Annotated in this window: 455 protein-coding genes, 9 tRNA genes and 1 riboswitch (2 of these 465 only partly in view); of the genes, 292 read left to right on the top strand and 172 right to left on the bottom strand. The window is 61.1% G+C overall.

Annotated elements, in window-relative coordinates:
- Nucleotides 1–2,447: the 5' portion of an autotransporter outer membrane beta-barrel domain-containing protein gene (locus AC1Q67_RS03120; protein ID WP_492235245.1), read on the bottom strand. 253 nt of this gene lie to the left of the window's left edge; the window shows 2,447 of its 2,700 coding nt (coding positions 1–2,447); the start codon lies at nt 2,445–2,447; its stop codon lies beyond the left edge, outside the window.
- 218 nt (nt 2,448–2,665) lie between these two features.
- Here AC1Q67_RS03120 and AC1Q67_RS03115 point away from each other — a divergent pair, with 218 nt between their 5' ends.
- Nucleotides 2,666–3,811, top strand: a complete 1,146-nt coding sequence (locus AC1Q67_RS03115) for a PAS domain-containing protein (RefSeq protein ID WP_024574853.1) — start codon at nt 2,666–2,668, stop codon at nt 3,809–3,811.
- 69 nt (nt 3,812–3,880) lie between these two features.
- On the opposite strand, the gene rpsD is transcribed toward AC1Q67_RS03115, so the two are convergent.
- The 4 genes from rpsD to AC1Q67_RS03095 all read right to left on the bottom strand — a co-directional run bounded on the left by rpsD (nt 3,881) and on the right by AC1Q67_RS03095 (nt 6,640).
- Entirely contained in the window at nt 3,881–4,498 is a 618-nt protein-coding gene (gene rpsD, locus AC1Q67_RS03110; RefSeq protein WP_006021331.1) for a 30S ribosomal protein S4, read from the bottom strand.
- 196 nt (nt 4,499–4,694) lie between these two features.
- Nucleotides 4,695–5,096 carry a cupin domain-containing protein gene (locus AC1Q67_RS03105; RefSeq protein WP_492235246.1) on the bottom strand — a complete coding sequence of 134 codons (402 nt, stop codon included), beginning with the start codon at nt 5,094–5,096 and terminating at the stop codon, nt 4,695–4,697.
- An 83-nt stretch (nt 5,097–5,179) separates the two neighbouring features.
- A complete protein-coding gene (gene murI, locus AC1Q67_RS03100; protein WP_492235247.1) occupies nt 5,180–5,983 on the bottom strand; it encodes a glutamate racemase in 804 nt (267 codons plus the stop codon).
- A gap of 24 nt (nt 5,984–6,007) precedes the next feature.
- Nucleotides 6,008–6,640 (bottom strand): TetR/AcrR family transcriptional regulator, encoded by a 633-nt coding sequence (locus tag AC1Q67_RS03095; RefSeq protein ID WP_492235248.1) that lies wholly within the window; start codon nt 6,638–6,640, stop codon nt 6,008–6,010.
- 97 nt (nt 6,641–6,737) lie between these two features.
- Here AC1Q67_RS03095 and AC1Q67_RS03090 point away from each other — a divergent pair, with 97 nt between their 5' ends.
- Nucleotides 6,738–7,706: a quinone oxidoreductase family protein gene (locus AC1Q67_RS03090; RefSeq protein ID WP_492235249.1), complete on the top strand. Its 969-nt coding sequence runs from the start codon at nt 6,738–6,740 to the stop codon at nt 7,704–7,706.
- 79 nt (nt 7,707–7,785) lie between these two features.
- Here AC1Q67_RS03090 and AC1Q67_RS03085 read toward each other — a convergent pair whose 3' ends face one another.
- The 3 genes from AC1Q67_RS03085 to rpe all read right to left on the bottom strand — a co-directional run bounded on the left by AC1Q67_RS03085 (nt 7,786) and on the right by rpe (nt 10,495).
- Nucleotides 7,786–8,325 (bottom strand): MOSC domain-containing protein, encoded by a 540-nt coding sequence (locus AC1Q67_RS03085; RefSeq protein ID WP_492235713.1) that lies wholly within the window; start codon nt 8,323–8,325, stop codon nt 7,786–7,788.
- A 60-nt stretch (nt 8,326–8,385) separates the two neighbouring features.
- The gene (purB, locus tag AC1Q67_RS03080; RefSeq protein ID WP_492235250.1) at nt 8,386–9,690 is read right to left on the bottom strand and encodes an adenylosuccinate lyase; all 1,305 of its coding nucleotides are present in this window, start codon (nt 9,688–9,690) and stop codon (nt 8,386–8,388) included.
- Nucleotides 9,691–9,793: 103 nt separating this feature from the next.
- Nucleotides 9,794–10,495 carry a ribulose-phosphate 3-epimerase gene (gene rpe, locus AC1Q67_RS03075; protein WP_492235251.1) on the bottom strand — a complete coding sequence of 234 codons (702 nt, stop codon included), beginning with the start codon at nt 10,493–10,495 and terminating at the stop codon, nt 9,794–9,796.
- Nucleotides 10,496–10,765: 270 nt separating this feature from the next.
- Between rpe and AC1Q67_RS03070 the strand changes: the two genes are divergently transcribed.
- Nucleotides 10,766–11,506 carry an EF-hand domain-containing protein gene (locus AC1Q67_RS03070; protein WP_492235252.1) on the top strand — a complete coding sequence of 247 codons (741 nt, stop codon included), beginning with the start codon at nt 10,766–10,768 and terminating at the stop codon, nt 11,504–11,506.
- A 133-nt stretch (nt 11,507–11,639) separates the two neighbouring features.
- Nucleotides 11,640–12,797: an outer membrane beta-barrel protein gene (locus AC1Q67_RS03065; protein WP_492235253.1), complete on the top strand. Its 1,158-nt coding sequence runs from the start codon at nt 11,640–11,642 to the stop codon at nt 12,795–12,797.
- A gap of 106 nt (nt 12,798–12,903) precedes the next feature.
- On the opposite strand, the gene AC1Q67_RS03060 is transcribed toward AC1Q67_RS03065, so the two are convergent.
- Complete coding sequence (locus tag AC1Q67_RS03060) at nt 12,904–13,173, bottom strand: hypothetical protein (protein ID WP_024574861.1); 270 nt, start codon at nt 13,171–13,173, stop codon at nt 12,904–12,906.
- 181 nt (nt 13,174–13,354) lie between these two features.
- On the bottom strand, nt 13,355–14,359 hold the full coding sequence (locus tag AC1Q67_RS03055; RefSeq protein WP_492235254.1) for a P1 family peptidase: 1,005 nt from the start codon (nt 14,357–14,359) through the stop codon (nt 13,355–13,357).
- Between the two features lie 95 nt (nt 14,360–14,454).
- Between AC1Q67_RS03055 and AC1Q67_RS03050 the strand changes: the two genes are divergently transcribed.
- Complete coding sequence (locus AC1Q67_RS03050) at nt 14,455–15,189, top strand: cytochrome c biogenesis CcdA family protein (RefSeq protein WP_024574863.1); 735 nt, start codon at nt 14,455–14,457, stop codon at nt 15,187–15,189.
- A 64-nt stretch (nt 15,190–15,253) separates the two neighbouring features.
- On the opposite strand, the gene AC1Q67_RS03045 is transcribed toward AC1Q67_RS03050, so the two are convergent.
- The 6 genes from AC1Q67_RS03045 to AC1Q67_RS03020 form a co-directional block, all read right to left on the bottom strand.
- Nucleotides 15,254–16,369 (bottom strand): branched-chain amino acid ABC transporter substrate-binding protein, encoded by a 1,116-nt coding sequence (locus tag AC1Q67_RS03045; protein WP_492235255.1) that lies wholly within the window; start codon nt 16,367–16,369, stop codon nt 15,254–15,256.
- A gap of 116 nt (nt 16,370–16,485) precedes the next feature.
- Nucleotides 16,486–16,848 carry a DUF6867 family protein gene (locus tag AC1Q67_RS03040; protein ID WP_492235256.1) on the bottom strand — a complete coding sequence of 121 codons (363 nt, stop codon included), beginning with the start codon at nt 16,846–16,848 and terminating at the stop codon, nt 16,486–16,488.
- Nucleotides 16,848–17,582 (bottom strand): ABC transporter ATP-binding protein, encoded by a 735-nt coding sequence (locus AC1Q67_RS03035; protein ID WP_492235257.1) that lies wholly within the window; start codon nt 17,580–17,582, stop codon nt 16,848–16,850. The genes AC1Q67_RS03040 and AC1Q67_RS03035 overlap by 1 nt, the downstream gene beginning before the upstream one ends.
- Nucleotides 17,579–18,418 carry an ABC transporter ATP-binding protein gene (locus tag AC1Q67_RS03030; RefSeq protein WP_492235258.1) on the bottom strand — a complete coding sequence of 280 codons (840 nt, stop codon included), beginning with the start codon at nt 18,416–18,418 and terminating at the stop codon, nt 17,579–17,581. The genes AC1Q67_RS03035 and AC1Q67_RS03030 overlap by 4 nt, the downstream gene beginning before the upstream one ends.
- Nucleotides 18,418–19,758, bottom strand: coding sequence for a high-affinity branched-chain amino acid ABC transporter permease LivM (livM, locus tag AC1Q67_RS03025; protein WP_492235259.1), 1,341 nt, complete (start codon nt 19,756–19,758; stop codon nt 18,418–18,420). Before livM ends, AC1Q67_RS03030 begins: the two co-directional genes overlap by 1 nt.
- 8 nt (nt 19,759–19,766) lie before the next feature.
- Nucleotides 19,767–20,681: an ABC transporter permease subunit gene (locus AC1Q67_RS03020; RefSeq protein WP_492235260.1), complete on the bottom strand. Its 915-nt coding sequence runs from the start codon at nt 20,679–20,681 to the stop codon at nt 19,767–19,769.
- A 236-nt stretch (nt 20,682–20,917) separates the two neighbouring features.
- Between AC1Q67_RS03020 and AC1Q67_RS03015 the strand changes: the two genes are divergently transcribed.
- Together AC1Q67_RS03015 and AC1Q67_RS03010 are read left to right on the top strand one after the other, a co-directional pair.
- On the top strand, nt 20,918–21,079 hold the full coding sequence (locus tag AC1Q67_RS03015) for a hypothetical protein (RefSeq protein ID WP_492235261.1): 162 nt from the start codon (nt 20,918–20,920) through the stop codon (nt 21,077–21,079).
- Nucleotides 21,080–21,362: 283 nt separating this feature from the next.
- Complete coding sequence (locus tag AC1Q67_RS03010; RefSeq protein ID WP_492235262.1) at nt 21,363–21,893, top strand: hypothetical protein; 531 nt, start codon at nt 21,363–21,365, stop codon at nt 21,891–21,893.
- On the opposite strand, the gene AC1Q67_RS03005 is transcribed toward AC1Q67_RS03010, so the two are convergent.
- The 3 genes from AC1Q67_RS03005 to AC1Q67_RS02995 are packed head-to-tail and all read right to left on the bottom strand — an operon-like array spanning nt 21,866 to nt 24,430.
- Nucleotides 21,866–22,258 carry a carboxymuconolactone decarboxylase family protein gene (locus tag AC1Q67_RS03005; protein ID WP_024574872.1) on the bottom strand — a complete coding sequence of 131 codons (393 nt, stop codon included), beginning with the start codon at nt 22,256–22,258 and terminating at the stop codon, nt 21,866–21,868. The two genes, AC1Q67_RS03010 and AC1Q67_RS03005, sit on opposite strands and share 28 nt — an antisense overlap.
- Before the next feature lie 8 nt (nt 22,259–22,266).
- Nucleotides 22,267–23,049 carry a 3-oxoadipate enol-lactonase gene (gene pcaD / locus AC1Q67_RS03000; protein WP_492235263.1) on the bottom strand — a complete coding sequence of 261 codons (783 nt, stop codon included), beginning with the start codon at nt 23,047–23,049 and terminating at the stop codon, nt 22,267–22,269.
- 25 nt (nt 23,050–23,074) lie between these two features.
- Nucleotides 23,075–24,430 carry a 3-carboxy-cis,cis-muconate cycloisomerase gene (locus AC1Q67_RS02995; RefSeq protein ID WP_492235264.1) on the bottom strand — a complete coding sequence of 452 codons (1,356 nt, stop codon included), beginning with the start codon at nt 24,428–24,430 and terminating at the stop codon, nt 23,075–23,077.
- Nucleotides 24,431–24,644: 214 nt separating this feature from the next.
- Here AC1Q67_RS02995 and AC1Q67_RS02990 point away from each other — a divergent pair, with 214 nt between their 5' ends.
- The 14 genes from AC1Q67_RS02990 (at nt 24,645) to AC1Q67_RS02925 (ending at nt 36,953) form a co-directional block, all read left to right on the top strand.
- A complete protein-coding gene (locus AC1Q67_RS02990; RefSeq protein ID WP_492235265.1) occupies nt 24,645–25,094 on the top strand; it encodes an SRPBCC family protein in 450 nt (149 codons plus the stop codon).
- A gap of 207 nt (nt 25,095–25,301) precedes the next feature.
- Nucleotides 25,302–25,787 (top strand): (2Fe-2S)-binding protein, encoded by a 486-nt coding sequence (locus AC1Q67_RS02985; protein ID WP_006021304.1) that lies wholly within the window; start codon nt 25,302–25,304, stop codon nt 25,785–25,787.
- 26 nt (nt 25,788–25,813) lie between these two features.
- Nucleotides 25,814–26,617, top strand: coding sequence for an FAD binding domain-containing protein (locus tag AC1Q67_RS02980; protein WP_492235266.1), 804 nt, complete (start codon nt 25,814–25,816; stop codon nt 26,615–26,617).
- A 22-nt stretch (nt 26,618–26,639) separates the two neighbouring features.
- The gene (locus AC1Q67_RS02975; RefSeq protein ID WP_024574877.1) at nt 26,640–27,548 is read left to right on the top strand and encodes an AAA family ATPase; all 909 of its coding nucleotides are present in this window, start codon (nt 26,640–26,642) and stop codon (nt 27,546–27,548) included.
- Nucleotides 27,549–27,568: 20 nt separating this feature from the next.
- Nucleotides 27,569–28,765 (top strand): vWA domain-containing protein, encoded by a 1,197-nt coding sequence (locus AC1Q67_RS02970; protein ID WP_492235267.1) that lies wholly within the window; start codon nt 27,569–27,571, stop codon nt 28,763–28,765.
- Nucleotides 28,766–28,776: 11 nt separating this feature from the next.
- Nucleotides 28,777–29,106 (top strand): XdhC family protein, encoded by a 330-nt coding sequence (locus tag AC1Q67_RS02965; RefSeq protein WP_492235268.1) that lies wholly within the window; start codon nt 28,777–28,779, stop codon nt 29,104–29,106.
- A complete protein-coding gene (locus AC1Q67_RS02960) occupies nt 29,103–29,813 on the top strand; it encodes an XdhC family protein (RefSeq protein ID WP_006021299.1) in 711 nt (236 codons plus the stop codon). Before AC1Q67_RS02965 ends, AC1Q67_RS02960 begins: the two co-directional genes overlap by 4 nt.
- Nucleotides 29,810–31,414 (top strand): NTP transferase domain-containing protein, encoded by a 1,605-nt coding sequence (locus AC1Q67_RS02955; protein ID WP_492235269.1) that lies wholly within the window; start codon nt 29,810–29,812, stop codon nt 31,412–31,414. The genes AC1Q67_RS02960 and AC1Q67_RS02955 overlap by 4 nt, the downstream gene beginning before the upstream one ends.
- A gap of 68 nt (nt 31,415–31,482) precedes the next feature.
- Entirely contained in the window at nt 31,483–31,893 is a 411-nt protein-coding gene (locus AC1Q67_RS02950) for a DUF4189 domain-containing protein (RefSeq protein WP_492235270.1), read from the top strand.
- Between the two features lie 140 nt (nt 31,894–32,033).
- Nucleotides 32,034–32,744, top strand: coding sequence for a TetR/AcrR family transcriptional regulator (locus AC1Q67_RS02945; RefSeq protein WP_492235271.1), 711 nt, complete (start codon nt 32,034–32,036; stop codon nt 32,742–32,744).
- Nucleotides 32,741–33,514 carry an HlyD family secretion protein gene (locus AC1Q67_RS02940; protein ID WP_492235272.1) on the top strand — a complete coding sequence of 258 codons (774 nt, stop codon included), beginning with the start codon at nt 32,741–32,743 and terminating at the stop codon, nt 33,512–33,514. Before AC1Q67_RS02945 ends, AC1Q67_RS02940 begins: the two co-directional genes overlap by 4 nt.
- Nucleotides 33,511–34,452, top strand: coding sequence for an ABC transporter ATP-binding protein (locus AC1Q67_RS02935; protein WP_492235273.1), 942 nt, complete (start codon nt 33,511–33,513; stop codon nt 34,450–34,452). Before AC1Q67_RS02940 ends, AC1Q67_RS02935 begins: the two co-directional genes overlap by 4 nt.
- Entirely contained in the window at nt 34,449–35,597 is a 1,149-nt protein-coding gene (locus AC1Q67_RS02930; protein ID WP_492235274.1) for an ABC transporter permease, read from the top strand. The genes AC1Q67_RS02935 and AC1Q67_RS02930 overlap by 4 nt, the downstream gene beginning before the upstream one ends.
- 51 nt (nt 35,598–35,648) lie before the next feature.
- Nucleotides 35,649–36,953, top strand: a complete 1,305-nt coding sequence (locus tag AC1Q67_RS02925; RefSeq protein ID WP_492235275.1) for an adenylate/guanylate cyclase domain-containing protein — start codon at nt 35,649–35,651, stop codon at nt 36,951–36,953.
- Between the two features lie 4 nt (nt 36,954–36,957).
- On the opposite strand, the gene AC1Q67_RS02920 is transcribed toward AC1Q67_RS02925, so the two are convergent.
- The 4 genes from AC1Q67_RS02920 to AC1Q67_RS02905 form a co-directional block, all read right to left on the bottom strand.
- Nucleotides 36,958–38,238: an MFS transporter gene (locus AC1Q67_RS02920; protein ID WP_492235276.1), complete on the bottom strand. Its 1,281-nt coding sequence runs from the start codon at nt 38,236–38,238 to the stop codon at nt 36,958–36,960.
- Nucleotides 38,239–38,339: 101 nt separating this feature from the next.
- Nucleotides 38,340–39,101, bottom strand: coding sequence for a cellulose biosynthesis protein BcsS (gene bcsS, locus AC1Q67_RS02915; protein ID WP_492235277.1), 762 nt, complete (start codon nt 39,099–39,101; stop codon nt 38,340–38,342).
- Between the two features lie 141 nt (nt 39,102–39,242).
- Entirely contained in the window at nt 39,243–39,704 is a 462-nt protein-coding gene (locus tag AC1Q67_RS02910; protein ID WP_006021291.1) for a DUF488 domain-containing protein, read from the bottom strand.
- A 22-nt stretch (nt 39,705–39,726) separates the two neighbouring features.
- Nucleotides 39,727–40,530 (bottom strand): DUF72 domain-containing protein, encoded by an 804-nt coding sequence (locus tag AC1Q67_RS02905; RefSeq protein WP_492235278.1) that lies wholly within the window; start codon nt 40,528–40,530, stop codon nt 39,727–39,729.
- Nucleotides 40,531–40,827: 297 nt separating this feature from the next.
- Here AC1Q67_RS02905 and AC1Q67_RS02900 point away from each other — a divergent pair, with 297 nt between their 5' ends.
- From AC1Q67_RS02900 to AC1Q67_RS02880, 5 genes are all read left to right on the top strand, one after another.
- Nucleotides 40,828–41,940, top strand: coding sequence for a glycosyltransferase (locus AC1Q67_RS02900; RefSeq protein ID WP_492235279.1), 1,113 nt, complete (start codon nt 40,828–40,830; stop codon nt 41,938–41,940).
- Nucleotides 41,937–43,442, top strand: a complete 1,506-nt coding sequence (locus AC1Q67_RS02895; protein ID WP_492235280.1) for a glycosyltransferase family 39 protein — start codon at nt 41,937–41,939, stop codon at nt 43,440–43,442. The genes AC1Q67_RS02900 and AC1Q67_RS02895 overlap by 4 nt, the downstream gene beginning before the upstream one ends.
- Before the next feature lie 142 nt (nt 43,443–43,584).
- Nucleotides 43,585–43,878, top strand: coding sequence for a hypothetical protein (locus tag AC1Q67_RS02890; RefSeq protein ID WP_492235281.1), 294 nt, complete (start codon nt 43,585–43,587; stop codon nt 43,876–43,878).
- A 222-nt stretch (nt 43,879–44,100) separates the two neighbouring features.
- On the top strand, nt 44,101–45,219 hold the full coding sequence (locus AC1Q67_RS02885) for a DUF2778 domain-containing protein (protein WP_492235282.1): 1,119 nt from the start codon (nt 44,101–44,103) through the stop codon (nt 45,217–45,219).
- A 1,053-nt stretch (nt 45,220–46,272) separates the two neighbouring features.
- Nucleotides 46,273–48,204: an ATP-dependent nuclease gene (locus AC1Q67_RS02880; RefSeq protein ID WP_492235283.1), complete on the top strand. Its 1,932-nt coding sequence runs from the start codon at nt 46,273–46,275 to the stop codon at nt 48,202–48,204.
- 189 nt (nt 48,205–48,393) lie between these two features.
- Here the strand turns inward: AC1Q67_RS02880 and AC1Q67_RS02875 are convergent, their stop codons facing one another.
- Nucleotides 48,394–49,146 carry an SDR family NAD(P)-dependent oxidoreductase gene (locus AC1Q67_RS02875; protein ID WP_492235284.1) on the bottom strand — a complete coding sequence of 251 codons (753 nt, stop codon included), beginning with the start codon at nt 49,144–49,146 and terminating at the stop codon, nt 48,394–48,396.
- A gap of 113 nt (nt 49,147–49,259) precedes the next feature.
- Between AC1Q67_RS02875 and AC1Q67_RS02870 the strand changes: the two genes are divergently transcribed.
- Entirely contained in the window at nt 49,260–49,571 is a 312-nt protein-coding gene (locus tag AC1Q67_RS02870; protein ID WP_492235285.1) for an ArsR/SmtB family transcription factor, read from the top strand.
- A gap of 94 nt (nt 49,572–49,665) precedes the next feature.
- On the opposite strand, the gene groL is transcribed toward AC1Q67_RS02870, so the two are convergent.
- Entirely contained in the window at nt 49,666–51,306 is a 1,641-nt protein-coding gene (groL, locus tag AC1Q67_RS02865) for a chaperonin GroEL (RefSeq protein ID WP_492235286.1), read from the bottom strand.
- A gap of 55 nt (nt 51,307–51,361) precedes the next feature.
- The gene (locus AC1Q67_RS02860; protein WP_006021276.1) at nt 51,362–51,676 is read right to left on the bottom strand and encodes a co-chaperone GroES; all 315 of its coding nucleotides are present in this window, start codon (nt 51,674–51,676) and stop codon (nt 51,362–51,364) included.
- 314 nt (nt 51,677–51,990) lie between these two features.
- On the opposite strand from AC1Q67_RS02860, the gene AC1Q67_RS02855 reads away from it, so the two are divergent.
- From AC1Q67_RS02855 to AC1Q67_RS02845, 3 genes are all read left to right on the top strand, one after another.
- Complete coding sequence (locus AC1Q67_RS02855; protein ID WP_024574900.1) at nt 51,991–52,290, top strand: usg protein; 300 nt, start codon at nt 51,991–51,993, stop codon at nt 52,288–52,290.
- Between the two features lie 114 nt (nt 52,291–52,404).
- Nucleotides 52,405–53,016, top strand: coding sequence for a cupin domain-containing protein (locus tag AC1Q67_RS02850; RefSeq protein WP_492235287.1), 612 nt, complete (start codon nt 52,405–52,407; stop codon nt 53,014–53,016).
- A gap of 64 nt (nt 53,017–53,080) precedes the next feature.
- The gene (locus tag AC1Q67_RS02845) at nt 53,081–53,890 is read left to right on the top strand and encodes an aminoglycoside phosphotransferase family protein (RefSeq protein ID WP_492235288.1); all 810 of its coding nucleotides are present in this window, start codon (nt 53,081–53,083) and stop codon (nt 53,888–53,890) included.
- 16 nt (nt 53,891–53,906) lie between these two features.
- Here the strand turns inward: AC1Q67_RS02845 and AC1Q67_RS02840 are convergent, their stop codons facing one another.
- The 5 genes from AC1Q67_RS02840 to AC1Q67_RS02820 form a co-directional block, all read right to left on the bottom strand.
- Nucleotides 53,907–54,650, bottom strand: coding sequence for an SDR family oxidoreductase (locus tag AC1Q67_RS02840; RefSeq protein ID WP_492235289.1), 744 nt, complete (start codon nt 54,648–54,650; stop codon nt 53,907–53,909).
- A 59-nt stretch (nt 54,651–54,709) separates the two neighbouring features.
- The gene (locus AC1Q67_RS02835) at nt 54,710–55,456 is read right to left on the bottom strand and encodes a proteasome-type protease (protein WP_024574904.1); all 747 of its coding nucleotides are present in this window, start codon (nt 55,454–55,456) and stop codon (nt 54,710–54,712) included.
- 193 nt (nt 55,457–55,649) lie between these two features.
- A complete protein-coding gene (locus AC1Q67_RS02830; protein ID WP_024574905.1) occupies nt 55,650–56,474 on the bottom strand; it encodes a transglutaminase family protein in 825 nt (274 codons plus the stop codon).
- Between the two features lie 107 nt (nt 56,475–56,581).
- Nucleotides 56,582–57,526 carry an alpha-E domain-containing protein gene (locus AC1Q67_RS02825; RefSeq protein WP_024574906.1) on the bottom strand — a complete coding sequence of 315 codons (945 nt, stop codon included), beginning with the start codon at nt 57,524–57,526 and terminating at the stop codon, nt 56,582–56,584.
- Nucleotides 57,527–57,675: 149 nt separating this feature from the next.
- On the bottom strand, nt 57,676–59,091 hold the full coding sequence (locus AC1Q67_RS02820) for a circularly permuted type 2 ATP-grasp protein (protein WP_492235290.1): 1,416 nt from the start codon (nt 59,089–59,091) through the stop codon (nt 57,676–57,678).
- A gap of 257 nt (nt 59,092–59,348) precedes the next feature.
- Between AC1Q67_RS02820 and AC1Q67_RS02815 the strand changes: the two genes are divergently transcribed.
- The 4 genes from AC1Q67_RS02815 (at nt 59,349) to AC1Q67_RS02800 (ending at nt 62,137) form a co-directional block, all read left to right on the top strand.
- Nucleotides 59,349–60,086: a competence/damage-inducible protein A gene (locus AC1Q67_RS02815; RefSeq protein WP_492235291.1), complete on the top strand. Its 738-nt coding sequence runs from the start codon at nt 59,349–59,351 to the stop codon at nt 60,084–60,086.
- Nucleotides 60,083–60,505: a PaaI family thioesterase gene (locus tag AC1Q67_RS02810; RefSeq protein ID WP_024574909.1), complete on the top strand. Its 423-nt coding sequence runs from the start codon at nt 60,083–60,085 to the stop codon at nt 60,503–60,505. Before AC1Q67_RS02815 ends, AC1Q67_RS02810 begins: the two co-directional genes overlap by 4 nt.
- 157 nt (nt 60,506–60,662) lie before the next feature.
- A complete protein-coding gene (gene gpt, locus AC1Q67_RS02805; RefSeq protein ID WP_029659374.1) occupies nt 60,663–61,166 on the top strand; it encodes a xanthine phosphoribosyltransferase in 504 nt (167 codons plus the stop codon).
- Between the two features lie 269 nt (nt 61,167–61,435).
- Nucleotides 61,436–62,137, top strand: coding sequence for a DUF2270 domain-containing protein (locus AC1Q67_RS02800; RefSeq protein WP_024574911.1), 702 nt, complete (start codon nt 61,436–61,438; stop codon nt 62,135–62,137).
- On the opposite strand, the gene AC1Q67_RS02795 is transcribed toward AC1Q67_RS02800, so the two are convergent.
- Together AC1Q67_RS02795 and AC1Q67_RS02790 are read right to left on the bottom strand one after the other, a co-directional pair.
- Nucleotides 62,138–63,040 (bottom strand): GNAT family N-acetyltransferase, encoded by a 903-nt coding sequence (locus AC1Q67_RS02795; protein WP_492235292.1) that lies wholly within the window; start codon nt 63,038–63,040, stop codon nt 62,138–62,140.
- A 37-nt stretch (nt 63,041–63,077) separates the two neighbouring features.
- Nucleotides 63,078–64,100 (bottom strand): methionine synthase, encoded by a 1,023-nt coding sequence (locus AC1Q67_RS02790; protein ID WP_492235293.1) that lies wholly within the window; start codon nt 64,098–64,100, stop codon nt 63,078–63,080.
- Nucleotides 64,101–64,249: 149 nt separating this feature from the next.
- On the opposite strand from AC1Q67_RS02790, the gene AC1Q67_RS02785 reads away from it, so the two are divergent.
- From AC1Q67_RS02785 to AC1Q67_RS02775, 3 genes are all read left to right on the top strand, one after another.
- Complete coding sequence (locus tag AC1Q67_RS02785) at nt 64,250–64,945, top strand: glutathione binding-like protein (RefSeq protein WP_492235294.1); 696 nt, start codon at nt 64,250–64,252, stop codon at nt 64,943–64,945.
- 129 nt (nt 64,946–65,074) lie between these two features.
- A complete protein-coding gene (locus AC1Q67_RS02780) occupies nt 65,075–65,692 on the top strand; it encodes a 2-hydroxychromene-2-carboxylate isomerase (RefSeq protein ID WP_492235295.1) in 618 nt (205 codons plus the stop codon).
- A gap of 205 nt (nt 65,693–65,897) precedes the next feature.
- Entirely contained in the window at nt 65,898–66,872 is a 975-nt protein-coding gene (locus AC1Q67_RS02775; protein WP_492235296.1) for an NADPH:quinone oxidoreductase family protein, read from the top strand.
- Nucleotides 66,873–66,877: 5 nt separating this feature from the next.
- Here the strand turns inward: AC1Q67_RS02775 and AC1Q67_RS02770 are convergent, their stop codons facing one another.
- On the bottom strand, nt 66,878–67,774 hold the full coding sequence (locus tag AC1Q67_RS02770; RefSeq protein WP_492235297.1) for a crotonase/enoyl-CoA hydratase family protein: 897 nt from the start codon (nt 67,772–67,774) through the stop codon (nt 66,878–66,880).
- Nucleotides 67,775–67,937: 163 nt separating this feature from the next.
- Here AC1Q67_RS02770 and AC1Q67_RS02765 point away from each other — a divergent pair, with 163 nt between their 5' ends.
- A complete protein-coding gene (locus tag AC1Q67_RS02765) occupies nt 67,938–68,435 on the top strand; it encodes a cyclic nucleotide-binding domain-containing protein (protein ID WP_492235298.1) in 498 nt (165 codons plus the stop codon).
- Here AC1Q67_RS02765 and AC1Q67_RS02760 read toward each other — a convergent pair.
- Nucleotides 68,362–69,201, bottom strand: a complete 840-nt coding sequence (locus AC1Q67_RS02760; protein WP_492235299.1) for a metallophosphoesterase family protein — start codon at nt 69,199–69,201, stop codon at nt 68,362–68,364. The genes AC1Q67_RS02765 and AC1Q67_RS02760 overlap by 74 nt on opposite strands.
- Before the next feature lie 337 nt (nt 69,202–69,538).
- Between AC1Q67_RS02760 and AC1Q67_RS02755 the strand changes: the two genes are divergently transcribed.
- The 4 genes from AC1Q67_RS02755 (at nt 69,539) to AC1Q67_RS02740 (ending at nt 70,841) form a co-directional block, all read left to right on the top strand.
- Nucleotides 69,539–69,625, top strand: a tRNA-Leu gene (locus AC1Q67_RS02755).
- Between the two features lie 10 nt (nt 69,626–69,635).
- A complete protein-coding gene (locus AC1Q67_RS02750) occupies nt 69,636–70,085 on the top strand; it encodes a hypothetical protein (protein ID WP_492235300.1) in 450 nt (149 codons plus the stop codon).
- 43 nt (nt 70,086–70,128) lie between these two features.
- The gene (locus AC1Q67_RS02745) at nt 70,129–70,338 is read left to right on the top strand and encodes a hypothetical protein (protein ID WP_081710771.1); all 210 of its coding nucleotides are present in this window, start codon (nt 70,129–70,131) and stop codon (nt 70,336–70,338) included.
- A complete protein-coding gene (locus AC1Q67_RS02740; protein WP_492235301.1) occupies nt 70,335–70,841 on the top strand; it encodes a hypothetical protein in 507 nt (168 codons plus the stop codon). Before AC1Q67_RS02745 ends, AC1Q67_RS02740 begins: the two co-directional genes overlap by 4 nt.
- A 16-nt stretch (nt 70,842–70,857) precedes the next feature.
- Here the strand turns inward: AC1Q67_RS02740 and AC1Q67_RS02735 are convergent, their stop codons facing one another.
- Together AC1Q67_RS02735 and AC1Q67_RS02730 are read right to left on the bottom strand one after the other, a co-directional pair.
- On the bottom strand, nt 70,858–72,051 hold the full coding sequence (locus AC1Q67_RS02735; protein WP_492235302.1) for an FAD-dependent oxidoreductase: 1,194 nt from the start codon (nt 72,049–72,051) through the stop codon (nt 70,858–70,860).
- 6 nt (nt 72,052–72,057) lie between these two features.
- Complete coding sequence (locus tag AC1Q67_RS02730) at nt 72,058–72,303, bottom strand: zinc-finger domain-containing protein (protein WP_024574924.1); 246 nt, start codon at nt 72,301–72,303, stop codon at nt 72,058–72,060.
- A 310-nt stretch (nt 72,304–72,613) separates the two neighbouring features.
- Here AC1Q67_RS02730 and AC1Q67_RS02725 point away from each other — a divergent pair, with 310 nt between their 5' ends.
- The 4 genes from AC1Q67_RS02725 to AC1Q67_RS02710 all read left to right on the top strand — a co-directional run bounded on the left by AC1Q67_RS02725 (nt 72,614) and on the right by AC1Q67_RS02710 (nt 75,998).
- On the top strand, nt 72,614–73,738 hold the full coding sequence (locus tag AC1Q67_RS02725) for a hypothetical protein (protein ID WP_492235303.1): 1,125 nt from the start codon (nt 72,614–72,616) through the stop codon (nt 73,736–73,738).
- Nucleotides 73,739–73,918: 180 nt separating this feature from the next.
- Complete coding sequence (locus AC1Q67_RS02720; protein WP_492235304.1) at nt 73,919–74,674, top strand: alpha/beta fold hydrolase; 756 nt, start codon at nt 73,919–73,921, stop codon at nt 74,672–74,674.
- Nucleotides 74,675–74,822: 148 nt separating this feature from the next.
- A complete protein-coding gene (gene cysE / locus AC1Q67_RS02715) occupies nt 74,823–75,647 on the top strand; it encodes a serine O-acetyltransferase (protein WP_492235305.1) in 825 nt (274 codons plus the stop codon).
- Between the two features lie 132 nt (nt 75,648–75,779).
- Nucleotides 75,780–75,998 (top strand): DUF3126 family protein, encoded by a 219-nt coding sequence (locus AC1Q67_RS02710; protein ID WP_024574927.1) that lies wholly within the window; start codon nt 75,780–75,782, stop codon nt 75,996–75,998.
- A gap of 130 nt (nt 75,999–76,128) precedes the next feature.
- Here AC1Q67_RS02710 and AC1Q67_RS02705 read toward each other — a convergent pair whose 3' ends face one another.
- Nucleotides 76,129–76,842 carry a hypothetical protein gene (locus AC1Q67_RS02705; protein ID WP_492235306.1) on the bottom strand — a complete coding sequence of 238 codons (714 nt, stop codon included), beginning with the start codon at nt 76,840–76,842 and terminating at the stop codon, nt 76,129–76,131.
- A gap of 283 nt (nt 76,843–77,125) precedes the next feature.
- On the opposite strand from AC1Q67_RS02705, the gene AC1Q67_RS02700 reads away from it, so the two are divergent.
- Both AC1Q67_RS02700 and AC1Q67_RS02695 read left to right on the top strand, forming a co-directional pair.
- Nucleotides 77,126–77,455, top strand: a complete 330-nt coding sequence (locus tag AC1Q67_RS02700) for a DUF6949 family protein (RefSeq protein ID WP_006021245.1) — start codon at nt 77,126–77,128, stop codon at nt 77,453–77,455.
- A gap of 103 nt (nt 77,456–77,558) precedes the next feature.
- Nucleotides 77,559–78,089, top strand: a complete 531-nt coding sequence (locus AC1Q67_RS02695; RefSeq protein ID WP_492235307.1) for a gamma carbonic anhydrase family protein — start codon at nt 77,559–77,561, stop codon at nt 78,087–78,089.
- Here the strand turns inward: AC1Q67_RS02695 and AC1Q67_RS02690 are convergent.
- The 5 genes from AC1Q67_RS02690 to AC1Q67_RS02670 form a co-directional block, all read right to left on the bottom strand.
- Nucleotides 78,061–78,285: a hypothetical protein gene (locus AC1Q67_RS02690; protein WP_024578174.1), complete on the bottom strand. Its 225-nt coding sequence runs from the start codon at nt 78,283–78,285 to the stop codon at nt 78,061–78,063. The two genes, AC1Q67_RS02695 and AC1Q67_RS02690, sit on opposite strands and share 29 nt — an antisense overlap.
- Before the next feature lie 422 nt (nt 78,286–78,707).
- The gene (locus tag AC1Q67_RS02685) at nt 78,708–78,932 is read right to left on the bottom strand and encodes a hypothetical protein (protein ID WP_024574930.1); all 225 of its coding nucleotides are present in this window, start codon (nt 78,930–78,932) and stop codon (nt 78,708–78,710) included.
- Nucleotides 78,933–79,160: 228 nt separating this feature from the next.
- Complete coding sequence (locus AC1Q67_RS02680) at nt 79,161–79,781, bottom strand: transglutaminase-like cysteine peptidase (RefSeq protein ID WP_492235308.1); 621 nt, start codon at nt 79,779–79,781, stop codon at nt 79,161–79,163.
- A gap of 331 nt (nt 79,782–80,112) precedes the next feature.
- Complete coding sequence (locus AC1Q67_RS02675; protein ID WP_492235309.1) at nt 80,113–80,730, bottom strand: PilZ domain-containing protein; 618 nt, start codon at nt 80,728–80,730, stop codon at nt 80,113–80,115.
- Between the two features lie 86 nt (nt 80,731–80,816).
- Nucleotides 80,817–81,383: a PAS domain-containing protein gene (locus AC1Q67_RS02670; RefSeq protein ID WP_492235310.1), complete on the bottom strand. Its 567-nt coding sequence runs from the start codon at nt 81,381–81,383 to the stop codon at nt 80,817–80,819.
- Between the two features lie 469 nt (nt 81,384–81,852).
- Here AC1Q67_RS02670 and AC1Q67_RS02665 point away from each other — a divergent pair, with 469 nt between their 5' ends.
- Together AC1Q67_RS02665 and AC1Q67_RS02660 are read left to right on the top strand one after the other, a co-directional pair.
- Nucleotides 81,853–82,623 carry a rhomboid family intramembrane serine protease gene (locus AC1Q67_RS02665; RefSeq protein ID WP_492235311.1) on the top strand — a complete coding sequence of 257 codons (771 nt, stop codon included), beginning with the start codon at nt 81,853–81,855 and terminating at the stop codon, nt 82,621–82,623.
- Between the two features lie 204 nt (nt 82,624–82,827).
- Nucleotides 82,828–83,256, top strand: a complete 429-nt coding sequence (locus AC1Q67_RS02660) for a CBS domain-containing protein (RefSeq protein ID WP_024574935.1) — start codon at nt 82,828–82,830, stop codon at nt 83,254–83,256.
- 93 nt (nt 83,257–83,349) lie between these two features.
- Here the strand turns inward: AC1Q67_RS02660 and AC1Q67_RS02655 are convergent, their stop codons facing one another.
- Entirely contained in the window at nt 83,350–84,384 is a 1,035-nt protein-coding gene (locus AC1Q67_RS02655) for a patatin-like phospholipase family protein (RefSeq protein WP_024574936.1), read from the bottom strand.
- A gap of 293 nt (nt 84,385–84,677) precedes the next feature.
- Between AC1Q67_RS02655 and AC1Q67_RS02650 the strand changes: the two genes are divergently transcribed.
- Nucleotides 84,678–85,709, top strand: coding sequence for an RgsD C-terminal domain-containing protein (locus AC1Q67_RS02650; RefSeq protein ID WP_492235714.1), 1,032 nt, complete (start codon nt 84,678–84,680; stop codon nt 85,707–85,709).
- 180 nt (nt 85,710–85,889) lie between these two features.
- Nucleotides 85,890–88,361 (top strand): putative bifunctional diguanylate cyclase/phosphodiesterase, encoded by a 2,472-nt coding sequence (locus AC1Q67_RS02645; RefSeq protein WP_492235312.1) that lies wholly within the window; start codon nt 85,890–85,892, stop codon nt 88,359–88,361.
- Nucleotides 88,362–88,458: 97 nt separating this feature from the next.
- On the opposite strand, the gene AC1Q67_RS02640 is transcribed toward AC1Q67_RS02645, so the two are convergent.
- Nucleotides 88,459–89,022, bottom strand: a complete 564-nt coding sequence (locus tag AC1Q67_RS02640; RefSeq protein ID WP_492235313.1) for a nitroreductase family protein — start codon at nt 89,020–89,022, stop codon at nt 88,459–88,461.
- Nucleotides 89,023–89,146: 124 nt separating this feature from the next.
- Nucleotides 89,147–91,183, bottom strand: a complete 2,037-nt coding sequence (gene thrS, locus AC1Q67_RS02635; RefSeq protein WP_492235314.1) for a threonine--tRNA ligase — start codon at nt 91,181–91,183, stop codon at nt 89,147–89,149.
- A gap of 291 nt (nt 91,184–91,474) precedes the next feature.
- Here thrS and AC1Q67_RS02630 point away from each other — a divergent pair, with 291 nt between their 5' ends.
- Nucleotides 91,475–92,578 carry an MFS transporter gene (locus tag AC1Q67_RS02630; RefSeq protein WP_492235715.1) on the top strand — a complete coding sequence of 368 codons (1,104 nt, stop codon included), beginning with the start codon at nt 91,475–91,477 and terminating at the stop codon, nt 92,576–92,578.
- Nucleotides 92,579–92,588: 10 nt separating this feature from the next.
- On the opposite strand, the gene yidD is transcribed toward AC1Q67_RS02630, so the two are convergent.
- Nucleotides 92,589–92,933 carry a membrane protein insertion efficiency factor YidD gene (yidD, locus tag AC1Q67_RS02625; protein ID WP_492235315.1) on the bottom strand — a complete coding sequence of 115 codons (345 nt, stop codon included), beginning with the start codon at nt 92,931–92,933 and terminating at the stop codon, nt 92,589–92,591.
- A gap of 303 nt (nt 92,934–93,236) precedes the next feature.
- On the opposite strand from yidD, the gene AC1Q67_RS02620 reads away from it, so the two are divergent.
- Nucleotides 93,237–94,193: a COG3904 family protein gene (locus AC1Q67_RS02620; RefSeq protein ID WP_492235316.1), complete on the top strand. Its 957-nt coding sequence runs from the start codon at nt 93,237–93,239 to the stop codon at nt 94,191–94,193.
- Nucleotides 94,194–94,197: 4 nt separating this feature from the next.
- Here AC1Q67_RS02620 and AC1Q67_RS02615 read toward each other — a convergent pair whose 3' ends face one another.
- Nucleotides 94,198–94,656, bottom strand: coding sequence for an iron-sulfur cluster assembly scaffold protein (locus tag AC1Q67_RS02615; RefSeq protein ID WP_024574945.1), 459 nt, complete (start codon nt 94,654–94,656; stop codon nt 94,198–94,200).
- A 265-nt stretch (nt 94,657–94,921) separates the two neighbouring features.
- On the opposite strand from AC1Q67_RS02615, the gene folE reads away from it, so the two are divergent.
- The gene (gene folE, locus AC1Q67_RS02610) at nt 94,922–95,590 is read left to right on the top strand and encodes a GTP cyclohydrolase I FolE (protein ID WP_024574946.1); all 669 of its coding nucleotides are present in this window, start codon (nt 94,922–94,924) and stop codon (nt 95,588–95,590) included.
- A 46-nt stretch (nt 95,591–95,636) separates the two neighbouring features.
- On the top strand, nt 95,637–96,065 hold the full coding sequence (hisI, locus tag AC1Q67_RS02605) for a phosphoribosyl-AMP cyclohydrolase (protein WP_492235317.1): 429 nt from the start codon (nt 95,637–95,639) through the stop codon (nt 96,063–96,065).
- A gap of 3 nt (nt 96,066–96,068) precedes the next feature.
- On the opposite strand, the gene AC1Q67_RS02600 is transcribed toward hisI, so the two are convergent.
- Nucleotides 96,069–96,203, bottom strand: coding sequence for a hypothetical protein (locus tag AC1Q67_RS02600; RefSeq protein ID WP_275450896.1), 135 nt, complete (start codon nt 96,201–96,203; stop codon nt 96,069–96,071).
- A gap of 153 nt (nt 96,204–96,356) precedes the next feature.
- Here AC1Q67_RS02600 and AC1Q67_RS02595 point away from each other — a divergent pair, with 153 nt between their 5' ends.
- Both AC1Q67_RS02595 and AC1Q67_RS02590 read left to right on the top strand, forming a co-directional pair.
- On the top strand, nt 96,357–97,343 hold the full coding sequence (locus AC1Q67_RS02595) for a lytic transglycosylase domain-containing protein (RefSeq protein ID WP_492235318.1): 987 nt from the start codon (nt 96,357–96,359) through the stop codon (nt 97,341–97,343).
- 100 nt (nt 97,344–97,443) lie between these two features.
- Nucleotides 97,444–98,169, top strand: a complete 726-nt coding sequence (locus tag AC1Q67_RS02590; RefSeq protein ID WP_024574949.1) for a sulfite exporter TauE/SafE family protein — start codon at nt 97,444–97,446, stop codon at nt 98,167–98,169.
- A gap of 40 nt (nt 98,170–98,209) precedes the next feature.
- Here the strand turns inward: AC1Q67_RS02590 and AC1Q67_RS02585 are convergent, their stop codons facing one another.
- Nucleotides 98,210–98,635 (bottom strand): VOC family protein, encoded by a 426-nt coding sequence (locus AC1Q67_RS02585; RefSeq protein WP_492235319.1) that lies wholly within the window; start codon nt 98,633–98,635, stop codon nt 98,210–98,212.
- A 69-nt stretch (nt 98,636–98,704) separates the two neighbouring features.
- Between AC1Q67_RS02585 and AC1Q67_RS02580 the strand changes: the two genes are divergently transcribed.
- Together AC1Q67_RS02580 and AC1Q67_RS02575 are read left to right on the top strand one after the other, a co-directional pair.
- Nucleotides 98,705–99,298: a TetR/AcrR family transcriptional regulator gene (locus AC1Q67_RS02580; protein WP_492235320.1), complete on the top strand. Its 594-nt coding sequence runs from the start codon at nt 98,705–98,707 to the stop codon at nt 99,296–99,298.
- A 142-nt stretch (nt 99,299–99,440) separates the two neighbouring features.
- The gene (locus AC1Q67_RS02575; protein ID WP_492235321.1) at nt 99,441–100,991 is read left to right on the top strand and encodes a DUF2336 domain-containing protein; all 1,551 of its coding nucleotides are present in this window, start codon (nt 99,441–99,443) and stop codon (nt 100,989–100,991) included.
- A gap of 191 nt (nt 100,992–101,182) precedes the next feature.
- Here AC1Q67_RS02575 and AC1Q67_RS02570 read toward each other — a convergent pair whose 3' ends face one another.
- The 4 genes from AC1Q67_RS02570 to AC1Q67_RS02555 form a co-directional block, all read right to left on the bottom strand.
- Nucleotides 101,183–101,761: an Hpt domain-containing protein gene (locus AC1Q67_RS02570; protein ID WP_024574953.1), complete on the bottom strand. Its 579-nt coding sequence runs from the start codon at nt 101,759–101,761 to the stop codon at nt 101,183–101,185.
- Between the two features lie 8 nt (nt 101,762–101,769).
- Nucleotides 101,770–102,315, bottom strand: a complete 546-nt coding sequence (locus tag AC1Q67_RS02565) for a response regulator (protein WP_492235322.1) — start codon at nt 102,313–102,315, stop codon at nt 101,770–101,772.
- A 115-nt stretch (nt 102,316–102,430) separates the two neighbouring features.
- On the bottom strand, nt 102,431–103,210 hold the full coding sequence (locus tag AC1Q67_RS02560) for an NAD kinase (protein ID WP_492235323.1): 780 nt from the start codon (nt 103,208–103,210) through the stop codon (nt 102,431–102,433).
- A 170-nt stretch (nt 103,211–103,380) separates the two neighbouring features.
- Entirely contained in the window at nt 103,381–103,932 is a 552-nt protein-coding gene (locus AC1Q67_RS02555; protein WP_492235324.1) for a tetratricopeptide repeat protein, read from the bottom strand.
- 278 nt (nt 103,933–104,210) lie between these two features.
- Between AC1Q67_RS02555 and AC1Q67_RS02550 the strand changes: the two genes are divergently transcribed.
- The gene (locus AC1Q67_RS02550; protein WP_492235325.1) at nt 104,211–104,474 is read left to right on the top strand and encodes a His-rich protein BRANT; all 264 of its coding nucleotides are present in this window, start codon (nt 104,211–104,213) and stop codon (nt 104,472–104,474) included.
- A gap of 133 nt (nt 104,475–104,607) precedes the next feature.
- On the opposite strand, the gene AC1Q67_RS02545 is transcribed toward AC1Q67_RS02550, so the two are convergent.
- The gene (locus AC1Q67_RS02545; protein ID WP_492235716.1) at nt 104,608–106,761 is read right to left on the bottom strand and encodes a TonB-dependent receptor; all 2,154 of its coding nucleotides are present in this window, start codon (nt 106,759–106,761) and stop codon (nt 104,608–104,610) included.
- Nucleotides 106,762–106,930: 169 nt separating this feature from the next.
- Nucleotides 106,931–107,164: riboswitch (cobalamin riboswitch) on the bottom strand.
- Between the two features lie 80 nt (nt 107,165–107,244).
- On the opposite strand from AC1Q67_RS02545, the gene AC1Q67_RS02540 reads away from it, so the two are divergent.
- Complete coding sequence (locus tag AC1Q67_RS02540) at nt 107,245–107,676, top strand: hypothetical protein (RefSeq protein WP_244432743.1); 432 nt, start codon at nt 107,245–107,247, stop codon at nt 107,674–107,676.
- 19 nt (nt 107,677–107,695) lie between these two features.
- Nucleotides 107,696–108,172 carry a TspO/MBR family protein gene (locus AC1Q67_RS02535; RefSeq protein ID WP_492235326.1) on the top strand — a complete coding sequence of 159 codons (477 nt, stop codon included), beginning with the start codon at nt 107,696–107,698 and terminating at the stop codon, nt 108,170–108,172.
- Between the two features lie 8 nt (nt 108,173–108,180).
- On the opposite strand, the gene AC1Q67_RS02530 is transcribed toward AC1Q67_RS02535, so the two are convergent.
- The 5 genes from AC1Q67_RS02530 to AC1Q67_RS02510 all read right to left on the bottom strand — a co-directional run bounded on the left by AC1Q67_RS02530 (nt 108,181) and on the right by AC1Q67_RS02510 (nt 111,245).
- On the bottom strand, nt 108,181–109,392 hold the full coding sequence (locus AC1Q67_RS02530; RefSeq protein ID WP_492235327.1) for a serine hydrolase domain-containing protein: 1,212 nt from the start codon (nt 109,390–109,392) through the stop codon (nt 108,181–108,183).
- Nucleotides 109,393–109,839: 447 nt separating this feature from the next.
- Complete coding sequence (locus AC1Q67_RS02525; protein WP_492235328.1) at nt 109,840–110,382, bottom strand: PRC-barrel domain-containing protein; 543 nt, start codon at nt 110,380–110,382, stop codon at nt 109,840–109,842.
- An 85-nt stretch (nt 110,383–110,467) separates the two neighbouring features.
- Entirely contained in the window at nt 110,468–110,677 is a 210-nt protein-coding gene (locus AC1Q67_RS02520) for a hypothetical protein (protein WP_024574963.1), read from the bottom strand.
- Nucleotides 110,678–110,828: 151 nt separating this feature from the next.
- Complete coding sequence (locus AC1Q67_RS02515; protein WP_492235329.1) at nt 110,829–110,960, bottom strand: hypothetical protein; 132 nt, start codon at nt 110,958–110,960, stop codon at nt 110,829–110,831.
- Nucleotides 110,961–111,041: 81 nt separating this feature from the next.
- Nucleotides 111,042–111,245 (bottom strand): hypothetical protein, encoded by a 204-nt coding sequence (locus tag AC1Q67_RS02510; protein ID WP_492235330.1) that lies wholly within the window; start codon nt 111,243–111,245, stop codon nt 111,042–111,044.
- Nucleotides 111,246–111,391: 146 nt separating this feature from the next.
- Between AC1Q67_RS02510 and AC1Q67_RS02505 the strand changes: the two genes are divergently transcribed.
- Both AC1Q67_RS02505 and AC1Q67_RS02500 read left to right on the top strand, forming a co-directional pair.
- Nucleotides 111,392–111,679 carry a hypothetical protein gene (locus AC1Q67_RS02505; RefSeq protein ID WP_492235331.1) on the top strand — a complete coding sequence of 96 codons (288 nt, stop codon included), beginning with the start codon at nt 111,392–111,394 and terminating at the stop codon, nt 111,677–111,679.
- Nucleotides 111,680–111,817: 138 nt separating this feature from the next.
- Nucleotides 111,818–111,892: transfer RNA gene (locus AC1Q67_RS02500), tRNA-Thr, on the top strand.
- 95 nt (nt 111,893–111,987) lie between these two features.
- On the opposite strand, the gene AC1Q67_RS02495 is transcribed toward AC1Q67_RS02500, so the two are convergent.
- Nucleotides 111,988–112,137: a hypothetical protein gene (locus AC1Q67_RS02495; RefSeq protein WP_192817778.1), complete on the bottom strand. Its 150-nt coding sequence runs from the start codon at nt 112,135–112,137 to the stop codon at nt 111,988–111,990.
- A 299-nt stretch (nt 112,138–112,436) separates the two neighbouring features.
- Here AC1Q67_RS02495 and AC1Q67_RS02490 point away from each other — a divergent pair, with 299 nt between their 5' ends.
- Nucleotides 112,437–112,928 (top strand): hypothetical protein, encoded by a 492-nt coding sequence (locus AC1Q67_RS02490; RefSeq protein WP_492235332.1) that lies wholly within the window; start codon nt 112,437–112,439, stop codon nt 112,926–112,928.
- Nucleotides 112,929–112,965: 37 nt separating this feature from the next.
- A complete protein-coding gene (locus AC1Q67_RS02485; RefSeq protein ID WP_492235333.1) occupies nt 112,966–113,511 on the top strand; it encodes a hypothetical protein in 546 nt (181 codons plus the stop codon).
- Nucleotides 113,512–113,571: 60 nt separating this feature from the next.
- On the opposite strand, the gene AC1Q67_RS02480 is transcribed toward AC1Q67_RS02485, so the two are convergent.
- Entirely contained in the window at nt 113,572–114,441 is an 870-nt protein-coding gene (locus AC1Q67_RS02480) for a TrmH family RNA methyltransferase (protein ID WP_492235334.1), read from the bottom strand.
- Nucleotides 114,442–114,658: 217 nt separating this feature from the next.
- Between AC1Q67_RS02480 and AC1Q67_RS02475 the strand changes: the two genes are divergently transcribed.
- Nucleotides 114,659–114,744, top strand: a tRNA-Tyr gene (locus AC1Q67_RS02475).
- Nucleotides 114,745–114,835: 91 nt separating this feature from the next.
- Here AC1Q67_RS02475 and AC1Q67_RS02470 read toward each other — a convergent pair.
- Entirely contained in the window at nt 114,836–115,498 is a 663-nt protein-coding gene (locus tag AC1Q67_RS02470) for a Fic family protein (RefSeq protein WP_492235335.1), read from the bottom strand.
- 6 nt (nt 115,499–115,504) lie between these two features.
- Nucleotides 115,505–115,681: a hypothetical protein gene (locus AC1Q67_RS02465; RefSeq protein WP_492235336.1), complete on the bottom strand. Its 177-nt coding sequence runs from the start codon at nt 115,679–115,681 to the stop codon at nt 115,505–115,507.
- A gap of 275 nt (nt 115,682–115,956) precedes the next feature.
- On the opposite strand from AC1Q67_RS02465, the gene AC1Q67_RS02460 reads away from it, so the two are divergent.
- The gene (locus AC1Q67_RS02460) at nt 115,957–116,283 is read left to right on the top strand and encodes a potassium channel family protein (RefSeq protein ID WP_492235337.1); all 327 of its coding nucleotides are present in this window, start codon (nt 115,957–115,959) and stop codon (nt 116,281–116,283) included.
- A gap of 64 nt (nt 116,284–116,347) precedes the next feature.
- On the opposite strand, the gene AC1Q67_RS02455 is transcribed toward AC1Q67_RS02460, so the two are convergent.
- Nucleotides 116,348–116,641 carry a DUF3551 domain-containing protein gene (locus AC1Q67_RS02455; protein WP_024574970.1) on the bottom strand — a complete coding sequence of 98 codons (294 nt, stop codon included), beginning with the start codon at nt 116,639–116,641 and terminating at the stop codon, nt 116,348–116,350.
- A 127-nt stretch (nt 116,642–116,768) separates the two neighbouring features.
- Between AC1Q67_RS02455 and AC1Q67_RS02450 the strand changes: the two genes are divergently transcribed.
- Nucleotides 116,769–116,842, top strand: a tRNA-Gly gene (locus tag AC1Q67_RS02450).
- A 45-nt stretch (nt 116,843–116,887) separates the two neighbouring features.
- On the opposite strand, the gene AC1Q67_RS02445 is transcribed toward AC1Q67_RS02450, so the two are convergent.
- The 5 genes from AC1Q67_RS02445 to AC1Q67_RS02425 form a co-directional block, all read right to left on the bottom strand.
- The gene (locus AC1Q67_RS02445; RefSeq protein WP_492235338.1) at nt 116,888–117,016 is read right to left on the bottom strand and encodes an I78 family peptidase inhibitor; all 129 of its coding nucleotides are present in this window, start codon (nt 117,014–117,016) and stop codon (nt 116,888–116,890) included.
- A gap of 218 nt (nt 117,017–117,234) precedes the next feature.
- Nucleotides 117,235–118,047, bottom strand: coding sequence for an MBL fold metallo-hydrolase (locus tag AC1Q67_RS02440; protein WP_492235339.1), 813 nt, complete (start codon nt 118,045–118,047; stop codon nt 117,235–117,237).
- Complete coding sequence (locus AC1Q67_RS02435) at nt 118,044–118,415, bottom strand: Crp/Fnr family transcriptional regulator (protein WP_492235340.1); 372 nt, start codon at nt 118,413–118,415, stop codon at nt 118,044–118,046. The genes AC1Q67_RS02440 and AC1Q67_RS02435 overlap by 4 nt, the downstream gene beginning before the upstream one ends.
- Nucleotides 118,416–118,621: 206 nt before the next feature.
- A complete protein-coding gene (locus AC1Q67_RS02430; protein ID WP_492235341.1) occupies nt 118,622–120,970 on the bottom strand; it encodes a TonB-dependent receptor in 2,349 nt (782 codons plus the stop codon).
- Nucleotides 120,971–121,250: 280 nt separating this feature from the next.
- Nucleotides 121,251–123,062, bottom strand: coding sequence for a carbamoyltransferase family protein (locus AC1Q67_RS02425; protein ID WP_492235342.1), 1,812 nt, complete (start codon nt 123,060–123,062; stop codon nt 121,251–121,253).
- Between the two features lie 355 nt (nt 123,063–123,417).
- Here AC1Q67_RS02425 and AC1Q67_RS02420 point away from each other — a divergent pair, with 355 nt between their 5' ends.
- A complete protein-coding gene (locus tag AC1Q67_RS02420; RefSeq protein WP_024574975.1) occupies nt 123,418–123,732 on the top strand; it encodes a hypothetical protein in 315 nt (104 codons plus the stop codon).
- A 109-nt stretch (nt 123,733–123,841) separates the two neighbouring features.
- On the opposite strand, the gene AC1Q67_RS02415 is transcribed toward AC1Q67_RS02420, so the two are convergent.
- Entirely contained in the window at nt 123,842–124,516 is a 675-nt protein-coding gene (locus tag AC1Q67_RS02415; protein ID WP_492235343.1) for a TetR/AcrR family transcriptional regulator, read from the bottom strand.
- A gap of 262 nt (nt 124,517–124,778) precedes the next feature.
- Between AC1Q67_RS02415 and AC1Q67_RS02410 the strand changes: the two genes are divergently transcribed.
- The 5 genes from AC1Q67_RS02410 to AC1Q67_RS02390 all read left to right on the top strand — a co-directional run bounded on the left by AC1Q67_RS02410 (nt 124,779) and on the right by AC1Q67_RS02390 (nt 129,493).
- Nucleotides 124,779–126,005 (top strand): acyl-CoA dehydrogenase family protein, encoded by a 1,227-nt coding sequence (locus AC1Q67_RS02410; RefSeq protein WP_024574977.1) that lies wholly within the window; start codon nt 124,779–124,781, stop codon nt 126,003–126,005.
- 27 nt (nt 126,006–126,032) lie between these two features.
- Complete coding sequence (locus AC1Q67_RS02405; protein ID WP_024574978.1) at nt 126,033–127,094, top strand: phosphotransferase family protein; 1,062 nt, start codon at nt 126,033–126,035, stop codon at nt 127,092–127,094.
- Nucleotides 127,095–127,167: 73 nt separating this feature from the next.
- The gene (locus tag AC1Q67_RS02400) at nt 127,168–127,953 is read left to right on the top strand and encodes an SDR family NAD(P)-dependent oxidoreductase (protein ID WP_492235344.1); all 786 of its coding nucleotides are present in this window, start codon (nt 127,168–127,170) and stop codon (nt 127,951–127,953) included.
- 7 nt (nt 127,954–127,960) lie between these two features.
- The gene (locus AC1Q67_RS02395; RefSeq protein ID WP_024574980.1) at nt 127,961–128,698 is read left to right on the top strand and encodes a histidine phosphatase family protein; all 738 of its coding nucleotides are present in this window, start codon (nt 127,961–127,963) and stop codon (nt 128,696–128,698) included.
- A gap of 27 nt (nt 128,699–128,725) precedes the next feature.
- Nucleotides 128,726–129,493: an SDR family NAD(P)-dependent oxidoreductase gene (locus AC1Q67_RS02390; RefSeq protein WP_024574981.1), complete on the top strand. Its 768-nt coding sequence runs from the start codon at nt 128,726–128,728 to the stop codon at nt 129,491–129,493.
- 148 nt (nt 129,494–129,641) lie between these two features.
- Here AC1Q67_RS02390 and AC1Q67_RS02385 read toward each other — a convergent pair whose 3' ends face one another.
- The gene (locus AC1Q67_RS02385) at nt 129,642–130,859 is read right to left on the bottom strand and encodes a serine hydrolase domain-containing protein (RefSeq protein WP_492235345.1); all 1,218 of its coding nucleotides are present in this window, start codon (nt 130,857–130,859) and stop codon (nt 129,642–129,644) included.
- A 176-nt stretch (nt 130,860–131,035) separates the two neighbouring features.
- Between AC1Q67_RS02385 and AC1Q67_RS02380 the strand changes: the two genes are divergently transcribed.
- Both AC1Q67_RS02380 and AC1Q67_RS02375 read left to right on the top strand, forming a co-directional pair.
- Nucleotides 131,036–131,641, top strand: a complete 606-nt coding sequence (locus AC1Q67_RS02380; protein WP_492235346.1) for a DUF6778 family protein — start codon at nt 131,036–131,038, stop codon at nt 131,639–131,641.
- Between the two features lie 86 nt (nt 131,642–131,727).
- A complete protein-coding gene (locus AC1Q67_RS02375; protein ID WP_492235347.1) occupies nt 131,728–132,153 on the top strand; it encodes a PaaI family thioesterase in 426 nt (141 codons plus the stop codon).
- Between the two features lie 60 nt (nt 132,154–132,213).
- On the opposite strand, the gene AC1Q67_RS02370 is transcribed toward AC1Q67_RS02375, so the two are convergent.
- On the bottom strand, nt 132,214–134,175 hold the full coding sequence (locus tag AC1Q67_RS02370) for a methyl-accepting chemotaxis protein (RefSeq protein ID WP_492235348.1): 1,962 nt from the start codon (nt 134,173–134,175) through the stop codon (nt 132,214–132,216).
- A gap of 117 nt (nt 134,176–134,292) precedes the next feature.
- Nucleotides 134,293–135,990 carry a sensor histidine kinase gene (locus tag AC1Q67_RS02365; protein WP_492235717.1) on the bottom strand — a complete coding sequence of 566 codons (1,698 nt, stop codon included), beginning with the start codon at nt 135,988–135,990 and terminating at the stop codon, nt 134,293–134,295.
- 221 nt (nt 135,991–136,211) lie between these two features.
- Between AC1Q67_RS02365 and AC1Q67_RS02360 the strand changes: the two genes are divergently transcribed.
- From AC1Q67_RS02360 to AC1Q67_RS02295, 14 genes are all read left to right on the top strand, one after another.
- A tRNA-Trp gene (locus AC1Q67_RS02360) sits at nt 136,212–136,287 on the top strand.
- Between the two features lie 286 nt (nt 136,288–136,573).
- Nucleotides 136,574–136,768, top strand: coding sequence for a preprotein translocase subunit SecE (gene secE, locus AC1Q67_RS02355; RefSeq protein WP_024574987.1), 195 nt, complete (start codon nt 136,574–136,576; stop codon nt 136,766–136,768).
- Nucleotides 136,769–136,784: 16 nt separating this feature from the next.
- Complete coding sequence (gene nusG / locus AC1Q67_RS02350; protein ID WP_006021087.1) at nt 136,785–137,315, top strand: transcription termination/antitermination protein NusG; 531 nt, start codon at nt 136,785–136,787, stop codon at nt 137,313–137,315.
- Between the two features lie 134 nt (nt 137,316–137,449).
- Nucleotides 137,450–137,878, top strand: coding sequence for a 50S ribosomal protein L11 (gene rplK / locus AC1Q67_RS02345; protein WP_002712322.1), 429 nt, complete (start codon nt 137,450–137,452; stop codon nt 137,876–137,878).
- A 5-nt stretch (nt 137,879–137,883) separates the two neighbouring features.
- Nucleotides 137,884–138,576 carry a 50S ribosomal protein L1 gene (gene rplA, locus AC1Q67_RS02340; protein ID WP_492235349.1) on the top strand — a complete coding sequence of 231 codons (693 nt, stop codon included), beginning with the start codon at nt 137,884–137,886 and terminating at the stop codon, nt 138,574–138,576.
- Between the two features lie 85 nt (nt 138,577–138,661).
- On the top strand, nt 138,662–139,609 hold the full coding sequence (locus tag AC1Q67_RS02335) for a 2-hydroxyacid dehydrogenase (RefSeq protein ID WP_492235350.1): 948 nt from the start codon (nt 138,662–138,664) through the stop codon (nt 139,607–139,609).
- A 191-nt stretch (nt 139,610–139,800) separates the two neighbouring features.
- Nucleotides 139,801–140,265, top strand: coding sequence for a (2Fe-2S)-binding protein (locus tag AC1Q67_RS02330; RefSeq protein WP_492235351.1), 465 nt, complete (start codon nt 139,801–139,803; stop codon nt 140,263–140,265).
- Between the two features lie 3 nt (nt 140,266–140,268).
- The gene (locus tag AC1Q67_RS02325) at nt 140,269–142,458 is read left to right on the top strand and encodes a xanthine dehydrogenase family protein molybdopterin-binding subunit (RefSeq protein WP_492235352.1); all 2,190 of its coding nucleotides are present in this window, start codon (nt 140,269–140,271) and stop codon (nt 142,456–142,458) included.
- Complete coding sequence (locus tag AC1Q67_RS02320) at nt 142,455–143,126, top strand: Isoquinoline 1-oxidoreductase subunit (RefSeq protein ID WP_492235353.1); 672 nt, start codon at nt 142,455–142,457, stop codon at nt 143,124–143,126. The genes AC1Q67_RS02325 and AC1Q67_RS02320 overlap by 4 nt, the downstream gene beginning before the upstream one ends.
- Nucleotides 143,127–143,747: 621 nt before the next feature.
- Nucleotides 143,748–144,266, top strand: a complete 519-nt coding sequence (gene rplJ, locus AC1Q67_RS02315) for a 50S ribosomal protein L10 (protein WP_006021081.1) — start codon at nt 143,748–143,750, stop codon at nt 144,264–144,266.
- A gap of 52 nt (nt 144,267–144,318) precedes the next feature.
- Nucleotides 144,319–144,696, top strand: coding sequence for a 50S ribosomal protein L7/L12 (gene rplL / locus AC1Q67_RS02310; RefSeq protein WP_006021080.1), 378 nt, complete (start codon nt 144,319–144,321; stop codon nt 144,694–144,696).
- Between the two features lie 407 nt (nt 144,697–145,103).
- Nucleotides 145,104–149,222, top strand: coding sequence for a DNA-directed RNA polymerase subunit beta (gene rpoB / locus AC1Q67_RS02305; protein WP_024574993.1), 4,119 nt, complete (start codon nt 145,104–145,106; stop codon nt 149,220–149,222).
- A gap of 126 nt (nt 149,223–149,348) precedes the next feature.
- Complete coding sequence (gene rpoC / locus AC1Q67_RS02300; RefSeq protein WP_024574994.1) at nt 149,349–153,548, top strand: DNA-directed RNA polymerase subunit beta'; 4,200 nt, start codon at nt 149,349–149,351, stop codon at nt 153,546–153,548.
- A gap of 199 nt (nt 153,549–153,747) precedes the next feature.
- Nucleotides 153,748–154,872 carry a helix-turn-helix transcriptional regulator gene (locus AC1Q67_RS02295; RefSeq protein WP_024574995.1) on the top strand — a complete coding sequence of 375 codons (1,125 nt, stop codon included), beginning with the start codon at nt 153,748–153,750 and terminating at the stop codon, nt 154,870–154,872.
- A gap of 262 nt (nt 154,873–155,134) precedes the next feature.
- Here the strand turns inward: AC1Q67_RS02295 and AC1Q67_RS02290 are convergent, their stop codons facing one another.
- The gene (locus AC1Q67_RS02290; RefSeq protein WP_492235354.1) at nt 155,135–155,320 is read right to left on the bottom strand and encodes a hypothetical protein; all 186 of its coding nucleotides are present in this window, start codon (nt 155,318–155,320) and stop codon (nt 155,135–155,137) included.
- 89 nt (nt 155,321–155,409) lie between these two features.
- Here AC1Q67_RS02290 and AC1Q67_RS02285 point away from each other — a divergent pair, with 89 nt between their 5' ends.
- Both AC1Q67_RS02285 and AC1Q67_RS02280 read left to right on the top strand, forming a co-directional pair.
- Nucleotides 155,410–157,464, top strand: a complete 2,055-nt coding sequence (locus AC1Q67_RS02285; protein WP_492235355.1) for an FAD-dependent oxidoreductase — start codon at nt 155,410–155,412, stop codon at nt 157,462–157,464.
- Between the two features lie 76 nt (nt 157,465–157,540).
- Entirely contained in the window at nt 157,541–159,508 is a 1,968-nt protein-coding gene (locus tag AC1Q67_RS02280; RefSeq protein WP_492235356.1) for an ABC transporter ATP-binding protein, read from the top strand.
- Between the two features lie 122 nt (nt 159,509–159,630).
- Here AC1Q67_RS02280 and AC1Q67_RS02275 read toward each other — a convergent pair whose 3' ends face one another.
- Nucleotides 159,631–160,797, bottom strand: coding sequence for an FAD-dependent oxidoreductase (locus tag AC1Q67_RS02275; RefSeq protein ID WP_492235357.1), 1,167 nt, complete (start codon nt 160,795–160,797; stop codon nt 159,631–159,633).
- A 263-nt stretch (nt 160,798–161,060) separates the two neighbouring features.
- Here AC1Q67_RS02275 and AC1Q67_RS02270 point away from each other — a divergent pair, with 263 nt between their 5' ends.
- The 34 genes from AC1Q67_RS02270 (at nt 161,061) to AC1Q67_RS02105 (ending at nt 184,241) form a co-directional block, all read left to right on the top strand.
- On the top strand, nt 161,061–162,191 hold the full coding sequence (locus AC1Q67_RS02270) for a GNAT family N-acetyltransferase (RefSeq protein ID WP_492235358.1): 1,131 nt from the start codon (nt 161,061–161,063) through the stop codon (nt 162,189–162,191).
- 721 nt (nt 162,192–162,912) lie between these two features.
- A complete protein-coding gene (gene rpsL / locus AC1Q67_RS02265; protein ID WP_002712306.1) occupies nt 162,913–163,284 on the top strand; it encodes a 30S ribosomal protein S12 in 372 nt (123 codons plus the stop codon).
- Between the two features lie 15 nt (nt 163,285–163,299).
- The gene (gene rpsG / locus AC1Q67_RS02260; RefSeq protein ID WP_002712305.1) at nt 163,300–163,770 is read left to right on the top strand and encodes a 30S ribosomal protein S7; all 471 of its coding nucleotides are present in this window, start codon (nt 163,300–163,302) and stop codon (nt 163,768–163,770) included.
- Between the two features lie 33 nt (nt 163,771–163,803).
- Nucleotides 163,804–165,876: an elongation factor G gene (gene fusA, locus AC1Q67_RS02255; RefSeq protein ID WP_492235359.1), complete on the top strand. Its 2,073-nt coding sequence runs from the start codon at nt 163,804–163,806 to the stop codon at nt 165,874–165,876.
- Between the two features lie 37 nt (nt 165,877–165,913).
- Nucleotides 165,914–167,104, top strand: a complete 1,191-nt coding sequence (gene tuf, locus AC1Q67_RS02250; RefSeq protein WP_006021070.1) for an elongation factor Tu — start codon at nt 165,914–165,916, stop codon at nt 167,102–167,104.
- An 81-nt stretch (nt 167,105–167,185) separates the two neighbouring features.
- On the top strand, nt 167,186–167,494 hold the full coding sequence (gene rpsJ / locus AC1Q67_RS02245) for a 30S ribosomal protein S10 (RefSeq protein WP_002712302.1): 309 nt from the start codon (nt 167,186–167,188) through the stop codon (nt 167,492–167,494).
- A 51-nt stretch (nt 167,495–167,545) separates the two neighbouring features.
- Nucleotides 167,546–168,271, top strand: coding sequence for a 50S ribosomal protein L3 (rplC, locus tag AC1Q67_RS02240; RefSeq protein ID WP_024575001.1), 726 nt, complete (start codon nt 167,546–167,548; stop codon nt 168,269–168,271).
- Entirely contained in the window at nt 168,271–168,891 is a 621-nt protein-coding gene (gene rplD, locus AC1Q67_RS02235; protein ID WP_024575002.1) for a 50S ribosomal protein L4, read from the top strand. Before rplC ends, rplD begins: the two co-directional genes overlap by 1 nt.
- Nucleotides 168,888–169,187: a 50S ribosomal protein L23 gene (locus AC1Q67_RS02230; RefSeq protein WP_006021067.1), complete on the top strand. Its 300-nt coding sequence runs from the start codon at nt 168,888–168,890 to the stop codon at nt 169,185–169,187. Before rplD ends, AC1Q67_RS02230 begins: the two co-directional genes overlap by 4 nt.
- A gap of 11 nt (nt 169,188–169,198) precedes the next feature.
- The gene (rplB, locus tag AC1Q67_RS02225) at nt 169,199–170,035 is read left to right on the top strand and encodes a 50S ribosomal protein L2 (RefSeq protein WP_024575003.1); all 837 of its coding nucleotides are present in this window, start codon (nt 169,199–169,201) and stop codon (nt 170,033–170,035) included.
- A gap of 12 nt (nt 170,036–170,047) precedes the next feature.
- Entirely contained in the window at nt 170,048–170,323 is a 276-nt protein-coding gene (gene rpsS, locus AC1Q67_RS02220; RefSeq protein ID WP_002712297.1) for a 30S ribosomal protein S19, read from the top strand.
- 18 nt (nt 170,324–170,341) lie between these two features.
- Entirely contained in the window at nt 170,342–170,728 is a 387-nt protein-coding gene (gene rplV / locus AC1Q67_RS02215; RefSeq protein ID WP_006021065.1) for a 50S ribosomal protein L22, read from the top strand.
- Between the two features lie 15 nt (nt 170,729–170,743).
- Nucleotides 170,744–171,445, top strand: coding sequence for a 30S ribosomal protein S3 (gene rpsC, locus AC1Q67_RS02210; protein ID WP_006021064.1), 702 nt, complete (start codon nt 170,744–170,746; stop codon nt 171,443–171,445).
- Nucleotides 171,446–171,479: 34 nt separating this feature from the next.
- Entirely contained in the window at nt 171,480–171,893 is a 414-nt protein-coding gene (gene rplP, locus AC1Q67_RS02205; protein ID WP_024575004.1) for a 50S ribosomal protein L16, read from the top strand.
- A gap of 5 nt (nt 171,894–171,898) precedes the next feature.
- Nucleotides 171,899–172,105, top strand: coding sequence for a 50S ribosomal protein L29 (gene rpmC, locus AC1Q67_RS02200; protein ID WP_492235360.1), 207 nt, complete (start codon nt 171,899–171,901; stop codon nt 172,103–172,105).
- A gap of 10 nt (nt 172,106–172,115) precedes the next feature.
- Nucleotides 172,116–172,361 (top strand): 30S ribosomal protein S17, encoded by a 246-nt coding sequence (rpsQ, locus tag AC1Q67_RS02195; RefSeq protein WP_006021061.1) that lies wholly within the window; start codon nt 172,116–172,118, stop codon nt 172,359–172,361.
- A 39-nt stretch (nt 172,362–172,400) separates the two neighbouring features.
- Nucleotides 172,401–172,769: a 50S ribosomal protein L14 gene (gene rplN / locus AC1Q67_RS02190; RefSeq protein ID WP_002712291.1), complete on the top strand. Its 369-nt coding sequence runs from the start codon at nt 172,401–172,403 to the stop codon at nt 172,767–172,769.
- On the top strand, nt 172,769–173,083 hold the full coding sequence (gene rplX, locus AC1Q67_RS02185) for a 50S ribosomal protein L24 (RefSeq protein ID WP_024575005.1): 315 nt from the start codon (nt 172,769–172,771) through the stop codon (nt 173,081–173,083). The genes rplN and rplX overlap by 1 nt, the downstream gene beginning before the upstream one ends.
- Nucleotides 173,076–173,633, top strand: coding sequence for a 50S ribosomal protein L5 (gene rplE / locus AC1Q67_RS02180; RefSeq protein ID WP_024575006.1), 558 nt, complete (start codon nt 173,076–173,078; stop codon nt 173,631–173,633). The genes rplX and rplE overlap by 8 nt, the downstream gene beginning before the upstream one ends.
- A 52-nt stretch (nt 173,634–173,685) precedes the next feature.
- Entirely contained in the window at nt 173,686–173,991 is a 306-nt protein-coding gene (gene rpsN / locus AC1Q67_RS02175) for a 30S ribosomal protein S14 (RefSeq protein ID WP_006021058.1), read from the top strand.
- A 14-nt stretch (nt 173,992–174,005) separates the two neighbouring features.
- Nucleotides 174,006–174,404 (top strand): 30S ribosomal protein S8, encoded by a 399-nt coding sequence (gene rpsH / locus AC1Q67_RS02170; protein WP_006021057.1) that lies wholly within the window; start codon nt 174,006–174,008, stop codon nt 174,402–174,404.
- 13 nt (nt 174,405–174,417) lie between these two features.
- Nucleotides 174,418–174,951, top strand: a complete 534-nt coding sequence (gene rplF / locus AC1Q67_RS02165) for a 50S ribosomal protein L6 (protein WP_024575007.1) — start codon at nt 174,418–174,420, stop codon at nt 174,949–174,951.
- Nucleotides 174,952–174,962: 11 nt separating this feature from the next.
- Nucleotides 174,963–175,325, top strand: a complete 363-nt coding sequence (gene rplR / locus AC1Q67_RS02160) for a 50S ribosomal protein L18 (protein ID WP_006021055.1) — start codon at nt 174,963–174,965, stop codon at nt 175,323–175,325.
- Between the two features lie 72 nt (nt 175,326–175,397).
- Entirely contained in the window at nt 175,398–175,976 is a 579-nt protein-coding gene (gene rpsE / locus AC1Q67_RS02155; protein ID WP_006021054.1) for a 30S ribosomal protein S5, read from the top strand.
- Between the two features lie 82 nt (nt 175,977–176,058).
- A complete protein-coding gene (rpmD, locus tag AC1Q67_RS02150; RefSeq protein WP_024575008.1) occupies nt 176,059–176,256 on the top strand; it encodes a 50S ribosomal protein L30 in 198 nt (65 codons plus the stop codon).
- An 11-nt stretch (nt 176,257–176,267) separates the two neighbouring features.
- Nucleotides 176,268–176,786, top strand: coding sequence for a 50S ribosomal protein L15 (rplO, locus tag AC1Q67_RS02145; protein ID WP_024575009.1), 519 nt, complete (start codon nt 176,268–176,270; stop codon nt 176,784–176,786).
- A gap of 133 nt (nt 176,787–176,919) precedes the next feature.
- Nucleotides 176,920–178,251: a preprotein translocase subunit SecY gene (gene secY, locus AC1Q67_RS02140; RefSeq protein WP_024575010.1), complete on the top strand. Its 1,332-nt coding sequence runs from the start codon at nt 176,920–176,922 to the stop codon at nt 178,249–178,251.
- Complete coding sequence (locus AC1Q67_RS02135) at nt 178,248–179,156, top strand: adenylate kinase (protein WP_492235362.1); 909 nt, start codon at nt 178,248–178,250, stop codon at nt 179,154–179,156. Before secY ends, AC1Q67_RS02135 begins: the two co-directional genes overlap by 4 nt.
- Nucleotides 179,157–179,317: 161 nt before the next feature.
- Nucleotides 179,318–179,686, top strand: a complete 369-nt coding sequence (gene rpsM / locus AC1Q67_RS02130) for a 30S ribosomal protein S13 (protein WP_006021049.1) — start codon at nt 179,318–179,320, stop codon at nt 179,684–179,686.
- Between the two features lie 107 nt (nt 179,687–179,793).
- Nucleotides 179,794–180,183, top strand: a complete 390-nt coding sequence (gene rpsK, locus AC1Q67_RS02125) for a 30S ribosomal protein S11 (protein WP_002712278.1) — start codon at nt 179,794–179,796, stop codon at nt 180,181–180,183.
- Nucleotides 180,184–180,288: 105 nt separating this feature from the next.
- Nucleotides 180,289–181,320, top strand: a complete 1,032-nt coding sequence (locus tag AC1Q67_RS02120) for a DNA-directed RNA polymerase subunit alpha (protein WP_006021047.1) — start codon at nt 180,289–180,291, stop codon at nt 181,318–181,320.
- 126 nt (nt 181,321–181,446) lie between these two features.
- Nucleotides 181,447–181,863, top strand: coding sequence for a 50S ribosomal protein L17 (gene rplQ / locus AC1Q67_RS02115; RefSeq protein ID WP_492235363.1), 417 nt, complete (start codon nt 181,447–181,449; stop codon nt 181,861–181,863).
- Between the two features lie 159 nt (nt 181,864–182,022).
- Complete coding sequence (locus AC1Q67_RS02110) at nt 182,023–182,817, top strand: SDR family NAD(P)-dependent oxidoreductase (protein ID WP_492235364.1); 795 nt, start codon at nt 182,023–182,025, stop codon at nt 182,815–182,817.
- Between the two features lie 266 nt (nt 182,818–183,083).
- A complete protein-coding gene (locus tag AC1Q67_RS02105; RefSeq protein WP_492235365.1) occupies nt 183,084–184,241 on the top strand; it encodes an alpha/beta hydrolase family protein in 1,158 nt (385 codons plus the stop codon).
- A gap of 3 nt (nt 184,242–184,244) precedes the next feature.
- On the opposite strand, the gene AC1Q67_RS02100 is transcribed toward AC1Q67_RS02105, so the two are convergent.
- On the bottom strand, nt 184,245–184,787 hold the full coding sequence (locus AC1Q67_RS02100; protein WP_024575016.1) for a MarR family transcriptional regulator: 543 nt from the start codon (nt 184,785–184,787) through the stop codon (nt 184,245–184,247).
- Nucleotides 184,788–185,111: 324 nt separating this feature from the next.
- Between AC1Q67_RS02100 and AC1Q67_RS02095 the strand changes: the two genes are divergently transcribed.
- Nucleotides 185,112–186,578: a porin gene (locus AC1Q67_RS02095; RefSeq protein ID WP_492235366.1), complete on the top strand. Its 1,467-nt coding sequence runs from the start codon at nt 185,112–185,114 to the stop codon at nt 186,576–186,578.
- Between the two features lie 364 nt (nt 186,579–186,942).
- Here AC1Q67_RS02095 and AC1Q67_RS02090 read toward each other — a convergent pair whose 3' ends face one another.
- The gene (locus AC1Q67_RS02090; protein WP_492235367.1) at nt 186,943–187,956 is read right to left on the bottom strand and encodes a zinc-binding alcohol dehydrogenase family protein; all 1,014 of its coding nucleotides are present in this window, start codon (nt 187,954–187,956) and stop codon (nt 186,943–186,945) included.
- Nucleotides 187,957–188,078: 122 nt separating this feature from the next.
- On the opposite strand from AC1Q67_RS02090, the gene AC1Q67_RS02085 reads away from it, so the two are divergent.
- From AC1Q67_RS02085 to AC1Q67_RS02040, 10 genes are all read left to right on the top strand, one after another.
- A complete protein-coding gene (locus tag AC1Q67_RS02085; RefSeq protein WP_492235368.1) occupies nt 188,079–188,501 on the top strand; it encodes a winged helix-turn-helix transcriptional regulator in 423 nt (140 codons plus the stop codon).
- A 61-nt stretch (nt 188,502–188,562) separates the two neighbouring features.
- A complete protein-coding gene (locus AC1Q67_RS02080) occupies nt 188,563–189,957 on the top strand; it encodes a DegQ family serine endoprotease (protein ID WP_492235369.1) in 1,395 nt (464 codons plus the stop codon).
- Complete coding sequence (locus tag AC1Q67_RS02075) at nt 189,954–191,285, top strand: replication-associated recombination protein A (RefSeq protein ID WP_492235370.1); 1,332 nt, start codon at nt 189,954–189,956, stop codon at nt 191,283–191,285. The genes AC1Q67_RS02080 and AC1Q67_RS02075 overlap by 4 nt, the downstream gene beginning before the upstream one ends.
- The gene (locus AC1Q67_RS02070) at nt 191,282–192,532 is read left to right on the top strand and encodes an RluA family pseudouridine synthase (RefSeq protein WP_492235371.1); all 1,251 of its coding nucleotides are present in this window, start codon (nt 191,282–191,284) and stop codon (nt 192,530–192,532) included. The genes AC1Q67_RS02075 and AC1Q67_RS02070 overlap by 4 nt, the downstream gene beginning before the upstream one ends.
- A gap of 45 nt (nt 192,533–192,577) precedes the next feature.
- Nucleotides 192,578–192,958 (top strand): hypothetical protein, encoded by a 381-nt coding sequence (locus AC1Q67_RS02065; protein ID WP_492235372.1) that lies wholly within the window; start codon nt 192,578–192,580, stop codon nt 192,956–192,958.
- Between the two features lie 9 nt (nt 192,959–192,967).
- Nucleotides 192,968–193,741 carry an ATP12 family chaperone protein gene (locus AC1Q67_RS02060; RefSeq protein WP_492235373.1) on the top strand — a complete coding sequence of 258 codons (774 nt, stop codon included), beginning with the start codon at nt 192,968–192,970 and terminating at the stop codon, nt 193,739–193,741.
- 83 nt (nt 193,742–193,824) lie between these two features.
- Nucleotides 193,825–195,438 carry a flagellar hook-length control protein FliK gene (gene fliK, locus AC1Q67_RS02055; protein WP_492235374.1) on the top strand — a complete coding sequence of 538 codons (1,614 nt, stop codon included), beginning with the start codon at nt 193,825–193,827 and terminating at the stop codon, nt 195,436–195,438.
- Nucleotides 195,435–195,701 (top strand): EscU/YscU/HrcU family type III secretion system export apparatus switch protein, encoded by a 267-nt coding sequence (locus AC1Q67_RS02050; RefSeq protein WP_006021030.1) that lies wholly within the window; start codon nt 195,435–195,437, stop codon nt 195,699–195,701. Before fliK ends, AC1Q67_RS02050 begins: the two co-directional genes overlap by 4 nt.
- Before the next feature lie 385 nt (nt 195,702–196,086).
- Nucleotides 196,087–196,920, top strand: a complete 834-nt coding sequence (gene blaOXA / locus AC1Q67_RS02045; protein WP_492235375.1) for a class D beta-lactamase — start codon at nt 196,087–196,089, stop codon at nt 196,918–196,920.
- Nucleotides 196,921–197,002: 82 nt separating this feature from the next.
- Nucleotides 197,003–197,404: a nuclear transport factor 2 family protein gene (locus AC1Q67_RS02040; RefSeq protein WP_492235376.1), complete on the top strand. Its 402-nt coding sequence runs from the start codon at nt 197,003–197,005 to the stop codon at nt 197,402–197,404.
- A gap of 9 nt (nt 197,405–197,413) precedes the next feature.
- Here AC1Q67_RS02040 and AC1Q67_RS02035 read toward each other — a convergent pair whose 3' ends face one another.
- The 3 genes from AC1Q67_RS02035 to AC1Q67_RS02025 are packed head-to-tail and all read right to left on the bottom strand — an operon-like array spanning nt 197,414 to nt 198,650.
- Entirely contained in the window at nt 197,414–197,848 is a 435-nt protein-coding gene (locus AC1Q67_RS02035; RefSeq protein ID WP_492238140.1) for a hypothetical protein, read from the bottom strand.
- 60 nt (nt 197,849–197,908) lie between these two features.
- Nucleotides 197,909–198,214 (bottom strand): DUF3303 family protein, encoded by a 306-nt coding sequence (locus AC1Q67_RS02030; protein ID WP_492235378.1) that lies wholly within the window; start codon nt 198,212–198,214, stop codon nt 197,909–197,911.
- Nucleotides 198,215–198,239: 25 nt separating this feature from the next.
- Nucleotides 198,240–198,650: a DUF4260 domain-containing protein gene (locus tag AC1Q67_RS02025; RefSeq protein ID WP_492235379.1), complete on the bottom strand. Its 411-nt coding sequence runs from the start codon at nt 198,648–198,650 to the stop codon at nt 198,240–198,242.
- A 171-nt stretch (nt 198,651–198,821) separates the two neighbouring features.
- Between AC1Q67_RS02025 and AC1Q67_RS02020 the strand changes: the two genes are divergently transcribed.
- From AC1Q67_RS02020 to AC1Q67_RS02000, 5 genes are all read left to right on the top strand, one after another.
- Complete coding sequence (locus AC1Q67_RS02020; protein WP_006021023.1) at nt 198,822–200,354, top strand: acyl-CoA carboxylase subunit beta; 1,533 nt, start codon at nt 198,822–198,824, stop codon at nt 200,352–200,354.
- A gap of 19 nt (nt 200,355–200,373) precedes the next feature.
- Complete coding sequence (locus tag AC1Q67_RS02015; protein WP_492235380.1) at nt 200,374–200,886, top strand: hypothetical protein; 513 nt, start codon at nt 200,374–200,376, stop codon at nt 200,884–200,886.
- A 5-nt stretch (nt 200,887–200,891) separates the two neighbouring features.
- Nucleotides 200,892–201,203: a hypothetical protein gene (locus tag AC1Q67_RS02010; protein WP_492235381.1), complete on the top strand. Its 312-nt coding sequence runs from the start codon at nt 200,892–200,894 to the stop codon at nt 201,201–201,203.
- Between the two features lie 594 nt (nt 201,204–201,797).
- The gene (locus tag AC1Q67_RS02005; protein WP_024575034.1) at nt 201,798–202,433 is read left to right on the top strand and encodes a trimeric intracellular cation channel family protein; all 636 of its coding nucleotides are present in this window, start codon (nt 201,798–201,800) and stop codon (nt 202,431–202,433) included.
- Between the two features lie 103 nt (nt 202,434–202,536).
- Nucleotides 202,537–202,749 carry a hypothetical protein gene (locus AC1Q67_RS02000; RefSeq protein ID WP_492235382.1) on the top strand — a complete coding sequence of 71 codons (213 nt, stop codon included), beginning with the start codon at nt 202,537–202,539 and terminating at the stop codon, nt 202,747–202,749.
- Between the two features lie 45 nt (nt 202,750–202,794).
- Here AC1Q67_RS02000 and AC1Q67_RS01995 read toward each other — a convergent pair whose 3' ends face one another.
- Both AC1Q67_RS01995 and AC1Q67_RS01990 read right to left on the bottom strand, forming a co-directional pair.
- Nucleotides 202,795–203,274 (bottom strand): hypothetical protein, encoded by a 480-nt coding sequence (locus AC1Q67_RS01995; RefSeq protein ID WP_024575036.1) that lies wholly within the window; start codon nt 203,272–203,274, stop codon nt 202,795–202,797.
- 249 nt (nt 203,275–203,523) lie between these two features.
- Nucleotides 203,524–203,802, bottom strand: coding sequence for a GCG_CRPN prefix-to-repeats domain-containing protein (locus AC1Q67_RS01990; RefSeq protein ID WP_024575037.1), 279 nt, complete (start codon nt 203,800–203,802; stop codon nt 203,524–203,526).
- A 233-nt stretch (nt 203,803–204,035) separates the two neighbouring features.
- Between AC1Q67_RS01990 and AC1Q67_RS01985 the strand changes: the two genes are divergently transcribed.
- Nucleotides 204,036–204,389: a hypothetical protein gene (locus tag AC1Q67_RS01985; RefSeq protein ID WP_492235383.1), complete on the top strand. Its 354-nt coding sequence runs from the start codon at nt 204,036–204,038 to the stop codon at nt 204,387–204,389.
- 70 nt (nt 204,390–204,459) lie between these two features.
- On the opposite strand, the gene AC1Q67_RS01980 is transcribed toward AC1Q67_RS01985, so the two are convergent.
- The 3 genes from AC1Q67_RS01980 to AC1Q67_RS01970 all read right to left on the bottom strand — a co-directional run bounded on the left by AC1Q67_RS01980 (nt 204,460) and on the right by AC1Q67_RS01970 (nt 206,608).
- Nucleotides 204,460–204,933 carry a hypothetical protein gene (locus AC1Q67_RS01980; RefSeq protein ID WP_492238139.1) on the bottom strand — a complete coding sequence of 158 codons (474 nt, stop codon included), beginning with the start codon at nt 204,931–204,933 and terminating at the stop codon, nt 204,460–204,462.
- A gap of 22 nt (nt 204,934–204,955) precedes the next feature.
- Nucleotides 204,956–205,792, bottom strand: coding sequence for a hypothetical protein (locus AC1Q67_RS01975; protein WP_492235384.1), 837 nt, complete (start codon nt 205,790–205,792; stop codon nt 204,956–204,958).
- Between the two features lie 126 nt (nt 205,793–205,918).
- Nucleotides 205,919–206,608, bottom strand: a complete 690-nt coding sequence (locus tag AC1Q67_RS01970; RefSeq protein ID WP_492235385.1) for an ArsR/SmtB family transcription factor — start codon at nt 206,606–206,608, stop codon at nt 205,919–205,921.
- 70 nt (nt 206,609–206,678) lie between these two features.
- Between AC1Q67_RS01970 and AC1Q67_RS01965 the strand changes: the two genes are divergently transcribed.
- Nucleotides 206,679–206,987 (top strand): NIPSNAP family protein, encoded by a 309-nt coding sequence (locus AC1Q67_RS01965; protein WP_024575042.1) that lies wholly within the window; start codon nt 206,679–206,681, stop codon nt 206,985–206,987.
- A gap of 95 nt (nt 206,988–207,082) precedes the next feature.
- A complete protein-coding gene (locus AC1Q67_RS01960; RefSeq protein WP_492235386.1) occupies nt 207,083–207,910 on the top strand; it encodes an isocitrate lyase/PEP mutase family protein in 828 nt (275 codons plus the stop codon).
- Nucleotides 207,911–207,974: 64 nt separating this feature from the next.
- Here AC1Q67_RS01960 and AC1Q67_RS01955 read toward each other — a convergent pair whose 3' ends face one another.
- Both AC1Q67_RS01955 and AC1Q67_RS01950 read right to left on the bottom strand, forming a co-directional pair.
- The gene (locus AC1Q67_RS01955; protein ID WP_492235387.1) at nt 207,975–208,391 is read right to left on the bottom strand and encodes a hypothetical protein; all 417 of its coding nucleotides are present in this window, start codon (nt 208,389–208,391) and stop codon (nt 207,975–207,977) included.
- Between the two features lie 95 nt (nt 208,392–208,486).
- On the bottom strand, nt 208,487–208,723 hold the full coding sequence (locus tag AC1Q67_RS01950; RefSeq protein WP_492235388.1) for a hypothetical protein: 237 nt from the start codon (nt 208,721–208,723) through the stop codon (nt 208,487–208,489).
- 376 nt (nt 208,724–209,099) lie between these two features.
- Here AC1Q67_RS01950 and AC1Q67_RS01945 point away from each other — a divergent pair, with 376 nt between their 5' ends.
- From AC1Q67_RS01945 to AC1Q67_RS01905, 9 genes are all read left to right on the top strand, one after another.
- Nucleotides 209,100–212,591 (top strand): indolepyruvate ferredoxin oxidoreductase family protein, encoded by a 3,492-nt coding sequence (locus AC1Q67_RS01945; RefSeq protein ID WP_492235389.1) that lies wholly within the window; start codon nt 209,100–209,102, stop codon nt 212,589–212,591.
- Between the two features lie 91 nt (nt 212,592–212,682).
- Nucleotides 212,683–213,831 carry a thiolase family protein gene (locus AC1Q67_RS01940; RefSeq protein WP_024575047.1) on the top strand — a complete coding sequence of 383 codons (1,149 nt, stop codon included), beginning with the start codon at nt 212,683–212,685 and terminating at the stop codon, nt 213,829–213,831.
- On the top strand, nt 213,831–214,223 hold the full coding sequence (locus AC1Q67_RS01935) for a Zn-ribbon domain-containing OB-fold protein (RefSeq protein WP_492235390.1): 393 nt from the start codon (nt 213,831–213,833) through the stop codon (nt 214,221–214,223). Before AC1Q67_RS01940 ends, AC1Q67_RS01935 begins: the two co-directional genes overlap by 1 nt.
- Before the next feature lie 21 nt (nt 214,224–214,244).
- Complete coding sequence (locus AC1Q67_RS01930) at nt 214,245–215,105, top strand: MaoC family dehydratase (protein ID WP_024575049.1); 861 nt, start codon at nt 214,245–214,247, stop codon at nt 215,103–215,105.
- A 24-nt stretch (nt 215,106–215,129) separates the two neighbouring features.
- On the top strand, nt 215,130–216,002 hold the full coding sequence (locus AC1Q67_RS01925) for an SDR family oxidoreductase (protein ID WP_492235391.1): 873 nt from the start codon (nt 215,130–215,132) through the stop codon (nt 216,000–216,002).
- A 29-nt stretch (nt 216,003–216,031) separates the two neighbouring features.
- The gene (locus AC1Q67_RS01920) at nt 216,032–216,961 is read left to right on the top strand and encodes a dihydrodipicolinate synthase family protein (RefSeq protein ID WP_492235392.1); all 930 of its coding nucleotides are present in this window, start codon (nt 216,032–216,034) and stop codon (nt 216,959–216,961) included.
- A complete protein-coding gene (locus AC1Q67_RS01915; protein ID WP_492235393.1) occupies nt 216,961–217,776 on the top strand; it encodes an NUDIX hydrolase in 816 nt (271 codons plus the stop codon). Before AC1Q67_RS01920 ends, AC1Q67_RS01915 begins: the two co-directional genes overlap by 1 nt.
- Nucleotides 217,777–217,833: 57 nt before the next feature.
- Nucleotides 217,834–218,622 (top strand): cobalamin-binding protein, encoded by a 789-nt coding sequence (locus AC1Q67_RS01910; protein ID WP_492235394.1) that lies wholly within the window; start codon nt 217,834–217,836, stop codon nt 218,620–218,622.
- Nucleotides 218,623–218,695: 73 nt separating this feature from the next.
- On the top strand, nt 218,696–219,595 hold the full coding sequence (locus tag AC1Q67_RS01905) for a LysR substrate-binding domain-containing protein (RefSeq protein ID WP_492235395.1): 900 nt from the start codon (nt 218,696–218,698) through the stop codon (nt 219,593–219,595).
- A gap of 43 nt (nt 219,596–219,638) precedes the next feature.
- On the opposite strand, the gene AC1Q67_RS01900 is transcribed toward AC1Q67_RS01905, so the two are convergent.
- The 4 genes from AC1Q67_RS01900 to AC1Q67_RS01885 form a co-directional block, all read right to left on the bottom strand.
- A complete protein-coding gene (locus AC1Q67_RS01900; protein WP_024575055.1) occupies nt 219,639–221,039 on the bottom strand; it encodes a hypothetical protein in 1,401 nt (466 codons plus the stop codon).
- 302 nt (nt 221,040–221,341) lie between these two features.
- Nucleotides 221,342–221,418, bottom strand: a tRNA-Arg gene (locus AC1Q67_RS01895).
- Between the two features lie 95 nt (nt 221,419–221,513).
- The gene (locus AC1Q67_RS01890) at nt 221,514–223,238 is read right to left on the bottom strand and encodes a cache domain-containing protein (RefSeq protein WP_024575056.1); all 1,725 of its coding nucleotides are present in this window, start codon (nt 223,236–223,238) and stop codon (nt 221,514–221,516) included.
- Between the two features lie 33 nt (nt 223,239–223,271).
- Complete coding sequence (locus AC1Q67_RS01885) at nt 223,272–224,246, bottom strand: ABC transporter substrate-binding protein (protein ID WP_492235718.1); 975 nt, start codon at nt 224,244–224,246, stop codon at nt 223,272–223,274.
- A gap of 482 nt (nt 224,247–224,728) precedes the next feature.
- Here AC1Q67_RS01885 and AC1Q67_RS01880 point away from each other — a divergent pair, with 482 nt between their 5' ends.
- The 4 genes from AC1Q67_RS01880 to AC1Q67_RS01865 all read left to right on the top strand — a co-directional run bounded on the left by AC1Q67_RS01880 (nt 224,729) and on the right by AC1Q67_RS01865 (nt 230,395).
- On the top strand, nt 224,729–226,129 hold the full coding sequence (locus tag AC1Q67_RS01880) for an MBOAT family O-acyltransferase (protein WP_492235396.1): 1,401 nt from the start codon (nt 224,729–224,731) through the stop codon (nt 226,127–226,129).
- A gap of 3 nt (nt 226,130–226,132) precedes the next feature.
- Nucleotides 226,133–227,299: an alginate O-acetyltransferase AlgX-related protein gene (locus tag AC1Q67_RS01875; protein ID WP_492235397.1), complete on the top strand. Its 1,167-nt coding sequence runs from the start codon at nt 226,133–226,135 to the stop codon at nt 227,297–227,299.
- Between the two features lie 205 nt (nt 227,300–227,504).
- Complete coding sequence (locus AC1Q67_RS01870; protein ID WP_492235398.1) at nt 227,505–229,685, top strand: PQQ-dependent dehydrogenase, methanol/ethanol family; 2,181 nt, start codon at nt 227,505–227,507, stop codon at nt 229,683–229,685.
- Nucleotides 229,686–229,945: 260 nt separating this feature from the next.
- Nucleotides 229,946–230,395, top strand: coding sequence for a hypothetical protein (locus tag AC1Q67_RS01865; protein WP_492235399.1), 450 nt, complete (start codon nt 229,946–229,948; stop codon nt 230,393–230,395).
- Between the two features lie 801 nt (nt 230,396–231,196).
- On the opposite strand, the gene AC1Q67_RS01860 is transcribed toward AC1Q67_RS01865, so the two are convergent.
- Nucleotides 231,197–232,324 (bottom strand): S-(hydroxymethyl)glutathione dehydrogenase/class III alcohol dehydrogenase, encoded by a 1,128-nt coding sequence (locus AC1Q67_RS01860; RefSeq protein WP_492235400.1) that lies wholly within the window; start codon nt 232,322–232,324, stop codon nt 231,197–231,199.
- A gap of 113 nt (nt 232,325–232,437) precedes the next feature.
- Between AC1Q67_RS01860 and AC1Q67_RS01855 the strand changes: the two genes are divergently transcribed.
- Nucleotides 232,438–233,349, top strand: coding sequence for a DMT family transporter (locus AC1Q67_RS01855; protein WP_492235401.1), 912 nt, complete (start codon nt 232,438–232,440; stop codon nt 233,347–233,349).
- On the opposite strand, the gene AC1Q67_RS01850 is transcribed toward AC1Q67_RS01855, so the two are convergent.
- Nucleotides 233,346–234,800 (bottom strand): cryptochrome/photolyase family protein, encoded by a 1,455-nt coding sequence (locus tag AC1Q67_RS01850; RefSeq protein WP_492235402.1) that lies wholly within the window; start codon nt 234,798–234,800, stop codon nt 233,346–233,348. The two genes, AC1Q67_RS01855 and AC1Q67_RS01850, sit on opposite strands and share 4 nt — an antisense overlap.
- Before the next feature lie 125 nt (nt 234,801–234,925).
- Between AC1Q67_RS01850 and AC1Q67_RS01845 the strand changes: the two genes are divergently transcribed.
- A complete protein-coding gene (locus tag AC1Q67_RS01845) occupies nt 234,926–236,662 on the top strand; it encodes a methyl-accepting chemotaxis protein (protein ID WP_492235403.1) in 1,737 nt (578 codons plus the stop codon).
- A gap of 89 nt (nt 236,663–236,751) precedes the next feature.
- Entirely contained in the window at nt 236,752–237,153 is a 402-nt protein-coding gene (locus tag AC1Q67_RS01840; protein WP_492235404.1) for a DUF2177 family protein, read from the top strand.
- A 57-nt stretch (nt 237,154–237,210) separates the two neighbouring features.
- On the opposite strand, the gene AC1Q67_RS01835 is transcribed toward AC1Q67_RS01840, so the two are convergent.
- Nucleotides 237,211–237,870, bottom strand: a complete 660-nt coding sequence (locus AC1Q67_RS01835) for a peroxiredoxin (protein WP_492235405.1) — start codon at nt 237,868–237,870, stop codon at nt 237,211–237,213.
- 383 nt (nt 237,871–238,253) lie between these two features.
- On the opposite strand from AC1Q67_RS01835, the gene AC1Q67_RS01830 reads away from it, so the two are divergent.
- Nucleotides 238,254–238,850: a hypothetical protein gene (locus AC1Q67_RS01830; RefSeq protein WP_492235406.1), complete on the top strand. Its 597-nt coding sequence runs from the start codon at nt 238,254–238,256 to the stop codon at nt 238,848–238,850.
- Nucleotides 238,851–238,883: 33 nt separating this feature from the next.
- On the opposite strand, the gene AC1Q67_RS01825 is transcribed toward AC1Q67_RS01830, so the two are convergent.
- Nucleotides 238,884–240,746 (bottom strand): alkaline phosphatase family protein, encoded by a 1,863-nt coding sequence (locus AC1Q67_RS01825; protein WP_492235407.1) that lies wholly within the window; start codon nt 240,744–240,746, stop codon nt 238,884–238,886.
- Between the two features lie 162 nt (nt 240,747–240,908).
- Here AC1Q67_RS01825 and AC1Q67_RS01820 point away from each other — a divergent pair, with 162 nt between their 5' ends.
- From AC1Q67_RS01820 to AC1Q67_RS01810, 3 genes are read left to right on the top strand one after another with little or no spacing between them, the layout of a single operon-like run.
- On the top strand, nt 240,909–242,924 hold the full coding sequence (locus AC1Q67_RS01820) for an acetyl-CoA carboxylase biotin carboxylase subunit (RefSeq protein WP_492235408.1): 2,016 nt from the start codon (nt 240,909–240,911) through the stop codon (nt 242,922–242,924).
- A 7-nt stretch (nt 242,925–242,931) separates the two neighbouring features.
- Nucleotides 242,932–243,798, top strand: coding sequence for an isocitrate lyase/PEP mutase family protein (locus tag AC1Q67_RS01815; RefSeq protein WP_492235409.1), 867 nt, complete (start codon nt 242,932–242,934; stop codon nt 243,796–243,798).
- An 18-nt stretch (nt 243,799–243,816) separates the two neighbouring features.
- The gene (locus AC1Q67_RS01810) at nt 243,817–244,116 is read left to right on the top strand and encodes an acylphosphatase (RefSeq protein WP_024575074.1); all 300 of its coding nucleotides are present in this window, start codon (nt 243,817–243,819) and stop codon (nt 244,114–244,116) included.
- 13 nt (nt 244,117–244,129) lie between these two features.
- Here the strand turns inward: AC1Q67_RS01810 and AC1Q67_RS01805 are convergent, their stop codons facing one another.
- The gene (locus tag AC1Q67_RS01805; RefSeq protein ID WP_492235410.1) at nt 244,130–244,984 is read right to left on the bottom strand and encodes a LysR family transcriptional regulator; all 855 of its coding nucleotides are present in this window, start codon (nt 244,982–244,984) and stop codon (nt 244,130–244,132) included.
- A gap of 114 nt (nt 244,985–245,098) precedes the next feature.
- On the opposite strand from AC1Q67_RS01805, the gene AC1Q67_RS01800 reads away from it, so the two are divergent.
- A complete protein-coding gene (locus tag AC1Q67_RS01800; RefSeq protein WP_024575076.1) occupies nt 245,099–245,527 on the top strand; it encodes a tautomerase family protein in 429 nt (142 codons plus the stop codon).
- A 57-nt stretch (nt 245,528–245,584) separates the two neighbouring features.
- On the opposite strand, the gene AC1Q67_RS01795 is transcribed toward AC1Q67_RS01800, so the two are convergent.
- Together AC1Q67_RS01795 and lipB are read right to left on the bottom strand one after the other, a co-directional pair.
- Nucleotides 245,585–247,114, bottom strand: coding sequence for a GNAT family N-acetyltransferase (locus AC1Q67_RS01795; RefSeq protein WP_492235411.1), 1,530 nt, complete (start codon nt 247,112–247,114; stop codon nt 245,585–245,587).
- A gap of 248 nt (nt 247,115–247,362) precedes the next feature.
- A complete protein-coding gene (gene lipB, locus AC1Q67_RS01790; protein WP_492235719.1) occupies nt 247,363–248,070 on the bottom strand; it encodes a lipoyl(octanoyl) transferase LipB in 708 nt (235 codons plus the stop codon).
- A 38-nt stretch (nt 248,071–248,108) separates the two neighbouring features.
- On the opposite strand from lipB, the gene AC1Q67_RS01785 reads away from it, so the two are divergent.
- The gene (locus AC1Q67_RS01785) at nt 248,109–248,372 is read left to right on the top strand and encodes a FliM/FliN family flagellar motor switch protein (RefSeq protein ID WP_192817766.1); all 264 of its coding nucleotides are present in this window, start codon (nt 248,109–248,111) and stop codon (nt 248,370–248,372) included.
- 110 nt (nt 248,373–248,482) lie between these two features.
- Nucleotides 248,483–248,567: transfer RNA gene (locus AC1Q67_RS01780), tRNA-Leu, on the top strand.
- A gap of 319 nt (nt 248,568–248,886) precedes the next feature.
- On the opposite strand, the gene AC1Q67_RS01775 is transcribed toward AC1Q67_RS01780, so the two are convergent.
- From AC1Q67_RS01775 to AC1Q67_RS01760, 4 genes are all read right to left on the bottom strand, one after another.
- Nucleotides 248,887–249,090, bottom strand: a complete 204-nt coding sequence (locus AC1Q67_RS01775) for a hypothetical protein (protein ID WP_492235412.1) — start codon at nt 249,088–249,090, stop codon at nt 248,887–248,889.
- A gap of 131 nt (nt 249,091–249,221) precedes the next feature.
- Nucleotides 249,222–249,992 (bottom strand): exodeoxyribonuclease III, encoded by a 771-nt coding sequence (locus AC1Q67_RS01770; RefSeq protein WP_492235413.1) that lies wholly within the window; start codon nt 249,990–249,992, stop codon nt 249,222–249,224.
- Between the two features lie 102 nt (nt 249,993–250,094).
- Nucleotides 250,095–251,267, bottom strand: a complete 1,173-nt coding sequence (locus tag AC1Q67_RS01765) for a polysaccharide deacetylase family protein (protein ID WP_492235414.1) — start codon at nt 251,265–251,267, stop codon at nt 250,095–250,097.
- A 76-nt stretch (nt 251,268–251,343) separates the two neighbouring features.
- On the bottom strand, nt 251,344–252,123 hold the full coding sequence (locus AC1Q67_RS01760) for a polysaccharide deacetylase family protein (protein WP_492235415.1): 780 nt from the start codon (nt 252,121–252,123) through the stop codon (nt 251,344–251,346).
- Nucleotides 252,124–252,280: 157 nt separating this feature from the next.
- Between AC1Q67_RS01760 and mgtE the strand changes: the two genes are divergently transcribed.
- Nucleotides 252,281–253,711, top strand: coding sequence for a magnesium transporter (gene mgtE / locus AC1Q67_RS01755; RefSeq protein ID WP_492235416.1), 1,431 nt, complete (start codon nt 252,281–252,283; stop codon nt 253,709–253,711).
- 92 nt (nt 253,712–253,803) lie between these two features.
- Here mgtE and AC1Q67_RS01750 read toward each other — a convergent pair whose 3' ends face one another.
- Nucleotides 253,804–254,019 carry a hypothetical protein gene (locus AC1Q67_RS01750; protein WP_492238138.1) on the bottom strand — a complete coding sequence of 72 codons (216 nt, stop codon included), beginning with the start codon at nt 254,017–254,019 and terminating at the stop codon, nt 253,804–253,806.
- Between the two features lie 73 nt (nt 254,020–254,092).
- Between AC1Q67_RS01750 and AC1Q67_RS01745 the strand changes: the two genes are divergently transcribed.
- The 4 genes from AC1Q67_RS01745 (at nt 254,093) to AC1Q67_RS01730 (ending at nt 256,742) form a co-directional block, all read left to right on the top strand.
- Nucleotides 254,093–254,557 carry a hypothetical protein gene (locus AC1Q67_RS01745; RefSeq protein WP_492235417.1) on the top strand — a complete coding sequence of 155 codons (465 nt, stop codon included), beginning with the start codon at nt 254,093–254,095 and terminating at the stop codon, nt 254,555–254,557.
- A gap of 102 nt (nt 254,558–254,659) precedes the next feature.
- Nucleotides 254,660–254,971: a helix-turn-helix domain-containing protein gene (locus AC1Q67_RS01740; protein ID WP_024575084.1), complete on the top strand. Its 312-nt coding sequence runs from the start codon at nt 254,660–254,662 to the stop codon at nt 254,969–254,971.
- Nucleotides 254,972–255,072: 101 nt separating this feature from the next.
- A complete protein-coding gene (locus tag AC1Q67_RS01735) occupies nt 255,073–255,891 on the top strand; it encodes an aldo/keto reductase (protein WP_492235418.1) in 819 nt (272 codons plus the stop codon).
- Nucleotides 255,892–255,935: 44 nt separating this feature from the next.
- Nucleotides 255,936–256,742, top strand: coding sequence for a YdcF family protein (locus AC1Q67_RS01730; protein WP_492235419.1), 807 nt, complete (start codon nt 255,936–255,938; stop codon nt 256,740–256,742).
- Nucleotides 256,743–256,774: 32 nt separating this feature from the next.
- On the opposite strand, the gene AC1Q67_RS01725 is transcribed toward AC1Q67_RS01730, so the two are convergent.
- Together AC1Q67_RS01725 and AC1Q67_RS01720 are read right to left on the bottom strand one after the other, a co-directional pair.
- On the bottom strand, nt 256,775–257,056 hold the full coding sequence (locus AC1Q67_RS01725) for a DUF3253 domain-containing protein (RefSeq protein ID WP_024575087.1): 282 nt from the start codon (nt 257,054–257,056) through the stop codon (nt 256,775–256,777).
- A 46-nt stretch (nt 257,057–257,102) separates the two neighbouring features.
- Nucleotides 257,103–257,783 carry a DUF599 domain-containing protein gene (locus AC1Q67_RS01720; RefSeq protein ID WP_492235420.1) on the bottom strand — a complete coding sequence of 227 codons (681 nt, stop codon included), beginning with the start codon at nt 257,781–257,783 and terminating at the stop codon, nt 257,103–257,105.
- Between the two features lie 139 nt (nt 257,784–257,922).
- Between AC1Q67_RS01720 and AC1Q67_RS01715 the strand changes: the two genes are divergently transcribed.
- The 5 genes from AC1Q67_RS01715 to AC1Q67_RS01695 all read left to right on the top strand — a co-directional run bounded on the left by AC1Q67_RS01715 (nt 257,923) and on the right by AC1Q67_RS01695 (nt 260,974).
- Nucleotides 257,923–258,579: a glutathione S-transferase family protein gene (locus tag AC1Q67_RS01715; protein WP_492235421.1), complete on the top strand. Its 657-nt coding sequence runs from the start codon at nt 257,923–257,925 to the stop codon at nt 258,577–258,579.
- A gap of 15 nt (nt 258,580–258,594) precedes the next feature.
- Nucleotides 258,595–258,960 (top strand): YidB family protein, encoded by a 366-nt coding sequence (locus AC1Q67_RS01710; protein ID WP_492235422.1) that lies wholly within the window; start codon nt 258,595–258,597, stop codon nt 258,958–258,960.
- Nucleotides 258,961–259,243: 283 nt separating this feature from the next.
- On the top strand, nt 259,244–259,435 hold the full coding sequence (locus tag AC1Q67_RS01705) for a hypothetical protein (protein WP_006020957.1): 192 nt from the start codon (nt 259,244–259,246) through the stop codon (nt 259,433–259,435).
- Between the two features lie 70 nt (nt 259,436–259,505).
- On the top strand, nt 259,506–260,480 hold the full coding sequence (locus AC1Q67_RS01700) for a hypothetical protein (protein WP_492235423.1): 975 nt from the start codon (nt 259,506–259,508) through the stop codon (nt 260,478–260,480).
- Nucleotides 260,481–260,536: 56 nt separating this feature from the next.
- Nucleotides 260,537–260,974, top strand: coding sequence for a DUF1489 family protein (locus AC1Q67_RS01695; protein ID WP_492235424.1), 438 nt, complete (start codon nt 260,537–260,539; stop codon nt 260,972–260,974).
- Nucleotide 260,975: 1 nt separating this feature from the next.
- On the opposite strand, the gene panC is transcribed toward AC1Q67_RS01695, so the two are convergent.
- Nucleotides 260,976–261,827: a pantoate--beta-alanine ligase gene (panC, locus tag AC1Q67_RS01690; RefSeq protein WP_492235425.1), complete on the bottom strand. Its 852-nt coding sequence runs from the start codon at nt 261,825–261,827 to the stop codon at nt 260,976–260,978.
- Nucleotides 261,828–262,005: 178 nt separating this feature from the next.
- Here panC and AC1Q67_RS01685 point away from each other — a divergent pair, with 178 nt between their 5' ends.
- From AC1Q67_RS01685 to AC1Q67_RS01665, 5 genes are all read left to right on the top strand, one after another.
- Nucleotides 262,006–262,926: a division plane positioning ATPase MipZ gene (locus AC1Q67_RS01685; protein ID WP_024575094.1), complete on the top strand. Its 921-nt coding sequence runs from the start codon at nt 262,006–262,008 to the stop codon at nt 262,924–262,926.
- A 324-nt stretch (nt 262,927–263,250) separates the two neighbouring features.
- Nucleotides 263,251–264,102 carry an alpha/beta fold hydrolase gene (locus AC1Q67_RS01680; protein ID WP_492235426.1) on the top strand — a complete coding sequence of 284 codons (852 nt, stop codon included), beginning with the start codon at nt 263,251–263,253 and terminating at the stop codon, nt 264,100–264,102.
- A gap of 164 nt (nt 264,103–264,266) precedes the next feature.
- Nucleotides 264,267–264,449 (top strand): hypothetical protein, encoded by a 183-nt coding sequence (locus AC1Q67_RS01675; protein WP_029659806.1) that lies wholly within the window; start codon nt 264,267–264,269, stop codon nt 264,447–264,449.
- Nucleotides 264,450–264,535: 86 nt separating this feature from the next.
- Entirely contained in the window at nt 264,536–265,273 is a 738-nt protein-coding gene (locus AC1Q67_RS01670) for a vWA domain-containing protein (protein ID WP_492235427.1), read from the top strand.
- 127 nt (nt 265,274–265,400) lie between these two features.
- On the top strand, nt 265,401–266,135 hold the full coding sequence (locus AC1Q67_RS01665; RefSeq protein WP_492235428.1) for a DnaJ domain-containing protein: 735 nt from the start codon (nt 265,401–265,403) through the stop codon (nt 266,133–266,135).
- 220 nt (nt 266,136–266,355) lie between these two features.
- On the opposite strand, the gene AC1Q67_RS01660 is transcribed toward AC1Q67_RS01665, so the two are convergent.
- Nucleotides 266,356–268,335 (bottom strand): serine hydrolase, encoded by a 1,980-nt coding sequence (locus AC1Q67_RS01660; RefSeq protein WP_492235429.1) that lies wholly within the window; start codon nt 268,333–268,335, stop codon nt 266,356–266,358.
- A gap of 401 nt (nt 268,336–268,736) precedes the next feature.
- On the opposite strand from AC1Q67_RS01660, the gene AC1Q67_RS01655 reads away from it, so the two are divergent.
- Complete coding sequence (locus AC1Q67_RS01655; protein ID WP_006020947.1) at nt 268,737–269,075, top strand: phasin family protein; 339 nt, start codon at nt 268,737–268,739, stop codon at nt 269,073–269,075.
- Nucleotides 269,076–269,147: 72 nt separating this feature from the next.
- Here AC1Q67_RS01655 and AC1Q67_RS01650 read toward each other — a convergent pair whose 3' ends face one another.
- Nucleotides 269,148–270,497 (bottom strand): vWA domain-containing protein, encoded by a 1,350-nt coding sequence (locus AC1Q67_RS01650; protein ID WP_492235430.1) that lies wholly within the window; start codon nt 270,495–270,497, stop codon nt 269,148–269,150.
- Between the two features lie 669 nt (nt 270,498–271,166).
- On the opposite strand from AC1Q67_RS01650, the gene clpS reads away from it, so the two are divergent.
- The 5 genes from clpS (at nt 271,167) to AC1Q67_RS01625 (ending at nt 276,673) form a co-directional block, all read left to right on the top strand.
- Nucleotides 271,167–271,502 carry an ATP-dependent Clp protease adapter ClpS gene (gene clpS, locus AC1Q67_RS01645; protein WP_024575101.1) on the top strand — a complete coding sequence of 112 codons (336 nt, stop codon included), beginning with the start codon at nt 271,167–271,169 and terminating at the stop codon, nt 271,500–271,502.
- 130 nt (nt 271,503–271,632) lie between these two features.
- Nucleotides 271,633–274,026, top strand: coding sequence for an ATP-dependent Clp protease ATP-binding subunit ClpA (gene clpA, locus AC1Q67_RS01640; RefSeq protein WP_492235431.1), 2,394 nt, complete (start codon nt 271,633–271,635; stop codon nt 274,024–274,026).
- Nucleotides 274,027–274,187: 161 nt separating this feature from the next.
- Entirely contained in the window at nt 274,188–275,072 is an 885-nt protein-coding gene (locus AC1Q67_RS01635; protein WP_492235720.1) for a transglycosylase SLT domain-containing protein, read from the top strand.
- A gap of 522 nt (nt 275,073–275,594) precedes the next feature.
- On the top strand, nt 275,595–276,332 hold the full coding sequence (locus AC1Q67_RS01630) for an AzlC family ABC transporter permease (RefSeq protein WP_492235432.1): 738 nt from the start codon (nt 275,595–275,597) through the stop codon (nt 276,330–276,332).
- Complete coding sequence (locus tag AC1Q67_RS01625; protein WP_492235433.1) at nt 276,329–276,673, top strand: AzlD domain-containing protein; 345 nt, start codon at nt 276,329–276,331, stop codon at nt 276,671–276,673. The genes AC1Q67_RS01630 and AC1Q67_RS01625 overlap by 4 nt, the downstream gene beginning before the upstream one ends.
- A 62-nt stretch (nt 276,674–276,735) precedes the next feature.
- Here AC1Q67_RS01625 and AC1Q67_RS01620 read toward each other — a convergent pair whose 3' ends face one another.
- The 5 genes from AC1Q67_RS01620 to AC1Q67_RS01600 form a co-directional block, all read right to left on the bottom strand.
- Nucleotides 276,736–277,161 (bottom strand): HIT family protein, encoded by a 426-nt coding sequence (locus AC1Q67_RS01620; RefSeq protein WP_492235434.1) that lies wholly within the window; start codon nt 277,159–277,161, stop codon nt 276,736–276,738.
- Nucleotides 277,162–277,242: 81 nt separating this feature from the next.
- Nucleotides 277,243–278,310, bottom strand: coding sequence for an FUSC family protein (locus tag AC1Q67_RS01615; RefSeq protein WP_492235435.1), 1,068 nt, complete (start codon nt 278,308–278,310; stop codon nt 277,243–277,245).
- Between the two features lie 113 nt (nt 278,311–278,423).
- Nucleotides 278,424–279,596, bottom strand: coding sequence for a GNAT family N-acetyltransferase (locus AC1Q67_RS01610; RefSeq protein WP_492235436.1), 1,173 nt, complete (start codon nt 279,594–279,596; stop codon nt 278,424–278,426).
- A 99-nt stretch (nt 279,597–279,695) separates the two neighbouring features.
- Nucleotides 279,696–280,451, bottom strand: coding sequence for a glycerophosphodiester phosphodiesterase (locus tag AC1Q67_RS01605; protein ID WP_492235437.1), 756 nt, complete (start codon nt 280,449–280,451; stop codon nt 279,696–279,698).
- A gap of 61 nt (nt 280,452–280,512) precedes the next feature.
- Nucleotides 280,513–280,980 (bottom strand): RidA family protein, encoded by a 468-nt coding sequence (locus AC1Q67_RS01600; protein ID WP_024575110.1) that lies wholly within the window; start codon nt 280,978–280,980, stop codon nt 280,513–280,515.
- 222 nt (nt 280,981–281,202) lie between these two features.
- Here AC1Q67_RS01600 and AC1Q67_RS01595 point away from each other — a divergent pair, with 222 nt between their 5' ends.
- Nucleotides 281,203–282,060, top strand: a complete 858-nt coding sequence (locus tag AC1Q67_RS01595; protein ID WP_492235438.1) for a cell envelope integrity EipB family protein — start codon at nt 281,203–281,205, stop codon at nt 282,058–282,060.
- Nucleotides 282,061–282,067: 7 nt separating this feature from the next.
- On the opposite strand, the gene AC1Q67_RS01590 is transcribed toward AC1Q67_RS01595, so the two are convergent.
- A complete protein-coding gene (locus AC1Q67_RS01590; RefSeq protein WP_492235439.1) occupies nt 282,068–283,354 on the bottom strand; it encodes a DNA polymerase IV in 1,287 nt (428 codons plus the stop codon).
- Between the two features lie 4 nt (nt 283,355–283,358).
- Nucleotides 283,359–283,643: a DUF3572 domain-containing protein gene (locus AC1Q67_RS01585; protein ID WP_006020933.1), complete on the bottom strand. Its 285-nt coding sequence runs from the start codon at nt 283,641–283,643 to the stop codon at nt 283,359–283,361.
- Between the two features lie 126 nt (nt 283,644–283,769).
- Between AC1Q67_RS01585 and AC1Q67_RS01580 the strand changes: the two genes are divergently transcribed.
- Together AC1Q67_RS01580 and AC1Q67_RS01575 are read left to right on the top strand one after the other, a co-directional pair.
- Nucleotides 283,770–284,135 carry a response regulator gene (locus tag AC1Q67_RS01580; protein WP_002712171.1) on the top strand — a complete coding sequence of 122 codons (366 nt, stop codon included), beginning with the start codon at nt 283,770–283,772 and terminating at the stop codon, nt 284,133–284,135.
- 18 nt (nt 284,136–284,153) lie between these two features.
- Nucleotides 284,154–285,527 carry a PleD family two-component system response regulator gene (locus AC1Q67_RS01575; RefSeq protein WP_024575114.1) on the top strand — a complete coding sequence of 458 codons (1,374 nt, stop codon included), beginning with the start codon at nt 284,154–284,156 and terminating at the stop codon, nt 285,525–285,527.
- Here AC1Q67_RS01575 and AC1Q67_RS01570 read toward each other — a convergent pair.
- Nucleotides 285,524–286,252 (bottom strand): CBS domain-containing protein, encoded by a 729-nt coding sequence (locus tag AC1Q67_RS01570; protein WP_492235440.1) that lies wholly within the window; start codon nt 286,250–286,252, stop codon nt 285,524–285,526. The genes AC1Q67_RS01575 and AC1Q67_RS01570 overlap by 4 nt on opposite strands.
- A gap of 182 nt (nt 286,253–286,434) precedes the next feature.
- Here AC1Q67_RS01570 and AC1Q67_RS01565 point away from each other — a divergent pair, with 182 nt between their 5' ends.
- Entirely contained in the window at nt 286,435–287,313 is an 879-nt protein-coding gene (locus AC1Q67_RS01565) for a universal stress protein (RefSeq protein WP_024575116.1), read from the top strand.
- Nucleotides 287,314–287,399: 86 nt separating this feature from the next.
- On the opposite strand, the gene rpmG is transcribed toward AC1Q67_RS01565, so the two are convergent.
- The 7 genes from rpmG to topA form a co-directional block, all read right to left on the bottom strand.
- Nucleotides 287,400–287,567, bottom strand: a complete 168-nt coding sequence (gene rpmG / locus AC1Q67_RS01560; protein ID WP_002712167.1) for a 50S ribosomal protein L33 — start codon at nt 287,565–287,567, stop codon at nt 287,400–287,402.
- Nucleotides 287,568–287,740: 173 nt separating this feature from the next.
- Nucleotides 287,741–289,090, bottom strand: coding sequence for an LLM class flavin-dependent oxidoreductase (locus tag AC1Q67_RS01555; protein WP_492235441.1), 1,350 nt, complete (start codon nt 289,088–289,090; stop codon nt 287,741–287,743).
- Nucleotides 289,091–289,248: 158 nt separating this feature from the next.
- Nucleotides 289,249–290,085, bottom strand: a complete 837-nt coding sequence (locus AC1Q67_RS01550) for a cell envelope biogenesis protein TolA (protein WP_492235442.1) — start codon at nt 290,083–290,085, stop codon at nt 289,249–289,251.
- A 117-nt stretch (nt 290,086–290,202) separates the two neighbouring features.
- Complete coding sequence (locus AC1Q67_RS01545) at nt 290,203–290,937, bottom strand: NUDIX hydrolase (RefSeq protein WP_492235443.1); 735 nt, start codon at nt 290,935–290,937, stop codon at nt 290,203–290,205.
- Nucleotides 290,934–291,401, bottom strand: a complete 468-nt coding sequence (locus tag AC1Q67_RS01540) for a DUF983 domain-containing protein (protein ID WP_492235444.1) — start codon at nt 291,399–291,401, stop codon at nt 290,934–290,936. The genes AC1Q67_RS01545 and AC1Q67_RS01540 overlap by 4 nt, the downstream gene beginning before the upstream one ends.
- A gap of 50 nt (nt 291,402–291,451) precedes the next feature.
- Complete coding sequence (rnr, locus tag AC1Q67_RS01535) at nt 291,452–293,782, bottom strand: ribonuclease R (RefSeq protein WP_492235445.1); 2,331 nt, start codon at nt 293,780–293,782, stop codon at nt 291,452–291,454.
- On the bottom strand, nt 293,782–296,556 hold the full coding sequence (gene topA, locus AC1Q67_RS01530; protein WP_492235446.1) for a type I DNA topoisomerase: 2,775 nt from the start codon (nt 296,554–296,556) through the stop codon (nt 293,782–293,784). The genes rnr and topA overlap by 1 nt, the downstream gene beginning before the upstream one ends.
- A gap of 247 nt (nt 296,557–296,803) precedes the next feature.
- Between topA and AC1Q67_RS01525 the strand changes: the two genes are divergently transcribed.
- A complete protein-coding gene (locus tag AC1Q67_RS01525; RefSeq protein WP_024575123.1) occupies nt 296,804–297,022 on the top strand; it encodes a hypothetical protein in 219 nt (72 codons plus the stop codon).
- Here the strand turns inward: AC1Q67_RS01525 and AC1Q67_RS01520 are convergent.
- The gene (locus AC1Q67_RS01520) at nt 297,019–297,468 is read right to left on the bottom strand and encodes a winged helix-turn-helix transcriptional regulator (RefSeq protein WP_492235447.1); all 450 of its coding nucleotides are present in this window, start codon (nt 297,466–297,468) and stop codon (nt 297,019–297,021) included. The genes AC1Q67_RS01525 and AC1Q67_RS01520 overlap by 4 nt on opposite strands.
- 114 nt (nt 297,469–297,582) lie before the next feature.
- On the opposite strand from AC1Q67_RS01520, the gene AC1Q67_RS01515 reads away from it, so the two are divergent.
- Complete coding sequence (locus AC1Q67_RS01515) at nt 297,583–298,356, top strand: SDR family NAD(P)-dependent oxidoreductase (protein WP_492235448.1); 774 nt, start codon at nt 297,583–297,585, stop codon at nt 298,354–298,356.
- A gap of 2 nt (nt 298,357–298,358) precedes the next feature.
- Here the strand turns inward: AC1Q67_RS01515 and dprA are convergent, their stop codons facing one another.
- Nucleotides 298,359–299,483 (bottom strand): DNA-processing protein DprA, encoded by a 1,125-nt coding sequence (gene dprA, locus AC1Q67_RS01510; protein ID WP_492235449.1) that lies wholly within the window; start codon nt 299,481–299,483, stop codon nt 298,359–298,361.
- 210 nt (nt 299,484–299,693) lie between these two features.
- Here dprA and AC1Q67_RS01505 point away from each other — a divergent pair, with 210 nt between their 5' ends.
- Nucleotides 299,694–301,265 carry a DUF6798 domain-containing protein gene (locus AC1Q67_RS01505; protein ID WP_492235450.1) on the top strand — a complete coding sequence of 524 codons (1,572 nt, stop codon included), beginning with the start codon at nt 299,694–299,696 and terminating at the stop codon, nt 301,263–301,265.
- A gap of 24 nt (nt 301,266–301,289) precedes the next feature.
- Here the strand turns inward: AC1Q67_RS01505 and plsY are convergent, their stop codons facing one another.
- From plsY to AC1Q67_RS01490, 3 genes are all read right to left on the bottom strand, one after another.
- The gene (gene plsY, locus AC1Q67_RS01500) at nt 301,290–301,898 is read right to left on the bottom strand and encodes a glycerol-3-phosphate 1-O-acyltransferase PlsY (RefSeq protein ID WP_024575128.1); all 609 of its coding nucleotides are present in this window, start codon (nt 301,896–301,898) and stop codon (nt 301,290–301,292) included.
- Between the two features lie 108 nt (nt 301,899–302,006).
- The gene (locus AC1Q67_RS01495; RefSeq protein WP_492235451.1) at nt 302,007–303,308 is read right to left on the bottom strand and encodes a dihydroorotase; all 1,302 of its coding nucleotides are present in this window, start codon (nt 303,306–303,308) and stop codon (nt 302,007–302,009) included.
- Between the two features lie 164 nt (nt 303,309–303,472).
- Nucleotides 303,473–304,426, bottom strand: coding sequence for an aspartate carbamoyltransferase catalytic subunit (locus AC1Q67_RS01490; protein WP_006020914.1), 954 nt, complete (start codon nt 304,424–304,426; stop codon nt 303,473–303,475).
- Nucleotides 304,427–304,611: 185 nt separating this feature from the next.
- Here AC1Q67_RS01490 and AC1Q67_RS01485 point away from each other — a divergent pair, with 185 nt between their 5' ends.
- The 4 genes from AC1Q67_RS01485 to AC1Q67_RS01470 all read left to right on the top strand — a co-directional run bounded on the left by AC1Q67_RS01485 (nt 304,612) and on the right by AC1Q67_RS01470 (nt 308,328).
- Nucleotides 304,612–305,355 (top strand): M15 family metallopeptidase, encoded by a 744-nt coding sequence (locus AC1Q67_RS01485; RefSeq protein ID WP_492235452.1) that lies wholly within the window; start codon nt 304,612–304,614, stop codon nt 305,353–305,355.
- Between the two features lie 39 nt (nt 305,356–305,394).
- Nucleotides 305,395–305,706 (top strand): hypothetical protein, encoded by a 312-nt coding sequence (locus AC1Q67_RS01480; RefSeq protein ID WP_492235453.1) that lies wholly within the window; start codon nt 305,395–305,397, stop codon nt 305,704–305,706.
- Between the two features lie 64 nt (nt 305,707–305,770).
- Entirely contained in the window at nt 305,771–307,420 is a 1,650-nt protein-coding gene (locus tag AC1Q67_RS01475; RefSeq protein WP_492235454.1) for an acyl-CoA dehydrogenase family protein, read from the top strand.
- A gap of 125 nt (nt 307,421–307,545) precedes the next feature.
- Nucleotides 307,546–308,328 carry a CPBP family intramembrane glutamic endopeptidase gene (locus AC1Q67_RS01470; protein WP_492235455.1) on the top strand — a complete coding sequence of 261 codons (783 nt, stop codon included), beginning with the start codon at nt 307,546–307,548 and terminating at the stop codon, nt 308,326–308,328.
- 4 nt (nt 308,329–308,332) lie between these two features.
- Here AC1Q67_RS01470 and AC1Q67_RS01465 read toward each other — a convergent pair whose 3' ends face one another.
- Nucleotides 308,333–309,259 (bottom strand): AEC family transporter, encoded by a 927-nt coding sequence (locus AC1Q67_RS01465; protein ID WP_492235456.1) that lies wholly within the window; start codon nt 309,257–309,259, stop codon nt 308,333–308,335.
- Nucleotides 309,260–309,262: 3 nt separating this feature from the next.
- Nucleotides 309,263–309,754 carry a Holliday junction resolvase RuvX gene (gene ruvX / locus AC1Q67_RS01460; RefSeq protein ID WP_024575135.1) on the bottom strand — a complete coding sequence of 164 codons (492 nt, stop codon included), beginning with the start codon at nt 309,752–309,754 and terminating at the stop codon, nt 309,263–309,265.
- Between the two features lie 156 nt (nt 309,755–309,910).
- On the opposite strand from ruvX, the gene AC1Q67_RS01455 reads away from it, so the two are divergent.
- A complete protein-coding gene (locus AC1Q67_RS01455) occupies nt 309,911–310,954 on the top strand; it encodes an alpha/beta fold hydrolase (protein ID WP_492235457.1) in 1,044 nt (347 codons plus the stop codon).
- Here AC1Q67_RS01455 and AC1Q67_RS01450 read toward each other — a convergent pair.
- On the bottom strand, nt 310,951–311,841 hold the full coding sequence (locus AC1Q67_RS01450; protein ID WP_492235458.1) for a LysR family transcriptional regulator: 891 nt from the start codon (nt 311,839–311,841) through the stop codon (nt 310,951–310,953). The two genes, AC1Q67_RS01455 and AC1Q67_RS01450, sit on opposite strands and share 4 nt — an antisense overlap.
- A 164-nt stretch (nt 311,842–312,005) precedes the next feature.
- On the opposite strand from AC1Q67_RS01450, the gene AC1Q67_RS01445 reads away from it, so the two are divergent.
- The 11 genes from AC1Q67_RS01445 to AC1Q67_RS01395 all read left to right on the top strand — a co-directional run bounded on the left by AC1Q67_RS01445 (nt 312,006) and on the right by AC1Q67_RS01395 (nt 320,997).
- Nucleotides 312,006–313,184, top strand: coding sequence for a YbfB/YjiJ family MFS transporter (locus AC1Q67_RS01445; protein ID WP_492235459.1), 1,179 nt, complete (start codon nt 312,006–312,008; stop codon nt 313,182–313,184).
- An 18-nt stretch (nt 313,185–313,202) separates the two neighbouring features.
- Nucleotides 313,203–313,778 (top strand): carboxymuconolactone decarboxylase family protein, encoded by a 576-nt coding sequence (locus AC1Q67_RS01440; protein WP_492235460.1) that lies wholly within the window; start codon nt 313,203–313,205, stop codon nt 313,776–313,778.
- Nucleotides 313,779–313,905: 127 nt separating this feature from the next.
- A complete protein-coding gene (gatC, locus tag AC1Q67_RS01435) occupies nt 313,906–314,193 on the top strand; it encodes an Asp-tRNA(Asn)/Glu-tRNA(Gln) amidotransferase subunit GatC (protein WP_492235461.1) in 288 nt (95 codons plus the stop codon).
- Nucleotides 314,194–314,210: 17 nt separating this feature from the next.
- Nucleotides 314,211–314,399, top strand: coding sequence for a hypothetical protein (locus tag AC1Q67_RS01430; protein ID WP_002712143.1), 189 nt, complete (start codon nt 314,211–314,213; stop codon nt 314,397–314,399).
- The gene (gene gatA / locus AC1Q67_RS01425) at nt 314,400–315,878 is read left to right on the top strand and encodes an Asp-tRNA(Asn)/Glu-tRNA(Gln) amidotransferase subunit GatA (RefSeq protein WP_492235462.1); all 1,479 of its coding nucleotides are present in this window, start codon (nt 314,400–314,402) and stop codon (nt 315,876–315,878) included. It abuts the gene before it with no gap.
- On the top strand, nt 315,878–316,192 hold the full coding sequence (locus AC1Q67_RS01420; protein WP_492235463.1) for a chorismate mutase: 315 nt from the start codon (nt 315,878–315,880) through the stop codon (nt 316,190–316,192). The genes gatA and AC1Q67_RS01420 overlap by 1 nt, the downstream gene beginning before the upstream one ends.
- Nucleotides 316,193–316,322: 130 nt before the next feature.
- Nucleotides 316,323–317,708 carry a patatin-like phospholipase family protein gene (locus AC1Q67_RS01415; protein WP_492235464.1) on the top strand — a complete coding sequence of 462 codons (1,386 nt, stop codon included), beginning with the start codon at nt 316,323–316,325 and terminating at the stop codon, nt 317,706–317,708.
- Nucleotides 317,709–317,756: 48 nt separating this feature from the next.
- Complete coding sequence (gene gatB / locus AC1Q67_RS01410; protein WP_492235465.1) at nt 317,757–319,241, top strand: Asp-tRNA(Asn)/Glu-tRNA(Gln) amidotransferase subunit GatB; 1,485 nt, start codon at nt 317,757–317,759, stop codon at nt 319,239–319,241.
- Nucleotides 319,242–319,368: 127 nt separating this feature from the next.
- Nucleotides 319,369–319,608 (top strand): hypothetical protein, encoded by a 240-nt coding sequence (locus tag AC1Q67_RS01405; protein WP_492235466.1) that lies wholly within the window; start codon nt 319,369–319,371, stop codon nt 319,606–319,608.
- A gap of 757 nt (nt 319,609–320,365) precedes the next feature.
- Nucleotides 320,366–320,659: a hypothetical protein gene (locus AC1Q67_RS01400; protein WP_492235467.1), complete on the top strand. Its 294-nt coding sequence runs from the start codon at nt 320,366–320,368 to the stop codon at nt 320,657–320,659.
- A 71-nt stretch (nt 320,660–320,730) separates the two neighbouring features.
- Nucleotides 320,731–320,997 (top strand): SEL1-like repeat protein, encoded by a 267-nt coding sequence (locus AC1Q67_RS01395; RefSeq protein ID WP_492235468.1) that lies wholly within the window; start codon nt 320,731–320,733, stop codon nt 320,995–320,997.
- A 216-nt stretch (nt 320,998–321,213) separates the two neighbouring features.
- Here AC1Q67_RS01395 and AC1Q67_RS01390 read toward each other — a convergent pair.
- Nucleotides 321,214–321,305: transfer RNA gene (locus AC1Q67_RS01390), tRNA-Ser, on the bottom strand.
- Between the two features lie 688 nt (nt 321,306–321,993).
- Between AC1Q67_RS01390 and AC1Q67_RS01385 the strand changes: the two genes are divergently transcribed.
- Nucleotides 321,994–323,508 (top strand): porin, encoded by a 1,515-nt coding sequence (locus AC1Q67_RS01385; protein WP_492235469.1) that lies wholly within the window; start codon nt 321,994–321,996, stop codon nt 323,506–323,508.
- A gap of 320 nt (nt 323,509–323,828) precedes the next feature.
- On the opposite strand, the gene AC1Q67_RS01380 is transcribed toward AC1Q67_RS01385, so the two are convergent.
- Nucleotides 323,829–324,710 (bottom strand): alpha/beta fold hydrolase, encoded by an 882-nt coding sequence (locus AC1Q67_RS01380; RefSeq protein ID WP_492235470.1) that lies wholly within the window; start codon nt 324,708–324,710, stop codon nt 323,829–323,831.
- A gap of 137 nt (nt 324,711–324,847) precedes the next feature.
- On the bottom strand, nt 324,848–327,034 hold the full coding sequence (locus tag AC1Q67_RS01375; protein WP_492235471.1) for a lytic transglycosylase domain-containing protein: 2,187 nt from the start codon (nt 327,032–327,034) through the stop codon (nt 324,848–324,850).
- A gap of 249 nt (nt 327,035–327,283) precedes the next feature.
- Here AC1Q67_RS01375 and dapA point away from each other — a divergent pair, with 249 nt between their 5' ends.
- The 4 genes from dapA (at nt 327,284) to AC1Q67_RS01355 (ending at nt 329,840) form a co-directional block, all read left to right on the top strand.
- Nucleotides 327,284–328,174 carry a 4-hydroxy-tetrahydrodipicolinate synthase gene (dapA, locus tag AC1Q67_RS01370; RefSeq protein WP_024575148.1) on the top strand — a complete coding sequence of 297 codons (891 nt, stop codon included), beginning with the start codon at nt 327,284–327,286 and terminating at the stop codon, nt 328,172–328,174.
- 24 nt (nt 328,175–328,198) lie between these two features.
- A complete protein-coding gene (gene mscL, locus AC1Q67_RS01365) occupies nt 328,199–328,612 on the top strand; it encodes a large conductance mechanosensitive channel protein MscL (protein WP_024575149.1) in 414 nt (137 codons plus the stop codon).
- Nucleotides 328,613–328,733: 121 nt separating this feature from the next.
- Complete coding sequence (gene smpB / locus AC1Q67_RS01360) at nt 328,734–329,207, top strand: SsrA-binding protein SmpB (protein ID WP_024575150.1); 474 nt, start codon at nt 328,734–328,736, stop codon at nt 329,205–329,207.
- Nucleotides 329,208–329,264: 57 nt separating this feature from the next.
- On the top strand, nt 329,265–329,840 hold the full coding sequence (locus AC1Q67_RS01355) for a peroxiredoxin (protein ID WP_492235472.1): 576 nt from the start codon (nt 329,265–329,267) through the stop codon (nt 329,838–329,840).
- On the opposite strand, the gene AC1Q67_RS01350 is transcribed toward AC1Q67_RS01355, so the two are convergent.
- Nucleotides 329,837–330,544 (bottom strand): uracil-DNA glycosylase, encoded by a 708-nt coding sequence (locus AC1Q67_RS01350; RefSeq protein WP_024575152.1) that lies wholly within the window; start codon nt 330,542–330,544, stop codon nt 329,837–329,839. The genes AC1Q67_RS01355 and AC1Q67_RS01350 overlap by 4 nt on opposite strands.
- The gene (locus AC1Q67_RS01345) at nt 330,525–331,166 is read right to left on the bottom strand and encodes a LabA-like NYN domain-containing protein (RefSeq protein ID WP_006020887.1); all 642 of its coding nucleotides are present in this window, start codon (nt 331,164–331,166) and stop codon (nt 330,525–330,527) included. Before AC1Q67_RS01345 ends, AC1Q67_RS01350 begins: the two co-directional genes overlap by 20 nt.
- Nucleotides 331,167–331,513: 347 nt before the next feature.
- Here AC1Q67_RS01345 and rpoZ point away from each other — a divergent pair, with 347 nt between their 5' ends.
- From rpoZ to recO, 9 genes are all read left to right on the top strand, one after another.
- Nucleotides 331,514–331,906 carry a DNA-directed RNA polymerase subunit omega gene (gene rpoZ, locus AC1Q67_RS01340; protein ID WP_006020886.1) on the top strand — a complete coding sequence of 131 codons (393 nt, stop codon included), beginning with the start codon at nt 331,514–331,516 and terminating at the stop codon, nt 331,904–331,906.
- 208 nt (nt 331,907–332,114) lie between these two features.
- Entirely contained in the window at nt 332,115–334,364 is a 2,250-nt protein-coding gene (locus AC1Q67_RS01335; protein WP_492235721.1) for a RelA/SpoT family protein, read from the top strand.
- 20 nt (nt 334,365–334,384) lie between these two features.
- Complete coding sequence (locus AC1Q67_RS01330; RefSeq protein ID WP_024575155.1) at nt 334,385–335,158, top strand: pyridoxine 5'-phosphate synthase; 774 nt, start codon at nt 334,385–334,387, stop codon at nt 335,156–335,158.
- Nucleotides 335,155–335,574 carry a holo-ACP synthase gene (acpS, locus tag AC1Q67_RS01325; protein WP_492235473.1) on the top strand — a complete coding sequence of 140 codons (420 nt, stop codon included), beginning with the start codon at nt 335,155–335,157 and terminating at the stop codon, nt 335,572–335,574. Before AC1Q67_RS01330 ends, acpS begins: the two co-directional genes overlap by 4 nt.
- Nucleotides 335,575–335,781: 207 nt before the next feature.
- Complete coding sequence (gene lepB / locus AC1Q67_RS01320) at nt 335,782–336,540, top strand: signal peptidase I (RefSeq protein WP_492235474.1); 759 nt, start codon at nt 335,782–335,784, stop codon at nt 336,538–336,540.
- Nucleotides 336,537–337,343, top strand: coding sequence for a ribonuclease III (gene rnc, locus AC1Q67_RS01315; RefSeq protein ID WP_024575158.1), 807 nt, complete (start codon nt 336,537–336,539; stop codon nt 337,341–337,343). The genes lepB and rnc overlap by 4 nt, the downstream gene beginning before the upstream one ends.
- Nucleotides 337,336–338,262: a GTPase Era gene (era, locus tag AC1Q67_RS01310; RefSeq protein ID WP_492235475.1), complete on the top strand. Its 927-nt coding sequence runs from the start codon at nt 337,336–337,338 to the stop codon at nt 338,260–338,262. Before rnc ends, era begins: the two co-directional genes overlap by 8 nt.
- Nucleotides 338,259–338,660, top strand: coding sequence for a hypothetical protein (locus AC1Q67_RS01305; protein WP_024575160.1), 402 nt, complete (start codon nt 338,259–338,261; stop codon nt 338,658–338,660). The genes era and AC1Q67_RS01305 overlap by 4 nt, the downstream gene beginning before the upstream one ends.
- A gap of 60 nt (nt 338,661–338,720) precedes the next feature.
- Nucleotides 338,721–339,470, top strand: a complete 750-nt coding sequence (recO, locus tag AC1Q67_RS01300; RefSeq protein WP_492235476.1) for a DNA repair protein RecO — start codon at nt 338,721–338,723, stop codon at nt 339,468–339,470.
- A 54-nt stretch (nt 339,471–339,524) separates the two neighbouring features.
- Here the strand turns inward: recO and AC1Q67_RS01295 are convergent, their stop codons facing one another.
- Nucleotides 339,525–339,809, bottom strand: coding sequence for a hypothetical protein (locus AC1Q67_RS01295; protein ID WP_492235477.1), 285 nt, complete (start codon nt 339,807–339,809; stop codon nt 339,525–339,527).
- 193 nt (nt 339,810–340,002) lie between these two features.
- Between AC1Q67_RS01295 and parC the strand changes: the two genes are divergently transcribed.
- From parC to AC1Q67_RS01280, 3 genes are all read left to right on the top strand, one after another.
- Nucleotides 340,003–342,255: a DNA topoisomerase IV subunit A gene (gene parC / locus AC1Q67_RS01290; protein ID WP_492235478.1), complete on the top strand. Its 2,253-nt coding sequence runs from the start codon at nt 340,003–340,005 to the stop codon at nt 342,253–342,255.
- Between the two features lie 103 nt (nt 342,256–342,358).
- On the top strand, nt 342,359–342,853 hold the full coding sequence (gene tsaA, locus AC1Q67_RS01285) for a tRNA (N6-threonylcarbamoyladenosine(37)-N6)-methyltransferase TrmO (RefSeq protein ID WP_492235479.1): 495 nt from the start codon (nt 342,359–342,361) through the stop codon (nt 342,851–342,853).
- A gap of 237 nt (nt 342,854–343,090) precedes the next feature.
- Nucleotides 343,091–343,618: a hypothetical protein gene (locus AC1Q67_RS01280; RefSeq protein WP_024578219.1), complete on the top strand. Its 528-nt coding sequence runs from the start codon at nt 343,091–343,093 to the stop codon at nt 343,616–343,618.
- Between the two features lie 56 nt (nt 343,619–343,674).
- On the opposite strand, the gene AC1Q67_RS01275 is transcribed toward AC1Q67_RS01280, so the two are convergent.
- Complete coding sequence (locus AC1Q67_RS01275; protein ID WP_492235480.1) at nt 343,675–344,076, bottom strand: RidA family protein; 402 nt, start codon at nt 344,074–344,076, stop codon at nt 343,675–343,677.
- Between the two features lie 133 nt (nt 344,077–344,209).
- Between AC1Q67_RS01275 and AC1Q67_RS01270 the strand changes: the two genes are divergently transcribed.
- The gene (locus tag AC1Q67_RS01270; RefSeq protein ID WP_029659666.1) at nt 344,210–345,580 is read left to right on the top strand and encodes an Nramp family divalent metal transporter; all 1,371 of its coding nucleotides are present in this window, start codon (nt 344,210–344,212) and stop codon (nt 345,578–345,580) included.
- A 5-nt stretch (nt 345,581–345,585) separates the two neighbouring features.
- On the opposite strand, the gene AC1Q67_RS01265 is transcribed toward AC1Q67_RS01270, so the two are convergent.
- Nucleotides 345,586–345,984 carry a winged helix-turn-helix transcriptional regulator gene (locus tag AC1Q67_RS01265; RefSeq protein ID WP_492235481.1) on the bottom strand — a complete coding sequence of 133 codons (399 nt, stop codon included), beginning with the start codon at nt 345,982–345,984 and terminating at the stop codon, nt 345,586–345,588.
- 101 nt (nt 345,985–346,085) lie between these two features.
- Between AC1Q67_RS01265 and AC1Q67_RS01260 the strand changes: the two genes are divergently transcribed.
- On the top strand, nt 346,086–346,715 hold the full coding sequence (locus tag AC1Q67_RS01260) for an FMN-dependent NADH-azoreductase (RefSeq protein ID WP_492235482.1): 630 nt from the start codon (nt 346,086–346,088) through the stop codon (nt 346,713–346,715).
- A gap of 44 nt (nt 346,716–346,759) precedes the next feature.
- Here the strand turns inward: AC1Q67_RS01260 and AC1Q67_RS01255 are convergent, their stop codons facing one another.
- The 3 genes from AC1Q67_RS01255 to hemB form a co-directional block, all read right to left on the bottom strand.
- Complete coding sequence (locus AC1Q67_RS01255; RefSeq protein ID WP_492235483.1) at nt 346,760–347,536, bottom strand: arginyltransferase; 777 nt, start codon at nt 347,534–347,536, stop codon at nt 346,760–346,762.
- A gap of 173 nt (nt 347,537–347,709) precedes the next feature.
- The gene (locus AC1Q67_RS01250) at nt 347,710–348,270 is read right to left on the bottom strand and encodes an RDD family protein (RefSeq protein WP_024575171.1); all 561 of its coding nucleotides are present in this window, start codon (nt 348,268–348,270) and stop codon (nt 347,710–347,712) included.
- Nucleotides 348,271–348,392: 122 nt separating this feature from the next.
- Nucleotides 348,393–349,451, bottom strand: coding sequence for a porphobilinogen synthase (gene hemB, locus AC1Q67_RS01245; protein ID WP_492235484.1), 1,059 nt, complete (start codon nt 349,449–349,451; stop codon nt 348,393–348,395).
- Between the two features lie 121 nt (nt 349,452–349,572).
- Between hemB and AC1Q67_RS01240 the strand changes: the two genes are divergently transcribed.
- The 13 genes from AC1Q67_RS01240 to AC1Q67_RS01180 all read left to right on the top strand — a co-directional run bounded on the left by AC1Q67_RS01240 (nt 349,573) and on the right by AC1Q67_RS01180 (nt 362,768).
- The gene (locus tag AC1Q67_RS01240) at nt 349,573–350,070 is read left to right on the top strand and encodes a DUF6163 family protein (RefSeq protein ID WP_492235485.1); all 498 of its coding nucleotides are present in this window, start codon (nt 349,573–349,575) and stop codon (nt 350,068–350,070) included.
- Between the two features lie 300 nt (nt 350,071–350,370).
- Nucleotides 350,371–350,883, top strand: coding sequence for a transcriptional regulator LdtR (gene ldtR / locus AC1Q67_RS01235; RefSeq protein ID WP_024575174.1), 513 nt, complete (start codon nt 350,371–350,373; stop codon nt 350,881–350,883).
- Between the two features lie 812 nt (nt 350,884–351,695).
- On the top strand, nt 351,696–352,997 hold the full coding sequence (glyA, locus tag AC1Q67_RS01230; protein ID WP_024575175.1) for a serine hydroxymethyltransferase: 1,302 nt from the start codon (nt 351,696–351,698) through the stop codon (nt 352,995–352,997).
- 12 nt (nt 352,998–353,009) lie between these two features.
- Nucleotides 353,010–353,495 carry a transcriptional regulator NrdR gene (nrdR, locus tag AC1Q67_RS01225; RefSeq protein WP_492235486.1) on the top strand — a complete coding sequence of 162 codons (486 nt, stop codon included), beginning with the start codon at nt 353,010–353,012 and terminating at the stop codon, nt 353,493–353,495.
- Between the two features lie 65 nt (nt 353,496–353,560).
- Nucleotides 353,561–354,664: a bifunctional diaminohydroxyphosphoribosylaminopyrimidine deaminase/5-amino-6-(5-phosphoribosylamino)uracil reductase RibD gene (ribD, locus tag AC1Q67_RS01220; protein WP_492235487.1), complete on the top strand. Its 1,104-nt coding sequence runs from the start codon at nt 353,561–353,563 to the stop codon at nt 354,662–354,664.
- 59 nt (nt 354,665–354,723) lie between these two features.
- Nucleotides 354,724–355,332 carry a riboflavin synthase gene (locus tag AC1Q67_RS01215; RefSeq protein WP_024575178.1) on the top strand — a complete coding sequence of 203 codons (609 nt, stop codon included), beginning with the start codon at nt 354,724–354,726 and terminating at the stop codon, nt 355,330–355,332.
- Nucleotides 355,333–355,357: 25 nt separating this feature from the next.
- Nucleotides 355,358–356,029: a TetR/AcrR family transcriptional regulator gene (locus AC1Q67_RS01210; protein ID WP_492235488.1), complete on the top strand. Its 672-nt coding sequence runs from the start codon at nt 355,358–355,360 to the stop codon at nt 356,027–356,029.
- Between the two features lie 81 nt (nt 356,030–356,110).
- Nucleotides 356,111–357,973 (top strand): acyl-CoA synthetase, encoded by a 1,863-nt coding sequence (locus AC1Q67_RS01205; protein ID WP_492235489.1) that lies wholly within the window; start codon nt 356,111–356,113, stop codon nt 357,971–357,973.
- 111 nt (nt 357,974–358,084) lie between these two features.
- Nucleotides 358,085–358,579: a 6,7-dimethyl-8-ribityllumazine synthase gene (ribH, locus tag AC1Q67_RS01200; protein ID WP_024575181.1), complete on the top strand. Its 495-nt coding sequence runs from the start codon at nt 358,085–358,087 to the stop codon at nt 358,577–358,579.
- Complete coding sequence (nusB, locus tag AC1Q67_RS01195) at nt 358,576–359,082, top strand: transcription antitermination factor NusB (protein ID WP_492235490.1); 507 nt, start codon at nt 358,576–358,578, stop codon at nt 359,080–359,082. The genes ribH and nusB overlap by 4 nt, the downstream gene beginning before the upstream one ends.
- A 2-nt stretch (nt 359,083–359,084) precedes the next feature.
- Nucleotides 359,085–360,077, top strand: a complete 993-nt coding sequence (thiL, locus tag AC1Q67_RS01190; protein WP_492235491.1) for a thiamine-phosphate kinase — start codon at nt 359,085–359,087, stop codon at nt 360,075–360,077.
- Between the two features lie 232 nt (nt 360,078–360,309).
- Nucleotides 360,310–362,424 carry a sodium-translocating pyrophosphatase gene (locus AC1Q67_RS01185; protein ID WP_492235492.1) on the top strand — a complete coding sequence of 705 codons (2,115 nt, stop codon included), beginning with the start codon at nt 360,310–360,312 and terminating at the stop codon, nt 362,422–362,424.
- A gap of 191 nt (nt 362,425–362,615) precedes the next feature.
- Nucleotides 362,616–362,768, top strand: coding sequence for a hypothetical protein (locus AC1Q67_RS01180; RefSeq protein ID WP_492235493.1), 153 nt, complete (start codon nt 362,616–362,618; stop codon nt 362,766–362,768).
- A 68-nt stretch (nt 362,769–362,836) separates the two neighbouring features.
- Here the strand turns inward: AC1Q67_RS01180 and AC1Q67_RS01175 are convergent, their stop codons facing one another.
- On the bottom strand, nt 362,837–363,838 hold the full coding sequence (locus AC1Q67_RS01175) for a Bug family tripartite tricarboxylate transporter substrate binding protein (RefSeq protein WP_492235494.1): 1,002 nt from the start codon (nt 363,836–363,838) through the stop codon (nt 362,837–362,839).
- Between the two features lie 151 nt (nt 363,839–363,989).
- The gene (locus AC1Q67_RS01170; protein WP_492235495.1) at nt 363,990–364,466 is read right to left on the bottom strand and encodes an outer membrane protein assembly factor BamE; all 477 of its coding nucleotides are present in this window, start codon (nt 364,464–364,466) and stop codon (nt 363,990–363,992) included.
- 134 nt (nt 364,467–364,600) lie between these two features.
- Between AC1Q67_RS01170 and AC1Q67_RS01165 the strand changes: the two genes are divergently transcribed.
- The 8 genes from AC1Q67_RS01165 to AC1Q67_RS01130 all read left to right on the top strand — a co-directional run bounded on the left by AC1Q67_RS01165 (nt 364,601) and on the right by AC1Q67_RS01130 (nt 370,723).
- Nucleotides 364,601–365,155: a ubiquinol-cytochrome C chaperone family protein gene (locus tag AC1Q67_RS01165; protein ID WP_492235496.1), complete on the top strand. Its 555-nt coding sequence runs from the start codon at nt 364,601–364,603 to the stop codon at nt 365,153–365,155.
- Nucleotides 365,152–365,733, top strand: coding sequence for a YceD family protein (locus AC1Q67_RS01160; RefSeq protein ID WP_492235497.1), 582 nt, complete (start codon nt 365,152–365,154; stop codon nt 365,731–365,733). Before AC1Q67_RS01165 ends, AC1Q67_RS01160 begins: the two co-directional genes overlap by 4 nt.
- Nucleotides 365,734–365,931: 198 nt before the next feature.
- Nucleotides 365,932–366,993 (top strand): phosphate acyltransferase PlsX, encoded by a 1,062-nt coding sequence (gene plsX, locus AC1Q67_RS01155; RefSeq protein WP_492235722.1) that lies wholly within the window; start codon nt 365,932–365,934, stop codon nt 366,991–366,993.
- On the top strand, nt 366,990–367,967 hold the full coding sequence (locus tag AC1Q67_RS01150) for a beta-ketoacyl-ACP synthase III (protein ID WP_492235498.1): 978 nt from the start codon (nt 366,990–366,992) through the stop codon (nt 367,965–367,967). The genes plsX and AC1Q67_RS01150 overlap by 4 nt, the downstream gene beginning before the upstream one ends.
- 129 nt (nt 367,968–368,096) lie before the next feature.
- Complete coding sequence (locus AC1Q67_RS01145) at nt 368,097–368,432, top strand: integration host factor subunit alpha (RefSeq protein WP_024575191.1); 336 nt, start codon at nt 368,097–368,099, stop codon at nt 368,430–368,432.
- Between the two features lie 56 nt (nt 368,433–368,488).
- On the top strand, nt 368,489–369,151 hold the full coding sequence (locus AC1Q67_RS01140) for a MerR family transcriptional regulator (RefSeq protein ID WP_492235499.1): 663 nt from the start codon (nt 368,489–368,491) through the stop codon (nt 369,149–369,151).
- Between the two features lie 146 nt (nt 369,152–369,297).
- A tRNA-Pro gene (locus AC1Q67_RS01135) sits at nt 369,298–369,375 on the top strand.
- A 178-nt stretch (nt 369,376–369,553) separates the two neighbouring features.
- Entirely contained in the window at nt 369,554–370,723 is a 1,170-nt protein-coding gene (locus tag AC1Q67_RS01130; RefSeq protein WP_492235500.1) for an acyltransferase family protein, read from the top strand.
- Nucleotides 370,724–370,759: 36 nt separating this feature from the next.
- On the opposite strand, the gene AC1Q67_RS01125 is transcribed toward AC1Q67_RS01130, so the two are convergent.
- Together AC1Q67_RS01125 and AC1Q67_RS01120 are read right to left on the bottom strand one after the other, a co-directional pair.
- Nucleotides 370,760–371,923: a glycosyltransferase gene (locus AC1Q67_RS01125; protein WP_492235501.1), complete on the bottom strand. Its 1,164-nt coding sequence runs from the start codon at nt 371,921–371,923 to the stop codon at nt 370,760–370,762.
- Between the two features lie 44 nt (nt 371,924–371,967).
- Nucleotides 371,968–372,762: a hypothetical protein gene (locus tag AC1Q67_RS01120; protein ID WP_492235502.1), complete on the bottom strand. Its 795-nt coding sequence runs from the start codon at nt 372,760–372,762 to the stop codon at nt 371,968–371,970.
- A gap of 138 nt (nt 372,763–372,900) precedes the next feature.
- Here AC1Q67_RS01120 and AC1Q67_RS01115 point away from each other — a divergent pair, with 138 nt between their 5' ends.
- Both AC1Q67_RS01115 and AC1Q67_RS01110 read left to right on the top strand, forming a co-directional pair.
- The gene (locus AC1Q67_RS01115; protein WP_492235503.1) at nt 372,901–373,620 is read left to right on the top strand and encodes a Stf0 family sulfotransferase; all 720 of its coding nucleotides are present in this window, start codon (nt 372,901–372,903) and stop codon (nt 373,618–373,620) included.
- Between the two features lie 112 nt (nt 373,621–373,732).
- Nucleotides 373,733–374,017, top strand: a complete 285-nt coding sequence (locus tag AC1Q67_RS01110; RefSeq protein WP_492235504.1) for a hypothetical protein — start codon at nt 373,733–373,735, stop codon at nt 374,015–374,017.
- A 7-nt stretch (nt 374,018–374,024) separates the two neighbouring features.
- Here the strand turns inward: AC1Q67_RS01110 and AC1Q67_RS01105 are convergent, their stop codons facing one another.
- Entirely contained in the window at nt 374,025–374,954 is a 930-nt protein-coding gene (locus AC1Q67_RS01105; RefSeq protein ID WP_492238137.1) for a glycosyltransferase family 61 protein, read from the bottom strand.
- Nucleotides 374,955–375,184: 230 nt separating this feature from the next.
- The gene (locus AC1Q67_RS01100; RefSeq protein WP_492235506.1) at nt 375,185–377,137 is read right to left on the bottom strand and encodes a glycoside hydrolase family 99-like domain-containing protein; all 1,953 of its coding nucleotides are present in this window, start codon (nt 377,135–377,137) and stop codon (nt 375,185–375,187) included.
- A gap of 373 nt (nt 377,138–377,510) precedes the next feature.
- Here AC1Q67_RS01100 and AC1Q67_RS01095 point away from each other — a divergent pair, with 373 nt between their 5' ends.
- Genes AC1Q67_RS01095 through rfbC form a run of 5 tightly spaced genes read left to right on the top strand, consistent with a single transcriptional unit; the run spans nt 377,511 to nt 381,857 of the window.
- Complete coding sequence (locus tag AC1Q67_RS01095) at nt 377,511–378,437, top strand: glycosyltransferase family 2 protein (RefSeq protein ID WP_492235507.1); 927 nt, start codon at nt 377,511–377,513, stop codon at nt 378,435–378,437.
- Nucleotides 378,438–379,538: a dTDP-glucose 4,6-dehydratase gene (rfbB, locus tag AC1Q67_RS01090; protein WP_492235508.1), complete on the top strand. Its 1,101-nt coding sequence runs from the start codon at nt 378,438–378,440 to the stop codon at nt 379,536–379,538.
- On the top strand, nt 379,535–380,431 hold the full coding sequence (gene rfbD / locus AC1Q67_RS01085; RefSeq protein WP_492235509.1) for a dTDP-4-dehydrorhamnose reductase: 897 nt from the start codon (nt 379,535–379,537) through the stop codon (nt 380,429–380,431). The genes rfbB and rfbD overlap by 4 nt, the downstream gene beginning before the upstream one ends.
- Nucleotides 380,428–381,318 carry a glucose-1-phosphate thymidylyltransferase RfbA gene (rfbA, locus tag AC1Q67_RS01080; protein ID WP_492235510.1) on the top strand — a complete coding sequence of 297 codons (891 nt, stop codon included), beginning with the start codon at nt 380,428–380,430 and terminating at the stop codon, nt 381,316–381,318. The genes rfbD and rfbA overlap by 4 nt, the downstream gene beginning before the upstream one ends.
- Nucleotides 381,315–381,857 (top strand): dTDP-4-dehydrorhamnose 3,5-epimerase, encoded by a 543-nt coding sequence (gene rfbC / locus AC1Q67_RS01075; protein ID WP_492235511.1) that lies wholly within the window; start codon nt 381,315–381,317, stop codon nt 381,855–381,857. The genes rfbA and rfbC overlap by 4 nt, the downstream gene beginning before the upstream one ends.
- On the opposite strand, the gene AC1Q67_RS01070 is transcribed toward rfbC, so the two are convergent.
- From AC1Q67_RS01070 to AC1Q67_RS01060, 3 genes are all read right to left on the bottom strand, one after another.
- Nucleotides 381,854–382,771, bottom strand: coding sequence for a glycosyltransferase (locus AC1Q67_RS01070; protein ID WP_492235512.1), 918 nt, complete (start codon nt 382,769–382,771; stop codon nt 381,854–381,856). The genes rfbC and AC1Q67_RS01070 overlap by 4 nt on opposite strands.
- Before the next feature lie 283 nt (nt 382,772–383,054).
- Nucleotides 383,055–384,305, bottom strand: coding sequence for a nucleotide sugar dehydrogenase (locus AC1Q67_RS01065; protein WP_492235513.1), 1,251 nt, complete (start codon nt 384,303–384,305; stop codon nt 383,055–383,057).
- Between the two features lie 525 nt (nt 384,306–384,830).
- On the bottom strand, nt 384,831–385,910 hold the full coding sequence (locus AC1Q67_RS01060) for a D-TA family PLP-dependent enzyme (protein ID WP_492235514.1): 1,080 nt from the start codon (nt 385,908–385,910) through the stop codon (nt 384,831–384,833).
- Nucleotides 385,911–386,157: 247 nt separating this feature from the next.
- Here AC1Q67_RS01060 and AC1Q67_RS01055 point away from each other — a divergent pair, with 247 nt between their 5' ends.
- Nucleotides 386,158–386,655, top strand: a complete 498-nt coding sequence (locus AC1Q67_RS01055) for a hypothetical protein (RefSeq protein WP_024575208.1) — start codon at nt 386,158–386,160, stop codon at nt 386,653–386,655.
- Nucleotides 386,656–386,685: 30 nt separating this feature from the next.
- Here AC1Q67_RS01055 and AC1Q67_RS01050 read toward each other — a convergent pair whose 3' ends face one another.
- Together AC1Q67_RS01050 and AC1Q67_RS01045 are read right to left on the bottom strand one after the other, a co-directional pair.
- On the bottom strand, nt 386,686–387,291 hold the full coding sequence (locus tag AC1Q67_RS01050; protein ID WP_492235515.1) for a class I SAM-dependent methyltransferase: 606 nt from the start codon (nt 387,289–387,291) through the stop codon (nt 386,686–386,688).
- A gap of 61 nt (nt 387,292–387,352) precedes the next feature.
- Nucleotides 387,353–388,639, bottom strand: coding sequence for an O-antigen ligase family protein (locus tag AC1Q67_RS01045; RefSeq protein WP_492235516.1), 1,287 nt, complete (start codon nt 388,637–388,639; stop codon nt 387,353–387,355).
- Between the two features lie 119 nt (nt 388,640–388,758).
- On the opposite strand from AC1Q67_RS01045, the gene lptF reads away from it, so the two are divergent.
- Together lptF and galE are read left to right on the top strand one after the other, a co-directional pair.
- Nucleotides 388,759–389,913, top strand: coding sequence for an LPS export ABC transporter permease LptF (gene lptF / locus AC1Q67_RS01040; RefSeq protein ID WP_492235517.1), 1,155 nt, complete (start codon nt 388,759–388,761; stop codon nt 389,911–389,913).
- A gap of 38 nt (nt 389,914–389,951) precedes the next feature.
- A complete protein-coding gene (galE, locus tag AC1Q67_RS01035; RefSeq protein WP_492235518.1) occupies nt 389,952–390,932 on the top strand; it encodes a UDP-glucose 4-epimerase GalE in 981 nt (326 codons plus the stop codon).
- Nucleotides 390,933–390,961: 29 nt separating this feature from the next.
- Here galE and AC1Q67_RS01030 read toward each other — a convergent pair whose 3' ends face one another.
- The 4 genes from AC1Q67_RS01030 to AC1Q67_RS01015 all read right to left on the bottom strand — a co-directional run bounded on the left by AC1Q67_RS01030 (nt 390,962) and on the right by AC1Q67_RS01015 (nt 397,177).
- Nucleotides 390,962–391,327, bottom strand: a complete 366-nt coding sequence (locus tag AC1Q67_RS01030; RefSeq protein ID WP_492235519.1) for a DUF2304 domain-containing protein — start codon at nt 391,325–391,327, stop codon at nt 390,962–390,964.
- Nucleotides 391,324–392,004 (bottom strand): glycosyltransferase family 2 protein, encoded by a 681-nt coding sequence (locus AC1Q67_RS01025; protein WP_492235520.1) that lies wholly within the window; start codon nt 392,002–392,004, stop codon nt 391,324–391,326. Before AC1Q67_RS01025 ends, AC1Q67_RS01030 begins: the two co-directional genes overlap by 4 nt.
- A gap of 127 nt (nt 392,005–392,131) precedes the next feature.
- Nucleotides 392,132–394,516 carry a glycosyltransferase gene (locus AC1Q67_RS01020; protein ID WP_492235521.1) on the bottom strand — a complete coding sequence of 795 codons (2,385 nt, stop codon included), beginning with the start codon at nt 394,514–394,516 and terminating at the stop codon, nt 392,132–392,134.
- Nucleotides 394,517–394,639: 123 nt separating this feature from the next.
- Nucleotides 394,640–397,177 carry a glycosyltransferase gene (locus tag AC1Q67_RS01015; RefSeq protein WP_492235522.1) on the bottom strand — a complete coding sequence of 846 codons (2,538 nt, stop codon included), beginning with the start codon at nt 397,175–397,177 and terminating at the stop codon, nt 394,640–394,642.
- 421 nt (nt 397,178–397,598) lie between these two features.
- On the opposite strand from AC1Q67_RS01015, the gene gmd reads away from it, so the two are divergent.
- The 6 genes from gmd to AC1Q67_RS00985 all read left to right on the top strand — a co-directional run bounded on the left by gmd (nt 397,599) and on the right by AC1Q67_RS00985 (nt 403,929).
- Complete coding sequence (gene gmd, locus AC1Q67_RS01010) at nt 397,599–398,687, top strand: GDP-mannose 4,6-dehydratase (RefSeq protein ID WP_029659681.1); 1,089 nt, start codon at nt 397,599–397,601, stop codon at nt 398,685–398,687.
- Between the two features lie 145 nt (nt 398,688–398,832).
- Nucleotides 398,833–399,858 (top strand): GDP-mannose 4,6-dehydratase, encoded by a 1,026-nt coding sequence (locus AC1Q67_RS01005; RefSeq protein WP_492235523.1) that lies wholly within the window; start codon nt 398,833–398,835, stop codon nt 399,856–399,858.
- Complete coding sequence (locus AC1Q67_RS01000) at nt 399,852–400,991, top strand: glycosyltransferase (RefSeq protein ID WP_492238136.1); 1,140 nt, start codon at nt 399,852–399,854, stop codon at nt 400,989–400,991. Before AC1Q67_RS01005 ends, AC1Q67_RS01000 begins: the two co-directional genes overlap by 7 nt.
- Before the next feature lie 63 nt (nt 400,992–401,054).
- Nucleotides 401,055–401,846 carry an ABC transporter permease gene (locus AC1Q67_RS00995; protein ID WP_492235525.1) on the top strand — a complete coding sequence of 264 codons (792 nt, stop codon included), beginning with the start codon at nt 401,055–401,057 and terminating at the stop codon, nt 401,844–401,846.
- 3 nt (nt 401,847–401,849) lie between these two features.
- Nucleotides 401,850–402,629, top strand: a complete 780-nt coding sequence (locus tag AC1Q67_RS00990; protein ID WP_492235526.1) for an ABC transporter ATP-binding protein — start codon at nt 401,850–401,852, stop codon at nt 402,627–402,629.
- A gap of 52 nt (nt 402,630–402,681) precedes the next feature.
- Nucleotides 402,682–403,929, top strand: coding sequence for a glycosyltransferase family 4 protein (locus AC1Q67_RS00985; RefSeq protein WP_492238135.1), 1,248 nt, complete (start codon nt 402,682–402,684; stop codon nt 403,927–403,929).
- Between the two features lie 29 nt (nt 403,930–403,958).
- Here the strand turns inward: AC1Q67_RS00985 and AC1Q67_RS00980 are convergent, their stop codons facing one another.
- On the bottom strand, nt 403,959–405,563 hold the full coding sequence (locus AC1Q67_RS00980) for a glycosyltransferase family 39 protein (protein ID WP_492235528.1): 1,605 nt from the start codon (nt 405,561–405,563) through the stop codon (nt 403,959–403,961).
- Nucleotides 405,564–405,641: 78 nt separating this feature from the next.
- On the opposite strand from AC1Q67_RS00980, the gene AC1Q67_RS00975 reads away from it, so the two are divergent.
- The 4 genes from AC1Q67_RS00975 (at nt 405,642) to AC1Q67_RS00960 (ending at nt 411,801) form a co-directional block, all read left to right on the top strand.
- Nucleotides 405,642–407,153, top strand: a complete 1,512-nt coding sequence (locus AC1Q67_RS00975; protein ID WP_492235529.1) for a glycosyltransferase family 39 protein — start codon at nt 405,642–405,644, stop codon at nt 407,151–407,153.
- Nucleotides 407,154–407,187: 34 nt separating this feature from the next.
- Nucleotides 407,188–408,576 carry an ArnT family glycosyltransferase gene (locus AC1Q67_RS00970; protein ID WP_492235530.1) on the top strand — a complete coding sequence of 463 codons (1,389 nt, stop codon included), beginning with the start codon at nt 407,188–407,190 and terminating at the stop codon, nt 408,574–408,576.
- Nucleotides 408,577–408,875: 299 nt separating this feature from the next.
- Nucleotides 408,876–410,075 carry an ABC transporter substrate-binding protein gene (locus AC1Q67_RS00965; protein ID WP_492235531.1) on the top strand — a complete coding sequence of 400 codons (1,200 nt, stop codon included), beginning with the start codon at nt 408,876–408,878 and terminating at the stop codon, nt 410,073–410,075.
- Nucleotides 410,076–410,181: 106 nt separating this feature from the next.
- On the top strand, nt 410,182–411,801 hold the full coding sequence (locus AC1Q67_RS00960) for a long-chain-fatty-acid--CoA ligase (RefSeq protein ID WP_492235723.1): 1,620 nt from the start codon (nt 410,182–410,184) through the stop codon (nt 411,799–411,801).
- Nucleotides 411,802–411,869: 68 nt separating this feature from the next.
- Here AC1Q67_RS00960 and AC1Q67_RS00955 read toward each other — a convergent pair whose 3' ends face one another.
- Entirely contained in the window at nt 411,870–412,394 is a 525-nt protein-coding gene (locus AC1Q67_RS00955; RefSeq protein ID WP_492235532.1) for a winged helix-turn-helix transcriptional regulator, read from the bottom strand.
- 248 nt (nt 412,395–412,642) lie between these two features.
- On the opposite strand from AC1Q67_RS00955, the gene AC1Q67_RS00950 reads away from it, so the two are divergent.
- Nucleotides 412,643–413,281 carry a 2-hydroxychromene-2-carboxylate isomerase gene (locus tag AC1Q67_RS00950; RefSeq protein ID WP_024575228.1) on the top strand — a complete coding sequence of 213 codons (639 nt, stop codon included), beginning with the start codon at nt 412,643–412,645 and terminating at the stop codon, nt 413,279–413,281.
- A gap of 85 nt (nt 413,282–413,366) precedes the next feature.
- Nucleotides 413,367–414,566 (top strand): CaiB/BaiF CoA transferase family protein, encoded by a 1,200-nt coding sequence (locus AC1Q67_RS00945; protein ID WP_492235533.1) that lies wholly within the window; start codon nt 413,367–413,369, stop codon nt 414,564–414,566.
- A gap of 46 nt (nt 414,567–414,612) precedes the next feature.
- Here the strand turns inward: AC1Q67_RS00945 and AC1Q67_RS00940 are convergent, their stop codons facing one another.
- Nucleotides 414,613–415,293: a glutathione S-transferase family protein gene (locus AC1Q67_RS00940; protein WP_024575230.1), complete on the bottom strand. Its 681-nt coding sequence runs from the start codon at nt 415,291–415,293 to the stop codon at nt 414,613–414,615.
- A gap of 1 nt (nt 415,294) precedes the next feature.
- A complete protein-coding gene (locus AC1Q67_RS00935; RefSeq protein WP_492238134.1) occupies nt 415,295–416,053 on the bottom strand; it encodes an SDR family NAD(P)-dependent oxidoreductase in 759 nt (252 codons plus the stop codon).
- A gap of 222 nt (nt 416,054–416,275) precedes the next feature.
- Here AC1Q67_RS00935 and AC1Q67_RS00930 point away from each other — a divergent pair, with 222 nt between their 5' ends.
- From AC1Q67_RS00930 to AC1Q67_RS00905, 6 genes are all read left to right on the top strand, one after another.
- Nucleotides 416,276–417,832: a class I adenylate-forming enzyme family protein gene (locus tag AC1Q67_RS00930; RefSeq protein WP_492235535.1), complete on the top strand. Its 1,557-nt coding sequence runs from the start codon at nt 416,276–416,278 to the stop codon at nt 417,830–417,832.
- 64 nt (nt 417,833–417,896) lie between these two features.
- Nucleotides 417,897–418,640 (top strand): SDR family NAD(P)-dependent oxidoreductase, encoded by a 744-nt coding sequence (locus AC1Q67_RS00925; RefSeq protein ID WP_024575233.1) that lies wholly within the window; start codon nt 417,897–417,899, stop codon nt 418,638–418,640.
- Nucleotides 418,641–418,652: 12 nt separating this feature from the next.
- Entirely contained in the window at nt 418,653–419,834 is a 1,182-nt protein-coding gene (locus AC1Q67_RS00920; protein ID WP_492235536.1) for an acyl-CoA dehydrogenase family protein, read from the top strand.
- A 21-nt stretch (nt 419,835–419,855) separates the two neighbouring features.
- Complete coding sequence (locus AC1Q67_RS00915) at nt 419,856–420,986, top strand: acyl-CoA dehydrogenase family protein (RefSeq protein WP_492235537.1); 1,131 nt, start codon at nt 419,856–419,858, stop codon at nt 420,984–420,986.
- A 130-nt stretch (nt 420,987–421,116) separates the two neighbouring features.
- Complete coding sequence (locus tag AC1Q67_RS00910; RefSeq protein WP_492235538.1) at nt 421,117–422,301, top strand: acetyl-CoA C-acyltransferase; 1,185 nt, start codon at nt 421,117–421,119, stop codon at nt 422,299–422,301.
- 186 nt (nt 422,302–422,487) lie between these two features.
- The gene (locus AC1Q67_RS00905; RefSeq protein ID WP_492235539.1) at nt 422,488–423,243 is read left to right on the top strand and encodes a hypothetical protein; all 756 of its coding nucleotides are present in this window, start codon (nt 422,488–422,490) and stop codon (nt 423,241–423,243) included.
- Nucleotides 423,244–423,316: 73 nt separating this feature from the next.
- Here AC1Q67_RS00905 and AC1Q67_RS00900 read toward each other — a convergent pair whose 3' ends face one another.
- The 5 genes from AC1Q67_RS00900 to AC1Q67_RS00880 form a co-directional block, all read right to left on the bottom strand.
- A complete protein-coding gene (locus tag AC1Q67_RS00900; RefSeq protein WP_492235540.1) occupies nt 423,317–424,024 on the bottom strand; it encodes a DUF1236 domain-containing protein in 708 nt (235 codons plus the stop codon).
- Between the two features lie 131 nt (nt 424,025–424,155).
- On the bottom strand, nt 424,156–425,403 hold the full coding sequence (locus AC1Q67_RS00895) for an O-antigen ligase family protein (RefSeq protein WP_492235541.1): 1,248 nt from the start codon (nt 425,401–425,403) through the stop codon (nt 424,156–424,158).
- A 95-nt stretch (nt 425,404–425,498) separates the two neighbouring features.
- Nucleotides 425,499–427,055: an undecaprenyl-phosphate glucose phosphotransferase gene (locus AC1Q67_RS00890; RefSeq protein WP_024575240.1), complete on the bottom strand. Its 1,557-nt coding sequence runs from the start codon at nt 427,053–427,055 to the stop codon at nt 425,499–425,501.
- A gap of 116 nt (nt 427,056–427,171) precedes the next feature.
- Nucleotides 427,172–428,305, bottom strand: a complete 1,134-nt coding sequence (locus AC1Q67_RS00885; protein ID WP_492235542.1) for a glycosyltransferase family 4 protein — start codon at nt 428,303–428,305, stop codon at nt 427,172–427,174.
- 2 nt (nt 428,306–428,307) lie between these two features.
- Nucleotides 428,308–428,958 carry a polysaccharide biosynthesis/export family protein gene (locus AC1Q67_RS00880; protein WP_492235543.1) on the bottom strand — a complete coding sequence of 217 codons (651 nt, stop codon included), beginning with the start codon at nt 428,956–428,958 and terminating at the stop codon, nt 428,308–428,310.
- A 199-nt stretch (nt 428,959–429,157) separates the two neighbouring features.
- Here AC1Q67_RS00880 and AC1Q67_RS00875 point away from each other — a divergent pair, with 199 nt between their 5' ends.
- Nucleotides 429,158–431,302 (top strand): GumC family protein, encoded by a 2,145-nt coding sequence (locus AC1Q67_RS00875; RefSeq protein ID WP_492235544.1) that lies wholly within the window; start codon nt 429,158–429,160, stop codon nt 431,300–431,302.
- Nucleotides 431,303–431,323: 21 nt separating this feature from the next.
- Here AC1Q67_RS00875 and AC1Q67_RS00870 read toward each other — a convergent pair whose 3' ends face one another.
- The gene (locus AC1Q67_RS00870) at nt 431,324–432,520 is read right to left on the bottom strand and encodes a GNAT family N-acetyltransferase (protein ID WP_492235545.1); all 1,197 of its coding nucleotides are present in this window, start codon (nt 432,518–432,520) and stop codon (nt 431,324–431,326) included.
- Between the two features lie 144 nt (nt 432,521–432,664).
- Between AC1Q67_RS00870 and AC1Q67_RS00865 the strand changes: the two genes are divergently transcribed.
- Complete coding sequence (locus AC1Q67_RS00865) at nt 432,665–433,711, top strand: polysaccharide deacetylase family protein (RefSeq protein ID WP_492235546.1); 1,047 nt, start codon at nt 432,665–432,667, stop codon at nt 433,709–433,711.
- Here AC1Q67_RS00865 and AC1Q67_RS00860 read toward each other — a convergent pair.
- Entirely contained in the window at nt 433,702–433,914 is a 213-nt protein-coding gene (locus AC1Q67_RS00860; RefSeq protein WP_006020805.1) for a DUF2842 domain-containing protein, read from the bottom strand. The genes AC1Q67_RS00865 and AC1Q67_RS00860 overlap by 10 nt on opposite strands.
- A 143-nt stretch (nt 433,915–434,057) precedes the next feature.
- On the opposite strand from AC1Q67_RS00860, the gene AC1Q67_RS00855 reads away from it, so the two are divergent.
- Together AC1Q67_RS00855 and AC1Q67_RS00850 are read left to right on the top strand one after the other, a co-directional pair.
- Nucleotides 434,058–435,119 carry a COX15/CtaA family protein gene (locus tag AC1Q67_RS00855; RefSeq protein ID WP_492235547.1) on the top strand — a complete coding sequence of 354 codons (1,062 nt, stop codon included), beginning with the start codon at nt 434,058–434,060 and terminating at the stop codon, nt 435,117–435,119.
- A 169-nt stretch (nt 435,120–435,288) separates the two neighbouring features.
- Nucleotides 435,289–436,107, top strand: a complete 819-nt coding sequence (locus AC1Q67_RS00850; protein ID WP_492235548.1) for an FTR1 family iron permease — start codon at nt 435,289–435,291, stop codon at nt 436,105–436,107.
- Between the two features lie 88 nt (nt 436,108–436,195).
- Here the strand turns inward: AC1Q67_RS00850 and AC1Q67_RS00845 are convergent, their stop codons facing one another.
- The 3 genes from AC1Q67_RS00845 to AC1Q67_RS00835 all read right to left on the bottom strand — a co-directional run bounded on the left by AC1Q67_RS00845 (nt 436,196) and on the right by AC1Q67_RS00835 (nt 439,189).
- On the bottom strand, nt 436,196–437,476 hold the full coding sequence (locus tag AC1Q67_RS00845) for an O-acetylhomoserine aminocarboxypropyltransferase (protein ID WP_024575249.1): 1,281 nt from the start codon (nt 437,474–437,476) through the stop codon (nt 436,196–436,198).
- Nucleotides 437,477–437,634: 158 nt separating this feature from the next.
- Nucleotides 437,635–438,219: a CoA-binding protein gene (locus AC1Q67_RS00840; protein WP_024575250.1), complete on the bottom strand. Its 585-nt coding sequence runs from the start codon at nt 438,217–438,219 to the stop codon at nt 437,635–437,637.
- 145 nt (nt 438,220–438,364) lie between these two features.
- Nucleotides 438,365–439,189, bottom strand: coding sequence for an enoyl-CoA hydratase (locus AC1Q67_RS00835; RefSeq protein ID WP_492235549.1), 825 nt, complete (start codon nt 439,187–439,189; stop codon nt 438,365–438,367).
- A 112-nt stretch (nt 439,190–439,301) separates the two neighbouring features.
- On the opposite strand from AC1Q67_RS00835, the gene AC1Q67_RS00830 reads away from it, so the two are divergent.
- The 6 genes from AC1Q67_RS00830 to AC1Q67_RS00805 form a co-directional block, all read left to right on the top strand.
- On the top strand, nt 439,302–439,730 hold the full coding sequence (locus tag AC1Q67_RS00830; protein WP_492235550.1) for a PaaI family thioesterase: 429 nt from the start codon (nt 439,302–439,304) through the stop codon (nt 439,728–439,730).
- Between the two features lie 152 nt (nt 439,731–439,882).
- On the top strand, nt 439,883–440,347 hold the full coding sequence (gene rplM / locus AC1Q67_RS00825; RefSeq protein ID WP_024575253.1) for a 50S ribosomal protein L13: 465 nt from the start codon (nt 439,883–439,885) through the stop codon (nt 440,345–440,347).
- Complete coding sequence (gene rpsI, locus AC1Q67_RS00820) at nt 440,347–440,823, top strand: 30S ribosomal protein S9 (protein ID WP_034462036.1); 477 nt, start codon at nt 440,347–440,349, stop codon at nt 440,821–440,823. Before rplM ends, rpsI begins: the two co-directional genes overlap by 1 nt.
- A 213-nt stretch (nt 440,824–441,036) precedes the next feature.
- Nucleotides 441,037–442,290 carry a GGDEF domain-containing protein gene (locus AC1Q67_RS00815; RefSeq protein ID WP_492235551.1) on the top strand — a complete coding sequence of 418 codons (1,254 nt, stop codon included), beginning with the start codon at nt 441,037–441,039 and terminating at the stop codon, nt 442,288–442,290.
- A gap of 43 nt (nt 442,291–442,333) precedes the next feature.
- Complete coding sequence (locus tag AC1Q67_RS00810) at nt 442,334–442,567, top strand: hypothetical protein (RefSeq protein ID WP_024575256.1); 234 nt, start codon at nt 442,334–442,336, stop codon at nt 442,565–442,567.
- A 113-nt stretch (nt 442,568–442,680) separates the two neighbouring features.
- Nucleotides 442,681–442,830: the 5' portion of an antibiotic biosynthesis monooxygenase family protein gene (locus AC1Q67_RS00805; protein WP_492235552.1), read on the top strand. It continues 147 nt past the right edge of the window; 150 of the gene's 297 nt are visible here — the first part of the coding sequence; its start codon is at nt 442,681–442,683; its stop codon lies off the right edge, out of view.

Below are 442,830 nucleotides of genomic sequence, written 5' to 3'. Positions count from 1 at the left end.
ATGGCCCATGGGCCGATCGCCGGGATCGGCGCCTGTGCGCGCAGGCCGAGCGTTGAATAAGTTGCGGCGGTGGTGGCCTGTGCGACTCTGAGCGCTGCGGGCCCGCCTGTTTCCGTCAAGCCGTCGCTTCGGACCGACACGTAAGCGAGGTTTGCGAAGGCCTCGGCGTTCACCCAGTTCCTGACGACGCCGTAGGCGGCTTCGCCGAAGACCTGAGCCGTGCTGGCGCTGTAGCTCGCGGTGGCCATGTCCGCGAAGCCCGGGAAGGCGATGGTGCGTGTGGTGGAGATGTCGTGATGCGAATAAGCCGCGCCGGTGCGGACTGTGAGGTCGCCAAGTCGTCCGCCGCCATAAGCCGCGAGATGGAAGGTGTCGATGGTGGCGGATGACGTGCGTGCATCGACGCGGGCATCGGTTCGTCCGCCGCCGGTCGCTACGCCGAGGCGCCAGTTTTGATTGAGGGTCACGTCTACGCCGCCAATGGCCCCGCCGCTGGTTGCGCGCAGCGTCGCGGCGTTGCCGTCGCTGTTGAGGTGCGTCCAGTTGCCGTAACCCTGCACCCACGCGGCATAAACAGGTGCGATGACGGGTGGCGGCGCCTTGATCGGCCACTTTGGCCCGCCCTTGGCCTTGCGCGTCTTCTTCGCATAGGCGCGTGCGGATCCCTCTTCATCTGCAAATCCGGTTGCCTGTGAGCCGCTCGCAGGGTCCAGTCGCTGACGTCCGAGAATTGCGTCGCGGATCAGAGAACTCTCATCCAGCATCAGCGAGCGCAGGCTCGGATGAATTTCGCCCGACACGCTGTCGAACGCAGCGCGCGCCTCGTCCGGCGTCAGCATCAGCGCCGCGCTGACGATCGGATTGGTTATGCCCAGCACGGCGAGGCCGCCGCCGGCCGATTTCTGGTTTGGCGTAATGCCGACGCTGGCGAAGTCGATGCTGTTACGGACCAGCGTCAGATACACGTTGTTGGGATCGTAGGTCAGCGAGGGGTCGAGGAAGGCGAAATTCGATGTCACGCCGCTGAAGGTGCCGTTTCGGCCGCCCGTGGTGGTCAGGATCGTATACTGCGTAGAGGGCGCGTAGCTGCCGATGCCAGCCGTCACGCGCACGGTGCCGCCGTTGATGGTGGCCGTGTGGCCGGCTCCGGTGATTGCGAGCACACCGTTGGCGGAAGGGGTAACACCCACGGTGAAAAACGCACCCATCTGGTGGATGTAGTTGCCGTTGAACGCCAGCGTTCCGCTGTCGACCTGCACATTGCCGCCGGTGTTGTTCGTGACGTTGCCGACAACAGTGCCGTTGCCGGTCACGGTGCCGCCGCTCTGCACGCCGACGGCGGGGCTCGTGAGCTGTCCGTTGATCCGAAGCGTTCCGGCCTGAACGGTCGTGGTGGTGGAGAAGGTCCCGTTGCCGGTCAGGGTCCAGTCCACGCCATTCATGGTCAATGTTTCGAAGTTGGAGAACTTCGCGATGCCCTCGGTGCCCGTGCCTTCCAGGATCAGGTTGTCGGTGCCGGTACCGCCCACGACGTTTCCGATAAGGACAGAGCCGGTTTGCAGCCGAAGGGTATGGGTCGCGCCTGCAGGCACGCCAGCGGCCGCCGCAAATGTAATCGCATTTGTCTTGCCGGAGATTGTGCCGCTGTTGATAATCTCGGCTGCTGCGGTGTTGCGCACCAGAATTCCGTTCCAGTCCGTGGCATTTCCGGCGCTGCCGGTGTTCGAAATGGTGCCGCTGTTTGTGATCGTACCGCCGCCGGTGGCTTCAACCGCCGCGCCTCGATTCGAGGTAATCGAGCCAGCATTGCTGAACGAGGTCCACACCGCGGTGGCGCTCCCATAGACGCCATTATAGTCACCGAAGATTACACCGGCGCTGGTGTTCGTGAATGTCGATGGGCCACCTTGAATGAGTACGCCGGTGCTGAAACCCGTCGTCTTGTTCGATTGGATCGTGCCTGCATTGTATAAGGTGCGGGACGTGCCTTGTCCGATGGACACCGCATTGACGCCGGTATCGGTCTTGATCAAGCCGCCGGAATAGTTGTTCACCGTTCCGCCGAGCCACATCGTCACGCCTTCGACGCCGCCGGTGATCGTGCCGTAATTGTTTAACGTGCCGGGACCGCCGGCCGGAGGCAGGCTAAACGGCTTGTAGCCAAAGGTGATTGCGGTCAGCGTGCCTGTGACGGTCGCCGCGGCCGTGTTGGTAAATGTGCCGCCCTGGTCAAGCTTTACGGTATTGCCACCGGTCACGGTGCCGTCGTTGTTAACGGACCATGCCTGCAATGTGGCGCTGATGGCCGGATTTCCCGATCCCACGGTGACGCCGGTGGCGATATGCGCGGTCGTCCCTGCAAAGGCATCAAGGTTGACGCTCGGCGTGTTGCTTATGATTTCGACATCGGCGGCTTTGGCGGCGTCAGGACCGAAAGTGTCGGCCATCAACAACGCAGCCACGCTGGCGGCGCACACAATCACGTCCAGCGCGCGCCCTGCGCGACGCGTCCCACCAATAGACTTTGTCACAATCGCCCCACGTTCCACCCGCAATGGAAAAACGGTGCCAAAGGTATGGGAGCAACGCACTATTCAAATGAATAGGGTTAGTTTTAAATGGCTATGCCATTTTAGCTTTCCACAGCGGGTGCGGCGGGGTGGTCGTGAGCGAGGCCGAAGGCAAATTTCTGGACGCGCTCTATCAGGGTGTTTCCGACAGCAGCCAACTCACTCTCGCGCTGGGACTGATCCAGAACATGTTCGGTTGCCGCAGCGCCGTGCTGGTGATGGTTGACGCACGCGATCCGACGGCAAGTTTTGTCGAGACCTCGGGCACGCTGCAGCAGAGTCTGCAGCTTTATGTCGAGAAATATGCCCAGATCGATCCCGCGCCGGCCCGCTTTCTCGCTCTGCCTGCCGGACGCGCGATGACCACGAACAAGCTGTTCACGGCGGAAGAGCGTGCTGTCGATCCCTTTTATATCGAGTTCTTCAAGCCGATCGGCCTGATCGAGACCCTGGGCGGACCGCTTTATTCGAGTGACGGAAACTTCGCGATGATCGCGCTGATTCGCGGGGACGATCGTCCTGCCTTCACTGAAGAGGAGGCCGCATATCTCGAACAGCTCATGCCGCATATCACGCGTGCGCTGCAATTGCGCCGCACGTTCTTCCGGATCGATTCACGGAATGTCGGCTTGCAGGCGACGCTCGACCGGCTGCAGGCCGGCCTGATGTTGCTGGCGGCCGACGGGGAGGTGCTCTTCGTCAACGCGGCGATGCACGCTCTCACGCAGCAGAGCGACGGCTTCGTGCTTGGCCGGATGGGCAAGCCTCTGGTCACCCATACTGACGCGCGCCGACGCTTTGATGCGCTGTTGATCAATGTCGCAGGCGGTGGTGCCGGCGGCGTGGTTGCCGTACCGCGCACCAAGGGACGGGACTATGTTGTGCTGGTCGCGCCGTCTCCGGCGTCGGCGATGCAATCCGACTGGGAGCGCGGCGGGCCGCGTGGCGCGATCGTTGTCGTCCACGATCCCGATTCCGGATCTGCCAATACGTCCGAAATTCTGGAGCAGGGGCTTGGGCTGTCCAAGGGAGCCGCGCGGTTGGTCGCGGCTCTGGCGGCTGATCACGATCTCAAGACCTTCGCCGAAAGCGAAGGCGTCACGATTCACACCGCGCGATTCCATCTGCGGAGTGCGCTGTCGCGCACCGGAGCCAAGACACAGGCCGAAGTGGTGCGGATCGCGGTGCGCCTGTTGCGGGATTTCGCTTTGGCCGAACCCAATCCGGTATCCTCCACCTGATGCGATCAGCCAAAGAAAAAGGCCGCCCTGTGGGGCGGCCTTTCGCTTTCTGTAATCCGCGCTGAGGAATTAGCGCGAATAGAATTCGATGATGAGGTGCGGTTCCATCTGAACCGGGAACGGCACTTCCGAAAGACCCGGAACGCGCACGACCTTGGCAGTCTGCTTGCCGTGATCGACTTCGAGATAGTCAGGCGTGTCGCGTTCGCCGAGCTGGTTGGCTTCGAGCACGAAGGCGAGTTGCTTGGACGATTCCTTGATCTCGACGACGTCGCCGACCTTCACCTTGTAGCTGGCGATGTTGACGCGCTTGCCGTTCACCTTGATGTGGCCGTGGTTGATGAACTGGCGTGCGGCGAACATGGTGGCCACGAACTTCGCGCGGTACACCACGGTGTCGAGGCGGCGCTCGAGCAGGCCGATCAGGTTCTCGCCCGAGTCGCCCTTCAGGCGGCTGGCTTCGACGTAGATCGCGTGGAACTGACGCTCGGAAATGTTGGCGTAATAGCCCTTCAGCTTCTGCTTGGCGCGGAGCTGCGTGCCGAAGTCGGAGAGCTTGCCTTTGCGGCGCTGGCCGTGCTGGCCGGGGCCGTATTCACGCTTGTTGACGGGGCTCTTCGGGCGGCCCCAGATGTTCTGGCCCATACGGCGATCGATTTTATACTTCGCCTCACTACGCTTAGTCATCGCGTCCTCTTTCTTTGAACGTGGGTTTTGAGGAAACGCGCCCTCCTGTGCAGCGGGATATGATCCCGGTGCTGACAGGTCCGCCTCATAAGCTTGATGGGGAGGACCACGGGTCGCGAAACGCAACGCGGGCCGAAAACCGGCCCGCGAGCAACGTGTTCATAGGTAGAAAAGGCCGCCAAGTCAAACAGTTCGGCTATTTTGCCGGAGCCGGAGAGGCCAGAGGCTTGGTCTTGTCCACCACATAAACTCCCAGTACTTTCATAGGCTTATCGCCATGAACGGCGGCGTCATGCACCGCGCCGGCCGGGATTTGGTAGGAATCACCTGCCTTCAGCGTCTTGTCGGGCTGCCCGTCGATAGACAGCACCAGTTCGCCTTCCAGGACATAGCCGGTTTCGATGCCCGGATGGGTATGGCGGCCAGCCTTGGTTCCGGGCGCCAGCTCGGCGAGGCCGGTGACGGTGTTGTAGCCCTCCGGGAACGAGACCGTCTGCAATGGTGTGCGCTTGATCCCTGCGGGCGGCTGTTGTGCGAGGGCTGCGCCGATGCCGGCGAGCGCGAGAACCGAGACGCAAAGCACTGTCTTCCTGAGCATGTGTATCTCCCTTTCGCTGTTCTCTTTCGGAACAGATCGCGCGGGAGGCTAGCAGCCCAATGTTACCGGCGGAAGGGAGGTTCTCAGTTCACAAGGCTGGCGCCGAACAGCGGCGCAAGTGCCTTGGCCAGAACCGGCGAGGGCGCTTGTCCCGACGTGAACAAGATTCGCGCATCGTGCGTTTCGCCAGCGCCGTTGGCGGAGCCGAGCAGATCACCGACCCGCCGGGCGATGGCAGGCGCGGGGTCAATCCAGTCCACGCCCCAGGGGGCGAGGGCGACCATCTGGTCGATCAGCAAAGGATAGTGCGTGCAGGCCAGCACGACGGTGTCTGTCCGCGCTCCATCACCATTTTGGCCGTTGAGGAAACAGGGTGCGATTTCGGCGGCGATGGCTTCGTCGCTGACGCGCTCGCCGCGCAAGGCAGCTTCCGCGAGGCTCGCCAGATTTTCCGCGCCGACCAGCGTCACGTCGCAGCCCTGCGCGAAGTCTGCGATGAGTTTCTTCGTGTACTCGCGTTTCACGGTGCCCTTGGTGCCGAGCACCGAAACGCGCTTGGTCTGAGAGGACGCGCAAGCCGGCTTGATGGCGGGCACGGTGCCGACGAACGGGACGGTGTAGGCTTGGCGCAGGTGCGTCATCACCAGCGTTGAGGCGGTATTGCAGGCGATGACCACAAGGTCTGGCGTGTGCTTGGCAATCAGGTCTCCGACCAGCGGCACGACCCGCGCAATGATCTCGTCCTCGGTGTGCTGGCCGTAGGGGAAATAGGCGTCGTCCGCGACGTATGTATAACGCGCGCCCGGCCGCAGTTTCACGATCTCGCGGAAAACGGTCAATCCGCCGAGGCCGGAATCGAAAACCAGGATGGTCGGAACACGGGACACGGCGGGAGTGTATCGAAAGAGCCGTTACGATTCAGTTGTTTTAACGCCAGTCCGGCCTGCCCGAATGATGGCAGCGGCGGCGCTCTTCAGCCGTTCCCCGCTGACTGAGCGCGGGTCGATGCTGCCAGAGGCATAAGCTCCGTTGACCAGCAGCATAATTTGCTCGGCGATCCATCCCGGATTGGCGACGGACAGCTGTGCCGCAAGCCGCTCAAGCTCGGTCTTGAGCCGCATCTTGTTGGCGGAGGCCATGATGCGTGCCGGATGAGTTTCGTCGGGAATTTCCACCGCCAGATTGATCATCGGGCAGCCGCGATACGCCGGGCGCGCGATGCTCTCCGCCACGTCGTCGAGGGCGGCATTGATCTGATCGAGCGGGCTGTCCCGATGAGCCTCGGCGGCCTTATTCCATTTGTCCCAGAACCGTTGGTCGTGGGCTTCCGCGTAGGCCGCGATCAGTTCGTCCTTCGACTGGAAAACCCGATAGAGGCTGGTCTTCGACACCCCTGACACCTCGACGATCCGGTCAACGCCCGTCGCACGGATGCCTTCCCGGTAAAACAGGTCAGCGGCCACGGACATGATCCGCTCTCTGGCCGTTGCGTCGGTCTTTCGGGGGGCGCCGCGGCGGGGCCGGGATAATTCCAGTTCGCTCAAAGGCCTGCTCGGGTTCGTCAGTTGAAGTTGACAATGTAACAGGTTTGTAACTATATGCAAGTTACAGACAGGTCTGTAACTTTATTGGAGCGAGCTGATGCGCGTCATCGAAGCATTTGAATTCACGGGATTTTCGGGGTTGCGGCTAGTCGAACGCGAGAACCTTGCGCCGAGCCGGGACCTGGTAACCGTCCGCCTGCTAGCGGCAGGCGTGAACCCGCTCGATCACACCATTCTGTCCGGGGGGCATCCGCGCGCCAAGCCTCCGGCCGTATTCGGCAACGAGGGCGCGGGCGTTGTCACGCATAGCGGCCCGTCGTCGCTGCCAGTGGGCGCGCGCGTGATGTTCACCGCTCCATTCGGCAACGGGAGCTGGCAGGAATATGTACAGATCAAGGCTGAGGAACTGCAGCCCATCCCTGACGGCGTCGACGACGTCACCGCAACCGCAGCCGTCGTCGGTTATCTGTCGGCCTATCTGACGCTGCAGCAGGCGGGTTTTACGGCGGGCAAATCGGTGCTCGCGCCTGCGATCGGCGGCGCTGTCGGCAACGCCACCTATCAGCTTGCCAGGGCGCTCGGCGCGTCGAAAGTGGTTTCAACGGCGGGCAGCAAGGCGAAGGCCGAGCAGGCGCGTGAGCGCGGCTACGATAACGTTGTCGATCTGTCCGCAGAGTCGCTCGCGCAAGGCGTGCGGAGACTGACCGATGGTGCTGGCATCGACGTGGTAATCGATGCCATTGGCGGCACCATCACGAGCGAAGCGCTCAAGGCCATGGCCATGGGAGGATCGCTGGTGACGCTCGGCTATTCGGCAGGCCGCAATACCACGATCGATGTGACGGACATCATCTGGAAGGATCTCTCGGTCACCGGATTTAGCCTGTTCCGGTCCACGCGTCAGGAGATTCAAGCCGCGTGGGACGTGATCTCGCCGCTGCTTGTGAAGGGCACGGTCAAGCCGCCGGTGGCGCGCATTTTCCCGCTGGAGGAGGCGGCGAAGGCGCTTCAATACCTGATCGAGGAGCGGCCGTTCGGCAAGGTTATCCTGAAAATCGCCGACTGACGTTCGGCGCGGAAACGTCCGAATGATCCGTCATGCCCGGCTCTATGCCGGGCACTCACATCTGACGTGTTTCCGCACTTCAGACGGGTTCGAGCGCCCGGTGCGGACCGTCCGGCAATTCCATCCGGATGGGATCGCCCGGCCGGACGTCGCCCTCTGCCAGCACGATGCTCATGACTCCGGCCTTGCGGATCAGCTTGCCGCCTGAGTCCCTGTCCAAGGTCGCAGCCATCAAACCCTTCTGAAAGCGGTCGATCTGGATGCAGGGATTGCGCAGGCCAGTGATCTCGACCACAGCGCTTTCGCCCAGGTGCAGCCGGGTGCCGGATGGAAGGCCGAGCAGGTCGATGCCGCGGGTGGTGACATTCTCGCCCATCTCGCCGGGCCGCACGACAAAGCTTTTCGGAGCCAGTTCGTCGAACAGCTCCTCGTGGATCAGGTGGACCTGACGCAGGTTCGGCAGGGTCGGGTCTTTCGCGACCCGTGAGCGGTGTTTCACCGTCTCGCCCATATGTGCATCACCGTCGACACCGAGGCCTTTCAGCAGGCGGATGCTCAGCGAGTTCGTCTTGCTGAAATGGTGGCCTTTGCGAAGGCTGACTGCGGTGACGACACCCATCAGGTTAGGAGGCCCTTTATTGATGGGCATGATTCCGAAACCGGTGCCCACTTTTCGGAATCATGCTCCGAACACGCGCTTGAAGATCGTATCGACGTGCTTGAAGTGATACGCGAGATCAAATTGCTCCTCGATCTCCTTGTCCGACAGATATTTCTTCACGTCGGCGTCCTTCTTCAGAAGCGACTGGAAGTCGCCTTCGCCGCGCCAGACCGGCATCGCGTTGCGCTGGACCAGCTTGTAGGCGTCCTCGCGCGATGCGCCTTTCTGCGTCAGCGCAATCAGCAGCCGCTGCGAATGAACGAGGCCGCCGAGGCGATCGAGATTCTTCTGCATGTTGGCCGGATAGACCAACAGCTTTTCGACGACGCCCGCGAGGCGGTTGAGTGCAAAGTCCAGCGTCACCGTGGCGTCCGGGCCGATCATGCGCTCGACGGAGGAGTGCGAGATGTCGCGCTCATGCCAGAGCACAACGTTCTCCAGCGCGGGTGTCACGGCGGAGCGGACGATGCGCGCGAGGCCGGTGAGGTTTTCCGTCAGCACCGGGTTGCGCTTGTGCGGCATTGCCGACGAGCCCTTCTGACCTTCGGAGAAGAATTCCTCGGCTTCCAGCACTTCGGTGCGTTGCATGTGGCGGATCTCGGTGGCGAGACGCTCGACCGATGATGCGACAACACCAAGCGTTGCGAAGAACATCGCGTGCCGGTCGCGCGGGATCACCTGCGTTGAGATCGGCTCGACGGCGAGGCCCATGGCCTTGGCGACATGCGCTTCGACGCGCGGGTCGATTTGCGCGAAGGTGCCGACCGCGCCGGAAATGGCGCAGGTGGCGATTTCCTTGCGCGCGGCGATGAGGCGCTCTTTCGCGCGGGTGAATTCCGCATAGGCGTAAGCGAGCTTGAGGCCGAAGGTCACCGGCTCGGCGTGAATGCCGTGCGAGCGGCCGATGGTCGGCGTCATCTTGTGTTCGAATGCGCGGGTCTTCAGCGCGGCGAGCACCTTGTCGGTGTCGGCGATCAAGATGTCGGCGGCGCGCGCAAGCTGCACATTGAGGCAGGTGTCGAGCACGTCCGACGAGGTCATGCCCTGATGCACGAAGCGCGCTTCGGGCCCGACGATTTCCGCCAGATGCGTCAGGAAGGCGATGACGTCGTGTTTGGTCTCGCGCTCGATCTCGTCGATCCGCTCGACATTGAACACCGCATCCTTGGCCTTGGCCCAGATCGTCTTTGCGGCGTCCTTCGGGATCACGCCCAGTTCGGCCAGCGCGTCGGCGGCATGCGCCTCGATCTCGAACCAGATCTTGAAACGCGTCTGCGGCTCCCAAATGGAGACCATTTCGGGGCGGGAATAACGGGGAATCATCGCGAACTCGCAGGGTTGGGGATTACGCCGCGCTTTAGCAGATCGTATCCCGCGAGGCCACCCTTGAGGTGCAGTTCTGTGCGGAAAATCAGGCCTTTTGGGCCTAAATCGCTTCGCCGCGCGCGGACGCCGCTGCACCGCGGATCGCGGAAATATTCGCCTTGTAGCTGTCCAGTGTACCGCCCTTGAACACAGCCGATCCGGCGACCAGCGCGTTGGCGCCAGCGGCCGCAATTTCCGCGGCATTGGCGGCGGTGACGCCGCCGTCGACCTCGATGTCGATCGGTCGTCCGGCGCACATGGCGCGAACCTGTGAGATCTTCTCCAGCACGGCGGGAATGAACGACTGACCGCCGAAGCCGGGATTGACCGACATCACCAGCACGAGATCGATCATGTCGATCACGTACTCGATGGCACTCGCAGGCGTTGCCGGATTAAGCGACACGCCGGCCTTCTTGCCGAGCGCGCGGATCGCCTGCAGCGAGCGATGCAGATGCGGCCCGGCTTCGGCGTGCACGGTGATGATGTCGGAGCCGGCCTTGGCGAAGGCTTCGAGATACGGATCGCACGGCGCGATCATCAGATGCGTGTCGAAGATTTTCTTCGAGTGCGGGCGCATCGCCTTGATGACGTCGGGACCGTAGGAAATGTTCGGCACGAAGTGGCCGTCCATCACGTCGAGGTGGATCCAGTCGGCGCCGGCCTGATCGACGGAGCGGACTTCCTCGCCGAGCTTCGAGAAATCAGATGCCAGGATCGATGGCGCGATGATCAGCGGACGGGGTGCGAAGGGTTGGGACATGGCGGTTTCCGGTGTTGCCCTTGGCGCAGCAGGGATCAGGTGTTTCGCCTAACACGCCACCCGTGTGTGGGCAATGTAACCCATGCGGCATGCACAGGAACCACGCGCGGCACGCGGCAAATCCTGCCCGTGGCGGCAGAAATTGCCGCGTCAGATCGTGTCCTCGGGTGCATGAAAGCCCCAGATTTGCTGGGTTTCCGCAGCGGCACGGCAATTGCTGGATAACAGGCGGACGATCAGGCCGCGTGCGCGGTCTCGGGGAGTATTGCGATGTTTTTTGCCGCAGGTGCCGTTGGAGCTGCCGCTGCCGCCGCCGGAACAGCACTGGATCTGCTGTCCTCGCTGACGCCTGCGAAATCGGGCTCGACGACGGGCGTCAAGCAAACGAATTCGCTGTTTGATGTGATCGGATCCAACAGCAGCACGCAGAGCGTAACATCTGTATCCTCGACTGGCCCGGCTCCGGCGGGAGCGCTCTCGCCATCGACATTCAATGCGCTGCTGTCAGCACAGGATTCTTCCGGCAAGGCCAGTCCGTCCGACGCGCTGAAGGACTTGTTCGCGCAGATCGACACCAATGGTGACGGCAAGATCACCAAAGCCGAATTCGAGGACAAGCTCGGTGCGGGCGGCACCAATATCGCAGCCGCTGATAACGTCTTCAGCAAGATGGATGCCGATGGCGACGGCTCGGTGAACCTCGACGAGATGGCAACGGCGCTGAAGGGCAAGGGCCGCGGTCATCCTCACGCGCATCAGACCGGTGGCGGCGCAGATGCGCTGATGCAGGCGCTCCAGAGCGCTTCGAGCACTTCGACCACGAACAGCGACGGTTCGATCACCACCACGCTGACCTACGCTGACGGGTCGAAAATCACCATCAGCCAGCCTGCGGCTTCGGGCTCGTCGAGCAGCGCGTCGTCGCAATACAATCTGGTCGAGCGGATGGTGCAGCGTCAGGCCGACTCTCTTGCCGCCGCAGCGAAACAGTCCGTCTCCGTCAAAATCTGACGGTAGCGGATACCGTCTGCATCGGTAGCACTACGCACAAAAGTGCGATTTTCATCAGTCGCTAACCACACCAGCCCGGTAATGACACCCACGCGAATTCGTTGCGAGGGTGCATGTTGTGCTGAAGAAATGGGTGAGCGCTGCCATCATCGGTGTTGTTGCGTGCAGCGCTCATGCCGAGGACGACTTCGTCGCGTCGCTGCGGTTGCGCGGCGGATACGACACCAATCCGCAATTCTCGACCGGCAGTGGAATTGGCGGCAGCGCTTTCATCGGAACGGACACTGCGCTTGCCGCCGGCACCAGGGAGAAAGACTACAGTTACGGTGTCGCCGCGGAAGCGAGCACGACGCAGTACGCAAATCCGTTGGCCGTGCCTGCATTGGCGGGAAAGGTTGTGCTGCGAGGAACGTACGGCGGTGACGATGCCAGCATCGCGGCTACCACGACTATCGCCGATACCAACACCTACAATCTCCGCTCGTCGGATTTCGTGCAGTCGGTGAAGGGCGAAGCGAAGTTCGGCTCCGTGAAGGTTTTCACGACGGTCGAGGGTGCCCGTTCGAGCCTGAACCAGACCAACGCGATCTTTCAGGACTTTCTGCCCAATCCACAGGTCTATTTGCGGGGCACGCTGATCCCGGGCGTCGCCTATGTTGCCGACAGGTTCGAGGTTGGAGCGTCGGTCAACCTGTCGGTGCGGCGCTATCAAAAGGAACTGGATGATTTCGGCTATCGTCGTGATAACGAGCGCGTGCAGCCGTTTCTGTTCGCGAAGTATCAGGACAAGGACATCACGGTGTTCGGCTCGCTCTCCCAGTTGTATGCGACGTTCCACGACGTCGATTTTACCAACGTGAATACGACGCTGTTCGATGCCAGTCTGTCCTGGCGGATTGCGGCGTTTACAATCGATCTCGCTGCCTACCGCCGGGCCGGAGAGACCACATTTCCGATCTCGCCGATCACAATCGATACAGCCTATACAGCGAAGGGGAGCTGGCTGGTTGAGCCGCAACTGACCCTGACGGCGGCGATCGGCTACGCCACCACCGACTACCTGGATTCGCGCTTCAGCGCGCAGACGGTGACCTACGGAATCGGCGCGTCGCACGATCTTGGAAATGGTTATGCGATCGGCCTCGATCTCACGCGCGCGCAAGGCACATTGATCTCGGGTGAGAAAGCCAGCGCGTTCGTTATCTCATCGTCGCTGACGAAGAAGTTTTCACCCTTCGCAAAGGACGGAGCGAAAGATGTGTTGAAGGACAAACCTGTCACCAAAAGTTAGGGTGGCAGCAGCCTGATCGAGCAGGGGGAGTGCCGGACCAGGCTGCCGCGCGAATGAGACTTGGGATGTGGGGGAACTCATTCGCGGTCTTGCAGTGGTCTAGACGTCAGTGCCCGCAGCCGCAGCCGCCTCCGAGCAGCCCGCCAAGGGCGCCGCCTTTGCCGAGCACGGCGCCGAGGACGCCGCCTTTGCCGGTGGTGACCGCCGCGTTGACGACGAGAGCGCCCCGGCCGTCAAGCAGGCCGAGCACGCCGCCCTTGCCGGTAAGCACGTTCGCTCCCACGTTCAGACCCTTGCCGCCGCCACCACCTCCTGCGAGGGCGGGGGCACTGATGAACGCAGTCGCGACAACGGCCAGGCACAGCATTTTCTTCATGACGTTTTCTCCACTGTTACGTGCACGACGTTGTGCACGCCGCGGACCGTATTGCGGAGAATGCCGACTGCAATCGAAAGGGAAAGATAACCTTAAACGGCAGGGGTTTTCTGCATTTTGCGACAGCATGATGCGTGACTACTTACGGACAAATACGTAAGCAGCCGCACGGCAAAATCAGTCACAGTTTTCCGAACCGCATTTTCCACGACGGCAATGCGCCGGCGAAAGGCAGCGAATTCGCCTCATAGACGCCGCGCGCGATGGCGCGCGCGACGACGTTCGCAGCCACGCCGCCGAGTTCGGTCAGGCCGTATAGCGGATCGATCGTTTTCTCGCAGGTCGCTGCCGCGAACACGATGTCGCCGTCGAGCGGCGCATGGACCGGATAGATCGCGCGGGCGAATCCGGTCTGCGCGATCATTGCAAGCCGCTGAGTCTGCGGCTTCGTCAGGATAGCGTCGGTGACGACAATGGCCAGTGTAGTGTTTTCGATCGCCGTCGCGGCAGGACCGCCCTTGAGCCGCATCGCGAGCATGTCCGCAGTGAACGCAGACGGCAGGCCATATCCGCCGAATTCGTTGTTCTGCTCGAAAGGCGCAGCCCAGAACCACGGTCCATCGCCGACATTGACATTGCCGACGGCATTGACGGACGCGATGGCCGCCACTCGTACGCCGTTGGCCATCACAGCGGAGGCGGAACCAAGTCCTCCTTTGAAATTGGCGGTGGTCGCGCCGAATCCTGCACCGACGCTGCCGAGCGCGAACGCGCCATCGGTCGCAGCGGCTGCCGCCGTGTATCCCAGATCGCGATAGGGCGGGAAGCGGCCCCATTTCTTGTTGCCGCCATTCAGCATGTCGAATTGAACGGCTCCCGGAACGATCGGGATCAGGGTGTCGCCGACCGCGAAGCCTCGTCCTTGCTCGGCCAGCCAAGCCTGCACGCCGCCACCTGCTTCAAGCCCGAACGCTGAGCCTCCCGAGAGCGCGATGGCATCGATGCGCTCGACGGTATTGACCGGTTCGAGCAGGGCGCCATCGCGGATGCCCGGGCCGCCGCCACGAACATCGGCGGAAGCGACCGCTGCTCTGTCGAATATCACGGCGGTCACTCCGGATGCGACCGCCGCGTCATGGGCATGGCCAACGCGGACGCCGGCGATGTCGGTGAGCAGGTTTTTCATATCGCTTCTCTTTCCCGGTCACGTTCCGATCACAACAAACGGAACGATAGAGACAGGAGCTTGCATAGCATATGGGCGACAGTGCAATAAGCGGCATGATCCAGGACGTCTCCATCCCCGCCGCGCTCGCCGCCGGCGTTATCAGCTTCCTTTCGCCGTGCGTGCTGCCGCTGGTGCCACCGTATCTGATCTATCTGACGGGCGCGACCATCGAGCATGTCGCCAACGACGAGGAGCAGAAGGCGTCCAAGCGGGCGGTGATGCTGTCGGCACTGATCTTTGTGCTGGGATTTTCGACCGTGTTCGTGGCGCTCGGCGCCAGCGCCAGCCTCGTCGGCGGGCTGATCCGCGCGTGGTCGGCGCAACTGTCGATTGTTGCGGGCATCGCGATCATTCTGATGGGGCTGCACTTCCTCGGGCTCACACGGATCGGCTTCCTGATGCGCGAGGGGCGCCTCCCGATTCCCAAGCCTGTCGGGCTGTGGGGCGCTTACGTCATGGGCTTAGCGTTTGCGTTCGGCTGGACGCCATGCATCGGGCCGATCCTCGCGGCAATCCTGTCGGTGGCGGCGTCGGAGACAACGGTCACGAAGGGAGCAGGGCTGCTCGCGGTCTATTCCGCCGGCCTTGGCATTCCGTTCCTGATCGGGGCATTTATGGTGGAGCAGTTTTCATCAGTGCTCGCGCGGATGAAAAAACATCTCGCCACCGTCGAACGCGTGATGGGCGTGCTGATGATTCTGGTGGGAATCGGATTCCTTACCGGCGCAGTCACGGATGTGAGCATCTGGCTGTTGGAAACCTTTCCGGCGTTGCAGAATTTCGGGTAACGGCCAGCAAAGAAAATGGCCGGGCAAGCCCGGCCACCATCATGCTGTTCGTTGAAAGGGATGCTTACGATCCCTTGTTCAGTTCGGCGTAGTTGCCCTTGGCGTCCCACTTGTAGACGACATAGTCGAGCAGCTTGATATCGCCCTTGGCGTCGAACGACAGCTTGCCCAGCACGGTGTCCCACTCGCCGCCCTTGATGGCCTCGATGACCTTCTTCGGATCGGTGCTCTTGATCTTGTTGACGGCCTGCGACCAGACCTGGAACGAGGCGTAGGTGTAGAGTGTGTAGCCTTCAGGATCGATGCCCTTCGACTTGAACTTCTCAACAATGGCCTTCGCGGTCGGCTTGTTGCGCGGATCGGGGCCGAAGGTGAACAGCGTGCCTTCTGCAGCCGCGCCGGTGATCGAGGCGAACTCCTTGTCGTTCATCGCATCGCCGGCCATCAGGATCGTCTTCAGGCCCTGATCGCGCATCTGACGCAGGATCAGGCCTGCTTCCTGATGATAGCCCCCGACATAGACCAGATCGATGTTGTCGCGCTTCAGGCGCGAGACGATGGAGTTAAAGTCCTTGTCGCCCTTGTTGTAGGATTCAAACAGCTTTTCCTTGAAGCCGGCGGCGTTCAGCGCCTTCTTGGTCTCGTCCGCAAGACCCTTTCCGTAGGTGGTCTTGTCGTTGAGGATGGCGACGTTCTTGCCGGCGAACGCCTTGACGATGTACTGCGCGGCGACAAGGCCCTGCTGGTCGTCGCGGCCGCAGACGCGGAGCACGTTCCACAGCTTGCGCTCGGTAAACACCGGATTGGTCGAGGCCGGGGTGATCTGCAGCACATTGCCTTCCGCGTAGGCTTCCGACGCCGGGATCGACGACGACGAGCAGAAGTGACCGGCGACGAACTGCACCTTCGAGCTTGCGAGCTTCTCGGCTACCGAACGCGCCTGCTTCGGATCGCAGGCGTCGTCACCGATTTGCAGGGCGAGCTTCTTCCCGTTGACGCCGCCCGCGGCGTTCAGGTCGGCGACGGCGAGATCCGCGCCGTTCTTCATCTGGCGGCCGAAGGCTGACTCGCTGCCCGTCATCGGGCCGGCGACGGCGACGGAAATGTCTTGCGCAAACGCAGCAGTCGACATGGCAATCGACGCGCCGAGTGCGAGGCCAAGGATGTGGATCGGTTTCATAGGACAGTCCTCATGAAGGTCTCGAAGGAGCGTGGCCAGACGGCCCGCTGGGCGAATAAATCCCGCGCATTGTCGGCTGATTTTACCGCCAAGTCATCGGCAATTTTGGCACCTGCTCAGGAGTTGGATGGCGCATCTTGCCGCAGCCGCCAGCCAAGGAGGCCGCTCGGTTCGTACAGCCAGTAATACTGTTTCACCATCTGTGAAGCCCGGGTGCGCTGAAACGCCAGGCAAGAGATGGTCATCAGCATTGCGGTTTCGAGCAGATAGGTCGCCGGCTGCCAGAGGGTTTCGTTGAACAGCGCGAAATGCACGAATCGCACCGCCAGTCCCATCGGAATCATGGCAATCGCCGCAATCCAGATGCTTCGCCACGTCAGTGCAATCGCCCGGCCGGCGAGCAGCGCGCAACCGCCGCCGAGCACAAGGGTGATAAACAGCACCTGAAACACGGATTCGTTGGAGTAGAGCTGACCCATCAGTGTCTGCCGCCTTCAAGATACGCAGCGCGGATTTCAGGCCGCGCCAGCAGTTCCTCGCCGGTTCCGCTGAGCGTGATCAAGCCGTTGACCATTACGTAACCACGGTTCGCCAGTTTCAGCGCGTGATTGGCATTCTGCTCGACGATCAGGACGGTCAGGCCGTCCTGCCGGTTGAGCGTGCGGACAGCGTCGAAGATCTGCCGCGCAATCAGCGGAGCGAGGCCAAGCGACGGTTCATCAAGCATCAGAAGCCTTGGACGGCTCATCAGCGCGCGTCCGATCGCCAACATCTGTTGCTCGCCGCCGGATAATGTGCCGCCGCGCTGTGCGATGCGCTCCTTGAGGCGGGGGAACAGCGTGAAAACGCGTTCGAGATCTTCATTCCGCTCCGCTTCCGTGCTCTCGACAGCGGCGTCCGCGCCCATGCGCAGGTTTTCCGCCACCGTCATGCGCGGAAAGATGCGCCGTCCTTCTGGGGACTGCGCAATACGCAGCCGAGCGACATGGTGAGTCGGCTCGTTGGTGATGTCCCGGCCGTCGAACTCGATCGTGCCGGCGCGCGCGCGTGGCCGCCCGAACACCGACATCATCAGCGTCGACTTGCCGGCGCCGTTGGCGCCAATCAGAGCCACGATCTCACCGGCGTTGATGTCGAGGTCGACGCCCTTCAGGGCTTCGATGTTGCCGTAGGCGGCGACCAGTCCGCGAATTGAGAGGAGGGGCTCGCTCATGTGCCACCCTCCATCACCTCGATGGCGGTCTTTTCGTCAGCGCCCAGATACGCGGCGATGACTCTTGGATCGTCGCGGATCTCTCGCGGCGTGCCCGCGGCGATCTTGACCCCGTGATCGAGCACGAAGATGCAGTCGGAGATTTCCATCACCACCGACATGTCGTGTTCGATCAGCAGGATCGATGTGCCGTGATCCTTGCGGATTGCTCGGAGCAATTCGCTCAGTTCGTCGCTCTCGCGCGCGTTCAGCCCAGCCGCTGGCTCGTCGAGGCAGAGAAGTGCAGGCTCGGAGCACATGGCGCGCGCGATCTCGAGCCGCCGCTGGTCGCCATAGGGCAGGTTGCCCGCGGCGTCGTCAGCGCGTGCGGTCAAACCAATGCGGTCGAGCCAATAGCGCGCTCGTTCGATGGCTTCGTCCTCGGCGCGGCGGAACCTTGGTGCGCCGACAAGACCAAGAATCGTATAGCCGGACGCCAGCATCAGCGTGTTGTGCTGTGCCACCATCAGGTTTTCCAGCGCGGTCATACCCGCGAACAGCCGGATGTTCTGAAACGTGCGCGCGACCTTCGCGACCTTGGAGATGCGATAATCGAACAGCCGCTCCAGCAGGAACTCGCGGCGATCTTCGTGAACGAGGCGCATCATCCCGGTGGTCGGCTTGTAGAAGCCGGTGATGCAGTTGAAGACGGTGGTCTTGCCCGCGCCATTCGGACCGATCAGTGCCGTGATGTCGCCGCGCTTCGCCGTGAATGACAGATCGTTGACCGCGATGATTCCGCCGAAGCGCATCGAGAGGTGATCGACGTGGAGAATGTTGTCGCCGGTGCCTGCCATCAGCCATGGCCTTCCTTGACCACGGTGGATGAAATCTGCGTCGGCTTCTCCAGAAATACCGATGGTGCGCGGTGACCGATCAGGCCACGTGGGCGCCAGATCATCAGCAGCACCATGGCCGAGCCGAACACCAGCATGCGGAACTGCTCCAGTCCTCTGAACAGTTCAAAACCGCCGATCATCGCAAGTGCGGCGAGGGCGACGCCGAGCTGGGAGCCCATGCCGCCGAGGACGACGATCGCGAGCACCAGCGCGGATTCGTGGAACGTGAAGGACTCGGGGCTGATGAAACCCTGACGTGTGGCAAAGAACGCGCCGGCGAATCCACCGAACATCGCACCGGTCGCGAAGGCCGTGAGTTTCGTGGTGGTGGTGTTGATGCCGAGCGAGCGGCACGCGACTTCGTCTTCGCGCAATGCTTCCCATGCGCGGCCGATCGGCAGGCGGCGCAGACGGATGGTGACCCAGTTGGTCAGCAACGCGAGCGCCAGGATCAAATAGAACAAAAACACCACGCGGTGTGTGGTCGAGAACTCAATGCCGAGCAGGGCTGCGAGTCCGTCGTCGGTGTTGGTCAGCGGAATGCCGAAGAACGAGGGGCGCGGAATGCCGGTGATGCCGTTCGGGCCGCCGGTGACATGCTGCCAGTTAAGCAGGATGAGGCGGATGATTTCGCCGAATGCCAGCGTGACGATGGCGAGATAATCGCCGCGCAGCCGTAGCACCGGGAAGCCCAGCAGCACGCCCCAGAAGGCGGCGAGAATGCCCGCCAGCGGCAGGCAGGCCCAGAACGACAGGCCGAAGGTCGTCGCCAGCAGCGCGTAGGAATAGGCGCCGACCGCATAGAACGCGACGTAGCCGAGATCCAGCAGGCCGGCGAGACCCACGACGATGTTCAGGCCCCATCCAAGCATGACATAGGTCAGAACGAGGATGCCGAGATCGAGGATGTAGCGCTGATCGTAAAAGATCACCGGCACCAGCAGGGCAAAGACAAGAAGCGCCGGGGCGAGAAAACGGCCGGCAGTATCGACAGCGCCTTTGGCGGATTCAGGAATAAGCGAAATGCTCTTCGATGGACCGATCCATTGCCGCAGCAATTCGACGATGATGCTGCCGAAAAACACCGCGGCCACGAGCGCGGCAAGATCACCGAACCGCGTCCAGTAGATCAGTTGTCCTTCCGGTCCGGCTTCGGTCCGGATGCCGATCATCAGCGAAAACAGAACCAGCGCCACAAGGGCGCTGATGAGGGATTTCTTGAGAATGAAAGCGACGCCGTACGGAGCAGCAGCAGCGGCTTTGGGCGCGCGGGCGGCGGGATCGGTCGGACGCGCCACGCTGCCTCTCAGACTTTTTCAACTTCCGGACGGCCGAGCAGGCCGGTCGGAAGAAAGATCAGGACGACGATCAGGATCGAGAACGCCGCGACGTCCTTGTATTCGGATGAGAAGTAGGCGGACCAGAAGGTCTCGATCAGACCGATGAGCAGACCGCCGAGCATCGCGCCGGGCAGGGAGCCGATGCCGCCGAGCACCGCCGCAGTGAAGGCCTTGATGCCGGCGACGAAGCCCATGAAGAAGTCGACCACGCCGTAATAGAGCAGGTACATCATGCCAGCGACTGCGGCGAGCGCCGCACCGATCACGAAGGTCATCGAGATGGTGCGGTCGACATCGACGCCAAGCAGCGCCGCCATGGTCTGATCCTGCTCGCAGGCGCGCATGTCGCGGCCGAGCCGTGTGCGTGCCACCAGCCACGAGAAGATCGCAAGCAGGATGACGGTGGTGACGACGACGATGATCTGGATGTTCGACAGCCGCACCACGAAACCGTCGTTCTCGAACAGCGTGTAACCGCCGGTGATGACAGGAGGCACCGGCTTGACGCGCGCGCCTTGCGACACCTGCGCGTAGTTGGTCAGGACGAACGACATGCCGATCGCGGACAGCATCGGCGCGAGGCGGAATGATTGCCGCAATGGACGGTAGGCGATCCGCTCGACGGTCCAGCCGTAAAGGGCGGTGATGGCCATCGCCACCAGCAGCACCAGCAGCAGGATCACGGGAATGGCCGTGAGGCCGATCGAAACCAGGATGAGGAACGTGATGAGGGCGATGAATCCGCCGATCATGAAAATGTCGCCGTGGGCGAAATTGATCATGCCGACGATACCATACACCATCGTGTAACCGATCGCGATCAGGCCGTAGATCGAGCCTAGCACCAGTCCGTTGATGAGTTGCTGGGCGAAATAATCCATGGGCTGCCGCGTTTGAGCAAATCTCTCGACACGTCGAAGGCCCCGGCAGCCGGATCGTCGCGTCGTCTCATTTTCTAACAGCGGGAACTGGGTGCGGCAACTGTACCGGGTGCGGCGTGGGGTCGTCGTCCACGATGTTTGCGTTGCCGCGAAATGGTCACGCCGGAACCTCGGGTTCCTCTGAAACCAATGCAGATGCCAGCGGTTGGCTCAGTGTTCAACGAAGGAGAGCCAGCATGGGTAACCAGAACAATCCGAACCAGAACCCGGGTCAGCAGAGCCAGAATCCCAGCCAGAAGCCGGGGCAGCAGCAGGGTGGCGGCCAAAAGCCGGGCCAGCAGCAGCAGGACCCGAGCCAGAAGCCAGGCCAGCAGGGCCAGCAAAAGGGCGGACACTGAATTTTCGGGCATGATCTTCATGCCCTGATTGTTCCGTTCGGACAGTCTCAGGAAGATCCCGCCGAAAGGCGGGATTTTTCTTTGGCGCGGCGTTCCGGGCCGGTTGTCCACAGGGCCGGGGGCGCCGTTAAGGTTAAGAAAGGGTTTAAATTGCCGCTCGCCTTTGAGGGGCGTTAGCTCCGCCGATCATCATTGCGGTGTCCAACAGGGCGCCGCTTTGGCCGGGGCATGATCGAAGCGCCAGTTTCGGAGCGCTATGCCCCTCAGATCAGGGCGAGGCGGCATGCCGAAGGATTGGCGGATCAGCACGTTCAATGGCGTGCTTCTGGCGTGCTATTTCATCCCGTCATGGGTGATTTCGGCGATGAAGATCTGGGTCTCGCCGATCCGCGGATTCTATGACCGCACCAATATCGCCGCCGCGATGTATGTCAGCGACTTTGTGACTCTCTCGGCGATGGGAACCATCCGCGTCGCGTGGCTGCTCGCCCTCTCCAAAGTCATCGTAGCCGCGTTCTTCTTTGTGTTTCTGCTGCTGGTGATCCGTGCGGCGATCCGCAACAAGGGCGGAGCCGACGAGGCGCTGGCTTTCGCGCTCGGGGTTGGCTCCTTCATCAGCATGGCAAGCCTGATCGCGGCGTCAAAAGTCGGCGAACTCGCGGCGCTGCGGCTTCATGCCAGTGAATCGCTGTTGCTGATCGGAGCCGCGATTTTGCTGATCGTCGATACCGATCAGGAAACTGCGCCGGCGACCGAGAAGGCAGCCGCAGCGGAGCCGCATCACAGCTACTTCTCGAGCAGCCCTAATTCCTGAACCACGGCGGCGGCTTCCTTGACCGCATGGTTGGCGGCGGGGACGCCGCAATAGATCGCCTGCTGCAGCAGGATTTCCTTGATGTCGTCCGGTGTGAAACCGCCTTCGCTCAAGGCTGCGCGCACATGGAGGCGAAATTCGTCCCATTGTCCGAGCGCCACCATGGTCCCGATCACCAGCACGCGGCGGGTACGTTCGTCGAAATGCGGACGCGTCCAGATATCACCCCATGCGTAGCGCGTGATGAGATCGATGAAGTCGGCATTGAATGCGTTCTTGCCGGTCACCGATTTATCGACCCAGGCGTTGCCGAGCACCTTGCGCCGTTTTGCCGTGCCCTGATCGCGGCGTTGATCGTCGTCCATGGCTTCTCTCAGCGCTGGGTCAGGAAGCCGACCACGGCCTCGGTGAAGTTGTGCGACTGCTCGACGTTGGAGATGTGCGCCGCGTCGAGCAGGGTCATGCTTGCATTGGGGATGTTGCTGCGGATGTACACGCTGGCTTCGACCGGCGTCGAGACGTCGTGGCGTCCTGCGATCACCAGCGTCGGCGCGGTGATGCGGGGCAGCAGGTCGCGCTGGTCGAGCCGGCTCAATGCCTCACAGCAGGCGACATAACCTTGCACAGGGGTGGCGACCAGCATGGCCTTCATGCGTGCGGTGATTTGCGGCTCGCGTTCGCGGAAATCCGCCGTCAGCCAGGCAGCAATAACGGCATCCGCGATGGATGCGATCCCACCTTCGTTGACCGCCTTGATGCGGTTCAGCCAGTTGGTCGGATCGGGATAGTAGCAGGACGTATTGGCGAGAATCAGTTTTTCGATCCGCTCCGGCGCGTTGGCGCCGAGCCACTGGCCGACCATTCCGCCCATCGACAGGCCGCACCAGTGGATCTTTTCAATATTGAGATCGTCGAGTATCGCCAGCACGTCCTTGCCGAAGCGCTCCATCGAATAGGGTCCGGCGGGAACGCCGGATTTGCCGTGTCCGCGTCGGTCGTAACGGACGACGCGATACAGCTTCGTCAGTGCCGCCATTTGCGGTTCCCACATCTGCATCGTCGCGCCGAGCGAGTTCGACAGCATGATCGTCGGTCCGCCGTCGCGCCCTTCCACCGAAACATTGAGCAGGCATCCGTCGGCGTCGATCATAGGCATATGCAGTCTCCGTCAGGTCTTGTTGTTATTCGCTGGTCAATGATGCGAGCAGCCGGTCGATCAGCGTTTGTGCGACGCCCTGATAGGCCATCGGATCGAACAGGCCCTTGAGTGTGCCTGTGTCGATATGTGTCGTGACGCGTGTATCTTCCGCGAGAACTTCATGCAAATGCCGCCGGGTTTCGATGGCCCTGCGGCTTGCGGCTTCGACGATGTGATGCGCTTCGCTCTTGCCGACTTTTTCCGCCAGCGCCATCGATACGGCCTCGGCCATCACGAGGCCTTGGGTCATGTCGAGATTGGCGCGCATCCGCTCGGGGTCGACCTCGAGTCCCTCGGCGATCTCTGCAATCGCCTCAAGCGCTCCCGATGTGACCAGTTGCAGTGTCGGCAATGTCGGCCATTCGGCATGCCAGGGGCCGGCGCTGCGTTCATGATCCTGGACCTGCGCGGCCATGATCGTCGCGGCAAGATTCGGCGCCATTGTCGCAGCGGCCAGGACTCGCGCTGCCGCCACAGGGTTGCGCTTGTGCGGCATCGTTGACGAGCCGCCACGGCCTTCGTCCGCAGGCTCGAAGGCTTCTGCGACATCGGTCTGCATCATCAGCGAGACGTCGCGGGCGATCTTGCCGCAGGTGCCGGTGAGAATGGCCAGTGCCGACGCGACGTCCGCGATTCGGTCGCGATGGGTGTGCCATGGCGCGTCCGGCAGCGGCAGCGATAGTTCCTGGGCGAGCTGTTCGGCGACCTTGAGACCGTTCTCGCCGAGTGCGGCGAGCGTTCCGGCGGCGCCGCCAAATTGCAGGGCAAGAGTTTCGCGGCGCAGGCGCTTCAACCGCTCGCGCGAGCGATGCAGCGCAGCCGCGTATTCCGCCAGCTTCAATCCGAACGGCATCGGCAGGGCATGCTGCAACCATGTGCGTGCGACAACCGCGGTCTCGCGATGCTGAATCGCCAGGCGGGCGAATCCTGCAATCGCGCGGTCAAGATCCGTGATCAGGGCGTTGATGGCGGCGCGCAGGCCCAGCATCGTGGCGGTGTCGATCACATCCTGGCTGGTCGCGCCCCAGTGCACGTAACGTGCGGCGGACGGGTCCATACTGGCGACCTTCGCAGTCAGCATTTTCACCAGCGGAATCGCCAGATTGCCGGCTTGCACGGCTGCTTCGGCCAGCGCGGGGCGGTCGAACGATTCGGCGTGACAGGCTTTTGCGATGCTGACGACGGCGCTGGCTGGAATGATGCCGACCGCGGCTTCAGCGCGCGCAAGGGCGTGCTCGAAGTCCAGCATATGCTGCAAATAGACTTCATCGTCGCACACAGTGCGCATGGCGGCGCTCGACAGCAAGGGTGCGAGCAGGGGAGGCAGGGAAGAACTCATGATGCGCGGACCCTATCCAACGCGCAGAAGCGTGCCAATAGCGCGATACCCATTGCTGAAAGCGCCGCAACATGAAGCGACATTTGCCGGGTGCATTGCGTAAGTTTTGCAACGCTCCCTCCCGCACGATACCCTTTCCTTTGCGGGCGCTGTATCCTAATTGACACTGGCAGAACCGCGGGACGCGGCCATCGAGTTAAAGGGAGGCTTGCACATGGCAATGACGATGACGGGCGAGGTGCAGCTTCCTGCTTCCCGCGAAGTGGTCTGGGAAAAGCTCAACGATCCAGCCGTGCTGAAAGCCTGCATTCCGGGCTGCGAGGAGCTGGAAAAGTCGGGCGACAACCAGTTTCAGGCCGTCGCCAAGATGAAGGTCGGGCCGGTGTCCGCGCGCTTCAAGGGCCGGGTCACGCTCAGCGATTTCGATCCGCCGAACAGCTACAAGATTTCGGGCGAAGGCGAGGGCGGTGTCGCCGGGTTCGCCAAGGGCGGCGCCACTGTGGCGCTGGCGGAAAAGGATGGCGGCACGCTGCTGAGCTATAATGTGGAGGCCCAGATCGGCGGTAAGCTCGCGCAGCTCGGTCAGCGGCTGATCAACGGCGCGGCCAAGAAGCTGGCCGATGAATTCTTCGCCAAATTCGCTGACGCGGTGAAGACGGGCTAAGGCCGTTTCGGCATATCAGGTCCTCGTACAAATCAAGCCTTCTTGTCCGGAAGCGGCGCGCCATGAGGTTGCTCATTGCCGCAATGGCCCATATTATGAATTTGGAACCATTATAAACGCGTTTTGCGCCGCGCCATGCGGTGCTGCGTGAGTCCCAGAACTTGAGTCCCACAATCTGGGCGCCAAGCTGAAAACAAGAGAGTGTTGATGGCCAAGATTTCACTGATCGTGAACGGCAATCCCGTGACAGGGAAGGTCGAACCGCGCACGCTGCTCGTCCAGTTTTTGCGGGAGCATCTGCGCCTGACAGGCACCCATGTCGGCTGCGATACCTCGCAATGCGGCGCCTGTGTCGTCCATCTCGACGGCAAGGCCGTGAAGTCGTGCACCACGCTGGCGGTGATGGCCGACGGGCACGAGGTCAAGACCATCGAGGGCCTCGCCGCAGACGGTGCGCCGTTGCATCCGATGCAGGAAGCCTTCCGCGAACATCATGGCCTGCAATGCGGCTTCTGCACGCCGGGAATGATCATGACGGCGGTGGATCTCGTGCATCGCAAGGGGCACGACCTGAGCGACGAAGTGATCCGGGAAGAACTCGAAGGTAATTTGTGCCGCTGCACCGGTTACCAGAACATCGTCTTGTCGATCGCGGCCGGCGCCAAGGCGATGGCCAAATCCGATCTCGCGTAACCGACGCCGTTCCCGAAGGACCGCTCATGTACGACTTCAAATATCATCGTCCGGGGACTGTGCGGCAGGCCGCCAATCTTCTCGTCAAGAACGAGGACGCCAAGCTGATCGCCGGCGGCCACACGCTGGTGCCGGTGATGAAGCAGCGGCTTGCCAGCCCACCGCATCTGGTCGATCTCAGCCACATCGAGGGGCTGAACGGCATCGAGATGAAGGGCCGCAATCTGGTGATCGGCGCGACTGCGACCCACGCGGAAGTTGCGAACTCCGCCATTGTCGGCGAAGCGATCCCGGCGCTTGCGGAGCTTGCAGGTCTGATCGGCGATCCCGCCGTTCGCCACAAGGGCACCATCGGCGGCTCGCTCGCCAACAACGATCCGACGGCGGATTATCCCGCTGCCGTGACCGCGCTGGGCGCGACCATCGTTACCAACAAGCGCCGGCTGAAGCCGGAGGAATTCTTCCAGGGCCTGTTCACGACAGCACTTGAGCCGGACGAGATTATCACCCGCGTGATGTTCCCGCTGCCGAAAAAGGCCGCGTATCAGAAATTTCGCAATCAGGCCTCGCGTTACGCACTGGTCGGCGTGTTCGTTGCGCGGCGTCCGTCGGATGTCCGCGTGGCGGTGACCGGCGCAGGTGGTGACGGCGTGTTCCGCGTCACCGAGTTCGAGGAAGCGCTGAAGAAGCGTTTTTCGCCGAAGTCGCTTGATGGGCTGACGGTGTCCGCCGATGGCCTCAATAGCGACATTCACGGCAGCGCGGAGTATCGTGCGCACCTGATCGGTGTGCTCGCACGCCGGGCCGTGGAAGCCGCCACAGCAAAGTAGCGCCATTGGAGTTTTTCGCCTCATGAGCAAGATCCCGGCGTCCGTCGATGCAACGCTCGATCTGCTCACCAGCCGCGGCTATCTCGCGGAGCGTTCGCTCGCGACGGTTGTCTATCTGTCGCTCAGGATGGGTCGGCCGCTGTTTCTGGAAGGCGAGGCCGGCGTCGGCAAGACCGAGATTGCGAAGGTTCTCAGCGCGGCGCTCGGGCGCAAGCTGATCCGTCTGCAGTGTTATGAAGGTCTCGACGTCGCATCCGCTGTCTACGAATGGAACAGCGCCGCGCAGATGATTGCCATTCGTCTGGCGGAAGCGAGCGGCGAGACTGACCGCGAACAGCTGTCTGCCGACGTGTTTGCGGAGAAGTATCTCATCAAGCGGCCGCTGCTGCAGGCGCTGGAGCCGGATGTTGCCGGACCGCCGGTGCTGCTGATCGACGAACTCGACCGCGCGGATGAGGCGTTCGAAGCCTATCTGCTGGAAATTCTCAGCGACTTTCAGGTGACGATCCCGGAATTCGGCACCGTGAAGGCGCCGCAGCCGCCGATCGTCATCGTGACCTCGAACCGCACGCGCGAGATCCACGACGCGCTCAAGCGCCGCTGCCTTTACCATTGGGTCGACTATCCGTCCGCCGAGCGCGAGCTTGCCATCGTCAAGTCGCGTGTGCCGAATATCGGCGCGAAGCTGTCGGAGCAGGTGGTCGGCTTTGTGCAGGCGCTGCGCGAACAGGATCTGTTCAAGGTGCCCGGCGTGGCCGAGACCATCGACTGGGCGACGGCTCTCACCGAACTCGATGCCCGTTCGCTGACTCCGCAGGTGGTGGGCGATACGCTCGGCGCGCTGCTGAAGTATCAGGACGATATCGCGCGCATGCAGGGGCCGGCCCTCGACAAGGTCATCAAGGAAGCCGTCAGCGATCCTGCGGCCTGAATGCGCTTTCGGGAATCGTCATGGCAGATGACATCGAGACCCCAACGACCGGATTGATTGCGGACAATGTGATCGGCTTTGCACGAGCGCTCCGCGGCGCCGGACTGCCGATCGGGCCGGGCGCTGTGATCGACGCGTTGAAGGCGATGCGACTGATCGATATCGGCAACCGTGCCGATCTGTTCACCACACTCGAATCGATCTTCGTCAAACGCCATGAGCATGCGCTGATTTTCGCGCAGGCGTTCGACCTGTTCTTCCGACGTGCCGAGGGCACGGAAAGTATGCTCGACTCGGTGCCGCTGCCGCCCGAGGCGCAGAAGCCGCCGCCGCCAGCCTCACGCCGTGTCCAGGAGGCGTTCGCGCAAAGCCGCAATATCGAAGGGCCGGAAGTCGAGGAGAAGGACGTCCAGCTTTCGGTGTCCGACCGCGAGGTGCTTCAGCGCAAGGATTTTGCGCAGATGAGCGCGGCCGAGATCGCCGAGGTTACCCGCGCCATCGCGAAGATGAAGCTTCCGCAGGCTGAGCTGCGCACGCGCCGCTTCAAGCCGGACGCGCGAGGCCAGCGGCTCGATCTGCGACGGACGCTGCGTGGCAGTCTGCGCACCGGCGGCGAGATTGTGAAATTCCAGCGGCTCGGGCGCATCGATAAGCCCGCACCCATTGTGGCGCTGCTCGATATTTCCGGCTCGATGACCGACTATACCCGTCTGTTCCTGCAATTCCTGCATGCGATTACCGACGCGCGCAAACGCGTTTCGGTGTTTCTGTTCGGCACGCGGCTGACCAACGTGACGCGGGCGCTGCGCGCGCGCGATCCAGACGAGGCGCTGGCGGCCTGCTCAAGCAGTGTCGAGGATTGGGCGGGCGGCACCCGGATTGCGACCTCGCTGCACAACTTCAACAACCTCTGGGGCCGCCGGGTGCTGGGGCAGGGTGCCATCGTACTCCTGATCTCCGATGGGCTGGAGCGCGAGGCTGATACCCGGCTGGAGTTCGAGATGGACCGGCTGCATCGGTCCTGCCGCCGCCTGATCTGGCTCAACCCCCTTCTGCGTTTTGAGGGCTTTGAAGCCAAGGCGCAGGGCATCAAAATGATGCTGCCGCATGTTGATGAATTCCGTCCCGTGCATAACTTGAAGTCGATGGAGGGGCTGATCGACGCGCTGTCGTCGGACCAGCCGCCACGGCGTATTGAGACCCGCTCCGCAGCTTGAGGAATCGAACCATGCTCAACCGCGACGAAGACATCCTGAAGGCCGCCGAGATCTGGATGAAGTCCGGTCACGGTGTTGCGCTCGCCACCGTGGTAGAGACCTGGGGCTCCGCGCCGCGTCCGGCGGGATCGAGCCTTGTGATCAACGATGACGGCACGTTTCTTGGCTCCGTCTCCGGCGGCTGTGTTGAAGGTGCGGTGGTCACCGAAGCGCTCGACGTGATCGCCAGCGGCAAGCCGAAGATGTTGGAATTCGGCGTGGCCGACGAGACCGCATGGAATGTCGGACTGTCGTGCGGCGGCACGATCCGGGTTTTCGTCGAGAAGGTGGACAACTCTTGAAACAGAATACTCTGGCCGAGCTGAACGCCGAGCGCGCGGCGCGCCGGGCTGTGATCGTCGTGACCGATGTGGTGAGCGGCGACCAGCGCCTGATCAAGGCGGCGGACATCGCGGCCGATCCGCTTCATGCCGAACTCGACAAGCATCTGCGCATGGGCAAGAGCGGCATGATCGAGAGCGACGGCAGGAAGCTGTTTCTCAACGTCTATGCCCCGACCGCGCGTTTGGTGATTATCGGCGCGGTCCACATCAGTCAGGCGCTGGCGCCGCTGGCGCAGTCGCTGGACTACGATGTGTTCGTGGTCGATCCGCGTACGGCCTTTGCCTCGCCCGAACGTTTCCCCGATGTGCCGCTGTTTGCGGATTGGCCCGACGTGGCGCTGCCGCCGCTTAACATCGACCGCTACACGGCGTTTGTCGCGCTGACCCACGATCCCAAGATCGACGATCCGGCGCTGTTGCATGCGCTGGAGCGCGACTGTTTCTACATCGGCGCGCTGGGCTCGCGGAAGACGCATGGCAAACGTCTCGAGCGTCTGAAGGCCCAGGGTGCGAGCGACGCCGCGCTGGCGCGTATCCACGCGCCGATCGGACTCAATATCGGTGCGGTGTCGCCCTCGGAGATCGCGGTCGCTATCATGGCCGAGATTACAGCGCGGCTCCGGCTTCCTGCAGACACGCCCCTCAAGACGAAGTCAGCGGCATGAAATTCGGTCCTGTTGCGCCGGAAGACAGCATCGGCGGCGTCACCGTTCACGCCATCCGTCAGGGGCCGCTCGTCCTCAAGAAAGGCACTGTCATCGGCGCGGCTGAAATCGCGGCCCTCAAGCAGGCTGGCGTGAATGAAATCGTCGTCGCGCGCCTGGACAAGGACGATGTGTCCGAGGACGAGGCGGCGGCCAGCATTGCTGCTGCGGTGGCGGGTGAGGGCGTCAACGTCGAGCGCGCCTTCACTGGCCGCGCCAACCTGTTTGCGGCGGAAGCCGGCGTGCTGGTGGTGGACCGCGATGCCGTCGACCGTATCAACCGGGTGGATGAGGCGATCACCTTCGCCACGCTGTCAGCTTTCAAGCCGGTGGTTGCCGGAGAAATGATCGCTACCGTCAAGATCATTCCCTTTGGCGTGGAGGCGAAGCTGCGCGACGCTGCCGTGGTCGCTGCCAGTGCGGGGCGGATGCGGGTCGCGCCGTTCACGATCAAGCGTGTCGGGATCGTCTCGACGATCCTGCCGGGGTTGGCACCGAAGGTGATCGAGAAAACGTTACGCGTCACCGAGGAACGTCTCGCTCCGACCGGCGCTCGCATCATCGGCGAACGCCGCGTTCCTCACGACGAGAGTGCGCTTGCGCCCGCCATCGAAGAACTGCTCGCGCTCGGCGCCGAACTGGTGCTGGTGTTCGGTGCTTCCGCGATCGCCGACAGGCGCGACGTGATCCCGGCGGCGATCGAACTCGTCGGCGGAGCGGTCGAGCACTTCGGGATGCCGGTCGATCCCGGTAATCTCATGCTGATCGGCAAGGTCGGAAATTCACCGGTACTCGGCGCGCCGGGCTGTGCACGTTCGCCGAAGGAAAACGGATTCGACTGGATATTGATGCGCCTGTTGGCCGGGCTTCCGGTCACCCGCGCGGATGTCACCGGCATGGGAGTCGGCGGCCTCCTGATGGAAATCGTGACACGACCGCAGCCGCGCGTCCCGGTCGAGGCCGATGGCAATCGCAAGGTCGCAGCCGTGATCCTCGCGGCGGGACGCTCGACGCGCATGGGCGGGCCGAACAAATTGCTGGCCGAGCTGAACGGGAAGAAGCTGGTGCGGATCGTCGCCGAACAGGCGCTAGCCTCGAAGGCATCGTCTGTCATTGTTGTGACCGGCCACCAAAGCCTGGAGGTCGAAGCGGCGCTGAAGGGGCTCAAGGTCGAGTTTGCGCGAAATCCTGATTTTGCCGAAGGCCTCGCAACTTCCGTGAAGGCTGGCATCGGTGCGGTCCCTGAGACCGCTGACGGTGCTGTGGTGTGTCTGGGCGACATGCCGCTGATCGATTCGAAACTGATCGACCGGCTGGTGGATGCGTTTGCGCCGGATCGAGGATCACTGATCGTCGTGCCGGTGGCGGGCGGCCGGCGCGGTAATCCAGTGTTGTGGTCGCGGCGGTTCTTCCCGGAATTGATGACGCTCGATGGTGATATCGGTGCGCGGCACCTGATCGCTCAGCATGCTGAAGCGGTCGCAGAAGTCGAGGTTGAGGGCAAGAGCGCTTTTCTCGATATCGATACGCCGGAAATGCTGGCAGACGCACGGCGCGGCTAGCGTTTACCTCCTTTCTTTCCGCCTTGTTCACCAAGTTGAAACGCCCTTCCGCCTAGTGTGATCCCGGAATGACCTCTGGGGAGGGGACGTTGACGGCTTTTACGGCGGCGTGTTGCCGCGCTGTTTTTATTTTTGCTTTGGTTTCAGCTTTTGCCGCCCACCTTGCTGCCACACCGGCGTTTGCCGCTGGCGCGCTGGCGATTGGCAAATGCGGCGCCTATGGCCAGGCATTCGACTATCCCGCCGAGCAGGCCGCACGAGCCGCTGCCCTCAAGCAATGCAAGGGTGAGTGCTCGGCAGTGACCATGAAACGCGCCTGTGCTGCGCTGTCGCTCGATATGACCAAGCCGTGCGGAGCCCATGGCTATGCTGTTGCCCCGCGCATTTCCAGCGCACTCAATGAGGCGATGAAGAAGTGCTACGCGTTCGGCGGCAAGGAATGCGTCATCCGTGCCTGGGCGTGCGACGCCAAGGGCTAGGAGAGGTTTTCAGCAAAGCCTCTCGCCGCAGCTTGCCTAGGTGGTTGAATAATCTGCATATAATCAAAGGTTTAAGAGATTCATTTGGAAAGTTGTTTTCTGATCTTGAATATGACTGACCAGTCAGTCATATTCAGCGGATGGCAAAACTCCCGCTGATCGACACGCGTCCCGTGAAAGACAAAGCCGCGCGCAAGGCCAGGACGCGCGCGCCGGCGGATCGCGCTGCATCGCCGCGTCCGTCAAAGCGCGCGGTCGGTGCCACCGAACGGCGTGCTGCGATCATCGCGGCGGGTCTCGATGAATTCACCGCCAAAGGATTTGCGGCGACGCGCCTCGACGATGTGGCCAAACGCGCCGGCGTCGCCAAAGGTACGATCTATCTGCACTTCAAGGACAAGGAAGCGCTGTTTCAGGAACTGGTGCGCACGGCGCTGGGGCCGCTGATTGTCCGGATTTCGAATCCGCAGATCGGGGAAGGCGCGGGATCGGCGCGCGCGGCGATCGAATTATTGGCCGAGACGTTTGCTCGCGACGTCATCGGCACAAAGCGCGCCGACATCGTGCGGATGATCATTTCCGAAGGCACGCGCTTCCCGCAACTCGCGGATTTCTATTACCGCGAGGTGATCACGCACGGTATCGCCGGAATGCGCAAGCTGATCGAATACGGCATCGCGCGCGGCGAAATCCGCAATCCGGCACTGGCGGAATTTCCGCAACTTCTGGTCGGGCCGCTGGTTGTTGCGGTGATCTGGCAAGGTCTTTTCGGAAAGCAGGCACCGCTCGATATTGCCGCGATGCTGCGGATTCATCTCGATCTGATTTTTAGTGAAGGGAAAGCGACATGATTGCGTCGCGAGGTGTTTCGCAAAGTTTGGTGCTGTTGCTGGCTTCCCTAAGCCTGGCGGGTTGCTGGGATTCCAAAAAGCCCGGTTATCAGGGCTGGGTCGAAGCCGACATGATCTTTGTCAGCCCGGACGAGCAGGGGCGCGTGGTCAAACTCAATATTCGCGAAGGCGACAGGGTCGAAGTCGGCATGCCGCTGTTTGCGGTCGACGATGATCTCCAGCAGGCTGCCCTGAACCAGAGCAACGCCACACTCGTCAATGCGCGGCAGGCCTACGATCGCGCGGCGTCTCTGAGCAAGACCGGCTCCGGCACGCAGGCAAACCTCGATTCCGCGCTGGCCGCGTTGCGCGTTGCCGAAGCGCAGGTGAACACGTCGCAGACGCGGCTGGCCCGCCGCCGGATGAACGCGCCCATCGCGGGCACAATCCAGCAGATCTATTTTCGCGAAGGCGAGACCGTTCCTGCGCAGAAGCCGGTGGTGTCGATCCTGCCGCCCGGCAACATGAAGGTCCGCTTCTTCGTGCCGGAGCCCGAGTTGCCAAAGTTGAAGGTCGGCGAGGACGTTCGCGTGACATGCGACGGCTGCGCCAGCGAACTAACCGCGAAGATTTACTTTATCGCGACCATGGCGGAATACACGCCGCCCGTGATCTACAGTCTCGATGAGCGCTCGAAGCTGGTCTATCTGATCCAGGCGCGGCCGAACAAGCCGGACAGCCTGCGCGTCGGTCAGCCGGTCAGCATCTTCACAGATGGCAAGACGCCGTGAGCACCGACACCGCACAATCCGATATCGCGATCGAGGTCCACGGCCTGTCGAAGTCGTTCAACGGCCGTGAGGTGGTGCACGATCTGTCGATGCAGGTGAAGCGCGGCTCGATCTACGGATTTCTCGGTCCTAACGGCTCGGGCAAGACCACAACCATCCGCATGCTGTGCGGACTTTTGACGCCAGACAGCGGCGAGGGGACCTGCCTCGGCTACGACATCAGGCGCGATGCCGACAAGATCAAGCGGCGCGTCGGTTACATGACGCAGCGCTTCAGTCTCTATCAGGATCTGTCGGTGCGGGAAAATCTTGAGTTCGTCGCGCGACTCTACGGCGTGCCGGACCCGCGCGGCGCGGCGCGCGAGATGATCAAGCGCATTGGTCTGTCGGGGCGCGAAGAACAGCTCGCCGGCGAACTGTCCGGCGGCTGGAAACAGCGGCTTGCGCTGGGCGCCTGCACATTGCCAAGTCCGCAGTTGCTGCTGCTCGATGAGCCGACCGCCGGTGTCGATCCCAAGGCGCGGCGCGAATTCTGGAATGAGATCCATGCGCTGGCAGCCGAGGGCCTGACTGTTCTGGTGTCGACACATTACATGGACGAGGCGGAACGCTGTCATGAGATCGCGTATATCGCCTACGGCAACCTGCTGGTGCATGGCACTGTCGAGGAGGTGATCGCGAAGTCGGCGCTGACCACCTACACCGTGACCGGCGAAGGACTGAACAAGCTGACCGCCGATCTCACCGGCAAGCCCGGCGTGGATATGGTCGCGCCGTTCGGCACCAGTCTTCATGTGTCGGGACGCGATGCGGCAGCGCTTGAGGACGCAATCGCGCCATACAGGTCCGGCGGCGATACGACATGGCACAAGTCAGAGCCCTCACTTGAAGATGTCTTCATCGAGCTGATGAGCCGTTCGAAGGATAACTTCCAATGAGCGCAACCGAAACAAGCAACGGCGGCGCGCGCGGCTTCTGGCAGCGTACCTATGCGATGCTGGTGAAGGAGTTCCTTCAGCTCCGCCGCGACCGCGTCTCGTTCGCGATGATCGTGATGCTGCCGATCATGCAGTTGCTGTTGTTCGGCTATGCCATCAACACCACGCCGCGCAACCTGCCGACCGCCGTGCTGCTGCAGGAGGACAGCGATCTCGGTCGTTCGATCCTCAAGGCGCTCCAGAACACCGCCTATTTCCGCTTCACGCGTGAAGTCCACACCGTCGCCGAGTTCGACAGTCTGCTGGAATCCGGCAAGGTCCTGTTCGGCGTCGAGATTCCGCGCGGCTTCGAGCGCGCGGTCCGGCGGGGCGACAGGCCGGCGTTGCTCGTGGCTGCGGACGCTACCGATCCGGTGGCGTCCGGCTCTGCGCTCGGCGCACTAGGACAGATCGCGCAGTCGGCCCTCAAGCATGATCTTTACGCCGGCGATCCGCCTTCGATGCCGTTCGAAATCCGCGCCCATGCGCGCTACAACCCGGCGGCGGAATCGCGGTTGAACATCGTGCCAGGTCTTGTCGGGACAATCCTGACCATGACCATGCTGATCTTCACTGCGCTGTCGGTGACCCGCGAAATTGAACGCGGCACCATGGAAAACCTGCTGGCGATGCCGATCACTCCGGTGGAGGTGATGCTCGGCAAGATTATTCCCTATGTGCTCGTCGGCTTTCTGCAGGCGACAATCATCATCGGCATCGGCTACTTCCTGTTCCATGTGCCGATCCTCGGCAGCCTGTCGGTGTTGGCCGCCCTTTCGACACTATTCATCGCGGCCAATCTGTCGATCGGCTACACGTTCTCGACCATCGCGCAGAACCAGCTTCAGGCGATGCAGATGTCGATGATGTTCTTCCTGCCGAACATTCTTCTGTCCGGCTTCATGTTTCCATTCGCGGGCATGCCGGTCTGGGCGCAATGGATCGGAGAAGCGCTCCCGCTGACCCACTACATTCGCATCGTCCGCGCCATCATGCTGAAAGGCGCGTCGCTGGAGAACCTGCAGTACGACGCCGTCGCTCTGTGCGTGCTGGTGCTGGTCGCCATGAGCATCGCTGTCACGCGATTCCGGCGCACTTTGGATTGAGGCCGCTGGCCGATGCTGTATTCTGCCCGTAAAGGCGCTGTAGGGGCAGGCATGATACGCGGTCTGAAAGAGCTTTTGAGCAGCGAAGAACGGGAGCCGGTTTCCGCGGACTTCCACCGCGCATTGACGCGGGAAATTCTGAAAACCGAACTGATCCGGATCAAGACGCTGATCGTTACGGCTTCGGCGATCGCCGGCATGTTGTGGACGGTGTACCTGATCGCACCTGAACAAATCGAACAGCTCTGGCACGGCAATCTCAAACCGGTCTATCTCTTCATCGTTCTCGGGCCTTTCCTTCTGTTTGAGCTGCTCGCCCATGCGCTGGTGAAGCGGCAACTCGAGCTTGACCGCGACGTATCGGTCGCAAGGCGCTACGCAAGCGCCTTCATCGAAACCAGCATGCCGACGATCGCGCTTGCGCTTCACATCGACAATATGGGGTCGGTTACGGCGCTCGGTTTCGTCGCGCCGCTGGTCTATTTCGTTTTCATTATTCTTTCCACGTTGCGGCTTGATTTCTGGCTGTCGACCTTCACCGGGTTCGTCGCCGCCGCCGAACTGCTTGCGATGGCGATGCTTTATCATCCCGATGGGCGGCCGGAATTCGAGTACCATTTCGCGCGCAGCCTGATCTTCTTTACTGGCGGCGTGCTCGCGGGAGCGGTCGGGGTTCAGTTGCGGCGGCAGTTCGAGAAGAGCATCGCGGCTGCATCCGCTCGTGACCGGGTGACCAATCTGTTCGGTCAGCATGTTTCACCGCAGGTTGTGGAGCGCCTCCTGACGGAAGGAACCAGCACGGCTTCCGACATCCGCCGCGTTGCCGTCATGTTCGTTGATTTCCGCGGCTTTACGGCCGCCGCGCGGTCGCATACGCCGCAGGAAATCGTCGACCGGCTGGATGGCGTATTCGGAGTTCTTGTTGAGATCGTCGACCGTCACGGCGGCATCGTGAACAAGTTTCTCGGTGACGGATTTCTGGCGATTTTCGGAGCGCCCTTCGAGTCGCCCGACGCGCTGGCCCGCGCGGTCGAGGCGGCGCGTGAGATGCTGGTCGCGGTCTCGCGCAACAATGAAGTGAATACCTGGGCGCTGCGCGTCGGAATCGGACTTCATTTCGGTGAAGTCGTCGCCGGCAACATCGGCTCATCGCGGCGCAAGGAATACACGGTCATCGGCGACACGGTGAACTTTGCGGCGCGGCTTGAAGCCCTCAACAAGGAATTCAACTCGCAATTTCTGGTCTCGTCGGCGGTTCGCGACTCTCTCGGCGATGCCTGCGCGGACGCGATATCGCTCGGCGAGGTCGCGGTGAAAGGCTACGAGCAGCCGATGGCGGTCTGGCGCCTCGGCTGATCTGTTATGCCGTCGCCGCTTTCGGGTTGTTCCGAAGCAGCATCATCACCGCCGCCGCGATCAGGCAAAGGATGCCAGCGGCAAAGAACGCCGGCAGATAGCTTTCATATAATGTTCGCGTCAGGCCCGCGCCGAATGCGGCCGTTGCCGATCCAAGCTGATGGCCGACGAAAATCCAGCCGAACACCATCGCCGCGCGCTCCGGGCCGAAGTGCTTCGCCGTCAGCTTCACGGTCGGCGGGACGGTGGCAATCCAGTCGAGGCCGTAGAACACGGCGAACAGCGACAAGCCATAGAACGAGAAATTGGTGAACGGCAGGAACACCAGCGACAGCCCGCGCAGGCCGTAATACCAGAACAGCAGCCAGCGGTTGCTGTAGCGGTCCGAAAGCCAGCCTGACGCAATGGTGCCGACGAAATCGAAGATGCCCATGGCCGCGAGCAGGCTTGCGGATGTCGTGGCGGGAATGCCGAAGTCAGCACACATCGGGATGAGGTGGGTCTGGACCAATCCGTTGGTGCTGGCGCCGCAGACGAAGAACGTGCCGAACAGAATCCAGAACACGCGGGTTTTCGACGCATCGCGAAGAGCCGCGAAAGCCGCAGCAACGATCGAGGTCGCGGGTGGCGTCGCCGGGACGGGAGCATTGCCGTTATCGCCATAGGGACGCAGGCCGACGTCCGAGGGCCTGTCGCTCATGAACAGCAAGACCGTCACGGCGGCGAATGCCAGCATCACGCACATGGTGCCCATGGCGGTGCGCCAGCCGAATACTTCGGTGAGATAGGCCATGATCGGGAGAAAGATCAGCTGTCCGGTTGCGACGCTGGCCGCCAGAATACCGACGACCAGCCCTCGCTGCGCGACAAACCAGCGCGTGGCGACGGTTGCGCCCAGCACCATCGCGGTCATGCCTGTGCCGAAGCCGACGACAAAACCCCACAGCGCGATCAGATGCCAGGCCTGGGTCATGGCCAGCGACGCGAGCAGGCCCACCGAAATGATGGTCAGCGCGGAAATCACCACGTTGCGCAGGCCGAAGCGCACCATCAGCGCGGCGGCGAAGGGAGCCATCAGACCGAACAACAGCAGGCGGATCGACAGCGCGGAGGATATTTGCGTCGTGCTCCAGCCGAATTCCTTCTCCAGCGGCAGGATGAAGACGCCGGGCGCACCCACGGAGGCCGAACTAATAAGCGCCGTCAGGAACGTCACGGCCACCATGACCCAGCCATAGTGAATGCCGCGCGTGGCAAGGCGTGCCGAAACCCACGAAGAAAGCATTGCGTGTCCTGAAACGGGAAGGAAAGAAGCGCTCAAGTATGACCGAAATCACACGCTTCAACGGTCCTTAGGTTCGGAGTCGACCAAAGTCTAGGCTTGGGCTACCGGCGCGTGAGCACGCCGATGCGCCCATAGACTCCGGAGCGGTGGCTGTTGTCTTGGACATAGCCTGCGCCCAGCGACCACTCGAAAGCCGACATTTTGAAAGATGTCAGGTGGGCGCCGATCCGGTACTGCCGATAGACCACATCGCCCGACGTTTCCACTTCGGGCCCCGCCCAGAAACGATCCATGACGCGCCAGCCGGCAGCGCCGCGCACACCGAAACTGTTGCCGATGGTCGAGCCGGAGATCGACGACGCCAGCATCATGGTGGGGGTGGGCTCCCACCAGAGATCCGCGCCTATACGCAGGCCGGCATGATTGCCCCGCAGGCTGTTGCTGGGATCGTCCGGCGACAGGCGATGGTTCTGTAGATCGAGACCGGCGAAGGCCTTGATTTCGACGTCGCCGCGCTTGATCCGCCAGCCCGGAAGGATCGCTCCCAGCAGTCCGGTGCCGCGAATGTTGGTGCTGCCAGCGAGGTAGCGATAACTGCCTTGTGCAAGCAGCACCTTGAGTGTGAAGCCATCCTCGTTGAGGCCGCCGGGGGCCCATTGCAGGCCGCCGTAGAAGGAGCCGCCACTGCGCCAGAGATCGAAGCCGCTGAAATAGAGAAACTTCTCGGGATATGCGCCGCCGCTGAGAGCGCTGGCCGGTGGCAGCAGAAGATCATTCAGGGGATCGGCCACAGTTGGAGAGCCTCCGCAAAGCAACGCGGCGGCGGTGACGCAAAACACGCGCACCCTCCCAACGCAACGCATGGAGCCCCCAAGCCCCGGACGCAAAAATACTTACGTAAAAATACTCATTGATTAGAGCGCCAAAGGCGAAGTTCGTCCAGCGAACGAGCGGGAACGCGCCGTGAACGGGCTGCAAAAATTTTCCGGCAGCCTGTGGATAACTCAGAACTGCGGGGCGACCAGGTTTTCGATCTTCACGCCTTCGCGGTCCTCAATGATCTCGGCGATGAATTTGCGATGGCAGGCTGTGTGATCGCGCTCGTAACAGAGAATACAGACCGGTCCGGCTTTCATCACCAGTGCCGCAAGCTCGTCCATCTCTGCGCGCGCCTGCGGGGTTTTCAGATGCGCGTGATAGATTTTCGACAGCGCCTTCATGTCGCCGCTGCGCGCGGCCTCGCGGCCGTCCTTCGGTGTACCGAGTCCCCGCAAATGGACGTACGAGATGCCGCGTTCATCGAGCCCTGCTGCGAGCTGGGTCTTGGAGAATCCCGGGCGGCGCGATGACGCGATCGCGCGCACGTCGACAAGGAGCTTCACGCCCGCGTGCTGCAACTCGTCGAGCACCGCTTTCGGCGGCGTTTGTTCGTAGCCGATGGTGAAGAGCTTTTTGGCTTTGGCCATGCTGTCTCCCGTCCTCGTTCGTTCACGTCACGCGCTCGATCAATTCCATCGCCCCAGCAGGAGCCCGGATTTTCCCCTCGTGAATCACATAGGCGAACACGTCGCGGGGTTTTTTCTTCGGCGGCGTCTTGTCGAAGCGGGCAAGGTCATCCGGTTCGCTGCCCTGCGCCCAGAGTGTCAGCCGCTTCGCCCATGCATCCAGCTCCTTGGGCGGGTAGGCGGTCTTCACCGTATCCTTGCCGGTCTGGAGGCGGACGTAAACGAAATCGGAGGTTATGTCGGCGATCGCCGGATACTTCGCATGATCGGCGTAGACCACCGCGACGTTATGCTTGCGCAGCAGCGCGATGAACGCCGGCGTGCAGAAACTGTCATTTCGCACTTCGACCACATGGCGCAGGGCGAGGCCATCGAACTTGCGTGGCAGCAGGTCGAGAAAGGCGCCGAAGTCGGCTTCGTCGAACTTCTTGGTCGGCGCGAATTGCCACAATACCGGCCCAAGCCGGTCGCCCATTTCCGTGACGCCGGAATCGTAGAACCTCTTGATGGAATCCCCGGCCTCGGCGAGCACACGGCGGTTGGTGGCGAACCGCGGGCCCTTGACCGAGAAGATGAAGCCGTCCGGGACCTCGCTGGCCCATTTGCGGAAGCTTTCCGGCTTCTGCGAGCCGTAATAGGTGCCGTTGATTTCGATCGAGGTCAGCTTGGAGGCGGCGTAGGACAGTTCTTTCGCCTGGGTCAGCTTCTCCGGATAGAACACGCCCCGCCAGGGCGCGAAGGTCCAGCCGCCGATCCCGATATGAATTTGACCTGATTTCTTAGCCATTTCCCATTTCCCTTGGAGACCCTTGCGGAACGCCGGTCCCATACCTATCTAGCTTCTATCGGCAATGTTGCAGCTTCCGCTCCATTGTCGGGACGACCACGAGAAGAACCGTGAGAAGTTGGGCGCGCCGGATGTACGCGCAGACTTGATTCTCTCACTGGTTTCCCTCCGTGGTCGTTGGCATTCCTGGACCCCTGAATGCCCGCCGCCACCCGATTTCCAGCCATTATCGCATCGAAATCGCGTCCCGGCAGGGCGTCTTGGCATCGTCCGGTCCCCCGGATATACGCTGGCTCCATGACTGAGGCCATCTCACCCGGGGCAGCACCTGCACGTCAATTGTGTGTCGTGGTGCCGACTTTCAAAGAGCGCGACAACGTTCCCAAGCTTTTCGCGAAGCTGGACGCCGCGCTGTCCGGTATCGCGTGGGAGGTCATCTTCGTCGATGACAATTCCCCGGACGGGACTTGGGACGTGGCCCGGCAACTGGCCCAAACCGACTCCCGTGTCCGGTGCATTCGCCGGATCGGCCGGCGAGGGCTCTCCGGGGCATGCATCGAGGGCATCCTGGCTTCCAGCGCGCCCTACGTCGCGGTGATGGACGCCGATCTTCAGCACGACGAAACACAGCTCCCAAAGATGCTCGCGCTGCTGCAATCGGGGCAGGCCGAACTCGTGGTCGGCAGCCGTTATGTCAGTGGCGGCGACACCGGGAGTTTCGGGAGCGCGCGCCTTGGCGGCAGCGTACTTGCGACCAACATCGCAAAGAAGCTGCTGCATGTCGAAATCGCCGACCCTATGAGCGGGTTCTTCATGATCCGGCGCGAACGGTTCGAGCAGCTTGCGCCGTCGCTGTCGGTGCAGGGGTTCAAGATCCTGCTCGATATCGTGGCGACCGCCGGCGGAAAACTCCGCGTGGTCGAGGTGCCGTTTTCGTTCGGCGCGCGGCAGCATGGCGAGAGCAAGCTGGATTCGCTGGTCGTGCTGGACTTCCTCGGTCTTGTGCTTGCCAAGCTGACTGGCGATCTGGTGTCGCTGCGCTTCCTGCTGTTCGCTCTTGTCGGCGCGATCGGTCTCTTCGTTCACTTCGCGACGCTGTACACGTCGCTTGCGCTCAAGGTCCCGTTCGCCGAAGCACAAGGCGTTGCTGCCTTTGTCGCGATGACCGGAAACTTTCTCCTCAACAACCAGCTCACGTATCGCGACCAGCGCCTGAAGGGCGGGGCGCTTATTCGCGGTCTCCTGCTGTTCTATCTCGTTTGCAGCGTCGGGCTTCTCGCCAATGTCGGCGTTGCGGCGACCGTGTTCGATCAGGAGCCGATCTGGTGGCTCGCGGGCGCGGCCGGTGCACTGATGGGCGTGGTCTGGAACTACGGCGTCTCCAGCCTGTTTGTCTGGCGCGCAAAATGATTTCGTCTGAATCTAAACTGGCGCGCGGCGCGGCTGTCACCGTCGCCGTGCTGGTGCTGCTTCGCCTTGTTGCGGCGGCGTTTACACCGCTGACCTTCGACGAAGCCTACTACTGGACGTGGTCGAAGCATCTCGCGGGCGGCTACTACGATCATCCGTCAATGGTCGCGGTGGTGATCCGGCTCGGCACCATGATTGCGGGCGATACCGAATTCGGTGTCCGGTTGGTGTCGGTCTTGCTGGCGCTGCCGATGAGCTGGGCGGTCTATCGCGGGGCACTGATTCTGTTCGATGACGCGCGGATCGCCGCGACGGCGACGATCCTGCTCAATGCCACCCTGATGGCGTCGGTGGGCACCACCATCGTGACGCCGGACGCGCCGCTGATGGTGGCATCCGCATTTGTCCTGTATTTCCTCGCCAAAATTCTGGAGACCGGCCGCGGGATCTGGTGGCTTGGAGTTGGCGCCGCGGCAGGTTTCGGACTGCTCTCGAAATACACCGCACTGTTCTTCGGGGCGCAGATCCTTTTGTGGCTGGTGCTGGTGAGAGACCAGCGCCGGTGGCTGCTATCGCCATGGCTCTATGCTGGCGGCATTGTCGCCGTCGCGATTTTCTCACCCGTGATCCTGTGGAACGCCGACCACCAGTGGGTGTCGTTCATCAAGCAGCTTGGCCGTGCGCGTGTCGAGGGCATGACGCTCAAGTATCTCGGTGAAATGATTCCGACGCAGTTTGCGTTCGCGACGCCGTCCGTCTTTATCCTTGGCGTCCTCGGCCTTTACGCGCTGGCGCGGGGCAGGGCTGCGAATGCCGCGAGCGCGGCGCTGGTCAACATCAGCGTCTGGATGATCTTCCTCTATTTCGTCTGGCACTCGCTGCACGCCCGCGTTGAGGCCAACTGGCTCGGACCGGTCTATCCGGCATTCGCCATCGCCGCCGCATTCGCCGTGTGGGGCACGACATGGAATGCGCGCGAGCAGCGCACGGTGAACTGGTCGCGCCGTCTTGCGCTGCCGATCGGCGTGATCCTGTTCGTGGTGCTGATCGTCCAGACCAACACCGGCGTGTTCACCGGATTCCGGCGCGATGCCACCGTGCGCAGCGTTGGGGTCGGCTGGCCGGAACTGGCCAGAGAGATCGAAGCGCTTCGCATCAAGCAAAATGCAAACTGCGTGCTGGCGGCGGACTACGGCACCACGTCGTGGATGATGTTCTATCTGCCGAAAGGCACCTGCATCGCGCAATTCCAGCAGCGCTATCGCTGGACCTTCATGCAGGAGCCCGACGCCAAACTGCTCACGGGCAGGGCGCTCCTGATCGGCCCGCCCGGCGCAAGCCCGTTCTACCGCGAGACCTATGCGCGCGATGAAACGCTGACCGAACTGACCCGCAAACGCAGCGGCGTCGGCTTCGAGACCTATGAGGCCAGCCTGCTCGATGGACCGAAAGGCGAGATGCTCGACCGCTCGCCTGCGCCGGAGCTTGGCGGGCCTCGATAGTCAGCGCCGCGCTGTTTCCGATCCGACAACACATCGCCTCCGCGCGCTCATTATTTGCGCGCAATGCGGAGAAATGATGCGGGAACGGCATTGACGGCCGATGAGTTGGCTCACGATGATCCATCCATCCAGGAGACGCCCGATGGGGAAGGTGACTGGCTTCATTGTGTTCGCTGTGATCGCCTGCGTTCAGCCCGCTTCCGCACAGGGAACCGAGCAGGAGCGCGAAGCCTGCACGCCGGACGCCATGCGCCTGTGCGGGCAATTCATCCCAGATGCCGATCGCATCGAGGCCTGCCTGCGCAATGCCGGGCCGCGCCTCAGCCCGGCCTGTTATGCGGTGTTCAATCCGCCGCGCGCGACCGACCAGACGCGCCGCGCCCAGCAGCGGTCCCGGCGTCCGCCGCCACCACCGTCGGATGACGACGACGAGTGAAGGGAACCCGGATTTACGGCCTGCCTTACATCCGCCGCCACTTAATCCGCATTTAACTAAATGCCGCCTTAATGCCGCTCCGCACCTTTGCGAGATGTCGCGTGGGGAACTCCAAGCTCCGCAAGGCAACTGACGCTGGCCCGCTTTCGCATGCGCTGTTCGCGCATGACCTGCCGAATGCGGCCGGAAGGACAAGGCGGGATTGTTCTGGATGCAAGGCGTATGAGTACCAGTTCTGTTGCGCGTACCGGCTACACAGCCCACCCCCAAGGTCGTTCGGTTCGAACTTCCAGCCCTTTGAACATTGCAGGCGTCGCGGCGATCGCGTTCGTGACGCTGGCCTGCGGCTGGACCCTCTATAGCAACGTCTTCAGCGGCAATGCGTTCGGCACGGCTTACGACCTCGCCTCGCGCGACGCGCGCGTGGTGTTCGTGCCCGCAGCCAGCGGCCTCGATCAGCAGGCCTTCGCCGACCGCTTCGCGGCGCTGATGCCCGCAAGCGAGGAGCCGCCCGCGCTCACCGTCGAGCAGAAGAATTACGCCGCGCTGATGGACGTCACCCATTCGCTCGGCGCGCCGCCGGTGACCTTCAAGCCCACGGTTGTCGCGGCCCCAGATACGCCGAAGCCCGCGCCGTCGCGGGCGGAGATCGCGAAGGCGCCGGACGTTGCGCTTCCGCCGGCATCCGCACGCGTCGCCAGCATTCCGCTGCCATCGTCGCGCCCGGCCGACTTCAAATTCACCCAGCAGGGGCGCGTCAAGCCCGGCCACTCCGAGATGGTGGAGCGCGCGAAGAACGCCGCGCTCGCCGCGATGGCCAGCAAGACGCCGAGCCTGTTCGACAAGCTGTTCGGCAGGACGCCCGCGCCGGGCCCCGTGCTCGCCTATGCCGGCTCCGACGGCGGCGTGATGAGCGACGGCACCGCGATGACGCCCGCGGGGTCGAGCGAAGACGACAAGCTCACCGCGATCTACGACATCACCGCGCGCACCGTGTACATGCCCGACGGCTCGAAGCTCGAGGCGCATTCCGGCCTCGGCGCGAAGCTGGACGATCCGCGCTACGTCAACGTGCGCATGCACGGCGCGACGCCGCCGCACATCTACACGCTCAAGCCGCGCGAGGCGCTGTTTCACGGCGTGGCCGCGCTGCGCCTGACGCCGGTGGGCGGCGAGGGCGCGATCCACGGCCGCACCGGACTGCTCGCGCACACTTACATGCTCGGGCCGAACGGCGATTCCAACGGCTGCGTGTCGTTCAAGGACTACAACGCATTCCTGAAAGCCTATCAGCGCGGCGAAGTGCGGCGCCTGGTCGTCGTCGCGAGCCTGAAGGACTGAGGGGTTTTTCATCTCGCCCCGTTCTTACGGGGAGAGGTCGCGAGCCATAAGCGCGTTCACGCGCGTCTTCGACTCGCTATGGCGAGCGGGTGAGGGGCTCTTTCCGCGTCGTCCCCGCGCAGGTCTTGCCGTGAGCTTGTTCTAATTCGCAGTTCGTCATGGCCGGGCATAGCTCGTCGAAGACGGGCGTGAACGCCCTTTTGACCCGGCCATCCATCTTTCTTGAGTGATGGATACGCGGGTCAAGCCCGCGTATGACGATTGTGGATCAGGCGACATTGTGCGCAATCTTCGCATCCAGATTCAATTTTCATACAGCCAAGCGGAATTACCCCTGTTGTTATGACGGCGCGCGCGCGGGGCTTGCCCCGTTCGCGTCTTAAAAACCCGCGCCGTTGCGGGCCGTGCGCCATCCCCCCTATTATTTGGAAGGCGCGGGGGCGCCCGAATTCCTCTCGTCGCTTCGCCCTGAATGAGGGCGCGCGGAACGCCGGATGCGCGAGCGCATCCGCAGCCCCGTGTGCAAAAGGTAAAAAGCACACGAGCGTAGTCGCCACGGTCACGCCGGAGGCATCCGGCGTTCCGCACGCAATGGTTGGAACGGCTTGTTGCGTGAGGCACCCCCGGTGGCCGGTGCTGAGTACACCACCGTTGTGTGGACTGACGGACTCTTCCATCGCCCTCTGTACGAGGAGCGACGGCGTCGTCCTGCCCCTTGGCGCGAAGCCGATGCGCCGGGATGACACGCCTTGGGCCGTCCGCGTCACGGCGTGGTCGTCAACGGGGCGGGACGAAACGGCGCGGCCTCTTGCGAGGCGTGCGCCCGATCATCCGGCCCGCGTTCGAACACCGCACGCGGCCACCGCATCCCGCCCCGCGTATCGTGACGATCGCGAAACGCCCCTCATGACGGGGCGGGATGGATAGGAATATAGTCTCATATCTAGAGATTGTCAAGTAGACGAGATTATCGGGAAATAACGAGCATCCCGCTGGCGCCACAACGCCTAATTGTACATCTTGTCATCGTTTTTGTTTTTTGGGGTAAGTGACATGCGCATTAAGAGTATAGATGTTTCAAACTTTAGAGCACTCCGCAACGCAACTTTGAACTTCTCTCCAACAACCGCGCTAATAGGTGAAAACAATAGCGGCAAATCGGCATTTTTGAACGCAATGGAATTATTTTTCTCAGGAAGTCCACGAATAAAACGTAGAGATTTTTCCGATGAGAAAATTGAAGTGCCTATCGACATTACCTTGCATTTTGGCGACTTAACGCCCGACGACCATAAAGAGTTTGATGAATATCTATTAAATGGTGATCTCATCGTAACGAGAAGATTTTACAGCGACGGGAGCAAAGATAGCGGAAAGTACTTTGTATCTGCGCGAGTGAATAAAGAATTCGCAGAATGCCGCAGCGAGGAAAAAGCAACTGCGAAACGAGCGGCTTATAAAAAGCTTCAGGAGAAGTATTCGCTTCCGGACGTAAAAAGTGCCGACGAAATCGAAGGGCATCTCATTAACTGGGAAATAGCTAATCCGAATTCCGATGCGCTTGAGATAATAAAAACGTCTAGCTTTAAGGGGTGGACGAACGTTGCAAGCGGGAAGCTAAAGCAAAAAACGGATTTTATTTTAATTCGAGCCGTAGAAGATGCGACAGAAAACATTCAGGAAAATAAAAATTCACCCGTAAAAAATTTGGTCAATGCAATTGCTCGACAAGCGATAGAAAACAGCTCTGCGTTCAAGCAGTTTATAGACGAGGCTAACGCAAAAATAGCTGAACTTACAGATCCGGCTAAGGTACCGGTTCTCGCTGACATCAGTGGTCAATTAACCGGCATACTCACGCGTTACTACAAAGATTCGGAAATTAACGCCACGTGGGAGCCGATTACACAGATACAGCCAAATTTCCCGACAGCTACCCTCGAAATAATCGATAATGACTTTTCAAACTCTATTGATGGAGTTGGTCATGGGCTTCAAAGAGCGATCATCCTTACAGTCCTTCAATTTATGGCGCAGTATCAGGCCACGCAAAACAAAGAGGCCGAAATATTTGCTGAGCCTCAAAGTGACATAATTTTGGCGATAGAAGAGCCTGAAATATATCAGCACCCAATTAAGCAGCGGCTGTTTGCGAAACTCTTAAATCAATTGGCGCAGAGCTTTAATGAAAGCACAGGAATCAGAATACAGACGATTTACGTAACACATTCGCCGCTCATGATCTCCTTGTCGCAATGTGAAGCGATACGAATGGTGCGACGGGTCAAAACTGACAAGGGCAATAACGTTCTTCCAAGTGAAATTAGTTTAGCAGATTGTTCAAGAAAAATAGCCGTTCTTTCAGGGTTGCCACCTGAGCAGGCTTGGTCAGCGCATAATTTTGGAGCGAAGCTCCACATTTTCCGTCCAGAGATAGCGGAGGGTTTTTTCGGAAACCGGGTTGTGCTTGTTGAGGGAGTGGGAGATCAAGCTGTTTTGGAGGCGTGGTATAAGATCGCGGATCGCGATCCTCACGCCGAAGGAATAGTAATTGTAGGAGTTGGTGGGAAAAACAACTTAGCAAAAGTCATTACGGTTTTTGATGCACTTCAAATTCCCTGCTACTGGGTATTTGATAACGACAAAAGTAAGGGTGAAAACGAGGCTGACAGCATCGCCTCGAATCGACTTTTACAAAAATTGGCGGGTTGGACTGATGAGTCCTGCAGTGATTGGCCTGCAGGCGTTTTTGACGAATTTGCATCTTGGGATTGTAAGATTGAAAAATACGTTCGACTAAAAGCAGGTGCGGAGAAGTTCGACGCTGCGCGAGCAGAAATCGCTCAGAACTATAACGTCGACGCCAACCTTTCTCTAAAATTCCCTGCGTCGTCATCTGCGATATTGATACGCCTCCGTGAGGAAGGCGTAGTCTTTGATGAGCTTGATGGACTCATCGCGGCGATAGATAAACTCGTGGCATGACGCTTCCCGCAATTATTGAATAAAAAACCCCGGCATCGCTGCCGGGGTTTTGCATTTGGTATCGTTGAGCGAGATTCCGGGTCTGCGGAGCGGCATGAAGAATGCCGCACCGCGCCCGGAATGACGGCTTCTCTCAGAAGTCCGATGTCGCCCAAGCCGTAACGCAGAGGCATTGGGGCAGGTCCCTCCTTACCTGAACCCGCCGGTCACGTGCAGCGTTTCGCCGGTGATGTAGGACGCGCCTTCGGAGGCGAGGAAGGCGACGACCGAGGCGATCTCCTCGACCTTGCCGACGCGGCCCATCGGGGTGGCGGTTTCGATCCAGGTGCGCAGCTCGCCTTCATGGAAGCCTGCGGACTTCACGCCTTCGGTCACGATCATGCCGGGATTGACCGCGTTGACGCGGATCTTGCGCGCGGCCAGCTCCTTCGACAGCACCGAGGTGATCGCATCCACCGACGCCTTGGTCGCGGTGTAGACCGCCGAACCCGGCGGCGTGATGGTCGAGACGCCGGACGAGATGTTGACGATGCTGCCGCCGTTCGCGTTGAAGTGCTGCACGGCTTCCTGCGACACCAGCAGCAGACCCAGCACGTTCAGGTCGAAATGCTTGTGGAAGTGTTCCGGCGTGATGGCTTCAAGCGGGGCGAATTCGTAGACGCCGGCATTGTTGACCAGAATGTCGATCGGCCCGAGCGCCTTCACGGCCTCCGCGACCACGGACTTTGCGGCCTTGGCGTCCGACAGGTTGCCGTGAACGGCGACGGCCTTGCCGCCCTTGGCCTTGATCTTCGCCACCACATCGTCCGCGCCTTGCTTGCTCGACGCGTAGTTGACGGCGACGCTGGCGCCTTCCGCTGCGAGCTGAAGCGCGATTTCCGCGCCGATGCCCTTGGATGCGCCGGTGACCAGCGCGACCTTGCCTTCAAGTTTCTTTGTCATGATCGTTGTCCCTGACCTGTCTGTCCGATCCGTCTTCCGGACCTTTGGTTGTTTCAGTAGTTCGGAAGTATTGAACTATTGAACCAGATCAAGGGGCGGCCTATATTATTTTTATGGTGCAGTTCGTTCACCCCGCGAGGCAGGACATCACGCTGGCCGGCGTTCTCGCCGCGCTGGCCGATCCGGCGCGGCTGATGATCGTCAAGGGACTGATCGGCCAGAAGGATTGCATGTCATGTACGGCGGCGGCGCCGTGCCCGGACATGGCCAAGTCGACGCTGTCGAACCATTTCCGCGTGCTGCGCGAGGCGGGCCTGATCCACACCACCAAGCAGGGCGTCGAGCATCGCAACGCCGTGCGCGAGGCCGACATCAACGCGCGCTTTCCGGGCCTGCTGAAGACGATCCTCAAGCACGCGGACTGAAGGCTGGAGCGGGCGCGGCAAGAGCGGGTGCAAACAAAAACCCCGGCATCGCTGCCGGGGTTTCGCATTCTTGTCACTGCCTGAGGGGCGTGGATCAGAAATCCATGCCGCCCATGCCGCCGCCCGGCATCGCCGGAGCAGCCGCGCCGCCCTTCTTTGGCACTTCAGCGATCATCGCTTCGGTGGTGATCAGGAGCGAAGCAACCGAAGCCGCGTTCTGGATCGCCGCACGCACGACCTTGGTCGGGTCGATGATGCCCTTGGAGACGAGGTTGCCGTATTCGCCGGTCTGCGAGTCGAAGCCGTAGTGATACTGGTCCTTCTCGAGGATCTTGCCGACGATGACCGAGCCGTCTTCGCCAGCGTTGATGGCGATCTGGCGGGCCGGAGCGGAGAGCGCCTTGCGGACGATCTCGACGCCGGTCTTCTGGTCGTCGTTCTGGGTCTTGATGCGCTTGAGCTGTTCGGAAGCGCGGAGCAGGGCGACGCCGCCGCCCGGAACGATGCCTTCTTCCACAGCCGCACGGGTCGCATGCATCGCGTCATCAACGCGATCCTTGCGCTCCTTCACCTCAACCTCGGTCGCGCCGCCGACGCGGATCACCGCGACGCCGCCTGCGAGCTTGGCCAGACGCTCCTGGAGCTTCTCGCGGTCGTAGTCCGAAGTGGTTTCTTCGATCTGCGCCTTGATCTGCTGCACGCGGGCTTCGATGTCGGCCTTCTTGCCGGCGCCGTTGACGATGGTGGTGTTTTCCTTGTCGATCATCACCTTCTTGGCGCGGCCCAGCATGTTCAGGGTCACGTTCTCAAGCTTGATGCCGAGGTCTTCCGAGATCGCCTGGCCGCCGGTCAGGATCGCGATGTCCTGCAGCATGGCCTTGCGGCGGTCGCCGAAGCCGGGAGCCTTCACGGCTGCGACCTTGAGGCCGCCGCGCAGACGGTTCACGACGAGGGTGGCGAGCGCTTCGCCTTCGACGTCTTCCGCGACGATGACCAGCGGCTTGCCGGTCTGCACCACGGCTTCGAGCAGCGGGAGCAGCTCGTTCAGCGAGGAGAGCTTCTTCTCGTTGATCAGGATGTAGGCGTCGTCGAATTCAACGCGCATCTTGTCGGCGTTGGTGACGAAGTACGGCGAGATGTAGCCGCGGTCGAACTGCATGCCCTCAACAACGTCGAGTTCGGTGTCGAGCGACTTGGCTTCCTCAACGGTGATGACGCCTTCGTTGCCGACCTTCGCCATGGCCTTTGCGAGGAAGTCGCCGATTTCCTTGTCGCCGTTGGCCGAGATGGTGCCGACCTGGGCGATCTCGTCGTTCGACGTAACCTTCTTGGAGTTCTTGACGAGGTCTGCAACGACCGCTTCGACCGCGAGGTCGATGCCGCGCTTCAGATCCATCGGGTTCATGCCGGCGGCAACCGACTTGGCGCCTTCCTTCACGATGGCCTGGGCGAGAACGGTCGCGGTGGTGGTGCCGTCACCGGCGAGGTCCGCCGACTTCGAGGCCACTTCGCGGACCATCTGGGCGCCCATGTTCTCGAACTTGTCTTCAAGCTCGATGTCCTTGGCGACGGTGACGCCGTCCTTGGTGATGCGCGGAGCGCCGAACGACTTGTCGAGAACGACGTTGCGGCCCTTCGGACCGAGCGTTACCTTGACGGCGTTGGCGAGGATGTCGACGCCGCGCAGCATCTTGTCGCGGGCATCAACGCCGAATTTGACTTCTTTGGCTGACATGTTGGGTTTTCCTTAGGTGTCAGGAAGATTGAATTTTGGGTGGGAGAGGGCGCTCTTAAGCGGCCTTCTTCTTGGCGCTGCCATCGGTGATGACGCCCATGATGTCGCTTTCCTTCATGATCAGCACTTCCTGGCCGTCGATCTTGACCTCGGTGCCGGACCACTTGCCGAACAGGACGATGTCGCCGACGTTCAGGTCGATGGGGATCAGCTTGCCGGCCTCGTCGCGGCCGCCCGGACCCACCGACAGGATCTCGCCCTGGGAAGGCTTTTCCTTCGCGCTGTCCGGAATGATGATACCGCCTTTGGTCTTCTCTTCGGCGTCGATGCGCTTGACCACGACGCGGTCGTGAAGCGGACGGAATTTCATGCAGTCCTCCTAATGGATTGATAACGCTGTGTTTTTGCAAATTTAGCAGTCTGGGTAGGCGAGTGCTACCGCGACTGACACGGACATAGGCCGATGGCGGGTGCCGGGCAAGGGTCTGTAGCAGAAAATTTGGCACTCTGGTGTGACGGCTGCCAGATTCTTCTCCCGCATCATTAACCCGCAGCCGCCCGCTATCAGCAGTCCCGCGGCAATGCTGCTAGTGCCTTGATAGTTAACACTTTATTCAACTTTTGAGCTTGTGATTGGTTAACGTACTGCGTCATCTTTTCTTCATGCCGGGCATGGAGGTTGGCATGGTCTCGAAAACACCGGTCCCGCAGGGGACCGTCTCTGAGGACTTCAAGCGGCAACTCGCCGGTTACGGCCTGACGACGGCCGAAATTCTCTACCGGCGCCCCGATCACCGCTGGCTGCTGCAATCCTACGTCTGGCAGAACTACGATCTGTTCCCGAACTTTCCGGCGCTGAAGGACTTTCTCGCTTTCTGGCAGGAAAAGCTGGACGGGCCGCTGGTCTCGGTCACCGTCGCGCATTCCAAGCTGATCAAGCCGGCGGAGATCAAGGCGATCGACGGGGTGTTCCGGCTGCACTGACGGAACGTCGCGAGGCGAGTGCCCGCCGATCATTGTCGAGGCGGCGGGCAATGGCTAGTCTTCCCGAGCCGCGTTGCATCATGGATGCAGCGGGCCAAAAAAGGGGAGGCGCGCATGGTCAAAACAAGATCGACCAATACAAAATCCGCCAAGACAAAATCAGCCAAGACAAAATCGGCAGCAGCGGGATCAGACAAGCGGCTCAAAACCGCGGCCCGCTCCGCGGCTGTGAAAAAATCCGCGCCGCGCAAGAAGGCCGCCGCAGCATCCACGGCTCGCGCGAAGCCGAGCAAACTCCGCACGCCTGCCGCGCGCCGCGCATCGCCCAGACCAGCCCGTTCGAAGCAGCGCTTCGTTGTCAGCCATCACCGGGACGAGGATTTTCGCGCTGACGGCTTGCGCGCCTATGCACAATATCGCGACCTCGGCATCGCGAAGGGTACGCACGGACTGGCGCAGGCCCATGTCATCCGCCTGATCGGACCATGCGACCCCAAGGAAGTGTCCAAGCTCCACTTCCACGGCGTGGATTTTCAGATGGTTTACGTCCTCAAGGGATGGGTGAAGGCCTACTTTGAAGGGCAGGGCGAGATCACGATGAACGAGGGAAGCTGCTGGACGCAGCCTCCGCGCATCAAGCATTTCATCCGCGACTACTCCGACAATTGCGAGTTGCTCGAAGTGATCCTGCCTGCGGAATTCGAGACGGTCGAACTCACCGCGTAACGCGCGCTACGTCTGATTGCCGCAGGGTGGTGCGAACCGGCATCCCATGTCGTAAGTATCGGCGATGTTCGATGCCTACCTTCGCGCGTGGGAGTTGATCCCCGACGGCGCTCCCATTATCACCCGCGCGTCTCACCTGCTGCCGGTCCGGCAGCGCGGCGTCGCTGCCATGCTGAAGATCGCCGATCACGACGACGAGCGCATTGGCGGCGCAGTGATGCAATGGTGGAACGGCGAGGGCGCGGCGCGGGTGCTGGCCCGCGACGACATCGCAGTTCTGCTGGAGCGCGCGGAGGGCAGTCAGTCGCTGGCTTTGATGGCGCGCACCCGACGCGACGACGAAGCCACCAAAATTCTCTGTGACGTTGCGGCGCGGCTTCACAGCCCGAGATCATATCCGCCGCCGGGCCTGATAACCCTGTCGCAATGGTTTCGCGACCTCGGTCCCGCCGCGGCGAAACACGGCGGCATCCTCGTGAAAAGCGCCGAGGCGGCGCGAATGCTGCTGGCGGAGCCGCGCGATGTCTGTGTCCTGCATGGCGACCTGCACCATAACAATGTGCTGGATTTCGGCGCGCGGGGATGGCTGGCGATCGATCCCAAGCATCTGACCGGTGAGCGTGCGTTCGACTACGCGAACATCTTCACCAATCCCGACCTCGATCATCCGCAATGGCCGATCGCGACCATCCCGGAACGGTTCGCGCGCCGGCTGGAGATCGTCACAAAGGCCGCGAAGGTCGAACGCGCGCGGATGCTGCGCTGGATTTTGGCGTGGACCGGCTTGTCCGCGGCCTGGTATCTCGACGACGGTGATCCAGCGGAGGTCGATCTGCGGGTCGCGGAGCTGGCGTCAGCGGAATTGAACCGCTGACGCATATGTGTTGCCGTCAGCCCCGCCCGACGAACGGCATTTTGGTCGCCATGATGTTGAGGAACAGGGCGTTTGCATCGAGCGAACGCGTCGCCATGAACACGATGGCGTCGGCGACATTCTGCACATCCATGCGCGGCTCGACCATGGTGTCGCCGCGTGGCTGCAACACGCCGCCGGTCATGCGCTCGGTCATCTCGGTCGCGGCGTTGCCGATGTCGATCTGGCCACAGGCGATGTCATAGGCGCGGCCGTCGAGGGCGGTGGCGCGGGTGAGGCCGCTGATGGCGTGCTTGGTCGCGGTGTAGGGCGACGAGAACGGCCGCGGCGCATAGGCCGAGATCGAGCCGTTGTTGATGATGCGCCCGCCGCGCGGCGTCTGGTCCTTCATGATGCGGAACGCGTGCTGGGTGCAGAGGAACGGCGCGGTGAGGTTGGTCGCCACCGTGGTCTGCCACTGCTGGAGGCTGAGATCTTCCAGCGGCACCGGCGGCGTGCCGACGCCCGCGTTGTTGAACAGCACATCGAGACGGCCGAACGTGTCCATGGTCTTTGCGAACAGCGCCGCGATCGAGGCCGGATCGGTCATGTCGCTTGGCACGACGAGGCTCTTGCCCAGATCCTTGCCGGCCTTCGCGGTGTCTTCCAGCGCATCCTTGCGCCGTCCGGCCAGCACCACCGAGAACCCGGCCTTCATCAGCGCCAGCGACGAGGCGCGTCCGATTCCAGAGCCCGCACCGGTGACGATTGCGACTTTCATTGGTTTCTCCCTTTTTACGCCGCTGCCGCGGCTTGTTTTGATTTTTAGTATGGCAGGTGTCAGGTCTTCTGACCGTAAGGCGGACGGGGAATGCTCTGATGCGCGGCGCGCAGCGCCGCCGACCAGCGCGAGCGCAGATCATGGAAATACGGTTCGCCCGCCTCGATGCGATAGTTCACCTCGGCGTCGAGCACGTCGGGACGCACCAGCAGGATGTCGATCGGCATGCCGACGCCGAGATTGGAGCGCATGGTCGAGTCCATCGACACGAGGCCGACCTTGAGCGCGTCGTAGAGATCGACGTCGTAGGAGATCGCGCGGTCGAGCACCGGCTTGCCGTATTTGTGTTCACCGATCTGCAGGTAGGGCGTATCGGTGGTGCATTCGATGAAGTTGCCGGCGGTGTAGATCATGAACAGGCGCATCCGCGCGCCCTTGATCTGACCGCCGAACAGGAACGACACGTCGAACGAGATGTCTTCCGCGCGCAGCGCGTTGCCCTCGAGTTTGTGCACCTCGCGGATCGCCCGGCCGATCCGCTGAGCCGCCTGAAACATCGTCGGCGCATTCATCAGCGTCTCGACTTCGCCGGTGATCGGGTCTTCGAACCCCTCGTTCAGGGTCGAAATCACCGACTGGCTGATGGCGAGATTGCCCGCGGTGGCGATCGCCATGATGCGTTCGCCGGGGCTGCTGAAGACGTGCAGCTTGCGGAAGGTGGAGATGTTGTCGAGACCCGCATTGGTGCGGGTGTCGGCCATCATCACAAGGCCGTCACGAACCAGGATTCCGCAGCAATAGGTCATCACTACCATTCTCCAGACCGCGCATTTCTACGCGGCGGAGACGTGGGGGGCAACGGGAGATTGACAGGCTTAAGAAGCATGACAGTTGCCGTCATTGCGAGGAGCGCCAGCGACGAAGCAATCCATTTTCCGGCAGCAATATGGATTGCTTCGCTTCGCTCGCAATGACGCGAAACCGGAATCTCGCTCGCAATCAGCTCTGGCTCTGCCGCCCGGCCTGATCGACCCGCACGGCGACTTCGAGGGTTTCCGTGCCGCCGCCGTAGCGGGTGCCGCGCGCCGGAGCGGCACTCAGATAATCGAGCCCGACGGCGACCCGGACATGGGCATCGGTGGTGCAGATCGCATTCGCGGCGTCGAAGCCGACCCATCCAAGTCCTTCGACATAAGCTTCGGCCCAAGCATGTCCCGCATCCTGCGCGATCATGCCGTCCGAGCGCAGCAAGTGTCCCGAGATATAGCGGGCGGGGACCCCGGCACTGCGCGCGCAGGCGATGAAGATGTGCGCGTAATCCTGGCAGACGCCGCGCTTGAGCGCGAAGGCTTCGGGGGCGGATGTCCCGGCGTTGGTCGGATCGGTGTCGAACGTCATGTGATCGTTGATCTGAAGCATCAACGCATGGAGGAAGCCCAGCGTGTCGCCTGCCGCCTCAAGGTAGAGGTCGCTGGCGAACTTCGCCATCGCGGGATTGACCTCGGTCAGCGGGGTCGCGCGCAGGAACAGGCTCGGCGGAAACCGCTCGTCGGTGCCGCGCAGCACGCCGCCGGTATCGTGAGTCTCGATCAGGCCTTCGACATGGATGGTCAGGTCGGACAGCGCGCCATGGGTCAGCACATGCGTGACATTGCCGAACGCATCCTGATGCACGTCGAGGCGTGAATCGGTAGAGACGTCGATCTGCCAGTCGGCGACATACTGCCCGTCATGGCTGCCGGGCGTCATGCGCAAAATCTGGATCACGCCGGTGGCCGGCGGCTCGTAACGGTATGTCGTCGAGTGAGAAATCTTCAGGCGCATGGCGATGCCGCAGGTTCATGGGACGGGCGTCAATAACACAACGCTGTCATTGCTTCGCCGCAAATACGCATCGCAATGACGGGATGCAGCCCTGCATCCGGGGCAACTCAGATCAGATATTGTTTCGAGATGGTATCCCCCAGCCGGGCGTTGTCCGCAATGAATTCCTGGATGAATTCATGCAGGCCGCGCTGGAACAGATCATCCATGTGCGCATGTTCCAGCCGGTTGCGGACACCGCGCGCGTGGCGCTGGGCCGCGCCCTGTCGCCCGTAAGCGACGCCGATCTGGTCGAGATTGCGCACAAGATTGCCGTAGCAGCTCGCCAGCGAGCGCGGCAGCGATTCATTCAGGATCAGAAGATCGGCGATCAGCCACGGCTTCAACGTCTCGCGATACACCCAGTGATAGGCGGTGAGCGCCGAGACCGAGCGCAGGATCGAGGTCCACTGGTAATAATCGAGCGGGCCGCCGACATGTTCTTCCTCGGGCAGCAGAACGTGATACTTCACGTCGAGGATGCGCGCGGTGTTGTCGGCGCGTTCCAGATGCAGGCCGAGCCGCGAGAACCAGTAGGCGTCATTTCGCAGCATGGTGCGGTAGGCCGAGCCGTCGAAGCGCAGGGATGTCTCCTGCACGAAGCGCAGAAATTTGGTCAGGTCCTCGCGCGTCTTCGCGCCCCTGGGCCAGCAGGCATGCAGTTCGATCCATGCGCTGTTGATGGTGTCCCACATCTCGCTGGTGAGCGCGGTGCGTACCGAGCGTGAATTCAGCCGCGCGTTCTCGATACAGTTGCGGATCGAGGAGGGGTTGTCGGGCGAGAACGACAGGAAGTCGACGACGGTGCGCTCGTTCGCCTCGTCATGAAACTGATAGAAAATCTCGTCGATGCCCGCCGTGAGCAGCGCGGACTCCCATTCGTTGCTCTTGCCGACATAGGCGTCCGGGAGCGCGGTGGCGCGCAATGTCGCCTCGATGGTGCGCGCGAGATATTCCGCCCGTTCGACGTAGCGGGCGAGCCAGTAGAGACTTTCTGCGGTGCGCGACAGCATGTGTCAGTTTTTTCTCCCTCCCCCCTTGCGGGGGAGGGTTGGGGAGGGGGGACAAAGCCAGAGTTTCGTTCGCGCACCCCCACCCCCGACCAGCAGGGAGAGGTGCGCGCAGCATGCAAGCTCACACATCTGAAACGCGAGCACGTTACTCATTCCAAAATCCACGTGTCTTTGGTGCCGCCGCCCTGGCTGGAATTGACCACGAGCGAACCTTCCTTCAGCGCCACGCGCGTCAGCCCGCCGGGCACGACGGTGACATGATCCTTGCCGGTCAGCACGAACGGCCGCAGATCGACGTGACGCGGGGCGAGGCCGGACTCGGTGCAGGTCGGGCAGGTGGAGAGTGCCAGCGTCGGCTGGGCGATGAAGCCTTCCGGTTCTTTCATCAGCTTGGCGCGGAAGGCTTCGATTGCCTCCTTGGTTGCTGCCGGGCCGATCAGCATGCCGTAGCCGCCTGAGCCGTGGACCTCCTTGACGACGAGGTCCTTCAGGTTGTCGAGCACGTATTTCAGATCGTTCGGCTCGCGGCAGCGCCAGGTCGGCACGTTCTTCAGGATCGGCTCTTCGCCGAGATAGAATTTCACAATGTCCGGCATGTAGCTGTAGACCGCCTTGTCGTCGGCGATCCCGGTGCCGACAGCGTTGGCCAGCGTGATATTGCCGGCCATGTAAGCGGACATCAGGCCCGGAACGCCGAGCACGGAGTCGGGGCGGAAGGTGAGGGGGTCGAGGAAATCGTCATCGACGCGGCGATAGATCACATCGACCCGTTTCAGCCCCTCGGTGGTCCGCATGAACACTTCGTCGTTCTTGACGATCAGGTCGCGGCCTTCGACCAGTTCCACGCCGAGCTTGTCGGCCAGGAACGAGTGCTCGTAATAGGCCGAGTTGTAGATGCCCGGCGTCAGCAGTGCGATGGTCGGCTCGGTTTTCGAGGTGAGCGGCGCGACGGAGCGCAGCGCGGCCAGCAGTTCATCAGGATAATTTTCCACCGGCGCCACGCGATGGCGCGCGAACAGGTCCGGAAACAGCCGCATCATGATTTCGCGGTTTTCCAGCATGTAGGACACGCCGGACGGTGTCCGCGCATTATCTTCCAGCACATAGAAATTGTCGGCGTCGACGCGGACGATATCGATGCCGGCGATGTGGACATAGACATCGTGCGGAACGTCCTGGCCGTTCATCTCCGGCCGGAACACCGGGTTCTGAAAGATCAGGTCATCAGGGACGATCTTGGCGCGGAGAATGTCCCGGTTGTGATAGATGTCACCCAGGAACATGTTGAGCGCCTTCACGCGCTGCTTCAGCCCCTTTTCCATCGTCGTCCATTCCTTGCCGGACAGGATCCGGGGAATGACGTCGAACGGGATCAGCCGCTCGGTGGATTCCGCCTCGCCGTAGACGGCGAAGGTGATGCCGATCCGGCGGAATAACAGTTCCGCTTCCTGACGCCGGTATTCCAGCGCGTCCGGAGGGGTCTCCTTCAGCCAGAGGCTGAGCTCGTGGTAGGCGGAGCGAAGGTCTCCGCCGGTCCCATTCATTTCATCGAAGGCAACTGACATAAACCAGAACGCTTCTCTCTGCGGCGGGATACCAGATCCGCTGCTCAAACTGATGGTAGCAAGGCTTGGGCCAGCGCGATATGCATTGCCTGCGGGCAATTGGCGTGACCTTGCGTCGATCTGCCTGAAAAACGGGCGGGCGGTTGCCCAGGGATGCGGCAAAAGCTCGTGACTTCAATGCGTTGCGTACGCCAAGGTTCCGGGCGTACCGGTAGGATGGCCGGCACACCGGTTCGGGGACAGGTAGGAGAGTTAAGATGAGTGAGATCGTCACCGCCGGCATTCTCGTGATCGGCGATGAAATCCTGTCCGGGCGCACCAAGGACAAGAATATCGGCTTTATCGCCGAGTACCTGACCAACATCGGCATCGACCTGAAGGAAGTGCGGGTGGTCGCCGACGACGAGGACGCGATCATTTACGCGCTCGACTCGCTGCGCCAGCGTTACACCTATGTCTTCACCACCGGCGGGATCGGCCCGACCCACGACGACATCACCGCCGACAGCGTCGCCAAGGCGTTCGGGGTCAAGATCGATCACCACCCCGAGGTCGTCGCCCGGTTCGAGGAGCGCTTCGGCGCGGACCTGAATGAGGCCCGGCTGCGGATGGCGCGTATTCCGGACGGTGCGGAACTGATTTCCAGCGCGACCATCCTCGCACCCGGCTTCAAGATCGGCAATGTCATCGTCATGGCGGGTGTTCCGTCGATCATGCAGGCGATGATGGACATCGTCTCGCCCAAGCTGAAATCCGGTGTGCGGATGTTGTCGGAGTCGGTGCGCGCCAATGCGCGGGAAGGGGACATCGGCACGCCGCTGCGCGCGATTCAGGAAGCTCACCCCGACACCAGCATCGGCAGCTATCCGTTCCTCGACGAGAACGGCAAGCCGAACACCAATGTCGTGGTGCGCTCGCGCGACGAGGCCAAGCTGCGCGCGGCGATGACGGACGTCGAAGCCATGCTGGCAAACCTCAAGGTCGCCAAAATATGAGCGAGCGATTTTTCGAGGCCATCGCCGCGGGGAAGCTTCCGCCGCCGGAATGCGCCAGGACGCTGGGCCTTGAAATCATCGCTTACGATCTTGATGCGCATACCGTGGAACTGGCGTTCGACGGCAAGCCGGAGTTCGCCAATCCCATCGGCATCGTGCAGGGCGGTTTCCTGTCCGCGATGCTGGACGATTGCATGGGTCTTGCGTCCGCAACGATGATGAACGTTGGAGAGTTCGCGCCGACGCTCGCGCTCAATGTCCAGTTTCATCGTCCGGCGAAGATCGGCAAGCTCAAGGGCTTCGGACGCGTGACGATGCGCGGCAAGGAAATCTTCCATCTTGCCGGCGAACTGTTCCAGGATGACAAGCTGGTGGCGACCGCCAATGCGACGTCGCTGTTTCGTAAGATCGCGTTGTGATGGCGGGAGACCGTCAGGTCCGGGAGCGCACTCCCTCTCCTCGGCGGGGAGAGGGTTGGGGTGAGGGGGCTCGATTTATCGAGAGAGCGTACGCCCTCACCCGGATTGCTTCGCAATCCGACCTCTCCCCACGGGAGAGGTGAAAAGGAGATCCATAATGAGCGACGAGGCGCGCAAACCGTTTCCGGTGTCGTGGGACCAGTTTCACCGCGATGCGCGGGCGCTGGCATGGCGGCTGAGCGGGGCGGGGCCGTTTGAAGCCATGATCGCAGTCACGCGCGGCGGCCTTGTGCCAGCGGCGGTGATCGCGCGCGAACTCGGCATCCGCGTCATCGATACGCTGTGCGTGTCGAGCTACAGCCACACCTCGCAGGTGAGTGAACCGACAGTGCTGAAGGGTATCTCGGACGCGGTGGCGCGGCTCGGCGGCGGCACCGGCAAGGGGCTGCTGGTGGTCGAGGACCTCGTGGACACCGGCAAGACCGCGCGTATTGTGCGCGATCTGGTGCCGCAGGCGCATCTCGCTGCGGTCTACGCCAAACCGATGGGCAAGCCGCTGGTCGATACCTTCATCACCGAAGTCTCGCAGGACACCTGGATCTTCTTTCCGTGGGACACGGGGCTCTCGTTCCAGCCGCCGATCCGGGATGGGGCTGCGTAGAAGCGGTCGCAATCGTCATTGCGAGGAGCGGAGCGACGAAGCAATCTACTCTTTGTTGGTATCTTGAGGATGGATTGCTTCGCTTCGCTCGCAATGACGCGAACAGGCCGACCCGCGCGATCTTTTTCCGCGCTCGATCGTCATCACTGGGACAAGCCCGGCCGGGACGGCGCGGCGTAGTGCGGTGCAACGACCGAACACGCTGGAACCTCGCCGGTCGACCTCGTAATCTGCGATCATCGATGATCTGGATGTGGAGGATCGGGACCATGACCGGCAGCATGATCGAAAACAAACGCGCGTTCGACTCCTCCGATATCACCGCGCTGTCACATCTGTATCGCGGAGAGCTTTACCGCAGCACGGTCTGGCGCACGAGGCTCGATGCCACCACCAATTGGGCGGTCCTGACCACCGGCATTGCGCTGTCCCTGACGTTCAGCAGCGAGCATGCGTCGCCTCTGCCGCTGGTGCTGGTGGGGCTTCTGGTCGCCACGTTCCTGTTCATCGAAGCGCGGCGTTACCGTTTCTTCGATTTCTGGCGCATGCGGGCGCATGTGCTTGAAGTCCAGTTCTTCGGGCCCATTCTCAGGGGCGAGGGCGTTCAGACCGCGAACGGCTGGAACGAGATTCTCTATCAGGATTACAAGGCGCCCAACCTGCACATCAGTTACCTCGAGGCGGTCGGCCGGAGGCTTCGCAACAACTACTGCTGGATTTTCGCGATCCAGGTCACCGCCTATCTCGGAAAGCTTCTGATCCATCCGGAGCCCGTCGTCTCGCTGCACGAACTGTTCGCGCGGGCAACCGTCGGGCCGATCCCCGGCCAGCTTGTGCTGTTTGCCGGGCTGATCTTCCATGCGACATGGATCACCATCGCGCTGGTTACATATCGCAGCCGACGGGGCGCGGGGCGCGCGCGGCCGCCAACTCCTGAAAAGGATCGGTTGCTGGATCTGGCGCGCGGATAGTCACATGAAGCCCGGATTGCGCGGCATATACTGAGCCCAGTCGCCGACATTTCGCGTGGCCATCAGGACCATGGGCAATGTGATGCGCATCCGGCTTTCGGTGGCAATCTGAAGACATGCGTCGGCGGTACCGGGGATAAACGCCGAAACCTGCGGCGAGCCGCCCTCAAGCGCGAGGTTCAGCGCGGCTCTGAACGCGGGGCCAAGGCTTTCAGGCTTTGTCACCGCGAGAGGGCCGATATGACCGCTCGCGCTGACGTAGGCGTAGCCGAGGCACCTGTCCCCGTCGTGAAGGGTGACACCGCGCGTCGCGCTGTCGCTCATCAGAAACCGGTGGTGCTTTTCGCGTGAGACGCCGAGTGCAGCGATATCGATCTCCGCGAGAGCCCGTATCTGGGCGTCGGTCTGCTCCAGCGGAACGCAGACCGGCTGATCGCCCTGCAGCCGGCCCATCAGACGATCCCGTGCAACCGACATCATGTAGATCGGAAATCCCGGGAGCAGGCCATGCCGGATATAGAGACCTTGCGACACCGTGTTGAAGCTGAACGTGATCAGCGCCCTGCGGGTCGCACCGGCGGCCTGCGCGTGCGCGGCGGTGCGTCTGATCAGTTCATCACCGATGCCGGCGCCCTGACGATCAGGCGAGACAAACAACTGGGCGAGAAACCAAAGATCGCCGCAAACCCAGCTCCAGGCAAAGCCGACAATGTCATTGTTGTCTTCGGCGACCCACAGGCCGGCGGGATCGTCTCGCAGCGAGAACATCTGAAAGTGCGGGGGGTGGGGGCTGGCAATCGCGCCAAATCCGTGCCGCGCGGTCAGATCGTTGATGCTGCCGACCACCAGCGCATCGGCTCGCTCGAGATCTTGCGTCTGGGCGGGCCGATACACGATTGTCATGAGACCATCTCCGCTGTCGATGCCAGGTCTGTAAAAATTACCCCAGTTTCTGCCGCGCCAGCTTCGCGCCTGCGCCAAGCGCGCGCAGTTTCGCTTCGGCGATATCGCGCCGCATCGGGGCCATGCCGCAATTGGTCGTGGCCATGATGTTTTCTTTCGGCACGAACTTCATCACAGCCTCGATGGTCTTCACCACGTCATCGGGCGTTTCCACCACATCGCTGGCGACGTCGATCACGCCGGCCTGCACGATTTTGCCCTTGAGCAGCGCGAGCAGTTCCAGCGGCACATGCGAGTTACGGCACTCGATGGCGACCTGCTGGATCGGGCTCTTGTCGATGGCCGGGAAAATCTGCTCGTACTGCCGCCATTCGGCGCCGAGCGATTCCTTCCAGTCGGTGTTGGCCTTGATGCCGTAGCCGTAACAGATGTGAACCGCAGTCTTGCAGGTGAGGCCTGCAGCGGCGCGGGTCAGCGCCTCGATGCCCCAGTCGTTCACCTCATCCATGAAGACGTTGAAGGCGGGTTCGTCGAACTGGATCATGTCGACGCCGTCGGCCTGCAAGGCCTTGGCTTCCTGATTAAGAAGGTCAGCGAAGGCGAACGCCATCTTCACGCGATCGCCGTAATAGCTGTCGGAGAGGGTGTCGATGATGGTCATCGGACCGGGCAGGGTGAACTTCAGCTTGCGCGCGGTATGCGCCCGCGCGGCGCGCGCTTCATCCGCATGGACGCGGCCCTTGAGTTGTAGCGGCGCGACCACCTGCGGCACCATCGCCTTATAACGGTCCTTGCGGATTCCCATTTCGACCTTGTGGGCGAAATCGATCCCTTCGACGCGCTCGAGAAAGCCGTGGACGAAATGCTGCCGCGCCTGCTCGCCCTCGGTGACGAGATCGATGCCGGCGTCTTCCTGGATTTTCACCCAGAGCAGCGTCGCATCGCGCTTGGCGCTGGCCAGTTCCGCGCCCTTGAGCTTCCACGGCGCCCACAGCGTATTGGGCTCAGCCAGCCAGTCGGGCTTCGGCAGCGAACCTGCGATGGTCGTTTGAAACAGCATGGGCGCTTCTTTCTTATTGGTTGCACGCCTATCTGCCATGTCCGGGGCGTGGCATACAAGCCGTTCGCGCTTGCGGGATGGAATGTCACCGCGAGCGTGGGTAGGATCGCGCTTCGCTCCTCCGGCTGTTCCTCTTTTGCGGATACCTCATGATCGACCTCTTTTATGCGCCGACACCCAACGGGTGGAAAATCTCGATCATGCTGGAGGAACTAGGGCTGCCCTACAACGTGATCCCGGTGAACATCCGCACCGGCGACCAGTTCAAGCCCGAGTTTCTTGCGATCAGCCCGAACAACCGCATTCCGGCGATCATCGACCAGGCGCCTGCCGACGGCGGCGAGCCGATCCCGATGTTCGAGACCGGCGCGATCCTGATCTATCTCGCCGAAAAGACCGGCCGCTTCCTCCCGAAGGATGTGCGCGGGCGTTTCAAGGTCATTCAATGGGTGATGTGGCAGATGGGCGGGCTCGGCCCGATGCTCGGCCAGCACGGCCACTTTGCGCTGTACGCGCCCGAGAAGATTCCCTATGCCATCGAGCGCTACCGCGACGAGGCCGCGCGGCTTTATGCCGTGCTCGACCGGCAGCTTGGCCGGACCGGCGCTTATGTCGCGGGCGAGGAGTATTCCATCGCCGACATCGCCTGCTTTCCGTGGACCATGACCCACAAGGCGCAGGGTTTCACCTTCGACGACTTTCCGAACCTCAAGCGCTGGTATGCGGCGGTGCGCGCGCGGCCGGAGGTGCAGAAGGGGCTCTCCGTCGGCAAGTTCGACAAGACGCCGTTCACCGAGGAGCAGCGCAAGAACATGTTCGGCAAGACAGCGCAGCAGGCGCAGTAACAGGGATTCGTCATTGCGAGCGAAGCGAAGCAATCCATACCGGTTGAGCCTGAAGTAATGGATTGCTTCGTCGCTACGCTCCTCGCAATGACGGCAGGCCAAACGCGTAACTAATAAGGAAACGCCATCATGATCGAGTTCTTCTTCGACTGCTCCAGCCCGTGGACCTATCTCGCGTTCACCAACATCCAGCCGATGGCGAAGGAGCTTGGCGCGCCGATCACATGGCGGCCGATTCTGGTCGGCGGCATCTTCAACACCGTCAACAAGGCGATGTACGAGACGCGCGCCAATCCGGTGCCGGCCAAGCAAGCTTATACCGCGAAGGACATGCAGGACTGGGCCCGGCTCGCCGGCATCAAGATCACCATGCCGCCGACGGTGTTTCCGGTGAATGCGGTCAAGTCGATGCGCGGATGTATCTGGGTGCAACAGCAGCACCCGGACAAGCTGGTGCCGTTCGCAACCTCGGTGTTCGAATCGTACTGGGGCGACGATCAGGACATCTCGAAGGACGACGTGCTCACAAAGATCTGCGAGCGCGTCGGCATTGATCCGGCAAAGTTCTTCGCAGGGATCGGCGAGCAGTCCGTCAAGGATCAGCTCAAGGCCAACACCGATGAGGCGATCGCGCGCGGCGCATTCGGCTCGCCGACGATCTATCTCGACAAGACCGACATGTATTTCGGCAACGACCGCCTGCCGCTGATCCACGCCAAGCTGCTCGAGATGAAGGCGACGGCGTAACTGCTGTTGTCCTGGCGGATGGTACGGATCAGGACGCGGGCGTGATGCGCTCCCTCTCCCCGTCGGGGAGAGGGGTGGGGTGAGGGGGCTGGATGCCTGAAATGAAATTCGAACCCCCTCACCCGGATTGCTGCGCAATCCGACCTCTCCCCCGCGGGGAGAGGTGAAGCACATCGCATCGTTATTGCAGATAAGGATCAATTGAATGCCGCGCGCCGTTGTCTGCCGCGAACTGGGGCCGCCTGAATCGCTGAAGCTCGAAGATATTCCGCGCGCCGATCTCTCGCCGGGGCAGGTGCGTGTGGCCATTCATGCAGCCGGGTTGAATTTCCCCGACATCCTGATGGCGGCGGGAGAGTATCAGCTCAAGCCGCCGCTGCCGTTCACGCCGGGGATGGAAGCGGCCGGCGAGGTGATCGAGATCGCGGGTGCAGATGGCATCAATGTCGGCGACAAGGTCATCGTGAAGGCGCGGTTCGGCTGCTATGCCGACGAGATCGTTGTAACGCCCGATCAGCTCGTGCCGCTGCCCGCGGCGTTCGACTACGCGCAGGGCGCGGCCTTCTTCGCCGCGCACGGCACGGCCTGGCATGCGCTGAAAGATCGCGCGCAGATCCAGCCGGGTGAGGTGCTGCTCGTGCATGGCGCGGGCGGCGGCGTCGGGCTGGCTGCGGTCGAACTCGGCAAGGTGTTCGGCGCAATGGTCATTGCGTGCGCGTCAAGCGAGGAGAAGCTCGCGGTCGCGCAGCAGCGCGGCGCGGATCATGGCGTGCTCTATGGCCGCGAGCCGTTCAAGGATGCGGTGAAACGCATCACCGAAGGACGCGGCGTCGACGTGGTGTTCGATCCGGTGGGCGGACAAATTTTCGAGGACAGCCTGCGCTGCATTGCGTGGGGCGCGCGGCTGCTGGTGATCGGCTTCACCGGCGGCGTCGGCGTCGCGAAAACCAATCTGGTGCTGATCAAGGGCGCGAGCGTGCTCGGCGTGCGCGCGGGCGAGGCGGTGCGCAAGAAGCCCGCGCTGAATGTCGCGCGAATGGCAGATCTCACGCGCCTTGCGAACGAGCGCCGCATCAGTCCGAACATCTCGCACCGCCTGCCGCTGGAAGATTATGCGGCGGCGATGCGATTGCTGATGGACCGCCGCGCGATAGGGCGCGTGGTGCTGACGATGCGGTAGGCTACTTACTTGTACTCCCGCTCGGTCCACCACGGGAAATACGACGGCATGTCCTTCGACACGGTCTGTGCGAATTTCGCCGGGCGCTTTTCGAGGAACGACATCACGCCTTCGCGCACGTCGGCGGACTGGCCGCGCGAATAGATGCCGCGGCTGTCGACCTTGTGGGCCTCCATCGGATCGTCCGCGCCCAGCATGCGCCACATCTGCTGGCGGATCAGCGCGATCGACACCGGCGCGGCGTTCTCCACGATCTCGCGCGCGATGGCGCGGGCCGTGGTGATTAACTCATCCGCGGGCACCACCTTGCTGACGAGGCGGCCGGCGAGGGCTTCATCGGCGGGAAACACGCGGCCCGAATAGCACCATTCCAGCGCCTGCGAGATGCCGACAATGCGCGGCAGGAACCAGCTCGATGCCGCTTCCGGCACGATGCCGCGCCGGGCGAACACGAAGCCGAACCGCGCATCGACCGAGGCGATGCGAATGTCCATCGGAAGCTGCATGGTGACGCCGATGCCGACCGCCGCGCCGTTGATCGCGCCGATCACCGGCTTGAGGCACTTGAAGATGCGGAGCGTCACACGCCCGCCGCCGTCGCGCACCGCATCGTCGCTCCATTCGACTTCGCCGTTCGGGCGCAGCGGCGCAGTCTTGCGATCGGACCGTGCGGCCCGGTCAAATGTCGCGCCGCCTTCCGAAAGATCAGCGCCCGCGCAGAACGCGCGTCCCGCGCCGGTCACGATGATAGCGCGGACGTTATCGTCGGCGTCGGCGGCATCGAAGGCCGCGATCAGTTCGTCCATCATGACATGCGTGAACGCATTCATCTTGTCCGGACGGTTCAGCGTGATGGTCAGAATGTGGTCCTGAACCTCGTATTTGATCTGCTGATAAGCCATCGACGCTTTCTCTCCCGCTGGTTTCTTTTTGTTAATGCCGTTTGAAGGGCCATCCTAGCGCGTCTCCTCAAGTGCTGGCAATTTACGCAGACGGGACGGCACTATGCGATGGACGTTTTAAACAGCGGGGCTTAGCTTTGCTCCGATCGGGATGGAGACCGGAATGCGCGCGGTTCTTGAACATTGCGTCGGAGGGCAGGAAACGTCGCTTCCTGCCGATGCGCTGCTGATCCGGGAAGGAGAGACCACCGGGCGGCTTTATGTTCTGCTGAGCGGCCGGCTCGATGTTCTGAAGGGCGAAACGGTGGTCGCCACCGTCACCCAGCCCGGCGCCATCCTCGGCGAGATGTCGGTGCTGCTGGGCCAGCCGCATACCGCAACGGTGCGCGCCACGGTGGCCTCGACGGTTTATCAGTTCGATGACGCCGCCGCGTTCCTGCGCGCACAACCTGCGGTCGCACTTCTTGTCGCGCAGCTTCTCGCGCACCGTCTCAATGCGGCGACGACATATCTCGCCGACATCAAGCGCCAGTATGCCGATCACGGGAATCATCTGGCGATGGTCGGCGATGTGCTCGAAAGCCTCGTCAACCTGTCTCCGGGCGCGGCGTCGCCGGGATCGGACCGCCAGCCTGAGCGGCTGCCGGACTCCCGGCTGTAAGCCAATCCGGAAATGCATTGAGATTCTCCGCAGGCCGCCGCAGCGGCTTGCCGAGATCGATCGATTGTTCGCCTGCCGCCGAAAACCAGTAGGCCCTGTCGTGATCCAGATCGAGCACGATATGCGCGGGCGTCGGCCCGAACTGTTGCCCCATGTTGAAGACCCAGGTGCCGCCGATCTGGTCGAACCATGAGCCGTCCTTGACGAACGGTGACTGGTGCACATGGCCCGACAGCACGATGTCCGGCTTGTAGCTTTCGATCCATTGCACCAGTTCGGCGTCGCCGAACGTGCGCGCGCCGCCCCAACTCGTCGGCGAGTTCGCGGCCGGCGCGTGATGAATCCAGATCCAGCGGCCGCGATGCGCCGCGGCGGCTTCCTCAAGCTGCATGCCGATCTGCTCTTTGACGCGGGGCCCGTCCCACCACGGGCAGATCGTGAAGAAGGTATCGCCGATGGTCAGGCTCTCGCCGTCATGGGCGATCCCAAGGCCGCCGAGATCGCCGATCCAGCGCGAGATTCGCTCGCCCGCTTCGTCGCGCTCATCGAGATCGTGATTCCCCGAGCACAGGATCACGCGTGTCTTGCTGGCGAGCCGTTCGAGATATTTCCGCACCACCACGATCTGGGCGCGGAAATCGACAATCGATCCGATATCGAGCGCGTCGCCTGCGATGATCACCACATCGAACCGCGGTGCGATGCCGAGCACCCAGTCGAACTGCGGCAAGGCGTAATGCAGGTCGGCAACCACGAGGCAGCGCATGACGAATCACACCCTTAATTCCAGTTCGCGAAAGCTCCTGAAGGCGCTGTTCGCGACGATCCGTCCGGCCCGGCATTTGTACCGTCAAACGCGAGCCGTGCAAATCGGCGGTGTGAAATTCGGCCGGTCTTTTCGCCGCATGACATGCGATTGAGGCCTGCCATGCCTATGTTTTTTGCATTCGCGCGCGCCGGAGCGGCGTTGCGGAGAGCGTTTCAGAGCGCTCGATCATCGATTCCGGGTGCCCGGATTCCGGCGATATTGTCCACGGCACGCGCATTTTACGTCACAAACCGGGCTTTCAGCCGCACCCCGCGCGATGTTACAACCCGCGCGCGCGGACGTGGCGGAATTGGTAGACGCAAGGGACTTAAAATCCCTCGATGGCAACGTCGTGCGGGTTCGATTCCCGCCGTCCGCACCAAGACAAATCGATGATGCTTTCGAAGAAGCGATGTTTTCGGGATACCAACGTGTTTTTTAGAATTGCCGGACGTGCTGCATTCCTTACCCCAGGTCTTTTTGCCTCAAGTTTGCTGGCTTCAAGTGTTTCCTTCGCTCAAGAAACGTCCTGGCCGGCGGCGCTGGTCTGTCAGGCGAGCGTGCAATCCTATTTCAACCTGCCGCAGCCGCCGCGCCAGATCGATGAAAGTTTCGGCTGGCTGATTTTCAGAAGCTCGCTGGGCGGCGTCTATGACTGCAAGGTGTGGGGCAGCTCCGTTTCGCTGAAATGGAAAAGTCACAACGGCACCATGAGCAACAGCAGAACTGAGGTCGATGCGAATGGCCCGGTGCTGACCGTTCGTCCCGGCGGAACAGGACAGTGGCGATTTCGCCGCGTCGCCGACGGATATGGTTTGTTAAACGGGGGCGGGCGTCGTTAAGTACGGCGCGGGGGATTCTCCTGAACCGGCCGAGGGACTGACAATGGTGGACAAGCAAGCCCTGCGCGAAGAAACCGAGCGGCTGGTGCGCGAGGCGATGGAGCGCAAGGCCCTTGTGGTCAAGCAGGGCAACACGCGCTTCGAGGCCACCTGCGGCAAGTGCGGCAAGGCCAACCGCGTTCTGGCCGCGAAAGGCACCAAGCGCGCGGCGTTCGTCTGCAAGGAATGCGGCCACAAGCAGGAAACGCTTTGATTGCGTTGCCGCCGTTTACCGCTCACCACAAATTCAACACGAAGACCCGCAACACGACGCATATGAAAAACGAGTGGATGGTTGAAGGCCTGAACCGCGATCCTGTGCTGCGTCCCGCAGCGGGCGGATGGCGTCCTGTTCTGCGCATCGCGGGTCTTGCCGCGCTGGCGGTCAGCCTCGGTGCCTGCGCCAGCGGCGGGGCCGGCTCGCCTTTCGGGTCGAGTGTTTTCGTCGATCCCGCCAAGTACGAGCTCTACAACTGCGAGCAGCTCGTCTCCACCCGCAGGGATGTGAACAACCGCGTGGTCGAGCTGGAAGGGCTGATGGCGAAAGCGGAGTCCGGGGCAGGCGGTGCGCTGGTCTCGGGTCTGGCGTATCAGACGGACTACCGCGCCCAGCGCGCGCAACGCGACGACCTCGATGCGAGAATTGCGCGCGACAATTGCAGCACCGAGATTCCCAGGCCCGCAGCTCCGGCGGCGCCGCCCAAGCGCAAGCGCTGATCCAGCCAGCGGCGCATCACGGCATCCGCCAGTCGTAGATCCAGTCCTGCCGGGACAGCAGCCGCGATCCGCCCAGCACCCTGATGACCTGATCGCGCGCGAAGCCGACCGGCCCGCCGAGATGATAGGTCCGGCCGTTCTTGCGCGCCGTGCGCTGCGTCCGGGTCACGCGCGGCGCGCGCAGGCGGGCGTATTCGGCGAATGCCGCCGTCGGATTGGCGGGTGAGCTTTCAAGACATTTCGCAATCACCGCAGCGTCCTCGATGGCCATGCCAGCGCCCTGCGCGGCGAATGGCAGCATGGCGTGGGAGGCATCGCCGAGCAGTGCGATCGGCCCCTTGTTCCAGACGCCGCCGTCGCGCACGGCGAACAGCGCCCATTTGCGCCAGCCGTCGACCGCGCCGATCATCATGCGCGCGGCGATCGGCCATCGCGGCGCCGAGAATTGGTTGGCGATCTCGACCACATCGCCGGGCTCGCTCCAGCCCGGCCTGTTCCATTTGCCCGAGATGATCGCCACCACGTTGATGCGCTTGCCGCCCGACATCGGATAGGCGACCAGATGCGCGTTCGTGCCCATCCAGAGTTGCACGCGCTGCGTATTGAATCCGCGCGGCAGTTGCGTGGCGTCCACCGTGCCGCGCCATGCGATGCTGCCCGTGAACTGCGGCTGCGCTTCGGGGAAGATCTGATGCCGTACGCTGGACCAGACGCCGTCGGCGCCGATCAGCGCCAGCGCCTGCTCCTGCTGCCGCGCCGTGCCCCGCCGCTGAACAACGGTGACGCCCTTCGGATAGACGGCGACGTCCTCGAACTGTGCGCCGAGCCGCAGGTCGATGTCGGGATGGCCGGTGACGCGGGCCAGAAGCGCCGATTGCAGATCGGCCCGGCGGACGATCCAGTAGGGTGCGCCATAGCGCAGCGCTGCGGCCTCGCCGAGGGGGACCCGCCCGATTTCCTTCCCGGTGCGGGCGGTCATGATGCTGATCGAGTCGGGTACGATCATATGCGGCGCAAGAAGCGGCTCAAGGCCGAGATCGATCAGGATGCGGCTGGCGTTGGGGGACAGTTGCAGCCCGGCGCCGGCCTCTTCAAGTTTCGCGGCGCGCTCAAGAACGATGACGCGAAAACCGCGCTGCGCGAGTGCCAGCGCGGTTGTCAGTCCGCCAATACCCGCACCAGCGACAACGATGGTGCGTGAGTCAGCCACAGGTTTTTAGGCGACTTTGTCTTTCACGACGCATTCCGGAGGACGCGCCTGTCCGGCCTTCAGATCGGCGGCATAGCGGTACAGCGTCGAGCAGTAGGGGCAGATGATCTCGTTGTCATCGCCGAGATCGAGAAAGACATGCGGATGATCGAACGGGGGATTGGCGCCCACGCACATGAACTCCCGAGAGCCGATTTCGATGATGGCCACGCCCGCATCGTTATGAAAGTGAGGGACGACGTGATCCGCCATAACAGTTCTACCCCAATCCTGGTCTTGTGCGTCTTTACCCATACCCCAGCACGCGCAGCGACGACGCAGCCGCTGCTTTGCAGCATACCGAGCGATACAGCTTATTCCTAGATTGCGGCATCGGATTCGTCCAATTCGCCGCATGACTTAGCGTGTGAATTCGACACAATCTTGCCGTCTTGGGAAAGCCCTTCTTTCGTTGGGGAGGTTGTGTCCGAAAAACGGCACACCATGTCATCGGCCAGTCATGGGTCTGCCGGACCCATAGGCATGGCAAGGGGTTATCAGTTCGCGATGAAGGCCACCTGAGATGAAAGCCACCTGGCGCATCGGTTTGACCCTCGCGGGTGCGGCTGCTTCGGCGGCGGCATTTGCCGCGCTGTGGCCTCATGCGCGCGAGGCCTCGGCATTGCTGCTGGCCCAGGACAACCCGGCGCGGCTGGCCGATATCCAGGTCAATTCCGCCTTGCGAACGCATGCCGATGCCCTCGGACAGGGCGCAGCCCAGGCGCTCGATGACAACGACGCGGATCTGGCGAAAAGTTTTACCGATCTGGCACAGGACAGGGGTGTCCCGCTGCCGCCCGGACTGGCCGCGCGTGTCGATGCCGCGGTCGCCGATGAGAACTCCACCACAAGCGTGGCGAGACGCTTTGCCACAGGTCTGGTGATCGGCGAAGCGGATGATGTCGCGAGCCTCGCAGGCACCGTCGCGGGCGATCTGTTCGTGTTCGGCGACATCCGCGATGTGGTGCGGGAGGGCAAGCGGCTTGCGATGGGCGAGAACGCCGATCAGTTGGTGCTCGGGCTTGCGAGTGTCGGCCTTGTGGTGACGGCGGCGACTTACGTTTCGGTCGGCGGTGCGACGCCGGTTCGCGCCGGGCTGTCGATGGTGAAGGATGCGCGCAAGGTCGGCCGGCTCGGCGCGGGCCTCACCGAATGGGCGGGACGTTCGGCGCGCGGCGTTGTCGATGCGCCGATGCTGCAGCAGGCGGTCGCAAGCGCATCGATCGCGCGCCCTGGCCAGACCATCAGCGCAGTGAAGGCCGCGTTCAAGGCGGAGAAGGCGGGCGCTCTGGTTCGTCTCGCCAAGGATGTCGGACGCGTCAGCGAAAAGGCGGGCACCAAAGGCGCGCTCGATGTGCTGCGCATTGCCGACGGCCCGAAGGATGTCGCGCGGGCCGCGCGCCTTGCGGAATCCAAAGGCAGCCGGACCCGCGCCATCGTGAAGATTCTCGGGCGCGGCGCGCTGCTGCTGACCGCTGGCGCATTCAATCTGGCATGGTGGGTGTTCGCCGCATTGCTGGCACTGTTCGGGTTTATCACCTCGATCAAGGCAACGACCGAGCGGCTCACGCTGTCATGGATTCAACGTTCCAAACTCAAACGTGTGCGGCGCGAACTTGCCGCGGTCCAGGCGCGGCTCGCAATATGAAATGCGCTGCACCGTCATTGCGAACGAAGCGAAGCAATCCAGAGCAAAAGGTTGGACTTCTTCGTCGCTGTCGCTCCTCGCAATGACGAGGGGGCGCGCGCTAGTCTTGCGCGTCACATCAGGGTAAAGTGGACCTCCGCCATCCACAAATCGTCTTCAATCAAAGTTATGGACTGTCCGATGCCGAGTTTTCACAACGGCTCCGTCGAAATTGCGTATCTCGATGAAGGCGAGGGAGATCCGATCGTTCTCGTTCACGGGTTTGCATCCAGCAAAAACATGAACTGGATTTATCCGGGGTGGGTTTCAACCCTGACCAAGGCGGGACGGCGGGTCATTGCGCTCGACCATCGCGGTCATGGCGAGTCGACGAAACTTTACGATCCCGAGGATTATCACATCGGCACCATGGCCGGTGATGTGAGCGGGTTGATGGATCATCTGAACATCGAACGAGCGGACATGATGGGCTACTCGATGGGCGGGCGCATCACTGCTTACCTCGCCGAGCGCAGCCCGGAGCGTCTGGGCAAGGCGATCCTTGGCGGCATCGGCATGGGCCTGATCGAGGATATCGGCCGGCCCGGCGAGAATGTTGCAGAGGCACTGGAAGCGGCATCGCTCGATGACGTCACCGATCCCGTCGGCCGGACGTTTCGTACCTTTGCAGATCAGACCCGCTCGGATCGCAGGGCGCTCGCGGCCTGTATGCGCGGCTCCCGGCGGCTGATGACGCGCGAGGAAGCAGCCGCGATTACCGTTCCCACACTGATCGCGGTGGGCACGACCGACGACATCGCAGGCTCCGCATCCCGGCTTGCGGACGTCATTCCCGGGTCGCAAGTGCTTGATATTCCAAACCGCGATCACATGCGCGCGGTCGGTGACCGCGTTTACAAGGACGGCGTTCTGGAGTTCCTTGCAAAGCGGCCATGACATACGCCTGAGAAGCAGGGTTGTAGATAATTATTCTACGAACGCGGGAGATAATTATTCCAACGTCAACCTTGGCAAGTGTTGCGGCCTTTCAACTTCCCATTATGTGGTAATATCTCCTCAGCGCTCATCAGCCGGATACTGCACCATGGCCAAGCCTCAACTTGATACCAAGTCGGCCCTTTTGACCGTCGATCCGGTCTGGACCCGCATCCGGGCCGAGGCTGAAGAGATTGTGCAGCGCGAGCCGGAACTCGCGACCTTCATCTATTCAACCGTGCTGCATCACGACCGGCTCGAGGATGCGGTGGTGCATCGTATCGCCGAGCGTCTCGATCATTCGGCGCTGTCCGGCGACCTGATCCGTCAGGCCTACAACGACGCGCTCGAGGCCGAGCCCGATCTCGGCAACGCATTCCGTGCCGATCTTGTTGCGGTATTCGATCGCGACCCAGCGACATCGCGCTTCATCGATCCGCTGCTCTACTTCAAGGGCTTCCATGCCCTTCAGGCGCATCGTCTCGCGCACTGGCTCTACAACAACAGCCGCAAGGATTTCGCCTACTACATCCAGAGCCGCGCGTCGGCGGAATTCCAGACGGATATCAATCCCGCAGCGAAGATCGGCCGCGGGATCTTCCTCGATCACGCCACCGGCCTTGTGGTCGGCGAGACCGCAGTGATCGAGGACAACGTGTCGATCCTGCATGGTGTCACCCTCGGCGGCACCGGCAAGGAGAACGAGGATCGTCATCCGAAAATCCGCCACGGCGTGATGATCGGCGCGGGCGCGAAGATCCTCGGCAACATCGAGATCGGACATTGCGCGCGCATCGCGGCAGGTTCGGTGGTGGTGAAGCCGGTTCCGAACAACGTCACCGTTGCGGGCGTGCCGGCGAAGATCGTCGGCGAGGCCGGATGCGCCGAGCCGTCGCGCACCATGAACCAGATGCTCAACGCCTTCGGCAACTGACGAAATCCCTGCGCTGATCGTGCAATCCGTTCGCAGGACGGCGGCGCATTTTTAGAAAATGCACGCTGGCGGTCTGCGCCGGATCGTTTTAAAGCTATCGCCAACAATCACTGTTCAGTTGGAGAAGCGCCCGTGGACGTTACGGAAGTCAGAAAGCTCGACGCCTATCTCAAGCGTCTGTTCGGCAATCCCAAAATCCGCGTTGTGCCGCGCCCCAAGAAGGACGACTCGGCCGAGGTCTATATCGGTGAGGAGTTCATCGGCGTGCTGTTCGTCGATGACGAGGACGATGATCGGTCCTACCAGTTCCAGATGGCGATCCTCGAAACCGACATCGAGGAAGAGGTCTGATTCAGTCGCATCGTGAATTGGCTTGAATTAAAGATCGTCATGCCCGGCCTTGTGCCGGGCATCCACGTCTTTGGAACAAGCAAGACGTGGATGGCCGGGACGAGCCCGGCCATGACGGCGTCAAATTTGCTCAGCCGTGCGGCCTGCGCATTCTGATGATGATCTGATCCATTGCGCCCGCGACGTCGCGCCATTTCGACAGCCAGTCGCGCGGAAACCTGAACGTCAAATCCGCCCCCTCGATACGACGCTCGGCAAGGCACATGCCGGGCGTTTTCGCATCGCGCGTGCAGCGCGCGATGATCTGCGGCGTTGAAGCGTAAACCAGATCCTCGTTCGCGTAGGGCGTGTTGTCGCGGAACGGCCGGATGCTCAAGCCGTCCTGAATGCTTCCGGCATTCTGATCGAGATAGCGCGGATAGATCGTCCGCGTCCGATCGTCCGGCGAGAGCGCATCGTGATGCGCCGCGATCGACAGGAAGATGCGGTCGATCTCGGGCAGATTGTCCTCGACCGTTTCCGCGCTCACAGGCTGCCGCGCCTCGGGCGCTTCAAGCGACGGATAGGCGAAGTTGAGATCGACGCGTTCCTGCGGGCCGGTCCGCTTCTGCACCTTCACGCGGATCGCCTGGGTCGGCACGTTGAACAGCGTGTTGCCGATGCTGATCGGCAGGCGCGACGGATCGCCGGCCTTCTCGACACCCCAGGTCGGCCACAGCAGATAAGCCACCACACCGACGGCGCAGGCGCCGATCACGCCCATGATCAGGAACGGCACAAAGTGTCCGCGCTGGGCGCGCCGCGCGGGAGCCGGTCGGGGCGTTGCCGAAGAATACAGAGCCATGAGCAGAAGACAGACGTTCCAGGAGGTGGCTCGCCAGGCGAGCGCCGAATCGCGGCGATTATGCCATGCGCCGGGAGATTTCCTCCCGGGTTCCGTGCGGGCGGACCCTGTCCGAGCCATGCGTCCGGGGCCGAACGCCGCCGCGGTGTTAACCTTTTTTTAAGGATAAAGTGGCGGGCACGGCGGCATTTTGCGAAGCCTAGGGACGAGCCAGCCGGCACTGCGGATCGCAGGACACCGGTGTGTGCATCGAATTGTTCTCGTGCGTTGTGAGTCCCGACGGATGTCGCCTGAAGCCCTCAATTCCTTCTTCGCCATTTTCATTGGATTTGCGCTTGCGGGGGCGCTGACCAGCGGCTTTCAGGCTTTCATGGAAAAGCCTCCCGGTTTCGGATTGCTGATGCAGGAGGCGAGCGCGAAGGCTTTCGCCGCCGTGCCGTTTCTGGTGTTCGCGGCCCCCTTCATCATCATGCGCAATACCGTGCGCGGCCGCACGATCGAAGGCCGACGGGTTCAGTTCGTCGCGATGGCCACCGTCATCGCCGGATTCTGGAGCATGATGTCCGGCACGTTCGTCCTGATGCTGCTGGAAACCGCCGGCATCATCGCCTGATTTCCAGCCGTTCCCACACTCGCCAGACCCTGTTTATTCGTGGCATGGTCGCTCCGGATTTTCCGCGTTCGATCTGAAGCGCGTTACTGGAGACGACAAGAGAATGGCGATCTACGAACTCGACGGGCGCGCGCCCGAACTTCCTGCCGACGGACAATACTTCATCGCCGAGACCGCGACGGTGATCGGCAACGTGCGCCTGAAGACCAACGCCAGCGTCTGGTTCGGTTCGGTGCTGCGCGGTGACAACGAGCTGATCGAGATCGGCGAAGGCTCCAATGTGCAGGACAACTGCACCTTTCACACCGATCCCGGATTTCCGCTGACCATCGGCAAGAACTGCACCATTGGTCACAACGTGATCCTGCACGGCTGCACCATCGAGGACGGCGCGCTGATCGGCATGGGCGCGATCATCATGAATGGCGCGCGCATCGGCAAGGGCTGCATCGTCGGCGCGGGTTCGGTCATCACCGAAGGCAAGACATTCGAGGATCGTGCGCTCGTGATCGGCGCACCGGCACGTGCGATCAAGACGCTGACGCTGGAGCAGGTCACCGCCATGACCTACGGCGCCGCGCACTACGTGCACAACGGCAAGCGCTTCAAGGCAGGCCTGAAGAAGATCGGGTGAGCTGGCGCTGCGCTTTTGCCTTTACGGACGTTTCGTTTTCAGACGGGTGAGCACCGGAAGTGTCCTCGCGCATCAGACCTTTCGCGTCGGCGATCGCCTTGGCCGCCTCACGCCGGCTCGCGCATTTGAGGACGCTTTGCTCCCCTGACTGAACGATAAAATCTCGTCCGTCCTTGATGATCGCGTATCGCACCATGTGGCCGATCCCCGTGTTCACCGTCGCTTGTAGAGAAAAAAGCGCGCGCCGTCGGCAAACATGTGGCGTTATACCCGGCGCCGTGGCCGATGGTTTCCGGGTGATTAAGCTGATCGAACAGCGAGCCTATTCTTGCAATGTTCGGAGCGGTCCACGCCGCCGGCTCGTTCTGGAACTCCACCCAGAGGATTGGACTAAAAGCTGAGCAAGGCGCGCTGCCTTTCGCGCGCGGAGCGATTATATTGAAGTTGTTGTCAACAACCGAAAGGAGGTGGTCCAGTGTCTATAACCAAGCGCTGTCACCTCGCTGAGGCCGCCCGCTAAGCCATCATGGCTTCGGACAGGGCGGTCTTTCCGCCTGGTTCAGCGAGATTAGGGAAGGGCGCGTCGGGAAACCCGGCGCGCCCTTCTTGCTATGCGCCTTAGCCCACCAGCAAAAAGATCGCGCCGACCGCGAGCATCGCGAGACCGGGCCATGTCTCTTTCAGGCGGAATCCGGCAGCGGGCTCGGATGGCTCCAGGGTGGGTTCTGGCGTCGCCGCGGGCGTTCGTCTGACAGAACTGAGCCGCGCCCGAAACATCGGCTGCGCCGCCAGGAATATCAGGCCGCCGAACATCAACAGTGCGCCAAACAGAAGGGTCAGCATCCTCGCCTCCGAGGCTTGCCACGGGGAGTCAAACCCGCGCCGGCGACTTGGTTCCTGTGAGGCGCCGCCGCAGGTGGTCTGGAAAAAGTTGCGGCCAGCTCTTGGGGGAGAGCTGGCCGCGCACGGTCCGGTCTGGGACGGGGAGGGGTGGGGATACGACCGGAGCGTGGGTTCCTATGACTTCAAGTATTCAATTTTGAGCATGACGTTTCGGTCATGCTCGAATTCTCAGCGTGAACTTGCGGTAGCAACGGCGGGACGCGAGTCTCCGAGCGACACCCAGGCCAGCGCATCGGTCTGCGACTGACGCTTGACGAAGCGGTAGCCGGTCTCGGTCCACGCCACGACGTCCTCGTTCTGGTTGTCGAGGATGAACTCGCCCTTGTCGGACTTCACGGTCAGCACCGCGTGACCTTCGCCCTTTTTGTCGCGCACCACCGTGATCAGCAGCGCTTCGCGCGGCCATCCGGCGTCGATCAGCATCTTGCGCTTGAGCAGGACATAGTCCTCGCAGTCGCCATATCCGTCGGTGGGATACGACCACTTCTCGATGACGCCCCAGTGATCCATGTCGGTCATCGGCTTGATGGTCTCGTTGACCCAGCGATTGACCCGCAGCAGATCCTTCCACGCCGCCTGCGTCATCACGATGTCGCGGGCCTGCGTCGCACCGCCCCGGCAATCACCGGGATTCTCGGCGCAGAATTCGACCCAGCCGATCGGCGCACGTGTGGTGTCGCCCAGGCTGGCATAAAGCACGCGTTCGCCTGCGGCATGCGCCGCAACCGTCATCCCCAACAGGCTGGCGACAACCGCCAGACCGACTCCCCGTCCACGAATTGAAAACATTGTGGCCCCCGTTTTTCTTGTTGGGACCACTTTTCACATAAAGGATTTTCGCCGCGGCTAAGTCGTCAAAGTACAATTGAGACGAATACAAGTAAAAGCTGCGATTAATTCGATCTATACTTGAATAAAATGAGCATAAAATTTGAAATACCTGCGTTTGATTCAAATTTTATCTATTAACACCTAACCCAATGATGTGATTGCGGTTTTCAGGCGAGCGCGAATGCGCCCGGATCGGCCAGCCAGGCGTCCAAAACGCTTCAGGGCGACACCCGGATAAGGGTATCGCCCTGAAAAGCCTCAAAATCAGAGATTTGGTAACCGCAGCGCTTTACTGGGCGCTTACGTTGTCTTCGACAGTCTCCGGAAGCTGCGCGTGAACGAACTCGATCGCGAAGCCTTCTTCGAGGTGGCGGACGACGCGGGCCTGCACACGGCCGAGGGTCACGGGTTCGCCGACCAGCGGCTTGATCTCGGCGGCCAGCGCCGCGCCGGACAGCGAAAGGTCCATGATCCGGCAGGCCATGGCGCGGCCGTCGTCGAACTTGAGGATCGACATCGGATTGCGCGGCACGATGCGGTCGTGGCGGCGGTCTTCCGGCAGATTCAGGATCTGGCGGTTGGCGAGCCAGGTGAGCTGGGCGGCGAGCTTGTCCCGCTTGCGGGGTGTCGCGCCGACCGTCATCGCGAAGCCGTTGTCGAGCAGGCGGGTGATCTTGCCTTCGACGCGGCCGATGTGGTCGAGATAGGCCACCACGCGCTCACCGACATTGCCGATGCCGGGCGCCAGCATGGCGAGGCCGCCGGGAGACATATTGATCACCTGACACGGAAATTCGCGCCGGTCCGACAGCATGTAGCGGCCGAGCAGGTGAACCTTCACGCGCTGAAAGCGTCGCCGCTCCTGAGCGGACGGACGGATCGATTGTCTTTGCACCAACGCCATCATCACACCGGTCGACCGGTTTTTCGGTATGATGAACCTTACGGCCCGTAGGGTTAATGATGTGTTAGTCCTAATGAACTGCGCTTCTCTCAGCGCATGCCTTCGTACACGGTGAGGCCGCGGATCAGCGACCACTTCCGGAGCGCGCGCGGTCCGCGCCGGTCCTGCTTCAAGTGACGCCATGAGGTGAGGCTGAAATCTTTCAGGCTGCCGTAGGCCTGCAACTCTCCGACAGGACTGAGCGGCGCGAGCAATCCGGTCATGCTGATCGGCGCGTGGGAGCGGGCGCTGAACGGCAACAGCAGCAGTTCGAGATGAATCCGCGTTCCGTCCGGGGCCAGTGAGGTGGCGCCGGCGACGGTGGCCTGGGTTTCGTGGGCCACAATTCCGAGAATGTCCTGCATCTCTCCGCGATCGGCCTCGCGGAACAGGCTGAGGAGGCTTTGTCCCTTCAGGTCGGCGCCGAACAGGGCGCACATCCGGGTTCCAGCCACCCGGAACGGGTAGCCAGCCGAGGCATCGCAGGACAGCACGAAGATGTCGCCGAGCAGATGCCGGACCTGGCCGGGTTCCAGATCGCCCCGCTCGGGAGCAGCCGCGCCGGCGCGCTTCCTGTCCCAATAGGCGTAGAATTCCCGGCTTGCTGGATGCTTCATGACCCGATTCCGCCCCGCGGACGACGATGGCGGGACAGATTTGTCCCGCTTTCAGGCGCCGCGAGGCCCCTTTCTGTTGTGCGGGACTTGAGGTGCAGCGTCCATGCCGGAGCGGGGATTTGGCTTTCTCCCAGCCGGATTTGCGTTGTTAAGATTAATTTAACTATGAGCTTCGTGGAAACGCGGAGGGCGGTTAGTGTCCGGTCACTCCAAGTTGCCGGTCTTCTCCAGGGATCGGCGGTTGTGAACTCAAGGTTGAATACAGGCGGCGGAAAACGATCCGGTCATTGTACGGGGAGGGGTGGGGATACCCGGAGCGTGAACAGCGCTCTTACTCGGACAGTCCGTGCAAAAGACCGGCGAGACCAAGGGAGGGCCTTAAAGCCCTCCCTTTTCTTTTGCCTGCCGCTTGCACCCCACCGCGAAAGCCGCCTATCTCAGAAGGTAGCCCCTTCGGATGTTGTGTGCCTTGGATTCTCCTCAATCCCCCCGCGAACCGATCCTGACCATTCCGTTCGGGATGACGGCCATTCTTGTTGTCATGGCTGGCATCCACGGCGTGCGCGCGTTGTTGCCGCTCGCCACGGATCAGGAGGTGATCTGGACGTTCGGCTTCGTGCCCGCGCGCTACGACGCATCGGTGCTGGCCGGGCAATTTCCCGGCGGTTTCGGCGCTGAAGTCTGGACATTCCTGACCTACGCTTTCCTGCATGCGGATATCACCCACATCGCCTTCAACATGCTGTGGATGCTCCCGTTTGGCAGTGCGGTCGCGCGCCGGTTCGGCACGGTGCGGTTCTTTGCATTCTTCGCCGTGACGGCTATTGCCGGCGCGTTCGCGCATCTTGTGACGCATCAGCATGAGGTTGCTCCGATGATCGGTGCATCCGCCGCCGTATCGGGCATGATGGCTGCCGCCATCCGCTTCGCCTTCCAGCATGGAAGCTTCCTGTCGTTCCGGCGCGGCGATGCCGAAGCCGCGGCGCGCGTCCCCGCGCTCTCGCTGGTGCGGTCGCTGCAGAACTCGAGCGTGCTGGGATTCCTCGCCGTCTGGTTCGGCCTCAACATCATCACCGGCCTCGGCGCGATCGCCATCGGCGCATCGGCACAGAGCATCGCGTGGCAGGCGCATATCGGCGGCTTCATCGCCGGTCTGGTGTTGTTTTCATTGTTCGACCCGGTGCCGCGCGCGATTGTGCAGGACAACAATGCTGGCGTTTTGCCGCCTGCGTCAGACTGACCCGTGCCTGTTGCTTCTGGCTGACCTGCGCAATACCTGCAGTCTTGCGAGCAGGTGGTATTTGCTCCATCATCGCCACGGATGACGCTGGAGGCGCGAGAAACCAATCAGACGATACGTTGTTTGACTCGACAGCAGAATTGAAAGCCGCGCCGCGCACGACTTCAACGCGCAACCCCGCGGCCGGAGTTTCGGGAGGCTACAATGACGGTTCGGGCAATTCTGGGTACCAAAGGCCACCAGGTGATCAGCGTGTCGCCGGAAACCAAGCTTTCGGCAGCGATCAAGATTCTCTCCGAGCGCCGCATCGGCGCCGTGCTGGTGATGAGCGGCCAGAAAATCGACGGCATCCTCTCAGAGCGCGATGTGGTGCGCGTGCTTGGCGAGCGCGGCGCAGGGGCTCTCGAAGAGCCGGTTCGCAGCGTGATGACACCGAAAGTCATCACCTGCCGGGAAACCGACACCGTCGGCGCGATCATGGAAGTGATGACGTCCGGAAAATTCAGGCATCTGCCTGTCGTTGAGAACGACAGGATCGTCGGCCTGATTTCGATCGGCGACGTGGTGAAGTGGCGTGTCGCGGAATTCGAGCGCGAGCAGGAAGCGCTGCACGACTACATCAAGACTGCCTGATTTATCGAGCCTCCTCGTCATTGCGAGGAGCGTAGCGACGAAGCAATCCAGCTTTCCTGAAGAATGGATTGCTTCGCTTCGCTTGCAATGACGTCAGGGCTGCGTCGGCTGCGCTGTGCCCGGCGTCTGGTTTGTTGTCGGCGAGAGCAGATTGATCGCTTCCTGAATCGATTCAATGTTGCGTTCGGCGGCGCGGGTGCCGTGAGCGATCACTTCTTCGGCGCGATGAAAGTCGAACCATCCGATCTTGCCGACGCGCGGCGAGATCAGAACATCCGGCGGGTCGCCCGCGAGGCGCGAGCGCGTGATGCGGTCCTGCATGATGTTGAAGGCTTCGACCATGACGGTCGAAATTCCGGGGCGCCCGGCGCTTCCGAAGAATTCGCGCTTCACCGCCTTTTCGGCCGAGAAGAATTTTCCGAAGCCGCGTTTTTCAACGACCGGCTCCGGCGGCTGTTCCGGTTCTGCGATGCGTCGCGGGGAGGAGATAAGGGTACCGTGTCCGAACACGTCGGTCGAGACGTTGCACGCGATGACGATTTCCGCGCCGAGCGCGCGGGCTGCCGAAACCGGCACGGGATTGACCAGCGCGCCGTCCACCAGCCAGCGATCATCGACGAGCACGGGCTCGAAAATGCCGGGCAGGGCGTAAGATGCACGCACGGCCTCGACCAGCTTTCCGTTGGTGATCCAGATTTCGTGTCCCGTGTTCACCTCGGTGGAGACGGCGGCGAACTTCAATGGCAGTTCGTCGATGTAGATCCCGCCGAACGATGCCTCGAGCTGCGCGGCGAGCTTGCTCCCGCCGATGATTCCTGAGCCGTTGAGGCGGATGTCGAGATAGCTGAAGATATTGCGCGGCTGCAGGCCCCGGGCCCATGTCTCGAGCGTGTCGAGGTGTCCGGCCGCATACGAGCCGCCGACCACGGCTCCGATGGATGTCCCGACAATCACGTCGGGGACGATGCCGTGGGCGAGGAGCGTCCGCAGGATACCGATATGTGCGAAACCACGCGCCGCGCCGCCGCCGAGCGCAAGCCCGATCTTGGGCTTCTTTGTCTGTGCGGCCCCCAGCTCCATCTTGTTCCTTGCGCCGTTGTGACGAAATCCAATCAAACTCTCGAGCAACGCACGTCTCCTGAGGCCTGATGACAGCGAATCGGCCGCTCTCGACCGGTTTTCCTCATCAGAACGCGAAATGGGTGTGATTGTGCCGTGGACACGCGTCTCGCGTAATCAGGAAATGTGACTGTAGCGCGGCCTGTCCGCGCGCAGAAGGCGTTATTCTCCCCAGGTCGGCTCCGGAAGGGCCGTCAAGCACCTTGTCAGGCTTGAATTTGCCTCGTTTTCGGTGAAAAACCTCCGCCATGACAGCCCCCGGACACCGCCGCAGGATAGCCGTGCGTGACTCGCGCACCGGCATGCCTGATGCCCTGCGCCGTCACGCATTGGCATTGACGTGCGCGCTGGCGGGGTTGATTGCCGTCGCGGCGCTGCAGCCCGCGGCTGCCCAGTTCATCGGCGATGCGCCGCCGCCAATTCCCCCGGCCAACGTCCCTGTGCCCCCGACGCCTTCTGGCCCGGCGATCAGCCTCGCGCCGCCGTCCGGTCCTGCCGCCACACCGGGTTTGCCTGCAACCCTCACTCAGCCGCCGGTCACCACGGCAACACCGCCGCAACCGGCAGCGACGCCATCGCAAGGTGTGCTCGCGCTCAACGCCCGGTTCGGCAAGGATCTGCCAGCCGTCAGCAGCGGCGTGATCTGGCGGGTCTATTCAGACAAGCCCGACGCCAGCGGCGCGTTCCAGCTGGTGCGCGAAGACCGCAGCCCGACGCCGAACATCGTTCTGGCGCCCGGCGGCTATGTCGTTCACGCATCGCTCGGTCTTGTCAGCGCGGTTCGTCCGGTCACGCTGCGCAATGATACCGTGCGCGAGCAGTTCGATCTTCCCGCCGGCGGTCTGCGCATCGAAGGCCGCGTCGGCACCACCAAGATCCCGCAAGGACAGATCACGTTCTCGATCTACAAGGGCAGCCAATTCGAAGTCGGCGAGCGTGCTCCGCTCGCGCAGAACGTCGCCGCGGGCGACGTGATGCTGGTGCCGGAAGGCACCTACTACATCATCTCGAACTACGGCGACGCGAACTCGGTGGTGCGCTCCGACATTCGCGTGCAGGCGGGCAAGCTGACCGACGTCACCGTCACCCATCGCGCGGCGGTCATCACGCTGAAGCTCGTGAGCGACAAGGGCGGCGAAGCGCTCGCCAACACCGCGTGGTCGGTCATCACGCCCGCCGGTGACGTGATCAAGGAATACAACGGCGCCTTTCCGAAAGTTATCCTTTCGGAAGGCGAATATCGCGTGATCGCGAAGAACGAAGGCAAGGTGTTTGAGCGGCCCTTCAATGTCAGCAACGGCGTCGACGGCGAGATCGAAGTCGTCGCGCGATAACATCGCTGTAGCAAAAGCGTCATAGTCTCTAAGACGCACTAACCATCAGACGACTTAGAACTTTCACAAATCACACATCCGCTGCATCGGCCCGCATTGTTTACGGAGCCTTAAGCGTCCCTGCATTGGATACCGACCGCTGACACGACAGAAAGCCGTGTCGATGGGGTGGGGTGCGTTGTGGTTGCCATCGCGAAATCGAAGAAGACTTCAGATCCGGGATTGTTCAGCGACGTTTCGGTCCTGCGCCGCAAGTGGCAGGCAGCTCTCAAGCCCGGAAAGGATTTGCCGTTCTTTGAAGACGTGATGCTCGGCAGCCTTGGGCGCCTGGCCGATCATGTCATGCTCATCAAGGACGAGACCGCGCAGTTCAAGGTTTCCCGCGCCGGACGCTACGTCGAGCAATGGCTTGAAACCGAAGTTTGGGATACGGCGCTCGATGCGTTTCCACCCGACTGCGCGATGGTCCTGAGCGAGGCGGTGGCGAATGCACGGCGCAGCCGCAAGCCGCATCTGGCGGCGGCCCATTGCGTCCGCGACGGCCTCGTCCAGATTTACGATATCCTCGCGCTTCCGGTCGCCTCGCGCTGGGGCGGCACCCTGACCAGCATCTACGTCAATCAGCGCGGCGCGCAGTACAGTCTGCTCGACGCAGTCTTCTCCGCCGCCGACGACGGTATCCTGTCGCTGGCGACCATCCGCGATGCCGACGGCCAGCCCGCCGATTTCCAGATCGTCCATCTCAATCAGGGAACCGCGCGCCTCCTCAAGTTGCCGCCGGACGAATTGCGCTGGCACCGGTTGAGCGCGGGGACGCATGCTTTGTGTTCGCCGCAGGTTTTCCAGCGGCTCTGCGCTGCCGTCAAAGGCGGGGTGAGTGAACAGTTCGAAGTGAGCGATCACGACAGCACGCTGAAGATCAGTGCCGCGCCGGTCGGCGACTTGTTGTCGCTGTCGCTGACCGACGTCACCGATCTCAAGCGGCGTGAACGCTCATTCCGCCTGCTGTTTGACAGCAATCCGATGCCGATGTGGGTGTTCGACGTCGAAACCCGTCGATTCCGCAACGTGAACGACGCGGCTCTCAGTCACTATGGCTATGACCGCGCGACATTCCTGTCGATGTCATTGCAGGACCTCTGGCCGAGGGACGAATGGGAAGAGCATTCCCGCGCGCTGGTCGGCGTCGGCGAGGTTTACCATTCGGGCCGCAACTGGCGGCACCTGAAGGCGGATGGCAGCGAGATCGAGGTTCTGACATTCGGCCGCCGCGTGTCGTTCGAGGGACGCGACAGCTTCCTCGTCTCCGCCGTCGATATTACCGAACGGCGCAAGGCGGAAGCCCGCATCGCCTACATGGCGCACCATGACGGACTGACGAACCTCGCCAACCGCGTCATGTTCCAGGAGCGCCTGCGGCAGGATCTCGAGCGCAACCGTCCGTCGAACAAGCGCGTCGCTGTGCTTTGCATCGATCTCGACCTGTTCAAGAACGTCAACGATTCCTTCGGCCACCACACCGGCGACAAGCTGCTGACGCTGGTGGCCGAGCGTCTCACGGGGCTTGGTCGGCAGGACAATCTTGTGGCGCGGCTTGGCGGCGACGAGTTCGCCATGATCCTCGGCGGCGACCTGTCGCCGAACGACGTCAGCGCGCGTGCAATCGAGATTATCGAGACCCTGAGCGAACCATACGAGATCGACGGCCTTGAAGCCGTGATCGGGGCCAGCATCGGCATCGCGATCGCACCCGGCGACGGTGACACCGGCGAAGAGCTGCTCCGCAATGCCGACATGGCGCTCTACCGCGCGAAGTCGGAGGGCGGCGGCGTGCATCGCTTCTTCGAAAAGGAAATGGACCGTCACGCGCAAATGCGCCGCGACATGGAGATCGACCTGCGCCGCGCGCTGGCGACCGGCGAGTTCCAGCTTCACTATCAGCCGCTGGTCGATCTGGAGCAGGACCGCATCGTCGCGTTCGAGGCGCTGCTGCGCTGGCAGCATCCGGTGAAGGGCATGGTCTCGCCCGCCGACTTCATCCCGGTCGCCGAGGATATCGGCCTGATCGTTCCGCTCGGCGAATGGGTGCTGCGCGAAGCCTGCATGCAGGCGGCGGCGTGGCCGTCGGATATCAAGGTGGCCGTCAACCTATCTCCGGCGCAATTCCGCAGCCGCAGCCTCACCCAGACCGTGTTCAGCGCGCTTGCGCAGTCGGGCCTGTCGCCGCTGCGGCTGGAGCTCGAAATCACCGAGTCGATCTTCCTGGCGGACAGCGAGGCCAATCTCGCGACGCTGCACCAGTTGCGCGATTTCGGCGTCCGCATCTCGATGGACGATTTCGGCACCGGCTATTCCAGCCTGAGTTACCTGCGCAGCTTTCCATTCGACAAGATCAAGATCGATCGCTCGTTCGTGCGTGACCTTGCGGAGCGGCCGGACTGCGCGGCCATCGTCCGCGCGATCTCGAGCCTTGGCCGCAGCCTCAACATTTCGACGACCGCGGAGGGCGTCGAGACGATGGATCAGCTCGACAGGTTGCGCGACGAAGGTTGCACGGAAGTGCAGGGCTTCCTGTTCAGCGCCGCGCGTCCGGCGTCGGAGATCGCGGCGCTGCTCGGGAAGTTCGGAGACCACGCAACAAAGGCGGCGTGAGAAAATTACCCCGCTCATTCCCGCGAACGCGGGAATCCAGCACTCGACAAGTCTGGGTCCCCGCTTTCGCGGGGACGAGCGGAACTGGAATCTTGTTCTAGAACCTCGTCACGATATCGCTGAGCGCTGGGCGGGGCCGGTCGTCGGTGGGCCGCTCGGACTTGCCGATGTGAATGAAGCCCGCGATCTTCTCGTCCTCGTTCAGGCCGAGTGCATTCAGCACATCGCGGTCGAATGCCATCCAGCCGGTGAGCCAGTTCGCGACATAGCCGAGCGCGTGTGCGGCGTGAACGATGTTCATGGCGCTGGCGCCCGCCGACAGTTCCTGCTCCCACGGCGGCACCTTCGGATGCTTCGATGTCTTGCTCACCACGGCGATGACGAGCGGCGCGTGGGTGAACCGCTTTTTTTCGGTCTCGACCTGATCCGGCGTTGCGGTGACGTTCTTGGCGCGAAACACCCTCGCGAAAATCTCGCCGGCCTTCGCGCGCGCCTCGCCTTCAAACACGATGAAACGCCACGGGACGATCTTGCCGTGATCGGGCACCCGCGCGCCGATGGTGAGAATGGTTTCAAGTTCAACAGGCGAGGGGCCGGGGCCGGTCATCTCAAGTGGCTTGAGCGAGCGGCGTGTCTTCAGAAGGTCGAGGGCATCGGGCATGTTGTATCCGGGCTATGGGTGCATCATGGCGATGCGCGCCGCTGATATCGGAAATCCGGACCGGGATAACAAGGTTTGCAGTTTATGAGGCCTCTAAAGAAAGGAAGAGGCCTCATAAATGTTGTCAGCCCTGCGCCCGCTTCAGGTCCGGCGGCAGCGCTTCATAGGCCAGCGCCTTGAGCGCTTCGTCGAGCGGCAGCACGGTCTGGCCTTCGCTGCCGAGGCGGCGGATCGAGACCATGCGGCCTTCGGCCTCCTTTTTGCCGACCACGAGCAGCGCGGGGACCTTCGCCAGCGAATGCTCGCGCACCTTGTAGTTGATCTTCTCGTTGCGAAGATCGATCTCGGTGCGGAGCCCCGCCCTGCGGCATGCAGCGAGCACCTCGCGCGCATAGTCGTCGCCATCGGAGGTGATGGTGGTGACGACCGCCTGCACCGGTGCGAGCCAGAGCGGGAAGTGACCGGCGAAGTGCTCGATCAGGATGCCGGTGAAGCGCTCCAGCGATCCGCAGATGGCGCGATGGACCATCACCGGCGTCACCTTGTTGGAGTGATCGTCGATATAGAACGCGCCGAACCGGCCCGGCAGGTTGAAGTCAACCTGCGTGGTGCCGCACTGCCATTCGCGGCCGATGGCGTCGCGCAGCACGTATTCGAACTTCGGCCCGTAGAACGCGCCTTCACCCGGATTGATCGAGGTCTTGATGCGGTTATGTCCCTGCGCCGCGATCTGTTCGAGCACTTTCGCCATCACCGCTTCGGCGTGATCCCACGCTTCATCGGAGCCGACGCGCTTTTCCGGCCGGGTCGAGAGCTTCACCGTGAGTTCGCCGACGAAGCCGAAGTCTTCATAGGTCGACAGGATCAGATCGTTGATCTTGAGGCATTCCTCGGCGAGCTGATCCTCGGTGCAGAACACGTGCGCGTCGTCCTGCGTGAAACCGCGCACGCGCATCAGCCCATGCATCGCGCCCGACGGCTCGTAGCGATGCACGGTGCCGAATTCGGCGAGGCGGATCGGCAACTCGCGGTAGCTCTTGAGGCCATGCTTGAAGATCAGCACATGGCCGGGGCAGTTCATCGGCTTGATCGCGAACCAGCGCTTGTCTTCCGCTTCGTCGCCGGCCGATTGCGCCGCGAACATGTTCTCGCGGTACCATTCCCAGTGACCCGAGGTTTCCCACAGCGACTTGTCGAGCATCTGCGGCGCGTTCACTTCCTGATAGTCGCCCGCAAGCCGCCGGCGCATATAGGCGATGATCGCCTGGAACAGAGTCCAGCCCTTCGCGTGCCAGAACACCACGCCCGGACCTTCTTCCTGGAAATGGAAAAGATCCATCTCGCGGCCGAGGCGGCGGTGGTCGCGCTTCTCGGCTTCCTCAAGCTGCTTGAGGTAGGCGTCGAGCTCTTCCTGCTTGGCGAACGCAGTGCCGTAGATGCGCGTCAGCATCGGATTGTTGCTGTCGCCGCGCCAGTACGCACCGGCGACCTTCATCAGCTTGAAGGCGTTGCCGACCTTGCCGGTCGACGTCATGTGCGGGCCGCGGCAGAGATCGAACCATTCGCCCTGCTTGTAAATCTTCAGCGACTGGTCTTCCGGAATAGCGTCGACCAGTTCGATCTTGAAGGTCTCGCCCTTGTCGGCGAACACCTTCTTGGCGCGATCGCGCGACCACTCTTCCTTGGTGAAGGGTGCATCCTTGGCGATAATCTCGCGCATCTTCTTCTCGATGGCAGCGAAGTCTTCAGGCGTGAACGGCTCGTTGCGGAAGAAGTCGTAATAGAAGCCGTTGTCGATCACCGGGCCGATGGTCACCTGCGTGCCGGGCCACAATGTCTGCACGGCCTCCGCCAGCACGTGCGCGGCGTCGTGCCGGATCAGCTCCAGCGCGCGGGGGTCGTCGCGGTTGATGAATTCGATTTTCGCATCGCGCGTGATCGGGTCTGCGAGGTCGGACACGATACCGTCCAGCGCCATCGCGACGGTGCGCTTGGCCAGCGAGGGCGAGATGCCCTTGGCGATGTCGAGGCCGGTGGTGCCTTTGGGGAATTCGCGCTCTGCGCCGTCCGGGAAGGTGACCTTCACTTTGTTGGTCTCGACGGGCTTCAGGTTGGCGAGGCTGTACTTCAATGCAGGCGCGGAAGAGTCTTTGTCGGTCATATCATTCTCCTGTGGCTCACTCCTGCGAACGGGCGCAGGTAAGCGGTGAGAGAGGGATATAGCAGGCAGCCGTCCGTGTGCAACAGCGGTTGTTAAATGTCGCGGCGCTCGCAATGGGGCTTCTGGTCGTGTCGCGAGCCGGGATCGTGGTGACCGCGCCAGCCGTTCCGCTTCCTGCGGCAAATCGCTGATCGAAGGTGCTCGTCCCGTACGGCATGGCTTTCATGCAATTGCATTTAACCGTTCGTGTGCTAACCACGTGGCGTGAAACGTTTCGCTCCCACAGCCCTGATGCTCGGCAATTTCGTCACCGGCGTGAGTATCCTCGCGCCGGCGGGGATGCTGCCGGAGCTGGCGCAGGAATTCGGCGTCTCGATCCATGAAGCGGGATTGCTCATCACCTTCGGCGCGCTGGTGCTGTGCATCGGCTCGCCGGTGTCCGCGTGGCTGACCTCTGCTCTCGACCGGCGGATTTTGCTGTCAGTGACGGTTGCGATCATCGCCGCGGCGCAGTTCGCATCGATGGTCGCACCGAACTACGCGACGCTCATGGCGGTGCGGCTGGTGATGCTGGCTGTCGCCGCACTGTTCACGCCGCAGGCCGCGGGCACGGCCGCAATGATGGTGCCGCCGGAGCGGCGCGGCAGCACGATGTCGTACGTGTTTCTCGGCTGGTCGCTGGCGCTCGCGGTGGGTCTGCCGCTGATTGCCTATGTCGCGAGCCACATCGGATGGCGCGTTGCCTATACCGGCATCGGCATTATCGCGTTGCTCAATCTGGCGATGCTGGTCTGGCGGATTCCGGCCGGGCTTGTGGGCGCGCCGGTCGATCTCAAGACGTGGAGCGATATTGCGCGAAATCGGCTGATCGTGCTGTTGCTCGTCATCACGGTGCTGCAGACATCCGGGCAATTCGTGGTGTTCACCTATCTCGGGCCGCTGTTCGCGAAGCTCGGCGGCAGCGCTCAACTTGCGATTATCGCGTTCAGCATCTACGGCGTGATGGGTTTCATCGGCAATGTGATCGCCAGCCGTGTTGTCGATAGCTGGGGGGCCTATCGCACATCGCTGACCACGATCGCGCTGCTGCTGTTCGGAATTACAATGTGGGCGCTGGGCGCGGGCATCGTGCCGCTGATGCTGGCGTCGATGATCCCGTGGGGCACGGCGTTCTCATCGGCCAATTCGATGCAGCAGGTCCGGCTCGCCGCGGCGGCGCCGCTGTTCGCCAGCGCCACGGTGTCGCTGAACACCTCGGGGCTTTATATCGGCCAGGCTATCGGTTCGGGGATCGGCGGCTTCCTGTTCGCGCACGAAATGTATTATGCGATCGGCTATGTCGGCGTCGGCTTTCTCGTGCTGGCGCTGATCACGGTGTTTATCTCACGGCGGTAGAGACTAAGCGTTAGGTTTTTCCGGTCCCGTCATTGACGCCGCGCCATCGCGCATAGCGCCACGGCAAATACCAGCGCGCATCGGCGGAGAGCGTGCCCGGCACATTATCAATTCCAGACGTGCCCCATGGCTGACAGCGCAGCAGCCGCGCCAATGTCATCCAGCCGCCGGCCCACAAGCCGAACCGCGCAATGGCTTCATCGCCGTAGACCGAACAGGTCGGAAGGTGACGGCAGTTGAAGCCGACCAGCGGCGAAAGCGTGTGACGATAGATCCAGATCAGGCCGCGGCCTGCGTTGCGCGGCAGATTTTGAATCCCGCCGGCGCAATCGGGACATCGGGCCGAATGTTTCATGTCATTGCCTCGACGGCTAACGTGTCAGCGTTACGCATGTCTGCCGGGTTCCGTGACGGTTTTCTGGGCGCTTGGCGGAATCGTCGTCACGCAAATGATGAGTTCCCGCGCAGGGAACCGCAACACATTGTCTTTCGCGCCACAGTTTTACAATTATCGCACGATTTTGACTGCGCCGCAGCAAAAGTGGAATAGACGCGAATCCTTTGCGCAGATACGTTTTTCATAACGCCCGTGTGACAGGATTTGTCCTGACGGGTTGGGGCCGATGCCGTTGTCGATTGGGGCGGGGAAGGAACCACGTTGTTCGTCGTGAGGTCGCTAACATGGAGCGGCTGGGCGCGGCTTTGCGCCACCGCAATCTGTCTTGCTCTGCCTGGCTCCGCCACGGTCAGCGGGACTGTTGGCGCGTCCACGACGCTCGAGGAACGCAAACTCCCGATGAGTTTCAAATGGCATGCGGCGCAGCCGGCATGTGCGCAGGATTGCGCCGGCTGGATCGGCGCTGTCGGCGTCATTACGTCGGACACGCCAGCGAAGTTCGAGGAATTTAAGAGCGGCCGCAATCTCAAGGGCAGCACGGTGGTGCTCGATTCCAGCGGCGGGTCGGTGCTGGACGCCATCTCGCTCGGGAGGCGCTGGCGCGATCTCGGTTTGCACACCACGGTCGGCATCGTGATTGAAAAGGAAATCACCGGCGGCGTCGCACGCGACATCGTGCCTGATGCTTACTGCGAGTCGATGTGCGTGTTTCTGTTGCTGTCGGGCAAGACCCGTTATGTGCCCGAGAGCGCGCATGTGCGTGTGCATCAGATCTGGATGGGCGATCGCGCCGACGATGCAAAGGCTGCGACCTATTCCGCGGACGACCTGATGATCGTCGAGCGCGATATCGGCCGTCTCGCGAAATACACCTTCGACATGGGCGGCACCGGTGACCTGCTGTCGCTGGCGCTCAGTGTCCCGCCGTGGGAGGCGTTGCATCGCCTGTCGGCGGATGAGTTGCGCCTGACCAATCTCGTGACGACGGATGCTGTTGCCGACGTCAAGACGCTGTCCGACGATGTCGTGGGAAGCATGAGCCCGAAGGCGCAGGACCGCGTGGTCAGCGCGCCGGTGATTGTGAGCGCACCTGCTGTTGTCCCGGTGATCTCCGATGTCTCCGACAGGGGCATGCGGCCGGTGTCTGCGGGGACCAAGACGGCCGAAGCGCATGCGCCGACCGGCGGCGCAGCTCCCGTTACCTCTGACCGGAAATAGCCCGTCAGCCTTGCGCCGGGGCGAGGGTGCCTGCGGCTTTGGCCTCGATCTGGCCAATGGCATCCACCACCGCATCGAACGTCAGCAGGGTCGAGGCGTGGCGCGCCTTGTAGTCGCGCACCGGCTCCAGCATGGCGACATCCGCCCATTTGCCTTGCGGCGGCGCGCCGTTTTCCTTGAGCATCCTGCGCACGGTTTCGCGCAGCTCACGCAACTCGGCGGCGTTGGAGCCGATCACATGGCGCGCCATGATCGAGGAGGAGGCCTGGCCCAATGCGCAGGCCTTCACGTCGTGGGCGAAATCGCTCACCACGCCGTCCTGCATTTTGAGGTCGACCTTCACAGTCGAGCCGCACAGCTTGGAATGGGCTGTCGCGGAGGCGTCCGGGTCGGCAAGCCGCCCGAGGCGCGGGATATTGCCCGCCAGTTCGATGATCTTCTTGTTGTAGATGTCGTTCAGCATGGCGGTCGAATTTCGCTCTTGCATGAGACCCCTGCCGCGCTCCGCCCTTGGCGGTCACAGCCCTGAGCCTATATAATGGCCATAATGCAGGAATAAACCGCCTGCATTTCAGCAATGCACGGAAATATAGACGGTTTTTCCTGCGATTTGCTGCAATCATGCAGGCTAGGCGTCCGGCGGCTGAGTATCGCTGCCGCGGCTGCGGTGACACTCCGGCCCCTCCGTCGAGGTTACAATGGACCCGGGCCGGTCGAACGGAGACGAAATGGACGCGATCATCAAGCCGATCCGCACCGGCAAGCCGGCGGAAAAATCCGAAATTCCTGCTTCCGACTACATGGCGTCTGCCATCGACCCCGGTCTGGTTCGTCCATCCCGCAGCGAGGCCGAGGCGGCTGCAAAGACGCTTCTGGCTTACATCGGCGAGAACACCAGCCGCGAGGGCCTGCTCGATACGCCCCGCCGCATGATCGAAGCCTATGACGAACTGTTTCAGGGGTATGCCCAGTGCCCGGCGGAAATCCTCGACCGCACGTTCGGCGAGACGGCGGGCTATGATGACTTCGTGCTGATGCGCGACATCAATTTCCATTCGCACTGCGAGCATCACGTGATGCCGTTCTACGGCAAGGCGCACATCGCCTACGCTCCGGTGGACCGCGTGGTCGGCCTGTCGAAGCTGGCGCGTCTGGTGGATGCTTTCGCCCATCGTCTTCAGACCCAGGAACATCTCACCGCGCAGGTCGCCGGTGCGATCAACGCCATCCTCAAGCCGCGCGGCGTGGCGGTGGTGATGGAAGCCGAGCACACCTGCATGTCGGTGCGCGGCATCGCCAAGGCGGGGACGAAGACCCTGACGTCGCGCTTCACCGGCGTGTTTCAGGACAATCCTGAAGAACAGGCCCGTTTTCTCAACATGGTCCGTGGCGTATAAGCCTTCGAACGAAGGCGTCCGCGCCTTCCTTTGACAAGGTAACGCCGTGACTTCATCACACACACACACGCATGACGTCGAGGAAGGGCTGGCGTTTCAGCCCAAATTCGACGCGTCCGGCCTCGTGACCTGCGTGGCAACCGACGCCGGCAGCGGCGACGTGCTGATGGTCGCGCACATGAACGACGAGGCGCTGCGCAAGACCATCGCGACCGGCGAGGCCTGGTACTACAGCCGCTCGCGCAAGAAGCTCTGGAAGAAGGGCGAAAGCTCCGGCCATGTGCAGCGTGTCGTCGAGATGCGGATGGACTGCGATCAGGACGCGGTGTGGATCAAGGTCGAGCAGGCAGGAGCCGCGTGCCATACCGGCCGGCGCTCATGCTTCTACCGCGCCGTCACCGGTGAGGGTGGCGAGGCGAAGCTGACATTCGTTGACGCCGACAAGGTGTTCGATCCCGCCAAGGTCTATCGCTAGACCTTAGTCTTTCCTGAGCCGGCGCTTGGCCCGTTGATCCTCGATGCTCCAGAACAGAGCGGTCGACGCGACCAGCAGGCTAGCGATCAGCCCCAGGAAAGCCCATGTCGCGTCGGCTATGCTGAGTGCGTTGATCATGCTCAGGACAATGCAAAGGATGGACCTTCGGTCATGCCGAACCCGCATGGCTGCTGCATGCCGGGCGAAGGACGGCGCGCGCTTCGGGAATTAACGCCCCGTTAACCATAAATGGGGCAGGTTACGGTTGGTTCCTGGGGAGCGGGCACCATCATGGCTGTCGATACTTCAAGCATAACGACCGGGCTTGATTCCGCGCGCGCGAAAATCGCGGGCACGATCAAGAATGCCGCCAGCGCGACCGGCGCCAGCTTCGAATATCTGATCTCGGCGGCGAAGATCGAATCCAATCTCAACCCCAGCGCGCAGGCTTCGACCTCGTCGGCGCGGGGGCTCTATCAGTTCATCGAACAGACCTGGCTCGGCACGGTAAAGGAGGCGGGAGCTACCTTCGGCTTCGGCAAATATGCCGACGCGATCACGAAATCCGACTCGGGCCGTTACTCGGTCGCCGATTCTGCCACGCGCGATGAGATCCTGAAGCTGCGCGACGATCCCGCCGCCAACGCCGCCATGGCGGGTGTGCTGACCCAGTCCAACAGCTTCAAGCTGACCGGCATGATCGGCCGCCGACCGACCGACGGCGAGCTGTACATGGCGCATTTCATGGGGGTGAGCGGCGCATCGCGGCTGATTTCGAGCGCCGAGGACAATCCGCACGCGTCCGGCCCGGCGATGTTTCCGAGCGCCGCCGCCGCGAACCGCTCGATCTTCTACAACCGCGACGGCAGCGCGCGCAGCGTCTCGCAGGTCTATTCTGTGCTGACATCGCGCTACGATGCGGCGGCGAATTCCCAGACGGCGCGCACGGCGATGGCTGCGGCCGGCGTCACGCCGGGGCAGTCGCGGATGGCGGCGGCGCCCGTCGATAACGCGGCGTATCTTTCGAGTTTCCCGCAGGCTCGGCCCCCCGCCGATGCGCCCACCCAGGTCGCGGCGCTGCAAACGCCCGCGCAGCCGGTTTTCCGCTCGCTGTATCAGACCGGCGATCGCCCCGAGCCGGTGTCCAATACGGTGCGCGAACTGTGGGGCAACAACACGTCGATCACGAACCCGCTGCCGGCGGGCGCGGGCACCCGGACGGAAGCCCCGCAGGGGCTTGGGCTGTTCAGCGATTCGACCGGCGTTTTCAGCGGCTAGGCCTTACGCTTCATCATTTGCATGAAGGGCCAGCGCCGATCGCGGTAGGCGACTCGCGCCGCCTTGAAATACCCTCGCAGCCCCACGCGAGTTAGCACCCTTGATTTATGCCTTCATCCTTATCGTCGGCCTGATTGCCGGTATTCTCGGCGGCATCGTCGGGACCGGCACGTCGATCATGCTGCTGCCGGTGCTGGCCTATTCGTTCGGGCCGAAGCAGGCGGTGCCGATCATGGCTATCGCGGCGATCATGGCGAACATCGCGCGCATCCTCGCATGGTGGCGCGACATCGATTGGCGCGCGGTCGTTGTTTACGCGGTTCCCGGCATACCGGCCGCCGCCCTTGGCGCGGGGACGCTGCTCGCGCTGCCCTCAGGTTTCGTCGACATCGCCATCGGTGCGTTTTTCATTTTGATGATACCGTTCCGCCGCTGGATGCATGCGCGCCAGTTCACACTGCCGCTGTGGTCGCTTGCGATCATCGGTGCGGCGATGGGCTATCTCACCGGCATTGTGGCATCGACCGGACCGATGACCGTCCCGATCTTCGTATCCTACGGGCTCATCAGAGGGCCGTTGCTGGGAACCGAAGCGGCCGTCTCGCTCGCCGTCTACATCAGCAAGGCGATCACGTTTCAGCGGCTCGATGCTCTGCCGCCCGACATCATCTTCAAGGGACTGATTGCCGGATCATCGCTCTTCGTGGGCGCGTTCATCGCCAAGCGTGTGGTCATGCATATTAACGCGGCGAACTTCCACTATTTGATGGAAGGTCTGATGCTGGTTGCAGGCCTGTCGATGTTCTGGAGTGCGTTTCAGGGTTGAGACCTTGATTCAACTCTGAAACGCAGACCGTTGATGCGACTCACGTTGGCAGTGAATCCTTTGCATAAAGTTCCGCGAATTCCGCGCTGGGCGGGATCGGCTTGATCACATCGATCAGCACCCCGTTCGGGTCCGATGTGATGAAGTGACGCTGCCCGAAGGCTTCGTCGCGGAGAGGGATCAGGATGGGCAGACCTGCGGCCTTTGCCTTGGCGTACATCTCGTCTGGATCTTCGACTTCAAAGTTCAGCAGGAGGCCGGACACCCGGCCGCGGCCGGTCTCCGGGATCGTCTCGTGGGTGCCGTCGAGGACCGCGAGGTTGACGCTCGGGTCGGCTTTCGAGCGCAGGTGGACGTACCAGTCGCTGCCGAAGGCCTCCTCGAAGCCGAAGTGGGCCTTATAGAAATCGGCCGTGGCGGCCACGTCACCGGTCATGATGACGGGATAGTAGCTGGTGATTTTCATGGTGGTCCTCCCTTGCAAATCAACATACAGTCTGTATGTGTTTTGGTAAATAACATACAGGCTGCATGTATGCAACATCGCAAACCGGACGAATTGCCGCGTTCCAATCGTGACCGCACGGAAAAGACCCGGGCCGCCCTGATGCGGGCCGCGAGGACGCTGTTCGTCGAGAAGGGGTATGCGGAAACCTCGACGCCGGAAATCGTCGCCGCGGCGGGCATTACGCGCGGCGCGCTCTACCATCACTTTGAGGACAAACGGGCCCTGTTCCGGGCGATCGTTACCGGGGAGGCGCTCGCCGTGGCGGCGGCCATCGAGCAAAGGGCGCTCGCGGGTTTGTCTCCCATCGACGCACTGGTCGAGGGAAGTTCTGCGTATCTCGATGCGATGCGCGTGCCCGGCCGGACGCGACTGCTTCTGATCGAAGGGCCGTCGGTTCTCGGGCAGGCCGAAATGAAAAAGCTGGACGAAGAGAATGCGGAGCGCACGCTGCGCAGCGGTCTTGAGGCGGCAATCGACGCGCGGGGTTTGCCGCTCGATGCGCTGGCCGATCTCCTGTCGGCGGCGTTCGATCGCGCGGCGCTGGCGATCGATGCCGGTGAAGATGCTGCGGACTACCGGGCTGCCATTGTTGCGTTGATCAGGCGCGTGGTGGGACGCTGAGTCCGCGCGTTCAGCGAGGTTAATGAAACCTCAACAAACACAGCCGTTTATGGTGAACGTTTTCTTAAGTGTCATGGTTTACGGTTCGTAACAGTGGCGTCGCGTCGCGGTGCCTTGGCATGTTGCGTAAGCCGGAACACCCATGATCGTTCGGCAGTTTATTAGTTGGGTTCGCACAGCTCCCGCGGGGGAGCGCGCAGAGGCGACGCGGTGTCTGGCCCGCGCCTGGCTCGTTTCCGATTTGTCGGAAGACGATCGCGCTGCCGCTGAAGGCGCGCTGCTGATGCTTCTCGATGATGGCTCGCCGCTGGTCCGGCAGGCGATGGCGGAAGTTTTCGCACACTCACTGGATGCGCCCGCCGCGATCGTGGCGGCGCTTGCTGTCGATCAGGCCTCGGTGGCGGTTCCGATCCTCGAACATTCACCTCTGCTGCTCGATTCCGATCTCGTGGACATCGTTGCCACCGGAAACACCGAGACGCAGTGCGCCATCGCGCGCCGTTTCGATCTGCCGCCGTCAGTCTGCGCGGCGATCGCCGAAGTCGGCTGCGCATCGTCGGTGCTGGAGCTGATCGAAAATCGCGCCGCGCAGTTTGCGGATTTCTCGCTGGCGCGCATCGCTGAGCGGTTTGGCCATCTCGCCGCGATCCGCGAGTCGCTGCTGGCGATAGATGAATTGCCTGCCGCGATCCGGCTGACGCTGGCGCAGAAACTCTCCGACACGCTGACGCAGTTTGTCACCGCACGCGACTGGCTGAATCCCGATCGTGCCCGCCGCATGGCGGGCGAGGCGATGGAGCGCTCCACGGTCAACATCGCGGCGCAGGCGCGCGGCGCCGACATGTCTGCGCTGATCGGCCATCTGCGATCCATCGGCCAGCTCAACACAGGGCTGATCCTGCGCGCGCTCTTGTCGGGCAACATCGAACTGTTCGAGGAATCGCTGGTCGAACTGTCCGGCCTGCCGCGCAGCCGCGTGGCCGCGATTGTGCATGATCGCGGCGGCGCCAGCCTGAACGCGCTGCTTGCCAAGGCCGGTTTGCCGGAATCGACCTATCGCGCCTTCCGTACGGCGCTCGAGGCTTCACATGAAGTCGGCTTCGTCGGCACGGTCGCCGGCGCGACGCGGCTTCGCCGCCGCATGGTCGAGCGTGTGCTCACCCAGTGCGAAACCGCCGAAACGGTGTCCGAGCCACTGCTGATCCTGTTGCGACGCTTTGCGATGGAATCGGCGCGGGAGGAAGCGCGTGTGTTCTGCGATGAACTGGCCGCCGACGATTTTGTCGGGGCGCTCAGCGCGCATGCGGCGGAAGAGGCGGGCGGCTACGATGCCTATCAGGCTGACGACGCCATGAATGCGTATGACGCCGACGATGCTTACGAGACGTCAGAGGACTACGAGATCTACGACGCTGAAGATACTTACGATGTTACTGCGATCGACCCGCAGTATCGCGACAGTGTAGAGACCACGCGCTATATCGATGACTACGCCAAGGATGAATATATGGTGCAAGACGTCTATGCGGTCGCGAATTCCGATCCGCTGCATTATGACGATATGCGAACCGAAGATGACGCTCGACATAACGACGCGTCAGTCCATGCCTTTGTCGATGCTGCCATGGATCGGTATGACGGGTACGATCGCTATGAGCGCGATTATGACTATGACCGGCGCATTGCGGCGTAGTATTTTGAAAATCGCCGAAATCTAGCTTGAGCCGTCATCCTTGAGGTTCGCCGCAAGCGCGGCTCGCACCTCAGGATGACGCGCTATCGTGCAAGATGAATCCCGGCCTTCGCCGGGATGATGCAGAGGGTGTTGACAGGGCGGGTCGCTCTACGAAGCGGCGAGTTGCCAGAGCACTGATCGCGAGTCGCTCAGGCTTCCGGAACAATGCTCGGCGACATGATCGCTTCGAGATGCTCGGGCCGGTCGCGGTTGACGTGGATCAGGTATTCGTCCGCGACGCCGCGCAACTTCTTGCTCAGCTCATCCGCCATGCCCACGGCATTGATCTTCGACTGTTCGCGATAGATCGCCTGAATCGCGTTGACATGGTGCTTGATCAATTCGCCCGGCACCTGAGCGAGATCCGGCGCGTGTTCGATAATCCGGCACAGGCTTTCCGCCGCGGCAGCGGCGGTGGGGAAGCCGAACGTCGCAGCGCCGCCCTTGATGTCGTGCGCGGCGCGGAACAGTTCCTCGCGATTTTCGCCGTTCAGTCCGTCGCGCACGATCGCTGCATGGGCATTGCTGAGCCGGTCGCACTCGATCCGCATCCAGTCGTTGAACTCGCCGGACAGGCTGGCGAGAGCCTGTTCGGCGCGAGCGACCGGATCGTCGAACTCCTTCTCTTCTGCGTAACGAACCATCTTGCGCAGCGGATTGGGCTGCGAGATGACCTGATGGTCCGCGAAGGTATCGACCTTGATCTCGGCTGGCGGCTTGCGGGCCATGGGTGCTCCTAGTTTCCGGAACGCGCTTTATCGAGCAGCGAGGGCTGCTGCATGACTTCGGCTTTGCCGCCGACGCGCCGTTCGACGCCGATGTAGGCCGCATTGGGATTGCGCCGGCGGTCCGGACCGAAATAGTTCTTCGTCTTGATGAAGGGCCGGGGATTGGCCACCACATTGAGGATGCGCTGGTAAAGCCCCTTGGCGGAAATCGGCTTCGCCAGGAATTCAGTGACGCCGGCATCGCGCGCCACCATGACGCGGCGCTTCTCCGAATGGCCGGTCAGCATAATGATCGGCGCGTAGGGATTCCCCACGCCTTCGGGCTGGCGGATCATCTGCGCGAGTTCGAGTCCGTCGAAAATCGGCATCGACCAGTCGGTGATAACGATGTCGGGGACGTAGTGGGAATACATCTCGAGCGCGGTCGCGCCGTCTTCCGCTTCATAGACTTCGCGCGCGCCGAACGAATGCAGCAGCGTGCGCAAAATTCGGCGCATATGCGCATTGTCGTCGCATACAAGAAACCGCAGCTTGTTGAAGTCGATGATGAACATGCGCAGCCCGAGGTGGCGCACCCGGAAAACAGGGTACACCTCGCATTAACTATATGCGGCGGCTGTTAACGAATGGTTATCCAAGACGGCCGGGCAGGGGCAGAACCGGCTGGGGTCAGAACCCGAACTGCTCGCTCAGAATGCGCTCTTCCAGGCTGTGGCCGGGGTCGAACAGCATGCGGATCGAGATGGTCTTGTCCGCGATGATTTCGACCCGCTGCACGTCGCGGGCCTCGTCATGGTCGGCGACGGCGGCGACCGGCCGCTTGTCGGATTCGAGAACCTCGAACACGACGAACGCGGTGTTGGGCAGCAGCGCTCCCCGCCAGCGGCGCGGGCGGAACGGGCTGATCGGGGTGAGCGCGAGCAGGGCGGCATTGATCGGCAGGATCGGCCCCTGCGCCGACAGATTGTAGGCGGTCGAGCCGGCAGGCGTCGCCACCATGATCCCGTCTGAAATAAGCTCGGCCATGCGCTCATGCTCATCGACCAGGATGCGCAGTCGCGCGGCCTGGTGGGTCTGACGGAACAGCGAGACCTCGTTGATGGCGTGATGGATATGCACCTTGCCGTGAACGTCGGTGGCGCGCATCAGCAGCGGATTGATCACGGTGAGCTTCGCGGCTTCCAGCCGTTCGACCAGCGAATGCTGGCTGAACTCGTTCATCAGGAAGCCGACGGTGCCGCGATGCATGCCGTAGATCGGGATGCCGGACCGCATGTGCCGGTGCAGCGTTTGCAACATCAGGCCGTCACCGCCCAGCGCCACCACCACATCGGCCTTGTCAGAGGGCTGGTTGCCATAGGCCGCGGTGAGCTGGGCGAGGGCCTGCTGGGCCTCATGGCTCGGGCCTGCCACGAAGGCAATCCGCTCATATTTTCTCGGCTTCGTCATATCCGGATCAGCCCCTGGGCGCGCATGTCCTGACGCGCGGGCTTCGTCTATACGAGGTTTTCCGGTGTTGTCGAGGCGCGATCAAGTCGCGCAAAACAGCCCCGCGTGGCCGAAATCCGGCTCGCGGGCTTGATCTCCCGGTTAACCGGGGCGGCTAACCATATGCCTGGTCAGTAGGACGTCCGGCCGGTCGTCAGCGCCGAGGCCAGCGATTGATATTCGGGGCTGTCGCGGCCTGCGAGGGTTTCGATCCGGGCGAGGTGGTACTTCGCCTGTTCGCGGTTGCCCTGTTCGACCTGCCACAGACCATAATACTGCCAGGTGCGGACGTGGCCCGGGTCGGCCTTCAGCGCGCGCTCATACCAGACGCTGGCAAGTTCATAATTGCCGAGCTTGCGATACGAGTATCCGATCAGATTGGCGACATCGGCGCGGTCGTCCTGTCCGAGCGCCTTGAGCTGATCGATCGCGGATCCGTATTCGTTGCGCTCGTAGATGGTTGCATAGGCGGCGCGATAGCCCTGGAGGAAGGCAGGATCCTCGATCGACGATTTCTTTTCGCTCTTCTTCTTGTTGTCCTTGGGCTGCGACTTGGTGTCGGAGGCGGGAGGGGGCGCGGGCGTATCGGAACCGGCGGCTTGTGCCAGATTAACCGCGGGTGCCGCGACAAATGCCGAAAGAAGAAGCGCCAGAGATATTTGCCTGATGGTCAAGTTGCTCATGCGTAGCCTCCGTTGATCCACAAACACGATCCTATGCTTGTTTGTACGTCTTAAACACCTGCCGGGTTCAAACATTCCTCCGATGGCCCGTCATAATTCCGGCGATTTTCAGCCGATCTGCCGCGCCCGGCGCATAACGAAACTGTCATCCAGATGAACGAAAGCCCATGACGCGCTTCAGATTGAGTTCAGCGCGGCGGTCCTAGCGTTGTTGCGACGATCGGTTACCCGGCCATCCGACCGGCCACCCCCGATCGCATAACGACAGGAGAGACCCCATGCTGAAGATCATTTCTGCCGCCCTTGTTGCGGGTTCGATGATTGCCGCCCCTGCAATGGCCGCCACCGTCATGAAGACCGAAACGGCGCCAGCCGCCAAGTCCGAAACCCTGAAACCGTCGGTTGCGAATGCCAACGCGAAGGTGAAGGCGAAGAAGATCAAGCATCACAAGGCGCACAAGAAGACCAGCGCCGTCGTGAGCAAGAAGCATATCTCGTCCGCGGCGCCTGTGAAGCACGTCGCCGTGCAGAAGAAGGGCTGATCCTTCTTCATTGATATTTCCGTGACCGCTATTGCATAGCCCCCGCATCGAAGCGGTTCATGGAAAGAAGAACGGCCTGCACTCATCGCGAGATGGGTGCAGGCCGTGCTCTTTTGCGGCAGTTCTGCTGGAGTCAGAACGTCATGCCGGCTTTCACCAGGAACATGCGGCCGGGAAGTGGGTAGATCGCGTAAGAGCCTGGCGTGAACGCGCTGGCGATGCCGTAGTCGTAATACTGGGCGTCGAACAGGTTGATAACAGCCGCCGACCAGAAGAATCGGTCGATCTCGCCGCTCAGCTTCAGGTCGATGGTCGCGTTGGCGCCAATCAGACCCTGTGTGTTGGCCTGATCGTTGTCGAGACGGCGGCTGCTCCAGAAGCGTGCGCTGGCATCAAGCACGGCGTACTTCTGCCAGATGTTCCATGTGAATCCGGCGCTTCCGGAAAGCCGTGAAACAAGCGGCACGTCCTTTCCGGCAAACTGGCCTTCCTCGAACACGGCGCGCGTGTAGGCGAAACCACCCCTGAGCCTGAACGCCTCGTTGATCCGCAGCGATGCCTGAGTCTCGGAACCATAGCGATGCGTCGGATCGAGGTTGTAGTTGTAGAACGCGACCGGATTGTAGTGGATCTCGTTCTTCAGATGCATGTCGTAGTAGCTGGTCTGGATATCCAGCGGACCGCCGTGAATGCGAATGCCACCTTCGACATCGTAGGACGTTTGCGTCTTCAGCTCGAAGTTTTGCGGAATCGGCGGAAATGGGAAGGCCCCTCCGAACGCCGGTCCGGTAACGACGCGCTCATCCACGTTGGGTGTGCGGAAAGCTCGCGCAGCACGGCCGAAGACGGCGAAATTTTCGTTGAAGCGATGTTCGAGCCCGACATGCAGGGCGTGGTTGGTCTCGTCCTTGTCGAGAGGCGTCGCCTGAGCCAGCAGGCTGCCTGCGGGCGCGGTGGGATCGTACTTGTCGCGTGCCTTCAGGCTGAGCTGCTGGATGCGTCCGCCGTAGGAGAAGTCGGTGCTCGGCAACAATCCCAGCGTTTGCTGCCAGTAGCCGGCAATGGTTTGCTGCGAGAGGTTGTAGGCGTGATTGGGCGGATCGGAGATCGTGTACTGGCGGTTCGAGCTGTAGCGCGCATCGTAGTAGTCGAGGCCGGTCAGGATGCTCGATGTCACGCTGCCGAACGTGTTCTTCATGCTGAGGCGCGGCGTGATCGACCACGTCGTCAGATCGGAGTCGACATAGGCGTAAGGAAAACGATCGCCCGGAAACGACAGCACATAGTTGGGATCGCCGAAGAAACCCGCCTGCTGCTTCTTGTTGCGGACGCCGCCATCGACGATCAGCTCCGCGCCTGCCCATAAGGATTTTGTGAAACCCGCAGTGGCGTTGACGCCTTGCTTCTTGCCGTAATCGTTCGGCGTGCTCGTGCCGCGCAGATCGAGCAACTGGTTGGTGAAGTTGAAAAAATCGAGGGTGTACATGTTCGCGCGCGTGCCGGGAAAGCCGAGCTGCTGCCGGTCGCCGGACAGATTGAAAAATGCGCTGAACTCAGGCGTGGAGTAGCGGATCTCGCCGACCCCGTTCTGCTGGTCGAGCTTGTTGTTCTTCCGGTATCCGTCCGAATGAACGGCGTTGCCGAACACTGCGGACGACCATGGTCCCGAGTTGGTGCTGAACGAGCCATTGCCTTCGCGCTGCCCGTAAGAGCCCACACCACCCTCGATGCGCCCCGCGATCGGCTTGCCGATGCCCACGCCCGTTTTGGTGATGATGTTGATGACACCGCCGACGGCGTTGTCGCCGTAAAGCACAGCGCCGCTGTTGCCGCGCGTGACTTCGATGCGCGCGATCGATTGAACCGGGATAGTCGAGAGATCGACGCCCTGAAGGTCGGCCTCATTGAGACGGCGGCCGTTGATAAGGAACAATGTGTTGGACGACGCAAAGGCGCCGAACCCGCGAAGATCGACGACGGAGCCGGTACCGTTCACCGCGCCGTACAGATTCGTGAGTTGCACGCCCGGAATGGTCGCGAGCACATCCTGAATCGTCTGGTTGGGTGAACGTGCGATGTCTTCGGCGGTAATGGTTGCTGTCGATGTGCCGACGATGCCGCCATAGAGGCGGCTGGCGTCGACGTTGATCGGCGGCAACGCGCTGCCTGCGTCCTGCGCAAGCGTGGGGCTTACCAGCGCGGTGCCCGCGAGGCATGCCGCTGCGAATGCCGCTTTTGGAAAGAGAGATTTGGAAAATTGTGTCACGTTGAAGCCCCGCCGATGCATGTGATCGCGGAGGCGCGGTAACAACGCGCAGACATGACGGTGCGGCGGCAGGTTGCTGCCGCCATACGTTCCGTCCTGACTGAGGAAACAGGCCATCGGCCGAACCTCCGCAACAGTTACGTCACGTCACCGCTGCGGAAAGCCGCCCCTTCGCACGCCCCGTGCGACGGAAGGATGACCGGTACAGGCAGGTCTCCTGGCTCGCGGATCGCCGCCGTTGCCCGCCTTCCCAAGCTTGGCTGAAAAGCCTTCGCTCAGTGGCCTATTGGACAACGGCTCACCGCTGACAGTTGCGGGGGCAGCTTCGGACTGGCCGTGCAAACTTCACCTTGATGAGGCCGCACGGCGGCACCGAATTCCCTATTCGCCAGCTTGCGCTGGCACCTGTGCCGTGGTTGCAATCAACCGGCGAGGGGTTGCCTTGTCAATGACACAATGTGCAAGAAACCCAAGGGGATGCCTCAGGCCGTGGACTTCATCGGAATGCGTTGCAAATTGGTGACATATGCGAGGAGCACAGCGCTGGCGCTGGTTGCGCTCGGTCTCGCCGGTTGTGCATGGACCGGCGGAAGCGACGGCCTGTCCTACACCGCCGACCGCGGCATCGAGAACCAGCCGTATCCGGCGAACTACCGCCCCGAACTGCTGGCCCTGCTGCGCACCTATCTGAATGACCCGACCGGCATACGCGAGGCCGGGATTTCAGAACCGGCGCAAAAGGAAGTTGGGGGACGCCGCCGCTATGTGGTGTGCGTGCGTTTCAATGCGCGCAGTGCCGGACGTTACGCCGGCGCGAAAGAGCGCGCGGGCGTATACATCGACGGACGGCTCGATCGCATCATTGAAGAGACCGAGGATCTTTGTAAGGGCGTCAGCTACGCCGCGTTTCCCGAACTGGAAAAGCTGACGCGGTGAGCGTCTACGGAGGGGTGTCATGACGTCGAAATCAGCCGGGCGGTTAGCCCTCTGCCTGCTGCTGTGTCTCGGCGTCGGGATTCTCGAATCATATGTGACGCGGCCCGAAATCCCGGTGTGGTATGCGGCGCTGGCAAAGCCGTGGTGGACGCCGCCGCCGGTGGTTTTTCCAATCGCGTGGACCGTTCTCTACATTCTGATGGCTGTTAGCCTGTGGCGCCTGTGGGATCGCGCGGCGCCGTCGGCTCCGCGGGCCTCGGCGATCACCTGGTTTCTCATTCAGCTTGCGCTGAACGCGGCGTGGTCGCCAGTCTTCTTCGGATGGCACGGCACGCGCACCGCGCTCGTTATCATCATCGGCCTGTTGATCGCCATTGTGATGACAATGATCGCGGCTTCGCGCGCCGACAAGTCCGCGGCCTGGCTGCTCGCGCCGTATCTGGCTTGGGTCGCCTACGCGACCACGCTGAATGCCGGCGTGGTCGCGATGAACTAACAGACGTCCTATGAGAAGTGCCGGACGATCGCGTCGAATCCCCGCCGCCACGCGCGGGTCGCCTCGATATCGAGCGGGATCGGCTCGGCTGCGACGCGGACAATCACCAGTTCGCTGATCGGATCGATGTAGATGTACTGTCCGTGAATGCCGAGACAGCACAGCGTCCGCCGTTTGCGGTCGATCTGGTAGAACTTGCTGCGATAGGCCGCATCGGGAAACAGTTCGGCGAAATCGCCGCGCGCCCAGGCTGCCGGATCGCCATTGTCGTTGATGTCGTCGATCCACCAGCCCGGCACCACCTGCCTGCCGTTGGCGACCCCGCGCTGCCGGATCATTTCGCCGAAGCGGGCGAGGTCGCGCGGCGCGGCGCAGATGCCGCCGGCGGCGCGCATCGCGCCTTCCGGATCGAGCGTGACATAGGCATCGGTTTCCGCGCCGAGCGGCGTCCAGAGATATTCGCCAAGCAGATCGGAGAGGGCGCGGCCCGCCGCGCGTTCATAGACCCAGCCGAGCATGTCGGTGTTGGTCGAGACATAGTGGAAGGTGTCGCCGTGGGTCTTGCCGTCGGCTTTCTGGGTTCCGAGGTATTCGCGCAGCGCCATGGTGCTCTGGCCGGGCTTGATCACGTCCCATCCGACTGCGCGGCGATAGCGCGCGACATCGCCGTCCGGATCGATATAGTCCTCGGTGAAGGCGATGCCGACCGACATGTCGAGCAGGTGCCGCACCGAGCAGCCGCCATACACTGACGAAGAAACTTCAGGCACGTAGTCCGTCACCGGACGGTTGGGATTGAGAAAGCCCTTGTCCACGAGAATCCCGCCGAGCGCGCCGCAGATCGATTTGCTGACCGAGAACACGATATGCGGCGTCGTGGCGTCCATGCCGCCCGCGTACCACTCGGTTGCGATCCGGCCCTTCCGGAGCACAACAAATCCCTTGGTGTTCGTCGTGCGCAATGCCTCGCGGAGCGTGGTCGCACCCTTGCTGCCCTCAAAGGCGATGCCGCCGATTTCGATAGGCGAACTTTCCAGTGGAGCGGGGTGTTTCGACGCCGCGATGTTCGCGGTCGGCAGCAGGCGGCGGACGTTGTGAAAGCTCCAGTCGCTGGACGGCTGGGTGCGCCAGTTGGCAAGCGTCACCAGATTGTCCCGCGCAGGCGGGAATTCGGTCATCAGATTTTTTGCGGGACTCTTTGCGGTCGACTTGGCTGACATTCGTTTCTTCTCCAGGCACCGATTCAATTGGCTGAATCGTTGATTGTTGTTTTTGGGCGCGGCCGGGCGTGTTGATCGCCGTGGCGGGAGACCGCGCGCGCTCATTGTGCGTTTAAATCGGCGCATGACAACACTGCGCCGCACAACCCTCCGCCGGAGATCAGGAGAATCGGACTCGGAACGGGAAAAACGGCAAGGGGGGCAGGAAAAAACAATGTGCGAGACTCTTCGCAGGTCCCGCGTTCAAATCCCGACATGACGCGGACGATTCTCAGACAGCCTTTTTGAGGAGCCCTTAGCCGTGAACACGATACTGGTATTCACCTTGGCCATTGCTGCTTCGCTCAATGCATGGTGCCTCAGCGCTTATCTGTGACGTGCGAGCGAACGGCCGAACCGGATGAACCGATTCGACCGTCAGGTTGCGGACTGTTTTAGCCCGACCGGTTACTTCGCGTTTTCCGAATACTTAAACGCGGGCATCGCTTTCAGCTGATCCTTGGTGCCGCTCATGACCGCATGGTCGGGGTACCATTCGTTCTTGGCCGGTGTCGCAGCCATGCCACCGCCGGCAGCGCCTGTCGTTGTCGACGGCCGCGCTGTTGTCGACGTCCCGGACGAGCCTGGCATCTTGTCGGCCGATGCCGAGCGGATCGGTTCGTCGACCCATTTCAGCTTGTCGAGCGAGACCGCGATGTCGTGCTGGCCGACGCCGAGGAAGCCGCCGACGCCGATGATCACGGCGTTGACCTTGCCGCTCTTGTCGAGAAGGATTTCGCTGATATCGCCGAGCTTTTCGTTGGCGTCGTTATAAACCGCGAGGCCGATAAGCTTGGAAGCCCGCCAGTTGCCCTTGAGGTTCATCTGCTCGCTTGATGCCGATGCAGCCGGAGCAGGTGAAGGCGCAGCCGGTGTTGTGGTCTGTGCGAACGCTGCGCTACCAGCCAAAGCGGTTCCGAGCAGAGCTGCCGCCACATATTTCTTAATCATCGGATTCTCCTTTCAATGCATCGATTGAAACGGGAGAACCCAAACTGCTTGCTTATGTTCCGGGAACTATCACTGTTCCCCCGCGTCAATTTAGCTGGTTGCGCGGTATCGGTTGCGACCGCAACGGAACCTCACCGGTTTCGATCGCGGCGTGGAGATCGTTGAGCTGTGCCTCGAGAAATTCGTTGGCTGCGAGCAGTGCCATCAGGGCGCCGCGGGTGTCGCCGCCGCACTGAGCGATGACGTCGTCGATGGCATTTTCGTAACGGTCGTCATGTGGCTTCGCAAAGGGCATGATCGTCCTCGTTGGGTTTTGCCTGAATCGCCGTTTACCTGCGTGGGCAATGGTGACGAGACCGTGACGGTTCCAAGGCGCGCCGGGTTGTCCACGCAATTCACAGGCGTTTTGACGCAGGACGAGGAAATGTTTGGCCTTCGCGAAATTGTTACTTCGCGACCTGGGTCACCGACCAGACGTCGAAAATCCCCAGATTGTAAAGGAAAGCGAGGGCGGCAATCACGCCGATCGCCGCGATCAGATATTTGTGGTGCGCGCGAAACCCGCCGTTGTGGTCCATACGAATCTCCCGGCACCAATGCCGTGACGCATCATTGGTGACGCAAATCGGACGGCAGCGCAAATCGCACGGGTGTACATTTCAGCCGGTGCTGGTCTGCCCGCCCGACTTGCCGAGCAGTTTACGCGATGCCCAGATGATCAGGCTGGCGATTCCGAAGAACAGCGCCCCGGTCAGCCTCAGGACCGCCGACACGAATTCGAGCACATCGAAGAGTTCGAAGTAGTCGAGCATCTTGATGATCAGGATCAGTACCAGAAGCGTGCCCAGCAGCCATTCGCTCATTGCCGTTACCTTCACCGCGAACAAAATCCATCTGTTGGTCGCCGCAGGAACAGCAGGGGTTCATGACGATCGATGGCGAAGTCCCGGGAACATCCGGTGGATGCCTTTGTTAAGGGACCGTCCCGAAATCAACGGAGGAGATGAAGATGCGAAAGCTTATGGCAGGTCTGGCGGCCGCAGCTTTGGTGATGGCGACCGGCTTCGCGTCCGCGCAGACGGCGCAGCAGAAACCCTCGGATTCCGGAATGACCAACTCGCCTCAGGCCGGCACCAGCGGAACCAATCCGACCGATCAGAAGAGTGTGAAGAAGAAGGCCGCCAGGAAGAGCGGGTCCACGACAGGGATGGGTGGCGGCGCCATGAAGAAAGACACCGGCAGAATGGGCACCTCAAGTGGTGGTCAGGGCGGTGGTGAAGGTGGAAGCGGGAAATAAAGCGCCGATCAGGGCGTGCTTGAAAGCCGTCGCCAGAAGCGACGGCTTTTTTGTCCGGGCAAGGGGCGGATTTCGCGGTGTCAGATCCCGTTCGCGGTCTTGTCCCGGCGCTCCGGCGCTGGTAGCTGTTCTCCCGTCGCCGGCGTAGCACAGCGGTAGTGCAGCGGTTTTGTAAACCGAAGGTCGGGAGTTCAATCCTCTCCGCCGGCACCATTCATCTTGAAAGCCTTATTCAGAATTCACCCGATCAGCCTCGGGACGATGCCGATTTTGGGCATCGTCCGGCTGTCCCTTACTGCGGGCACATCTCAGTCTTCGTTGGTGCGCGGGATCATCCAGGTCGAAAACGTCTGCCAGACGCCTTCGCCGAGATGGCGCTGATAGGCGATGAAGTCTGCATCGTTGTCGTGCACCAGCTCGTAACGATGTTGTTTGCGCTCTTGGGTCTGCCGGGTCATCGAACTTCTCCTTTGTTTGGGCTGCTCTCGAGGTAGTCGCGGCGCGTCGCCGATCAATGGAATGATGATCATCATATAATCACGTTATCGAGAGGCGTTGTTTCACCCGCGGAACCGGGCGAGCGAGCCTGCCAGGCACCCGCCGTTAACCTTCCGCTTTCCAAAATCTTATTGAAATCGCTCGCAATTGAGCGACCGGAAATGCTTACGCGTTAGGCTTACCTGACGATTGGGCGGGGCCTTTAACTCCTGGCTTGGCTCGCTGGATTAGGGTGCGGCTTCAACGAAGGTCTCATTCCATGCGTGCGATACTGACTCTGGCGATCTTGATCGGAACGGCGGCAGCGGCTGCGGCCGATACCGGTCCGTTGATCGTGATTCCCGGCCGTGCGGGCGTTCCCGTCATGATCAATGGCCGCGACGCGTCCTATGCCGTCGTCGAAGGCGAATGGGGCCTCGCCAAACATTTCAAGAATGCGGACCGCGTTTATGGCGGCTGGGATCGCTACATCGGCCCCGAAGTTGGCCACTATTATCCGAGCGCCGGACGCACGCCGGGCTACGGCCGTCTCGAAATTCAGCCACCCGCCAATCGCGCGCTGCCGCAGCCGGCGGAGAGCTATCATCGCTCGTGGTCTGCGCAATCCGCACCGCCTGCGCCGCAGCAGCAGTATGACGTTCCCGAGTATCCGCCGGCGATCATCGAAGCGCCGCGCGATCAAAGCTATCGGCCGAACGGTTTCCGGCCCAGCTACCGGCCGAATGGTTTCCGGCCCGATTTGAAACACTAACGAGACCAAAACAAAAAGCGTTCAACAGGAGAGAGTAATGCGTCAGATCATTGCAGGATTGATTGCCGGAGCGGCCTTCGCCGCGACCGTGGCGACGGCGGCCCCCGCGCAGGCATGTGCGGTGACCGATCCGTGCGGCAGCTACGGCTATTACGCTTACAATTACGGGTGCGGTTATGGTGCGTGCGGCGTGCGCGAGCGTCTGCCGGATCCGGCAGGCCCGCAGTATTACTGGGTGAACCAGGGTCCGACCTATACCGGCCCCGGCAACTTCGCTCCGGTGCCGACCTATCAGGAACGCGCCGTCGTCGGCTCGCGCTACTACGGCCGGCCTTATCGCTATGGTTATGATGGCGGTCCGTACGGCAACGCCACCAGCCATTACTATGACGGCGCACCGGGGGTGCAGGGCCCTGCGGTCTACAGCTATCGCTTCGCCCGCCGCCACTATCACCGCGGCTATCATCGGATGCACTACCGTCCGTATCGCACCGCGCCGAAGTACTATTACACGCATCGCCACCACGGCCATGCCATGGCGCACGGCTCGCGTTACGCAAAGCCGCTTCGCTACAAGTACTGATCTTTCGGCAATTTGAAATTCGGACGCCCGCCTTGCATCGCGCAGGCGGGCGTTTTTGATTCAGCCCATCAGGCCGAGGCGGCTTGTGCCGATATAGAGCGCGAGCGCGGCTGCGTTCGAGACGTTGAGGCTCTTGATCGCGCCCGGCATATCCATGCGCGCAACGACAGCGCAGGTTTCGCGCGTGAGCTGGCGCAGCCCTTTGCCTTCGGCGCCCAGCACCAGCGCCAGCGGCGCGTGCAGCGGCACGACGCTGAGATCGCCCTGGCCTTCGCTGTCGAGACCCACCGTCAGGAAGCCTGCCTCGTTCATCTCGCCAAGCGCGCGATGCAGGTTCGGGACCTCAACGATCGGCACAAGTTCAAGCGCACCGGATGCGGATTTCGCCAGCACGCCGGTTGCCTCGGGGCTGTGCCGCCCGGTGGTGACAATCGCCTTGACGGCAAAGGCCGCGGCCGAGCGCAGGATCGCGCCGACATTGTGCGGATCGGTGATCTGGTCGAGCACCAGCACAATGCCGTCCTGCGGCAGTTCATCCAGATGCAGGCCGGGCAGGGGATCTGCCTCGGCGAGCAGGCCCTGATGCACGGCATCCGGCCCGAGCCGGCGGTCGATATCCGCCGCGTGGACCAGTTCCGGCGGAACGCGGGTGTCGATCTTCTCGTCGGCCAGACGGCGGGCGACGTTTTCGGTGACGAACAGCTTGCGGATGCGCCGCTGGGGATTGGCCAGAGCCATGGTGACCGAGTGCCAGCCATAGAGAATGACCGGGCCTTCGCCCTTCACATGCCCTTTGGCCTCACGGTCGCGCCAGGGAGGGCGCCCCTGATGCTTCCCGGGACGCTCCCCGTGACGCTCCCGATCACGGTCGCCGCCGCGTCCGCCCGGTTTGGGGCCCTTGAAACGTGATTTGCGGTCGCGATCGCTCATGGGGCCTTGTCCCACGGGATTGAAATAATGGCAATTTCCGGCTTTGGACGGCGCGAAAGGAAATGTGACATTTCTCCCGGCGTTGGTTGACTTTACCCCGGTGCTTCGCCCATAAACGCGCCGACCGGGCGCCCGTCTACGGGCACGCTTTTTACCGTCATCCATGGCCGTTCAACCGCCCCGTTCGGGTGGGCGAAGGTGTCGGATGATGTCGAGCGGGGGAGTGTCCCGAGTGGCAAAGGGAGCTGACTGTAAATCAGCCGCCGTATGGCTTCGAAGGTTCGAGTCCTTCTTCCCCCACCATATTGAGAACGCTCAGGAATACTAATTCCTGAGCGTTCTTTTTTGATCACTTGTTAAAGTTACAGCCTGAGGTCAGCTCAGTACGGACTTATCAATTAATTTCGTTTGAGCCAGAGGCTTGCTTAGCGGCGCTCAGTAGTTGGCTAGCGAGCATGCCTTCCAGCATTCTTTCTAGCTTGCTCACGTCTACGCCGCCTTCCTTTAGCCCTTTGTCAGCATCTTCAAGCGCTCGATAATAAGGCTCTTTATCACCTGCAATTTGCTCAGGAATGGTCGGTGCTCCAGGCAACAGGCTATCAAGCTTGATGCTCAAAACTACATAAGAAACCGCGCGAGCTGTGCGGCCGTTTCCATCCGCGAAGGGATGAATCCAATTAAGCTTCCATAGGACATATGCGCACAGATGAACGGCACTATGATCCCAATGATCATTTACATAGTCGCACATCAATTCGATTTCCTCCGACACAAACGCTTCATCGGGAGGTTGATGGCCGCTACCGCCTATTTTGACAGGAGTATTGCGCCACGTTCCGGCGAGAGGATGCAAGCCATCCAGCGCAGCCTTATGCAGTTTTAAAATTAAGCTGGAACGAAGGCGGAAAGGGCGCTCTGCGTCTTTTACATGTGAGCGGATCATTTCGAGCGCGAGATTGAACTGTCGAATGCCGTTTTCGGCTTCACGACGTGCAATCTCGTCAGGATCAGAAAGCGTCTGTGCGGTCTCAGCGATGCTATGTCGATCGCTAGACATCCAAAGTCACTTCCGCTCCGCCTCTATCTGGACGTCGGCGTCCGCAACCATCTTACGGGTGATGCGGTCGTTTTCGATATGAGTATTTCCGTACGCAAAACTGCGGCGCTGTTCGCGCAGCTGATCCGGCGTCATCTCAATTTTGCGAGCGCGATCAACGAGTTCTTGTAGGTCTTTTGTCATTGATCCCTCCAACACGTAAGCCAGTATATAGAACTGCAGACGTTCACGTAAAGTTCCTAATTTGCGGTCAACGGCATAGGTGCTGTTCGTAACCCGAGTCGCATTTTTTGGAATGAAGAATTCTATGATTTTGTGCCGTATGGCTTCGAAGGTTCGAGTCCTTCTTCCCCCACCATCTTTGAAAATCGCCCGGAAACTGTTTCCGGGCGATTTTTTATTGGGCGCGTCTGTGTCAGGCTGCGGCGGGGAATTTGTCTGTCACGGGGCCGGCACCGATGCGATCACTGGCCTTGGGCCTGAAGCGGCTTTGTCTCGGTTTCTGGCATGGGCTGAGCGATCCTGAGTTTCAGGCGATCATCTTTCTGCTGATAATGTCCGTGCTGGGCGGATCGATTTTCTACCACTGGATCGAGGGCTGGTCGTGGCTCGATTCGGCCTATTTCAGCGTGGTGGCGCTGACCACGGTCGGCGATGCGACGCTCGGCCCGACCAGCGGCGTGTCCAAGATTTTCACGATGGTATTTTCGCTGGTCGGAATCGGCCTCGTGCTGGCGTTCCTGTCGCGGCTTTCCTCCTATCGGGATCGGACGCGAGAAGACTGAGACGGCAAAAAAGCCGCCCGTCAGGATAACGGGCGGCCTCTGGTTGCTTTCGATCAGACTGCGATCAATCGTAATAATGACGATGATGGCGGCGAACCTTGCGTGGCTTCACGACGCGCGCGCCGGGGTCTGCATACCGGCCTTGCTCCGCGAAAGCGAAGACCGGATTGACCTGGCAATAGGCGCGCCGTCCCGATGCGCTGGCCATGCACTGGGCGTAGTTATCGTAATAACAGGTGCCCGGACCGGCCGCGAAGCCCTCGACCAGGCAGTAACGATAGTCCCGGGCTTCGGCGGAGCCTGTGCCGAACACGGCCATACCTGCCAGGGCCATGGCGGCCAAAAGTGCTTTGCGCATGAGACATCTCCCGGTTCAAATCGGCTAAAAGCGAAACAGCTTGCCCGGAATATGGTTCCGTTGGTCCCGCAGTGCAAATCAATCGTGGTTGAGGCGGCGGGAATGCCATGCTAGGTCTCGCCGCGCCGCGGGTGTAGCTCAATGGTAGAGCAGCAGCCTTCCAAGCTGAATACGAGGGTTCGATTCCCTTCACCCGCTCCAACGGCTTCCCTGAAATCTCCGCTGTTCATCGAGAGCCGGGTGATCCTAGCCGCAAGAGGCGCGGATGATCTTCCGTGTCCTGTCGTCGGTTTCAATCGTGACGCGCTCTGGCCTGTAGTCCATGGTCACACCCTGACCGGGTTTGATCTGGCGAACGATCGTCGCGCCGGTCAAGCGCTTCGCCCTGCGGTCCGAATCCTGTTCTTGCCCGCCAGAGCCGCTGCGGCGGCCGGGTTACAAACGCCGGCTTGATGACTGGCCGCTTTCGTTTCCGAATGGCAGCCAACAACGACAAGAAGCGCTACGGTCAAACCGGCGAAGCGATGTGCGTGGATCATGGATTGGTTTCTGCGGCATTTCAGTTTCTGAAATCCAGAACGGCGCTCAGCTTCTCACGAATCGTCCAGCTTGTTGAGGTCGCGCACCGATTGCATGATCGGCTCGAAATTCGACCGCGCATCGAGGGCGTCGAACAGTTGCGCCGTGTCCGAGAGCAGGGCATGGGAGCGCTGGATCGCGATCCTGACGTCATCCTGCGGCGTATCCGACAGGCGGCCGTGCCCGGACAGCAGGATTTTCGAGTCGAGGCCCTTCAGCCGCTCCAGCGACTGGATGTAATCGCTGATGCTGCCCGATCCGAACACGCCGCCCATGACGCCGCCGGGCATCAGGGTGTCGGCGGCGAACAGCAGCCCCTTGTCCTGATCGAAGAGGCTGATGCACGCGGAGGTGTGGCCGGGCGTGTACATCACGGTCAGCCGGAAGTTGCCGAGGTCGATCAGGTTGCCTTCCTCGAGCCAGATGTCGATGTCGATCGGCACGCTCGGCTCGTTGAACATCTTGCGGAGCATCGAGAAGTCGTCGCGCAGCATGATCTTGTTCGCGGCGAGGCGGTGCGCGGCGATGATGGTCCGCCCGTTGAAGTGATAGGCTGCGCCGATATGGTCGAGATGCTCGTGGCTGAGCACGACCATGTCGATGTCGGCAGGCTTGATGCCGAGATGCTGCAGGCATTCCAGCAGATACGGATAGTTCGACGACAAGCCGACATCGATCATGATAGTCCGCTTGCTGCCGCGCACCAGATAGGCATTGGCGGCGCGGTTTTTGAAGCGGATCTGATAGACGTCCTCGGCGGCCTGGATCAGCGAGCAAACGTCATTGTTGAGAAGAATAGGAAAGGGCGAGGGTTTCCGGTCGCTCATGGCGCCGCGGTCCTGTAGTTCACGGCGTTGGATGCCCGCAGCCGTTTGCTCAGCGCGTCCATGATCATCAGCGCAAAGGCCGGCTGCTGGCTGACGAGATAAACGAACCGGGCGTGATTGATCCGCATCACGCGAGTGCCCGGCGTGGCCGCGACCGCGCTCGCCGACCGCGAGGAGCCGTCGATGACGGCCATCTCTCCGAAGAACTCACCCTTGCCGAGCGTGACAATGACAGTTTTGTCCGCGCCGGAATTCTTGACGATATCGACCTTGCCGTCGAGGACGACGAACAGCTCGCGGCCGGTCGATCCTTCCTCGAAAATGACCTCGGAGGCATCGTATTCGTTGATGCATTTCTCGATCGTCATGGTGCACCCGGCGTGCCAGCAGACGGTTCAGCCGGGATATACTAGGCCGGAATCCGGAGTGCGCAATCGGCACGTCTGGGCTGGCGTGCGCTACCGCAGGGCAGCAAATTCTGGCGGTGTCATACCGTCGTCAAAGCCGGCGGGAGGTCTCGCAGGCGCGTCCGGGTGGAGCTTCTCATCCCGGACAGGGTTTCAGGCAGCAGATCTCAGAACTTTGCCGTGGCTGACACACGGAACGTGCGCGGCTGGCCCGGCGACAGATTGTTGTTGCCGTCGGCGGACGCCCAGTAGCCCTTGTTGAAGACGTTCTCGATGTTGAGCTGGCCTTTCCACATCTCGTTGATCTTCAGATAAAGGGCGGTATCGACGCGGACGAAGCCGGGCAATCTCACGCTGTCATCCGAGGAGGCGTAGGAGTCGGAGAAGTAGATGACGCCCAGCGCCGCGCCCCAGCGCTCATCGATCTGGTACTTGTTCCACAACGAGACCTGATTGTACGGGACGAGCTGAATGCGGTTACCTCCGACGATCGTAGCTGTCGTGCCGGCAACGATGCGTGCATCGGTGTAGGCATATCCGAGCGATGCCTGCCACTGATCCGTGATGTATCCGTTCAGAGCGGTTTCGAATCCGCGAATTCTCTGGCTCGCGTCAGGAAAGAACGTGCCGTCGCCATTCGGGTTCGCGATCGGTACGTTCGTCCGGTCGATGTTGTAGATCGCCGCTGTGTATTGCAGCTTTTGGAAGATGTTCCACTTCACGCCGACTTCCTCGGTCTCGAATTTCTGAGGCTTCAGAATGACGGTGCCGACGTTCAGCGCGCTGAACTGATCGCCGGACGATGGCAGATATGACGTGGCGTACATCCCGTAGATCGAAAGGTTCTCGACGGGCTTGAGGATGATCGCTGCCTGAGGCGACAGCTTCTCGTCCACGCGTCCGCGTTGGGTGTTGGTGTTTTGGTCGAGCGCAGTCAGGTCGAAGCGATCATAACGTACGCCGCCGATGATCTGGAGCCAGCGCGTGATCTCGATTGTGTCGCGCACATAAGCTGACTGTGTATTCAGCGTGTACTTGCTGAACGCGTCCGGATTGGCAACGCCGTCCGCATTTCCGCCGGTGAAATGATGGATGAAATTGACGGGCCCAAAGAACGTTGGGTTGAAGGGGCTCGTTCCGGCGGCGGTGGAAGATATCGAATTCAAACCGTTCGCAAAGATTCCGGTGCTCCGGAATGAAAAGCCGGTCTGGCGTCCGAATTCGGTTCCAAACCCAACAGTATGAAATATCGGACCGGTGGCCGTCTTGTAAGTGAAGTCGGTTTGATTGATCGCGTTCTCGCGATTCGTGGTGTTGTTGTAGGCCGAGTAATTGAACGACGTCTGTGAGGCGTTGACCGCGCTGCCCGGGTAGATGTTCTGATAATGACGATCGTAGTCGGCATAAAGCGTCTGGTTCTTGACCGTCAGGCCATTCTCGAAGTCATGTTCGATTCTGGCCATCGTGGTCTGCACGTCGGAGGCTGCGACATTGTAAGTCGGGCTGCCGAAGAACGCGGTAAGATCACCATTGGGAGCAAACGGCGCTGCGGGATTGAAGCGGTTGGATCCGCCGGCGACACCTGGAATTGCCTGTGAGGGATTGCCGCGGTCGTTGGTGCGTTCGTCGTGATAGTATTCGTAGCTGAGCTTGACCTTGGTCGTATCGTTGACGTTCCACCCGACCGTCGGGTTGATGCCATAGCGCTCAAGCTTGCCGTAGTTGCGGAACGTGTCTGAGCCTTCATAGAACGCATTCATGCGAACCGCGAAGTCCTGGCTGACGGCCTGACCTGCATCGAGAGAGATGCGCCGGTCGCCGTAGGAGCCTGACTGCGCCGTTGCCTCGTAGATGCGCTGGCCGTCGGCTTCCTTCAGCGTACGATTGACCAAGCCGCCGCCCGCGCCGCGGCCGAAGGTGAGGGCGCTCGGCCCCTTAATGATCTCGATGCTCTGCGTGTTGTAGAGATCGCGGAAATACTGCACGTCGTCGCGGAAGCCGTTGACGAAGAAGTTCGCGCTCGAGTCCACGCCGCGAATGACGAGCTCGTCGCGGTTGCCTTCGCCCTGATGAATCGCAACGCCGGGTACATAGCGGGTCACGTCGGTCAGTTGCTGCGCCCCTGAGTCCTTCACAAAATCCTTTGTGATGACGTTGACGGATTGCGGGATGTTGATCAGCGGCGTGTTGGTCTTGGTCGCGGTCGCCGTGCTGTTGCTGTAGTAGCCGGAGGTGCCGGTGCGTGCCTCGAATGTATCGACAGGCGCTGCGGGTGCCGGTGCGGCGACGGGTGCCGTGCCGGCTCTTGTCGCGCGGATCCTGCGGGGACGGGGTTTCGATGCGCCGACATTGACCGTCGGCAGCGGCGTAGCTTCCGGCTCTGGGGTGGCGGCAGTTTGAGCAATGGCATCTGGCACGCACAGCGCCAAACTGAGCGCCAGCGAGCTTGCAGACAGCAATGCGGATTTTACGATCGAACGGTGAAACGGATGACGCAGACGCAGATTGTTTGTCACTGGAAGCCCCCAAGCCCGCTTCACGGGGAAGCGATGGGCCTCTGTGGCGCAAAGTCGCAGTCTGCGTCCAGACGTCGCAGATAGAAAGATTTCTCCCGAGACATGGAATGGAGAGATCAGACCGTCTCTTGGGAATGATTCCAATTCGATTTTTGATGCATAATATATTGATGTTGTTGCATTAATTTTCGTACTGCGAATCCTCCAGGAGAAGAGAGATCTCCAAAATTCTTGGAGATATTCTAAGAAACGGTAGCGATTGCCGGTGCGCAGTATGCATTCACGCCGGTTTCATGTTCGACATCACCATCGTGGCGACGTCGGTATAGGTATTCACCAGCGGTCCGACGATCTTGTGCATCGCGTTCTTCGAGACCAGCGTGTTGTGCATCACCAGATGATCGATGCCGGTGGTCAGGAAGCAGATTACCGCATCGCGAGGGGTCTCGATGATCGGCTCGCCCTTGACGTTGAATGAGGTGTTGATGAGGACGGGGACGCCGGTGAGGGCGTCGAACTCCTTCAGCAGCCGGTAAAGCGTGGGGTTGGTTTCCTCGCGCACCGTCTGCACCCGCGCCGTTCCATCGACGTGGACAATGGCCGGAATCTTGTCGCGCCATTCGGGCCGGACGTTCTTGGCGATCAGCATGAAGGGGGAGTCTTCCTCGCCCTCGAAGATGTCCTTCGCGCGCTCGTAGAGAACGATCGGTGCGAAGGGGCGGAACGGCTGGCGATGCTTCACCCGGCTGTTGAGGATGTCCTTCATCTCGGGCTTGCGCGGATCGGCCAGCAGGCTGCGATTGCCCAGCGCGCGCGGGCCGAACTCCGAACGGTCCTGAAACCAGCCGATCACCTTCTGATCGGCGAGCAGTTTTGCGGTATCGCGGGCGATGTTGTCGCTTTTCGTTTGTGTCGTCTGAACGCTGACGAGGAATTTGGCTATCGCGTCGCTCACCTCCTGATCGGAATAGCGGCGGCCGACATAGGAATGATCCATCACAAATGAACGCGGCTGCTTGAGGATTTCCAGCCAGCCGTAATAGGCGCAGCCGATCGCGATGCCGTCGTCACCTGCGGCCGGCTGAATCCAGACATTCTCGAAGCCCGACTCGCGGGCAACGCGGCCGTTGGCCACACAGTTCAGCGCCACACCGCCGGCGATGCAGAGATTTTTCGCGCCGGTCGTTTCGCGGAGCCATGCCGCGCGGGCAAGCAGCACCTTCTCGGTATCGTCCTGAACGCGCCAGGCGAGATCCTCCCAATGTTTCATCAGCGGGCTGGTCTCCCATTTCTCGCCGCTGTCCGCGATGTAGGGCTTGTTCAGTTCGGAGGTCCAGCGCGGAACGGTGAGGACGTTATCCTTGATCTGCATCAGCGGCTTGACGTTGCCGTGCCGTCCATAAGGGGCGAGGCCCATCAGCTCGCCGCACTTGTTCCAGTCGCCGAAGATGTAGGTCGATGCGCGGCTGTAGAGCGCGCCGAGGCCCGGCATGTTGTAGAATTCGTCGCTGAGGAAGCCGCGATCCGGCTCCATCCAGACCTTCTTGAGGCACTCCAGCTTCGAGCCCGAGAACTTGTAGTAGCTCTCCGACTCGCGCGCCAACGGCGTTGCCGTGTCGGTGGCCGGGAAGGGCTCGTTGACGTCTGAGCGATAGCTGCCGACGCCGTCAACGATCATGATCGCTCCTTCCTCGAATGGGGAGACGGCGAACGCGCTGTAGGCATGCGCGAGGTGGTGCGAGATCGATACGACCTTGTCGGAGCGCGACAGAAAATAAGGATGCTTCTTTGCGTCGGCGCGCTCGTACTCGGGGAGAAAACCCGGCAGATCCTGATACAGCAGCCGGTCTTCCATTTCAGGGACCGGCAGGATGTAACAGTTGCGGACCACCAGATCGACGTCGTCGAGGGTGATGCCCTCGGCTTCCAGGCAGTAGTCGATGACTTCCTTGTAGAAGCCGCTGGCGTGCTTCTCGCGGGTGATGCGTTCCTTCGCGATGGCATAGGCGATTTCGCCATCCCGCAGCAGACAGGCGCTCACGTCATGGTCGTAGGTGTTGAGGCCGAGAACGTAAGTATGTTTTTTGGGCATGGACCAACTTTCGGAGCGGCGGGCTTAAACGCTTAGTGACGGAAAAAGTTCGGATGGTTCAAACGTGTCTCGCAATTGCGAAGATATTTCGTTCAGCATGATGAACAACGGTTCAGCAAGAGGTGGGCAATGTCCAGATAGGAGACATTGTCTTCCTTTGTCGGTTAACGGCAATACGAGGGCACAATGCATTGACCGCCGAGGCAGGTTGACCCTAATCTGCTACCGGATGAATCGTGTAGAGTAGTCTTGTTTTTGACTATCTATTTTCCGAACGTGCCTGAACGGGACGCAGGCTCGCGAGTTGAATACGCGGAAGTGCTCCACGGCGTTTCCGGAAATGGAGGTGCTCTTTATGGCTCAGATCAAGACACGTTCGAACTTTTTGAAGCGTGCCCTGGCGGCGGCGGCGTTGGTGCTGGTCTATTCGATCAGTTTCATCGGCACGTCGTTTGTTGTCGCGACGTCAACGTCGACCTCGGCGGAAGCCCGTGGTCGCGGCGGCGGCCGCGGTGGTGGTCGTGGCGGCGGCTGGGGTCGCGGTCGTGGCGGCGGCTGGGCTCGCGGACGCGGTCGCGGATACTATCGTGGCCGTGGTTACGGCTATGGCTTCATCGCACCGGGCTGCTACTGGAGCCCGCGCTGGGGCCGGACGATCTGCCCGTACTAGGAACGACGCGCTCGCTGAAGCGAGTTGCATAAAATGCGAGGTGCGCCGGTTTTCCGTCGCACCTCGTTTTCGTTTGGGAACAGGTTCGGCTTTCGCCGGTCGGCGGCGATCAGGATTTGCGCGATCCCGACGCGCGGGCCGTCAGGGGAGTCGGGACCCCGGTTTCCCCCACGAGCGCATCGCGCGCCGTTGACACGATTCGGCGAATGATATCTTCGACGTCATTGAGATCGCACAATCCGCCCGACAGTTTCTTCAAGCGCTCGCTGTCCGTCACGGTCTGCCGGATCATTGCCAGCGCGAAGTGCAGCCCCCAATAGATGTCGACTTCGTCGCGGTGGGGCAGGGCGAGACGCAGCGCGGTCGCAAATCTCTGCAAGTGGCGGAATTCCTTATCCACAATCTTCTTGATCGGCGGTACGGTTTCGACCGAGGCGCGGGTCATGAAGCGGGCGGCAGCGGAGCGTTGCTGATCGGGGCTGAGGCACCAGCGCAGCGGCGGACCAACCAGCGCGCGCAAAATAGCCTCGACACTCGGGCGGCCGCCGCCTTCCAGCTCGGCGGCTTTCAGTTCGGCGAACCGTTCGCGGTTCAGCACCGTGGTGCGGCTGATGAACAGGTCGGCCAGCAGTTCGTCCTTGGAGCCGAAATGATAGTTCACCGCGGCGAGATTGACCCCGGCGGCGGACACGATGTCGCGCATCGTGACTTCGCCGAAGCTGCGTTCGGCCCACAGCATTTCGGCGGCGGTGAGGATGGCGGTTTTCGTCTGATCGCTCGACATTGAAGCCATGCAAAGTGAGAGGTGCCATGCAAAGGCGGAAAAGCTGCTCCGCGCTGCGAAACTTTTATCAAACATTTGTTTGATTGTCACTTGTCATTCAAACAAATGTATGAAATCAACCTAGCAGCAAGAATGCAGCGCGGCAAGAACATCCACGCGACGATCGGACAACGTCAATACTGCTGACGTTGATTGTCGGGTGGACAGCCGGTCGCGAGTGTTGCAAGACCATCGCCAACTAACAACAACAGAGGACCGTCCTATGGATTTCACAATGTCCGCGCGTCAGACCGAATGGCGCAACCGCGTTATTTCATTCATGGACAAGCATGTTCGCCCGGCCGCTCCGATTTACAAGGAGCAGGATGCGAAGGGTGACCGCTGGAAGGTGATTCCGATCCTCGAAGACCTCAAGAAGAAGGCGAAGGCCGAAGGCCTCTGGAATCTGTTCATGCCGCCGAACGAGCATGAAGACGACGAATTCCACGGCGCGGGTTTGACCAACCTCGAATACGCGCTGCTCGCGGAGCAGATGGGTCACTTCTACTGGGCCTCCGAGGTGTTCAACTGCTCGGCGCCAGATACCGGCAACATGGAAGTGTTCATGCGGTACGGCACCAAGGAGCAGAAGCGCCAGTGGCTGAAGCCGCTGATGAACGGCGAAATCCGCTCGGCGTTCCTGATGACCGAACCTGCCGTCGCGTCGTCCGACGCGACCAACATCGAAACCAGCATCAAGCGCGACGGCGATCACTATGTGATCAACGGCCGCAAGTGGTGGTCGTCGGGTGCCGGCGATCCGCGCTGCAAGATCACGATCCTGATGGGCAAGACTGATCCGACTGCCGCCCGCCACCAGCAGCAGTCGCAGATTCTCGTTCCGCTCGACACGCCCGGCATCACCATCGAGAAGATGCTGCCGGTGTTCGGCTTCGACGACGCGCCGCACGGCCATGCGCAGATCCTGCTCGAGAACGTCCGCGTGCCGGCCAGCAACATTCTGCTCGGCGAAGGCCGCGGCTTCGAAATCGCGCAGGGCCGCCTCGGTCCGGGCCGCATCCACCACTGCATGCGCACCATCGGCGCCGCCGAAGAGGCGCTCGAGAAGATGGTCAAGCGTCTGTCGTCGCGCACCGCGTTCGGCAAGAAGATCATCGAGCAGTCGGTGTGGGAGCAGCGCATCGGCGAAGCGCGCACCAACATCGAAATGACCCGTCTGCTCTGCCTCAAGGCGGCGGACATGATGGACAAGGTCGGCAACAAGGCTGCGCAGACCGAAATCGCCATGATCAAGGTCGCGGCGCCGAACGTCGCGCTCAAGGTCATCGACGATGCGATCCAGGCATTCGGTGCCGCGGGTGTGTCCGACGAAGCCGGTCTCGCGAAGTCCTATGCCGGCATCCGCACGCTGCGTCTGGCGGACGGACCCGACGAGGTTCACAACCGGGCCATTGCACGGCTTGAGCTTCGGAAGTATTCCAATCACTAACTGAAATAGAAGAGATTGGGAGACGGTATGGGTCTCGGTGTGAGAAACGACTCTGACTTCTCCGGCACCATGCCGGTTGAAGAACGCCATCGTGTTGATGAGGCCAGCCTCGCCAAGTGGATGGAAGCGCATGTCGAAGGCTATGCGGGACCGCTCAAGGTTTCGCAGTTCAAAGGCGGTCAGTCGAACCCGACATACCGCCTCGACACACCCAAGACCTCCTACGTGATGCGGCGTAAGCCGTTCGGCAAACTTCTGCCGTCGGCTCACGCCGTGGATCGCGAATTCAAGGTGATCGCGGCCCTGCATGCGCAGGGTTTTCCGGTGGCGCGCGCTTACGCGCTCTGCATGGACGACGCGGTGATCGGCGCGGCCTTCTACATCATGTCGATGGAAGAGGGGCGCGTGTTCTGGAATCCCACCCTGCCGAGTTTGGAGCCCAAGGAACGTCACGCGGTCTTCACATCGAAGATCGAGACGCTGGCGAAGCTGCACAGTTACGATCCGGAGAAGATCGGGCTGGGCGACTTCGGCAAGCCGGGAAATTATTTCGCGCGTCAGGTCGATCGCTGGACCAAGCAGTATCGTGCCTCTGAGACTGACGTGATCCCGGAGATGGATCGTCTGATCGAATGGCTGCCGAAGACGGTGCCGGAGCAGAAGCGCGTGTCGATCGTTCATGGCGATTATCGCCTCGACAACATGATCTTCTTCTCGGACAAACCGCAGGTGAAGGCGGTGCTGGACTGGGAATTGTCCACGCTTGGCGATCCGATGGCCGATTTTGCCTATCTGCTGATGCAGTGGACCATGCCGGGACTGGATGGCGCCGATTTCAAGGCGCTCAACATTCCGACCATGGAAGAGGCCGAGGCGATCTACTGCAAGGCGGCCGGCGTTCCCCCGATCGAGAACCTCAACTGGTACTTCTCGTACAATCTGTTCCGGCTCGCCGGCATTGTGCAAGGCATCGCCAAGCGCATCGTCGACGGCACCGCGGCCAACGCGAAGGCGCAGGAATCTGCATCCCGCCGCGTCCCGCTGGCGCAAGCTGCGTGGGCCTACGCGCAGAAGGCTGGCGCACGCTGACGCGCCGACAATCCCGGCGTGACGCGCGGCAGCGCGCGTCCGCTGACTTCAAATCAAAAATTGGGAGAACGTCATGGGTCGCCTCGAGGGCAAGTCCGTCATCATCACCGGCGCGGGCAGCGGCATTGGCCGCGCAGCATCGCTGATGTTCACCGGGGAAGGCGCGAGGCTGATCGCGGTCGACAAGACCGAGGGCGTCAAGGAAACCGTCGAGCAGGTCCGCAAGGCTGGCGGCACTGCGGAGGCCGTGATGGCGGATGCAGGCCTTGAAGATGACGTGAAGGGTTTCATCGCCAAGGCGATCTCGGCCTACGGCAAGCTCGATGTGATCTGGGCCAATGCCGGCATCGGCGGCGGTTTGATCCCCATCGCCGAGCAGACACCGGAGCATTGGCAGGAAGTTCTGCGCGTCAATCTGATCGGGCCGTTCCTCGCGGTGAAGCATTCCATTCCGCATATGGTGAAGCAGGGCCATGGCGCCATCGTCTGCACCGCGTCGGTCGCAGGCCTCAAGGCCAATGCCAGCGGTCATCCCTATGCGGCGAGCAAGGCGGGTGTCATCAGCCTGGTTCAGACCACGGCGTATTCTCTCTCCGGCACCAATGTCCGTATCAACGCAGTGTGCCCCGGATTGATCGAGACCGGCATGACCAAACCGATTTTCGACAATGCGAAGGAGCGCGGCACCGAAGGCAAGATCGGCCAGCTCAATCCGCTCAAGCGTCCGGGGCAGCCGCATGAACTCGCGGCAATGGGATTGTTTCTCGCCAGCGACGAAGCGTCTTACGTCAACGGTCAGGCGTTCCCGGTCGATGGCGGTCTGACCGCCTCGATGCCTTACGCCGGCAAGCCGATCTGAGGCCATCATGTCCAGCGCTCCCGCCAAACCGTTCGTCGCGCAGCACGCCGTCCCGACAGGCGTCACATCGACGCGCTGGTGGTGGGTGCGCCACGCGCCTGTCCGCGAGGACGGCGGCAATATCTACGGTCAGTCCGACATCGGCTGCGATTGCAGCGACACGGTCGTGTTCGCAGGGGTCGCGAAGTTCCTGCCGAAGGATGCGGTCTGGTTTTCCAGCAACCTGAAGCGCACGCACCAGACCGCTGCCGCGATCTGGGCGGCGGGACTCCCAAAGCCCGATCAGATGCATCAGGACAAGGCATTCGCCGAACAGGATCTTGGCGAGTGGCAGGGCATGAACCGTGCCGCGTTTTTCGCGGCGCGTCCGGCATCGATCGCGAGCTACTGGTTCGCGCCCGCGCACGAACGCGCGCCGGGCGGGGAGAGCTTCAACGATCTGTTCGATCGCACGGTGGCGGGCATCAAGCGCATCAACGCGGAGCATGCGGGCAAGGACATCGTCTGCGTGTCGCACGGCGGGCCGATCAAGGCCGCGATCGCACATGCGCTCGGGCTTGAGGCGGGCGCTGGCTTTGCATTCACCATCGACAACTGCTCGGTGACCCGGCTCGATTTTCTGGCAAGCGACAGCCACAGCGGCTGGCGCGTGCCGATGATCAACCAGCAGCCGTGGATCGCCAGTCATGCGCACGACGCCATGCATCAGCCGGCGGGGCCGGAAGTCACCAACAAGCTCGGATAACAACAAAGCATCGCAGGAGAGAAACGCATGACCTTGTTCGACATGACCGGAAAGACGGCCGTCATCACTGGCTCTACCAAGGGCATCGGCCGCGCCATCGCGGAGCGCATGGTGGAGCACGGCGCTCAGGTCGTGATCTCGTCGCGCAAGCAGGATCAGTGCGATCAGGTGGCGAAGGAAATCAACGACAAGTTCGGCAAGGGGAAGGCGATTGCGGTGGCCGCCAACATCTCCAGCAAGGAGAATCTCCAGAACCTTGTCGATGAAGCCAACAAGGCGTTCGGCAAGATCGACGTGCTGGTCTGCAACGCGGCGTCGAATCCGTATTACGGGCCGCTCGCGGGCATCTCGGACGATCAGTTCAGCAAGATCCTCGGCAACAACATCGTCGCCAACAACTGGCTCATCAGCATGGTGGTGCCGCAGATGATCGCGCGCAAGGACGGCTCGATCATCATCGTGTCGTCGATCGGCGGCCTGAAGGGCTCGACCATCCTCGGCGCCTACGCGATCTCCAAGGCGGCGGACATGCAGCTTGCGCGCAACCTCGCCTGCGAGTACGGCCCGCACAATGTGCGGGTGAACTGCATCGCGCCGGGCCTGATCAAGACCGACTTCGCCAAGGCGCTGTGGGACAATCCGGATAACCTGAAGGCATCGACCGCGCGCTCGCCGCTGCTGCGTATCGGCATTCCCGATGAAATCGCGGGCGCTGCGGTGTTCATGGGATCGGCCGCCGGCAACTTCATGACCGGCCAGACCGTCGTGATCGACGGCGGCGCGACGATCAGCTGATATTGGGGTAGGGCAACGTCCGTCAAATAGCGAGATCGTCATGGCCGGACTTGTTCCGGCCATCCACGTCTTGATGATGCTGATGACGAAAGGCGTGGATCACCGGGACAAGCCCGGTGATGACGCGAGTGCGTTGCGAACGCCTGCTTTATTCCACCGCCGCGTAGACGAGGCTGCGGACCAGATTGCGGAAGTATTCGCGCTGGCCGGGCCCCTGGCTCAGGAAGATCGCAAACAGGTCTTCCTTCGGATCGATCCAGAAGAAGGTGCCTGCGACGCCGCTCCAGAAGAACTGTCCGACAGAGCCGGCATAGGGTGCCATGCCTTCATCGGTGCGCACGGCGAAGCCGAGGCCGAAGCCATGGCCCGGCGGAAGAAGATGCGATTCCACCTTGACGTTCGGAGCGAGATGATTGGATGCCATGAAGGCCAGCGTCTTGCGGCCGATGACGCGGTTGCCATCGAGCACGCCGCCGTTCAGCAGCATCTGGCAGAACCGCGCATAATCCATCGCGGTCGAAACCAGTCCGCCGCCGCCGGATTCCATCTTCGCGATTTCGAGCGGATCGTACAGCGCGACCTTGTCGCCGGTCCATGGATCAGTGGCGAACGGCTGCGCGATGCGTGACTTGTTCTCCTGCGCTGTGTGGAAGCCGGTCTCGTTCATCTGCAGCGGATTGAGAATCTGTTCGCGCAGGAAGGTGCCCAGCGTCTTGCCGGACACCACCTCGATGACGCGGCCCAGAATGTCGGTGGAGCGGCTGTAGTTCCACTCGGTGCCTGGCTGGCACATCAGCGGCATAGAAGCGATCAGCTTCGCATGCTCTTCGTTGGTGATGTCGCGGCGGAAGGTCTTCGCCTTCGCATACATCCGCTGCACCATCCCTGCGCCGGTGATCTCGTAGGAAATGCCTGAGGTGTGGCGCAGCAGGTCCTGAATGGTGATGGGACGGACCGGCAGCGCGAATTCCATCGCGCCGTTGCGCTCGATGCCGACCTTCTGATCCGCGAACTCCGGAATGAATTTGGAGAGTGGATCGTTCAGCAGGAAATGGCCGTCCTCGAGCAGCATCATGATGCCGAGTGACACCAGCGGCTTGGTCATCGAGAAGATACGGAAGATGCTGTCCCGCGCCATCGCCGCGCTGCCGGCGGGGTCCTGCTTGCCCTGCGCCTCGAACCAGCCAATCTGGCCGCGCCGCGCGATCATCGACACCACGCCGGGCGTCGTGCCCTTGTCGATCTCGCGCTGGAAGGCCTCGCGCATCCGCTCCAGTCGGAGCGGCGACAGGCCAATGCTCTCCGGTTTGGCGGAAGGAAGAGCAGGGGTCGCTTTTGCGGCGCTTGGCGTGGCGTGGACGTTCATGTTGCCTCCGGTTCTTCTTGTTTGAACTTGCTGTCGAGCTTGGCCCAGAACGTCATCTTTGAACAGACCGCAGCGCAATACAATTATAAGTAGACAATATCATTTCCACTCCTCTATCTCTCGCTTGGGCTGAGTAAGGCAAAAACAGCGGGGGCTGTATGTCGAGGACTTTGGGGATGGCACGGCTTCTTGCCGTGCTTGCCGGCGTGTTTGTGCTCGCTGGCTGCGTGACGGCAAAAAATTCGCTTTCGCAGGACGATATTTCCAGCATGAAGTTGACGGATATTGCCGTCAGTTTTGCTCCCGATGCCACGATGCAATGGGAGGATGGCATCCGGGCCTACGCCACTGCGAAGTCCATTCCGGATGACCAGATCGCCACGGCAACGAATACGCCGGAAGCCAAAGCCTATGCTCAGAACTTGCTGGCGCCGCGGATCAAGGCTGGCGTCGAGAAAGCGATGGCCGGTCAGCTCAACGGCACACGGCCGGTGCGTCTGAACATCGTCATCCGCAGTTTCACCATCTCGCCGGCAATTCAGCGCGTGGTCATTGGCGGCGGTCACGGCATGGTCGCGGATGCAAATCTTGTCGATGCGCGCACGGGCGCCAGCATTCTGGCTCATCCCAAGCTCTCTGCTGTCCTGATCGTCGGGCAGGGCGTTCTCGGAACCGCGGTTCAGGCCGCTATCGATAGTGCCTCGACGCAGAGCACCGTCGACAAGATTGCCGACAGCTATGGCAACAACTATCGCGAATGGCTGTTGAGCAAAACAAGCTGATCTGCGGATTCGCCCGGTGTGGCACAGATAAGAGCCGCTCCACAGGGGCGGCTTTATATTTGTCTTGATGTCAGGCAGGCGACTTTATGACCGATCCAAACGCCAGGAAGCTGGCGAAAGACGGCTGGACCATTGTCGAGGACGACGGGTTTCTCAATCTCGTGGGGCCGCTCTGGCATCGCCCGAACGATGCGACGGGCGAATACGCCATCGTCGCGCAGGCCAAGCACAAGAACCGGCGCGGTTTCGTTCAGGGCGGACTGCTCATGACCCTGGCGGACCGGTCGCTCGGCATGGCTGCGCGTCAGGGCAGCGGCGCCAGCGCAGTTGTCACGATCCAAATGGATACGCATTTCATCGATGCCGCCAGGATCGGGGAAATTCTGGTCTCGACGCCGCGCGTGGTCCGCAGCACGCGCACGCTGATTTTCCTCAATACCGAACTGACGGCGGACGGCCGCTGTGTCGTGATGGCGAGCGGTGTGTTCAAGATCATGAAGGGCGCAGGCTAGCGCCCAACAAAAAAGCCGCCCCGATGGGGCGGCTTTCGAATTCTTGAACTGCGATCCGGCTTACGCGGCGCGCACCTCGCGCAGGAAGGCATCGACCTGGGCCTTCAGCGTTTCGCCGTTCTGTGAAAGCTCGGCGGCCGACGAGACGACCTGATCCGCAGCAATGCCGGTTTCCCGGGCTGCGTCGCGGACGCCCACAATGTTCGCTGACACCTCGCCGGTGCCTTTCGCAGCCTGCGAGACATTATGTGCGATCTCGCGGGTTGCTGCGCCTTGTTCCTCGACGGCGGATGCAATCGCGCTGGCGATCTCGTTGACCTTGCCGATGGTGCGGGTGATGCCGTCGATGGCCTCGACCGAGGTGCGCGTCGCGGACTGGATCGAACCGACCTGCGCCGAAATCTCGTCGGTCGCCTTCGATGTCTGGCTCGCCAGCGCCTTCACCTCGGACGCGACGACAGCAAACCCGCGTCCGGCTTCGCCGGCGCGCGCGGCCTCGATTGTGGCGTTGAGCGCGAGCAGGTTGGTCTGTTCGGCGATCTCGCTGATCAGTTTCACCACATCGCCGATCTTCTGGGCGGCCATGGCCAGCCCCTGAACTTCCGCGTTGGTGTCGTTCGCCTGCTTGGCGGCATGACCGGCCACCTGAGCGGATTCGTTGACCTGCTGGGCGATCTCGCTGATCGAGGCGTTAAGCTCCTCGATGGCCGCGGCAACGGCCTGCGCATTGGCCGATGCTTCTTCCGAGGCTTCGGCGACGGTCGCGGTCTGTTGCGTGGCTTCTTCGGCGGTGCGCGCCATGTTCTCGGCCGTGCTGCGCAGCTCCGTCGATGCCGAACCGACGGCATTCACGATGCCGCCGACGCCGGACTCGAAACGTTCGGCGAGGGCGAGCACGGCGTTGCGGCGCTCGGTTTCCGAGGCGATGCGCTGATCTTCCTGTGCGGCCCGCAGGCGGCCGGTTTCGATCAGGCTGTCCTTGAAGACCTCCACAGCGCGCGCCATCGAGCCGATCTCGTCGCGGCGATCTGCACCCGGAACCACGACGTCATGGTTACCGGAAGTGATGGCACGCATCGCGCCCTGAAGCGCCACGATCGGACGCGCCAGACCACGGCCCACCCAGGCAGCAATCAGGATCGCGATCAAGACCGCGGCTGCGGCACCTGCCGCGAGCCACTTGGCGGAGTTGGAGGCGAGTTCTTCATATTCCTTGGTGTTGCGGATGATCTCGACCACGGCGACAGGCTGACCCGAGAAGTTCTTGAGCGGGCCGAATGTCGTGGCAGTCGGCTGCCCGGCAAGCTCGCCGGTCAGGAAAATGGATTCGCCTGCCAGTGCGCGTTTCAGAGTGGCGGGGGAGGCGGTTGCGCCCTTCACCGTCGATGCAAGGGTCTGGATCTTGTCGTCGTTGATCTGATGGATGGCGACATCGACACCAAAGCGCGACTTCATCGACTTCACGAAGGTCTCGCCGAACGGCGCGCCGACGTCGACCGTGCCGAGCAGGGTCTCGCCATCCATGACCGGCGTCGCGCCGAAAATGTTCAGAACGTCGCGGCCGGCTTCGACACCGCCGATCGGCTTTTTCGTCGCGAACGACTGAACGATCATCTTGCGGCGGGCGGTGACGTCGTCGCCGAATGCCTTCGGATTGTGAACCCGGGTGAGGGCGATGCCCGGCGGTATCTGGATGGTGATCAATTCGATTCCGAGCGGCTTGATGTCCTTCAGCGTCTTGTCGAGCAGCGCGTTGATGCCCGCGCGATCCTGCGCGCGGATCATAGGCTTCAGTTCGGGCATGTTAGCCACGGTGTTAGCCACCGCCTGCACGGCGCGCGTATCGGAATCCATCGCACCGATCATGTTGGCGTAGTCGGATTGCAGCTCGCGATGGAGCGCGAGATCGACCGCCGTGTTTTGCCGCCAGAGGCCGAACGCAGCCAGCCCTGCGCAGGAGGCAGCCGCCACCAGTGAAATCGCGATCATTATCCGGGCGGAAACGGACCAGAGTTTGCGCATCGTATCCCCAAAAAATCCTGAGCCATGACAGAGAATCCTGTTGGAGGGTTTTTACGAATTTTGAATCAACACCGGGTTAAGGGCCGCCGTTTTGCCGTTGTTCGGCAGGCGGATTCTTCATTCGGCTGCGGAAGGTGTCTCGTTCACCTGCTGGCGCGGTTCTTCGATGGGCGCCACCATGCTCAGGTGGAAAACGAGGCCCGAGGGCGGATAGCGGAAATTGCAGTCGCCGCCGAGCTGCCGGCTGAGATTCGCGATCAGCCGAGTGCCGAAACCTTCCTCCTCGGGAGGCTGGATGGGCGGACCACCGCTCTCGCTCCAGATCAGGCTGACGATCGTGCCAGCCGGGTCGGCGCGCGTCATCCAGCCGATGGTGACGCGGCCGCTTTCGTTCGACAGCGCTCCGTATTTGAGCGCGTTGGTGCAGAGTTCGTGCAGGATCATCGCCATCGGCACGGCGGTCGTCGGCGGCAGGTCCACCGCCGGTCCCGAGATCGTAACACGATGCCCGCGCTCCTGATGCAGCGGCGCCATCGCAGCTTCCGCGATTTCCGACAGACTGGCGTGCTGCCAGTTCTTCCGCGTCAGGAGGTCATGACCGCGCACCAGAGCCTGCAGGCGCTCGTGAAACTGACGCAGCGCTTCCGGCCCCTGGCTGTGACGGAAGCTCAATGATGCAATCGACTGCACGGTGGCGAGGGTGTTCTTCACGCGGTGGGCGAGTTCGTGAACCAGAATCTCGCGCCGCTCTTCGGCGGTCGCGCGCTGCTCCTCGCGCATCGCGTTCTCGTCCATCAGCCGGTCGAAGGTCTGGCCCAGCACGCCGATTTCGTCGCTGCGGCCGACGATGCCTGTCCGCGCAGCATCATGACCGCGCCGCCAGGCTTCGGCTGTGGCCACCATGCGCATCAGCGGCCGGCGGATGATGCTCTCGCCGACCAGCCACGCCAGCAGGAACGCAACCGCGCTTCCGAGCGCGAACAGCGCGATGCTGTTACGCACGGCGCGGTCGATCGGTCCGAACGCTTCGCTGCGTGCGATGCCGCTGCTGACGTAGAGGCCGAATGGGGTCACCGACGCCGGAATGAAGCCGATAATGCGCGCGACCCCGTCGATCCCGACAATATCGTCGGTTCCCGGTGCCGACATCGCGATTCTTCCGAGGCTGTCGCTGAGCCTGGTGCCGACGAATTTTTCCGGAGTGGGTTCGCGCGACACCACGATGCCGTTGCGGTCGGCGATCAGGATGGTGCCGCCGCGCGGGACGCCGCGCTCCTTCAACTGCTGTCCGAGCCATTCCAGATTGAGGCCGGCCACCACCGCCCCCTCGACCTTGCCGTCGCGCAGGATCGGAATGGCCATCGGGATGATGTTGCGGTCCGAAATCTTGCTGACGGTAAAGGGGCCAATCGCGAATTTTTTCTGATCGACGGCCTCGCGAAAGTAGTCGCGCTGCGAAAGATTCGGGGAGGCGAGGCTCGGCTCACTGAAGCAGCGGATGTTGCCGTCCAAACCGACGATCAGAAGAGAGGTCAGCGGCTCGACATGCGGACGGACCCGCACGACATAATCGGTGCATGCGGTGCTGTTGAGCCGGCTGACCTCGTCTGCCTCCGCTACGGCGCGAAGCGAGGCCTGGATGCCGTCGAAAATCTGGCCGACTTCGGAGGCGACGACCTGTGCGTTGCGCAGCGCGTCGCCCCGGACCTCGGCATAGCGCGTATTGCGCAGATCGAACGCGCCGTAGGCGACTGCGGCAAGGCCGGGCAGGGATGCAACAAGGGTAAGCGCCAGCAGCCGGTGGGTGAGCGACATGCGGCGTATGGCGTTGCGAAGCGGCAAACCGTTTTCATCCCCACCGGTTGAGCTTTTCGTTAATGTACGCGGCGCATCCGGCGGCGGCAATCGCTGGAAACCGGGTTCCATCAACGGCTTAATTGCGCAGAAATTGTCCGGGAACACTCCGAGAAATCAGCGAGAAATCGCCCAGAGGGGACGTGACGCCGCAAAGATCGTTCGCTATAGAGGCGGCATACAGGGGTGTAGCTCAGTTGGTAGAGCATCGGTCTCCAAAACCGAGGGTCGCAGGTTCGAGTCCTGCCGCCCCTGCCAGATTTGACCGTATAAATACGTGTTTCTGGCCTTGGGCCCGCTCCCCGAACCTTGACCTGACGCCCGTCCCACAGTAGATAACGGCACCTGCTGCCGGCCCGCTTTGACGGATATCCGGCGCGGCATTGAAATCCCCGGACAATCGAGCCCGCTTGGCGGCTCATCCTTCAAACGAGGGTTGGGCGCAATAAACATTGGCGTGCGAGGGCTGTCCGGATTCCAGAAACAACTGAAATCACGCCAGGATACGACGTTTTCCCGGCATTATGGATGCGGACCTCAGACGATGGCTCTCAGCCCGTTCAAATTTCTGCAGGAAGTACGCTCGGAGACCGCGAAGGTCACCTGGCCGACCCGCCGCGAGACCATGATCACCACCATCATGGTGTTCATTATGGTCGCGGTGTCCTCAGTATTCTTCTTCGTCGCGGATCAGATCATTCGCGTCCTGATTACATTCCTTTTGGGCATTCAGGCCTGAGCGCGGAACCGAAACAATGAGCATGCGCTGGTACATCGTTCACGCCTATTCGAACTTCGAAAAGAAGGTCTCGGAATCGATTCGCGAGCAGGCCAAGCAGCGCGGACTTGAAGATCTCTTCGAGCAGGTGCTGGTTCCGACCGAGAAGGTCACGGAAGTGCGCCGGGGCCGCAAGATCGACGCCGAGCGCAAGTTCTTCCCGGGCTACGTGCTGGTGAAGATGAACCTCACCGACGAGGCGTTTCATCTCATCAAGAACACGCCGAAGGTGACCGGCTTCCTCGGCGCGGAAAACAAGCCGATGCCGATTTCGGAAGCCGAAGCCATGCGCATCCTGCATCAGGTGCAGGAAGGCGTGGAGCGTCCGAAGGCATCTGTGTCGTTCGAGATCGGCGAGAACGTGCGCGTGGCCGATGGTCCGTTCGCGTCGTTCTCCGGCGTGGTCGAGGAAATCGACGAGGCGCGTTCGCGCGTGAAGGTCGCGGTGTCGATCTTCGGACGTGCGACGCCGGTCGAACTGGAATTCGGTCAGGTCGAAAAGGTCTGATCGTTTCCGTCGCTGCTCCGGCAGGGACGGTGAGAATGCCGTGGGAGGAGACAGCCGGTTGCCAGCCGCCTGTCGAACCGCACCACGGTCCTGCGAAGATCCGGAATGGTCCGGGTCGTTTGAAGGAGTAAAGTATGGCGAAGAAAGTGACCGGATACCTGAAGCTTCAGGTCCCGGCCGGTGCGGCGAACCCGTCGCCACCGATCGGTCCCGCGCTTGGTCAGCGCGGCCTCAACATCATGGAATTCTGCAAGGCGTTCAACGCGCAGACGCAGAAGGAAGAAAAGAACACCCCGATCCCGGTGGTCATCACCATCTATGCGGACCGGTCGTTCACGTTTGAGATGAAGACCCCGCCGATGTCCTACTTCCTCAAGCAGGCGGCGAAGATCCAGTCCGGCTCGAAGGCGCCGGGCCGCGACGTCGCAGGCAAGGTGACCAAAGCGCAGGTGCGCGAGATCGCCGAGAAGAAGATGAAGGATCTCAATTGCGATACCGTCGAAGCGGCCATGAAGATGGTCGAGGGCTCTGCCCGTTCGATGGGTCTCCAGGTGGCGGGGTAACGATCATGGCTATTGGCAAGAAACTTGCGAAAGCCCGTGAGGGTATCGATCGTGAGCACCTCTATCCGCTCACCGATGCGGTGAAGATGGTCAAGGACCGCGCTTCGGCGAAGTTCGACGAGACCATCGAGATCGCGATCAACCTCGGTGTCGATCCGCGTCATGCCGACCAGATGGTGCGCGGCGTTGTCACCTTGCCGAACGGCACCGGCCGGACGCTGCGCGTCGGCGTGTTCGCGCGCGGCGCCAAGGCTGAGGAAGCCAAGGCTGCGGGCGCGGACGTTGTCGGTGCTGAAGACCTCGTTGAAAAGGTCCAGGGCGGCGCGATCGATTTCGATCGTTGTATCGCAACCCCGGACATGATGCCGCTGGTCGGCCGTCTTGGTAAGGTGCTCGGCCCGCGTGGCATGATGCCGAACCCGAAGATCGGCACCGTGACCATGGACATCGCCAACGCCGTCAAGGGCGCCAAGGGCGGTTCGGTCGAGTTCCGCGTCGAGAAGGCCGGGATCGTGCAGGCTGGCATCGGCAAGGCGTCGTTCTCGGCTGAGAAGCTCATCGAGAACATCAAGGCGCTCGCCGACGCAGTCGTGAAGGCGAAGCCTGCCGGCTCGAAGGGCACCTACGTTCAGCGCGTTGCGGTCTCGTCGACGATGGGTCCGGGCGTGAAAGTCGAGCCGGGCAGCCTCAACTCCTGATCGGCGACGGTTTGAATGATGTGAAGGCGGAGCGGGATAACACCGGCTCCGCCTTTTTTCTTTTTGGTCCAGTGGAAGTGCAGCGATGTCCCATCAAGTCCTGATCTACTCACAATTTCCCAAGGCGCTGATGGTGCGCATCGGCGAGCGTTACGATCTGCTGGACGGCAAGGGCAGGCCGCCGATCGAGACGTTCACGGCGGAGCAGTTGAAGCCGATCCGCGCCCTGATCACGGCGGGCGGGCAGGCGATCCCGCCGGCGGTGCTGGATACGCTGCCGTCGTTAGGGGCGATCATCTGCTATGGCACCGGCTATGACGGAGTGGATTTTGCCGAGACGAAAAAGCGCAATATCGTTGTCGGTCATTCGCCTGCGGCGAACGCAGCCTCCGTCGCAGATCTTGCGATGACCTTGATGCTGGCCGCGACACGGCGGTTGCTTCCTGCGGATGCCTATGTGCGCAGCGGAGGGTGGTCTGGAAAGCAGCCATCGCCGTCGATGCGCCCGCCGCTCGGCATGACCGGCCGCAAGATCGGTGTTTATGGCATGGGCGAGATCGGCCGGAAGATCGCCGCACGCTGCGCGGCATTCGAAACCGAAGTCGCTTACTACAGCCGCAGCAGGCACGACGTGCCTTATGCGTATCATGCGAGCCTGGAGTCGCTGGCCGAATGGTCCGACATTCTCATGGTGGCGGTGCGCGCTGGCAAAGATACCCAGCACGCCGTCAACGCGGATATTTTGAAGAAGCTCGGCCCGCAGGGCACCGTCGTGAACATTTCACGCGGGTCGGTGATCGATCAGAAGGCGCTTGTGGCAGCGCTTGAAAGCAACGCCATCGCGGGTGCCGGGCTTGATGTTTATGAAAAGGAGCCTCATGCGCCGGATACACTCACGACGCTGCCGAATGTTGTGCTGACCCCGCACATCGGCGGTCACACAGTCGAAGCGCATATCGCCATGCAGGATTGCGCGATCGCTAATCTCGATGCCTTCTTTTCAGGCAAGCAACTGCGTTATCCGGTGACGTGAAGCCGGAAAATAAAACTGTCATCATCAATGTCGTGGATGCTGACATATGTAAGAAGCCGCAACGCAAATTGCGATGCTTCGTTCCTCGCGCATTGAAAAAATTTGTATCGCCGCAGCGCACATTTGTTTGATTGCTGATTAGAACGAGTCGAATGTAGTGTTCGCCTTCGAATTTCCGAAGGAGATCCGCGATGGCGGCATTCGTACTCAAGATCAATGGCGGCGAACATCGTGTGGATGTCGACCCGCAAACACCTCTTCTCTGGGCAATCCGAGACGGCGCGGGACTGATGGGCACCAAGTACGGCTGCGGTGTCGCGCAATGCGGCGCGTGTACCGTGCATGTCGATGGTCAGCCGATGCGCTCATGCGCCCTGCCGGTGTCGGCGGTCGGCTCCAGCGAAATCACCACCATCGAAGGTCTCAAGAGCCGCGAAGCGCATGCCGTGCAAAAGGCATGGGTCGCGCTCGACGTGCCGCAATGCGGTTACTGCCAGTCCGGCCAGGTCATGAGCGCAACGTCGCTGCTCTCGCTCAATCCGAAGCCGACCGACGAGGACATCGATCTCGCAATGAACGGCAACATCTGCCGCTGCGCGACCTATGTCCGGATTCGCGCCGCGATCCACGACGCCGCCAAGTCGCTGGAGGGCTGAGCCATGAACGTTCACATCAAGAACACGGTCACCCGCGCATCCGCTCTCTCGCGCCGCTCGCTTCTGAAGGCGGGAGCGGGACTCGCGATCGGCGTTTATATCGCCAGGAGCGGCAAGGCCTTTGCGCAAGCGCCAGCCGCAGCACAGGTCAACACCACGCCGAATACGTTCCTGATCATCAAGCCCGACGACACGGTCACGGTGCTTTGCAAGCACATCGAGTTCGGTCAGGGACCTTTCACCGGCATGGCGACGCTGGTCGCCGAGGAATTGGACGCAGACTGGTCGCAGATGCGCGCCGATCATGCGCCGTCCAATCCGGTTCTCTACAAGAACCTGCTGTTCGGCGTGCAAGGCACCGGTGGCTCGAGCGCTATCGCCAATTCCTACGAGCAGATGCGCAAGGTCGGAGCGGCTGCGCGCGAAATGCTGGTGGCTGCGGCCGCCAAGGAATGGAACGTGCCCGCCGCCGAGATCACGGTCGAGAATGGCGTGATCAAGCATCCGTCGGGCAAGCAAGGCCGGTTCGGCGCGTTTGCCGAGAAGGCGAACCAGATGCCGGTGCCGGCCGATCCGAAACGGAAGGACCCGTCGCAGTTCAAGTTCATCGGCAAGGAAGGCGCGACCAAACGCCTCGACAGCGCCGAGAAGTCGAACGGCACGGCAGTGTTCACGCTCGACATCAACGAGCCGGACATGCTGACTGCGGTGATCGCGCGCGCGCCGCGCTTCGGCGCCACGGTTGCGTCATTCGACGCGACGGCGGCAAAAGCCGTGCCCGGCGTCGTCGACGTGAAGCAGGTGCCGACTGGTGTTGCGGTTTATGCCAAGGGCTTCTGGCCGGCCAAGACGGCGCGCGATCTTCTGAAGATCACATGGGACGACAGCAAGGCCGAGAAGCGCGGCACGCAGCAACTGCTGAGCGAGTTTCGCGATCTGTCGAAGACGCCGGGCAAGACCGTGAAGACGGAGGGCGATTTCGAAGCCGAAGCCGCCAAGCCGGGCGGCCGCGTCATCGAAGCCGAATTCGTGTTTCCATATCTGGCCCACGCGCCGATGGAGCCGCTGAATGCGTTCATCCACTGGCAGGGCGATACGGTTACGTCGCGCTATGGCAGCCAGTTCCCCACGCCGGATCACGCGACCATCGCGAAGATTCTTGGCGTGCCAATGGAGAAGGTCTCGCTCAAGACCATTCTCGCGGGCGGCAGTTTCGGGCGGCGGGCGCAGCAGACGGTGCATGTCGCGGCTGAACTCGCGGAGGTGGCGAAAGCCATCGGCCCCGGCAAGCCGATCAAGCTGGTCTGGACCCGCGAAGACGATATGCGCGGCGGATATTATCGTCCGTTCAGCGTGCATCGCATGCGCGGCGTGGTGCGCGATGGAAAGATCGAGGCATGGAGCGACACCATCGTCGGCCAGTCCATTATGAAGGGATCGCCGTTCGAGGCGATGACCTTCAAGGATGGCCTCGACTCGACGGCCTATGAAGGCTCGAACGAAATCCCGTACGAGGTTGCCAACTTCAAATGCGACATGCATCAGGTCGATGTCGGCGTGCCGGTGCTGTGGTGGCGTTCGGTCGGGCACACCCACACAGGCTATGCGGTCGAAGCCTTCGTCGACGAGTTGCTCGAGGCCGCCGGAAAGGACCCCGTCGAGGGACGGCTCGAGCTGATGAGCAAGAAGCCGCGCCATGCCGGCGTGCTTCGTGCGGTCGCGGAACTCGCGGACTGGAAGAATGCGAAGCTTGAGCCCGGTCGCGCACGCGGCGTCGCGGTGGTCGAGAGCTTCAATACCTTTGTCGCGCAGATCGTCGAACTGTCGATGGAGGCGGAAGGTCCGAAGGTCCACAAGGTCTGGTGTGCGGTGGACTGCGGCGTTGCCGTCAATCCGGACATCATCCGCGCGCAGATGGAGGGCGGCATCGGATTCGGCCTTGGTCACATTCTTTATGCCGAGGTGCAGATGGAAGAGGGCCGCGTGGTGCCGGGCAACTTCGATGCCTATCGCTCGCTCCGCATCAACGAGATGCCGGCGATCGAGGTCACCATCGTCAAGTCGAGCGAAAAGCCGAGCGGGGTCGGTGAACCCGGCGTGCCGCCGATCGGTCCTGCGGTCGCGAATGCTATGGCAAAGCTCGGTCAGGTGCGTCCGCGGCAACTGCCAATCGTACCGGGAGCATCGGCATGAGGTTGCTCAGGCAAGGAGTAATGGCGCTCGGAGCGGGCGCTCTCGCCGCGACGTTGCTGGCTTTCGCCGGCCCGGCATTTCGCGGTGAGGCGGATGCGGCGGTGGAACCACCGGTCAATCCGGTAAAGCTGAAGCCGGTGTCCGCTTTTGCTGACATCAAGAATCCGAATGAGCGTGCGGTCGCGCTGTTCGAGGAAGCCGGCAAGGTGATCATGTCGCCGCGCTGTATGAACTGCCATCCTGCGACGGAGCGCCCGACGCAGACCAACAAGATGATCCCGCACCAGCCGCTGGTGGTGCGCGGAGAGGGCGGCATGGGGGCGGCGGGCGGTCTCGCCTGCAACACCTGCCACCACGAAACCAACTTCGATCCCGCCGGCGTACCGGGTCATCCGCAGTGGCATCTCGCCCCGGCGGAGATGGCATGGCAGGGCAGATCGCTCGGCCAGATCTGCGAGCAGATCAAGGACCCGAAGCGCAACGACGGCAAGGACATGGCGGCGCTAGTGAAGCATATGGCCGAAGACAGCCTGGTTGGCTGGGCTTGGGCACCGGGCGCCAACCGGACCCCGGCGCCGGGAAGCCAGAAAGAGTTCGGCGATCTCATCAAGGCCTGGGCCGCTGCAGGGGCGTCCTGTCCGAAAATTGTAGCGAACACAAGAGGTTGAGCTTCGGAGCCCGGTTCGCTATGCTTCGGACAGCTTAGCCGCGCGGCCTGACCGCGCGGCTTCTGGCCCGAAAAATGCTTATGGAACTCAGAATCCCCTTGGCAAGGCGGACCTGACCCGTTAAACATTCCTTTCCGGGCGTGCTGGCTATCGCTGGCGCGTCCGTGTTCGTTTTCCGAAAATCAAACCAATAGGAGTCCATTCCTCGTCGATCATTCCGCATGGATTGCTCACAAGGAACGGAAAGCCTTTGTTTTGACAGAAGAAAACGGGCAGGGAGCTGGTTCCGGCGAAAGCCGGATGAAAGCTTCCATCCTGTCCAAGACTGCAGGTGCCTTGCCTGATCCCGCGTGGAAACGGCTTCGCTTAATCTCCTGCACAGACGGGTGAAAACCGGATTTCGTGACCCACCCCGATTCGGCGGTGGCTGCGGATTTGGTTCGAACCTCGACACCTCGTTTCGGCGAGCCGCCAGGCAGACCAGAGCGAGAGGGCAGGCTTCCGAAAATGTCGTCGTGCCCGACGTGTTGAGAGATGAATGTCTCGAGGCCAGCGGGCAGGACGATCGGTGCAACCCGGCGGTTCTGTCTCAAGCGGACCGCCAACCGGAAAGAGCTTGCTGTGGAACGAGCGGCAAAAAAAGAGGCGGTCGAAACGCTGAACGAGGTCTTCAAGACCACGGGCGTTGCGGTCGTTGCTCATTATTCCGGCCTGACCGTTGCCCAGATGCAGACTCTGCGGACGCAGATGAAGCAGGCTGGTGCCTCGGTGAAGGTCTCGAAGAACCGTCTCGCCAAAATTGCTCTGGAAGGCACGGATGTTGTTTCCATCGGCTCCCTGTTGAAGGGGCCGACCGTGATCGCGACTTCAAACGATCCGGTAGCAGCACCGAAAGTTGCCATCGAATTCGCCAAGGCGAACGAGAAGTTCGTCATCCTTGGCGGCGCGATGGGAACCACCGTCCTGAATCCCGACGCTGTGAAGGCGCTTGCCTCGCTGCCGTCGCTTGATGAACTGCGCGCGAAGATCCTCGGCCTCCTTGTGGCGCCGGCGACCAAGATCGCTCAGCTCTCCACCGCGCCTGCTGCGAAGCTGGCCCGCGTGGTTCAGGCCTATGCCTCAAAGGGTGAAGCGGCGTGACGCCATTCTCCATCTCAACTGGTTCGAACTGATACGCTGAAGGAAAGTTAAAATGGCTGATTTGCAAAAGATCGTGGACGACCTCTCGAGCCTCACGGTTCTCGAGGCTGCTGAACTCGCGAAGCTTCTCGAAGAGAAGTGGGGCGTTTCGGCTGCTGCCGCTGTTGCGGTTGCTGCTCCTGCCGCTGGCGGTGGTGGTGCTGCTGCCGCTGAAGAGAAGACCGAGTTCTCGGTTGTTCTCGCTTCGGCTGGCGACAAGAAGATCGAAGTCATCAAGGAAGTCCGCGCCATCACCGGCCTGGGCCTCAAGGAAGCCAAGGACCTCGTCGAAGGCGCACCGAAGCCCGTCAAGGACGGCGTTGCCAAGGACGAAGCCGAGAAGATCAAGGCTCAGCTCGAGAAGGCTGGCGCCAAGGTCGAACTCAAGTAAGTCGTTATGTTTCCCGGCCGGTCCTTCGGGGCCGGCCGGACACTTTAATGTGTGACGGTTCGATGATTGACCCCCTCGAATCGCCGCGATGACCGCCTACATAGGCGGAGGCACGAAAGGACGGATCGCCCTTTGAAACCCGGATCGATTTCAAGGCGGGACGTTGGGAGACGAGATATTTCGGGCTTTAACAGGCCGTAGGGATTGTTTTGACGGGCAGAGCGCCACTAACGCTCCGCGCGTCATTTTGCGTCTTGAGATTCGGAACGGGAAAGCCCGCCGCCTGAAGCTCGGATGCCGCGAGGCCGGGACGGTTGTCCGGGCGATTTGAAATTCAACCCGGATGCGGTGCCCATCGCACTCCGGAAGCGGCCGCCAGTCAAGGGCGGCAAAAATGAGAGGCCACGATGGCGCAGCAGACGTTCACCGGTCGCAAGCGAGTTCGCAAGTTTTTCGGACACATCAAGGAAGTTGCCGAGATGCCGAACCTCATCGAGGTTCAGAAGGCGTCTTACGACCAGTTCCTGATGGTGGACGAGCCTCAGGGCGGACGGCTTGATGAAGGCTTGCAGGCGGTTTTCCGCTCGGTGTTCCCGATCAACGACTTCTCGGGAACCTCGCAGCTTGAGTTCGTTCGTTATGAATTCGAGCAGCCGAAGTATGACGTCGACGAGTGCCGCCAGCGCGGCATGACGTTCGCTGCGCCGCTCAAGGTGACGCTGCGCCTCATCGTGTTCGATATCGACGAAGAAACCGGCGCCAAGTCCGTCAAGGACATCAAGGAGCAGGACGTCTACATGGGCGACATTCCGCTCATGACGATGAACGGCACCTTCGTGGTCAACGGCACCGAGCGCGTCATCGTCTCGCAGATGCACCGTTCGCCGGGCGTGTTCTTCGATCACGACAAGGGCAAGACCCATTCGTCGGGCAAGCTGCTGTTTGCCGCGCGCGTGATTCCATACCGCGGTTCGTGGCTCGACATCGAGTTCGATGCCAAGGACATCGTGTTCGCGCGTATCGACCGCCGCCGCAAGATTCCGGTGACGTCGCTGATGTTCGCCCTCGGTCTCGACGGCGAAGAAATCCTGTCGACCTTCTACAAGAAGATTCAGTACAAGCGGATCAAGGAAGGCTGGCGCGTGCCGTTCGTCGCCGACCGCTTCCGCGGCTACTCGACGATCAACGACCTGATCGATGCCGATAGCGGCAAGGTCGTGCTCGAAGCCGGCAAGAAGCTGACCGTCCGTACGGCGCGCCAGCTCCAGGAAAAGGGCCTCAAGGCGCTGCGCCTGTCCGACGATGAACTCGTCGGCATGTACCTCGCCGAGGATCTGGTGAACCCGAAGACCGGCGAAATCCACGCCGAAGCCGGCGAGGAAATCACCGAAAAGCTGCTGAAGGCGCTGAACGAGCAGGGCTACAAGGAGCTGCCGCTGCTCGACATCGACCACGTCAACATCGGCCCCTACATCCGCAACACGCTCTCTGCCGACAAGAACATGACGCGTGAAGACGCGCTGTTCGACATCTACCGCGTGATGCGTCCGGGTGAGCCGCCGACGCTCGATTCCGCGCAGGCCATGTTCCAGTCGCTGTTCTTCGACGCGGAGCGCTACGACCTGTCGGCCGTCGGCCGCGTGAAGATGAACATGCGTCTCGAACTCGATGCGCCGGACACCATGCGCACGCTGCGCAAGGAAGACATCCTGGCCGTCATCAAGACGCTGGTCGACCTGCGCGACGGCAAGGGCGAAATCGACGACATCGACCACCTCGGCAACCGCCGTGTGCGTTCGGTCGGCGAGTTGATGGAGAACCAGTACCGTATCGGTCTGCTGCGCATGGAGCGCGCGATCAAGGAGCGCATGTCGTCGGTCGATATCGACACCGTCATGCCGCAGGATCTGATCAACGCGAAGCCTGCCGCTGCCGCCGTGCGCGAGTTCTTCGGCTCGTCGCAGCTCTCGCAGTTCATGGACCAGACCAACCCGCTGTCGGAAATCACCCACAAGCGCCGTCTCTCGGCGCTTGGACCGGGCGGTCTGACGCGCGAACGCGCGGGCTTCGAGGTCCGCGACGTGCATCCGACGCACTACGGCCGTATCTGCCCGATTGAGACGCCGGAAGGCCCGAACATCGGTCTGATCAACTCGCTCGCGACCTTCGCGCGCGTGAACAAGTACGGCTTCGTGGAAACGCCTTACCGCAAGGTCAAGGACGGCCGCGTGACCGACGATGTGGTTTATCTCTCCGCGATGGAAGAGGGCCGCTACCGCGTCGCTCAGGCGAACGTGCCGCTCGATAACAAGGGCCGCTTCACCGATGACCTGGTGATCTGCCGTCACGCCGGCGAAGTTCTGCAACTGCCGCCGGACCGCGTCGACTACATGGACGTGTCGCCGAAGCAGCTCGTTTCGGTCGCTGCGGCGCTGATCCCGTTCCTTGAGAACGACGACGCCAACCGCGCGCTGATGGGCTCGAACATGCAGCGTCAGGCCGTGCCTCTGGTGCGCGCCGAAGCGCCGTTCGTCGGCACCGGCATGGAAGGCGTCGTGGCCCGTGACTCGGGCGCTGCGATCGCTGCCCGCCGCACCGGCGTGATCGACCAGATCGACGCGACCCGTATCGTGATCCGCGCGACGGAAGATCTCGATCCGACCAAGTCGGGCGTCGATATCTACCGCCTGATGAAGTACCAGCGCTCGAACCAGTCGACCTGCATCAACCAGCGTCCGCTGGTGAAGGTGGGCGATCAGGTCAAGAAGGGCGACATCATCGCTGACGGTCCGTCGACCGATCTCGGCGAACTCGCGCTCGGCCGAAACGTGCTCGTCGCGTTCATGCCGTGGAACGGCTACAACTTCGAAGACTCGATCCTGCTCTCCGAGCGGATCGTGAAGGACGACGTCTTCACCTCGATCCACATCGAGGAATTCGAAGTCATGGCCCGCGACACCAAGCTCGGACCTGAGGAAATCACCCGCGACATTCCGAACGTTTCGGAAGAAGCGCTGAAGAACCTCGACGAAGCCGGCATCGTGTACATCGGCGCGGAAGTCCGCGCCGGCGACATCCTCTGCGGCAAGATCACCCCGAAGGGCGAAAGCCCGATGACGCCGGAAGAAAAGCTTCTGCGCGCCATCTTCGGTGAAAAGGCCTCCGACGTTCGCGACACCTCGCTGCGCGTGCCTCCGGGCGTGCAGGGCACGATCGTGGAAGTCCGCGTGTTCAACCGCCACGGCGTCGACAAGGACGAGCGTGCGCTGGCGATCGAGCGGGAAGAGATCGAGCGTCTTGCCAAGGACCGCGACGACGAACAGGCGATTCTCGACCGTAACGTTTACGGCCGTCTTGCTGACCTGCTCGAAAACCGCCAGGGCATTGCTGGCCCGAAGGGCTTCAAGAAGGACACCAAGATCACCCGTGCGGTGCTCGAGGAATATCCAAAGTCGCAGTGGTGGCAGTTCGCATCGCCGAACGACAAGCTGATGGCTGAAATCGAAGCCATGCGGAAGCAGTACGACGAATCGAAGAAGGGCCTTGAACAGCGCTTCCTCGACAAGGTCGAGAAGCTGCAGCGCGGCGACGAGCTGCCGCCCGGCGTGATGAAGATGGTCAAGGTCTTCGTCGCGGTGAAGCGCAAGATCCAGCCTGGCGACAAGATGGCCGGACGTCACGGCAACAAGGGCGTGGTGTCGAAGATCGTGCCGATCGAAGACATGCCGTTCCTCGAAGACGGAACGCATGCGGACATCGTGCTCAATCCGCTCGGCGTGCCGTCGCGCATGAACGTCGGCCAGATTCTCGAAACGCACCTCGGCTGGGCCTGTGCGGGCCTCGGCAAGCGGATCGGGCAGGCTGCGGAAGCCTACTGGTCGAAGCAGGACCTCAAGCCGCTCAAGGAGACCTTGAAGAAGGTCTACGGCGACGACGAGACCATCAAGACGCTGAACGACCAGGAGCTGCTCGAGCTGGCGCGCAACCTCAAGCCCGGCGTGCCGATCGCAACGCCGGTGTTCGACGGCGCCAAGGAGAAGGACATCGAGGATATGCTCGACCTCGCCGGCATGAACAAGTCCGGCCAGTCGGTTGTCTACGATGGACGCACCGGCGACCAGTTCGATCGCAACGTGACGGTGGGCTACATCTATATGCTCAAGCTGCACCATCTCGTGGACGACAAGATCCACGCGCGTTCGATCGGTCCTTACTCGCTCGTGACCCAGCAGCCGCTGGGCGGCAAGGCGCAGTTCGGCGGACAGCGTTTCGGCGAAATGGAAGTGTGGGCGCTCGAGGCTTACGGCGCGGCGTACACGCTCCAGGAAATGCTGACCGTGAAGTCGGACGACGTGGCCGGCCGTACCAAGGTGTACGAGGCCATCGTGCGCGGCGACGACACGTTCGAAGCGGGTATCCCGGAGTCGTTCAACGTGCTGGTCAAGGAAATGCGCTCGCTCGGCCTCAACGTCGACCTGCACAATTCCAAGCTGGGTCCGACGCCGACGTCCGAAGCGGCCGAGTAATCAAGATTTCATGCCCGGCTCATGCAGCCGGGCATCCGCGCCTTGTCTGAACGTCGGGCAGGGCGCGAGACAACTGACAAGTTTCGAATTTGCTGCCGGTGACGATCGGCACGCGAGGAGAAGACGATGAACCAAGAAATTATGAATCTCTTCAATCCGACGACTCCGGCCCAGGTCTTCGACCAGATCCGGATTTCGATCGCATCGCCTGAGAAGATTCTGTCGTGGTCCTACGGCGAGATCAAGAAGCCGGAAACCATCAACTACCGCACGTTCAAGCCGGAGCGTGACGGCCTGTTCTGCGCGCGCATCTTCGGGCCGATCAAGGACTACGAATGTCTTTGCGGCAAGTACAAGCGCATGAAGTACAAGGGCATCATCTGCGAGAAGTGCTCGGTCGAAGTGACTCTGTCGCGCGTCCGGCGCGAGCGCATGGGCCACATCGAGCTGGCCGCGCCGGTTGCCCACATCTGGTTTCTGAAGTCACTGCCGTCGCGCATCGGCCTTCTGCTCGACATGACGCTGAAGGATCTCGAGCGGATTCTCTATTTCGAATACTACGTCGTTCTCGAGCCGGGTCTGACCGCGCTCAAGGACCGTCAGCTGCTGTCGGAAGAAGAGTATCTCCGCGCCCAGGACGAATACGGCCAGGACAGCTTCACCGCCATGATCGGCGCGGAAGCGATCCGCGAACTGCTGAAGGGTCTCGAGCTTGAGAAGCTCGAAGGCCAGCTTCGTGCCGAGATGGGCGAGACCGAGTCCGACATCAAGCACAAGAAGCTCGCCAAGCGCCTGAAGATCGTCGAAGCCTTCCGCGTATCCGGCAACAAGCCGGAGTGGATGATCATGACCGTGGTGCCGGTGATTCCGCCGGACCTGCGTCCGCTGGTGCCGCTCGACGGCGGCCGCTTCGCGACCTCCGACCTGAACGACCTGTACCGCCGCGTCATCAACCGCAACAACCGCCTGAAGCGGCTGATGGAGCTGCGCGCGCCGGACATCATCATCCGCAACGAAAAGCGCATGTTGCAGGAGGCCGTCGACGCACTGTTCGACAACGGCCGCCGCGGCCGCGTCATCACCGGCGCCAACAAGCGCCCGCTGAAGTCGCTCGCCGACATGCTCAAGGGCAAGCAGGGCCGCTTCCGTCAGAACCTGCTCGGCAAGCGCGTCGACTACTCCGGCCGTTCGGTCATCGTGGTCGGTCCGGAGCTGCGCCTGCATCAGTGCGGCCTGCCGAAGAAGATGGCGCTCGAACTGTTCAAGCCGTTCATCTACTCGCGGCTCGACGCCAAGGGCCTGTCCACCACCGTCAAGCAGGCGAAGAAGCTCGTTGAAAAAGAGCGTCCCGAGGTCTGGGACATCCTCGACGAGGTCATTCGCGAGCATCCGGTGCTGTTGAACCGCGCGCCGACGCTGCATCGTCTCGGCATTCAGGCGTTCGAGCCTGTGCTGATCGAGGGCAAGGCGATCCAGCTTCATCCGCTGGTCTGCGCCGCGTTCAACGCCGACTTCGACGGCGACCAGATGGCCGTGCACGTTCCGCTGTCGCTCGAAGCGCAGTTGGAAGCGCGCGTGCTGATGATGTCGACCAACAACATCCTGCATCCGGCGAACGGTCAGCCGATCATCGTGCCGTCGCAGGACATCGTGCTCGGCCTGTATTACCTCTCGATCATGCGTGAGGGTCTGCAGGGCGAGGGCAAGGTCTACCGCGACATGGCGGAGATCGAGCACGCGCTGTTCTCGAAGGTCATCCACCTGCACACCAAGATCAAGTACCGGTGGACCGGCGTCGACGAGGAAGGCAAGACGATCTCGAAGATCTACGACACCACCGCCGGCCGCGTCATGCTCGGCCAGGTTCTGCCGAAGCACGGCAAGGTGCCGTTCGACACCATCAACAAGCTGATGACGAAGCGCGAAATCTCGGGCGTGATCGATCAGGTGTACCGTCACTGCGGTCAGAAGGAGACTGTGATCTTCTGCGACCGCATCATGGCGCTCGGCTTCTACAACGCCTTCAAGGCGGGCATTTCGTTCGGCAAGGACGACATGGTCGTGCCGAACGGCAAGTGGAAGATCGTCGATGACACCCGCACGATGGCGAAGGACTTCGAGCAGCAGTACAACGACGGCCTGATCACTCAGGGCGAGAAGTACAACAAGGTGGTCGACGCCTGGGCGAAAGCCTCGGAGAAGATCGCCGAGCAGATGATGAAGGAAATTTCGTCCGTCAAGAAGAACGCGAAGGGCGAAGATTCCCAGATCAACTCGATCTACATGATGGCTCACTCGGGCGCGCGTGGTTCGCCGGCCCAGATGCGTCAGCTCGCCGGCATGCGCGGCCTGATGGCCAAGCCGGACGGCTCGATCATCGAAACGCCGATCGTGTCGAACTTCAAGGAAGGCCTGACGGTTATGGAGTACTTCAACTCCACCCACGGCGCCCGTAAGGGCCTCGCGGATACGGCGTTGAAGACCGCGAACTCGGGCTATCTCACCCGCCGTCTGGTGGACGTGGCGCAGGACTGCATCATCACGCAGGACGATTGCGGCACCAAGCTCGGCATCAAGATGCGCGCCATCATCGACGCAGGCACGGTCGTTGCTTCGCTGGCTTCGCGTATTCTCGGTCGCACCGCGGGCGAGGACCTGCGCGATCCGGCGACCAACAAGGTCGTCGTCAAGCGCGGCACGCTGATGGAGGAGACTCACGTCGACGCCATCCAGCAGGCCGGCATCCAGGAAGTGAAGATCCGCTCGGCGCTGACCTGCGAACTGGTCAACGGCATCTGCGGCAAGTGCTACGGGCGCGATCTCGCCCGCGGTACGCCCGTCAATCACGGCGAAGCTGTCGGCGTCATCGCCGCGCAGTCGATCGGCGAGCCGGGCACGCAGCTCACCATGCGCACGTTCCACATCGGCGGTGCGGCGCAGATCAACGAGCAGTCGTTCATCGAGTCGAACTTCGAGGGTAAGGTCGTCATCAAGAACAAGGCGATCGCAACCAACAGCGAAGGCTTCAATGTTGCAATGGTCCGCAACATGGTCGTCGCGGTTGTCGATGCCGACGGCACCGAGCGTGCGACGCATCGCATTCAGTACGGCGCGCGCATGCGTGTCGAGGAAGGCGATATGATCAAGCGCGGCCAGCGCATCGCGGAGTGGGATCCGTATACCCGTCCCATTCTCACCGAAGTCGAAGGCACGATCGGTTTCGAGGATCTGGTCGAAGGCCAGTCGATCTCGGAAACGCTCGACGAATCGACGGGCATCGCCAAGCGCGTGGTTATCGACTGGCGTACGACCGGCCGTGGCGCGGACCTGCGTCCTGCCATCGTCGTGAAGGGCAAGGACGGCAAGGTGCTGAAGCTGCCGCGCGGCGGTGACGCCCGCTACATGCTGTCGGTGGACGCCATTCTGTCGGTGGACGTGAACGCCAAGGTGAAGGCGGGTGACATCCTCGCGCGTATCTCGACGGAGAGCGCGAAGACCCGCGACATCACCGGCGGTCTGCCGCGCGTCGCGGAACTGTTCGAAGCCCGCAAGCCGAAGGATGCCGCGATCATCGCGGAAATCGCCGGCACGATCCGCTTCGGCCGCGACTACAAGAACAAGCGCCGCATTTCGATCGAGCCTGTCGACAAGAACGAGGAGACTCGCGAGTACCTCATTCCGAAGGGCAAGCACATCCATCTGCAGGACGGCGACATCGTCGAAAAGGGCGATTTCATCGTCGAAGGCAATCCGGCGCCGCACGACATCCTGGCGATCAAGGGCATCGAGGAACTCGCTGCCTATCTGGTCAACGAAATCCAGGAAGTTTACCGGCTCCAGGGCGTGCTCATCAACGACAAGCACATCGAAGTGATTGTCCGTCAGATGTTGCAGAAGGTCGAGATCACCGATCAGGGCGAGACCGACATGATCTCGGGCGAGCAGGTCGACAAGATCGAGTTCGACCAGCTCAACGCCAAGGCGAAGGACGAGGGCAAGAAGCCCGCGACCGGAACTCCGGTGCTGCTCGGCATCACCAAGGCGAGCCTCCAGACGCGGTCGTTCTTCTCGGCAGCGTCGTTCCAGGAGACCACTCGCGTGCTCACCGAAGCTGCCGTCAACGGCAAGGTGGACCCGCTGGAAGGCCTCAAGGAGAACGTCATTGTCGGTCGCCTGATTCCGGCCGGTACCGGTGCTTCGATGGCGAAGATCCGCGAAGTCGCGACCAAGCGCGACAAGCTGATCCTCGACGAGCGCGAGAAGCAGGCGGCGATTACACCTGCGGCTCCGGAAGCGGAACCGCTGGCTCTGCCGCCGGCGGAGTAATTCCGCAGCACATGACATATGTCATATGATGAAAGGGCCGCCCCGAAAGGGCGGCCTTTTTGTTACGGTAGCGGACTTTTCAACGGCCCCACGTGTTTACGCTTATGTGATCCTCCTCACACAGGCGTTTGGAATACAGTGCTATTTTTAAAGTACTATATTTGACGCTTTTGACGCCTTACGTCCTTGCGAGGCCCGTTTGCAGCAGCATGACCGCCTGATTGCGGCGATTGAAGCCATCTATGCCGCAGCGTCCGATCCCTCTCGCTGGCCCTCGACCCTCGAGATCGTCACGGAATGCTTCGACGATTTCGGGGCAATCCTTATTTATGGCCGCGATGACGGTAGTTTCGGTGTCATCGAATCTCCTTCACTGAGGGAAGTGAGCGCCGAATACGCCCAGAATTGGAGCGATCGCGATATCCGGGCAATCCGGGCGCGGGAGCGCGGCTATTTCTTCAAGCGGGACATCATTACGGATCGCGATCTTCTGACGCCTGAGGAAATGGAGACCGATCCGTTCTACAGCGACTTTCTGCGGCGGTATGGCTTGAAATATTTCGCCGCCGCGACCGTCTCTCCGGACCCTCATATTGAGGTCGCGTTGAGTGTGCAGCGCGCGATCGGCCGCCCGGAATACTCGGAAGACGAGTTGCACATACTGGAGCGGCTTGCCCCGCACGTGGAAACATCGCTGCGATTGAGCATTCATCTGATGGACTCCCAGGCCGTCAATGCCGGCATGGGTACTGCGATGGCCCGGATCGGAATCGGCGTGTTTGCGCTGGACGCGATGGGCCGCGTGGTGTCATCGAATGCGGCCTCTCAGGCGCTGCTCGGCGACGGATTGAATATCGTGAACGACCGCCTGGTGCTGGCAAATCCAGCCGCGAGCGGGGAGGCCGTGACCGCGATCCGGAATGCCCTCGACGGGAACCGGATTATTCTGTCACAGGAAACCAAACCGATCCTGGTCCATCGGCAGCACGCCAGCCGGCCGCTGGCGCTGTATGTGCTGCCGATCCCGGCGAAGAATGTCGGCAACGGTTTTCTCACCCGTGCGCGGGCGATTGTGCTCTTGATGAATCCGACGGCCGACGGCATTCCCGATCCATCGCTGATCCGCGATGTTCTCGGTGTAACGCTGGGCGAGGCTCGCATTGCCGCACTGGTGGGTTCCGGATTATCGCCAAAAGACGCTGCGGAGCGGCTTGGAATTGCCGAAGAAACCGCGCGATCGGTCCTGAAGCGAGTTTTTTCCAAGGTGGGCGTGTCGCGCCAGAGCGAGCTTGCCGCCATGATGGCGCGGCTCGTCATCAAATAGCGCAGGCGGGTGCTTCGGGACCTGATGTTCGTCCTGAGCAATACCTCTTACGGCTTTGACCCATTTGGGGGATGTATCGCCCGGCGGCCGTATTACTGTGTGGCTATTCTGTGACCAACTCACACGCGCACACGATTGGGCAGGGCGATTAGAAACGGGCGATTAGTTTGAAGCCATAGGACATGATCGCCTCGCGGTGATTATTTTGGTGTTCGTGGCTCGGAATACTGAGGAACACCTCCATGGGCCGGCGCCAGCCGGCCTATTTCTTTTCCGGCATGCGGTCCCCCGCCACCTGAGCCGCCCCTCCCGGGCGGGTGCTGCCGGGTGCTGCGATGCCGGCGCTCTGATTGCCCTCGCTCCCGGCAAGGCCAAGCCGGAACAGCAAAAAACGCTGTTCTTTTAGGCACCGCAGGCCTTTTTTCATGCCGGATCGTGCTTTGTTCATCTTCCCTTCAGATGAAAAACGCATTTGTTTAAGCTGAGTTAGACCGGCTTAAAACCCGAACGGGCACCCGGCGAGGGGCGAAGGACGACATGCTCGATCTTGCGATTGTAGGCGGTGGCCCGGGTGGCCTGATGAGCGCCTGGTACCTCAAGAAGAAACTTGGGGCGCTTTGCCGCGTCACGATCTATGAGGCGTCCGACCGCGTCGGTGGGAAAATCCTGACCAAGAAATTCGATACCGCGCCGGCGATGTACGAAGCGGGCGTGGCCGAGATCTATGACTACTCGATGACGGGTCCTGATCCGCTGCGGGAGTTGATTCAGCATTTCGGCTTGCAGACCATCCCGATGGACGCCGAGCAGGTGCAGCTTGACGGTGAACTGCTTGAGGACATCCCCGGCATGCGGCGCAAGTACGGACCGCAGACCGCCAAGGCGATCGAGGATTTCCGCAAGCTCTGCACCAAAATGGTGTCACCGACGGAGTACTATGAAGGCGTCGGCGCGCACGACAACGAACATCCCTGGGCCTACATCAGCGCCGAGGAACTGCTGGACCGCGAAGTCGCCGATCCGGTCGCCAAGCGCTTCCTGAAAGTGATGGCGCGGTCGGACATCGCCACCGAGCCGCACAACACCAACGGGCTCAATGCGCTGAAGAACTTCGTGATGGATGTGGACGGCTACATTGGCCTCTACTCGATCCAGAACGGCAACGAGCAGCTCATCCACAGCCTGCGAAGTGAAATCGAGGCCGACATTCAGTTGAACCATCGAGTTCTCAAAGTCGGCAAGGCGGATTCCGGGCGCTACGCCATCAACATGATGAACGGCAAGGGGCCGATCACCAAGGAGCACGACCTCGTCGTGATGTGCCTGCCGCATTCGTGGCTGACCACCATGAACTGGGACGGCGAACTGCTGCGCCATTCGATGATCAAGCACATCGCTTACTTCGATCGTCCGGCTCACTATCTGCGCGTCTCTATCCTGTTCGATGAGCCGTTCTGGGGCGACAAGGTTCCGGGCGCGTGGTGGATGTCCGAGGCGTTCGGCGGCTGCTGCGTTTATGTCGAAGGCGCACGGCATGATGTCGGCCGACACGGCGTGCTGAACTGGCTGATTCCGGGCTCGGACGCGCTGGCGTTCGCCAATCTCAGCGACAAGGAACTGATCGACGCGGCGATCAAGTCGTTGCCGAAGTCGTTTGGCAATGCCCGCGCGCATTTCCTCGAAGGCAAGACCCACCGCTGGCTGTCGTCGGTGAACTGCATTCCGGGCGGATTGCCTGCGCGCGACGTGATGACCAACCATCACCCTGAGCCGACAGATCATCCCGGCTTTGTTGTGGTGGGTGATTATCTGTTCGACTCCACGCTGAATGGCCTGCTGGACTCGTCGGATGCGGCGACCGACATCATCCTCACGCAGATGATCAAGCTGCGTTATGAGCGCGGCGAGAGCGGCAACGTGCCGTCCGACAAGATCGATCGCGCCTATTTCGACAACTATCGCAACACCGGCCCTTACGGGGAGGTGTGGAACAAGTTCACCGATCCGGACTATCTGATGAACCTCATCAAGATCGTCTGGAACCGGGCCAAGGGCTACAAGCTGCTGGTCGCCGGTTCGGCGAGCGGTGAGTTGGTCGGTGCGCTGCGCGAACGCGGCATCGATGCCTGGGGTGTCGAGAACAACCGGTACATCCACGGCAAGACGCCGAAGGCGCTGCGCAAGTACAACAAGCTCGGCTCGCTCACCAAACTGCCGTTCAAGGCCGAAGAGTTCGATTTCGTTTTCGAGACCAGCCTCTGCCACGTCTCGCCCAAGCAGGTGACGCGTGCCGTCCGCGAACTCAATCGCGTGGTGAAGACTGGTTTCGTGTTCGGATCGATCACCAGCGACATGGCGCCGGCCCTGATCGACCGCTACGACCTGCTGCGCGGCGTCAAAAAACTGGGCACCTGGTGGGAATGGTCCGAACTGTTCTTCGGCAACGGTTTCGACCTGTCCATGCATCGCCGCGATACCACCGACGCGGTCTGGGACGCGACGCTCGCGGCGAACAAGGGGCCGGGCGACTGGTACGCCGACGCCGACAGCCTGCGTTATTCGTTCTTTGACAAGATTGCCGACGACGACTAATCGCTTAAGGCGCACCGGCCGTCCGGCCGTTGCGGCGAGTGATTGCGGCCGTTTGGCCGCGCAGCGACGGTTTTAGATGGCAACGAAGCCGCCCACCCCGGATACCGAGGAGCCAGCGTCGGGCAAGCCGCTCGACGATGAAGCTGCGCGCCTTGCTGCGGCACAAGCCGATATTCCTGCGCCTCCCGAGCCGGACGATATCGACGACGATGATGACGACGACGATGAGGATCTCGTCGCCTATACCGCGAGCGAGGCCGCGGGCGCGTTCGCGACCCTGTGGCGATTCACCTGGCCGCACCTTCGCAATTACAAGACCTGGCTCAGCTTCGTCGCGATCGGCCTGTTTATCGAGACGTTGTTCAACGTCATCATGCCGCTCAGCCTGAAATTCCTGATCGACGACGCGCTCGGCGAGGAGGATTTCCAGGCACTCTACACCATTCTGGGTGTGCTGGCTGCCGCGGGCATCATTACATCCATTGTCGCGGTCTGGTATGAGCGCTGGGATGCGCGGCTGGCGGCGGCGGTTATCTCCGACGTCCGCTCCCGGCTGTTCGAGCACGTCCAGAACCTGCCAGCGGCATTCTTCGGGCGCACCAAGCGCGGCGAGATCCTGTCGCGTTTTTCCGTCGACATGGCGGGCTATGAATCATCGGTCAAGCATTTCGCCAACAGCGCGATGCTGCCGTTCCTCGAACTGATCGCTGGCATCGGCCTGATGATCTGGCTGAACTGGCAGCTCGCTGCCGTCGCGCTACTGATCTTTCCGATCACGCTGATCGGCCCGCGCATCCTGACGCCCAAGGCCGTTCAGGCAAACTACGAGCAGAAGGTCAACGAGTCGGCGATCCTCGGCGTGGTGCAGGAGAATGTCGCCGCGCAGATGGTGGTGAAGGCGTTCGGCCTGCAGCGCAAGGCGTTCGGCTGGTTCACCTTCCGCAACAATGCCGCGCGCCGCTCGATGGCGGATGCGACCTTTCTTTCGACCATGGTGGAACGCACCGTCACCGTCTCGGTGCTGCTGCTGCATCTGATCGTGCTGGCGATCGGCGCCTATCTCGCCACCATCGGCAAGATTTCCATCGGCACATTCGTCACCTTCGAAAGCGCGTTCTGGGAAATTTCCTACAACATCGCGCATCTGATGCACTTCATTCCTGTCGCGATTCAGGCCGCCGCTGCTGTGCGCCACATGGAAGAATTGCTTGACGAGCCGACGCGCGGCGCCGACCGGCCCGGCGCGCCGGATCTGCCGCGCATTACCGACAACATCGCCTTCGATCGGGTGGTCTTCAAATACGAAGGCAGCGACAACGCGGTTCTGGACGGTCTCTCGCTAAAGCTCGGGGCAGGAAAGAACATCGCCATCGTCGGACCGAGCGGCTCGGGCAAGAGCACGCTGCTGAATTTGATCCTGCGCCTTTACGAGCCGAACGAGGGCAAGGTCACCATCGATGGCGTCGATGTCCGCAGGGTGACGCGCGACTCGCTGCGGAGGAGCATGGCGGTGGTGTTCCAGGAGAACATGCTGTTTAACATGTCGCTCCGCGAGAACATCCGTCTCGGCAAGGACGGCGCGACGGATGCCGAGGTCGTGGACGCGGCGAAGAAGGCCGAGATTCACCAATACATCATGACGCTGCCGCAGAAGTACGACACGGTGGTCGGCGAGCGTGGCGATACGCTGTCCGGCGGCCAGCGCCAGCGCATCGCCATCGCGCGTGCCATTGTGCGCAATCCGTCGGTGCTGCTGCTGGACGAAGCCACGTCGGCGCTGGACCAGACCACCGAGGCAGCGATCAATCGCACGTTGCTCAAGGTCGCCAAGGGCCGCACCATGATCTTCTCGACCCACCGGCTGACGTCGGTGGTCGACATGGACGAAATCATCGTCATCAGCAACGGCAAGGCCATCGAACGCGGCCCGCACGCCGAGCTGCTCAAGGCTGACGGCATGTACCGGAAGCTCTGGGACGACCAGCTTCACCAGTCGCATCATCCGGCCGAGGACGACGATGATGATGATGATGACGACGAGTGATCGCGCGTTTTGCGGCTGATTGAAACATCGCGGCGCCCGCGATCTGCTCCCTCTCCCCACGGGAGAGGTGGGTTGAACGATAGGCAGGCTCATTCAATCTCAATTGAAATGTGAGATAAGTGTTACGGCTGCGCCGTCCGCCGGACCGACAGCGTTTCGCGCAGGTGGCGCGTTGCGCCAAGCCCTGCGCGATGCAGGAAGCGGACCCAGCGGCGGACATGCCACGGCAAGCCGGTATCGATGGAAATCGAACGCAGGTCGTACGCCTGGCGCTGTGACGAGGCGTCGTTCGCGCACTTTTCCGGATCGTTGTAGAATTGCGAAATCTTCGCCGCGCCCATGCCCTCGCTGGCAAGCCACGCCGGAATGTAGGCGTTGCACAGCCGCTGCACGTCCATGAATACTTTTCCGGTGCCGGTGCCGGCGGCAGGGCAGGACGTACAGAAAGCGTCGCCGACCAGGACGATGCCGGCCTGCCGGTGCCCCTTGGTGACGTAAAGATCGGCCGGACGAATCTTGATGATGCCGTCGACCTTGAACTCGCCGGAGAGGGCGCGAAGGTTCGGCATCAGTTCGTGGATGGCCTGTTCCGGTGTCTGGCGCATGCGCCGCAGCCAGGGATCGTCCATGCCGCGATAGACCATGAGATTGGCCCGCATCGCGGAGCCGATCGGGAACAGCGTCAGATAGGACATCTGCGCCGCCGAACTCTCCGTGAAATAGGTCAGTGCGGGAAATTCAAACGCATCGCGGCCGACGGGGACGACGTTGAAGCCTACAGTGATGGAGTGGCACGGGCTGATGACCTCGCGCTCGATGCCGAGCGTATGGCGCAGGCCGATGTTCAGGCCGTTTGCCAGCACGATCAGCCGCGCGGAAATTTCTTCGCCGTTCGACAGCGTCAGCGTCTGCCGATCGGCGCTGGTTGCAAGGGCGGTGACCTTGGCCTCGATGAAATCCACGCTGCCGGGAATCTGGCGGCGGACGGTGTTCACCAGGTCGTCGTAGATGATGCCGTGCTGATCGCTCGGCTTCTTGTCGAGCAGGCGTCCCAGCCGGGCGGTCCATGCGCTATGATCGAGCGTTGTAGCGGCAAGCACTGCATCCGCGATGCCAGTCTTGCGCAGCAGGTCGAGCTGATAGCCGCCGAGCTTTTCGCAGCGGAAGTCGGGTGGATAAATCTTGTGAGGATCGATCAGGATCGTGGAGATCCTGGCGCGGCCGAGCATCGCGGCTGCGGTCGATCCCGCGAGTCCGCCGCCAACGATGGCGATGTCCGTGTGCCGCATGTTTCGCCTCTTGTTCGAGCTACTTAGCACTACGGCTGCAAACTCGACTAAAGCTTGAACGAAACGTGGTGAACATCCGGTGAGGTTAATGCTGCGAAAACGCGAGTATTAACGATTAAAATGGTTGCGGCTTGCCTGCGACTGGCCGCCGCAGCATTAATGGAACCGGGGGGTGGCTTTAGTTCTTGGATTGCAGTCGTGCACCCGCAATTTGGCACCGCGAGAATGCGGCCTGGACGCGCTTCGACGCAGGTTTGGCCTTCATGATTTCAGTTACCGTCGCAAAGCCGGGCCAGAATATCAGCGCGCAGTGGGATGATCTTATCCGGCGTGCGCCCGGCAACGCATTCATGAATCCCGTCGCGTTGAAGGCGGCCTTCGACACCGTGTTCGCTGCCGTCTATGTGCTGCTGGCCTGGGAGGAGGGCGTCGAGTCCGCGCGGCTCGTGGGTCTGTGGGCCCTGCAGCAGCGTAGCGTCATGATGTTCTGGCCGGCGATGCTCGAGGCCCGGCCTTACAACTATGCATTCCTGTCGACGCCGGTGGTCGATCCTGCCTTTGCGGGGGAGGTGATCCCGGCGTTCTTTGCCGCAATCCGCAACCATCCCGCGCTGCCCAATGTGGTCAGCCTGAAGGAGATGGATGCCGACTCGCAGGCCTATGCGGCGATCCAGAAAACGATAGCGGAGGAACATCACGCGCATCTGACCTTGACCCGCACCTTGCGGCCGTCGGTGACGCGCGAGAAGGGCGTGAAGAATTCGGGCTCGACCCGCAAGAAGCTGCGGCAGGACTGGAACAGGCTCTCGGCTCTCGGCACGCTTGAAGTGGTCAATGAGCGCAACGTGGACGCGGCGAAAGCGGCCTACGAGCAGTTCCTCGGCCTCGAAAAGCGAAGCTGGAAGGGCGCCGAGGGCACCGCGATTCTTTGCAGCGAGCGGGACACGGCGTTTACCCGGCGGCTGATCGGGGACCTCGCGGCGGAGGGAAATGCTTCGGTGGCGCTGCTGCGGCTCGACGGCCGGGTCATTGCCGCCCAAGTGGTCATGTATTGCGGGCCAACGGCCTACACCTGGAAAATCGCGTTCGACGCGGAGTTTGCGAAGTATTCGCCGGGCGCGGTGCTGATCGACAAGCTGACCGAGCAGCTCTTTGCCACGACGGACGTGCAGGCCATCGATTCGTGCTCGGCGGAGGGCAGCTTTATGGCCCAGCTCTGGACCGGCCGAAAAACCATGGTCGATATGGTGATCGATGTCGGCTCGACTCGCTCGCTGGTGTTCGCCCTCGAGGCCGCCCGGCAGTACGGCTATGAGCGCCTGCGGGATCTGCGGGACTGGTTGCGGGCAACGTCCCTGATCCCGGCGAAGCGGCGGCTGGCTCCGACTCCATGAACCGCGATGTCCGTAACTCCTTGTAAGTTATTGAAATAAAACTATATTAGACATCGGCAAGGGTGGGATGCTGCCCGTTCTGCCGGGCCGCGCCGGGTGTTTGCGGTCTGCGCAGATCTCTGCTGCAGCCGCGGAGGCAGGGTCCCACGGCGCAGAATCGGCCGGATTTCATGCGGCGGGGATTCGCGCAAAGCGTCACAGTCGGCAGCCTCGGGGCGTCGCACGGTGCGCAAGAAGTGGCTCTGGCGCTTGCTCTTTTCGCATGTCGTTTGGTCTTGACTTGAGTGTGCATGGCTTATAAAACCCGCCCACTTCACGACAGGCGGTGAGCTTCCCTGCGTCGGAACGGATCACCTTTTCAGCCCCGCGCTTTATCCGGGATGAAACGGCACCAACCTCGACGAATGTCGCTCAAACGCTGTCGGCACTAGCCAGGCAATGCCAGGACATACTTGATCTCTCGGGCCACCGCGCTTTCGCGCACGCCTTAAAAGATCAGTCTCGGATGCATGACCACAGTTTCGATTGTGGTCCTCTGTGGCGTTCAAGCGCTTTCCATTCGGACCCGAATGGATGGCGCCGTTTCGTTTTGCGCATGCTGAGTGCGCGGTGCGGATCGATGAACCCCGGTGTGGTGCCGGCGTGAAGCGGGTGGGGCAGTTGCTCCGAATGAATTTGCGAGGCCGATAAGGCTTCGCGCGAACAAGGGTGAAGGCGAACGATGCCGACGATCAACCAGCTGATCGCGAATCCACGCGAAGCGCAGAAGTCGCGCAAGAAGGTGCCAGCGCTGCAGCAGTCGCCGCAGAAGCGTGGCGTTTGCACGCGCGTCTATACGACGACTCCGAAGAAGCCGAACTCCGCGCTTCGTAAGGTCGCAAAGGTGCGCCTGACTAACGGCTTCGAGGTCATCGGCTACATTCCGGGTGAAGGCCACAACCTTCAGGAGCACTCGGTGGTCATGATCCGCGGCGGCCGCGTGAAGGACCTTCCCGGCGTGCGCTACCACATCCTCCGCGGCGTCCTCGATACGCAGGGCGTCAAGAACCGCAAGCAGCGCCGTTCGAAGTACGGCGCGAAGCGTCCGAAGTAAGCGGGAGCATTTTCGATGTCGCGTCGCCATTCGGCTGAAAAGCGTGAAGTGAACCCGGATCCGAAGTTCGGGAACATCATTGTCACCAAGTTCATGAATTCGATCATGTACGACGGCAAGAAGTCTGCCGCCGAAAACATCGTTTACGGTGCTTTCGACCTGATCGAGCAGAAGACCAAGCAGGGCCCGCTCACCGTGTTCGAGCAGGCGCTGGAAAACGTCATGCCGACCATCGAAGTGCGTTCGCGCCGCGTCGGTGGTGCGACCTACCAGGTGCCGGTCGAAGTGCGTTCGACCCGCCGTCAGGCGCTCGGCATCCGCTGGCTCATCACGGCTGCCCGTGGCCGCAACGAAAAGACGATGACTGAGCGGCTCTCCGCTGAGCTGCTCGATGCGTCGAACAATCGTGGCAACGCAGTCAAGAAGCGTGAAGACGTGCACAAGATGGCGGAAGCCAACCGTGCCTTCTCGCACTATCGCTGGTAACGGCGAAACGAACGGAAATTAAGGACAGCCGCTATGCCCCGCCAACATGCCATCGAGGACTACCGTAATTTCGGTATCATGGCGCACATCGACGCCGGTAAAACGACGACGACCGAGCGCATCCTCTATTATACCGGCAAGAGCCACAAGATCGGCGAAGTGCACGAAGGTGCCGCGACGATGGACTGGATGGAGCAGGAGCAGGAGCGTGGCATCACGATCACCTCGGCTGCGACCACCGCGTTCTGGAACGGCAAGCGCCTGAACATCATCGACACCCCCGGCCACGTCGACTTCACCATTGAAGTCGAGCGTTCTCTGCGCGTGCTCGACGGCGCCGTTTGCGTTCTCGACTCCAACCAGGGCGTCGAGCCGCAGACCGAAACCGTCTGGCGCCAGGGCGACAAGTACAAGGTTCCGCGCATCGTCTTCGCCAACAAGATGGATAAGACCGGCGCTGACTTCTACAAGTGCCTGCAGGACATCATCGATCGTCTCGGCGCGAAGCCGGTTGCGATCCAGCTTCCGATCGGCTCCGAAAACAATTTCGTGGGCATGGTCGATCTCGTGATCATGAAGGCCTACGTCTGGAACAACGAAGCGCTCGGCGCGAAGTTCGACGTTGTCGACGTTCCGGTCGATCTCGTCGACAAGGCGAAGGAATACCGCGAGAAGCTCGTCGAAGCCGCTGTTGAGCTCGATGACGACGCCATGGCTGCCTACCTCGACGGCAACGAGCCGGACGAGGCGACGCTGAAGAAGCTCATCCGCAAGGCGGTGCTGACCGGCGCGTTCTATCCGGTGCTGTGCGGTTCGGCCTTCAAGAACAAGGGCGTTCAGCCGCTGCTCGACGCCGTCGTTGAGTACCTCCCGTCGCCGGTCGACGTGCCTGCGATCAAGGGCACCGACGAGGACGGCAATGAGGTTCTCCGCAAGGCCGACGACAAGGAGCCGCTGGCTCTGCTCGCGTTCAAGATCATGGACGACCCGTTCGTCGGCACGATCACCTTCTGCCGCATCTACTCGGGCATCCTGATGAGCGGCACCGGCGTCGTGAACTCGACCCGCGAGAAGAAAGAGCGTATCGGCCGCATGCTGCTGATGCATGCGAACAACCGCGAAGACATCAAGGAAGCCTATGCCGGCGACATCGTCGCCCTGGCTGGCCTCAAGGAAGCTCGCACCGGCGACACGCTGTGCGACCCGGATCATCCGGTCATCCTTGAAAAGATGGAATTCCCGGAGCCGGTCATCGAAATCGCGATCGAGCCGAAGTCGAAGGCCGACCAGGAAAAGCTGGGCGTTGCGCTGGCGAAGCTCGCTGCGGAAGATCCGTCTTTCCGCGTGTCGACCGATCACGAGTCCGGCCAGACCATTCTGAAGGGCATGGGCGAACTCCATCTCGACATCAAGGTCGACATTCTCCGCCGCACCTACAAGGTCGACGCCAACATCGGCGCGCCGCAGGTTGCGTTCCGCGAGAAGATCACCAAGCCGGCCGAGGTCAAGTACACCCACAAGAAGCAGACCGGCGGTACGGGTCAGTTCGCCGAAGTGTCGCTTGTGGTCGAGCCGAACGAGCCGGGTGCCGGTTTCGTGTTCGAATCGAAGATCGTCGGCGGCGCGGTGCCGAAGGAATACATCCCCGGCGTCGAAAAGGGCCTCAACAGCGTGATGGGGTCGGGCGTTGTCGCCGGCTTCCCGGTGGTTGACGTCAAGGTCCAGCTCGTGGACGGCAAGTACCACGATGTCGACTCGTCGGCTCTCGCCTTCGAAATCGCGTCGCGTGCTGCATTCCGCGAAGCGCTGCAGAAGGGCAAGTCGGTCCTCCTCGAGCCAATCATGAAGGTCGAGGTTGTGACCCCTGAGGATTACACGGGTTCGGTGATCGGCGATCTCAACTCTCGCCGTGGCCAGATCCAGGGTCAGGACATGCGCGGCAACGCCAACGTCATCAACGCGATGGTGCCGCTCATGAACATGTTCGGTTACGTGAACAACCTGCGCTCGATGAGCCAGGGCCGCGCCACCTTCACGATGCAATTCGATCACTACGCTGAAGCGCCGGCGAACGTGTCGGCAGAAGTCCAGAAAAAGTTTGCTTGATTTCTTTGACGCGAGTCAAAGTTGAACGGAGAACGTCATGGCTAAAGAGAAATTCGAACGTAAGAAACCCCACTGCAACATCGGCACCATCGGTCACGTCGACCATGGCAAGACGTCGCTGACCGCGGCGATTACGAAGGTTTTGGCCGAAGCAGGCGGCGCGACGTTCACCGCTTACGACCAGATCGACAAGGCGCCTGAAGAAAAGGCTCGCGGCATCACCATCTCGACCGCTCACGTCGAGTATGAGACCCCGAACCGCCACTACGCGCACGTCGACTGCCCCGGCCACGCCGACTACGTGAAGAACATGATCACCGGCGCTGCCCAGATGGACGGCGCGATCCTGGTCGTGTCCGCTGCCGACGGCCCGATGCCGCAGACCCGCGAGCACATCCTGCTCGCCCGCCAGGTCGGCGTTCCTGCGCTCGTCGTGTTCCTCAACAAGTGCGACATGGTCGACGATCCGGAGCTCCTCGAGCTCGTGGAAATGGAAGTCCGTGAACTGCTCTCGAAGTACAACTTCCCGGGCGACGACATTCCGATCGTTCGCGGTTCGGCGCTCGCCGCTCTCGAGAACAAGGATCCGAAGCTCGGCCACGACGCCGTTCTCGAGCTGATGAAGGCTGTTGACGCCTACATCCCGCAGCCGGAGCGTCCGATCGACCAGCCGTTCCTGATGCCGGTCGAAGACGTGTTCTCGATCTCTGGCCGCGGCACCGTCGTCACCGGCCGTGTCGAGCGCGGCATCGTCAAGGTCGGCGAGGAAATCGAAATCGTCGGTCTGAAGGCCACCCAGAAGACCACCGTCACCGGCGTCGAAATGTTCCGCAAGCTGCTCGATCAGGGCCAGGCTGGCGACAACATCGGTGCGCTGCTCCGCGGCACCAAGCGTGAAGAAGTCGAGCGCGGTCAGGTTCTCTGCAAGCCGGGTTCGGTCAAGCCGCACACCAAGTTCAAGGCTGAGGCTTACATCCTCACCAAGGAAGAGGGCGGACGTCACACCCCGTTCTTCACCAACTACCGTCCGCAGTTCTACTTCCGCACGACCGACGTGACGGGCGTGGTTCACCTGCCGGAAGGTACCGAAATGGTGATGCCGGGCGACAACATTGCGATGGAAGTGCACCTGATCGTGCCGATCGCGATGGAAGAGAAGCTTCGCTTCGCTATCCGCGAAGGCGGCCGCACCGTCGGTGCAGGCGTCGTCGCAAGCATCATCGAGTAAAGACGCGAATAGAGGGTAGCGAGTGGGAAACCGCTCGCTACTCACCACTCACTACTCGCTCTTAGAGAAAGACAAACGGCAATGAACGGCCAGAATATTCGCATTCGTCTCAAGGCGTTCGACCATCGGATTCTCGATACGTCGACCCGCGAGATCGTGAACACGGCAAAACGTACCGGTGCTCAGGTTCGCGGACCCATTCCGCTGCCGACGCGCATCGAGAAGTTCACCGTCAACCGTTCGCCGCACGTCGACAAGAAGAGCCGCGAGCAGTTCGAGATGCGCACTCACAAGCGTCTTCTCGATATCGTCGATCCGACCCCGCAGACCGTGGACGCGCTGATGAAGCTCGACTTGGCCGCCGGTGTCGACGTCGAGATCAAGCTGTAAGATTTTTGTTAAGTCCGCAGGTCGCGGACAGAAAGAACAGGAAGCACGCCGATGCGCTCCGGAGTGATCGCACAAAAGGTCGGGATGACGCGGGTCTTTACGGAGACCGGTGAACATATCCCTGTGACCGTGCTGAAGTTGGGCAATTGCCAGGTTGTTGGCCATCGCACCACTGACAAGAACGGTTATGTCGCTTTGCAGCTCGGTTCGGGCTCGCGCAAAAGCGTCTATCTGCCGAAGGCTGAGCGCGGCCAGTTCGCCGTCGCCAAGGTCGAGCCGAAGCGCAAGGTCGCGGAATTCCGCGTCTCGGAAGATTCGCTGATCCCGGTCGGCGCTGAAATCCAGGCGGACCATTTCGTTGTCGGCCAGTTCGTCGACGTGACGGGCACCTCGGTCGGTAAGGGCTTCGCGGGCGGCATGAAGCGCTGGAATTTCGGCGGCTTGCGTGCAACCCACGGCGTCTCGGTCTCGCACCGTTCGATCGGTTCGACCGGCGGCCGTCAGGACCCCGGCAAGACATTCAAGAACAAGAAGATGCCCGGCCACATGGGCGTCGATCGCATCACCACGCTGAACCTGCGCGTTGTCCAGACGGACGTTGCGCGCGGTCTGATCCTCGTCGAAGGCGCCGTTCCCGGCTCCAAGGGCGGATGGATCACGATGCGCGATGCGGTGAAGAAGCCGCTTCCGAAGGAAGCTGCGAAGCCCGGCAAGTTCAAGCTGGCTGGCGGAACCGATGCTGCTCCCGAAGCGGCTCCGGCTGAGGAGGGCGCGTGATGGAATTGAAGGTCACAACCCTTGAAGGCAAAGCCGCTGGTTCGGTGCAGCTGTCGGACGCGATCTTCGGCCTCGAGCCGCGCAAGGATCTGATCCAGCGCGTCGTCAACTGGCAGCTCGCCAAGCGTCAGGCCGGCACGCACAAGGCCAAGGGCCGTGCGGAAGTCTGGCGCACCGGCAAGAAGATGTACAAGCAGAAGGGCACCGGCGGTGCTCGTCACGGTTCGGCTCGCGTTCCGCAGTTCCGCGGCGGTGGACGTGCATTCGGTCCGGTCGTTCGCTCCCATGCGCACGATCTGCCGAAGAAGGTTCGCGCGCTCGGCCTGAAGCATGCCCTGTCGGCGAAGGCTCAGGACGGCGGTCTGATCGTGATCGAGAATGCCGATCTGAAGGACGCCAAGACCAAGGCGCTGCTCGGACATTTCTCGGGTCTGGAGATCACCAACGCGCTGATCATCGACGGCGCCGAAGTGAACACCGGTTTCGCGCAGGCTGCGCGCAACATTCCGCACATCGACGTGCTGCCGATCCAGGGCATCAACGTCTATGACATTCTGCGCCGTCAGAAGCTCGTTCTGACCAAGGCCGCTCTCGATGCGTTGGAGGCGCGCTTCAAATGAAGACTCAGGATGCGCGTCATTACGACATCATCGTTGCGCCGGTCGTGACCGAAAAGGCGACCGTGGCCTCCGAGCACAACAAGGTTGTGTTCAAGGTCGCGTCGAAGGCGACCAAGCCGCAGATCAAGGACGCGATTGAGAAGCTGTTCGACGTCAAGGTGAAGAGCGTCAACACGCTGGTTCGCAAGGGCAAGACGAAGGTCTTCCGCGGCCAGTTCGGTTCTCAGTCGGATACCAAGCGCGCTGTTGTGACCCTCGAAGAAGGTCACCGCATCGACGTGACCACCGGGCTGTAAGGCGAACGACGATGGCATTGAAAACATTCAACCCCACGACGCCAGGCCAGCGCCAGCTGGTGATGGTCGATCGTTCGGCGCTCTACAAGGGCAAGCCCGTCAAGGCTTTGACCGAAGGCAAGCACTCGTCCGGCGGACGCGGCAATACCGGCCGTATCACCGTGCGTTTCCGCGGCGGCGGCCACAAGCAGGCTTATCGCATCGTCGACTTCAAGCGTAAGAAGGTCGACGTGCCGGCCAAGGTCGAGCGCCTCGAGTACGATCCGAACCGCACCGCGTTCATCGCGCTGATCAAGTACGCCGATGGCGAGCAGGCCTATATCCTGGCGCCGCAGCGTCTGGCCGTTGGCGACACCGTCATCGCCGGCAGCTATGTCGACGTGAAGCCGGGCAACGTCATGCCGCTCGGCAACATGCCGGTCGGCACCATCGTGCACAACGTCGAGCTGAAGATCGGGAAGGGCGGCCAGATCGCCCGTTCCGCGGGCACCTACGCCCAGATCGTCGGCCGCGACCATGACTTCGTGATCCTGCGTCTGAACTCGGGCGAACAGCGCCTGGTTCATGGCCGCTGCATCGCCACCATCGGTGCCGTGTCGAACCCGGATCACATGAACATCTCGATCGGCAAGGCCGGTCGTACCCGCTGGATGGGCCGTCGTCCGCATAACCGCGGCGTCGTGATGAACCCCGTCGACCATCCGCACGGCGGCGGTGAAGGCCGCACCTCGGGCGGCCGTCACCCGGTTACTCCGTGGGGCAAGCCGACCAAGGGTAAGAAGACGCGTTCAAACAAGTCGACCAACAAGTTCATTCTCATCAGCCGCCACAAGCGGAAGAAGAAGTAAGGATCGCCGGACATGGTTCGTTCAGTCTGGAAAGGCCCGTTCGTTGAAGGCTCTCTGCTCAAGAAGGCAGATGCCGCGCGTTCGTCCGGCCGTCACGACGTTATCAAGATCTGGAGCCGCCGCTCGACGATCCTCCCGCAGTTCGTGGGACTCACCTTCGGCGTCTACAACGGTCAGAAGCATGTTCCGGTCGCAGTGAACGAGGAAATGGTCGGTCACAAGTTCGGCGAGTTCTCGCCGACGCGGACCTTCCACGGCCATTCGGGCGACAAGAAAGCCAAGAAGTAAGGGCTTGAGGACTTAGTCATGAGCAAACCAAAGCGCGAACGGGTTCTCCCGGACAACGAGGCAAAGGCGGTAGCCCGCATGCTTCGCGTCAGCCCGCAGAAGCTGAACCTTGTTGCGCAGCTGATCCGCGGCAAGAAGGCATCCTCTGCGCTCGCCGACCTGCAGTTCTCGCGCAAGCGGATCGCCGGCGACGTCAAGAAGTGCCTGGAGTCCGCGATTGCGAACGCCGAGAACAACCATGACCTCGATGTCGACGCTCTGGTCGTCGCAGAGGCGCATGTTGGCAACGGCATCGTGATGAAGCGTTTCGCACCGCGCGGCCGTGGCCGTTCGGGTCGTGTTTTTAAGCCGTTCTCGCAGCTGACGATCGTCGTTCGTCAGGTCGAGGCCGAGGCGAGCGCCTAAGGGCGGGAGAGAACGATGGGTCAGAAGATTAATCCAATCGGGCTGCGTCTGGGCATCAACCGGACCTGGGATTCCCGTTGGTTCGCCGGCAAGAACGAGTATGCGAAGCTCCTCCACGAGGATATCCGCATCCGTGAAATGCTGATGAAGGAACTGAAGCAGGCTGCCGTCGCGCGCATCGTGATCGAGCGTCCGCACAAGAAGTGCCGCGTGTCGATCCACTCGGCGCGTCCGGGCGTCGTGATCGGCAAGAAGGGCGCCGACATCGACAAGCTGAAGAAGAAGGTCGCCGAGATCACCGACTCCGACGTCGTGATCAACATCATCGAAATCCGCAAGCCGGAACTCGATGCGACCCTGGTCGCCGAATCGATCGCTCAGCAGCTCGAGCGCCGTGTTGCGTTCCGCCGCGCCATGAAGCGCGCCGTTCAGTCGGCAATGCGTCTGGGCGCCGAAGGCATCCGCATCAACTGCTCGGGCCGTCTCGGCGGCGCCGAAATCGCGCGCATGGAATGGTATCGTGAAGGCCGCGTGCCGCTGCACACGCTGCGCGCCGATGTGGACTACGGTGTTGCCACCGCGTTCACGACGTTCGGCACCTGCGGCGTGAAGGTCTGGATCTTCAAGGGCGAAATCCTTGAGCACGATCCGATGGCCCAGGACAAGAAGATGGCCGAAGGCGACAGCGGACGTCCGTCACGTCGCGATGCAGCCTGATTGAAATTCGAAGAAGGTTTGAGGGCGTAAAGCCATGATGCAACCAAAGAAGACGAAGTTCCGGAAGGCGCATAAGGGCCGTATCCACGGCGTCGCCTCGTCGGGCGCGACGTTGGCCTTTGGCCAGTTCGGCCTGAAGGCGATGGCGCCAGAGCGCATCACGGCGCGTCAGATCGAAGCCGCGCGCCGCGCGCTGACCCGTCACATGAAGCGTGCCGGCCGCGTCTGGATCCGCGTGTTCCCGGATCTGCCGGTGTCGAAGAAGCCCGCCGAAGTGCGAATGGGCTCGGGCAAGGGTACGCCTGAGTTGTGGGTTGCCCGTGTCAAGCCCGGCCGTCTCATTTTCGAGATCGACGGCGTGACCCAGCAGACCGCGAAGGAAGCGCTGTCGCTCGCCGCCGCCAAACTGCCGATCAAGACGCGCTTCGTTGCGCGCATTGCGGAGTAACGATCATGGCCCAACTCAAAATCGAAGACATCCGCGCGATGAGCCCCGATCAGATGGACGAAGCCGTCCTCAATCTGAAGAAGGAGCGGTTCAACCTGCGCTTCCAGCGCGCCACCGGGCAGCTCGAGAACACCTCGCGCCTGCGTGAAGCTCGCCGCGATATCGCACGCATCAAGACCATCGCCGCGCAGAAGCGCGACGGCAAGAAGTAAGGGGCGAAAGATGCCGAAGCGTACTCTCCAGGGCGTCGTCGTCAGCGACAAGCAGGACAAGACCATTGTCGTGCGTGTCGACCGCCGCTTCACCCACCCGATCTACAAGAAGACCATTCGCCGGTCCAAGAACTACCATGCGCATGACGAGAACAACCAGTTCAAGGCAGGCGACACGGTCTGGATCGAAGAAAGCAAACCACTCTCGAAATTGAAGCGCTGGACGGTTGTTCAGAGCGACAAGAAAACAGCTTAAGCGCAACTTCGCGCATCAGAAAGAGGACGAGGTGCATCAATGATTCAGATGCAGACCAACCTCGACGTGGCCGATAATTCCGGCGCGCGCCGTGTCATGTGCATCAAGGTTCTTGGAGGCTCCAAGCGCCGCTATGCAACGGTGGGCGACATCATTGTCGTCTCGATCAAGGAAGCCATTCCGCGTGGAAAGGTGAAGAAGGGCGACGTGATGAAGGCCGTCGTCGTTCGCGTTGCGAAGGATATTCGCCGCGCTGACGGCTCCGTCATCCGTTTCGACCGCAACGCGGCTGTGTTGATCAACAACCAGTCCGAGCCGGTCGGCACCCGTATCTTCGGGCCGGTGCCGCGCGAGCTGCGCGCCAAGAACCACATGAAGATCATCTCGCTTGCGCCGGAGGTGCTGTAATGGCTGCCAAGATCCGCAAGGGTGACAAGGTCATCGTTCTGAACGGCCGCGACAAGGGCCGGACCGGCGAAGTGTTCGAGGTGCGTCCGTCGGACAACGTCGCGCTGGTGCGCGGCGTGAACCTGGTGAAGCGTCACCAGAAGCAGACGCAGGCACAGGAAGGCGGCATCATCTCGAAGGAAGCCCCGATCCACCTGTCGAACATTGCGCTCGTCGGCAAGGACGGCAAGCCGACCCGCGTCGGCTTCAAGATCCAGAAGGACGGCACCAAGGTGCGCATCGAGAAGCGCTCGGGAGCAGAGATCAATGGCTGAGACCGCATACGTTCCGCGCCTGCGCGCGCAATTCGACAAGGAAATCCGCGGCAAGCTGGTTGAGCAGTTCGGTTACACGAACGCTCTGCAGGTGCCGGTGCTCGAGAAGGTCGTGCTCAACATGGGCATCGGCGAAGCCGTCAACGACCGCAAGAAGGTCGAGCTGGCTGCTGCCGATCTCGCGCTGATCGCCGGCCAGAAGCCGGTCGTCACGCATTCGCGCAAGGCGATCGCGACCTTCAAGCTGCGTGAAGGCCAGGCCATCGGCGCCAAGGTGACGCTGCGCAAGTCCAAGATGTACGACTTCGTCGACCGTCTTGTGAACATCGCGCTGCCTCGCGTCCGCGACTTCCGCGGCCTCAATCCGAAGAGCTTCGACGGCATGGGCAATTACTCGCTCGGCCTCAAGGAGCATCTGGTGTTCCCGGAAATCGACTACGACAAGTCGGGCGAGACCTGGGGCATGGACATTACGATCTGCACCACCGCGACCACGGATGACGAGGCGCGCGCGTTGCTGATCGCATTCAATTTTCCGTTCCGGCAGTGAGACACTGAACTAGTCAGCGTCTCAAACGCGGAAAGGTATGGAGACTACTCGTATGGCGAAGAAAAGTTCAGTCGAGAAGAATAACCGGCGTCAGAAGATGACGAAGAACGCTGCTGCCAAGCGCGCTCGCTTGAAGGCGATCATCGCCGACAAGAACAAGCCGATGGAAGAGCGTTTCGCGGCGACGATCAAGCTTGCCGAGATGCCGCGCAATTCGTCGGCGACCCGCGTTCATAACCGCTGCGAAATCAGCGGCCGGCCTCACGCGGTCTATCGCAAGACCAAGATGAGCCGCATCGCGATCCGTGATTATGGCTCGAAGGGCCTGATCCCGGGCCTCGTGAAGTCAAGCTGGTAAGGGGAGGGTCGGACATGTCTACGCACGATCCCATCAGCGATCTCATCACCCGCATCCGCAACGCGCAGATGCGCAACAAGTCCAAGGTTTCGACCCCGGGCTCGAAGATGCGCGCCAACGTTCTCGAAGTGCTGAAGACCGAGGGTTACATCCGCGGCTACGCAGCGGTCGAGCATGCCGGCGGCCACAACGAGCTGGAAATCGAACTGAAGTATTTCGACGGCGAGCCGGTCATCAAGGAGATCGAGCGCGTGTCGAAGCCGGGTCGCCGGGTCTACGCGTCGGTGAAGAACCTGCCGCGTGTTCGCAACGGCCTTGGCATCTCGGTTCTGTCGACGCCGAAGGGAATCATGGCTGACCACGACGCGCGTGACGCGAACGTGGGCGGCGAAGTTCTCTTCACGGTGTTCTAAGGAAGGAAGATCAATGTCACGCGTAGGCAAAAAGCCCGTCGCGATCGCCTCCGGCGTCACCGCGAACATCGAAGGCCAGACCGTCAAGATGAAGGGCCCGAAGGGCGCGCTTCAGTTTGTCGTGCATGACGACGTTTCGGTCGAGATGAAGGACGGTGCGATCACCGTTGCGCCGCGCTTCGAGACCAAGCGCGCGCGTTCGCTGTACGGCACCGCTCGCGCCCAGATCGCGAATCTGGTCGAAGGCGTCACCAAGGGCTTCGAGAAGAAGCTGGAAATCACCGGCGTCGGTTACCGCGCCGCGTTGCAGGGCAAGAACCTGCAGCTCGCGCTCGGCTACAGCCACGACGTGATCTATCCGATCCCGGAAGGGATCACGATCACCGTGCCGAAGCCGACCGAAATCACCATCGTCGGCAACGACAGCCAGCGCGTCGGCCAGGTCGCCGCCGAGATCCGCAGCTATCGTCCGCCGGAGCCCTACAAGGGCAAGGGCGTGAAGTACGCCAACGAATTTATCTTCCGCAAGGAAGGCAAGAAGAAGTAACGGAGCCGGTCATGTCGAAACTCAAGGTCACGAATGCCCGGCGCAAGCAGCGCGTACGTCTTGCGCTGCGCCGGACGGCGAACGGGCGTCCGCGCCTGTCGGTGTTCCGCTCGTCGAAGCACATCTACGCTCAGGTCATCGACGACCTGAAGGGCGAGACGCTGGCTTCGGCCTCGTCGCTGGAAAAGACGATGCGCGATGCCGGCAAGACCGGCGCGAACATCGATGCAGCGAAGGCCGTCGGCAAGCTGCTTGCCGAGCGCGCCGTGAAGAACGGCGTGAAGGAAGTGGTTTTCGACCGTGGTGGCTATCTCTACCACGGCCGCGTCAAGGCGCTCGGCGAAGCCGCGCGCGAGAGCGGTTTGAGCTTCTAAGCTCAGCCTTTGAAATTGGTTTGAACGGACACAAGGTCAGAGGCGAGAGCCTCACAAGGATTGGAAAACACCATGGCAGGTGAACGCGAACGCGGTGGACGCGAGCGGGGCGGTCGGGATCGGGAAGAGCGCGACAGCGAGTTCGTCGACAAGCTCGTCCACATCAATCGTGTGGCGAAGGTCGTCAAGGGCGGCAAGCGCTTCGGTTTCGCGGCTCTGGTCGTCATCGGCGATCAGAAGGGCCGGGTCGGGTTCGGCCACGGCAAGGCCCGCGAAGTGCCTGAAGCGATCCGCAAGGCGACCGAGTCCGCCAAGCGCAACCTGACGCGCGTCGCTCTGCGCGAAGGCCGCACCCTGCATCACGATATTGCTGGCCGTCATGGCGCTGGCCGCGTCTATCTGCGCGCCGCTCCTGCCGGTACCGGCATCATCGCAGGCGGCCCGATGCGCGCCGTGTTCGAGACGCTCGGCATCCAGGACGTGGTAGCGAAGTCGATCGGCTCGTCGAACCCCTACAACATGGTTCGCGCGACGTTCGATGCGCTCAAGCACCAGGATTCGCCGCGTTCGGTTGCAAACCGCCGCAACATCAAGGTTTCCACATTGCAGTCCCGCCGTGTCGGCGGCGACGCGGAAGCTGTCGCGGAATAACTAGGGCATGATCCGGAAAAGTGGTCTTCCGGTTTTCCGATAAGATCATGCCAGTCTGAAAAGACGTTTTGGAGTTAGGACAATGGCCAAGGCCGCAACGAAAACCATCAAGGTCGAGCAGACGGGTAGCCCGATCCGCCGTCAGGCCGCGCAGCGTGCGACGCTGATCGGTCTGCGTCTCAACAAGATCGGCCGTGTCGCTGAGTTGCAGGACTCGCCTGCGGTTCGCGGCATGATCGACCGGGTCAAGCACCTCGTTCGCGTCGTCGACGAGAAGTAAGGAAGCAAGCGATGAAGCTCAATGAGATCGCCGACAACAGCGGCTCGCGCAAGAAGCGCATGCGCGTTGGCCGTGGCATTGGCTCCGGCAAGGGTAAGCAGGCAGGCCGCGGCGGCAAGGGCCAGACCGCGCGTTCGGGCGTGCGCATCAAGGGCTTCGAGGGCGGCCAGATGCCGCTGCATCGTCGTCTGCCGAAGCGCGGCTTCAACAACATCTTCCGGCTCGACCTGACCGAGGTCAATCTCGACCGTCTTCAGGAAGCCATCGATGCCAAGAAGCTCGATGCGAGCGCGACCGTCAACGCGGAGGCGCTGGTGAAGTCCGGACTGCTGCGCCGTTCGAAGGACGGCGTCCGGCTGCTCGGCCGGGGCGAACTGAAGGCCAAGCTCAACGTCGAAGTGCACGGCGCGACCAAGTCCGCGATCGAGGCAGTCGAGAAGGCCGGCGGTACGGTGAAGATCCTGGCGCCGGCGAAGGACGCAGCCGCGCAGAAGGCTGCTGCCAAGAAGCCGAACAGGAAGGCTTCGTAAGGTTCGGCCGATCCCGCCTTTGTGACCGGCACCTGCGGCAAGGCTTCCTATATGGTCTTGCGAAGTCTTTAAAATCGCAGGTGGCGGGTCCATTAAGGCTCGGTACTGACGAATAGAAGGATCGGAGCCTCGGATGGCCTCTGCAGCGGAACAACTGGCGGCAAACCTCAACTTCTCGGCATTCGCCAAGGCTGACGAACTCAAGAAGCGCATCTGGTTCACACTGGGTGCGCTGCTTGTTTATCGGCTGGGCACTTACATTCCGCTGCCGGGCATCGATCCCAACATCTGGGAGCAGGTGTTCAAGTCGCAGGCCGGCGGCATTCTCGGCATGTTCAACATGTTCGCCGGCGGCGGCATCCACCGCATGGCGATCTTCGCGCTGAACATCATGCCGTACATCTCGGCATCGATCATTCTTCAGCTGCTGACCACGGTGTCGCCTCAGCTCGAAGCCCTCAAGAAAGAGGGCGAGTCGGGCCGCAAGATCATCAATCAGTACACCCGCTATCTGACCGTCGTGCTTGCGACGTTCCAGGCCTACGGCATCGCCGTCGGACTTGAGGGAGCGGGCAACGTCGTGTCCGATCCCGGCATGTTCTTCCGCATCTCGACGGTGATCACGCTGACCGGCGGCACCATGTTCCTGATGTGGATCGGCGAGCAGATCACCTCGCGCGGCATCGGCAACGGCATCTCGCTGATCATCATGGCCGGCATCGTCGCCGAACTGCCGTCGGCAATCGCCGGCACCCTCGAGCTCGGCCGTCAGGGTGCGCTGTCCACGTTCCTGATTCTTGCGATCATCATCATGGCCGTCGCGGTCATCATGCTGATCGTGTTTGTCGAGCGCGCGCAGCGCCGCCTGCTGATCCAGTATCCGAAGCGCCAGGTCGGCAACAAGATGTTCGAGGGCCAGTCCTCGCATCTGCCGCTTAAGCTCAACACCGCGGGCGTGATTCCGCCGATCTTCGCGTCGTCGCTGCTGTTGCTGCCGACCACGATCGCGAGCTTCAACGCCGGGAAGGGACCAGAGTGGTTCCAGTGGCTGACCACACAGCTCAGCCACGGCCGTCCGCTGTTCCTCGTTCTCTATCTCGGCATGATCGTGTTCTTCGCGTTCTTCTACACGGCGATCGTGTTCAACCCGACCGAGACCGCCGACAATCTCAAGAAGCATGGCGGCTTCATTCCGGGCATCCGTCCAGGCGAACGCACCGCCGAGTACATCGACTACGTGCTGTCGCGCATCACCGTGATCGGCGCGATCTATCTGGCGGTCGTCTGTCTGATCCCGGAAATTCTTATTTCTTACGCGTCGGTGCCGTTCTATCTCGGCGGTACGTCGCTGCTGATCGTCGTCAGTGTGACGATGGATACGGTCGCCCAGGTGCAGGGCTATCTGCTCGCGCACCAGTACGAAGGGCTGATCCGTAAATCGAAACTAAGGGGCCGCCGTAAATGAGGTTGATTCTTCTCGGGCCGCCGGGGGCGGGCAAGGGAACGCAGGCGCAACGACTGGTTCACAAGCACGGTATCGTTCAGCTCTCCACCGGAGAGATGCTGCGTGCTGCTGTGGCAGCCGGAACACCGATCGGCCTCAAGGCGAAGGACATCATGGCCAGCGGCGCGCTGGTGCCTGATGACGTCGTGGTCGGGATTATCGCCGACCGCATCGAGGAGCCGGACGCGAAGAAGGGCTTCATCCTCGACGGCTTTCCGCGCACCGTGCCGCAGGCGCAGGCGCTGGACGAACTGCTGAAGAAGAAGCACCTCAAGCTCGACGCGGTTGTCGAACTGCGCGTCAACGAGAGTGCGTTGCTCGAGCGGGTCGAAACCCGTGTCGCGCAGATGCGCGAGCGTGGCGAAGAGGTCCGTATCGACGATACGCCGGAGGTGCTCTCGAAGCGCCTCGCCAGCTACCGCGCCCAGACCGAGCCGCTGGTTCACTACTACTCGGAGAAGCGCAAGCTCATCACCATCGACGGCATGATGACCATCGAGCAGGTGACGGCGGCGATCAACCGGGTGCTGGCGGCGCTGGAAGCCGATTCGGTGGCCAAGGCGGAGAAGAAGGCCGCGACCCGGAAGTCCTCCAAGACCGGGAAGACGGGCGGCAAGGCCAAGGGCGCCAAAAAGGCGGTCAAAAAGGCTGCCAAGAAAGTCGCCAAGGCACCCGCCAAAAAGGCCAAAAAAGCCGCCAAATCGGCGGGGAAGGCCTCCAAAGGCGGGAAAAAGACCGCCGCCAGGACCAAAAGCCGGTCCGGCGGAACCAGGGCGGCGAAGACCCGAAAGACAACCCCGAAAGTGGCCAAAAAGGCCACGAAAAAGAGCGCCAAAGCCGCCAAGCGGTTGACGAAACGCCGCTAAATACATTAATAAGCCCGCATCCAGTCGGATAGTTCAGACGATGCCGGGCCCCGAAAGAAAAGTGGGGAGGGCGTCGTGTTTGCGTTTGTGAACACCCGCCCGACGCCAGAGACCTAACAACGACAAGCTGTCCGGAGCGGATGGCGACAGGAGCGAAGACCGTGGCCCGTATTGCAGGCGTCAACATTCCGACCAACAAGCGCGTTCTGATCGCGCTTCAGTACATTCATGGCATCGGCCAGAAGAACGCCGCGACCATCGTGGAGCAGCTCAAGATTCCGGCTGACCGCCGCGTCTCGCAGCTCACCGACGCGGAAGTTCTGCAGATCCGCGAAATGATCGACCGCGACTTCCTGGTCGAGGGCGATCTGCGCCGCGAAGTCGGCATGAACATCAAGCGCTTGATGGACCTCGGCTGCTACCGTGGCCTGCGTCATCGCCGCGGCCTTCCGGTGCGCGGTCAGCGGACCCACACCAATGCGCGCACGCGCAAGGGTCCGGCCAAGGCCATCGCTGGCAAGAAGAAGTAATTTCGTTTCGACCACTGAACTGATCCGGCTCGCGAGGGCCGGATGATCACCTGAAATTCCCCAGCGTCTGGAATCACGGACGCGCTTGAAGGAAGAGAAGAGACCAAATGGCTAAAGATGCTACCCGCGTACGTCGCCGTGAACGCAAGAACATCGCATCCGGCATCGCGCACGTAAATTCGTCGTTCAACAACACCACCATCACCATCACCGACGCGCAGGGCAACACCATTGCCTGGTCGTCGGCTGGAACGATGGGCTTCAAGGGATCGCGCAAGTCGACTCCGTACGCGGCTCAGGTTGCCGCCGAAGACGTGTCGAAGAAGGCGCAGGAACACGGCATGCGCACGCTGGAAGTCGAAGTCGCGGGTCCGGGTTCGGGCCGTGAATCGGCTCTGCGCGCATTGCAGGCCGCGGGCTTCACCGTCACCTCGATCCGTGACGTGACCACGATCCCGCACAACGGTTGCCGTCCGCGCAAGCGCCGGCGCGTCTGATTGTTTGGACTGCCGCGGGCGATATGCGCCCGCGTTGTTTTTGAGATGCGATGACGCGGGTCGCTCCCGCGCCGCCAGACCTCCAACGCCAGTGATTTTGATGGCATGGGTGAACAAGTGACGATCCAGAAAAATTGGCAAGAACTCATTCGTCCGAACAAGCTCAACGTGACGCCTGGTTCGGATCCGACCCGTTTCGCAACCGTCGTCGCAGAACCGCTCGAGCGCGGCTTCGGCCAGACCCTCGGCAACGCGCTGCGCCGCGTGCTGCTGTCGTCGCTGCAGGGCGCTGCCGTGCAGTCGGTCCACATCGACGGCGTGCTGCATGAATTCTCCTCGATCGCCGGCGTGCGCGAGGACGTGACCGACATCGTGCTGAACGTGAAGGATATCTCGATCAAGATGCAGGGCGAAGGCCCGAAGCGCATGGTCGTGAAGAAGTCGGGTCCGGGCGTCGTCACCGCCGGTGACATCCAGACCGTCGGCGATGTCGTCGTTCTGAACCCGGAGCTTCAGATCTGCACCCTCGACGAGGGCGCTGAAATCCGCATGGAGTTCACCGTGAACTCCGGCAAGGGCTACGTCGCTGCCGAGCGCAACCGTCCGGAAGACGCGCCGATCGGCCTGATCCCGGTCGACAGCCTGTTCTCGCCGGTCCGCAAGGTCTCCTACAAGGTCGAGAACACCCGCGAAGGCCAGATCCTCGACTACGACAAGCTGACGCTGACCATTGAAACCAACGGCGCGATTTCGCCGGACGACGCGCTCGCTTACTCGGCGCGCATCCTGCAGGATCAGCTCAACGTGTTCGTCAACTTCGAGGAGCCCCGCAAGGAGGTTGCCGCCGAGATCATTCCGGATCTCGCCTTCAACCCTGCGTTCCTCAAGAAGGTCGACGAACTCGAACTGTCGGTTCGTTCGGCCAACTGCCTGAAGAACGACAACATCGTCTACATCGGCGACCTTGTGCAGAAGTCGGAAGCGGAAATGCTCCGCACTCCGAACTTCGGCCGCAAGTCGCTGAACGAAATCAAGGAAGTGCTCGCCCAGATGGGTCTGCACCTCGGCATGGAAGTGCCCGGTTGGCCGCCGGAGAACATCGACGAGCTGGCCAAGCGCTTTGAAGACCACTACTGAGCGAAACCGGCGCGAGGGCAGGGCGATCCTTCGCTCGCGCTGATTGTTACCCGGGCGAACGCAGGCAGCCCACCTGAGCAACATGTCCGACGAACCGTCGCGGCAACTGACTAGAGGACTATCATCATGCGTCACGGCAAGGTTCATCGGAAGCTCAACCGCACTGCGGAGCATCGCAAGGCGATGTTCGCCAACATGTGCGCCGCGCTGATCAAGCACGAGCAGATCGTGACCACTCTCCCGAAGGCGAAGGAGCTTCGCCCGATCGTCGAGAAGCTGGTTACGCTTGGCAAGAAGGGCGGTCTCGCGCTGCGCCGTCAGGCGATCGGCGAGATGCGCGATGTCGATCAGGTCAAGAAGCTGTTCGACGTTCTGGCGCCTCGCTACAAGGATCGTCAGGGCGGTTACACCCGCATCATCAAGGCCGGCTTCCGCTACGGCGACAATGCGCCGATGGCCGTGATCGAGTTCGTCGACCGCGACGTCGATGCCAAGGGCCAGGATTCGGGTCCGGTGCAGGAAACAGCGTCGGAAGCGGCGTAAGCCTCATCCCTTCGAGAATTCAAAAGCGGCGCCTTGTGCGCCGCTTTTTTATTGCGTGGATGTTTCCTCAAGGGACACGATGCCATGAATCGGCGGACACGCGCGGGGACTGGCCTGTGAGCGCTGCTGCACCTACCTGAACCGGACAGGAGCAAACAGATGAAAATCGATCTTTCAGGCACTACCGCAATCGTAACCGGCTCGACCGGAGGCATCGGGCTGGCTATCGTCCGTGGACTGGCCGGCAGCGGCGCCAGCGTCGTGGTCAACGGCCGCACCCAGGCCAAGGCGGACGCGGCGGCAGCGGCCATCGTCAAGGCGGTGCCGGGCGCCAAGGCGCGGGGCGTCGCAGCGGACGTGTCCACCGCCGAGGGCTGCGCCAGGCTCGTCGCTGCGGCTCCGGATGCCGATATTCTCATCAACAACGCAGGCATCTTCGAGCCGAAGGACTTTTTCGATATTCCCGATGCGGACTGGACCCGTTTTTTCGAGGTCAACGTGATGTCCGGTGTGCGGCTGTCGCGCGCCTACATGCCCGGAATGCTGAAGCGCAACTGGGGCCGCATCGTTTTCATCTCGTCGGAATCCGGACTGAACATCCCAAAGGAAATGATCCAGTACGGCGTCAGCAAGACGGCGCAGCTTGCCGTCTCGCGCGGGCTCGCGGAACTGACCAAGGGCACCAACGTCACGGTCAACTCGGTGCTTCCGGGGCCGACCATGTCGGAAGGTGTCGAGACGTTCGTGAAGGATCTGGCGAAGCAGAACGGCCAGTCGGTGGACGAGGCGGCCGCGCAGTTCGTCAAGCAGCACCGCGGAACGTCATTGATCCAGCGATTCGCGAGCGTCGACGAGATCGCCAACATGGTGGTCTATGTCAGTTCGCGCGAAGCGTCGGCCACCAACGGCGCGGCGTTGCGCGCCGAAGGCGGCATCATCCAGACCATTGCGTGAGCCACCGTCGTGATGCGGGCGAATGATTCCCGATTTGCGGGATCATTCAGAAAGATATTCTCCCGAGACGTCGTGTCGCACGCCTAAACCATGCGAATAGCGGCGTTGTCACACGACTGTAACGTCACTGTCGCATTAATGCGGCCATGCTCATGGCTGCAATGCAACAAGCTGGCTCGTCTTGTCCGCGACATTTGTCGCTTTAAATCAAGCGAATACGGCACGACTTTCAATGATCGGCTGACGTCATCGTGTGGACGACTGTTTTGGATGAAAAACCCGCCAACCTCCTGTCTCCTCGTTTCGAGCCGGGCGGCTGGATGCAGTGGCCCGACAACGAGGATTACAGCCTTCAGTTCATGCGCGTGCTGGGGTCTGCGCAGGAGGGCGGCAGCACGGTTTCGGAATGCTTCCTGACGGCGGGCCGTATTGCAGCCGGCGATGACGAGAGCTGGTACCGCGCCTGGAAGGCGATTGCCGACATCAACAAGGAGCGGGGCGACCTCGCCCAGGCGGCCGGAAACATTCCGTCCGCCCGCAGCAACTGGCTCCGGGCATCGAACTACTACCGCACATCGGAAGTCTTTCTGAAGCTGGATGACGTCCGGCGCGGGGAAGCGCTGGAGCAGATGCGGACCTGCTCGCATCGAGTGGTCACGCATCAGCCGCAGGGAGGCGAACTTGTTCGCATTCCCTGTTTCGAGAGCGGCTACGTCGAAGCCTATTATCTGCCGGCGCCCGGTTCGGATTCGCGGAAGCCCGCCGTTGTCTGCGTCGGCGGGCCGGGACATTTCAAGGACGAGCATCTGCATACGTTGCTGCGGCAGGCCCATGCGCGAGGACTGTCGCTGCTGCTGGCCGACCTGCCCGGGCAGGGCGCATCGCCCAGAATCAAGGGGCTGGTGCGCTATGAAATCGAAACGGCGATCAGTTGCTGCGTGGATTACCTGATCGCGCGCGGCGACGTCGACGAGCGGCGGATCGCGATTTTCGGCGACGGTCTGGGCGCCGCCTTTGCGTCACGCGCAGCCGATCTCGACGACCGGTTTGCGGCCGCTGTTTGCGATGCCGGCATGTGGGACATGCATGAGCGCGTGATTGCCGAGCAATGGATGTCAGGCGACGACGGCAAGGACGCCATCGGCGAAGAGATCCGCAGAATGCAGCGTCATGGCGGCGTCACGAGCATCAAGTGTCCGATCCTCATGACGTTCGGGGAGCACGACTGGCTCGACATCCGCCATGCCAGCAAGCTGTGCGATGCGCTGAGGGAAGAGGGCGCGGACGTGACGCTGAAGGTGTTCTCCGCCACTGAAACGGCCGCGGCTCACGGGCAGACCGACAATCCCACTATCGGCCGCGAATACATCTTCGACTGGATTTCGGCACGGTTCGCCATCGCTGCTGTGCCATTAAGCGCGTGAGCGTCACAGCTCCGCGGCGAGCACCTGCGCGGCCTTCGCGACGCGCTCTTTCATCGTTGAGAGTTTGGCGTTCAGGTCGCGCATCGTCTGATCGGAGAAATCCGCATAGACGAGATTGTCGGCGACGACCTGCCGCGAATAGAGATTCGCGATCTGCTTGTGCGCCTTGTCGGTCAGCGACATCAGAACGACTCGCGCATCTTCCTTCGATGCGACACGGCGCATGAAGCCGTGCTTCTCCAGGCTTTTCGTCTGGGTGGTCACGAACGACGGATCGACATGAAGCTTTGTCGAGACCTCGCGGACGGAAATTCCCTTGCCTTGGTCGAGATCGTTCACCGCCATCAGGATCAGCCACTGCGGACAGGTGATGTCCAGCATGCGCGCCCAGATGGAGCGAACTTCTTCAAGGTGGGTGTTGATTGAAATGATATTCCAGACGAACTCGCGAAGCAGGGCGTCATCGAGTCCGCGTCCGTGCGCGTTGCGCGGATCAGCAAGATGACCGGTAGATGAAAGTTTCTTGGCGGGAGTTCTGCCGGCCATTCAAATCTGCCTTGCGCGAGGAATGTAGGAAATTATGTCAGCATTTGCCTCTTTGCAATCGCTGCGCGTGTTCATCCAGCTGACATGATGTTGCGGAGAAAGCACATGATCCTGGTCAAATAAAAGCATGAGTAAATCAATTATTGTAATCACCTGATCCTTGAAGGCATTGTCGCCCTGTCAGCCGGAGACGTCGGGTGACTCGTTGGTGGCATTGCCCGGAAGGCAAGGCAACCGGCGGTAAGCGGGGATCAAGGGGCTGATTGGGGTGGCTAGCGCCACGGGAAGCGGACCTTTCCTCAATTGAACAATTTTGGAGGTTTTATGAGCAAGATTAAGAGCCTTATCCTGGGTTCGGCGGCCGTACTGGCTGCTGCCTCGGGTGCACAGGCGGCTGATCTTCCCGTCAAGGCGAAAGCGGTCCAGTACGTGAAGATCTGCTCCCTGTATGGAGCTGGTTTCTACTACATCCCTGGCACCGACACCTGCATCAAGCTGGGCGGCTACGTTCAGCTCGACGTGACACTCAACGGCAGCGCCCACGGTCAGCCGGCCTGGAACAACAGCGCCAACACCGGCCTGCAGAACCGGTCGTCGGACGCTTTCGTGACCCGCACCCGCGCTCAGCTCAACATCGACACCCGCACCGCGAGCGAGTGGGGTGTTGTCCGCACCTACTGGGCGAGCAACTTCCAGCACACCTCGGGTGACGGTCCGTCCTCCGGCGTCCTCACGATGGACTACGGCTTCGTTCAGTTCGCCGGCTTCACCTTCGGTAAGGCCGTCTCGGTGTTCCAGACCCCATGGGGCGCGAACCCGGTCAACGTGAACACCTCCAACCTGATCGGCGGCTACGACAACTCCACCGGCATCACCCAGGTTGCCTACACCTGGCAGTTCGGTAACGGCCTGTCGGCGTCGGTCGCTGTTGAAGACAACCGCGTCATCAACCGCGCTCCGCTCTACAACGGTGCGGTTATCCCGGGCAACGCGACCCTTTTCACGGGTGCTTTCGCCAACGCTGCTGGCGGCCAGGTTTCGCCTGACTTCGTCGGCAACATCCGCCTCGACCAGGCTGCCTTCACCGCCCAGCTGTCGGGTGGCGTGCACAACATCCACGCTGGCTACTACGGCACGACCGAGCCGACCGGCCATCCGAGCGATGAATGGGGCTTCGCGATCCAGGGCGGCATTCAGCTGAAGAACCTGCCGACCGGACCGGGCGACAAGCTGTCGTTCAGCGCGATCTACACCGACGGCGCTCCGAAGTATGTGATCGGCGGCACCACCGGCAACAGCTTCGATGCCTTCAACAACGAGGGTGCCAGCCCGGCGTTCTATCAGTCGTTCGCTGTGGCCACGCTGCTCGACGGCGTCTACACCACCGGCGGCTCGATCCAGAAGACCAAGGTCTGGGGCGTGCAGGGCGGCTTCGAGCACAACTGGAGCCCTGAGTGGCAGACCGGCGTGTTCGGCAGCTACACCAACGTCGACTACAACGACACGGCGTCGGCGATCCTGCTTACCGGTTACGCTCCTGCGCTCGTCGCGGGCAGCACCTTCAACCCGGACTTCAAGATCTGGCAGGTCGGTTCGCGCACCGCGTGGACTCCGGTCAAGAACCTGACGCTCTCGGGCGAAGTGCTCTACACCACGATCGACCAGAGCAGCACCGGCGGCGTCACCGCCACTGCTGCCGGCAACGCCGGTCTCTTCAAGCCAGCTGGCAACTACGAGTTCAAGGATCAGGGCATCCTGTCCGGCAGCTTCCGCGTCCGCCGCACCTGGTAATCGCCTGACGGCGACTATCACCTGAACAAGGAAACCCCGGCAGGAAACTGCCGGGGTTTTTCTTTTGCGCATCGGAAGCGGAAAGCGTTTGCGGGATGACCATGTCTGAGCTGAGGCGGGCGCAGCGCGATTGCCGAGATCGAACAAACAGATGCCGCGTCGCACACGCAAACGTGACGGGAGATATGCATTCCGATTGTTTGACTAAATAAGGTAATTGAGGCATGTTCCAGTCACAGCGCGACGATCAAGTCGTCGCTGCTTGATTGCGGATACACCAGTTTTTCTCAGAAAATCTCCCGACCTCCGGCAATGCCCTGCCGGAGGTTTTTATTTTGAGCGACAGGAAGACGCGCTGTGCGCGTTACCAGCCTTCCAGCACCAGCTTGCCGGTGGAGCGTCCGCCTTCCAGCAGTGCGTGGGCCTGCTTCAGATTCGCCGCGTTGATCTTGCCGAGCACCTTGTCGAGCGTGGTGCGCAGCACGCCGTTCTCGATCAGGCTGGCGACGTCATCCAGCAGCTTGTGCTGCGCGATCATATCGTCGGTCTGGAACGATGAGCGCGTGAACATCGATTCCCAGTGCAGCGACACCGCCTTGCCTTTGAGGAGATTGACATTGAGCGCCGCCGGATCGTCGATCAGCCCGATCTTGCCTTGCGGTGCGACGACGTCGGCAAGTGCCGCGAAGTGCTGGTCGGTGTTGGTGAGGGCCGCGATCAGCGCAACTGGCGGGCTTTTCAGCGCGGCGATCTGATCCTTTATCGGCTTCGAATGATCGATCACGTGATGCGCGCCGAGCTCAAGACACCACTTGCTGGATTCGGGACGTGACGCGGTAGCGACGACGGTGAGTCCGGTCAGCCGCCGCGCGAGCTGAATCAGGATCGAACCGACGCCGCCGGCGCCGCCGATGATCAGCAGCGTGCGCGGATCGACGCTCTTTCCCGGTGCAACGCCGAGGCGATCGAACAGCAGTTCCCATGCCGTGATGGAGGTCAGGGGCAGGGCGGCCGACTGCGCGAATGACAGCGTCTTCGGTTTGTGGCCGACGATCCGCTCATCCACGAGATGAAATTCCGAGTTGGTTCCCTGGCGCTGGATCGAGCCGGCGTACCAGACTTCGTCGCCCGGCTTGAACAGCGATACATCGGCGCCGACAGCGTCGACCACACCAGCGGCATCGAAGCCGAGAATCTTGGTCTCGCCTGCGGGCGGTTCTGCGCGCTTGCGGACCTTGTAGTCCACAGGGTTGGCGGAAATCGCTTTCACCGCGACGCGGATGTCGCGTCCTGTCGGTTCGGGCTTCGCGATCTCGAAATCGAACAGCGCCTCTGCCGCATCGATCGGCAGTGACTTCTTGTAACCTACGGCCTTCATTGTTCTTGCTCCATCTGGACCATTGTGGTCGCCGCGACTTACCTGTCGCGCTTAGGCCATATTTGCAAGTACTGTCATTTCAGGGATATAGTCACCGTTCGGATACTATTGGAATTCAACCCATGAAACGACAGGATTTCGGCTGCGCTCCGGGCTGTTCGGTTGAGGTCACGCTCGATCTGATCGACGGCAAGTGGAAGGGCGTCATTCTCTATCACCTGCAGGAGGGACGGCTACGTTTCGGCGAACTGCGCAAGAAGCTGCCCCGCATCACCCAGCGGATGCTGACCAAACAGCTTCGGGCCCTTGAGGAGGATGACCTGATCGTCCGCAAGGTGTATGCGGAGGTTCCGCCCCGGGTGGACTATGAACTCTCCGAGACGGGCCAGCGGCTGCGGCCGGTGATTGATGCACTCAAGGCGTGGGGCGATGCAAATCGCGCCCGGGTCGATGCCGCATTGGAAAACAAGGCTGCGGGAGCAAAGAAGACCCAACCACAATCGGACGCTGCATCGCGTTCCCCAAAGCGGCCCAAGGCGGCGTGACATCGTTTCCTGCTGCACCGGGCGCGACTACATCTTTGACATCAAGTTCAGGATTGCTTTCATGACCGTTATCCGTGCGCTTTCCGCGCTTATCGTTTCGTCCGTCCTTGCCGCACCAGCGCTGGCGCAGGATCGCGTCGTTCCGCAATCGCCAGCGCAGCTTCGCTTCTCTTATTCGCCGATCGTTCAGCGCGTACAGCCGGCAGTGGTGAACGTCTACGCCGCCAAGATCGTGCAGAACCGCAACCCGCTGCTCGACGATCCGGTGTTTCGCCGTTTCTTCGGCGTGCCGGGCAATCAGCCGGAACAGATGCAGCGCTCGCTGGGCTCGGGCGTCATGGTCGATGCGTCGGGTCTCGTGGTCACCAACAACCACGTTATCGAAGGCGCGGATCAGGTGAAGGTCTCGCTCTCCGACAAGCGCGAGTTCGAGGCCGAGATCGTGCTGAAGGACAGCCGCACCGATCTGGCGGTGCTGCGCCTGAAGGATACCAAGGAAAAATTCCCGGTGCTCGAGTTCTCGAACTCCGACGATGCGCTGGTCGGCGACGTGGTGATCGCCATCGGCAATCCGTTCGGCGTGGGACAGACGGTGACCCATGGCATCATCTCGGCGCTGGCGCGCACACAGGTTGGCATCACCGACTATCAGTTCTTCATCCAGACCGACGCGGCGATCAATCCCGGTAACTCAGGCGGCGCGCTGGTGGACATGACCGGCAAGCTGGTCGGCGTGAATACCGCGATCTTCTCGCGCTCCGGCGGCTCGCAGGGCATCGGCTTTGCCATTCCGGCCAACATGGTGCGCGTTGTCGTCGCCTCGGCGAAGGGCGGCGGCAGTGCGGTGAAGCGTCCGTGGCTCGGTGCACGCCTGCAGGCGGTGACTCCGGAGATCGCCGAGACGCTCGGGCTGAAGCGTCCGACTGGCGCGCTGGTGGCGAACATCTCTGAGGGGAGTCCGTCAGCGAAGGCCGGATTGAAATTGTCCGATCTGATCGTGTCCATCGATGGCCAGGTCGTCGACGATCCGAATGCGTTTGACTATCGCTTCGCGACACGTCCGCTCGGCGGGACGGCGCAGGTCGAGGTGCTGCGCGGCGGCAAACCGGTCAAGCTCTCGGTCGCACTGGAAACCGCGCCGGACACCGGCCGCGACGAACTCGTCATTAAAGCGCGTTCGCCGTTCCAGGGTGCGAAGATCGCCAACATCTCGCCGGCGCTGGCGGACGAGCTGAAGCTCGACAGCAGCATCGAGGGCGTGGTCGTGACCGATTTGCCCGACGATGCCATCGCGGCTAATGTCGGATTCAAGAAGGGCGACGTGATCGCCGTCGTGAACGGTCAGAAGATCGGCCGGACCAGGGATCTCAACAAGCTCGCCACCGAAGGCTCGCGGCTCTGGCGTATCACCGTGATCCGCGGCGGCCAGCAATTGTCCGTTGTGCTCGGGGGATGAGTCCGAAGCGACCACAGCCTTCCGCGAACCTCTTCGCCGCCGCCGGCATGGAGCAGGACGCACCGCGTCCGCTTCCTGACAAGCTGCGGCCGAGGACGCTTGCCGATGTGGTCGGGCAGGATCACATCCTTGGACCTGATGGTGCGCTGACGCGGATGCTGGAGACGCGCACGCTGGGCTCGCTGGTGTTCTGGGGACCGCCGGGCACCGGCAAGACCACGGTGGCGCGTCTTTTGGCCGATGCGACCGAACTGGAGTTCGAGCAGATTTCCGCGGTGTTCTCCGGCGTTGCCGATCTCAAGAAAGTGTTCGATGCCGCGCGTGCCCGCCGCGAGATGGGCAAGGGCACGTTGCTGTTCGTGGACGAGGTGCATCGCTTCAACCGCGCGCAGCAGGATTCGTTTCTGCCGGTGATGGAAGACGGAACGGTGGTGCTGGTCGGCGCCACCACCGAAAATCCGTCGTTCGAACTCAACGCGGCGCTTCTGTCGCGCGCGCGGGTGCTGGTGTTTCACTCGCTCGATGTTGCTGCAGTGGAAAAGCTTTATGCTCGCGCGGAAGCGGTTGAAGGCAGGAAGCTGCCCCTCGACGCTGAAGCCCGCGCCGCGCTGGTGCGGATGGCGGACGGTGACGGCCGCGCCGCGCTGACACTGGCGGAGGAAGTCTGGCGTGCCGCGCGCCGGGACGAGATTTTCAACGCCGCGCAGTTGCAGGAGATTCTCCAGCGCCGCGCGCCGATCTACGACAAGTCCGCTGACGGTCATTACAACCTGATCTCGGCGCTGCATAAGTCCGTGCGCGGCTCAGATCCCGATGCCGCACTCTATTATCTCGCGCGGATGCTGGACGCGGGCGAAGATCCACTGTTTCTGGCGCGGCGTGTGGTGCGCATGGCGGTGGAGGACATCGGCCTGGCGGATCCGCAGGCGCTGGCGATCTGCAACGCCGCCAAGGACGCCTATGATTTCCTCGGCAGCCCGGAAGGCGAACTCGCCATCGCGCAGGCGGTGATCTATCTCGCTACCGCGCCGAAATCCAACGCGGGCTACGTGGCCTACAAGGCGGCGATGCGCACGGCGAAGGAGGGCGGTTCGCTTTTGCCGCCGAAGCACATTCTCAATTCGCCGACAAAGCTGATGGAAGCCGAAGGTTACGGCGCGGGCTATCAGTATGACCACGATATGCCCGACGCGTTCTCCGGGCAGGACTACTTTCCCGAAGCGCTCGGCCGCCAGACGTTCTACGATCCACCGGACCGCGGCTTCGAACGCGAGATTCGCAAGCGGCTCGATTACTGGGCCAAGCTGAGAAAAGACAGATCATCATGAGCCGCCGTTTCAGAAAACCTCTCGCCAAGAAGTCCGAGCGCGGCGACAAGCGCGGCCCCGCGAAGCGTGGGGCCGACAAGCGGGACTCTGGCAAGCGTGCTTCGGGCAAGCCCGGTTCAGGCAAACCGTTGTTCGGCGAGCGCGGATCGGAGAAGCGCGGTCCGGCGTCCGCAGGCAAGTTTGCGTTGCGTCCGCCGGTGCGTGAAGCGCGTCCCGAGCCGGTCAGGGAAGAGAAGCCCGCGCCGCCGCCGTTGCCGACGAAGGTGCAGACCGTTGTCGTCACGGCCGACGAAAACAACATGCGTGTGGATCGCTTCCTCGAGCATCGCTTCCCCGGCCTGTCGTTCTCCCATATCCAGCGCATCGTCCGCAAAGGCGAGTTGCGCATCAACGGCAAGCGCGCGGACAGCAAGGACCGGCTGGAAGAAGGTCAAAGCGTGCGCATTCCGCCGCTGAAGCTCGATGCACCGAAGGCCGGCGGCGAATTGTCCGAAGCCGCGAGCAAGACGCTCGACGAATTGCGCAAGATGATCCTGTTCGAGGACGATGACCTGATGGTGCTCAACAAGCCCGCCGGTCTCGCGGTGCAGGGCGGTTCGGGCATGACCAAGCATGTCGACCAGATGCTGGAAGCGATGCGCGACGCCAAGGGACAGAAGCCGCGTCTGGTCCATCGTCTCGACCGCGAAACGTCCGGCTGTCTTTTGATCGCCAAGACGCGCTTTGCGGCGAGCGCGCTGACCGGTTCGTTCCGCCATCGTTCCGCGCGCAAGATCTACTGGGCGCTGGTGGCGGGTGTGCCGAAACCGAAGCAGGGGCGCATCTCCACTTATCTCGCCAAGGAAGAGAGCGAGGAAGATTCCATCATGCGCGTCGCCGCCCATGGCGACGAGGGAGCGGCGCATGCGGTAACTTATTATGCCGTGGTGGAGGCCTCGGCGCAGAAGCTGGCCTGGGTGTCGCTGAAACCTGTCACCGGGCGCACTCACCAGTTGCGCGCGCACATGGCGCATATCGATCACGCCATCGTCGGCGATCCGAAATACTTCAACAAGGAAAACTGGGAACTGCCCGGCGGTATCCAGAAGCGGCTGCATCTTCTGGCACGGCGCATCGTGATCCCGCATCCGCGCGGTGGATTCATTGACGTGACTGCGCCCTTGCCACCGCACATGCTGCAATCGTGGAATCTGCTCGGCCTCGAGGCCGATCGCTTCGATCCGATCGAGAACGCGCCGGAGGAGTGATCACGCGAGGGTGATCCTCTTGCTGCCGCTGTCCGGGATAACGATATGATCGTGATGAAGAGAACCACATTCGCAATCGTGCTCGCGCTGTCGGCGCTGGCGTCCGGCGTCGCGCAGGCGCAGCTCTATCCGCCGGGCGGCGTCGGCGCGCAGCCTGTCATTCCGTTCCCGGTCGCACCGCCGGCGCCTCCGCCGCCGCCGATTGTGGTGCCGACCGTACCGCAGATGAATTCGCCGCCGCCGTTCGCGCTGCAGAACACCACGCCGGGCCGCGTCGTGCAGGACACGCCGCCGAAGCCAGTGTTGAAGCGTGACCGCCGTCCGTCATTCAGCGACCGCGTCGCGCGCTGTCTTGACGACGGCGCGGCGTGGGGGCTTAACCCAAATCAGCGCGCGGCCTATTCGCGCCAGTGCGCGAACCAGTAGAGTAGATGGATGCGCGAACTGTTCGATGAGGTTGCCGGCAAGTCACCGCTCGATCCGCGCGAGGCTTCGCGCAAGTCGTCGCGCACACCGCTGCGCAAGCGCTTCTACACCAGCGCGGGCGTTGCCGAAGGCCCCGATGGTTTTGGGGTCACGCTCGACGGCAAGCCGGTCCGCACGCCGGGGCGCAATCCGCTGGCTGCGCCGACGCGCGATCTCGCCGAGGCGATGGCGGCGGAGTGGGACGCCCAGACCGACGACATCGATCCGATGGCGATGCCGCTGACGCGCCTCGCCAACAGCGTGATTGATGGCGTCGCCGGAAATGTGCAGGCTGTGGCCGACGATGCTGCGAAATACTTCGAGACCGATCTTTTGTTCTACCGCGCCGGTTTTCCCGACGCGCTGATCGCGCGGCAGGCCGAACACTGGGACCCGGTGCTGCGCTGGGCCGCCGATGATCTTGGCGCGCATTTCATTCTCGCCGAGGGCGTAATCCATGTGGCGCAGCCGGAAACGGCCGTCGCCGCTGCGCGCAGTGCGCTGCCGACGGATGCGTGGCCGGTCGGCGCCTTCCATGTCGCAACCACACTGACCGGCTCGGCGCTGCTCGCGCTGGCGCTCAAACACGGCGTGCTGGATGCGGCGCAGGTCTGGGCGGCTGCCCATGTGGACGAGGACTGGAATCGCGAGAAGTGGGGCGCGGACGAGGAAGTCGACGCCCGGCGCGCATCGAAGTTCAGGGATTTCGAGGCCGCCGCGAAGGTATTGAAGGCGCTTCCTTAACGCATAAGCCTCTCCACGATGGTTTCGGTTAACGAGAGGTTTACGACGCTGGGCTAGCTTGGCGGCCGAACAAGGCCTCCATCATGTCGATCGCCATCAATCCCGTGTTTCCGGTTGTCGCTGCCCAGCCCGCGGCGGCGGTTGCGTTGCAGCCGGGCACCGTGATCGACGCGACCGTGCTCAAGCAGCTCGATGCCAATCTGGTCCGCATCGCGATTGCGAACCTGACTATCGAAGTGCTGTCCGAAGTGCCGTTGCAGCCGGGACAGTCGCTGCAACTGGCGGTGTCGCAGACGCCGCAGGGTGTGCGGCTTCAGATCGTGCCGGGCGAGGGCGCGGCGCCATCGAGCGTCTCCACACCATCATCCGCCGGTGCGGCCGCAAAGGCCGATACCGTCAGCGTGCCGAAAGCCGATGTGCCCGTGCAGGCCGCAGCCGCAGGCCGCGTGCTGACCAATCTTGAAGCGCTTGCGGTTTCGGCAGCAGTGCAGAGCGCCGCGGCGCGGCAGGGCAGCCTCTCGCCGCTGTTCGCAAATCTCGGCGTTGCGGCGTCATCGCCGACGCTGCCGCAAACGCTGCAACAGGCCGCGGCGCAACTGCTCGCGCAGCGCACGCCGCTTGGTGAGAATCTGACGGGCGACGCGCTGAAAACCGCATTCCGCAATTCCGGACTGTTCCTCGAGCAAAGTCTCGCATCATCGCAGACTTCCGGTGGCCCCGACCTCAAGGCCGCGCTGATTGTATTCCGCCAGACCGTCGCATCGTGGCTCGGCACGGCGGCAGCACAGGAGTCCGCAGCTGCGCCGCAGCCAGCCACTGTGCCGCCATCCGCGTCGCCGCCGCTCGCGCCGAACATGGAAGGTGATGTTTTGCTGCCGCAAGCCGCAGCGCGTATCTCCGAGGACGCGGCCGAACTCGATGGAAAAATTCGCATCTACGCGCCGAACGAACCGCTGCCGACGGCGGCGAACCGCGCAGCCGCAGCCAGCGCGGGGCTGACCGCATTGCAGGAAGTCTTGCAGGCATTTCCGAAAGGCGTCCAGGACGAGGTGGCGAAGCTTCTCAATGCGGAAACCCATGCAGGCGTCACCCGCATGCAGGTGGATGACGATGCGATTGCGCGCACCAATGTTCCGCCGCCGCCGTTTCGCGGCTCGGAAACCGCCGCGCAGTCCGTTGCGCTGCCATCGCTCGCGCCGGACGACGCGCCGGTCGCGGTCGCTCATCGCCTGATGGAGGATGCCGACGCTGCTTTGGCGCGGCAGACGCTGTTGCAGGCGGCCTCGTTGCCGCTGGATGTGCCCGGCGTCCGCAACGATCCGACCGTGCCGCGCTGGAATTTCGAGATTCCATTTGCGACACCACAGGGCACCGCAGTGGCGCAGTTTGAAATATCCCGCGACGGTGCTTCGAGCGAGGCGGAAGCGGCCAGCCGCGCCTGGCGGGCGCGGTTCTCGCTCGATGTCGAGCCGACCGGACCGGTGCATGCGCTGGTGTCATTGAGCCATGGAAGAACGTCGGTGCGGATGTGGGCCGAGCGGCCTGCCACTGCGGCGCAGCTCCGCATCAATGCGCCGCAACTGTCGCATGCGCTGCGCGAAGCAGCGCTTGAGCCGGGAGACATCGTGATCGGCGAGGGCGCGCCGCCCAAAGCTGCACCGCCGCCGGCAGGACATTTTCTGGATCGCGCGCTGTGAGCATCGATATCAAAAACCGTCTCGCGGTCGCGCTGCACTACGACAAGAAGGGTGCGCCGCGCGTCGTCGCCAAGGGCAAGGGCACGCTCGGCGAGAAGATCATCGAAATCGCCAAAGAGAACGACATTCCCATTCAGGAAAATGAAGTGCTGGCGGGCGCGCTGTCCAATGTCGAACTCGGCGACGAGATTCCCGCCGAGCTTTACAAGGGCGTCGCGGAGGTCCTGATTTTCGTCATGCGGCTGACGGGACGGTTGCGCTAACCGAAGTTAGCACAGAAGCTTACGCATTCGACGCATGCTTCGCGCGCCACTTCGGACCCGGACCGCGCATATAGTGGTCCTCCGGGCGATACCGTGTGGCAAATCGGCCGCCCAACAGCAGGGCTGCAAACAGCTGGCTGAAAAATTTCATGTCCGCACCTATCGAGCGTTCAAGGGAAACAGGTGCGCTGTCAGTCATAGGAAATCGAGATCGTTCGCCGCCCGAAGTTATGTGTTTTCTATATAAAGGGATGTCCGGATGGTATTCGGTGCCGCATGAATTCGGCCCCGCTCGTCAAACCGATTTACGACTGCCGCCCTAGTAAGGGCGTGATTTTTTCGGAACACGTTCCGGCCTTCGAAATCATGCCTTCAGGAGCCTCCCTTGCTGTCCCGCCGTCATGTCTTGTCGCTTGCCGCCGCTGCGGCCGTTATCCCCGTACCTGCGTTCGCCACGGGCGTGCCGCGATATGAAGTCCGCAAGAATTTGCAGAAGTATTTCAACGACGACGGCACCGTTGGCGCTTTCGCGGCATTCCGGGCCGACGATCAGCAGGTGATCGCCAGCGACAATTCCCGCGCCCGCGAGGCTGTCCTTCCGGCGTCCAGCTTCAAGATTGCCAATTCCGTCATTGCGCTGGAAACCGGCGTCGTCACCGATCCGGACAAGGACATCTTCAAGTGGGATGGCGTGACGCGCAGCATTCCCGAATGGAACAAGGACCACACCTTGCGCACCGCCATCGCGGCCTCTGTGGTGCCGGTCTACCAGCAGATCGCGCGGCGCATCGGCGCGAAGCGGATGCAGACGTATGTCGATGCGTTCGAGTACGGCAACCGCAACATCGGCGGCGGCATCGATCGCTTCTGGCTGACGGGTGACCTGCGTATCTCGCCGCTGGAGCAGATCGCATTCGTGGACAAGCTGCGGCGGCGGACGCTGCCGGTGTCGAAGCGCGCGCAGGATTTGACTGCGGACATTCTGCCGGTGACGAAGGCGGGCGACAGCATCATCCGCGCCAAGACGGGCCTGATCGGCGTCGATGACAGGACAGCGGTCGAGGGTGTGAAGGCGAGCCTCGGCTGGCTGGTCGGCTGGGCCGAGAAGGGCCGTGCGCAGACCGTGTTCGCGCTGAACCTCGACATCCGCGAGGACAAGCACATCGCCAGCCGGATGAAGATCGCGCAGCAATGCCTCAGCGACATAGGAGCCATCTGACACTTTGTCCGGTTTTGCGCCCGCGCGAAACCGGCTAGGCTCGCGTCAATTCAAAAGAACAATGAGCCCAGGGAGTGAGTTGATGTCCTCTTCAGCAGCCGCGAAAATTGCGCCGACCTCGTCGTGGAAAGACCTCGCCACGCGCTATAACGCCGCGTGGAATGCCCACGACGTTGCAGCGATCATGGCGTTTCATGCCGACGACACCAGCTATCAGCGCCACGGCAGCCCGAAGGTCTACAAGGGCAAGGAGTCGGTCGCCGAGCAATTCGGCAAGGACATCTCCGGATTGCCGGGCATCAAGTTCGAGCCGGTCGCGCTCTACGGCAGCGACGATCATTTCGTCTCGGAATCGATTCTGACCGCGACCTCAGCCGACGGCAAGCCGGTGACCATGGAACTGGTCGACGTCATTACGCTCCGCGACGGCAAGGTGGTGCACAAGTCGAGCTACTTCGTTCAAAGCCGCCCGCCGAAGGCGTGAGGGTTTAGATCAATCGTGATTGTCCGCCACGGATCGCTTGGACTTGTTCAGCAGAGCAAGGGCAGCCCTGATCAGGACGATAATGCCGTAAGCGGCCAGGCAAAGAATCGAAACGAATAAGAAAAATCCTACGTCCTCAATAGGATATTTAGCGCCGTAAGACTTGTAAGTTCCTAGATAGACATGGCGCGATGTAGTGAACAGCGCAAGAGCGACGAGTATATGGAGAAAAAGGAAAGCATACGAAAATCCTCGGTTTCTAATAATAAACATCACCAGCACCGGGACAAAACTGGCGATCCAATCGGACCGATTGTACCAGCCGAAAATATGATAAATAATATATGCGCCTTCTATACTGATGATGATTGCCAACACCAGCGCGCAGATATTGAGAATGAGAGTCGTGCGTCCGCCTGTGAGGTTCATCGCATACCGGCTCAAATCGGAAATCAATAAAATCAAAGCCTGACTGAAAAGCCGTCGAATGGCTAGAGGCAGCCCTCAATCCTCCGCCGGCTTCCCCTTCACCTGTGCCGCCAGCACGGCCTTGGTCGCGGCGAGATCGACCAGCGGATAGGTGTCGAACCGGGCGGGGATGATGTCCGCCCATTCATTCAGAATCCGGTGCAGCACCTCGTTGCTCTCCACATCGAAGATCGCGACTGCGCCGCGCCCGACGCGCGGATAGATGTGCTTGCAGATGCCCTGCGCCTGGTACCTTTCCATCCACGGCCAGAAGCCCTGCCGCGCCTTGGCGACATCGGATGGCCGCTCGGGCCGCGGTTCGGAAATGACAAGAAACAGCATGGCGTGGCCTTTCGAGGCGAGGGGATTAGGCGTTGGCGTCCTTCCCGATCCGCCCCAGATGGGTGAACGTAAATCCCGCGTCGTATTTCAGGCCGTAGCCGAGCGCGCGGTCGATCCCGATATGCGCGCACCAGATCAGCGACAGGTGCATCGCCAGCGCCGAGGGCATGACCATGGCGAAGATGCCGAGCAGCATCGGGATGATCGCCGCATGGGCGGCGTTGTAGGCGGCGGCTCCCGCGCGGGGACCGGCGAGATAGCCCAGAAAGCTCAGGTCCGGCGCCAGCAGCAGGATGGCGAACATCCACCAGGAGCCCTCGAAATAGCTGTAAAACACCATGCAGGCGGCGGCGAGCGCCGCGCCCTCCAGCCGCAGCAGGGTGCGGACCCCGCCGGTGGCGCCGCCTGGGGCCGGGGTCGTCGTAGTCTCGGTCATGGCTTGCGAATCCCTGTAAAGGACGCCTTTTAGCACGCGCCACGGGCCAGCCAGCCCCGCTATTTTTGACGCCGCCGGGCCATTTTCCCCCGCCCAAACAGCGTGCTAGAAAGCTGCCCAACCATCCAAGAACGGCGGCGTCCGCCGCCCGTGAAAACCGGGACGAAATCCATGAAGCACATCCTCGAAGCACTCGATCAACGCCGCGCGGGCGCAAAAAAGGGCGGCGGCGACAAGCGCATCGAGGCGCAGCACGCACGCGGCAAGCTGACCGCCCGCGAGCGCATCGAGTTGCTGCTCGATAAAGGCTCGTTCGAGGAGTTCGACATGTTCGTCGAGCATCGCTCGGTCGAGTTCGGCATGGACAAGACCAAGATCCCCGGCGACGGCGTCGTCACCGGCTGGGGCACGGTCAACGGCCGCACCACCTTCGTGTTCGCGAAAGACTTCACCGTGTTCGGCGGCTCGCTGTCCGAGACCCACGCGCTGAAGATCACCAAGCTTCAGGACATGGCGCTGAAGGCGCGGGCGCCGATCATCGGCCTCTATGACGCAGGCGGCGCGCGAATCCAGGAAGGCGTCGCGGCGCTGGCGGGTTACTCCTATGTGTTCCGCCGCAACGTGATCGCCTCGGGCGTCATCCCGCAGATCAGCGTCATCATGGGCCCGTGCGCGGGCGGCGACGTCTATTCGCCGGCGATGACCGATTTCATCTTCATGGTGAAGAACACCAGCTACATGTTCGTCACTGGCCCCGACGTCGTGAAGACCGTCACCAACGAAGTGGTCACCGCCGAAGAACTCGGCGGCGCGAGCGTGCACGCGACCAAGTCGTCGATCGCCGACGGCGCGTTCAGCGACGACGTCGAGACGCTGCTCCAGATGCGCCGGCTGCTGGACTTCCTGCCGAGCAACAACACCGACGGCGTGCCGGAGTGGCCGAGCTTCGACGACATCGAGCGCACCGAAGAGTCGCTCGACACCCTGATCCCGGCCAATCCGAACCAGCCCTACGACATCAAGGAACTGATCCTGAAAGTGGTGGACGAGGGCGACTTCTTCGAACTCGCCGATACGTTCGCCAAGAACATCGTCACCGGCTTCGGCCGCATCGCGGGCAAGACGGTGGGCTTCGTCGCCAACCAGCCGATGGTGCTGGCGGGCGTGCTCGACTCTGACGCCTCGCGCAAGGCCGCGCGCTTCGTCCGCTTCTGCGACGCCTTCAACATTCCGATCGTCACCTTCGTGGACGTGCCGGGCTTCCTGCCGGGCACCGCGCAGGAATACGGCGGGCTGATCAAGCACGGCGCGAAGCTGCTGTTCGCCTACAGCCAGTGCACCGTGCCGTTGGTGACCGTCATCACGCGCAAGGCCTACGGCGGCGCGTTCGACGTGATGGCCTCGAAGGAAATCGGCGCGGACATGAACTATGCCTGGCCGACCGCGCAGATCGCGGTGATGGGCGCGAAGGGCGCGGTGGAGATTATCTTCCGTCAGGACATCGGCGATGCGGAGAAGATCGCCGCGCGCACCAAGGAATACGAAGACCGCTTCCTGTCACCGTTCGTCGCCGCCGAGCGCGGCTACATCGACGACGTCATCATGCCGCACTCGACCCGCAAGCGCATCGCCCGCGCGCTGGCGATGCTCAAGGACAAGCACGTCGATGTGCCGATGAAGAAGCACGACAACATTCCGTTGTAGAGGGTGACGTTCTTTAGAGATGCCTGACGTCGCAACACTCCAGCTAACAGCTTACGCTACCCTCACTTTCGTTGGTGTGTGTATCGCAAGCGCGGCATTATTGTTTTCATACCGTCAAAATTTTGGCTGGAGTCCCATTGTCCTTGTTACCTCACATGGGCTCGGTGGGGTCGGCGGCGGGGAGGAGTTTATCGTTCATCTCGATTTTGAATTTTGGAACAGGCAGAAATACCCAATAGTTATTCGGAATGTTGAAGTAGGTTTTGGTGAACTTCGATTGCACGAAAAGCAAAGTCATACTGGTGAAATGCTGACGTGGAATACATTTCGGGGCAATGCGATATTCCGTGACGATATTCGGGTAAATCCATCGGATCAGCACCAGTTTAAATGTCGAGGCGCGTTTCCAAAACGGACGCTTGATGATCTTGACGTAACGGCAACTATATCAATTCTCTATTTCGATCCCGTGTCCAACAAAACCAACACAAAGATTGTCGCTTACCGCTACTCATTTTCTAGCGAAAGTTGAGAGCCATGCCCCACATCCTCGTTGTCCGCGCCATTGTCCCCGATGAATCGAAACGCGCTGCGTTCGATGCGTGGTATTCGCGCGAACATCTGCCTGACGCTGTAAAATCGTTCGGCTGCAAGCGCGCGTGGCGCTACTGGCTCGCCAACGATCCTGCCGTGCATCTGGCGATGTATGAATTCCCGGACCGCGCGTCGCTGGATGCTGCGGTCGGCGGGGAGGAAATGAAGCGCTTGATCCGCGATTTCGACCGCGACTGGCCGGATGTGAAGCGCACGCGCGACATCATGGTGCAGGCGGAGAGCTGGCCGGCCTAACCGCCTTTGTCATCACCGGACCCGGTTCCTGTGGCCGCGTCGTCATTGCGAGGAGCGTAGCGACGAAGCAATCCATCTTTAAGCGTGGATTGCTTCGCTGCGCTCGCAATGACGAAGAAGGGTTAAAGACGTGGATGGCCGGGCCAAGCCCGGCCATGACGGCTGTGGTTGCCGAAAGTGCCCGGCGAAAGCTTGACTTTCCTTTATCAAGAATATAATCCTATGTTACTTTTTACTTCCTCCGCGCTCATGACGCGGAGGGCAACGCGGCCGCCGCCCAGAACATTGGGCGCGGCTGGTGGAGCGCCGGGAGGCGCTGCGTTCGGACGGAAGGCTTCGCAAACCTCTCCGTTGCAGAACGCGCGCGCCTCGCGAGACGGATTCGCAACCCGTTTCGTCAAGGTTCGCGGACGAACCTCTCGCAAAGGTTCGTCATGAGGGGCCTCGCCAGCCCCTGGCGCCTCCCGGCGCTCCATTCTCGCGTTGCGCGAGGAGGAAACGGGACAGGGTGGTCCGCGCCCTCATGTGAAGCGGATGCTTTGGCGCGCATGGCGCCGCGATTGCAGCCGCGCCGGACTGTGCTACGCCTCCACCATGGAGCCCGCAGAATCAGTCCTCTTCTTCTTCGGATTGTTCGCCCTGGTCGCCGAGGCGATGACGGCGGCGCTGGCGGCCGGGCGGCGCAAGATGGACTGGTTCGGCGTCGCGATGCTGGGCTGCGTCACTGCGCTCGGCGGTGGTTCGCTGCGCGATGTGCTGCTCGGGCATTATCCGCTGCTGTGGGTGAAGTATCCTTCGCTGCTGTTTCTCACCGGAGGCGCGGCGCTGCTGACTATCGCGCTGGCGCGCGTGGTGCATCGCTTCCACATGCTCTTTCTGGTGCTGGACGCGATTGGCCTTGTCGTCTTCACGATCATCGGCTGCAACGTCGCCATGAGGATGGGCCATCCGCTGACAATTGTGGTGGTGGCGGGCATGATCACCGGATGCGCCGGCGGCGTGCTGCGCGACATTCTCTGCACCGAGGTGCCGCTGCTGTTCCGCAGCGAGCTTTACGCCAGCGTTTCGCTGATGACGGGCGCGATCTATGTCGCCGCCACGCATTTCGGCACCGAGCATGTCGCGGTGGTGATCGGCTCCGTCGCGTTCGGCCTGACGTTCCGCCTGCTGGCGATCCGCTACAAGTGGGAAATGCCGAAGTTCATCTACGAGCGGGAAGGGCCGCACTGAGCGCTGCGCTCAGGGGCATCTGGGTCGCCGCGGCATTTTGTTCCAGGAAACTATTGGGCAGGTTGCGCGTTTATGTGGCATGTCATCACGCAAACCTCCTCCCATGATCGTCCAGCCGCCTGCCGATGGCAGTTATCTGCCCCGGCAAATGGTGTCACGCGTCGAAGCGGTCGGGCCGAAGCAGCCGACGCCTCATGACAAGGCGATGTGTGCGAAGGCGCGGGGGGAAGCGCTGAAAAAACAACGCGAAGCGCTCGGCGCGTCCGTGGTCATCAAGACCGGCGCATTGCACCGCGATCGCGAAAAGACGTCGTGAAGTCCGCACACGTTTCTGTGCGAGCCCCATTCCGTCGAAATTCGTTCAAGTTTTCCGCATTCGCGCCGTCAGACCCGCCACGATCTGTATTGTGACACCAAGCAGCCAGCCAAACGCGAGCAACGACGACGTCGCCGTGGATGTATCGGCGTCGGTCACGATGGAATAGACCGCAATGAAAGCCGTCGTGGCTGCAAGGAAGGTTCCGGCCGAGCTCAGAAGCTCGACAGGATCGGTCGAGGGCGGATCTTCGACGGCGGACGTTGCGGTGCGGGTCAGATGCAGCCTCGCGGAGCGGTGAGGGGGGACATCGATCCCGAGATAGAAGCCGATGGCGCCGAGAATCATCAGAGCAAGACTCATGCTGACGGAACTCAGCGCATCGACGCGCGCGTTCGAAACATGCGCGGCCACGAACAGGCCGCATGACGCACCGGCCATGGACAGTCCGACGCGTTCGATGACGTGGGCGCACCGGCTGGTGCGGGAACGGAATGTACGGTGGGCGATGATGCTGTCTACCATCTTGTACCAACCACGGAACCGCGAAAGGTTCCTTCAGCATCGGGGAAAAATTGGCGTGGTCTGTTTAGGGCCGTCGCGCGCGTCCCGGAAGATACCCATTCGATACCTCCCGTTTGACAACCCGTTGTATAGGATTATATTCCGAGATGGTTACCAAGGTGACTTGCACACGGATGAGGGGAATGGCGATCGCGAGCGTGCAAAGAAAAACCCCGCCGGAGCGGGGTCTAAATGACGTAACCGAAGCGCTTAGCGCCAGCGGCAGCCGTAACGGGTCATGAACTGTCCGGGAGGGCAACGACGCACCACGGGCGGACGAACAACGACGGCCGGACGGACGACGACAACGCGGCCACGATTTGCACGGCAGCCGCCATACGGGCCGCGATGAAAGCCGGGACCGCAACCGCCCGCCACCTGAATCACGTCAGCACCGCCGCTCGAGGCGGGAGCCACAGGCATCGCGTTGGCTGTACCGAAACCGGCGACAGAAACTGCGAGGAGTGCTGCTGCGAACAATGTTTTCATGGATGTGTCCTTCCTTGGGGATGAAATCGCGGTGCGTTTCGGCTTCGGCCAGGGCTGGTCGCGCGAACCGAAATGATTCGCCGGCAGCGGGCCGGCGGACGAACATTATTCTCCCGAACATTGACGCAAGATGAACCGAATGTGGTCCGATTGGGAAACCTGAGACGGTTCAGTTTCCATTCATGCGCGCTGCTGAATTCTGCCATTCGGGCAGAACATCAGGAGGACGCAAGATGGATCGCCGCGTTTTTCTCAAGTTCGCATTCGGATTGGCGGCAGCGGGCGTAGCTGCTGCATCGGCTGCGCGCGCCGCGCCGCTCACGCCGCAGCCAATTGCCGGCAATCCGATCGAACCCGATCAGCTTCCGCAAAATGCCGTCGCCAACGATGACGATCTGAATGAAGCGCAGATCGAGCAGGTCAGGTGGGGACGCCGCCGCGGCTGGGGCCGTCGCAGGTGGGGATGGCGCCGCCGCCGTTACTGGGGATTCCGCCGCCGCAGGTATTGGCGCCGCCGAAGATATTGGGGATGGCGTCGCCGCCATCGCTTTTATCGCCGTCGGTATTGGCGTCGCCGCTACTGGTGACGAGGTACCGCATCGTTCGATGAGCGCAAGACAATGCGCTCTGTTGTGAGCGAGGAGGGAACCATCAAGTTCACACGACGTTCATTGTCTCCGCGAGATGTTTGCTCCGTTGCAATCTCGCTTCACCAGGAGAAATGAAGAAATGGAACGTCGTGATTTCCTGAAATTTGCGTTCGGCTTTGCCGCCGGCGCTGGAGCCATCGCCGCCGCTGCATCCGCAGCGAGCGCTGCTCCGATGCTGGCCCCGCATCAGGATTTGATGAATGGCCCGAAGCCCGAGCCGGACGCCGCCGCGCAGCCCGCGGTTGCAGATCAGGATGATCTCGCACGTGGCGAACTGGAGCAGGTCCGCTACCATCACAGGCATCATCGGCACCGGCACCATCACCGCCGTCACTGGCATCGCCGGCGTCATTGGCATCACCGCCGCTGGTAATCGGCGGTTGAGTTCACGGGCCCCGGCTTCAACGAGCCGGGGTTTCGTTTTTTCCCGGCGGCAACCCAGCGGACAGCATCGCCTGAATGGACGTGCCGTCGATGCCATCGTTATGCGATGACGTGACCTCTCAGAGCTTCGGGGCGTTGCCGAGCGGGGTCTTGTTGAGGGCTTCGTTCTTCTCGGCGGCAAACGCATCCGCATCGATCTTTGCGGCGCTGATGATCTGCTTGAAATCGATCAGCGTGAATTCAGCCTTGCTGACGCGATCCGGGGTAATGCCGGAACTGATTTCGACGGAGACCAGCGCATCGCAATTCGCGGCCTTGGCCTCGGTGACAAGCTTGTCGAGCGTCTTTTCCAGCGCTTGCACGCGCTTCAGTTCCGCGACGCAGCTGCCGCGGCCGTTGGCATCGTTGAGCGCGACAGCGACCTTCGGATTGAGCGGTGCGTTGAGCGCTTCGAGCGCGGTGGCAGGGGTATACTTCTGCTTCACCGACATCAGCTTGCCGGCCTTGTAGAAGTAGTACATACGCCCGTCGCCGATCGCTGTTGGAGCACCGTATTTCGCGGTCACGCGCTCGATCATCTCGGCCTTCGACGGCTGCTTCTCGCTGGAAAAGCCGAGCAGGCGCGAGATGTAATAGGCGCGGTTGGCGCTTGCGGGAGATGAGAAAACAGCCAGCATCGATTCACCCGGATGGGTGCTGGTGGGGGCGAGGGTGAACTTCATCGCGGTGACATAGGTCACGTTGGTGCCGCCGAACTTCTGCTGCGCTGTCTCCGGTTTCACGCCCGGGAGATCTTTCAGATAGGATTCAAAGATCGGCGCGGCCTTGCTGCCTTCGGTCGCGCTGGACAGGCCGACAACGTCAGGCTGGAGCTTTGCGGAAAACGCAGTTTCGGGAGATTTCGGCTTGATTTCGTACGCCCAGCCGGTCGCCGGAACGGTAACCGAAGACAGCACGGCAAATGCGATTAACCCACTGCGAAACATGGAACACCCTGTCGGAAATTCGGGACATCAAAAGCGCAAAAAGCGCGGCGAATTACGCCAATTTTTGCTCAAGTCTGTCAACTGCGGATTGTTGCATTAATCGCCCGGAGCGCCGAACAAGGCGTTAAAGCGGGCGGTGCCCTTCGGCGAAAAAGATACGATACGGTTGCCTTTTTCGCGCTTCGCCCAGTTGAGCTGGTAGAATCGCGACAGCATCGCCGCACCCAGCGACCCGGCGAGATGACTGCGCCGTACGCTCCAGTCGAGACAGGTCTTGCACAGCGGACGGCGGCTGCCGCCGAGTGCGGACAGGTCGATGCCGAAATCGGCGACGAAGCGCTCGCCCTGGGATGTCAGCGTCACGCTGCCCTTGTGCGCGCGCAGCAGCTTCTTTTCAGTCATGGCGTCGAGCATCTGGACGCCGAAATCGCCGGCGAGATGGTCGTAGCAAACACGGGCGCGACGCAGCCCCGGATCTGCAGGGCCGGTCCTGACGCGCAGATGGCCCGCCCGCGCGGCGAGGCCCATCAGGCCCTCCAGAACGGCTGCGACATCGGCACCTGAGAGACGGAAGTAACGGTGGCGGCCCTGCTTCTCGGGCACAACGAGGTGACCAGCTTCGAGTTTGGCGAGATGTGAACTCGCAGTCTGCGGCGTGATGCCGGCTTCCTGTGCCAGTTCGGTCGCGGTGAGGGCGCGGCCACTCATCAGTGCCGTCAGCATGTTCGATCGCGCCGGATCGCCGACAAGCGAGGCGATCACGGCCATGTCCGGTCCTGCTTTCATACTTCGATCTTAATCGAAGCATTTGCGGCGGGCAACGGGATAGCTTGCGATCCAGTCAGGGAGCGCTCTAATGACAATTACCGTTTTCATCCGCTACCAGCTTGATCCGTTCAAGCGGCATCTGTTCGAGGCCTATGCACAGCGCTGGCTCGCCATTATTCCGAAGTGCGGCGGCGATCTGCTCGGCTACTGGATGCCGCACGAGGGGACCGACAATATTGCATTCGGGCTGATCTCGTTTGCCAGTCTGGCGGATTACGAAGCCTATCGCGCGCGGCTCAAGTCGGATGACGAAGGCGTCGCGAACTTCAATTTCGCGCAGGAGCACAAGTTCATCCTCTCGGAGGAGAGGACCTTTCTGCGGCAGGTGCAGAACTGACACCACACCAGTCCGATTGATTTCAACTGACATCAGCGGCATCGTTCGCCGCAGCGTCAAAAGACATCGAAACAAACTCGCTGGGAGAACAACGAATGCCGATTTCAATTGCGCAGAAGCGTGCCGAGTTCAGGAAACTTCACGAGAGCGGGTGTTTCGTCTTGCCCAACCCATGGGATGTCGGCAGCGCGCGTCTACTTGCCGGCATGGGGTTCAAGGCGCTGGCGTCGACGAGTTCGGGCTTTGCGTGGTCAACCGGGAGGCCGGACAATGATCTGCCGGTGGAGCAGGTTCTGGATCATCTCAAAATGATCAACGACGCGACGGATTTGCCTTTGAACGCCGATTTCGAGGCCGGTTTTGCGGATGATCCGGCCGACGTGGCCGCCAACGTCACGCGCGGGGTTGCAACGGGGGTCGCGGGATTGTCGATCGAGGATTCCACTGGCGACGCGAAGCAGCCGCTTTACGAAATGAAACTGGCCGTGGAGCGCATGCAGGCTGCGCGTGCCGCAATCGACGCGACAAAGCAAGACGTTATGCTGATCGGGCGTTGTGAGAGTTTTCTGATCGGCCAACCCGATCTCAATGCGACCATCGCGCGCCTGACGGCCTATGCGGAGGCGGGCGCGGATTGTCTCTACGCACCCGGTATCAAGACCAAAGACCAGATTGTCGCTGTCGTCAAAGCCGTGGCGCCGAAGCCGGTCAACTTGCTGATGGGTGCACCGGGCATGTCTGTCGCGGAGATTGCTGACCTCGGCGTTCGTCGCATCAGTGTCGGCGGCGCGATGGCGCGCGCAGCGTGGGGAGCATTTCTGCGCGCGTCACGCGATATCGCGCAGAACGGGTCGTTTGCCGAATTCGCCCACGCCGTTTCCTATGCCGAGATCAACGGCATGTTCGGCGGTGAGCCGTTTTAGCCGCAAACGAAAACGGCGGGCATCACCGCGGTAATGCTCGCCGTTGCCGCTGGAATTGTTGCGGTTAATTGCTCGTAGATGGCGCGCTAGCCGGAGCCGAATTGTTCTGCGGTGCTGCGGGTGCCGGAGGATTCGCCGCTGGTGGGGCAGGCTCTGCCGGGCGCATTGCCGAGCCGGTGGTCTGGCCAGCCGGAGCGCGAGGCGCCTGGGCTGTCCCGCCGCCTGACGGTGCGGCGGGTGCCGTCTGCGCGGTCGGTGTCGTCTCGGGCGATGTGCTGGAATTATTCAGTCCATAGAATACAACGCCAAGTATGGCGACGAGCGCGATCGCGAAGAGCGCAATACGTCCGCCGCTCGCAGGACCTTCCGCCAGTTCCGGATCTGCCTGCAGCTCGTTATCCAGTTGCTCTGACCGGCGACGAAGCACTTCATCGTTCGTGGCCGCAGCATAAGGATCGTTGGGATTACGCTCGATTGCCATGGTCGTTTTCTCCAGTGGTTTATCTTTGAAGACAATCTCTGGATGGCTCAGACGTTCCAACGCGCCGTCCTGCGGGGGCGAGGAACCGCCGGCAGCTACTTTACCCCGGAACCGGTTGTCTGGTTTGTGGTCCAGGCAGGCGCGCTGGTGGTCTCGTGCGGCGTAGGATTCATCCGTGCAAGAACGACTGCGAACACAACAAGAAGCGCAATACCAATCAGCGCTTTGACGGGTTTGCCTTGCTGGTTCTCGAACTCGTCCGTTGCTGACCGCTCGTCATAGACGCTTTTCTTGCCGTCGGATGACCAATCGTTTCCTGACGTGAGGGTCATGGTTTTCGTCCTCCTTGAGGATGCACCCGTTGAAATCGGGTTGTGGTCAGGGCGATGGGCAACGGTTCTGCGGCGAGAACCGTTCCGGCGGAGCGTTGCATGGAGCGAGGGGCAGCATTGCGGGGGAGCCGGCCGTACCGCAGCGGTCCGAACAGGGGCGTTTCCACCCGGAAGTCGTTCGCAATGTCCTTTCGGCCATGGGCAGACACGCGACACAACAGGTCTGGAAGGAGGCGAAAACCAGCCTAAAATTGCGTTTGAAAACAAAGGTCTGATGAATGCGATTTCTTTTGTGCAGGAAACGAAAAGCGACATAGACTGGTTCTAAGTAGACTCGTCACAGCGCAACAAGAGCCCGGCAAAGAGGCAAACGAATATGGGAATCAACCAAGGGCCGATCAGCCTCGACCAGAAATATACGCAGGCATCGGGACATGTTTTCCTTACCGGCATTCAGGCGCTGGTCCGGCTGCCGATGGCGCAGGTCAGGCGCGACCGCGCAGCGGGGCTGAACACCGCAGCATTTGTCTCCGGGTACCGCGGGTCACCGCTCGGCGGCTACGACCAGCAGCTTGTCGCCGCGCGCAAGCATCTCGAACAGTACAACGTGAAATTCCAGCCGGGGGTCAACGAGGACCTCGCCGCCACGGCGATCTGGGGTTCGCAGCAGCTCAATCTCTCGCCCGGCGCCAAATACGATGGCATTACCGGGATCTGGTATGGCAAGGGCCCCGGTGTCGATCGTTGCGGGGACGTCTTCCGCCACGGCAACGCAGCAGGTTCGGCCAGGAACGGCGGCGTGCTCTGTCTCGCCGGTGACGATCACGGCGCGAAGTCATCGACGGTGCCGCATCAGTCGGACCACGCTTTCATCTCCGCGCTGATGCCGTATCTCTATCCATCGAGCATCCACGAGATGATCGAGATGGGACTGCTCGGCATCGCCATGTCGCGCTATTCCGGCTGCTGGGTTGGCATGAAGGTCATCACCGAGACGGTGGAGACCACGGCGGAAATCGATCTCACAAATGAACTGACGCCGTTCATCATTCCTCCTGATTTCGAGATGCCGCCGGGCGGCCTCAATCTGCGCTGGCCGGACGACCGCTACGCGCAGGACAAGCGGCTGCAGGATTACAAGGGTTTTGCTGCTGTCGCCTTTGCACGTGCCAACAAGATCAATCGCGTGACAATGGATTCGCCGAACGCGCGGTTCGGCATCATGGCGTCGGGCAAGAGCTATGAAGACATTCGCCAGGCGCTGCGTGAACTCGGGATTACGCCGGAGGTGGCGGCAAAAATTGGTCTGCGGCTTTATAAAATCGGCATGCCGTGGCCGCTGGAGCCGGAAGGCGTGCGCGCCTTCGCCGTCGGTCTCGAGGAAATCTTCATCGTCGAGGAACGCCGCGAGATCGTCGAAAACCAGGTCAAGCAGGAGCTGTTCAACTGGCGCGACGATGTGCGCCCGCGCATCATCGGCAAGATGGACAATCACGACAAGCGCTTCCTGCCGTTCGCAGAAGAGCTTAGCGTTGCCTCGCTGGCAAGTTCGCTGACCGAGCGACTGCTGCAACTCGATCTCAATCCTGAAATCGTCGCGATGCTCCGTGCCAAGGCCGATTGGTTCAATGGCCGGCAGGCAACGCAGGTTCAGGCGGTCGCGCCGGTGACGCGCACCCCGTATTTCTGCTCGGGCTGTCCGCACAACACATCAACTAAGGTGCCGGAAGGCAGCCGTGCGATGGCCGGTATCGGCTGTCACTTCATGGCGTTGTGGATGGACCGCAACACGGAGACCTTCACGCACATGGGCGGCGAGGGCGTGCCGTGGGTCGGCATCGCGCCGTTCACCAACGAGAAGCACGTTTTCGTCAATCTCGGCGACGGCACTTACTTCCATTCCGGCAGCCTCGCGATCCGGCAGGCGGTCGCGTCCAAGGCCAACATCACCTACAAAATTCTTTACAACGACGCGACGGCCATGACCGGCGGCCAGCATGTCGACGGCGAGCTTTCGCCGCAGCAGGTGACGTTCCAGCTTCACAGCGAAGGTATCCGCGACATTTATCTTGTGTCGGAAAATCCCGAAGCCTATCCGGCGTCCGACATCGCGCCCGGCACCAAGGTCGCGCACCGCGATCAGCTCGACGAAGTCCAGCGCACGCTGCGCGAGACGCCGGGTTGCTCGGCGATCGTGTTCGTGCAGACCTGCGCCGCCGAAAAACGCCGCCGCCGCAAGCGCGGATTGATGGAAGACCCGTCAAAGCGGGTCGTCATTAATGCCGCGGTCTGCGAAGGGTGCGGCGACTGCTCGGTGCAGTCGAACTGCATCTCGGTGGAGCCGCTGGAAACCGAGATGGGGCGCAAGCGCACCATCAACCAGTCGACCTGCAACAAGGACTATTCCTGCGTAAAGGGCTTCTGCCCGTCGTTCGTCACCATCGACGGTGGCACACTGCGCAAGCGTGCGCCGGTCGATATCGGCAATATCGGCGAATTGCCCGCGCCGGCCTCAGTGCCATCGCTGGACCGGCCATACAATGTTGCTGTCGGCGGCGTCGGTGGCACCGGTGTGCTGACCATCGGCGCGCTGCTTGGCATGGCCGCGCATATCGAAGGCAAGGCCAGCATGATCCTCGACATGTCGGGGCTTGCGCAGAAGGGCGGCGCAGTGCTGAGCCATGTCCGGCTGTCCAGGAATACAGCGGACGTGACCTGCTCGCGCATTGTCACCGGTACCGCCGATCTGCTGATCGCGGCCGATGAAGTGGTGGCCGTTGCCAAGGAGACGATCACGCTCGCGGAGTCGTCGCGCACCTATGGCGTCATCAATACCCATCTCATTCCGATCGCGGATTTCATCCAGAACCGCGATTTCGATTTCCAGCGCGGCAAGGTCAATCGCGTGCTGGAGAATGCGTTGCGCAAGGATTCGGCATTCCTCGACTTCACCAAACCCGCCGAGACGCTGCTGGGCGACTCGATCGCAACCAACATGATGATGCTGGGATACGCCTATCAGAAGGGCTTGCTGCCGGTTGGCGCCGAGGCCATCGAACAGGCGATCGAACTGAATGGCGTGTCGGTCAAGATGAACACGCAGGCGTTCCGCCTCGGCCGCCTCGCGGCCCATGATCCTGCGAAGCTTGCGGCCATGATGAAGGGCGACGAGCCAGAGGCGCCAAAGACGCTCGACCAGATGACGCTGGACGAGATCATTGCGCACCGGACGCAGTTGCTGACCGATTATCAGAACGCGGCCTATGCCGCCCGGTATCGCAGTCTCGTCGATCAGGTGAGGAAGGTAGCGTTCGACGGCGGCTACGGCGAAGCGCTGCCGCGCGCCGTTGCGATCAACTATGCGAAGTTACTCGCTTACAAAGATGAGTACGAGGTCGCGCGGCTCTATACCGACGGTCGCTTCGCGGAGAGCATTCGCAAGCAGTTCGACGGCAATTTCAAGCTGAGTTTCAATCTCGCGCCGCCGATATTGAGCACTGGCACCGATGCATTGGGCCGTCCGCGCAAGCGGGCCTTCGGTCCCTGGATGATGAGCGCATTCGGGGTGCTGGCGAAGTTCCGCTTCCTGCGCGGCACGCTGTTCGATCCGTTCGGCTACAGCGAGGACCGCAAACTCGAGCGCGATCTGATCAAGGGGTACGAGCAGGATGTGGTGACGGCGGTGAAGCTGCTGTCGCCGAAGACGCATGACATCGCAGTCGAGTTGCTGTCGCTGCCGGATCAGATCCGGGGCTATGGCCCGGTCAAGGAAGCGTCGATCGCAAAAGCGAAGGCGCGATACGAACAGCTTGCCAAGGACCTTGTCAATCCGCCGCCGATGATCGAGCCCCAGATCGCGGCGGAATAGAACGCTCGTTCGCACGGCGAAACTCAAGATGCTTGCCAAGCGCCGCTTGGCGGGTCAGAAAATCCGCTGAGTTGAAGCAGCGGAGATGACTTTGAGCATCAAGGGAAAAGCCTATATCGCCGGGATTTACGAACATCCCACCCGGCATGCGCCGGATAAGTCCACGGCGCAACTTCACGCCGAATGCGCCAGGGGAGCGCTGGAAGATGCCGGCCTGACAAAGGCCGACGTCGACGGCTATTTCTGCGCCGGAGATGCGCCCGGCGGCGTGATGCCGATGGCCGATTATCTTGGCCTCAAGCTGCGTCATCTGGATTCGACCGAAACCGGCGGATGCTCTTACATCATCGCGCTCGGGCATGCGGCCGAGGCGATCGCAGCCGGAAAATGTTCCGTGGCGCTGATCACTCTGGCCGGAAAGCCGCGCACTGGCCCGATGCCGCCGCGCGCCGCCGGTCCCGAGATTGATTTCGAGGCGGCTTACGGAGCGACTACCCACAATGCTTACGGCATGTGCGCCATGCGTCATATGCATGAGTTTGGCACCACCAGCGAACAACTCGCCTGGGTGAAGGTCGCGGCCTCGCATCACGCGCAATACAATCCGCACGCGATGCTGCGCGATGTCGTCACTGTGGAAGACGTTATCAACTCGCCGCTGATTTCCGATCCGTTGCACCGGCTGGACTGCTGCGTCGTCTCCGACGGCGGCGGTGCGCTGATCGTGACCACGCCGGAGATTGCGAAGTCGCTGAAGCGGCCGCTGGTGCGGCTGACCGGCCATGGCGAATCCCTGAAAGGCCCGAACGGCGGCCGCAAGCTCGACCTGACCTATTCCGCGGGTGTGTGGAGCGGTCCTCCGGCCTTCGCTGAAGCAGGGGTGACGCCGAAGGACATCAAGTACGCTTCGATCTATGACAGCTTCACCATCACCGTGGTGATCCAGCTCGAGGATCTCGGCTTCTGCGCGAAGGGGCAGGGCGGCAAGTTCGTCGCCGATGGCAATCTGATCTCCGGCGTCGGCAAGCTGCCATGGAACACCGACGGCGGCGGACTGTGCAACAACCATCCGATCAACCGTGGCGGCATCACCAAGATCATCGAGGCGGTGCGGCAGTTGCGTGGCGAAGCGCATCCGAAGGTTCAGGTTCCGAATTGCGATCTCGCGCTGGTGCACGGCACCGGCGGATTACTCGGAGTGCGTCATGCGGCTTCGACAGCTATTCTGGAGCGCGTGTGATGACCGACAAACCGAAGTATCCAGCGCCCACGGGCAATCCGGAAACGGCGCATTTCTGGGACGCCGCCAGGGAAGGCAAGTTCCTGATCAAGCGCTGCACTGCGTGCGGCGAGCCGCATTATTTCCCGCGCTCGATTTGCCCGGTGTGCTTCTCCGACCAGACGGTGTGGGAAGAGAGCAAGGGCGAGGGCGTGATTTATAGCTACAGCCTGATGCGCAAGTCGCCGACCGGGCCCTATGCCATCGGCTATGTCACGCTCGACGAGGGACCGTCGCTGCTGACCAATTTCGTGGACTGCGATCTGGCGACGCTGAAAATCGGTCAGCGCGTGAAGGTCGTGTTCAAGCCGACGGACGGCGCGCCGCTGCCGTTCTTCACACCCGTCGCATAGCAAGAGCAACAGCGAGGAAACATGCCGATCAAGTACGATGAGGTGATGGCGCTCAAGAACGTCGGCCAGAAGTATTCATGGACCGACCGCGAAGTCATGCTTTATGCCTATGGCATCGGCATGGGCGCCGATCCGATGGACGAGAAGGAATTGTCCTTCGTCAATGAAGGGTATTATACGCCGCGCGAATTGAAGGTGGTTCCGACTTACGCGTCGGTTGCCGCGTGGGGGGCAAGCGCAGGTCCCATCGATGTTAACCGCGTCATGGTGGTCGATGGCGAGCGTGACATCACCTTCCACAAGCCGTTGCCGGTTACGGCGAACATTACCGCGGATTCCAGCATCCTTGGCGTGTTCGACAAGGGCAAGGACAAGGGCGCGGTGATACTGCGCAAGACCGTGCTCAAGAACGAGAAGGGCGAGGATCTCGCCACGCTGATCGCTTCGCAGTTCGCGCGCGGCGATGGCGGCTTTGGCGGCCCGGCGGACGGTCAGCCCGAACCGCATGCGATCCCGAAGCGTGCACCGGACATGACGGTCGATATTTCGACGCGGCCCGATCAGGCGCTGATCTACCGGCTTTGCGGGGACCGCAATCCGCTGCACTCCGATCCCGAGTTTGCGAAGAAGGCGGGATTCGATCGTCCGATCCTGCACGGCATGTGCACCTATGGCCTGAGCTGCCGCGCGGTGCTCCAGACCTATGCGGACTACGATCCGGCTGCATTCAGGCAACATGTCACGCGCTTCTCGTCGCCGGTGTTTCCGGGAGAGACGGTGTCATTCGACCTGTGGAAGGACGGCAACGTTATCTCGCTCGAAGGGCGCGTGAAAAGCCGCAATGTCACCGTTATCAAGAACGGAAAAACCGTTCTCGCCTGAAGCAAGAAAAAGCGGGAGGACTCGATGGGTTTGCTCGACGGCAAGGTTGCGATCATCACCGGCGCAGGCGGTGGTCTGGGCGAGGCCTATGCCAAGCTGTTTGCCCGCGAGGGCGCTGCGGTGGTCGTCAACGATCTCGGCGGGCCGCGTGACGGCAGCGGCGCCGACAAGTCGATGGCGCAGAAGGTCGTCGATGGCATCAAGTCCGAAGGCGGGAAAGCCATCGCGAATGGTTCGGATATTTCGACGATGGCGGGTGGTCAGTCGGTGTTCGACGATGCGATCAGGCATTTCGGTCGCGCGGATATTCTGGTCAACAATGCCGGAATTCTGCGCGACGGCACATTCGCCAAGATGACGGAGGAGAACTGGGACAAGGTGATGACGGTGCATCTGAAAGGCACCTTCTGCGTCACTCTGCCGGTCTTCAAATGGATGAAGGACAACGGCGGCGGCGTCATCGTCAATACGTCATCGACCTCCGGGCTTTTCGGGAATTTCGGCCAGAGCAATTATGGTGCGGCCAAGGGCGGTATCTTCGGCCTGTCCAATGTGCTGACGGATGAGGGACGCAAGTACAATATCCGCGTCTGGACGCTGGCGCCGGGCGCTCTGACCCGCATGACAGCGGATCTGCAGCGCTACATCGACAATCCGGGGGCCGCCATGGGGCCTGACGAGATTGCGCCGGCGGTGCTTTACATGGTGAGTTCCCTGTCCGGCGAGCAGACCGGAAAGGTGTTGGGCGTTTCCGGCCCGCGAGGTATCCGGGAGATAAAACTCCTGGAGCGGGAGGGGTGGAAGCCCGGCGGCCCGTGGAAACCGCAGGACATTGCGGCCCATGCAAGCGAGATTTTTTTCGACGAAGGCGTTAGAATTGTGCCGCGCAGCTACTGACACAAAAACAAGAAAGCAGTCCTCCTCTCATGAAACTAACTCACGAAGCGAGCGGTACGTTCGCCATCGCACCAACCCCGTTTTTCGACGACGGCCGCATCGATTATGAGTCGATTGACCGCCTGACCGATTTCTATGGGGAAGTCGGCTGCAACGGCGTGACGGTCCTCGGTATCCTCGGTGAGGCGCCCAAACTCGAAGGCAATGAATCCATCGACGTTGCGACGCGCTTCATCAAGCGGGCCAAGGACAAGCAGATTATCGTGGGCGTGTCCGCACCGGGTTTCGCACAGATGCGTACACTGGCGCGCGCATCCATGGATGCCGGCGCTGCGGCAGTCATGATCGCGCCGCCGACCCATCTGCGCACCGATGAGCAAATTCTCGGATATTTCCGGCAGGCGAGTGAGGCCATCGGCAGCGATGTGCCGTGGGTGTTGCAGGACTATCCGTTGACGTTGACTGTCGTCATGACGCCATCGGTGATCCGCAAGATCGTCATGGACATCCCATCCTGCGTGATGCTCAAGCACGAGGATTGGCCGGGGCTGGAAAAGATCTCGGCGCTGCGCGGTTTCCAGAAGGACGGCTCGCTGCGGCCGTTGTCGATTTTGGTGGGCAACGGCGGACTGTTCCTCGACTTCGAGATGGAGCGGGGTGTCGATGGCGCCATGACCGGCTACGCGTTTCCGGACCTGCTGGTGGATGTCGTCAACCTGTCGAAGGCCGGCAAGCGCGATGCCGCGCACGATCTGTTCGATGCGCATCTGCCGCTGATCCGTTACGAGCAGCAGCCGGGCGTCGGCCTTGCGGTTCGCAAGTACGTCCTGAAGAAGCGTGGCAAGATCGCGTCGGACGCCCAGCGCAAGCCGGGATCGAGCATGAGCGCGCTGGCGCGAAGTGAAGTGGACTATCTTCTGTCGCGCGTGGGGCGCATCGACAAACGGGCCAACATCTGATGAGCAGCGGCAGCAAGAGCGTTCCGGATCCATCGAAGGCGCTGCGGACCGCGTCCACAGTGCTCCTGTTGCGGGAAGCGGCCGGCGGCATGGAAATCTTCATGGTGCAACGGAATCGCCAGATCGAGTTCAGCTCCGGCGCGCTGGTGTTTCCGGGCGGCAGCATGGACCCAGATGATCGGGAGATCGCGGCCGATCCGGCGCTGGTTGCTGATCGCGGCGGTCTCGACATCGAGACCGCGGCCATTCGGATCGGCGGCATTCGTGAAACATTCGAGGAAAGCGGAATCCTTCTGGCACGTCAGCGCGGATCGGCATCGCTGGTCACCGCGGCGAAGGCTGCGGAACTCGGTTCGCACCGCGAGGCGCTCGATGAGGGCAAGCTGCGTTTCGCCGACATTCTTCGCCAGCATGATCTCGTTCCCGCCATCGATCTGCTGGCGCTCTTCGCGCACTGGATCACGCCGGTGAATCTGCCGAAGCGTTTCGACACGCATTTCCTGCTGGCGCTCGCGCCGCCGGATCAGATCGGCAAGCACGACGGAAGGGAATCCGTGGATTCCGTCTGGCTGTCGCCGAAGGCCGCGCTCGAAGCCGCCGAGTCCGGACGTTACAATCTTCCGTTTCCGACCATCCGCAACCTGATCAAGCTCGACAAGCTGGGCACCGCGCAGGCGGCGATGGACCACGCCCGCACGATGTCTGTCGTGACCGTGGTGCCCGAGATCAGCCGCAATGCGGACGGAACCACGCGCCTGCGCATTCCGCTTGAGGCAGGATATGACGGCGATGTCTTCGACGTCGCGCGGCCCTGAGGCAAGCCTTCTGGCGGCCCGTATCGACTTTTGTCGGGCGGCGGGTGTTGTTCTGGTATGACTGCATTTCCGCCACGCCGCATCGTGTGCCTCACCGAAGAGACGGTTGAGACGCTCTATCTGATCGGCGAGCAGGATCGCATTGTCGGCGTGTCGGGATACGCGGTGCGGCCACCGCAGGTGCGGCGCGAGAAGCCGCGCGTCTCGGCGTTCATATCAGCCGACGTCCCGAAGATACTCGCGCTCCACCCCGATCTGGTTCTGGCATTCTCGGATTTGCAGGCCGATATCGTCGCCGAGCTGGTGCGGGCAGGGGTTGCGGTCCACGTCTTCAATCAGCGCGACGTCGCCGGCATTCTGGCAATGATCCGCACGCTCGGTGGACTGATCGGGGCAGCGAAAAAGGCGGACGCGCTCGCATCGCAGTTCGAGCGGCGGCTCGCCGGGGTCGCCGCGATCGAAGGCGCGAGACGGATACGTCCCAAAGTCTATTTCGAGGAATGGGACGATCCCCTGATTAGCGGCATCGGCTGGGTCTCGGAACTGATTTCCATCGCCGGCGGCGAAGATGTGTTTCCGCATCTTGCCAAGGCAAAGTCTGCGAAGGACCGCATCGTTGCGCCCGAGGCTGTGATCGCAGCCAATCCGGATGTGATCCTTGCGTCATGGTGCGGGAAGAAGGTCGTCCCGGATAAGATCCGGCAGCGGCCGGGCTGGGACGTGATTGCTGCCGTGCGCGACGATCGGATCGTGGAGATCAAGTCGCCGCTGATCCTGCAACCGGGACCTGCAGCCTTGACCGACGGTCTCGATGCCATCGTGGCTGCGCTGCGATCAAACCGATGAGAGTGGCCGGAACAGGGCTTTTCAATCAGGTCTGATCGTATTAGTAACGACTATGAATAAGAAGAACTGATCGATGGTCTCTCTCAAGCAGCTCAAATACTTCGACGCCGTGGCCCGCTCAGGCCATTTCGGCAAGGCTGCGGAGCACTGCGCGGTGACCCAGCCTGCGCTCTCGATGCAGGTGCAGGAGCTGGAGAAATCGCTCGGGATTCAGCTTCTGGAGCGCGGCCGTAACGGCGTGATGCTGACCGAAGGCGGCAAGGAGATCGCCCAGCGTGCCGCGCGTGTTCTTGCCGATGTGCGTGACATCGTCGATGTCGCGCGGCGGCAGGGAAATGTGCTGTCCGGCCCTCTGCGCCTCGGCGTCATCCCTTCGGTGGCGCCATACATCCTGCCGCAACTGCTGCCGATGATCCGGGACAGGTTTCCCGATCTCGATCTGCATATTCGCGAAACCCAGACCCAAACCCTCATCAGCGAACTTGCCGACGGTCAGCTCGATCTGTTGTTGCTCGCGTTGCCGGTCGAGCACCCTGACATCCAGACGATCCGGTTGTTTGACGATCGCTTTCTGCTGGCGATGGCGACCACGCACCGCATGTCGAACAGGGTCAAGGCGACACCCGATCTTCTGGAAGACGACCGCTTGCTGCTTCTGGAAGAAGGGCACTGCATGCGGGATCAGGCGTTGGCCTTTTGCAATCTGCGGCGGATCGAGAACATCAACACCTTTGGCGCGTCGAGCCTGTCCACGCTGGTCCAGATGGTGGCGCACGGTCTCGGCATGACATTGCTGCCTGAATTGGCGGTGCCGCTCGAAAGCCGGCGAGGCGACATTCATCTGATGCGGTTCGCCGATCCGGAGCCGCAACGCGTGATTGGGCTGGCCTGGCGCCGAAGCTCACCCCGCAAACGCCATTTTGAAGAACTTGGTCAGATGATTTCAGCGGCGGCGGCCGGGCAATCACAATGACGATGCTGGGGCGCCAAGACCCCGAGGCTTATTGAAGAAGCGCTTACGCGAACGCTTTGTCGGATTGTTGCTGCGTCCAGTCGATCAGTGGAGCGCCGAAGGCTCTGCTCCACACGGTCAGAAAGCGGGGAAACCAGGAGTGCGCGATGGCGCCCCGGTAGGCCCAGGTGCGGTATTGCAGGCCATTTTCGGACAACAGTTCCTGGTATCCGCCATGCGTCTCCGTGGCGTGATGGATGTGGCGCAGGATTTCGCGGGCGTAGGGCCGGTACTTCTCGGTACCGGAGAATTCGTCATGTTCGAGCATGCGGTCGGCGAACTCGACATTGAATGTCGGCCATGCGGACCGGCCTTGATAGGACGGCGTGGCGATCCGGTGGATGAGTTTCTTGCGCGGATTATCCGCTGATACGAAAAAGTGGAACGTGTCTGGAATCCGGAAACGCGGTTCAGCGAGGATGAGATCGGTGGTTGCGCTGAACAGCGCGCGCTCGGCCTCGTTTCTGAAATCCCAGAATCCGTGCTGCACGTTGACGAAATCGAGCGCGATGGAGAAGGCGGGCGCTTCCGCCTTGCAGTCGAGGCTATGCTTGATGTAGCCGTCGCGGCCGAACAGCTGAAGCAATTCTGTCTTGTATTGCGAGAGACTGCGTCCGAGGATTTTCTCCAGTTCGCTTTCATCAACGATGCCGAGCCGGATGCTCTGCTGGAACGTTGCGTAGACGCTGGCATTGGTGACGAAGCGCAGCCGCTCCGCGCGGGTGTCCGTCGCAGCCGAGCGGGGAGCACGGACGTCGCAAAGCAGGGTTTGGATGTCGTCACCTTTGTAAGGCTCGAGACTGCTTGCAAGATCGAGAACTGATTTCTTCAGGTCGGCGCGATATTCGGCAAGCAACGCCCGGCCTGTATCGGCTGCTTTCGTCAGGTCCTCATAAGGCGAGGCTCGCCGGTCAGCGCGAACGATCTGCTCCAGACCACCCTGCACGCCGAGGAGCGTGTCCGACGGCAGCGCGAAATAGTTGGCACCGATATAGCGATTGCGTTTCACGGGAATGAGCGTCGTCGTGATGATGCCCGAGCGCACCGCGCCCAGCATCAAGCGCACGCTTTTTTCCAGCAGACGAACCCGGCGCGCCGCGTCTTCGGCATTGATGATGGTCTGCGGATCGAGAACATCCGGATAGAACCAGGCGAAGTCCCGCGGATAATAGGCCGATGCATGCGGCGCACCGGTGACAAGAAACGCCTCCTGCGCGGAAAAGGCGCTGTTCATCGAGTTGCGGTAAAGCTCGTCGATCTTCGCCGATGCATAATAGGCGCGCCGCAGGAAACGATCAGAGAGGAAGTTGGTGGCCTGAAGAAAATTGGCGACGCAGGTCGCGGCGAGGCCCTGATAAAACCTGTGCTCAGAGTTTGAAGGCAGAAGCCCTTCGTTGCCGCTCACCGTGTCCTCCCTCAATTGGAAGTGCGTCCTGAATAGCCCGGCGCCGCGATTCGTTTAAAGCGCCATATGCACGCAGGTGCCACCGCCGTGCAAAGCTCGGCAAGCCATGCCGAAAGATGCGTCTATTGGCAATTCAAAACGCCGGGTTTTGACTGTCATAATCGGCACCCGGCTTCGGCAAGGGCGATTCTGATCTGGCTCAAACCACGCGAATCCGCATCAGCAAGCCATGGCTGCGACGAGCGTGCGGGCAGGGTTGTAGGAAACTCTCGGTCCGACGATGCCGTCTTTGTGACCGGGAATGGCGCGCTCCGAGAGATTCGAACTCCCGACCCTCGGAATCGAAATCCGATGCTCTATCCAGCTGAGCTAGGAGCGCTTAGGGGCGCACCATAGCCAATGATGGCCTGAAATCCACCCGAAATCGCTCGAAAATTCCTGTTTTTTGCCGCACGCAGTGCAGCCTGCTTGGTGTCAAAACACAACGGAAAACACGGGAACGGGCTCATTGAACCCCTTCAAAGTCTGCGCGTCTAGTTCAACAAGAGGCACGCTCGAAGCCAATGCGGACGCTGCAATGCGATCGATCAGGATTTCGGAGTTTTTCGCGCTTGAGCATAGACGCGAAGCGAGATTCACGACGGTGCCGATCGCGCTGTAGTGAAGGCGCCCCTCGGAGCCGATCTTTCCAACGGTAGCCGGTCCCTTTGCGAGTCCAACGCCGAAGCCGAGCCGATGGTCGAGTGCGTGCCAACTGGTCAGGAGTTTCTGCACGTTTATTTGCATGTCGATCGCCGTATTGACGGCGCGTAATGCCGGGTCCGGGCAGGCAACCGGTGCGTTGACCAGCACCATCGCGCCATCGCCCGAGAAGCTGATCAGAGTTGCCTCGTGGGCGCTGACGACCTTTTCGAGCGTGTCGTAGTATTCACGCAGCACGCCCAGGATAGTTTCGGGCTCAGCCCGCGCCGAGAACGCGGTAAAGCCTCGCATGTCACAGAATATCGCGACCACATCGACACGGCGCCCGTCAAGAACGCGATCGTCTCCGATACGGTCAATCAGTTCGGCGACTTGGGGCGCGAGAAACCGTTTGAGTCTGCTGATGCGTTCTGAGCGTTCCTGTGAAATCGCCAGCTCACCCGCCATTTCGTTGAACCGGGTCGCAAGCCGTTCAAATTCATCCCTTGTCGCGAGCTGGATGCGGTGTTGAAAATTTCCCGCGCCAATCTGAGCGACCCCGTCTTCCAGCAGACGTATCGGCCCGATCATGCGCTGGGTCAGCCAGTAGGCGAGGATTCCTGCGAGGGCTGCGCCGGCGATGAGCAATGCCGCAGTTCGCCAAAGCGCCGCGTAGATCGGCCCGAATGCCTCGGCAACGGGTTGCTTGACGATGACATTCCAGTCGATGCCGGGAATCTGCGCCATCGCGGCCAGCACTGTCTTGCCCGCGATGTCCTGACCGGCCGCGGCCTGGCTCGGCCGGGCGAGAATGGCTGTCCGCAGGTCACGGAGTGGCTGCTGCGCGGTTTCATCAGCCCGCAGCACAAGGCTGATGTCTGGATGAGCGACGAGGCGGCCCGGCTTATCAAGCACGAAGGCCTCGCCGGTGCGTCCGACGCGTATCCCCGAGATAACCTCCCAGATGAATTTCAGATTCACTTCGGCAATGGCCACGCCGTCCGCCAAGCGGTTGCCCGCCACCGCGACGGTCATGAAAGGTTCTGAGCCGTGATAGAACGTCACCGGGCCAAACCAGATCCGGTCTGAACGGGCTGCGATCACAGCGGGTTTCGCGGAAAGATCGGCGCCGCCCTCAATCCTGTTCAGGCTGATGCGGGACACAAACAGCCGTTCCTTTCCGGCTGGGTCGACCAGGGTGAGGCTTTCGATGGCCGGGACCTGACGCAGCAGGCGCAAGGCGTCGAGCCTTCGCCTCTCGCCGGAATCTTCCGACCATGGCAGTTGGACAACCCAGCCAAGCTGATCCCGGATGCCTTCGATGAAGTCCTGAATGTTAACGGCCGCAAACCGCGCTTCCGCGTTCAGAAGATCATTCAACCGCGCACGCTGATCGTGATAGCCGAACCACGCCTCGCTCCCGCCCGCAATCAGGAGCGGTACGACCGCTGCCGCAAACAGCGCGCGAAAGTATTTTTTGAACAATGACGTGCGCGGAGCGACGAGGGGAGTGGACATCGACCTATCTCGTGTCACGGCCAGGCGGCCAAGTCATTCGATGACCTCGTCGGCGCTGCTTAAAAGCAAGGGCGGGAAGGATATGCCGAGGGCGCTCGCGGCTTTCAGATTGATGAACAACTCGACCTTGGTAACCCGCTGCACCGGCAAATTGGAAGGCTTCTCGCCTTTGAGAATGCGGCCGGCATACATGCCGGTGTGACGGTGCGACTGACTGAAGTCCCCGCCATAGCTCATCAGCCCGCCGGCAAGCGGGAAATCTCGGGATTGGGTCATCGCAGGTACGGCATGACGCGCGGCGAGGACGGCCAGCTGCTGACTGCGGTAGGTGAAATAAGGATCGGAGCTGAAGACAAGGCCACCCGCACGTGCATTACGCACGACGGCGAACATTTCGTCGAATTCCTGTTCGGAACTGGTTCTCAGCACCATCAGCTCCAATCCGAGGCTTTCCGCTGCGGTACGGAGGTTCGTCAACTGCGTGTCAGAGGTCGGACTCGTGGGATTAATGGCCACGGCGAACGTTTTGGCGTCCGGGCGCACCTCATGCATGAACTCCAGGCGCTTGCGCGAAACCTCCACGCTCAGGCTGGACACACCGGTGAGGTTGCCCCCCGGCCGGGACATGCTGTCCACCACGCCGAGTACGATAGGATCGCCGCCCATCTCAAAGACAATCGGGATTGTTGTTGTCGCCGACTTTGCCGCTAATGCCACCTCAGCGCCACCCGCCGCGACGATGAGATTCACCTGACGTTTCGCAAGGTCCGCAGCGAGCGCCGGCAACCGGCTGTATTGGCCTTCCGCCCATCGAAACTCGATCGCAACATTGCGCCCTTCGGTGTATCCGGCTTCTGCCAGGCCGCCGCGGAAGGCATTGAGGCGGCTGGCGTAGCGTTCCGGGTTTTCCGAGCCGAGATATCCTATGACTGGCATGGTCTGCGCGCGGGCCTGGGCCATCCATGCCAACGCACCGCCAACGAGTGCAACGAAATCGCGCCGCCTCATTCGATCAGTGGTTTTTCCGAAGGCGCGTGGCACCAAACGCATGGTTGTCCCTCCTGCAACCAACGTCGCCCAATCATTCGGTCACAGCATAGCCGTGGGACCTGAGCTACGGAACCGGATATCGGGCTGCCAGGGTGCGCACCAGTGACGCGCCGGGTGAACTGCCAGCGGCCGGCCAACCCGGGGCGGGCGAAGGCCTCCACGCCTTGTCCCTGAGGCTCGCGAGAGCGACGGGCGACCGCCGCGAGATGCTACGCGTTCGTGGCAAATGCGCAACATGGTTTTGTGGGCCGCCTATTGCGTCTAACATTCCCGGCAGCCTATGAGAGGCCGAGGAGGGATGTTCGACACGTCTTGCCGCCCCTCCGCCCGCAATGATTTTCAACAATCCGGTGCGCCACGTTGAACTTTGATAATTGCACGTATGCTGCACGCTTGCCGCCTTACCCGCGGCGGATTCAGAGCCGGGACTAGCTTAGGGCATGTCATTCAGTTCGCCGGGTTTCGTATTCGCCTTTCTGCCCGCATTCTTTGTCCTGTACTTTCTGATTCCGCACTCGATGCGGAACGGCTTTCTGATGTTCGCAAGCCTTGCGTTTTACAGCGCGGACGGAGGCTACGTTACGCTGGTCCTGATCCTATCGATCATCGGCAACCACATCATCGGGAATTGGATCGAGCGGACCGGAGGGGCGCGGGCGCGAATCTGGATACTTGCGTTTGGCGTGGTCCTGAATCTCGTGCCGCTGCTGTACTGCAAGTACTTCGGTTTCTTCCTTCACATGGTTTCGGATGTCGGCGTTGGCGCTCCGAATCCCGCATCGTTTCCGTTCCTCGCCGTTCTCCCTGCCGGCATTTCGTTTTTTACGTTTCAGGGGCTGTCCTACATTGTCGATATCTACCGGCGAGAGACAAAGCCGGCGCCGACCGGCATCGATTTCGGGATGTATCACTCCCTGTTTCCGCAATTGATCGCCGGTCCGATCGTTCGCTATCGCGAGGTCGAGGACCGGATCGTTCGCCGGCCCGTCAGCGTGGATGACGTCGAGTACGGCATCATCCGGTTTTGCATTGGCCTCGCTAAAAAGATCATTCTCGCCGACAATATGGGCGTAGTGGCTGACCGGATATTCAGTCTCGGGCCGGCCGAGCTGTCGATGACCGCGGCATGGGTCGGTATTGCTGCTTACACCTTGCAGATATTTTTCGACTTCTCCGGCTACTCGGATATGGCCATCGGATTAGGACGCGCGCTTGGCTTCAGATTCCCGGAGAATTTCGATCAGCCTTACCGGTCGCTGAGCATCACCGAGTTCTGGCGGCGCTGGCACATGACATTGTCACGCTGGTTTCGCGATTATGTCTACATCCCCCTTGGTGGGAATCGGGCAGGGCCGTTCAGGACCTACGCAAATCTCTTTATCGTTTTCGTTCTCTGCGGTCTTTGGCATGGCGCCGCCTATACATTCCTGATCTGGGGAATTTATCACGGCGCGTTGCTCGTGATTGAGCGGGTCAACCGCAGCGCGATCGGGATTTCCCTGCCGGCGGCCCTGAGCTGGCCGGTCACACTGCTGCTTGTGATGATCGGGTGGGTCTTCTTCCGCGCCACGGACATGGTTCATGCCGCTCAGTTCCTGCGCGCGATGGGAGGTTTTGGCGCTTCCGATGTTTCGTTCAATCTTGCGGCGCTCGTGACATCCGACAAGCTGTTCTTCTTTGTCGCAGCGGCGGTGCTGTCTCTCTGGCCGGTGTCATTCGTCGGCATTGGAGCGGGGATCACGCGAGTTGTGCAGCAGATGGCTGCGCTTGCGATCTTCGTCTACTCGATGTCGCTGATTGCGACGAATGGCTTCAACCCGTTTATTTATTTCAGGTTCTAGGGAATGTCGGCGAGGCTCTTCATCGCGATCTTCTTCCTGCTGACCGTGCTGCCTTTCGCGCAGATGGTCACGCGCGCCATTCCGGGAGATGCGATCAACGAGAACAGGAACTTTGCGAAACGTCCGGATTTGTCGAAAGGGATAGAGCATTTTCCGCGCCTGGCGAACGAATGGTTCAACGACCATTTCGGATTGCGTGCGCTGCTGATCAAGCTCAAAACCCAGATCGATTTTTCCGTTTTCGGCACGTCGGACAAGGTTGTCGTGGGGCGTAACGGCTGGCTGTTCTATCGGGCGGTTATCAGCAAGGAGGAGCCTCTGGTCGAAAGGCTGTTGTCGCAGGGGCTCGAGGATCGCATCGTCAACGGAGTCCGCAATTTCACGGATGCGCTGCAGGCCGCCGGTATCAGGTCGGTTTTCACCATCAACATGATGAGCGACAGGTTTTATGGCGACCAGTTGCCGTCCTGGGTTGCACCACGTCCGCAACGGCCAAGAATAGATCATCTGGTCGACAGGCTGCGCGCGTTACCCAATGTGACGTTTGTCGACAGCACTGCGATTCTGCGCGAGACGATGAAAAGCCGTCAGGTGTTCTTCAAGACGGATTTTCATTGGAACGATCCGGGCGCGTTTCCGGTGGCGAAGGATATCGTCGACAAAATCAGTTCGGCTGAAGGTTTGCAGGCGTCGCTGTGGTCCCACAAGCTTGAAACCACAACGGAAACATTCAGCGGCGGCATTGCGACATTCATGCCCCTGTTTTCCTCGCCATCGGAGCAGGCGTTGAAGGTGAAGCCGAACTTCAAGGATCCGCCCGGTGCTCGCCGACGTTACGACGTGGGCGTGTTTGAAAAGGTCATGACCTCCGATGGAGCGTCTCCCGCATATCTGCCGCAAACGGTCGTTGTGGGAGACAGTTTCTTCGATGGCCTGGAGAAATCGGGGATCGAGAGCTACTTCTCGGGGCTGTCGCGCGCGCGCTGGCGTCCGGGTGTCAAGTTGAGTGTTGTCGCGGAACAAATGCCAGGCAACACAAACTGGGTGATCGTTCAGTTCATCGAAACCAGCACGCATGCGATGGACGCTCTTGCCGATGCTGCGGACGTGCAGAAGGCCGTTCAGATCATCAAGCAAAGAACGGCCCGTCCAGAACAGAACACGCGCTAAGCGCGCCACAGCAGCAATCTGTTTCTCAGCCTTTCGGCATTGTTTTAAACAGCGCGGTTTTCGTCGTGCAGTGCGCTGCGAAAACAAAACGCAATCTCGTTGCGCTGCGAAACAACAAAAGGGTTTGTCACAAACACATTCGTTGACGCCGGATTTTTCGCGCCTAACATTCGCACAGGCCCGTGAGAGGCCATGGGAGGAATGCATGATCCGTCTTGCCAGCCCGACTGCTCGCCCACAATTTTCAAGGACTGCCGAAACCCAGCGCTCACCGCTGGGTTTTTTGATGATCGCAACTGCAGTTGCAGCGCTTGCCGCTTTTTCAACAGCTTCCGCCCAATCGCCTCCGAAGGGATCGCCTGAGCATATCAAGGCGGTCACGTCGGCTGTCGACCAGAACTCCATCAAGGCCAACGCGGCGACGTCCAACGACTGGCCGGCGATAGGTCTCGACCACGGCGAGACACGTTTCAGCAAGTTGAATCAAATCAATACCGACAACGTGAAGGATCTGGGTCTCATGTGGACCTACAACCTTGAATCGTCGCGCGGTGTTGAAGCAACGCCTGTGGTTGTCGATGGCATTATGTATGTCACTGCCTCATGGAGCGTTGTGCACGCGATCGATGTGCGGACGGGGAAGAAGATCTGGACGTTTGATCCCGAAGTTCCGCGCACCATCGGCTACAAGGGCTGCTGTGACGTTGTGAACCGCGGTATCGCGCTTCACAAAGGCAAGGTCTTCGTGGGCGCGTACGACGGGCGGCTCATTGCGCTCGATGCCGTGACCGGCAAGAAGGTCTGGGAGAAAGACACGCTCGTCGACAAGGAACATTCCTACACGATCACCGGCGCGCCGCGCGTCGTGAACGGGAAGGTGGTGATCGGCAACGGCGGCGCGGAATATGGCGCACGTGGCTATGTCACCGCCTATGATGCGGAAACCGGCAACCAGGCGTGGCGATGGTTCGTCGTGCCCGGCGATCCGGCGAAGCCCTATGAAGATGAGTCGATGGAAGCGGCCGCCAAGACCTGGGATCCGGCCGGCAAGTATTGGATCAATGGCGGTGGCGGAACGGCGTGGGACTCCATCACCTTCGATCCTGAGCTGAATCTTGTCTACATCGGCACCGGCAATGGCTCGCCCTGGAATCGTCATCTTCGCAGTCCCGCAGGTGGCGACAACCTCTATCTCGCATCGATTGTTGCCCTGAATGCCGACACCGGAAAATACGTCTGGCATTACCAGGAAACGCCGGGCGATCACTGGGACTACACCTCGACCCAGCCGATGATCCTGGCGGACATCAATATCGATGGTGCGCCGAGGAAGGTCATCCTTCATGCGCCGAAGAACGGCTTCTTCTTCGTGATCGATCGCACCAACGGCAAGTTCATCTCCGCGAAGAACTTCGTCGATGTGAACTGGGCCACCGGGTATGACGCGAACGGCCGTCCGATTGAAGTGGCCGCAGCGCGCGATCCCGAAAAGGGGATGGACAGTATCCCCGGACCATATGGCGCGCATAACTGGCATCCGATGTCGTTCAATCCGATGACCGGTCTTGTGTATCTGCCGGCGCAGGGCGTGCCGCTCAACCTCACGCCGCAGAAGGGCTGGAAGCACAATGCCAATCAGCCCGGCGAGTTTGGCGGCAACACCGGCTGGAACACCGGCTTCGTGCTGAACGCGACGCCGCCCAAGAATCTGCCGTTCGGCCGGCTCATCGCATGGGATCCGGTCAAGCAGAAGGAGGCGTGGAAGCAGGAATACGTGGCGCCATGGAACGGCGGCACGCTGACCACCGCCGGCAACCTTGTTTTCCAGGGAACAGCCGACGGCCGCTTCATCGCCTACAATGCAACGAGTGGTGAGAAGCTCTGGGAATCGCCGACAGGCACCGGGGTCGTAGCGGCTGCCTCAACCTATATGATCGATGGCAAGCAATACGTGTCCATCGCGGTCGGGTGGGGCGGCGTGTTCGGAATCGCGGCACGCGCCACCGAGGCCGACAATCCCGGCACGGTCTATACCTTCGCGATTGGAGGCAAGGCGCCGCTGCCGCCCATCACGAAATACCAGATGGAGAACCTTGTCGAAGGCGTGAAATACAATCCGGCAGATGTCGGACCAGGAACGCTGCTGTATGTCAGCAGTTGTGTCACCTGTCACGGCGTTCCGGGCGTGGACAAGGGCGGCAACGTCAGGAATCTCGGCTATGTCGGCGCCGAGACCATCGCCAACCTGAAGAACTTCGTGTTCAAGGGACCGCACCTCGACAAGGGCATGCCCGACTTCACCGGCAAGCTGAGTGACGACGATGTGGTCAAGATCATCGCGTTCATTCAGGGCACCGCGGACGCCGTACGTCCTCCGAAGAAGTGAGTCGCTGGACGGTATAATGAGCGGGGAGCGGGCGGCTGACTGGCCGTCCGCTCCCTTTGCTTTTGCGGAATGATTTGCGTCGTTCGATTTCCAATTTTTCTTATATTTCAAATGGTTGTTGGGGTTACTTGAGGGTTTCTTGACGTCCACTCCGTCATGCTTAACGGTTTTTCAAACACAGTCCCGCCAGAGTCTTGGTGTTGATGGAGTTCATTAAAGCCGTCACCATTTGTTTCCGACTTCATCGCGCTCGGGCTTGCATGCGGATTGCCGTTTTTGTGTCTGTCGTTCTATCGCTGCTGGCCACGGTGCCGGCACGTGCGGACCTGCGCATCACGCGCGACCACGGCGGTTACGTCGAGGAATACAAGGCGAAGTACCAGCGCATCCGTGCTCGCGGCGAGCGCGTCATCATCGATGGCATTTGCAACTCGGCCTGCACGATGGTGTTCGGCATCGTGCCGATGAACAAGATCTGCGTCACGCCGCGCGCCAGCCTCGGCTTCCATCAGGCCTATTACGACAAGGCCTGGACGTTCGGCATCAAGGTCAACAGCAGCGAGGGGACATCGGATCTGATGTCGTATTACCCTCAGACGGTGAAGTCGTGGATCAGCCGCAACGGTGGCCTCACCAACGATATGAAGAAGATCAAGAACGGCACGGATCTCTGGCAAATTGTTGATCCGTGCCCGGAAGAGTTCTTCTGAGGATTTCCGCTGGTCGTCCCGGCGAATGCCGCAATTATCGCATCATTCTCCCGAAGCGGGGACCGAGCGTGTGCCACTTCAATTCCGATTCAATTTTCAAACAGCCACGCGAATTGGTTCTCGCGCATTGCGCGAGTTGAGCGTGTAGTCCTGCGCCCCTCACAGCGCGCGCGAGGCCTGCCTCGTTCGCGTCCTCAAAACGAGGGGCATGGAGCGCCGCGAGGCGCACCTTGTGTTCGTTTCGCTTCCGGCATCGCGTGCGAAGCGATGGTCTTCCGGAAGCGCATCGCCTTGCGGCGCTCCACTGCGGCGATTTTGGGCGAGGGGACCGTACTTCCGGGTGCGGACGGGGGAGGTACTCGACCCCTGATCCGGACGGCTTTCGCCGCCTTCGTCCGCTCCGCGTCCAGCCGCGAACGGCAGAGCCACGTAGTTGGCCCGGACGGTGACCCCAGCCTCCCGGACGCGTGTGTGCGAGACACGCGCGCAGGCGCCGCATCCTGCTCCGCTTCAAAGCGCCCTCGAGAAGCGCCCCTCACGAACAGGACGCAGCGAACTTAAGCGCGGTACGGAGCGCGGGGATACGTATCCCCATCACGAAATGTTGCAGGCTACGCTCGCTCATATGATCCGCCGTCATTCCGGGGCGCTCGCATTCTGCGAGCGAACCCGGAATCCATGGTCACTTTCAGGATTTCGCATCATGGATTCCGGGCCTGCGCCAAGCAGGCGCATCCCGGAATGACGAACGCAAAGCGGAAAATCGCGGCGTGCGAGGACGAGACACCCGCAGTGCCTCCGTTAGAACGTCACCACGCCTCTGATCGACTCTCCGCGCTTCATCAGATCGAACGCCTTGTTGATGTCGTTCAGCGGCATCACGTGCGTGATCATCGGATCGATCTGGATTTTCCCCTGCATGTACCAGTCGACGATCTTCGGCACGTCGGTGCGACCGCGGGCGCCGCCGAAGGCCGTGCCTTTCCACACCCGGCCGGTCACAAGCTGGAACGGACGCGTTGCGATTTCCGCTCCCGAGGGCGCGACGCCGATGACGATCGATTGACCCCAGCCGCGATGGCACGCCTCCAGCGCCTGGCGCATCACGGTGACGTTGCCTGTGCAGTCGAAGGTGTAGTCCGCGCCGCCGATCTGATCTTCCTTCGTCTTCGTCATGTTGACGAGATAGGGGACAAGGTCCTTGCCGACTTCCGTCGGGTTGACGAAATGAGTCATGCCGAAGCGTTCGCCCCAGGCTTTGCGGTCGTTGTTGATGTCGACGCCGATGATCATGTCGGCACCGGCGAGCCGCAGGCCTTGCAGCACATTCAGTCCGATGCCGCCGAGGCCGAACACGATGGCCTTCGCGCCTTGCTCAACCTTCGCGGTATTGATCACCGCACCGATGCCGGTGGTGACGCCGCAGCCGATGTAACAGACCTTGTCGAACGGCGCGTCCTCGCGGATCTTCGCCACGGCGATCTCCGGCAGCACGGTGTAGTTCGCGAACGTCGAGGTGCCCATGTAGTGATGGATCGGCTTGCCGCCCAGCGAGAAGCGGGATGTGCCGTCCGGCATCAGGCCTTGTCCCTGCGTGGCGCGGATCGCGGTGCAGAGATTGGTCTTCCGCGAAAGACAGGACGGACATTGGCGGCATTCCGGCGTGTACAGCGGAATGACGTGGTCGCCTTTCTTGACGCTGGTGACGCCGCGACCGACGTCGACAACAACGCCTGCGCCCTCATGGCCGAGAATAGCGGGGAAGAGGCCTTCCGGATCGGCGCCTGACAGCGTGAATTCATCAGTGTGACATACGCCCGTCGCCTTGACCTCGACCATAACCTCGCCCTCGCGGGGGCCTTCGAGCTGAACGGTTGTGATCTCGAGCGGTTGACCGGCAGCGGTGGCGACGGCGGCGCGAACATCCATGAACTGAATCCTTCTTGTAGCTTGCGGCTGTGTCGGTCTGCGTTTTTTGAACGCATGACCCGGCACATTTGATGATTGCCCGACACCATAGGATCGGGCAAGCAGTTGCGCAAATGAGCCAATCGCCGCCCCAGCACACATTCGAATCGATTGCCTCGCGCGCCGCGCCGGCGATCTTCGTCCTGCTGTGGAGCACTGGATTTATCGGCACAAAATACGTGCTGGCCGGCGCGGAGCCGCTGACCTATCTCACAGTGCGGATGGCGCTGGTGGCGCTGCTGATGGGCGTGATCGCAACGATCTGGCGCCCGAAATGGCCGGATCGCGCGGGCGTCATTCACAGTGCGATTGCAGGGCTTCTTGTCCATGGCTTCTATCTCGGCGGGACTGCGGTCGCGATCTTCCACTCCGTGCCTGCGGGGCTGTCTGCGCTCATTCCGGGACTGCAGCCGATCCTGACATCCACACTCGCAAATCGCTGGCTCGGTGAGCGAGTCACGCCGCTGCAGTGGCTCGGGCTCTTGATGGGTCTCGCCGGGACGCTGATCGTCCTGCATGGGCGTTCACTCTCGGGAGAGGCGGGCTGGGGCTGGTTGGGCACGTGCGTTGCGCTCGTCAGCATCACGCTCGGCACGCTTTACCAGAAGCGCTACTGCACCCATATCGACTGGCGGACCGGGAATTTCATTCAGTTCGTCGCGGCGGGGCTGCTGTTTGCGCTCGGTGCATGGTTGTTCGAGACGCGTGTGATCGTCTGGAATCGCGAGTTTGTGCTCGGCCTCGCCTGGCTTGTCATCGCGCTTTCGATCGGGTCGATCGGGTTGCTCTACTGGCTGATCCGGCATTCGGCCGCGACACGTGTGGCGAGTCTCTTCTATCTGGTGCCCGGCGTCACCGCGATCATGGCGTACGTGCTGTTCGACGAGCGGCTTGATGTGATCTCGATCGCCGGCATGGTGATCTGCGCCGCGGCTGTGCTGCTGGTCAATCGCCCGATGAAGACGGACGTCTCGCCGGGCAGCTAGTCGCGCGTTTTTGCGTAAGCCGCGAGCGCCCGCGCGCGTGCAGCCCTGTGGTCGACGATCGGCTCCGGATAGGTTTTTCCCAGCGTCACGCCGGCTGCGGCCAATTCCATCGGCGTGGCTTCCCACGGCTGATGGATCAGTTTGGCCGGAAGGCGCGCCAGCTCCGGCACCCACTTCGAGACGTAACTGCCGTCGGGATCGAACTTCTCGCCTTGCAGGATCGGATTGAAAACGCGGAAGTAGGGCGCGGCATCGGCGCCCGAGCCGGCAACCCACTGCCAACTCGCCGGGTTGCTGCCGGGATCGGCATCGACCAGCGTGTCCCAGAACCATTTTTCGCCGTCGCGCCAGTCGATCAGCAGATGCTTCACAAGGAACGATGCGACCACCATGCGCACGCGGTTGTGCATGATGCCGGTGTGCCAGAGCTCGCGCATGCCGGCATCGACGATGGGATAGCCGGTGAGACCGCGCTGCCAGGCGCGCAACGCCTTGCGATCGTTGCGCCATGGGAAGGCGTCGAACGAGGGCTGGAGATTTTTCTCGGCCAGTTGCGGAAGATCGAACAGCAGATGGCGCGAGAACTCGCGCCAGCCAAGCTCGCTCAGGAACTTGGCGACGTCATTGGCGATAGCTGGCTTCCGTGCGGCGGCGAAATTGGCGGCGTGCCAGACTTGTCGCGGACTGATTTCGCCGAAGCGGAGATGTGGCGACAGCTTCGAGGTGCCGTCGCGGTCCGGACGGTCACGCAGCGTTGCGTAGTCCCCGATGCCGTGATCGAGGAAACCCTTCAGCCGCTCCTGTGCCGCTGCTTCACCCGGCGTCCATGTCTCGCGCAATCCCGCCGCCCAGTCGGGCCGGGTTGGCTCGAGGTTCCAGGAGGCGAGGTCGTCGGTGGCGACCTTCGGACCAGCTTTCAATTTTTTTGGCGTAGGCAAGGGCTGCGACGGGTCGCCGAGGCTCAGGACGCGTTTCCAGAATGGCGTGAATACGCGCAGGCCACGGCCTTCCTTGTTACGCAGGTTTGAGGGCCTCACCAGCAGGTCGCCCGGAAAGCCGTGCGATTCCACGCCAATACGGTCGAGGGCCGCGGTGACTGCCCGCTCGGCTGCGGCCTGTCCTGGGACATCGCTCTCGATCCAGTGGACCGCGGCGGCACGGGCCTCCTGTGCAAGGCCTGCAATGACCTCCGTGGCAGGACCCCGGCGCAGGATCAGTGACTGGCCACGCGCGACAAGGCTTCCGTGCAGGCTCCGCAGCGACTGGGCGAGCCACCATCGCGACGCACTGCCGATCGGCCGTTCGTGCGGGTGTTTGCCGTCCTCGTCCAGGACATAGAGGCAAAGGAGCGGCGCGCCGGTCTCTGCGGCCGCGTGCAGCGCCGGATGGTCGGAAAGCCGCAGGTCGTCACGGAACCAGACGATCAGGGGGGAGGCCGAGGAACCCGTCATTGCACTGGCGATCCTGACTGCCGCAGCCTGATGCGGCCGCCTGGCGAACTGTTAAGGGGACGGTAAACATAAACTGTCAAAATCAATCGATTTTTCATCGGAATACATTTTCTGGGGACGACACGATGGCACTCGGCTTGGGGAAGAATTCCTTCGGTTTCCTGAAGTTCAAACTCGGGACAAAGGCCACGATCTGCGCGGCGATGCTGATCGCGGCAACCACCTCGATGGTGGTGGGCGCAGCCTACTGGTCGCTGAGCACGGAGTTCGAGGCAAGGGGCAAATCTGACATCGAAACCAGTCTTCGAACGCTGGCTCTGGCATTCGCCGAGACCTATGGCGACGCCAGGATCACCATCAAGGACGGCATTGTCAGCCGCGCCGAAATCCCGGCGATGCCTGAGTTCAAGGATCACCAGACCGTGGACCGGGCGACGTCCTATGTGGGCGGCAACGCAACTCTTTTTGTCTATGACGAAGCGACCCGGCAGTTCGTTCGCCGGACCACCAACGTCAAGAAGGAAAACGGCGACCGAGCCGTCGGGACCCAGTTGGCGCCGGATCATCCCGCGCAGCCGGTTATCCGGAGCGGGCAGGCCTATAAGGGACCCGCTGTGCTGTTCGGCAAGAGTTTCATGACCGCCTATCAGCCGGTGTTCGACCCGGCAGGGAAAATCATCGGAATTCTCTACGTCGGAATTCCGACGGCGCCGCTCGATGCCATGCTTCTTCACGCCATGCAGATGATGACCGCCGCCGCAATCGTGGGAGCGTTGCTGGTTCTCGGTCTGACGATGCTGATCGTGCGCAGCGTGACAAAGCCACTGCGCTCCGTCACCGATACGCTCACGTCGCTGGCAGAGGGCAAGCCCGATGTGACGATCAATCATGTCGATCGTTATGACGAAATCGGCTCCATCGCCCGGACCATTGGCGTGTTCAAGAACAATTCGCTCGAGCGACGCCGGCTCGAGGCGGAGCGGAAGACTGCCGAGGCGGAGTCGGCCCAGCGACGCAAGGCGGAACTGCAAAGCTTTGTGGATGAATTCCAGTCAAACGTCGGCGGCATCATCGACAAGGTGCTGCATTCGTCCGGTGAATTCGAGAGTGCTGCACGCAATCTCATGGAGACCGCGCGCAGCACGGCGCATCTGTCAAAGGCCTCCGCTAATGCCTCGACACAGGCATCCGAGCATGTGCGCAACGCAGCCGCTGCATCGGAGGAACTGACAAGCTCCATTGCCGAAATCAGCCGCCGGGTTCAGGAGTCAAACGGCATTGCCGCCAGCGCCGTTCAACAGGCGGTCGCCACCGATGCGCGGATGGCCGATCTGTCGAAGGCGGGCGATCGCATCGGCGATGTCGTAAAGCTGATCACATCAATTGCGGAGCAGACCAACCTTCTGGCGCTCAACGCGACCATCGAGGCTGCGCGGGCAGGCGAGGCCGGACGCGGTTTCGCCGTGGTGGCGCAGGAGGTCAAAAACCTGGCCGGCCAGACCGCGAAGGCGACCGACGAGATCAGCAGCCACATCGTCAACATGCAGTCCGCCACCCGTGAATCGGTCGCCGCGATCAAGGCCATCGGACAGACCATCGAACAGATCAACGACATCGCGACATCGATTGCTGCCGCGGTCGAGCAGCAGGGGGCGGCGACGGAGGAAATCGCCAAAAGCGTTCAGGCTGCCGCGAGCGTTACGACTGAAGTCGCCGCCAACGTCGGCGACGTTGCCAGCGGTGCGAACCGGACCGGCGAAACCTCAGACGAGATATTCAAGTCGGCGCAGGTGCTGAGCGGCGAAAGCCTGCACCTTCAGGCCGAGGTCGGGCGCTTCCTTGATGGCGTCAGGGCGGCGTGACGGTTTTCTGTGCTGGAACCTTGCCTGAGTGCAACCGGAACGGCAGTGATGCGTACCTACTGCGGGTCTGGATAGCTCGGGAGGTTCATTTGAAGCGAAATGTCATTCTTTATCTGGCGACACTGCTGGTCATTGTCCCGATCGATTTTCTGTTTCTCGGACTTGTCGCAAAAGGTTTTTTCACCTCGCAGGTCGGCGAGATGCTGGGCACGATCCGCATCGCGCCGGCGATCCTGTTCTATCTGCTCTATGCGGCGGGCATCCTGATCTTTGTCAGTGCAGGTCCTGACGCGACGTGGCAGTCGACGCTTCTCTACGGCGCACTGTTCGGTTTCTTCTGCTACGCGACGTTTGAACTGACATCGCTGTCGCTGCTGAAACACTGGACCTGGCCGGTGGCGATCGTTGATATCGCATGGGGCTCCTTCGTGACGGCGGTGTCCTCCACGCTGGGGCTGTTCGTCGCGAACTGGCTGACCCCGCGGATTTGACGGCGGCAATAAAAAAGGGACGCAACGCGTCCCTTTTTCTTCTCGGTGTCCGCCGGGTTACCTCGGCTGCGGAACGATCCGGATATAGGGCTTCGGCGATTTCCAGCCGCCCGGATAGATCGTCTTGGCTTCTTCGTCGCTGACCGAGCCCGCGATGATGACATCCTCGCCCTGTTTCCAGTCGGCGGGGGTGGCAACGCGATGCTTGGCCGTCAGTTGCAGCGAGTCGATCACGCGCAGGATCTCGTCGAAGTTGCGCCCGGTGGTCATCGGATAGACCAGCACCAGCTTCACTTTCTTGTCGGGTCCGATGATGAACACTGTCCGCACCGTCGCGTTGTCGGCTGCAGTGCGGCCATCCGCGCCGCCGGTCGTATCGGCCGGCAGCATGTTGTAGAGCTTCGCGACCTTGAGTTCGGTGTCGCCGATCATGGGATAGTTCGGCGCGTATCCCTGCGTCTCCTTGATGTCCTCGCCCCACTTCTCGTGCCGGTCGACCGGATCGACGCTGATGCCCATCAGTTTGACGCCGCGCTTGTCGAATTCCGGTTTCAGCCGCGCCAGCGTTCCGAGTTCGGTGGTGCAGACGGGAGTGAAGTCCTTGGGGTGCGAGAACAGCAGGGCCCAGCTATCGCCGATCCAGTCGTGAAATTTGATGCGTCCCTCGGTGGTATCAGCATCGAAATCGGGCGCCACCGCGCCAATCTGGATTGTCATGGTTTTGGCCTCACGTACTTGGAGTTGCGAGGAAAATCTCGCTGCGGTGATATATCGGCATATGCTCCAAAACGAAACCGGGTCGTGAAAAGGGCAACGTCTTTCTCTCGAAGGACGTCTCTTCGGAAAATCCGTTCTGCCGCAAGCTGGATTAATGAAAATTCATAATTGTCCGGTGCGCGCTCACTTTTTCGCTATGCCCCGAATTTGACTTTGATGCGCCGCAACGCCGCCGGTTCCGGCTGGCATTGCATGAACCATGCGGACGGTCAGTGCGACCAATCCGCAACCATAAAGGAAAGAAGCGCGCTCCGAATCGCTTCATTAACGCTTCGTTTACATCCGCATGAAAATGCTGCGGGACACAAAAAGAGAATAGTAACATGACGTCCGCCTCGATCATCTCCAACGCTCCGCTTTCCGAACTGATCCGGAAAATCGAAACCAGCTCCGTTGCCGACCGCGATGTGTCCGCTTACGCGCTCGCTTTCGTCCGCGATGGGGTCATCACCGGTGAGGGGCCAACGACCACAGGCCGCGTGCATTTCTCGCGGGCGCTGGATGCCGACGATGCAGCCTGGTGCGCGCGCATTCTCAACGCCGCGGCGAACACCAACGAGCCCATCAGCCGCGCCGAGGCTGAAACCCTTTTCGAGATCAACAAGGCCGCGACCGAGCGCAGCGACGACGGCCGGTTCGACGATCTTTTCACCAAGGCAATCGTTCATCACGCGGCAGCCGCTTCCGGCCTGCCGGTGCCGCCTCGCTCCGTTGCGCTGTCTCCCGAAACTTCGATCGAGAGCTGGGCGCCCACCACGGCGGTCGGCGTCAATACCGAAGTGCTCGAGTGGATCGCCGGCCAGATGCGCGGCACCCGCCGCAACAACCGCGCACTCGCGGTGCTGGTCGCGAGCCTGATCGGCGCGGCGACCATGCCGCTTGCACATACGCTGCCGAACTTCCTCGACCTTGGAATGTAAGGCGAGCGGTTCGCGAAACAGGACGAGCAGGCGTTATTTCACGCCTGCCGTCGTGGCCATCTCCGGAAGGCCAACCGTTTTTCCCGGAAATCCCGCCACATCGAAGTAGTGCTGCTGCTGGACGCGCTGGAATTTCAGCACGGTTCTCAGGCCGTTGGCCGCCGGCTTGCCGGAGATAGTGGTGGCGAACGATTTCGGCGTCAGGCCATTCGGCATCGCTTCCGTTATCACACGGCCCATCAGTACGCCCTTTGGCTTGCGCTTCAGGCCGAGAAGGTGCGCGGCGGTGATGCCGACGTCGGCATTGCTCACGGGCAGTTCACTGGCAAAACCGGTTTTGAAATCAGGACCAATTGCCGCCATGAAATTCATGGTGTCGCCCCGGCTGAAACTGCCGTGCATGCCTTGACCCTGCCGGAGCACGGTGTCGGCGATCTCGACAGAACACAGCGTCGGTTCATCGCAATCCGTGGAGTAGGAACGGAAGTTCACGACGATTGCCGGGTGCGGCGTCACCGCCTTGCCCCTTAGGCTGAGAGTCGACAGCGGCAGCGTGCCGGGAAATTTCCCGAGTTTGTCTTCGACGAAAATGCCGCTGACATAGTCCTGCTCCAGCAGCGCCTGCACGGTGCGGCCTGCAAGCTTCTTGTCGCCCTTCGGCAGATAGATCAGATCGGAGCCGCCGTTGGTTGCGACCACGAGGTCCGGCTTCAGCGGGTCTTTGCCCAGCAGACCGTTGCCGGCCTTGGGATAGGCGTTGGCACCAATCTGCTTGTTGCTGTCGTTGGGATCGAACAGCGGCAGGTTCAGCGTTTTTGCAAGATCGAGTGCGAGGAAACCGAGTGGCAGAAAGCCCGGCGGTGTATCAGGATAGGTGTTCTTCACCGTCGGACTGGTCTTGCTCTCCTTCGAGATCGTCGAGAAGCCGTGATCCGCTGAAACGATGATGTTGGTGCTGGCGGAGAGCCCGAGATCGTCCAGCGCCCTGCGCAGTTGCGCGAGATTGTTGTCGGCGTTCCTGATCGCCGCGAGCGAGGAGGGGCCATTGATGCCGGGCGTCACGCTGTTGAGGCTGTCGCCCTGATTGTGCTGGGTGCCGTCCGGATCGCGCGACCAAAACACCAGCACGAAAGGCTTGTTGCGCGCCTTGAACATCGGCAGCACGACCTTGCTGGCGACGTCGGCGAGATATTCCTGCTGCTTGATGTTGGCGACGACCGTTCCGGGCGTCTTGGCGTCACCGGCTTTCCCGTTATCGCCGCGGCCAGGTGTCGCGAGGGGAAGGTTTGCGGCGGTCAGGGCGGCCTTCATTTCATCGGACAGCGGAATCCCGATCGGCTTGCCGTCTTTTTCGACCGCGCCGGTCTGATCATCGATCGTGATCGTCTTGGTTCCGGTCCGTTCGGTGTGATCGAACAGGAATGTCGGGCCAACCTTGCCGATGGCGGCGGTGCTGAACCCCGCGTCTCGCGCGGCTTTCAGCAGGGTTTCCTCGTTGAGATAGTCGCCGTTGAAGTCCTTATCGACCTCACCCAAAATCTGGTCATGCTCGATGAACGGCACCACCGTGCCCAATTGGCTCGGAACCGACTGCACGGGATGGCCGGTATAGATCGAGTTGCTGAAGGTGCCGGTGTCGCCGAGATAGTGCCCGGTCGACATCCCGGACGCATTGGCCATGGTGAAGGTCGGGAACAGGGAGTGGGAGTTCTTGAAATTCACGCCCTTGTCGCGCACGGCGGCCATCGCAGGCGCCAGTTCGGGGGTGACCTTAAGCGCGCGGAGCCCATCTGGCACGAACAAAATCAGGTTGCGGGGCTGGCTGTTTTGAGCGAAAGCCATAGCCGATGACAACGCCAAAAAACCGAAGGAAATGAAAGAAATGGTGCGGCGCATGGGAGACTCGCTTTGGCTGGATATGCGGTCAATGCAGGTGTGCGGAGCGGTAGCTTGGTGTAGTTAGGCCCCGCGACAGAATTGTTACAACCAGCCAAGCATGCAAAATAGCGGTTGAAAGCTATTCCGGCCGAATTCCGCCCTTAAGGTCCAAATCACCTCATGTTCAAGAAGATACTGATCGCCAATCGCGGCGAAATCGCCTGCCGGGTCATCAAAACCGCGCGCCGTATGGGCATCAAGACGGTCGCCGTCTATTCCGAGGCCGACCGCGATGCGCTCCATGTCGAGATGGCGGATGAGGCCGTCTTCATCGGGCCGCCGCAGGCCGCCGAGAGCTATCTCGTGATGGAGAAGATCGTCGAGGCCTGCCGCCAGACCGGCGCCGAGGCGGTGCATCCGGGCTACGGCTTCCTGTCCGAACGTGAGGCCTTCCCGCGCGCCCTTGCGGCGGCAGGGATCGTTTTCATCGGCCCCAATCCGGGGGCGATCGCCGCGATGGGCGACAAGATCGAATCCAAGAAGGCCGCGGCCAAGGCCAAGGTTTCCACCGTGCCGGGTTATCTCGGCGTGATCGAAGACAGCGCGCATGCAGCCAAGATTGCCGACGAGATCGGCTATCCGGTGATGATCAAGGCATCAGCCGGCGGCGGCGGCAAGGGCATGCGCATCGCGCACTCGAAGTCTGAAGTCGAGGAAGGCTTCAACCTCGCCAAGGCCGAAGCGAAAGCATCGTTCGGCGACGACCGCGTTTTCGTCGAAAAGTTCATCGTCGATCCGCGCCACATTGAAATTCAGGTGCTCGGCGACAAGCATGGCAACGTGATCTATCTCGGCGAGCGCGAATGCTCGATCCAGCGCCGCAACCAGAAGGTCATCGAAGAGGCACCGTCGCCGCTGCTCGACGAAGCCACGCGCCGCAAGATGGGCGAGCAGGCCGTCGCGCTGGCCAAGGCCGTGAACTACGATTCCGCCGGCACGGTGGAGTTCGTGGCGGGCCAGGACAAGAGCTTCTACTTCCTCGAAATGAACACCCGTCTTCAGGTCGAGCATCCGGTGACCGAACTCATCACCGGTGTCGACCTTGTGGAGCAGATGATCCGCGTCGCGGCCGGCGAGAAACTCGCGCTGACGCAGAAGGACGTCACGCTGACGGGGTGGGCCGTCGAGTCGCGCGTCTACGCCGAGGATCCGTTCCGGAATTTCCTGCCGTCGATCGGCCGCCTGGTGAAGTATCGCCCGCCCGCGGAGAGCAAGGTGGACGATATCACCGTGCGCAACGACACCGGCGTGCAGGAAGGCGGCGAGATTTCGATCTATTACGATCCGATGATCGCCAAGCTGGTGACCCATGCGTCATCGCGCGCTGCCGCCATCGAGGCGCAATCGCGGGCGCTGGATTCGTTCTATATCGACGGCATCCGTCACAACATTCCGTTCCTGTCGGCGCTGATGAATCATCCGCGCTGGCGCGAGGGCAATCTTTCGACGGGCTTCATCAATGAAGAATTTCCGAAAGGCTTTGGCCCGCGCGCACCGGAAGGCGAAACCGCAAACCGGATCGCGGCGGTAGCTGCCGCCGTCGATCATATTCTGGGCGAGCGCAAGCGCCAGATTTCCGGCCAGTTGAACGGCCGCGCCGTGTCGCGTGAGCGTCGCCGCGCGGTGTGGCTCGACCGGAACGAAGTGCAGCTCGAAGTCGCGCGGGACGGTGAGGGCATCGCGGTGCGTCTCGTCGGCGCCGACGGCGCGCTCGGGCAGCCGGCCACGCTGCTCTCGAACTGGAAGCCGGGCGATCCGGTCTGGCAGGGTACCATCGCGGGACACCCCGTCGCTGTGCAGGTGAGGCCGATGCCGAATGGCTTCCGGCTGGCCTATCAGGGCTGCGAACTGCCCGTGCAGGTCTTCACCGAAACCGAGGCTGCGGCAGCACGTCTGATGCCGGTGAGCTCAGCCGCCGATACCGGCAAGAAGGTGCTGTGCCCGATGCCGGGTCTCGTGATCTCGATCGCCGTGACCGAAGGTCAGGACGTGAAGGCCGGCGAGACCCTTGCGGTCATCGAGGCGATGAAGATGCAGAACGTCCTGCGCGCCGAGCGCGACGGCGTTGTGAAGAAAATCGCCGCCACCCCGGGCGCGACACTGGCTGTCGATGCACTGATCCTCGAATTTGCTTGAGGGTGAAATGGTCCCACAGGAGAAGCGCGAAGCATTCCGTGCCATCCTGTCGGGCCGTGACGTGGTTCGCCCCGGTTCGGTCTACGATCCGATCTCGGCGCGCATCGCCGAGGATGTCGGGTTCGAGCTTGGGCTGCTCGGCGGATCCGCCGCGTCGCTGACCATTCTGGGCGATCCGGACCTGCTGCTGATCACGTTGTCCGAGCTTGCCGAGCAGGTGCGCCGCATTTGCCGCGCCGGAAAAATCCCCGTGCTAGTCGACGCCGATCATGGCTACGGCAACGCGCTCAATGTCCGTCGCACCGTTCAGGAGCTTGAAGCTGCCGGCGCTGCGGGTCTCACCATCGAGGACACGCTGCTGCCGCAGGCTTATGGGCAGGCCAAGCCGCAGGTGATCTCGATCGAGGAAGGTGTCGGCAAGATGAAGGCTGCGCTCGACGGGCGCTCCGATCTGTCGCTCGTCATCGTCGGCCGCACCGGCGCAGCGTCGATCACCAATATCGACGATACGGTCGCGCGCGCGAGGGCCTATGAAGCGACCGGTGTCGATGCGCTGTTCTTCACCGGCCTCAAAACCCGCGCCGAATTGCAGGCCATCGCCGCTGCGACGAAACTGCCGATCATCATGGGCAGCGCCGATGGCGAGCTTGCCGACATGGCGTTTCTTGCCAGTCAGCGCGTAAAAGTCGCCAATCAGGGACATCAGCCGATTGCTGCCGCAACGCAGGCTGTTTACGAAACGCAAAAGGCGTTGCGTGATGGCGTTGCACCGAAGGACTTGAAGGGATTGCCGTCGGCGGAGCTGACCAACCGCGTGATGCGCGGTGCGGACGTGAAGATACGCAACGACGAATTCCTCGGACTTAAGAAATAAATCCGCGAGGCCGGTTCGATGAGCGACGTCATTCGCCACATCATCGTGCGAGGGAAGGTGCAGGGCGTCGGATACCGCGCCTGGATCGAGGGCGAGGCAGTGGCTCGGGGACTCGCCGGATGGGCGCGCAACCGCAAGGACGGCACGGTGGAAGCGGTGCTGTCCGGTTCCGAATCCGGTGTGGCAGCATTGATCGAAAAATGCCGGCACGGTCCCGGCATGGCGCGCGTGACGGCCATCGACAATGAACCGGCCGGCGACGACATGTTGAAACTGCGCACGTCCGGCGAACGCTTCTCCGTGCTGCCGACGATCTAGGCCGCAGCGAGAGTTACCTTGCCGCAGCTTCCTTGCGGAAGGTCGCGGCCAGAATACGCAGCGCGGCCCGTTTCGATGCGTCGCTGACTCGGGAATAGAGCATCACCTTCGATGCGCTCAGCCGAGGTAATCCGAGTGCCGGTCCGACATCGATCATTCCCGCTGGTGCGATCCGTTTCGCCAGCGGCGCGACAGCAAGGCCCGCCGCCGCTGCGGCAACGACGGCGCTCACACCGCCGCCGATGAAGGCCTCGGTCCATTTCACCTTTGCCTTGTCGAGCGCCCGCGTTGCGCTGGCGCGAACGCCGCACGGCGCTGCCAATGCCGCGACGCGCAGCGTTTCGCCCCTGGCCCAGTGAAATCCGGGCGAGGCGAACCAGCCAAAGTCATCGATGCAAAGTGTTTCCCCGCCGCGCCGGCTGCCTTCCTGACGCACGACGACCGCATCGAGATCGCCGCCGTCGAACGCATCCAGCAACGTCCGTGAGAAATCGATGGTGACCGCCAGCGTTAGCGACGACGATGCGGCGTGCAGTTTTTCAAGAATGGGCACGAGTTCGGGACCGGCGGCATGATCGCTGATGCCGAGAGTCAATTGCTGGCTCACCGGAACAGATCCCGAGACCGCGCGATCATGGGCAGCCATCAGCACGCGCGCGTTGTCCTGAAAGGCCGCGCCGTCGGCGGTCAACCTGACAGCGCGGGGAGAGCGCTCGACCAGCCGCTTTCCGAGCGTGGCTTCAAGGCGCTGGAGTTTCATGCTGACGGCCGCCTGCGTCGTGCCGAGGGCCTCGGCGGCGCGGGTGAAGCTTTGAAGTTCCGCTACCAGCAGAAAGGCCTGAACGGTGGGAATATCGAGGGTATTCATTTCATTATCACATATCGTTATGATTGATATATCAAATCATAAGATACCAATATGATGAGGCCTGGTCTACCTTCTCTTCATGCGCTGCGGCGCAGTCAATTCAGGAGAAAGTCCATGCCCCTCATCACAGTCCAGTACACCTCACAACGGAATGCTCCCTCGCTGAAGGCCGATATCGCGGCCGCTGTCACCAAGCTGTCGGCTGACATTCTGCACAAGGATCCCAAGGTCACCGCCGTAATCGTGCAGTCCGTCGATCCCGCCGACTGGTTCGCAGGCGGACGATCGCTGGCGGAGCAGAAGCTGGCCAGCGTCTGGGTCGATATTCACATCTCGGACGGGACTAACAGCAAGGACGAAAAGGCTGATTTTATCGCCGAGACGTTCAAGCGGATGGATGACCTGCTGGGACCGCTGCACAATGAGAGCTACATTTACGTCCATGATGCGCGCGCGGATGCTTACGGGTTTGGCGGCCTGACGCAGGAGCGCCGCTATATCGCCGGCAAGCTGGCGGCCGCGCCACGCAGCGCCGCGGCTTGAGATCAGATCAGGCGCCTTCGAGGATTGCAGGATTATCCTCGAAGGCCTGTATCCGCCTCAGAGGCTTTGATCGAGGCTGATGTGCGGGGTCGTCTTTAGAATGCTGTTCCGTTGCGCAAGGGCCAGATCGTAGTCCGGCTTCAGAGCAATGGCGGAGTTGAAGCTTGTGAGGGCTTCCTGATGCCGCCCGAGTTGCTGGAGGGCGAGGCCGCGATTGTAATGGAGCATTGCGATGTGCGGCTGAAGGCCGATCGCGAGCCTGAGCTGTTGCTCCGCAGCTTCAAACCTGTGTTGCTGGAGTAGCGCGACGCCGAGGAGATATGTCGCGTCGACGTGCTTCGGTTCAGCTTGCAGGATGGCCCGGTACATTTTCTCCGCTTCCGCGATCTGCCCGCGTTGATGAAAGCCTTTGGCCGCGTTGAGATTTGCCGGCACCGCGCGCCGCCGCTCGGCGTCGAGATTTTTCAGCAATTGAGCCGCGTCGGAATGATTGGGATCGGCATCCAGAATCTGGCGGCAGGCTTGGGCGGCTTCCTCAAGGCTGCCTTCCTTTTTCATGCGTAATGCGCGATCGAACACCACCGGTAAGGTCAGGGGCTCAAGCGCTCCGCGAGGGTTGCGCTGGTCACGCGTGCTCACGCGCAGACATTCGACCCGCCGATCGATGCCGCCGAAATCATACTTGTAGGGAAAGTCACCGGTCTGAAGGTCGTAGACGGCGAAACCGTTCTCGATGCCCCAGCGGACGCATTGCAGGTGAAGCACGAAGCCGGGAGGAGGGCGTTTGACGTTAAGGTCGCGTCCATTCAGCAGGCTGATCAGCGAGCGGTTTTTCCAGTCGATGAGGCTGGCCTGAATGCCGATCCGGTTTTCTCCCTGCCAGAGAATCGGCAGGTACAGCGCATTGTCCGCGAAGCAGGACCGCAGCATGTTGCGGAAATTATTCATCATGCCGTAGGGCAGCCGCGGATGGTACCGCGCGGCGAGCTTGGCAGCCCATTGCAGTTCCCAGAATTTCAGAAGCGCCTCGATATCGTCTTCAATCGTTTCCGGCGTGGGGGTGGTGATCCTGTATTCGCTGTCTTCAGCCTGCCGCAAGGCGGCGCGCGCATTCCGCCGCGCCTTCGCATCGAGCCTCTCGTAGAGGAAGGCATCCCAGGTACCGGGCAAATTCACATAGACATAGATGTCGTGATCGATGCCGTCGCCGTCGTCGGGGCGCTGGATCTTGTCGGTGATGAAATCGGATGATGGAAACTCGTCCAGGAAGAGCTTGAGGCGCTCCGGCGAGGCGAAGATGTTTTCAAGGTGAAGTCGCGCCCAGTTCAGCCGCTTGGCGTGGCTGGCGAAGGCGAGAATTGTCTGTTGCGCGAATTTGGGATCGCAAATGAAGCCGGTATAGCCGGCGAAGTATCCGCCGCCGGTGCGCAGTTCGTTGTGGAATTTACCGTCCCGGCCCTGTTCGGTCCGCAATTGCAGCGGGAAGAAGCCGGCATAGTCCGAGGAATTGGCGTTCTCTTTTGCAGCCAGAACGATCCACTGACAGCCGAGCTTTTCAAACCACCCCGCAATCCATGTCCAGGACATGTAGAACTGCGCTTCGGGGTCCGCTTGATACACAGCCTCCCAATTGCTCCGAACGCGGAGCAACGTGTCCCTGGTTCTGATCACATCCACATGCATGGCTTTGACCTTTGCTCCTGAGAGCGCTGGCGCACGAATGAGAAGTGTCTGCAGGCGAAGGCTGTTCTGGCTGTATGTCCTTGCTCAAAAACTGAGATTGGCCCGATTACGCCATGGAAGGGCGGCTATTGGCAAGGCTGTTTCCGGTGGCCTCAGGCGCCAAAGACGTCCTTGAAGGCCTGCCTCAGGGCCACGTCCACGTCTGTCATCGCCACCGGCAGGCCCAGGTCGACAAGGCTGGTGACGCCGTAGCGCGGGTCTTCGACCCCGCAGGGGACGATGCCCGAGAAGTGCGTGAGGTCCGGCTCGACGTTGATCGAGATGCCATGCAGGGAAACCCAGCGCTTCAGGCGCACGCCGATCGCGGCGATCTTGTCCTCATGCGAGGGGCCTTTCTCGGGCCGCGCCACCCAGACGCCGACCCGGTCCTCGCGCCGTTCGCCGCGCACATTGAAGGCGGCGAGGGTGCGAATCGTGAATTGCTCGAGACTGGCGACATAGGCGCGAACGTCGGGCCGGCGGCGTTTCAGGTCGAGCATCAGATAGACCACCCGCTGGCCGGGGCCGTGGTAGGTGAACTGTCCGCCGCGCCCGGTCGCAAACACGGGGAAGCGCGCATCGAGCAGATCGACGGCCTTTGCGCTGGTGCCCGAGGTGTAAAGCGGGGGGTGTTCCAGCAGCCAGACCAGCTCGGGCGCATTCCCGGCGGCGATGTCCGCAGCGCGCTTTTCCATGGTCTCGACAGCGTCCTGGTAGGCCACTGGCGAATCCGCCACCCGCCACTCGGCGGGCGGGCCGGAGCGGGGGAAAAACGACGTCAAAGCAAGGTCTTCGCGGCGCTCCTGGAGCATATTAACCATTGAGTAACCATAATCGTGCTGATCTGCGTCCATCATTCATGTGTGGGTGTCAAATCAAAGTGGCAACTCTCGATAACGTCTCGGTCGATCTGATGGTGGTTCTGGGGACCACCTCGATGCCTGTCCATCAGGTGATGCGGCTCAGCCGCGGCGCGATCATCGAGCTCGATGCGACCGAGCAGGACGAGGTCAAGGTGCTCGCCAACAACCTGCCCATTGCCAGCGGTGTCGTGGTCGTCAACCGCAACCGCATCGCGGTCGAAGTCAAGCAAATGTTGCCCCGGACGCCGGATCACAGATAGTCGGGAAAAGCCTTGCCGAACCATCGGCCTAGGCCTTGTCCCCCCAATCCTGATTTGTTACACGGGCGCCGTTGATCCGCGCCGGGTGCGAATCCGGGGCCGATCTTTTAGCGCTCGTGGCGGAATTGGTAGACGCGCTGCCTTGAGGTGGCAGTCCGTAACAGGGTGGGGGTTCGAGTCCCTCCGAGCGCACCACCTCATAGCCAAGCCGTTGAAATAGCTGATCTTGCTGGCCCAGCGGCCTCGCGAGCGCGCGGTTCGGGTTTGCATGCGGTCGACGGCCCTGTGAGTTCCCCCGTGGCGGGCGCTCGCATTCGCACCCTATGCGACCACGTCCTAAACCCGCGGACCTATTCGGCTGATTTCTTCAGGTCTTCAAGATCGGGATCTCTGTCAGGGTCCTGGTCAGGATGGTCCCAAGGCTCATCCAAAATCTCTTCAGGCTCGTCCTGCTTCGCCTTTTGCCGGCTTCTTTGGCTCATCATTCATCTGACGCCCCTGTGGTTAGCTGCGGTTAGACCAGTACGAGCCCTGTAACTTTTCGCAGATCGTCCTCTGCCTTCCGCGCAGCCCGGTAATCTTCCAGAAATTCGATGTTCGTGTACGCGCCTTGCTTGGCGAGCAGGTGATAGACGCTGCCGATGTGGCGCAGCCAGAACTTTGGCGGACCGGGCGGCAAGCGCCTGGCCTCCAGGATCGTCTTTCTGGCATGAGCCATGAGATAGTCGGTTGCGTCTGACATGCAGGGACAACGGCGTTGAGACCGCGGTGTTCCATCTGGGGCAATAGGAAGGCCCCCTGGATTCAACCGGGGGCATACCCCTTACGCGGCGGGTGAGCCGCAGGAGGTCAACGAAGTCTGATCCATGCAGGCGCGTGATCGCTCGCGCCATCTTCTGCGCGAACGTCGGCATCGACGCCGCCCTCGATCAGCTTGGGTGCCAGATTCTTGCTCAGCAAAAGGTGATCCAGCCGAAGCCCGTCGTCTCGCTCGAAGCGGTTTCGCCAATAGGTCCAAAACGTATAGACCCGTTCGTCGCCGTAGAGTTCACGAAGGGAGTCAGTCCAGCCTTTTGCCACCAGCGCGGCAAACGCTTTTCTCGGCGCCGGCTGCACGAGAGCATCCTTCGCCCACGACTTGGTCGGGTAGATGTCCAGATCTGTCGGAGCAACATTGTAGTCACCGGCCAGGATGACCGGGTGACCTTGCTTCTGAAGCTTTGCTGCATGTTTCGCGAGGCGCGAAAACCATTCCATTTTGTAGGCGAACTTTGGACCGGGTTGAGGATTGCCGTTCGGCAGATAGATGCAGGCGACGAGGACGCCGTTGATTGCCGCTTCGATGTAGCGGGCCTGATGATCCGACGGATCGCCGGGAAGCCGCCGGGCTGTCGCAACAGGCATGACGCCCTTGGCAAGGATCGCAACGCCGTTCCAGGATGTCTCGCTTTCCCAGATCGCTGAATAGCCAGCTTTCAGAAGCTCCTTTTCGGGAAAGGATGCGGGCGCACATTTCAATTCCTGAAGACACACCACATCCGGCTTGCTCCGCTTCAGCCATCTGAGAAGGTTCGGCAGCCGCTTGTTGACGTTGTTGATGTTGAAGGTCGCGATTTTCAAAGGCGAGTGTCCCCGTGAGACGCGTGAGGCATCACCTCGGAGCCTCGGCCATCGCTGCCAAGCACAACTCTATACTGCCTCAGATCGTCCGGTACTTTTTGTTCACCGGATATTCGGACCGGCCGGCACATCCGTGCGGCTGCCGGTTTTGATCGGCGCGGTGAGGGGCTTGAATGTTCCGTCGCTTGCCCGGACCGGATGACTGCCCGGAAGCCGTGCGAGGCTTCGCGGCCTAGCCGCGGCGGAAACGTCCGTGCGTGCGGGCTTGCCCAAAAGCGGTGCGTTGGGTGGCTGCAACACTTGGACGGACGCCCGCGCGGCCATCGTCTGCCGCGCCAGCCAGACCGAACGCACCGACCGCGGAGCATCATGGAGCGGCGTTTCGGCCGCTCCAAACACAAAGCCGCTCGGAGTCTTCGCCGCGATATTGGGGCCATGAATCCAGGACGGAACCCATTGCGCGGGGTCGGTGACGGTCTTGGGCCGTTCCGGCGTTGCCGGAACAACGTGGACGATGCGATAGCCGCGCGTCTTCAACTCGCGAAGGATCACAGGCAGGGCCGCCTGCGTCCGCGCTTGAATGTCGTGCAACAGCAGGACGCCTTTGCCTTTGGCTTCGAGCCGCGACAGCGCGTAGTTGACGACCTGCGTTGAGGAAATGTGCCGCCAATCGTCGGCGGGGAAATCGGCGCTCCATGTCATGAGGCCCCGCTTGCTGAGTTCGGCTTCGAGCAGATCGCCACGGCGCAGACCTGGAATCCGGAAGAACGGCGCGAGTTGCGAAGGATCGGCGAGGGCGGCCGAGACGTGGGCGATGCCGTCGTCGATTTCGGCGCTCATGCGCTCGGGCGGTAATTTGCCGAAGAACGTCGGATGGTTCTCGCTGTGGGTGCCGACGGTGTGCCCGGCATCGTGCACGCGGCGCACATCCTGCGGGAATTCCTTGGCCATGCGGCCGACCATGAAGAACGTCGCCTTGACGCACTCAGACGCAAGGATGTCGAGGATGGCATTGGTATGAGCCGGCAGCGGGCCGTCGTCGAAGGTCAGAACCACCTCATGATCTTCGAGGGGAAGCGTCTCGCCGTATTGCATGGTGCCGATCCGCGGATGCTCCTTCGGATCCACCACGATGGTGCGCGAGGTGCCGAGCGCATCGTGCCTGCCGTTGCACTCGGCTGCATGGGCAACGGTGGCTCCAAACGAAGCGGCAGCCAAGGACAGGCCGAGCGCTGCGAGGAGCGCAGTGCAGGTTCCGCTGGCGGTTCGGCGCATAGACAATCCGTTGTGACGCGAGATCGTCGTGCTTAACGCCGGGGCCGTGAACGCATGCTTAATCCGGCGGGTATTCCTATCGGTCATTCGACGAACTCTTGATCGGTCGGGGGCCGACCAGATGAACGACCTTGTAGCCCTTGCGCCGGAGGTACTGCAGAAACGCGGGCAACATTTTGGCGGTCTGGGCCTTGGTGTCATGGAAAAGGATGATTCCATTTCCCTCGTAGTCGAGCCGTTCGATGATGAGGTTCAACTGCTGCTCCGGAGTCATCGGATTCCAGTCGCTGGCCCAAAGGTCGGCACCGAAAACCGCGATCCCGCGTGATTGAAGGCTGCTCAGCAGGGCGGGGGTCGAAGCGAAGCCGGGAAAGCGGAAGAAGGGTGTCGAGGGTACGGATGTTGCCACGCCATGCAGGGCTTTCTCGTCGGCGGCGATCCCGCGATCGATTTCCTCCAGCGCACGTTGCTGGCCGATCTTGTCGAGCGGCTGATGTGACCAGGTGTGATGGCCGATGCTGTGGCCGGCGGCCGCAATCCTTTTGACAATGGCCGGGTTGGCCTCCGCGTTTCTGCCAATCAGGAAAAACGTGGCCAGCACGCATTCGTCGGCCAGTGCGGCCAGGACTTTCGTTGTGGTCGCGGGGAACGGGCCGTCATCGAATGTCAGGACGACTTCCTTGTCAGCCAGCGGCAGGGTGTGCGGGAAGCTCTTGAGGCCGACGCGGGGAAATGCCTGCGGGTCGACCGTCATGACACGAGAGGTGCCGAGCGCGTCCTTGCGCGGGCACTCCGCGGCGCTGGCGATCGAAACCGACGCGACAAAGGAGAGCAGTGCGGCCCTTAACACAGTCATGACAAATCCGGAGTGTGATGGTTCGCGTCCGCATCGTTCTGCAAGATACGGATTTCGCGCGCCGCACATTTATCATTGCGCGCGGCGGTGTCGATTGGGTATTGCCTGAAACGCATACGCAAATCAGCAGACCTCCATTGAAACAGTGAGGCACGGCATGGCCGCTCAACAAGACCTTGCCGAGGCGGACGCCGCTCACGATTCCGTGCTGGACCACTATCCCATGAGGGCCGAAGACGGCGAAATTCGTCCCCGGTTCGTCGGGATGATCGCGGATGCGGTTGAACAGGGCGATTCCGCGTTCCTGCGGAAGGTCGTCGCTGAACTCCACGAGGCTGATCTCGGTGATCTGGTCGAGGCGCTGGAGCCCGATCTGAGGCCTCGGCTGGTGGAACTGACCGGCGCGGCCTTCGACTTCTCGGCCCTCAACGAGGTCGATGACACGGTTCGAGAGGAAATCCTCGAGGAACTGGAGCCGGAAACGGTCGCCGAAGGCGTCCGAGAACTGGACTCCGACGACGCCGTCGAACTGCTCCAGGACCTGGACGAGGAAGACAAGGAGGAGATTCTCGAAAAGCTGCCGCAGTCCGAGCGCGTCGCGCTGGAGCGCAGCTTCCATTATCCCGAAAATTCCGCCGGTCGCCGCATGCAGACGGAATGCATTGCCGTGCCGGACAGCTGGACCGCGCTGCAGGCCATCGAATACATGCGCGATACACCGGGGCTGCCGGACCGCTTCTACGAAATCTATGTCGTGGACAAGGACAAGCGCCTGAAGGGCGCGGTGCCTCTCGACGCGCTTTTGCGGGCGCGTCGTCCGGGGCCGATCATGGATCTGGCCGACGAGGACCGCCGCCGGGTGCCGGATCACGAAGATATCGCTGAAGTGGCGCGCATGTTCGGCAAGTACAATCTTGTCGCGGCTCCGGTGACCGATGTCGACGACCGTCTCGTCGGCGTCATCACCATCGACGACGTTGTCGACGTGATCGAGGAGGAGGCCGACGAAAACATCAAGGCGCTCGGCGGCGTTGCTCCTGACGAAGAACTGTCGGACTCGGTGTGGACCATCGCCAAGAGCCGGTTCAACTGGCTGCTGGTCAACCTAGCCACCGCGTTTCTTGCGTCGGCGGTGCTCGGCCTGTTCGAGGGCGAATTGCAGAAGATGGTTGCGCTTGCGGTGCTTGCGCCGATCGTGGCCAGTCAGGGCGGCAACGCCGCGACCCAGACGATGACCGTCGCGGTGCGCGCGCTCGCCACCCGCGAACTGGGTTCAAGCAATGCCTGGCGCGTGGTGATGCGTGAAGGTCTCGTCGGTCTGGTGAATGGACTGGCATTTGCGGCCATCACCGGCGTTGCGGCGGCGGTGTGGTTCAAGACGCCGGGGCTCGGCATCGTCATCGGCCTCGCGATGATCTGCAATCTAGTGGCCGGCGCACTGGGCGGCATTCTGATTCCGATGGCGCTTCAGCGCTTGCGTGCAGATCCGGCGGTGGCGTCGGGCACCTTCGTGACGACCGTCACCGACATCGTCGGTTTCTTCGCGTTTCTTGGTATCGCCACGGTGTGGTTCGGCCTCAAAAGTTAACGCTGCCTGTTTCGGCATAGGTTCCTTGCGTTTGCATGGGTCCATGCGCACACCAGCGCCTCATTCTCGCCACCTGCCGCAATAAAACCAAGTCATCGCATGCCGCAAAACATCGATATTTTGGCGGCCTCTTTGAATCTTAGGCGAACGTGACGTTGTCGCACGCGACCGTCCATCACGCCAAAATCATCCGGAGCTAAAATTTTGATACGAACGATCTCCGCCGTGGCGGCGCTTTGCGCGTTGTCGTCTGTGGCCGAAGCGCGTGTTCGCACACCGGCCGTGTCGCCCGAATGCAATATCACCATGCCTTGCATCGGTATCGACAATCACGTTCACGCGCGTCAGCGTCATCAGCGCAGAGCCGAGCCGGCATTTTCCATGATACAGCCGGCTGCATCGCCTCGCCTGAGCAGGCGACAACAGCGGGCGCTAGAGCGTGCGCAGCGTAACTCCGAGCCGGCGCCGCGTGCGGTTGCCGAACGCGCATCCCACGCATCGGAAGGATACTCCACCGGTCTCGTCGGTCCGCTCGCAGCCAAGCTGGCATCGATCCAGGCGGCTTGCCCCGGAACGCATGCGATCTCGGGCATTCGTCACACGCGCATCGCGGGCACGCGGCGGATGTCGCTTCACGCGCAGGGCAAGGCGGTGGACGTGCGCGGTCCTTACGGCTGCATCTACGCACAGCTCAAGGGCTGGAGCGGCGGTTACTCGACCGACTCCGGACGCGTGCAGCACATCCACATTTCCTATGACGAGGCGGGTGGCCGTGAGATGGGCCTGCGCTTTGCTCACGGTGGCGGCCGCCGGTCGTGGCGCGAAGCCAACGCCCGGATGCGCTGACCTGAAGCAAGAAACCGTCCGGAAATATCGGCTTTCCGGACGGTTTTTCGTTAACCTGCGATTAACCATGTTGGGCCGACCCTCCGGCTGCGGAGGTGTCACATGCAACGGCTACGGCTGAAGGCAGACGGACGGATTGTCGAGGTGCTGGATGGGCGGGAAGCCCCGCTGGTGCCTGACATGCGGGGCAACGAGCCAACGCCCAGGGCCGCCGCAGCGCCGGTCGTGCGCGATCTGCGCCTTCGCGCGAAACTGACGCAAGCCGAGTTTGCCTCGCGCCTCGGCGTACCACTCGAAACCATCCGCAACTGGGAGCAGGGCAAGCGCTCGCCGCGTGGTCCTGCGCGCGCGCTGCTGACCGTGATCGCGCATGAGCCTGATATGGTTTTTGCTGCACTCGCGCGGCGATCCTGACCGGGGATGATTCATTTCCGCCCGCCTATTCTTGGCAATGTGGCCTGCGCGGTTCAGGATGGTGCGCTTTCCGGCATTCAGGAACGACGCTGAGGCACGAGATGCACACCGTTGAAGCGAACGGCGCCAACATTCCGGTAATGGGCCTCGGGACCTGGGAACTGCGCGACCGTCTCTGCGCGCGTGTTGTCGAGCAGGCGCTTCGGCTCGGCTATCGCCATATCGATACGGCACAGATCTACGAGAACGAACGCGAGGTCGGCGAGGGCGTGCGTGCCTCCGGCGTCAAACGCGCCGACGTGTTCGTGACCACCAAGGTTTGGACCACGCATTTCGCGCCGAACGACCTGCTGCGCTCGACCAAGGAAAGCCTTGCGCGTTTGCGCATGACCGAAGTCGATCTGCTTTTGCTGCATTGGCCCAATCCCCAGGTGCCGCTGGAAGAAACACTCGGCGGACTTGTGGAGGCGCAAAAGCTGGGCCTCACACGTCACATCGGTGTGTCGAATTTCACGGTGGCGCTGATCGAGGAGGCGGTGGCGAAGTCCGCGGCGCCGCTGGTTTGCAATCAGGTCGAGTATCATCCGTATCTCGAACAGAACAAGGTGCTGACGGCTTGCCGTGACAACGGGCTCGCGCTGGTCGCGTACAGCCCTGTGGCGAAGGGGCGCGTCAAGAACGCGGAGGCGCTGAATCGCATCGGCGCGCGTTACGGCAAGAGCGCGGCGCAGGTCTGCTTGCGCTGGCTGGTCCAGCAGGACGTGGTCGCCATCCCGCGCACGTCCAAGGTTGAGCGGCTGTCGGAAAATCTCGACGTCTTCGATTTCAATCTCACCGACGAGGAAATGGGCGAGATCTTCGCGATGGGGACGCGCGGCGGCCGCATCACCGATTTCGGTTTCGCACCTAGATGGGATTGAGTGTGGCTTGATCTTGCCGCGGGGATCGCCCATTCAGGGCGATCATGTTTTTTTCGATCTCCAAGATACTCGGCTTCTTTGTCGTACCGTCCAACACGGTCGCGATACTTTGCGCGCTCGGTGCGCTACTGCTGACGACGCGATTTCGCAAGGCCGGATCGCGCATTCTTGCAGTCGGCGTCGTATCGTTGCTGGTGCTGGGATATTCGCCGCTCTGCAATGTGTTGATGCTTCCGCTCAGCGAGCGCTTCCCGGCCTGGAGCGCCGCCGGGCGCGCGCCTGACGGGATCATTGTCCTCGGCGGGGCGATCGACCCTGAGCGCAGCCAGGCGCGGGGCTCGCTCGAAATGGACGCCGCCAGCGAGCGGATCGTGGCCATGCTGCAACTGGCCCGCCGCTATCCGTCAGCGCGCATCGTGTTCAGCGGAGGCAGCGCCAACCTGATCGAGACGCCGGTTCCGGAGGCGCCGATTGCGGGAGACCTGCTGGAAGATTTCGGAACGGCGCGCCAGCGCATCGTGCTCGAGAGCCAGTCACGGACAACGGACGAGAACGCAACCTTTACACGCGATCTGGTTTCGCCGAAGCCCGGCGAGCGGTGGCTGCTGGTGACATCGGCCTTCCATATGCCGCGCTCCATCGGTGCGTTCCGGAAGGCCGGCTTCGACGTCGAAGCCTATCCGGTGGACTGGCGCACGCGCGGTTGGCGCGATGCGACGGAGTTTTCCATGAACCTGAGCGCTGGTCTTGCCCGCACCGATGTCGCCGTCCACGAGTGGATCGGACTGATTGCCTATTGGGTGACGGGGCGCAGCAGCGAACTGTTTCCGGGACCGCGCAGGGTCAACTAGGGCATGATCCCGGCCCGAAGGGCCAAAGAACTTCAGTCGTGCCGTGGCAGGCCGAGACGATAGACGCCGCGAAAATCGTTCGGGTCCGCCGGCTTGCCCTTGCGATAAATCACAAGGCGGCCGGCCTGCGCGAGCGCCACGGCGGACCTCCTGATCGGGACCAGCAAGTCATGCCAATCGTCTCCGGCCGCGATGGCGTGTGCAATCTCCGGCGCACTGAGGGTCTTGGCATCGGCACGCGCCAGCACGCCGAGAATGGCGTCGTCGAGCGATACGTTATCGAGAACTTTCGAATCGGAATTGGTCATGACCATGCCATGACGCATCTGAACCCGTGCGGCAAGCACACAGGTGCAGGAACTATTTCGACATTGCGCGATAGGCGTCGGAATCGAACTGGCGGCGCCATATCACGACCACAATGGCCAACGTGGTTGCGATCAGGACCCATGGGCTGATGAACCATCCGAGATAGCCCAGCGCAAACAGAAAGGCGCGCTGGCCGCGATTGAAGTGCCGGCCCGCTGACTGGAACAGTTTTGTGGTCCGCATCACATGCGATTGCGCTTCGGGCGTATCTCGCTTCTCGGCAAACGGCATAGCGCCGAGCAGGATGGCGACGTAATTGAACAGGCGATAGGCCCAGGAGAATTTGAAGAACGCATAGACGAAGATCACGATCAGCCCGACGCATTTGATCTCCCAGAGCGCAGGAGAGCTTCGGATGCCGAGCGGCAGCGTAGAGAGCACCGACATGGCCTCTTCGGTCGATCGCAGCAGCGTCAGTCCGCCGCCGATAGCCAGCAACGTGGTGGATGCGAAGAAGGCCGTGCCGTTTTGCAACGAGGCCATGATCTGCATGTCGACCATCCGTGCCTCACGGTCGAGGATGCGCCGCACCCACACCTCGCGATAGATGCTCATGCGGGCGTTCAGGCTGTTGCGTCCATGCGCGGTACGCTCGAGCGTGATCGCATAGACCATCCACGCTAGAATGAAGAACGCGATCGCCACGAGGTCGGCAGTTGCAAACAGGTTCACGATTCGATGCCTTCCGAGGAACCGTTGCCACGATAGAGCATGAACCGGACAAGTGCGAAGCGGTTTCGGCTGCTTTGATGGGCCAGTTGCCTGTCGCGCGCCGGGCATGGCAAGGTCGCCTCGCAGGAGAACTCAATCGATGGCCTTGACGCTCGTTATTGGAAACAAGAACTATTCCTCGTGGTCGATGCGGCCGTGGATGGCGCTGAAAGGTGCCGGAATCCCTTTCGACGAGATCGTCATTCCGCTCTACACCGGCGATGCGGACAAGCAGCGCATTCTGAATGTCACGCGGTCGGGCAAGGTGCCGGCGCTGGTCGATGGCGAGATCACGGTCTGGGATTCGCTTGCGATCATCGAGTACGCCGCGGAGCGCTACCCCGATGCGCGTCTGTGGCCGCAGGACGTCGCTGCTCGCGCTCACGCACGCTCGATCTCGGCGGAGATGCATTCGGGCTTCATGCCGCTTCGCAACGAATGCGGCATGAACATTCATCGCCCGATCCGCTCAAAATCGCTCTCCGACGACGCCAAGGCCAACATTGCGCGCATCCAGCAGATCTGGACCGAATGCCGGGCCCGGTATGGCGGGCAGGGACCCTACCTGTTCGGCGCTTTCACTGGCGCGGACGCAATGTTTGCGCCGGTGGTCCATCGCTTTCGAACCTACGCCATCGATGTGACGCCGCCGGTCCGCGACTATATGGACGCAATGTTGGCGGATGCGGCTTTCCGGGAATGGACCGATGCGGCGCTGGCCGAAACGCTGATGATCGAAAGATTTGAGACCGATTGAGCCGGGGAGTGCGCCATGGGAATTCTCGACATGCTGACCAGCGTGATGGCGGCGCGCGCGGCAAGCGAACTCGACCAGACCGTCATTCCGGTGGTCCTTAGTGAGGTGCTCGGCAGCGATCGCCAGGGCGGGCTGTCCGCGATCGTGGCCAGGCTCGAGCAGGCCGGGCTGGGCGATCAGGTCAAGTCCTGGATCGGCACTGGCCAGAACCTGCCGGTGAGCGCACAGCAGCTCCAGGAGGTGTTGGGCAACGATCTGGTGAGGCAACTTGCGGTCCGTTTCGGTATTCCGGTGGACCAGCTTTCGACAGTTCTCGCACAGGTTTTGCCGGCGGCCGTCGACCGGGCAAGTCCTGAAGGGACGTTGCCGGTCGCGGCGTAAGCTTGCGTTGCTAACGCACTGAACTTGCCCGGGAATCGTTTCGCTGCGCCGATATGGCAAAATTGCGGCGTTGCACCCGGCTGGACCCTGCCTTGTTGCTCGCGCAAGGCCCTCGAAACACGACCAAGATATTGATAAATAATAGCTATTTCATCGTTGCCCATGTGCTGGTTTATCTGGCAAATGGGGGCTCCACGTGCTATACACCTGCCGGGCGTCAAACTGGCTCTGCCGGATAACGGCAGGCCGCCAAAATGCGCGTATCGCGTGATGGAGCAGAGTGTTGAAGCACAAGTACATCGTCGGAGAGACTGTCTATTTCACGGCAAGCAATGTGGCGCGGCCCGCTGCGAGCGGAACCTACGAGGTGATCCGCCTCCTGCCGACAGACGGTGACGACTGCCAGTACCGTATCAAGAGCTCGACCGAGGCCTTTGAGCGCGTGGCCAAGGAAAGCCAGCTCGCCGTCGCCTGATCAATTCGGCCTGACGGAATTTCGCCGCGGTTGCAGGGCTTGGTCTGGTTCGTTGTGAAGGGGACCTTGCATGAACCGGGCCTGGGCCACGTCGATCGAGAACTTTTGGCATTCGCAGAGCTTGCCGATGTGGCTGACCATTGCCGCAGCGGGCTTCTTTGCGATTGTCCTGCTGGTCACGCTGTTCCGCGCTGAGCGATCGGTCGCGAACGGCGCGCTCACCGTCATCACTTTGCTGGCCATCGGCATCGCGGTCACCACCATGATGCGCGCATCCGGCGTGAGCGGCGGTTCGCCCGGCGATCTCAAGTTCTCCATTCAATCCGGAGCATCGCTGCCGGCCCTGGCCTGTCTCGACGGGCTTGCCGGGGAGAGCGTCGAGGCGGCTTGCGAAAAGGCGCTGTTTGCCTCGGCCGATTCCGTTGCGGCCGGCGTGTCCTATACCGCCGGCCAGATCACGCGGCTCGCCGCTTTCGGCAATGTCGCTGCTGCCAACAAGGTCATGACGCCCGAACTCAATACCCTGAGGCGGACGATCGAACGCGACCGTTACGGACTGGTCGCGCAGGTGCTCAAGACGCGGGAGGGATGCTCGCTCTCGGCGCCGTGCCCGTTCTTCCAGTCCCTGACCAACTCGGGTCAGATCTCATCCAACATGAGTGAAAACCTCTACGACGGCTTTGTCGGCCGCTATGCCGCCGCGTGGAACGCACCGCCTGCCGCTGTTGCCGGTGCGGGGACGGCTCCTATCGCGGCGCTTGGCACGGCACCGCTGCCGGGCAGGCCGGTGTCGGGCGATTTCCCGAGTGCGGCCTCGATTCCTCCGATCAACATCATGACGCCTGAGCCGTCTGCGCAGGGTGCTCAAGCCGCACCGCGCTCGTCGGAGCCCGCAGCCGCACCAGCCTCTCGTAACGTACCGGGCGCGGTCATCAATCCTCAGCCGGCGCCGGCCGCTGCGAAAAAGGCCGCGCCACAGCCACAGAAATCGCGTGCACAAGCTCCCGTGCAGCTTGCGCCTCCCAAGGAGAGCGATGATAACTGATCGCTCTTCTTTCACTTGAAGCGCGATGTCCTGGCATCGCGCTGGCGATTCCGAATATGCCGCTTCATCTCGTCAAGCTCAGCGTCGGTGCCACGTCCATCAAGGATCTTCGGGGCTGGATTGCCGAACGCGTGAAGCAGGCCAAGGCGAAGGGCCAGCCAGCGCGCCATATCCACGTCACCCGGATGTCGCCCAAGCGCGTTGACGAACTGCTCGATGGCGGATCGATCTACTGGGTGATCAAGGGCGAGATCGCCGCGCGTGAGAAGATCCTCGGCATCGAGCCGTTCCGCGACAAGGACGGCATCGGACGATGCCGCCTCGTGATGGAGCCCAAGCTGATTGCCGTGTCGCCGCGGCCGATGCGCCCGTTTCAGGGCTGGCGCTATCTCGATCCGAAAAGCGCGCCGCCCGATCTGGGCAAGGCCGCTGCCAGCGTCGCCGCAATGCCAGAGCCGCTGCGGCGCGAACTGCGCGAACTGGGCCTGCTGTAAGCTACGCCTTGATGTTGTCGATCAGCCGGGTCGTTCCGATTTTCGCGGCCACCAGCAGCCGCACCGGTCCATCGTCAAACGATGAAACCGGTGCGAGCGTTTCCGCGTGCCGCGCCTCGAGATAGTCGAGCGCAAAGCCGGTCTGACGAATGAGATCGGCGCCGTCGGACAGCGCTGCCTTGAAGCTGTCACCGTCGCGCATCCGCTTCGCCGTAGCCTTGAGTGTGCGAAACAGCACGGTCGCGGTGCTGCGCTGGTCGGGTGACAGGTAGACGTTGCGCGACGACATCGCGAGGCCGTCGCGTTCGCGGATGATCGCGCCGCCGATCACCTTCACCCCGAGATCGAGATCGCGCGCCATGCGCGTGACCACCTTGAGCTGCTGAAAATCCTTTTCCCCGAACAGCGCCATGTCCGGGCGCACCTGTGTGAACAGTTTGGCGACAACGGTAGCGACACCGCCGAAGAAATGCGGACGGAATTTATCCTCGAGCCCCGCCAGTGCCGGGCCTTCCGGCGTAACTCTGGTTGCGAAGCCGTCCGGATACATCGTCTTCACATCCGGATTCCAGATCAGATCGACACCCTCTGCCTTGAGACGCGCGAGGTCTTCCTTCCATGTGCGCGGATAGGAGCCGAGATCTTCATGCGCCGCGAACTGCGTGGGGTTCACGAAGATCGACACGGCGACCTTCTGTGCACGGCGTTTGGCAAGACGAACCAGCGACACATGGCCGTCATGGAGCGCACCCATGGTCGGCACGAGGGCGAGAGTCGCATTGCGTTTGCCGAGCTCGGCGCGCGCGCGATGAAGGGATGAAAGCGAACGTGCGATGATGGGGGAGCGGGTCATTCGTGCCGATGTCTGGAAGCGGGTGATCGGGACGCAGTCTTAACAAAGCCGGCGGTGCGAGCCAACGACCACCGGTAGCGCCACGCCCGGACCTGCCGATTCATCATGAAGTAGGGTCCATTCGAATTTTACTTGATTCTTTCTGGACTTGGCCGAAGATATCCACAGGGGTTCACGTATGCTTTTGCAGACGAGTCAGGGGCAATCCGGGTCGGCGCATGTCGTCGTGCTGGGCAACGAGAAGGGCGGGTCGGGGAAGTCCACCACCGCGCTTCACGTCGCCGTTGCCTTGCTCAAGGCCGGGCAGCGCGTTGCCACCATCGATCTCGACTCCCGTCAGAAGAGTTTCACCCGCTACATCGAGAATCGCCGGGCGTGGGCCCAGCGCACGGGCCTGTCCCTCGAACTGCCGCACCACTGCTGCGTTGCCCTGGGCTCCAGCATGCAGATCGGCGAGAACGAGATGTCGGAGTTCGAGCAGTTCGCCGCCGCGGTCAGCGCGGTGGAGCGGACCTACGATTTCATCGTCATCGATACGCCGGGGACCGACAGCTACCTGATGCGTCTGGCACACTCGATGGCCGATACGCTGGTCACGCCAATCAACGACAGTTTCCTCGATTTCGACGTTCTTGGTTCGGTTGATCCGGCGACCTATTCCGTGATCGGCGAAAGCCACTACGCAACCATGGTGAAGGTTGCGCGCAAGCAGCGCCGCGACCTCGACGGCGCCAGCACCGACTGGATCGTTGTCCGGAACCGGTTGTCGATGCTTGGATCGCGCAACAAGCAGTTGATCGCGGAGGGGCTCGACCAGCTCTCGTTCCGATTGGGTTTCAGGCCGGTCGACGGCTTCGCCGAACGCGTGGTCTATCGCGAGTTCTTCCCGCGCGGCCTGACTGCCCTCGACGATCTGGACGAGGCGACCTTGGGCACCCGCCCGAACATGGCCCATGTGACTGCCCGCGAGGAGGTGACCGGCCTGTTGCGTCACCTGAAGCTTCCGATCGACGAGCGAGGCCGCCGCCGCGCCGCGACCCGTGCCGAATGGTTCGCCCAGGTGGACCGTCCGCTGGAAAATCACGGGCTTACAGCCTAATTTCGAGGCGTTGCGCCCGGTTTCGCAGCGGTTCCCAGTTCTCGGTTCCGCCGCCCAGGCTCAAATTGTTGATCTAGGCCAAGAACTTTTCAGCCAATTCGTGCTTGGTTATTCATGACCCGTAGACGAAACCAGGCATTCAGGTGCCATTGGCATGTTTGATGCATTGCACAATTTACTGGTCTCTGTCAGATACATGACGGGAATTTAAGCTGGTTTTGTCGCGTTCCCGTCATCATCTAACTAGACAAGGACGAAGGATTCTAAACACTATTGTGAAAGGGCCGTTCGGCAGGCGCCGGATTAGGTGATTTCGAGGACGTCATGAAGCGCGGAATTTTCATCCTGCTTGGTCTGTTTGCGATCGTGGTCGTCGCATACTTCACCGCGAGCAAATGGGCGATCCGTCACGAGACGCTGACGTTCTACGATGCTGCGCGTAACCGCCAGATCGACGTCGCGATTGCCGTGCGCCGGGACAAGGAGATGCAGGCAAATGCCGGCATGCTGACCTTGCCAGTCGCCGTCGTTAATCACGGCAATACCGTCAAGTTCACCGAGTATTCCTTCCTTGCCAACGTGCTCGCCGCCCGCGGGTATTTCGTGACGAGCATTCAACACGATCTGGCCAGCGATGCGCCCTTGGTCACCAAGGTGGGCGAGTTGTATGTCGGCCGCCTGCCGGTCTATCAGCGCGGCGTGGCGAACATCGAATTCATTGTCGATCAGATGCGGAAGATTCAGCCTAACGCGAATTACGATCAGCTTACGCTGGTTGGACATTCGAACGGTGGCGACATCTCGATGTATTTCGCCAAGATGCATCCGGATAACGTGAAGAAGATTGTCACGCTCGACAATCTTCGCGTGCCGTTCCTGACCGAAGGCAAGTTCAAGATTCTCTCGTTCCGTTCGAAGGATCCGGTGTTCAAGGCCGACCCTGGCGTCGTGCCTGATGACGATACGTGCGAGCAGTCTGGTATCACTGTGGTCAACACAGGTTTCCAGCATACCGACATGAGCGATCGCGGACCTGACAATGTGAAGACATCGATTCAGGGTGTCCTCGACAAGTTCCTGGAAAACGAGAGCAAGCTTGGGCCGGTCGATACGACCAAGAAGATCGCCGTGCCGAAGCCCGACTCCGTGGCGCAGGTCGCTCCTCCTATCAACTAACCGTCTGATCGCTCGGTTACCGATGCGCCGGGCTGCCCGGCGCGTCGCACGTTTGCGTGAAACAACACCTTCGCAGGCGATTCCCGCTTGCACTCGCCATATTCCATTGGTGGCATGACTTCTGCTTGGTTCGTTGCGTCTAAGTGGCAAGCGAGGTGAGAGTCATGGCCGTCAGCAACTCTTTTCAATCTCCCAGCCTGGTGCCGTCGGCGCGGGACCGGATCACTTCAGTCATCAGTGACGATGAATGCATGTCGCGTCTTGCGCGCGCCGTGGCTGAGCACGATGACCGGCGGCTCCGCGAAGTCGCGGAGCTCATCGGACGGCTTGCGGTGCCGATCGAGTAGGGCGGTCCTCAAGCAGTTTCCGGCCGGAGAATTGACCAACCGCTTCCCGCGCTCCACATAGGACTCGCACCCAACTGCGAGTTCCCATGACGCGCGATCCGACCATCCCGAAATCCGGCGAGCAGCCCCTTACAGGGCGTAATCGCACGGACGCGCAGACATCGGCGGCGTCGGACATCGCAGCGTTTGTTGCCAAGGCGCGCGCCATGACCCCCAAGGCGGGCACTGGCCGGCTTATCTTTGCGCTGGACGCGACCATGAGCCGGCAGCCGACATGGGACATGGCGTGCCAGCTTCAGGCCGACATGTTCCGCGAGGCCGGCAGCATTGGCGGGCTCTCCGTTCGCCTCGTCTACTATCGCGGCCTGAGCGAATGCCGTGCGAGTCCGTGGATCTCGGACACGGCGCATCTCGCGAGACTCATGAGCAAGATCGACTGCCAGGGTGGACAGACCCAGCTTGGCCGCGTGCTGGCGGATGCTCGGCGCGAGGCTGTGGCCTCTGGTGTGCGGGCCATCGTGTTCGTGGGCGATGCGATGGAAGAAAACGTCGATGCGCTGTGCGCCACTGCCGGTGAACTCGGCTTGCTCAAGGTGCCGTGCTTCATGTTTCAGGAAGGCAACGATCCGGCGGCGGAGGCGGCGTTCCGTGAGATCGCGCGGCTGACGGGCGGGGCGTGGTGCCGCTTCGATATGGGATCGGCGGCGCAATTGCGCGAACTTCTCCGCGCGGCGGCAGCCTATGCCGCGGGCGGCCGGGACGCGCTGATGAGGCTGGCGAAGAATACCTCGGGCGCTGCGGCCCTGCTCGGGCAAATGAAGTAGGCCCGCGAAGGCGCGGCGTTATTTCGCAATATGTCGGCTTAACAAATCCCGATATCACCATAGATCAGGTGTGCGTGTCGGTGGCACACACTGCTGCCCAGAGATTTGCAAGGATGATCAAAGGCCCATGCCAACCCTGATCGCAGGCATCGTTGCCGTCGCGCTGCTTTATGTGGCGCTGAACATCATCAAGGGCGCCGATCCGAAATGGCTCGCGAAAATCATCCGCGGCGGCGGCGGCGTGGTGACGTTGGCCGCTGCCCTGTTCATTGGGGCGCGAGGCGAACTCGCAGTGGCGATCCCGCTTGGCATTTTCGGCGCGGGTCTGCTCGGCTGGTCGCCGTTCGGCGCGCAACTCGGTTCGGCCTGGGGCAACTATGGCCCCGGCGCGTGGAAATCACAGGGGCAGAAGTCCCAGGTAAGGTCCCAATTTATAGAGATGACGCTCGACCACGACACCGGAGCGCTTGAGGGGCTGATTACTGCCGGACCCGAAGCGGGGCGTGTACTGGACGAGTTCACGCTCGACGAACTCATTGCTCTTGCGCGAGGGTTCGACGCCGAGAGCTGGGCGCTTCTGGAAAGTTATCTGGACCGCCGGTTTCCCGCCTGGCGTGAGCACGCGCAGGGCGAGGGGGCAGGCCGGCGTGGAAGCGAGGATCGCCGCGCGGCGCCGGGTGGAAAAATGACGACGGAGGAGGCCTATCAGATCCTTGGCCTGAAGCCGGGTGCGGGGCGCGACGAAATCAGCCGGGCTCATCGTGGGCTGATGAAGAAACTGCATCCCGACCAGGGGGGCTCGACGTACCTCGCTGCCCGTGTGAACGAAGCCAAGGACACTCTTCTTCGCAATCATCGCTGACTCCAGCACGCAACATCACGCTACAAACTGCGAGCAGCCGTCTTCTCTGATTGAAATGCCCCTGCGGACGCCCGCCGTTATCCGGCGTGATCAATCCTGCAATTAAGGTTTTAGAGACCAAATCTTGAAAAATGGTTGCGTGCGCGCGCGGCCACAAAAGAAAAAGCCCGCGACAGCATCGCGGGCTTTTTTGTTTCGGTCTTCGGATCGCAGGCCGCGATCAGTTCCTGATGGCGATGCAGGAAATGTCGGAGCGCTTCAGCGTGCGGCATGCAGCCTCGGCGGAGTCCTGATTGAGGCCGGCGAAGCGAGCGCGGTAGAGCGTCTTGTTGCCCTTCGACACGGTCTCGGTGAATGGATCGGCGTCGCTCAGCAGTCTGCTGGCTGTGCCGCGCGCCGCGTCGAGACGCTGACGGGCTTCGCTCTCCGTTTCGAGCGCGCCGACCTGAATGATCCATCCCGAGCGCGCCACGGTCTTGATTGCGCCGTTGTGCTGAACGGTCTGGGTCGGCTGCGCCGGCGGCAAGGTGGCCTGCTGGACGGGCTGCGGAGCAGGCTGCTGCTGCGGAGCCGTGGAAGTCTGGAGAGCGACGGCTTGCGCGCCGAGTGTGGTGGGCGGTGCGCCGCGTCCGGGATCGGCATAGGCCATCGTCTGGGGATGCGGTGTCGATGACGACGGGGCAGGGACGGAGCCGATGATCCCCTGACCGATGCCGTTGCTGGTGTTGGGCTGGGCGGGAAGCGGTGCCGGGAAGTCGCTGCGCGTCTGGTTGTAGGCGACGGGCCAGGGCTCGGCCCGCCGATCGGCCCTCGATTCAGCCCGGGATTCAGCCCTGGGCTCGACCCTGGTTTCCACCTTGGTTTCGGCCTTGGCGACGACGGTCTTCGAGGTCTCTGCGACTTCCGTCTTCTGCGGTGCCGGAATAGCGCTGGTGGCAACCGGAGCAGGCGCGTTTGGCGCTGCGGACGCAACCTTGGTTTGACCCATGCGAACCTGAACCGTCTTGACGCGAACGGGAGTCATCGGCTCGGCGGAGCCGGGAATGGCTGCGAGAGCCTGCGAGGAGATCACGCCGCTGGTAAGGGGAGCCGGTGCCGGCTTGTCCTGGGTTTCAGCCGCGACCTTGGCAGGTGCTGCTGCCGGGGCGCGCGGCGCGGGAAGTGGAACAGGTTCCGGCGGAGCGGATGCAACCTTGATCGCGCCTTGCACCTGAACAGCCGCGGCGGGCTTGGACTTGGTCTCAACCTCATCGTTGTCGTCGGCGCTCGCGACCCTGGTGTCGCCGCGTTCGGTGATGGCGGCAACGGTGCGGCGGGTCGAGGCCTCGTCGAGGTTTTCGGCGAGCAGGTTGCGCATGATTGCGTCGCGCGAACCGCCGCTGCGTCCGCCCATCACTACGCCGACCAGATAGCGATTGCCGCGCTTCATCGAGGTCACGAGGTTGAAGCCGGAGGCGCGGGTATAGCCGGTCTTGATGCCGTCGACGCCTTCGACGCGGCCGAGCAGCTTGTTGTGATTGCGGATCGAGCGGCCCTTGTAGTTGAACGCTTCAGTGGCGAAGTAGCGATAGTATTTCGGGAAGCGATCCTGAATGGCACGGCCAAGCGTGGCCTGATCGCGAGCGGTAGTGACCTGTTCGCTATCCGGAAGACCCGACGCGTTCTTGTAAACTGTCTTGCTCATGCCGAGCGCACGCGCCTTGCGCGTCATCGCCTTGGCGAAGTCGTCTTCGTCGCCGGCAATCGCTTCGGCGATCACAACGGCTGCGTCGTTGGCGGAGCGGGTCACGAGACCCTTGATGGCGTCTTCGACGCGAAGTGTCTGACCGGGACGCAGGCCCAGCTTGGTTGGCGCCTGCTGCGAAGCGTGGGCTGACACGTCCATCATCGTATCGAGCTTCATCTTGCCGCTCTCCAGCCGTTCGAACAGCATGTAGAGCGTCATGATCTTGGTGAGCGAGGCGGGATGGCGCAGGCTGTCGGCGCTGGTGGCCTGAAGCGTGCTGCCGGAATTGGCGTCGACGATGATGGAAGAGAACGCGGGGCTGTAGCTGGATACGGCTGCGTGGCTGCGGTGCCTGTGACGCCGCCGGGCGTCGGCAGTGTCGATCGTAAAGGTGACGGCCACGGAGACGGTGGCGACGCCGAGAAGGCAAAGACCGAGCGTGCGCAGTGACGCTGACGATTTGACCCCAAGCATGAATATCCCCGTCCGATTCCCAGTTTATTCGCCTCGTTCTGAGGCCAAATTTGGTCCGGCCGTAGCCCAATTCGGGAAGCTGGGCCGTCCATGCGAAGCCGCGGCTCGTGAGGCCGGCGCCGGATGTCGCCCATCCAGGCTAAGGCATTGGAACCGCGCCGCTTTTCGAATTCATCGCGAAACGCGAAAAGCGCAGGGAATCAAAGTAGGTGGCCACGGTTTCAAAAGGGTTAAGCAAGCGTTTCCGCGATGCTGCGGTTTTGTCTCGGATTTAAGACGTTTGTGCGACGCACAAGATTCTTGACTTCTATTGTGCGCTGCAGTACCACTAAAGTCGTGGTTAGGGAGCCGGGTACCTCCCGGCAGGTCAGGTCATCAGTCTGGGAAAAGGACACTCTGTAATGGTCAAGGTTGAAGAATTTCAGCAGTTCGGCAAAGAGCAGTTCGACGCAGCGGTTGCATCCGCCAACACCTTCTCGAGCGGCCTTCAGTCGATTGCCACCGCTTACGGCGACTACGCCAAGAAGTCGTTCGAAGACACCAAGACCTTCGTTGAGAAGCTGTCGGGCGTGAAGTCGATCGAAAAGGCCATCGAGCTTCAGACCGAATACGCCAAGACCTCGTACGAAACGTTCGTTGCTGAGTCGCAGAAGATCGGCGAACTCTACACCGATCTGGCCAAGCAGGCGTTCAAGCCTTTCGAAGGCATCGTCGCGAAGGTTTCGGCGACCACTCACTAATTTTACGGTTCTCTACCAAGAGAAAAGCCCGGCTTTGCAGCCGGGCTTTTTTATTGTCGCGATTTGTTTTGCTTACTTCGCGATGCGCAGTTTCGAGAGCGCTGTGCCGATCGAACTGAACGCCGTATTGATGCCGCTGGCGCTGGTCGTCGAGAAGTAGGTGCTGCTGCTGCTCGCGCAGTACGACATCACGCTCGATGTGGCATCGTTGGCCGTGTTCACCTGAATCGTATAGATCTGGATGCCGCTGGCCTTAGCGTTGTCGCACAGCAGTCTCTGGCGGGCATCGATCGACGACTGACTCGAACTGAAGCGGTTCTGGGTGTTGTCGCCGTCCGAGAGCAGAATGACGACCTTCGTATACTTGAAGTTGGAGTCTTCAGCCGGCGCGTTCAGCGGCGCCTGTTGAAGCAGCGAGATCCAGCCCCATGCCATGCCGATGGCCTGGTTGGTGTTACCGTCGGGCTGCATCGCGTCGACCTTGTCCTTGAGCGCAGTCCAGTCGTAGGTGAGAGGAAGAATCTCGGCCGGGCAATCCGGATAGTTCTCCGCCGGAAACTGGGTGGCGCGATCCGTCATATTGGTTGCGGTCGCGGTCGTATTGTAGGGCGCGGTGCTCAGCGTGTCGTAGCTCTGGTCGCGATCCGAAACGCAGCCGGTCCAGTTGTTCTTCTTCGTCGAGGTCCAGTTGCCGCTGGCGCTGTTACAGTCGCTCTGCGTCATGAAGCCGAGGGCGCCGCCCCACCAGTTGGTGCACTGGCCGAGGTCCCATCGCAGCCAGTTGGCGTTCTTGTTGCCTGTTCCGACGTTGACGTCTTTCGCGAACGGAATAATTGAGATGTAAACGTCGCCGTCGGCCTTCGCGGCCGTCTTCAAGGTATCGATCAGGTTCTTGGCTGCTGTTTTCAGGGCATCCATCTTGCCTGCGCTCGCCATCGATCCGGTGTTATCGAGCGCCAGCGCCACGCGCAGCTTGGTGGTGCCCCAGACTGTGGTTGAACTTGCGCCGAAGTCGAGCTTGGGAAGACCGACCATTTTCATGAAATCGGTGTCCATCGAGCCGGAGCCGGTCAGAACGACCTTCGAGCCCTGGGCCGTGCTGCTGGTGTAGACCGCAGTCACGGTGATGTTCTGCGCTTCGGGATGCTTGAAGAGCGCGTTGAAATAAGCCTGCGCCTTCTGGTTGATCTGAGCCGAGGTCAGGCTGGTCGCGTCCTTGGAAATCATCAGGGCCGCGGTATCGAGCGCCGACTGCATGGCGGTGCGGGCGTTGTTGACGCGGGCGTAGTCGACGGCCGCGCCGACGAAGCCCAGGAGCGGGACGATTGCGATGGCGAACAGGACGGCCACGTTGCCGCTTTCCGCTCGGCGGAAGCGGGCGAGTGATCCGCGGACCCGACTGAAAATCGATGCATCGTTCATGGCGTCACCAGAAGAGTAAGGTTCTGGGATGCGGGATAGGCCGGAGGCGTGAAGAGGTAGTAAAATGCTGCGGTGAATAACGGGTACACCTGAGGACAAGCCCGTCTGCGGTGCCTGTGTTGCGGGTTCATGGTGAAGGCGGGATTTCGCACTTCGTTCGAATTTTATCGATTCGCCCACCGGATCAGCGGCATCTGAGGTGCGGGAACGCTTGAAAATGGATGCAATGTTCATGGCGGCCACCCAAAAATGGATCCTGCCATGTCGTAGAAGCCGGCGATGAAGGGGCGGTAAAAGTTGACGCCAATCTACGTAAAATGCCTCACAAAGCGGCTTGTTCCGGCTTCAATCCGGATACATCCTCAACACCGTCTCAATCCGCCACGACGAAATTGACGTGAATTTCGGGCACTTGCATTAACCACAGGCGGTGGTTGCACTGCCGTGGTGCTGTCTGCCGGACACGGTTTCAGCCGGTAACGGTATGCTTGCGGGCGGGCGCACGGCGACCCATATTGTTAATGTGATCAAAAGGCGCTTTGCCTCGGGCAGGGGCGCCGTTTTGTGGGGATTTCGAACTTTCAGGCCATGCTGCACGTGTCTTCATACCAGGAACCAGTCCCGGCACCCGAGGTGTCCGGTGAACGAACCACCTTCTTTGGCCTGCGCATGAGCAAGGACGAGAACGACGGCAGCGGGCGGGGCAGCGGTCCAGGCACGTCTGTCATCACCAAGGTCAAGCCGAAGACCAAGCGGCCGAACCTCTATCGCGTCCTGATCCTGAACGACGACTACACCCCGATGGAGTTCGTTGTTCATGTTCTAGAGAAGTTCTTCAACAAGGACGTTGAAGCCGCCACCACGATCATGTTGCATGTGCATCATCACGGCATCGGCGAATGTGGCGTTTTTACCTACGAAATCGCTGAAACCAAGGTGACGCAGGTGATGGACTTTGCGCGAAAACATCAGCATCCTTTGCAATGCGTGATGGAAAAGAAGTAGCATTTGAGTCTCGTTCGTTTTGTGGGAACCGGACGAGATGATGAGAACGCGAACAGGTTGCAGGAACTGATCAAGCCGGGACCGGACGACAAACGATCGAATGAAATGGCGGGGGCCATAAGGGACGCGAATGCCGACTTTCTCTCAGAGCCTTGAACAATCCCTGCACCGTGCGCTTGCCATCGCAAACGAGCGGCACCATCAGTATGCGACGCTCGAACATCTGCTGCTCTCGCTGATCGACGACTCGGACGCTGCCGCCGTGATGCGCGCATGCAGCGTCGATCTCGACAAGCTGCGCGGCAGCCTGGTCAATTACCTCGAAACCGAATTTGAAAATCTGGTTGCGGAAGGCTCCGACGATGCCAAGCCGACGGCCGGGTTCCAGCGCGTGGTGCAACGCGCCGTCATTCATGTGCAGTCATCCGGCCGCGAGGAGGTCACCGGCGCCAATGTGCTGATCGCGATCTTCGCGGAGCGCGAAAGCCATGCCGCGTACTTCCTGCAGGAGCAGGACATGACGCGCTATGACGCGGTGAACTACATCAGCCATGGCATTGCCAAGCGCCCCGGCGTGTCCGAGGCGCGGCCGGTGCGCGGCGTCGACGAGGAAGCCGACGCCAAAGGCAACGACGACTCCAAGAAGAAGGGGGAGGCGCTCGAGACCTATTGCGTCAACCTCAACAAGAAGGCGCGCGACGGAAAGATCGATCCCGTCATCGGCCGCAACGCCGAGATCAACCGCGCCATTCAGGTGCTGTGTCGCCGCCAGAAGAACAATCCGCTGTTTGTCGGCGAAGCCGGTGTCGGCAAGACCGCGATCGCGGAAGGTCTCGCCAAGCGCATTGTCGACAGCGAAGTGCCGGAAGTGCTGGCCGCTGCGACCGTGTTCTCGCTCGACATGGGCACGCTGCTTGCGGGCACGCGCTATCGCGGCGATTTTGAGGAACGCCTCAAGCAGGTCATCAAGGAACTGGAAGCGCACCCCAATGCGATCCTGTTCATCGACGAAATCCACACCGTGATCGGCGCCGGGGCGACCTCGGGCGGCGCGATGGATGCGTCCAACCTGCTGAAGCCGGCGCTGGCATCGGGCACGATCCGCTGCATGGGATCGACCACGTACAAGGAATATCGTCAGCACTTCGAGAAGGACCGCGCACTGGTGCGCCGGTTCCAGAAGATCGACGTCAACGAACCGACGGTCGAAGACGCGATCGGCATCCTCAAGGGCCTCAAGCCTTATTTCGAGGACTACCACAAGCTGAAGTACACCAATGACGCCATCGAGGCGGCGGTGAACCTCTCGGCGCGCTACATCCATGACCGCAAGCTGCCGGACAAGGCGATCGACGTGATCGACGAGTCGGGTGCGGCGCAGATGCTGGTGCCGGAGAACAAGCGCAAGAAGACCATCGGCATCAAGGAAATCGAAACGACCATCGCGACGATGGCGCGGATTCCGCCGAAGTCGGTGTCGAAGGACGACGCCGAAGTGCTCAAGCATCTCGAGACGACGCTCAAGCGCACGGTGTTCGGTCAGGACAAGGCGATCGAGGCGTTGGCCGCGTCGATCAAGCTCGCCCGCGCGGGCCTTCGCGAGCCGGAGAAGCCGATCGGCTCCTACCTGTTCTCGGGTCCGACCGGTGTCGGCAAGACCGAAGTTGCCAAGCAACTGGCGGCGTCGCTCGGCGTCGAGCTGATCCGCTTCGACATGTCAGAGTACATGGAGCGGCATACGGTGTCGCGCCTGATCGGCGCGCCTCCGGGTTATGTCGGCTTCGATCAGGGCGGCCTTCTGACTGATGGCGTGGACCAGCATCCGCATTGCGTGGTTCTGCTCGACGAAATCGAGAAGGCGCATCCGGATCTCTACAACGTGCTGTTGCAGATCATGGATCACGGCAAGCTGACCGACCACAACGGCAAGCAGGTCAACTTCCGCAACGTCATCCTCATCATGACGACCAATGCGGGTGCGGCCGACCTTGCCCGTCAGGCGTTCGGCTTCACGCGCAACAAGCGGGAAGGCGACGATCAGGAGGCGATCAACCGGCAGTTCGCGCCGGAGTTCCGCAACCGTCTCGATGCGATCGTGTCGTTCGCACATCTGAACACCGATGTGATCGGCATGGTGGTCGAGAAGTTCGTGCTTCAGCTCGAAGCGCAGCTCGCGGATCGCGATGTGACCATCGAACTGTCGGAGCCTGCGAAGGCCTGGCTGATCGAGCATGGCTATGACGAGCAGATGGGCGCGCGGCCAATGGCCCGCATCATTCAGGAGCACGTCAAGAAACCGCTGGCGGACGAGGTGCTGTTCGGCAAGCTGAAGGGCGGCGGCCACGTCCGCGTTATCCTGGTGAAGGACGAGCAGGGCACCGACAAGATCGGTTTCGAGTTCGTCGAAGGACCGGTCACGCCGAAGCCTGAGAAGCTGCCCGGATCGCGCAAGCGTTCCACGCCGCGCAAACCCAAGGGCGGGGATGGCCCGAAGGGTCCGGCCAAGCCGCTGATGAAGGTCTGAGGCGAAGCACAACAGAACAACGAAAACCCGGCGGTCTCACGATCGCCGGGTTTTTGCTATCCTGATCCGTATCCTGACATTCTCGGCTGCGTGCTCTGGAAATGAAACGGCGAAACCCGGATAGGTGGTTCGCGGCTGGTGTTGTGACCATAACGCTGGCGATGACCGCTCTTGCGCGCGGCGATGAGCCGGATCCACCGGCTCCGCCGATGCCCGCTGCTGCCACGGCCAGGGATGGCAACGCGCGCGAGGCGATGTGCCTGATGATTGAATCCGCCGCGTCCGCGCACGGCCTGCCTCTGGAATTCTTCGCCCGCGTGATCTGGCAGGAGAGCCGGTTTCAGTCTGATGCGGTGGGACCGGTGACACGGAGCGGCCAGCGCGCGCAGGGCGTCGCGCAATTCATGCCGGGCACGGCCAGCGAGCGGCGGCTGCTCGATCCGTTTGATCCGGTGCAGGCGCTGCCGAAGTCCGCCGAATTCCTGCAGGAGCTGCGCGAACAGTTCGGCAATCTCGGGCTCGCAGCGGCCGCCTACAATGCGGGGCCGCGGCGCGTGCAGGAATGGCTCGCCGGCACCGGCTACATGCCGTCCGAGACCCGCAACTACGTCTATGCCATCACCGGGACGCCTGTGGATGACTGGGCTGCGGCCGGCAAGAGCGGCGTGATCAAGGATCGCACGCCGCCCGCCGGCTGCCGCGAACTCATGGCGCTGTTGCAGCGCGCGCCGAACCCGTTCGTCACCGAGCTTGCGCAGCGCGTGAAGCTTGGCGCGGCGATGCCGTGGGGTGTACAGCTTGCCGCGGGTTTCTCGCGTGACAAGGCGCTGGCGATGTACGCCCGTTCCATGAAGCGACTGAGCGCAGTCATCGGCGATCGCGATCCGAGCCTTCTCAGTTCGATTTTCCGCAGCCGCGGGACACGTCCGTTTTATCAGGTGCGCGTCGGCGCTGACACGCGCGCTGCCGCCAACGAGTTGTGCGATCGCATCAGGCGGGCAGGACAGGCGTGCATCGTGTTGAAGAACGCGGAGCAGCATGGTTAACCGCTGCGCGCGCTGAGCGCGGACGAAATTCAGGAAATCTCTTGCGACGGTTAACGCAGCAGCCAAATCGCATGCAAAAAGAAACCCAATATTTGCAGGCATAACTTGAGTTCGCGCGCGAGATTTTATCCTCAACAGAATGCTAACGCGATGCGGGCATTTTTCGCTTAAGTTTTGCGAAACCGTTTTCCAATCATGTGACCGGGGGCAGCGAAACCGTTTCGCCGCAGTCTGTGAGGAGGCCGTCGTGCTGACGTTCGGAATTATCGGTATTGCATTTGCAACCTTGTGCGTTCTCGGTTCGCTGTCGTCATCCGCGCGCGAGCCGTCGATCTGATTTTGGATCTGATTTTGACCCGCCGTTTGCGGTGAATGTTCTCGGCGCGCACCGATAGCGATGCGCGCCCCGCAAGCTGTGCAATTGAGCGGTACGGCTCCGCGAAATTAGCGCCCCCGGTCCCTTGACGGCGGGGCGTTTCAACCGCGTGATGAATTAAACGATTCACCCGGTATTTTGCCCCCTTGGCACTTCCCGTCCTCGATTCTCCGAAATGGCAAAGCGCGCCCGCCGCATTCGCGCTGGGTGTAAAATCCGCGCTGTCGTCGATCCTGGCGCTGGTCCTGTTCGGGACCTTCATCGGCGTCGGCGCATTCGCCCATGACACCGGCTTCACGCTGGGCTGGGCGCTGGCGAGCACGGTGCTGGTCTGGGCCGGGCCTGCACAGATCATCCTGATCTCAACATTCCATGCCGGGGCCACAGTGCTGGAATCGGCGCTCGCCGTCACCATCAGCGCGATCCGCCTGCTGCCGATGGTGGTCTCGGTGCTGCCGATGTTGCGGACGCCGGAGACGAAGATGCGACAGCTTGCGCTGCCGGCTCATTTCGTGGCGGTGACGGTCTGGGTCGAAAGCTTTCGCCTGCTGCCGCAGGTGCCGCGCGAGCGGCGGATTGCATTCCTGAACGGCCTCGGCAGCGGGTTAGTGTTCCTGAGCAGCGTGGCCACGGCGATCGGCTACGGACTTGCCGCGAACCTGCCGCCGCTGCTGGCTGCGGGAATTCTCGCGCTGACGCCGCTGACGTTCCTGCTATCCACGGCACGCAACGCGCACAGGCTGGTGGACAAACTGGCGCTGGCACTCGGGCTTGCGCTTTATCCGCTGGTGCAACTGCTGCAAACCGGCGTGGATATCATGATCTGCGGTCTGACTGCGGGCACGATTGCCTATGGTGTCGATCGCATCCGGAGGCGCGCATGAGCGGGCTGTTCGGGGATGGGCACGCCATCCTGCTGCTGCTGTTCGCAGGCTTACTGTCGAACGAGGTATGGCGCGTGCTCGGCCTTGTGATCGGCGGAAATATCGATGAAAGCTCGGAATTCCTTGTCTGGGTGAGGGCGGTCGCTGCCGCCATCCTTGCGGGCGTCATTGCGCAGATTCTGATTTCACCGCCCGGAGCGCTCGCGACGGTGCCGGGTGTGGTCCGCTACAGCGCGGTTGCTGTGGGGATTGCCGTGTTTCTGGCCACGCGTAGATCGGTTTTCGCAGGCGTGATCGGCGGTGAAGTCGTCGTGCTCGCCGGCAAATGGTGGATGGGCTGACGGTATGATCCCGAAAACTCGAAACCGGTTTTCGGAATAGATTATACCGAGGCCGAAGCGTCTCAGCCGTTCAGCGCTGCGATTAGCCGTGTGGCGTGATCCTCCAGCACCTTGACGTCCTCCTTGCGGCTTGCCGGCGGCAGCAGCGCAACGCCTTCAACCCGAGGCATGATGTGGACGTGGAGGTGATAGACGACCTGTCCGGCGGAAGGCTCGCTAAACTGTTGCAGCGTGATCCCGCTTGCGTTGAAGGCCTTCATGGCGGCCACCGCGATTTTCTTCGCCGTGCGGGCAACATGGGCGAAGCTGTCGGGCGAGATGTCGAGAATGTTGCGGGCCGGGGCCTTTGGAATCACCAGCGTATGACCGGGACAGCGCGGCATGATGTCCATGAAGGCGAAGGTATGTTCGTCCTCATAGACCTTGTGACAGGGAATCTCGCCGCGCAGGATTTTCGCGAAAATATTGTTGGTGTCGTAAGCGGTCATGGGTCATCCCGGAGAAGAGGCGCGTCACAATCGCTGCCCCGCGCCGCGCGGTCAAGCCGGGTTGTTCGAGCCTCATGCATGTCAGGAATTCACTGTGCGCTCGGGTATGCCGGTCGCAATCTCGTCGATCCGGTCGGCAAGGTCGGTCAGATCGCGGTGAAGACCGTCCAACGTATAGGCCAGTCCGAACGTCCGTCCGACGGCGTTGAAATCGAGTGCGCGCATGACGCCGGACTGTCGCAAGCCGCTGAATGTCTCCGTGAACGCCAGATGCACCGCGGGCAGGTCCGTCCGTGGAACCACGGTGACGGCGTCGAGCGCGGTTGCGCATCGCTGCGTCAATTCGGCTTCGGCGCGGAGCAGGGCGGCTGCCGCAGGCGCCAGGGTCGAAGCGATCGCGGCGGGAAGGGGCTCGCGGAGCACGTTGCCGATGGCGACCAGATCGTTGCGCACGCGCCAGAGGGTTCGCGGAATTGCGGAAGGAATGCGATGATCGGCGAGGCGAGAGGCGCGCTCCCGGTCGGCATCTTTCAGGGCTTGTTCGACTGCTGTCAGCGCTTGCCGCAAGGCGGCGTGCTCGAGAGAGGGCGCCAGCGGTTCGCCGCGTTCAAGCGCCTCCGCCTCGGCGAGCAGGAGTTTTTGTATCCGCCTCAGCACGGTGATCGAGCGGGCCACCACGACGGCATGGGAACGCGCGGGAAATATCAGCACCGTTGCCAGCACGCCGATCAGGCCGCCCAGTCCGATCTCGATGATGCGGTCGAGAACAAATTGTTCCACCGGCGCGCCGGCCGGTTCTGTCAGCAGCATGATGGCCGCCGTGACCGGCGCCACCCGCAATTGAGGGCGAACCGCCGCGCCCCACACGGTGACGCATGTGACGAGCACAAGGGCGATACCAATGCCCAGCGACGTATTTGAATGGAAAGCTGCCGCAAGCCCGCCGAAGATCGCGCCAGCGAGAGTGCCGATCATGCGCTCCGTGGCCGCGCCCAGCGTCCCGCCGATCGAGCCTTGCATCACGATAATGACGGTGAACACCGCCCAGTAGCCCTGTGGCAGGCCGAGAGCCTTGTAGGCAGCGTAAGCCGCGCCGACGGCAATGGTGACACGTACGGTCTGGCGTAGCTCGGAGGACCGGCGCGTCAAGAACTCTCGAATCCGTGCAGCGATTGAAATCAAGGCGTTTCCCGCAGCGGCACTGTGATCAGCAAGCGGAACTCAGGTTAAGCGGCTTGTGCGGCGGTCACAACGCCTGCGTGTCAGTCGTCACCGTTGGCCTTGCGGAATGGACCGGCCTCGGTGAGTTCGCGCACAGCCTCCTGCACGTAGCTGCGCTCATGCTTGAGATAGTCGCGGATTGCCCGGCGCAGCGCCGGATCGGCGATGTAGTGGGCGGAGTAGGTAGTTTGCGGCAGGTAACCTCGGGCGATTTTGTGCTCACCCTGCGCGCCGGCTTCGACGCGCTTCAGGCCGCGCCGGATCGCGAAGTCGATGGCCTGATAGTAGCAGACCTCGAAGTGTAGGAAGGGATGATGCTCGATGGCGCCCCAGTGGCGGCCGAACAGGGTGTCGGAGCCGATGAAGTTGATCGCGCCGGCGATCCATTTCCCGTCACGTTTCGCCATCACAAGCAGCACGTCTTTCGCCATGGTCTCGCCGATCATGGTGTAGAAGGCGCGGGTGAGATAGGGCCGCCCCCACTTGCGCGAGCCGGTCTCCATGTAGAACTCGAAGAACGCGTCCCATGCATCGGGCGTGATGTCGTCGCCGGTCAGGGCGTGAATGCTGATGCCGTTGGCAAGCGCGTCGCGGCGTTCGCGGCGGATCGCCTTGCGATGACGCGAGGCCAGGGTGGCGAGAAAATCCTCGAACGTGCCGTAGCCTTCATTGCGCCAGTGGAATTGCTGATCGGTCCGTTGCAGGAATCCGTGTTCAGCGAGGGTCGTCCATTCGTCTTCGCGGGCGAAGGTGACATGCACGGACGAGGCGTGGGTGGCGCCACACAGCGCGATGAGGCCGCCGGCCAGCGTTTCGCGGACACGCGCAGCTTCCGGGCCATTGCGCACCAGCAGCCGAGGGCCTGTCGCTGGCGTGAACGGGACGGTGGCCTGCAATTTCGGATAGTAACTGCCGCCCGCGCGCGCATAGGCGTCGGCCCAGCCGTGGTCGAACACGTACTCGCCCTGCGAGTGATTTTTCAGATAGCCCGGCACGAGGCCCACGACCTGGCCTGCCATGCGTGCCACCAGATGGCGTGCGGCCCAGCCGGTGCGCGCGATGGCAGAGCCCGACTCTTCTAAGGCGGCAAAGAAAGCGTGCGTGACAAACGGGTTGTAGCCGCCATCCGAATTGGCACACGCATTCCACTCGTCGGCCGTGATCTGGCCGACCGAGGAGACCGCTTCAAGGGTGATCTCGCAGGAATCCGTCAAAGAGCAGGTGTACCGTGGCCGTGAGAAACCGAAACCGTTCAGGAGTATAGATCGGTTCTTACGCGGATGACTTCAAGTATCTGGCATCCCGCTTTCGGCCTACTCCGGGATGAAACCCTCGAAAGTCATCTGGTCGGCATATCGGGTGCTGCGTGCGCGCTGTTCCGGGGTCCGCACAGTCCATGTGATCAGCGCGCAACCGAAGATGTTGCGCGCGATCCAGGGCGCTGGTGCTGGAAGATCGTCGACCCGGTAGCTGACGAAATGTGGCTGCGTGCGGAAGGCGTGGCGCAGGCCGGTCATCTCGCGGGTTTTCTCGGGAGGCAGCCGCGTCCACTCGCCCTCGGTGTAGTGCCGTTCGGCGACGATGCCGCGCGGCAGGCCGGGCATCAGGTCGCGGATCGCGATCACCTGATCGGGATCGAACGACATCGCCGCCACCGGTCCGCTGTACGAAGCCAGCACTTCGGCCATCCGCCTCACCAGCGTCCGGCTGCCGTCGAAGCGGCTCTTTATCTCGAGCACCAGCGGGACACGTCCGGCGACGCGCGTGCAGAGATCACCCAGGGTCATCATCCGCTCAGCCGTGTGCTTGAAGCCGACCTGCTTGAGCTGTGCCGCGGTCAATGACAGCAGTTCGCCGGTGCCTTGAGTCAGGCGGCCGAGCTCATAGTCATGATGCACCATCGCTTCATTGTCAGCGGTGGGCTGAAGATCGACCTCGATCGCGAAATTGCCCGCGACCGCAGCGTCGATCGCGGACGGCATGTTCTCGATGATGCCGCACGCACGGTCATGCAACCCGCGATGGGCAATCGGTCGTGCCGTGAGCCATGCAGGCGCGCGCGCAGTCATCGGCTTGTTTTGGTGAGCATGATCTTGTCCAAAAACCGGTGCCCACTTTTCGGGATCATGCTCAGGCGACCTCGAAAATGCCTTCGACTTCGACGGCGGCGTCCGAAGGCAGGGCGGCCACGCCGACCGTGGTGCGGGCATGGCGACCCTTGTCGCCGAATACAGCGACCATCAGGTCCGACGCGCCGTTGAGCACCTTGGGGCCCTCAAGGAAATCCGGTGTTGCGTTGACGAAGCCGCCGAGGCGCACGACGCGCGCAACCTTGTCGAGATCGCCGAGCGCCATCTTGACCTGCGCCAAGAGGTTGATCGCACAGCCGCGTGCGGCAGCCGCGCCTTGCTCGGTGGTGACACCGGCGCCGAGCTTGCCCTTTGCGATCAGCTTGCCTTCCGGCGTGTTGCAGACCTGGCCGGATACAAACAGAAGATTTCCGGTGCGCACGAAGCCGACATAATTCGCGACGGGAGGGTTGGGCTGATGCAACACAATGCCCAGTTCGTTCAACTTCTGCTCGACCGTTCCCGCCATATCAGTCCCCGATGTTTGTTTGATATTTGCCCGGAATGAAGTCCGGCATTTTAAGCCGATATGTCGGGCGCGCCATACTTCGCCCATCGTGGAGCGACATGCAAGCACGTCAGCCCGGTGGATTTGGCCCGGATATTTCGGGCGATTCCACGGCTTTGCCCCGGTTGCGGCGCAATGCTGCGGCTATTATCCTTCGATTCTCATTGTCTTAAAGGAGACACCATGCGTCGCGCGCGCCGGATTTCAGGTTATGGATTGGCTGCCCTGTCCGCTGTGTTTCTGGCGTCAGCATCAGGCGGAGCGCATGCGGCGCCGAGCGTGGCATTTCTCGCGCATCAGGCCGTCTATGATCTGAGCCTGAAGACATCGCGAGGCAACGCCAGTGTCAGCAATGCGCGCGGCCGTATCCTGTACAATTTCGCCGGCAGCTCCTGCGAAGGCTATACCACCGAATTCCGGCAGGTGTCGCAGCTCGATACCGGCGAGAACAAGACCACGCTGAGCGATCTGCGTTCGACGAGCTGGGAAGACGGCGAGGGGAAGAGCTACCGCTTCAAGATCGAAACCCGCATGAACGATACCGACACGACGTCGATCGACGGCATGGCGGAGCGTGACGGGAAGACGATCAAGGTCAAGCTCAAGAAGCCCAAGGCGAAGACGTTCACCATCGAGGGCGCGGTGTTTCCGACGGAGCAGGTCAGACTGATCATCGAGGCCGCGCGCGAGGGCAAGTCGCTGCTCGAACTCGTGGTCTATGATGGCTCCGACGACGGCGAGAAGGTTTACAACACACTGACCGTCATCGGGCAGCCGATCCCGGGAACAAAGGCGCCGGCAAAGCCGGATGCGGCCAGCGCCAACGAGAAGTTCAAATCCCAGACCCGGTGGCCGGTCACCGTCAGCTACTACGACCGTGCAGCGAAATCGAATTCCGGCGAGCAGACGCCGGTCTATGCGATGTCGTTCGAGCTTTATGAGGACGGCGTCTCGCGCGCGCTCTCGCTCGATTACAACGATTTCGTCATCGCGGGCGCGATGGACAAGATCGACATCAAGGAAACCAAGCCCTGCAAATAGGCGGGCGCTATTCCGCCTTGGCCGGTCCATCATAGGCAATACCGCGCATCACCGCGGCATTGCCGAATTTTTTGCGGACATCGTCCATCGCGCGTTCGGCGTGTGCCGAGCGCCGGTCGAGCAAATCCTGATCGTCGGCTTCCGCACCGGGTTTCAGTGCGCTGACGCCCGCGCCGATCAGCCTGAACGCGGTGCCGTCGATCTCGCGGCTGAGCATTTCGCGCACTGTCGCAAAGATTCTGGTGGCAAGCTGGGTCGGCACCTGAAGCGATTGCGAGCGGGTGCGCTGCCTGAAATCCGCAGTTTTTAGTTTCAGCGTGATGGTGGAGCCGGAGAGATCGCCGCTCTTGAGGCGCGATGAGACTTTTTCGCACAGCCGCCACAGGATTCTTTCCAGCGTCGCGAAATCCCGCACGTCAGATTCCAACGTCGTCTCGTTGGAAATCGTTTTGGCGCCGCGATCGGCGACGACCTTGCGGTCATCGATGCCGCGCGCCAGTCGCCACAGCCTCCGTCCCTCGGGACCGAACTGTTTCATCAGATCGATCTCGTCCGAACGCTGCAGATCCTTGATGAGCCGGAAGCCGCGTTGCGACAGTTTCTCCTGCGAGGCAGGACCGACGCCGTAGATAAAGCCGACGGGCCTTTCAGCGAGCATGTCGCGGGCCTCGTCCTGGTCGAGTGCCGCGAAGCCGCGGGGCTTGTCGAGGTCGGAGGCGATCTTAGCGAGAAACTTGTTCACCGACAGGCCGACCGACACGGTGATGCCGATGTCGCGCTCGACCTGGGCTGCGAACCGCGCAAGTACCTTGGCCGGGATCATGCCGTGCACGAGTTCCGTGCCGCTGAGATCGAGGAATGCCTCGTCGATCGAAAGCGGTTCCACCAGCGGCGTCAGCGCCATCATCGCTTGGCGAACTTCGCGCCCCACGCGGACATACTTCGCCATGTCGGGACGCACGACCACCGCCGAGGGGCACAGGTCGAGCGCCTTGAACATCGGCATCGCCGAGCGCACACCATAGGTGCGCGCGATGTAGCAGGCGGCGGAAACGACGCCGCGCTTGCCGCCGCCGATAATGACCGGCTTGTCGGCGATGTCCGGATTGTCGCGCTTCTCGACGGTTGCATAGAACGCATCGCAATCGATATGCGCGAGCGCCAGCGCTCTGAGAGAGCGATGCCGAACCATACGGGGCGAGCCGCATTCAGCGCAGCGCATCGCCTTTACCGCCGCGTCCGAAAGGCAGTCGCGGCAGAAACCCGGCGAATCGGCTGGCGGACGGTCGCTCACTGAATCATTCCCAGCGTGGTTCCAGCACCTCGCGCGCATTGGCGACGGCCTGCGGGGTCAGTTGCGAGGCGTCGGCGAAGGCCTTCACGGTCGCGTCATCGCGCACGATGAAGTCGAGCACGCCTGCGAGGAACTTCGGGTCTGCGGCGGCGGTCCGGAGGGTTTGAGGGCCGATACCGCTCTCGGTCAGGAACAACCCTAGCCGTTCGGGATCGGACGCCAGGAAGGAGAGCGCCTGAATCGCAACGAATTCAGCGACTTCCTGAGGGTTTTTAGGGCCCTTTGTCATTGATCGTGTTTGCCTTTCCGTAACTTATCGTCTCTATTTTGAACCCATCATGCCCGAGTCATCACGGCGTGGCGAATTCAATGGTTTCAGCACGTACGGGCATTTTGCGGGAATTGGAGGGCCAGGATGGCCAAAACCGTCCTGATCGTGGAAGACAACGAGCTCAATATGAAGCTCTTTCGCGATCTGCTTGAGGCCCATGGGTATCAGACAGTCGGCACGCGCAACGGGGTTGAAGCACTCGACCTCGCTCGCAGACACCGGCCCGATCTCATCCTCATGGATATTCAGCTACCCGAAGTTTCCGGCCTCGACGTGACTCGCTGGATCAAGGCGGATGTCGAATTGCGTGCGATCCCGGTGGTCGCGGTAACGGCTTTTGCCATGAAAGGCGATGAAGAACGTATCCGTGAAGGCGGATGCGAAGCGTATTTGTCCAAACCGATCTCGGTTGGGAAGTTTATTGAGACGGTTCGACGGTTTGTCGGCTAGGAAAGTTTGGAGAATTCGATGTCCGCGCGCGTTCTGGTCGTTGACGACGTTCTCGCCAACGTAAAGCTGCTCGAGGCGCGGCTGTCCGCGGAATACTTCGACGTGGTGACGGCGAATTGCGGAACGCAGGCGCTGGAGATCTGCGAGCGTGCGGAATGCGACATCGTGCTGCTCGATGTCATGATGCCCGACATTGACGGCTTTGAGGTCTGCCGCCGACTCAAGTCGAATCCGAAAACCCATTTCATCCCGGTCATCATGGTGACGGCGCTCGACAGTCCGTCCGACCGCGTGCGCGGGCTCGATGCCGGCGCCGACGATTTTCTGACCAAGCCCGTGTCCGATGTCGTGATGATCGCGCGGGTGCGGTCGCTGACACGCTTGAAGATGATGACCGACGAATTGCGCATGCGCGCGATCACGTCGCTCGAGATCGGCGTCAACGCGCCGGAGCGCGACGCTGTTGCCGATACAGGCAGGGGCGGGCGTATCCTGCTGGTGGATGACCGGCCGTCGTCCTACGAACGGCTCGCTCCGGTGCTGGCCACCGAGCACAGCGTGGATGTCGAGCCGAATCCGGCTGAAGCCGTATTCCACGCCGCCGATGGCAATTACGACTTGCTGATTGTCTCACTTGGCCTTGAGAATTTCGACGGCTTGCGGCTTTGCAGCCAGGCGCGCTCGCTGGAGCGGACGCGCAGTGTGCCGATCCTTGCCATTGCCGATGCCGACAACAACGCGCGGCTGCTGCGCGGGCTGGAGATCGGCGTCAATGACTACCTGCTGCGGCCGGTGGACAAGAACGAACTGCTGGCGCGCGCGCGCACCCAGATTCGCAAGCGCCGCTATACCGATCATCTGCGCGACAATGTGCAGAACTCGATCGAAATGGCGATCACCGATCCGCTGACCGGGCTGCATAACCGCCGCTATATGGAAAGCCATCTCGCCACATTGGCAGAGCAGGCCTCGATGCGGGCCAAGCCGTTGGCACTGATGATGCTCGATATCGACTACTTCAAGTCGATCAACGACACCTATGGCCACGATGCCGGCGACGATGTGCTGCGCGAATTCGCGGTGCGCATCCGCAAGTCGATCCGTGGGATCGATCTGGCCTGCCGCTACGGCGGCGAGGAATTCGTCATCGTCATGCCTGAAACCGACCTGCACGTGGCGGGGATGGTTGCCGAGCGCCTTCGCCGCTCGATTGCCGGCGAGCCCTTCACGATCGAGAAGGGCGTCAAGCGCATCGAGGTGACCATTTCGATCGGCATCTCGACCCTGGAAACCAAGGGCGAGCCGATCGGCGCCGTCCTCAAGCGCGCGGATCAGGCGCTGTACCGCGCCAAGCACGATGGCCGTAACCGCGTGGTCGCCGCGGCGGCTTAACTCGCTTTCGTTCTTTCTTCTTCTTTCGGCTCGAAATATGCGCCGGATAAGGGGTCAACCCAGCACAGGTGATCGTGCACCTGCTTGACGCCCGCGACATTCTCGGCGGCTACGATGATGGCTTGCCGCGTGCGCTCTTCCGTGATGACGCCGCAGATATCGACCACACCGTTGCGGACAAACACCTCCAGCCCGGAGGGGCCCCAGTCATGACGCCCGATCTCTTTGAGAATGCGGGTTTGAATGTGTGAATCGTCCGCAGTGGGGTCGGGGACATCGCGTGCGAGGCCTGCGACAGCCCGGACGAAATTCTGGCGGCTGATGATTCCGGTGAGCTTGTTGTTGCCGTTCATCACGGGAACGCGCTTGATGCGATACCTTTCCATGATGGCTACGACATCGGAGAGCGGAGTGTCTTCAGTCACGGTTTGCACGTCGCGCGTCATGATCTCATCAACCCGGCGTCCGGCGGTCTGGACATAGTCCGCGGCCTGACGTCCCGGGCCCAGAATGAAATCAAGCCAGCGCGGCCGTTTGCGCTGCGTGCCGATCTCACGCCGGCGCAACAGATCGCGCTCGGTGACAATACCGACCAGTGCACCCTTCAGGTCAACGACAGGAAGGCCGCTCAGATGGTTGTCGAGCATAAGCCGAGCGGCATCAGCGATCGAGTCACCAGGGGCAACCTTGATGACTTTACGGGTCATGATGTGATGGGCTTTCATGAGGTCACCTTTGCATGCGGGTCTGACTGATGCGGCCCGAATGGGCTTTCATTTGTTTAGTGTGATCGCTTCTCCTTCAATCACCTTGATGCACATCAAATGGCGGAGGTTCTCCCGCTGCTTTGAGCCATATCAAGCCAGAAGGTTCCGGCTCCGGCTAAGTTGAGCCGAAGGAGATTGCCATGGCCATCAGGGACTTCTTGCTTCCGCTTGTCAGCTATCCGAAGCCGACGACAAAGGCTGCGATCGAGACGGTGTTTCAACTGAGCGAAAGTCTTTTGTCGGCGGGAGCCCGCAACGGGAATCATTCGACCATCTCGCAACGCGTTTCGGCGGTAGTGTACGAGATCGAAATCGAGACGGGCCTTTACTTCGAAGGCGCCCATATGGGGGAGTTTCTCGAACGGGAGGCAAGAAAGAGCGCAGCGAATGCACAGCAGCTCGTCCATAGTTTCGAGGAGGTCGCTGCGCATCACAATGTGATGCACCGCTGTCGCCTCGAGCGCCGGGTGCCCTATGACATGACACGGAATCTGGTGGAGTCGGCGCGGCTGCACCACGTGACTGTTCTGCCCCTCAGGAAGGACACCGAAGACCAGTTTGATCTCGCCGAGCAGCTCATCTTCGAATCAGGCCGTCCGGTTCTGATCTTTCCGGAAGAGCCGCTAAGGCCGCTGGCGACGGCTATCCAGACTGTTGCCGTGGCGTGGGACGGCAGCCGTCAGGCGGCACGAGCCGTCGACGATGCGTTGCCGTTTCTCCGGCGCGCGCGGACGGTGAGGGCGTTCACGGCGACAGACGACAAACCGTTGTCGTCCGCCCAGGCGCAGCAATTCGTCGAGTATCTGGCGGGCTTTGGAATTGAAGCGATCCATGAAGATGTCAGAAAAACCGATCAGCATTCGATCGGTAGTTTCATGGAGGCCTACATTGCGTCCCGTGGAATCGATCTTCTGGTGATGGGGGCTTACGGCCACTCCAGATTGCGCGAATTCATTCTGGGCGGGGCGACGCGGTCGATTCTGGCCAATCCGCCGTGTTGGGTCCTGCTGTCGCACTGACCGCTGGCCGGGCAGGCGCGAAGCTCGCCATCAAATGAAAAACGGGGCCGAAAGGCCCCGTTTCCGCATGTAAGCAATTGAAATGCTTACTTGATCTTGGCTTCGCGGAATTCGACGTGCTTCTTCGCGACCGGATCGTACTTCTTCTTCACGAGCTTGTCGGTCATCGTGCGCGAATTCTTCTTGGCAACGTAATAGAAGCCGGTATCCGCGCTGGAAACGAGCTTGACCTTGATGGTGACCGCTTTGGCCATGTTCAGAACCTCGGATGTCAGGAATCGGTAGCAGTCCCGACAGGCCGGGCCGCGTTTGGGCCGCAACCTAGCTTCGAACGCCCTAAAGTCAAGTTTTTAGGGCGCTCTATTCCAAAATCCGGGATATCCCGGATTTTGCCCGCCAAGGGTCCCGGTTGGATGGGTCTGAGGGGCTATTCCGCCGCGTCCGCAGCCCCGGCAGGCTCGAAAAACCGGTTTTTGGGCCGTGGCAGGCCAAGATTTTCGCGCAGCGTGCGGCCCTCGTAGTCCTTCCGGAAGATGCCCCGCCGCTGCAGTTCCGGAACCACCTTGTCGACGAAGTCGTCCAGCCCCTGTGGCAGGAACGGGAACATGATGTTGAAGCCGTCGGACGCTTTCGTCACCAGCCATTCCTCCATCTGATCGGCGATGGTGGCAGGTGTGCCGACGAACGAGAGGCCGCCGTAGCCGCCGACGCGCTGGGCAAGCTGCCGAACGGTCACATTGTTCTTGGCTGCGTATTCGACCAGCCGGTCGCGGCCGCTCTTGCTGGCATTGGTGTCCGGTATTGGCGGAAGGGGACCATCCGGATCGAATTTCGATGCATCGGTGCCGAGGATGACGGAAAGCCCTGCAATCGCGCTGTCATAGTGGACGAGGCTGTCGAGCAGATCGCGTTTCTTTCGCGCTTCCTCGATCGTGTCGCCGACCACCACGAATGCGCCCGGCAGAATCTTCAGGTGATCGCGATCACGCCCCAGCTTGTCCATGCGGCTTTTGATGTCTTCATAGAGAGCTTGCGCCTGGGAGAGGGTCCCGCCGCCGGTAAACACTGCTTCGGCGGTCTCCGCTGCGAGCTGTTTGCCGGGTTCGGACGCGCCGGCCTGCACGATCACCGGCCAGCCCTGCACGGGTCGCGCAATGTTGAGCGGTCCTTTCACCGAAAGAAATTCGCCCCTGTGATCCAGTGTGTGCATTTTCGCGGGATCGAAATAGAGCCCGCTTTCCACGTCCCGGGCGAAGGCATCGTCGGCAAATGAATCCCACAGGCCGGTGACGACATCGAAGAATTCGCGCGCACGCCGGTAGCGTTCGCCGTGCTCCATGTGATCGTCCTTGCCGAAATTCAGCGCCGTTTCCGGATTGCCGGTGGTGACGACATTCCAGCCCGCGCGCCCGCCGCTGATATGGTCGAGCGACGCAAAGCGCCGCGCGACATGATAGGGCTCATCGTAGGTTGTCGAGCTTGTTGCGATCAGGCCGATGCGCTCCGTCGCGCCGGCCAGTGCGGCCAGCAGGGTGAACGGCTCGAACGATGTGACCGTATGACTGCGCTTGAGCGCGCTGATCGGCATGTTCATCACCGCGAGGTGATCCGCCATGAAGAAGGCGTCGAATTTGCCGTGTTCAAGTTTTTGAATGAAACGCTTCAGATGCGAGAGATTGAAGTTGGCGTCGGGAAAACTGCCGGGATAGCGCCATGCGGCAGTATGAATGCTGACCGGGCGCATGAACGCGCCGAGGCGCAACTGGCGTGGGCTCATCGGACTCTTCCCCTGACGATTTTGAGGCGGCACTTGAAGTGGCGCTTGGCGATGCAAAAGGATCAGGGATTGTATGGGGTGGCGCGATGCATCTCGCCACGGAAGATTATTGTTTTTTGAGTTGACGCCGGGGGTGTTTCTTCTGGGCCGTCAGATCATCAGCCCCTGAAATCCTTCGGCGCAAAACTGAGGTCGAGCATGCGCCACTGGTCGTAGCGGTCGGCCGGCAGCATGGCGTAGGGCTGGCACTTCTCCAGCGCATCCATCGCACTGCGCATCAGGGCCGGACCTTTTGCCGACGCGCTGGCTTCGATCAGAAGCGGTTCCGCCGCGAGCTTGCCGTCACGCTGAAATGCCACGCGCAACACGATCCGGACATTGTCGGAAGGCGACACCGACTTCGGCAGGATCGAACAGGTCTTGAGATGGGTGCGCAGCGCGGCAGCGTCTTCGTTTGAAATATTCGCTTTCGCGGTCGCCTTGGCGTCGAAGTCACCGGCCGCTCCTGCATCGGGGAGGGTGAACATCATGCCAAACTTGCTGGTGATGTCGGGAGCCGCGGTGGGGACTTCCTGCTGGGGCTGCGCCGGAGGTGTCGCCTGAGGCTGTGCCTGCTGCGGCGGCTGCTCGGCGGGTTTAGGCGGTTCCGGCTGCTGCTTGAGCGCGGCCTGCCGCGTCTCCTGCTTTGGCTTCGTCGGCGGAGCAGGGGCAGGTTTCGGAGGCTCCGGCGCGGCCTGTTGTGATTCTTCCTGGGCCGCCTGCTTTTCCGCGGAAGCCTGCTGCCGGGACATGTCGGAATCCTGGGATTTGTCCGAAAGCGTCGGGAAATCGTAGTTAGGCTCCTTGGGAAGCGGCGGAGCTTCTTCCGGCGTGACGATATCGATGGTGATGGCTTCCGCGGTTGTCGGCTCGAATGGATGCACGCCTGCCAGCAAGAGCCAGGCTGTCAGGGCCGCAACATGTGCGGCAACCGATATGGCGGCGCCGGTACGCATACAACCGTGGTTCAATCATCCTAGGGGCGTTCGGTCGCCCGGCCGGAATATAGCGATTGGCACGGCGATTGGGATGACAATTTTGACTGGTGCAACGGTAATGCGGACCAGACACCCCTAAATGACGTCCCGCTGCATCTTTCCGCCATAGAAGTGGAAAAACGGCACCTCGGCAGCATGCGATAGCGGTCCCAGCGCAAGGCGTTTGTCCAGTTCGCGCAGCACCATCTTCGTCATCTGATGAAGATCCGCGAGCGACAATGAACCGAGTTCGACCCACACCAGTTCGACAAGCTCGGCATCGGCATGGACGACGCCTTCAACCCGGTGGGCGATGGCCGATGCATCGGCGGTGAAAAATCGCGTATCGAATCGCCGGACGCGGCCGGGCGGAGTGATGGCGCGGGCGATCAGGAACAGTCCGGACGGATCGGGCAGCAAGCCAGCCTCGGCGAACGGTTTCCATTCGCCGGTCAGTTTCGCCGCGGCGCCATTCATGCGCGCGACTTTCCGCCCCAGGCAGAGGCCGGTTTCCTCACAGGCTTCGCGAATGGCTGCAACGGCAAGCGCACGGGCACGGGCCGGCGCAATTTTCGGACTGCCGCCGATCAGTTTCTTCTCAAGCCCCTTGGGAATTTCCGCAGCTACCGGAATCTTGTTGTCGGTGGCATCGACCCGGCCGCCGGGAAACACGAACTTCCCCGGCATGAAGATGACCTTGTCATGCCGCTTGCCGACGAGGACTTTGGGCACGCTTCCGCTGCGATCCACAAGGATCAGTGTCGCGGCATCTTTCGGGCGGCGGTAAGGATGACTGTCGTCTTCCTTCTCTTCTTTCTCAGGCTCGCTCATTTCACCACGGTTAGCTTGGCAATCGTACCTTCTTCGACGTCCGCGGGGCGGCTCTCATCGAAGCCGTGCATGCGGAATGCCCATTGCAATCCGACCACAGCGCCCTTCACCGGTTGCAGCAACGCGAGCGACATGATGAGAGTGACCGGCAGATACACCGAAAGCTGAAGGGCGATGGATGGTGCGTAGTCGGTCTCGATCCACAGCGCGATCGGCACAATGATATGGCCGACGATCACGATGACGAGGTAAGCCGGAAGATCGTCGGCGCGGTGTCCGCTGAAATCCTGTCCGCATACCGAGCAGTTATCGGCGACTTTCAGGAAGGCGCGGAAGACCTTACCTTCACCGCAGTTCGGGCAGCGGCAGCGCAGCCCGCGCGCCATCGCCTGCCAAACATCGCGCTTCGGCAGCAGCTGCGAGGCTGACGTCCACGTCTCGGCGGGCATAGTTCGGCTTTCCATGTTCAGCTCCTTTGAAAGGCGTGAGTGGTCGATTCTAGCATTCGTATCCACTAGCCTTCCTTCTTCGACTTGCGCGTTTTGCGGGAAGGTTTGCGCAATTTCTTTCCGTTCTTGCTGTTGCGCCCTGGCCGTGCCTTGCCGCCGGTATTGGGCGGTCTGGCGCGGTTGTCACGCATACGGCCGCCACGGGGAGCGGTTCGTCCTTCGGACAACAGTTCGAACCGCAGCGCGCCAGCCACAGGCGCAGCTTCTACCAGACGAACCTGCACCACGTCACCCAATCGATGCATGGCACCGCTGCGCGATCCGATCAGGGCGTGGCGGGTTTCATCGTAGTTGTAATACTCGCTTCCGAGGATGCGGACGGGAATCAGGCCGTCCGCGCCGGTATCGGCCAATTTTACGAACAATCCCGCGCGGGTGACGCCCGAGATTCGCCCCTCGAATGTCGCGCCGATGCGGTCGGCGAGGAAATGCGCGATCAGCCGGTCGGCGGTTTCGCGTTCGGCCTTCATCGCCCGTCGCTCGGTGAGTGAAATTGCCGCAGCGACTTCGTTCAGTGTTTCAAACGTCTCGGTTTCGGGAAGGGCGCCTTCGCCGAGCCCGAGCGCGCGGATCAGCGCGCGATGCACGATAAGATCGGCGTATCGGCGGATTGGCGACGTGAAATGAGCGTAACGCCGGAGATTCAGGCCGAAGTGGCCGTAATTGTCCGCCGAGTACTCTGCCTGCGCCTGCGAGCGCAGGACGACTTCGTTCACCAGCGATTCCGCGTCGCGTCCCTTCACCTGGGCAAGAATGCGGTTGAACACGGCAGGACGCAGCGCGCCCGTGGCGGAGAACGGCATTTCCAGCGTCTTGAGAAATTCGCGGAGGTTGTGGACCTTCTCCACCGTCGGCTCGTCGTGCACGCGATAGATCAGCGGCAGGGTTTTCTTCTCAAGCGTTTCCGCCGCCGCGACGTTGGCGAGGATCATGAACTCCTCGATCAGCCGGTGCGCGTCGAGCCGTTCCGGCGTTGTCACGCGGTCGACCGTGCCGTCGGCTTTCAGAAGAATCTTGCGCTCGGGGAGATCGAGATCGAGCGGATCGCGCTCGTCGCGGGCGCGTTTCACCAGCGCATAGGCATCCCAAAGCGGCTTCAGAATCGGATCGAGCAGGGGGCCGGTGGTGTCGTCAGGACGTCCATCGATGGCAGCCTGGGCCTGCGCATAGTTCAGTTTCGCCGCCGAACGCATCAGCACGCGATGAAACGTATGCGAGCGTTTGCGGCCGTCCTTGTCGATCACCATGCGCACGGCGAGCGCACCGCGCGGCTCGCTTGGCTTCAGCGAGCACAGATCGTTGGAGATGCGCTCGGGAAGCATCGGGACCACGCGGTCCGGGAAATAGACCGAGTTGCCGCGCTTGAGCGCCTCGCGATCGAGCGGCGACTGTGGCCGCACGTAGAATGCGACATCCGCGATGGCGACGTTGACGATGTAGCCGCCCTTGTTGTTCGGATCGCTGTCCGGTTCGGCATGGACAGCGTCGTCGTGGTCCTTGGCATCCGGCGGATCGATGGTGACGAGCGGAACATCGCGCCAGTCCTCGCGGCCTGCGAGCGTCGCGGGCTTGGCGGCTTCGGATTCGCGGATGACGTCGGCAGGGAATTCCTGCGGGATCTCGTGCGCGTGGATCGCGATCAGGCTCACGGCCTTTTCGGTCTTGAGCGAACCGAGGCGCTCCTTCACCCGGCCGGACGGCAGCCCGTAACCGCGCGAGCGCATCAATTCGACGCTGACCAGATCGCCATCCTGCGCGCCGCCGGAATCCTTCGCGGCGATGGCGAGGTCGCGTCCCGCCTGTTTCTTGTCGACAGGGATCATCCGGCCGTCGCCGTTTGGCATCACGCGATAGATTCCGAGGACGCGGTGCTGTGTTTTGTCGAGCACCTTGATGACGCGGCCGCGATAAGCCTTCTCGTGTTTGCTGTCGGGCTTTTCCACACGCAGCAGTGCGCGGTCGCCGACGCCAGCGGCGGTGCCGGGAGCGGCCTTGCGCGGGACATGAATGCGGATGACCGGGGCAGGGCCGTCGGTTTCCTCCAGCCATTCGGCGGGTGAGGCGAGCAGCTCGCCGTCGCTGTCACGGCCGGTGATGTCCGCAACGATGGTTGGCGGCAGCGATTTCGGTTCGGCGACTTTCTTGCCGCGCCTGGCGATCACGCCTTCGTCGGTGAGCTCGCGCAGGATGCGCCGGAGCGCCGCGCGGGATTCGTTCTTCAATCCGAAATGCCGCGCCAGTTCGCGTGTGCCGGCTTCACCGGGATGCGCCTTGACGAACGCGACGATGCTCTCTCGGTCGGGAAAGGCTGTCGTCGCGTCGCTTTTCTTTTTCATTATCCGCGTGCTTTACCGGCGCTCTTCTTTTCAGCGATCTTCGTGACCTTGGCTGCGGCGACCTTCGATGCCTTCGCTTTGGCTGCCTCCGTCAGAGACACAGGTTCTGCTGCTTCCTTTTTCGGTGCGGCCTTTTTCGCCACAGCTTTCTTCTTTGCCGCCGGTTTCTTCGCGGTTTTTTCCGATGCGGCAGCGTCGTCGGCTTTTGCCGCCGGTTTCGCAGCCTTCTTCGTCGCCTTCTTGGCGGCGCGCTTCGGCTTGCCGCCGGTCTTGGCCGCGCGCTCCTCGATCAGGGCAATGGCTTCCTCGATCGTCAGCTTTTCCGGCTCGATGCTGTCCGGAATGGTCGCGTTGATGCCGTCGATAGTGACGTAAGCGCCGTAGCGGCCTTTCTTGAGCATGATCTTGCCGCCGCGCGCGGGATAGTCGCCGACCTCCTTGCCGGGGTCTGCGCCGAACCGGCGGCTCGGACCTTTCGCGACCTTCTCGGCGATCAGCGTGATCGCGCGGTTGAGGCCGACATGGTAGACATCGTCACCCGCTTCGAGGCTGGCGTAAGTCTTGCCGTGGCGCACGAACGGACCAAAACGGCCGATGCCGGCGGTAATGACTTCGCCGTCCTCCGGATGCGGGCCGATATCGCGCGGCAGCGACAGGAGCTTCAGCGCGAGTTCGAGTTCAACGTCGGCGGGCGACATGTTCTTCGGAATGCCCGCGCGCTTCGGCTTCTCGTCCTCGCCGTAGTCCTTGGGCTCGCCGAGCTGGATATAGGGACCGAAACGACCCGCCTTGACCGCGACTTCGAGGCCCGACACCGGGTCCTTGCCAAGCGGACGATCGCTCGATCCGCTCGATGCGGCCAGGGGCCGGGTGTAGCGGCACTCGGGATAGTTCGAACAGCCGACAAAGGCGCCGAACTTGCCGGCCTTCAGATTGAGCTTGCCGGTGCCGCAGCTCGGGCACTGGCGCGGGTCGCCGCCATCGGCGCGCGGCTCGTAGATGTGCTCGCCGAGCATCGCGTCGAGCACGTCGAGCACTTCGGTAACGCGAACGTCCTTGATTTCGTTGACTGCGCCGATGAAGTCCTTCCAGAAATCCGTCAGCACCTGTTTCCAGGAAATCTCGTTGTTCGAGATCAGGTCGAGTTTTTCTTCGAGGTCGGCGGTGAAATCGAACTCGACGTAACGCGCGAAATAATTCTCAAGGAACGCCACCACGACGCGGCCCTTGTCCTCGCCGTGCAGACGCTTTTTCTCGAGCTTCACATAGCCACGGTCTTTCAGCACCTGAATGATCGAGGCATAGGTCGATGGGCGGCCGATGCCGAGTTCTTCCATGCGCTTGACCAGCGAGGCTTCCGAAAAGCGCGGTGGCGGTTCGGTGAAGTGCTGGGTGACGCTGAGGCTTTCGCGCTTGAGTGCTTCGCCCTCGCTCATGGCGGGTAGGCGGCGGCTGTCTTCATCCTCGGGATCGTCGTCGCGGCCTTCCTGATACACCGCGAGGAAGCCGTCGAACTTGATGACCTGACCAGTGGCGCGCAATTCGAGCACGCGCGCACCCACCTTGCCGGTGATGTCCACCGTGGTGCGTTCCATTTCGGCTGATTCCATCTGGCTGGCGACGGTACGCATCCAGATCAGCTCATAGAGCCGGGCCTGATCGTTATCGAGCCTGGACCTCAGTGAAGCCGGGCGGCGCGACAGGTCGGTCGGCCGGATCGCTTCGTGGGCTTCCTGCGCGTTCTTGGCTTTCGAACTGTACTGGCGCGGCGAGTCCGGCACATAGGCTTTGCCGTGGTCTTCACCGATCACCTTGCGCGCCTGTGTGATGGCGGACGGATCGATCTGCACGCCGTCGGTACGCATATAAGTAATGAGGCCGGTGGTCTCGCCGCCGATATCGATGCCTTCATAGAGGCGTTGCGCAATGCGCATGGTGTGCGCAGGCGCGAAACCGAGCTTGCGGCTGGCTTCCTGCTGCAAGGTCGATGTTGTGAACGGGGCCTGCGGATTGCGCCGCGCCGGTTTGGCTTCGACCGTGGTGACGGCGAAGTTGGCGGCTTCAAGAGCCTTCTTGAAATCCTCGGCTTCCGCGCCACTGCCGATGTCGAGGCGCTGGATTTTCTTGCCGTCGGCGCCGACGAGGCGCGCCTCGAAGGATTCACCGCGCGGAGTCGCCAATGTGGCGAGCAGCGACCAGTATTCGCGCGGGACGAACTTCTCGATTTCGAGTTCGCGGTCGCAGACCAGCCGCAGGGCGACGGACTGCACGCGCCCGGCCGAGCGGGCGCCAGGCAGCTTGCGCCAGAGCACGGGGGAGAGGGTAAAGCCGACGAGGTAGTCCAGCGCGCGGCGCGCCAGATAGGCATCGACCAGTGCGCCATCGATCTGGCGCGGATTCTTCATGGCGTCGGTGACGGCCTGTTTGGTGATCGCGTTGAAGACGACGCGCTCGATCTTCTGATCCTTCAGCGCGCGCTTCTGCTTCATGATCTCCAGCACATGCCAGGAGATCGCTTCGCCCTCGCGATCAGGGTCGGTTGCCAGGATCAGCTTGTCGGCACCCTTGAGCGCCTTGGCGATGTCGTTGAGACGGCCGGCTGCCTTGGGGTCGGTTTCCCAGATCATCTGGAAATCGGCTTCCGGATCGACCGATCCATTCTTGGCCGGAAGGTCTCGGACGTGACCGTACGAGGCCAAAACCTCGTAGGAGGAGCCCAAATACTTGTTGATCGTCTTGGCCTTGGCAGGCGACTCGACAATGACGAGATTCATTTGATTCCAATAACTTACTGGGGATACGCGGGCCGGAATCGCAAGATTCCATCAGGCTGGCTTGGCCGATACATGGGTAAAAGGGGGTCCGCTGTCAAATGGGGATAAGGTGATGCGGCCGGCCCTTGGGCCAAAATTCGCGTAAAAGTTGTGATTTATGGGTACTTATGATTGTGCATCTTATGCGTGTATTGTAAAAATATACCCTTAAATTGATCGATTCTCGCGTTGGAAGGGGTGGTACGCGATGACCGCTCGCGATAGCCGCAGCGACTTCGTACCAGCCGATTCCGTCGCCAGAGATGGTGGCCCGGCGGAGGCCGCGAGTTTCATTTCAGGGGCGGTCGCGGAGCTGGCGCAGCTCTCTCGTCGTCATCGCCTCGACATGCTGGCGCATCTGCTCGACATGGCGCAGCTCGAAGCGGACGACATCGTCCGGCGGCAACTGACCGGTAGCAAATTCTAGGTAGTTGCGGGTGCCAGCACCTTGGTCTCGGTCTGATCGATCCGGCGGCCGTCATGGGCCAGGATCTGCAACTTGCTGAGCGGCAATCCGTCCTGCTTGTCGACCAGCGAGCTGCAACTTTCGCCCGGTTTAAAGGCATATTCCTCACCCCACTGGCGCATCGCGACCAGCACAGGAAACAGCGCACGCGCCTTCGCGGTCGGCACATAGTCCTGATAGGCGCTGCCGTCAGACGCAGGTTTCACCTCAAGAATGCCCTGCGTCACCAGTGAGCGTAGCCGCACGGTCAGAATGTTCTTCGCAACCCCGAGATTCTTCTGAAATTGGCTGAAGCGTCGTGTCCCCATCAGCGCGTCGCGGATGATCAGCAGCGACCACCAGTCACCGATCGCATCCAGTGTTCGCGCGATGGGACATACGTCGCCCTCAAGACTTTTGCGTTTCACGGTCTGATCTCCGATCACGGGATTGTGGTTGCATTATAGAACCAGACGCGATACTGAGCAAGATAGTTTCATTATGAAACCAGAAACCAAGTCGATCAAAAACAGGAGTGGTCCATGAGGCTCAAGGGAAAAACGGCATTCATCACCGGTGGTAACAGCGGAATCGGTCTGGCGACCGCAAAGCTGTTTGTGGCTGAAGGGGCCAAGGTGGCAATCACGGGACGGGATCAGGCCAAACTCGATTCCGCAGTGGCGGAACTGGGGCCGAACGGCTTTGGCATTAAAGCCGATGCCACCGACGTTGCGCAGCTTGAAGGTGCGGTCGCGCAGGCGGTGAAGAAATTCGGCAAGCTCGATATCGTATTTGCCAATGCAGGCATCGCGGGCAACACGCCGGTCGGTGGCACCACGCTCGCGGCGTTTGAGAATGTCATCAAGACCAATCTCACGGCCGTGTTCTTCACGGTGCAGGCCGCCGTGGCACATCTCAACGACAATGGATCGATCATTCTCAACGGCTCGGTGATCTCGGTGCTCGGCAATCCGGGATACTCGGCTTATGCGGCGACCAAGGCCGGCGTCCGCGCGATGGCGCGCGTGATGGCATCCGAACTCTCGCCGCGCGGCATTCGCGTCAACGTGGTTTCGCCCGGTGGCACGCGCACACCGATCTGGGGGCCGGGCATTGCCACGCCTGAAGCCGAGAAGATGCTCGAAAAGCGTATTTCCGCCAGCACGCCGCTCGGACGGATGGGCGAGGTCGATCATATCTCGAAGACAGTGCTCTTCCTTGCGTCGGACGACGCCGCGCATGTGCAGGGCCAGGAGATCTTCATCGACGGCGGTTCGACGGCGTCTCCCGCCGGCGCGCCGATCTATCGCGGCTAACGCTACAGCAACGACACCATCCCGCCGCCGTGGCGTTCCAGCCGTCCTGCCAGCTCAAGCTCGAGCAGGACGGTTCGCACCACGGCGGGGGACACATTGGTCAAGCGGATGAGGTCGTCGATCCCGATCGGCGAGGGGCCGAGCAGGTTGGTAATGCGCGGGCGGTCACTGGCGGCGGGTTCATCGTCCATTGGCTGGCCGTCGTCGGGCTCGCTCATCGGCAATTCGACCGGGCGCCCCATGATCGGCTGAACCGCATTGATCACGTCGGCAGCCTCCGTCACCAGTGTCGCGCCCTGCTTGATCAGATCGTTGGTCCCGGCCGCGCGCGGATCGAGCGGCGAGCCGGGCACGGCAAACACCTCGCGGCCCTGTTCATTGGCGAAACGCGCAGTGATCAGTGAGCCCGAACGATGCGCCGCCTCGACGATGATGACTCCAAGCGAGACGCCGGAGATCAGCCGGTTGCGGCGGGGGAAGTCCCGCGCGCGCGGGCCGTGGCCGAGCGGCATTTCGGAAATCGCGCCGCTGCCTGAGGCGATAATCGCTGCCAGCAGGTCTTCATGCTCCGCCGGATAGATCTTGTCATGTCCGCCTGCCAGCACGGCGACGGTGCCGGTATCGAGCGTGACGCGATGTGCGGCCTGATCGATACCGCGCGCCAGACCGGAGGTGATCGCAAAGCCGGCATTGCCGAGATCGCGCGCGATGGTTTGCGCGAATTTCAATCCTGCGCCGGATGCGTTGCGGGAGCCGACGATGCCGATCATCGGCTGCGTCTGGACATTCAGGACGCCGCGCACACCGAGCAGCGGCGGAGAGTCGTCGATCAGGGCGAGGCGCGGCGGGTACCCATATTCCCCCGGAGCAAGCAGGGCGACGCCGATCCGTTTGCTGTTTTCGATCTCGCGTTCGGCTTCGGCCTGCGTGCAGATGCGGCCAACCTTGGAAGCTCCGCCGCGTTGGGCGAGATCGGGCAGGCGCTCGAGTGCGGCGCGTGCACTGCCGAAATGATTGACGAGGGAGCGAAAGGTGCGCGGTCCGACATTGTCGGAACGGATCAGCCGCAGCCAGTCGATGCGCTGCGCGTCGGTCAGTCTGGTCGTGGCTGAAGTCCTGATGTCCACGCGGCCCCCGTGGACGGGAGTGTTGCGCAACTTGGCGGGCCGGACAATCCCGACTTGCGCGCTCGAGCGAATCAACCGCGACAAACGGGCAGCCTTTTGAGGATTGCGGCCAGATCGCATAAGCCTTACCGATGCTTTGTGAACGGTTGTCCTGGCTGCCTTTTATTTCGGTGAATCCGAATTATTCGGTTGGAATGCTGAGAATTGCTTATGAGCGTATCCAATACTGCGCCCGAGTATTTTCCTGATCCCAATCACCCAACTCGCAATCTATCAGGCATCGGCCAGATTTCTGCCGGTCTCGTCAAGGTATGGATCTGCGTGATCGGCAGTGTTCTGTTCTGTCTGGCGACAGCGACGTATCTTCTTTATGAATCAAACCAGAACACAAAGTTTCTGCATGGCATGGCCAGGGCCTTTCCAGAACGGCTTGGCGCAGACTGGACCGCGGGGACTGTCGACGGGCTTCCCGTCTTTTCAGGTCTTGTTTTCTTAGTCGCTCGTTTTGGTCACCCGATCCTGTTCTATGTCGTTGAGCTTGGATTGCTGACCTGCCTCTTTTGGTCATGCTTCTCTCTGGCACTCCGCCTCGCGGGACAAGCTGGTCAGTCCGCTTCCTTCCAGCTGCTGCTCACTGGAGCACTTGTTCTCCTCGCGCACGCCGGCGCGCCAGTTCTTTTTGGATATGGCGTCGCTGATCAGTATCTCATCGGAGGATATCTTCAGCCCTCGGAATTCGGCGTGCTTTTTCTTGCGTCATTCGCCCTTGCGCTTGCCGGATTTAGAAACTTTGCGCTTGTTGCAGCCGCTGTCCCTGCCGCGATCCACGGAGGGTATGCGATGCTTTCGCTCATCGTCGCCGGAAGCATGATGCTGTCGGATGGTGCGTCGCGACTCAACCTGAGTACAAAACTCGTGGCCATCGCGTTAATCATCGTCCCGCAGGTTGATCTGGCATTACGGTTTGCGCCCACCGATTACGCGACCTTCCGGGAGGCTGCGGGCATTCTCGCGTTCGAGCGTATACCCCAGCATTCCGATCCTGCCCGCTGGTTGAGAGGCGAGGCTTACGCGAAGCTTGGTCTGGTGATCGTCGGCATATGGCTGGCACCGCGCGGTTTGCTCCGAAACGCCCTTGCTGCACTTCTTGTCTGGGCAGTAGCTGGAACTCTCGTTGTCATCTCAACCGGCGCGGCTGGTCTCGCGCTTGTCGCGCCTTGGCGCGCGTCGATCATTCTTGTCCCTGTCTCGACGCTTGTCATATTGGCGCGGCTTGGAGAGCTGTCGTTTGGATCGTCACCGTTTCGGCGAGGCATGGCAGTGGCAGGCGCCGTGGTTATCCTGCTCGCGCTATTTGTTGCAGGAAAGGAAGCGGTGGCGAAGTTTAAAAGCTACCGCGATCAAGGAGTGCCTGAATACGTTGAGTTCCTGCAGGACAACCATAGGCCGGGTGATGTCTATCTGACCGATCCTTTCAATCAAGAATTTCGGCTTGATGCGCTGAGCGCGCAATTCGTGTCGTGGAAAACCCACCCGTATCTTGATCGCGAGGTGCTGGAGTGGCGTCGGCGCGTCCTGCTGGCGCGCGAAGTTTTCGGTGATCAGAGCGGAAGAGAGCCGTTAAATTGTGCTGCGCTTGGAAGATTGGTGCGGTTGTATCCCGTCACGCACGTGCTGGTGGAAAACAGAGACATTCCGGCCGGTGAAATATGCCCGCCGCTTGAAATGGTGTTCTCCGCCGGGCGGGCCAAAATCTTCAGGCTTGATCGGACGTCGCTGTAGTGTGTCGGGGGTTGAAAGGCTCTGTTATTTGCTGCCGATCTTACCCTCGGTGCCGTTCATCAGCCGCTGGATATTGGCGCGGTGCATGATCCAGAGTGCCGCGGTCATGAGCGCAAACACGGCAGCGAGCGCCGTGTGTTGTGACCAGAACAGCATCACCGGCACGATGAGGCTTGCGACCAGCGCTGCCAGCGATGAGTAGCGGAAGATCAGTGCGACCGCGATCCAGATCGCGCAGAACGCCAGGGCGGCAGGCCAGAACAGTCCGAGCAGCACGCCGATATAGGTCGCGACGCCTTTGCCGCCCTTGAATTTAAGCCACACCGGGAAAAGATGGCCCACGAAAGCGCCGACGCCTGCGGCAATTGCGGCGTTAGGCCCGCCGAAATGTCCGGCCACGATAACCGCAATCGTACCCTTGAGCATGTCGCCAATTAATGTCGCGGCGGCGAGGCCCTTGTTGCCGGTGCGCAGCACATTCGTTGCGCCAATATTGCCTGAGCCGATCGAACGGAGATCCTGCGTGCCGGCGATTCTGGTCAAGATCAACCCGAACGGGATCGAGCCGCACAGATAGCCGAACAGAAAGGCCAGCACGAAACTGAGCACGAAGGCCGTCAGAAAGCTGGTCATGTTACCTCACTGGCGCATGGCCCGCTGAAGCGACTCGGCGAGGGGAGCATGCGTCTTCGATAATAAATCAACACGCTATGGGCGCAAAGCAGAGTCGGTTATTGCCATTCACACGTGCTCATAGACGGTGCGTCCGTCAACGATGGTGCGCGCGACACGGCCGGTGAAGCGAGCTTCGTCGAACGGAGTATTCTTGCACTGCGATTTCAGGTCTGCCGGATCGAGCACCCAGGGCGTGTCGAGATCGATCACGATCACGTCGGCGGGCGCGCCGGGCCGCAGCGAGCCGCCGGGCAGGCCAAGCAGTTCGGCGGGGCGGGTGGACATGGCGCGGATGAGCGTCTTGAGCTCGATGTCGCCGGAGTGAACGAGGCGCAGTCCAGCAGACAGCATGGTTTCCAGACCGATCGCGCCGGCGGCAGCTTCGGCGAACGGCAGACGCTTGACCTCGACGTCCTGCGGATTGTGGTCCGACATGATGACATCAATCAGCCCGGATGCGAGGGCCGCCACCAGTGCCATGCGATCCTGTTCGGTGCGCAGCGGCGGCGACAGCTTCAGGAAGGTGCGGTAGGGACCGATGTCGTTCTCGTTTAGCGTCAGGTGATTGATCGAGGCCGATGCGCTGACGTTCAGGCCAGCATCCTTGGCGCGTTTGAGGATATCCAGGGAGTCGGTGCAGGTCAGCGAAGCGGCGTGATAGCGGCCGCCGGTCAGCGCGACGAGACGCATGTCGCGCTCCAGCACGACGGCCTCGGACGCATTCGGGATTCCGAACAGGCCGAGCCGTGACGCGAGTTCGCCTTCGTTCATGACGCCTTCGCCGACGAGGTCCGGGTCTTCGGTGTGCTGAACGATCAGCGCGTCGAAATCGCGGGCGTAGGTGAGCGCGCGGCGCATCACCAGCGCATTCATCACGCTCTTGTCGCCGTCGGTGAAAGCGACCGCGCCTGCCGCCTTGAGCAGGCCTATCTCGGTCATCTCATGGCCCTTCATGCCCTTGGTCAGTGCGGCCATGGGATGAATGTTGACAATGGCGGTGTCGCGAGCGCGGCGGAGAATGAAATCCACGGTCGCGGAGTTGTCGATCACCGGGTTGGTGTCGGGCTGGCAGACAATGGTGGTGATGCCACCGGCGGCAGCCGCGAGGCTCGCCGAGGCAAAGGTCTCGCGATGGCCGGCGCCCGGTTCCCCGACGAAGGCGCGCATGTCGACCAGGCCGGGGGCGACCACCTTGGCCGCGCAATTAATAATGTCTGTGCCCTCGGGAACGCCCGCTGCGCCGATGCCGCGGCGCGCGTCACGGATGGTTCCGTCGGCAATCAGCACGTCACCGGGGCCGTCGATATCCCGCGAGGGGTCGATCAGGCGGGCGTTGGCGAGCAGGATGGGGCGTCTGTCGGTTCTCATCTCGTGTCCCGGTTCTGGCGTTCGTATCCCTTTTCAGCGGCTGCTCTTACGAACGCCAGAACCAAAGGGACACGAGTATCTATAATTTGGGTGCGCCTTTGAATGCGAGGTTCCTGGAAGAGCTCGCCGCACTGGCGGCAGGAACTTCGCATTCGGCGCACCAGTTACGCGTTGGGCAGGTTGCGGGCCAGTGCTTCGAGCACTGCCATGCGTACCGCCACACCCATCTCGACCTGTTCGCGGATCAGCGACTGCGCGCCGTCCGCCACGATGGAGTCGATCTCGACTCCGCGGTTCATCGGCCCGGGATGCATCACCAGCGCGTCCGGCTTGGCATAGGCGAGCTTCTTCTGGTCGAGGCCGTAATAATGGAAGTATTCCTGACTCGAGGGAATGAACGAGCCGTTCATGCGCTCGCGCTGCAATCGCAGCATCATCACGATGTCCGCACCTTCGAGACCTTCGCGCATGTCGCGCGCGACCTCGACGCCCATGCGCTCGATGCCGGGCGGCAGCAGCGTGGAGGGCGCAACCACGCGGACGCGCGCGCCCATGGCGTTGAGCAGGATGATGTTGGAGCGGGCAACCCGCGAATGCAGCACGTCGCCGCAGATGGCGACCAGCAGGCCTTCGAGCCGGCCCTTATTGCGGCGGATGGTGAGCGCATCGAGCAGCGCCTGAGTGGGGTGTTCGTGCGCGCCGTCGCCGGCATTGATGACAGAGCCGTCGACTTTCTGCGCCAGCAGTTCCACTGCGCCGGACGCATGATGGCGCACCACCAGAATGTCCGGATGCATGGCGTTGAGCGTCACCGCCGTATCCATCAGCGTCTCGCCCTTGCGGATGGAGGACGACGACACCGACATGTTCATCACGTCCGCGCCGAGGCGTTTGCCCGCGATTTCGAACGAGGACTGGGTGCGGGTGGAGGCTTCGAAGAACAGGTTGACCTGGGTGCGGCCGCGCAAATTGGTGCGCTTTTTATCGACCTGCCGGTTCAGTTCGACGAATTCTTCGGAAAGGTCCAGAAGGCCGCTGATGTCGGCCGCGGAAAGGCCCTCGATGCCCAGCAAATGCCGGTGTCCGAGGACGAAAGTCGATTTTGATGCAGTTGTCATTAAAGCAAGAGCTATAGGCAGAGTTGCCCGGCGGAGCAAGGCGGATTCGGCCTCTGAGAAGTTTTCCCCCGCTGATGTCCGGGCAGGGTAAATGGCTCGAAAGCATGCTGCGGAGCATTGCTTCTATCGTATTTTCGCCGTCGTGGCCGGGCTCGACCCGGCGGCATAATAACGGACGCCGGGTCATGAGACTTACAACTGCAATCCTGCTGGGCGGCCTTGGGGTGTCTGCGGCGGCGGCTCAGCCGTTGCCTGCGGATTTTGTCTATCTGCGCGATGTCGATCCGACCATCGTTCAGGACATGCGCTATGCGACGGCCAACAATTTTGTCGGGCGCGTGCTGAACGGCTACGAGGCGGGCGAGTGCATTGTCACCCGCAGCGTCGGCGCAGCGCTGAAACGTGTGCAGCAGGATCTGAAGCCGCGCGGGCTGTCGCTCAAGGTGTACGACTGCTATCGTCCGCAGCGCGCGGTGGACGACATGTATGCGTGGGCGCAGGACGGCCAGGAGACACCGGCGCAGCGCCGCTACAATCCGAAGATGCGCAAAGCCGATCTGTTTCGCTTAGGCTACATCGCCAAACATTCCGGCCATTCGACCGGCAAGGCGGTGGATCTCACGCTGGTGCAATTGCCTGCGACAAGGGTCGCGCCATTCGATCCGAAGGGCGATTATGCCGATTGCACCGGACCGCAAAATCTTCGCGCGCCTGACAGCAGCGTCGACATGGGCACCGGGTACGATTGTTCTGACGAGAAGGCGCATACCGGCTCGAAGGCGATCACGGCGCAGCAGCGCAGGTGGCGTGAAACGCTGGTCAGCGCGATGGCGAAGCAGGGATTTGCGAATTTCCGGCTGGAGTGGTGGCACTTTTCGCTGCCGGGTCCAGGAAATACCGCGTTCGATTTTCCAGTGGCGAAACGATAGTCGCCTTGAATTTCAGTCCGCCGAGCATAGCTTCGTCACATGAGCGCACGACCCGGCGCGCCAATGCAGAAAGGCCTCGTCATGAGCAGGGGCGCCATTGCAGTCACAACCGTTCTTCTGGCCATTCTCGCGGCCACGATATGGTGGGCGTGGCAGGGCTGGGTTGCACATTCCGACGTGCAGATGTCGATCCATGGCTACATCGCCATGGGATTGGGGATTTTCTTCTCGCTTCTGATCGGTTTTGGCCTGATGGCTCTGACGTTCTATTCGAGCCGTCGCGGTTATGACGATCTGCCGCAGGCGAAAGAGCCCTCCGGCAAAGAGCCGGTCTCCCACAACATTCCGTAACGGAGTGGCGTGAAACGCGTCGTGTTCCGGTGTAACCTGTTGTTCTCAACTGCGGGAACAACACATGACGCAATCGATCCTGTCCGCCACAACCGAAGTCTTCAACCAGTCCCCGCCGTTCGAGGATGTCGATCTGTATTCGCTCGATCGTCCGCTCGCGGAAGCGGTCGCGGCGAATGGCGGTGAGGGCGCGGCGGCAGAGCTTGCGGACTTCGGCAAGCACTGGGGCTCGGCGGCGATGGCGCAGCGTGGCCGCGCCGCCAATGAAAACACACCGAAGCTCAAAACCTTCGATGCGCGAGGCTTCCGCCGCGACGAAGTGGAGTTTCATCCCGCCTATCACGAATTGATGGCGCACAGCGCCCACGCCGGCATTCACAATTCGACATGGAACGAAAAGGGCGAGACTGCGGGCGGCGCGTCCGAGGTGGTGCGCGGCGCGAAGTTCTTCATCGCCTCGCAGGTTGAGACCGGACATTTGTGTCCGATCACCATGACGCGTGCCGCGGTCGGCGCGCTGTCGGTTGATCCCGCGTTGCGTGCGCAGGTGATGCCGGTGCTCGGTACGCGCAGCTACGATCCTTCGTTCGCACCGTGGTGGACCAAGCGCGGCATGACCATGGGCATGGGCATGACCGAAAAGCAGGGCGGCACCGACGTGCGAGCGAATATCACGCGCGCGGTGCGTGACGGCGATGCGTATCGTATCACCGGGCACAAGTGGTTCATGTCGGCGCCGATGTGCGACGCGTTTCTCGTGCTGGCGCAGACGGAAGGCGGGCTGACCTGTTTCTTCATGCCGCGCTTCGCGCCGGATGGCTCGGTCAATGGCATCCACTTTCAGCGCCTGAAGGACAAACTCGGCAATCGCTCCAATGCCTCGTCCGAGGTGGTGTTTGAAAATGCTTATGCATTGCGCCTTGGTGAAGAGGGGCGCGGCGTGCCGACAATCATCCAGATGGTCTCGCTGACCCGGCAGGATTGTTCGCTGGCCTCCGCAGGCCTGATGCGCTCGGGCTTGGCGCATGCGCTTCACCACGCCCGCCATCGCAGCGTGTTCCAGAAGCATCTTGCGGATCAGCCACTGATGCGCAGCGTGCTCGCCGACATGGCGCTGCATGTGGAAGCGTCGACCGCGCTGGTGATGCGGCTGTGCCGGTCGTTCGACCGCGCGCCGTCGGACAAGGCGGAAGCGGCTTACATGCGGCTGCTGACGCCCGTGGTGAAATACTGGACCTGCAAGAGCGCGCCGGGATTTCTCTACGAGGCGATGGAATGCCTCGGCGGCAACGGCTATGTCGAGGAGGGCATTCTGGCGCGGCATTATCGCGAGTCGCCGGTCAACGCGATCTGGGAAGGTTCGGGCAATGTGATGTGCCTCGATGTGCTGCGTGCACTGTCGCGCGAGGCTGACGCCGCGGCGGATGTGCTGCGCGGTCTCGTCGACCAGACCAAGGGACTGCCGGGTGTGGTCGGAGCGGTCGGCTTCATCGCGAAGTCGTTTCGTCAGCCCGACGCAGAGCGTGTTGCGCGGCTCGCCGTGGAAACGCTTGCCCTCGTCGCGGCAACCGCCGCGCTCAACGAGATATCGCCGAAGCATGCCGAACTGTTCGCGAGAACGCGGCTCGACGCAAATCACGGCAATCTCTATGGTGCGGTCGATCTTGCCGCGGATGATATTCGCGGGCTGCTGGATCGCGCATTGCCGGCGTGACGATGGGCGATCAAAATTCCGCTCACCGGATTCAAGGCTGATTGCCCTCGTTTCGCGCGCAATGACGGAATGGATCATTAATGACTGGTCGTCAAAATCCGCCCAAATAGGCTGGAGACCGGACCATGACTGCTGCTGAAAGCCCTGCTGACGCTGCCCCTGTGTCGCCGCCGGGCAAAAGCCGCGAGCCGCGAGTCTGGAAGTTCATCGGCACCAGCCTTTGGGGCGTCGCGCTGTTTGGCGCGATGTTCGCCGGGCAGGTTGCTGTGGTCGCCTATTTCCTCGTAATGAGCGGCGAGCTCATGGACACCGGCGCCATGACGGCCCTGCTCACGAACGGGCGGATCATTTCGCTCTCGGTGATTATGGGGTTGCCGGCCATCCTTGCGATGCTGTGGCTCGCGACGCGACTGTCGCGGACACCGTTCGCCGACTATCTGGCGCTGCGCTGGCCATCGTGGCGCATGCTCGCGGCAGGCGTCGCGAGCATGGTGCTGCTGATGGTCGCGTGGGAAGTCATCAGCCGCGTGGCGGGACGCGAATCTTCGCCGGGCTTCATGATTAATGTCCTGAAAACAGCACGGGCCGATGGTGTGCTGTGGCTGCTGGTTTTCGCGTTCTGCGTGGCGGCGCCGATTGTCGAGGAGTTCTTCGCGCGCGGATTTCTCTATCGCGGCTGGTCGGAATCGGTTCTGCGTCCCGCAGGTGCGATCCTGCTGTCATCGGCGGTTTGGACGATGATGCACCTGCAATACAACTGGTTCTTTCTGGCGCAGGTGTTCTCTATCGGGTTGCTGCTCGGATATCTGCGCTATCGCAGCAACTCGACGTGGCTCACCGTGATCCTGCACGGTCTCAACAATCTTGCCGCGACCATCCAGACCATCTGGCTGGCGAACAATCCCTGAAGCTTTAAGTCACCAGCGCGATGGCAATTGGCATGGTGACGATGGCTAGGGTTGTCTGCAGTGTCAGGATTTCCGCAACCAGCGCGGCATCGCCACCCATCTGTCGTGCGAGCACGTAGGCACTCGACGCTGTCGGAACCGACGAGCAGCAGGCGACAATCGCAAGGCTTGTACCAGACAGCCCGAAAGCCAGACCGAGCGATATTGCGAAGATCGGCATCAGAACAAGTTTCAACGCGCACGACAGCAGCGCCGGCGGACCGGGCCGCAGGACGCCCCTGAGTTGAAGTCCTGCGCCGACAACGAGCAGCCCGAGGGCGAGGGAAGAGCGGCCGAGTGCATCGATGAATTCATCGATCCATGTCGGAAGCTTGAGGCCAATCAGGTTGGCGGCCAGACCAAGTGCGCAGGCCCAGATGAAGGGGTTTTGCGCGATTGTCAGCAGGATACGCGGCCATGACAGCCGCGTCGGCGCGGCGTAATGCGCCAGCACCCAGACCGACAGGACGTTCAGGATGGGAATCATCGCCACCATCGCCACGGAGGCGAGGGTGAGTCCGATATCGCCATACAGATTTCCGGCGACGGCCAGCGCGACGTAGGTCTGCCACCGGCAGGAACACTGAAAGATCGAGGTGAACGACGGGCCGCTGACGCTCAGCCGCTTCATGAGGATCGGCCGCAAGGCGAGGCACAACGTTGCCATCAACAGGACAGCGATCAGCAGCGCGCCGCCGACACCGAACAGCGGCACTTCTGACAGTTTTGCACGCGCAAGTGTCCGAAAGAGGAGGGCGGGGAACAGCACATAATAGACAAGCTGCTCGGTTCCGACCCAATGGGATTCCTCTTTCAGAAGGAGACGGCGCAGCGCAAAGCCCATCACGATCAGCAGGAAGATCGGCACGATGGCCGCAACGATCGTCAGCATTGGTCAGTGGTCTCCGGACGCCTTGCGCAATGTCGCGAGCCGGTCCAGCGCGCCTTGCAGAATGAAAATCGCCGCGTGTTCGTCGATCACCTTCGCGCGTTTCGCGCGGCTCATGTCCATGTCGATCAGTTCGCGCTCGACCGCGACGGTGGACAGCCGCTCGTCCCACAGGCCGATGGCAAGCTCGGTGAGTTTCGCGAAATTGCGGGCGAAGGCACGTGTCGATTGCGCGCGCGGGCCTTCGCTGCCGTCCATGTTGATCGGCAGGCCCAGAACAAAACCAGCAACGTTGCGCTCGGCGGACAGCTTGAGCAGCCGCGCGGCGTCGGCCGTGAAAGTCTTGCGCTGAATGGTTTCGATGCCGGTCGCGAGTTTACGATCCGGGTCGGACACGGCGACGCCGATGGTCTTGGTGCCGAGATCGAGCCCGATCAGGGCTCCTCGTGCGGGCCAGAGCGCGGCGGCTTCGATCAGCGGCAGGATGGGTGCGGGCATACTGTCGCCATAGCATGGCGGTGGCCGTTCGCAAGGTGCGCAGACGGAACACCGGCTGCAATCCCATGCATAACGGTTAGCCAAGATCGCGAAGGTCATCCCCGCGCAGCGGCGCTATGAGTCAACCACCGCATATAGAGTAGCAGAGACCCGCCCGTGTCGCTTGTCCAGATTACCGAGAACACCTGCCGCACGTCCCGGCACACGACTTTCTATCTTTCGGCAGGCCCGAAGGACGGCGCGCCGATCGTTTTTCTGCATGGCTGGCCGGAATTATCCCTGAGCTGGCGCCATCAGCTTCCTGTCTTCGGAGCGCTGGGCTTCCGCGCCATCGCGCCGGATTTGCGCGGTCACGGGCGTTCCTCACTTTACGACCAGCACGATGCTTACGCTCAGCGGGAGATCGTTGCCGACATGCTGGAGCTTCTCGATTCGCTTGGCGCCCGCAGGGCGATATGGGTCGGGCATGATTGGGGCGCGCCGGTGGTGTGGAACATCGCGAGCCATCATCCCGACCGGTGTCTCGCCGTCGCGGGCCTAAACCTTCCCTATCGCACCTTCGAATTCGGGCTCGAAGCGGTCGTGCCGCTGGTGAACCGCGAGACATATCCGGAGAACGAATATCCTTACGGCAATTGGGAATACATGCGGTTCTACGAAGAGAATTTCGAGAAGGCCGCGCAGGCGATGGGAGCCAATCCCGAAGCCACCATCAAGGCGCTGTTCCGCGCGGGAAATCCTGCGGTGCGCGGCAAGCCAACAGCTCTGTCACAGGTTCGTCGCGACGGCGGCTGGTTCGGCGGGAAGGCGGCTGCGCCGGATTTGCCGCGGGATGAACGTTTGCTGTCGGAGGCGGATCTCGCGGCCTATGTATCGGCCTACACGAGGACGGGATTCTTTGGCACGGATTCGCTTTACATGAACCACAAGGCCAATGCCGTTTATGCCGCCGAAGCCGTGAACGGGGGTTATCTTGATATGCCGGTGCTGTTTCTCGGGGCGGAGCACGATTACACCTGCGATACTGTGACAGCTCCCCTTGCCGAGCCGATGCGTGCGTTCGCCAGAAACCTCACCGAACGTCGTGTGCCGTCTGGTCACTGGATGGCGCAGGAGTGTCCGGTTCACGTCAATGCGCATCTGACCGCCTGGCTTGCAACGCATGTTCGTGATGCCTGGCCATTCGCGGAAGGGACCTAGGCGTTCTGCTTCACGCGCCGCTTCGGCGCTGTGCCGACCGAGGCCATGAGCGTACGCAGCGCCAGCACCGGAGGAGAAATTTCACCCTTCCGCCAGATCAGCGGCGTGACGATCTCGCTTTGGGAGCGGGGGATAGGGTTGCGGCGCACGCGTGTCAGCGGCATGGCGTCGAGCACGGCCTCCGGCATCAGGGCAATTCCGGCACCGGCAGCGACGCAGGCGACGATTGCGTGATACGAACTCAACTCCAGCACCCGCGAGGTGGTCAGGCTGTCGCGCCTGAGCCAGCGCTGCAGGACGCGGCGATAGGCGCAGCCGTCCGGGAAGGCGATCAGGCTCTGTCCTTCGGCATCGCGCGCGTTTCTGATCGGCTCGTGGTCGAGACTTGAGATCACCATCAATCGCTCGCGAAACACCGGCAGATGGGCAAGCGTCCGCGACGACGGAGGTTCGGCGATAAACGCGGCATCGAGCCGCCGTTCGGTCACCGCATTGACCAGAGCATCGTTGGTGCCGGTTGTGAGTTCGAGGCGCACATCGGGATAGCGGTGGTGAAACTCGGCGAGCACAGCGGGGAGGCGGCTGGCGGTCGTGCTTTCCAGCGATCCCAGTTTCAGCAAGCCTTGCGGCGCGTTGCCTGAAACAACGTGGCGCGCCTCTTCGGAAAGATCGATCAGCCGCGCGGCATAGCCCAGCAACAATTCACCACTCGGCGACAGGTGCAGGCGCTGCCGGTTGCGGTGGAACAGCGGGATGCCTACCGCGCTCTCTAGGTGTTTGATACGCGTGGTGATGTTGGAAGGAACGCGGTGCAGCTTCTGCGCCGCCTTGACGATCCCGCCTTCCTCGACAACCGTCTTGAAGATCTGCAGATCGGCGAAGTTCATCGTTCGGTTCTCCGGTGCGACTGACGATATTTCCAAATCGAGAACAAGATGTTCTCAATTATTCATTATTCAGGAATTGAAAATCAGCGTACTCTTCTGGGGAATAGATTCAAGCCGCGGCTTCTGGGAACATCAGCCGCGTCATGTTGCCAATCAGGTCCGCCATGTCGTCTACCGCCGCACCCGCTGTTTTTTCCACGCCACCCACAGCCGCCACCGCTGTATGGACCGGGCTGATCGGCCTCGCCGTGGCGATGGGGATTGGCCGCTTCGCCTTCACACCGTTGCTGCCACTGATGCAGCAGGATGCGGGTCTGACGCTGGTGCAGGGCGGCTGGCTCGCGACCGCGAACTACGTGGGTTATCTGGTCGGAGCGGTGATCTGCATTTCCGCACCGCCCGCGCCGGCGCGCGCGATTAAATGGGGCCTGACGTCGATTGCGGTGTTTACGCTCGGCATGGCGCTAACGAACGATTTCTGGCTGTGGCTCGCGCTGCGTTTTCTTGCGGGTGCGGCGAGCGCTTTCGTTCTGGTCGGTGTATCCGCCTGGGCGATGCCCATTCTGGTGCATCTGGGCAGGGCGGCATGGTCGGGGCGGGTGTTCTCCGGCGTCGGGGTGGGGATCTGTTTTGCCGGGTTGATAAGCCTCGTCGCGGGCGTGACCGCGTGGGGATCGCGCGCGACGTGGATCGTTCTTGGCGCAACGGCCGCGGTTTTCGCATTCACGTTGTGGCGCCGGCTTGCGAATGATGACGCGCACACTCCAGCCGCCGTCGGGGCGGGGCGTACGCCGCTGTCCGCTCAGGCATGGCTCGCGGCGCTCTGTTATGGCGCTTTCGGTTTCGGCTACATCATTCCTGCGACCTTTCTGCCGGCGCTGGCACGCGAGGTGATCACAAATCCTGCCGTGTTCAGTTGGGTGTGGCCGGTGTTCGGGGCTGCGGCTGCGATATCGACCGCGCTTGCCGCTCGCTTTTTTCCGGGACATTCGCCGCGGCGGCTTTGGGCTTACGGACAATGGGTGCTGGCCATCGGCGTGATCGCGCCGGTGCTGGCGGTCAATCTCTACGTCCTGCTGTTTTCGGCGTTGTGCGTCGGCGGCACGTTCATGGTCATCACCATGGCGGGCGTTCAGGAGGCGCGTCGTCTGGGCGGCACGCAGGCACCGCGGTTGATCGCTGTCTACACCGCTGCGTTCGCCCTCGGGCAAATCATTGGACCTCTCACCGTGAATCTGTTCCACGGTGGTTTGACATGGCCCAGCCTGATCGCAGCGTTTGTGCTGGCGGCAAGCAGTTTTACACTTGGCCTGAGCGCACGTGCCTCGGGCGACGCTGGTTGAAATCCGCAGGAGAGATCGATGCATCAACATCCCGACCGCATGCCGCCCCTCAAGCTGGAGGAAATGGACGCGGTTCAGAAGACGGCCGCGGAAGCTTTGATCGCCGGGCCCCGCAAGGCGGTCAAAGGTCCTTTCATTGCCCTGTTGCGCAGCCCGCTATTGATGGACCGGTTGCAGCGTGTCGGTGAATACATCCGTTTCGACAGCAGCCTGCCGCCGCGGATTTCGGAATTCACGATGTGTGTGGTGTCGCGCGCCTGTACCCAGCAGTTCGAGTGGTTCACGCATGTCCCTCTGGCCATGAAGGAAGGCACCAGCGCGGAGACTATCGAGGCGTTGCGCTGCGGGCGCAGGCCAAACAACATGCATGCCGACGAAGCCCTGGTTTATGACTTCACGCAGGAACTCATGGCCCACCACGGGGTCTGCGACGCCACCTATGCCGCCGCGGTGGAGCGATTCGGCGAACGGGGAGTGATCGATCTCACCGGCCTGATCGGCTATTTCATCACCGTTTCGCTGGTGCTGAATGTCGCGCACACACCGCCGGAAGTGAAGGATGGCGTGGCCGCCTTGCCGGCGCTGCCTCTATAGGTCCGTGGCAACCGGCAAGCCGCTCGTTTTATTGGCGTATTTCGGCCCCTAAAGCGGATTCCACTTTGCCGGAAAATGCTCTATACGGCAGCCTGAATTGGGCCGCCGTCCCTGGAGTCTCCGGAATATGTCAGTCGATACCGCAACCGTCCGCCGGATCGCGCATCTTGCGCGCATCGCCGTGAAGGATGAGGAAGTTTCCCATCTGCAGGGGGAACTCAACGCGATGCTGGCCTTCGTCGAGCAATTGTCCGAGGTGAACATCGACGGCGTCGAGCCTATGACCTCTGTAATGCCGATGGAGATGAAGAAGCGCGCGGACGTCGTCAGCGACGGCGAGATACCGGACAAAGTCCTCGCCAATGCGCCAGCGACTGAAGATCACTTCTTCCTGGTGCCCAAAGTCGTCGAATAACCCGCGAGACAGATTCCATGTGCCTGTTGTGCAGCGACGAGAAGGCTTATGCGGCCTACATGACCTACCTCGATGAGATGGAGCGGCAGGGAAAGAATGTCGATCCGGACAAGGCTATCGACGCGGTGATCGACATGCTCGAAGCCGAGGCAGCGCAAGCCAAGAAAAACAAGTCTCCCTTTATTTGCGATCCGATTGAAGAATAAATGACCGACCTGACTTCACTGACGCTCGCCGACGCCCGCGAGGGGCTGACGCAGAAATCCTTCACGGCACTGGAACTGACCGACGCGCATCTCGCCGCGATGGAAAAGGCGCGTGTGCTCAACGCCTATGTGCTGGAGACACCGGAGCAGGCGCGTGAACAGGCGCGCGCGGCGGATGCGACGATCGCGAAAGGCGAGGCGGGCCCGCTCGCGGGCATTCCACTCGGGATCAAGGATTTGTTTGCCACCACTGGGGTGCGCGCCACGGCGTGCTCGAAGATTCTCGGCAATTTCATTCCCCAGTACGAATCCACTGTGACCTCTCAGCTCTGGCGTGACGGCGCGGTGATGCTGGGCAAGCTGAACTGCGACGAGTTCGCGATGGGATCGTCCAACGAGACCTCGGCGTTCGGACCGGTGGTCAATCCGTGGCGGCGCGAAGGTTCGGATGCCAGCCTCGTTCCCGGCGGTTCATCGGGCGGCTCCGCGTCGGCGGTGGCTGCAAACCTCTGCCTCGGTGCAACGGGCACCGACACCGGCGGTTCGATCCGCCAGCCTGCGGCGTTCACCGGCATCGTCGGCATCAAGCCGACCTACGGCCGTTGCTCGCGTTGGGGTATCGTGGCGTTCGCTTCGTCGCTCGATCAGGCCGGCCCGTTCGCGCGCACCGTGCGTGACACCGCGATCCTGATGCGCTCGATGGCCGGTCACGATCCGAAGGACACGACGTCGGTCGATCGTCCCGTGCCGGACTATGAGGCCGCCATCGGCAAGTCGGTGAAGGGCATGAGAATCGGGATCCCAAAGGAATACCGGCTCGACGGGATGTCCGGCGAAATCGACAGGCTGTGGGCGCAGGGTGCCGAGTGGCTGAAGGCTGCGGGCGCTGAGCTGGTCGAGGTCTCGCTACCTCACACCAAGTACGCATTGCCGGCTTATTACGTTGTCGCGCCCGCGGAAGCTTCAAGCAACTTGGCGCGGTACGATGGTGTTCGCTATGGCGCGCGCGTCAATGGCAAGAACATCGTTGAAATGTACGAGAACACCCGCGCCGAAGGGTTCGGCGCCGAAGTCCGCCGCCGTGTCATGATCGGGACTTACGTGCTCTCGGCCGGGTATTACGACGCGTACTATCTGCGCGCGCAGAAGGTCCGCACGCTGATCAAGAAGGACTTCGAGGACGTGTTCGCAAAGGGCGTTCAAGCCATCCTGACTCCGGCGACGCCATCCGCTGCATTCGGCATCGGTGAAAAGGGCAAGGCCGATCCAATCGAGATGTATCTCAACGACATCTTCACGGTGACTGTGAACATGGCTGGACTACCCGGCATCGCAGTACCTGCGGGCACCGACGGGCAGGGGCTGCCGCTCGGCCTGCAACTGATCGGCCGGCCGTTCGATGAAGAGACGCTGTTCTCGCTCGGCGAGGTCATCGAGCAGGCGGCGGGACACTTCACCGCGAACAAGTGGTGGGCCTGATGCAGGGGGGGCAGGAAGGCCTTGCCGATCTGCGCGCTGTCATCGACCGGATCGACCGCGATATCGTGGCCCTGCTTGCCGAACGAGTTAAAGTTCTGGATCAGGTGATCGCCGTCAAGGCACGTGACAATCTTCCTGCCGCCATTCCCGACCGGATCGAAGGTGTTGTCGCCAATGTGCGCGGGGAAGCAAAGGCTGCCGGCATGCCTCCCGATCTCGCCGAGGAGATTTGGCGCAGGCTGATCGACTGGTCGATCGCCTATGAGGACCGGTATCTGGGTGGCGCAGAGAATCCATTGTCGGTGAAATCCTGACGTGAAGGACCCGCGGCGCAGGTCATGCCCACCCGCCTTGTATTCACCACTTTGTCCGCCGAATGCCTGATAGAGGCGGTATGTGTTCATTAACCGCTGGCGGCCATAACCGCCGGTGGGGTCGGTGATTATGCGTTGGTTGCGTCCTCTCGCCAGTGTTGCGTTCGTGTCCGGCATCCTGCTGGGCTGCGCCTCGATTCAGAACGCACCGGTTAATCTGCCTGGCGCAGACAATCTTGCTGACAGAGGCAATATCGGCTTCGGCGAGACGACGAGTTACGACGACACGGTCGTCGGGCTGTCCTTCTCAGGCGGCGGGACCCGCGCCGCCGCGTTTTCCTTCGGCGTGTTGCAGGAGATGGAACGCATTCCGCTCCGCGGCGCGCAAGGCGCGATGATCGATCGGGTCGAATTCATCTCCGGTGTGTCGGGCGGTTCGGTCACGGCGGCCTATTTCGGTTTGCGGAAGCGGGCCGCTCTTGCCGATTTTCGCGAAAGATTTCTTCTGCGCAACGCGGAGGAGGGGCTACAGACAAACCTTACTCTGGCAACTCTCTCACGCGCGGTCGCTGGTGGTATCAACGACTCGACAGGGTTTCCGCGCTGGCTCGACGCCAATCTGTTTCAGGGCGCAACGTTTCGCGATCTGGGCCTGACCAGCCGGCCGCAGGTCTGGATCAATGCCTCCGACATTTATAACAGGACGCCGTTCGTGTTCGGCGCGGTGGCATTCGGCGCCATGTGCAGCAACCTGTCCGAATACCCGCTGGCAAATGCGGTTGCGGCTTCGGCAGCGGTCCCCGTGGCGTTCGCGCCGGTTGTGATCCAGACGTTCCCCGGAAAGTGCAATGACCGGCTGCCGCCCTGGATCGTGCGTGCGCGGGACAATGCCAATTCGCCTCCGATGCTGAACTCGTTCGCCAAGGCGATCAGCCGGTACCACGATGGCTCGATGCCTTACATCAAGCTGCTCGATGGTGGCCTCGTCGATAATTATGGCCTGGCCGGCATGACCATCGCGCGGCTGTCGTCGGATACGCCGTATGGACCGCTTAACCCAAGGCAGGCGGTGAAACTGCGGCGTGCTCTGATCCTGGTCGTCGATGCGAAGACCGGCTTGTCCGGCAGCTGGATCAATACCGTGGAGGGGCCGACCGGGGCGGAACTCGTCAAGGCTGCGGCAGACACCGCCATCGATGCCAGTGTCGCAGGCAGTTTCACTGCATTCAACGCGACCATGACAGACTGGCAGGGCTCGCTCGTCAGGTGGCGCTGCGGATTATCCGCGGCGGACAGGGCGCGCTATGGCGCGGGCCCAAACTGGAATTGCCGCGATCTGAAATTCTATGTCGGCCGGATCGGTTTCGATCAGCTCGATCAGGCCCGCGCGGCGGACCTCGAACGGGTGCCGACGCGCTTCCACCTGCCACCCGAGCAGGTCGACAGCGTTATCGAGGCCGGGCGCGATGCGCTGCGGGCGAGCCCGGTTTTCCGCAGTTTCGCAGCGAACCTGTGATCTGATTCGGGGTTTTCTCACCCGCGCCATCAAGGTAAAAGGCGCCCCATGAACGCACCCGTCAAATCGTCAAAACTCATCAAGGGCGCCACCGGTGACTGGGAAATGGTCATCGGTCTGGAAGTCCATGCCCAGGTGACCTCCAACTCGAAGTTGTTCTCCGGCGCTTCAACCGAATTCGGCGGCGCGCCGAACGATCACGTCTCGCTGGTGGACGCGGCGATGCCCGGCATGCTGCCCGTTATCAACGAGGAGTGCGTGGCGCAGGCGGTGCGCACCGGGCTGGGCCTCAAGGCGCAGATCAACCTGAAATCGACCTTCGACCGGAAGAACTACTTCTATCCGGACCTGCCGCAGGGCTACCAGATCAGCCAATACAAATCGCCGATCGTTGGCGAGGGCGCCGTGGTCGTCGATCTTCCCGGCGGCGAGAGCGTGACGGTCGGTATCGAGCGACTGCATCTGGAGCAGGACGCCGGCAAGTTGCTGCACGATCAGCATCCCACCATGTCCTTTGTCGATCTCAACCGTTCGGGCGTTGCCCTGATGGAGATCGTCTCGAAGCCGGATATCCGCTCCGCCGAGGAAGCGCAGGGCTACGTCGCCAAGCTTCGCTCGATCCTGCGCTATCTCGGCACCTGCGACGGCGACATGGAGAAGGGCAACCTGCGCGCGGACGTCAACGTCTCGGTGCGGCGGCCCGGCGAGGGCCTCGGCACCCGCTGCGAGATCAAGAACATGAACTCGATCCGCTTTATAGGGCAGGCGATCCATTATGAAGCCCGCCGCCAGATCGGAATTCTGGAGGATGGCGGCACCATCGATCAGGAAACCCGGCTGTACGATCCGAACAAGGGCGAGACCCGCTCGATGCGTTCGAAGGAAGAGGCGCACGACTATCGCTACTTCCCGGACCCCGATCTGCTGCCGCTGGAGTTCACCGCCGACTACGTAGAGGCTTTGAAATCGAAGCTGCCGGAGCTGCCGGACGAAAAGCGTGAACGCTTCATCGCCGAAGTCGGCCTGACGCCGTACGACGCCGGTGTTCTGGTCGCCGAACGTGAAAGCGCGGGCTTCTTCGAGGCGGTGCTGGGCAAACTCGCGGACAAGGCGCGTGACGGCAAGCTCGCAGCGAACTGGGTCATCAACGAACTGTTCGGCCGCCTCAACAAGGAAGGGCAGGATATTGCCTCGTCGCCGGTATCGGCGGAGCAAATGGCCGCGATCATCGACCTGATCGGAGAAGGAACCATCTCCGGCAAGATCGCGAAGGACCTGTTTGAGATCGTCTGGACCAAAGGCGGCGATCCAAAAGCGCTGGTCGACAGCCTCGGCATGAAGCAGGTGACGGATCTTGGCGCCATCGAGAAGGTGGTGGACGACATCATCGCCGCCAATCCCGACAAGGCTGAGCAGGCGCGCGCCAAACCTCAGCTCATGGGCTGGTTCGTCGGTCAGGTGATGAAGTCATCGGGCGGCAAGGCGAACCCGCAGGCGGTGAACGACCTGCTGAAGGCCAAGCTCGGCATCTGAACATCGTTAACGAGAGGATGCAGAGTGCGTGCGGCGTCGCTTCCGCGCGTCCTCCGGTCGTCTCGTTTTTTGTTTTCGATGCGATGATGAGCGTGCGACGCCAGCGCGCGGACAACGAAAACGTCTCGTGACGTGGAATCGATTTGCGAATCAGATTCGCAAAAAGGGCGTGAAAAGTTCGCGGGCGCGAGCGATGATCGCGCCAAAACCAAATTTTCCAGAAAATATTTTTGTTGCCAAAAAAAGCGACTCAGAGTCCGCGAAACGCGTTTTTCGACGGGTGCAGAGTTATGTGCGGTTTTACAGGCGTTACGATGCGCGTTGTGTTGCGATGAAAGAAATCGCTGCGGCACAGCCGTTTCTTTGATGCGCGATGTTGCTTCTCTCTCGGGTTTTCTGCGCGCGATGGAGTGTCGTGTCGATACGTTGCGGCGCTTCCGTTTTGTGTTTGCAGCGTGCGGCGCGCCTTCTGCGTAAACACTTCCTTAAGCGGGACACTGTTTTTTTGAACGCGTTGGTGTAATCCAGATGAAGTGCATTTCGATTCCCGAGTGCACACAGCGATTAAGCCATCTCACTAACTTAGGAGGGCAACATGGCCAAGAAAGCGAAGAAGGCGAAGAAGGCGAAGTCGGCAGTGAAGAAGACTGCCAAGAAGACCCGCAAGGTCGCCAAGAAGAAGAAGTAAGGCTTCGCCTTATGGAATTGCCGGCACGTGATGCCGGCACCGTCACAAGAGCCGTCAGACTATTCTGTTCGCAAGCGCAGATTTGAACCGGCGGCTCCGGTCGACGAAAGAGGGTGTCGGCGAGACATCAGGCGAGACGGCCCGGCCAACCGGTCAGGCAGAAGAGTTCAAGAGCTCTTCGTTCGTTGCGGGGGATGACCTCGCAGTTTCCCGGCAGGGTTACGCCGGTGAAATCTCAGTCCTGACGTGTTCACCGACGCCCTCGTTTTTTTTGACCCGCGCGATCTCGCCGTTCCGGCGCATGCAGCGGCAGTCATCCGAAATCCAGACCCATCTCCTGACGTTGAGGCCGCGGCCGACGCATGATGTCTGCTGCCCGATACTCCCGCCGCGACCGGTCGCGTGGGATCGCTGAGGCATGGTCGAATATTGCCGCATGCGTGAAGCCGGCTCATGCCGTGGTTATTGCTTTGCCAAATACGATGGTGAATCGATTTTCACGACCATCGGGAAAGCCCTGCAAACAGCGGGTTTCTCAAGATTCGACGCGCGCCGGGCCGATGTGGTCTTCACGTTCGATTCATCGCGATGCTTAAACAGCGATTCAAATTTTAGGAGTCATGATGATCCCAACAAGCCGGCAAACGGCGAACGCGTATTCCGCGGGATTGGCAAGCCGGTTTTGCGGAATACGCGCCAACAAAAGCAACGGTCGCGTCAAACAGAATAACGACAGGAGCCGCGCTCGCCGCGGCAGGGGATTGGCAGCCGCCACCGCGCGGCGAGAATCGGAGAGCCAGGATGTTTCAGGGAACGATTGATACCGGCAGCGCAATGCCGATCGAGGCCACGGCGAACGGCGACGTGCTGTTTGACCTCGGAATGATCTATTCGACTGGCCGCGGCGGCCTGATCGATCTGGTCGCTGCGCACAAGTGGTTCAACCTTGCCGCCCTCAAGGGCCGGGGCGACGCCATTCCGCTGCGCCGGGAAATCGCGGGCCTGATGTCGGACGTCGAGATCGCAACCGCCCAGCGTGAAGCCCGTGCATGGATGGCGACGCACTAAGGCGACTCGCGCGGAAGTGGGCCATTCATCGATACTTTCGATGCGGTCGTGCTGTCGCGCTGCGCTTCAGTTTTCTGTCGTTCGCAAAGTGGGCCGCCCTTGCTTCCGGCGGCCGAATATTTGCGCTCTGCACGTTTCCCGTCGTGCTGGGTGATCTCGCGGCGATGCGACGTCCGCCGGCGTTTCGTCCAGTTACATCGATGACTTGAATGCGGGTGGCGGAGACGGAGGGATTCGAACCCTCGATACCCTTTTCAAGGTATGCTCATTTAGCAAACGAGTGCCTTCAGCCGCTCGGCCACGTCTCCACAGGCTCGATATGCCTTACGCGGTCACGCGCCGCAAGTCGCTGCAGACTTTTCCCGAACTTAGCCTTTGATATGGGGTCCGGGCGGCAGTTCTTTGTCTCACCTTATAATGTCTTCGGCAGCCGCAACGCCGCTCAGAGGCCGGTTCGGGGTTCCAAGACCGTCGTGACAGCCTCTAATACGAGGGAATACGGGCATCACAGCGGCCTGTTGTCCCGAATCCCGTGAGCTTAAGGGCAGGCAACGCAGGCTTTTTCCGTGCCTGCGATTCGACAATTCACAGGTGAGGGGAGTGTTGCGGCCGTGTGCGTTGCCACATGGGCGTTTCAGGGGAACATTTTAGGGCAACTAGAATACAGTAGTATTATCAGTCACTTGAACAGGTTCCGCTGGAATTTTTGCGTGCTATTTGTGCAACACCTCCCCAAAAACGGCCGGAACAGCACCGTTTCAAGGCGGTCCTTTGTTGCTTGATCACGACTGTTGGGCAATGGTCATCGAAGCGACGGAGGGGGGCATCCCGAGGTCGTCCCGTTTGGGAGTTTCGCTTAAGTCGCTCGCGTTCAGCGGGAGTGTCCGAAAGCGCGAGGCGACCGGGCGGTTAGCGGGGATCAAGGGAACCTACCACGTGGTGTGACTTACACCACCGGCTTGGAACCTTCCCTAGAGAGCAAAACTTGGAGGTTTTATGAGCACCATTAAGAGCCTTATCCTGGGTTCGGCTGCGGTTATCGCAGCGTCCGCCGGGGCACAGGCAGCCGATCTTCCCGTCAAGGCGAAAGCCGTTCAGTACGTGAAGATCTGCTCCCTTTACGGCGCGGGTTTCTACTACATCCCGGGCACCGACACCTGCATCAAGCTGGGCGGCTACGTCCAGGCTGACGCGAACATCAACGCCGGCAACTACGGCAAGCCAGCTTGGGATGAAGGCGGGTTCCGCGCTAACGGTACCGGCAGCCGCGACAGCGACTACTTCACCACCCGCGCTCGCGTTCAGCTGAACATCGATACCCGTACCGCAACCGAATACGGCGTTGTTCGTACCTACTGGTCGAGCAACTTCGAACATTCGACCGGCTTCGGCCCGTCGTCGGGCAACCTGACGATGGACTACGGTTTCGTTCAGTTCGCCGGCTTCACCTTCGGTAAGGCGGTCTCGGGCTTCCAGACCCCGTGGGGTGCTTACGGCGCCAACAACAACACCTCGTTCCTGCTCGGCGGCTACGACAACGCAACCGGCATCACCCAGGCTGCTTACACCTGGCAGTTCGGCAACGGCGTGTCGGCTCAGATCGGTGTTGAAGACAACCGCGTCATCAACCGCGCTCAGCTCCTGAACGCAAACCTGACCCAGCCTGCTACGGCAGCTCTGACCGGTGCGTACACCAACTCGTACGGCGGCAACGTTTCGCCTGACATCGTTGGTAACGTGCGTATCGACCAGGCCGCCTTCACCGCTCAGGTGTCGGGCGCTCTGCACAACGTGCACGCCAACTACTACGCTGCAACCACGGCGCTTAACGGCGGCGCAGCTGCAACGATCGTTGAGCCGAATGGCCATCCTTCGGATGAATGGGGCGGCGCAGTGTCCGTCGGCATTCAGCTGAAGAACCTGCCGACCGGCCCTGGCGACAAGCTGTCGTTGGATGGTACCTGGGCGACTGGCTCGACCAAGTATCTGATCAGCGGCGTGACCGGCAACAACTTCGACAAGTTCGGCAGCGCAGACTTCGCTGGCAGCTACCAGAGCCTTGCGGTTCTTCCGCTGTTCGACGGTGTGTACACCACCGGTGGCAGCATCCAGAAGACCAACGGCTGGGGCTTCCGCGGCGCTTACGTCCACAACTGGACCCCGAATTGGGAAACCAGCGTGTTCGGCAGCTACACCCAGATCGACTACAACGGCACTGCTTCTGCAGCGATCTGCGGCGTTCAGGCTCTCAACACCGGCGCGAAGTTCAACGGTTACTCCTGTAACCCTGACTTCAAGATCTGGCAGGTTGGTTCGCGTACCGCCTGGACCCCGGTTCGTAACCTGACGTTCTCGGGCGAAGTCATGTACTCCTACCTCGACCAGTCGAACACTGGCTCGGCCACCTTCGCTGCCGGCAACGTTGCTGGTACGTTCAAGCCGGCTGGCGTGTACGACTACAAGGATCAGGGCATCTGGTCCGGCAACCTCCGCGTTCGCCGCACCTGGTAATCGCAATCGCCTGACGGCGATTACGACCTGAACTAAAAGAACCCCCGGCAGGAAACTGCCGGGGGTTTTTCTTTATGCAGTCTTCTTTCCCGAATGAGAGAGGGTGACGGAGTTCTTGCCAAGCATTCGTGTGTCGTCCCCGCGAAAGCGGGGACCCATAACCACCGAACGTCGTGATGGCAGCAAGAAGATCGCCACAACCGGAAACTCAGGGCTATGGATCCCGACCGTAGCCTGTCATCGGACCGGCGAAGCCGGACCCGTTGGCCGGGACGACGAGAGGGATTGCGAATGGCTTCTGGTGTTTCCGGCGCGGGCCGTTATGCACCGTCACACCGCGCGCAGAACGCGACGATGCGATCCATGGTGGGTTTATCGGCGAGCAGGGGCGCGTGGCCTTGATCGGGAACCGTCACGAGATCGATGTCGGGGCGCCGGGCAATCATGTCCTGCACGCCCTGCACGGAGAGCAGGTCGGATAGTCCACCGTGGATCAGCATCAGAGGAACGCCAGCCATCGCGTCGAACAGCTCCCAGACCTGCGGCAGCGGACTGGCCGGGTCGAGACCATCGAGCGTGTGCGCGAGTTTCAGGTCGTAGGTGCGCTCCAGCCCGCCACCAGCTTTCTCCCGGAACGCGCGGTGTGCCCATGTCATCCAGTCGGCGTCGGTCAGCGATGGAAACACACTGCCGAAAAGCTCTTTCAGCCCGCGCGCGGCTTCGTCCCACGTTTGCCGCGGAGGTGGGTTGGCGATGTAGCCCTTGATCTTGATCAGGCCTTCCATCTCCAGCGCCGGGCCGATGTCGTTCAGGATCACACCTGCAAGAAGTTGCGGCTGCGCCGCCGCCAGCGCCATCGAAATCAGGCCGCCGCGTGACGTGCCAAGCAGGATGGCGCGGGTGATTCCAAGCGAGGCAGCGATCGCCAGCACATCGCCAAGCTCAACGGGCACTGCATACTTGGCAGGATCAGGGTCGTAGTCCGACAGGCCGCGGCCGCGGTAATCCACAGCAACCACCTTGCGGGGAGCGGACGGACTGGTGGCAATGGCGCGCGCGATGTCATCGAAGTCGTCAGTGGTTCGTGTCAGGCCGGGCAGGCAAAGCACCGGCAGGGCGGCATTGTCCGGACCGATGACTTTGGCATGGAGCTTCAGCCCGTCAGCTGACTGGCAGAAAACATCGCTAAATTGTGCGGACATAAACTTTCCTTGCAAAGGCGTGATGCAGCCGAGACAGCGGAGGCTGGCGATCTGTTGAGGCTAAAAGTTTTCTTGAGATGCATCACCGGGTCAAGCCCCAGTGATGCTGGCAGAAATTGCAGGCAGTTACGCCTCAGTCACTCCGCACCCCGGCGCAAATCGGCCTCGATCAGCAGCTTGCTGCCGCCGCCAAACCGTGAGCGGTAAACCTGCAGGTTCTCCATGATGCGCTGGACGTAGTTGCGGGTCTCGGAGAACGGGATCTGCTCGACCCAATCCACTGCGTCCACCTTGGGATCGCGGGGATCGCCGTAGCGCTCGATCCATTTGCGCACGCTGCCGCGCCCGGCGTTATATCCGGCAAAGGTCATGATGTAGGAGCCGCGGTAGTCCTCGATCAGGCCGCCGAGTTCAGCCGCGCCAAAGGCTGCATTGTAGGCCGGGTCGGACTTCAGCCGGTTCAGGTCGAACGTTGCGCCGTGCCGCTTGGCGACGTATTTGCCGGCGGCGGGCGTGACCTGCATCAGGCCATATGCCTGTGCGGGTGACACCACGGAGGGATTGAAGGCGCTTTCCTGCCGGGCGATGGCGAACACGATTGCCTTCTCGACCTCAGGCCCGAAATCCTTGTACGGCGGAATGCCGATCACAGGATAGGCATAGTGATCGAACGGCATGCCACGGTTCAGCGCGGCCTTGCCAACCAGCAGCATGCCCCGCGCATCGTTGTGACGCTGCGTCAGCTCGCAAAGCGCGAGCAAGCCATCCATGTCGGCGCGCTCACCCATGTCAGCGAGAATGGGAATGGCGATCTCACGCTCGTCCAGTGCGTAAAGAAGCTCGACGGCGCGGACAATCTCCAGCCGCTCGCCACCGCGCGAGCGTCCGGGCACACCATTCAGCGCGATCTGTGGCAGCCCAAGCTTCGCCCGTGCGAGTTGTCCGTAATAGCTGGTCGACTGCGCCGCAGCCGATTCATACGCTGCGCGGGCCTCCTGCGAGCGCCCGGCAGCCTCGGCGGCGCGGCCCTGCCAGTAACCGGCGCGGGCGAGCGCCGTCGGATTGACGCTGCCGACACCGATGCGCGCAAAGTGCTGGGCCGCAAGATTCGGATCGTTCAGGAACCGCAGCGCAATCCAGCCCGCGGTGAATTCCGACTCTGTCTTGTAGATGTCGCGGGCCGGCAGCGATGCATCGCGTGCGATGGCATAAGCGAGCCGAGGCTCGTTGGTGTCGAGCAGTTTGCGCGCCAGCAGACGCCGCTCGATCCACCACTCGTCTGCATTGACCAGCCGTGCCGGATCGCGGGGCGCCGCCTGCATGGCGCGCGCAGCTTCCTGGAATTTGTCCTCGCGCCGCAGCCATTGCGCCTTGCTGAAAAGATACAGCGGGTCGTTGTGCAGGTCGCTTGGTACCGCATCGAGCAGGGCCTTCGCATTCGAGGCCTTTTTGTTGAGGGCGATACGCGCCTTTGCCAGCGCGATATGGCCGCTGCCGAGCCGCCTGGCGGAGCGCAACGCGGCTTCTGCGTTGTCGCCGCTATAAAGCAGCATATCCATCCGGATCTTGATGTCGCCGGGTGTCAGCAGCGTGCCGAACCGCTCAAACGCGGTGTCTTCAGTGTCAGACGAGAATGGATCGCCGCGCCACGCTTCACGCACCAGCCGCTCTGCGCTTGCCCGGTCGCCGCGGGCCAGCAGTGCGCGAGCAAGCATGAAGCGGCCCTTGGCGGAGATCGGCTGCTCGCCGTTGAAGAATGCGAGGACGGTGGAATCGTCGCGTTTGTCATCCCACAGAGCAGCTTCGCCGCGCCGCCGCAGGAACGTGACGCTTGGCCAGGTCGGATTTTCGGCAATGAAATCACGATAACGTTCGACAGGCGCACCATTGTCGTCGCTGCGCAGGATCATCCATTCGGAAAGCTTGCGCGCAACGGGATCGGAGAGCGATGCCTGAAGCTGCGTGGCGTCGGCCGGCTTCCGCTTGCGAACCAGTTCGATGATCTGTTCGAGCGTGTCCATGTCGGCCTTCGACGTGGACGATGTCGTGGATAGCGCCAACGCCACGGACGGTTTTCGGGGCGGAGCAGGGCGAGCGGCGAGAGCCTTCGGTGCAGGCGCTGCAGGTGCCGCTTTTGCCGACGAGACGGCGGGCGGCTTCGCGGGCTTTACTGGCGGCGTGGCCTGGCGGGAAATCGGCCGGGGCTTGGGCAGCGGAACGGCAAATGCACCGTATGAAACCAGCGCAATCGCACCGGCACCGAGCACGGCGGCGGTCCAGCGCACCATCCGGGCTGATCCCGCAGATGAAGGAGCAAATGGCATCACGGGCGGCCTATGCGGCGAATCATTCAAGACCTTCGCCTTCAGGTCTATTTCATTGAATATGTGGACAAAACACCAAATGTGTTAGAACAGACACAATGCCGCAACACCGCGGCAAAATAGCGGCTGACACGGGGCGTTTCAGGCGCTCCCGGAGCAGTGCGGGTGTCCGGGACTTTCATCGCGCTTCGGGACCCGGTATCAATCATCATAAATCGCAGCGTTTGCGATGCGTTCGGAGACTGACAAATGGCAACCAAGACGAACTTCAGGGGGTCCCTTACCGCCTTGGTTACGCCGTTCAAAAACGGGGCGCTGGACGAGGGCGGCCTGCGTGAGCTTGTGAACTGGCAGATCGAGCAGGGTTCACACGGTTTGGTTCCGGTGGGAACCACCGGTGAAAGCCCGACCCTCAGCCACGAAGAGCACAATCAGGTCACCGAGTGGTGCGTCGCGGAGGCGAAGGGCCGCGTGCCTGTTATCGCCGGCGCTGGCTCGAACTCGACACGGGAAGCCGTCGCTCTGGCGAAGCACGCCGAGAAGGCGGGCGCCGATGCCGTGCTGGTGGTGACCCCTTACTACAACAAGCCGACGCAGGAAGGGATGTATCATCACTTCAAGGCGGTGAACGATGCGATCGGTATTCCGATCATCATCTACAACATCCCGCCGCGTTCGGTCGTCGATCTGTCGGTCGAGACCATGACAAGGCTGTTTGAGCTGAAGAACATCGCCGGCGTGAAGGACGCCACCGCCAATCTCGCGCGCGTGTCGCAGCAGCGCCACGCGATGGGCCCGGATTTCATCCAGCTCTCGGGTGAGGACATGACCGCGCTCGCCTATATGGCGGCGGGTGGTCACGGCTGCATTTCGGTTGTTGCCAACGTGGCGCCCAAGCAGTGCGCGGATTTAATGGTTGCCGTGTTGAAGGGCGACTATGCGGCCGCGCTCAAGATTCAGGACCGGTTGACCCCGCTGCACGATGCTATTTTCAAGGAGCCGGGCCTCGCGGGCGCGAAGCACGGCCTCAAGCTGCTCGGCCGTGTGCAGGAAGAAGTTCGCCTGCCGCTCGTGCCGGTGACGCCGCCGACCGGCAAGGTCATTCACGATGCGATGGTCTATGCAGGATTGCTCAACTGATAGTCTTGGAAAGGGAATGAGCCGATGCTTGAGGAGTTCAAGAAATTTGCCCTGAAAGGCAATGTCGTCGATCTCGCGGTCGGCGTCATCATCGGCGCGGCGTTCGGAGCCATCGTGAACTCCATGGTGGCGGACATCATCATGCCGATCATCGGCGCGGTGACCGGCGGGCTCGATTTCTCGAACTACTTCACCGGCCTGTCCAAGACGGTCACGGCAACCAACCTGGCCGACGCCAAGAAACAGGGCGCGGTGCTGGCATGGGGCAGTTTCCTCACGTTGACGCTGAACTTCATTATCGTCGCATTCGTCCTGTTTCTGGTCATCCGTCTGATGAACCAGTTGAAGGCGAAGCAGGAAGCGGCGCCCGAACCTGCGGCCATGAGCAAGGACCAGCAACTGCTGACCGAAATCCGCGATCTTCTGAAAGCGAAATAAATTACTATCTGTTACCAGCAGACATTTTGACGGGGCAAGCTCTCAGCGCCGTCAGCCGTACTGAAGGATTGCGTGTTCACGCGAGCCGTATTTTTCGCGTGTATGCGCACCGAGGCACCTGATGGCCGAGAAGAAAGAACCCACGATCAAGGTCATCGCCGAGAACCGCAAGGCGCGGTTCAATTACGCCATCGAGGACACCGTCGAGGCGGGCATCGTGCTGACCGGCACCGAGGTCAAGTCGACGCGTAACGGCAAGACCACGATTGCGGAGTCCTATGCGGACTCCAAGGACGGCGAGATATGGCTGGTGAATGCCAATATCCCCGAATACCTGCAAGCCAACCGCTTCAACCATGAACCGAAGCGGGACCGCAAACTGCTGTTGCACAAGAAGCAGATCAACAAGCTGATCGGCGCGATCGAACGCGAGGGAATGACGCTCATTCCGCTGAAGATGTATTTCAACGAGCACGGCAAGGTGAAGCTTCAGCTGGCTCTGGCGAAGGGCAAGAAACTGCACGACAAACGCGATACCGAGAAGAAGCGGGACTGGGCGCGCGAGAAGGGCCGCTTGCTGAGGGCGCGAGGTTAACGCCGAAGGGCTAATGTTCTCGGATAACTCAGCCTCCAGGATGCAAAGGATACTGCGATGAACCAGCCGAATCTGATGGACGTGGACTGGAGCAAAATTCCGGCGCCGGTCGACGACGGCGCGGCGAAACATCTGGTCGGCATGAAAATGCCACCCGTTGTGCTGCCGGCCACCGACGGATCGCCGGTCAAGCTGGCGTCGTTGCCGGGGCGGGTGGTGCTGTTCGCCTATCCGCGCACGGGAGAACCCGGCAAGATCAGCCTCGTCGATGACTGGGACATGATCCCCGGGGCACGTGGCTGTACGCCGCAAACCTGCGCATTTCGGGATCTGTTCAAGGATCTGAAGGATGCTGGCGCGCAGCATGTATTCGGCATTTCCACCCAAGACAGCGCCTATCAGCGCGACATGGTCGAACGGCTGCACGTGCCGTTTCAGGTTCTGTCGGACAGCGATCTGGCGTTGACCCGCGCACTCAAGCTGCCGTCGATGGATGTCGCAGGACTGACGCTGATCAAGCGGCTGGCGCTGATTATCGACGACGCGACGATCACCCATGTGTTCTATCCGGTGTTTCCGCCGGACCGGAATGCGGGCGATGTGCTCGCATGGCTGCAGGCCAATCCGCGCTAACCCAGATAGTTCTGCACGCTGGCAAACACCGCCCTGAACATCTCGGGCGTTAGAACGCGGGTGTTCGTGTTGTAGCGGGAGCAATGATAGCTGTCGAACAGCCGGAGGGAGCCCACCTGATGCTGCGCGCCGTGTGCAAACGGAGCATCCGCTGCGCGAACGCCGAGCGTCCTCAGCGTTGTATCGTGCGCCACCCGGCCGAGCATGACGATCGCGCGCAGGCGCGGCATCTCGTCAATGGTTGCATGGAAGAATGTACGGCAGGTCTTGATTTCGGCGGGCAGGGGTTTGTTCTGTGGCGGCACACAGCGCACGGCATTGGTGATGCGGCAATCGATCAGTGTGAGCCCGTCGTCAGGGCGAGCTTCGTACGAGCCTGTCGCAAAGCCGATGTCGATCAGTGTGCCGTAAAGCAGATCACCGGCAAAATCTCCGGTGAAAGGCCGCCCTGTGCGGTTTGCGCCCTGAAGCCCAGGCGCGAGCCCCACAATCAGAAGCTGCGCGTCGATCGGGCCGAAAGAGTAGACTGGTGCGTTGAACCAATGCGGATGCTGCGCGCGGTTCGCGTCACGATAGTCTTTCAGGCGGGGGCAGAGAGGGCAATCCGGGCCGGGTTCGTTCGATTGCCCGGAAACAGAAGAAGAAGGGCCGGCACTATTGCGCCGGCTCTCCTTGGTTTTTTCTTCAATCGTCGAATTCGTCATCGCCCCTTGGCGCCATTGAGCTGGTCGTCGCCCGCTGCAGGAATTGCGGCGTGTGCTGACGAGGTTCGCGCGGTTCGCGAGGAGCAGGGCGCTCGCTCGGATCGCGGCCAAGCTTTGCTTGTAGCTGGACCAGATCAGTAAAGACATCCGCCTGGCGGCGCAATTCGTCGGCGATCATCGGCGGTTGGCTGGCGATGGTGGAAACCACTGTCACCCGCACACCGCGGCGCTGCACGGCCTCGACCAGCGAGCGGAAATCGCCGTCGCCCGAGAACAGCACCATCTGGTCGATGTTCTCCGCGAGCTCCATGGCGTCGACGGCGAGTTCGATGTCCATGTTGCCCTTGACCTTGCGGCGTCCGGAAGCATCGATGAATTCCTTCGTCGCCTTGGTGACGACGGTATAGCCGTTGTAATCGAGCCAATCGATCAGCGGCCGGATCGACGAGTATTCCTGATCCTCAATAATGGCAGTGTAGTAGAAGGCCCGAACGAGAGTGCCACGACTCTGAAACTCAAGGAGCAGCCGCTTATAATCTATGTCGAAACCAAGGGTCTTCGCTGTTGCGTATAGGTTTGCACCGTCAATAAACAGCGCGATCTTGTTCGTGGCAGAAGGCATCAGTTTTTACTCGCATCGTTGTTATCGCATGTATTCTTGGCGCGTATCCATCACCGCGCATTCCCATTCAATTCAGTTGTTATTCGCTAGAAGGTTTAGAGAGGATAAAGGACGCAAATATTCCGCGCGGCTGAGGCAGCTGCGCAGATTGCCGCACACCGTGATGAAGCAATGAAGCGATTTCTTGTCCATGGGACTAATTGACCCTCAGCTATGCTCTGGCGGGGCCCTTCCGGCAGCGGCGATTTACGGACCAATCCGAAAAACATGCTTGCGGAAAGGCTCTGGTCGCTATACCTAGCGCGCATAGCGACATATTCTCAGATCCAGACCCGGAGCGGCAGCCGATGGCGCGCGTCACTGTTGAAGATTGTATCGATAAGGTCGACAACCGGTTCGACCTCGTCCTGCTCGCCGCACACCGTGCGCGGATGATTTCCTCAGGGTCGCCCCTGACCATCGACCGGGATAATGACAAGAATCCAGTGGTTTCGCTACGTGAAATCGCTGATACGACCATTTCTCCCGAGGATTTGCGGGAAGAACTGGTCCATTCCCTGCAGAAATTCGTCGAAGTGGACGAGCCGGAACCCGATACTGTGCCGCTGATCGGCTCCGCCGGTGCCTCCGTTGACGCCGACGACACCGAGGTGGCGGTCGAGCGGATGACGGAAGAAGAGCTTTTGAAGGGTCTGGAAGGCCTTGCTCCGCCTGAGGAGCAGCCCGAGGAAGACGAGTAAGTCCGTTTCGGACCGATTTTCCGGCACTGTACGCTGGTTTTCTCAAAGGCCCGGGCGGATCGCTCGGGCCTTTGCATTTATTGACATTTTTAGCGTCTTCCTTGCGATTATCGGAGAACCGGCGATATTGTGAATGACGGTTCCTTTTTCAGGAATCGAAGGCGAGGCGAGCAGGCGGATGGCGATCTGGCGGCGAAATCAGCCCCAAATGCAGGCGGCGAGCGAAGCGGCCGCAGAGGCTCCGGCTGGCCCGCCGCCACTGCCGGCGAAGAAGCCCGTCCGGACCAAGATGATGCGCCAGTACGATCTGGTGGACAAGGTCCGCGCCTATAACCCGAATACCGACGAAGACCTGCTTAACCGGGCCTATGTCTACGCCATGATGGCCCATGGCGAGCAGAAGCGCGCCTCGGGCGATCCGTACTTTTCGCACCCCCTCGAGGTCGCCGCGATCCTCACCAACCTGAAGCTGGACGACGCCACAATCGTCGCGGCCCTGCTTCACGACACCATCGAAGACACCGAATCGACCCGAGCCGAGATCGACCAGATGTTCGGCTCTGAGATCGGCGCGCTGGTGGATGGGCTGACCAAGCTGAAACGGCTCGAACTGGTGTCGCGCGAGGCAAAGCAGGCCGAGAACCTGCGCAAACTGCTGCTGGCGATCGCCGACGACGTGCGCGTGTTGCTCATCAAGCTCGCCGATCGGCTGCACAACATGCGGACGCTGGAATTTGTGCCGCCGGCGTCACGTCACCGGATCGCGGAAGAGACCCTCGACATCTATGCGCCGCTCGCCGGCCGCATGGGTATGCAGGAAATGCGCGAAGAGCTGGAAGATCTGTCGTTCAAGGTGATCGATCCGGAGGCGCACGCCGTCGTGGTTCAGCGCCTCGATGCGCTTGAAGCCCGCGATCGCAACCTGATCGGCGAAATTGAAGCCCAGCTTTCCGCGAAGCTCTCGAAGAACGGCATCAACGCGCACGTCAAAGGACGGCGCAAGCAGCCGTTCTCGATCTGGGTGAAGATGGAGCGCAAGTCCGTCGGCTTCGAGCAGTTGTCCGACATCTTTGGGTTCCGCATCATCGTCAACAGCATCGCCGAGGTCTATCGCACGGTCGGGATCGTGCATACGACTTGGCCGGTGGTGCCCGGACGGTTCAAGGATTACATCTCGACGCCCAAGCAGAACGATTATCGCTCGATCCACACCACGGTGATCGGCCCCGGTAAGCAGCGCGTCGAGCTGCAAATCCGCACCGAGGAGATGGACCGGGTCAACGAGTACGGCATCGCGGCGCATGCCATCTACAAGGATGGCGTCGGCTCGCCCACAGAGCGGCTCAAGCTGGAATCGAACGCATTTGCGTGGCTGCGCCACACCGTCGAGGTGCTGTCGGAAAGCGCCAATCCGGAGGAATTCCTCGAACATACCAAGATGGAGCTGTTCCACGATCAGGTGTTCTGCTTCACGCCGAAGGGAAAGCTGATCGCGCTGCCGCGCCATGCCAACGTGATTGACTTCGCTTACGCGGTGCATACTGACGTCGGCAACAGCGCAGTCGGGTGCAAGATCAACGGCAAGTTCGCGCCGTTGTCGTCGGAATTGCAGAATGGTGACGAGGTGGAAGTCCTCACGTCGCAGGCACAGTCGGCGCCGCCGACTGCATGGGAGTCACTTGCGGTCACCGGCAAGGCCAAGGCCGCGATTCGCCGCGCCACCCGCACTGCGGTACGCGATCAGTATGCCGGTCTCGGTCGGCGCATCGTCGAGCGCCTGTTCATGCGCGCCAAGATCGTCTACGCCGACGATAAACTGAAGGGCGCGCTTCCGCGCCTCGCGCGGGCATCCATCGACGATGTGATGGCGGCGGTGGGACGCGGCGAAATGAAGGCGTCGGATGTCGCGCGCGCGATGTATCCCGATTACAAGGAAGAGGCGCGCCTCAGCGGCAAGAAAGCCGCTGGCGCCAAGCCCAAACCATCAGGCGACGCCAAGGCGTCGAATGCGATCCCGATCCGCGGCATCAACAGCGATCTACCGGTGAAATTCGCGCCGAACGGCGGCGCGGTGCCGGGCGACCGCATCGTCGGCATTGTGACGCCGGGTGAGGGCATCACGATTTATCCGATCCAGTCGCCGGCGTTGAAGGATTTCGAGGAAGAGCCGGAACGCTGGCTCGACGTGCGATGGGACACCGATGAAGCCGTGCCGCGGCGGTTTCCGGCGCGGCTGCACGTGCAGAACGTGAACGAGCCGGGCAGCCTTGCCCAGGTCGCATCGGTGATCGCGGAACACGATGGCAACATCGACAATATCAGCATGAGCCGCCGCTCTCCGGATTTCACAGAGCTCACCATCGATCTTGAGGTCTATGACCTGAAGCATTTGAACGGTATCATTGCTCAGCTTCGCGCCAAGGCGGTCGTCGCCAGCGTCGATCGCATCAACGGCTAATCGCATCACTCAGGTTTTCCATGCCCGCCATTCCGCCGCTGCGTCTCGGGGTCAATGTCGATCACGTTGCAACCCTGCGCAATGCGCGTGGCGGACGCGTGCCGGATCCAGTCCGTGCTGCGCTGCTTGCGATCGAAGCGGGGGCTGACGGCATCACCGCGCATTTGCGCGAGGATCGCCGTCATATCCGCGACGAGGACATGGCGCGGCTGAAAGCCGAAATCTCCAAGCCGCTGAATTTCGAGATGGCGGCGACGGCTGAGATGCTGCAGATCGCGCTGGCGACGCAGCCGCATGCGGCCTGCCTTGTGCCGGAGCGGCGCACCGAGGTCACGACAGAGGGCGGGCTGGATGTGATCGGACAGCGGGACGCGCTGGGTCCTTTCATTGCGCGATTGAACGACGCCGGCATTCGCGTCTCCTTGTTTATCGCCGCCGACCCGGCCCAGATCGAGATGGCGGCCAAACTGAAATCGCCCGTGATCGAGATTCATGTCGGGGCGTGGTGCGACGCTGTGGTCGAGGGACAGAAACAAAAAGCCGAAGCCGAATGGCAGCGCATTGTCGCTGGCGCCAAACTTGCGCAGTCCGCGGGTCTCGAAGTTCACGCCGGGCATGGTCTCGATTACGTAACGGCGGAAGCCATCTCGGCACTGCCTGAGATCGTCGAACTGAACATCGGACACTTCATGATGGGTGAGGCGATCTTTGTCGGTTTGCCCCAGACCATTCGAGACATGCGGGCGGCGATGGATCGTGGCCGGAAGTCGCTCCGGGGCCATGTGAGATCATGATCATCGGCATCGGGTCGGACATCATCGATATCACGCGAATCGAGAAGGTGATCGGCCGTCACGGCGACCGGTTTATCGACCGGATTTTCACAGAGGCTGAGCGGGCCAAGGCGGAGCGGCGCGCCAAGATGCCCAAACTGATCTGGGCGACCTATGCCAAGCGGTTCGCCGCCAAGGAGGCCTGCTCGAAGGCGCTGGGCACCGGCATCCGGCGCGGGGTGTGGTGGCGTGACATGGGGGTGGTCAACCTGCCGGGAGGGCGCCCAACCATGAAATTGACGGGCGGGGCGCTGGCGCGGCTGGAATCCCTGCTTCCCCCGGGGCATGAGGCGCGGATTGACCTCACAATTACGGATGACTGGCCCCTGGCGCAGGCGTTTGTCATCATTTCGGCGATCCCGGCGGCCAAAACCTGAGCCCTTTTGGACCAGCGGTCGGAATCACTCAAAAATCTAAAATTCACTGAACTGTCAGACAATTAGCAAGTTTTCATGAGCCCGTTGATTGCACCCCTTGCGACAACGGTCTAAAACCCGCGCGGGTGATTTGGGCGGCGTCTTCGCCTCCGATGGGCATAAAAGGTCCAGTTCCGAGGCATGAAAAACCAGGATTCGAAAGAACAGATGAGCGTGACAACACCGGCCAAATCCGAAGGCGGCGTCGGCGAGACCGTCCGCGTCGTCATTCACGCGCTCATTATCGCGCTGGTGATCCGCACCTTTTTGTTTCAGCCCTTCAACATTCCGTCGGGATCGATGAAGGCAACACTGCTTGTCGGCGACTACCTGTTCGTCTCGAAGTATTCATACGGTTACAGCCACTATTCGATCCCGCTGTCGCCACGGCTGTTCACCGGCCGCATCTTTGGCTCCGATCCCGCGCGTGGCGATATCGTCGTGTTCCGCCTGCCGAAGGACGACACCACCGATTACATCAAGCGCGTCATCGGACTGCCGGGCGACCGCATCCAGATGAAGGAAGGGCTGCTCTACATCAACGACAAGCCGGTTGAGCGTGAACGCCTGCCGGATTTCGTCGGTGAGGATCCGTGCGGCTCGGACGCTACGGCACGCGTCAAGCAGTGGAAGGAAACGCTGCCCAACGGCGTTGTCTACAAGACGCTCGATTGCGTCGATAACGGCTTCTACGACAACACCAATGTCTACACGGTGCCGCCCGGTCATTTCTTCATGATGGGCGATAACCGTGACAACTCCACCGACAGCCGAGTCCTGTCGGCTGTGGGTTATGTGCCGTCCGAGAATCTGATCGGCCGGGCGCAGATGATCTTCTTCTCCATTGCCGAAGGCGAGCAGGCCTGGCAGTTCTGGCGCTGGCCGGTCTCGGTTCGCTGGAATCGCATTTTCTCCATCGTGCGATGAGCGGCGACCCCGCAATCGTCAAAATGCCTCCGAGTACGGACGACGCCGCGAGTGCCGGCGCCGTAGAGACCAAGCCTGCGAAGAAAAAGGCGCGCAGGCCGAGCGCGAAGGCTGCCGCAAAAATTATCGAGGAGCGGATCGGGCACACGTTCGCCGATCCTGCGCTGCTGGCGACCGCTTTTACTCATGTCTCGGCACTGAAGTCCGTTCGCCGAGGCGACAGCTATCAGCGGCTGGAGTTCCTCGGCGATCACGTCCTGGGTCTGATCGTCTCGGACATGCTCTATCGGGCGTTCCCGAAAGCGGACGAAGGAGAGTTGTCGAAGCGTCTCGCCGATCTGGTGCGCCGCGAAGCCTGCGCCGATGTTGCCAAGTCGCTCGGGCTGGATGAAGCCATCAAGCTCGGATCGGTGGGCGCTGGCGCGGGCGCGCGGTTGCGCAATTCGGTGCTCGGGGATATCTGCGAAGCAGTGATCGGTGCGGTGTTCCTGGACGGTGGCTACGCCGCTGCGGCCCAGTTCGTGGAGCGAAACTGGACCGAACGGATGCGTAAACCGGTTCGCCCGCTGCGCGATCCGAAAACGATTTTGCAGGAATGGGCGCAGGGCAAGGGATTGCCGACGCCGGTTTATCGCGAGGTCGAACGGACCGGACCGCACCACGATCCGCAATTTCGCGTGGCGGTGGAATTGCCGGGACTGATCCCGGCAGAAGGTATTGGCGGCAGCAAGCGCGCGGCCGAGAAGCTGGCGGCGACGGCGTTGCTGAAGCGGGAAGGCGTAACGGGCGGCAACGATGCCTGACGAGTTGCAAGAGAATTCATCGCAAGAGACGCGCTGCGGCTTTGTCGCGCTGATCGGCGCGCCGAACGTCGGCAAGTCGACGCTGGTCAATGCACTGGTCGGATCGAAGGTCACCATCGTCTCGAAGAAGGTGCAGACGACGCGTGCGCTCATCCGCGGCATCGTGATCGAAGACAACGCGCAGATCATTCTCGTCGATACGCCGGGCATCTTCGCGCCGAAGCGCCGGCTTGACCGCGCCATGGTGTCGACGGCATGGAGCGGCGCGCATGATGCCGATCTGGTGTGCGTACTGCTGGACGCCCGCGCCGGTATTGACGACGAGGCTGACGTGATCCTGACCAAACTGTCGGCGGTCAATCACCCGAAAATTCTGGTGCTGAACAAGATTGATCTGGTGCCGCGAGAAAAACTTCTTGCGCTGGCGCAGAAGGCCAACGAACGCCTCCAGTTCACGCAGACCTTCATGGTCTCCGCCTTGTCGGGCGATGGCGTTGACGATTTGCGCCGCGCTCTTGCCCGGGACGTGCCGCCGGGGCCGTTCCACTATCCTGAAGACCAGATGTCGGACGCGCCGCTGCGGCATCTCGCGGCGGAAATCACCCGCGAGAAGATCTACCGTCATCTGCATCAGGAACTGCCGTATCAGTCGACCGTGGAGACGGATTCCTGGCAGGATCGCAAGGACAAGTCGGTGCGGATCGAGCAGACGATCTATGTGGAGCGCGACAGCCAGCGCAAGATCGTGCTCGGCAAGGGCGGAGCGACGATCAAGGCGATCGGTGCGGATTCGCGCAAGGAGATCGCGGAAATCGTCGGTCAGCCGGTGCATTTGTTTCTGTTCGTGAAGGTGCGCGACGGATGGGGTGATGATCCGGAGCGTTATCGCGAGATGGGGCTGGAGTTTCCCAAGGAATGATGACCGGACCCGACGTCAAGGTGCCGACGAACATCTTTTACTTCGAAGTGCTGCTGTATCTGTCGCTGCTCATCGATGTGCTGTCGGCCGCCCTTCTGGACCGGATGCCTGACGATGTCACCGAGTCGACGAAGCTGGCCGTCAATTTCATTGCGGTCATGATGACGCTCGGATTTGTCCAGCTCGTCTGGCTCACAGCGCACCGGCGCAAGCGTTGGGCACGGACAATTCTGGTCGTGGCGCTGATGCTGTCGGTTGCGTCCATTGTCACGACGATGGGCGAAACCGGACTGCAATTCGGCACGTTCGTGGACATCATTTCGACAGCGCTGACGGCGCTGGGATTGTCGTTTTCATTCACCGGCGATGCGAAGGACTGGTTCCAGCAGCCGGAATAAGCGCGTGCGGTCTGCCGCCATGTTGCTGCGGATGAGGCCAGAATCCTGTAAGCTTCGGCCATGGAATGGACTGACGAGGGCATTGTTCTTGGCGTGCGTCGGCATGGTGAATCCAGCGCCATCGTCGAACTGCTGACGCGCAGCCATGGCCGTCATCTGGGGCTGGTGCGCGGCGGCGCCGGCTCGCGAATGCGCCCGCTGCTTCAGCCCGGCAATACGGTGAGCGCGGTCTGGCGCGCACGGCTCGACGAGCATCTCGGATATTACGCGATCGAAGCCACGCGGCTACGCGCGGCGACGATGTTCGGATCGCCGCATGCGGTCTACGGGGTGACGCATATGGCGTCGCTGGTGCGGCTGCTGCCCGAGCGGGACCCGCACGAAGATATCTACGAGATGCTGGAAGCCATCCTCAACGATTTCGACGATGCGGGCATGGCGGGCGTTCAACTGGTGAAGTTCGAGCTGGCGATGCTGACCGAGCTTGGCTTCGGCCTTGACCTATCGTCCTGCGCCGCGAGCGGCACGGTGAACGATCTGGTTTATGTCTCGCCGAAGTCGGGCGCGGCGGTTTCCCGGCAGGCGGGCGAGCCGTGGCGCGACAGGCTGTTGCGGTTGCCGTCGTTCCTGCGCGAGAGCGATGACGGGGCCAATGGCTGGTCGGGTCAGGACATCGAGGACGGCTTCCGGCTGACCGGACTGTTCCTGCTGCGCAATGTGCTGGAGCCGCGCGGGCAGGGCCATTCGGACGCACGGGACGGCTTTATCGCCGCGGTAATACGGCCGCGCGTGAGGGCCGTTGCAGAATAGACAAACGGGCCGGATTGCTCCTGGCCCGTTTGCTGCTCATCGACAAATCGAAAATCAATAATAGCGATAGTAACGCGCACGCGGACGATAATATCCGCCGTAGCCGTAACCGTAGTAGGGGCGCGGGGCGTAATAGCGCGGGGCGGTCCGATAGCAGGTGCGCACCCAGGCATAGCCATTCCAGACCGGGTTGCAGACCACCGCGACGGTTTCAGCCTGCCCGGTAGCAATCCCGGCCAGACCGCCGGCAAGCGGCATGGCCTCGGCCCGGCTTCCGGCAAACAAACCGGCGCCGATGAGCGCCAACGCGGCCACTGCCGCCAAAACAAAACGACGCATTCCAGTTCCCTCCGGGGTCTGTTCCCGGCTCGCCTGTTCGGTTGACCGGTTGATCAGGACGGCCCGGGCAGACCCATACCCAGACCTATCCGCATGATGTAGCAGGGCAAATTATGGCGGAACAATTACGAACAGGTGATGTCCGCCTAATTCATTTGTTGTTCAATTTGCCCGGGGACGTTAACCCCTTGCCATGGGCAAAAGACTGATTCCACCGGAGCCAATGGATGTTCAGGAGGTCGCACTCCGCGAGGCGCTCGAAGAGCGCTATCTCGCCTATGCGCTCTCGACCATCATGCATCGTGCGCTGCCGGACGCACGCGACGGCCTGAAGCCGGTTCATCGCCGCATCCTGTACGGCATGCGGCTGCTGAGGCTCGACCCCGGCACACCGTTCAAGAAATCCGCCAAGATCGTCGGCGACGTGATGGGCTCGTTCCATCCGCACGGCGACCAGTCGATCTACGACGCGCTGGTGCGCCTCGCGCAGGATTTCTCGTCGCGTTATCCGCTGGTCGACGGGCAGGGCAACTTCGGCAACATCGACGGCGATAATCCGGCCGCCTATCGCTACACCGAAGCGCGCATGACGGAAGTCGCGCGGCTGCTGCTCGAAGGCATCGATGAGGACGCGGTCGAATTCCGCCCCAACTACGACGGCCAATCGAAAGAGCCGTTCGTGCTGCCGGGCGCGTTTCCAAATCTTCTCGCCAACGGCGCGCAGGGCATCGCGGTCGGCATGGCGACCTCGATCCCGCCGCACAACGCAGCGGAACTCTGTGACGCTGCGCTGCATCTGATCGACAAGCCGAACACCAAATCGCGCGGCCTTCTGAAATATGTGAAGGGCCCGGATTTCCCGACCGGCGGCATCGTGGTCGATTCCCACGAAAGCATTGCCGAAGCCTATACGACCGGGCGCGGTTCGTTCCGCGTGCGCGCGAAGTGGGCCCAGGAAGAGGGCGCGCGCGGCACCTGGAACATCGTCGTTACCGAAATTCCGTGGCTGGTGCAGAAGTCGCGGCTGATCGAACGTATCGCCGAACTGCTGAACGAAAAGAAACTGCTGCTGGTCGGCGACATTCGCGACGAGTCGGCGGAAGACGTGCGCATCGTCATCGAGCCGAAGTCGCGTAACGTCGATCCTGAAGTGCTGATGGAAACGCTGTTCAAGCAGACCGAGCTTGAAAGCAAGATTCCGCTGAACCTCAACGTGCTGGTGAAGGGCCGTATCCCGAAGGTGCTCGGCCTCGCTGAATGTCTGCGCGAATGGCTCGACCATCTGCGCGATGTTCTGATCCGTCGTTCGAATTACCGCAAGAACCAGATCGAACATCGCCTCGAAGTTCTCGGCGGTTACCTGATCGCCTATCTGAACCTCGACAAGGTGATCAAGATCATCCGCACCGAGGACGAACCGAAGCCGGTGCTGATCAAGACCTTCAAGCTCACCGATCTTCAGGCCGACTCCATTCTCAACATGCGTCTGCGCAACTTGCGCAAGCTTGAGGAAATGGAAATCCGAGGCGAGGACAAGGATCTTCGCAACGAGTTGAAGGGCATCAAGGGCGTTCTGGCTTCCGAGGAAGAGCAGTGGAAGAAGGTCGCCGAAGGCGTCAAGAAGGTGCGCGACACCTTCGGACCCAAGACGCCGCTCGGCAAGCGCCGCACACAGTTTGCTGATGCGCCGGAGCATGATCTCGCCGCTATCGAGGAAGCGCTGATTGAGCGCGAGCCGATCACGGTGGTCGTGTCCGACAAGGGCTGGGTCCGAACGCTGAAGGGCCATGTCGAGGACCTGTCGAACCTCGCATTCAAGACCGACGACAGTCTGGGCTTTGCGTTCTTCGCGGAAAGCACGTCGAAGCTGACGCTGTTTGCCAGCAATGGCCGCTTCTACACGCTCGACGCGCAGAAATTGCCGGGCGGGCGCGGCCACGGCGATCCGATCCGCATGACCATCGACATGGAAGGCGACGCCGACATCATTTCGATGTTCGTGCAGAAGAGCGGCCGGAAGTTCCTCGTGGCAAGCAGCGACGGGCAGGGCTTTGTGGTCAACGAGGACGATTGCGTCGCCAACACCCGCAAGGGCAAGCAGATTCTCAATGTCTCCGCGCCGAACCGGGCTGCCGCCATCGCCACGGTAGCGGGCGATACGGTTGCCGTGATCGGACAGAACCACAAGATGGTGGTCTTCCCGCTGGAGCAGGTGCCGGAAATGGCGCGTGGCCGCGGCGTGCGTCTGCAGCGCTACAAGGAGAAAGGGCTTTCCGACATCATGACGTTCACTGCGAAGGACGGCATGACGTGGAAGGATACCGCCGGCCGCGAGCAGAGCATGTCCTGGAAGGATCTCACGGACTGGCGCGGCAACCGTGCGGACGCGGGTCGCCTCGCCAATGGTTTCCCGAAGTCGAACAAGTTCGGCAAGGTGATCGACTGAGGTTAAAGCGCCGGCCAGTCACGCCGGCGCTTTAGTGATCGCGGCTTGCTCCCTTTGGCGGCGAAGCTACATTACCGGCCACGTCCAATGAGCCGGTGAGCAAATGGTCCGCTACAATGAAATCCGCGATGGCGAAGTTGCCGTCGATCCACCGCCGCCGACCGACGCCGGTCTTGTTTTTATTGGCCGCATTCACACGCCCTGGATCGATAGGTTGAAGACGCCGCGGCAGGGCCGTCACGATGGCCCGGTATGCCGGATCGAGATTTTCGAGCCGTGGGTGCCTGCGCTCAAAGGGCTCGACCGGTTCACTCAGGTGGAAGTGATCTACTGGCTGCATCAGTCGCGCCGCGATCTGATCCTGCAGAGTCCAGCAAGCGATACCAACACACACGGCACGTTCTCGCTGCGGTCGCCGGTGCGTCCCAATCCGCTCGGCACGTCCGTCGCCAGGCTCGTCGGTATCGAAGGCAACATGGTTTTGGTTCGCGGACTTGACTGTCTCGACGGCACGCCGCTGGTCGATCTCAAGCCGGATCGCTGCCAGTTCACGCCCATCGCTCCGCCGCAGCCGGGCGATTTTGAGGCCGGCGGTTGAGGCGACAGCGGACGTGAGGCAACCGTCCGAACGGCAAAAGCCATCAAGGTGCTCGGTGGATATCGATAAATTTATATCGATCGTTTGTGAGTCTCTTCACCATCGCGCCGCGATGCGCACGCGCTCAAACCGCGCCTACACCCGGTCTTAATTCTTCGAGGCTTTCCGTTACGGGAGGCGCGGCAAATGCGGCCTGCGAGAAGACGCGCCGTCCATACTTATCAAAGGATTTTGACCATGAAGTACAGACACTTCATTGCCATTGCATTTGTCACCCTGTTAACCGCGTGCACGAACGGCGGCACCGTGTATCAAGTCCCGGTTGAAGAAGCGCGTCGCATCCTCGTCGCGACTAAATTCCCGCCCTATCTTTTCGGCAACATGACTCCGGATTGGTACATCAACGGTGCGGTCAATTCGGAGGTCGTCTTGATTGCCCGTAAGGATGGCAAGGAAGTCGTCCGGTATGTTGCGTCCTTGAAGCAAGAGAGTCAGGGATCGACCCGCGTGAGCGGGGAACTAAAGGAGACGAGCGCTCCTGCCGGCAAGACAGAGAAGAAGCCGACTGACAACCCTGCGCTCAAAAATCTGTACCTCGTTGCGATAAACGAGCGGATTGCCTCGGCGCTCGAGCGCCGTCCGTTTGATATGGGGCGGGTTCGTCCTGCTCTGACTGCCGCGGCTATCGGCAACATGGGGGCCATCAGAGCATCCGCGGATGAAGCCGCAGCAGCGTCCGAGCGTCTTGAGCGCGGCAGACGATAAGGTGCAAGTGCGCGGACGGGACTGTCTCGACCGCGCGCTGTGGATGTTGTGGTGTCCTAGCCGGTGACGGCGATGGCCTCGATCTCGATCAGCCATTCCGGCGCGGCAAGAGCCGACACGCCGACAAGTGTGCTGGCCGGCGGCGGCATGTTCGCGAAAAACGGCGTTCGCGCCTTTGCGATGATTGCGCGGTGTTCGGGCCGGTAGTTGACGACATAGGTCGTGATTTTCACCACATCCGAGAACGCCGCATTGGCCGCGGCGAGGGCGAGGCCGATGTTCTTCATCACCTGCGTTGTCTGCGTGGAAAGATCTCCGGCACCGACAAGCGCGCCGTGTTCATCAAGCGCGACCTGACCGGAGATGTAGATCGTGCGCGCCCCTGACGCCACGACGACCTGAGAATAGGCCGGGTTCTGGAAAAGTCCTGTCGGGTGCAGGTGTTCGAGTTTTGCCATGGGTCGTTGCCTCCATTTTCTTGCGCACCTTCTTACAGGACAGGATTGATGCCCGGATGTCATTTCGTGCTGGGTCAAGATTTGCTGTTGCAAATCACTTGCAACTGGGGGTGCCGCTGTGCATATTGGCGGTATGGACGCACGATCTCCGTCAATGCCGCCTGACCAGGCCGCCAACCCGCCTGTGCCGGGGGGGTGGCGTACGGCGCGTGGCGAGCCGTCGCTTGCGGACATGTTCGGTTCCATCCGCGTCGTCAAAGGCAGCTCGTTTTGGCGCAAACTCGCGGCTTTCCTTGGGCCTGGCTATCTCGTTGCCGTCGGCTATATGGACCCCGGCAACTGGGCGACTTCGCTCGCGGGCGGTTCCAAGTTTGGTTACGCACTGCTCGCCGTCGCGCTGATTTCCAACATCATGGCCATCGTACTGCAGGCGCTGTGCGCGCGGCTCGGCGTCGGCTCGGGTCGTGACCTCGCGCAGGCTTGCCGCGACGCCTATCCAAAGTGGGTGTCCTGGCCCCTGTGGTTGCTTGCGGAGATCGCCATCAGCGCGACCGATCTTGCGGAGATCATCGGCACCGCCATCGGTCTCAATCTGCTGTTCGGCATTCCGCTCGAGATCGGCGTGTTGATTACGGCGGCCGACGTGTTCCTCATTCTGGCGTTGCAGGCGATCGGCTTCCGCTGGATTGAGGCGTTCGTGGTGGCGCTGCTCGGCGTTATCGCGGCATGCTTCGCGGTGCAGATTGCGATGGCCGATCCCGACTGGGGCCAGGTGATCCGTGGCTTCGCGCCGACGGTCGACATCGTCGCCAATCGCGACATGCTTTATCTCGCACTCGGCATCCTCGGTGCGACGGTGATGCCGCACAATCTCTACCTGCATTCCGGTCTGGTGCAGACGCGTGGCTATGGGGACACCGTGCCGGAAAAGAAGGAAGCGATTACGCTCGCGACCATCGATTCCACCATCGCGCTTTGTCTTGCGCTGCTGATCAACGCGTCGATCCTCATTCTCGCGGCGGCAACCTTCCACAAGGCTGGCAAGACCGACGTCGCCGAACTCGATCAGGCACACGCGTTCCTGTCGCCGCTGCTGGGCTCAACGCTGGCGCCGACGCTGTTCGGCATCGCGCTGCTCTGTTGCGGATTAAATTCGACGGTAACGGCGACGTTGTCCGGCCAGATCGTGATGGAAGGATTCATCAACATCAAGATTGCGCCGTGGATGCGGCGTCTGGTGACGCGCGCGATTGCCATCGTGCCGGCGGCGATCGTGACGATCTGGTACGGCGAAAAGGGCACCGCACAGCTGCTTATTCTCAGTCAGGTCGTGCTGAGCCTGCAATTGCCGTTCGCCATTGTACCGCTGGTGATGTTCACGGCGAGCAAGGCGAAGATGGGGACGTTCGTCGCTCCGCGATGGCTGTCGTTCATCGCGGCGATCATTGCGGCGGTCGTGATCACGCTCAATGTGAAGCTGCTGATCGATTTCGTGATCGGCTAACGCGCTTACTTGTCTTTTGAATTCTGGTCGAAGCGTTCGCGCGCGGATTGGATCTGCGGCAGGTGATCGAACGCCCATGAGCCCAGGTGCTGCACGGGCGCCTTGAGCGAATGACCAAGTTCGGTCAGTTCGTAGTCGACCCGCGGCGGGATGGTCGGGTAGATCGTTCGCGTGACGAGGCCGTCGCGTTCGAGGCCCCGAAGCGTCAGCGTCAGCATCCGCTGCGAGATGCCGCCCACCATGCGCTTGATCTCGTTGAACCGGCGCGGGCCGTCGCCGAGCAGCATGATGACCAGCACGCTCCATTTGTCCCCGATGCGCGAGAGAATAGACCCGACGGCCTGGCAGTCGCCGGGTAGATGCCGTGCGAGCGGGGCGGTTACATCGGTGTGTGCGGGTTGCATGGATGTGCTCAAGTTCAAAAAATGTGCCGTCTTGCGGTGTTTAGCAGGGGTCACCATTAGTGTCCAGGTATCAATCTGATACTAGAGCTAAAGGGGAACCTATGAAACTGCTCCATATCGACGCCAGCATCCTTGGCGGCAACTCAGTCTCGCGGCAGCTCTCGGCAGCGGCCGTCGAGCGTCTGCGCAAGACCACTCCGGACCTCGACGTGACGTATCGCGATATCAGCGCGACCCCGCTGTCACACCTGACTGGCGAGCATCTCGCAGCGGCTCACGGCGCGACACCGGAAACACCTGCGGTGCGTGAGGACATCGCGGCAAGCGCTGCTGCGCTCGACGAATTTCTCGCCGCCGACATCGTTGTGGTCGGAGCACCGATGTACAACTTCACCATTCCGAGCCAGCTCAAGGCCTGGATCGATCGCATCCTCGTTGCCGGAAAGACCTTCAAGTATTCGGAGAAGGGTGTTGAGGGGCTTGCGGGCAACAAGCGCGTGATCGTGACCATCTCGCGTGGCGGCTTCTATGGTGCCGATACGCCGGCTGCGGCGGGCGAACACCTCGAAACGTACCTGCGCTGGGTATTCGGCTTCATCGGCGTCAAGGACCTTGAAATCATCGCTGCGGACGGCGTTCAGGTCGGTCCCGATCAGCGCGAGAAGGCGCTTGTGGGCGCGCTTGCGGCGGCCGGCGCGTTGCCTGCTGTATCGGGGCAGCGGGCTGCTTGAGCGGTCCCCCGTCATGCTCGGCATCATGCCGGGCATGACGATGACTAGTCCTGTGGCTCGAGTGCCTGCGAGCCGATGGCATCGACGCGAAGCCAGCCGCTGGGGGCCAACCGCTGCTGCGGCAGGAAGCGGGCCTTGTAGTCCATCTTCCGCGACCCTTCGATCCAGTAGCCGAGATAGACATAAGGAAGACCGAGCCGCCGGGCGCGGGCGATGTGGTCGAGGATCATGTACGTGCCCATCGAGCGGCTTTCCTCACCGGGCTCGAAGAACGAATAGACCATCGACAATCCGTCACTGAGGATATCGGTCAGCGCTACGGCAATCAGGTCGCCGCCCTTGCCGGTAATGCCGCTGTCGGCGGTGCGACGGCGGTATTCGATGATGCGGGTGGAGACATGACTGTCTTCCACCATCATTGCGTAGTCGAGCACGGTCATGTCCGCCATGCCGCCGTCGCGATGGCGGGCGTCGAGATATGCGCGGAACACGGAATACTGTTCGGAGGTCGGCACCGCCGTGCGAAGTTCGCTGATGATGTCAGCATTGCGTGCCTGAACTTTACGAAAATTGCGCGACGGGCGGAATTCGTTGGCGATGACCCGCACCGACACACAGGCGCGGCACTGGTCGCATGCCGGACGGTAGGCGATGGACTGGCTGCGGCGGAACCCGCCGTGGGTGAGGAGATCGTTCAACTCGCCAGCCTTGTCGCCGACGAGATGCGTGAACACTTTGCGTTCCTGCTTGCCCTCCAGGTAGGGGCAGGGTGAGGGCGCCGTCAGATAAAACTGCGGCGTATTGCGCGAGTGTTGTGTCACGTGTGGCCGTGTGTCTCCGGTCTGCGCGATTCCCTCCATAGCATCGCGCCGTGGAGGCCCGGGGGTCAACTAATTTGAACGCGCTAAGGCTGGTATGACGCGGCTTTTAGACCGCATTATGCACAGTTCGGGGCAGGCCACATGGATGTGATCTGCCCCGGGACAGTTGTTGCTCAGACCTGAGTCGTCGGGACGACAGGCGCGCGGACGTTGCTGTTGATGAAGACCGTGCCGAGCACGATATCATGCAGCAGCCGGCGGCGGCCGTTGAACAGTCCCACCAGCAGGACCAGCGGGCTCAGGAACGAGACCGATACCCAATAAAGGACGGCGTGAACCGCACCGAGGATGAAGTAGGGTTTCTCGCCGGTCCAGGTCCGCATCTCGATGTCCATCATGCGCATGCCCACGGTGGCGCCATTCGGGCCGCCGAGCGACATGCCGTAATAGAGCAGCGCCCAGATCACCGAGAACGGCGAGATCAGCCAGAACAGAAACCAGCCAAGGCCCAGTGTCACGATGCCGAACAGAGTCACAAAGATGACTGCGAGGATGATCGGTATCGACAGGATCACGAGGTCGATCAGAAACGCAAAGGAACGCTTGGTCAGCACGCCGCGAAACAATTCGGGCTGCAACCACGGATCGTAGGCCTGCTGTGCACTTGCGCTGGCGGATGGATTATTACGCCAGGTCGCACCCGATGTGCCGCCAGTGTTTCTCGTGTCAGACATGGAAACCCTCCTCAGCGGCCATTGCCCGGGCCGCCCGCTGCGCACATGGCCCCGGCCTGTGGCTGGCGCAAGGCGGCTTAGGCTCACATGGAGAAAAAGTTATCCGGCGGGTTGCGGCACGGTCAGCGCCCGGCCTTCAGCTTTTCCGCCGCCTGCGGCGCAAAGTAGGTTAGAACGCCATCGGCACCGGCACGCTTGAACGCGATCAGACTCTCCATGATCGTCCGGTCGCGGTCGAGCCAGCCGTTGTTAATGGCGCCGGCGATCATCGCGTATTCGCCCGACACCTGATAGGCGAAGGTCGGCATGGCGAAGGTGTCCTTCACGCGCCGGACGATGTCGAGATAGGGCATGCCGGGCTTGACCATCACCATGTCGGCGCCTTCGGCGATATCGAGTTCGACTTCGCGTAGCGCTTCGTCGGAATTCGCCGAGTCCATCTGATACGTGCGCTTGTCGCCGGTCAGTGTTTTCGCCGAGCCGATGGCGTCGCGGAACGGGCCGTAGAATGCGGACGCGTATTTCGCTGCATAGGCCATGATCTGCACATCGCCGAAACCGGCGCGGTCGAGACCGGCGCGAATTGCAGCCACTCGGCCGTCCATCATGTCCGATGGCGCGATGATGTCACAGCCGGCTTCCGCCTGGACCAGTGCCTGTTGCACCAAGATGGCGACGGTCTCGTCGTTCAGGATCCGGCCGTCCTGCAACAGCCCGTCGTGGCCGTGGCTGGTGAACGGGTCGAGCGCCACGTCGCAGAGGATGCCGAGATCGGGAAACTCCCGCTTGATCGCGCGCACCGACTGGCAGACCAGATTGTTGGCGTTCAGCGCTTCGGAGCCGGTCTCGTCGCGCAGCGACGGCTCGGTGTAGGGAAACAGCGCAATGCAGGGAATGTCGAGTTTCATCGCGCGCTCGGCGTCCCTGACGCACTGGTCCACGCTCAGGCGATCGACGCCCGGCATCGAAGCGATCGGCGCGCGCAGGTTGCTGCCGTCGACCACGAACAGCGGCCAGATCAGATCGTCGGTGGTGAGTACATTTTCACGCACCAGCCGCCGCGCCCATTCCGACTTGCGGTTGCGGCGCATGCGTGTGGTCAGTTCGAGGGAAGGGGCGGCAGCCGTGTCCCGATGCGGCGTATCCCGCAATTCGATCGGACGCCCGAATTTGATCGCCATCTTGATGCCACTCCCGCGCAGAAAAGATATTCTACATGTAGCATCTGCCGGGCGGCCCGTCACCGCACGGGAGCGTCATCGGCGGATTGATTTTACCGGCATAAAGCGCCAAACACGCGTCATGAACAAGGACCCCCGGCAATCGATGGCTGCGCGCATGACCCGAGGCGCCAACGACGACGTGCCGCGCGATCAGGTCAACCTGGTTACTGCGATGACGTCGCCGGACGCTGAGACCGGCGAAAGCACATGGACCACCCGGCTCGTACTGTTCCTGCGCGTCATGGCCGTGCTGTCGATGATCAAGGGACTTTATCACTGGGCGCAGATCACCGGCTTCATCGGAGGCGAGGAGAGTGCGTTCGAGGCGCAGACCACGCAGTGGCAGACCGCCACGGTTTATTTCGCGGTGATTGAACTCGTCGCGGCGGTGGGGCTGTGGCTCGCGACGCCATGGGGCGCCGTGGTGTGGCTCACGACCATTGTTTCGACGGCGGTGATCGAACTGATGTTTCCAACGATCTATGGTGGCAACCTGTTCGCGGTTCTCGTCTCCCTGATCCTGCTCGCGGCCTATCTCGTCCTGGCGTGGTTTTCGGCGCGGGAACGGCCGCCATAGTGCGGCGCGGCAGGGCACCCGCGCCTTGATGCTTGACGGAATCTTTCAAATTCGAACGAACGGTGTTCCGGAACGCGACAGGATGCGTGACGAAGCGTGAACATCGGCCGTTTTGGGTGAATCAAAACTAACAAAAAGCCCTTGTTTTATCGATGTAACATACGATTCACCGTTTCAAATAAACCATCTCTTTATGCTGTTATTTAAGCTGATCTTCAAACGCCTCCCTTAGTTTGCACCTATCAGGCGAGACAAAAGTTTCGTCGAATAAGTCGTAAAAACGACAACAGGGGAAGTGTCATGATCAAATCCGCCGCTACGGCCATTGAGCCCGCACGCGACAACGCCGCTGCACCCGTGCAGCCGCTTTATCTCGAAGCCCTCACGCTTGTTGAACGCCTGCATCGCCGTTTGCTCGACGTCATCAAGGACGAATTCGACCGCCGCGGCCGCAACGACATCAATTCGGTGCAGGCGCTGCTGCTCTATAACATCGGCGACAAGGAACTGACCGCCGGTGAACTGCGCACGCGCGGCTACTATCTCGGTTCGAACGTCTCGTACAATCTGAAGAAGCTCGTCGAGATGGGCTTCCTCGATCATCAGCGTTCGCGCGTCGATCGCCGCTCGGTTCGCATCCGTCTGACCGCGCAGGGCCAGGAAATCCGCCACATCGTCGACGCGTTGTATCAGAAGCACGTCAAGACGGTGGAGCAGGTGGGTGGCATCTCGAACGCCGAGTTCGCGACGCTGAACAAGTCGCTGCATCGCCTCGAGCGCTTCTGGACCGACCAGATCCTGTATCGGCTCTGAGCCTTTCATAAATTCGGGTCAGCCGGCTGATTTAAAAAGATCGGCGGCCCATCGTTCTTCCTTGCAGTTTTACGCCGGTGCCCTCCGGCTGTTACCGAAGTGCGCGAAAGATGCACGCGGAAGAATTCCGCACGAGTTTCCCCTGGTGTGGGATATGCGACTAGGCGCCTTCGGGCGCCTTTTCGCGTTTGGCTTTCAGAGAATCGACTCGTAAACGAGTCCTGAATCCTCGCCCGCCAAATCCAAAAATATGATTCGAGACTCTTGCGCGGAGTCTTTCCATCATCCTCCCATCATGAGGCCGATTCTCAAATTCGCCGGCGACCGGCTGCAGGTCGCGTTGATGCTCGTTCTGCTAGCCGCGTGCTCGCTGAACGTGATGTTCCTCTGTGCGCGGCTGTAAGCCGCGTCCCCAAGAGGGGCGGGTTTCTCCAAAATACCGGCCCTTCCGGCGGAAATTAAGTTGCCCAACCCGGAGGGTTCCAGGCTGGAAATGTGGGCAAAATGGCCCCTCGTTGGGCGCAGCGCGGGGCAGATGGCACCGAAATCGCGCTCTGGAGCGGTTTGGCGTGGGGACTGCTGGCGTGGCGGCCCACAGGGCCGACGCAGAACAGGGCTGTCCCGCATAAATAGCGGCCCACGGGCTTGGAACTTGGCCACCCCCGCCAGATATGGTATCTCGCGCCTGCCGCCCTTAGATGACACCGGAGCAGTTTCAGGAAAGCCCGAGATCCGGGTTTTCGTCAGAAAATGCTCCCAATCAGGCCGCCCGTAGCCGACCTTGAAAGCTGCGGCGGTGGAGACATTCTGCAATGAGCTCATCTGCCAAGACTGCATCCGCTCCCGATTCGTTTTTCACGGCCTCGCTTGCGCAGGCCGATCCGGAGATCGCCAACGCGATCAAGGGTGAACTCGGTCGTCAGCAGCATGAGATCGAGTTGATCGCTTCCGAGAACATCGTCAGCCGTGCCGTTCTCGAGGCGCAGGGCTCGGTGATGACCAACAAGTACGCCGAAGGCTATCCGGGCGCGCGCTATTACGGCGGCTGCGAGTTCGTCGACGTTGCCGAAAACCTCGCCATCGATCGCGCCAAGAAGCTGTTCGGCGCGAACTTCGCCAACGTGCAGCCGAACTCCGGCAGCCAGATGAACCAGGCTGTGTTTCTCGCGCTCCTGCAGCCGGGCGACACCTTTATGGGTCTAGACCTTGCCGCTGGCGGACATCTGACCCACGGCGCGCCGGTCAACATGTCCGGCAAGTGGTTCAAGCCGATGCACTACACCGTGCGCCGCGAAGACCAGATCATCGACATGGATGCCGTTGCGAAGCAGGCCGAGGAGATCAAGCCGAAGCTGATTATCGCTGGCGGCTCGGCCTATTCGCGCGCCTGGGACTTCAAGCGTTTCCGCGAGATCGCCGATAGCGTCGGCGCATATCTCCTGGTCGACATGGCGCACTTCGCCGGTCTCGTCGCTGGCGGTGTCCATGCGTCGCCGGTGCCGTATGCGCACGTCACCACGACCACGACGCACAAGTCGCTGCGTGGCCCGCGTGGTGGTCTGATCCTGAGCAACGATGAAGTCATCGCCAAGAAGATCAACTCGGCGATCTTCCCCGGATTGCAGGGCGGGCCGCTGATGCATGTGATCGCGGCCAAGGCTGTCGCCTTCAAGGAAGCCTTGCAGCCGGACTTCAAGATCTATGCCAAGAACGTGGTCGAGAACGCCAAGGCGCTCGCGGAAACGCTGCGCTCCAATGGTTTCGAGATCGTCTCCGGCGGCACCGACAACCACCTGATGCTGGTCGACCTGCGGCCGAAGGGCCTCAAAGGCAACGTCTCGGAGAAGGCGCTGGTTCGCGCCGGTCTGACCTGCAACAAGAACGGCATTCCATTCGACCCCGAAAAGCCGTTCGTCACGTCGGGCCTGCGTCTCGGCACCCCGGCTGCGACCACGCGCGGCTTCGGCGTCGCGGAGTTCAAGCAGGTCGGTGCGCTGATCTCGGAAGTGCTCAATGCCGTCGCCCAGTCGGGCGAAGGTTCGGCACCTCTGGTTGAAGCGTCGGTCAAGGAGAAGGTGAAGGAACTCACCAGCCGCTTCCCGATCTATCAGTAAGGGGTACGCGGAATGCGCTGCCCGAGCTGCAACAGTCTCGATACGCAGGTAAAGGATTCGCGGCCGACGGAAGATTCGGCCGTGATCCGGCGGCGGCGCGTCTGCATGGCGTGCAACTTCCGCTTCACCACGTTCGAGCGCGTGCAGCTTCGCGAACTCACCGTGATCAAGCGCAACAGCCGCCGCGTTCCGTTCGACCGCGACAAGCTGGTGCGCTCGCTCCAGATCAGCCTGCGCAAGCGCCCGGTCGATCCCGAGCGCGTGGAGAAAATGGTCTCTGCCATCGTCCGCGAGCTGGAGAGCGGCGGCGAGTCGGAGATTTCGTCGGAGGTGATCGGCGAGACCGTGATGGAGCATCTGCGCCAGCTCGACGACGTCGCCTATGTCCGCTTCGCGTCCGTCTATCGCAATTTCCGCGAGGCCAAGGATTTCGAGGCCGTGCTCGGCGAACTGTCGGGCGAGGACGAACCGCCGCGGCCGGCGATCGTGCGAAAGTGATTTTTTCACGGCGCGGCGTTCGCTAATCCGCTAGCTTGATCGCTGTGCCGGATACCTCTGACCCAATGTCTCAAGATTTTCGCTACATGCAGCTTGCACTGGCGCTTGGCCGGCGCGGGCAGGGCCGCACGTGGCCCAATCCTGCCGTCGGTGCGGTCATCGTCAAGGATGGCGTCATCGTCGGGCGCGGCTGGACCCAGCCCGGCGGGCGGCCTCATGCCGAACCGGAGGCGCTGAAGCGCGCGGGCGATGCGGCGCGCGGCGCGACGCTCTACGTCACGCTGGAGCCGTGCTCGCATTTCGGGAAATCGCCGCCGTGCGCGGACGCGATCATTGCCGCGGGTATCGCGCGGGTCGTTTCCGCCATCGAAGATCCAAATCCTGAAGTCGGCGGGCAGGGCCATGCACGGCTGCGCGCTGCGGGCATCGCGGTGGAGGTCGGCCTTTGCAAGGATGAAGCTGCACGCGATCATGCCGGGCATTTTCTGCGTGTCGGCCAGAAGCGCCCGTTTGTCATTTTGAAGCTTGCCGTGTCCGCCGACGACAAGATCGCGGCGGCGGGCCATCGGCCGGTCGCGATCACCGGCGAAGCGGCCAAGGCGCGCGTGCATCTGTTGCGCGCGCAGAGCGATGCGATCCTTGTCGGCATCGGCACGGTGCTTGCCGACGATCCGTTGCTCACCGTGCGCCTGCCGGGACTGGAAGCGCAATCGCCCGTGCGTGTGGTGCTCGATCGTGCGCTGCGATTGCCGGGGGCAAGCAAGCTTGTGCACTCCGCGCGGCAGACGCCGCTGTGGGTCATGACGTCCAGTCTGTCCGAGGCTCCGGCAGCGATGAAACTCGGCGCGGCCGGAGCGCAGGTCATCCGCGTGCCCGTGGCAAATGAAACAACGCCCGGCCTCGATCTCAAGGCCGTTTTGAATGCGCTGGCCGAGCGCGGGATCACACGGCTGATGGTGGAAGGCGGCGCGCGGGTGGCTTCGTCATTCCTGAGCGCCGGGTTGATCGATGAGGTCTGGCTGCTGCGCGGGCAGGGGACCATCGGCATGGATGGTATTCCGGCGCTCGATACACAGCCATTGTCCGCCATCACCCAGTCGCCTCACTGGCGCGCGCGTGCTACCGAGGGCTTGGATAAAGACACTCTCACGATCTATGAACGATCATGATCCGGAAAAGTGGAAACCGGTTTTCCGATCAGATCATGATCAATTAAGAAGAGACCTAGATGTTCACCGGCATCATCACTGACCTTGGCGAAATCACCAGCATCACGCCGACCGCGCAGGGTCAATTGCATCGGCTGCGCATCGCATGCCGCTATGACCAGACCACCATCGCTGATGGCGCATCGATCGCCTGCAACGGCGTTTGCCTGACGGTGGTGCAGTCCGGTGTCGATCAAGGCAGAACGTGGTTCGATGTCGATGCGGCCGCCGAGACATTGCGCCTGACAACGGCAAAGGGGTGGGCGAAGGGCACGCGCCTCAATCTCGAACGTGCCCTCAAGATCGGCGACGAACTCGGCGGGCACATCGTTGCCGGGCATGTCGACGGCATCGCCAGCATCATCTCCCGCGAAGATCTGCCGGACATGGCAAGGTTCGAACTGCGCGCGCCGCGCGATCTTGCAAAGTTCATTGCGGCGAAGGGGTCGGTGGTGCTCGATGGTGCGTCGCTGACGGTCAATACCGCTGTTGACGACACATTTTCCGTCCTCATCATTCCGCATACGCTGCAGGTGACGACGCTGAGCGACTGGCGGGCGGGGTCGGAAGTCAATCTCGAAATCGATCTGATGGCGCGTTACGCCGCACGGTTGATCGAGATGAAATAGAACTCGTGCCGTAAACGGGATAGGCATGCGTAAGCAACTCACCGAGCAGCAGGTCGAGGTTTTCCGGGAGCGCTTGCTTCGTGTGGCCGAGAAGCTGTTTGCCAGGCACGGTGCCGCCGGCGTTTCGATGCGCCAGATCGCCCAGGCGCTCGGCTACAGTCAGACCGCGGCTTACCGCTACTTCGCCAACAAGGACGAAATCCTCGTGGCGATGCGGGCCGCAGCCCTCGATCGCTTCTGTGGTCACCTGGAAGCGGCGTTCGACCCGGCGAGGGATGCACGCAAGAATGCGCGCGCGGTCGGACAGGCTTTTCTCGATTTTGCGCTGAAACATCCTGACACCTATCGGCTGATCTTCTTCACGGAGAATCTCGAGGAGGCGATTGCACCGCAGTTTCCTACGACGATGACGCGCTTTCGCGCCACCATGACCACCTATGTGCAAGCGCTTGTCGATGCCGGGTATATCCAGGGCGATGTTAGAACACTGGCCGAGTCCTTCTTCTCCGCCGCGCACGGGGTCGTCATGATGCACATGAGCGGCCTGCTGCGGACGGTCAGCGAGCGGGATGAACTGCATCTCGCCTCCATGCGCCTGATTGCCAGGGGCGCCGGCCTGTCGGAAGTCACGCGAACCGGCGCGCGGAAGCCTGTCAGGGTTGCCGTCGGCGAACGCGCCGGGGCTCGCAAAACTTGACGCTGTTAAATTAATTAAATAGCTTCCCGGCGAAATGCGCCGGCGGTCGATCGGCCGATAATAATCAACAGGGGAAACGTCATGCCGCTTTTCAGCGATTACCCGGTCGCAACGCTTAAGGATGTCCTTCGGTTCGAAACTGAGAAAACGCTCGAACAGCGCTATGACGCGCGCAGCGTCTACGACGTCTTCGCCAAGAGCGCCTCTCGTCATCCTGACCGCACTGCGCTGACCATGCTGATGTCGGGTGCCGACGATGAGACGCCGCGCATCGTCACATATCGTCAGATGTTCGAAGGCATCACCCGCGCGGCGAACTTCTTTGCGAGCCTCGGCGGGCCGGGCTCGGGGGTCGCCTACATTCTTCCGAGTTTGGTCGAAACCCATTTCACTCTGTGGGGCGCAGAAGCGCAGGGCTATGCGGTACCGATCAACTTCCTGCTTCAGCCGCAGAACATCGCGGATCTCGTTCGCGCAGCAGACGCGAAAATTCTCGTGGCGCTTGGGCCGCATCCGCAACTCGACATCTGGCAGAAGGCCGTTGAGGTCAGCAGGCTGCTGCCGGACGTCAAGCTGGTGCAGGTCTCGCTGTCAGACGCGCCGTTGCCGGAGGGGGTGTTCGGCTTTGCGCCCGGTCTGAAGGCGCAGGATGGCAACGTGTTGACCTTCGGGAAGGCGCGGAGCGGCGATGACGTTGCCGCCTATTTCCACACCGGTGGCACGACCGGCTCGCCGAAGCTCGTCACCCACACCCATTGCATGCAGATTGCAGCGGCGTTTGGCGGCGCTGTGTTGCAGGATCTGAGCGAGACCGATGCCATCACCAATGGGCTGCCGCTGTTTCATGTGGCCGCGACGATTTCCTGCGGCTTGTCGTTCTTCATTGCGGGGGCGAATGTCATTGTCCTGTCACCGGCGGGGATGCGCAACCCGGTCATCATCAAGAATTTCTGGAAGATCGTTGAGCGCTATCGCGCGACCGTGATCGGGGGCGTGCCGACGGCGCTGGCTGCGTTGCTCAATGTGCCGGTCGATGCCGACATTTCGTCGGCGCGTTACAGTATCTCGGGTGCATCGCTGCTGCCGCGCGCCGTCGCCGTGCAGTACCAGAAGATGACCGGGACGGCGATCCACGAAATTCTCGGCATGACAGAGACTGGCGGGCTCGTGTCCATCGATCCCGCATCGGCGGATCCCGTGCTGGGTTCGGTCGGCATTCGCCTGCCGTACACAAAGGTCGTTGTCCGCAAACTAGCTGCGGACGGTTCGCTCGGGGAGGCCTGCGCACCGCACGAGGTCGGTGTGATGACCGTCTCCGGTCCAAACGTTACGCCGGGTTACAAGGACCAGAGCCAGAACAGCGGCGCACTGCGCGACGGCTATCTCGACAGCGGCGATCTGGCGTACACCGACGAGGAGGGCCGCCTGTTCATTGCGGGCCGCTCGAAGGATCTCATCATCCGCAGTGGCCACAACATCGATCCGGTTCTGATCGAGGATGCGCTGCAATCGCATCCCGCGGTTGCGCTGGCTGCGGCGGTCGGCCAGCCGGACAAATATGCCGGCGAACTGCCGGTGTGCTACGTGGCGCTCAAGCCGGGCGCGCAGGCGACGCCCGATGAACTGAAAGCATTCGCCGAGCCGCTGATTGCCGAACGCCCGGCATGGCCGAAGCAGATCATCGTCATCGACGCCATTCCGGTGACCAGCGTTGGCAAGATATTCAAGCCTCAGTTGCGGACCGATGCCGTGCAGCGGCTGGTTGCTCAGGTGGTTGCAGAAGCCGCGGGAACGGCCGATGCGGTGATCGACGTGGCCGCCGGCGGAAAACGCGGCATCGACGTCAAGGTGGTGCTGCCTCGTGCGACGGCTGGCCAGCAGGCTGCGGTTGAGAAGGCGCTGGAGGGCTATTTGTTCGACTACAAGGTCGCGCAGGCCGTTTGAAACGGTTTCCGAGCTGCATCCCTGCTTTGAAAGGGGCCCGTTGTACTTGGCTTTGTAGCGCCCAGCGACTACAAACGCGCAAACACGGAACCCCTTAGACTGGATGGAATGATGGCTGAACCGCGGCGCGCAGAACTCAAGGACCAAACCGATATCAGCGGCGCGACCGTCGTCATCATCGAAGCCCGCTTTTACGACGATATCCAGGAAGCGCTGCTTCAGGGAGCGATCAAGGAGCTTGAGGCCGCAGGCGTCGGCTACGACGTCATCAGCGTGCCGGGCGCGCTCGAAATCCCGGCGGCGATTGCGATTGCCATGGACGCATCGAAGAAGAATGGCCGGCAGTACGACGGCGCCATTGCGCTCGGCTGCGTGGTGCGCGGCGACACCATTCACTTCGAGATCGTGTCGATGGAATCGTCGCGCGCGCTGATGGACCTCGCCGTGGCGCGCAGCCTGCCGCTCGGCAACGGCATCATCACAGTGAACACCACGGAACAGGCGTGGGAACGTGCCCGCGCCGACAAGCTGAACAAGGGCGGCGACGCGGCCCGCGCGGCGCTCACCATGATGCGCATCAAGAAGCGTTTGGCAAAACCGCTATGAACGACGCCAGGAAAACCAGCGATAAGGGACCGGGGGACCGAAAGGCCAACCGGCGCGGCGCGGCACGTCTCGCGGCCGTACAGGCGCTGTACCAGATGGACATCGCTGGCGCGGGCATCGGTGATATCTTTGCCGAGTTTGAAAGCCATTGGCTCGGCAACGAGGTCGAAGGCGATACTTATCTGCCGGCCGAAGCGGCATTCTTCAAGGACGTGGTGTCCGGCGTGGTCCGCGATCAGAGCAAGCTCGATCCGCTGATCGACAAGGCGCTCGAAAGCGGCTGGCCGCTCAAGCGCATCGACGCAATCCTGCGTGCGACCCTGCGGGCGGGGGCGTATGAACTCGAACATCGCAAGGATATTCCGGCGCGCGTTGTTGTATCGGAATATGTCGACGTCGCGCATGCTTTCGTCGACAGGGACGAAACCGGCATGGTGAACGCCGTGCTCGACCAGATCGCGCGGCAGTTCCGCGCGGGCGAGTTCACGCGGACGGGGCACTGAGCATGACGGCGCCGGGTGCCAAAGCATCGGGCGAGGACGATCTGATCGCGCGCTACTTCCGTCCGCTCGCGACCGATCCCGGGGCGTTCGGCCTGGTCGATGATGCAGCTCTCCTGAAGTCGTCGGGCGATGATCTTGTCGTCACCACCGATGCGATTATCGAAGGCGTTCATTTCCTCCCCGATGACCCGCCGGGCACCGTTGCGCGCAAGGCGTTGCGGGTGAACCTGTCGGATCTGGCCGCCAAGGGCGCCGTTCCCGCAGGCTTTGTGCTGACCGTTGCGCTGCGCGAGGCGAGGGACGAATGGCTGGCGCCGTTCGCCCGCGTGCTCGGCGAAGATGCTTCGGCCTTCGGATGCCCGGTGCTGGGCGGCGATACGGTCTCGACGCCGGGACCGCTGATGATCTCGGTCACGGCATTTGGCCGCGTTCCGCCGGGCAAGATGGTTCGCCGCACGACTGCGAAGCCGGGCGACCGGATCGCTGTCACCGGCACCATCGGGGATGCAGCGCTGGGCTTGCGCGTTCTCAAGGGCATCGCAAGCGAGGGCCTCGATACTGCCGCGCGCGAATTGCTCGTTCAACGCTACCGCGTTCCGCAGCCGCGCAGCGCGCTTGCTCTTGCTGTCCGTGATCACGCGAGTGCTGCGATGGATGTGTCGGACGGATTGGCGGGCGATCTCGCCAAGCTCTGCGCCGCGTCCGGCGTTTCGGCTGCAGTTGATCTGGGGGCTGTTCCGCTCTCGGCTCCCGCGCGGGCGTTACTTGCGAACAGCAGTGCGGACATCGAAACCATGGTGTCTGGTGGTGATGACTACGAGGTCCTGTGCGCTGTCCCGGAGAATCGGTGGGATTCGTTCGTCGCCGCTGCGCAACAGGCCGGTGTGCAGGTCACTGCCATCGGCAGGATTGAGGCAGGTACGGCAGCGCCTCGGTTCCTCGACATGACAGGCCAGCCGGTAGTGCTGAAACGCTTGTCCTACAGCCACTTCTGACAATTTCGCACTGCAACCAAAAGATCTTCGGTGGATTTGTTGAATCACCCGAAAAACGATCACACGGCCGTTGGTGGCGTTGCGTCAAGGGTATGATTTTGGCATTGTCCGCGCCGAATTGAGGCAGCTTTTCGCCTTCGAAAACGCATGACTTCTTTTTTGCGCGCCCGGCCACCCTGTATGGCCAGTGGAGCGTTTCTGGGGAAACAGCAGGGGATCTGAGGCAACATCAATGACAGCATTATGGTTGATTGTGCTCGCGGGAGCACTTTCCATCGTCTACGCCGCGTGGGCGACCTCGTCGGTGCTTGGGGCGGATGCGGGCAATGCTCGCATGCAGGAAATCGCGGCGGCGGTGCGCGAAGGCGCGCAGGCCTATCTGAAGCGCCAGTACATGACGATCGGTATCGTCGGCATCGTGATCTTCGCGCTGCTGGCTTACTTCCTCGGCATTCTCGTTGCAGTCGGCTTCCTGATCGGCGCCGTGCTCTCGGGCGCTGCGGGCTTCATCGGCATGAACGTCTCGGTTCGCGCCAACGTGCGCACCGCGCAGGCGGCGACCAAGTCGCTGGCCGGTGGTCTTGAACTCGCCTTCAAGGCGGGCGCGATCACGGGTCTGCTCGTTGCAGGTCTCGCGCTGCTCGGCGTGACGTTGTACTTCATGTACCTCACCAAGGGGGCAGGGCTTCCGGCGAACAGCCGTACCGTTGTCGACGCCCTGGTGGCGCTTGGCTTCGGCGCTTCGCTGATCTCGATCTTCGCCCGTCTCGGCGGCGGCATCTTCACCAAGGGTGCGGACGTCGGCGGCGATCTCGTCGGCAAGGTTGAAGCTGGCATTCCGGAAGACGATCCGCGCAACCCGGCCACCATCGCCGACAACGTGGGTGACAACGTGGGCGACTGCGCCGGCATGGCGGCTGACCTGTTCGAAACCTATGCCGTGACTGCGGTCGCGACCATGGTTCTCGCCGCGATCTTCTTCGCCACGTCGCCGCTGCTGGTGAACATGATGACGCTGCCGCTCGCTATCGGCGGCATCTGCATCATCACCTCGATCGTCGGCACCTTCTTCGTCAAGCTCGGCGCCAGCCAGTCGATCATGGGCGCACTCTACAAGGGGCTGATCGCCACCGGCGTTCTCTCCCTGTTCGGCGTGGCTTTCGTGATCAATCAACTGGTCGGCTTCGGTCCGCTCGCGGGCGTGAAGTACACCGGTCTCGCACTGTTCGAGTGCGGTGTAGTGGGCCTCGTCGTCACGGGTCTCATCATCTGGATCACCGAGTACTACACCGGCACCGATTTCCGCCCGGTGAAGTCGATCGCACAGTCGTCGGTGACCGGTCACGGCACCAACGTGATCCAGGGTCTCGCCATCTCGATGGAATCGACCGCTCTTCCGGCGATCGTCATCATCGCGGGCATCCTGATCACATACAGCCTGGCCGGCCTGTTCGGCATCGCGATCGCGACCACCACCATGCTGGCACTGGCCGGCATGATCGTCGCGCTCGACGCGTTCGGTCCGGTGACCGACAACGCGGGCGGCATCGCCGAAATGGCTGGCCTTCCGAAGGAAGTGCGCAAGTCCACCGACGCGCTCGATGCGGTCGGCAACACCACCAAGGCGGTGACCAAGGGTTACGCGATCGGTTCGGCCGGTCTCGGCGCACTGGTGCTGTTCGCGGCGTACAATGAAGATCTCAAGTTCTTCATTGCCTCGAAGAGCCCGTACTTCGTTGGCGTTAATCCGGACTTCTCGCTGAATAACCCGTACGTGGTGGTCGGCCTGCTGTTCGGCGGCCTGCTGCCGTACCTGTTCGGCGCGATGGGCATGACCGCTGTGGGCCGTGCTGCCGGTGCAATCGTGGAAGAGGTTCGCCGCCAGTTCCGCGAAAAGCCGGGCATCATGAAGGGCACTGACAAGCCGGATTACGGCAAGGCTGTTGACCTTCTGACCAAGGCCGCGATCAAGGAAATGATCATTCCGTCGCTGCTGCCGGTGCTGTCGCCGATCTTCGTCTACTTCGTGATCTATGCGATCGCGGGTGGCGGCGCTGCCGGCAAGTCGGCTGCGTTCTCGGCAGTGGGTGCGATGCTGCTCGGCGTGATCGTGACCGGTCTGTTCGTCGCGATCTCGATGACTTCGGGTGGCGGTGCTTGGGACAACGCCAAGAAGTACATCGAGGACGGCCACTTCGGCGGCAAGGGTTCCGATGCCCACAAGGCAGCCGTGACCGGTGACACCGTCGGCGATCCCTACAAGGATACGGCCGGTCCTGCCGTGAACCCGATGATCAAGATCACCAATATCGTGGCGCTGCTGCTGCTCGCGATCCTGGCTCACTGATCGTCACAGATCACTGAACGGAGAACCCCGCGACTCGCGTCGCGGGGTTTTTCTTTTGGTGCGGATGCCGCACGCGATTGTTGCGATTTGATGACAGGTTGAACCGTTATCAACGCCAAATATTTCTGGGCGTCGAGGAAACCCGATCAAGATCGTGTGCGTTGTCTCTTGTTGAACAAGGGAGGCTATACATGGCTGCAGACGATGGCGATCCGTTCGAGCAGGGGAAACTCGCGCGCTTCAACAACGAGCCGCACAATAATCCCTATCCCGAAAACACCGAGCAGCATCAGCGCTGGGAGGCTGGCTACAGGTTCGTCGAACAGGGTTTGATGGCCGTGTGATGGATTTTGGTATCAAAGCAAAACGGCCGCCCTTGGGGCGGCCGTTTCTTTTGTGAGGGAGCGTGGCGTCAATTGACGTCCATCTTGAGGCCTTCCTTGTTGATGATGCCGGCGAACTTCTTGATCTCGGCATCGATGAAGGCGGTGAATTGCTCGGGCGTTCCGTAGTCGGGAACGGCACCCATTGCCGCGATGTTCTTCTTGATGTCGTCGCGTTCCAGCATCTTTTTGATTTCAGCGTTGTAGGCATCGATGATGGGCCGTGGCGTTCCAGCCTGCATGAACATGCCGAACCAGGACGAGACATCGAAGTTGACGAGTTCCGGCGCGCTCTCACGCATGGTTGGGATGTTGGGCGCCTTGAAGCTGCGCTCTGGCGTCGTCACCGCAAGCGCGATGAGCTTGCCATCTTCTGTCTGCGGCAGTGAGGGGTAGAGGTTGTCGAACAGGATCGCCACGTCGCCGCCAAGCGCGCCCGTCAGAGCCGGCCCAGCGCCACGGAACGGAATGTGGGTCATCTTCACGCCGGTCAATTGCATGAACCAGACTGCCGTGAGATGCGGGCTTTGTCCAACTCCCGAGGTTCCGTAGTTCAGCTTGTCCGGATTGGCCTTCAGGTAAGCGATCAGTTCCTTGATGGACTTGATGCCGCTGGAAGGATGCGCCGAGACGATATTGGGAATCCGGATTGCGTTGCTGACTGGCTGCAATTGATCGGCCTTATAAGGCAGGGACCGGAAGATGCTGAACGCGACCGCGTTGGGCCCCGGGTTGCCCACGAGGATCGTGTTGCCGTCGGGCTTTTGCTGCACGTAGTAAGCGGTGCCGATGGTCCCGCCGCCGCCGGATTTGTTTTCGACGACGGCCGATATGCCCCACGCTTGCTGCAAATGCTGTGCGAGATAACGGCCGATCACGTCGGTGCTGCCGCCGGGAGCTGCCGGCACGATAATTCGCACCGTTTCTGTGGGACGCCACTCCGCGGCTTTCGCCGGGCGTGGCCATAGCGGACTTGTGGTAAGCGCCGCAGCGCCTGACAGCACGGCACGGCGGGACAGTGAATGCGTCATCGGTATCCTCCCAGCTACATCTCTTTGCGAGATTGTTGCGGGCAAGCGTACCGGTGACGTTTTGTGGCGGCAAGTGCGGCCATGAACGCCGCGATGAAGGGTGTTTCGCGCAGCAAAATACCGGCGGCCGAGCCGCCGGTGAGCGATGCAATCAGCGCGGGCTGAGGAGCTTGAAGATCGGCGTGAGGTAGCTCATTTCCTGGCCGCTGGTCGGTGTGGTGCGGCTGATGAAGTCGAAGATCTTGCCGTCCTGGAGTCCGTAATTGGCAACGCGCTGGACCGTCCGGTTCTTGTCGAAATAGATCGCAATCACGCGCTGGTCGATGACCTGTTGCTGCATGAATGCGACCTTACGCTCCGAGCGCTGGGAGATGTAATAGAACACCTCGCCGCTCAGGGTAGCGACGGTGGAGGGCGTGCCCATCACAATCAGGACCTGGTCCTGGCTGGCGCCGATCGGAATTTGTTCAAGCGCGCCGGGAGGGAGGATGTAGCCCTTCTGGAACTGCTCGCCGGTGCAGGCGGTGAGTGCTGCGCAAACCAGCGCCGTGACGGCGGCCATGCGCAGGCGGGTCGAAAAGCGCCGCGCTCCGGCGATCTGGAAACCGGGCTGTCTGGAAACGGTCATGTCTCGCGTGGCCTTCCTTCTTGCCTCTTGCATCAGCCTGACCGTTGACGTACCGGGCAGGACTTCCGATTTCAACACACCAAAGGCCGTCAGGGCGATCAGGGATCGCCGCCGGCTTCGACGCGGAACCGAAAATGCTTTGGCCGTTCAATCGCTTCAGGAACCCCACCGTCCCGCGCGGCACCATTGAAGCCATCTATGGCATGATCGTGGCGCAAGCGCGAGAACCGGCGTTTTACACGGACCTTGGCGTCCGTGACACGGTTAATGGCCGATTCGACATGCTGATCCTGCACCTGTGGCTGGTGTTGCGCCGGTTGCAGCCGGTTGAAGGGGGAAGCGCCCTGTCGCAGGCACTTTTCGACCGCTTCTGCGCGGACATGGACGACAATCTGCGCGAAATGGGGGTCGGAGACCTGACCGTTCCAAAGCGAATGCAGGCGTTTGGTGAGGCGTTCTACGGGCGCTCGGCGGCTTACGATATGGCCTTCGAGGCGGGTGAGGCGGAATTGGCGCTCTCGCTGTCCAAGAATGTCTTCAATGGCGAGGGGCTGGAGAATGCGAAGGTGCTGGCGGATTACGTCTGTGATGTCAGCGCCCGTCTGGCGGCCCTGGACGATACGGCGGCCCGCACGGGGGCTTGGGCGTTTCCGAAGGTTGAAGTTGAACTGTTGCGAGCCAGACCATGAGCAAGGGTCATATGACTGACAGCGATCTTCCCTGGAGCTTTCCGGTGATGGTCGTCCAGCTGCCTGAGACAGGACTACATCAGGTTCTGGAAGCTAGCGCGGCCCAGCGCGAACTGATCGCCGCGGCTGCCGGGGTGAATGCGGTGCTGCGCGCTACGGCGTCATTCGACGTGAGGCCCGAGCCAGAAGGCCACGTGAGCGTTACCGGGCGGGTCAAGGCGCGTGTTGAACAGACTTGCGTGGTTTCGCTCGAGCCTGTCGAGAACGACATTGACGAAGATATTGCGGCTGTTTTCGCGCCGCCCTCGCAAATCCCTGCTAAAATGGCTCAGAAGGAAGAGGGGGACGACGCCGAGATTCCCGATCCGCCCGAACCGATCATCCATGGCGCCATTGACCTTGGCCAACTGGCAATGGAGTTTCTTGTTTTGGGAATAGATCCCTATCCGCGCAAGCCGGGGGTGACCTTCGTGCCGCCAGAAACCCCTGAAGACCCTGACGAACACCCGTTTGCGGCCCTTAAGGCGCTCAAGGAGAAGCAGGGCGTGCCTCAAGGCAAAAAACCCAAGGGAAAATGACAACGCTGCCGGGAGCGCTTGACCGAACCAGCCGCCTGGGTCAAGCCGTTGTATCGCACCACAAAAACGCTATTGTCGCTGCCCGGCTGGGGCTGCGCTGTTTTTGGCGAAGACCTCCGCCTACCGCTGTCGCAACGATGGCTTTCAGCTCGCGGCCAGTTGCTTCGAGGCCGCAACGATCAGGTTTCCGGGACGCTTATGCCGCAAAAGGTTCGAATCGCGCTTGACGCCATGGGCGGCGATTTCGGTGCATCGGTGGTGGTTCCGGGGGCGGCGCTCGCCTTGATGCGGCACACTGACGTCGAATTTCTGCTGTTCGGCGACAGCGCCTTGATCAACACGCATCTCGATTCGCACCCTGCGCTGAAAGCCGTCTCGCGGGTCTTTCATGCCGACATCGCGATCAGCATGGATGAGAAACCCAGCCAGGCCCTGCGCCGAGGCCGCAAGTCGTCCTCGATGTGGCTGGCGATCGACGCCGTCAAAAAGGGCGAGGCCGACGTCGCCGTCTCTGCCGGCAACACCGGCGCGCTTATGGCGATGTCGCGGCTGAATCTGCACATGATGCCCGGTATCGACCGTCCGGCCATTGCGGCGGTGTGGCCGACAGTACGCGGAGAGTCTGTTGTGCTCGACGTCGGCGCTTCGATCGGCGGCGATGCCCGCCATCTCGCATCGCTGGCGATCATGGGAAGCGCCATGGCGCGCGTCCTGTTTGATCTCGAACGGCCGACGGTGGGTCTGCTCAATATCGGCGTCGAGGAGGTGAAGGGCGTCGAGGCCGTTCGCGGAGCCGCCGAACTGCTCCGGGCCATGAACCTCTCGCAGCTCGACTTCATCGGCTTTGTCGAGGGCGACGGCATCGGAAAGGGTGCTGCGGACGTCATCGTCACCGAAGGCTTCAGCGGCAACATTGCCCTGAAGACCGCCGAGGGAACGGCACGGCAGATCGCGGAATATCTGCGCAGCGCGATGAGCCGGACCTGGCGATCCAAGCTGGGTTACATCTTCGCGCGCGGCGCCTTCAACGCGTTGCGTGACAAGATGGACCCTCGCAAGGTCAATGGCGGCGTCTTCCTTGGGTTGAACGGCGTGGTCATCAAGAGCCATGGCGGCACGGACGCGGAGGGCTTTGCGTCGGCTGTCGATGTTGGTTATGACATGGTCCGCTACGATCTCCTGCCCAAGATCAATCAAACACTCAACCGCGACGGCCACGCTCTTTCGATCGTGCCGAACGCGCAGGAGGCTGTCTCGTGACTGTGATGCGTTCGGTTGTGCTCGGCTACGGCTCTTATTTGCCGGAGCGCATTTTGACCAACGCCGAACTGGCGAAGATGGTCGACACCTCTGATGAGTGGATCATCCAGCGCACCGGCATCAAGCAGCGTCATATTGCGGCGGAGGGTGAGTTCACCTCGCATCTCGGTCTCAAGGCCGCACAGGCAGCGATCGCCAATGCCGGGATCGACACGCAGTCGATCGATCTGATCGTGCTGGCGACCTCGACACCCGACAACACATTCCCGGCGACGGCGGTTGCGATCCAGAACGGTCTGGGAATCAACCACGGCGCCGCGTTCGATTTGCAGGCGGTCTGCTCCGGCTTTATTTTCGCGCTGGCGACCGCGGACAATTTTCTGAAGACCGGTGCGTTCAAGCGTGCGCTGGTGATCGGGGCGGAAACCTTCTCGCGCATCCTGGACTGGAACGACCGTGGAACCTGCGTGCTTTTCGGGGACGGTGCCGGCGCGGTGGTGCTTGAGGCTCAATCGCAGGCCGGAACTTCTGCGGATCGCGGCATCCTGACCACACATCTGCGTTCTGACGGCCGTCACAAGGACAAGCTGTTTGTCGATGGCGGCCCCTCGAGCACCCAGACCGTCGGCCACCTGCGGATGGAAGGCCGTGAAGTGTTCAAGCACGCCGTCGGCATGATCACCGACGTTATCGTCGACGCATTTGATGCGACGGGGACCACGGCTGACGGCATCGACTGGCTGGTTCCGCATCAAGCCAACAAGCGCATCATCGATGCATCTGCGAAGAAGTTGCATATTGCGCCGCAGAAAGTGGTGCTCACTGTCGACCGTCACGGAAACACCTCGGCGGCATCGATTCCCCTCGCGCTTGCGGCTGCGGCCGACGACGGGCGCATCAAGAGGAACGATCTTTTGATGCTGGAAGCGATGGGCGGCGGTTTCACCTGGGGATCGGCGCTATTGCGCTGGTGAGTCTTTTGCTAAAGTCTGTCGATAATTGAAAACAATTTCATGCTGTTGCATCGATGAGCAAGGTTGACCCTCGGTCGCTAAGCTCATAATTTCAGAACATAAATTTTTTCGCCGTGAGCGGGGCAGGCGATGACCGGAACCGGGAAGACAGTCACACGCGTTGATCTGTGCGAAGCCGTCTACCAAAAGGTAGGGCTGTCGCGCACGGAGTCGTCTGCGTTCGTTGAACTGGTGTTGAAAGAGATCACCGACTGCCTCGAGAAGGGCGAGACGGTGAAACTGTCGTCATTCGGTTCCTTCATGGTGCGCAAAAAGGGCCAGCGTATCGGCCGTAATCCAAAGACCGGAACGGAAGTGCCGATTTCTCCGCGACGGGTTATGGTGTTCAAGCCGTCAGCGATTCTCAAGCAGCGTATCAACGGCAACGGCAGTGGCGGCGGTAGCGCCGATAGCGCCGACGACTGACTGACTTAGGACAAAGACGGACCTAGGACGGCGGCTTTCAACGGGGAGCCAGCATTTTGGACAAAGCGCCGGATGCGTTTCGGACAATCAGCGAGGTCGCTGATGACCTTGATGTGCCGCAGCACGTCCTGAGGTTCTGGGAAACGCGCTTCAACCAGATCAAGCCGATGAAGCGGAGCGGGGGACGCCGCTACTATCGCCCCGATGATGTCAGCCTGTTGCGTGGCATCCGCCGGCTGCTTTACGGCGAGGGCTACACCATCCGCGGTGTCCAGCGCATTCTGCGCGAGCATGGCGTGAAATCGGTCCAGAGCCTCACCGATGGGTCCGCCGATCATGCTACCGCGCTGTTCGATGGACCCTCGTTCGGGCCGGAAAAGGGCGAACACGCCCCACACCTGGCAGCCGACGAAGTGGAGATCGACACCGAGGACGAACTCGCCGCCGCCGACGAACCTGATGCCCACCAAGACGAGTATCCCTCGACGCTGTCGCTGCGCGATCTCGGGCCGCCGCTGGCGGAGATCTCAGCGCCCAAAGCGGTGGTGCAGAAGCCGGTGCAGCCGGCTCCGCTGAACGGCCTATCCGGCGCCGAGGCCTATGCCCCGCCGAATATCCGGAAAAGCGCGAGGCCGATGGATCGCGGCAAGCTTCAGGCAGCGCTGGACGATCTGATCGGCGCGAGAGCGCTGATCGATCAGGTCCTGAAGGAAGACTAAGCCGTTTTGGCCGCAGGGCGCTGGTTCCGCGGGGTTTGCCAAGCTAGTCGACCTAAAGCTTGGAATCAGGGCATTCCCCCCGGGGCAGCCCCTTCTTGCACCATGGCGCGAACGGGGCTACAGGATCGGTGCCTCATGGCACGGTTCGGAGCGTAGCGCAGCCCGGTTAGCGCACTAGTCTGGGGGACTAGGGGTCGGAGGTTCGAATCCTCTCGCTCCGACCAAACTCTCTCCTTCGGGGGTATCTCCACTCCCCAGCGGCCTCAAATCAACTCGCCGCGAGATCACAGGCGGCCGGTTGTGCAGGACTGGCGGGCCTGATTTTCAGCGCGTCCGCAGATTGGGATATCCGCTCCACACCGGCTTTGATACCTTGAGAGATCGATTGTGGTCGGGGGGTGTATGCGGCGTCCTGATATTGATCTGCTCCGAATTCTGCTCTGTGGCACAATTATTCTCGTTCATGCGCTTGCGATTTTCTCTTCCGAGCCTCACTACCACCTTAAGAGCGCAACATCGTCGGCGGCAGCTACCCTTTTGTTCGACTTCCTGCGCGCTGCGGCGATCTCATCATGGTTCGTCGTGGCTGGCTGGTCAGCGGTCACCTCGCTGAGGGCGCGAAGCCCTGGCCGCTTCGTAAAAGAGAGAGTGACGCGGCTGCTGGTGCCGCTGGCTTTCGGCATCGTGATATTCGGATCCATCATCAAATATATCGAGCTTAACGACGGGCGCGACATGGGCTTCCACGGCTTGCGCGAGGCCGAATGGATGCAAGGGATTTTGCAGATCGATCCGCCGATCCATTACTTCAATTTCTTCCCTTACAATCTCACGCGCCTCCCCTTGATGTCGTGGTCGCACCTCTGGTTTCTGGCTTACCTGTTTCTCATATCGATCGCGCTTCTGCCGCTGCTGGTGCGTCTCGCGCGTCGCGTGCCGCGTGCCGAGATGCCTTCAGCTTTCTGGGTCTATCTCCCGATACTGCCCATGGCCGCGCTGCTCACGGTGTTTCACGGATATTGGCCATACTTCCCGAACCTCATCGCGGACTGGACCAACTTTTCCTACTTTGCGCTCTGCTTTGTGCTGGGTGCGGGGGGTGCTGCGTGGCCGGGCTTCGAGGCCAGGATTCGGACCGAGGCTCCGCGGTTGCTGACGCTGATGCTGATGGGTTTTGTCGGTCTTGTGCTGTTTGGTGAATCGACACCGGGCCGCGCCTGCATTGCCCTGGTTGCGTGGGGCGGCGTAGGGGCAGGTTTTGGTTTCATGTACCGTTTGAAGCCAGCCCGCACGCGGACAATTGCATATCTCAGCGAAGCAACGCTACCCGTCTATATTGTCCACCACGTGCCGCTATTGCTGATTGGCATAGTGCTGCTGCCGCTTGCGATACCGGTCTGGCTCAAGATCTTGACGATATGGCTGGCGACAATGGCGGTTTCGCTTGCAGCCTATCACTGTCTCATCAGGCCATGGGCGCCGGCTCGCTGGATCATGGGGATGGCTGCAATCTCGCCGCAAGCAGGTCCGACAACGCAAGCGGAGCCGGACGCCGTTCCGGAGACGACCTAAGGTGTCCTTTCCCGAAGTCCGGATTCCGGCTGTTTTCTATCGCAAGTGCCCGAGCCAGCGGCGAATAAGTTTTGCCAGCCGAACCGCGCGCGAACGCTCCGCTCGGGCGATGTCCGCCACAAGCCCTTCGATCGTCGCCTTGTTGCGCTCCATCTCGTGAGCAAAACGCACATGAAGTGCCGCCAGTTCATTCCTGAGCTGCGTTTGGTCGAGAAGCCGTGGTCCGGCTGGTTTCATGTGCATGAGCCAGGAACTGTAGAATTCTATCTGCGCTCGCCGGAATGCTTCGGAATCGATCACCGGATTCTGGACCACCTCGTCGATCACCGACTGGTAGATGCCTTCAAGGCGCGTGACCGTAAGATCGAGATCGGCTTCCCGTCTCACGCGCTGGCTTACGGACGCGGCATCTCGTGCGTCGTATAAGCCGATCGCCTCGATCAATCCGCTCAGGGTTGTTTCCCGGGTGAGCATTCCGACGCCGAAGTTGAGGCTCCGGCCCTGTTCGTAGGTTGCCGAGGTCACGAGACCGCCGAACCCGCGAGCATCAACGAGAACAACAGCCGCGCCGCCAGCCATGGCCTCCAGCGCCGTTCGCGCCGTGGCAAATACGATATCGGCGCTTGCCGCGAGGCGCTCGATATCATCGACCGGCCGGCCAACCCCGTGACCGTAGGCTTGAAACGTCAGTCCGCAGCGATCGCACGCCTCCTGGAGAAGGGTGGTGAGGCCGGCATGTTTTATAAGGGAAACAGCGCTGCCGGGTTTAGCCGGAAGCATGTCTCCGCGCTCAACGAAACGGCGCAGATCGACGGCATTCGGCAGAATGCCAACCTGTTCGGGGGGCACGCCATGTGACGCGACAAGGTTCGCGCGGCAGGTTTCATCCACGGCGAATAGCCGTCGGACCTGCGGAAAACGCGGAGGCTGATCGAACCAGGGATTTGTGCCGTGGCAAAGCGATACCACGGGGGCGCGTGGAAAGGCGAGTATTGCTTCAGCCGTGACCGGCATGTGTTGGCCATGGATGACGTCGGGCGGACGATCAATCTTCAGAAGGTTATCGACAACGGGAATTCCCCGGTCCGTCAGTTCCTTGGCGCGTTCTCCGATGGAGGGAGAATACACGGCGACTTCGTGCCCCCGTTCCGTCAAGCGCAGTGCGAAATCCCTGACAACGATCTCCGTACCGGTGCGCATCCCTAACTGAATGTTTGTAAAGAGAATGCGCAACAGGAAGCCTCTTACGGGATCGCGCGCTGCGAGGCGACGAGGTGGTGAATGATCCTTTCAACGTGATGCCAGCGGATAACGTCCTGATAAATTCCGTCCGCCAGCCGAGCCTCTCCGTAGGATTCGTATTTTGGCTTCGTTGAGGGAGGCCGGATAACATCCGCGATTGGAGGGGGCATAAAAAAGCGCTCCGTTCGCGCGTGACCTTCTTCCTCGATCTGCCTGATCTCGATCAATTCGAATTCGATGCCGGGATAGCTGTCGATCGCGGCAAGCTTTGCTTTCAGTTCGTCGTCAGAAAGGTTGAGCTCAAATGCAGGTTTGCCGCTGTCGCTGCATTCGGCCAACAGCGCCGGAACGACTTCATACTGCAGAACTTCAACCTTGTATCCCAGTGCACGGGACGCCCGTTCGGCAGCGAGCCGGCCAATGATATGGGTCAGATCATGGCTCACCGAATAGAGCTGCCATCCATCGACAACCAGTTGCTCGGTCCGGCTGGTGACCAGTATGTCGGCAAGCTTCTCCGTCCACTTTCGGAATGGCGTCGCGTCTCCCGCAAGAATCATTCCGTAGAGGTCGCGGTCAAGGACAGCCCCGAATAGCCTGGAGCATTGTCCGCCGGCACTTTCGACGATCCGGGCGGAAGCCTGCAGCCGTTTACGGTCGGTGCCGGATCTGGATCCGGTGGTCAGGATCATGCAAACCGGCTTTGCGCGAGATAACCAGCCATGCAGCCGCAACTCATGACCCGGATGCGCAACAAAAGCCGCGGAGCGGCGGTCGGGATTGTAGTTCTCAATCATACGACCCTGTATAACCATCGCACCGAAGGATCAAGTAACGCGTAGGGTGAAATGACGGAACAGAACGAAGCTCGAAGCGAGGCCGCAAGCTGAATGTCGCGGATTGTTCAAATCGTCCGGCAATTTGCGAGGGCAGGAATGAAGGCCGTCGGTACATCTGATGCGCTGGCTCATACGGGCTACGCGATCTGCACGATCCCGCGCTCGGGTAGCAATTTCCTGGGGCAACTGCTTGCGAGCACCGGATGCCTGGGGCGTCCGCTGGAATATTTCAATGGACCTGCAAGGCGGGTCCTTGATGATCCGACCTTTCCCGATGATCCATCTGAGCAGATGCTCAGGATCCGGACTTTGGGTGCGACGCCGAATGGCGTTTACGCGCTCAAGCTCTTTCCAAGCCAGCACGACCTTGTTCGTCCGCATGTGTCATGGACCGAGGCATTGCCAGATCTCCATTTCATTTATCTCGAAAGGCGTGACGTGCTCGGTCAGGCGATTTCCTGGGCGCGCGCTCAGCAAACCGGTCAGTACCGATCGACGCAGCCGCTACAAGCCGCTGCAACGTACGATTTGCAGCTGATACATGCCCGGCTACGGGATATCGCTCGGGAACAAGCGCGATGGACGGCGTTTTTTGCCAGGACGGGAATCAAACCGACGACATTGATCTATGAAAAGTTGATGGAGGACCCGCAAGAGGGTGTTCGCCGGATCGCGGATCTCTTTGGATACGCTGAAACAGCGGTAATTGATCCTTCCAAGATCAATCTCAAAATCCAGCGTGACGAGGTGATCGAGGATTGGCGCAAGCGGTTTGTGTCCGAAGCCGGAGATTCATCCTACATCGACTCATTCTGATCTCGTTGCGATGTGATCGTCGTTCCGGGGCAGGTGCGTTTGTTATTTCGCGGACTCGCGGCCTGACAAGCGAATGAGCTAGAATCCCGGGGACGATTCGCCGGGAGCTTTCATGAACGAGAACTTGATTTCCGTCTGCCAGATGTTCCTTATCCCCGCGACAATTCTGTTCGCAGCTGTTGGCGTAGCCAACAGTTCGGGTCTGAAACTGCTTGTCTGTTTCCTTGGTGTCGCCACAGCCGGACTGTGGATTTATCGCGTCTGGTACTGGGCGGGCTTGTCGCTGATGGATCGGAGAACAGCGTTGGGACTGGCCGGTCTCTATACGCTCGCGTGGGTGTTTACATTTCTGGTTCAACTCAAGAACATGTTCTCACGCGGATATGGCGGACGCTGATCCGCCGTTACGCGGGATACTGAAAAGCCATTGCAGCATCGACGGCGCGTGTCAGCAGATCGAGGTCGACTGTTGAGACGATCGGTTTTCCCGCGCGTTTGGTCGGCGCTTCCAGTGTATGAGACTGGCAAAAAACCAGAAAGTAGTTGAGCTGGAAAAGGGTGCTCAGATTGAGTGCCCAGCGCTCTGATCCGGGATAATAGTTGATGTACTTGGTAGCCATGAGATCGATCAGGGTCGATCCGGGTCTGGCAAAGGGCAGGTTTCCATACGCGGAGCCGTGCGCCGCGACAATAATATCCGCGCCATGGAGCAGGCTTACCTGATCCTCGAACGCGAGGTTGCCGGGTTCGACGATCGCGAATCCGAATCGCGTAAGTGCGCGAACCACCTCGTCTTCGTTGGCGATTGTTCGGTCCGAATAAGTGACCTGATTCCGCCGCGTCAGGTAAATCATCTTCTCAGATGAGGGGCGGATGGCTTGCAGAGGGCGGGCCAGCAACGGGCGAACTTCCGGAACAGGGCGAAAGCAATTTCGGGAGTCGATGGCCGTTGACAAAATCACTTCGCGGCAGACCGCGACGTCCTTCTTTATGATCTCCACATGCGATTTGATGTCGAATCCCGCAGCCGCGAGAATGCGCGGCCCCCAGGCTGGGAAAAACGATGGAAGCAATATCTTCGCCCGTCCCGACAGGATCACATCCCGCCATATCAACAGGGGGGCGAGGCAGTCGAAGATGAAATGACCATATGCGGGACTAGCGCGATGGAAGCAGTGAATGACGGGTTCCTCGACGATCTGCCTCGACGCTTGCAACGATAGTACGCGTGCAGTTTGAAGGCCCGGGTCGATGGCTTCGGCGATCGAGGCGGTTTCTTTCAGGACTCGCCCGGCCTTGTCGACGCAGACGCTCAGCTGGTCGTCGATGGACAAGTTGCTTATGCGGGCGAACTTTACGTCAGCGGATAGGTAGTTCCTGTCACCGAATATCCTCAGAACCTCGGAAGGGGAGGGCTCGTCGGTGCTTTGGAAAGTATCGAATGGGGTTGATCGCTGAACCTGACGGGGCACAAAAGAACAATGTCCGAGCTTCGAGGTCCACAAGACTTCATCCCGGGTTAGCGGCTGCCCCGCCCATTCGTCCACCGAGATGCTCGAGTAGCTCATCGAAATGGTTTCATGAGGGTGCGATAGACGGATCGTGCAACGGCGAATGCCACGGGATGTCCGCGCAAGCTCCGGTGCCCCCACAGCCTCAGACTTTCCATGCGATCGTTTCGCTTCTTGCGTTTCTTGAGCCGGGTGTTGCTTGTGAATCCATCACTCGGATTAGGCCGTCCGCGCTTTGCGCGATAGGTCGCATCCAGAAAGCCATAGCCGTACTTGATGTCTGGTTCGAGGTGGCAGCCTTCGGCCCATTCGTTCCATGCATTGATGAAAACCAGGCGGTCGTCGGGATCTCGCTCCGCCACTGTCTTCTCGCTGGCCTCGTTCAACCAGCGCTCGTAATTGTCGGGGGTGCCGTCCAGAACGATCAGTGGATTTTTTTTCCTGCGCGCAGTGTTGTCCCATGACGGGAAGAGGCCGCGGTAAACGCGCCGCTTGCGGTAGTTGTGGCTGAGATATTGCGTGGCGATGTCGTTGAACTTGAGTGCGATGGCTTCCGCCGTGCTTTCGATGCCGGGCAGGTCGCCGGCGTAGTTCTTCACCAGACAGTTGTGAGGCGGAAACTCGACGCCGGCATCGAAGCCGAAATGCTCAAAGCTGGTGTTGCCATGGGTGAGGGCCGCGACCAGATGAATCTCGCCGATCCCGTGTGCCCGGCAGAATTCCCGCCAGCGCCGGACCGTTGCGGCGGTATCTGGAATTTGCTGCGGCCGGTAGACCACCAGCAGAGGTTTTCCATCGACCCGCAGATAACGCCGATCCCTGAAGAACGGCAACAAGCTCTCGATAAAGTCGATATCGTTCTTGGGCGAATAGGTCTGCTCGATCAAAATCTGATGTTCGGATGCGTCCCACGCCCGCGTCCAGTTTTCATTCGCCCAGCAAAGGCAGAACTCGATATCGGCTTTCTTGTCGGCGAGAAACTCGTCGACCGGCCGCTCCAGCAGGCGGCGTCCGCCAAACCAGTAGTAGTGAAAACAGAACGCGTCGACGCCGTGGGCTTTGGCCTCCCGGATCTGCTGATGTTGTACACTCCGGTCCCGCAGATCGTAAAATCCGTTACTGGGCTGGTGAGGCTGGTAATGTCCCTCAAACAGCGGCCGGGCCTTGGTGGCGTTGGTCCATTCGGTAAACCCCTTACCCCACCACGCGTCGTTTTCAGGGATTGGATGGAATTGCGGAAGATAGAACGCGATGTACTTCAGCTTGTTTGCCTGACCGGCTACTTGTTCGGTCAGGACGATTCCTTTTCTCTCCGGATTTCGATCAATCGGTTCTGCGCGCACAACAACCTGATACACGTGCGCGTACTCGGTTGATTCGAATGCGTCCCGTTTCGATTGCGGTGTCCGTTCCCATCGCTCGGCGAACTCCGATTCCTCTGGGCGAACGACGACGAAGGCGACTTCCGTTATCTTGAGCCGCGCCTGTTCGAAGAGGCTCTGTATGTTCTTGATGCCGAAGAAACGAATGTGAGTCCGATCAAGCAGCCCCCAGTCCTGATACGCGAAATCGTTGTCGGCCAGGCAGGCCATTATGGCCGCATGGCCCACATGAGGTATTGATACAATCAGGCTGCCGGTGTCGTTGAGAAAATCGGCGGCCGATTTGAGTGTTGTCCAAGGATCGTAAAGATGTTCGAGGACATCCGCGATCACGATGGCATCGAATTTCGTGGCGCCGAGGGCAGCAGACCAGTTGGATTCATCAAGATTTGCGTGGATCACTTCCTTGCAGAAGCCTCGAAGTATTTCCACGCACTGGGAATCGCGTTCGATCGCTGTGACCTCGCAGCCGTTGCTCTCGGTCATCACACGCGAAATCGAGCCAGGCCCCGCGCCGATTTCAAGTACCTTTTTGTTGCTGCCAACAAAGCGCAGCACGTTCGCGGGTGCGGTGTTGCTGCCTTTGTCAATTTCGTAGCTATAAATATCGGCCGCCGAACTCATGCAGTTTCTCTTTCGAAGAGACTTCTAAAATCACGCAGTTGTCGGGTCTGCACAAATAGGGGGCTGTTCGCCGCGTTTGCGCAAATTGAGACGTCTCTGAATTCGGCTGTTCGCCAAATACTGCCCGAAAAATCCCCTGCCTTCAAAAAACATCTACGTAATTTGGGGAGAATAGCAAAAGAATTTCATGAAAACGATACTGATGTGGGGCGCCCCGGAAGCTGATGGGTGAACTAACCTTAATGAGATGCGTCTCGCCCATGGCTTTGCCCCTGCGCGAGATATACATGACCGGCGTGGTCTGTTAGTTTGGCGTCCATAATCCGGGTTCTACTGTTTACGTTTCAGCGTATTTTTTAAGAATAGCCGCGCTATGCCGATCGCGTCGAAACATGTTTGTATTCTGATGGGAGTGAAAAACGGGGAGAGGTTTCTCGGCGAGCAACTCCGGTCGATTCAGGAGCAAACCCATCGGGATTGGTCCATGGTCGCGTCTGACGACGGCTCATCGGATCGGTCCATCGAAGTCTTGCAAACGTTCGCCCGTGGCTGCACATCGCCGGTCGTTGTATGTTCGGGGCCGAGGGAAGGGTTCGCAGATAACTTCATGTCGCTTGCGCGAAACAAGGAGTTGCGCGCAGACTATTTTGCATTCAGCGATCAGGACGACATCTGGTCCGCGGACAAGCTCGAGCGTTCCCTTCGCTGGCTTGAATCGATATCTCCGGAGATTCCCGCGATATACTGCTCGCGAGCGGAATTGGTGGATCGGGAGGGACGCCATACTGGATTTTCGCCGTTGTTCAAAAGGCCCCCGTCCTTTCGGCATGCTTTGGTGCAGAACATCGCGAGCGGCAACACAATGGTGTTTAACAGGAGCGCAAAGCATCTGCTGGAGACAACGCCGAGCCTCAAGGTCAATTCTCATGACTGGTGGGGGTATCAGATCGTGACCGGTGCGGGAGGCGTTGTGTTCTATGATCCGGTGCCGACGATAAAGTACCGCCAGCATGGCGACAACGCCGTCGGACTGGAAACGACGCTGCGGTCCCGGTGGGGGCGCATCAGGGCAATTTTCTCGGGAGGTCTCAGCGCATTGACCGATTCAAACATTCAGGCGCTGCAGGCGTCGAGCTCGCATCTGACGAATGCAAGTCAGAAGGTCCTTGACGATTTTTCTGCGGCCCGGAACGCGTGGTTCGCTTCCCGCCTTTATGGTCTTTGGAAGTCCGGTGTGTACCGTCAGACACTGCCTGCGACGTGCACGCTTTGGTTCGCAGCAATTGCGCGAAAACTTTAGATGACGGTGTCGTCGATCATTTCCCAGGACAAAGTGCGCCCGATCCTGGTGACCGGGGGCGCCGGATTTATCGGGACCAATTTTATTTTCGATTGGCTGAAGGCCGAGAAGGCGCCGATCATCAATCTGGACAAGCTCACCTATGCCGGGAACCTCGATAATTTCAAGACGATCTCCTCGGATTCGAATCTTGAATTCGTTCATGGCGATATCGGTGACGCTGAACTGGTCAAAGCAATCCTGGAGCGCAACAAGCCGCAGGCGATCCTGAATTTCGCAGCGGAGTCCCATGTCGATCGTTCGATACATGGCCCGGGCGATTTCATCGATACGAATGTTGTTGGTACATTCAGGCTGCTGGAATGTGCGAGAGATTACTGGGAGCGGTTAAGGGGCGAAGAGGGACGGGAGTTCCGCTTCCTTCAGATATCGACGGACGAGGTATATGGATCGCTGCAGCCGTCACAGGACGCGTCCACGGAAGAAAATGCGTTCGTGCCGAACAGTCCCTACGCGGCTTCCAAGGCGGCTGCCGATCATCTCGTGCGGGCCTGGCATCGAACCTATGGACTTCCGGTCCTGACCACTAACTGCTCGAACAATTACGGACCGTATCAATTCCCGGAAAAGCTCATTCCGCTGATGATCAGCCACGCTTTGGGCGGTAAACAGCTGCCGATCTATGGTGACGGACTGCACAGCCGCGACTGGCTTTACGTTGCCGATCACTGCTCTGCGGTGAAGACGGTATTGCGGGGGGGCCGTGTCGGAGAAGTCTACAACATTGGAGGCCGGAACGAGAAAACCAACAAGGAAGTGGTTCTGGCGATTTGCGGCGTGCTAGATGCCGAGATCCCGCGTGCAGACGGGAAATCGTACGGCGAGCAGATCGCTTCGGTTCCGGACCGCCCGGGGCATGATCGCCGGTATGCGATGGATGCATCAAAGATCGTCAGCGAGTTGGGGTGGGCGCCACAGGAGACCTTTGAAACGGGTCTGCGCAAGACTGTGCGCTGGTATCTTTCCAATCATGACTGGCTGGCGGGGATCATGTCAGGCTCGTACCGCGACTGGATACAAAAGAACTACGGGGTTCGATGAAGACGATCCTGCTGTTCGGGAAAAATGGCCAGATCGGATCGGCGCTCCAAACGGTGTTGAGGACGCGCGGGGCTGTTGTCGCTCTTGATCGAACCACCTGTGATTTGTCCGACGTCGATCAGCTTCGGTCGATTATCGGTTCAGTCAAGCCCGACATCATTGTCAATGCGGCGGCATATACTGCGGTTGACCGCGCTGAAAGTGACAAGGATCTCTGCTTTCGCGTGAACTTGCTTGCGCCCGCGGTGATGGCGGAGGCGGCAAGCAGGCTCAACGCAGTTCTTGTGCATTACTCGACGGACTATGTCTTCAGCGGCGATAAGCCCTCGGCGTATCTGGAAGACGACCGGCCCGACCCGCTAAATGCATATGGCCGATCCAAGCTTGATGGTGATCAGGCAGTCCTGGCGTCGGGCTGCCGTAGTATCATTTTGCGCGTCGGCTGGGTTTACAGCGCGGCGGGGCAAAACTTCGCCAATACGATTTTGCAGCTCGCACGCAAGCAGGACAGGATCACCGTGGTCGCGGACCAATTTGGCGCACCGACATCGGCTAGATTCATCGCGGATACGACCGCGAACCTGATTGATCAGATCAATTCAGACAAGCCCCAGCGTTTCGGTGTGTTTCACCTGGCCGCGGCTGGCCGTGTGTCCTGGTACGGCTATGCGACGGAGCTGCTGCGTGAAGCCCGTCGGCTGAACTTCGGACTGGGAGCTGGTCCGGATGACGTCGTTCCGATTTCGTCTACCGAATACGCGACGGTCGCGCCCCGGCCGAGAAACAGTGTGCTGGATACCGGAAAGATCCGGCGAACTTTTTCTCTCGATATGCCGGAATGGCAAGTGGGGGTACGGCAACTGGTTCAAGAGTTGAGTAAAGAGCTGACATGACCAAGACACGAAAGGGCATCATCCTGGCAGGGGGGACAGGCACGCGATTGCACCCTGCCACGATCGCTGTCAGCAAGCAGCTGTTGCCTGTTTTCGACAAGCCGATGATCTATCATCCGCTGTCCGTTCTGATGCTGTCGAATATCCGTGATGTGCTGATCATTTCGACGCCTCAGGATCTGTCGCGGTTCGTGCAACTGCTCGATACCGGCGAGCAGTGGGGGATGAATTTCCAGTATGCTGTTCAGGAGAATCCAGACGGTCTGGCTCAGGCGATAACGATCGGCGCGTCGTTCATCGGAGAGGACGATGTTACCCTTATTCTTGGCGATAACATCTTCCATGGTCATGGTTTGCCCGAATTACTCACTCAGGCGTGCGCCCGGCAGAACTGCGCCACGGTGTTCGCATGTCACGTACCGGATCCGCAGCGTTACGGCGTTGTTGAATTCGATGCCGGCCGCCGTGCGGTTTCCCTGGAGGAAAAGCCGCTGTCGTCCCGGTCGAATTTTGCCGTAACAGGCCTCTATTTTTACGACAACGAGGTGATCAAGTTCGCGCGATCACTCACGCCGTCAGCGCGGTGCGAACTGGAAATTACCGATCTCAACCGGCTTTATCTTGAGCGGGGACGCTTGCATGTCGAGATCATCGGCCGGGGATTTGCGTGGTTCGATGCGGGGACTCATGAAACGCTCCTCCAGGCGGGGCAGTTTGTAGCGACTCTCGAGCAGCGTCAGGGTATGAAGATCGCATGTCCCGAGGAGATTGCCTTCTCGAAGGGCTGGATCAACGCCGAAAAACTTGATCAGTTAGCGGATGCACTAGGAAAGACAGGATACGGTCAGTATCTCAAGGGGCTTCTCGCCGACAGGTTCAGATTGTGAAGATTACGCCGACGCAAATTCCCGACGTGTTTGTTCTCGAGCCACAGATATACGAGGATGACCGGGGTTTTCTGTTTGAAAGCTTCAACAGCCAGCATTTTGCGAAATTGTTCGGGACCGGGATATCGTTCGTTCAGGATAATCAGTCATCGTCACGGCAGGGTGTCGTGCGTGGATTGCATTATCAGATAGCGCCGAAGGCCCAGGGCAAGCTCGTGCGGGTCGTGCAGGGGGAGATTTTCGACGTGGCCGTCGATATGCGGAAGAATTCCCCCTCTTTCGGACAATGGGTTGGGGATGTCCTGAGCGCCGCAAACCGGAAGCAGATATGGATCCCCGAGGGTTTTGCGCATGGATTCCAGGTCCTGAGCGCGACAGCCGATGTACTTTACAAGATCACAAACTACTGGTCTCCCGACTGCGAACGAAGCATCAGATGGGACGACCCTGTTCTCAACGTGAACTGGCCCGCGGCCATCACTGCTGTTTCGGAAAGAGACCGGACGGCGCGCAGCTTCGCTGACGCTGACTATTTTTAGGCCGGAGAGGAAATGAGGCCGTCGAAAACGGCCAGTACCTTGTCTTTTCCAGCGTCGTGAGAGAACTGCCGGATGAATGCGTCCTGTCCATTCGACGAAAGCTTTTGCCATAGAACCGGATCGCTGCAGGCAGCAATAATCTGATCGGCCATATCGTTTGGAGAGTCGGCGATGAGGATGGTTTCGTTGTGTACGAGCTGCATTCCCTCCGCCGCAATCGTGGTTGCAACCACAGGAACGCCATAGCTCAGACTCGTCACGATCTTCCCCTTGATCCCGCCTCCGAAGCGGAGCGGGGCGATGCTCAACCGGCATTCCGCAAACAGCGGCTGGAGATCCTCGACATAGCCACGCACATCGATATTGTCGCCAGCCAGATCCGATATCTCGCCGGGGATTTTTGAGCCGACGATCACGAAGCGCTCCTTGAAACCTTTCGCGAGCAGGTGTGGCCAGACTTCGCGCACGAACCAAAGTACGGCATCAGCATTCGGGGTGTGCCCGAAGCCTCCAATAAAAAGGATATCTTTTCGATCATTGAAACCACTGGACGGACGGAGCGTCGATTGCTGTTTGCCGCTCCGCCGCTTCGTCCATTTATCCTTGATCCATTCCATGATGTTGTTTGCCGCTGGCGCAGCGGGAATCTCGCGAAGGATCGGAATTTGATGGACGGGAGCGTCTGGCAAGAGCGATTTTAGCAGATCCTTCTCGTAGGTGCTCACAACGATCGTGGCGTCTGCCCGCTGGATGAGGCTGAGTTCGGTCGTGCGCATTTCGTCGGCCGAACGGATCTGGGAAGGATCACCGCTCAACGCGGCTTCGCGCTGCATTCGTAAAAAATGCAGATCGACGGGATGGAACACGATTCGGCTTTTTGACGCGGTCTTGCGGGCGAGGTCGAACAGATGCATCGCGACATGGGCGCGATAAAACAGTATGATGTCGTGACGGGGACCAAGAGTCTCGATGACGTTGAAGATCGACGGCCACTTGCGGGACGAAAGCGTATCAATTCCAAGCCGGCGGAGCGCTTTTGTATAGCGTCCGGCTTTCCGGAGATCGAATGGAGCGAAGGTGACCTTGTACCCGGATCGGGCCAGAATCTGGAGATAGGAGAAGGTGCTCGCCGATCCGCTGTCCTGATCGGGCGTTGGCGTTGAATGATCGACGATCAGAATTCTTCCGCGCACGTTGCTAAAGCCGGTCAATATTGAACAGCGGAATGGAGCTGTTCAGCACCTTGATTGCGTCGGGTTGATTTCTTCCGATCACCGCGAGATCCCACGTGTCGTCCGAGTGAATTTTCTGGACGGCGATCTTCGCCAGCCAGGGCGCAAGCCGGGACTTTCCGTCTCCTGTTGCAACAAGATCTGAATCATACACAGCCAGATCGTATCCGTCAGTCAGTAACTGTTGAGCGAGATCAGCCAGCGGACTTTGCCGGATATCGTCTGTATTGGCCTTGAAACTCAGGCCAACAAGCAGGATGCGTGAGCGGGGCGGGGCGCGTCTCTTGATCTCGGCGATCAGGAAGTCAGTGTGAGCCTGATTGCTCGCAACAATATGATCGATAATAGGCGCGCTAATTCCCGACACCTTCATATGGTGAGCAAGCGCCTGAATGTCCTTCGACAGGCAGGGGCCGCCGAATGCGCCGCCGGGCCGCAGATACGCGGCTGAAAGATTCAGCTTTGTGTCCATGCAGAAAAGCTGGAACAGCTCCGATGGGCTGATGCCGGAGCTGGCGGCGAGGCGGCCCACTTCATTGGCGAAGCAGACCTTCAAGGCATGAAAACTGTTGTCGGCGAATTTAATCAGCTCGGCAGTCTCTAGAGACGTTGCGACGATGGGAGCATCAATGCCCGCGTACAACTCCTTGAGCTTGTCGGCAGTTCCGGGGCTCTGTTCGCCGATGACAATTCTCGCCGGCGCGAAATAATCCGCCAGAGCGCACCCCTCGCGCATGAATTCGGGATGGTAGGCAACGTTGTAACGCCGGCCCGATGGCTCGCCGATAGCTGCAAGGAGCGCAGGCATGACCGTCGTGGTCATTGTGCCGGGCAGCATTGTGCTTCGGAACACCAGCAAAATTGGCTGTAAATCGGGCGCCCTCAGCCGAACGGCTTCACCCAGGGTCTGGGACGCGGTGCGCAGGTCCTCAAGGTCCAGACTGCCGTCGGGCAATCCGCCGGTGCCGACACAGATGAAGGCAACGTCGGCTTCTGCGATATCGTTCAAACCTGCTGCTATGGACAGCCGGCCTTCTGCGTGGCCCGCGGCAATAATCTCACCAATGTCCGGCTCTCGAAATGGGGCGAGGCCGCGCCCGAGAACATCGCAGACGGCGGCGTTGTTATCCACTCCAATCACGGTGTGGCCTTCCCGTAAAAGGGCCGCCGCAGTCACAACGCCGACATGCCCAAGACCGCAAACCACAATACGCATCAGTTGCCTTCGTACGAATTATTCAATGGGAATCTTTTCAAATGCCGACGACATTGTCGGGTCGGGAAAATTATGTTCGTATTTTGGATGTTTAGTGATTTGAGCTCTGCCCAATAAGCGTTCTCCTGATCGGATCAGCGCCGCGCAGATGCAGATGGACTATCAAATCGAAGCCGATTGGCTTCTTTGGAACACCTGCAATTATCGCTGCGAGTATTGCTTTTTTCACCGGAAATTCTTGGCGATAAATTGAGAACTCGTCACCGCACAGGAGCGGCAGCAGGCTTCGATTCAACAGGATATCGGTGGCTTCTCCATATGACGGGTGGCGAGCCCGGCATCTATCCACAGTTCGTAGAGCTTTGCGAGGCCCTGACCGAGCGTCATTTTTACTTCGGTCAATTGCGATGAGGATTTTTCCGGACGCGCAACCCTCGCGCACCGGCAGTTATTTGAAACCGGGCGCTTGTTTTTTGCTCTGGGAGCGGATTTCAGCCGGCTTGCGGTTCGGCGGGCGACGGATCGCTATCGCAACTTGCCCCGCGCGGCGACGGGAAGAATACCCACGATCTCGTCGCCGCGAACCATCACGACCTCATCCGCCATATTGACCACCACACAGACGTGATTCGGGACAATGCGAACGACGTCGCCCACAGCCGGACGCGTATTGCTCTTTGTCAGGTCGAGAAAGCCGTGCTCCTCCGCGAAGCGGGCGATCCTGGCTTCCGGGTGCTCCAGGATCAGGCCATAGCCATCGAGGCCGCCTGTGTCGGCGGTCAGGGTTTTCGAACCAGCATCGAGAATGCCGCGATCCGGCCCTGCGCGGCTGACAACGGTGGAATAGACGTGCAGGGCACAGTCGTCCCACGTGGCAACGCCTGCCGCGACCTGCATGCGGTCATTGTAGATGTACGTTCCCGGCCGGTGCTCGGTGGCGCCCCTTAACTGCCCGACGTTCTTGAGATTAGGTGATCCGCCGGTCGACACAATGGCCGGATCGAGGCCCAGTTGGCGCAGGCCGCTCAGGGCTTCGTCGTAGAATCCCTGCGCCTCGCTCCAACCTGTCTCGGTTGGATACATCAGGAGGCCCGCAAACGAAACACCCGGGGTATTCTGGATCTGGTCAGCGAGATTGATGGCTTCTGCCGGTGTCTCGACACCGGCGCGCTTGCGCCCGGTGTCGCACTCGATCACGACTGGCAGGGCGCGCCCCGCGGCCGCCGCAGCAGCCGGTAAACCGGCGATGACGACCGGGTTGTCTGCCGCGACGGTGACACTGGTCTTCGCCAGGAGGGCGCCAAGGCGCGCCATCTTTTCATCGCCGATCAGGTTGTAGCTGATGAGGATGTCGTCGATCCCGCCCTCGGCCATCACTTCGGCTTCGCCCAGCTTCTGGCAGGTAATGCCTTTTGCGCCGGCCTTGATCTGAAGGTGGGCGAGCATTGGACTTTTATGAGTCTTGATGTGCGGCCTGTTAGCGACGCCTGCATCGTCGCAGATTTTCTGAATACGCGCGATGTTGCGCTCCACGCGATCCATATCGATGACAAGTGCTGGCGTTCCGTATTCGCGGGCGATTTTTGCGGCAAGCGGGCTGGTCAACGGGCTTTCCTTCCTGGCGGCGCGTGAAATCCGGTGGTCTCATCGAAATCACGCTGATTTCAACTTTGCCCGTATAAGAGGCCGTTTCACAAGAGATTGATCCGGTCAGGAAACCTTGCTTGTCCAAATTCACCCTTATTCCGGTCCGATGATATGGAACCGTTGTTGCTCCTGCGAAGTTAGGCAGGCGTTCCGGATTTCCGCTCCCGTTCACTTCCGGGACGGATCTGTCCAAATGTGAGGTGCAATGTTTTTGTTTGAATCAATCAGCCGGCGACTGGCCGTGGCCGCTGTTTTGGGACTGTCATTTGTCTCCGTGGAAACGATGGCGCAATCGGCGCAACCATTCGCCGGCATGTCCGGTGTGTGGTCGGGGAAGGGCTCCATATCCCTCGAAGGCGGGGCGAAGGAGGCTATCCGATGCCGGGCGACCTATGCCGTGAGAAGCGACGGCAATGCCCTCCAGCAGACGCTGCGTTGTGCCAGCGACAGCTACAAGATCGAACTCACAAGCAATGTCGTGTCCGATGGCGGCAGGCTGACCGGCACCTGGAGTGAATCGACCCGCAATGTCAGCGGTGACGTCCAGGGCACGACGTCCGGCGGGCGATTTCAGGTCGTGGTGAGCGCGGGCACGTTTTCGGCAGACCTCGTGCTGACCACCCGCGGAAACTCCCAATCGGTTGTCATCCGTTCGGCGGGCGGGGAATTCAAGGGCGCCAACATCACGCTCACACGTACCTAAGCGGGCGTGTTGGCATAGGCGAAGGTGGCGTCAGAACCAGATCGGCCTGCCTCTGAAGAAGACGTGGCGTTTGACTAATGCCGCCATTCGAATATCCCCCGTCGCCGGAAATCGATCTGCATTCGGCAGGACGGTCGCAGACTTCGATTTGTCGATGATCGAATTGCACCCGTAGATGCTAGTGTCGATCTTTTCGCAGTCGGGTGCTTCTGAATAATAGTCGTCGAAGACGACGACCTTTGAGTGCTTCACGGCATCGTAGTCGAGCGCAATGGTCTGGACGCGGTGGTCGCCATCGATAAAGACGAATTCTGCGCGGACGTCGTGGGAGTGGAGTGTTTCAGCGGTCGTTCCCTGAAGGAGCCGGTATTGAAAACCGGGGTATTGTGAATTGATTTCGTCGAAGCGCGCGGCAACGCGTTCTTTTGCGAATGCTCCCTTCCCATTGAATACTTGCTTGTGAAATTCGGCATCCTTGGTGTCAAACACGTCATAACCCGTATAGGCAACAACGGGGTTATGGCGAAGCGCTTCTCTGCACAGCAGCACGCCCCGATCACCCTGATTTGTTCCGATCTCTACAATTGAGCGGGGCTTGTAGAGGGCAACGAGACTTAGAAGCTGGTCGTAGCGCATTGTGAACTTACTTCTTCAGCATTCGAGTTCTGTATCCGGGATAGGAAAGATGGCTGGCTATCTACTGATGCTTCATATCCGGTCTCGGCGGCAGGATCATACCCGCGGCGATGCCCACAGCCAGTACATAGAGCCAACCCTGATAAAAATCGGTGAGATGCGAGTTGAACACTGAACTCAGCACATTTTGCACGACCGCGGTGAGACCGATCCATGCGATGACGCCGCTGCCGCGAAATGTCAGCAGATGCAGGATCCACATGGCGTAAAGCGCGATGGCTCCCAGAAGGCCCCACTGAATCGCAAACAGAAGTGTTTGATTGTGCGGGTTGCCAATTGCAGACGCGCCGGCCTGCTTTGGAGCATCGCGGGTCAGCAGGACTTTGGCTGATCCTGTCCCGTGACCGATTATCGGTGCGGTTTTGAAGAGTTCGATTGACTTGCTCCACAACTCCAACCGCTGCCCAACTGATGTCGTTCCTTGTTCCTTCTGAGCAACGCGATACTCGCTGAATGCGGCAGATACCTTGTGCTGGAGGTTTGGAGAGATCGACCAAAGTCCGGCGATGGCAACGAGCAGAGCAGGGCATGCGATCCAGAAGTGGCTTGGCTTCAGGTAGCGATATGCAAACAGAACAGCGAGGATGGGAGAATAGACCAGCGCGGTTCGCGATACGTTGACAAAGGCAAGATTGGTCAAGAGTGCGATAGCGATGATTGCTGTCAAAGCGGCGATCACCCGCTGTCCGCGGCGGAACGATTCAATTGCAATGGCGGCGAGCGCGAATGCGCAAAATGCGAAGCCCTGGCTCTGGTCGATGTAATTCTTGACCGGAACGCCAGGCTGGTCCGACTTGTAGTGAATAGACAGTCCCGGCCAGTACAGCGCTATCCACGAGTACAGCATGAGAACGGTGCACGATGCGACAAAGGCGTAGAAGACATATCTGCCACGATCGGACTGGCTGAAGTAGTAGATCAGTATCGGTATGCCCAGGAGTTTCGCCATGGGAGTCAGCCCGCGAAACCTGTCAGGCCAGGAAAGATCATCTGCCCAAAAGACGCCAAGCACCGCAATAAGGCACAGAGCCAGCGCGGCCGCGCTCGCGGGGTGCTTCAGGGACTGAAACAATGCCGCCGGTCTTACCGTGCTGAGAAAACCAAGCAGAAAGATCAGCCCACAGATCGACGCGAAAGATGTTGACCAGGGCAATCCGGCGGCCGCAATAATTGCGAAATTTTCCGTACCTTTCCGCCGAGCAGCCTGTGCGGCTGGCCGATTGGGTCCGATCCAAACGAAGAAGCCGATCCAGACATCGGCCAATTCTCGCTTTATTGCGGCGTACATTACCCCTCGACGGCGCTGTTTTTTGGTGCGGACGGCGGAAAATATGCGATATAGCTCAAGATGATAACCCCATCAGGCGGCAGCTGCCGCTTTCGAATCGGACTGTACCCGGAAGTTGGATGAGCGCAATCGACGGCTATATCGTGCGAACGACGTTGCTGGCGTTCCTGTTGATTCTCGTCTCCCTGACGGGCGTCATCTGGATCACCCAGGCGTTGCGCGGCATCGATTTGATGACCGGGCAGGGCCAGTCGATACTGGTCTTTCTCGGCGTGACAGGCTTGGCTATTCCGCTCCTGGCGATGATCATCGCGCCCATCGCCCTGCTGATTGCGGTGATGCATACGCTCAACAGGCTCGCGACCGACTCGGAAATCATCGTGATGAACGCAGCCGGTCTTTCGCCCGGAAGGCTGCTGCGGCCGTTCATGTACGCGACGTGTGTGGTCAGTCTGCTGGTCGCCTTTCTGTCGATTTATTTTGCGCCGGAATGCTTGCGAGCCTTGCGGCGATGGCAGACCGAGATCGGTGCCGACGTCCTCACCAATATTCTGCGGCCTGGTGAATTTCAGAGGCTCGGCCCGCTGACGATCCGCATTCAGGGGCGGCAGCCGGGAGGACTTCTGGTCGGGATTTTCATCGACGACCAGCGCAATCCGGCAGAACGCATCGATATTCTTGCGGACCGGGGCACGGTTCAGAAGAACGAGCGAGGCTCCTTCCTGATCCTTCAGGACGGCAACCTGCAACGATTTGAGACAGGCAAGAAGGATCCGGCGCTCGTTGCGTTCAACAGCTATGCTTTCGACCTGTCGCAGTTTTCCAATGTCGTTCAGAACGTGACTTATGGTCCGCGCGAGAGGTCGATCCGAGACCTGATATCGCCACCGCCTGACGATCCGATCTTCAAGCGGGTCCCCGGCGAATTCCGGGCCGAACTGCATGACCGGATTTTCGCGCCAATCTATCCGTTTGTCTTCATCCTGATGGCGTTCGCCATCCTTGGCGCCCCGCGCACCACGCGGCAAAATCGCAACTTCGCCATAGCAGTTCTTGTGGTCGGAATTCTGGTGCTGCGTATCGCGGGGTTCGGGCTCTCGACGGTGTCCACATCGAAGCCGCTCGCTATTCCAGCTCAGTACCTCTTGCTGGCAATCGTCAGTGCGGGAAGTCTCTGGATGATTTTGCGGGGCGTGATCATTGATGCGCCGGCAAACCTGCTGGGTGTGGTCAACAATCTTTTGAACCGGGTCGCGGCATTGCGGACGAGATGACTCCGGCGCTTCGGCGGGCGATTGAACTTGGGTGAGGCATGGCAATTCTGGTTACCGGTGGCGCTGGTTACATCGGAAGTCACATGGTGCGTGAGCTTTGCGACAACGGCGAAAATGTTGTCGTGCTCGATAATCTCTCGACGGGTTTTCGAAACGCTATTCCTGAATCCGTTCCTTTTGTTTTAGGGGATGTCGCGGACAGTGCGCTCGTCAACCGGATACTGACGGACCACTCTGTTTCGACAGTTATTCATTTTGCCGGGTCGGCGGTTGTCACGGACTCGATGACCGATCCCCTGGGTTATTACGCCAACAACACCTGCGCCTCTCGTTCGCTGATCGAGGCGGCTGTCAGGAACAACGTCCGTCATTTTATCTTTTCATCCACTGCAGCCATCTACGGAGGAGCCGGCGGTTACAGCATTTCGGAAGATGTTCCGACATCGCCAATTACGCCATACGGCTGGTCAAAGCTGATGACGGAAATCATGCTTCAGGATGCTGGCGCCGCACATGGATTGAAGTACGCGATCCTTAGGTATTTCAACGTGGCCGGGGCAGATCCGCTTATGCGGACCGGTCAGTCGACCCCCGGCGCAACCCACCTCATTAAGGTCGCGGTTCAGGCTGCTCTCGGCATCAGACCTCGGTTGGAGGTTTTTGGAACGCAGTTTCCGACGAGCGACGGCTCGTGCATTCGCGATTATATCCACGTCACCGATCTGGTCCGGGCTCATTCCGATGCGGTCGCTTATCTGCGCGGCGGCGGGGAGTCAGCAATCCTGAATTGCGGATATGGGCGAGGATTTTCCGTGTTTGATGTGGTTCGCACAGTCCAGGCCGTCTCGAAGTCGACATTTCCCGTTGTTCACGCGGCCCCACGCAAGGGTGACGCGATCGTGGTGGTGGCTGCGTCCGAAAAGATAAGGAATGTTCTGGGATGGTCGCCGCGATTTGATGATCTGGAGACGATCGTCGCCCATTCGTATGCCTGGGAACGAAAGCTGACGGGGCGATGAATCGTGGGGGTGCCATGCGCCCTGCGGCGCTAGTCGCGTAACGTGGCTGGGCGATTTGTCTCGGTATGGGGCGGGGCGTTGTCCTGAACCGAAGAGAGAGCGATCAAGCGCACGATCTCGGTGTTCTGTTCAGACATCGCGCGAATTCGCAGATGAAGATTTAGCACAGCGACCAGCGTCACGACGATAAAACAGTACAGGATGAGGTCGGCACCGCGTCCGACGCCGACGGCATGCGCCGCGATGTTCGTGAGGTCCGGAAGAAGCACCATCACAATTCCGGCGACTGCAATTGTCGTAATAACGCCCCCAACCAAGCGGGAGCGCCGCCACTGTGAAAGCGAATACGCGAATATTCCCAAAAAGCAGAGAACCAGAATTCCCTGAAAAATCACCTGTACATCCTCCGAACGAGTAAATCTTTCAGGATGCTGACGGCTCCGACCATGCGCTGGCCTTTGGCCATGGAATAGTCGGTGTAGATGATGGTGCAGGGCGCTTCGGTGTAGCGGAGGCCCAACTTGCTGATCAATTCCAGAATTTCCGAAGCGTGCGCCATACGGTTCTGGCGGATGCGGATTTTTCTGGCGGCATTCGCGCTAAAGACGCGCAGGCCGTTATGGGTGTCGCTGATTTCGAGGCCGGTTGTTACCCGCGTGTAAAGCGTTGCCAGTTTTAGAAGCAGCCGCTTGCTCAATTGCATTCCGACCGTATGCCCAAGGAACCGGGACGCCAGGACGACGTCGAAGCGTCCGCTATCAAGGATCTTGACCATGTCGGCCGCATCGATCGGCCGGTGTTGACCGTCGGCATCGAACGTTACGATATGATCGGCTCCCCGAGACAGCGCGTAGTCGATGCCGGTCTGAAGAGCCGCGCCTTGTCCGAGATTCACCGGATGCCGGCAGACGGTCGCACCGGCATTTCTGGCGTTGATTGAGGTCTTGTCCGATGAACAATCGTCGACAACGATGATGTTCGAAAAATACTGACGCGCTGCCGCAACGGTATCGCCGACAACAGCTTCCTCGTTGAATGCGGGAACGACGAGCCACGTGGTGTCGAAGGTCACCGTGAGTAATCCGCTGGCTGAAATTTCGGTCGAGATCGAGGCGAGAATATAAACCCTGCAACTGCAAATACGTTTCCGCCGGACCGATGTCAAATGAGGCCGTGAGGAGCGGGCCCGTGCGGGACCATCAGGAACCGAGCAGCCGGCGGCAACGCTGAACGATGGTGTTCAATCCTCGAAGTGGGGCGGTTATGCGCCACGAAAAGCTGGCGAGGGTTTTCTCGTTCAGGTCGGCCAGACGCCCGATTTCCGACCGCAGCACGGTTCTTTCGGAACTGTATTCTGCGTTCAGGATGGCGATTTGCTCCTCCATCGCGGCGTTCTGCCGTCCAAGGAGTTCATTATGTGCGACTGCGTCCGAGATATCCTGCTTCAGCCCGGCAATGGTGGCCTCCTGCTCCTGCGTCTGTAAGGCCAGTACGCCGGCATGTTGATCGATTTGCCAGGCTTGCAGTTCAGCGGCTTCGCGCTTCAGGCGCTCATCGAGCAACAGTGAGTCGACCAGTGCCGCATCGATCGGGAAGCGCCCGCTCATGCTCCTGGGCTTTGTGATGCAGTCAGAGTAGGCGTGCAGGGTATCGCGGACATGGTCTGACCAGGCTGGAATGCCGGCAGCTTCCCGGGACGATTGCCTGTGCCGGCCAAATGCATCGGCTATCTTCTGGCCGATCTCATTGATGTCGTGAGGATCACAGTAGCCGACCGCGTCGCCAAAGTGCTCCCTGAGGTTCGGCTGGTTGCTCAGAATGACATTTTTTCCCGCCGCAAGTGCTTCCAGCCCCGAGAGTGGCGTTCCTTCGGCCCAGCTCGGTAACGCAACGACAGATGCCGCCGAGAGTACCGACGGGAGGAGGCCGGACTCGTTCGAGACCCGGCCGAGGAAGTGAACGTCCGGTCCGCCGAATTTTCTGATGAGGTCTGCGTACTTTTCATCAGCGATGTCCCCGGCAAGCACGAGGGGTAGTCCGTGTTGGCGTGCTGCGACCGCCAGCATCAGTTGATTTTTCCGGGTTTCGATACGTCCGATGCAGAGAACGAACTGTTCCGGAACTGCCGGGAAGGTGCTTCGGAACAGTGAGGAGTCAACCTGACCGGCTGCCGAAGGTATGGCTGCGTTCCGAACGAGCGACCCGTTCACGGGCTTTCCCGCAATGACTTCCAGGTTCGCCTTTTCTTCTTCGCTCAGGAAGGCGATGTGATCGGCGAGGCCGAGCATAACGCGCACCTGATCATAAAAACCTGAAACAGGCTCGGGCCGCTCCGAGAATGGAATTTTCAGGAAAGACTCGTACTCGTCTTTGAATGAGAGCAACTCTGCATCCGGTGGAACTGGGTCCATCGCGTTTTCAAAAATCGCGATCAGCTTCTGATTCCATAAGTGGCGGGCGGACAGATCAATGAAGATCGGAGAAAACAGAATACGTGCTCCGCGCGTTCGGAGCGATCGGAGTGTTGCGATCGCTTCGGCCGGCTCCCAGACGTTGAAAACGTGAGCGATCTCCGATCTGCCGACGTCGTCAGGCGTTGCCATGCGGGCGTCAAGGCCTTGCTCGCGCAGCGTCTTCGCCAGCTCCGGAACACGCGTTGAGGGGCCGCCGGCGAAATAGCTCTCGGCTTGATGAAGAATGAGGGCGACCTTGCCAAGGTCGTAAGGTTTCGATGCTGGTTTTGCGCGCGCCTTTTTAGGCGTGACGATCTCGCCCGGAAATTTATCGGCAATCAGTTTTCGGAAGGCGGTGTCATGCTCGTTGGCAAAGCGGTCCCAAGTCTGACCCAGAACCGGGAGGCGCGCCGCTACCTTCGCTGCAACAAGGTTGGTGAGAACGCGTCGGAGGTCAGTTGAACTGCCTGTGGCAAAGGGGATGTGAGGATAGTCGGGTATCCAGCCGACATCCGGTGCGATAATCGGCGTGCCGCACGCAAGCGCCTCGATCGCGCTCATCGGTCCGCCTTCATAAAGCGAGGGGACCAGAATGTAATCCATGTTGCGGTAGAACTCCGGCATCTCGCCTGGTGCAAGCTCGAGGCCGGGGCGGGGCCATCCGGAGCTGGTGAAGTACCACTCAATTTCAGGGATATTGAGCACGTCGGCTACGATATGCTCGCCTTTTCTCTGCGTATGATACGTCCTTCCAACGACACCGATCCGAAGTTTTGGTGAAAACTCGGCGAGATCGACGCCGGGTTTGATGACGACCGAGTTGGTGAAACCTTTTGCTTCCAGCAGCGCATGATATCGCTTCGACATGCAGACGTTCAGGTCGACGGAGTGCGCAGTCTGAAAGAACAGCTCCCGGGCGTCGGCGTGCTCTTCGAGGTGAGTGAGAAACGCAACCTCCAGTTTTGAAACTCGATCCTTCCGGGCGCCATATGTCATGTAGTACTGGATGGTGGCGAGGGGATTTTCCTCAAGATCGTAGGTAACGTAATCAAGCCGCTCGGCGAGCTGCCGCGCGCACTGTTCCAGTATCCAGCCCTTGTCCGAAAGTTTGATGTGAACCGAGAGCATCATATCCGTTATTCTTGCTAGCCGCCGTTAGCCGTAGGAATTTTCTGACAGCATGGCGGGGATATATGGAGGATCCGGCGGCCCAGCCGAATGCCTGGCAATCAGACCAGCGGCGCGAGCCGCCTGTCAGTGACGTTCGTTATTGAGCAGGCCAACCATCATTCCGTGCATTCTTCGCGCAAGCGTCGACCATGAATGATCCCGCAGCCACGTATCGGACGCGTTGATCACTTTCATTCGCGATGCCGGATTTTGAAGGAAATCGATCACCCCGTCAGCGATGCTTGCTGCATCGTTGCCGCGAAGCCGATGGACTGCGTTACCCAGATCTTCGAAAATCCGCACAGGCGTCACTACAACGGGGCGTCTGCTCGAAAGGGCGGTGCGAGCGGCTGCGCTCGATGCTTCTGTTGTCTCCTGGTACGGCAGCACGACGATATCGCAGTCGGCCAAGAGCCGGACCGATGTTTCCTGAGGCTGAAACTCCGTATGCCATTCGATCGATGCCGCGATTCCAAGATTCTTCGCGATTTTTCGGCATCGCTCGATTTCCTGGGCCGAGACCGGGTCCGGATACTCCGCCATGACAAGGCGAAGGATTGCGTCTGGCCAGACGTTTAGAACCTCCGGCATTGCCTCGATAAGCAGGCTCGTTCCCTTGTGAGGAAAGAAAAATCCATAGCTCCCGATCAGTGGCTTCTCGAGCTTGCTTCGCATGGCCCTGGGCTCGATGCCCTCCAGCAGTTCCACGCCTTGAGGAAACAGCGTGACATTCTCGGTCAGGCCCGCGGCCTTCAGCAGATTCAGATCGTATATGGTATGAACCAGGACGCGATCGGCCGACTTCAGGATACTTGAAGCGTCCTGAAGATAAGTCCCCCCGGAATGCGCGATGTGCTTCACGTTATGCAGCGTCACGACCCGCCGCAGGTTTTTCAGCGCCGGATCTGCAAAAATTTTCTCGACTACGGCCATCGGAACGAAGGCTGGATGCCACTGGAATACGACGGTATTGGCGCCGGACACCGCGATCTGATCGATGATCCCTTTCGCCGCTCCGAGGTCGCCCAGCTTCCAGGCTGGAATGACAGGCTCGCCGTTCCTGGTTTTGCCAGGGGCTGACCGTTCATCGCAGATAATCGTGATCTTGTCGGTATGCTCGCCAAGCGCCTTGACGAGATGCCGGGAATATTCGGCAATGCCGTATTGAACATCAAAGGTTGAAATCCACGCGATCCTTGTTTCAGAATGAGCTTCGTAACCAAGAAGCTGGCTTGCTATGGTCTCCAGTCGGCTTGAAAATGATGAGGGATCGAACCAGGGCGAAACCGTTGCCCATTTGTCGGCCTCGTGGCCGTTGCCAGTTTTCCGTCGATTCCTGATTTCGTTGAACGCTTCACGCAGTTTTCGCCGCAAGTCTGCTGTATTTGGTTCGATCCATGTTGATCCGTTGGTTGCCAGGTGGCTTTCCGATTGGGAAAAACGATAGTCGATCAGGCTGGCGTTGGCTTCGTTGATGAAGTCCATGTGGCCGCCGTGTCCCGTTACGATGAGCCGCAGCCCCCCAGCCAGAGCTTCCGCAGCCGGCAGGTTCAAGCCTTCTCCGCGGGTAGGAAGCACGACCACGTCGGCTTGCCCGTAAAGCGCGAGCAGTTCGTCTTCGCTGAGATCGGTGTTGATGAACGTGATTGGTGCGTCCCGCACCGGTGTCTGGGCTCGCTCCGACAGGATGTTTTCCACCTCGTTGTGAGGATTTGGAAACCCCTTGATCACCAGCCGAACCGGATCGGTTGAATCAAATTCCTTTGTGTAGGCGTCGATAAGAATATCGACACCTTTACGCGGGAAGCATGAAGAGACGTGAAGGAAGACAACTTCCAGCTTGAAATTGTCGACGGATCCAGCGGCCTTTCGTTCGGCAATTTTCCGGAAACGGTCAAATTTCGAAGGATGCTGTACGACGCGGACTGGCAACCTGACGCCCGAATCGATCAAGGCCTTTTCAACCGTTTTCGTCGGCGCGAGAACGGCGTCATATCCTGCGTTAATCGCCTGAACCATCTCATCCGGAAACAGGCCTTCTTCCCAAAAGATCAACAGTGCCTTGAGGTCGTATTCTTCTTTCGGGACGAACAGAGGGTAGTGCTGCACGATGGCGACGCGCTGTGTACCCTGTGGAATTTTCTGTTCGGATGGTTGTGCGGAAAATACCCCGTTGAATTGTCCAACGGTGATCAAGCGAGCGGCGGCACGGCTATGGTCGCTCAAGCTGCGATAGATCGCCCGGTTGACCTCTGAAAGGCTGTAATTGCCTATTGTATGGCCAATTACATCAAACGTGATGTTGAGCTCCGGGGTAGGGAGGACAGCTGCAACCGGAGCTGCTTGCGACGGATGGAGTTGAATGCGGACGTTCGACGCCTTTCGTTTGATCCGGCGTAGGGTGGTGTTCAGGAAGCGCAGGGGGCTCGTGATCTTCCAGGACAGGCTGCTTTGGAGACGCAGGGTCTCCGCGTAGTACGTATGAGCGAGTTGCTCCCAGAGTCTTGCTACGGTGGCGCGATCTTCAGCTTCTTCGATCTTGATGCGAAGCTGGCGCAAAGCAGCTTCCATTTCCTCGATCTGGCGCCGCAGACGCTCCGCTTCAGAACCGCGAATGGACATTTTTCCCCAAAACGTAATCGTCTTTACGAAGCTTCCTTGAACTCTTGAATAGGCGAAAGCGGGGTTGAATTAAACCTCCCTCCGTCCGGGAAATTCTTCATATTGTGACGGTTTGAAACCCATGAATTTCATGAGCTGGCCCGCGCGGCCGGACCGCAAGGTGCTCTTTCAGCGCGATTTGCGGAATGCTGTTTGATTCGAGAAGAATTCTCTATTTTCTGGCCATGAGCGATGCCGGACGGACGCATTGCCCACTCAACCGTAAACGCGCAAAAGTACTGATCTTCGCGGGGAGATTGTTTATACAGGGGGAGTCGTTTGGGGTAGCCTTAGGGGCTTCTAAAAATTGTTAGCGTTTTCAATGGGTTTTGCCCATTTGGAAGTGTGATGAACGTGTTGAACTGAGTGAAAGTCGAACTTGATGAAAAAGACGGCACTAATAACCGGCGTTACCGGCCAGGACGGGGCCTACCTTGCGGAGCTGCTGTTATCCAAGGGTTATTCGGTGCACGGTATCAAGCGGCGCACGTCGCTCTTCAACACTGATCGTATTGATCATCTATACCATGATCCGCACGACAAGGGTTACGACCTGACCCTCCATCATGGTGACCTGACCGACTCATCAAGCCTCATTCGTATCGTTCAGGAGGTTCAGCCCGACGAGATCTACAATCTCGCAGCGCAGAGCCACGTTGCGGTATCTTTCGAGGAGCCGGAATACACAGCGAATTCCGATGCTCTAGGCCCGCTTCGCATTCTGGAGGCGATCCGCATTCTCGGGCTTGAGAAGAAGACGCGGTTTTATCAGGCGTCGACCTCAGAACTGTATGGGCTTGTTCAGGAAATCCCGCAGAAGGAAAGCACACCCTTCTATCCACGGTCGCCCTATGCGGTCGCAAAGTTGTATGCTTACTGGATTACGGTGAATTATCGCGAGGCCTACGGGCTGTTTGCGTGCAACGGCATTCTGTTCAATCACGAATCGCCAATCCGCGGCGAAACATTCGTTACGCGGAAAATCACGCGTGCGCTGGCGCGTATCAAACTCGGTCTTCAGGAGAAGGTTTATCTAGGAAACCTGAACGCCCTTCGCGATTGGGGGCATGCGCGTGATTATGTGGAGATGCAGTGGCTGATGTTGCAACAAGACGTGCCGGAGGATTACGTCATAGCAACGGGCGAGCAGCATTCGGTTCGTGAGTTCCTCGAAATCGCGGCGAAGGAGGTCGGCATCACGGTCCGCTGGGAAGGAGAGGGCGTCGACGAAAAGGGATACGATACGTCCACCGGACGATGTATCGTTGAAGTCGATCCGCGTTACTTTCGGCCCGCTGAGGTGGAGACGTTGTTGGGAGATCCTGCAAAGGCGTACCGCCAACTCGGATGGTCACCAAAGACATCCTTCGTCGAATTAGTGACGGAGATGATGAGAGAAGATTTGAAGGTTGCTCAGCGAGATGAACTCGTGAAGCAGCATGGCTTTAAACATTTTAATTATAATGAATAGGAAATGCATCGCCAGCCGCTACTCCATGCGGAGATCTCTCAAAGAAGAACTTCTTGGGTCGGAAGATTTTCTTATGTTTGATTGAGGTTGCTGCCGCTATATTTCGGTCTGGAATATGGGGATGCCGTTGAGAAGAAAAATACTAGTGACCGGGGCATCCGGTCAGGACGGTTATTACCTTATCGATTTGCTCCAGAAGCAGGGGTGCATCGTTCATGCCCAATCGCGCCGTCAGACGCATCCGAACAGCCATCTGAGTGGAGCGCACTGGCACGTCGGCGATCCTACGGACGGCGACTTTCTCGACTCGCTGATTGCAGGCGTTATGCCTGACGAGATCTACAATCTCGCGGCGATCTCCCGGCCGGTCTTGAGTTGGGGATTGCCGCGGGAGACGGCCGAGGTGAATGCGTTTTTGCCTCAGCAGATTTGCGAACTGCTGCTCAAGCACAAACCTGGCTGTCGGTTCTTCCAGGCTTCGTCATCCGAGATTTTTGGAGACAGTGCCGATCGTGTTCAAAACGAGCAGACGCCGTGCGTTCCGAAATCTCCATACGGCGCTGCAAAGCTCTATGCCCATCGCATCATTGGGGCCTATCGGACGCAGTACGGTCTTCACGCGTCGACGGGAATCCTATTCAACCACGAAAGCCCGCAGCGTCCTCTTTCGTTCGTGTCGCAGAAGATTGCCTATGCGGCGGCTGCAATCTCTCTCGGTTTGTCCCATACACCCGAAACCGACGAGCGTGGTCGGCCGATATTGCGCGACGGGAAAATTGCGTTGGGCGATCTGAGCGTTCGGCGCGATTTCGGCTTTGCGGGGGACTATGTGGAAGCGATGCGGTTGATCGTCCAGCATCATGCGGCGGATGACTACGTTATCGGCACCGGTGAAGACCATTCGATTGAGGAATTTTGCAACGAAGCGTTCAACCTGGTCGGCCGCAAATGGACGGACCATGTCAACGTCGATCCAGGTTTGCTTCGAAAGGTCGACAGCCACTATACGCGCGCAAACGCCGCAAAGATCCGTTCTGTGCTGAACTGGCAGCCAAAAATCGGTTTTCGTGAACTCGTTTCCATAATGGTCAAGGCGCAGATCGATTCCATTCAGAGCAACGTACCATTGAGCGGAGAGCCCGATAACGGCCGCCGTAGCGTGGAATGTTGATGCGGGTTTTACACGCCTACAAAGTTTATCTTCCAGGCGTTTATGGCGGGATTCCCTCTGTCATAGCGATGCTGGCAAGACTATCGCAGTCGGGATTTGCGACGGAAATCCTTGTTGCGCGCGAATACGGCTTCGCAAGCAGATACAGTTTTGAAGGTATTGACGTCGAAGCTGTCTCATCCTTCGGGATGGCGATGTCGACGCCGCTTGCACCCGCTTTCCCGTTCAGATTCGCGAGGCGGGCGAGGGCCTCCGACATTGTCGTTCATCACGCTCCCTTTCCGTTGACGGATCTGGGGATATTGCTGATGCCGAAAGAGCCGGCTCTTATCGTTCATTGGCATGCGGAGGTGATCGGTCGTCTTCGGCTGATGCGATTGCTGACGCCGTTCATCCGGAACTCGCTCAAGCGCGCGGACGTGATTGTTGTTTCCGATCAGGCCATCGTCGAAAAATCTCCCTTCCTGAAGGATTTTGCCGACAAGTGCGTCGTTGTTCCTTATGGATGCGATGTGACGTACTGGGGCGAGCTCAGTTCATCGCAGCGCGAAGCCGTCGACAATTTGCAGAAGCAGCATCCGAGACTTGTGGTCGCGGTCGGCAGGCTTGTCAGTTACAAGGGATATGAAGTCTTTCTGCGGGCCATGCAGGATGTCGATGCCTACGCGGTTATTATTGGAGAGGGGCAGCTCAAGGCCGAGCTCAACAATCTTGCCGCGGAACTTGGTATCCTTGACCGGGTCAAATTCGTGGGCGTTCTGGAGCCCCATGAAGTGAAGCAATACATCCATGCCGCCAAGGTGCTGGCGTTCCCGTCGGTCACGGAAGCGGAAGCTTTTGGGATTGTTCAACTGGAAGCGATGTCGGCCGGCAAGCCTGTTGTGAACACGGATCTTGCGACGGCGGTGCCGAATGTGGCTCGGGACGGCAAGGAGGGGCTGACAGTTCCACCCAGCCAACCGGTCGAATTCGCGGAAGCGCTCCGCCGGTTGCTGGATCAGCCTGATTTCGCCGCCAGACTAGGCGCCGCGGGTAAGGAGCGCGCCTATGCTGAATTCAGCCAGCCGCTGTTTTTGTCTCGGATGCAAGACGTCTATAAAAAGGCCGTGCAACGGCGCCGATCGACTCGGTGAGCAGTGGCTGATGGCGTACCAGGAACGAGTGAATATCCGATGCTGATGGCTGGGCAGAGACAGATGAGCAACCAGGCGCAAATGGCGCTGCAGGACGCCATTGACGGCCTGTCTCTGTGGGCTCTCTGGGGCAAGCTCGGCTGGAACGATATCCTGCAGCGCTATCGTCGTTCGCTGCTTGGGCCGCTTTGGCTCACCGCAAGCATGGCGATCATGGTCATATCTCTGGGACTGGTTTATTCGAAGATATTCAAGACGGAACTGCGCGACTTTATGCCATTCCTCTGCGTCGGGTTGCTGATCTGGGGGTACATCAGCGCAATCCTGTCCGCCGCCGGGACGCTGTTCACGGGGGCGGAATCTTACATCAAGCAGATCCGTTTGCCGTACTCCGTCTATGTGCTCCGCTTCATGTGGAGCAACGTCATCATCTTCGCGCATAATTTTGTCATCTACTTCGGAATCCTCATCTACTTCCAGATTTGGCCCGGTAGTGTGGCGCTCTACGCGATTCCAGGCTTTCTGCTGGTGACGCTCAATGGTGCGCTTGCAAGTATGTATCTCGGCATGATGTCGGCGCGCTTCCGCGACATCCCCCAGATTATTGCAAGCTTCATCCAGATCGCTTTCTTCGTGACGCCGATCATGTGGAAGCCGGAGTTGCTCGGCGAACATGCCAGCATTATGGATTTCAACCCGTTCTTTCACCTTATCGAGATTACGCGCGGACCATTGCTTGGACAGATGCCGTCGGTAGTAAACTATCTCGCAGTGGCCGTTATCACACTGTTGAACGCAATTTTCGCGATTGCGTTTTTCATTCGCTTCCGCGCTCGTATTTCGTACTGGGTGTAGGCAATGTTGCAATCACACGATATCGGCGGCCCGCAGACGCTCCTTCGTCTCGACAACGTGAATGTATCGTTCCCCGTGTATCACGGCGGATCGCGCTCCCTGAAAAAGGCGATCCTCTCACGCAGTTCGGCCGGGCGCATTGCCCGCGATGCGAACGACCGGATCACCATCGATGCATTGCGTGATGTGTCTCTGTCATTGGACAAGGGCGACCGGCTCGCCCTGATCGGTGCCAACGGGGCAGGAAAGACAACGCTGTTGCGGGTCATGGCGGGAATCTACGAGCCGTTTGCGGGCACCGTGCAGATCCATGGTCGGATTTCGCCGATGTTCGATATCGGACTTGGTATCGATAGCGATCTCAGCGGTTATGACAACATCCGGATTCGTGGCCTTTTGCTCGGCCTATCGGCGAAGCAGATTGATCGCATACTGCCTGAGATCGTCGAATTTACCGAACTTGGCGACTATCTCGATATGCCTGTGCGAACCTATTCGTCGGGTATGATCCTGCGACTGACGTTTGCGGTAGCAACGTGCTACGAGCCGGAAATCCTTTTGATGGACGAATGGATTTCAGCGGGCGACGCTCATTTCATGACGAAGGCTCGGGAGCGCATCGATTCCTTCGTCAAGAAGGCGAGTGTTCTGGTGCTTGCGTCGCATAATCTCGATGTCTGTCGCCGGTGGTGCAACAAGGGGGTCTGGATGGACAGGGGGAGCGTGAGAGCGTTCGGTCCGGTCGAGGAGGTTGTCGCGCAGTACCACGCCCATGAATACTGAGCGTGAATGATCGTGGCCGCATCACGGACACGCAGTAAACGCACGGAAGCCAATGCTATGCCGAATAACTCCCAATGATCGCGTGAGACCAGTCTCCGAAATGCTCGTCGGTTTTGAATCCAGCATCCTGAGGGGCCCGATGACCGGGGTTGCGAACTATACGTTCAATATCGTGCGCTGCGCGTTGGAGCTGGATCCCGAAGTTGGCTTTTCAGGATTCCAGGGGCGGGATTGGCGCAGATTCGATCTTGGAGCCGCCCAGGAGATCGCTCAACGCAAGCAAACTGATTCCGATGGGCGCTTGAGCGCATACGCGCGCGTCAGGCGCCGCATGCGCGACCGTGCCGCACAGATTCCTGGTCTGCGCGGAGCCGCGGCGATTTATCGCGAGACACGGCGAAAGAAATTCGTGTCCTCGGTCCACAGCCAGTCGCTCGATCTGTTTCATGCTTTCAATTTCCGACCGTTGACCGATCCGGGCATTCCCGTTCTGCCGGTAATTTATGATCTCTCGACGTTTCGGCATCCGGAATTTCATCCGGGAGACCGCGTGAGGTGGCTGGAGCCGCTGCGGCAGACGATCGAGCGCGCACCTTTGGTGCAGACCATTTCGGATTTCAGCAGACGGGAAATTGCCAGCCTGTTCGGCTATCCGATGGCGCAGATACTTGTCGTGCCGCCGGCCGCGGCCGCGTTGTTTGCGCCGCTCGGTGAAACGACAACCCAGCCGGGACTTGATGCATTGGGTCTCAAGTACGGCCAATTCTTTCTTGTTGTTGGGACGCACGAGCCGCGCAAAAACATTCGGACTGTGATTCAGGCCTATTCGCGGTTGACTCCGTCGGAGCGGGCGCGGTGTCCGCTTGTGCTCGCGGGTGGACGAGGCTGGGGCAATCTCGATCTGCCTGAACAAACGGAGACGCTGGTCAGAGATGGATCGGTCCGGTTCGTGCACGATGTGACCGATCCACAATTGCGAAATCTCTACGAGGGCGCACGCTTGCTGCTCGCGCCGTCACTCTATGAGGGTTTCGGAATGCCCGTCGTCGAAGCGCTGGCGTGTGGAACGCCTGTCGCGTACAGCGCCGACACGGCGATGGAAGAAATCTCAGGAGATACCGGCTCGCGGGTTGGTGCACTCGATGTCGATGGATGGACCGGCGTGCTCAAGAATGCGCTCAACAGCACCGATCATGCTGATCCTGTGCGCCGCACTGAGCGGATTGCTCGCGCGCAAGAATTCGACTGGCGGCGGAGTGCCGGACTGGTTCTCGATGCCTATCGGCGCATTTTGAACTGATTTTTCGGTTCGGCGACAATCAGCCAGAGTTAGCGCGAGCATCCCTGCGGCGCGATGAAATGATAAGGGAAGGTGAATTGTTTTCCAGTCCGTGTGCGCCGGAGCGGAAGGATGATTTCACGCTCCGCTGAGTAGGCTTTCCCGGGCAGGAATTTTGCCATTCGTTCCTTGAACTCAGGATCTGTATCCATCACAACGGCGCCGCCTTTGCGGAGCTTGTCGTCATTGTACCAGGTTGCTCCGGCGATTTCGCGATAGGCGAGCGCGGTCACGTTGCGTTTGGCTTCGATCCCGACGCCGTAGGTGGCTTGTCGGCCGCCGACGAAATAGGCAGGTCCGCAAGTATATTTGCTGTCCCAATCCTGGAGGATCAGCCGCGCTGCCTCCGCGGTTGGCTCCTGCATCGCGCTGTGGCTTGCGAATGCGGTAAACACGACAGCCGCTGTGATCCCGGCAACGAGGTAAAGTCCCGCGATCAGGGGGACCACACGGCGCTCAATCCAGCCCTTGCAGGATTGGCTCCATTCCATGAATGGCGCGACGGCGAGGAATGTCAGCATGATGTAGGGCGCGGCGAAACGCGCCAGGAAATTCAGCCCGGTAATCATCACAAGGACGATGAGGGCGGCGTGGGCGAACACCGCGGTAAAAAGCAGAAATCGGGACGTAGTAGACTGGTCGGATTTCCGGGGGCAAAATTCAAAAAACCTCTTCCACAGGCCGATTGCGACAATCGCATATCCGGGTGCTGCGAAGGCGAGATATCCTGCGAACAGTTCGGCGATGCCGGTCAGGCGTTGCGAGAGCGGATTCTGAAAATCGAAGTGGTCGAGCCCATACTCGAATGCAGCGCTATGTCTGAGCACAGCGACGACATGAGGTAGGATCAACGCCATGCCTGTTGTGATCGCGGCGTAAAAGCCGGGTCGTTTCAATATCTGCCGGTAGCAGGGCAAAAGAAGAATGCTACCCGCCATTCCGAAGAACAGAACTACGGCATTGTACTTTGTCAGCGCAGCCACGGCAGACCAGAATCCGAAGGCGATCCAGTCGCGCATGCGATCGGATTGGGCCGCCCGGAGAAAATGAAAGACGACGGCGGGCCACGATGTGAGCTGCAGGATGTCGGCGTTGAGCGCAAAGGAGAGAGGCGCGAAGATCGTATAGGACGACGTGCCGTACAGGAACGTGAAGAGGAGGGCATTGTCGCGCGTGGTGGCCAGCCGGAGCGTGCGATAGACATAGATCAGTCCGATCGCGATGAGGAACTGTCCAGTCAGGATCATGACAGCGGCGGATGTGCCGAAGAGCTTGTCAACGATCCCGCCAATCCAGACCATCATCGGCGGATGGAACGGCGTGACGATCGGAAATTCACGTCCCCACGCGATCAATTCGCGGGTGTCGTACATCGCGGTTGGAAACACGGCGACGGCGAGTAGCACCGGAAGCAGCAAGGCAAGTCCAAGAACGGCAAGCGCGGGGCCGCGCCGCAGGCTAGAGTGATCCTCATTGGGCATGACGATGATGTGCCTCGATGCCTTGTAGATTCGCGTGTCTTTGCAGAGATAAATATAGCAATCGAGGCCGCGTGTCGGGTGTTGCGGGCGCAGGCGGCGCGGAAGCCTGCCCATATTGACCCTGCTGGGATTAGTCAGATACGGCTAGGGACCGCGGCTGAAAGCCGCCGCAGCAGGTGAGATGACGCCGCCATGGCCTCGTTTCTCGATACGTGGCTCGACGGTGTCGAGGAAGGCTGGGGAATTCCGGCGTTCCTCGCGCTCTTCATCCTTTTGTGGACGGTCTTTCTTGGTATTGCGTACCTGAACGCGGATCTGCATCCGGACGTCATCGAGGCCTGGGCGATCGGGCGAACGCCGGACTGGGGCGGGGCCAAGCATCCGCCGTTGATGGGCTGGGTTACCCACGCGTGGACGACGGTTTTTCCGGTCCGCGACTGGTCGTTTCACCTGCTGGCGATGACGAATTCCGCCGCGGCGCTCTGGATTATCGACCTGATGACACGGCGATTTGCACGAGGCGACAAGCGCGCGATCGTGCTGCTGCTGTTGCTGCTGCTGCCGGTCTATCAATTCCAGGCCCAGCGCTTCAATGCGAACTCGGTATTGTTCGCGGTCTGGCCGCTGGCGATCTATTGCTTCCTGCGGTCGTTTGAGACGAGGCATGCCGGGTGGGCCGTGGCGGCGGGACTGGCCGGGGCTCTGGCGATCCTCGGCAAGTACTATTCCGCATTTCTGATCTTCGGTTTCGTTTTCGCGGCCATCTGGCATCCCGTGCGCCGGGCCTATTTTGCGTCGGCGGCGCCCTGGATTTCAGCCGTCGCAGGCCTGCTTCTACTGGCGCCTCACATTCACTGGATGCTCGGTTCGGGGACCAGTCCCTTCGGCTACGCGTTGGCGACCCATGGCGGCCTTACAGCGGGGCGTGCCTTCCTGTCGGGCCTGACCTTCCTGTTGGGGATCGCAGCCACCCTGGCGCTGCCAGGGCTTGTCTGGGCCGTCATGATCCGCACAAGAGCGGGAGACTACCTGAAAGGGCTGGCGCCGCTCGATACAGGTCTGTTGCTGATCCTTCTCGTGGCCGTTGGTGCGATCCTTGCCCCGCCTGCGGTCAGCCTGATGCTTGGAAATTCGCTCAGCGCGGTCTGGGCCTCGCCGGGGCTGTTTGCCTTTGTACTGGTCGCGGTCTGCACCGCAAGGTTTCCCCTCAGCCGGACGGAAACCCGGAGGCTGGTCGCAGGTGTGCTTGCGCTCACGCTGATCGCGGTGGTTCTGCTTGCACCTGCTCATGCCTATTACCGGAACCGGCATCCGTTCAGCGAGGGGCGGAACTACTACAGTCCTGCGGCTGCTGAAGTGATGAAGCGCTGGCGTCAGATATCGTCAGTACCGTTGAAAACGGTCAGCGGTGACAAGCTCGCGATGGCGCTCGCCTTCTACTCTCCGGACCATCCGGCCTTCGTCATACCCTTCAATCAGCAATACGTCTGGCAGACGCCGTCCGACGCGGCGTTGCGCGAGGGCTGGGCGACGATATGCCTGCCGGATGAGGAAACCTGCCAGGTCTGGCTGAAGCACCAGGTTGCACCGGTAGCGCCGGGTGCCATCAGTCTTGATTTTGTGGTGCAGCCGCAATGGTGGGGCTCGGCAGGCATCCCGGCGCGGATTACCGGGCTCCTCGTTCCGCCGCGTGCAGCCCGCTGAGATGAGAACCGTGGCCGCCCGGCTGTCTTGGTTGATGACTAGGCGAAGAGCTGTTCCGCTGCTGATCATCTGCCTCTGGGCGGTGGCGGCGTTTCCCAATCTCTCTGTGCGCTCATTCATCTGGGAGGAAGGGACGAATGCCGAGATCGCGCGGGACATTCTTTCCAATGGCAACCTGCTTCAGCCGGAGGTTTATGGACTTCGCTGGAACGAGAAGCCCTCGCTGCTGCCGTGGCTGATCGCCGGAGTTGCGAAAGTCACGGGCGAGGTCAACGAGTTTTCCGCGCGGCTGCCTGCGATGATCGCAGTGGTGCTAACGGCGTTACTGGTGCAGTCGTTGACACGGCGTTACGCGAGCCCGAATGCATCGCTTCTCGCGGCGCTGTTGTTCATGTTTTCTCCAATGCTGTTGCAGAAGCTCGCGATCGCCGAGCCGGATACTTTGGTGACGTTGTTTTCGTTTGCCGCCTTTGTTGTCTGGTGGAACGGCGTTGAGGCCGGTCACGTCGGCTGGTGGCGCTGGATCGGATGCGGGTTGCTGCTCGCGATCCTCGCCATGGCGAAAGGACCCCAGCCGGTGGGCTACTTTGCACTCGGCGTTTCGGCCTATCTCGTCGTAACGAACCGATGGCGCGATATTCCCGGGCTGTTCGTCTGTTTGCTGATCCCGGCCACCGCAACAGTTGTTTGGGCTGCCGCAGTTTACCGGCCGGGCGACGAGGCGACCTGGATCAGCTACGCGCGATTAGGCTCAGTTCCGAACATCGGCAACTACGTCGTCCAGAACGCGCGCGTTTTCTTCAGCCTTACTGTAGAGCTGATGCCGGCCATCCTGCTGGCGCCGTTCCTTTGGCATGCAAGAAACGACGGCAGGGATGTTCCACATGTGGCGCGGCCGCTCGCGCTCTATGCTGCCTTGTGTACGATCGTTGTGATGTTGTGGCCGGGTTCGAACAGCCGCTACGCCATGCCGTGCGTTCCAGCGATTGCAGTGCTTGCCGGGTTGGCGTGGGATGTAACCACAGAAGCGAAATACGCATGGTTGCGGCGTATAGCCGTGACAATCGTCTCTGGGCTCATCGTCTTTCAGATGATGTTCACGAATGCGGTTGTCCCTCTATTCGCTGACAAATTTGGCGGATCGCGGATCGCGGGACAGGGCATTGAACGAGCCATCCGCGCCAATCCCGCTCCCGTGTTTTGCACCAGTCTTGCGACAAATCAGCTTTTTTATATGAGGGCGGGGCCGGTCCGTTGCGTTGATCCGGCCGGCCTTGGTTCAATTCTCGCGCCCGCATGGCTGATTATTCCGCGCGAACATGCACCGCTTTTGGCACAATTGAATTCTGGTCTCGGGGCGCGGTTGGCGGTGGAAACTGACACGGGACCCCACCTGTCGCTTATGCGGCTCGACAGGCGTTGAGCGGCCGTCCAACCGGTCGTCTACCATAGTTCAAAAATTGAATTGTTGGCCAGGCTGGCTCGCGAGCCCGCGGTCGGACGCTTTGTGTCCGCTCAGGAAATGCCAAATTTCCCCTAGCTTGCCGGGGTTTTCCCAGACGAGGGGGCGCCTTCCGCATCGTGCACCATGGCGCTTGCTAGTTCAAAAAAAGAACTGTAACTTCGCGATCAATAAAGGAAGCCGAAAACGGCAACAATTGAAGCGAGCCCGCCCGGCTTGAATTGCGGGGCACGGGACATGTTCACAGGGGAGGAGAGACGATGATCAAGGGTTTGAAGCTCGCGGCAGCGTTGGTGGTTGCGCTGTCCGGTTCGGCCTTCGCCGCCGATACACCCGGTGTTACCGCAACTGAAGTGAAGGTCGGAGGCGTGTTCCCGTTCAGCGGGCCCGCTTCATCTATCGGTCTCGTGGGCAGGGGCGTCCTCGCTTACGTCCAATCGGTCAATGATCGCGGCGGTATCAACGGCCGCAAGATCAATTACATCGCCTATGACGATGCCTACAGCCCGCCGAAAGCGGTCGAGCATGTCCGCAAACTGGTCGAGAGCGATGAAGTTGCCTTCATGTTCGGCCAGCTTGGCACGCCCGGTAATACGGCAACGGCGAAGTATCTGACGAGCAAGAAAGTCCCGGCGCTCGGCATTGTGAGCGGCTCGAACAAATTCACGAACGTGAAGGATTTCCCGATCACGACGACCAGTCTCGTCAGCTTCGATACCGAAGGAAAAATTTACGCAAAGTATTTGAACAAAACGCTTCCCGGCAAGAAATACGCGATCCTTTATCAGAACGACGATCTCGGAAAAGACTATGTCAATGCCTTCAAAGAGCTGATGAAGGGCGAGTTCGACAAGCGTGTCGTCACCGCGGCCTATGAGATCGCCGATCCGACCGTGGATTCGCAAATCGTGAATCTGAAGAGTTCGGGCGCGGACGCCTTGCTGGTTGCAGGAACGCCGAAATTTGCCGCCCAGGCGATCCGCAAGGCGTCGGAGATCGGGTGGAAACCGACGTTGTTGCTGAACTATCCGTCGGGTTCGGTCGGAGCGACCTTGAAACCTGCGGGCTTGGACAAGTCCATCGGTGTGATTGTCGGAACCATGACCAAGGATCCGACTGATACAAAGTGGAACAACGACAAGGGTATGAAGGACTATCGGGCCTTCATCGACAAATACATGCCTGGCGTCGATATCTCCGATACCAACTACATCTTCGGGTACACCCAGGGGATGATTCTCGAGCAGATCATCAAGCAGTGTGGTGACGATCTATCTCGGGAGAACATCCTCAAGCAGGCAAAGAATCTGAAGGACATTGCTCTTCCAACGGTGCTGCCGGGTGTTCTTGTCAACACGAGCGAGACCGTGAACCAGGATTTCACCCAGATGCGCCTGCAGCGCTGGACGGGTGAGAGCTGGGATCAATTCAGCGACGTGCTGGACGCGAAGTCCGAATAGCCTGTGAGATGAATCGAGGCCGGCACTCTTGCGAGATGCCGGCCCTTTTTTGATTTGTTGTCCAGTTTTCTGGAATTCTAGAGAGGAGAGGGCCGTGAGGGGCTTAATGCAAAATCAGCCGCTGCTTCTGTCGTCCTTGTTGCGGTACGCGGACCGGTTCCATGCGAGCACGGAAATCGTGTCGCGCACTGTCGAAGGCCCCATTCATCGTTATACCTATCGCGACGCTGCACGACGCACCCGGCAACTGGCCAGCGCGTTGCATCGCTGGGGTGTCAGGTTCAGCGACCGGGTCGCGACCATGGCCTGGAATAACTATCGCCATTTTGAGTTGGAGCATGGTGTAACCGGTATGGGCGCCATCTGGCATGCGATCAACCCGCGATTGATTCCGGCGCAGATCTCCTACATTGCCAACCACGCAGAAGATAAGGTTCTGTTTTTCGAGAGTTCATTCCTGCCGCTGGTTGAAAAGCTCGCACCCGATCTGAAGACCGTACGGTTGTTCGTCTTGATGGTCGACAGCGCTTCAATGCCGTCTGCGACGACGATACCCAACCTGCAATGCTACGAAGATTTTATCAAAACCGGCGACGAAGATTTTGTCTGGCCGGAGTTTGACGAGCTATCGGCGTCTTCGTTGTTCTACACTTCGGGAACCACGGGCAATCCCAAGGGCGTGCTCTACTCCCATCGGTCCGATTTGTTGCACGTTCTGACGGAAAGCGGAGCGCATAGCTTCGGCTTTACCGCGCTGGACACGGTTTTGCCAATGACGCCGATGTTTCACGCCAACGGCGCCTGGGGGTTTACCTACGCCCCGCCGATGGTGGGCGCCAAGCTCGTCCTGCCGGGACCGAAACTCGATGCCGCAAGCATCGCCGAATTGATCGAGGCCGAGGGGGTAACGCTAACCGCCGGTGTGCCGACGCTCTACACAAAACTTCTGCAGCATTTCACGGAGCAGGGCCGTGGCGTCGGAACGTTGAAGCGGATCGCGGTTGCGGGATCTGCGCCGGCACCAAGCATGATGGAAGCCTACGAACGCCTCGGTGTTTCGGTCAATCACATCTGGGGAATGACGGAAACGAGCCCCACCGGCACCACGCCACAGCCTTCACGGAAAGTCGCAAAATCGTCGGCGCAGGAGCAGCTTCACCGCAAGACCATGCAGGGGCAGCCGCTCTTTGGTGTCGATGTGAAGATCGCGGACGAAAATGGAAACGAGATGCCCCGCGACGGCAAATCCAGCGGCCGCCTGATGGTTCGCGGTCCCTGGGTTCTCAGCGGCTACTACCGCGAAGAAAAGCCTTTGCTGGAAGACGGGTGGTTCAACACGGGCGATCTCGCCGTGATGGATGATGACAACTACATCCAGCTCACTGATCGAGCCAAGGACGTCATCAAGTCCGGCGGTGAGTGGATCAGCTCGATCGATGTCGAGAACCTGGCGATCGGTTGCCCCGGCGTGGCCGAGGCGGCTGTCATCGGCATTCCCCATCCACAATGGGAGGAGCGTCCGCTGCTCGTTGTGGTGCCGTCTGCATCGGAACCGGCGACCGCAAAGTCGATCATCGCATTTCTGGAAGGGAAGATCGCCAAGTGGTGGATGCCGGATGATGTTATTTTCATCGACGCTCTGACCTACGGCGCGACCGGCAAGGTGCAGAAGATGGAGTTGCGCCAGCGCTTCGCTGGGCACTACACCGCGCAGAAAAGCGCGTAACGGAAAAGGCGCCAGAAAATCTGGCGCCTTTGTCTATAGATCGAACTGATCGTCTGGAACGTTGCTGTTTAAGCCGCCCGAGCCTTTGCTCGCGGGGTTTTTGCCTTGGCCACCTTCGCAGGCTTCGGCGGGATGGTCTTCGGGCGTGCACCAGGACCGGGATGGACGTGAACTTCCTTCGCCAGCAATGGCTCGCCGCATTCAGAGCAGATCATGACCGGGTTGAACTGGTGGCCGCACTTCTGATGTTCGTGAAGCAGCGGCCGGCCACGCTCGTCGACCATGTGGATATCGCCCCAATGAACGATCGCCATCATGATCGGGTAAAGGTCGAGGCCCTTCTGGGTGAGAATGTATTCGTGCCGCTTGGGCGATTCCTGATAGGCGACTCGCCGCAGGACGCCGAGACGGACCAGCTTCTTGAGGCGCTCGGCCAGAAGATGCCGGGTGATCCCGAGAGCGGACTGAAATGCCTCAAACCGGCGGGTCCGCAGGAAGCATTCGCGCAGGATCAGGAGGCTCCATCGGTCGCCGATTACGCCGATGGTACGGGCCATGGAACAGGGTTCTTCTTCTAGTTCATCCCATCTCATCGTGGTCTCCGGTTCGTGCGCAAGGCTGATCGTCGGTTCATATTATATAGCCTGCATACGTACCATTCTAAATAGGCACTGAGTTGGACAAAAGTCCTATTTTGGGCTGGGTGGCGTAAAATCTGCCCGGAAGGCCAGATCGAATTGACAGTTCAATTTTAGAACTCTATGAATGGCCCACGCTCCGGGCAAGGGCGGTAAATATCAAAAGACACGTCGGACGACGTGTGACGGAGGAGGAGAAGCGCGTGACCAGTCCCTTGAAGGTCGAGTTTCAGTTCGATTTCGGTAGCCCGAATGCCTATCTGGCAGAATATGCGATTCCGGGCATCGAAAAGCGTACCGGCGTCAAGTTTGACTATGTCCCGGTGCTGCTTGGAGGCATCTACAAGGCGACCAATAACATGTCGCCGTCCGACTCGCTGCGTGGCATCAAGAACAAGCCGGAGTTCAATGCGCTCGAGACCGAGCGTTTTCTCCGCAAGTACGGTATCACCAAGTTCAAGCAAAACCCGTTCTTCCCGGTCAACACCCTGACGCTGATGCGCGTCGGCACGGCGGCCCAGTTTGAAAACATGTTCGAGCCCTATTTCCGGGCCGCCTATCATCACATGTGGGAAGAGCCGAAGAAGATGGACGATCCGGAGGTGTTCCGGAATGCATTCCTGTCGTCGGGCATCGACATCGACCGGCTTTATGCGCGTGCGCAGCAGGACGATGTGAAGAAGCGCCTGATCGAGGTCACCACCGATGCGGTGAATCGCGGCGCATTCGGCTCGCCGACCTTCTTCGTCGGCAAGGAAATGTTCTTCGGCAAGGATCAGGTGCGCGACGTGGAAGAGTCCATTGTCGAACAGCTCGGCGCGGCGAAGGCCAAATCCGCCTGATCGCGGCTCAAGGTTCTCGTTCCATCACGACTTTGCTCGGGTAAGGCCGACAGGCCGTCCCGCCAGGAAATCAGGGAAGAAGCAGATGTCCGGTCCCCTTCATGGTGTGCGTGTTCTCGATCTGACCGCGGTGGTGTCGGGACCGTATGCGACGATGTTCCTGGCGGACCAGGGCGCGGATGTGCTGAAGGTCGAGCCTACTACCGGAGATGGCACTCGCCGGAGCCGGAATCTGATCGATGCGGCTGGCGAATTCTCCGCGCTGTTCGTGTCGTGCAACCGCGGCAAGCGCTCGCTTTCGATCGATATTAAAAGCAACGCCGGCCGCGAAGTGCTGGCGAAGCTCGCTGCGCAGGCGGACGTGTTGGTGCAGAACTTCCGTCCGGGCACGATGGAGCGCCTCGGGCTCGGTCATGAGGAATTGCGCAAGAAGTACCCGCGGCTGATTTACGTCTCGATTAGCGGGGTGGGCGACAGCGGGCCTTACGTCAAAAAGCGCGTCTATGACCCGATCGTCCAGGCGCTGTCTGGTTTTGCCGACATCCAGTCGCAGCCGGGGACCAACCGGCCGCAGATGATCCGCACCATCGTCTGCGACAAGACGACGTCGGTGTTCACGGCGCAGGCGGTGTCGTCGGCTCTGTACGCACGCGAGAAGACGGGCAAGGGCGACCACATCCAGGTGGCGATGCTGGACACCATGATCTCGTATTTGTGGCCGGAAGGCATGATGCAATACACGGTGGTGGGCAAGGAGACGGCGGTCGGCGATCCGAACGATCGGCCTGATCTCGTGTTCCAGACGCTCGACGGTTACATTACCGCCGGCACCATCTCGGATTCCGAGTGGCAGGGCTTCTGCAACGCGACCGGCGACCCAGCGCTGGCCAAGGACGAGCGTTTCGCCACGCCGAGCGCGCGGTTCATCAACGCCACGGCCCGCATCAACACTATGCAGACGTATATCGGCAAATACACCACGGCCGAATGGCTGAAGCGGCTGGACGAGAACGATGTGCCGTGTTCGCCGATCCTGCGGCGCGGCGAAATCATCGACAACGAGCAGGTTGTGGCGCGGGGTCTGATCGAGGAATTCGAGCAGCCGACAGTTGGCCGTGTGCGGCAGCCAAAGCCCGCGGCGATCTTCGAGGTCAACAAGGCTGCCATCGGAGGTCCGGCGCCGCGGGTCGGCGAGCACTCCCGTGCGGTGCTGCGCGACCTCGGCTACAGCGATAGCGACATCGACGCCATGATCGCAAACAAGGCCGTTAGGGCGGCGGGGTAAAAAAAACCGCGATGCTCACCGCATCGCGGGTACTTTCATCGGAAAATCAAGCTTGCTTTTTGACGGGAGCACTGGGCGGCGTCGGCGTCATATTCGCTGCCATTCCGCTGCGATATCCCGGCCGCGCCTGGATGCGTTCGAGATAGGGGTGGGCGTTGTCGCAAATGCCGACACCGTAAGCGATCGCCCAATCGAGACATGTCGTGAGTAGAATGTCCGCGCTGGTAAACTGATCGCCCATCAAGAACGTTCGCCCATCGGCGAGAGCCACTTCGACGTGCCGCAACTGCTCGCGAAAATACTCGCCGGCTTTGGCGACGACATCGGGGGCAATGCCGTAGATCGGCCCAAGCGCGTCAGCGCTGTGGCGGCGCATCACGTAGAGGCTTGTTGAATCAAGCTCGGTCACAATGAAAAAGCACCATTCCAGCCACTTGGCATACTGCGCTTTGTCTTCTGGAATGAGCGATCTGCCTGGCCCGCCGTAGGTGCGCGACAGATACGCGACAATGGCGGCGCTCTCACCGATCGCGAAATCGCCGTCCTGCAGCAACGGCACTTTTTGGCGCGGGTTGAGCTTGGTGTATTCAGCGGTCTTGGTCTCGCCGGTGCGAGGGCCGATGGCGCGGGTTTCGTAGGTCAGGCCAAGTTCGGCCATCGCCCAGTGCGGGCGGACCGTACGGCTGGTTCCGACGCCCCACAGGGTGAGGTGCGGTGCGGTCGCCATGTCACCAGGTCTCCACAGAGGGACGCAGATCGAGTTCGTGAGTCCAGCCGTCGCGCTTCTGGTGATGTGTGAACCAGTACGCGTCTGCAATCGAGTCTGTCTTGGTCAGGCTGTCGGCCGGGATGTCGCTGGCTTCAATACCCTTTGCGGCCTTCATACGCAGATGAATCGCCTCGCTGTCCACGGCCGCGTCGATCAGCAGATGGACAACATGAATATTCTTGGGGCCCAGTTCGCGCGCCATCGCTTGGGCCACGGCACGGAGGCCGAACTTGGCAGATGAGAACGCGGCAAAACCTTTCCCGCCGCGCACACTCGCTGTTGCGCCGGTGAACAGGATGGTGCCCCGGCCGCGCGGGAGCATGTACTTGGCGGCTTCGCGGCCGACAAGAAATCCGCCATAGCAGGCGAGTTCCCATGCCTTGAAGAACAGCTTCTCGGTGGTCTCCAGCAGCGGCTTGTTGACGTTGGAACCGGCGTTGTAGAGGCAGACCTCAATCGGCCCGATTTCCTTTTCGATGCGCGCAAACATGGCCTGCACATCGGCTTCCTGGCGGGCATCGACGCTGATGGCGTGGACTTCACATCCTTCCGCCTTCAATTCATCGACAAGCGATTGAGATTTCGCTGCGTCGCGGCGGGCCACGCATACCTTGTATCCACCCTTGGCGAATCGGCGGGCGACCGCCGCACCGATAGCGTCACCCGCGCCGACCAGCAAAACCACGCCGTTGCCCTGAGCCAAGATCGTTTCTCCCATTAAGTTCTTATTTGATACTTTCTTTCATAGCGGCCATACCGATCCTTGTAAACGAATATCGTCGCAATCTGCACCGACTTGTGGCCTATGGGTGGGCTGAGGCCGGAACCAAGATCTATCGCGCCGCATCATTCAGATTGACTAGTTCTAAAAAAGAACGCTAACGTGCGTCCACGTCAAGACCGCCGCCGAAGCGGTCGAAGAATATTGCCGGAGGATAAATTGGCTAGCGCTCAACCTGAATTCGATGTCTCCGATATTCTGGATGGATTGCCAGAGCGGCTACACGACACGATGGCACGCGCCGTCGCGGAAACCCCGGATCATCCGGCCCTGATCGAGGATGGCCGAGCCTGGTCTTATCGGCAACTGGCCAACAATGTTGACCAAACCGCTGCATCACTGACCGCATTGGGCATTCGTCCGGGCGACCGGATGATGATTGTCAGCGAGAATAGCATCGCGCTGGTGGCGCTTCTGCTGGCTGCCAGCAAGATCAACGCCTGGGCCATTGTTGTGAATCCGCGGCTATCGCCACGCGAGTTGGATCAGATTCGCGATCACAGCGGCTCGCGCCGCATGTTCTTCACGGCTGATGTCTCCGGCGAGGCTGCGAGCCATGCGCAGCGCGTGGACGCGGAAATCGCGAAGGTCGGTCCGCTCGACAATATCGGCGTCAGTGCGTTGAACGAGACGACGACGCCGGAGCCTGTGCAAACCAGTCCGGCGAAGCAGGTGGCTGTCCTGATCTATACGTCCGGGACCACAGGGACGCCAAAAGGCGTCATGCTGACTCACGAGAATCTGCTGTTTAGCGCCAGGACCACGGCGCTGCTCAGGCAGATGGACAATCGGGACAAGCTCTACGTCGTTCTTCCCATCTCTCATATCGTCGGTGTTTCGCTGACTTTGATGACGCTGATGACAGGCGGCACCGTCCGGCTGGTCAGCAAGTACGATCCCGCAGCGCTTGCAAAAGCCATCGCGGAAGAGGGGATCACCATCCTCAATGGTGTGCCGGCAACCTATCAGCGCCTGCTTGAGTACAAGACGCTTTCCGGCGTCCCGAAACTGAACAAGGGTTCGCTGAGATATATTGGCGTTGCTGGCGCGCCGCTCGATCCAGATTTGAAGTCCCGTGTCGAGGCAGAGCTTGGTCTGCCTCTGCTGAATGGATACGGCATTACCGAATGTGCGCCGGGGATTTCTGGCGTTCGGATCGAAGCGCCACGCCCTGACAGTGCGGTCGGCCAGATTGTGCCGGGCGTGGAAGGGCGCATCATCGATCGCGACGGCAAGCTGGCAGCGAACGGAGCTGTGGGCGAACTTCATGTTCGCGGAAAGAACGTGATGCTCGGATACTACCGCGCGCCTGATTTGACAGAGAAGGTCATCGATCGCGATGGATGGTTCAATACAGGCGATCTAGCGTACCTTGACGGCGACTGCATGTTCATCGTCGGGCGCACCAAGGAAATGATCATTCGTTCGGGATTCAACGTCTATCCCGCCGAAGTGGAAGCCGTGCTGAGTTCGCATGACGCAGTCGTGCAATCCGCTGTCGTCGGACGTAGTGCCGACGGCAACGAAGAAGTGGTGGCGTTCGTTCAACTGCTGAAGGGCTCTAACGTGACGCCCTCCGAACTGATGGCGTTCGCCGGCAAACAGCTCACATCTTACAAGCGTCCATCGCAGATCATCGTGCTCGATGCATTGCCGGCGACATCGACGGGCAAGATTCTCAAACACAAGTTGGCTGAATCGTTGCGAGGCACCTGACGTCTCGTTGAGACGCCGCCTTCGCTGATGAACTTTGAATATTCCTCTTTCTAGGAGAAAGATCTTGCAGAAACGTAATGCGACCGTGGCGGTGATCGGCGCCGGAGATTTCATCGGCGGCGAAATCGCCAAGAAATTCGCAGCCGAAGGTTTCACGGTCTTTGTGGGGCGCCGTCAGGGCGAGAAACTCGAGCCTCTGATGAAAGAGATCAGAGATGCAGGCGGCACGGTATTTGGCCGTTCGCTCGATGCGCGCAAGGAAGAGGAGATGATTTCCTTCATTTCCGACGCCGACAAGCATGCTCCGCTGGAAGTCTGCATTTTCAACATCGGCGCCAACGTCAATTTCCCGATCCTCGAAACCACCGAACGGGTCTTCCGCAAGGTTTGGGAAATGGCCTGCTACTCCGGCTTCCTTGCGGGACGTGAAGCAGCCCGGGTGATGCTGCCGCGCGGCAAAGGTGCGATCTTCTTCACCGGTGCGACCGCGAGCTTGCGCGGCGGTTCGGGGTTTGCGGCTTTCGCCAGCGCCAAGTTCGGTCTTCGCGCCGTCGCGCAGGCGATCGCGCGGGAGCTTGGACCGAAGAACATCCACGTTTCTCACCTCATCATCGATTCCAGCGTCGATACGGAGTGGGTGCGGCAACTGATCGCCAATCGCGAGGGCAAAGAGGCGATCGAGAATCTCGATCCGAACCGCCTGATGCGCCCGGCTGCTGTCGCAGAGACTTATTGGCAGCTTTATCAGCAGCCGCGCGATGCCTGGACATTCGAGACCGAAATCCGCCCGTTCGGCGAGAAGTGGTAACGGAGCCTTCCGATGGAGCTGAAGCTTTCCAGTGAAGATGCGGCGTTTCGGGATGAGGTAAGGGCCTTCATCGCGGACAACTATCCGCAGGAAATGCGCGTGCCGAATCCGGAAACGGATCTGACCAAGGAGCAGTCGATGCTCTGGCACAAGATCCTGCACAAGAAGGGATGGATCGCACCGCTGTGGCCGAAGGAATACGGCGGGCCCGGCTGGTCGATCACACAGCGCTTCATCTGGGAGCAGGAAACCACGCGCGCCGGAACGCTGCCGCCTCTGGCGTTCAGCGTCACGATGGTTGGGCCTGTTATCTATACGTACGGCAACGACGCGCAAAAGAAGAAGTTTTTGCCGCGGATTCTGTCGGGCGAGGACTGGTGGTGCCAAGGTTACTCGGAGCCTGGCTCAGGATCGGATCTTGCGTCGGTTCGCACCAAGGCAGTGCGTGAGGGCGACCATTACATCGTCAATGGTCACAAGACCTGGACCACGCTGGCCCAGCACGCAGACTGGATTTTCTGTCTGGTGCGTACGGACCCGACAGCGAAGGCGCAGTCGGGCATTTCCTTCCTGCTCATCGATATGAAGAGTCCGGGTGTAACGGTTCGGCCGATCATCACGATCGACGGGTCGCATGAAGTCAACGATGTCTTCCTGGAGAACGTCCGCGTTCCCGCCGAAAATCTGATCGGTGAGGAGAACAAGGGTTGGACTTACGCGAAATTCCTGCTCGGCAACGAGCGGACCAGCATGGCGGGCATCGGGCGCTCGACACGCTATCTGAACAAGCTGAAGAAGATCGTGAAGGCCGAGGTTGCCGAGGACGATCCTGCTTTCAATGAGTTCACCAAGGACATTGCCCGCGTCGAACTCGATGTGCTGGCGCTGGAAGCCACCGAGCTTCGCGTTGTTGCGCAGATGGCGCGGGGGATCGATCCGGGACCTGCGGCCTCGCTGTTCAAGATCCGGGGCACCGAAATCTTCCAGCGCATCACCGATCTGACGCACCGGGCCATTGGCAACTACGGTCTGGCGCTACGCGAGCATCCGGCCAGCGCAAACACCTTCATGCCGGGGCCGGTCGATGGTCACACCGCGCCAGAGAAGTATCTGAACGCGCGCAAGCTCAGCATTTACGGCGGATCGAACGAGATCCAGCGCAACATCATCGCGAAAGCGGTGCTCGGTCTTTAATCGCGTCGCACGAGGCATCCGGTGGATATTCAGTTTACGGAAGAACAGGAACTCCTGCGTAGCAGCATTCAGAAACTGCTACGCGACCAGTACGATTTCGATACGCGTCGTAAAATCGTCGCGACGGAAGAAGGGTGGAGCAAGGAGCACTGGAGCGCTTTCGCGGAGCTTGGCCTGCTGGCCGCCCCCTTTGCCGAGTCCTCTGGCGGGCTTGGCGGCGGACCGCTGGCGACGATGATCGTGATGCAGGAATTCGGCCGCCATCTCGTGGTGGAGCCCTTCTTCGAGACCGTCGTGCTGGCGGGTGGTCTGATCGAGGATGTCGGCACCGACGCACAACGTGAAGAATTTCTGCCACCGATCATGGCGGGTGAAGCTGTCTGGGCGCTGGCATGGACCGAGGGCCGGTCGCGGTATGACCTCAATAATGTAGCAACAACTGCCAAGCGCAGTGGCGACAACTACATCCTGAACGGTGCGAAAGCCGCGGTGATGGGAGCGCCATGGGCCGACAAACTGATCGTGTCGGCGCGTACGCTCGGCGGGCCGCGCGACAACGCCGGTGTCAGCCTGTTCGTCGTTGACCGTCAGTCGGCTGGACTTCATCTGCAAAGCTTCAAGACGATCGATGGGCGGCGCGCGGCGGAGATCACGCTGAAGGATGTCAGCGTGCCGGCAAACCGTCTGCTCGGGGTTGAAGGCAAGGGCGTGTCAGCGCTCGAAGCGTGCAGAGATCGCGCCATTGCTGCCCAGTGCGCCGAGGCAACCGGGGCGATGGCTGAACTGAACGCGGCCACGCTGGAATACAGCAAGACCCGTAAACAGTTCGGCGTGACGCTTGGGACCTTCCAAGTGTTGCAGCACCGGATGGTCGATATGTTCATCGCGCTCGAGGAGGCGACGTCGCTTACCCAGCACCTGAACCTGAGCGTGGCTGACCGTGATCCGCAAGGATCGAAGCTTGCGTCGGGCGCAAAGTCGAAGATCGGCGAGGCGGCCCGTTTTGTCGGCGAGCAGGCGATCCAGCTTCATGGCGGCATGGGCATGAGCGACGAACTCAATGTCGGTCACTATTTCAAGCGCATCGCATCGATCAACATCCAGTTCGGCGACCCGACTTATCATCTGTTGCGTTACGCCCGCGCCGCCTGATCTTCGATCGACCTTCTTGCATGGCAGCATTGCCAGAGCCAGGGGCACTTTTTGTTATATGATCGATATAATACAAAAGAGCTTCACCTAGAGCCTGCTGACAGTTGGCTCACATCCTGGAGATCATCGGATGGTAGATGCAGTTATCGTTTCCACCGCTCGCACCGGCATCGGCAAAGCCTATCGCGGCGCGCTTAACAACACCGAAGGTCCCACGATGGCGGGCCACGTCATGGCTGAGGCGGTGAAACGCGCCGGGATCGAGCCGGGCGAGGTCGAGGACGTGGTGATGGGCTGCGCGATGCAGCAGGGCACCATGGTCATGAACGTTGCGCGCAAGGGCGCGATCCGCGCCGGACTTCCGATCACGGTCGCCGGTACGACCATCGACCGCCAGTGCGCGTCGGGTTTGCAGGCGATTGCTGTCGCCGCGCGCTCGGTCATGCTGGACGGCGTCGAGATTGCCATCGGCGGCGGCATTGAATCGATCAGCCTCGTTCAGAACGAGCATATGAACAAGTTTCATGCTGTCGACGATGAGCTGATGGCGATGAAGCCGGACATGTACATGTCAATGCTGGAGACCGCCGAGGTGGTCGCTGCGCGTTACAACATTCCGCGCGACAAGCAGGACGAGTACGGCCTTGAATCCCAGCGCCGCACCGGCGCAGCCATTCAGGGCGGGCGCTTCAACGACGAGATCGTTCCGATCACCACCAAGATGGCTGTGGTGGACAAGGAGACCAAGCAGGTCTCGTTCAAGGATATCACCCTGACTAAGGACGAAGGCCCGCGTCCAGATTCGACCGCCGAAGGCATCGCCAGCATCAAGCCGGTATTCGAGGGCAAGACCATCAGCGCCGGCAACGCCAGCCAGTTGTCTGACGGCGCCTCGGCCAGCGTCATCATGAGTGACAAGGTCGCTGCCAGGAAGGGCCTCAAGCCGCTCGGCATCTTTCGTGGTTTTGTCGCTGCGGGCGTCGAGCCGGACGAGATGGGTGTCGGCCCTGTGGTAGCGATTCCCCGCCTGCTGAAGCGTCATGGTCTCAAGATCGATGACATCGATCTCTGGGAATTGAACGAGGCCTACGCCGTCCAGGTCATCTATTGCCGGGACAAGCTGGGAATCGATCCGGAAAAGCTCAACGTCAACGGCGGCTCGATCGCCATGGGGCACCCTTACGGGATGACCGGCGCGCGCCTGGCCGGACACGTTCTGATTGAAGGCCGTCGCCGCAAGGCCAAGTACGGCGTCGTGACCATGTGCATCGGTGGGGGCATGGGCGCGGCGGGACTTTTCGAAATCCTGCACTGAACACACTACGGCGTTGGTCTCCCTGACTTGCGTCTTAAACTGGCCCGGCGCCCGATAGGTCGCCGGGCCTCTTTTATGAGGATTGGCCCGGAAAACATTTATCCTTGGCCCGAACAAAACTCCCCTTGATGCGTTTTAGAGCGTCGATCAATATTTGGCATCGATCCCAACCGATTGGGTGCGGACGTGTTGCGACGCAAGAGCATTGCTTTATCGCTGATCTCTCTCACCATGCTTTCCAGCGGGCTTGTTCTGGGTCAAACGACGCAGGCGACAACGCCGAGCACGCAAAATACGCAAGCTGACAAGCCCACGGATGCGGCGGCACAGGCGACGGGAACGATTCCGGCGCAATCGGAGCCTGTTACCGTTGCGCCTGCCCAGCCGGCAGAGGCGACACCCGCTCCGGCACCGGTCCCGCTGTCTCTAGCCGAGCAGAAAGCCGCCGACAACAAGGCTGCTCTTGATGCGTTACTCGGCGAAGCGATGGCGCTGAAAGCAAGTTATGAAAGTTCGAGGCGAGGCAGGAGCAAGGCGCCGGTATCTCTGTCCGCATTTCGTAGCATGGAGTTGCGCCTCCAGATGGCCGCAGCCGCTGACCCCGCGAATGCGCAGGCGCTTGAGATGGCCAATGCCATGCGCATGATCCAGTACGGAATTCTTCAACCGTCGGTTCAGATCGCTGCCGTCGCCAACCGTGAACTCTATGCCCATGAAATGGGACAGCGGATGCGGGACGATGGAATGAAGGTGGAGGCGTCCGGCCGCGGCAACAGTACGGTCCGGTTTGTGTCGCCGCAGATGACGCGGCAGATGGCCATGCAACTGGTCGAGACGGCGAAGATTCCGGAGCAGGCCAGGGCTCTGCAGTTCAGGCGGGTGGTCTTCAGCAGCGGCCGCCGCTCCTGGACATATGACGTGGCGCGAGGGCGGCTCCGCTAAATCCTTCTCAATCTGCAAGCAGAAAGAGGCCGGTCGATCGGACCGGCCTCTGATCGTTTTGAAGGTGCTCAGCTTATGCTTCGAGCACGGCGACGATTTCGAGCGTGCGCGGGTTCACGACCACGATCTCGCCATTGACGAGGAAGAACTCATATCCACGCCAGTGGGGATAGATCGTGATGACTTCCGCCGGAAGCGGGTGGAAGGTTACCGTTCGCGGAACTCGCGTCCCGACGGAGATCGAGAAGTTAACGTTCGTCACAGGCTTGATGTTCTGCTTGGTGATCGAGGTGCGGATCGTCGTGCGCTGCTCGGTTGTAAGCTTTGCGCTGGCGCCAGCCTGACCGGTTGTTGCCCCGGTCTTCTGATCGCCCTTCATGCCATCCCTTTCGGCGGCATTCTTCTGATCGCCCTTCATGCCGTCCTTCTCAGCGGCGTTTTTCCGGTCGGCCTTCATGCCGTCTTTCGACCTGTCCATATTCGTTTCGGACGCAGCCTTGCCGCTCTTTGTATCGGGAGCCGTTTCCGCGCCCTTCGACTTCATGCCGTCTCGGGTGTTGTCCTGAGCACGCTGGGCATTTCCGCCTTCCCGCGGCACCTGAGCCTGACCGCCCTTCATCTCACCGGACGGTGCAGCCTTTTCAGCAGGTGCGCCGGCTGAGGGTGCAGGCTGGGATGCAGCAGGCGCGTTCGGCGCATTGCCAGGCGTCTGCGCTGAGACCAGTCCGGCGCTGCCGATCAGGGCGGCCGTCGCGACGGTCATCAAAAGCTTCGTCTTCATGGTATCCTCCTCGTTGTCTGCCCAATCCTCAACGAGAAGCCATCGGCTCTGTTCCTTATAAAAATAGTATGTTGCGTGAACAGCGGTTCATCCGGAACATCGCTCCGGGATGAGTGCGGAATTTTTTCGGATTACGAAATATCGTGTGATGGGGCGCGGTAGCCGTAGGCATGCGCTGCTGTAAACATCGCCCACATCGCGCCCAGCATCATCCAGAAATGCCGCCAGTGGTCGACATCGATGATGAAGGCCTCGCAGACCGTGCCAAAAAACGCGGAAAAAACCGCCAGATACATCCGCTGCCAAGGTACGCGCACGAAGATCAGCTTGAATCCCATAATAACGGTGATGAACACAAGCGCCGGGAAGCAAACCCCGGCGATCCAGCCGCCGGACATGAAGGCGTTCAGGAATGAGTTGTGCGTGTCTTCGGGGAAGAACTTGGTGAACTGAAGCGGGCCAATCCCCCACGGGAGTTCAAGGGCCATCTGGAAGCCGAGCGCATGCCGCCCGAAGCGTCCGAACCGCCCGCTGTCGTAAGTCTGGTTCAGGCTCGCCCGCTCCTTGAAAAGATCGCCGATGGAATCGATTGAGAGCAGCGCGACCAGGAGCAACGCGGAGCAGGCTACAGCCGCAATCGCCACGGTGACGATGCGTGTGCGCTGCGCCTGTGACGGCGTCGTCACGTACATCAGCATCAGCATGAGGGCCGAGCAGCCTATCAATTGCCCCCAAGATGCGCGGGAGAACGCAAGCAGGACTGCAAGGCTCACGATCCCGAGCGCAATCGCGCTGCGGAACGACTTCCAGAAAGTCTGGGTCACGACGCTCTGCAGCAGAAACAAGGCCGGCAGGATCAGGTAAGCGCCGAGCACGTTCGGATCCTTGAACGTCCCGCGCGCGCGGCTGTAAAGCGTAAAAAGGTCGTAACCCGCGAGATTGAAGTAGCCAACGATGCCTGCCAGGGACGCAATCAGCGCTCCGAAGATCAGACCTCTCCGAAGATACTCAAGTCGGATGGCGGTGTCTTCCGCCAGAACCATCGCAAAAAACAGACACGTGATCGCCATGTACCATGAGGTCAAAATCCAGTTCAGGATCTCGGATTTGTCCAACAGGTATATCGAGCAGATGGTGTAGCCGAGGTTCAGCAGGAAGAGCAGGATCAGCAGCGGAATGAACACCGGTCGCATGCGTAGGCCGGTCGCAAAAAAGAAGACCACCGACGCCAGCGTCATCAGTTCATAGGGGCTCGGCTCAATGAAGACGATCGCCCCGCCAGCGCCGACTGCCCACATCAACGCTCGTTGGATCGCCGCGATGCCGGGCGGCGTCGCAGTCGCGGGAAGGGCGTAGTCTGCGGCTGCGAGTGAAGCCATTGCGAACCGGAATCCTCTCGCGCGTTCTGCGCGTCAGCTCAGTGGTTCGAGCATGATGTCGTCCGAAAGCCGCGTGGCAATCCTCGGCGTCATGCTCAGTAGGCGTTCTCGCCCTTGATCAGAGCGAACGGTGTCTTGAAGAGGATGTACAGATCGAACAGGACCGACCAGTTCTCGATGTAATACAGGTCAAACTCGACGCGCTTCTGGATTTTCTCGTCGGTATCGACCTCGCCGCGCCAGCCGTTGATCTGCGCCCATCCCGTGATGCCGGGCTTGACGCGATGGCGGGCGAAGTATCCGTCGACAGCTTCGTCGAACAGGCGGCTTTGCAGCTTGCCTTGCACGGCATGGGGACGGGGGCCGACCAGCGAGAGGTTGCCCTTGAAGACGACATTGAAGAGTTGCGGCAGTTCGTCGAGGCTCGTCTTGCGGATGAAACGGCCGACGCGGGTAACCCGCTTGTCTCCCTTGGTCACAACTTTCGAGGCCAGCGGGTCGGCCTGGTCGTGAAACAGCGACCGGAACTTGAAGACGTCGATCCGCTCGTTGTTGAAGCCATAGCGCTTCTGCAGGAACAGCACGGGGCCGGGGCTGTCGAGCTTGATGGCGAGCGCAACGAGTGCCATCACCGGTGCAAGCAGGACGAGGATGATCGCGCCGACGATGCGGTCGAATGCCGACTTCAGCACCATGTCCCAATCCGTAATCGGCTGCTCGAATACATCAAGGGTTGGGACTTTGCCGAGGTACGAATAGGAGCGCGGGCGGAAGCGCAGCTTGTTGGTGTGCGCCGACAAGCGGATATCAACGGGAAGCACCCAGAGCTTTTTCAGCATGTCGAGAATGCGCGTCTCTGCAGAGATCGGCAGCGCAAACAGCACCAGATCGATCCGGGTGCGGCGGGCGAATTCAACGATGTCGTCGATCTTTCCAAGTTTCGGCTGGCCGGCACAGGTGTCGAGCGCGCGAGAGTCGTTGCGATCATCGAACACGCCGAGGATCTGAATATCGGAGTCGTCCTGCGCGTTGAGCGCGCGGATCAGGTTTTCACCGTTCTGGTCGGAGCCGACGATGATCGTCCGGCGGTCGAGGCGGCCTTCACGCGCCCAGCGGCGGACCATCGAGCGCAGAATGATCCGGTCCGCAAACAGCGCACCCAGTCCGACGAAGAAAAAGGCTGAAAGCCAGACGCGGGAGATCGTATCTCCCAGCTTGGCGAAGAACGATGCACCGATGAACAGCAGGAAGACGAAAGCCCATGACGACGCCATGCGCGTCATCTGCCGGAGTTGCCCCCGGAATATCTGCACATCGTATATTTCAGCGGCCTGAAAACTGATGACTGCGCAGGCCGCTACCCCGACGATAGCCGCGGCGTACTGAAAGGAGAAACCGCTGGTGCCCGGCAGCACATACCAGAGATACAATGCAAGCCCGACTGCGGTCAGTAGCAGGAAATCCACGATCCGCACAATGCCGCTGATCACAACTGTGGAGTAAGCCCGGCGGACTTTCTCATTGGCAACGGCAAGAGCCGCCGGAGAAAGGCGTTTGCGGCGCTCCAGCCGAGGCGCGCCTTCGGCCGCGCTCATGGTGGCTGTTCCCGCCGCGGCGGCATTCATCATCGTTCGGACGTCGATCGGTTCCACGGCTGAAATTTCCGTTATTGTACCGTCATGTGGCGACAGGCCAAGGAGAACCAAGGTTCCCGGCCTCATGCCTAGACAACAAATCGGAAGAATTGGTTATCGTCGATAAAGGTAGGTTAACGTTCGTTGAACGCGTCGCGATAGCCGCTGATGACGCCGTCGACCATCGCCTTCTGGGAGAAGTGAACGAAGATGCGTTCGCGCAGGTTCCGGGCGCGCTCACGGGTCGCGTCCATGTCGGCGAGTGCCATTTCGATCGCGTCCGCCATCGCACCGATGCTGTTTGCGACAAAAAGTCCGCTCGTGTGTGGCCCGAGGATTTCGGGGATGCCGCCGACGCTGGCTGCGACCATCGGGATACCGGCGGCAGCGGCTTCGATAACAACGTATGGCATCGAGTCGCCGCGGGAAGGGACCACCAGCAGCTTGCCCTTCGAGAAACCAAATCTCGCCCTGACATGGCCGATAAACCGTACGGCATCACCGATGTTCAGGCGGCTGACGAGTGCCTTCAGGGCTTCGGTTTCCTCGCCGTCCCCTGCAAGCGTCAGCGTCACAGGCTTGCCATCGGCCCGCAGCCGCGCCACGGCCTGGATCAGCAGATCCGCGCCTTTGATCTCCCGAAACTCGCCGACATAAACAATATCGGTCGCATCTTCGGCCACGGGCACTGGATCGAACTCGGACGCAGTGACGCCGTTGAAAACGCAGCGGACCAGCCCGCCGGGCTTGCCGACGACGCGCAGATAGGTGTCGCGTGCAAAAGCGCTTTCAAACAGGAACAAGTCGGTGCGGTTCATGAGGGCGCGTTCCATCCGCGCATAAGCGCCGCCCTTTAGCGTGCCGGGTGGGTAGTGCAGGGATCCCCCATGCGGGGTGTAGACCCTGATCGACTTCTTCGACTTGCCTTTCAGGCGAACGAACGCACCGGCCTTTGCGCCATGTCCATGCAGCACGTCGGGCTTGAGGGACCGCGCGAGGCGCAGGAAATGCAGGGCGGTCACGCTGTCGATGGGGTGCGGCTCCCGGCGGATGGCAAGGCGATAAATCCCGAGTTTGAGTTTCGGGGCGATCTCCTTGAGCGCGGCTTCTGCGCGCTCCCCGCCGGTCAGGCTGTCGGCGAGAATGCCGACCTCATGTCCACGTTCGGACTGTCCCACAGCAAGGTCGAGGATATGACGGAAAATCCCGCCGACCGGCGCGCGAACAGCGTGCAGAATTCGCAGCGGAGAGGTCGGGGTCTCGGGCATCGTCAGAACCAGCGTTCGGCGACCACGACGGTGTCCCCGGGTTTCAGAAGCGTACCAGGCGGTACGACAGCCTGAACGGTGCCAGCTTCGCCCATTCGGGTTAATTTGATGCTGCTGCGCTGCGCGCGAGGGGTGAAGCCGCCAGCAATTGCGACGGCGCTCTCCACGGTCATGTTGGGCACGTAGGGATATTGGCCGGGAGCGGTGACTTCTCCGAGGATGAAGAAGGGCCGGTATGTTTCGACCTCCGCGGCGACATAGGGCTCGCGAAGGTAGCCGTTCTTGAGCCGGGCCGTGACCGCCGCAGCCAGCCCTGTTGGCGTCAGGCCGCGCGCGCGAACTGCGCCGATCAGCGGCATGGTGATCGAGCCGCTCGCGTCGACCGTGTAGGTGTTGGTGAGACCTTCCTGGCCGTAGACAACAATGCGCAGCCGGTCGCCGGAATTAAGCCGGTAGGGCTCATCGTGAGCGCCGCCGGCGGAATCGACCTGGGTTGTCGCGACGCTCATCGCACGTATGGGCTGAACCGGACCATAGGCCATTGCGTCGAGGCTGCCGTTATCGATGATCGCCACCGGCGCAGCCGTTTTCATGCAGCCCGACATCACGAGCGCGAGAATGAAGCAGAAAAGACGCGCGCGGCTGCGCTGCATGGGAGAATCCAAATAAGTATCGAGTCTGATTAAGAACTTTCATGGTTAATAAAATGTGACCTGAGCCCGTTTGGGCCACTGCCGGGCAGGGTGAGCACGTCCCTCGATTAACCCGGCAGCAACCTTAATGGAGTGTAATCAGCTGCGTAAATGATCTGGATTCGCGACAGTGCCGTAGCGTCCGGGTGGAGAGTGTTCGATGCGTTTTTCGTTCTGGCGTGACTGGATGGACAAGGTGCCGTTCCGGGCCAAGGCTGCTGCCGCTCCGGCAACTGCAACGCCCGTACCAGTTGCGCCTGCCTCATCCCCGGAGCTTGGCGACGTCGATCTTCGGGCCATCTGGAATACGCTGGTTCGCAAGCGGATGTGGGTCATCGGGCCGACTGCGCTTGCGTTCGTGCTCTCGCTTCTCGTCGTCAATATCATCACGCCCCGGTACAAATCCGAAGCCCGTATCCTGATCGACGGGCGGGAGAACGTCTTCCTGCGTCCGACCGGTGACCGCGCCGAGGAGCGGGGCAGCCTCGATGCGGAAGCGGTGACAAGTCAGGTCCAGTTACTGTTGTCGCGCGAACTGGCCCGAGAGGTCATCAAGGCGAACAGGCTCTCGGAGCTTCCCGAGTTTGACCCGGTTCTGCGCGGCGTATCGCCGTTGCGAACGCTGCTGGCCCTGTTCGGCATCGTTCGTGATCCCTTCAAGATGACCCCGGAGGAGCGGGTTCTTGAGGCTTACTATGAACGGCTGACCGCCTATGCCGTCGACAAGTCGCGCGTGATGGTGATCGAATTTCAGTCGCAGGATCCCGAACTGGCGGCGCGCGTCACCAACTCCATTGCCGATGGCTATTTGGTGCTTCAGCAGGCCGCGCGGCAAAATCAGGCAAAATCGGCCTCGCAATGGCTACTTGTCGAGATCGAGAGCCTGCGCAAGAAGGTTGCGGACGCCGAAGCTCGGGTCGAGGAGTTCCGCTCGAAGTCAAACCTTTTTGTGGGCACTAACAATACCACGCTGTCCAACCAGCAGCTCGGCGAACTGAACACACAGCTCAACAATGCGCGGGCGCTGAAATCCGACGCGGAATCGAAGTCGCGATTGATCCGCGAGATGCTTCAGAGCGGCAAGCCGATCGAAGCATCGGAAGTTCTCAATTCCGAGCTGGTTCGCCGCCTGTCCGAACAGCGCGTGACACTTCGGGCACAGCTTGCCGAGCAATCCTCCACGCTGCTCGGTGGTCACCCACGTATCAAGGAATTGAAGGCGCAGATCCTGGATATCGATCGACAAATTCGCGAAGAGGCGAGCAAGATATCCCGTTCGCTCGAGAACGATGCCCGTATCGCAAGCGCTCGGGCTGACGGGCTCAATGGCAGCCTCGATCAATTAAAGCGCCAGGCGTCATCTACCAACGGTCAGGATGTCCAGTTGCGTGCGTTGGAGCGCGAAGCCAAGGCGCAGCGTGACCTGCTGGAATCCTATCTCGCCAAATATCGCGAAGCGACGACCCGCGAGAACATCGATACAGCCCCGGCTGACGGCAGGATCATTTCCCGGGCAATCGTATCGAACACACCGGCATTCCCGAAGAAGCTTCCCACGGTGCTGATCGCAACCCTGGCGACGCTGATGCTGAGCGGAGGTTACATCGCGACGGGTGAGTTGCTTCGTATGACTGCGCCACGCCCCGGCATTGCGGTGCGTGCTCCAATCGTCGCCCCACGCGATACGCCCCAGCAAATGCCCGCCGGTATCGTGGAAATCGAGCGGCTTGCAGCCATGCTGCGCGGCGGCTCGGCTCGGAAAATTACCGTTATCGGGGCCCATCAGGACGAAAGTGTAACGCTGGTCGCGCTCACGCTCTCCCGATTGCTGTCGCGTAATTCCAAGGTTGTTCTTGTCGATCTTGCGATGGCGTCGCCGACGCTCGCAGCTGTGTCGACCGATCCGGCGTCGCCAGGATTGACTGAATTGATGCAGGGGTCGGCTTCATTCAGCGACATCATCACCAAGGATCGCCTGTCCCCGGTCCACATCGTCGGGGCAGGGCGCGATGCCGCGCAGCGGCAGCTTCTGCAATTGCCCCGGATCAATCTCGCAATCGATGCGCTGTCGCGTGCCTATGATTATGTGGTGCTCGATGCCGGCACTGCTTCGGATCTGCCCGCGAACGTCATCGCTGCGCAGGCGCATGCGGTTATCATTCCCGACCCGGCGATCACCACGAGCGCGCGCGAGATGATGAAGAGCCAACTGCTTGAATCAGGGTTTGCCGGGGTGACCATTCTCGCCGCGCCGCTGAAGGTCATCGACCTCGTTGTGCCCGGTGAACGGGTTGCGGCAGCCTGAGCCGCTCGCGGAGATTTCCGACTAGCGGGAGATCGCGTTGCGCAGCAATCGCGCCATGTGCATCAGTGCCGGGTTGTGTTTGACCAGCCGCTTGGCGTGAGTCAGTGACGACATGCCCAGCGCCGCGAACTTGCCCCGCGCGGTCAGGGGAATGAACGCATCAACAAGCGGCTCGTCTTCCTTGCAGAAGGTCAGCTTGTACTCGTCCGATCCCACGCCGAAATCCACCGACCGATAGCCGCGATCGCCGAAGTGATCGATCATGTAGCGCAGCAGGATCAGGCCAGGGCTGTAACGCGCGTTGTCCGAAATCGTGTAGGTGTTGAACATGGTGGAAAACCGCTCGCCATCGGCGACACAGGAGAACACCGAAATCAGCTCGCTGTCGCATTCGAGTGCGTGAAGCTCAATGGCGCGGTCGCCGTTTGGCAGTTTTGCCAGACAGGCGCTGCGAACAAAGGCTTTGGTCGCTTCATCGGAGAAGATATCAGGCAATTTCGAAAGCGCCATGCGCTGCGGCTTGATGATGAAGAATGCATCGAGCAGCCGGTTGATATCGGCGTCTGTCGCCGCAACGAAATAACGATAGCCCGGAAGACTCTGGAGCTTGCGCTCCTTGTTGCGCAAGCGCCGCCGCGTCGACGTACTGACGCGATCCTCCGGTTTGCAGCCGGGCGTCATTGTCATCATGGGGCAGGGGTTGGTCGAAGGCTGTCCGGCAAGCTGCGCCAGCGGATTGACGATGTTTTGCCAGCGCTGCGGTTGTTGCGCGAAAGCCAGGACGTCGATGTCATCCGTTTGGCCGCGGATCGCGGAGACCAGCGCGTCCACTTCTGCGCGGGTCATGGTCTCGATGAAATCGCGGCGCCATAGCGCCATATTGAATGTTGGGTGCTTGCCGCCCATGAAGCGCGCGATCTTCGCGCCGTTCTCTCGGCTAACCACGAGCGGTAGCAACAGCAGCGGCCGATTGTCCGCACCGCTGGCGATAACGATAAGGGGCGTTGCGCCCTCATGCTTTCCGATGGTTTGCTGCCATGCGTCGAGCAGCTCGAAGCGCTGATAGGGGGTAGAAAGATACTCGGGACCTTCGAATGCCCGCCAGCGTGCCTCGGACTCCGGCATACTGCGAACAATATCGACGCGCGCGATCCGGTTTGAAGCCGGATGCGTCTGCGAATTTGTGTCGGAGCCGAGAAGTGCTGCAGCCATGGCCATCTGAGGACCTGAATTCCTTGGCATTTTGAGATTGCGGCTTGGCCGACCTTATTCAAAGAAATGTCAACAAAGAGTAATGAGAATACAGGCGCGGCTGGCGATGGCGCGCGCAAGAGGGGGGCCCAGGTGCGGTTTCGGAGGAACATGCTGGCGGATGTGGGGCTTGAACTCGGCTATTTCTCCGGCTTGGCGCGTATCCTCGAGAGGCGAACCGGCGGCTCCGGGGCCATCCTCAAATTCGAGCATGTCCGGCCCCGGCGCGGCGATCCGTTCCAGCCGCTGCGACCGTATGAGATCACGCCCGAATTTCTCGACAAGGCGATTGCTGCCCTGAAGCGGTGGGGCTTTGATTTTCTGTCCATCGGCGAGGTCGCCGAGCGTGCGCAACAGCCAGCCCTTGCGCAGCGCTTTGTCTGCCTGACCTTCGATGGCGCGCATCGCGACTTCATGACTTACGCCTATCCGGTGTTGTCGCGTCATCGGGTGCCGTTTACCCTCTATGTTCCGACGGGCTTTGTCGACGGTATCGGCAAAGCGTGGTGGCTCGCGCTTGAGCAGGTCATTGCGCGCAACGCCCGGATCGGCCTTGTGATGAACCGTGCCGAAAGGCATTTCTTCGCCGCCCGGCTTTCGGAGAAGGATCAGCTTTACGATGCGTTGCACGGGTGGATGATGACGCTTTCACCGGACGATGTTGCGATAGCGATCGGCGATCTGTGCGGTCGTTACGGCGTTGATATTAACGCTATCTCGCGTGACATTGCTATGAACTGGCAAGACCTCGCCAAACTGGCGCGCGATCCGCAGGCGACGATTGGAAGTTCGACGGTCAATTATCCGAACCTCGCGCGCACAAAGGGCACGAGCGCCTTGAGGGAAATGTCCATGGGCCGAACGGTGCTGGAAACTGCGCTGGGCGGCCCATGCCGTCATTTTGCGTATCCGTTCGGTGGACAGGGATGTTTCGGGCCCCGGGAGATGATGCTGGCGCGCGAAGCGGGATTTATCAGCGCGGTGTCCACCGGGCCCGGCGTTGTCAGATCCGACGGTCAATCGGAGCTGATGGCGTTGCCGCGGATTGCGTGGGATGGGCGACGGAATTCGCTGCGCGCGCTCCGCGTAGTTCTGTCGGGGATCACCCTACGGAAGGCGAAGGTGCGCGTGCAGGAACCTGCGGTGAACTACGGCTGAGGATCCGGCCGCGACATCCATGCGATAAGTGGCATGGCGGGCAGCACCCAGCCGAGACCGGCCACCACGTAGAAGATCGCCTGAGCAAGCTTCGATGCCGCAAGCCAAGGGGTTTGGGCGATCGCCATGCCGGCCAGCGACCACACAACCACGAGCCCCAAAAGGCCGAAAGTTCCGATCAGTTTTCGCGTGCGAATCGTCATGACATAATTGTGCTGGTGGCTGCAAACACGCGTCTTGCGTGGAAAAGTGCTGCGACTATAAGGACGGCGCGAATTCATTCAAGGCTGCATTTCGGATCATGACCGCTCCCATCCCAATCGTTCGACAGGCAGGGACCGCTGGTATGCGCGGCGTCCGCGCGTGGCTCATTGTTGTGGCCGCCCTTGTTGTCTGCACGCTGATGGTCGGCGGCGCGACGCGGTTGACAGAATCCGGTCTCTCCATTGTCGAGTGGAAGCCGGTCACCGGTACCATTCCGCCGCTGACGGACGCCGAATGGAGCCGGCAGTTCGAAGCCTACAAGACCATTCCGCAGTATCGCGAAATGAATCGCGGTATGAGCCTGTCCGAATTCAAGACCATCTTTTGGTGGGAATGGGGACATCGTCTGCTGGGACGGCTGATCGGGGCGGTATTTCTGCTGCCGTTCCTCTGGTTCCTGTGGCGCGGTTTTCTGTCACCCGGGCTTCAGCGCAGACTGTGGATCATCTTTGTGCTTGGCGGCCTGCAGGGCGCGGTCGGATGGTGGATGGTGAGTTCGGGCCTCACTGAACGGGTCTCCGTTTCGCAGTACAGGCTCGCCACTCACTTCATGCTGGCGCTTTTCATTTTCTCGGCAGTCGTCTGGCTGCTGCAGCGTCATATTCAAGGCGGCGTACCATCGGTTGCCCCGCTGCGCGTGAAGGTCGTGGGCAGAATTCTGCTGGTGCTGGTGTTTCTCCAACTCTATTTCGGTGCGCTGGTCGCGGGCCTTCGGGCCGGCCGGGTGTTCAACACCTGGCCGCTGATCGATGGCGCATTCATTCCGTCATCCGCGCGGCTGTTTTTCGAACAGCCATGGTGGCGAAATTTCTTCGACAACACGCTGACCGTTCAGTTTAGCCATCGCATGATCGCTTATACACTTGTGGTCGTGGCCGCCGTTCATGCGATCGACGCGGTCCGCTCCCGGACAAGTCCCGCTATCGTGTCCGGCGCACTCTGGATCGTGGCGGCGATGCTTGTTCAGGTGGCCATCGGCATCCTGACACTGCTTAATCAGGTGCCGATCGATCTCGGTTTGGCTCATCAGGCTGTCGCGATCGTCATTCTCACGATGACGCTGTTTCACGTCGAGCGCCTGGGCCGGGCGCTGCCGGACCGAACGCCCGCCAAACTGCGTCTCGTGGTCGGCGAGGGTGGGTGAAATCGAACTATTCTAAAGTGGCGAAAATTCCGGAAGGCGCTGAGTCTCAGGGATTTCTTCAATTCCGGACCTGGGTCACGATTTGGTGCGGCCCAGACCCGCTTTAACTTCGATCTGCACCGCGATAGAACGAAATCCTCAAAACGCGGATTTTGTTACAAGGCCCTCCATGTCCAACGCATTCGTCCAGGCAGCCGTCGTTCTGTTGCGTGAGGGCCTCGAGGCCATGCTCGTGATCGCAGCACTCGCGGGTTATCTTCGCAAGGTCGGCGGCGGCCACCGCGTCACGGCGCTCTATGGCGGCGCGCTGATGGCGGTGGGGTGCAGCATCATCTCGGCATGGCTGTTCGCAGTTCTCAATTCCGGTCAGCATAACGATATTTTCGAAGCGGTCGTGATCCTCTTTGCTGCCGCGCTGATGCTCTACGTCAGCGGCTGGCTGATGGTGAAGCAGGACCCGCGCGGCTGGCAGGATTATCTTGCCCACAAAGCGGATAGTGCGCTTGCGCAAGAGACGGCTTGGGCAGTTGGCGCGCTTGCGTTTTTCGCGGTGTTCCGTGAAGGCGCCGAAACCGTGCTTTTCATCAATGCGCTCGCCGTCACTGAGGGCGGCTGGAGCCTGGGGCTGTTCGCCGGTCTCGCCGCCGCGACGGCCGGTCTCATTGTTTTGTTCTACTTCATCAATCTGATTGCGCGGAAAATCCCGCTGCGCCCGCTGTTCATCATTACGTCGGCATTCCTGTTCGCGATGGGCATCAAGTTTATCGGCGAAGCGATTCAGGAATTCCAGGAGCAGACCCTGCTGCCTGTCACCGAATTGAAGAGCTTTGGCTGGCTCCAGTCACTCGGGCTGAATGCAACGCTTGAAGCGGTTTCGGCGCAGCTTCTTGTCATTCTCTTTGCACTGGCAACATTCTCGATTGTTCAGCGCAACGCCCGGCTGGCTCGCGAAGATAAAGCCAGGACAATTGAAGCTGCGAAGACCTGATTTTTTTAACGATTTTGCTCTCTGCGATTGAAAAACGCGACGCCATGCCCGGCGCCGCGTTTTTGTTTTCCGATTGTCAGTGAAAGGATCAGGCCTTCAGCGCCTGATCGAGATCGGCAATCAGGTCTTCCTTGTCCTCGAGGCCGACCGACAGCCGCACCACATCGACGCCTGCACCGGCCTGCGCCTTTTGTGCATCGCTGAGCTGGCTGTGCGTGGTCGAGGCCGGGTGGATAATCAGGGACCGTGTGTCGCCGACGTTGGCCAGATGCGAGAACAACTTGACGTTCGACACGAGGTTGATGCCCGCGTCATATCCGCCCTTCAGGCCGAAGGTGAACACCGCGCCCGCACCCTTCGGCGAATATTTCCGCGCGAGGTTATGATAGCGGTCGCCGGGAAGGCCTGCGTAGCTCACCCAGGCGACGGCAGGATGTGCGGATAGCCATTCGGCGACAGCCTTCGCATTGTCGGAATGCCGCTGGACGCGCAGGCCGAGCGTTTCGATTCCGGTCAGGAGCAGGAAAGCGTTGAACGGCGACAGGGCCGGGCCCAGATCGCGCAGGCCGATCACGCGTGCGGCAATCGCAAACGCGAAGTTGCCGAAGGTCTCCTGTAGCTTGATGCCGTGATACTCCGGGCGGGGCTCGCTCAGCACAGGATAACGGCCATCGCGCGACCAGTCGAACGTGCCTGCGTCGACGATGATGCCGCCGATGGAGTTGCCGTGGCCGCCAAGAAATTTTGTCGCCGAATGCAGGACGATGTCTGCGCCGTGATCGATCGGCTTGATCAGGTAGGGCGACGCCAGCGTGTTGTCGACAATGAGCGGTACGCCGGCCTTGCGCGCGATGGCGGCGATGGCCTCGATGTCCGTCACTGTGCCGCCGGGATTGGCAATCGACTCGATGAAGATCGCCTTGGTTTTTGGTGAAAGCGCTTTCTCGAAGGTCGAGACATCGTCGGTGTCAGCCCAGACAACGTTCCAGCCAAAGTTCTTGAACGAGTGATTGAACTGATTGATCGAGCCGCCGTAGAGGCGCCGCGCGGCGATGAATTCATCGCCGGGCTGCAGCAACGCGTGAAACGTCACCAATTGCGCCGCATGACCCGATGCGACTGCCAGCGCAGCCGTGCCGCCTTCGAGCGCAGCGACGCGCTCCTCGAGCACTGCGTTGGTCGGATTGCCGATGCGGGTATAGATGTTGCCGAACGCCTGCAACCCGAACAGCGAGGCGGCGTGATCCGCGTCGTTGAACACGAACGATGTGGTCTGGTAGATCGGCGTCGCGCGGGCGCCCGTGGTGGGGTCCGGCTGCGCGCCAGCGTGAATGGAGAGCGTGGAGAAGCCCGGCAATCTTTCCGTCATAGGGTGTCCTTCTGAGCGCCGCGAATGGGCCTGGAGAAGATTATGCTGCGGGCGGATGCGCGCGGCGTCAAGCCGTTCGCGACAATCGGCCTTAACTGGCAATGAACCTGACGGTTTTCGCAGCCCCGCTGAAACGATCGTTCTGCGGTGCGCCGGATTCAGGGCAGGTCGTTCTTGTCCTTGGCGGCGCGGTCAGCCGCCGCGGTTGCACCGCCGGTTACGCTGCTGCGATTTAATGACAGTCGCATGTTGCTGGTTGGAATCGGCGCGCGCTTGGAACTGATGGTGCGCGAGTTGACGCCCACCCACTGAATTTCCGACGTCAGCCGCGCGTATTCGATTTTCGGGCAGCGGTTCATCACTACCTTTACGCCGGCGGCTTCCGCCTTGGCTGCTGCGGCATCGTTACGAACGCCGAGTTGCATCCAGATCACTTTTGGCGGCACCGGCAGCGCCAGCGCATCGTCGACGACCGCCGCGGCGGCCTCCGAATTGCGGAAGATATCGACCATGTCGACAGGACGGCCGATGTCCTTCAGCGATCCCACGAAGGGCTTTCCCACGAGACTCTTGCCAACCTGACCCGGATTGATCGGGATCATGTCGTAGCCGCGCTCGACGAGATATTTGAACGCGAAATAGCTGGGGCGCACATTGACCGGCGATGCGCCGACCATGGCGATGGATTTCGTATTCGTGAGAATGGCTCGGATGTAGTTGTCGTCGTAGGCGTCGTGGTTCACTTTAACTTCCATCTGTTTTCGTCATTGCGAGGAGCGGAGCGACGGAGCAATCCATCTCTCGATCGCAAAGGTGGGTTGCTTTGCGGAGTTTATCATCGGGCCGGCGAAGCCGGACCCGTTGGCTCGCAATGACGAGCAATATGGATCAGCGGTCTTCCCACTTAGGATCGCGCTTTTCGATGAAGGCGCCGATGCCTTCCTGCGCGTCGCGCGCCATCATGTTCTCGGCCATCACCTGGGCCGCATAGGTGTAGGCGTCCGCGAGGCTCATTTCGGCTTGCCGGTAGAACGCTTCCTTGCCCACCTTCAGCGTGTACGCCGACTTCAGCGCGATCTTCTTCGCGAGGTCGATCGCGGCATCGCGCTCCGTTCCCGCCGGAACTACGCTGTTCACCAGCCCAAGCTCATACGCACGCTGTGCGGAGACGTGCTCTCCTGTCAGCAGCATATGCATGGCGTGTTTGCGCGGCACGTTACGTGATAGCGCAACCATCGGCGTCGAGCAGAAGAGCCCGATGTCGATGCCCGGCGTGCCGAACGTTGCCTGTTCGGATGCGACCGCCAGATCGCAGGTCGCGACCAGTTGGCAGCCCGCTGCGGTTGCAACACCCTGTACGGCCGCGACCACAGGCTTGGGCAGGCGAACGATAGCCTGCATCATTTCGCTGCAGGATTTCATCATGTGCGAAAAATAGGCTCTGCCTTTGTCGGCGTCGCTGCGGCGAGCGGTGAGTTCCTTGAGGTCGTGGCCCGACGAATAGGCTGGTCCTTGCGCAGCAATGACGACCGCGCGGACACTTTTTTCCTCGCGAATGGAAACGATGGCTTCGTGAAGCGCGGCGATCATCGCTTCCGACAACGCGTTGCGCGTTTTGGGCGAATCCAGCGTGAGCACTGCGATGCTGCCGACGTTCTCGCGCAGGAGCGGCGAGGAGGCCTGCAATGGAGCACGTGATGTTTGCGCGGTCATAGTCTTTAGGCTCAGATTCCAGGTTCGCTTTTGGGGTCCGTCAGGCTCGCTATCGTGCTCACCCTAAGATACAAAACCGTCACATACGAGAGCAGGGCAGGACATACGTTCCATGAGCAAGGCGAAAATGACGGTGGCAGAACTCGAAGCGTTTCTCCACAGGGAGTTTCCGCAGGCCTTTGCCAGCGGTGAAATCCTGATCGAGAGCGCCGACGGTGCGACGTGCCTGCTGCGGCAGCCGTACAGCGAGCGGATGCTGCGCCCCGGTGGGACGGTCTCCGGCCCGACGCTGATGGCCCTGGCGGACTTTGCCATGTACGTGGTGCTGCTCTCCGCCATCGGCCCTGTCGGATTGGCCGTGACGACCAGCCTCAACATCAATTTTCTGCGCAAGGGCCAGCCCGGCCAGGATGTGCTGGCTGCCGCCAAGCTGATGAAACTCGGCAAGCGCCTCGCTGTCGGAGAAGTCAGCCTGTTATCAGGCACTTCGCCCGATCCGATCGCCCACGTCACCTCAACATATTCCATTCCGAATGTTTAGTGATTTTAAGGGTAATATAGCACCATATTTATAATGCGCTGTTTTTACTGAGTTATTTCTGCTCAAATAGCATTGACGGTTGAGGGCGGGTTATCTAGAACCTCGCCCAGTCCGGCGAACGCGCCGGACGTGCCATTTCACGGACAACTCACATGAAGACGTTTTCGGCAAAGCCAGCCGAGGTCAACAAGAAGTGGGTGCTGATCGACGCCAAGGGCCTGGTCGTTGGTCGCCTCGCGACTTTGGTTGCCATGCGCCTGCGCGGCAAGCACCTCCCGACTTATACTCCCCACGTCGATTGCGGTGACAACGTCATCATCATCAACGCGGCTCATGTCGTCCTTACCGGACGCAAGCGTGACAACAAGGTCTACTACAACCACACCGGTTTCATCGGCGGCATCAAGGAGCGCACCGCGAAGTCGATCCTCGAGGGTCGTTTTCCTGAGCGCGTCGTCGAGAAGGCCGTTGAGCGCATGATCCCGCGCGGTCCGCTGGGCCGTGTGCAACTCGGCAACCTCCGTGTTTACCCGGGCGCCGAACATCCCCACGAGGCGCAGCAGCCTGAAGTCGTGGATATCGCATCGTTGAACCGCAAGAATACGAGGGCCGCATAATGTCCGATACCATGCAGTCTCTCGATCAGCTCTCGGCGCTGAAGACGGCGGCGCCAGACGCTCCGAAGTACGAAAAGAAGGTTGACAAGCTGGGCCGCGCCTATGCGACCGGCAAGCGCAAGGACGCGGTTGCCCGCGTCTGGATCAAGCCGGGCTCCGGCAAGATCGTCGTGAACACCCGCGAGGTCGAGGTTTACTTCGCTCGCCCGGTGCTGCGCATGATGATCCAGCAGCCGATCGTCGCTGCCGCCCGTCAGGGCCAGTACGATGTGGTCTGCACCGTCGCTGGCGGCGGTCTGTCCGGCCAGGCTGGCGCGGTGCGTCACGGCATCTCGAAGGCTCTGACCAACTTTGAGCCGGATCTGCGCAGCGTCCTCAAGAAGGGCGGCTTCCTGACCCGCGACTCGCGTGTCGTTGAACGTAAGAAGTACGGCAAGGCGAAGGCCCGCCGGTCCTTCCAGTTCTCGAAGCGCTAATCGTTTCGTTCAAATTTTCCGCAATCCGCGGGATCTGCAAGATTCAAAGGCGCCCTCGGGCGCCTTTTTCTGTTCCAGATACAGCCGAATTGCAGAGATTTTTCCTGAAAATTTTGTGACCGCCGCAAACGGAGTGCCAAGACACCGTTGCTAGCTTCAACGAAGGCTGAGGGGGCTATTCCAGCTCCTCTATTTAAAAGCGCTGCATAGAACATGCCGGCTGGCACACATTTGTCTCTCGACATCTCAACGCTGTATCTCGTCGCGACGCTGGCAGCCGCACTGCTCGGCGCGATGCTGCTGTTCTTCTGGCGTCAGGAAAAGATCGCGGCGCTAGGCTGGTGGGGCGCTGCTTATGTTCTCGGCGCGGCATCGGTCGCGCTGTGGACGGTGGGCGGCCCCGAGCTTGGCTGGGAACTGTCGCTTGCTGTTAACGCCGTCGGCTTCATCGCCTGCGGATTGATGTGGGATGCGGCGCGCGCGTTCCACGGGCGCCCCGCGAACTGGATCGGAGTGATCGCCGGCCCCGTACTCTGGATCGCCGCGGTCGTTGCGCTTGATCCGATCGATCCCGAACTGCGGATGATCATCGGCGCGGCCATTGTCGCCGCCTATGCAGCGCTGACCGCCGGTGAGCTCTGGCGCGAACGCCGCAAGAGCCTGCGTGCGCGCTGGCCGGCGATCTTCGTGCCGCTGTTGCATGGCGTCGTCCTGATGCTGCCGATTCTGCTCGGCGACCTGTACAGGTCTGCCGATGCAACGATCATGGCGCAGGTTTGGGTCGCGGCGTTTGCCGCCGAGCTTGTGATCTATGCCGTGGGCACAGTGTTCATCATCGTCATGCTGGTGTCGGAGCGGACGGTCAGCGCGCACAAGACGGCTGCGTCCATCGATCCGCTGACGGGCCTGCTGAATCGCCGCGGCTTCAGTGAGGCGACATCGCGCATGATCGAGCGCGAGGCCAAGGCCGGACGCCCGGTGACCGTGATGATCTTCGACATCGACCATTTCAAATCGGTCAACGATCGCTTCGGCCACGCCACCGGCGATGACGTGCTGCAGGTATTTGCCAATGTCGTCGTTGCCTCGCTGCGTATTACCGATCTCGTCGGCCGCGTTGGCGGTGAAGAATTCGCAGCTCTCCTGCCATGTTCTATGGATGAGGCGCTGGTTGCCGCCGAACGCGTCCGCGAAGCCTTCGAGACGTGCGGTGTCGCCATCGACGATGTTCCGCTGGAAACCACGGTCAGCATCGGTGTCGCGGGCGGGCCGGCCAATACCGAACTCGAAGTGCTGATGGCGTCGGCCGATACCGCGCTCTATCAGGCCAAGCGGGGTGGACGTAACCGTGTGGAAGCGGCGACCGAGCAGCCGCTATCGCTCGAAGACGCGCGCCGCAATATGATCAGAGGCGCAGCCGCTCCGCGCGATAAGGTCGTCGCCAGCCACACCGAAGCACTCGCCTGAGATTGCTAACCGTCTGTTTACCATGCGCGCCCTACGATGCGGCATGACCATCGTACGCAGCCACGATTCACAGTCCGACATCACCGCCCTTGAAGCGACCGTTGCCTCCGCACGGGCCGGCTTTGCGTGCATGTTTTCGACATCCGACGAGTATGAGAACGCCCTGATTGCCGCGCGCCGGGCCGAGGGGCGCTATCGATCGGTGTTCGACTGGCAGCCGGTGGTCCTGGGAGGCTGCGCGCTGGCGCTGCTGGGAGCGCTCGTGACCTTCATGTGAGGCTGTTAGCGCAGCAGTATGGTTTCAACAGGGCGCTCGCGGCGCCCTTTGTCTTTTCCGGTCCGCGTTTTTGCGCTAGAGCCGCCCCTGATAACCAGAAAGGGCGGACAACCATGATCACCGAAATCGCACAGATCGAAATCAAGCCGGGCAGCGAGAAGGATTTCGAGGCGGCCGTCGCCATGGCCCAGACCATTTTCAAACGCTGCAAAGGCTGGAAGAGCTTCGAACTGCACCGGTCGATCGAAAAGCCGTCGCGCTAC

This window comes from Afipia sp. GW823-FHT06G09, from assembly GCF_058794875.1.
Note: the sequence above shows the minus strand (reverse complement) of the source record. Positions and strands in the feature narration are given on the sequence as shown.

Bases quoted from the DNA above. Each gene is read 5' to 3' on its own strand.
- rpsD (WP_006021331.1), bottom strand. From the start codon at position 4,498: ATGACTAAGCGTAGTGAGGCGAAGTATAAAATCGATCGCCGTATGGGC.
- AC1Q67_RS03105 (WP_492235246.1), bottom strand. From the start codon at position 5,096: ATGCTCAGGAAGACAGTGCTTTGCGTCTCGGTTCTCGCGCTCGCCGGC.
- AC1Q67_RS03090 (WP_492235249.1), top strand. From the start codon at position 6,738: ATGCGCGTCATCGAAGCATTTGAATTCACGGGATTTTCGGGGTTGCGG.
- AC1Q67_RS03085 (WP_492235713.1), bottom strand. From the start codon at position 8,325: ATGGGTGTCGTCACCGCAGTCAGCCTTCGCAAAGGCCACCATTTCAGC.
- purB (WP_492235250.1), bottom strand. From the start codon at position 9,690: ATGATTCCCCGTTATTCCCGCCCCGAAATGGTCTCCATTTGGGAGCCG.
- rpe (WP_492235251.1), bottom strand. From the start codon at position 10,495: ATGTCCCAACCCTTCGCACCCCGTCCGCTGATCATCGCGCCATCGATC.
- AC1Q67_RS03070 (WP_492235252.1), top strand. From the start codon at position 10,766: ATGTTTTTTGCCGCAGGTGCCGTTGGAGCTGCCGCTGCCGCCGCCGGA.
- AC1Q67_RS03060 (WP_024574861.1), bottom strand. From the start codon at position 13,173: ATGAAGAAAATGCTGTGCCTGGCCGTTGTCGCGACTGCGTTCATCAGT.
- AC1Q67_RS03055 (WP_492235254.1), bottom strand. From the start codon at position 14,359: ATGAAAAACCTGCTCACCGACATCGCCGGCGTCCGCGTTGGCCATGCC.
- AC1Q67_RS03050 (WP_024574863.1), top strand. From the start codon at position 14,455: ATGATCCAGGACGTCTCCATCCCCGCCGCGCTCGCCGCCGGCGTTATC.
- AC1Q67_RS03045 (WP_492235255.1), bottom strand. From the start codon at position 16,369: ATGAAACCGATCCACATCCTTGGCCTCGCACTCGGCGCGTCGATTGCC.
- AC1Q67_RS03040 (WP_492235256.1), bottom strand. From the start codon at position 16,848: ATGGGTCAGCTCTACTCCAACGAATCCGTGTTTCAGGTGCTGTTTATC.
- AC1Q67_RS03035 (WP_492235257.1), bottom strand. From the start codon at position 17,582: ATGAGCGAGCCCCTCCTCTCAATTCGCGGACTGGTCGCCGCCTACGGC.
- AC1Q67_RS03030 (WP_492235258.1), bottom strand. From the start codon at position 18,418: ATGGCAGGCACCGGCGACAACATTCTCCACGTCGATCACCTCTCGATG.
- AC1Q67_RS03020 (WP_492235260.1), bottom strand. From the start codon at position 20,681: ATGGATTATTTCGCCCAGCAACTCATCAACGGACTGGTGCTAGGCTCG.
- AC1Q67_RS03015 (WP_492235261.1), top strand. From the start codon at position 20,918: ATGGGTAACCAGAACAATCCGAACCAGAACCCGGGTCAGCAGAGCCAG.
- AC1Q67_RS03010 (WP_492235262.1), top strand. From the start codon at position 21,363: ATGCCGAAGGATTGGCGGATCAGCACGTTCAATGGCGTGCTTCTGGCG.
- AC1Q67_RS03005 (WP_024574872.1), bottom strand. From the start codon at position 22,258: ATGGACGACGATCAACGCCGCGATCAGGGCACGGCAAAACGGCGCAAG.
- pcaD (WP_492235263.1), bottom strand. From the start codon at position 23,049: ATGCCTATGATCGACGCCGACGGATGCCTGCTCAATGTTTCGGTGGAA.
- AC1Q67_RS02995 (WP_492235264.1), bottom strand. From the start codon at position 24,430: ATGAGTTCTTCCCTGCCTCCCCTGCTCGCACCCTTGCTGTCGAGCGCC.
- AC1Q67_RS02990 (WP_492235265.1), top strand. From the start codon at position 24,645: ATGGCAATGACGATGACGGGCGAGGTGCAGCTTCCTGCTTCCCGCGAA.
- AC1Q67_RS02985 (WP_006021304.1), top strand. From the start codon at position 25,302: ATGGCCAAGATTTCACTGATCGTGAACGGCAATCCCGTGACAGGGAAG.
- AC1Q67_RS02980 (WP_492235266.1), top strand. From the start codon at position 25,814: ATGTACGACTTCAAATATCATCGTCCGGGGACTGTGCGGCAGGCCGCC.
- AC1Q67_RS02975 (WP_024574877.1), top strand. From the start codon at position 26,640: ATGAGCAAGATCCCGGCGTCCGTCGATGCAACGCTCGATCTGCTCACC.
- AC1Q67_RS02970 (WP_492235267.1), top strand. From the start codon at position 27,569: ATGGCAGATGACATCGAGACCCCAACGACCGGATTGATTGCGGACAAT.
- AC1Q67_RS02965 (WP_492235268.1), top strand. From the start codon at position 28,777: ATGCTCAACCGCGACGAAGACATCCTGAAGGCCGCCGAGATCTGGATG.
- AC1Q67_RS02955 (WP_492235269.1), top strand. From the start codon at position 29,810: ATGAAATTCGGTCCTGTTGCGCCGGAAGACAGCATCGGCGGCGTCACC.
- AC1Q67_RS02950 (WP_492235270.1), top strand. From the start codon at position 31,483: ATGACCTCTGGGGAGGGGACGTTGACGGCTTTTACGGCGGCGTGTTGC.
- AC1Q67_RS02945 (WP_492235271.1), top strand. From the start codon at position 32,034: ATGGCAAAACTCCCGCTGATCGACACGCGTCCCGTGAAAGACAAAGCC.
- AC1Q67_RS02940 (WP_492235272.1), top strand. From the start codon at position 32,741: ATGATTGCGTCGCGAGGTGTTTCGCAAAGTTTGGTGCTGTTGCTGGCT.
- AC1Q67_RS02930 (WP_492235274.1), top strand. From the start codon at position 34,449: ATGAGCGCAACCGAAACAAGCAACGGCGGCGCGCGCGGCTTCTGGCAG.
- AC1Q67_RS02925 (WP_492235275.1), top strand. From the start codon at position 35,649: ATGATACGCGGTCTGAAAGAGCTTTTGAGCAGCGAAGAACGGGAGCCG.
- AC1Q67_RS02920 (WP_492235276.1), bottom strand. From the start codon at position 38,238: ATGCTTTCTTCGTGGGTTTCGGCACGCCTTGCCACGCGCGGCATTCAC.
- bcsS (WP_492235277.1), bottom strand. From the start codon at position 39,101: ATGCGTTGCGTTGGGAGGGTGCGCGTGTTTTGCGTCACCGCCGCCGCG.
- AC1Q67_RS02910 (WP_006021291.1), bottom strand. From the start codon at position 39,704: ATGGCCAAAGCCAAAAAGCTCTTCACCATCGGCTACGAACAAACGCCG.
- AC1Q67_RS02905 (WP_492235278.1), bottom strand. From the start codon at position 40,530: ATGGCTAAGAAATCAGGTCAAATTCATATCGGGATCGGCGGCTGGACC.
- AC1Q67_RS02900 (WP_492235279.1), top strand. From the start codon at position 40,828: ATGACTGAGGCCATCTCACCCGGGGCAGCACCTGCACGTCAATTGTGT.
- AC1Q67_RS02895 (WP_492235280.1), top strand. From the start codon at position 41,937: ATGATTTCGTCTGAATCTAAACTGGCGCGCGGCGCGGCTGTCACCGTC.
- AC1Q67_RS02890 (WP_492235281.1), top strand. From the start codon at position 43,585: ATGGGGAAGGTGACTGGCTTCATTGTGTTCGCTGTGATCGCCTGCGTT.
- AC1Q67_RS02885 (WP_492235282.1), top strand. From the start codon at position 44,101: ATGAGTACCAGTTCTGTTGCGCGTACCGGCTACACAGCCCACCCCCAA.
- AC1Q67_RS02880 (WP_492235283.1), top strand. From the start codon at position 46,273: ATGCGCATTAAGAGTATAGATGTTTCAAACTTTAGAGCACTCCGCAAC.
- AC1Q67_RS02875 (WP_492235284.1), bottom strand. From the start codon at position 49,146: ATGACAAAGAAACTTGAAGGCAAGGTCGCGCTGGTCACCGGCGCATCC.
- AC1Q67_RS02870 (WP_492235285.1), top strand. From the start codon at position 49,260: ATGGTGCAGTTCGTTCACCCCGCGAGGCAGGACATCACGCTGGCCGGC.
- groL (WP_492235286.1), bottom strand. From the start codon at position 51,306: ATGTCAGCCAAAGAAGTCAAATTCGGCGTTGATGCCCGCGACAAGATG.
- AC1Q67_RS02860 (WP_006021276.1), bottom strand. From the start codon at position 51,676: ATGAAATTCCGTCCGCTTCACGACCGCGTCGTGGTCAAGCGCATCGAC.
- AC1Q67_RS02855 (WP_024574900.1), top strand. From the start codon at position 51,991: ATGGTCTCGAAAACACCGGTCCCGCAGGGGACCGTCTCTGAGGACTTC.
- AC1Q67_RS02850 (WP_492235287.1), top strand. From the start codon at position 52,405: ATGGTCAAAACAAGATCGACCAATACAAAATCCGCCAAGACAAAATCA.
- AC1Q67_RS02845 (WP_492235288.1), top strand. From the start codon at position 53,081: ATGTTCGATGCCTACCTTCGCGCGTGGGAGTTGATCCCCGACGGCGCT.
- AC1Q67_RS02840 (WP_492235289.1), bottom strand. From the start codon at position 54,650: ATGAAAGTCGCAATCGTCACCGGTGCGGGCTCTGGAATCGGACGCGCC.
- AC1Q67_RS02835 (WP_024574904.1), bottom strand. From the start codon at position 55,456: ATGACCTATTGCTGCGGAATCCTGGTTCGTGACGGCCTTGTGATGATG.
- AC1Q67_RS02830 (WP_024574905.1), bottom strand. From the start codon at position 56,474: ATGCGCCTGAAGATTTCTCACTCGACGACATACCGTTACGAGCCGCCG.
- AC1Q67_RS02825 (WP_024574906.1), bottom strand. From the start codon at position 57,526: ATGCTGTCGCGCACCGCAGAAAGTCTCTACTGGCTCGCCCGCTACGTC.
- AC1Q67_RS02820 (WP_492235290.1), bottom strand. From the start codon at position 59,091: ATGTCAGTTGCCTTCGATGAAATGAATGGGACCGGCGGAGACCTTCGC.
- AC1Q67_RS02815 (WP_492235291.1), top strand. From the start codon at position 59,349: ATGAGTGAGATCGTCACCGCCGGCATTCTCGTGATCGGCGATGAAATC.
- AC1Q67_RS02810 (WP_024574909.1), top strand. From the start codon at position 60,083: ATGAGCGAGCGATTTTTCGAGGCCATCGCCGCGGGGAAGCTTCCGCCG.
- gpt (WP_029659374.1), top strand. From the start codon at position 60,663: ATGAGCGACGAGGCGCGCAAACCGTTTCCGGTGTCGTGGGACCAGTTT.
- AC1Q67_RS02800 (WP_024574911.1), top strand. From the start codon at position 61,436: ATGACCGGCAGCATGATCGAAAACAAACGCGCGTTCGACTCCTCCGAT.
- AC1Q67_RS02795 (WP_492235292.1), bottom strand. From the start codon at position 63,040: ATGACAATCGTGTATCGGCCCGCCCAGACGCAAGATCTCGAGCGAGCC.
- AC1Q67_RS02790 (WP_492235293.1), bottom strand. From the start codon at position 64,100: ATGCTGTTTCAAACGACCATCGCAGGTTCGCTGCCGAAGCCCGACTGG.
- AC1Q67_RS02785 (WP_492235294.1), top strand. From the start codon at position 64,250: ATGATCGACCTCTTTTATGCGCCGACACCCAACGGGTGGAAAATCTCG.
- AC1Q67_RS02780 (WP_492235295.1), top strand. From the start codon at position 65,075: ATGATCGAGTTCTTCTTCGACTGCTCCAGCCCGTGGACCTATCTCGCG.
- AC1Q67_RS02775 (WP_492235296.1), top strand. From the start codon at position 65,898: ATGCCGCGCGCCGTTGTCTGCCGCGAACTGGGGCCGCCTGAATCGCTG.
- AC1Q67_RS02770 (WP_492235297.1), bottom strand. From the start codon at position 67,774: ATGGCTTATCAGCAGATCAAATACGAGGTTCAGGACCACATTCTGACC.
- AC1Q67_RS02765 (WP_492235298.1), top strand. From the start codon at position 67,938: ATGCGCGCGGTTCTTGAACATTGCGTCGGAGGGCAGGAAACGTCGCTT.
- AC1Q67_RS02760 (WP_492235299.1), bottom strand. From the start codon at position 69,201: ATGCGCTGCCTCGTGGTTGCCGACCTGCATTACGCCTTGCCGCAGTTC.
- AC1Q67_RS02750 (WP_492235300.1), top strand. From the start codon at position 69,636: ATGATGCTTTCGAAGAAGCGATGTTTTCGGGATACCAACGTGTTTTTT.
- AC1Q67_RS02745 (WP_081710771.1), top strand. From the start codon at position 70,129: ATGGTGGACAAGCAAGCCCTGCGCGAAGAAACCGAGCGGCTGGTGCGC.
- AC1Q67_RS02730 (WP_024574924.1), bottom strand. From the start codon at position 72,303: ATGGCGGATCACGTCGTCCCTCACTTTCATAACGATGCGGGCGTGGCC.
- AC1Q67_RS02725 (WP_492235303.1), top strand. From the start codon at position 72,614: ATGAAAGCCACCTGGCGCATCGGTTTGACCCTCGCGGGTGCGGCTGCT.
- AC1Q67_RS02720 (WP_492235304.1), top strand. From the start codon at position 73,919: ATGCCGAGTTTTCACAACGGCTCCGTCGAAATTGCGTATCTCGATGAA.
- cysE (WP_492235305.1), top strand. From the start codon at position 74,823: ATGGCCAAGCCTCAACTTGATACCAAGTCGGCCCTTTTGACCGTCGAT.
- AC1Q67_RS02705 (WP_492235306.1), bottom strand. From the start codon at position 76,842: ATGGCTCTGTATTCTTCGGCAACGCCCCGACCGGCTCCCGCGCGGCGC.
- AC1Q67_RS02700 (WP_006021245.1), top strand. From the start codon at position 77,126: ATGTCGCCTGAAGCCCTCAATTCCTTCTTCGCCATTTTCATTGGATTT.
- AC1Q67_RS02695 (WP_492235307.1), top strand. From the start codon at position 77,559: ATGGCGATCTACGAACTCGACGGGCGCGCGCCCGAACTTCCTGCCGAC.
- AC1Q67_RS02690 (WP_024578174.1), bottom strand. From the start codon at position 78,285: ATGGTGCGATACGCGATCATCAAGGACGGACGAGATTTTATCGTTCAG.
- AC1Q67_RS02685 (WP_024574930.1), bottom strand. From the start codon at position 78,932: ATGCTGACCCTTCTGTTTGGCGCACTGTTGATGTTCGGCGGCCTGATA.
- AC1Q67_RS02680 (WP_492235308.1), bottom strand. From the start codon at position 79,781: ATGTTTTCAATTCGTGGACGGGGAGTCGGTCTGGCGGTTGTCGCCAGC.
- AC1Q67_RS02675 (WP_492235309.1), bottom strand. From the start codon at position 80,730: ATGATGGCGTTGGTGCAAAGACAATCGATCCGTCCGTCCGCTCAGGAG.
- AC1Q67_RS02670 (WP_492235310.1), bottom strand. From the start codon at position 81,383: ATGAAGCATCCAGCAAGCCGGGAATTCTACGCCTATTGGGACAGGAAG.
- AC1Q67_RS02660 (WP_024574935.1), top strand. From the start codon at position 82,828: ATGACGGTTCGGGCAATTCTGGGTACCAAAGGCCACCAGGTGATCAGC.
- AC1Q67_RS02650 (WP_492235714.1), top strand. From the start codon at position 84,678: ATGCCTGATGCCCTGCGCCGTCACGCATTGGCATTGACGTGCGCGCTG.
- AC1Q67_RS02640 (WP_492235313.1), bottom strand. From the start codon at position 89,022: ATGCCCGATGCCCTCGACCTTCTGAAGACACGCCGCTCGCTCAAGCCA.
- thrS (WP_492235314.1), bottom strand. From the start codon at position 91,183: ATGACCGACAAAGACTCTTCCGCGCCTGCATTGAAGTACAGCCTCGCC.
- AC1Q67_RS02630 (WP_492235715.1), top strand. From the start codon at position 91,475: ATGCTCGGCAATTTCGTCACCGGCGTGAGTATCCTCGCGCCGGCGGGG.
- yidD (WP_492235315.1), bottom strand. From the start codon at position 92,933: ATGAAACATTCGGCCCGATGTCCCGATTGCGCCGGCGGGATTCAAAAT.
- AC1Q67_RS02615 (WP_024574945.1), bottom strand. From the start codon at position 94,656: ATGCTGAACGACATCTACAACAAGAAGATCATCGAACTGGCGGGCAAT.
- folE (WP_024574946.1), top strand. From the start codon at position 94,922: ATGGACGCGATCATCAAGCCGATCCGCACCGGCAAGCCGGCGGAAAAA.
- AC1Q67_RS02600 (WP_275450896.1), bottom strand. From the start codon at position 96,203: ATGATCAACGCACTCAGCATAGCCGACGCGACATGGGCTTTCCTGGGG.
- AC1Q67_RS02595 (WP_492235318.1), top strand. From the start codon at position 96,357: ATGGCTGTCGATACTTCAAGCATAACGACCGGGCTTGATTCCGCGCGC.
- AC1Q67_RS02585 (WP_492235319.1), bottom strand. From the start codon at position 98,635: ATGAAAATCACCAGCTACTATCCCGTCATCATGACCGGTGACGTGGCC.
- AC1Q67_RS02580 (WP_492235320.1), top strand. From the start codon at position 98,705: ATGCAACATCGCAAACCGGACGAATTGCCGCGTTCCAATCGTGACCGC.
- AC1Q67_RS02575 (WP_492235321.1), top strand. From the start codon at position 99,441: ATGATCGTTCGGCAGTTTATTAGTTGGGTTCGCACAGCTCCCGCGGGG.
- AC1Q67_RS02570 (WP_024574953.1), bottom strand. From the start codon at position 101,761: ATGGCCCGCAAGCCGCCAGCCGAGATCAAGGTCGATACCTTCGCGGAC.
- AC1Q67_RS02565 (WP_492235322.1), bottom strand. From the start codon at position 102,315: ATGTTCATCATCGACTTCAACAAGCTGCGGTTTCTTGTATGCGACGAC.
- AC1Q67_RS02560 (WP_492235323.1), bottom strand. From the start codon at position 103,210: ATGACGAAGCCGAGAAAATATGAGCGGATTGCCTTCGTGGCAGGCCCG.
- AC1Q67_RS02555 (WP_492235324.1), bottom strand. From the start codon at position 103,932: ATGAGCAACTTGACCATCAGGCAAATATCTCTGGCGCTTCTTCTTTCG.
- AC1Q67_RS02550 (WP_492235325.1), top strand. From the start codon at position 104,211: ATGCTGAAGATCATTTCTGCCGCCCTTGTTGCGGGTTCGATGATTGCC.
- AC1Q67_RS02545 (WP_492235716.1), bottom strand. From the start codon at position 106,761: ATGCATCGGCGGGGCTTCAACGTGACACAATTTTCCAAATCTCTCTTT.
- AC1Q67_RS02540 (WP_244432743.1), top strand. From the start codon at position 107,245: ATGCGTTGCAAATTGGTGACATATGCGAGGAGCACAGCGCTGGCGCTG.
- AC1Q67_RS02535 (WP_492235326.1), top strand. From the start codon at position 107,696: ATGACGTCGAAATCAGCCGGGCGGTTAGCCCTCTGCCTGCTGCTGTGT.
- AC1Q67_RS02530 (WP_492235327.1), bottom strand. From the start codon at position 109,392: ATGTCAGCCAAGTCGACCGCAAAGAGTCCCGCAAAAAATCTGATGACC.
- AC1Q67_RS02525 (WP_492235328.1), bottom strand. From the start codon at position 110,382: ATGATTAAGAAATATGTGGCGGCAGCTCTGCTCGGAACCGCTTTGGCT.
- AC1Q67_RS02520 (WP_024574963.1), bottom strand. From the start codon at position 110,677: ATGCCCTTTGCGAAGCCACATGACGACCGTTACGAAAATGCCATCGAC.
- AC1Q67_RS02515 (WP_492235329.1), bottom strand. From the start codon at position 110,960: ATGGACCACAACGGCGGGTTTCGCGCGCACCACAAATATCTGATCGCG.
- AC1Q67_RS02510 (WP_492235330.1), bottom strand. From the start codon at position 111,245: ATGAGCGAATGGCTGCTGGGCACGCTTCTGGTACTGATCCTGATCATC.
- AC1Q67_RS02505 (WP_492235331.1), top strand. From the start codon at position 111,392: ATGCGAAAGCTTATGGCAGGTCTGGCGGCCGCAGCTTTGGTGATGGCG.
- AC1Q67_RS02495 (WP_192817778.1), bottom strand. From the start codon at position 112,137: ATGACCCGGCAGACCCAAGAGCGCAAACAACATCGTTACGAGCTGGTG.
- AC1Q67_RS02490 (WP_492235332.1), top strand. From the start codon at position 112,437: ATGCGTGCGATACTGACTCTGGCGATCTTGATCGGAACGGCGGCAGCG.
- AC1Q67_RS02485 (WP_492235333.1), top strand. From the start codon at position 112,966: ATGCGTCAGATCATTGCAGGATTGATTGCCGGAGCGGCCTTCGCCGCG.
- AC1Q67_RS02480 (WP_492235334.1), bottom strand. From the start codon at position 114,441: ATGAGCGATCGCGACCGCAAATCACGTTTCAAGGGCCCCAAACCGGGC.
- AC1Q67_RS02470 (WP_492235335.1), bottom strand. From the start codon at position 115,498: ATGTCTAGCGATCGACATAGCATCGCTGAGACCGCACAGACGCTTTCT.
- AC1Q67_RS02465 (WP_492235336.1), bottom strand. From the start codon at position 115,681: ATGACAAAAGACCTACAAGAACTCGTTGATCGCGCTCGCAAAATTGAG.
- AC1Q67_RS02460 (WP_492235337.1), top strand. From the start codon at position 115,957: ATGCGATCACTGGCCTTGGGCCTGAAGCGGCTTTGTCTCGGTTTCTGG.
- AC1Q67_RS02455 (WP_024574970.1), bottom strand. From the start codon at position 116,641: ATGCGCAAAGCACTTTTGGCCGCCATGGCCCTGGCAGGTATGGCCGTG.
- AC1Q67_RS02440 (WP_492235339.1), bottom strand. From the start codon at position 118,047: ATGAGCGACCGGAAACCCTCGCCCTTTCCTATTCTTCTCAACAATGAC.
- AC1Q67_RS02435 (WP_492235340.1), bottom strand. From the start codon at position 118,415: ATGACGATCGAGAAATGCATCAACGAATACGATGCCTCCGAGGTCATT.
- AC1Q67_RS02425 (WP_492235342.1), bottom strand. From the start codon at position 123,062: ATGCCCAAAAAACATACTTACGTTCTCGGCCTCAACACCTACGACCAT.
- AC1Q67_RS02420 (WP_024574975.1), top strand. From the start codon at position 123,418: ATGGCTCAGATCAAGACACGTTCGAACTTTTTGAAGCGTGCCCTGGCG.
- AC1Q67_RS02415 (WP_492235343.1), bottom strand. From the start codon at position 124,516: ATGTCGAGCGATCAGACGAAAACCGCCATCCTCACCGCCGCCGAAATG.
- AC1Q67_RS02410 (WP_024574977.1), top strand. From the start codon at position 124,779: ATGGATTTCACAATGTCCGCGCGTCAGACCGAATGGCGCAACCGCGTT.
- AC1Q67_RS02405 (WP_024574978.1), top strand. From the start codon at position 126,033: ATGGGTCTCGGTGTGAGAAACGACTCTGACTTCTCCGGCACCATGCCG.
- AC1Q67_RS02400 (WP_492235344.1), top strand. From the start codon at position 127,168: ATGGGTCGCCTCGAGGGCAAGTCCGTCATCATCACCGGCGCGGGCAGC.
- AC1Q67_RS02395 (WP_024574980.1), top strand. From the start codon at position 127,961: ATGTCCAGCGCTCCCGCCAAACCGTTCGTCGCGCAGCACGCCGTCCCG.
- AC1Q67_RS02390 (WP_024574981.1), top strand. From the start codon at position 128,726: ATGACCTTGTTCGACATGACCGGAAAGACGGCCGTCATCACTGGCTCT.
- AC1Q67_RS02385 (WP_492235345.1), bottom strand. From the start codon at position 130,859: ATGAACGTCCACGCCACGCCAAGCGCCGCAAAAGCGACCCCTGCTCTT.
- AC1Q67_RS02380 (WP_492235346.1), top strand. From the start codon at position 131,036: ATGGCACGGCTTCTTGCCGTGCTTGCCGGCGTGTTTGTGCTCGCTGGC.
- AC1Q67_RS02375 (WP_492235347.1), top strand. From the start codon at position 131,728: ATGACCGATCCAAACGCCAGGAAGCTGGCGAAAGACGGCTGGACCATT.
- AC1Q67_RS02370 (WP_492235348.1), bottom strand. From the start codon at position 134,175: ATGCGCAAACTCTGGTCCGTTTCCGCCCGGATAATGATCGCGATTTCA.
- AC1Q67_RS02365 (WP_492235717.1), bottom strand. From the start codon at position 135,990: ATGTCGCTCACCCACCGGCTGCTGGCGCTTACCCTTGTTGCATCCCTG.
- secE (WP_024574987.1), top strand. From the start codon at position 136,574: ATGGCTCTCAGCCCGTTCAAATTTCTGCAGGAAGTACGCTCGGAGACC.
- nusG (WP_006021087.1), top strand. From the start codon at position 136,785: ATGAGCATGCGCTGGTACATCGTTCACGCCTATTCGAACTTCGAAAAG.
- rplK (WP_002712322.1), top strand. From the start codon at position 137,450: ATGGCGAAGAAAGTGACCGGATACCTGAAGCTTCAGGTCCCGGCCGGT.
- rplA (WP_492235349.1), top strand. From the start codon at position 137,884: ATGGCTATTGGCAAGAAACTTGCGAAAGCCCGTGAGGGTATCGATCGT.
- AC1Q67_RS02335 (WP_492235350.1), top strand. From the start codon at position 138,662: ATGTCCCATCAAGTCCTGATCTACTCACAATTTCCCAAGGCGCTGATG.
- AC1Q67_RS02330 (WP_492235351.1), top strand. From the start codon at position 139,801: ATGGCGGCATTCGTACTCAAGATCAATGGCGGCGAACATCGTGTGGAT.
- AC1Q67_RS02325 (WP_492235352.1), top strand. From the start codon at position 140,269: ATGAACGTTCACATCAAGAACACGGTCACCCGCGCATCCGCTCTCTCG.
- AC1Q67_RS02320 (WP_492235353.1), top strand. From the start codon at position 142,455: ATGAGGTTGCTCAGGCAAGGAGTAATGGCGCTCGGAGCGGGCGCTCTC.
- rplL (WP_006021080.1), top strand. From the start codon at position 144,319: ATGGCTGATTTGCAAAAGATCGTGGACGACCTCTCGAGCCTCACGGTT.
- rpoB (WP_024574993.1), top strand. From the start codon at position 145,104: ATGGCGCAGCAGACGTTCACCGGTCGCAAGCGAGTTCGCAAGTTTTTC.
- rpoC (WP_024574994.1), top strand. From the start codon at position 149,349: ATGAACCAAGAAATTATGAATCTCTTCAATCCGACGACTCCGGCCCAG.
- AC1Q67_RS02290 (WP_492235354.1), bottom strand. From the start codon at position 155,320: ATGAACAAAGCACGATCCGGCATGAAAAAAGGCCTGCGGTGCCTAAAA.
- AC1Q67_RS02285 (WP_492235355.1), top strand. From the start codon at position 155,410: ATGCTCGATCTTGCGATTGTAGGCGGTGGCCCGGGTGGCCTGATGAGC.
- AC1Q67_RS02280 (WP_492235356.1), top strand. From the start codon at position 157,541: ATGGCAACGAAGCCGCCCACCCCGGATACCGAGGAGCCAGCGTCGGGC.
- AC1Q67_RS02275 (WP_492235357.1), bottom strand. From the start codon at position 160,797: ATGCGGCACACGGACATCGCCATCGTTGGCGGCGGACTCGCGGGATCG.
- AC1Q67_RS02270 (WP_492235358.1), top strand. From the start codon at position 161,061: ATGATTTCAGTTACCGTCGCAAAGCCGGGCCAGAATATCAGCGCGCAG.
- rpsL (WP_002712306.1), top strand. From the start codon at position 162,913: ATGCCGACGATCAACCAGCTGATCGCGAATCCACGCGAAGCGCAGAAG.
- rpsG (WP_002712305.1), top strand. From the start codon at position 163,300: ATGTCGCGTCGCCATTCGGCTGAAAAGCGTGAAGTGAACCCGGATCCG.
- fusA (WP_492235359.1), top strand. From the start codon at position 163,804: ATGCCCCGCCAACATGCCATCGAGGACTACCGTAATTTCGGTATCATG.
- tuf (WP_006021070.1), top strand. From the start codon at position 165,914: ATGGCTAAAGAGAAATTCGAACGTAAGAAACCCCACTGCAACATCGGC.
- rpsJ (WP_002712302.1), top strand. From the start codon at position 167,186: ATGAACGGCCAGAATATTCGCATTCGTCTCAAGGCGTTCGACCATCGG.
- rplC (WP_024575001.1), top strand. From the start codon at position 167,546: ATGCGCTCCGGAGTGATCGCACAAAAGGTCGGGATGACGCGGGTCTTT.
- rplD (WP_024575002.1), top strand. From the start codon at position 168,271: ATGGAATTGAAGGTCACAACCCTTGAAGGCAAAGCCGCTGGTTCGGTG.
- AC1Q67_RS02230 (WP_006021067.1), top strand. From the start codon at position 168,888: ATGAAGACTCAGGATGCGCGTCATTACGACATCATCGTTGCGCCGGTC.
- rplB (WP_024575003.1), top strand. From the start codon at position 169,199: ATGGCATTGAAAACATTCAACCCCACGACGCCAGGCCAGCGCCAGCTG.
- rpsS (WP_002712297.1), top strand. From the start codon at position 170,048: ATGGTTCGTTCAGTCTGGAAAGGCCCGTTCGTTGAAGGCTCTCTGCTC.
- rplV (WP_006021065.1), top strand. From the start codon at position 170,342: ATGAGCAAACCAAAGCGCGAACGGGTTCTCCCGGACAACGAGGCAAAG.
- rpsC (WP_006021064.1), top strand. From the start codon at position 170,744: ATGGGTCAGAAGATTAATCCAATCGGGCTGCGTCTGGGCATCAACCGG.
- rplP (WP_024575004.1), top strand. From the start codon at position 171,480: ATGATGCAACCAAAGAAGACGAAGTTCCGGAAGGCGCATAAGGGCCGT.
- rpmC (WP_492235360.1), top strand. From the start codon at position 171,899: ATGGCCCAACTCAAAATCGAAGACATCCGCGCGATGAGCCCCGATCAG.
- rpsQ (WP_006021061.1), top strand. From the start codon at position 172,116: ATGCCGAAGCGTACTCTCCAGGGCGTCGTCGTCAGCGACAAGCAGGAC.
- rplN (WP_002712291.1), top strand. From the start codon at position 172,401: ATGATTCAGATGCAGACCAACCTCGACGTGGCCGATAATTCCGGCGCG.
- rplX (WP_024575005.1), top strand. From the start codon at position 172,769: ATGGCTGCCAAGATCCGCAAGGGTGACAAGGTCATCGTTCTGAACGGC.
- rplE (WP_024575006.1), top strand. From the start codon at position 173,076: ATGGCTGAGACCGCATACGTTCCGCGCCTGCGCGCGCAATTCGACAAG.
- rpsN (WP_006021058.1), top strand. From the start codon at position 173,686: ATGGCGAAGAAAAGTTCAGTCGAGAAGAATAACCGGCGTCAGAAGATG.
- rpsH (WP_006021057.1), top strand. From the start codon at position 174,006: ATGTCTACGCACGATCCCATCAGCGATCTCATCACCCGCATCCGCAAC.
- rplF (WP_024575007.1), top strand. From the start codon at position 174,418: ATGTCACGCGTAGGCAAAAAGCCCGTCGCGATCGCCTCCGGCGTCACC.
- rplR (WP_006021055.1), top strand. From the start codon at position 174,963: ATGTCGAAACTCAAGGTCACGAATGCCCGGCGCAAGCAGCGCGTACGT.
- rpsE (WP_006021054.1), top strand. From the start codon at position 175,398: ATGGCAGGTGAACGCGAACGCGGTGGACGCGAGCGGGGCGGTCGGGAT.
- rpmD (WP_024575008.1), top strand. From the start codon at position 176,059: ATGGCCAAGGCCGCAACGAAAACCATCAAGGTCGAGCAGACGGGTAGC.
- rplO (WP_024575009.1), top strand. From the start codon at position 176,268: ATGAAGCTCAATGAGATCGCCGACAACAGCGGCTCGCGCAAGAAGCGC.
- secY (WP_024575010.1), top strand. From the start codon at position 176,920: ATGGCCTCTGCAGCGGAACAACTGGCGGCAAACCTCAACTTCTCGGCA.
- AC1Q67_RS02135 (WP_492235362.1), top strand. From the start codon at position 178,248: ATGAGGTTGATTCTTCTCGGGCCGCCGGGGGCGGGCAAGGGAACGCAG.
- rpsK (WP_002712278.1), top strand. From the start codon at position 179,794: ATGGCTAAAGATGCTACCCGCGTACGTCGCCGTGAACGCAAGAACATC.
- AC1Q67_RS02120 (WP_006021047.1), top strand. From the start codon at position 180,289: ATGGGTGAACAAGTGACGATCCAGAAAAATTGGCAAGAACTCATTCGT.
- rplQ (WP_492235363.1), top strand. From the start codon at position 181,447: ATGCGTCACGGCAAGGTTCATCGGAAGCTCAACCGCACTGCGGAGCAT.
- AC1Q67_RS02110 (WP_492235364.1), top strand. From the start codon at position 182,023: ATGAAAATCGATCTTTCAGGCACTACCGCAATCGTAACCGGCTCGACC.
- AC1Q67_RS02100 (WP_024575016.1), bottom strand. From the start codon at position 184,787: ATGGCCGGCAGAACTCCCGCCAAGAAACTTTCATCTACCGGTCATCTT.
- AC1Q67_RS02095 (WP_492235366.1), top strand. From the start codon at position 185,112: ATGAGCAAGATTAAGAGCCTTATCCTGGGTTCGGCGGCCGTACTGGCT.
- AC1Q67_RS02090 (WP_492235367.1), bottom strand. From the start codon at position 187,956: ATGAAGGCCGTAGGTTACAAGAAGTCACTGCCGATCGATGCGGCAGAG.
- AC1Q67_RS02085 (WP_492235368.1), top strand. From the start codon at position 188,079: ATGAAACGACAGGATTTCGGCTGCGCTCCGGGCTGTTCGGTTGAGGTC.
- AC1Q67_RS02080 (WP_492235369.1), top strand. From the start codon at position 188,563: ATGACCGTTATCCGTGCGCTTTCCGCGCTTATCGTTTCGTCCGTCCTT.
- AC1Q67_RS02075 (WP_492235370.1), top strand. From the start codon at position 189,954: ATGAGTCCGAAGCGACCACAGCCTTCCGCGAACCTCTTCGCCGCCGCC.
- AC1Q67_RS02070 (WP_492235371.1), top strand. From the start codon at position 191,282: ATGAGCCGCCGTTTCAGAAAACCTCTCGCCAAGAAGTCCGAGCGCGGC.
- AC1Q67_RS02065 (WP_492235372.1), top strand. From the start codon at position 192,578: ATGATCGTGATGAAGAGAACCACATTCGCAATCGTGCTCGCGCTGTCG.
- AC1Q67_RS02060 (WP_492235373.1), top strand. From the start codon at position 192,968: ATGCGCGAACTGTTCGATGAGGTTGCCGGCAAGTCACCGCTCGATCCG.
- fliK (WP_492235374.1), top strand. From the start codon at position 193,825: ATGTCGATCGCCATCAATCCCGTGTTTCCGGTTGTCGCTGCCCAGCCC.
- AC1Q67_RS02040 (WP_492235376.1), top strand. From the start codon at position 197,003: ATGTCCTCTTCAGCAGCCGCGAAAATTGCGCCGACCTCGTCGTGGAAA.
- AC1Q67_RS02030 (WP_492235378.1), bottom strand. From the start codon at position 198,214: ATGCTGTTTCTTGTCATTTCCGAACCGCGGCCCGAGCGGCCATCCGAT.
- AC1Q67_RS02025 (WP_492235379.1), bottom strand. From the start codon at position 198,650: ATGACCGAGACTACGACGACCCCGGCCCCAGGCGGCGCCACCGGCGGG.
- AC1Q67_RS02020 (WP_006021023.1), top strand. From the start codon at position 198,822: ATGAAGCACATCCTCGAAGCACTCGATCAACGCCGCGCGGGCGCAAAA.
- AC1Q67_RS02015 (WP_492235380.1), top strand. From the start codon at position 200,374: ATGCCTGACGTCGCAACACTCCAGCTAACAGCTTACGCTACCCTCACT.
- AC1Q67_RS02010 (WP_492235381.1), top strand. From the start codon at position 200,892: ATGCCCCACATCCTCGTTGTCCGCGCCATTGTCCCCGATGAATCGAAA.
- AC1Q67_RS02005 (WP_024575034.1), top strand. From the start codon at position 201,798: ATGGAGCCCGCAGAATCAGTCCTCTTCTTCTTCGGATTGTTCGCCCTG.
- AC1Q67_RS02000 (WP_492235382.1), top strand. From the start codon at position 202,537: ATGATCGTCCAGCCGCCTGCCGATGGCAGTTATCTGCCCCGGCAAATG.
- AC1Q67_RS01995 (WP_024575036.1), bottom strand. From the start codon at position 203,274: ATGGTAGACAGCATCATCGCCCACCGTACATTCCGTTCCCGCACCAGC.
- AC1Q67_RS01990 (WP_024575037.1), bottom strand. From the start codon at position 203,802: ATGAAAACATTGTTCGCAGCAGCACTCCTCGCAGTTTCTGTCGCCGGT.
- AC1Q67_RS01985 (WP_492235383.1), top strand. From the start codon at position 204,036: ATGGATCGCCGCGTTTTTCTCAAGTTCGCATTCGGATTGGCGGCAGCG.
- AC1Q67_RS01980 (WP_492238139.1), bottom strand. From the start codon at position 204,933: ATGGCATCGACGGCACGTCCATTCAGGCGATGCTGTCCGCTGGGTTGC.
- AC1Q67_RS01970 (WP_492235385.1), bottom strand. From the start codon at position 206,608: ATGAAAGCAGGACCGGACATGGCCGTGATCGCCTCGCTTGTCGGCGAT.
- AC1Q67_RS01965 (WP_024575042.1), top strand. From the start codon at position 206,679: ATGACAATTACCGTTTTCATCCGCTACCAGCTTGATCCGTTCAAGCGG.
- AC1Q67_RS01960 (WP_492235386.1), top strand. From the start codon at position 207,083: ATGCCGATTTCAATTGCGCAGAAGCGTGCCGAGTTCAGGAAACTTCAC.
- AC1Q67_RS01955 (WP_492235387.1), bottom strand. From the start codon at position 208,391: ATGGCAATCGAGCGTAATCCCAACGATCCTTATGCTGCGGCCACGAAC.
- AC1Q67_RS01950 (WP_492235388.1), bottom strand. From the start codon at position 208,723: ATGACCCTCACGTCAGGAAACGATTGGTCATCCGACGGCAAGAAAAGC.
- AC1Q67_RS01945 (WP_492235389.1), top strand. From the start codon at position 209,100: ATGGGAATCAACCAAGGGCCGATCAGCCTCGACCAGAAATATACGCAG.
- AC1Q67_RS01935 (WP_492235390.1), top strand. From the start codon at position 213,831: ATGACCGACAAACCGAAGTATCCAGCGCCCACGGGCAATCCGGAAACG.
- AC1Q67_RS01930 (WP_024575049.1), top strand. From the start codon at position 214,245: ATGCCGATCAAGTACGATGAGGTGATGGCGCTCAAGAACGTCGGCCAG.
- AC1Q67_RS01925 (WP_492235391.1), top strand. From the start codon at position 215,130: ATGGGTTTGCTCGACGGCAAGGTTGCGATCATCACCGGCGCAGGCGGT.
- AC1Q67_RS01920 (WP_492235392.1), top strand. From the start codon at position 216,032: ATGAAACTAACTCACGAAGCGAGCGGTACGTTCGCCATCGCACCAACC.
- AC1Q67_RS01915 (WP_492235393.1), top strand. From the start codon at position 216,961: ATGAGCAGCGGCAGCAAGAGCGTTCCGGATCCATCGAAGGCGCTGCGG.
- AC1Q67_RS01910 (WP_492235394.1), top strand. From the start codon at position 217,834: ATGACTGCATTTCCGCCACGCCGCATCGTGTGCCTCACCGAAGAGACG.
- AC1Q67_RS01905 (WP_492235395.1), top strand. From the start codon at position 218,696: ATGGTCTCTCTCAAGCAGCTCAAATACTTCGACGCCGTGGCCCGCTCA.
- AC1Q67_RS01890 (WP_024575056.1), bottom strand. From the start codon at position 223,238: ATGTCCACTCCCCTCGTCGCTCCGCGCACGTCATTGTTCAAAAAATAC.
- AC1Q67_RS01885 (WP_492235718.1), bottom strand. From the start codon at position 224,246: ATGAGGCGGCGCGATTTCGTTGCACTCGTTGGCGGTGCGTTGGCATGG.
- AC1Q67_RS01880 (WP_492235396.1), top strand. From the start codon at position 224,729: ATGTCATTCAGTTCGCCGGGTTTCGTATTCGCCTTTCTGCCCGCATTC.
- AC1Q67_RS01875 (WP_492235397.1), top strand. From the start codon at position 226,133: ATGTCGGCGAGGCTCTTCATCGCGATCTTCTTCCTGCTGACCGTGCTG.
- AC1Q67_RS01870 (WP_492235398.1), top strand. From the start codon at position 227,505: ATGATCCGTCTTGCCAGCCCGACTGCTCGCCCACAATTTTCAAGGACT.
- AC1Q67_RS01865 (WP_492235399.1), top strand. From the start codon at position 229,946: ATGCGGATTGCCGTTTTTGTGTCTGTCGTTCTATCGCTGCTGGCCACG.
- AC1Q67_RS01860 (WP_492235400.1), bottom strand. From the start codon at position 232,324: ATGGATGTTCGCGCCGCCGTCGCCACCGCTGCCGGTCAACCGCTCGAG.
- AC1Q67_RS01855 (WP_492235401.1), top strand. From the start codon at position 232,438: ATGAGCCAATCGCCGCCCCAGCACACATTCGAATCGATTGCCTCGCGC.
- AC1Q67_RS01850 (WP_492235402.1), bottom strand. From the start codon at position 234,800: ATGACGGGTTCCTCGGCCTCCCCCCTGATCGTCTGGTTCCGTGACGAC.
- AC1Q67_RS01845 (WP_492235403.1), top strand. From the start codon at position 234,926: ATGGCACTCGGCTTGGGGAAGAATTCCTTCGGTTTCCTGAAGTTCAAA.
- AC1Q67_RS01835 (WP_492235405.1), bottom strand. From the start codon at position 237,870: ATGACAATCCAGATTGGCGCGGTGGCGCCCGATTTCGATGCTGATACC.
- AC1Q67_RS01830 (WP_492235406.1), top strand. From the start codon at position 238,254: ATGACGTCCGCCTCGATCATCTCCAACGCTCCGCTTTCCGAACTGATC.
- AC1Q67_RS01825 (WP_492235407.1), bottom strand. From the start codon at position 240,746: ATGCGCCGCACCATTTCTTTCATTTCCTTCGGTTTTTTGGCGTTGTCA.
- AC1Q67_RS01820 (WP_492235408.1), top strand. From the start codon at position 240,909: ATGTTCAAGAAGATACTGATCGCCAATCGCGGCGAAATCGCCTGCCGG.
- AC1Q67_RS01815 (WP_492235409.1), top strand. From the start codon at position 242,932: ATGGTCCCACAGGAGAAGCGCGAAGCATTCCGTGCCATCCTGTCGGGC.
- AC1Q67_RS01810 (WP_024575074.1), top strand. From the start codon at position 243,817: ATGAGCGACGTCATTCGCCACATCATCGTGCGAGGGAAGGTGCAGGGC.
- AC1Q67_RS01805 (WP_492235410.1), bottom strand. From the start codon at position 244,984: ATGAATACCCTCGATATTCCCACCGTTCAGGCCTTTCTGCTGGTAGCG.
- AC1Q67_RS01800 (WP_024575076.1), top strand. From the start codon at position 245,099: ATGCCCCTCATCACAGTCCAGTACACCTCACAACGGAATGCTCCCTCG.
- AC1Q67_RS01795 (WP_492235411.1), bottom strand. From the start codon at position 247,114: ATGTCCTGGACATGGATTGCGGGGTGGTTTGAAAAGCTCGGCTGTCAG.
- lipB (WP_492235719.1), bottom strand. From the start codon at position 248,070: ATGGTTAATATGCTCCAGGAGCGCCGCGAAGACCTTGCTTTGACGTCG.
- AC1Q67_RS01785 (WP_192817766.1), top strand. From the start codon at position 248,109: ATGTGTGGGTGTCAAATCAAAGTGGCAACTCTCGATAACGTCTCGGTC.
- AC1Q67_RS01775 (WP_492235412.1), bottom strand. From the start codon at position 249,090: ATGGCTCATGCCAGAAAGACGATCCTGGAGGCCAGGCGCTTGCCGCCC.
- AC1Q67_RS01765 (WP_492235414.1), bottom strand. From the start codon at position 251,267: ATGCGCCGAACCGCCAGCGGAACCTGCACTGCGCTCCTCGCAGCGCTC.
- AC1Q67_RS01760 (WP_492235415.1), bottom strand. From the start codon at position 252,123: ATGACTGTGTTAAGGGCCGCACTGCTCTCCTTTGTCGCGTCGGTTTCG.
- mgtE (WP_492235416.1), top strand. From the start codon at position 252,281: ATGGCCGCTCAACAAGACCTTGCCGAGGCGGACGCCGCTCACGATTCC.
- AC1Q67_RS01750 (WP_492238138.1), bottom strand. From the start codon at position 254,019: ATGGTGATATTGCATTCGGGCGACACGGCCGGTGTGCGAACACGCGCT.
- AC1Q67_RS01745 (WP_492235417.1), top strand. From the start codon at position 254,093: ATGATACAGCCGGCTGCATCGCCTCGCCTGAGCAGGCGACAACAGCGG.
- AC1Q67_RS01740 (WP_024575084.1), top strand. From the start codon at position 254,660: ATGCAACGGCTACGGCTGAAGGCAGACGGACGGATTGTCGAGGTGCTG.
- AC1Q67_RS01735 (WP_492235418.1), top strand. From the start codon at position 255,073: ATGCACACCGTTGAAGCGAACGGCGCCAACATTCCGGTAATGGGCCTC.
- AC1Q67_RS01730 (WP_492235419.1), top strand. From the start codon at position 255,936: ATGTTTTTTTCGATCTCCAAGATACTCGGCTTCTTTGTCGTACCGTCC.
- AC1Q67_RS01725 (WP_024575087.1), bottom strand. From the start codon at position 257,056: ATGGTCATGACCAATTCCGATTCGAAAGTTCTCGATAACGTATCGCTC.
- AC1Q67_RS01715 (WP_492235421.1), top strand. From the start codon at position 257,923: ATGGCCTTGACGCTCGTTATTGGAAACAAGAACTATTCCTCGTGGTCG.
- AC1Q67_RS01710 (WP_492235422.1), top strand. From the start codon at position 258,595: ATGGGAATTCTCGACATGCTGACCAGCGTGATGGCGGCGCGCGCGGCA.
- AC1Q67_RS01700 (WP_492235423.1), top strand. From the start codon at position 259,506: ATGAACCGGGCCTGGGCCACGTCGATCGAGAACTTTTGGCATTCGCAG.
- AC1Q67_RS01695 (WP_492235424.1), top strand. From the start codon at position 260,537: ATGCCGCTTCATCTCGTCAAGCTCAGCGTCGGTGCCACGTCCATCAAG.
- panC (WP_492235425.1), bottom strand. From the start codon at position 261,827: ATGACCCGCTCCCCCATCATCGCACGTTCGCTTTCATCCCTTCATCGC.
- AC1Q67_RS01685 (WP_024575094.1), top strand. From the start codon at position 262,006: ATGCTTTTGCAGACGAGTCAGGGGCAATCCGGGTCGGCGCATGTCGTC.
- AC1Q67_RS01680 (WP_492235426.1), top strand. From the start codon at position 263,251: ATGAAGCGCGGAATTTTCATCCTGCTTGGTCTGTTTGCGATCGTGGTC.
- AC1Q67_RS01675 (WP_029659806.1), top strand. From the start codon at position 264,267: ATGGCCGTCAGCAACTCTTTTCAATCTCCCAGCCTGGTGCCGTCGGCG.
- AC1Q67_RS01670 (WP_492235427.1), top strand. From the start codon at position 264,536: ATGACGCGCGATCCGACCATCCCGAAATCCGGCGAGCAGCCCCTTACA.
- AC1Q67_RS01665 (WP_492235428.1), top strand. From the start codon at position 265,401: ATGCCAACCCTGATCGCAGGCATCGTTGCCGTCGCGCTGCTTTATGTG.
- AC1Q67_RS01660 (WP_492235429.1), bottom strand. From the start codon at position 268,335: ATGCTTGGGGTCAAATCGTCAGCGTCACTGCGCACGCTCGGTCTTTGC.
- AC1Q67_RS01655 (WP_006020947.1), top strand. From the start codon at position 268,737: ATGGTCAAGGTTGAAGAATTTCAGCAGTTCGGCAAAGAGCAGTTCGAC.
- AC1Q67_RS01650 (WP_492235430.1), bottom strand. From the start codon at position 270,497: ATGAACGATGCATCGATTTTCAGTCGGGTCCGCGGATCACTCGCCCGC.
- clpS (WP_024575101.1), top strand. From the start codon at position 271,167: ATGAGCAAGGACGAGAACGACGGCAGCGGGCGGGGCAGCGGTCCAGGC.
- clpA (WP_492235431.1), top strand. From the start codon at position 271,633: ATGCCGACTTTCTCTCAGAGCCTTGAACAATCCCTGCACCGTGCGCTT.
- AC1Q67_RS01635 (WP_492235720.1), top strand. From the start codon at position 274,188: ATGACCGCTCTTGCGCGCGGCGATGAGCCGGATCCACCGGCTCCGCCG.
- AC1Q67_RS01625 (WP_492235433.1), top strand. From the start codon at position 276,329: ATGAGCGGGCTGTTCGGGGATGGGCACGCCATCCTGCTGCTGCTGTTC.
- AC1Q67_RS01620 (WP_492235434.1), bottom strand. From the start codon at position 277,161: ATGACCGCTTACGACACCAACAATATTTTCGCGAAAATCCTGCGCGGC.
- AC1Q67_RS01605 (WP_492235437.1), bottom strand. From the start codon at position 280,451: ATGACTGCGCGCGCGCCTGCATGGCTCACGGCACGACCGATTGCCCAT.
- AC1Q67_RS01600 (WP_024575110.1), bottom strand. From the start codon at position 280,980: ATGGCGGGAACGGTCGAGCAGAAGTTGAACGAACTGGGCATTGTGTTG.
- AC1Q67_RS01595 (WP_492235438.1), top strand. From the start codon at position 281,203: ATGCGTCGCGCGCGCCGGATTTCAGGTTATGGATTGGCTGCCCTGTCC.
- AC1Q67_RS01585 (WP_006020933.1), bottom strand. From the start codon at position 283,643: ATGACAAAGGGCCCTAAAAACCCTCAGGAAGTCGCTGAATTCGTTGCG.
- AC1Q67_RS01580 (WP_002712171.1), top strand. From the start codon at position 283,770: ATGGCCAAAACCGTCCTGATCGTGGAAGACAACGAGCTCAATATGAAG.
- AC1Q67_RS01575 (WP_024575114.1), top strand. From the start codon at position 284,154: ATGTCCGCGCGCGTTCTGGTCGTTGACGACGTTCTCGCCAACGTAAAG.
- AC1Q67_RS01570 (WP_492235440.1), bottom strand. From the start codon at position 286,252: ATGAAAGCCCATCACATCATGACCCGTAAAGTCATCAAGGTTGCCCCT.
- AC1Q67_RS01565 (WP_024575116.1), top strand. From the start codon at position 286,435: ATGGCCATCAGGGACTTCTTGCTTCCGCTTGTCAGCTATCCGAAGCCG.
- rpmG (WP_002712167.1), bottom strand. From the start codon at position 287,567: ATGGCCAAAGCGGTCACCATCAAGGTCAAGCTCGTTTCCAGCGCGGAT.
- AC1Q67_RS01555 (WP_492235441.1), bottom strand. From the start codon at position 289,090: ATGAGCCCACGCCAGTTGCGCCTCGGCGCGTTCATGCGCCCGGTCAGC.
- AC1Q67_RS01550 (WP_492235442.1), bottom strand. From the start codon at position 290,085: ATGCGTACCGGCGCCGCCATATCGGTTGCCGCACATGTTGCGGCCCTG.
- AC1Q67_RS01545 (WP_492235443.1), bottom strand. From the start codon at position 290,937: ATGAGCGAGCCTGAGAAAGAAGAGAAGGAAGACGACAGTCATCCTTAC.
- AC1Q67_RS01540 (WP_492235444.1), bottom strand. From the start codon at position 291,401: ATGGAAAGCCGAACTATGCCCGCCGAGACGTGGACGTCAGCCTCGCAG.
- rnr (WP_492235445.1), bottom strand. From the start codon at position 293,782: ATGAAAAAGAAAAGCGACGCGACGACAGCCTTTCCCGACCGAGAGAGC.
- topA (WP_492235446.1), bottom strand. From the start codon at position 296,556: ATGAATCTCGTCATTGTCGAGTCGCCTGCCAAGGCCAAGACGATCAAC.
- AC1Q67_RS01525 (WP_024575123.1), top strand. From the start codon at position 296,804: ATGACCGCTCGCGATAGCCGCAGCGACTTCGTACCAGCCGATTCCGTC.
- AC1Q67_RS01515 (WP_492235448.1), top strand. From the start codon at position 297,583: ATGAGGCTCAAGGGAAAAACGGCATTCATCACCGGTGGTAACAGCGGA.
- AC1Q67_RS01505 (WP_492235450.1), top strand. From the start codon at position 299,694: ATGAGCGTATCCAATACTGCGCCCGAGTATTTTCCTGATCCCAATCAC.
- plsY (WP_024575128.1), bottom strand. From the start codon at position 301,898: ATGACCAGCTTTCTGACGGCCTTCGTGCTCAGTTTCGTGCTGGCCTTT.
- AC1Q67_RS01495 (WP_492235451.1), bottom strand. From the start codon at position 303,308: ATGAGAACCGACAGACGCCCCATCCTGCTCGCCAACGCCCGCCTGATC.
- AC1Q67_RS01490 (WP_006020914.1), bottom strand. From the start codon at position 304,426: ATGACAACTGCATCAAAATCGACTTTCGTCCTCGGACACCGGCATTTG.
- AC1Q67_RS01485 (WP_492235452.1), top strand. From the start codon at position 304,612: ATGAGACTTACAACTGCAATCCTGCTGGGCGGCCTTGGGGTGTCTGCG.
- AC1Q67_RS01480 (WP_492235453.1), top strand. From the start codon at position 305,395: ATGAGCGCACGACCCGGCGCGCCAATGCAGAAAGGCCTCGTCATGAGC.
- AC1Q67_RS01475 (WP_492235454.1), top strand. From the start codon at position 305,771: ATGACGCAATCGATCCTGTCCGCCACAACCGAAGTCTTCAACCAGTCC.
- AC1Q67_RS01470 (WP_492235455.1), top strand. From the start codon at position 307,546: ATGACTGCTGCTGAAAGCCCTGCTGACGCTGCCCCTGTGTCGCCGCCG.
- AC1Q67_RS01465 (WP_492235456.1), bottom strand. From the start codon at position 309,259: ATGCTGACGATCGTTGCGGCCATCGTGCCGATCTTCCTGCTGATCGTG.
- ruvX (WP_024575135.1), bottom strand. From the start codon at position 309,754: ATGCCCGCACCCATCCTGCCGCTGATCGAAGCCGCCGCGCTCTGGCCC.
- AC1Q67_RS01450 (WP_492235458.1), bottom strand. From the start codon at position 311,841: ATGAACTTCGCCGATCTGCAGATCTTCAAGACGGTTGTCGAGGAAGGC.
- AC1Q67_RS01445 (WP_492235459.1), top strand. From the start codon at position 312,006: ATGTCGTCTACCGCCGCACCCGCTGTTTTTTCCACGCCACCCACAGCC.
- AC1Q67_RS01440 (WP_492235460.1), top strand. From the start codon at position 313,203: ATGCATCAACATCCCGACCGCATGCCGCCCCTCAAGCTGGAGGAAATG.
- gatC (WP_492235461.1), top strand. From the start codon at position 313,906: ATGTCAGTCGATACCGCAACCGTCCGCCGGATCGCGCATCTTGCGCGC.
- AC1Q67_RS01430 (WP_002712143.1), top strand. From the start codon at position 314,211: ATGTGCCTGTTGTGCAGCGACGAGAAGGCTTATGCGGCCTACATGACC.
- gatA (WP_492235462.1), top strand. From the start codon at position 314,400: ATGACCGACCTGACTTCACTGACGCTCGCCGACGCCCGCGAGGGGCTG.
- AC1Q67_RS01420 (WP_492235463.1), top strand. From the start codon at position 315,878: ATGCAGGGGGGGCAGGAAGGCCTTGCCGATCTGCGCGCTGTCATCGAC.
- AC1Q67_RS01415 (WP_492235464.1), top strand. From the start codon at position 316,323: ATGCGTTGGTTGCGTCCTCTCGCCAGTGTTGCGTTCGTGTCCGGCATC.
- gatB (WP_492235465.1), top strand. From the start codon at position 317,757: ATGAACGCACCCGTCAAATCGTCAAAACTCATCAAGGGCGCCACCGGT.
- AC1Q67_RS01400 (WP_492235467.1), top strand. From the start codon at position 320,366: ATGCGTGAAGCCGGCTCATGCCGTGGTTATTGCTTTGCCAAATACGAT.
- AC1Q67_RS01395 (WP_492235468.1), top strand. From the start codon at position 320,731: ATGTTTCAGGGAACGATTGATACCGGCAGCGCAATGCCGATCGAGGCC.
- AC1Q67_RS01385 (WP_492235469.1), top strand. From the start codon at position 321,994: ATGAGCACCATTAAGAGCCTTATCCTGGGTTCGGCTGCGGTTATCGCA.
- AC1Q67_RS01380 (WP_492235470.1), bottom strand. From the start codon at position 324,710: ATGTCCGCACAATTTAGCGATGTTTTCTGCCAGTCAGCTGACGGGCTG.
- AC1Q67_RS01375 (WP_492235471.1), bottom strand. From the start codon at position 327,034: ATGCCATTTGCTCCTTCATCTGCGGGATCAGCCCGGATGGTGCGCTGG.
- dapA (WP_024575148.1), top strand. From the start codon at position 327,284: ATGGCAACCAAGACGAACTTCAGGGGGTCCCTTACCGCCTTGGTTACG.
- mscL (WP_024575149.1), top strand. From the start codon at position 328,199: ATGCTTGAGGAGTTCAAGAAATTTGCCCTGAAAGGCAATGTCGTCGAT.
- smpB (WP_024575150.1), top strand. From the start codon at position 328,734: ATGGCCGAGAAGAAAGAACCCACGATCAAGGTCATCGCCGAGAACCGC.
- AC1Q67_RS01355 (WP_492235472.1), top strand. From the start codon at position 329,265: ATGAACCAGCCGAATCTGATGGACGTGGACTGGAGCAAAATTCCGGCG.
- AC1Q67_RS01350 (WP_024575152.1), bottom strand. From the start codon at position 330,544: ATGACGAATTCGACGATTGAAGAAAAAACCAAGGAGAGCCGGCGCAAT.
- AC1Q67_RS01345 (WP_006020887.1), bottom strand. From the start codon at position 331,166: ATGCCTTCTGCCACGAACAAGATCGCGCTGTTTATTGACGGTGCAAAC.
- rpoZ (WP_006020886.1), top strand. From the start codon at position 331,514: ATGGCGCGCGTCACTGTTGAAGATTGTATCGATAAGGTCGACAACCGG.
- AC1Q67_RS01335 (WP_492235721.1), top strand. From the start codon at position 332,115: ATGCAGGCGGCGAGCGAAGCGGCCGCAGAGGCTCCGGCTGGCCCGCCG.
- AC1Q67_RS01330 (WP_024575155.1), top strand. From the start codon at position 334,385: ATGCCCGCCATTCCGCCGCTGCGTCTCGGGGTCAATGTCGATCACGTT.
- acpS (WP_492235473.1), top strand. From the start codon at position 335,155: ATGATCATCGGCATCGGGTCGGACATCATCGATATCACGCGAATCGAG.
- lepB (WP_492235474.1), top strand. From the start codon at position 335,782: ATGAGCGTGACAACACCGGCCAAATCCGAAGGCGGCGTCGGCGAGACC.
- rnc (WP_024575158.1), top strand. From the start codon at position 336,537: ATGAGCGGCGACCCCGCAATCGTCAAAATGCCTCCGAGTACGGACGAC.
- era (WP_492235475.1), top strand. From the start codon at position 337,336: ATGCCTGACGAGTTGCAAGAGAATTCATCGCAAGAGACGCGCTGCGGC.
- AC1Q67_RS01305 (WP_024575160.1), top strand. From the start codon at position 338,259: ATGATGACCGGACCCGACGTCAAGGTGCCGACGAACATCTTTTACTTC.
- recO (WP_492235476.1), top strand. From the start codon at position 338,721: ATGGAATGGACTGACGAGGGCATTGTTCTTGGCGTGCGTCGGCATGGT.
- AC1Q67_RS01295 (WP_492235477.1), bottom strand. From the start codon at position 339,809: ATGCGTCGTTTTGTTTTGGCGGCAGTGGCCGCGTTGGCGCTCATCGGC.
- parC (WP_492235478.1), top strand. From the start codon at position 340,003: ATGGGCAAAAGACTGATTCCACCGGAGCCAATGGATGTTCAGGAGGTC.
- tsaA (WP_492235479.1), top strand. From the start codon at position 342,359: ATGGTCCGCTACAATGAAATCCGCGATGGCGAAGTTGCCGTCGATCCA.
- AC1Q67_RS01280 (WP_024578219.1), top strand. From the start codon at position 343,091: ATGAAGTACAGACACTTCATTGCCATTGCATTTGTCACCCTGTTAACC.
- AC1Q67_RS01275 (WP_492235480.1), bottom strand. From the start codon at position 344,076: ATGGCAAAACTCGAACACCTGCACCCGACAGGACTTTTCCAGAACCCG.
- AC1Q67_RS01270 (WP_029659666.1), top strand. From the start codon at position 344,210: ATGGACGCACGATCTCCGTCAATGCCGCCTGACCAGGCCGCCAACCCG.
- AC1Q67_RS01265 (WP_492235481.1), bottom strand. From the start codon at position 345,984: ATGCAACCCGCACACACCGATGTAACCGCCCCGCTCGCACGGCATCTA.
- AC1Q67_RS01260 (WP_492235482.1), top strand. From the start codon at position 346,086: ATGAAACTGCTCCATATCGACGCCAGCATCCTTGGCGGCAACTCAGTC.
- AC1Q67_RS01250 (WP_024575171.1), bottom strand. From the start codon at position 348,270: ATGTCTGACACGAGAAACACTGGCGGCACATCGGGTGCGACCTGGCGT.
- hemB (WP_492235484.1), bottom strand. From the start codon at position 349,451: ATGGCGATCAAATTCGGGCGTCCGATCGAATTGCGGGATACGCCGCAT.
- AC1Q67_RS01240 (WP_492235485.1), top strand. From the start codon at position 349,573: ATGAACAAGGACCCCCGGCAATCGATGGCTGCGCGCATGACCCGAGGC.
- ldtR (WP_024575174.1), top strand. From the start codon at position 350,371: ATGATCAAATCCGCCGCTACGGCCATTGAGCCCGCACGCGACAACGCC.
- glyA (WP_024575175.1), top strand. From the start codon at position 351,696: ATGAGCTCATCTGCCAAGACTGCATCCGCTCCCGATTCGTTTTTCACG.
- nrdR (WP_492235486.1), top strand. From the start codon at position 353,010: ATGCGCTGCCCGAGCTGCAACAGTCTCGATACGCAGGTAAAGGATTCG.
- ribD (WP_492235487.1), top strand. From the start codon at position 353,561: ATGTCTCAAGATTTTCGCTACATGCAGCTTGCACTGGCGCTTGGCCGG.
- AC1Q67_RS01215 (WP_024575178.1), top strand. From the start codon at position 354,724: ATGTTCACCGGCATCATCACTGACCTTGGCGAAATCACCAGCATCACG.
- AC1Q67_RS01210 (WP_492235488.1), top strand. From the start codon at position 355,358: ATGCGTAAGCAACTCACCGAGCAGCAGGTCGAGGTTTTCCGGGAGCGC.
- AC1Q67_RS01205 (WP_492235489.1), top strand. From the start codon at position 356,111: ATGCCGCTTTTCAGCGATTACCCGGTCGCAACGCTTAAGGATGTCCTT.
- ribH (WP_024575181.1), top strand. From the start codon at position 358,085: ATGGCTGAACCGCGGCGCGCAGAACTCAAGGACCAAACCGATATCAGC.
- nusB (WP_492235490.1), top strand. From the start codon at position 358,576: ATGAACGACGCCAGGAAAACCAGCGATAAGGGACCGGGGGACCGAAAG.
- thiL (WP_492235491.1), top strand. From the start codon at position 359,085: ATGACGGCGCCGGGTGCCAAAGCATCGGGCGAGGACGATCTGATCGCG.
- AC1Q67_RS01185 (WP_492235492.1), top strand. From the start codon at position 360,310: ATGACAGCATTATGGTTGATTGTGCTCGCGGGAGCACTTTCCATCGTC.
- AC1Q67_RS01180 (WP_492235493.1), top strand. From the start codon at position 362,616: ATGGCTGCAGACGATGGCGATCCGTTCGAGCAGGGGAAACTCGCGCGC.
- AC1Q67_RS01175 (WP_492235494.1), bottom strand. From the start codon at position 363,838: ATGACGCATTCACTGTCCCGCCGTGCCGTGCTGTCAGGCGCTGCGGCG.
- AC1Q67_RS01170 (WP_492235495.1), bottom strand. From the start codon at position 364,466: ATGACCGTTTCCAGACAGCCCGGTTTCCAGATCGCCGGAGCGCGGCGC.
- AC1Q67_RS01165 (WP_492235496.1), top strand. From the start codon at position 364,601: ATGCTTTGGCCGTTCAATCGCTTCAGGAACCCCACCGTCCCGCGCGGC.
- AC1Q67_RS01160 (WP_492235497.1), top strand. From the start codon at position 365,152: ATGAGCAAGGGTCATATGACTGACAGCGATCTTCCCTGGAGCTTTCCG.
- plsX (WP_492235722.1), top strand. From the start codon at position 365,932: ATGCCGCAAAAGGTTCGAATCGCGCTTGACGCCATGGGCGGCGATTTC.
- AC1Q67_RS01145 (WP_024575191.1), top strand. From the start codon at position 368,097: ATGACCGGAACCGGGAAGACAGTCACACGCGTTGATCTGTGCGAAGCC.
- AC1Q67_RS01130 (WP_492235500.1), top strand. From the start codon at position 369,554: ATGCGGCGTCCTGATATTGATCTGCTCCGAATTCTGCTCTGTGGCACA.
- AC1Q67_RS01125 (WP_492235501.1), bottom strand. From the start codon at position 371,923: ATGCGCACCGGTACGGAGATCGTTGTCAGGGATTTCGCACTGCGCTTG.
- AC1Q67_RS01120 (WP_492235502.1), bottom strand. From the start codon at position 372,762: ATGATTGAGAACTACAATCCCGACCGCCGCTCCGCGGCTTTTGTTGCG.
- AC1Q67_RS01115 (WP_492235503.1), top strand. From the start codon at position 372,901: ATGAAGGCCGTCGGTACATCTGATGCGCTGGCTCATACGGGCTACGCG.
- AC1Q67_RS01110 (WP_492235504.1), top strand. From the start codon at position 373,733: ATGAACGAGAACTTGATTTCCGTCTGCCAGATGTTCCTTATCCCCGCG.
- AC1Q67_RS01100 (WP_492235506.1), bottom strand. From the start codon at position 377,137: ATGAGTTCGGCGGCCGATATTTATAGCTACGAAATTGACAAAGGCAGC.
- AC1Q67_RS01095 (WP_492235507.1), top strand. From the start codon at position 377,511: ATGCCGATCGCGTCGAAACATGTTTGTATTCTGATGGGAGTGAAAAAC.
- rfbB (WP_492235508.1), top strand. From the start codon at position 378,438: ATGACGGTGTCGTCGATCATTTCCCAGGACAAAGTGCGCCCGATCCTG.
- rfbD (WP_492235509.1), top strand. From the start codon at position 379,535: ATGAAGACGATCCTGCTGTTCGGGAAAAATGGCCAGATCGGATCGGCG.
- rfbA (WP_492235510.1), top strand. From the start codon at position 380,428: ATGACCAAGACACGAAAGGGCATCATCCTGGCAGGGGGGACAGGCACG.
- AC1Q67_RS01070 (WP_492235512.1), bottom strand. From the start codon at position 382,771: ATGCATCTGTTCGACCTCGCCCGCAAGACCGCGTCAAAAAGCCGAATC.
- AC1Q67_RS01065 (WP_492235513.1), bottom strand. From the start codon at position 384,305: ATGCGTATTGTGGTTTGCGGTCTTGGGCATGTCGGCGTTGTGACTGCG.
- AC1Q67_RS01055 (WP_024575208.1), top strand. From the start codon at position 386,158: ATGTTTTTGTTTGAATCAATCAGCCGGCGACTGGCCGTGGCCGCTGTT.
- AC1Q67_RS01050 (WP_492235515.1), bottom strand. From the start codon at position 387,291: ATGCGCTACGACCAGCTTCTAAGTCTCGTTGCCCTCTACAAGCCCCGC.
- AC1Q67_RS01045 (WP_492235516.1), bottom strand. From the start codon at position 388,639: ATGTACGCCGCAATAAAGCGAGAATTGGCCGATGTCTGGATCGGCTTC.
- lptF (WP_492235517.1), top strand. From the start codon at position 388,759: ATGAGCGCAATCGACGGCTATATCGTGCGAACGACGTTGCTGGCGTTC.
- galE (WP_492235518.1), top strand. From the start codon at position 389,952: ATGGCAATTCTGGTTACCGGTGGCGCTGGTTACATCGGAAGTCACATG.
- AC1Q67_RS01020 (WP_492235521.1), bottom strand. From the start codon at position 394,516: ATGATGCTCTCGGTTCACATCAAACTTTCGGACAAGGGCTGGATACTG.
- AC1Q67_RS01015 (WP_492235522.1), bottom strand. From the start codon at position 397,177: ATGTCCATTCGCGGTTCTGAAGCGGAGCGTCTGCGGCGCCAGATCGAG.
- gmd (WP_029659681.1), top strand. From the start codon at position 397,599: ATGAAAAAGACGGCACTAATAACCGGCGTTACCGGCCAGGACGGGGCC.
- AC1Q67_RS01000 (WP_492238136.1), top strand. From the start codon at position 399,852: ATGTTGATGCGGGTTTTACACGCCTACAAAGTTTATCTTCCAGGCGTT.
- AC1Q67_RS00995 (WP_492235525.1), top strand. From the start codon at position 401,055: ATGAGCAACCAGGCGCAAATGGCGCTGCAGGACGCCATTGACGGCCTG.
- AC1Q67_RS00990 (WP_492235526.1), top strand. From the start codon at position 401,850: ATGTTGCAATCACACGATATCGGCGGCCCGCAGACGCTCCTTCGTCTC.
- AC1Q67_RS00985 (WP_492238135.1), top strand. From the start codon at position 402,682: ATGCTATGCCGAATAACTCCCAATGATCGCGTGAGACCAGTCTCCGAA.
- AC1Q67_RS00980 (WP_492235528.1), bottom strand. From the start codon at position 405,563: ATGGGCAGGCTTCCGCGCCGCCTGCGCCCGCAACACCCGACACGCGGC.
- AC1Q67_RS00975 (WP_492235529.1), top strand. From the start codon at position 405,642: ATGGCCTCGTTTCTCGATACGTGGCTCGACGGTGTCGAGGAAGGCTGG.
- AC1Q67_RS00970 (WP_492235530.1), top strand. From the start codon at position 407,188: ATGACTAGGCGAAGAGCTGTTCCGCTGCTGATCATCTGCCTCTGGGCG.
- AC1Q67_RS00965 (WP_492235531.1), top strand. From the start codon at position 408,876: ATGATCAAGGGTTTGAAGCTCGCGGCAGCGTTGGTGGTTGCGCTGTCC.
- AC1Q67_RS00960 (WP_492235723.1), top strand. From the start codon at position 410,182: ATGCAAAATCAGCCGCTGCTTCTGTCGTCCTTGTTGCGGTACGCGGAC.
- AC1Q67_RS00955 (WP_492235532.1), bottom strand. From the start codon at position 412,394: ATGAGATGGGATGAACTAGAAGAAGAACCCTGTTCCATGGCCCGTACC.
- AC1Q67_RS00945 (WP_492235533.1), top strand. From the start codon at position 413,367: ATGTCCGGTCCCCTTCATGGTGTGCGTGTTCTCGATCTGACCGCGGTG.
- AC1Q67_RS00940 (WP_024575230.1), bottom strand. From the start codon at position 415,293: ATGGCGACCGCACCGCACCTCACCCTGTGGGGCGTCGGAACCAGCCGT.
- AC1Q67_RS00935 (WP_492238134.1), bottom strand. From the start codon at position 416,053: ATGGGAGAAACGATCTTGGCTCAGGGCAACGGCGTGGTTTTGCTGGTC.
- AC1Q67_RS00920 (WP_492235536.1), top strand. From the start codon at position 418,653: ATGGAGCTGAAGCTTTCCAGTGAAGATGCGGCGTTTCGGGATGAGGTA.
- AC1Q67_RS00910 (WP_492235538.1), top strand. From the start codon at position 421,117: ATGGTAGATGCAGTTATCGTTTCCACCGCTCGCACCGGCATCGGCAAA.
- AC1Q67_RS00900 (WP_492235540.1), bottom strand. From the start codon at position 424,024: ATGAAGACGAAGCTTTTGATGACCGTCGCGACGGCCGCCCTGATCGGC.
- AC1Q67_RS00895 (WP_492235541.1), bottom strand. From the start codon at position 425,403: ATGGCTTCACTCGCAGCCGCAGACTACGCCCTTCCCGCGACTGCGACG.
- AC1Q67_RS00885 (WP_492235542.1), bottom strand. From the start codon at position 428,305: ATGCCCGAGACCCCGACCTCTCCGCTGCGAATTCTGCACGCTGTTCGC.
- AC1Q67_RS00880 (WP_492235543.1), bottom strand. From the start codon at position 428,958: ATGCAGCGCAGCCGCGCGCGTCTTTTCTGCTTCATTCTCGCGCTCGTG.
- AC1Q67_RS00875 (WP_492235544.1), top strand. From the start codon at position 429,158: ATGCGTTTTTCGTTCTGGCGTGACTGGATGGACAAGGTGCCGTTCCGG.
- AC1Q67_RS00870 (WP_492235545.1), bottom strand. From the start codon at position 432,520: ATGGCCATGGCTGCAGCACTTCTCGGCTCCGACACAAATTCGCAGACG.
- AC1Q67_RS00865 (WP_492235546.1), top strand. From the start codon at position 432,665: ATGCTGGCGGATGTGGGGCTTGAACTCGGCTATTTCTCCGGCTTGGCG.
- AC1Q67_RS00860 (WP_006020805.1), bottom strand. From the start codon at position 433,914: ATGACGATTCGCACGCGAAAACTGATCGGAACTTTCGGCCTTTTGGGG.
- AC1Q67_RS00855 (WP_492235547.1), top strand. From the start codon at position 434,058: ATGCGCGGCGTCCGCGCGTGGCTCATTGTTGTGGCCGCCCTTGTTGTC.
- AC1Q67_RS00850 (WP_492235548.1), top strand. From the start codon at position 435,289: ATGTCCAACGCATTCGTCCAGGCAGCCGTCGTTCTGTTGCGTGAGGGC.
- AC1Q67_RS00845 (WP_024575249.1), bottom strand. From the start codon at position 437,476: ATGACGGAAAGATTGCCGGGCTTCTCCACGCTCTCCATTCACGCTGGC.
- AC1Q67_RS00835 (WP_492235549.1), bottom strand. From the start codon at position 439,189: ATGACCGCGCAAACATCACGTGCTCCATTGCAGGCCTCCTCGCCGCTC.
- AC1Q67_RS00830 (WP_492235550.1), top strand. From the start codon at position 439,302: ATGAGCAAGGCGAAAATGACGGTGGCAGAACTCGAAGCGTTTCTCCAC.
- rplM (WP_024575253.1), top strand. From the start codon at position 439,883: ATGAAGACGTTTTCGGCAAAGCCAGCCGAGGTCAACAAGAAGTGGGTG.
- rpsI (WP_034462036.1), top strand. From the start codon at position 440,347: ATGTCCGATACCATGCAGTCTCTCGATCAGCTCTCGGCGCTGAAGACG.
- AC1Q67_RS00815 (WP_492235551.1), top strand. From the start codon at position 441,037: ATGCCGGCTGGCACACATTTGTCTCTCGACATCTCAACGCTGTATCTC.
- AC1Q67_RS00810 (WP_024575256.1), top strand. From the start codon at position 442,334: ATGACCATCGTACGCAGCCACGATTCACAGTCCGACATCACCGCCCTT.